The organism is Geobacillus sp. FSL W8-1251 (assembly GCF_038005945.1).
Taxonomy (GTDB): domain Bacteria; phylum Bacillota; class Bacilli; order Bacillales; family Anoxybacillaceae; genus Geobacillus; species Geobacillus stearothermophilus.
In genome coordinates, this window is sequence record NZ_JBBOUF010000001.1 from 362501 (window position 1) to 823873 (window position 461373).

Here is a 461373-nt window from a genome sequence, read left to right on the forward strand (position 1 = left end):
GCCTGTATGACAAGAAAGCGGGAAAAAGCAAGATCGACCTGGCGATCGAGATGCTTTCCTCGCTCAAGGTGAAGCGGGCTCAGCCGGTGTATGTGCTCATGGATTCGTGGTATCCGTCCAAAAAGCTCATCGAAGCCTGTCTGAAACAGGGATTCCATGTCATCGCGATGCTCAAGACGAACCGGATTCTCTACCCGAAAGGCATCGCCATCCAAGCCAAGCAGTTTGCCCGCTATATCGAGTCCAAAGACACCCGCCTCGTCACGGTGGGGCAGGAGCGTTATCGCGTGTATCGCTATGAGGGGGCCATCCATGGCCTCGATGACGCGGTGGTGCTGCTGGCTTGGAAGGCGGATCAGCCGATGGCGCCGGAACATCTTCATTGCATCTTGAGCACCGACCGGGAACTCGGGGACGAAGACATCTTGCGTTACTATGCTCAGCGTTGGACGATCGAGTGCTTTTTCCGGCAGGCGAAAGATCAACTGAAGCTGGATGGATACCGCGTTCGCCACATTCGGGCGGTGAAACGGTATTGGGCGGTGGTGCTGCTCTCCTGCGTGTACAGCATCGCCGAATCCCGCCAAAACCTCTCCACCGGGCTGGAGCTTCTTCGGTCGCGGAAAGACCACAGCGTCGTCGAGTTCATTTATGACGCTGCGAAGCAAGGAATTCCCATTGATGTGATCAAAAAACAGCTCCGTATCGCGTAAGGGAGACCCTGTTTGTCTCTTAAAGCATGGAAATTATTGTAATGAAAAATGCTCACCTGAATCCGTGATAAAGACGCGTTCAAAGCTGCCAAGAAAACTGGATCAATCAGCAAAATATTGCACTCGGGGTTCTTCACCTAATAGGTGAACATTCGAAATGGAGTCGAAGTCTCGACACGATTGGGTTTCCCAGCATTTTTGATACACTTCTGTCACGGATTCAGGTGCTCATCTACAGTAATACTACTTTCATCATCTGAAGTCAACAGTTGTTGTGCATGCAATTTCAACCAAAATCAAGCTGCATTCCTCTGTATATCACCACTGTCCCCCGGCATCTGCCCTTGAGCAAATTTTATCTTCCAACTTACCTAAACCTCACATTTCGCACCTTACGACTCACATTTCGCACCCTAACAAGGTCAAAACAAAGGATTTTTTATTTACTGTAGATGAGCAAAATCACTAACATAAATTTACATCGAAACAAAAAAGGAGACATGAACCCGATTCCTTGGTTAGAATAGATGTGCTACCAAACCATTCACAAGGAGGTTCATGTCTCATGAATAGATTAGCACATCATCAAGGAATTCACAAGTTTTTCACGATGTTGGGGTTGGCCCTTTATTTTTCAAAACCTGTTATGAAGCATCTTGTTCATATCGTGGATGCGATGATCACGAAGGGCTTTTCGGGAACATTGACCGATCTTCATCATGGGAGCTTTCATCCGAACCACCGCACGACACTCAGCCATTTTTTCACGAAAAGTCCGTGGGAGGAAGAGACACTGCTTCGCAAACTCCAGCAGTGGATCCTTCGTCGTGTCGAACGCATCACCAAACAGGAGAATCAACCCTTGTTTGTTTCGATCGATGATACGATTTGCCAAAAAACCAAGCCTTCGTCACGGGCAACACACGCGATTCAGGGATGTGATTGGCACTACTCTCACTCAGAGAAAAAATCGATTTGGGGCCATTCTCTTGTTTGGTTCATGGTTCATACTGCAACCCAGGCGTTTCCCTTTTCCTTCCGCCTCTACGACAAGACGGCGGGAAAAAGCAAAGGGGAACTCGCGATCGAGATGCTTTCTTCGTTGGATGTACGGCTTGTCTGAAAAAAGGATTCCACGTCATCGCGATGCTCAAGACGAACCGGATTCTCTATCCGAACGGCGTTGCCGTCCAAGCGAAGCAGTTGGCCCGCTCCATCGAACCGAATGACACTCACCTCGTCACGGTGGGAGAAGAGCATTATCGCGTCTATCGTTACGAAGGAGCGCTCAACGGTCTCGACCATGCGGTGGTGCTGCTCGCTTGGAAAGCCAATCAGCCGATGACATCGGAACATCTTCACTGCGTCTTGAGCACCGACCGGGAGCTAAACGATGAAGAGATCTTGCGCTACTATGCCCAGCGTTGGTCGATCGAATGCTTTTTTCGACAAGCGAAAGACCAGCTGAAGCTCGATGGGTACCGTGTTCGTCAGGTTCGGGCGGTGAAACGCTACTGGATCTTGGTGCAGCTTGCTTACGTGTACAGCCTATTCGAGTCGAACAGCGATTTTTCTGATGGGCTCGATCTCTTGCGCAAGAGAAAAGGACATAGCCTCGTGGAGTTCATTTACTGTGCAGCGAAACAAAATATTCCCATTGATACCGTAAAAAAACAGCTCCATGTGGCATAAGGGGTACCCTGTTTGTTTCTTTTTACATGGTAATTATTGTTATGAAAATTGCTCATCTACAGTCTATTTTATAAGCGGTTTGACGGGAGCTTTCCTTTGTTTTGTATTTGTTTCTATCGGATTTTACTCTTTTCCGGCTAGACTTATCCCTATGTCACCGATACCTATCATTGAAATGTTTACGGTCATTCCTTTTTATGTTCTTTTCGGAGTGAGATATAGTCCGTCTAAATGGGGATGGAAGATCCCCTTTTACTGGGGGATGGTTCATATCGCGATGCTTTTAGAAATTTTCGTGTTATTCCCCCAGTTAAGATAATGGATTACAAAGAAAACTGGGATGCTTGGGACTCTTATACATGGTGGTGGATTTATTTGCTTCTTTTTGAGTGGATTGGTGGAAAAATTGTTCCAACTCATTCAAGAAAACCGATACAATCTAAATCTTTTCGCTATGGAAGATGGGGATGGGTTGTCTTCCATTTTATTGTGATTACGACAATATTTTTAGCAGGTGTTTATACAGGATGGAATTTAAAAATGTGAACGATTTCTTACTCCCGTCGAAGAACAGAATTTTTTCTATAATCTGTGGTGCCATGACATGTTTCCGTTTCGCTGCAAATTGTTGAAGAAGCACAAATGAATACGGCATGGGTTCTGTTGGATACTGAACCCATGCCGTAATTTTTTTATGCGTGTCTGCTTGACAGGTACTCATAATGTTTAGGCTCTCTTCTTTCATTTACCGCACAAGTGCAGCCGGATGTTTTGGCGTGGGCGGGAAAGTGCAAGACATATCCAAGCCCTATGCTTCTAGTTTTTGCGTTTCTCCGTTATAGATATTTAAATCCAATTCTTTAGTGATGCGGCTGGTGACGACACCGGCGGTCATGCTTCCGCTGACATTCAAGGCAGTTCTTCCCATGTCAATCAGCGGCTCTACGGAAATGAGCAATCCTGCTAATGCTACTGGCAGATTCATGGTCGATAACACTAGAATCGCCGCAAACGTAGCACCGCCGCCAACGCCTGCAACCCCAAACGAACTGATGGTGACGACTAGAATAAGCGTCAAAATAAAGGAAAGAGAAGTTGGATCGATGTTAACGGTTGGCGCGATCATCACTGCAAGCATGGCAGGATAAATGCCGGCACAGCCATTTTGCCCAATTGACAGCCCAAATGAGCCGGCAAAGTTGGCGATGCCTTCGGGAACGCCAAGCGCGGTTGTTTGTGCTTTAACATTCAATGGAAGAGTGGCCGCGCTTGAACGAGAAGTGAATGCAAACGACAGTACCGGCAGCACTTTTTTTACGTAAGTAATAGGGTTTAGTCCGGACAACGCTAAAATTAGCAAATGAACGGCAAACATAACGAAAAGTGCAATATAGGAAGCCACGACGAATTTTCCTAGTTTTGCAATAGAGTTGATATCGCTTGTCGCAGTCACTCGGGACATAATGGCTAAAATTCCGTAAGGCGTTAGACGCAGCACTAGCGTGACGATGCGCATGACGATCGCGTACAGGGAATCTACTATTTTTTTGAACATTTCCGCCTGTTCAGGCTGTTTTTTAGCAACTCCTAAATAAGCAATGCCGACAAAGGCGGCGAAAATAACAACCGCTATGGTGGATGTGCTGCGCTGTCCCGTGAAATCTAAAAATGGATTTGCCGGAAGCAGCTCGATTATTTTTTGTGGGAAAGACAGGTTTTGAATTTGTTCATATTTTTGTTCTAACTCCTGCCCACGTATCTGTTCCGCCTCTCCCGAAGGAATGTCCACCGCCTCTAATTGAAAGCCTAATGAGGCCATGATGCCGATAGAAGCAGATATCGCCGTAGTGCCCAATAATAGCCCAATAATGAGCGTGGCGATTTTTCCTAAATTATTAGATATAGAAAGTTTGGTAAACGCCATAACGATAGAAATGAAAACTAATGGCATAACAATCATTTGCAACAGTTTTACATAGCCTGTGCCGACAATGTCAAACCATTGGGTGGACTGCTGGACGATAGCGGAACCAGCCCCATACACTGCCTGCAATGCGAACCCAAAGGCGATTCCGAGTCCAAGAGCAGTAAATACCCGTTTGGAGAAGGAAACGTGTTTCTTTTGCATATAGGCCAGAACACCAATCAATAATAGCAATATAGCAACGTTGAAAATGATTAGGTAAACATTCATCGTCAATCCCTCCTGACACGTAAAATTACTCTAATGATTAAAAACCGATATGTAAAGTGAGCTTTATTTATCGTATGAAAGAGTTTATAGGAAATTGCTAGGTACCGTCAAGAATTTTGTGTAATATAATGGGGGTAGGGTTTCTCTGAAATGGATTTGGAATGAATAGGGAACTATATAGGTGCAATTTGAATCTTTAACATTTGTAGTTTTTACAGAGCGATTGGATCGACTGTCGGGCGACCGAACAACGCCGCTTAAAGACCCATGAATGGGTCTGTGAAGCGAGTCGTTGTTCGGTCTTCCGTCACGCTTTAGCGTGACGGAGGCAAGCCACACGCTTGCCTTCGACAGTCGAAAATGGGCAAACCACTTTTCTGTCAAGGATATGTTAAACTTCTTTGTTGCATCTATCCTGAAAACACCATTTAAGACAAAAAACGGAGCCCACCTAGCCTTCGGAATTTGATTCCAAAGGAGCATTCCCGTTAGGAGCTTTTCCGGAGACTTGATCAAAAAAAGCCCTCTTGGTATGATGCAGGGGTGTCAACCACATCACTCACCATACCAAGGAGGACTTCAGATGAATTGTACACAAAACTATAAAATTGATCAAGTTACGGAACAAACGCTTGTCGTGGGCATCGATATCGCGAAACGAACCCACTACGCCTGCTTCGTGGATGACCGGGGGCGCGTGCTTCGCAAGCCGTTCCCGATCTTCCAGTCGAAAGAGGGGTTTCAGCAGCTGTATAAAGCGATTCAGGGCGATGCAAGCGTTCGGGAAGTCAGAGGTGATCGTCGCCGTGGAGCCGACCGGGCACTACTGGTTGAACCTGGCCTACTTCCTCGAGGAGCACGGGATCCCGTTGGTCATGGTCAACCCGGCGCATGTGTGCCGGTCGAAAGAACTCGATGACAACCTGCCGACGAAACACGACGCCAAAGACGCCCTGGTCATTGCCAGACTGGCAAAAGACGGACGATTCCTCGTTCCCCGGCTGCTGCACGAGATCGAAGCCGATTTGCGCGTGGAAAGCACGCTCAAAGAGAAGCTCCGCAAGGAACAGACGGCGGTGAAAAACGCGCTCGTCCGCTGGACGGATCGGTATTTTCCAGAGTTTTGGACCGTGTTTCGTGACTTGGGGAAAACGGCGCTTTCGGTGTTGGAGTGGACGCCGCTTCCGGCTGATATGGCCGGTCGGACCGCCGAGGAGCTCATCGAGGTGTACCGGCAAAGCGAAGGGCTGAAATGTCCGCAGAAGGCCAAAATTCAGGCGTTGATCAACGCCGCGAAGGACTCCATTGGGGTGACGGAAGAGACGACGATGGCCCGGTTTGAGATCGCCGCGCTCGTCCGCCGATACCGCCAATTGGAGGCGGAGATCGCTGCACTGGACGCCGAGTTGAAGGCATTGGTTCAAACGACGATGGAGTACCAATGGTTGAAAACGGTCGACGGGTTGGGAGACGCCACGATCATCGATCTGCTGGCGGAGATCGGCAGCTTCGCCCATTATCGGGACCCGCGCCAATTGGTGAAGTTGGCGGGCCTGACGCTCAAGGAGAACTCCTCCGGCCAGCGCAAAGGGCAAAAGCACATCTCCAAACGGGGACGGAAACGGCTGCGCTCGGTGCTGTTTCGGGCGATGATTCCGCTGATCCGGCACAACGAGGCGTTTCGCGAGCTGCATGAATATTACACGACCCGCCCCGTCAACCCGCTGACCGGAAAGCAATCCATCGTCGCCTTGTGCCGGAAGCTGTTGAATGTGCTGTTTGCGATTTGTACGAAGAAACAAGCGTTTGACGCGGAGCGAATGAAGCAGGACGTCTTGTCCCAAGTGCAACGGGCGGCCTAAGGCCTCCCCCTGCGAACGGAAGAATCGTTGGACAACGAGATGACACCGGAGAAGCTGGCGTGATTTTATCCATTCGACCTTGAGTCCCCAAAGGAGCTTGGCCGGCCTCCGCCTGATGACGAGACCGAACGAGGGAATGTTGGCGCCAAGACGCCCGGAGACATGGGAGGGTTCGTCCTCATCAGCGACGCGGAGATCCAAAGGGGGCATCGAATACGCTTCTCCCCACGGAAGGAAAATATCCCCAGCCGTGGCCGCGAAGCGCACCCTAGGTCTGTAAGATATCCACAAAACTGAAAAAGGATGTAAGGGATTTTGTCGAAAAATATTTTTTGGACACCCCTAAGGGGCCGAAAAGCCTTGATAAATCAACATTTCTAGAGGGAGTGAATATCAAATACGTTTCCCGGCGGCTGGGGCATAAAGATATTGTAACCACTTTACAAACGTACTCGCACATTTTAGATGAGATGGAACAAAAAGAATCCCAGCAGGTCGATCTCGCAATGGAGGAGCTGTACCATGCCAAATAGCCGTGCAAAATTCGTGCAAAATTCGTTTTTTTGGGGATTCCTAAAAAATGAAAAATGACCACAAACGCAGTCATATCAAGGGGTTCGGCAATCTCAACCCGAACGAATCGTATGTAGATGGCGGCCCCGAGAGGATTCGAACCTCCGACGCACGGTTTAGGAAACCGACGCTCTATCCACTGAGCTACGGGGCCATATGGCTCTCCTTTTTCATTCTATCCATCTGCGCCTAAAAATTCAATAGCTGATAGACAAACAAAATCGAAAACTCCACCCCCGATCTCTCCAAAGTTCGCTCTTCGCTCCCAGCAATTTGGATTCGTCGGCTTGGATCGACCCACGTTTTCCTGCGGAACGTTCAAATCGCCTGCCCAAAACGTCTTGCCCGATGCGGAAAAACAGCCACGATCATCTTACCATGACGTCCCGTATTCGTCTGGATTGAGAATCCTATGCACCCTCGCGGCATCATCCTCGACACTCACAAAGTGGTTCGTTTCCTTCGGCCCCAGTCCTCGAACCGCCCCATGAAGACGCCCGATTTTCTCCAGCGTTCCGTTTCCGATGTCCCAGCTGTACACTTCCTCCTTTGCATGATAGCTGTGGCCAAAATACGCATAGTTCCCCCTCACACATACAGCGGTCGATCCGCGCAGCTGCTCGGGTGCTTTGTATCTCCGCACCGTCTTTTTGCAAGGATCCACCTGAATAAGCGAAAAATGGCTCTTCACCACAAAGTGTACTTGACAAAGAAAGACGATTATGATAGAGAAAATCAAAACAGCATTTTTCCTTTTTATACCACACGTCTCTTTGAACAACATTGCTATCATGTTTGTCTTTAAAAGTCAAGTACATCTTTTGGTGATGAACCCGAAAAATCATCATAAGGAAAAAGCCACAAGGTCGAATACTTCCCTTTGCACATCGCATAGCAGTCAATGATCATGGGGCGGTCTGTCAAATGGGAATGATATTGGAATATCGGAGAACCGTCCAATCGAAACAAAACCAATCCTTCCGTCGAAATTCCTTTGCCGAACACGCCTTCATCAAAGTAGCCGATCCAGATCCCTTCTTTTCCAATCGCTATGTCTTCAATCCCATCGCCGCCGCAAAAGGAATGTTGTACATTTCCATGCAGATCTACCAAAAACACATTATGGCTCATTCCGTCACTTCTCGCATCCGCCAGCAAAAAGCGCTCACTGTCGACCCAGCGAATGATGGGAAAGCGAACAGAGACGTCCGGATGAAGAACAGTTCCATTCACGACGCACTCCAACCGCCGACGGCTTCTTTGCACGACGATCCATCCCCACCGATCGCTCCAATCCGCATCGATCAGCCGAATCCCGCTTCGTTCCGACACAATGGAATAGAACGTATAGGTGACGATTTGCAACATTCATCCCCTCTCAAAAACACCATCTTTACAGCCACACACCGCCATTGCCCTTGCATTTAGACGCCCCGTCTGCACGGCAACGCGAAGCGATGGGATTCGCCGCAGCCTTGAACCGCTGCTTCCCTGATCGCAGGCAAGACGACCTTCTCCGTCCACCGCCCTTGCAAACACACGCAACTGGATCAGCGTCCTCGACGAGCGCCATCCGCACGACGAACGGTTGGCCGTTTATCATCATCAACATCCTTGGCCGAATCGTCCCCCACGTGGAAAGAACGGTTCCTCACGGAGGAAACCAACAATAAGGGATATCATTCGTGAACATAAGGCCGAAATCCTGCATGTACGAAAAAATGGAGAGCTGGGGAAAGCTCTCCGTTTTTCGCTTGTGTGTTCCATCCAAGTCAATACGACGAAATCCCTGCCTTGGCATAAAGGCTCAACAAACATCAACTCGCTTAATCGGGAAAACCTCGAGCAACTAGGAAATCGGCCCCAAACGGCTTTTATTCAGGCACATACATTTTCTGTAGCGGAAGCAGCGCTCTCGCATCGCTAGGCATGTTCTCATACCAATGGACAATCAAGTTGACCAGCTCTTCCAAATCAATCAGTTTCACGGAATTATGTTTGGCGACTGCCTCTGCGTGGGACGTAAAACCGCCTGTTGAGACGAACAGGCAATTGGCATCAATCGGGTTGGCCCCGAGAAGTTGCTGGATTTCCGGAGCCGAGGCGGCGCTTTTGCGATGCTTCACTTGCACCTTGATTACAGGTTTTTCAAAGCCAAACGCGTCCTTATAGGCGAGCACATCCACACCGCCGTCAGGGCCTTTCGGGCTTACTTGCACGTTGTACCCCATCGCTTGAAGCAAGCCTGCCACTAAATCTTGCATTTGCCACGGATCAAGCTTGTCCACTTTGTCTTGGATCATCATCAACGCTTTTCCAACAAGGTCTTCGACGATTTCTTCCGTTTCCCCCTCTTCAGGTTGAGGTTTGGGAAATGGTTCACTGTGTAAACGCTGCTCGATTTCATCGCCCCATTCGTCCACTCGAAACACCGTCAGCGTCGAACCTAAACTGTTCTTCGCTCCGTCTGACAGCGAATCCCTTGGAACTGTCGCATTTTCCCATTTTACCCGGATGAGGTTCGGATAATAGGGATGCCCGATGGAGGGATCGTAACGATGCTCTTCTGTCACGGTTCCAACAATGTACTCCCTTTTCTCTTTTGAATATGTGATCACTCGATCGCCCTTTTTGATTTCATGGGCAAACCGCCATACTTGATTCACCCAACTCGTTCTCGATTTTGGTTTTGACTCGGCAAACACTTCATCCGCCTTTCGCTGCAGCTGTTCTTTCGACCGAAAGCGCTTCGGATCGCCCAATCTCGCCCAACCGATCGATGCGATGCCCTTTTCCAGCCAAAGCGGAATCAGTTCATTGCGATCGCCCGCGCGGATCATCCACCATTTTGACATCCAGGTTCCTCCAAATCCTTTTGTTCTGGAAGGCCGGTGATTTAGTGAAAAATCGCGGAAAAACGGACTTTTTTTCTCAAATAGAGAAGTCTTGCAAAATCAACGCTTCTCTTTCGACCGAAAACAATGGGTTCGGCGAAATCAGTCGTTTTTCACCAGCCTTCTAGACGGTTTTCTTCAATAAAAAATCTTTACCGTTTTTTCTTTCCCCCGTTTCTCCATTTGTCCAACTCCGCTAGACGGAATATTGCCATCCGAATAGGCATTTCTATTTTGATCCCCACGCACCGCCCCTCCTCAGTCTGTCAACTGTTTTAATTTCCCTAATTCCAGTTTATCTGTCACAAACGATGCAACTCATCAAACACCCTATCCTTAATGTTCGTTGATGTAATGGATAATAAATCAATTTTCTTTGAAATAACTTCTTGAATTTTACCATATTTTTCTGAAGTTTTTTCGTCATTTGGAACGCGTTTAAACACTCCATTTTCAGATTCATGATTAGTAAAGTTATTGCCATCATATAAAGGCCAGTAGAAAAACCAATGCTCAGAAACGCTCGGCGGTTTATCCCAATGTTCAAGTGTTGAATACACGTATTTACACAACGTCATTCGTGGTTCTTCTTTGAATGAGATTTCAACCGCATAGATTGGGTCGTTTTTCAACCCATTTCCCGATTGGCAAGGAGGCGCAGAATCTCTCTGATATAGCTTGATAAAAGATTGAATGAACCAGCCTTGATACTCGCGGTCCGATTTCTGACGTAAAAATTGCGGGATCACCGGAACAAATCCACATTCAACCGATTGACGGTCCAATTCCGCCAACAGTTTATCGACACTCTCGTACGTTTTTCGCACAACCTCAAAAGCGTTTTTTATGTTTTCTCGTATACTAACGGAATTCATAATACCACTCCTTTTCAATACGATTGGCACTTAAATGAAAAAATTGTTCATCTGTATAAAAATGAAACTGTAGATGAGCATTTTTCATTACAATAATTTCCATGGTTAGAGAGACAAACAGGGTACCCCTTACGCGATACGGAGCTGTTTTTTGATCACATCAATGGGAATATCTTGCTTTGCAGCGTCATAAATGAACTCGACGACGCTGTGGTCTTTCCGCGACCGAAGAAGCTCCAGCCCGGTGGAGAGGTTTTGGCGGGATTCGGCGATGCTGTACACGCAGGAGAGCAGCACCACCGCCCAATACCGTTTCACCGCCCGAATGTGGCGAACGCGGTATCCATCCAGCTTCAGTTGATCTTTCGCCTGCCGGAAAAAGCACTCGATCGTCCAACGCTGAGCATAGTAACGCAAGATGTCTTCGTCCCCGAGTTCCCGGTCGGTGCTCAAGATGCAATGAAGATGTTCCGGCGCCATCGGCTGATCCGCCTTCCAAGCCAGCAGCACCACCGCGTCATCGAGGCCATGGATGGCCCCCTCATAGCGATACACGCGATAACGCTCCTGCCCCACCGTGACGAGGCGGGTGTCTTTGGACTCGATATAGCGGGCAAACTGCTTGGCTTGGATGGCGATGCCTTTCGGGTAGAGAATCCGGTTCGTCTTGAGCATCGCGATGACATGGAATCCCTGTTTCAGACAGGCTTCGATGAGCTTTTTGGACGGATACCACGAATCCATGAGCACATACACCGGCTGAGCCCGCTTCACCTTGAGCGAGGAAAGCATCTCGATCGCCAGGTCGATCTTGCTTTTTCCCGCTTTCTTGTCATACAGGCGGAACGCAAATGGGAACGCCTGCGTGAAGGTGTGCACCATCAGCCAAACGAGCGAATGCCCCCAGACCGATTGATGATCTTTATGCGAGTAGTGCCAGTCGCACCCTTGAATGGCGTGCACAGCCCGTGACGAAGGCTTTGTTTTTTGGCAAATCGTATCATCAATCGAAACAAAAAGGGGTTGATTCTTCCGTTTGGCCAGTCGTTCGACCTGGGAAAGGATCCACTCTTGAAGCTTCCCAAGCAGCCTTTCCTCGTTCCAAGGGCTTTTCGTGAAAAAGTGACGGAGCGTCGTTCGATGATTCGGATGAAAGCTCCAGTAATGAATATCAGTCAATGTTCCCGAGAATCCCTTGGTGGTCAAGGCATCGACAATATGAATGAGATGCTTGATGACCGGTTTGGAAAGCTGCAGCGTCAACCCCAGCGTGAAGAAAAACTTGTGGATTCCTTGGTGATGTGCTAATCTATTCATGAGACATGAACCTCCTTGTGGATAGTTGGTGGTACATCTATTCTAACCAAGGAATCGGGTTCATGTCTCCTTTTTTGTTTAGTTGTCAATTTATGTCAGTGAATTTGCTCATCTACAGTCCCTTTAATAAAGATCGGCGCATCACGGTTTTTTTTCGTCCCTGCTGATGCACGTTCCTGCCATTTTAACTCCCCGGTGATGATCCGGTTTTCATGAATGCGAAACTCGCAGTCCACCGTATTTGGTCGCATCGGCTCGGTCCAATACAAATGGTCATTCGTTAGCAGCACAACGATCCCGTATACATTCCTTCTCCCCATTGTTATTCGTTCTAACTTTTCCACTTGCGCCAAAAAATCATAACGACCCTGATCCTGAGCACCGTGGTGCTTCAATTCAATCGTTTGCCCGTTTTGCTTTATCGTGACCCGAGCGAGCTTGTTCATTAAACAAATCGCGTATTGGCGCCCACTTTCCGGTTCTTCCACCCACAAATCGATCAGATAATCATGAAAGCGTTTGTTCTCCTCGACGCGGAATTTTTCTTGAAGCTGAAATTTTAATGACTGTTTAAACGCTTCTTTTGAAGCAAAAAATCGATACTTTTGCGATAGGCGTTCCAATTCCTCGTGAATAGAAAACATCATTTTCCTCCTTCCCTTATCTATAGTTGCTGCCCAAACGGCCGTGTTGCAAGTTCAGCCAATCGACTGCGTAAACTTGCATTTCGGATAATTATTGCAACCTTTAAATGTTCCGTATTTCCCTTTCCGAACGATTAGAACACCGCCACATTTTGGACAACGGTTTTGCTGTATATGTTGTTCCGTCTGCTTTTGCTTCGTTCGAATCGTTTGCACGTGCCGCTTTTTCATTTCTTTTTCTTGTGTCTTATCTTTGGCAAGCACTGTTTCTAATTTTTGAGCTAAACGTTCCTTTGTTTCCCTATCGATCACTTTTGTTTGATGTTGCTCGAGCACTTGTTTCAATTGTTTCGGATAAACCACATAAGCATGGGCAAAATGAGCATTTGATTTAAACTTTGCCCGCGTCAAAAACACGACAACCGAGTGAATCGGAATATGCGCAAACTCCTCCCCAAGCCAGTCTCTTAACGCCTTGATATGCCCTTTGTTCTGCAAAATAGGATTAGGAAATTTTTCTTTTCGTTTATAAATGACTTGCGTCCAATATTTTGACGTTTCATCTCCGAAAATCCAGCCGCTGTAATTTTTCGTTTCGATGACAAACAGTCCTTGATCGGAAAGGATAACATGATCAATTTGCGAAGTTGAACCGTCTTGTTTTGGAATATACAGGTTATGAAAAGCTTTGTATTTTCCGGATGATGTTGCTTCTATATTTTTAATTGCTTTACGGACTTTATATTCTCCATACGATCCAATCCATTCCGCTTCTTTTGACTTGATCCATCTTGCCAATAAGGCAAGCAAACATAAAAGAAGCAGTATATAGAAAAGATTCACGTTCATCTGCCCCCCTCCCTTTTCACATCCCCCATACCACTTTACAGATTACCTAGGCGATTTCGTTCAATTTTGATAGTGTTATCTTTCCCATCGAGCCTGTCAGCGCGCTTGCTGCCGTAAATGCGCAGCCATGGGGAGCCTTTGACTGCTTTCACGGCCAGCCGCGCCGTTCCGCGAACTTGTTCTTTTTCGATATCCACGCATTCGAGAAATTCGTCCCAGTAGACGATGGCAATGACTTGATTGTAGTCGCTTAATTGCTTCTGGCTGCAAATAAAGGCAAAGATAAATTCTTTTTCCTTGTTGTTTTCCTGATGAATCTTAGTAATTTCTTCGATCTCATTGTCGCTAAACGAAAAAGACCAAGTGAAATCCTTGGAACCTGATGGAGTGGTATTGTACTTCGTATAAATGATATAACTCGCTTTATTCGTCGTGACTTCGTATATTTGCCGGTTATCGTTTTCTTTTTCAAACAGTGCAGGCGCCAGCCCCCCATTAACCAGCGCAGAAAGCAACGCCCCGTAATAGTAATCGGCTTTGCAAATCGTTGCCATGGTGATCCCCTCCTTCGTTCCTACAACAAAAATCTCAGTCAATTCGATTGTACCAATCGCTGCAGAAAAATGCTGTCGAATATTGTCAAATTATTTACAAATTTTCCTATACGTAATCAACTAATATGCCGACTGAAAAATCGGGCGATCACAACAAAAAACTACCCCATCATCTTAGGGTAGCTTTCTCCTTTAGCGGGTAACAACAAGTACCAGGCCAATACATATTCGGGAAAAAGCGAAGAATAAAACCATTAAAAAACGCTGTGCCATCTTTTTATTTAAACAAGCGGTCGTGGTCAATCGTTATACATTTCACTCCACATGCAAAATATCGTTTGAAATCTCTTTATTTCCTCCCATAATGTATACGTTCTCGCTCCCGGTTAAATTCTTCATGCAACTTCCCTTGTTCGTATTCCATCAAATAATTTAATGTCTGCTCAATGGTTGCTATTTTCATTGTTATTAATATATCGGAAGAAGTATCCGCATCATCTATATATATGCTCATTGAAAAGTTAACCTTCGTATAAGTGGTGCCCACTCCGGTTATACTGCTCCTAAGGAAAAGCATGGAAAAGGAGCGGAATTCTGCATGAAACGTCTCAAAATCACCAACGATCACGGATGGACACCTCGGACACTTCGCAAACAGGAACGGAAAATCAAAAACACCCTTCTTCGCCAACGGGTGATGGCGGTTCGCCTGGTCATGGAAGGCTATTTGGGCAAAGAGGTGGCCTCCATGGTCAACGTGTGCCGACAAACCGTTTCCCATTATGTGTCGCTGTTCAACGAAGGCGGTCTGGAGCTCTTGCTTCATCGGGATTTCGCCCCCGGGCGGGAGCCGTTTCTCACCGAAGAACAGCAGGAAGAGATCAAACAGCTTGTGTTGACCACCACTCCCGCGGAACTGGGCTGGGACGTCGCTTCGGCGTGGAACACCAAACTCCTGCAATCCTATGTCGAAAAGCACTTCGGTGTTTCCATTTCCCGCGAAGCGTTGCGAAAACTCCTGCACCGCAAAGGGCTGTCGTGGACACGGCCGACCTACACATTGGCGAAAGGCGATCCGGATCGACAAAAGAATTTTGAGAAACAGATCGACTTCATAAAAAAAAACTTAATGGATCCTGATTCGGTCTTGTTGTACCTTGATGAAACACATATCCGCTCTTACCATGTCTTGCGGTCCACATGGTCGGAAGTCGGCCGCCAAAAACAAGTGCCGACGTTCGGCCATCATGCCCACGTATCGCTGTTTGGCGCGGTCAACATCCACGATGGCGAAACGGTGCTTCATCAAACGACCGCTGCCAATGCCGCGACGTTCTTGGATTTCTTGAGAATGCTCAAAGAGCGCTATCCGGACCGTCTCATGGTCTTGGTGTTGGATAACGCCCGCATTCACCATGCCAAAATGGTCAAGGAGTTTTTGCAGGAAGAAGGGCAGTGTTTTCACTTTATTTACCTTCCTCCCTATTCGCCACAGCTGAACCCGATCGAACGCTTATGGAAATGGCTGAAAGATACGGTGATTGCCAATGTATTTCACAAGGATCGCAACGATATCATTCAAGCCATTACTCGGTTTGTCCACTACATCCACGAACGTCCGGAGGAAGTGCTGCAGCGCTTAGGGTGTGCAGGATGACTGAGAAGTTAACTCTTCATGTTGCATGTATATAATAATGTTCTCTTGTATCTCTCCAGTTCCAAAAGGCGCTCCATTATTTCTTTAAATCCTCTAATCGTCTTTTCATCCTTATAAATAAAATCACGTTCGAAATCAATATCCTCTAATTCCTGTTTATATTTGTTAATCGTGTTATCACGCATTTGTCTTGCAAAATCAGCTCTTCTTTGAATCGGACCAAAACGAAATTTATTTCTCCATGATAAAAATGTACTTTTAGGCACGCCTAACTCGCTTGCCCCTTCCCAAGGAACAACATCTCTAATCACGCAAAGTTCATACATAATCTCTTTCAACGGCTTACCGTACTTTTTTTCTACGATTTCTTGATAATCTTTATTTGTCATCATTGGAATCACATCCTTATTGTGAGTTTATCGCTAAATGTAAAAACGCTATTTCAGGAGCTAGCAGATGCCAAGCACTGCCCCTTCCTACTCATCTTTTACCCTTTTATGAACTTCTTCTTCCGTTAGGTCAAATATATGTGCAATATCGGCAATGCTCATTCCTTTTGCAATCATTTTTCGCATCATTTCTCGCTCTTTTTGCTTAGCTCCTGTCAAGGCCGATTATTTTTTCCCCAAAATCGCCGGTTTAAAATTCCCCAGAAGGACCTTTCATTGATCCTTCTGTTTTTCTTCTTGGAGCCTCTTTTCCCGTAATCGATAGTGTAAACTAGCACATTATTTCAGAATCCCTTTTTCAAATTATTTCAGGCGGATTCGGAAATAATGTGCAAAATTTTTGCGGATTGTTCCGGATTTTGCACATTCTTTCGGAACGTTTGCACGCTCTTTCAGATGAAGATTTCCAGCGCGCCTGATGGACCTATGGAAAAGAGAAAGCACAAAAGAGGCCGATTCGGCCCCTTTCGTGCTAATACCCCATTTCCTCTGCGGCCATGCGCACCATTTCTTCGTCAATGGCGTCCTTTTTCAGCTGATACCCGTATAACAGGCACGTCGTGGCCAACGTGTTGATCACCCGAGGCCATCCCCGCGACTGCAGGGCAATCGCCTCTAACGCCGATGGGGTGAAGATCGGATGCTTCGCCCCGGCCTGTTTCATCCGATGTTCGATGTAGCCCGCCACCTCTTCCTTCTCCAGCGGCCCCATCCGGTATCGCATGATGATCCGCTGGTCGAGAGGGCGGTGCTGATTGAGCCGCAGCTTCCCCTGTAAATGGGGCAGCCCGGCCAAAATCAAGACAAATGGGTTGGTCGAATCCATCTCAAAGTTGAACAAGATCGCGATGTCCTGTAAAAATGCATCCTTCGCTAAATGCATCTCATCCAAAATGAACACCGGCGTGATCCGCCGTTCATGATACAATCGCTCGATCGCCTGCTGGATTTGGCGGAAGAGGTCTACCTTGCGGTACTTCGGTTCCTCTCCTAATCCCAAGGCCAGTCCACGGTAAAAATCCATCACGCCTCCGGTGGATAACGGAAAGTAGACGACATGATACAATGATGGATTCAATGACTCTTTCAGCGCCCGAAGGGCGAACGTCTTGCCCGCCCCCGGCTCTCCGATCAACAGCCCGATCCCCCGGGTTCGTTTCACGTACTCCAGCGCCCGCAACGCTTCCTGAAATGACGCCCCTTGATACGCCTCGGACGGGTCTGTTTCTTTCGCAAACGGCTCCCGCGAAAGGGAGTAAAACGATTTATACACCGTGTTCTCCCTCCTTCGCCGGAATCGCCGCAAACGGGGACCGATGGCGTTTTACATAGGCGTTGTCCTCCAAACGCACCCGAATGGCTTCCGCCACCCGTTTGCCCTCTTCGTACACATAGACGCCTCGTTCGTCATAGCGGAGCTCAATCGATTGCCCAATGAACCGAGGCGGCACTTCGTATAGCTGTTTATTCAGGGTGATCGTGCCATCGGCTTTGACCTTGCGGTGCTCCCGTTTCAGAAAAATCGCATCCAGCCAATCGCCATCTTCGATGAACGACACGAGATGCACTTGCGATTGAAACACCTCATGCGGCGTTTTTCCGTCCAGTGAGGCGTGCGGTTTTCGATGATACTCCTCTTCAAGCCACTTCCAAAAACGCTCGTTCAACTCGTCAAGCGATTTCGGCGGATTCAGCTCCAACAGTGGATAAAACCGTGTCTGTACGGTGCGGAAGAACCGTTCGATTTTTCCCTTGCTTTGCGGGTCATACGGCTGGGTGTGGATGAGTGTAATCCCCATCTCGGCGCACGCATACTGCAGCACCTCGGACCGATAAATTTTCCCGTTGTCCGAGTAAATGCGTTTCGGCTTCCCGCAACGAAGCACCGCTTCCTTCGTGACGATCCGCAGCCCGTCAAACTTCTCCGAAGGGAAAAATTGGGCATATGGCACTAACCGCGAGCAGTCATCGATATACGCGATCAAAAACGTTTTCTGGGCTTTCCCATGGACGCGAATCGTGGGTCCATGGGATAAGTCCCCTTGCCATAGCTCATTGATCTGGTCATACGCAAAACGCTTTCGCTCCGGCATCGGCAAGATTTCTTTTCCCACCAGGTTGTGTTTTTTCAACAATCGGTATATAGTAAAGTAAGAGGTATGATTTTCTGGGATTTCCCCCTGCTCGATCAGGTGTTCGTAGAACACCGTCACGGGCATGGTGGGATGTTCTTTTCTTAGGGCTAAAATATGATCCTCATCATCGGGCGACAGACGCCTTGAGTGGCCGCGGTCCGAACGGCGCTTCGGCTTTAAGGCGTCAAAGCCCCCTTTTTTGTATCGGGTGCACCAATCGAGGATCGTCTTGGCTGCGATTCGTTTGTCGCCCTGGTGGGGAACATGGTGCACTCGCTCGCTCACCTCTTTCAGATACGTCTTCGGTTCCACCTGCCCATTCACCAACGGAGCGATTAGCCCGTACCGAAACAGGGCAATGTCGTGTCTCATCGACTCATTCATTCAAATCTCCTCCTGGTCTCACTTGGAATCAGGACCGTTCCGGTCCGTCTGCCCTTATCGTACCGAATTGCTTTTTCTCCGTCGATAGGAAAGGTTTGTGGGAACCTCAACTATTTCCAATTTAGGATATGTATGTAAAATCAGGATCCCATTTGATTCGCAAAAGGGTGTCGGAATCCGTCCTCCCACATGTCTCTGATGACCGAATCGAGACCGTGTTTCTCCAACGTCCGGATCCACCAGGAAGCCCGTTCCTTTTCTTTTTTCACGATAGGGCCTATGATCCTCCACCGCCTCGCAAAAAAGCTATGAAGGCTTGATAGGTTTCGGTAGAACCGTCGGACATAAAAGATGATGCCGTCCTTTGTCAGGAGGAACGGAGCCCGGTTCGTCCCCTCGGTCAATCCCAACTGCTCTTTCACGACTTGCCATATGGCGGACAACGTATACTGAAAATACGGGAGGAGAAAGGAAGGCAGCACACTCACCGTCTTCAAGCATTCCCGACAGCGATACCGGACAATCCAAATGCGATAATCACCATGTGGGGTCAATGCGTTTCGCTCATAGTAACCGTGGCGGTGCAACGGGCGCTTGGCCCGGCAATGCGGACACTTTTTCAGAAGAGGGAAGTCGTTTTCTTTTCCACGCTCTGCATACGTTTGGACGTCAATGCCAAAGTCATGAAATTGAATCACGTCCTCTTCCCCCTCCTATGAACCGATGGATTTTCTCTTCCGAAATAATTCACAAAAAATTTAGCACATTCTTTCAGAAAAGGGGAGAGGGCTTTCTGAAGGAATGTGCAAAAAAATGTCTCTTTTGTTCCGAAATAAAGTGATAATTTACAGATAGCTTTCCCCCTTTAGGTTGAAAATGATGGAATGATGCAGTAATCGATCTAACATCGCTGTCGCCAAAACCGAGTCTCCCACGATTTCTCCCCATTCCCCAAAGCTTTTGTTGGAGGTGAGGATAATCGGGGCATGCTCGTACCGCCGGGCGATCACTTGAAATAAGTAATGAGCGCTGTTCGGGTCCAGTTTTAGATACCCCATTTCATCAATAATGAGAACGGTTGGCTTCACAAAGACACGAAGCTTTTTCTCCAACTTTCCTTCCTGGTCGGCTCTTCTTAACTGATTGACCAAATCGTGGGCGGTAATAAAATACGTTTTATATCCTCTTGCGATCGCCTCCATTCCAATCGAAATTGCCAGATGTGTCTTCCCAATCCCCGGTGGACCGAGAAAGAGGATATTTTCTTTCCGGTCAATAAAGGACAACGTAAGCAGTTCTCGAATCCGGCGCTCATCCACCGAAGGCTGCGCGGTAAAATCAAACGTATCGATCGTCTTGCGATACGGCAGTTTGGACAGCTTGATGAGCGTTTGGATCGATCGTGCCTGTTTTTCGACGATTTCTGCCTCTAATAAGCGGAATAAAAACTCTGAATATGATATATTATGAGTAGAGGCGTATTCTGCCATGGCGGACCATCGCTCCGCCATGACAGGCAAATGGAGTTGGTGGCAATACTCGTGTATTCGTTCTTTCATGAGCTTTCCCCTCGCAGGAATGCGTCATAAACGGACAATGGACGAGTATCCACTTCCACCGAAATAGGCGAAATGGTGGCGGCCATTTCCGTCTGTTTCTTTTTTATTTTTTCGGCGAATGAAATCACTTTTTTCTGTTGGTCCACGTGAGAAATCTCCTCCCCTCGAAAGTACAATCGAATATCTCCATTTAATCGCTCCTTCACCAGAATTTCTTTGCCCGCATACTCCGCCGATAAGAGCCATTGTTCCCCTTTGTAGGAGAAACTGCCATCCCAATGCACCTTCCGATAGGAAAGATAGCTCGTATCGTAATCTTTCAACGGGAGAGGTTTCAGCTGTTCCTCTGCCCAACGCTCTTGCGGAGGAATGCCGGTAGTGGCGTTTGGCTTCCGATTCGCCACTTGATCGAGCCAACGATGTAAAAGGAAATTTAATTCTTCGATGCTTTCAAACGATGTTCCTACATAGAAGTGATCCATAATATACTGAATGGCTCGTTCGACTTTTCCCTTTGTCTGGGCCCGGTAAGGCCGGCATACTTTTGGAATAAATCCGTAGTAACTCGCAAATTCGGAAAATCGTTGATTCCATTTCACCACTCCTTGTTCTCGCCCGTCTGTAACGGTCTTCATATTGTCAAATAACACCTTCTTCGGAACCCCGCCAAAGTACTTGAAGCTCTGAATTAGGCATTCCATTAAGTGTTCCTGATCCTGGCTGACCGTAAATACCGCGTATTTCATCCGCGAATAGCCTAACACAGCCACAAATAGCGATAACTTGACTTTTCTCCCTTCGATCACGACCTCCCCGACTTCTTTCCAATCGACTTGCATTTGTTCGCCAGGAAGCGTTTCATAACGAACGGTGTATTTCTTTTTCGCCGTCTCTCGGAAAGGTTTCATATAGTCTTTTAAAATCGTCTTTCCTCCCGTATAGCCCTGTTGTCGAATTTCAAAAAACAACTTTTCGCTATTAAACACCCCATCTTCTAACATTCGTTTTTGAAGATACGGCTTAAATGGATCTAACTTGCTTTTTCTTTGTTTTCGCTTGGATTTGGAAGGAGGATTGGGGGAGTGAATATATTTTCGGACGGTTTTCCGATCGATCCCCAATTCCCTCGCAATATCGGAAATACTCATTCCCCTTTCATACATCTCTTTGATCATAAAAAATTCCCCTCTCGTAATCATGAACCATAGCTCCTCTCATTGACACTATGGTTCTATTGTAAGTGGGGAATTTTATTCCGGCTATATTGGGGATTTTATCATCGGCTTTAACAGCTCCTTCACGTTTTCCCTTTTGTTCATACGAAATCAACAATTCCAACACTTGCTCTTTTTCTTTCGTTTCCATTTGGTTCACCTCGTTTCGCAATCGTTGTTCTTCTTCATCCGACAATTTCACATATGTTTCAAAAAAGCCGATTAACAATCGCTGCTTTGCTTCATCCAGCTCTAAACGAACTAACATGCGTAAAAACTGTTTTTTCAATTCGATTCGTTCACTTTCAGTATAACCCATTTTGCTTAACAGCGCAGCGGCGATCGGGTTGTCAATGCGAATATAGTTGCGCCAATTTTGTTTGCGCAGTTCGACGGTGAAAAAGCGGAAGTGAAGGATGTTGCCAAAAGGAAGTTGAAGCGTAAACGAAGAGGGTTCGTCGCGGATGGCATCGTAGCTGAAAACGGCAATCGGAACGATGTTCGTGCGGTATTTTTCAAACAAGCGGCTGAAGTAAATGAACATCCGTTCAGGAAACGACGGCTGCACATAGCTTTGGTTTTCGATATGGACGATGATCAGCCCGTCTTCCCCTTTTAATTTCGTTTCGACTAACAGATCGACGCGATACTTTTCCCCTGCCGTTACATCGGTAACAGTTCTTCGGATAAAAAGGACAAATGGCGAAAGTCGATATGCTCGTACATGTTGGGGAAAAAGAGAAGAATAAACTCTTCGAAAAACGTTTAGATCAACTCTTTAAACAAACGGTCGTGGTCAACAGCCATCGGATCACCTCACAAACCATGTTCATGTTCAATTCGAGATATGTCATTAGGATCGTCCTGTCGGGGGAGTTTTCAGGGGAAAAAGCGGTACGATTTTATTAAAGCGGAAAGAGAGGAGAAAAGCAAAAGCCTGAAATTGAATTTTCTAAATAATAAAACAAAGAGAGTCGGTCTATGACTCTCCTTTTCTGCAAATCAAGTGAATTTTTTGGAGTGTGAAAACAACAGAACATTTGGTTTTACTCGCCCTTCATTGTGAGACAATTTAACGGTGTAGCACCCATAATCTCTCTGACAAGTGGCGAACATTATAGGTCTTATTTTTTGATTATTTCGTTTGTAAATGGAATGTATAAAAATCCTCTAGGTTCAATATACAATGAATTTTCATTCAATTTTTCAACAAATTCAAAGCGCGGAGAAACTGCTTTCATTTTTTTATTATAGAGGTTAGTATAATAAATTTCTAAATATGCGGTCTTTCCAAATAAAATTTCATCATTTTTTATTATCACTTCGAAACATTTTCCCGTTGATACATACTGGCTATCTTTTTTGAGATACCTATAATCAAGACTAATTACTTTATTGTCCTCATTTAAAATCATATTTACCTTATCAATCTTAATTGTCGATGATGCATCGTTTAATAAAATAAGACGAAGTGATGCAGATGCCCCCATCCTTTCTATGCAAGTAACATGAAACCATGGTTGCACAGCAAACTGTTTCTCATCATTATTATCCCTGTTAGTTTTAATAGTAATAATTATAGCAACTAAAGCAGCAAAACTTGCTATTGCAGAAGCTATTGCCCCGATTGCATTCCAATTAACCCCCAAACCTATTATCCACTGCAGAAAAATTCCCTCCCTTATCTATATACATGCACATTGAAACATTAACGTCCGTATAAGTTGTTCCCCCCCAGTTATACTGCTATTAGTAAATTTATAGAAAAAGGATTAAAAGGATAGAAATTACCAAAGACCACGGATGGACATTACGCACTCTCCGAAAACAAGAGTGGAAAATCAAAAATGTTGCCCTGCGCCAACGCGTCATGGCTGTTCGCTTGGTCATGGAAGGATATCTGGGAAAAGACGTCGCTGCCATGCTCCATCTATGTCGCCAAGGTGTGTTTATTTGTAATTTGAAAAAGGATTCTAAAATAATGTGCTAATTTACATCAATCACTCATGTTTTCTTTTACCCAATTCTTCTTTCAATTCAATAGGCCGTTCACTGCAAATGTTAAAAGACTAGTACTCCAGAGAATGACAGACATAGGCTCAAAACTTTATACTTAACCGGCGCAACATGTCAAATGTATCGACATAGGGCACATTGAATGCATGGCAAACATTAGGAATAAAAATTCTGCTTTTGGAATTAGGATGAAATTGTTCATGTGTTACTACAATAAAATTGTATGTCTTTGCAAACGCTATTAACCAACTATCTGCTGCACTAGCAAACTCTCTTTTTGCCGCCTCAAAATATTGCCCCTGCTGAACAGCCCAAGTAATAATTTCCTGATATGTTCTAAGAACTTCAATCTTATCGGTTGGCTCGAACCATTGGGCAAAATAATGATTGGCCCACTCGCTTAATTCATCATTTTTATGAAAGCTATTAATTTCCTGTTTAACACGGTCAATGCTTATGATGTTGCCGTTTTCGGCATGTTGAAGCAGGGCATCCCAAAAGGAAGGAGCGATATCAAAAGAATAATACCTTTTATAGGCTTCAATAAAAATGTTCGTATCAATCACAAATTTATGGCTAGAACTCATACATATATCTCCCCGTATCGACATATTCGGCAAACTTAGCAAAAGTGTCACCAGAAAGCCCCGTCAATTGATAGGCTTCACGATAAAGGATCGTTCCTTCCTTTGCCGCGCTTATGACTGCTTCCGCAAAATGACGGCCGATACGCATCGTTTGAGTTGCGTAAAAATTGCCTCCGCTTGTTTTCATTTGTTCCGTTTGTTGTCGAAGCCGCTTCATATAATCTTCATAAAATAAAAAAAACTCCTCTTTTGTCACAAGGTTTAAGTCTAGAGCTCTACGTGCCGCCACAATTTCACTAACCTTAAAATAGCGAGCCGCCTGTTCAAAACGATCTTCCGATTGACCAACCCGTTTCCATATAATAATTAACTCATCTTCAGGAACAAGAAACTCAGCAGCTGCTTTGTTGCATGCGTTTTCAATTTCAGCATCAGCAGGCTGAAGATTTTTTAAATCGAATGCGGCACTCTCCCCGTACCAAATATGAGCAAGTTCGTGGGCCAATGTAAACATTTGCGCAGCTTTTCCGTCTCTTCCATTTATGAATATTAAAGGGACATAGTCATCAATAAGGACAAAACCACGAAATTCCGCAACATCCAGTTTTCGATGTGTATTATTGCCAACTACTCCATTAATGACGACAATAATGCCGATATCTTCAGTTTTTCTAATAAGATTGCGTAAAGCTTCCTGCCAAGTTGATTGTTTTGATGCCCATCCATCTTCCAAATTTAACGTCCTTCGCATATCTTGTGCAACGAGTTTTGGATCCATTGACAAGTTCGCACGCCCCACATAATTTAAAGGCGGATTGCCTAGCTGAATTAAATAATCGCGCATCCACTGTTGCCGTCTTTCCATCGTTTGAACCGTTTCCAAAAGATTGGGACTCGGACGGACAGCCCCTTCATCTCTCACCGTGCGATAATGAGGAATTCTCAACTTCTCCTCTGGTGGATTAGGGAGAAAAAAATAACCAAGAGGTACAGCTGTCATTTTTGCAAGCTTTTCTAACTGCTTAAGCGTCGGCTGGCTCTCTTGATTGATCCATTTATCAATATTAGGAAACTGATCCTTCAGCCGATCAAAATTATCCATGCGTTTGATCACCCATTGTAGAACATTGGGTTTAACCTCAACCTTAACCATTGTATTGCCCCTCCTCTTTGACTATAGTATGCCACAAATGCTGGAAAGAAAAAAGAGAGGAGAGAGCATTCAATAAAAAAAGCTGGCCTCAAAAGGTCATTGTACCACCTTTTGGGACAGCCTCCTGTAAATGCATCACTAACGGCTAACCACCCGCAGCATAAACGCCTCCACATCATTCTCCGGACCGACAAATTCAATATCCGTGCCAATTGCTTCAAAGTGCTTGCGGGCAAAGGCGATTTTTGCCGATTCGCCCGGGCGCAATTCTCCTTCCCATTCCTGTCCTTTCGTCTCTAAGACGAAGTATAGCTTTTCTTCCCCGTCTTTCTCAATGACAAGCGCCCAGTCAGGGTTGTAGGAGCCAATCGGCGTGTCAATTTTAAACCAGCTTGGCAGCTTCACATATACTTTTACTTTTTCGTCGTTCTCAAAGCGTTTGGCAAACCGCTCTTCCACATCTGAATCATAGACGATATGGTCAAACGGCGATTTTTCGCTCGGAATAGCGTTGTCATTCAAGTAGGCAAGCAGCTCTTCGTTTTGGAATAGCTCTACCGCATAATATGCATCGTCGCCGATTTTATAATATTTCACACCGTCTTTTAGCAGCTGTTTCATTTCACGCTGGATGATCTTTATCACTTCTTCGATAAATTTTTGCGGATTGTTTTTGAAATCATCGAGCCGCTTGCAGCCGGTTAAGATGCGGACAATCGTCTTGCGTGTTAAATTCGTGCGGTTTTGCAGCTCGGTGATGACATCCGGAAGCGTATGGTGCAAGCTCACGTAATCCTCCACTTTTTCGCTGACCACCTGAGCCTGTACGCCTGTCACATGATCAATTTCCACCCGTCCTTTCCGGCTGACAATGCGGATTTTTTCAATGGGCTTCATTTCCTGAATGGCGGCGATGCACAAGTCAATGAGCTGTTCGCTGTCAAAATCGACCGAATAGACGGTTTTGTATTTGATTTTGTCCCACAATTGCCGAAACTCTTCTTGATTGAGAACCGCCATATTGACATGGACTTTTTTCTTTTTCGTCCCATCTTTGATCGGCAATGCTTGCAAGTGGCGTTTTATTTCTTTTACGATCGCTGGAAGCCATGGCTGAAACTCCGAACTTAAGCGCAAGTCATAGTTTTCTATTGCTTTCTTTAATTCAGAGGTGACCATGCTATGCTTATCGATATAACCGTTTCGCTTTAATTCTTCATATAATTTTACCGATAAGTCATAGCCCATTTGCATCGGCTCTTCCGTCTTCTCATCGACATAGACGAGTTTAGCAAATATATGTTTTTCAATTTTGCCGAATTTGACTCCTGTTTCTTCTTCGATTTCTTTTTGCAGCGTCGCAACAAACTCTTCGTACGATTCGTTCGCCATGACCGTTAGCGTGTTGATATGATAGTCCTGCACACGCTCCCCGTTTTGGTTGACAGCCAGACGCAATCCGCGTCCGATTTCTTGGCGTCTCGATACGTACGTTCCCGCGGAGTCTTTCAACGTGCAAATTTGGAAGACGTTCGGATTATCCCATCCTTCGCGAAGCGCCGAATGGGAGAAAATGAAGCGAAGCGGCTCATTGAGGCTAAGCAGCCGTTCTTTGTCTTTCATAATAAGGTTGTACACATCAGTGTCCGCTTCTGTATTTCCTTTTGTATCTTTCAGACGCCCCTTTTTATCTTGTGCGAAATACCCGTTGTGCGCTTTTTCCACATCCTTATCAATGCCTGGGTCATCCCACAGCTGTCGGTATTTCGGTTTTTGGATCAAATCCTTATATTCTTCCTCAAACATCACCGCATATTTTCCTTTGATTGGATTGCCGTTTTGATCATAATCACGGTAATGAGCGACTTTGTCGATGAAGAACAGACTTAATACTTTAATCCCGCGCGGGCGAAGCCACAATTCTTTATTTAAATGCTCTTCAATCGTTTTGCGGATTTGATACCGCTTGATGGCATCGTCATCGACATCCCCGATTGCGTCGCCCACCCTGAGTCGATCGCCGTTGATTTCAACCGCTTCATTTCCTTCCGTCCAATCGATTTGCTCGACGATATAGCCGCGGTACAGTTCGCGCTCCCCCGAAACGTCATACAAGTCATCGCCGTATTTGACCGTTTTCGTCGTTCGCTTCACCTTTCCGCGCGATTCGACATCGAGCTCAAGTTTCGCTTTTCGCTCTTTCACCTCAACGAGCTTGATGTATGGCACATTGAACGACGGTTCGGACCGGACAGACATGACCTCAATTTTTTTCACAAGCTTTTGATTGTACGCATCGACCGCATCGAGGCGATATATCATATTGTATTTATCCACATGCGTCGCCGAGTAGCGCAGCGTACAAAGCGGGTTCAGTGACGCAATCGCTTCCCTCGACTTCGGCGTCGTATCGACGCTTTGCGGTTCGTCGATGATGACAATCGGATTCGTCTGTTGGATAAATTCAATCGGGCGGTATCCGTTTAGACGGTCGTTCGGCCGATGAATGACGTTCGCTTTATCTTCTTTTTCTGGATCTTCAAAGCTTTTGCGGAACGCATCGATATTGATGATCATGATTTGAATCGTTGTCGCCGTCGCAAAATTGCGGACTTGATCAAGCTTCTGCGAGTCGTAAATAAAGTACTCAACCGGCGTGCGGTCGTACAGTTCTTCAAAATGGTCGCGGGTGATTTGCAGTGTTTTATACACCCCTTCACGAATTGCCACTGACGGGACGACGATAACAAATTTTGTAAACCCATAATGTTTATGGAGCTCATAAATCGTCCGCAAATATACGTACGTCTTTCCTGTTCCGGTCTCCATTTCAATCGTAAAATGCATGCCATCGAGCCGTTCGCTGCGTGGCAGTCCGTTTCTCACCTGGATGTCTTGGACGTTTTTTAAAATTTCCTCAGGCGTCAGGTCAAGCCGATTCCCGACGCCTAAGTCCGTTTGAAGCATTCCCGCATCAGGGCCGTACGAAACGGTGAAGTTCGACTGACTCAGTTCCTGTCCTTTGAAAATATGCACCACCGACTCAATCGCACGCCGTTGGTAGTCCAAATCCGCGTGAAACTTCAGCTTCATCGGTTATACACTCCTCACATCCGTGATGCCGTGCTTTTTCAATGTTTGCAAGGCGTTCGTTTTCACCGCGTCGCTCATAAAGCCGGATTCTTTAAAAATGACTTTCGGCGACATATGCTCGGATTGATATTTCAACATCTCCTGAACGATATCCAAATCGATGTCATCTTCTAAACATACTAACACGGAACCATAGGCAACGTTATAAATCGTTTTGCCGTTATAATCAATTTCTTCAATCGGTGTGGTGAGCGGCAGGCCGATTTTCAGTAAAATCTCATACAACAAATCTTCTTTTGTGCGGTCTTCTTTAATGTTATCCTGCAAATCGAAAAGGGTTTGCTCCAAATTGTCGAAATCAGGATCCCATGTTTTCACGTTCGAAGAATCGAGCTTAAACACTTTAAAGCCAATATCTAAATCCGTTTTTCCTGTTTCCTGAACGATTTTCTCGCCCGCGCGGCGGATGCGTTCTTTGCCAATATCACAAATATTTTTGTAACCTGCTTTATAAGCTTCGGATTTCTCATCTATTGGTTCTGGTAACTGTACCATAATGAATTTGCGGTTTCCACCATCTTCAGCATTTAATTGCATTACTGCGTGAGCGGTGGTTGCCGAGCCGGAGAAAAAGTCTAATATTAAATCTTCATCATCCGTAACTAACTCAATTAGAAACTTTAGTAATAATACAGGTTTAGGAAAATCGAAAGGATTATCAAATTCTAACAACCTTTCAACAGTTTGAGAACCTACTTTTGTGGAACCTTTTTCTCTTAAAACCGTTGGAGGGTTAACTACAGAACGTTCTTTCAAATACCTCAGTACTCCATTACTATTAAAATAAAAACCTAAAACTTTTTGTCCTTTACTGTCATACGTTTCTTCACCTTTAAACCAAGACTCCATTTGTTTTTTCATTGCCCATCCAGCTTCAAGAGTTACTGGCTCGGCTAATTTTCCATTTTTGGCAATCATTCTACCTTTTATAAGACGAATTTTCTCTGTGCCTCCCCATTCTCCTGTAAACTCCGTCCCATCAGGTGCTTCAAACTTAACTCCAGCTGGAAAATCAAACGTACTTGCTGGATTTTTATATATATGCTCATTGAAAAGTTAACCTTCGTATAAGTGGTGCCCACTCCGGTTATACTGCTCCTAAGGAAAAGCATGGAAAAGGAGCGGAATTCTGCATGAAACGTCTCAAAATCACCAACGATCACGGATGGACACCTCGGACACTTCGCAAACAGGAACGGAAAATCAAAAACACCCTTCTTCGCCAACGGGTGATGGCGGTTCGCCTGGTCATGGAAGGCTATTTGGGCAAAGAGGTGGCCTCCATGGTCAACGTGTGCCGACAAACCGTTTCCCATTATGTGTCGCTGTTCAACGAAGGCGGTCTGGAGCTCTTGCTTCATCGGGATTTCGCCCCCGGGCGGGAGCCGTTTCTCACCGAAGAACAGCAGGAAGAGATCAAACAGCTTGTGTTGACCACCACTCCCGCGGAACTGGGCTGGGACGTCGCTTCGGCGTGGAACACCAAACTCCTGCAATCCTATGTCGAAAAGCACTTCGGTGTTTCCATTTCCCGCGAAGCGTTGCGAAAACTCCTGCACCGCAAAGGGCTGTCGTGGACACGGCCGACCTACACATTGGCGAAAGGCGATCCGGATCGACAAAAGAATTTTGAGAAACAGATCGACTTCATAAAAAAAAACTTAATGGATCCTGATTCGGTCTTGTTGTACCTTGATGAAACACATATCCGCTCTTACCATGTCTTGCGGTCCACATGGTCGGAAGTCGGCCGCCAAAAACAAGTGCCGACGTTCGGCCATCATGCCCACGTATCGCTGTTTGGCGCGGTCAACATCCACGATGGCGAAACGGTGCTTCATCAAACGACCGCTGCCAATGCCGCGACGTTCTTGGATTTCTTGAGAATGCTCAAAGAGCGCTATCCGGACCGTCTCATGGTCTTGGTGTTGGATAACGCCCGCATTCACCATGCCAAAATGGTCAAGGAGTTTTTGCAGGAAGAAGGGCAGTGTTTTCACTTTATTTACCTTCCTCCCTATTCGCCACAGCTGAACCCGATCGAACGCTTATGGAAATGGCTGAAAGATACGGTGATTGCCAATGTATTTCACAAGGATCGCAACGATATCATTCAAGCCATTACTCGGTTTGTCCACTACATCCACGAACGTCCGGAGGAAGTGCTGCAGCGCTTAGGGTGTGCAGGATGACTGAGAAGTTAACTCTTCATGTTGCATGTATATAGCTGAAATCTTTTTAGTAGCTCGATCTTCAATTACTCCATCTCCACCTGAAAAGTTGGGGAGACTATCTTTATGTTTTGCGTAAGTTAAAATGTACTCATGTGATCTAGTAAAATGTCCTGCTTGAGTCCCCGTTCCTAAATCCCATACCAATTCAGAAAGTAGATTTTCTTCTCCGAAAATCTCATCCATAATTTTTCTTAAATTAGCTTTTTCTCTATCATCTATAGAAACAAATATAATGCCATCTTCTCTCAATAAATTTCTTGCCAACTTCAACCGTGGATACATCATATTCAACCAATCGGTATGATACCGTCCATTCGTTTCCGTATTCGCTTTTGTTGTTTGCTGCGTGACTTGTTTGTAATTTTTGATATTGTCATGGAAATCATCTTTATACACAAAATCCTTCCCCGTATTATACGGCGGGTCGATATAGATCATTTTAATCTTGCCGAAATACGATTTTTGCAACAGCTTTAATACTTCGAGGTTGTCGCCTTCAATATAAAGGTTTTCGGTCGTATCCCAGTTTTTGCTGGATGCTTTGTCCGGCCGCAGCGTGCCGGTGGATGGCGTTTGCGCGAGTTTCATCGCCTGTGTTTTGCCGTGCCAGGTGAATTCATATTTTTCATTGCGTGCTTCGATCTCTTCCCCAAGAATCAGTTTTAATTTTTCAAAATCGATTTTTCCCTCGGTGACCACGTCCGGAAATAGTTGCTTTAACGCCTCGATGTTCGCTTTTACAATATCCATTGATTTTCCATCTAGTTTTTCCATCGTGCTTCCCCTCTTTCATCGCAATTGTTGTTTCCACTGCTCGATTTGCTTCGTTAATTGCTGAATTTTCATGTTGTACTCTACTTTCCGGTTAAACTGCGTTTCTTTCTTAATTTGATTTTTCCATTTCGCGATTTCCGCTTCCGCCTGTTCAATTTGCGCAATCAGTTGGCGCGATTCTTCATCGGTAGCGATGTAAAAAGCACCGACCGCTTTGGCGTGCTGGAACGCCTGTACCGCGATATGAATGTCTTGATAAAACCGGAAGAAGTGAGAAAAAGATAACGCTGTTATGTGAACCGCATCGATAAATTGCCGAACCGTTTCATCGTCACTGTCGGATGAAAACCACGGAGTATACGCAAATTCCTCCAAAACAACTTGCGTTTTATCGATTTTGTTTAATCGCTTTAAACACGTACCAACCTGAACGTTTCCTTCTTTTTCAAATACGATGACGACAGGGTTTGGCAACGATCCTTGAATAATCTCTCCAATGACAGGAAGGCAGGCGTCTTTTGTTTCGTTTCTTAATCGAATCGTGATAAACATAACGCCTTCGTAATGGTAATCCTCATTGATGAATGGCTGGATATTAATCACACTTGGAGTTAATAAATACGTTAGCTCAATCCGATCGATGTATTTCGTAATATAGTCTTTTTCCTTTTTCGTTAAATCAGCGAAATTGTAAAACATTTTTTTATCCAACTTCTTATGTAAAGGGCGGACTTTATCGTCCAGCCCTATTCTAGCATAAAATGTGAATCCAGCCACCACTCTCACCCTTTAATGATAAGATAAGAGATAATTTCAAAGTCTTGCAAACTCGCATTCGCGTTCGTCACTAAGCTGTCCAAGTTTCCGAGGCTAAATATGTTCAGCGTTAGTTGCTGATCGATTTTGCCAACGATATCTTCCACCGCTTTCTCCAGCAGCGCCTTATATTGCCCCATGTCTTTTCCGTTTTTCGTCTCTTGGTAAAACGTTTCGTATAAATCCCGCTTCACTTCTTTTTTTCCGTTGCATAGCGAACGGTATAAGTCCAAAATTTTCTTTACGTGGACATGGTTATACAACACCGTGCCGTCTTCCCGTACATACACTAAGTAATATGGATGGAGCGCGTTTTGTTCGTTCGATGATGTGACGTGATCGATTTGTTTTAGACAAAAAATAACCCCAGGCTTAATTTCGTCTTTTAGTTTTTCATTTTTGTTCACGGTAATGCTAAAAAGCCCTAGCGGCGCTTTTTCCACCGCTTCTTTATGTTCCTTCATGAAATTGAATAAATCCATGCGGAAGTCGTCTAACGTAAAATCGGTTAAAGAAATATTTCCGGAAATGTCCTCTAAATCAATGACTTCGTTTTGCAGTTTTTCGAGTTGTTTGCGGCGGTATTCCAAATCTTTCATTTCATTGCTGTTGTCGGCGATGACGTTTTCTTCTCCGGTGGAAGAAATATCGAGAATCGTCATTCGGTCTTTTACCCTGTTGACGAGATTAATATATTCATCGAGTTCCAGCGACGGCCAAAAGTTGACTAGTTGAATCCGTTCGTTTTTGCTGCCAATCCGGTCGATACGGCCAAAACGCTGAATAATGCGAACCGGATTCCAATGGATATCATAGTTGACAAGGTAGTCGCAGTCTTGCAAGTTTTGCCCTTCGGAAATACAGTCGGTAGCGATCAGTATGTCAATTTCCTCTTTCATCTCGGGCATTACTTTTGCCCGCTCTTTCGAAATAGGTGAAAAGTTCATTAAGACATTATTGAAGTCGACTTTTTTCATTTTTAATGTAGTTTTTGGATGATCCGAGCCAGTTACTACAGCAGAGTGCAAGCCAAATTGACGATAAATCCATTCATGCAAGTTTTCATACAAGTATTTCGCCGTATCCGCAAACGCAGTAAAAATGAGCAATTTCTTGTTTTGGTCGTTAATCGGATTCTCGATTTTGTTTTGAATGACTTTTTTCAATGCCAATAATTTTTTATCGCGATCTGGCGTTATCCTTCTCGCTTGCGCAAGCAACTTCGCTAAAATCTCGCGGTCATATAATAAATCTTGCTTCCATCGGATTAGATCCATATCTTTGATGAAAATTTTCACTTTCGAGCCGATTAACGCGTCTTCTAAATCAGGATCTTCCATATCTATATCATTAATATCTCCGATCGTTTCGTTTTTCGGATCATATTGATCTATTTTTTGAATGTGCGAATCGATCTGATGAATAATGTTTTCCAATGTTAAAGAAAAGGAATGAATGCTGCTTTCTAATCGTTTCAACAAGTTGGATTTCATTAAATAGACAAGGTTATTTTCCCGGTCGGTTTGTTTAAAAATTCTTCCGTTTGCCACTTTCGTATCGTACTTTTCGTTATAAATAGCCCTTTTATGAGGAAAAATATATTGCATTGGCGAATATACCGCCAACCGCAACCGCAATATTTCATTATTGATCTTCTCCAGCGGCGGAAATTCGTCTTTAGCGTCAATTGTTTCTTTAATATTGATTGGCTTCAGGCGGGTCGGAAACGAGCCGATCGCGTTCACATTGTAATATTTTTCGATATGGCGGCGCGAACGGGCGATTGTTAATGAGTCAAGCAAGGTGAAATAATCCCAGTTTAGCATATCTAACAACCGCTCAGTGGTCCGCTCTTCTTCAGGAAGATTGCTCCATTTGTTGAACTGCGACTGCGCGCGGCGGATCGTTTGGCTGATGCTCTTGATGTTCGCCGTTTCCGCTAGCGCTTTGTCATTTCCTTCCGTAATGAAAGCAATCTGGTTCTTTAAGTCATCGAGCTTGTTATTGACAGGGGTGGCAGAAAGCATTAACACTTTCGTTTTCACTCCCGCTTTAATAATGTCGTTCATCAAGCGGGAATATCTCGTCACCCGATCGTTGCGCGGATCATTATTGCGAAAGTTGTGTGATTCATCGATGACGACTAGGTCATAATTTCCCCAGTTCACATGCTCCAAATTAATATCGCCGCTATATCCGCGCTCACGCGATAAATCGGTATGGTTGAGCAAGTCATAGGAAAAGCGGTCTTCCGCCAAAATGTTGCGCTTATCGTTTAAACGGTAAATAGCCCAGTTTTCCCTCAATTTTTTTGGCGCCAGCACGAGAACGCGATGATTGCGCAGTTCGTAATATTTAATGACCGCTAACGCCTCAAACGTTTTTCCGAGCCCGACGCTGTCGGCGATAATGCATCCTCCATACGTTTCGATTTTATTGATGGCGCCAATTACCCCATCGCGCTGAAAATCGTAAAGTTTGTTCCAAATGACCGTATTTTCAAATCCCGTTCTTGTTTGTAGCGATTCGTAGTTTTTCGCATCTTGCAAGAAGCCTTTAAATAGATTGTAGAGCGTCACAAAGTAAATGAACTCTGGCGAATTTTCTTTATACATCCCTTCTAAGCGCCGCAATATTTCGTCTTTCACATCTTGCAGTGCTTGTTCATCTTGCCAAATGGCGTCAAACTGACGAAGCAGTTGGGTATTTGAATGCTCATCGTCGACAATATGGTTAATATAAATATTGGAAGAGTTGCTGTAGCCTAGACCTGGGCTGGAAAACGGCGCACCGCCGATTAAGCCGATTTGCGTTCCATCGTTGTTTTTGACATGATACAAACCGCCTTGAATGCGCTGATTGGTGACTGATTTAATTTGTGCTTTTCGTTTCAGCCATTTCGCTAATTCTTTGGCTATGTATGCTTGATTTAACTCTACTTTATATTTTCGCTCTTCTTCCACTCCATACAGTGCCGCTTCATTTTTCTCGATTAGTCCTTTTAACGCACGGTTTCCGCGCACAAAGGCAGGCTCTGTGAAAATGAAACGAAATTCATCGAGTTGTGACAGCTCTTTTTTCAGCTCCACAAACGCATATAAAGTAAAGTGCGCAGCAGCAATGGATAATTTGCTGCCTTTTGTCATATGCGCTTTTAGAACGTCGCCTACTAAACCGTTTTGTCTATTGTCAATTATTCCTTTTGCTTTCATCAAAAACCGATGCTCCCTTTTATCTCTTTCGTTAACATAATTCTATTTTACTAAAAAAAACAATCGAGCATTGTCGAAATTCGTCGAATAAATCGTCTTACAGGCAAAATTCTTGTTGGAAATAGACCTTCATTCACAAAAAACATCAGTTTTGTCTTTCCTACGTCCTTACCTTACAATAATAAGTTCTTCGTTTTCTACACCTCCCCCATCATCCCCACCACTTCGCGAAACACGGCCGACGGCTGCCTGCGGAGCAGGTCGGCGGGGATTGTTTTGTGCTTTGCGCCGTTTGTGATGATGAGACGGCCGCTTTCCAGGCGGATGGACACGTTCTTGACGCGGTACGCGGTGATTTTGGACGCCTGATCCAAGTAGCGGGCGTCCAGGTCGAAGCGGATGCGGTCGGACAGCCGCCGCAGGATGCGCCAAAGGGCGATTTCGTCGCTTGATTTCATGAACAGTTCGGGCAGTTCTTTCGCCTGTTTGAGCGTGTTGAGCGTCGTCATCGCATAAACGGCGATGCCGTAGCCGACAGGGCGAATGACGTGTTGGAGAAAGTGCCAGCTTTCGACTTCGAAGCGAACGTATTCGTCATCGCTTCGTTTCGGCAGCTCGGTGATGGCCGATCGTTTGACGATGTTCACAGCGGCGATTTTGCCAAAGCACGTGACCCCGTTTTGCGGGGCGGCTCCCCGCTTCGGGTAAAGGGCGATGTAGCGCGCGTTTTGCCAGCCTTTTTTCAGCTGCTTGACCGGGATGTGGTAGAAGCGGTGCTTCACATAGGCTTCGTAATGCCGCGCGCTTGGCACCATGCCGACAAGCACATGCTCGTCGAACGCCGACCGCCATTCTTCGATGATCCCTTGCGGCAGGATGCCTTCGTTTTGCAGTTCTTCGGGATTCTTTTCAATCAACCGCTCGATGAACTGCTCGACCAGGCGGGTGGCATTCGGCAAAAACGGCAGGCCGCCGATGTTGACGTCGTTGATGCTTTTGTACAGCGGGTGCGCTTGGTAGCTGTCTTCGTCATGCCACGGGAAGAGCACGTAGGCGCCAAAGGCGGTGCGCTCGTACGGGCCGCCGCGGCGGGCGACAAGGGAATCACGGTAGCGGTGCATCGTGTTGATGTCGTCTTCCATCGGGCCTGGCATTCCGTACCGTTTTTCATACGCGCTGCCGGAAACGGCGAAATCGAGGCGGTATTTGGCATCGAAAATGTAGTTGAACGTATAGTCTTTTCCCTTCTTTTCAATCGCCAAAACCGTGTCGGGCATTTGCGGGACGGTCGGCAGCCTCCCTTCGTACAGCTGGTACGTGAGCGTGATTCGCTCGCCCGTGTGCGGATGTTCGTACACTTGCTTGGCGGAGCGGGTTTTGTCGAGATGGACGAACAGCCCCAAGCGGTTCACTTGGATGACGTTTTGACTGATGAGTCTGTATTTTTTCCCGAGAAGCTGCCCGAGTTTTAGAAACGTCCAGTACTCGTACAGCGTCGCCACGTCTTTGACGGACATTCGGTACAGCGTTCCCTGCAAGGCGAGGCCGCGGGTGATGAGGAGAAACAGCTGATAGGCGTCGCGGTATCCAGGCGCCATTTGCAGGACGAGGCTCGCAACAGAGCGGTCAAGCCGCCCGATCGGCCGCCAAAAAGAGTGGCGGAGACGGGTTTCGAGGGCGCGGATCATCGATTGGATGCGCTCCAGCAAATCCGGATCCGGTTCTGTTTCGTACCGTCTTTGTTTCCCTTGCACGTGTTCGAACAAATCGCGCAGCTTCTCGGCAAGGCGCGTCATCATCCATTTGACGAACCGGTTTTCGAGCGTGTCGTACGTCAGTTCTTGTTTCGCTTTGAGCCCCGATTGCGGCATGACGGTTCGACTTCCAATGTCGATGCCGCGTTTGACATCGCGGAACACATGCGGCCGCTTGCGCAAATCATTCCGTCCTGCCGCATCCAAACGGCCGAGCTGGTCGCCGCGCACCCTCACATGGACGGTCGACAGTTGATGGTGCGGCTGCCGCTCGATATGGCGAATGGCCTGCAAAAAATCGCCGATATGCGCCTCCATAAGCCGGAAAAATTCACTTCGGGACGGCGCGCCGCTGCGCTTCGCCTTCGCCCGCTGGTATGTGCGCTTGATAAAGTGAAACGCCAAGTTGTAAATTTCTTCGCTCACTTCATCAAGCAGTCGCTGGTAGTCTTGTTTGTAGGTCAATTTCGTCGGGAAAATTTCGATCGTCACGTCCAAAACCGAGCGGTGGCCGTCGCGGATTTCGAATGTCGACAGCCCGACTTCATTCGGGAAATGGAGATTTCCCATCAACACCGCTTGGCCGCCGATATCAACACGGCTGATGGCGTTTCTCAGCGCTGGCGACTCATGGTAAAAGGAGAGCACCCGGTCGGTTTTCGGAACGACAAGCAGCTGATAGACGCCGTTTTCAAAGAAAATCGGGCGGTGGCCGCCCGACCAGTCGACAAGCTCGCCAGCGTCCACGTCAAACAGCTTGACGTTTCGCACCCCTTCGCCGCTTGCGAAAAACTCCATCGTCTCGTGGAAATCGAGGCGGCGGTACTGCTTGAGCCCTTCGTATTGTTCATGGTACGGCTTTCCTTTGATTACGAGCGTGAGCTGTTCCGTTTCGATATGGACGAGCTCATAGTCGTCACGCCCCGAGCCAGAACGAAGTGAAGCCATCGTCCTCCAACCTCCGCAGCATGCGCCAAATTTTCTCCGCGCTTTTTGGATAGCGGGCGTACGACACATCCAGCGCGCCGCTGTAGTCCCCGTCCGGTTCGAAGCCGGCGCACAGGACAAACAGCTGTTTGAGCGCCCGCTCGAGCCGCGCGTCGCTTCCTGAAAGGCGCGGCAACATTTTTTGCATGAGGCAATAGTCGAACGCCTTGTCAAATTCCATCAGCTTTCCTTCTTCGTTATACGCAAGGTAGAAACAAATTTCATCGCGGACGCGGTAACCGATATGCGCCCCGAGCGGCTCAAGGATGCGGTTGATGTCCACGAGCTGTTTCGTCGCGTCTTCTACCAGCTTTGGATAATCGGCATATACATCTTTCAAATGCAAATACCGCGCCGCGAACAGCTCCTGCCCGACGGGCAGGGGCGCAACGGTCGGCACATCGCGCAAAAAGTCGAGATGGTCGAGACGGACACGGTTGAACTCGATCGTGTTCGCGCGGTCGAGCACTTTTTTGCTGAAGGGGTGGGTCGTCTCGTCCATGTTGACCGTGCCGATGATGTAGACGTTCGGCGGGAGAAAAAGGTCGCGCCCCGCCGTTTCTCGCGGCAGCAGCCGCGACGATACAATGCGCCCATTTTCCCAGCGGCGGCTTTCCATCACGCTCAGCACATCGCTGAAGTAATGCTCGACGCGGGCGAGGTTCATCTCGTCCAACACGACGAAATACGGTTTGTCGGGATGGTTCTCGGCTTCGATGATGACGTTCGCAAGCGGCCCAGGCTTGAACTCGCCTTTAATGTCGACATAGCCAAGCAAATCGGAGCCGTCGTTCCAGTCCGGACGGACGGGGATCAAGGCGAAGCGGCCGTTGTCTTCCGTCGCGCCGACGCTCTCGGCGAGCCATTGAACGATTTTCGTTTTCCCCGTTCCAGAAATGCCGGATAAGATGACGAACGGTTTTGTTTTTAACGATAGAAAGAGGTTGGCCACTTCCTCTTTCGTATAGTAAAACCCTTTAGCGGATATGTATGAATGAATATGCTCAACCGCCTCCCGATAGGAAAAGACCTGCTCGGGCGGTGCCATTGGTTCTGTTCGCTCTACATACTGTCGGTAATAATCGATCATCGTTTCGAGGTCGCGCGCGAGTTGTTCATCGGATGGCAGATCGTCAAACGAATAGGCGATATACGCCGCCACCGACCGTTCGTAGTCTTTCGCCCGTTTGCTTTCGCCAAGACGAATGTCATCATCGGTCCGCACGCGCTCTCCGGCAGGAATGAGTTGGCGGATGCCGCGCTTCACCCGCTCCATTTCGTCTTTCGGCGTCTCCGTCACTCCTTGGGCAAGCGTCAAATAGAGACGGCGCCTATCTTCGCTGAACAAGTAGACGATATAATAGCCGCGCTGCGTCGAATCCGTCACTTCTTGGTCCATCACCGCCACCCACGGCACGTCGGTCCAATTCCCTTGACCGACCGACCCTTTCACCATATACCGATCAGGCGGCAGAAACGGCAGCGCTTTCAACGCCTCTGGAATCGCCCGCGTCACTAACTGAAACGTCCGCCGCTCTTTCGACAGTTTTTCCTGCTTGTCTTGCTCGTAGATGGCCATCACTTCACGGAACAGATCGTGCAATGACATAAGAATAGCTCCTTCGTGCCGAAATGTTTTCTTCGTTTCTATTTTTCTTCTATTCTACTAAAAAATTAGCTCTCTTAACTAGTAGGAGAGCCACTTTTTCGAGCATTCACGGAGGAGAAGCGCGTTGAAGGAGCACATTCGTCTTGGTGATATCTCTCTTTCATTCTCCCCAAACGCCCGATCGGGTTGGGCGGCGATGAATATGGCGGGAGACAAAGAAAAGCTCCTCATCGTAAGGGAGACAGAAACGCCTACGAGAAGATTCAAACCTCCATCGCACGGTTAAAGAAAGCGTGTGCATAGAAGAGCAAAAGATGTTTATGCTACACTAGGGATGAGAAATTCCGGCGCCGTTTTTCGGCGAATCGTTTGGAGGCGGCATTAGGCCGCAAGCAAATTTGTCAATATGGTTCAAGGGAGGAATGGAACGATGAGACCCCCCGCCCTGTTTCTCGCTCACGGTTCGCCGATGTTGGCAATCGAAGACAATGCGTACACGGCGTTTTTGGGCAAACTCGGGGAAGGAATTCGCCCGCAGGCGGTCGTCATCTTTACAGCGCATTGGATGACGCGCCAACCGACGGTTTCGGCGGTTGAGGGGACGTATGACATGATTTATGATTTTTCCGGATTTCCGCGCGAGCTGTATGAAGTGGTGTATCCGGCGCGCGGGTCGGTCGAGTGGGCGGAGCGCGTGCGCGAGCGTCTCGCTGGTGTGGCGGAAGTGGCCGTTGATCGGACCCGGGGGTTGGATCACGGTTCGTGGGTGCTGCTCTACCGCTTATTTCCGAAAGCGGATATTCCGGTTGTGCAAGCGTCGGTCGTGCCGTGGTGGACGCCGAAGCAATTGTTGCAGCTCGGGGAAGCGCTGCGCCCGCTGCGGGATGAGGGCGTGATGATCATCGGCAGCGGCGGGACGGTGCACAATTTGATGGCGCTCCGTTGGGAAGGGCATGCGGAGGCGGACGAATGGGCCGTCGCATTTGATGATTGGCTTCTCAGCCGATCCGCCGCCCATAGTGAAGAGGTGTTCGAGTATGAGAACAAGGCGCCGTACGCCAAGCAGGCCGTGCCGACGCCCGAGCATCTCGCGCCGTACTGGATCGCCTACGGGGCCGGCGATCGCGGCGGGGCGCCGCGCGTGTTGTTCCGTGAGTACCAGTATGGGAGCTTAAGCTTGATGGCGGTGGCGTTTTAAGCGGAAAGCCCGCTCCCTGCTTCAACGCATGGGGCGGGTTGTTTTTTAGGTCAAAGTACGGGAGCTTAATTTCCACAACACTTTAGACGAAATCGCGCCCGATTTGAAAACCGTTTTCCTTTCCCGTGAACTCCATCATGCCCCCGCCTTTCCATCAAGGCGGGGGCGTTCGCATCAAGAAAGCTCTCGGGCAAGGTCGGCCGCCAAGGCGGCGTTGTTTTTCACTAAGGCGATGTTTGCTTTTAAGCTTTTCCCTTCGGTTAACGTTTTCACACGGTCAAGCAAAAACGGGGTGACCGCTTTGCCGGTGATGTGCTGCTTTTCTGCTTCCTTGAGCGCTTGTTCGATGATGGCGGTGATATACGACTCCTCGAGCTCCTCTTCTTTTGGGACGGGATTGGCGATCACAACACCGCCGTTTAACCCAAGCTTCCATTTCGTTTCGATGAACTGAGCGATTTCTTCCACGCTGTCGAGGCGATAGTCGACGCGAAACGGGCTCGTCCGCGAATAGAACGCCGGCAGGACGTCCGTCTGATAGCCGATGACCGGAACGCCGTGCGTCTCGAGGTATTCAAGCGTCAACCCTAAATCCAAAATTGATTTTGCCCCGGCGCAGACGACCGCGACGTTTGTGCGCGAGAGTTCCTGCAAGTCAGCCGAGATGTCCATCGTCTGTTCGGCGCCGCGGTGCACGCCGCCGATGCCGCCGGTCGCAAATACGCGGATGCCCGCCATCTGGGCGCAAATCATCGTCCCCGCCACGGTCGTCGCCCCGTGCTTCTTCATGGCGACGACATACGGCAAGTCGCGGCGGCTCACTTTTTCTACATCGCGGCTTGTCCCGAGCTGTTCAAGTTCGTCTTCGGTCAACCCGATTTTGATGTTTCCGTTTAAAATGGCGATCGTCGCCGGCACGGCGCCGCGGTCGCGGATGATCTGTTCAACCGCTTTCGCCGTTTGCACGTTTTCCGGATACGGCATGCCATGCGAGATGATCGTTGATTCTAAGGCGACAATCGGCTTTTTTTCGGCCTTCGCTTGAGCGACTTCTTCGGAAAAGACGAGAAAATCATTCATATCACTTCGTTCCCCCTTCGCGAAAATACCGCGCATAGGCGGCTTGCAACAGGTGTTCATTCAAAGCGGGATGCACCGTTTCGGCCGTTTGCAGCGTAAGCGCCGCGCTGCTCATCCCAAAGCGGCAGGCGTCTTCCACCGTATGTCCGCCTAAGACGCCGTACAAAAATCCAGCCGCAAAGGCGTCGCCCGCTCCGGTGGCGTCGGTGACCTCAACCTTCGGCGCCGCAATCGCTTCTGTTTCCCCTTGCTTGGTGGCGTACGCGACGCCGTTTGCGCCGCGCGTGACGACAACATTCTGGGCGCCGGCTTGAAGGATCGCTTTCATGATGTCGTCCGTATGTCCGTCGCGTCCCACAAATTCCTTAGCCTCCGCTTCATTCGTGACAAACCACGTCACACCAGACAAATCGCTGGGCAATCGCTTCACTTTTGGAACCGACACCGTCACAACACAAAGCGGGATGTCCTCTTGGCGACATTGTGCAATCACCGAACGAATGACAGCCTTCGGGAAATTCGTGTCAAGCACGACCGCAGAAATCGGACCGAGCCGAGTCCATTGTTGCTTTCGCCATTCTCCCCCCACTGTATCATAAATGGCCATATCCGCCAAGGCGAGAACCATCTCGCCGCGTTCATCGAGCACCGCTGTATACGTCCCGGTGTTCGCTTTTGGCGTTCGCACGATGAAGCTCGTATTGACATATCGGCTCGTCACGTCAACGAGCCACTGTCCATCGCGATCATCGCCAACGGTGCTGACGAGCAAAACAGGTTGAGCAAGCCGTCCTAAGTTTTCGGCGATGTTTCTCGCCACCCCACCCGCGGTTTGCGTCGTGGTGACGGGATGGGACGTGCCGAGCCGAAACGGAGTGAGCAACCGCGCCTTTCGGTCGACGTTCGCCCCGCCAATGCAGACGATCGAGGCCGCTTGCCGCATGCCTTTTCCCTCCTCTCCCAATGAACACCGCTGTCCTCCTTCCGCTCTCCCAAAACAAGGAAAACGATTTCAAACAAGCAGGCAGCTGCTCTTGTCGAAGCCTCACTGCCCATTGTACCATATGCCGTCCTGCATAAAGAAAGCACCCCGCCAAAACGACGGAACGTTTAGTTTTTGTACGCGCAATACGGACGCAGTTTGACGCCGATCAGGCTGCCGAGGAAAGCAAAGACAAACCACGCCCAGCCGTGGGCGCTGAATGAAGCAATGCCGCCGAAATACGCGCCGATATTGCAGCCGAACGCCAACCGGGCTCCGTATCCCATCATCAGCCCACCGATCAGCGCACCGATCGTCATGCGCGTCGGACGCTTCCATTGCACAGGCTTCGTATAGCGGCCAGCGAGCGCTGCGGCCAATAAGGCGCCGACCATCAAGCTGATGTCCATCACGGTCGTTGTATCGTAGTAGAGTGGATTCGCGAGCGCCTGCCGTTTCGCTTCATCTTGCCAGTACGCCCAAGCAGTCGGATCGACGCCAAACAGCTGCACGAACTTCGCTCCCCAAAGGGCGAAGGCGGACGTAATGCCCCAAGGCTTGCCGCTAATCATCAGCACAAGCGCGTTCGTTACAGCCAAGAGCAACGCCCCGACCAGAAGCGGCCACGGCCCTTTGTAAATCGCTTTCCAGCCATGATGGTTCTCAAGCGATGCAGCAACGCGTTGGCCGTGGCGTCGTTTTTCCATCACCGTCACCGCATAGTAGACGACCGCAAGCAAAACCAACTGAAGCAAAAACCCTCCCAAGGGGCCGAACTCGCCAATGAACGAGAACGGCTTCCATTGCGGCATCTTCGCCCACACGTCAAAGTGGGTCGTCGCAATGACGGAGCCAGCGATGAACCCGATGAGCGTCACGATGCCGTTCGCATCGCCCCCGCCGATATGGTACAACGTCCCCGACGCGCAGCCGTCGCCAAGCTGCATGCCGATGCCAAACAGAAAAGCGCCGACGATGACCGATACTCCCACGCCAAATACATACCCTGACACCGGGTGCCCGAGCACTGAGCCTTTCACGAGCAGCGGCAAAAACAACGCGCTGGCTGCCGCCATCATGATCATCTGTGCCCGAATGCCTTCCCTTGGCGGTATAGAATAAACTTTCGCCAGGCGGATGTAAAGCCAAAATGCGCCTGGTACAATACAAATCCACCAAACGCTCCCAGCACATACAAAAGCGCCTGTTGCCAGGAAACACGGCTATATAAGAACAACGTGCCACCGATCAATATGAGGATGGAGACCGCAATAATCCACGCAGTCGGATGTTTCGGGGCGTTCGCTGCTTGTTTCGCGCGAACGTCTCGTTGTTGTGCGGTCACTTCCACGATGCGTTCCCCCTTTTGTTTTGGTTGATGAACGTATTCTATAATATATAAAAACCAATTGATTTGCTACGATTTAAGCTAAAAAGTTTCAATGTTGCGGCCGGTCGGGTATAATAGCAGACGAACATTTTCTTCGGAAGGAGATGACCATGTGGAACGAGTTTAAAAAATTCGCCGTCCGCGGCAATGTCATCGATTTAGCCGTTGGGGTGATCATCGGCGGGGCGTTTGGCAAAATCGTTTCCTCGCTCGTCAATGACATCATCATGCCGCTTGTCGGGCTGATTCTAGGCGGCATCAATTTCAGCGATTTGTCTTGGAAAGTCGGCAAAGCGGAAGTGAAATATGGGGCGTTTATCCAAACAGTCGTCGATTTTTTGATCATCGCGTTTTCGATTTTCCTGTTTGTGAAATTGATCAACACGCTGTATGAACGGGTGAAAAAGCAGGAAGAGGTGAAGGAAACCGCACCGACGCTGACGAAAGAGGAGGAGCTATTGACAGAAATTCGCGATTTGTTAAAGCAGCAGCGGGAAACGACGTGAAAGCCTGTCTGGAAGATGGACAGGCTTTCATGGCGCTGAAACTTCTCAATCGGGTTGATGGAATGGCGGCGAACCCGAAAATCGCAGCCAACAGCGGTTCAGGGATTTGCAACAGAAGGGTGAATGGGTAGAACAGGTAACCCAACCAGTCAAACACCGGCGTATATTCAGCGAGCAACAGCCCGATCAGTCCGACTGACATAATGGACGGCAAAATGCCCATCATCATGATGAAGCCATCGCGCAAGTTCTCCCATGTTATGAGTAATGTTAAAAATGGTAAAAAATATTAAAGAAATATAATAAAAAACATTACTCTTTACTAAGATACGGATATCTTAGATGGCTGTAACACCACAGCCTCTACTCCATAGCTTTTGTTAAAAGCATTTGGAGATACTTTTTTAATTATTTGATAAGCTCCATTCACGTCTGCATTTATTAAAATCCCTTTATTGGATTTAAATAAACCTCTTTTAATTCTTCTGTTTTTATTATAATTTTCTTTGGTTGGAGCTTCTCCGTCTAAAAATGATGTTCCGCTTGTATAAGACTCTTCAGTTACTATTAACTTAATCCCAACTTCTTCACATGTCACGGATACAGTGGAAAAGCCGGTAGCGATGATCGCCGCTTCTTTCACGGTATATTTGCCTTCTTTGAACACTTTATTAGTGATCAATAACCCAATGGAGTAGCTGCCGACAAAGGAAGCGACGGCGTCGATCAAACGGCGGGCATCGACGGCTTTTGTCATTAAGAAAAAGGCGGTGCCTGGCAAGTGGAACAACCGATATAAAAATAAAATCAATTCTTGAACGATGCGATACAAGACGGGATTGTACAAAATGTCTTGAAAAATGCGCATATACTCCCGCTCGGTTCCGCCGCGGTCAAGGCCGTATGTTTTCATAAACCGGCGGATTTGTGCCAAGATGCTTGTCAGCCGCCGCCTTAGAGTCAAACCGGATGAGCTCCGCCTGCACACAGCGCATGACACAAACGGAGAACGCTGCGGCAGGGAGATGAGCGGCCATGCAAGCACGGAGCGAAACCGCCTCCTCCACTGTTTCTCCTTCACCTCCCATCGACAAAAACCCCCTTCGCCTCGGAATGAGGCGAAAGGGGTCATGAGCCGTTCTTATCATCCAAAGCGAAACCGCTTTGCGGGTGTTAGCACCTTGCCTGCGGCAGGTTGCTGTGGGGTCATCAAGCCCGTTCTCTCGCCCACTCTTGATAAGACGTATGCAATTTATCTTCTATCTTATCGTACATCATCAAAGGCAACAATCGTCATTGTTCGACTTCCGGTTGCTCGGACGTGACGCCGACATCTTTCCACGTCAGTTTCGAGCTCGGGTCAACCGTAAAGTTGGCGACGCGGTTGTTGACGGCATAAATGGACAAACCATACAACGTCGGGATGACCGGAACTTCTTCGTTCATCAGCTGTTGCCATTCACTGTAAATTTTCCGGCGATACTCCTTGTCAAACGCCTGCTCGGAATGGCCTTTTTCCAGCAGCTCATCATTTTTCTCGTTCACCCAACGCGAGTAGTTGAACATGGCGTTGCGGCCGTACAATCCGTACGGGTCGACGTCCGTTCCAGTTGACCAAGCGGCGGCGTAGACATCCACTTTCGGATCGTCTTTTTCGACCATATCGTAGAAGGAGTTGAACTCCGCCAAGCGTCCGTCTACAAGCTGAACATCGAGACCCACATCTTTCCAGCATTGCATATAAAATTTGGCCAGCGGTTCAGCGATGTCCCCACCGCTCATCGCCAAGAAGTTGATCTTGAATTTTTTGCCGTTTGGATCTTCGCGGAGGCCATCGCCATCCACATCTTTATATCCCGCTTCATCCAGCAATTGTTTCGCTTTTTCCGGATTGTACGTATACCCTTTGATGGAACTGTCATGATAGCCCGGGAACGACGGCGGAATGAGCGTGTTCGCCGGGAAGCGCAAACCATGATACAGGCGGTCGGCCACCTCTTGGTTGTTGATGGCGTACGCCATGGCTTGGCGCAGTTTTTTGTTTTGGAATTTCGGATTGTCCATTACGTTTTCCTGCTTTTTCGCATCCCAATGGCCGAGTTTAAAGCCGATATAGCTGTACGACAAACCCACTCTACCGATAAACTGAATGTTTTTCGTCCCTTTCGCGTTCAAATATTGGTCAGTCGGGAACCCAGCGACGTCAATTTCGCCTTTTTTCAGCGCTTGCAGGACGACTTGCGGGCTGACGACTTTCAAAATGACGCCTTCCAAGTTCGGTTTGCCAGCCCAGTAGTCATCATTGCGAACAAACTCTACCGACTCGCCCGGAACGATTTTCTTCACTTTAAACGGACCGAACCCGATCGGTTTTTTCCGGATTTTATCCGATTTCGCCAAGTCTTTGATCGGAATGTCTTTCAAGTAATGCTTCGGCAGCGGATACGCCCAAATGCCAGTCAACACCGACGGATTGGCCTGTTTCCATGTGATCGTCAACGTCTTTTTGTCGATGACTTTAATGCCGGAAATTTTATCCGCTTTGCCGCTGTGATATTCTTCCATCCCGACGATCCCTTGGATGAGCGCATCGCCATAGCGGACGCCGGTGTAATCTTTATGGCCGATGACCAAATACGCATACTCCAAGTCTTCAGCGGTCACCGGCTGGCCGTCATGCCAATTCACATTGTCTTTAATATGGATTGTCATCGTCTTTTTATCATCCGACAACTCATACGTGGCAGCCCCATCATTTGTAATTTCATAGTCACCGTTCGTCCGGAAAAGCGACTCGTCAAAAAATTGCAAAATCTCTGCGTCGGGCGCTCCGGTGTAGAATGCAGAGCTGAGCATCCCTTCAAACGGCGTATCGGACACAAGGCCGTATTTCAACACGCCGCCATCGATGATTTTCCCGTCGTTTTTCACCGTCATCGGGAATTTGCTGATGTCTTCCTTCTGAGCCGCCGGTTTTTCGTTATTGTTGCCCTTTCCGCTCGTTGTGTCGGATTTGCCCGTGCACCCGGCGAGCACGAGCAAGAGCGCGGCGAGAGCCGCCAGCCATTTTCTCTTCACATTTTCTTCCCCCTTATCCTAGTCGTTGTCTTGCATCAGCCGCACGTTTCAGCGCTTGGCCGATGAAATTTATGCACAGCATCATCACTAAAATAAGCAATGACGCAGGCAACCAAACCCACCATTTGTTTTGCAAAACATCCGGGTTGGTCGCATAGCTGACCAACGTCCCTAAGCTCGGCGTGCTCTCCGGCAGCCCGAAGCCAAGATACGTGAGCCCGGACTCGATGCCGATGTTGCCCGCCAAATTTAACGTCAAATTGACGATAATGATCGAGCTGAGGTTGGGCAAAATTTGAAAAATAATGATTTTCCAATCTGGCGTGCCGAGCGTTTTTGACGCGCTGACATAATCCAGCTCGCGCTCGGTCAGCGTTTTGGCGCGGATCAGCCGGGCTTTGCCCGTCCACAAAAACGCGCTCATGATCAAAATGAACGTCAATACATTATATTTAGGCACAATGGCGACAAAAACAATAACGAGCATCAAAAACGGCAGAACGAGAATAAAATCGATGATGCGCATAATGACATTGTCAATCCAGCCGCCGAAATAGCCGGCCACCAATCCGACAATGAGGCCGATCGCCCCAGTGATGAGCGTAATGGCCAGCCCGATCGTAAACGAATTGCGGGCGCCGATGATGAGCTGGCCAAACACGTCGCGCCCTCCGTAGTCTGTGCCAAGCCAGTGTTCCGCTGACGGCGGAGAATAGATGGAAAGAAAATCCACTTTCACGATTTCCTCTTGATCCAAAAAGAGCGACACGCCATAGACGATCGACAAAAGGATTCCTAAAATGATGAGCGAACCAAGCGCGAGCCGATCCCGAACCACCTCCCGCCACATGATCGAAAAGGCGGAAGGGCTTTTCTCGATGTTCGCTCCGGCCGGCGTTGGGCCGCTGATTTCCGCTTTCATGTCAGCTGTCTTCCTCCTTCCCTACTCAATCTGGATGCGCGGGTCGACCGCACTCAAAATGATGTCCGACAACAGCGTGCCCACCAGCGTCGCCAGGCCGGAAATCATGACGAGCGCCGTCACGACGCTGTAATCCCGCTGCATAATCGACTGCGAAAACAGCTGGCCAAGCCCCGGATAGCTGTAGATCGACTCCAAAAACACGGAACCGCCGACAAGCCCGGTGATCTCATACCCTAAAAACGCCGCGATCGGCAAAAACGAATTGCGCAAAATATGGCGCCAATAGATGTGCCGCTCCGGCACGCCTTTCGCCCGCGCCGTTTTCACGAAATCTTTCACTTTCGTATCGACGATTTCGCTGCGCAAATATTGAAGCGTAACGACCGTGTTGATGAGCGCTCCCGACAACGCCGGAAGCATGAGATGGTTCAATTTGCTTAAATAGTAAGCGAGCGTCCCTTCCTCGACCTGAACGTCCACGCTGCCGCCGGTTGGAAACCAGCCAAGGTGAAAACCGAAAATAAACAGCATGATCAAAGCAAAAATGAACATCGGCGTGGCAAACCCGAGATAGCTGTAGCCGACGATCAGCTTATCAGCCCATGTATCTGTCCATCGCCCCGACACGATGCCAAGCGGAATGGCAATCAGGTACGTCAAAATTAAAATCGCCGCCGACAGCAACACCGTATTCCCGATCCGTCCGGCCAGCAGATCAGTGACCGGCTGCTGGTGGATATAGGAAAGGCCGAGATCCCCTTGCAGCATGTTTTTCACCCAACGGATGTATTGAATATGTACCGGATCATTCAAGCCAAGTTTTTCCCGCATTTCCTCAAGCGTCTGCGGATCCATTTTCGGGTTGGCCGCCAGCTGCCCCGTCAGCGCATCGCCCGGCATCGCCTTCGCCAGCAAGAAAATGAGGACGCTCAGCAAAAACAATTGCGGAATCATAATGAGGATTCGCCGTAAAATAAATTTCAGCATCTTCCCGTCTCCCCCTCTTTACGGAATGGCCACCGAGTGCGTCGGCGAAATCGGCTTGAGCGGGTGAGCCCGGCCGTTTTCATCAAAATAGCGGGAATACGACTGCTCATATTCTTTTTCCACTTCGCGGCGAAGCGCCTCCTGCCGGCCGCGTTCGCGCGGATCGGCGTTCGGAATGGCGGAGAGCAGACGTTTCGTATAAATATGTTGAGGATTCGTAAAAATCTCCTCGCTCGTCCCTTCCTCCACGAGCCGGCCGCGGTACATAATGCCGATGCGGTCGCACATATGCCGAATGATCCCTAAATCATGGCTGATGAACAAATACGTCAGCCCGTACTCCTGCTGGATTTCTCTCATGAAATTCAACACTTGCGCCTGCACCGACACATCAAGCGCCGACACCGGCTCATCGGCGATGATGAGCTTCGGATTGAGCGTGAGCGCCCGCGCAATGCCGATGCGTTGGCGCTGTCCGCCGGAAAATTCATGCGGATATTTGTAAATCGACTCCGCGCTCAAGCCGACCCGCTCTAAAACGTATTGCACCTTCTGCCGCTCCTCTTGCGGGGACAGGCGTTCAAAATTGCGGAGCGGCTCGGCGACAATGTCGAGCACACGTTTGCGCGGATTGAGCGAAGAATACGGATCTTGGAAAATCATCTGGATGTCTTTCCGATACGGATGAAACTCGCGGCGGCGAAGCTTTGTCAAATCCGTCCCTTCAAACAGCACTTCCCCGGCCGTGGCGCGGATCAAACCGATAATCGTGCGCCCTGTCGTCGTCTTGCCGCAGCCGGACTCGCCGACGAGCCCGTACGTTTCCCCTTTGTTCAGCGTGAAACTGACATCGTCCACCGCGCGGACATGGTCGACCACCCGGCGAAAAAAACCGCCGCGCACCGGATAGTATACTTTCAAATGGTTGACGTTAAGAAGCGCCATAGCCGATTCCACCTACCGTTTGATCATCGGGAAAATAAAAATGTTGGTAACATGTGCAACGCACCCAGTGCCCCGGCTCCACTTCCCGCAACTTCGGATCCGATTCGTGCTTATCCGCCCCAATCCAGCTGATGCGCGGCTGGAAGCGGCAGCCGCGCCGCGGCAGTTTATGCAGCGGCGGAACGATCCCTTGGATGACGTGGAGTCGTTCCTTTTTCGTCTGCGCAGACGGGATCGACTGCAACAATGAGCGAGTGTATGGATGAAGCGGACGGTGAAAAATGGTATCGACGTCCGCTAACTCAACGATTTCCCCAGCATACATGACCGCCACACGGTCCGCCATTTCCGCCACCACCCCCAAATCATGCGTGATTAAAATAATGCTCGTTTTCATTTGCTGCTGCAACTCTTTGAGCAGCCCTATGATCTGCGCCTGAATCGTCACATCAAGCGCCGTTGTCGGTTCATCGGCGATGAGCAGGGCGGGCTCGCAGGCGATGGCGATCGCGATGACGACCCGCTGCCGCATCCCCCCGGACAACTCGTGCGGATAACGGTGGTACACCTTTTCCGGCTCCGGAATGCCGACTTTGCGAAGCAAAACGATCGTTCGCTTCTTTTTTTCGGCTGCTGACAGCCGCAGATGGTAATCCATGCTTTCTTCGATCTGCCGGCCGACCGTCATGAGTGGATTGAGCGCCGTTAACGGATCCTGAAAGATCATCCCGATTTCTTTGCCGCGGATGCGATTGAGTTCGGCAACGGAGAGCGACAGCAAATTTGTCCCTTTAAAGTGCAGGCGCCCCTCAATTTTTGTCTTTTCGGGCGGGTGGAGACCCATGATCGACAAAGCGAGTGCGCTTTTGCCGCAACCCGACTCCCCGACGAGAGCGACGACTTCGTTCTCTCCGATCGCCAGCGAAACGTCGTCGACCGCCGCATAATAGTCATCACCGATGCGGAAAGAGACTCGCAGCTCCTCAATTTCCAATAACGTTTGCTTTGCCAATGTGTCCTTCTCCCTTTTGTTAGTATTACTAAATTTTAGGCTATATATAATATTTAGATAATATTCTATCATTTTTTTTTGTAAATTCAATTAGTATTCTATCATTTTTTTTCGTAAATTCAATATTTATAGAAAGGTTCATCACCAAAAGTTGTACTTGCACCTGTCATGAAAGTATGTTAGCTGTTTCTAGCCGAACCCGCCATGCAAAACGCTGGATATTTCTGTGTCCGTATCCCCGACGTTTCATCAGCTTGATCTTGTTATTTGTTCCCTCCATTTTCCCGTTTGAATAAGGGGATTAAAATGCACGATATGATTTCGTCTGTTCGTTTCAACCACTATTTTTTGGACAGTGAACTACCCCCACTTAATTTTCTAGCGAAAATTTGAAGTGGGGGCTTCCAAAGAAGTTTGACTGCTTCAAGCAATCCTTATTCTTTGAGGCGTGTCCACTTCGCCGCTAGAGCATAAGACACTCAGGTCTACAGCTTTACTTTTCTTTAAGATGTTTAATGCGCCATTGACATCAGCATTCATTAGTTTGCCAGACTTTGTTCGATACAAGCCGCGCTTAATACGTTTGCCGCTGAACTTATATTCTTTTGGATTGTCGGCATTATATTCAGGAATCTCATCGCCGTCAAAAAAGCTGGCTTGAGACGTATAGGATTCTTCCTGTTTCAAGAATTCAATGCCGTAAAATTTACAAAGATATTCTAGTTTTTCTTTTATGTTACCGAGAGGAATATTGACAAAGTTTTGATTTGTCTTTTTTCCTAGATTCATATTGCGTTGCCATGTTTCCGCATAGCCAATGACAAGTTTGCCAATTTGATTTTCAATACAGTAGTTAATGATGTAACGGCAAGTCTTGTTGATATAATCATTCACTTTATTATTGCGATTCATAGCAAGCAAAGCCTGTTTACGAGTGGTGCCTTTGATTTTTTGCTTATCTTTTATGCTTTGAAGTCTGGCATTTTCTTTGTTAAACCATTGATTGATACTTTTTAATCTCCGCCCATCAATGATGAATGATCTGCCGTCTGATGTGACACAAGTGGCAAGATTGTTTAATCCTAAATCAATGGCCAGTGCTTTTTGGTCGTTTAATTCTCTTTGATCTTCAGGCATTTCATATTTGTACTGAATCTCAAAGAACCTGGCATGATGCTTAGGAATGATTTCAATCTGCTTAATCTTTTTGTCCAGTAACACAGGCGGAATCGTTATCGTGATAGGCTTGTGAGTCTTTTTAAATAGGCGAGAATACGGTATCGTGAATTTGTTGCCGTCTATACGAATCTGGCCAATGATCAGTGAATGAAAGCCATCTTTTTTAAGATATTTTGGAATACTGATAGCCTTGTGGTCATATTTTCCTTGTTTGGCAAGACTGATCAAACCAAAGAAAGATTTAAAGGCTTCATTGACCTTTTTTAAAATTTGCTGTGCCATGTTGCTGTTTAACAGCTTATAGTTTTCGTTAGTTTTTGCAAGATGATAATTTTTCTCATAATTAAGAAATTCCTTGTGTTCAAAATAGTATTGTCTGACATTGTACAATCCGACGTTGTACATGTTCTTGGCAATATGGCACAGTTCTCGAAGAGTCAAGTATTCTTCTTTGGTCAAACCATTTAGCTGTTGTTTGATACAAAAATACATTTTTTCACCTCCCATCTAACTATATTATACTATATTTTACTGAATCTATCCTATTTTCAGCAAAATATAGTTAAGGCGATTCATCTCCCACTTACTCCGCTTCGCTTCGTTGAAGTGGGAGTCTTCTCGCCTAATTAAGATAAATAAGCAGATGCTCCACGAAAGGAACATCTGCCTAAGCAATGAACAAAAAAGTGGAAAAGGACACAGCTTGACCGCGGCCGCCCATTTACGATCGATTATTGCTTTGTTCCCTATAGTTATTTAAACGCCATCGCCGCCCGCACCGCTTTTTTCCAGCCATCGTAGAGCATCGTTCGCTTGTCGTCATCCATCTTCGGCTCAAACCGGCGCTCGAGTTGCCATTGGGCGGCGATGTCATCTCGGCTGTTCCAGTAGCCGACCGCCAGCCCGGCCAAATACGCCGCACCCAAGGCCGTCGTTTCATTCACAACCGGACGTTCGACCGGAACGGCAAGCAAATCGCTCTGGAATTGCATAAGGAAATTGTTTTTCACCGCCCCGCCGTCAACGCGCAACGTGGTCAGCGAGATGCCGGAATCGGCTTCCATGACGGCGAGCACATCTTTTGTCTGGTAAGCAAGCGATTCCAAGGTGGCCCGGATGAAATGCTCTTTCGTTGTGCCGCGCGTGAGGCCAAACACCGCCCCGCGCACCTCGCTGTCCCAATACGGCGTGCCAAGCCCGATGAACGCCGGTACGACATACACCCCGTCGGTCGACTCGACTTTTTCGGCATACGCTTCGCTGTCCGCCGCCGTTTTGATCATCCGCAAGCCGTCGCGCAGCCATTGAATGGCTGAACCGGCGACGAAGATGCTGCCTTCAAGGGCGTATTCGACCTTGCCGTCTATTCCCCAAGCGATCGTCGTGAGCAGCCCGTGTTTTGACGCGACCGCCTTTTCCCCGGTGTTCATGAGCATAAAGCAGCCGGTGCCGTACGTATTTTTCGCCATCCCTTCCGTAAAGCACGCCTGCCCGAACAAGGCCGCCTGCTGGTCGCCTGCGGCTCCCGCGATCGGCACCTCGACGCCAAAGAAGTGATAAGGGGCGGTTTTCGCGTACACTTCCGACGACGGCCGAACCTCAGGAAGCATCGCCTTCGGTACGCCTAGGATATCAAGCAGCTCGTCATCCCACTCGAGCGTATGAATGTTAAACATTAATGTGCGCGACGCGTTCGAGTAATCGGTTACATGGACGCGGCCGCCAGACAGCTTCCAAATGAGCCACGTATCGATCGTGCCGAAAAGCAATTCGCCGCGCTCCGCCCGTTCGCGCGCTCCGTCGACATGATCCAAAATCCATTTCACTTTTGTCCCGGAAAAATAGGCGTCAATAAGCAAGCCGGTTTTTTTGCGGAATAGCGGGTCATACCCTTTCGCTTTCAGTTCATCGCAAATGCCGGCCGTCTGCCGCGACTGCCAGACGATGGCGTTGTAAATCGGGTTGCCGGTGTCTTTCTCCCACACCACCGTCGTCTCCCGCTGGTTCGTAATCCCGATCCCTGCCACTTGTTCCGGCTTCACTTGCGCTTCGGACAAGACGCTGGCAATGACCGCAAGCACCGATCCCCAAATTTCATTGGCGTTGTGCTCAACCCAGCCGGGCTGCGGAAAATATTGCGTAAACTCTTTTTGCGCCATATGGACGATTTCGCCCTTTTGATTGAACAAAATCGCGCGCGAGCTCGTTGTGCCTTGGTCGATGGCTAACATGTATTGATTCATAACCTTCTTCCCCCTTCTCCTTGATGAGCTTGCAATCCCCATATGCCAGCTACAGAGAACGGCGGCTTGTGGCGCTCACTGTCTTTCCGTTTGTCATCTTCGCCGCCGCCAAAACGGCTGCCGTTGCCGCCAGCACTCCCCATAATGCGCCTGACGGTTTTCCCAAGAAAACAGCTTTATACACCAAACTGCCTAGCGCGCCGCCAAGCAGCGGTCCGACGATCGGCACCCATGCGTACGACCAGTTTGATGATCCTTTCCCTGGGATGGGCAGCAAAAAGTGGGCCAACCGAGGCCCAAAGTCGCGGGCCGGATTAATGGCGTATCCCGTAGTGCCGCCGAGCGACAGGCCGATCGCCACGATCAAAAAACCAACGACAAACGGATTAAGCCCATCGGCGAACTGGTTGGCGCCAATGGCCAAGATGGCCAACACCAACACAAACGTGCCGATGATCTCGCTAAGCAAGTTGGCAGCCGCATTCGGCACGGCCGGACCTGTCGCAAACACGCCAAGCTTGACGCCCGGGTCGTCCGTTTCTTTCCAATGCGGCCAATAGTGGAGGTAGACAATGACCGCTCCCATGACGGCTCCAAGCACTTGCGCCGTAATATAGCCCGGCACGTCTTTCCACGGAAAATCACCGGCGAGCGCCAACGCGACTGTCAGCGCTGGATTGAGATGGGCGCCGCTATACTGGCCGACAGCGTATGCGGCCACGGCCACCGCCAACCCCCACCCCATCGTAATAACAATCCAGCCGGAGTTGGCCGCGTATGATTTTTTCAAGTTGACCCCGGCGCATACACCCGCGCCGAAAATGATGAGCAGTGCCGTGCCGATGAGCTCCCCTAAAAATGGCGACATTTGTTCTCTTCCCCCTTTTCTTCATTTCGTGATTTCTTCTTCCATTTCCTGTTTGTCCAGCCCCTCCGGAGAATGAACCGTTGGGCGAAAAAGCAAAAACCCGCACACTTCCCGCCCATCAACGAGGAATATGTGTGGGTCTCCGCTTCTCCACCACAACGTATTAACTTGCTTTTAGCATATCATCTGTTGAAAACGCTGTCAAACTATTTTTTCGGCAAAATTTGCACGTAATCGAAGTCGAGCGTATCGACCGCGTCTTCGATATGAAGGCGGGTGATGAACCGGTACGACCGGCCGGGGCGCGATGGCGGAAAGGTTTCCGGAATCGTGTAGGAAAACGGGATTTCCTTTTTCTCGCTCGGCTTGATCAAAAACGCTCCGGCCGCCGGAATGACGGCGACAATGGCATCCAGTTCCTTGCTGTTTTCGATTGTTTTTTGCACGAGCTCCACATCGAGCCGCTCGATCCTTTGTTCCACCGTTCCGCCGTAAATGTGGACGATCCCTTGAATCATTTCCCCCTGGCGCCATAACGATTTATTTAAGATCAAGTCGACGTGCGCCGACCCGACTCCGACTCTTGACATCATTTTGCGCAATAACACCGTAGTCACCTCTTTGTCTCTCTTGTCATATCATCATACGAAAAAACGAAGCTGCTTGTTTCAACGCGAGCCAAAAAATAAACAGACGATGCTGGCGCGGCACGTCTGACCCTGGGAGAAACAAGGACGAATGCGGCTTGTTTTGTTACCGCTTACATTAGAGATTACCGCATTCGCCTTCCGCTGTCAATTGGTTATTCGTACACATTTTCGTTTTCGATAATGTAATCGATTCGAATGACCGGGACGTCCTGTTGCTCGACTTCCGCGACAATCAAGCCGACGCGGTCATTATAGATGCAAAACATATCCTGCCCTTTGCGAAACGCCGACTCTCCGTACGAAAGAACCATGTGGTAAATTTTATTGTCGCTGAAATAGCGGAGGCTGACCCGGTTGCCCAATCGAACGATCACTTCTTTTCCCGCGATTTTTCCGCGGTACATCCGCTTCTCCCCCTTTTCGTCGTTCCTATTCCAATGTATGGCCGTTGTTGCCCGCTCATGACTTTTTTCTCCCCAGCGGCCCGTTTTCCTTTTCAACGCATTGTTTTTCGGGCCAGCAAACAACTTTTTTCGGAAATTTCCTTTCTTTTGCTTGACGCGGCCACCCGCGGTAGTGTATAGTAAAGTCATCACATAACAGAATATATTTCAGGCATTCAACATGAAGACGCATCTTGGATGGCTGTGAAGTATATTTTGTTATTTGATAAAAATCTTGAGGTTAGCCGAACAGGCTAAAGGTATTAGGAGGAATTCAGCATTATGCAACGTGGTAAAGTAAAATGGTTTAACAACGAAAAAGGCTATGGTTTCATCGAAGTGGAAGGCGGTTCGGACGTATTCGTTCACTTCACGGCGATCCAAGGTGAAGGGTTCAAATCGTTGGAAGAAGGCCAAGAAGTTTCGTTTGAAATCGTACAAGGAAACCGCGGACCGCAAGCAGCGAACGTTGTCAAATTATAAGACTTCGTTGACATAGACGAGAGAACGGGAGCGGAAAGAAAGGCATCCTGCACCATCGCAGGATGCCTTTTTCATTTGATTGGCATAAATTTCACCAAGCGGCAAACAATAAAGAAAAGGAGGTGTTCATATGGTCAGACGCGATACCGACGTACATACGGGATACAACGATGTAAAGCAAGTGGAAATGTTCGTCGAAACGGCGGAGAAAATGGTCGGCCAGGCGACGATGCAGCTCGACCCCGAGATGCTTCGCCATGCCGAACAAGCGGTGAAAAACGCCCGCGACCAACTTGCGCGCGCCCGCCAAGAAGCAACGGGCGTCGACGGTGATTTTCTCGCCCGTTGCGAACAAACATTGGCCCGCGCCGAACACCAGCTTCGCGAGGCGCGGCAATAACAGCAAAACGATATATATAGATGCAACGAAATCGTTTAACATATCCTTGACGGAAAAGTGGCTCATCCATTTTTGACTGTCGAAGGCAAGCCTATGGCTTGCCTCCGTCACGCTTTAGCGTGACGGAAGACCGAACAACGACTCGCTTAAAGACCCATTCATGGGGCTGAAAGCGGTGTTTGTTCGGTCGTTCGACAGTCGATCCAATGCTCAGTAAAAGCTACAAATTTAAATTGCATCTATTAAGGCGGAGGACAAAAAGCGATTTCCTTTTGGAGTGAAAAGAAGAACTGCTTTTGAGGTTTCTCCATGTTAAAACGTATGTTCTGTCAATCACCGGCCTTCGCAGCGCATCCGCTTCCTCCGTTTAAACGCCAAAGCTTGCCTGGTCGCAGCCGGCGCCGCCCCAGGCCCGCGAAAGCGCAGATTGGGGCTCCTATCGCCCGCACCAACCGCCTCTTAAAAAAAATTCCTTCATTACCGACGCGAACGCGGCGGCGCTGATAGAAGCATCTCCCCGTACTGCCGCATTTGTTCCCCGACCGTGCATTGCTGGATGCAAAACGATTGGGCGTACGTTTTGCCGTACTCTTTCCGGAACGTGCTTTTTAAAAAGCAGCCATCGCAGTACGTTTCCTCCAGCCAAGCGATTTGGTCCAATATTTCTTTGCGTCGGTTCCGCTTCTTTCCCATACGACCTTACCCTTTCCCTGTCAATTCCGTTCGGCTTGTGATGATCTGCCCTTCAAGCGCCTGGCGGGCGAGCGAATCCGCCTCTTTATTTTGTTTGCGCGAAATCGGCTCGTACGCCGGTTCGATGTGAAGCTCACGCATTTTCGCTTCAATGCGGTCAAGCCAGATGTTGAAATCATCCTCAAAACACGGCCAATCGCCGGACAGTTGCTTTAACACGACGTGGGAGTCGCCGCGGAACGTCACCGGCAAATGATGGACGCCAAGTTCCTCGAGCAGCTGCATGACAAACCAAAACGCCGCATACTCTGCCTCATTATTGGATTTGATTTCGCCGATCCGGCGGTTGGCGCGCAACCGGTAGCGATGATCGTTTTGCTTATAGTATACGACCGCGCCGGCGCCGCCTTGGGACGTCTCATGGTCAAAGCCGCCGTCGAAATACACAACGATCTCATGCGGCTCGCCGGCGATCTCCTCAAGCAGCTTTTGCAGCTCTTTTTTTGACCACACCGTGCCGTTTCGATCGACGAACTCCACTGTTTTCGTTCGCCCGGTTTTTTCAAAATCATCCGCCAAAGCGAGCGCCTTTTTGGCATCGACCCAATCGGAGACAAGAAACGCCTCTTGTTTTTTCGGCGTGATATACGTCCAGTGGATTTGTACGTCCAACGCATTATCACCCTTCCGCGTGGCGATGATCGGAGCTGGTTTTTATTTTACCACACTTGCGCCCTTGTTCATTACCTAATATTATGCGCAATTTCTTCTTGTATCAACCATTTTGCCGCAGGCGCCCATCTTTTTTCCAAAATATCTATCTTTTTCGGCCTACTTGTGGTACACTAGCGGCTAGCACCCAAAATGAGATGGGGCGCAAGCATATGAAGAGGGAGGATTCGAATTGAAGCGTCAAACCATAGCCGATCTGAGTCTGCTCATGGTGACGTTCGTCTGGGGGGCGACGTTCGTCGTCGTCCAAAATGCCATTTCGTTTTTGGAGCCGTTGTCGTTTAACGCCGTTCGCTTCAGTTTGGCCGGCTTGTTGCTTCTCGCTTGGATGGCTGCCGCTTCCCGCCCACTCTTCGGCCAGTTGTCATGGCGAGTCATCGGCGCTGGAGCGTGGATGGGGCTATGGCTGTTTTGCGGCTACGCATTCCAAACGATCGGACTGTTGTATACCACTTCCTCGAAAGCTGGCTTTATTACCGGACTGAGCGTTGTGCTCGTTCCATTGTTTTCCTTTTTGATTTTAAAGCAAAAACCGTCTGTGAATGCGGTCGTTGGAGCGGCACTTGCCGCGTTCGGCCTGTATTGGCTGACAGGGGGAGCGGAGCTGTCGTTCAATCAGGGCGATTTCTTTGTCTTTCTTTGTGCTGTTTCCTTTGCCATGCACATTATCGTCACCGGCCGCTATTCCTCTCAGCATTCGACGATGCTGTTGACCATGGTGCAAATTTTTACCGTCGGCATCCTCTGTTTCTTCTTTGCCTTTTGGTTTGAAGACGCTGCGCAAATGTGGAATATGGCGGTGCTCCGCCGCCCGGAAGTATGGGGGGCGCTCGCTGTGACATCGTTGTTGGCGACGACCGCGGCGTTTCTCATCCAAACGGCGGTGCAAAAATATACGACTCCCGCCCATGTCGCGCTGATTTTCGCCATGGAGCCGGTGTTCGCCGCTTTGACCGCCTACCTTTGGGCTGGAGAGCGGCTGTCGCCATCGGCCTGGCTTGGCGGCGCTGCGATTTTGGCCGGCATGATTTTCGCCGAACTGCCAAGCATGCGCCTCTGGGGCAGACGGTGGCGGGAAAAGCGGAACATCCCATCGTAGCCGCAACGATTGCTCTTAGCGAAAAACAGTGAAGCTTTCCTCCTTTGCTTATATTTTGACCAAGGGCGGCCATACTATCCGTAAAGAGCGGAGGTGAGAGCAATGACCAAAAACGGCGGCCGAAACCGCGGGACGAAGGCGCCGGGCGTCAACCCGCAAGGCTTTGGCCAAGACGGAACGTTCACCCCGGATCCAAAAAGCAAGCTTGAGAACGCAGCGAAAAAGCTCAACACAAAATAAAAGCAGGCTTCCCGATATGGGAGCCTGCTTTTTGTCGTTATTGTTTCACTTTCGCCAATTTTTCGCGCAACACCATTTGCAAAATGCCGCTGTGGCGATAGTAGTCGATTTCGACTTCGCTGTCAAAGCGGACGATGACCTCAAATTCTTTCTTCTCACCCGTATCCGGGTTCGTTGCCGTCACTTTGACGAGATCGCGCGGTTTAACGTTTTCATCGATGTGAATGTCGAACACTTCTTTACCCGTCAAGCCGAGCGTCTCCGCATTTTCGCCTTCTTTAAATTGCAGCGGCAGGACGCCCATCAAAACGAGGTTCGAGCGGTGGATACGCTCAAAGCTTTCGGCGATGACCGTTTTAATGCCGAGCAAGAACGTCCCTTTCGCCGCCCAGTCGCGCGAGCTGCCCATGCCGTAGTCTTTGCCGGCGATGACGACAAGCCCAGTGCCGTCTTGTTTGTATCTCATGCACGCATCGTACATCGACATCACTTCGCCGGTCGGCCAGTACGTCGTATAGCCGCCTTCCGTGCCCGGCGCGATTTGGTTGCGGATGCGGATGTTCGCAAACGTGCCGCGCATCATCACTTCATGGTTGCCGCGCCGCGAACCGTACGAGTTGAAATCTTTCGGCTCGACGCCTTTTGAAATCAAATATTGACCTGCCGGCGTGTTTTTGCCGATCGACCCAGCTGGCGAGATGTGGTCGGTCGTGACCGAGTCGCCGAACTTGCCGACGACACGCAAGCCGGTGAGCGGTTCGACTTTGCGCACATCCGGCGACAAGCCTTCAAAGAACGGCGGATTTTGAATGTACGTCGAGTTTTCATCCCATTGATAGAGCGGCTCGTCCGTCGTTTCGATCGCATTCCAACGCGGGTTTCCGTCGAACACGCGCTCATATTCTTTGCGGAACAGTTCCGGATCGACCGCCTGTTTGACGACGTCTTTCACTTCTTCCATCGACGGCCAAATGTCGCGGAAATAGACGTCGTTTCCGTCTTTGTCTTTGCCAATCGGCTCGTTAAGCAAGTCAATGTCGACCGTGCCGGCGAGCGCATAGGCGACAACAAGCGGCGGCGATGCCAAATAGTTGCCTTTGACAAGCGGGTGGATGCGGCCTTCAAAGTTCCGGTTGCCGGACAAGACGCTTGTGACAAGCAAGTCGCTTTCCGCAAGCGCTTTTTCAAGCTCCGGCGCAAGCGGACCTGAGTTGCCGATGCATGTCGTGCAGCCGTAGCCGACGATGTTGAAGCCGAGCTGCTCAAGATACGGAAGCAAGCCCGAATCGCGCAAATAGCCGGTGACGACTTTCGAGCCCGGCGCAAGCGACGTTTTCACGTATTTCGGCACTTGCAAGCCTTTCTCGACCGCTTTTTTCGCCACTAAGCCGGCGGCGACGAGAACGTACGGGTTGGATGTATTGGTACAGCTCGTGATCGCCGCGATGACGACCGCACCCGTTTTCAATTTCACTTGTTCGCCGTTTAACTCGACCGTAATTTCCCGCTCCAAATCCGCTTCCGTCAAACCAAAGCCTTGGTTGCCTTGCGGCGCTTTCACCGCATCGCGGAACGACTGTTTCATTTTCGAGAGCGGAATCAAGTCTTGCGGCCGTTTCGGGCCAGACAAATTCGTTTCAATTTCCGACAAGTTGATTTCCACAACATCCGTAAACACCGGCTCCGGTGCATCCGGCGTGTAGAACAGACCGTTCGCTTTGCAATACGCTTCGACGACTTGAACGTGATGTTCGTCGCGGCCGGTCAAACGCAAGTAGTCAAGCGCTTCGGCGTCAACCGGGAAGAAGCCGCACGTCGCCCCGTATTCCGGCGCCATGTTGGCGATCGTCGCCCGGTCGGCAAGCGGCAAAGTCGCCACTCCTGGTCCGAAAAATTCAACGAATTTGCCGACGACGCCTTTTTTCCGCAGCACTTGCGTCACCTTAAGCGCCAGGTCAGTCGCCGTCGCTCCGTCCGGCAGCTTGCCTGTCAAACGGACGCCGATGACTTCCGGAACCGGGAAATACGACGGCTGGCCGAGCATGCCGGCTTCCGCTTCAATACCGCCGACTCCCCAACCGAGGACGCCGAGGCCGTTGATCATCGTCGTATGCGAGTCCGTGCCGACAAGCGTATCCGGGAACGCCTCGTATTCGCCGTTTTCTCCTTCGACCGCGTGAACGACGCTTGCCAAATATTCCAAGTTTACTTGGTGGACGATCCCCGTTGCCGGCGGAACGGCACGATAGTTGTTAAACGCTTTTTGCGCCCATTTCAAAAATTTGTACCGTTCGGCGTTCCGTTTGAATTCCAAATCCATGTTGTACTCTAGCGCATCGTCCGACCCGTAGCGGTCGACTTGCACCGAGTGGTCGATGACGAGATCGACCGGAATTTCCGGGTTGATTTCGTACGGGTCGCCGCCTAGATCCGCCATCGCTTTGCGCATCGAAGCCAAATCAACGACAGCCGGCACGCCCGTGAAGTCTTGCAAAATGACGCGCGACGGCTTAAACGGCACGTCGATGTCCTTCATCTCGGGCGTTCCCCATTTCGCCAAGTTTTCGACGTGCTCTTTCGTAATGACGCGCCCGTCGACTTGGCGGAGCACCGATTCAAGCAACACTTTGATCGAGTACGGCAGGCGGCTCACCTGGCCGATTCCCGCTTCTTCAAGCGCTTGCAAATGGTAATAATTGTATTTTTTACCGTTGACTTCGAATGAAGAACGGGCGTTGAACACATCTTGTTTCGCCATATGTATAACCCCCTTCGCTTCACAATAATACTATACTATTTTTTCGCACAAAAGTCGAAAAAATAGCATGAATTCTCCCAATCCCCATAAAGTTCGGCACGACTTTATCTTATTATAGAACAGCACAAGTTGTAAATAATGATTTCCAGTGTCTCACGGGCTGGCTTCCTTAACGGCGGCAAAAGAGGAATAAGGCGCCCGTTTCGTCGCAAACTAGAAGCGGAGGTGAAACGAATGGCAAAGCGAAAAGCAAACCACGTGATCCCTGGCATGAACGCCGCCAAAGCGCAAGGAATGGGGGCCGGCTACAACGAAGAGTTTTCCAATGAACCACTGACAGAAGCACAGCGCCAAAACAACAAAAAACGAAAAAAGAACCAATAGCGTGGCGGCCATCCCTCCATCCCGGACTGCCATAGCATGAAAAAAGGGAATGTCCGCCGCCGGCATTCCCTTACTCGTTTTCATTGACTTCGTCAACGATCGCCTGCAAATCGCTGCGGAATTTTTCGAGCTGCACGCGCTGCGTTTCCGAGGCAACTTCGAGCGCGTTTTCAATTTGGGCGAACGCCTCGTTTACTTCTTGCCGAAGATGGGCCAGCTGGTGGCCGTAGTCGGCTTGATCACGCACCAAGTGATCGTGCCATTCTTTCGCTTCCATCGTCGCCTTTTGCGCTGCTTGAAACGCCTCTTGCTTCGTTTTATGGTAAACCATGGCTCGTCCCTCCTTCGCAGTCATCGCGGTCGTTCACTACTTATCGTTTCAAACCGGGCGCAAATTATGCACCGAATAAGCGAAAGCACAACGCCGCATGCTAACGGACAAAGGAGGGACAACAAATGACGAACAAAAACGACGGCAAAGATATGCGCAAAAACGCCCCAAAAGGCGACAATCCTGGGCAGCCGGAGCCGCTTGACGGTTCGAAAAAAGTGAAGAACCGCAATCACACGCGGCAAAAACATAACACAAGCCATGATATGTAAACCGCTCGGCTGAAGGGCGGCGTGCCCCCCCGTTCCGTTTGCCAAGAAGGAGCGGGGAGCGCCGCCTCGTTCAACCGGCAGCAAACGTTGGGGCAACTGTTTTGATGCCGTTTTGTTTACATAATTAAATTATGGTTACATCATTGGTTGCCAAAACTCGTCCGAGTGAAACGGGCGTGTTGGCCTTTACGATTGAATGTGTTCATACAAATCGACGAATTCAGCCGCCAACTCTTTGACGGCAATCGCTGTCATCAAATGGTCTTGGGCGCGCACCATCAGCAGCGTCACAGCCGTAGACTGCCCTCCGGCTTCCGGCTGTCGCAACGACGTTTGCAGCTCGTGAGCGGCTTGCCGTTCTGCCCCAGCCTGCTCCAACAGCCGGCGCGCTTCGGATAGTTTCCCCTGCTTGGCGGCGGCGATTGCCTTATGGAGCCATACGGCCAAAAAGAAACAGAGCCTGTCCCGGCTCTGTTCACTTCGCAAAGACATGGTGCCCGATGCGAATCGTCACCGGACGCGATAACATCCACTTGTCTTTTGTGATTTTCGGATTGTAGAAATAAAGCGAGCCACGGCGGTCGTTTGGGAATAAGGCCAGCGCCTTGTCGACCGCCTCGTAATCTTGCTTGGTCGGCTGAATGCGGGTCAATTTCCCCGTTTTCACCGGCACAAACGCATAGCCGGATTTCGTTTTTTGATAAATGACGCCGCGCACCGTCTTTGGAAACTCTGGGTGCGTTGTACGGTTTAAAACGACAAGCGCCACTTCCACCTTGCCGGCAAACGGCTCGCTCGAGCCGGTCTCCGCCTGCACGAGCTGAGCAAGCAGCTTTCGGTCGGCGGCGGTGAGCGAAATCGCCTTTTTGCCGGCTGATGCCAAGGCGGGACGCTTCGCAGCCGCCGGGACTTTCAATTTCGCGCCAATGCGGATCGTATCCGTTTTTAAACTGTTCAGCGATTTTAGTGAAGCCACCGTTGTATGATATTGTTTGGCGATTTTCGACAGCGTATCGCCTTTTTTCACTTGGTAGTATGTATAGGAGCTCGCCGCTTCCGCCAGCACCGATTGTGAACCAAGCGCCAGACTGCAAGTTATGGCCAGCGCTGCAATTGTTTTCTTCATTTCCATCATCCACCTTGCCTCCATCGTTCTTCCTGTTTCTCTTTTCTTACTAGATTAACAGGCAAAACTAGGCGCGTCACTGTCTTTCATTTCCAGACGAGCGGGCAGCCTATTTCAAAATCATTGACGCTCTAGGACGGGGCAGGCATCTTTACAGTTGCGTTACAGTTGCGTTACGGATCGTAACAGAACGCTGGACGCGCTCTCAATGCTTGCCAAGCCTTGCGCTTTTCGACATAATAATAGACGAAACTTGTCCTCTGCCGCCCTGCTTGTTGCGGACAGCAGAAGACAAACTCTCGATCAGTAGTTGGGGTGGTCATCGTGCTGACCGGATGGTTTCTTTGGTTTATTTTGGTTTGGGTTGTCTTTTTGCTTGTCATGATGTCGATCGGCGGCTTTTTTATGTTCCGCAAATTTTTGAAACGACTGCCGAAAGAAGATGGAAAATCGGAACTCGACTGGCAGGAGTATTATATTGAGCAGACGCGCCATTTATGGAGGGATGAAGAAAAGGCGCTACTTGAGGAGCTTGTCCGCCCTGTGCCCGAACTGTTTCGCGACGTGGCCCGGCAAAAAATCGCCGGCAAAATCGGCGAGCTTGCCTTGAAGGAGCAGGCGCCGCGCATCACACGCGATTTGCTCATTCGCGGCTACATCATCGCAACCCCCAAGCGCGATCATAAATTTTTGATCCGGACGTTGCAAGCGAAAAACATCGATCTCGCCCCATATCAACATTTGTTGGAAAGCCGCTGACGCTCATCCGAACCGACAGATGAGCCGGCGGCTTTTTCACCGTTTCGCCTCGCGGCTCGCTGCGGCCGCTGCGCGGCAAACAAGAGGCAGATCTCAACGAAAACGCAACGTTTGACGCCTCGCGGCCGTTTTATGCACTTGGCGCAAGAAAAGGCGTCCACATTCTCTCGGACGCCTTTTCACGTAAGAATCGGCGATTTCAGCCGCGCCGCCAGCTTTCTATACGAAACATACATCGCAATCCGCCATGGGACGATCATTGAAAACGCGAGCAAATAAAACATGCCGCTTAACTGGTGATAGTCGATCGTTCGACCTAAATACGTTTTCAAGCCAAGACGAATGACAATCAACCCGAGCAAAATCCAAATAAAGGATTTTGAGCGTTTCAAATAAATATCGTTGCCACGGATTTCAAATTTCGACGTTTTAATGAGAAACAGCGAGAAGAACAGGCCGAGAATGACCGCCTCAATGAGCTCCCCGCGTGTGACGCGAAAGACTGGATCGATGAACATGAGCGCCCCAGTGCTCATAAACAGCGGCGGCAAAATAATTTTTTTGGCATTCGTCGGCTTTTCTGACGCCTTCATGCGCACAAAAAAGATGAAAAACGCCATTACAACGGCGATGAGCGATGTAATGAACGCCAAAGCCATCACCTTCTTCCAGCAAAATTCATGGACAACGCTATCATTATAACAAAAAACGCGGCATTTGTGGTGTACGACTGTTTCGCCTTGCGGTTTTTGAACTTGGGAAATCCAGCGCGGCCAGAAAAGATCCATGGGCAATGGTTTGCCCTCCACCCAGGGATGAAAATCCCCCTTTTCTTCCCATAATGAAGAATAGGCGCAAACAGTTCAACAGGACGTTATGCTTAATGGTGGCTTAGATCCTGTACGGAAAAGTGTTTGAATCCACTGGGTGCACCACCCATTGTCCGCCCTTTCCCGATGCGGAGGAAAGGTGACGACGAACGGAAAACTGCCGCATTTCTCCCGTGGATTCGCTGTTTGCGCACTCGATCATCGAAAAGGAGGATTTTCATCATGGATGTCATCTATCCTCGCTGCGCAGGATTGGATGTTCATGCCGAAACCATCGTCGCCTGCGCGCTATGGGAAGAAGATGGACACATTCAAAAGGACATTCAAACCTTCTCCACGTTCTCGAAAGGACTTGGCGACCTGCTTGAGTGGCTCGAAGAACATGGCGTTACCCATGTCGCCATGGAATCCACCGGCGTGTATTGGAAACCGGTCTTCGCCTTCCTCGAGGGCTATGTCGACTTGACTTTGGCCAATCCGCAGCGGATCAAAAATGTCCCGGGAAGAAAAACCGATGTCTCTGACGCCGAGTGGATCGCCAAGCTGCTCCGCCATGGACTCGTTGAAAAAAGTTTCGTCCCCCCAGCGGATATTCGCGAATTGCGGGATTTTACCCGCCTCCGCAAAAAGTGGGTCGGACAGCTGACTTCGGAGAAAAACCGGATTCAAAAAGTGCTCGAGTCTTCCAATGTCAAACTCGGCTCGGTCCTCTCCGATCTCTTCGGCGTTTCCGGAAAAGACATCCTCGCCCGGCTGCTGGAGAAGGGATACGTGGACAAGGACGAGTTGGATCAATGCCTGCGCGGAAGGCTCAAAAAGAAAAAGCAAGCGGTGTACGATTCGCTGCTCGGCACCTTGACCGAACACGAGCTCCGTCTCCTTCGCCTCTTGTGGAAACACGTGGAGGAATTGGAGCGGCTCATCGAAGAAGTCGACCAGCACATCGACCGCCTGCTCGAGCCGTATCGCGAGGAAGTGAACCTGCTGATGACCATGCCCGGAGTGAAAAAACAAACCGCCGCCGTCATCATCGCCGAGATGGGAACCGACATGAGCGTCTTTGAAACGCCGGAACGGGCGGCTTCATGGACTGGATTGTCCCCCGGCAACCATGAAAGCGCCGGAAAGCGAAAGAGCACGCGCACGACAAAAGGCAATCCCCATCTCCGATCGGCGTTATGCGAGGCGGCATGGTCAGCAGCTCGATCCAAGACGCATCCCTTGTCCCGAAAGTTTTGGTCGTTGGCGGCCCGGTGCGGGAAGAAAAAAGCCCTCATCGCCATTGCTCGGCGGATGTTGGTGATCATCTTTTGCATGATCTCCCGCAAAGAGCCGTTCCGCCAACCACAACTTATTTAGTCTAGCCAAAAGGCAGACAGGTTATACGAGATGCCTAAAATCGGGCACCTCTGCTTTCCTATTGCCTTTTTTGGCCATTTTCAGTATACCCTCACGGATCAGGAGCGTATACCGCACTCACCAAGTGGTGGGGATTTTCACGGAAAAGAGACAATTTTAGGCTATACCTAACCAAAATTCATCTCCCACTTTCACTTCGTTTAGAAGTGGGAGACTTCTTTCGGAAAGATGTTAAAATGGACGCCATTTTTTCATCATCCTCTCTTCAACGATATTCCTCGAACAACAGCCGCTAAAAACCAGTAAACCCGCCAAACAAGCTCGTCGTATAAGCGATCAGCTTCGTCATCCAGTCAAAGTACAAAACGACGCCCATCGCCACCATGACATACCCGCCCGCTTTCATGATAGGGGCGCTATGACGGCGGATCCATTGCAGTTTGCCGATAAAAAACGAGAGAATGAAAAACGGAACGGCAAAGCCGAGCGTATACGCGAGCATATACATCATCCCCGAGCCCGGGTTCGCGGCAGCCAAAGCGATGACCGCCACCAAAATCGGCCCCATGCACGGCGTCCAGCCGGCGGCGAACGCCATGCCGATCAGCGCCGAGCCGAAATAGCCGGACGGCCGCTCACGAAACGAAATGCGCCGGTCTTTCAGCAAAAACGCCGGCTTCCACAGCCCGGCGACAACAAGGCCGAGGGCGACGATCACGACCGCGCCGATTTGCCGGATCACATCTTGATAATCGGCAAACAGCCGGCCGAGAAACGATGTCCCGAAGCCGAGGGAGATAAAAATGAGCGAGAATCCTAGCAAGAAGCAAAGCGTATGCCATAAACTGCGGCGATTGAGCATGGCGTTTTCTTCTTTCAGCTCGCTGACCGACACGCCGGTAATATAAGACAAAAACGCCGGATAAAGCGGCAGGCAGCACGGGGAAATAAACGACAAAAACCCGGCGCCGAACGCTAAAAAGAGATTGAGATCATTCACTGTTGGATCAGCCCCTGCTCTGTTTTTTACTTTTATTTTAGCAAAAATCCTCCTCCCCGTAACGTTTTTCCCGCTGTTTCTTGGTCAATTTTTCTATTTTCCATTTTTGCATTCATTGGTAAAATAATATAAAATACAACCCGTGGTGCTAGTTGAGCTTTAGCGCTCAACTAGCCCAAGTGTAACCAGGGAATAAGCTAACAATATACCGTCTAGTGCCACTTCAAATCCGATAATCGAATTGGCTCGGATCCCCGTGATGCGATAGTGGTCAACCAGAACCGAGAACACCGTCTCGATCACTTTGCGTTTTTGTTGGATCCACTGCTCCCATGTCTCAGACGCACGATGTTTCTGGTTTTTTCGAGACGGAGTCCAAAGCGCCATTTGGTATTCTTCGTACAGCCTTTTTTGCAAGTCACGGCTAATGAATCCTTTGTCCCCAAAGTTATACGGGTGGGGAATTTGGGTCATCACGCTTTCGGCTGCGATTCGATCGTGGCAAGATGCTTCCGTCACCACATACCCCATTGGCAGCCCTTGATCGGTCACTTGAAGGTGCAGCTTCAACCCGTAGTACCATTGCTTTTTGGAAGCGCAATACCCGATGTCGGCGATCTCTTGAAACCGTTTGACGCGATGCATTCTTGCCGTATGGCACAACGGGAGCGGCAAGCTGTCCACGACGGCATAGGCATGATGTTGACCGCGTTTTGCCAGCTCATGACGGATCCATTTGATGGCGAAACCAAGCGCCCGGCAACGGCGGTTGTATCGGGAGCGTTCAAGAAACGAGCCGTTTGTGAACAAATTTCCCGTGACAAAACGATGCCACGCCCGTTCAGAAGTAAAACCGAGCAACTTTCCTAAAAGATGAATCGCGATGACCACGGCGTCTTCCTGTTTGACCAAATGGCGGTTGCGACGCTGTAGGTACATCTGAATCGATGACAGTTGGGCAGAGACAAAAAAGAAAATGGCGGCATATTGCTTTTGAATCTTTGCTTGATCTGTAGTAAAATGAAAGTGCTCTTGCATAGGGATTCTCCTTTCAATGTTTGGTTGCACTTTCATTTTAAGGAGATCCTCATGCAAGGGCTATTTTTATGCTTGTTTGAGTTTATCTAGCACCACGGGTAAAATACAGTACACGATACTTCATGAAAAGGACGGTTTATTCGTGCCAAAATGCAATCTGTTGACCTTAATCGAACAAAAGCGGATGGAACTTGTCGACACCGTAGCCAAAAAGGGTTTAAACTCTGAAGCCGCAATGAAAGTAAGCAAAGAACTCGACACGCTGCTCAACGCCTATCAGCGCGAACAAGTACAACAACAAAAACAAAGCGCCTCCCGCTAAACGGGAAACGGCGCTTTTTCTTTCCGGCACGCCCCCGCCGCCTGCGCAAGCGGTCATCTCATCTCATGGCGGGCGAACAGTCCGTTCTTTGGATGTTGCGCTTGGACATCGACGAGGCCGTTTTGCAGCAAGTACATTTGGTAGTAAAGCCCTTTTTGCGCCAGCAGTTGCTGATGCGTACCGCGCTCGATGATTTCGCCGCAGTGGAGGACGAAAATTTGATCAGCGTCTTGAATCGTTGATAGACGGTGGGCGATGGCAATCGTCGTCCGCCCTTTCCGCATGCGCATGAGCGCATCTTGAATCGCTTCCTCTGTTTCGGTGTCAATATGGGCGGTCGCCTCATCGAGCACCAAAATTTTCGGATCAGCAGCGATCGTGCGAGCAAAGGAAAGAAGCTGGCGCTGACCGCTTGATAACGTCGCCCCGCGCTCGGCGAGCACATGGTCGTAACGATCGGGCAATTGCTCAATAAACGCATCGGCCTGCACGAGCCGAGCGGCCTCCTGAATGGCTTCGTCGTCCAGTTCCTGATTATACATGCGAATGTTCTCTTTGACCGTCCCGTAAAACAAAAACGGATCTTGCAAGACAAGGCCGAGGCGGCGGCGCAGCTCGGCGCGCGAGTAATCGCGGATCGACCGGCCGTCAAGCAAAATATCGCCGCGGTCAAACTCATAAAAACGCATGAGCAAGTTGATGATCGAACTTTTGCCGCTGCCGGTATGGCCGACAAACGCGACCGTCTGACCTGGACGGATGACAAACGACAGCCGTTTCAGCACATCTCGTTTGCCGTCGTAGGAAAAGCTGACATCCCGAAATTCGATTTCCCCGCGCTCGATCACATGCGGCGACCGATTTGGATTGGCCGGCGCCTCTTCTTGATGATCAAGAAGGGCAAACACGCGAGAGGCGGAAACGATCGCCTGCTGGTAAAGAGACAGGCGCACCATCATTTGCGTCACCGGTTCGAAAAAGCGCTCCAAATAGTTGACAAACGCATACAGCACGCCGATCTCAACTGGGCCATCAAGCGCCGTGATGCCAAAAAAGCTGAGCACGACCATGATCGACAACATATACACCACATCGATCGCCGGTCGAAGCAGCAGTCCATCAAGGTGGATGTTTTTCATCCCCGCCTTGTAATGCGCTTCATTGACGGCGGCAAACTCTTGATATAAACGGCGCTGCTGGCGGAACGCTTGAATGACGGCCATTCCTTGCAGCGATTCGTTCAATTTGGCGTTCAGTTCGCTCAGCCGTTCGCGCATCTCTTGATAAAACACTGAGCTGTAGCGGCGGTATGTGTGCATGATGAACGCGATCGCCGGGAGGATGAACAGGCAAAACAACGCAAGCTTAGCATCAAGCGAAAACATAGCGACAAACACGCCGATGACAAACAAGCCGTTTTGCACAAAGGCCGCTAGGACGCTGATGAACATGTCCTTGATCGCTTCTGTATCGTTCGTCACCCGCGAAACAATGCTTCCGCCCGGCGTCCGGTCAAAATAGCTCATCCCGAGCCGGTGCACTTTCGCAAACACATCCATCCGCAGCGCTTGAATGACGTACAAAGCGAGCCGCTGAAACTCGACAAGCTGGAAGTAGGAAATGATCGTTTTCAAGACGAGCACGCCGAGATAGGCGGCGGCCAGCGCCGCCACCGGTCCAAAAGCGAGGCGGCCCGGCACCAAATAGTCATCAATGAACACTTTCACCAAATACGGGCCGGAAAGCTCCCCGGCCGTTGCCAACAGAAGAAGCGCAAACGCAAGCGCCGTTTCTTTTTTGTATCTTCCCATATAAGCGAGCAGCCGCCATAAGACGCGCCGCTGCTCTTTTGTTGTCAACCATCGGTCGTTCATCCACTTCCCCCTATCTTACAAACAACTTGTATTTTCAGGCTTTTCGCTCCGCTCGTTTTTGGCGAGAGCTCGAACGTTCAGACCTGTTGTTACTCCGCAAGCGCCTCAAGCTGCTGGCGTCGATGCATGTCACGATACCAGCCGTCTTCTGCCATCAGCTGCTCGTGCGTTCCGGCCTGCACAATTCGCCCCCCGTCAAAGACGAGAATCCAATCGGCATGCTCAACCGCGCTTAAACGATGAGCGGCGATGATCGTCGTTTTTCCGCGCCGCTCCTGTTTGAGCGCCGCTAAAATCCGCGCCTCGGTCTTCGCATCCACGGCCGACAACGCGTCATCAAAAATGAGCACTTCCGGGTCAATGAGAAGCGCCCGGGCGATGGACAGCCGCTGTTTTTGCCCACCGGATAGGGAAATGCCGCGCTCTCCGATGACCGTCTCATACCCGTCGGGAAACTGCAAAATGTCATCATGAATGTCGGCCAGCCGCGCCGCCCGTACGACCTCGTCCTCTCCGGCTTCCGGCTTGGCAAAGGCGATGTTGTCGCGGATGGAGGCAGAAAACAAGAAATGGTCTTGCGGCACGTAGCCGATCGCCGAACGGAGCGCGAAAAGCGTATAATCGCGGATGTCGCGGCCGCCGAAGCGAATCTCGCCGTCATAGCCGTCAAACTCGCGCAGCAGCAGGCGAAGCAACGTCGTTTTTCCCGCCCCCGTTTTGCCGACGACGCCAAGCGTCGCCCCACGCTTGAGCTGAAAACGAATGCCCCGAAGCGCCGGCTTCGCCTCCCCCGGATAGGCAAATTGACGAACATCATACTCAATGTCGCCTTGCGGAGAGATGTGAAGGGCATCCGGACGTTCGTTGATTTCATCTTGTTCAGCCAACAGCGCCCGCACCCGGTCGTACGAAGCACGCCCTCGCTCAACAATGTTAAACATCCAGCCGAACGCCAACATCGGCCAAATAAGCAGGCCAAGGTAGGTCGTAAACGACACAAGCTCGCCGATCGTCAATTCGCCCGCCAAAACCATTTGGCTGCCAAACGCCACAGCGAGAAAAAATGACAGCCCAACAAGCAGCCCGATCGTCGGATCAAACAAGGCGTCAATTTTGGCGACGGCAACGTTTTTCGCCACGACGTCTTCCGATTGACGGCGAAACGCCTCGACATCGTGTTCCTCATAGCCGAACGCCTTGATGACGCGGATGCCGTTGACGCTTTCCTGCACCTTGTCGTTCAGCGACGAAAACGCCGCTTGCGCCGTTAAAAAACGACGATGGAGCATCGTCCCATAGCGGCTCGTCGCCGCCGCCATCACGGGCATCGGCAATAGGCTGATGAGCGTCAGCTTCCAGCTGATCGAAAACGCCATCGTTGCCAACACAACCCCGCCAAGCGTCACCGAGTCAACAAGCGTCAAAATGCCGCTTCCGGCCGTCTGCTGAATCGCTTGCAAATCGTTGGTTGCATGAGCCATTAAATCGCCGATCCGCTTCCGCTGGTAAAACGACGGCGACATGTTCGTAAAATGCTGATACAGCTCGTTGCGCAGCTGGCGGGCAAGCTTGACCGCCGAACCGAAAATGAAAATGCGCCAAGCGTAGCGGAGCCCGTAAAGCGCCGCCGCAACGGCGGCGAGGACGGCGATCCAGCGGATGAGCACTTCTTTTGTCATCGTGCCGTTTTTCATATGATCGACCAACAAGCCGATCACTTTCGGCGGGACTGTCTCCAAAAACGCCACGATGACAAGCACGAAAATACCGGTGATATACGCCTTCTTTTCTTGGCGGAAAAACCAAAACAAATCGCGAAACACGCGCATAAGGCCCGCCCTCCTTTCATTTGGCTGACGAACAATCGCCATATTATTGTAACAAAACTAGAAAAATTTTGAAAGAACATTTTGGCAAAATAAAAAGACACTCTCGATCGAGTGTCCGTTTCGCTTATTTCAGTTGATTGTTCATCATTTTCATCATCTGGTTGATTTTCTTCTGCGACGGAGTCATGCCCATTTGCATCATCATCATGCGAATCATTTGTTCATTGATCGGCGGGTTTTTCTTCAAATAATTGATCATCGTTTTGCGGGCGACGAAAAATCCGATCGCCACCCCGGCGATGAGCGCCAGCACGCCAACGAGAATCGTACCCCACATAACAGCGATTTTCCTCCTTCTTGTTGTCTCCCTAACAGTGTACTAAACGATGCGTCATTAGACAATATTTCGCGACAAAAATCTTTTCATTACGCAAATTTTCTTCCTTGCCGAGGCGCAGACAGCCAGTAGTAATCGACAAAATCGGCGTCGACCGCCAAAAACGTCGGCGAAAGCCGAGCGAGCGCCCGCCCGATGTCCGCGGCAAGCGGCGCGCTGTCAGCGACAAGAAGCAAGCGGCGCTTTTGCACGACAAGCAACGCTTCCTTGCCGGCGTCGTTTTGCAAAACAAACACCTGAATCCGTGACAGCAGCTCATCAAAAGCACCGGAAAACGTAATCATATCAAGGGTTTAGCCCAGTTTCGGATGTTCACTTATTGAGTGAAAAGCAAAAAGTGTGATATTTGTTGATTTATCAAGCTTTCTCAGCAGTTTGAACGCGTTTTTATCACGGATTCAGGTAGAAAATGAGAGAGGAAAAATATGTCTATTAACGGCGAGTTTTTTCACTAACATTGTCGATTTTTGTTTGCGATGGCCATGCGGCCGCAAACACGCCAACAAACAAGCCTTTGTCCTCGATTCAACCCCGAAAATACTTGACCAAAGCGCAGCCATCTTTCACAAAAATAAGCTGCCCCTGCAACAACGCAAGGGCAGCTTTTCCGGTTACTTGCCGAGCAGCGCTTTTGTGCGGCGGACGACGTTGTCAACCGTAAAGCCATACTCGGCCATGATTTTCTCTCCTGGAGCGGAAGCACCGAATCGGTCGATGGCCAAAATGTCGCCCTCGGCGCCGACGTAGCGCTCCCAACCGAGCGACGCGCCCATTTCAATGGCGAGCCGCTTCGTCACGGCCGGCGGAAGCACTTCATCGCGGTACGATTTTGGCTGAGCTTCGAAGCGGTCCCACGATGGCATGCTGATGACGGAGACATGGATGCCCTCAGCGGCAAGCGCTTCTTGCGCTTTGACGGCCAGACCGACTTCCGAGCCAGTCGCCAACAACAGCGCCTCCGGAGCGCCGTTTTTCGCCGGTGAAACGACGTACGCACCTTTTTTCACGCCTTCATACGCCAACTCAGCTGTTGCCGCCAACGTCGGCACATCTTGACGCGTCAAGACGAGTGCAGTCGGCTTGTCCGTCGATTCGAGCGCCAGCCGCCATGCTGCCGCCGTTTCGTTTGCGTCAGCCGGACGGATGACCGACAAGTTCGGCATCGCCCGAAGCGAAGCGAGATGTTCGATCGGCTCGTGCGTCGGGCCGTCTTCGCCGACGGCGATGCTGTCGTGCGTCAAGACGTAGATGACCGGCAAGCCCATCAGCGCCGCCAAGCGGATCGCCGGGCGCAAATAGTCAGAGAACACGAAGAACGTGCCGCCGAACACTTTCAACCCGCCGTGAAGCGCCATGCCGTTCAGCGCCGCCCCCATGGCAAACTCGCGCACGCCAAACCAAATGTTGCGCCCTTCGTAGCTGTCCGGCAAGAAGTTGCCGCCGCCTTTGATGAGCGTTTTATTCGAGCTTGCCAAGTCCGCCGAACCGCCAAACAATTGCGGCACCGCTTTGGCGATGGCGTTGATCACTTCCCCGGACGATGAGCGGGTCGCCAGGCTTTTGCCCGCTTCATACACCGGCAGCGCCGCCTCCCAGCCATCCGGAAGCTTCCCTTCAATCGCCCGCTTCAGCTCGGCGGCCAGCTCCGGATGCGCCCGTTCGTACGCGGCGAACTGTTCGTTCCATTCCGCTTCTTTTTTCGCACCGGCCTCTTGCACCGTTTCTCGGAAATGGGCATATACTTCTTCCGGTACATAAAAATCTTCAGCAAACGTCCAGCGGTACGCTTCCTTCGTCAGCTTCGCCTCTTGGGCGCCGAGCGGAGCGCCGTGGACGCCGGACGTGCCCGCTTTATTTGGCGAGCCGTAGCCAATCGTCGTTTTTACTTCAATGAGCGTCGGCCGGTCAAGGTCCGCCCGCGCCTCCTCGAGCGCTTTGGAGATTTCTTCAATATTGTTGCCGTCCTCAACGCGCAAATATTGCCAGCCGTACGCTTGGAAACGTTGGGCGACGTTTTCCGAGAACGACAGGTTGAGCTCCCCGTCCAGCGAAATGTCGTTCGAGTCATACAGGACGATCAGACGGCCGAGCTTCAAGTGGCCGGCGAGTGACGCCGCTTCGCTCGCCACTCCTTCCATCAAATCGCCGTCGCCGCAAATGGCGTACGTATAATGATTGATAATCTCAAACCCGTCGCGGTTGTATGTAGCAGCCAAATGCCGTTCCGCCATGGCCATGCCGACCGCCATCGCAATCCCTTGGCCGAGTGGGCCGGTCGTCGCTTCCACGCCCGGCGTATGGCCGTATTCCGGATGGCCCGGCGTTTTGCTTCCCCATTGGCGGAACTGCTTCAAGTCATCCATCGTGACATCGTAGCCGCTTAAATGCAATAAGCTGTAAAGCAGCATCGACCCGTGCCCGGCTGACAAGACAAACCGGTCGCGGTTGAACCAGTTTGGATTCGCCGGGTTATGATTCATAAATTTTGTCCAAAGCGTGTACGCCATCGGCGCCGCGCCCATCGGCATGCCCGGGTGCCCGGATTTCGCTTTTTCGATCGCGTCAATCGACAGCGTTCGAATCGTCGTAATCGCCAACTCCTCGATTGAATGCGCCATCGTCTTCCTCCCTTTCATTAACATGGTGTCATTTACTATCATATAGAAAATCGATCGGCTTGTACAACGTTATTTTCCGGTCCACCCCTCTTTCGACCGTTTAATGGAAGCGCCGCCGCTGGCTTTCCTTTAATTTTTTCGGCGTCACGTCGTTGCCGTTCGGGTCAATGACGGTCACTGTATGGAGCATATCGGTCATCGCCTTGCGGAACGCTTGAATGTACTCACGGCGCAGCTTCGCTTGCTCGAGGGCCTCTTCGGCCGACAAGCAGGCCGTTTTCGCTTTTTTCGCCAGTTCATTGATGCGGGCTAATTTATGTTTGGCAAGCATTGATCATCTTCTCCTATCTGCCATATTCTCACTCTGTTTTATCTTATCTGATCAACCGGGAAGATGGCAAGGATGGCATCTTGGCTTCCTTTGCCCGCTCGCCGCTTTAGGGTCAGGCGCAGTACACGATCAACGCCGCCTTTGTTGCTCGTCCATATATTCCTGGTAACGCCGATGGACGGTCGCCTTGGACGCCTCGTAGCCGAAGCTTCGCATCGTCGCGGCGATATCGGCAAACGTCAGTCCACGCTCGCGCAAGCGGACGATCTCCTCAACCGGCAGATCGATTCGATCGCGCCCGGCGTTTTCGCCCCGGCGCCTTAGGTTCCGCTCCGGTCGGTATCCGCTGGCGATGGCTCGCTGCATGCCACGCTTAATTTTGGCGTTATGTATTTTTCTTTGGTACTCCTCGACAATCGCGATGATGGATAACACCATCTCATCGGCCTCCGACAGCGGCATCTCCCCGCGGTGGCTGGCGCTGTATATTTTCACCCCTTGCTTTTTCAAGCAATGCAGCACCGCCATGCGCGCATGGCCGCGCCCAAGCCGCGTTTCATCTTGAATGAGCAGCACATCGACCTCGCCTTCCTCGCAAAGCGAAAGCAGCTCCAACACGCCGTCGCGGTCGGCTTCATAACCGCTCGCCTGCTCGGCGATCACTTTCACGACTTCAAATCCACACTCGGCCGCCAGCTGCTCGAGCTCATCTCGTTGCCTCGCGAGTGACGTTTCCTGTTCCGCTTTGTCCGTGCTGACTCGGCAGTAAATGACCGCCCTCATGGCCACTCCCTTCTTTCCATCACTGATTGACGGCCACCGAGCCGCCCTGCTTTGATTTTAACACAGGAATGACAATTTGTTCACCGGTGGCAAGACGCGGGCTCGGCAAATGGTTGACATCGACGACCCAGCGGATGAACTCATCAGGCGGCATATGGTGTTCCTGTTCGTACTGTTTTGCCAGCCCCCAAAGCGTATCGCCGGGAGCGACCGTGATCGTCACGTATTCTTTTTTATCGACCGGGCTGCTGGCGTAAACGAACCCTGCCAACACGAGCGAAAACAAAAATGAAAACAAAACATAGTGCAGCAACGTTTTCTCCATTCTCCCCACCCTTTCTAGAATGTTTGTTCGCTTTCCTTCATTATAGTCAAGAACATTTGTTTGTGTCAATAAAAAACTCGAACCTATGTTTGTTTTTTCGTCTTCCGCATGGTATAATGAAGGCAAATGATGTGGCGAAAGGTGTGAAACAATGACGAAACTGTCAAAACGACAACAGCAAATTTTAGAGTTTATTAAACAGGAAGTAAAAACAAAAGGCTATCCTCCGTCGGTGCGGGAAATTGGGGAAGCGGTTGGACTGGCGTCAAGTTCGACGGTCCACGGGCATCTCGCGCGCCTAGAAAGCAAAGGGTACATCCGCCGCGACCCGACAAAGCCGCGCGCCATTGAAATTTTGGACAACGATATGGCCAAGGAGAGAGAAAAAGAGGAGATCATCTCGGTGCCGATCATCGGCAAGGTGACGGCCGGTCAACCGATTACAGCGGTGGAAAACATCGAAGGCTACTTTCCGCTGCCGAAGCGGCTCGCCGCTGGCGAGGAGCAGTTGTTTATGCTTGAAGTGATGGGCGACAGCATGATCGAAGCCGGCATTCTCGACGGCGACTACGTCATCGTCCGCCAGCAGTCATCGGCCAACAACGGCGACATCGTCGTCGCCATGACGGAAGACAACGAGGCGACGGTGAAGCGGTTTTTCAAGGAAAAAGACCACATCCGCCTGCAGCCGGAAAACGCCCATCTTGAGCCGATCATCGTCCGCGACTGCACGATTCTCGGCAAAGTGATCGGCGTCTATCGCCTGTTCGACTGACTCGTGCCGGCCTGCGCCCATAAAAAAGCTGCCCTGAAAAAAACGGGGCAGCTTTTTTATGAATCAGTAGAGTTCCATATATTGGTCCAATTCCCATTGATGAACCGTTGTCCGATACATATCCCACTCAATTTCTTTCGCTTCGACGAAATGCTCGAATAAATGTTTGCCGAGCGCGTGAATCATCACTTCATCGGACTTCAAGTTTTCCAACGCTTCATGCAGCGTGGCCGGCAAATCGACAATGCCTTCTTCAAGCCGCTCTTCTTTCGTCATGACGTAAATGTTTCGGTCAACCGGCGCCGGAGGAGTGAGCTTGTTGCGAATGCCGTCAAGCCCGGCCGCCAACAGCACGGCCATCGCCAAGTACGGGTTCGCCGCCGGATCGACGCTGCGCACTTCAATGCGCGTGCTCATGCCGCGCGAAGCCGGAATGCGGATGAGCGGGCTGCGGTTGCGCGCCGACCAGGCGACATAACATGGCGCCTCGTACCCCGGAACAAGCCGCTTGTACGAGTTGACCGTCGGGTTGGTGACAGCTGTAAAGTTCGGCGCATGCTTCAACACGCCGGCAATAAACTGCCGGGCCGTATCGCTCAACTGCAAATCGCCGTTCGGATCAAAAAAGGCGTTTTCGTTGTTGCGAAACAGCGACAAGTTGCAGTGCATTCCCGAACCGTTAATCCCAAAAATCGGCTTCGGCATAAACGTCGCATGCAGCCCATGTTTGCGGGCGATCGTTTTGACAACGAGTTTAAACGTTTGAATGTCGTCGCACGCTTTTACGGCATCAGCGTATTTGAAATCGATCTCATGCTGGCCCGGGGCAACTTCATGGTGCGACGCTTCAATTTCAAAGCCCATCTCCTCAAGCTCAAGCACGATATCGCGCCGGCAGTTTTCCCCAAGATCGGTCGGCGCCAAGTCGAAGTAGCCACCGCGGTCGTTCAGTTCCATCGTCGGACGGCCATTTTCATCGAGCTTAAAGAGGAAAAACTCCGGTTCCGCTCCCAAGTTGAACGCCGTAAAGCCGAGCGCTTCCATCTCTTTCAACACGCGCTTTAAATTGTAGCGCGGGCAGCCTTCAAACGGCGTGCCGTCCGCATTGTAAATGTCGCAAATAAAGCGGGCGACTTTTCCTTTTTCCGATGTCCACGGGAAGATGACAAACGTGTCCAAATCCGGATACAAATACATGTCCGATTCTTCGATGCGGACAAACCCCTCGATCGAAGACCCGTCAAACATCATTTTATTATTGAGCGCTTTCTCAAGTTGGCTGATCGGGATTTCGACGTTTTTGATCGTCCCCAAAATATCGGTGAATTGCAGGCGGATGTACTTGACATTTTCCTCTTTGACGATGTGTAAAATGTCGTCACGCGTATATTTTGCCATGTCCAAACTCCTCCCCGGCTCGGAAATCATGTTCCGTCATTAATGAAAGAAGCGAGCGAGATCTCCTTGGCGAAGCGACGCGCGCTGGAACCGCCCGGCCTGCAGCAATTCATTCCGCAAAATTTCGCGCAGTTCTTCGTCCGACAGCTTCGGTTTTCCTACTTTTTCGACTTTCTCCGCCTGCTGGTGGCGTCCTTCCTCCCGCGCGGCAAAAATTTGTTTAATGCCCGCCAAGTTGACGCCTTGGTCGATCAAATCTTTAATTTCCAGCAAGCGGTCAATGTCATTGAGCGAAAACAGCCTCCGGTTGCCTTCAGTGCGCGCTGGCGAAACGAGACCGTGCTCTTCATAATAGCGGATTTGCCGAGCCGACAAGTCGGTCAGCTGCATCACAATCCCAATCGGAAACAATGGCATGGAACGACGAATATGACTGCTCATGCCAATTCCTCCTCGCTTTTGATACCTTCATTTTACCATAATGTCAAGAAAACAGTCAATGATGCGTCATATTTTCTCACAAACAAATGAGCTGTTGCTCAAGCAGACGGTGGACGGCTGAACAAATGGCGATTTTGACGTGTGAATACGTCAGCCCGCCTTGCACGTAGGCGACATATGGGGGCCGCAGCGGCCCGTCTGCCGTCAGCTCGATGCTCGCGCCCTGCACGAACGTGCCGGCGGCCATGATCACTTTGTCTTCATAGCCGGGCATGTCGCTCGGATACGGAGTGAAATGAGCGTTGACCGGGGAGGAAGCCTGAATCGCTTGGCAAAACGCCACCATTTGTTCCGGATCGTCAAAACGGACGGACTGAACCAAATCCGTGCGCTTCGCCTTCCACGATGGCGAGGTTTTTAGTCCGATCCGCTCGAGCATCGCCGCCGTAAAAACCGCCCCCTTGAGCGCCTGACCCACGGTGTGCGGCGCAAGGAAAAAGCCTTGATACATATCCGGCAAGCTGTAAAGCGACGGACCGACTTCCGCTCCAATGCCCGGCGAGGTCATCCGATAGGCGCACGCCTCCACATATTCCCGCTTGCCGACAATGTAGCCGCCCGTTTTCGCCAAGCCCCCTCCCGGGTTTTTAATGAGCGAGCCGGCCATCAAATCGGCGCCGACATGGCATGGCTCTTTCTCCTCGACGAATTCTCCGTAGCAATTGTCGACAAACACGACGACATCCGGTTTGATCGACTTGACGAATGCAATCATGTCGCCGATCTCTTCGACAGTAAACGACGGCCGGTCCGCATAGCCGCGCGAACGTTGAATGCCGATCATTTTCGTCCGCTCATGGATCGCTTCGCGAACGGCCGGAAAATCGACCATCCCTTCCGCTGTGAGCGGCACACTGCGATAACGAATGCCAAACTCTTTCAGCGAGCCGACGCCGCGGCCGCGGACGCCGACGATTTCCTCAAGCGTATCGTACGGAGCGCCCGTGATGTAAAGCAATTCATCGCCCGGGCGCAACACGCCAAACAGCGCGATCGCAATCGCGTGCGTGCCGGAAATGATTTGCGGGCGCACAAGCCCCTCTTCCGCTCCAAACACATCAGCGAAAATGCGATCGAGCGTATCGCGGCCCGCATCGTCATATCCATAACCGGTTGACGGAATGAAGTGGGCGTCGCTCACTTGATGGCGACGGAAGCTCTCAAGCACGCGGTATTGGTTGACGTCGACCAGTTCATCGATGCGGCGGTGAATCGGCGCGATTTGTGCTTCGATTTCCTCGATGAGAAGAGCGATGGTTTCTCCGTGTCTCCATTGTGTCCAAAACATAGATGAACCCTTTCTACCGTTGGAATGATTGCAGCTCCCCATACAAGGGGTGCGTCGGCAGCACGTACCCTTGGCAGTCGTACGTGCCTCCCTGTTCATTATAATGCCATTCGTGCAAAATGGTGTCCGATTTTAACCGAGCGAGCAATTTTCCTTCACCGCTTGGGATCGACACGTCGTAACGGGCCATTTGCTGTTTCACCGCCTCTTCAAGAAAATAGTGGAGCCGGTCAATGTCGGCGGCGGAAAGCGCGCTGATCATGATGGAAGCAGTCGTTGTCGGAATGAATTCCGACGCTTTTTGATCGCTTTTATTGTACACCGTGACCATCGGAATGGAAGAAGCCCCTAATTCAGCGAGCAGCCGCGACACCGTTCGCTCGTGCGCAACGTAATCCGGATGAGACGAATCGACGACGTGAAGCAATAGATCGGCTTCCGTCACTTCCTCGAGCGTCGAGCGGAACGCGGCGACAAGTGTCGTCGGCAAGTCTTGAATGAACCCGACCGTATCGGTGACAAGCACCGTGTAGCCGCATGGCAAGACACATTTGCGCGTCAACGGATCGAGCGTGGCAAACAACAAGTTTTCTTCCAACGAATCGGCGGCGGTCAGCCGATTGAAAATCGTTGATTTGCCGGCGTTTGTATAGCCGACGAGCGCCACTTGAAACGCTTGGTTTTTTTGCCGGCGCTCGCGGTAGCGCCCACGGTGCTTGGCGACGCGCCGCAGTTCCGCCTTAATGTCATCAATGCGGCGGCGAATATGGCGGCGGTCGGTCTCGAGCTTCGTCTCCCCCGGGCCGCGCGTGCCAATGCCGCCGCCCAAGCGAGACAGCATCTCCCCTTGGCCGCTAAGGCGCGGCAGCATATATTCGAGCTGGGCGAGCTCGACTTGCAGCTTTCCTTCTTTTGAGCGGGCGCGCTGGGCAAAAATGTCTAAAATCAGCTGCGTCCGGTCAATCACTTTCACCTCGCCAAGCAGGTTTGTCAAATTGCGCGCCTGGCTTGGGGAAAGCTCGCTGTTGAAAACGACAAGATCCGGTTCGAGCTCCTTGACAAGGGCGGCGAGCTCTTCCGTTTTCCCTTTGCCGATATACGTCGCCGGGTGCGGCGCTTCACGTTTTTGCGTCACCTCTGCCACAACCTCGCCGTTCGCCGTCGCAACGAGCGAAGCGAGCTCCTCCATCGAATAGCGAAACCGTTCATCATCGACACCAGCGAGCTGGCAGCCGACAAGGATCGCTTGTTCACGGCTCATGGCATCCCCCTTCCTTTCCCTCGCGGCGAACATGTTCTCTACGTTCATGATACCAAATCCCACCGTCGGTCTGCTAGTTCGTTCCAAAAAAATGATTGATTTTCCGCCGCTTTTGCCCCTACAATGATACAAGAACACCGCACGGAAAGGAACAGCACGAATGACGTGGGAAGTATTGAGCATCATCGGCACGATCGCCTTTGCCATTAGCGGGGCGATCGTCGCGATGGAAGAGGAGTACGATTTGCTTGGGGTGTACATTTTAGGGATTGTCACCGCTTTTGGCGGCGGGGCGGTGCGCAATTTGCTGATCGGGGTTCCCGTGTCGGCGTTATGGGAACAAGAGCCGCTCTTTCTTGTCGCTTTGGCGGCCATGACAGTTGTGTATTTGTTCCCAAAGCAAATGCTGCCGCCGTGGAAGCGGTGGGGCAACTTTTTTGACGCCCTTGGGCTGTCCGCGTTCGCCATTCAAGGAGCGCTGTATGCCGTCAACATGGGTCATCCGTTAAGCGCGGTCATCGTCGCCGCGGTGTTGACCGGAAGCGGCGGCGGCATCATCCGCGATGTGCTCGCCGGACGGAAGCCGCTCGTGCTGCATGCGGAGATTTACGCCGCCTGGGCGATTTTGGCCGGCCTTGCCGTCGGGTTGAAATGGACGGATTCGCCCGTAGAGCTGTATATGCTGTTTATCGCCGTCGCCGCTTTGCGCATTTTGTCCTACACATACGGTTGGAAGCTGCCGCGCCGGGCGGTTGGGGAAACAGCGGGCGAGCCATGATAAAACGGCAAAATTGATTCGTACGAAAAGAGAGACGGCTCCTCGCTTTGATAATAGATGCAATTTAAAGCTTTAACATTTTTCGTCTTTGCCGGTCATTGCATCCGACTGTCGAGTGACCGAACAACGCCGCTTAAAGACCCATGAATGGGTCTGTGAAGCAAGTCGTTGTTCGGTCTTCCGTCACGCTAAGGCGTGACGGAGGCAAGCGTGTGGCTTGCCTCCGTCAGTCGAAAATGGGCAAACCACTTTTCTGTCAAGGATATGTTAAACTTCTTTGTTGCATCTATCCTGAAAATACCCGAACTCCAAAATGTGTAAAGTTGTAAAATTCAACATAGAGGTCTTTTCATCCTTCCGATGGTGACGAAATTTTTTTGTCATGGGAGTCTATATATAGTTTGCTGACGCTTTCCTTTACGCGCTTTGCTCGCTTCGCACCGCCACGGCCACGCCGGCAGCAATGAGCGCCCCGCCGAGCCAAAACGAGACATCGAGTTGCTCTTGTAAAAACAGCCGGCCAAAGAGCGAGCCGACGAGCGGCTGGAAAAAGAAAAAGAGCGAGCCGACGCCGGCGTCAATCATTTCCATCCCTTTGTTCCAAAGAAAAAATGCCCCTGCTGTCGATATAACGCCAAGATACAACACCCCAAGGGCGACGGGAACACTCCAATGGCTCGCAGCAAGCCCCGGCCCTTCGGCGAGCATCATCGGCGTCATGCCAATGAGTGCCACAAAAATGGCATACGTGGTGATCGAAAACACGGACAAGCGGGCCGAAGCGATTTTCACGAGCACCGACAACAGCGCCCAAGTGACCGCCGCGCCGACTAAGCAAATGTTGCCAAGAAACGTTGATTCTTCTCCGCCTCCTAAGCCGACGATGACGATGACACCCGCTGTCGCCAGTAGCAGCGCAGCCATTTTCCGCCATGTGAGCGTCTCGCCAAGCAGCCAGCGGGCAAACAAAACGACAAACGCCGGGGTCGAGGCGGTGATGAGGGAAGCGGTATGGGCGTTCGACCATTTTGTGCCGACAAACTGCAACGAAATGGAAACGACATAGCCGATGATTCCGATTGCGATGACCATCCCCCAGTCGCGCCCGCTCTTTGGCGGGCGCTCCCGTTTCGCCGTGGCGATGGCACCAAGCACAATCAAGGCGACGGCGTAGCGCAGCCAGACAAGCGTAAACGGCGGAATGTAGTCCAACACGTATTTGCTCACGACGTACATCCCGCCCCAAATGCTGGCAGCAAGCGATAAATACAAGGAAGCAAGAGCAGGTTGTTTCATGGCATCGATCCCCTTTGCGTTCTTCTTTCTGCTGCTGACTCCAAAAGCAAAGCCGTTATTTTCAGAACTAACAGCCAAACAAGACGGTGCTCGATCAGCTAGACGTCGCTTTCTTCCGGAGGAAACACAGGGGCGAGCGGAACCGTCAAATCCGGTTGCCAAAACGAAACCAGCTCATCGCGCGGATTTCCTGGGCGGCGAAATGAATCGCCTGCTGCCCCGAGCCGCACATCCGGTTGATTTGCACGGCCGGCACTTCGACCGGAAAGCCAGCTTCGAGCGCCGCGAGCCGGCCGATGTTGTATCCTCTTTTTTGCGGCACAAAAAAGAAAGGAAGACCTCTTTCTTTCGACAAGAAAAAGAAAGAGGAGCCTCCTTGGCTTTTTTATCATCTCGCGCCGAGAAGACCCCCACTTCCACGCGTGAGCGTAGGTGGGAGAGCGTTCAAGCATGAATCACTAAATCGCGGTCACGGATCGTCATCAGCTCTTTTTTGTCATAGCGCCCTTCGTGCAGAAGACGGACCGCCTGCTTGCGGATCGCTTTTTCGATTAAGTTGCGCACATAGCGGCCGTTGCTGAACTTGAGGCGGCCGGTCGCTTCCAGCGTCCCTTCGAGATGAATGTACAGTTTCCGCTCCGCTTCCGGCGTCATGTCGTATTCGCGCTCACGCAGCATTTGTTTGGCGATTTGCACGAGCTCTTCGACGGTATAGTCCGGAAACTCGATCGTCAGCGGAAAGCGCGACGGCAACCCTGGGTTCAACGATAAAAAATAGTCCATTTCTTTCGGATAACCGGCTAAAATGACAACCAAATCGTCGCAATAGTCTTCCATTCCTTTCACAAGCGTATCGATCGCTTCCTTGCCAAAGTCTTTTTCCCCGCCGCGGGCGAGCGAATACGCCTCATCGATAAACAAAATGCCGCCGCGCGCTTTTTTGATCAAATCGCGCGTTTTGCTCGCCGTATGCCCGATGTACTCTCCGACCAAATCGGCCCGCTCCGCCTCGATGAAATGCCCTTTGGACAGCACGTTCATCTCAAAAAACAGCTTGCCGAGCAAGCGAGCCACCGTCGTTTTGCCGGTGCCGGGATTGCCTTTGAAAATCATATGGAGCGCCTGGCGGTTGGCCTTTAAGCCGTTCTCCTTGCGCAGCCGGTTGATGTACAGCCAGGCGTAAATTTCCTTGATGATTTTTTTGACATGATCAAGGCCGATCAGCTGATCAAGCTCCTTTTGAATATTGCGGAGCGCCTGATGCTCTTCGCCATCGAGCCAGTCGTTTCTCTCTTCTTTCACTAAATGGTTTACCGTTTTGGAGTTCAACACGATGTTGATTTGCCCTTTCGCCTTGTTCATCGTCAATTCTGACAAGGGGCGTCACCTCGCTTACCATTTTCTTCCATACGCACCCGTTCCGACTTGGCTTTTGACGCCTTGCCTTTTCGTTACTAGTATACGTACGCCGCCGCCGATCCGTGACAATCGCCCAAACGAACAGCGGGTCGGCTATAGCGGAAAAAGTTTGTATATGTTTATTCACAAAAGCGGCGGTTTACGCATCTGAATTCACCTCGTCCCTCACTTCCCTTCGGGTGACGCAGGAGCTTGTCGATCAAATAGCGGGCGCGGAAGGAAAACGGGAAATGGCAAAAGGCGCCCTCCGCGAAGGAAGGCGCCTTTTTTCGGCGGCGCATGTACCGTCGGTCTTACTGTTCGGTTTCAAAATGGATGTTCCGCTCCGGCGCAAACGTCGAAATGGCGTGCTTGTAAATGAGCTGTTGTTTTCCTTGCACTTCCAAAAGTACGGTGAAGTTGTCAAACCCTTTAATGTATCCGCGCAGTTGGAAGCCGTTCAATAAGAAGACGGTCACTTGAATGCCCTCTTTGCGCAGCTGGTTTAAAAACTGGTCTTGAATATTGATCGTATTTTTCATCAAACGTCCTCCTCTTTTCTCTCTAAGGATATAATTATATATTCGCTTCAAGTTGAAGCTTTCCTGCTACATAGCGAGAAATTTCCTCCACCTTGGCGGCGAACTGCCCAGCGTCGGTCATGTCAAACCATTTCACCGGCATTTGGTTGCGAAACCAAGTGAGCTGCCGTTTCGCATAGCGGCGCGAATTTTGTTTCAGCAGCTCAATCGCTTCATCAAGGGAAACGCGGCCGTCAAAATAGTCGTACAGCTCCTTGTAGCCGATGGCTTGCACCGCCTGGCAGTCGCGCAGGCCGCGGTCATAAAGCGCCCTCGCCTCTTCGATCAACCCTGCGGCGATCATCTCATCGACCCGCTCGTTGATGCGGCGGTAAAGCGCCTCCCGCTCCGCCGTCAAGCCAACGATGGCCGCCTCATACAAAAGCCGCTTTGACTGCCCTTGCTGCCACTCGCTGAACGGCTTTCCGGTCGAGTGATACACTTCTAAGGCGCGGATGACGCGGCGGATGTTGTGCGGATGAATGCGGGCCGCACTTATTGGATCAACCGCCTCAAGCCGCCGGTGAAGCGCTTCGGCTCCTTGCTCGGCCGCCAGCTGTTTGAGCGCCCGGCGGTACGCTTCGTCGGAAGGGGCGGCGGAAAATTGGTAATCGTAAAGGGCTGCCTGAATGTACAGCCCGGTGCCGCCGACGATGATCGGCAGCCGGCCGCGCGCCGAAATCTCGGTGATGAGCGCACGGCAAAGCCGCTGAAATTCGACGACGGAAAACGGTTCGCACGGCTCTTTGATGTCCAGCAAATGATGCGGGATTCCTTCCATCTCATCGGGCTTCACTTTCGCCGTGCCAATGTCCATCCCTTTATAAATTTGCATCGAATCGCCGCTGATGACCTCTCCGCCCAGCTTTTTCGCCAACGCGATGCCGAGCTTCGTTTTGCCGACCGCCGTCGGCCCGACGATGACGGCGACTTTCTCAGCCATAGCGCGTCACTGCTTTCTGTTGTGGGACTTGTGTCAACCATCATTATACATAAAAACAGCTGTGCATGGAACCATTTCTTTCATACGTTTTCTCCATCCACAAATCGTTTTATACATGACAGCGCGAAAAATCGCCTTTCTTCCCTTTCGCCATAACCATATGGAAAAAAATGAACGCCATAAAAGGCGCTCATCATAATGAAAACTTGTTGACAATCGCCTGCAAATCGTCCGCCATTTTCGAGAGCGACGCGGCCGAAGCTGAAATTTCCTCCATCGAGGCCAGCTGTTCCTCGGTCGCCGCCGACACCTCCTGCGCACCGGCCGATGTCGACTCGGCCACGTCGGCGACAAGCCGGACGGAGCGCACCATTTGCTCCGAAGAAGAGACCATGTCGCTGACCGCGGTGGATACGTCGCGGATTTGCGCCGCAACTTCGTCCACGGCGGCGCGAATGCGGGCGAACATTTCTCCCGAGGCGCGAATGACGTTCGTTCCGGCCGTCACTTCGTTGACGACCGACTCCATCGATTGGACGGCATGGACCGTTTCTTCTTGAATGGCATCGATCAATTCCGCGATTTGCTGGGCCGATTGGGCCGATTGCTCGGCGAGCTTCCGCACTTCGTCAGCAACGACGGCAAAGCCGCGCCCGTGCTCGCCGGCGCGCGCCGCCTCAATCGCGGCATTTAACGCAAGCAAATTCGTCTGCGCCGCAATATTGCGGATTGCTTCGATGATGGAGCCGATTTGCTCGGAACGGTGGCCAAGCCCTTTAATGAGGTCAGCCAGCCGCTCGACCGTATCGTTCACTTTGTTCATTTGCGCGACGCCCGCCTCGATCGTTTGCCCGCCCTCAGCCGCTTGTCTCGACGCCTCACTAGCGATGGCGGACACGCTTTGCGCCCGTCCGGAAATTTGCTCGATTCTCTCAGACATCGAATCGACCGCGGCGGACGTTTCTTCCACGCTTTGCATTTTCTTGTCCATGCCGGAAGCAACGCCCTGAATCGTCATGGCGATTTGCTCGGTCGCCTTGCTCGTCTGTTCGGCGCTCGCTGCCAGCTCCTCCGACGAAGCGGCGACTTGCTCGGCGTTTTGCGCCACTTCCTTTAGCACTTCGCGCAAATTTTGGGCCATTTGTTCAAACGAAGCGGCCAGCTCGCCGATTTCGTCCCGGTTGCGGACGCCGGTTTTCGTCTTGGTCAAATCGCCGGCAGCGATCCGACCAGCCGCATCCGACAGCACCAATAGCGGGCGGGAAATCGAGCGGCTGATGTAATAGCTGACGGTCGCTCCAGCCGCCACCGTCAACAAGCCGACGATGATGATCAGCCGCTCGACCGCAGCCGCCGATGCGCTCGCATGATCATTAGCTTCCTTCATTTCCTGCTCCTGGAGAGCGACCAATTGATGCTCCTTTTCATCAAATTGGGTTGTTAAGTCGCGCCCTGTTGTGGTCACAAGGGCGATGTACTGCTCCGGTTTGTTTTGCGCTTTTAAGTCGAACGTTTTTTGCCCAAGTTCGTAAAACTGCTGTTCAAGCAAATCGAGCTCGGCAAGCTGCTGTTTCGTTTCTTCCCGCGTCAGCTTCGCCGCAAGCTTTTCGCTTATTTTCTTGTACTCCTCATGCGCTTTTTCAAAGTTTTTCCTTAACGTCTCATCGCCAGTCAACAAATAGCCGCGCATGCTGCCGACTTGGCGGTAGATGAGCACCTCCAGCTCCTTGACGTTGACGAGATTCGGCACCCGTTTGTCAATGACATCGGTATATGTACCGTTCAGTTTGGAAATTTCGTAATAAGAAAACCCGACTAGCAGCGCGATCAACACATAGACAAGGCCAAACCCAGCCTGCAGTTTTCTGCGCACGGTCATTTTCATGTTCATTGGCAAATCCTCCTTCTGTGAATCAGTATGTTGTTCTATCTACATTATCGGATGATCACAGACAATGTTTAGGGTTTTTTTGGCTCTTTTGCCATCTTTGATGAAAAGGCCTGCTTCATTGAGAAAATCAACTGGATTTTCTCAATGAGCCTCCTCTTTCACCGTCAACTCGCAAAGAGCAAACAGGCCGCACCCATGCCGCTTCCCCGCCTTACGCCGTTCCTTCCGGCTGCCACGTGTTTCGGCCGGCTTCGGCTTCATCATGAATGAAAAGCGAGGTGACAAGCGCGGCGATGCTGCCAATGAGGCCGAATAAAAACAAATGATGGATGCCGGTCATAAACGTCGGCGCCTTCGTCAAAAACGCTCCCATGACGGTCACGCCGATCGCCGTGCCGATATTGCGGCAAAACATAAAAAAGGACGTCGCGATTCCTTTTTCATGAGCGTCGGCAAGCTGCTGCGAGCCAATGACCCCAACGGTCGACGTCAACCCGAATGACAGCCCTTGGACAAACATGACGAAAAACACATACCAAAATCCGTGACTTTCGTTCAGCAGCGCCAGAAGCAGGCCGGACGCAACCAGCAGCACATTGCCGATGATGAGAAGCGGACGGTAGCCATAGCGCAAAATCCATTTCCCGGCCGGCACGGCGGCGATCATCCAGCCAACGGACGAGCCAAGCAAGGCAACGCCGCTGATAAATACCGATAAATGAGCAACATTTTGCAAAAAGAGCGGAATGTAGCTTGACGTGCCAAACAGCGCGACGCAGCTGACAAAGCCGTTAATGTTCATCCATTTGAGCGTGCGGTGATGAACAAGTGAAAGCGGCACGAGCGGAGACGGCTGCCGTTTTTCGAAAAAGTAAAACGCAACAAGTAAGAGCGCGCCGGCCGCCCCGTACCACCATTGCCCCCGCGCAACGACGGTGACGAGCAAAAGCAAACTGACCGCCGCCGCAAACAACGCAGCCCCCATGTAATCGACCGCCGCCCGCTTCGGTTCATATACTTCTTTATATGGAAACAACGTCACAAGCGAGAGCAAGCAGATGGGAATGTTGACATAAAAAATCCAGCGCCATGTCGCGTATTCGACAAACAGCGAGCCTAAAAGCGGCGCCAAGACGGCGGAAATGCCCCACATGGCGGTAAAAAACGCCTGGATCTTTCCGCGCTTTTCCACCGGAAACAAATCACCGGCGATAATGGCCGGAAACGGCATCATAAACCCGGCGCCGACCCCTTGTACGGCGCGGAACAGGACGAGTTGCACCATATTTTGCGACAAACCGCAAAGAAGCGAGCCAATCAAAAATAAAATGATGCCAAAGCTGAATACGTTTTTGCGGCCAAACAGGTCGGACAGACGGCCGGCAATCGGCGACAGGACGGTCGTTGTAATCATGTATGACGCAAACGCCCAGGCGTACAAAGAAAACCCTCCAAGCTCTTTGGCGATGATCGGCATTGTCGTGTTCATGATGGTCGTATCCATGGACGCGACGAGCATCGCCAGCACGATGCTGACCATGACCGACAGGCGGCTGCTCATACAAATAACCTCCCTCTAGAAATGTTGATCTATCAAGGCTTTTCGGCCTCTCAGGGGTGTCCAAAAAATATTTTTCGACAAAATCCCTTACATCCTTTTTCAGTTTTGTGGATATCTTACAGACCTAGGGTGCGCTTCGCGGCCACGGCTGGTTATATTTTCCTGCCGTGGGGGGAAGCGTATTCGATGCACCCTTTGGATCTCCGCGTCGCTGATGAGGACGAACCCTCCCATGTCTCCGGGCGTCTTCGCGCCAACATTCCCTCGTTCGGTCTCGTCATCAGGCGGAGGCCGGCCAAGCTCCTTTGGGGACTCAAGGTCGAATGGATAAAATCACGCCAGCTTCTCCGGTGTCATCCTGTTGTCCAACGATTCTTCCGTTCGCAGGGGGAGGCCTTAGGCCGCCCGTTGCACCTGGGACAAGACGTCCTGTTTCATTCGCTCCGCGTCAAAGGCTTGTTTCTTCGTACAAATCGCAAACAGCACATTCAACAGCTTCCGGCACAAGGCGACGATGGATTGCTTTCCGGTCAGCGGGTTGACGGATCGGGTCGTGTAATATTCATGCAGCTCGCGAAACGCCTCGTTGTGCCGGATCAGCGGAATCATCGCCCGAAACAGCACCGAGCGCAGCCGTTTCCGTCCCCGTTTGGAGATGTGCTTTTGCCCTTTGCGCTGGCCGGAGGAGTTCTCCTTGAGCGTCAGGCCCGCCAACTTCACCAATTGGCGCGGGTCCCGATAATGGGCGAAGCTGCCGATCTCCGCCAACAGATCGATAATCGTGGCGTCTCCCAACCCGTCGACCGTTTTCAGCCATTGATACTCCATCGTCGTTTGAACCAATGCCTTCAACTCGGCGTCCAACGCGGCGATCTCCGCCTCCAATTGGCGGTATCGGCGGACGAGCGCGGCGATCTCAAACCGGGCCATCGTCGTCCCTTCCGTCACCCCAATGGAGTCCTTCGCGGCGTTGATCAACGCCTGAATTTTGGCCTTCTGCGGGCATTTCAGCCCTTCGCTTTGCCGGTACACCTCGATGAGCTCCTCGGCGGATCGGCCGGCCATATCGGCCGGAAGCGGCGTCCACTCCAGCACCGAAAGCGCCGTTTTCCCCAGGTCGCGAAACACCGTCCAAAACTCCGGAAAATATCGGTCGGTCCAGCGGACGATCGCGTTTTTCACCGCCGTCTGTTCCTTGCGGAGCTTCTCTTTGAGCGTGCTTCCCACGCGCAAATCGGCTTCGATCTCGTGCAGCAGCCGGGGGACGAGGAATCGTCCGTCTTTTGCCAGTCTGGCAATGACCAGGGCGTCTTTGGCGTCGTGTTTCGTCGGCAGGTTGTCATCGAGTTCTTTCGACCGGCACACATGCGCCGGGTTGACCATGACCAACGGGATCCCGTGCTCCTCGAGGAAGTAGGCCAGGTTCAACCAGTAGTGCCCGGTCGGCTCCACCGCGACGATCACCTCTGACTTCCCAAACGCTTGCATCGCCTCCTGAATCGCTTTATACAGCTGCTGAAACCCCTCTTTCGACTGGAAGATCGGGAACGACTTGCGAAGCACGCGCCCCCGGTCATCCACGAAGCAGGCGTAGTGAGTTCGTTTCGCGATATCGATGCCCACGACAAGCGTTTGTTCCGTAACTTGATCAATTTTATAGTTTTGTGTACAATTCATCTGAAGTCCTCCTTGGCATGATGGTAGGTATTGTTTGACACCCCTGCATCATACCAAGAGGGCTTTTTTTGATCAAGTCCCCGGAAAAGCTCCTAACGGGAATGCTCCTTTTTTGGTAAACTACAAGTATTTTATTTTACACGATAAAAAATCATGGCACAAAATGATATGCGTCAAAAATTTGGATCGTTTGTATTCATTGTCGAATTTTGTTACCCTAAAAGTGCAAAGCCCCAAAACCGCTAACACGATCCTCATGAGATTATTGTACAAATAAGGAGGAATGAGATGAAAAAAACAACAAGCGTCTTTTCTATTTCCATTGTGATCGCCATTGTGTTTATTATTTGGGGAGTCGTTCCGGAGTCTTTGCTGCCACGCTACAATTTAAAGGCGGTCAGCAACGCGGTACACTCGTTTCTGATCGATAAATTCGGCTGGTTTTATTTGCTCAGCGCTTCGTTGTTTTTGGCGTTTTCTTTGTTTCTTATTTTTTCCCGTTACGGAAATATCCGCCTCGGCCGCGACGGGGAAGAACCGGAATACAGCTATATGACGTGGTTTGCCATGCTGTTTAGCGCCGGAATGGGAATCGGGTTAGTGTTTTGGGGAGTGGCCGAACCGGTGTCCCACTATTACACGCCGCCAACAGGAGAAGAGGCAACGGCGGAAGCGGCCCGTCTGGCCATGCGCTACTCGTTTTTCCATTGGGGGCTGCATCCATGGGCGATCTACGGCGTCCTTGCCTTGGCGCTCGCTTACTTCCAGTTTCGCAAGCGAGAAGCCGGGGTCATCAGCCGCACGCTGCGCCCGTTGCTAGGAGCGCGGACAGAAGGCGGTCTCGGTGTAGCCATTGATACGCTAGCCGTATACGCAACCATTTTTGGCGTCGCCACCTCGCTAGGGCTGGGAGCCATTCAAATCAGTGGGGGATTGCATCAGTTGTTCCCAAATATTTCAAACTCTATTTCAACACAACTGCTCATCATTGTGGTTGTCACGGCTCTGTTTATGCTCTCGGCGCAAACCGGCCTAAACAAAGGCATAAAATGGCTGAGCAACATCAATATTGCGCTCGCATTGTTGCTTATGTTGTTCATGCTGTTTGCCGGTCCAACGAATTTTATTTTGGATGTGTTCACGTCGACGATCGGGACGTACTTACAAAATCTTCCCTCGATGAGTTTCCGGCTCAACCCGTTCGAGCAAAATGATTGGCCGAAAGTGTGGACCATTTTTTATTGGGCGTGGTGGATCGCATGGGCGCCGTTTGTGGGGACGTTTATTGCTCGCATTTCCCGTGGGCGCACGATCCGTGAATTTATGATCGGTGTCTTGGCGGTTCCAACGATTTTCAGCGCCCTTTGGTTTTCCGTGTTTGGCGGCTCAGCTCTTTATTTGGAGCAGTTCCAACATGCCGGCATTGGCGAGGTAATGAATGAAAAAGGAGTAGAAATAGCTCTGTTTTTTACATTCGAACATTTCCCATTCGCTCCATTGCTCTCGGGAATTGCCATTTTGCTCATTTGCACATTTTTCGTCACATCGGCAGACTCAGCAACGTTTGTGCTCGGCATGCAAACCACTAAGGGCAGTTTAAACCCGCCAAATTCGGTCAAGTTCGTCTGGGGCATCATTCAATCGGCAGCTGCGGCGATCTTGCTGTGGACTGGCGGTCTGCAAGCGTTGCAAACCGCTTCGATCATCGCTGCATTCCCGATTGCGATCATCATGATTTTGATCGTTCTGTCCCTTATCCGTTCATTTCAGGAGGAAGTGACGCGAAAAGCGAAAAAACCCATCCAATAATGACCAAAGGTGTCCCTCAAGCAACGGGACACCTTTTCTTATTATAGGATGTACGAAATGATTGACAGGCCTTATGATTCCCTTGGTTGTGACGATCAGCAGCTGAAGCAACATCTTTGCACGGGATGCATAAAAAAAGGCTGCCCGCCAAAGCCACAAATGTGCTTTATGCGAGCAGCCTTCCGCCGCATTCGGTTATGTTTAAGCCGACGTCCATACGCATCCCGTTAGTTAAGCACCCGAACCGCTTTTACATACCGCGTTTTCCAATAGGATGACGTCAGCGACGAATACGTGACACCGAGCGAAACGGCGGCGTTGATCATTTGCCCGTTGCCAGCATAAATGCCGACGTGGTTGATTGTGCCGTTCGAATCGGTATCAAAAAAGACGAGATCGCCTTTTTGCAACTGGCCAAACGACACCGTTCTTCCCGCTTGCGCCTGAGCGATGGATGTGCGCGGCAGCGAAATGCCGACTTCGCCAAAAACGCGCATCGTAAACGATGAGCAGTCAAACACATCGGTGCGCGACGGGCTTGCTCCGTACAAATAACGCGCCCCTAAATATTTTTCCGCAATATCGATGATTCGGTCGGCAAGCGATGCGGACGACTCAGTGGCAGCCGATTCGGCGGCCGATACTTGCTGCTTGGCCTCCCGGACATCAGCCGTTCCGCCCGCCACTTTAATGGCTTGGCCAATGCGGATGGTGTTCGGGTTTGTAATTTGCGGATTCAGTGCCAATAGACGGTCGACCGTCGTTTGAAACTTGTTCGCAATCTCAAGCAGCGTATCCCCCGCCTGCACGATATACCGGCCGCTTGTCGGCACGGCTGCCGGCTGCACATTGTATGTATTGGAACGTTCCTGTTCCCCTGCTACTTGCAGCCTCTGCCCGGCGCGAATGAAGTCTGGGTTCGTAATGCTTGGATTGAGCTTGAGCAGCGCATCCACAGTCGTGCCAAACTTGCGGGCGATTCCGCTTAGCGTATCACCAGGCTCGACCGTATATGTATTCGAAGAAGATTCGTTCGATTCATTTGGCTCATTGACGCGCAATACTTGTCCGGGAAAAATCAAATCCGAAGACAAATCGTTTTCTTGCTTTAACGCTGCGACCGTCGTGCCGGATTGCCGGGCAATCTTCCAAAGCGTATCGCCTTTTTGCACCGTATAGCTCGCCGCCGATGCCGCGTGGCCGGCCAACAAGGAACCGATCAACGTGCTTGTCAATATAACCGTTTTTTTCATGCTGCATCCCCCTATGACGTCGATGTATCCATCTTTATGTATCCATGTTTATACAAAATTCGCTATCACTCTACAAAATTCACCACGTATTCCTACACATGAGCCATTATAGTAAAATCAAAGCAATCCGTCTGTAACAGAAAGAATAAAAGTAGATTACAAAACGATTACAAAAAGCGCCCCCTTTGTCGCACAAAGGGGGCGCAGGCTACATCACCCGTTTAAATAGTTTTTCAATTTCATATGTCGAAAAATGAACGATGATCGGCCGGCCGTGGGGACAAGTAAATGGGTCCGTCGTCTGCCGCAGCGCCTCAAGCAAAGCGAACAGTTCATCCTGGCGCAAATGTTGGTTTGCTTTAATGGCGCGCTTGCAGCTCATTAAGATCGCCGCTTGTTCGCGCAATTGCTTGATGTCGACCGTTTTGGCCGCCAACACTTGTTCGATCATTTCCTCGATGATTTCCCTTTCTCTCCCTTTCGGAAACCACGTCGGATGGGAGCGAACGAGAAACGCCCGCGGCCCAAACGGCTCAAGAAACACGCCGCAGCGCGCCAGCTCATTGCGGCAGGCGGCGATCCGCTCGTACTCGTCGGCTGGATATTCAAACATCAACGGAACGAGCAGCTCCTGCACTTCCTTCGTGGCTTCGCCGAGTTTTTCCCGGAAATATTCATAGTTGATCCGCTCTTGAGCCGCATGCTGATCGATCATATACAGCCCATGTTCGTTCTCCGCCAAAATGTACGTCCCATGCAATTGTCCAATCGGATAAAGCGGCGGCAGGCGATCGGCCGCCGCTTTATCTTCCGCTTGCCCATCTGTCGGCAAGCGGAGGGCACGCCGTTCTTCTCCCACCTCTTCCTCCTGCTTTCGCTCGAAAGCGGGCCCATGTTCGTCCGGTATTCCCCATTCATCCGTCCGCACAGCCGCGGATGGCCGCTCAGCCGGTGCGTCACCGGTTAGCGGCGCAAAAGGGGTGGTCGCATCTTCCCCGTCGCCGATGTCGCTCGATAAGACAGACGGCTCGCGGACGCGATGAGTGAACGTCCAAGCCGCCTGCTCCGCCTTTGGTTTTGCCAGCTTGCTGTCGGCCGATACGGACGGAATGAGCGTCCGCTCGCGAAATGCCTGGCGGATGGCGTCTGTGACGAGCTCATTCAGCTCTGCTTCCTTGCTAAAGCGGACTTCGAGCTTTGCCGGATGGACGTTGACATCGACAAGCACCGGATCCATTTCAATGGATAAAAACACAATCGGATAGCGGCCGATCGGCAAGAGCGTATGGTAGCCGGCTTCAATCGCTTTTATGAGCGGCACGCTGCGCACATAGCGGCCATTGACAACAAGCGAGATGTAGTTGCGCGAGGCGCGCGTCACGTCCGGCGGCGAAATGTAGCCGCGAACGGTAAAATCGAGCGATTCCGCTTCGATGGGGATCATTTGTCTCGCCGTCTCGGCGCCGTAAATAGCGGCGAGCACGTGCCGGACATCGCCGCTGCCATTGGTGGCAAGCAATGTTTTGCCCTGGTGGCGGAGGCGAAATGATACGTCCGGATGGGCGAGCGCCAGCCGGTTGACGACGTCGGCCGCATGGCCGAGCTCGGTGTGGATCGTTTTCATATATTTCAAGCGCGCTGGGGTGTTGAAAAACAAGTTCGATACGGTAATATCCGTCCCTTTACGCCCCGCCGCCCGCTCGCGGGAGACGAGTGCGCCGCCTTGAAGCACAAGCTTCGTTCCCGGTCCGCTGCCCGTGCCGGTCGTCAGCTCCACTTCGGATACAGAAGCGATGCTCGGCAGCGCCTCACCGCGGAACCCGAGCGTGCGGATGCGGAACAAATCGTGCTCGTTGTGAATTTTGCTTGTCGCATGACGTTCAAAAGCGAGCAAGCAGTCGTCTTCCTCCATGCCATCGCCGTTGTCGATGACGCGGATTTTCGCCATTCCCGCCTCTTCAAGCTCGATGTTGATGACCGTACTATGGGCATCAATGGCGTTTTCCACCAACTCCTTGACGACCGAAGCCGGCCGCTCGACGACCTCGCCGGCGGCGATTTTGTTTGCCAGCAGGTCATCGAGCTTGCGGATGCGTCCCATCGGGCCTCCCTCCTTTACTTGAGGAGCTTTTGCAGTTCATACAGTTTGTTGAGCGCCTCAAGCGGCGTCATCTCGAGCAAATTGATCTCTTTCAGCGCCGCGAGCGCCTTTTTCTCTTTGCTTGAAAGCGGCGGCTCCACAGGCGCCGGGGCAAGGTCAGGAAACATGCTCAGCTGCTCAAACGCCGCTTCCGCCAAAACGCCATCCCGCGCCGCGCCGGCTGACGGACGGGAGGCCTTCTCGCGCTCAACCTTGCTGCCGACGTCTAACGCTTCGTTCCCCTGAAAAGCCAAACCCGCTTCCGCCAAAGCGCCATCGTCCATCCTGCCTGCGGCGGCTTCCTGTTTTCCCGCCGCTTTCTCCAGTTCCGCTAAAATGGACCGCGCGCGTTCAATGAGCGAAGCCGGCAGCCCGGCCAGTTCGGCGACGTGAATGCCGTAGCTCTTGTCGGCCGGCCCGTCGGCGATTTGATGCAAAAAGACGACTTTGCCGTTTTCCTCGATGGCGCGGGCATGGACGTTCGAAAGCCGCGGGAGCGAACGCTCCAAGGCGGTGAGTTCATGGTAGTGGGTGCTAAATAGTGTTTTCGCGCCGATATGGTCGTGAATGTACTCAATGATCGCCTGGGCGAGCGCCATGCCGTCGTACGTCGATGTGCCGCGCCCGATTTCATCAAACAAAATGAGGCTGTTTTGCGTCGCATGAGCGATGGCGCGGCGCGCTTCGAGCATCTCGACCATAAACGTGCTTTGCCCTGCCGACAGGTCGTCAGCGGCGCCGATGCGGGTGAACACTTGGTCAAAAATGGGCAGCACCGCCCGCTCGGCGGGAACGAAACAGCCGATTTGCGCCATGACGGCGGTGAGCGCCACTTGCCGCATGTACGTGCTTTTTCCAGCCATGTTCGGTCCAGTGATGAGCAGCATTTCCCGCTCGCGGTTCATGTAGCAGTCATTCGGCACGTACATTTGCGCGCCGAGCACTTTTTCGACAACCGGGTGGCGGCCGCCTTGAATCACCAAGACGCGCTCCGTGGAAAACTGCGGACGCACGTAGCGATACTCGTCGCTGATCGTTGCGAATGATTGAAGCACATCAAGCTCGGCAATGGCTTTCGCCAACGTCTGCAGGCGCGGGATGTATTGCTTCACCTGCTCGCGAATGGCGACAAACAGTTCATATTCGAGTTCGATGCTTTTTTCTTCCGCCTCCAAAATGAGCGCCTCTTTTTCCTTCAACTCCGGGGTGATAAACCGCTCGGCGTTGGCGAGCGTCTGCTTCCGCTCGTAACGTCCTTCCGGAACAAGGGGGAGATTGGGCTTTGTCACTTCAATATAGTAGCCAAACACTCGGTTGTAGCCGACTTTGAGCGATTTGATGCCGGTCGCTTCCCGCTCTTTCGCCTCAAGTTCAGCGATCCACGCTTTGCCGTTGCGGCTCGCATCGCGGTAGCGATCGAGCTGCTTGTCATACCCGTCTTTGATGAGGTTCCCTTCTTTGACGGAAAGCGGCGGCTGTTCTTGAATCGAGCGCTCGAGCAAATCGACGAGCTCTTCGCACGGGTCAAGGCGCTCGCACAGCTTGTCCGCTTCAGCGAGCGGCAGCGCGCCGACCGTCTGACGGAGCGCCGGCACTTGAAGAAGCGACTTTTTCAGCTGCACGAGATCGCGGGCATTGGCGTTGCCGTAGGAGACACGGCCGACAAGGCGCTCAATGTCGTAAACGCCGCGCAGCCTGTCGCGCAGCTCCTGCCGTTCAAAATAGCTCGTTTTCAACGTTTCCACAAAATCGAGGCGCCGTTCGATTTCGCGCCGATCAATGAGCGGCCGGTCCAGCCATTGTTTTAAGAGCCGCCCGCCCATCGCTGTCACCGTTTCATCCAAAAGCCATAACAACGAGCCTTTCCTTCCTTTTGACCGCACCGTTTCGACCAATTCCAAATGCAGCTTGGAATGTCGGTCCATTTTCATATAGTGGTCAACTTGATACAACTCAGCCGGCTGCAAATGATCGAGCCGCCGCTTTTGCGTGCGGACGAGGTAATGAAGCAAACGGGCTGCGGCCTGCCGCAGCTTTTCTTGCACCACATGGCCGATGACGCCGTTCCATTCGTCGCATAGCGATGTGTCGTCCTCATAAGAGACCGCCGCCCCGTACCGCTCTTTCAGCTCGCGCACCCACTCTTCGCCGCTGTCTGTGGCAACGATGATCTCCCGCGCTCCAACGGCGTGCAATTCGTTTGCCGTTTCCTCCCACGAAGAAAGAAGCGTAAGCCGAATCTCGCCGGTCGACAAATCGGCGTAAGCCAATCCGTATGTACCATCAGCAAACGGCGTGAGCGCCGCCAAGTAGTGGTTTTCCTTCTCGGTGAGCCCTTTGCCTTCCATGAGCGTCCCTGGGGTGATGAGCTGCACCACTTCGCGGCGAACGACGCCTTTGGCCGTTTTCGGGTCTTCGACTTGTTCGCAAATGGCGACTTTATATCCCTTTTCGATTAACTGTTCAATATATCCTTGCGCCGAATGGTACGGCACCCCGCACATCGGCACCCGTTCATCGCCGCCGTCGCGGCTTGTTAATGTAATTTCCAGCTCTTGCGCCGCCTTGATGGCGTCGTCAAAAAACAGTTCGTAAAAATCGCCAAGCCGGAAAAATAAAAACGCGTCCGGATATTGCGCTTTAATGTGCAAATATTGCTGGATCATCGGTGTGTACGATGGCATCGCTTCTCCCCAACCTTTTCGGCCCGAAGGCTCGTTGATTGCGCTACTATTATAACAAGCGGCAAAAGAAAAAACTAGGAAAGAAATTTCCTAGTTTTATTCTTCTTCGCCAAGCAGCAAATCTGGGCTTAAATCTTCTAATTCTTCATCAAGGTCATCCTCGTCGCAAAAATCGTCGTCCTTGCCGCATCCTTCCGGATTGATGGCAACGCACACCTTCGTTTCGCCGATCACTTCGGCGACAAACTCCCGCTCAACATCGACAACGATTTTATTGCCGTTTGGCGAAATCGTGCATTCGAGGCAGTTCGGCTGCTGGATGACGCGGACGATGACATCGGTGTCATCGCTGATTAAATGATCTTTGTCGCGATATTTTAATTTGACGACGTCCGTATACGACACCGTTTCGGTGACGACTTCGGTTTTTGTATTGTGGTTGTACGAATACCAGACGTTGATGTCATAATGGCCGTGAATTTCGACCGTTTTATCGCATTTTTTCGCTTCATAACGGTGGTTGATGATCCAGCAGCCAAGAATGCTTGACGGGCGGTTCGGCGCCGTCACCGTATGGGTCGATTGTGTAAACTTGCGGCCTTTGCCAACAACGGCTTTCGTAATAATTTCTCTGTATTCAGACATCGAACGGAACCCTCCTCAAATGAATCTTCATTTCATCCTATGCGCCATCTCCGCTAATGTGCACAGCAAATGAATCATTATTCCGTATAGTTCATTGTATGCGCCTGCTCCGTTCGATGTGCCTTCTTTTTTGCCGCCAGGCAGCCGCCCGCGGTTTGGGGGAAGGGAGAGCGCGCCCATAAGAAAAAAAGCGCCCCGAAGGACGCTTTTGAGCCGCATGCCATTAATGGCAGCCGCCGTGCTTGTTGTAGCGAAGGGCAGCACCTGTTTCGCCGCGCAGCACATCGCCGCCCGTCGAAGCGAGAATTTCATCGGTCACCGTATTCGAAATCGTCGAGGCGACGAGCTGAAGCAGGTCGTTCACCTCAGCTTGCGACTGCTGGAACTCGCCCACGATCGGAATTTGTTCGAGCTGCTCGTAAATGGCGTCAATTTTGGCCTCGACCTGCTTGAGCGCCTCATGTTTGCCGTAGTGTTGCAAGTTGACGGCTTGTTTTTGCAGCGATTTTAGTTCGTTGATCAATGTGCGCACTTTTTCATTTTGGTGGATTTTTTCCTCCGCTCGTTTGAAAAAGTCGACTTCCTCGGTTTCGGCGATCATTTTCGCCAACTGCTTCGCCTGCGCCAGCACTTCATCCCGCGTATATTTCGCCATATCAGTTCACCTCGATCGCTTCATTCACGAATTCGCCCGTCAGCGTCCACGTTTTCGCTTCTGTAATGCGCACGTTGACCAATTGGCCAATGAGCGATTTGGGGCCGACGAAGTGGACGAGCTTGTTTTTGCGTGTGTAGCCGGCCAGCACGTCCGGGTTCGTTTTGCTTTCGCCTTCGACGAGCACTTCGACGACTTGGCCTTCGTATTGCTTCATTTTCTTGGCCGCGATTTCTTGAACAAGGTCGTTGAGCCGCTTGAGCCGCTCTTTTTTCACTTCCATCGGCACGTTGTCCTTCATGTTCGCCGCCGGCGTGCCTTCGCGCGGCGAGTAAATGAACGTATACGCTGAATCAAACTCCACTTCGCGGTAAAGCGACAGCGTTTCTTCAAACTGCTCGTCCGTCTCGTTCGGGAAGCCGACGATGATGTCCGTCGTCAACGCGACGTCCGGAATGGCGGCTTTAATTTTGCGGACGAGCTCCAAGTACTCCTCGCGCGTATATTTGCGGCCCATCATTTTTAAAATTTCTGTGCTGCCCGATTGCACCGGCAGATGGATATGCTCAACCAAGTTGCCGCGTTTGGCGAGCACTTCGATGAGCCGGTCGTCAAAGTCGCGCGGATGGCTCGTTGTGAAGCGGATGCGGGCAATGTCAATTTTGCGCAGCTCATCCATTAAATCGCCAAGGCCGTACTGGATGTCGGTGAAGTCTTTCCCGTAAGCGTTGACGTTTTGCCCAAGCAGCGTGATTTCTTTATAGCCTTGGGCGGCGAGCTGGCGCACTTCTTGGATGATGTCTTCCGGACGGCGGCTTCGCTCCTTGCCGCGCGTATACGGAACGATGCAATACGTGCAAAACTTGTCACAGCCGTACATAATATTGACCCATGCTTTAATGCGGCCTTTTCGCGCTTTCGGCAAGTTTTCGACAACGTCGCCTTCTTTCGACCACACCTCGACAACCATTTCTTTTGACATATATGCTTCATGCAAAATGTAAGGAAGTCGATGGATGTTGTGCGTGCCGAAAATCATATCAACATATTGGTATTGCTTTAAAATTTTATTAACGACCGCTTCTTCTTGCGACATACAGCCGCACACGCCAAGAAGCAAGTCCGGATTGGTCGTTTTGAGCGGCTTTAAGTAGCCGAGCTCGCCGAACACTTTGTTTTCCGCGTTTTCACGGATCGCGCACGTGTTGAGCAAAATGACGTTTGCCTCTTCCGGACGGTCGGTCGGCTCATAGCCGAGCGCCATGAAAATGCCGGCCATCACTTCCGTATCATGTTCGTTCATCTGGCAGCCGTATGTGCGGATGTAAAACTTCCGCCCGCGCCCCATGCCGCGGAACTCGTCCGGAATCGCAAAGTCTTTTACATATTGAATTTCCTCTTTGCCGCGCTTTTTCGCTTCTTTCAAATTCGGCGGCAAAAACACTTTCGTGAAATATTTCTCGTAGTCTTTCGTCGTTTTTTCCTTCAGCCGGTCCAAGGCGGATTTTCTGTCCGCTGGATGGCTTGCCGTCTCAATTTGCGCTGTTTGTTCCAACCGTTGTTTTTCGTTCATCGCAATCTCCTTTCCTCATTCGTAATAATGTAGATCGCAGGCGCTTTGTTGGCCGCCCGCCTTCCTCGCAAATTTCTTCCATCACACACTACCATAGTATAGCGTCAACCGTCATGAAACACAATGGGATTTATTCCGGATGTCCGGAACACGCTATGATAACAAAAAACGCCCGATGAGGCAAGCCCCCCCATCGAGTGTGAATCACTTCCAATCTTTCTATATGTTACATAAACTCTGCTACAAGCTCGGCAAACTTTTCTTTGCTCAATTTCAAATCGGCTTCAGTAAGCGGTGTATCACGGTAGCCCGGGACGAGTTCTTGGTATGATTTTTGCTCTTTATTTTGGTAAATGAGCCCGGTGACAAGCCCGTCGTATTTCATCACCGTCTGCATCGCCATCGCCCGGTCGGACGGGTCGTACCCTTCAATGTCGCTCACTTTCACCAGCCGCTCTTTAAACCATTCGTACGTGTTGACTTTATTGTACGTGACGCACGGGCTGAAGACGTTAATGAGGGAAAATCCTTTATGTTTGATGCCTTCTTCAATTAAGCTTGTCAACTCTTTTAGGTCGCTTGAAAAGCTTTGCGCCACAAACGTCGCTCCGGCGCTTAACGCGATTTCAAGCGGCGACAACGCCGGCTCGATCGACCCTTGCGGCGTACTTTTCGTTTGAAACCCGGTGGCGCTGCGAGGCGATGTTTGGCCTTTTGTCAGCCCGTAAATTTGGTTGTCCATGACGATATACGTGATGTCAATGTTGCGGCGAATGGCATGAACCGTATGCCCCATGCCGATCGCAAACCCATCACCGTCGCCGCCGGCGGCGATGACCGTCAAGTTGCGGTTCGCCATTTTCACCCCTTGGGCGAGCGGCAAGGCGCGGCCGTGCGTGCCGTGAAACCCATAGGAATGAATGTAGCCGGAAATGCGGCCGGAGCAGCCGATCCCGGAAATGACAGCGAGTTGGTGCGGCTCCAAACCGAGGTTGGCAGCGGCGCGCTGAATGGCGGCCTGAACGGAAAAGTCGCCGCAGCCCGGACACCAGTTTGGCTTCACATCATTGCGGAAATCTTTAAAGGTGGCCATTGTGCTAACAACTCCTTGCATTTAGTATAGACATCGCCCGGCAAAAACGGATTGCCGTCAAATTTCAAGACGCTGGCGATTTTGTCCGCATGCCCGACATGCATTTTCAACAAGCTTGCCAATTGCCCGGTCGCGTTTTGCTCAACGACGACGACCCGCTTCGCTTTTTCGACAAGCGGCCGCACGTCGTCAACCGGGAACGGATGAAGCAGGCGGATGTGCGCATGGTTGACTTTAACACCGTCCTGCTCGAGGCGTTCGATCGCTTCCTCAATCGCTCCGCGCGTCGATAAAAAGCCAACAAGGAGCAAATCCGGTTCTTCGTGGCGGAGTTGTTTGTGCACCGGCGTCGGGAAGTGGATGTGCTCGAGTTTGCGCAGCCGCTTTTCCATTTGCGTCCGGCGGTTCGCTGCCGTTTCCGACGGGCGGCCCGTTTCGGCATGCTCGACCCCGGTGACGTGGTGGATGCCGTGTTTCGTTCCCGGCAGCACCCGCGGCGAAATGCCGTCCGGCGTCACCTCATATCGTTTGAAGTTGTCTTTGCCCGGAAGCGGCGGCAATTCCTCGCTGACGAGTTTGCCGCGGCGAATCTCGATCCGGTCGTAATCAAGCGGCTCGACCGTTTGTTTGCCGAGCGACAGCTGCAAATCCGACAAGAAAATGACCGGACACTGATATTCTTCAGCCAAGTTGAACGCTTCTGCCATGTCATAAAACGCTTCTTCAACCGTGCTTGGCGCCATGACGATTTTCGGGATTTCCCCGTGCGTGCCGTAAATCATCGCAAGCAAGTCCGATTGTTCTTGCTTCGTCGGCAAGCCGGTGCTCGGGCCGCCGCGCTGCGTGTCAACCACAACAAGCGGCGTTTCTGTCATTCCGGCTAAGCCGATCGCTTCAGCCATGAGCGACAGACCCGGACCAGCGGAAGCGGTGAACGCCCGGGCGCCGGCGTAGTTGGCGCCGATCGCCATCGTGCAGGCGGCGATTTCGTCTTCTGTTTGGATGACCGTGCCGCCGAGATCCGGAAGCTTTTTAATTAAATACTCCATAATTTCCGAGGCGGGGGTGATCGGATACGCCGCCATAAAGCGCGCCCCGCCGGCCAAGGCGCCCAAGGCGATCGCGTCGTTGCCGATCATGAACATCCGCTGTTTGCCGTCCGCTTTTGCCAGTTTCATAGGTTCGACGCGCCCGCCCAACAGCTCTTTCATATATTCGGCTCCGGCGCGGATCGCTTCCATGTTTTTCTCGACGACTTGCGCCCCTTTGCGGCCAAACGTGTCGGCGACAACGCTTTCGAACACGGCCGGATCCAATCCGAGCACTGCACTCGTCGCGCCGATGGCAACCATGTTTTTCATGAGCGAGTTGCCAAGGCTTGTGGCGATATCAGTAAACGGAACGGCATAAAGGACGACCCCTTCCCGCTCCGGAATGACCGGATTGAACTTGGCGTCCGCCATGACGATGCCGCCGCTGTGCAGCTCGTGAAAGTTGAAGTCAATCGTCTCTTGGTCGAACGCCACCAAGATGTCCAAATCGTCTGCGACCGCCCGCACCGGCTTCGTGCTGACGCGGATTTTGTTGTTCGTATGACCCCCTTTGATGCGTGAAGAAAAATGACGGTATCCATATAAGTAATATCCGAGGCGGTTCAGCGCTGTGGAAAAAATTTCTCCTGTACTTTCAATTCCTTCCCCTTGCTGGCCGCCCACCTTCCATGACAGCTGTTCGATCATGCTTACACCCCTTCATATTCACTCCAGCCTTTCGCTACTATTGTACCACTTTTCTGACAAGGAAACTATCATTTTGAACGCCTTTTTCAGCCGGCACCGCGGATGCCCTGTCTTCTATATAGACTCCCATGACAAAAAAATTTCGTCACCATCGGAAGGATGAAAAGACCTCTATGTTGAATTTTACAACTTTACACATTTTGGAGTTCGGGTATTTTCAGGATAGATGCAACGAAGAAGTTTAACATATCCTTGACGGAAAAGCGGTTTGTCCATTTTCGACTGTCGAAGGCAAGCCTATGGCTTGCCCCGTCACGCCAAGGCGTGACGGAAGACCGAACAACCACCTGCTTCACAGACCCATATATGGGTCTGTAAAGCGGCGTTGTTCGGTCGCCTGACAGTCGATAAAAGCTGCAAATGGTAAATCTTCAAATTGCATCTATATATTTTAGGATACGCAGATCCGATACTCCGTGATATTCGTCACTCCGGTAAATGGGCGTAGAAGTTGCCGAATAAAAAGCGGGATGCTTGTTCGGCGGAGTAATGCTTGTACAACTCATTGACGAGCTGGTCGTATTGCTTCACCGTTTCAAGACCGGAAACCGTTTCCGTAATGCCGTCAAAGTCGGAGCCGAACCCGATGTTGTTTTCCCCTCCGAGCGCACATACATGGTCAAGATGGCGAAGCACATCGGCGATCGTTGCTCTCCGTTTGTCCTTCGTTAAAAAGTACGGGACAAAATTGATGCCAATCATCCCGTCTTTTTCAATCAGCGCTTTCAGCTGCTCGTCCGTCAGATTGCGCGGATGCGGGCAGAGGCGATGGGCGTTCGAATGAGAAGCGATCGGAAAACAGGCTGTTTCGATCACATCCCAAAACGCTCTTTCCGACAAATGGGACACATCGACCCACCGCTTTGTTTCATTGAGCAGCTCGACGACTTGCCGGCCAAACGCGGTCAAGCCGGCGCCGCGCTTCTCCCACGCCCCGTCGGCGACGGCGTTTGGAAAGTTCCACGTCAGGCCGACAGAAGCGACGCCGAGGCGAAGAAGCGTCTTTAACTTGACAAGGTTGGCACCGATGGCGTCGCATCCTTCGAGCGTCAACATCGCGCCAATTTCCCCTTCTTTCAGTGCGGCGATATCCTGCTTCGTCCGCACAAACTTGACGGACGGGAACGCCTCGACGATGCGGGCAAAGAAAATGTCCACCATCTCCAATGCCGCTGTGAACCGGGCTTCTTCCGGCACGGTTTCCGGCACGTAAATGGCAAAACATTGCACTTTTATTCCCGCTTCCGCCATGCCAGAAAAGGTGACATGAAGCGGCGCCCCATCGTGAAACGACAACGACCGGTCTTGCCATAGCTTCATGAGCGCATCACAGTGGACATCGAAAATCATTCGTTTTCCCCCTTAAAAAAGCAAAAATAACCTGCCTGCCTTCTACAGCGAAGGCGCCAACAGGTTATATTTTACCATTGACTCATCATCGAGTTAACGAGGTTCGACGATTAATTTAATGGCGGTCCGCTCTTCTCCGTCAATAATAATATCGGTAAACGCCGGAATGCAAATCAAGTCCATGCCGCTTGGTGCCACAAACCCTCGTGCGATCGCTACTGCCTTAACGGCTTGGTTCAATGCACCTGCACCGATCGCCTGAATTTCCGCCGCGCCGCGCTCGCGCAGCACCCCGGCAAGTGCACCGGCTACAGAGTTCGGATTCGACTTTGCTGAAACTTTTAATATTTCCATTTCTAGCTCCTCCCTCGTTCCCTTGAAAAATAGATCACGGTAAAATGTCTTCACTGTAACTATATTCACTGTTTCGACAACTATTCCTGCTGAGGAGAAGCTTGTTTTTAAAAAAAACGATTATTCAAAATATGGGTGGTCGTCATTAATGATCAACCGTTCAATGCCAAGCGCACGCCCGCTTTTTCCATCAACATCGACAAGCACCGCGTTCAGCTGGCTTCGTCCTTCCTTGACGCCGAACCGGACCGGCAGTCCGGTTAAAAATTTGCGCAGCACCGCGTCGCGGTCAACCCCTAAAATGCCGTCATACGGGCCGGTCATGCCGACATCGGTAATGTACGCCGTACCCTTCGGCAAAATGCGATTGTCCGCCGTCTGAACGTGCGTATGCGTGCCGATGACGGCCGACACGCGCCCATCCAAGTGCCAGCCCATCGCCTGTTTTTCGCTTGTCGCCTCAGCGTGAAAATCAACAATGATGACCGACGTGCGCGTCGAGGCAGCGGCAATCAATTCATCCGCTTTTTGAAACGGACAGTCAATCGCCGGCAAAAACGTCCGCCCTTGCAAGTTGATGACCGCCGCCTCCCCTTGCTCGGTCGGCACGTAGACGATGCCTTTTCCCGGTGTGCCGGGCGGATAGTTCGCCGGGCGGATGAGCGCCTTCGCCTGATCGATGAATTCAAAAATATCACGCTTGTCCCACGCATGGTTGCCTAATGTCACAACATGGGCTCCTTGGGCCAAAAACGCCCGGTAAATCGGCTCGGTGATCCCTTTCCCGCCGGCGGCGTTTTCACCGTTGATGATGACGATATCGGGACGGTGTTTTTCTTTTAATTTCGGCAAATAATGCTCGACCATTTTTTGCCCCGGCGAACCGACGACATCGCCGATAAATAAGATTCTCATGATCGATCCCTTTCTAATCAAAAAAATATGGCGCTTCGCTTCAAAGGTGGCGCGGATCCATTGTACTTTCTCATTTTACGCACAAAAAACATCCATGAGTAAGCTTTTACTCGCCACCCAAGCATGAAAATAACCGCTCATGGATTCATTATTTTCAAAGAAAAATAAAGTGGCAATAGGATGCCACTTTATTTCGCATATTCGACCGCGCGCGTTTCACGGATGACGGTCACTTTAATATGGCCCGGGTAGTCGAGCTCTTCTTCAATCCGTTTGCGGATGTCACGCGCCAACCGGTGCGCTTCCAAATCGTCGATCATATCCGGCTTGACCATGATGCGCACTTCGCGACCGGCCTGGATGGCGTACGATTTTTCCACGCCTTCGTACGATTCCGCAATTTCCTCCAGTTTCTCTAAGCGGCGAATATAGTTTTCCAGCGTCTCGCTACGCGCTCCCGGCCGCGCTGCGGAGAGCGCATCCGCCGCCGCCACAAGCACCGCGATGACCGATGTCGGCTCGGTGTCGCCATGGTGGGAGGCGATGCTGTTGATGACGACGGGATGTTCTTTGTACTTCGTCGCCAGCTCGACGCCGATCTCCACGTGGCTGCCTTCAACCTCATGGTCGATCGCCTTGCCGATATCATGAAGCAAGCCGGCCCGGCGCGCCAACATTTCGTCTTCTCCAAGTTCGGCCGCCATCAGTCCGGCTAAAAACGCGACTTCCACCGAATGTTTCAAGACGTTTTGTCCGTAGCTCGTCCGGAACTTCAGCCGCCCTAAAATTTTGATCAAATCCGGATGCAAGCCATGGACGCCGACTTCAAACGTCGTCTGCTCACCGACTTCGCGAATGTGCTCATCGACTTCGCGGCGCGCCTTTTCCACCATTTCTTCAATGCGCGCCGGGTGGATGCGTCCGTCTTGCACAAGCTTGTCTAACGCGATGCGCGCCGTTTCGCGGCGAATCGGATCAAATCCGGACAAAATCACCGCTTCCGGCGTATCATCGATAATTAAATCGATGCCAGTCAGCGTCTCAAGCGTGCGAATGTTCCGCCCTTCGCGCCCGATGATCCGCCCTTTCATTTCATCGTTTGGCAAGTTGACGACGGACACCGTCGTTTCGGCGACATGGTCGGCGGCACAGCGCTGGATGGCCAGCGACAAAATCGCTTTCGCCCGCTTGTCCGCTTCCTCTTTCGCCCGCGTTTCCGCCTCTTTGATCATCATGGCAATCTCATGGGACAGTTCTTTTTCAACGCGTTCCAAAATGAGCTGGCGCGCATCGTCGCGCGTCAGGCCGGAAATGCGTTCGAGTTCGGTTTGTTGCTGCTTCACGAGCGCTTCCACTTTGCTTTCCATTTGTTCAATATGCTGTTGTCTTTCGTTTAACGCTTCTTCCTTCGCTTCAAGCAGCGCCTCGCGTTTGTTGAGCGCTTCATCTTTGCGATCGAGGTTTTCCTCCTTTTGCATCAAGCGGTTTTCTTGTTTTTGGAGCTCGCTTCTCCGGTCGCGGATGTCGCGCTCCGCTTCCGTCCGCAATTTATGAATCTCGTCTTTCGCTTCGAGAAGCGCCTCTTTTTTCAAGGCGTCCGCCTCGCGTCTCGCCTCTTCAATCAGCTGCTCGGCAGCTGCTTTCGCGCCGCCGATTTTCGCTTCGGCAATCGATTTGCGAACAAAAAAGCCAACAACGGCACCAATGACTAAGGCAAGCAAAGCGGAGATGATGATCGAACCCATCGTTTCACCTCCTCTTGCTGTTTCGTTTTCCCTTGCGCCTTCTTCGCGCCATCGTCCGACGCAGATGGACATTCCCGTTTTCAACCCATTGGCTTGGTCGTTTGCCTGGCCATTTCCACGCGCCCCCGCATCCAAGCAGTACGCCGCTGCGGGCGGTCACGCGACCCTGCCGTGTACATGGATAAATATACATGTTCATTGTAAAGGCGGCGGTAGGAATTGTCAAGATATTACACAGGAGCCCTTCTTAAGCCGCGGCACACAGAGCGTTCTGCTCTTCCTCTTCTTTTTGGCAAAATGCGAAAAGAAACGGAACCGCCTGCAAGTTAGTCGGGCGTCCTCCGGCATATCCTGCAAAGGGACGTGAATGGCCGTTCCGTTTCGGCAGCTAGGAAAAAGGCGCCCCAGTCATGCCAGGACGCCTTCCGTCTGTTATTCCTCAAGCAGCCCAAATTCGTCTTGCATCGGTTCGCCGCCTGCTTCGCCATCATCGATGCCGTAATGTTTGCGGATGGCGCGGGCGATTTCTTCGGCGATATGCGGGTTTTCTTTCAAAAATTGTTTTGCATTCTCCCGCCCTTGGCCGAGCCGTTCGTCTTTGTACGAATACCATGAGCCGCTTTTTTGCACAATGTCAAGTTCAGACGCCATATCGATGATTTCCCCTTCGCGGGAAATGCCCTCGCCGTACATAATGTCGACGTCAGCCGTTTTAAACGGCGGCGCGACTTTGTTTTTGACGACTTTGATTTTCGTCTTGTTGCCGACCATATCATTGCCTTGCTTGATTTGCTCGGCGCGACGAACCTCTAGGCGGACGGAAGCGTAAAACTTGAGCGCCCGCCCGCCCGGCGTTGTCTCGGGATTGCCAAACATGACGCCGACTTTTTCGCGAATTTGGTTGATGAAGATGGCGATCGTTTTTGACTTGTTAATGGCGCCGGACAGCTTGCGAAGCGCCTGGGACATCAGCCGCGCTTGCAGGCCGACGTGAGCGTCCCCCATCTCCCCTTCAATTTCCGCTTTCGGCACGAGCGCCGCCACCGAGTCGATGACGATAATGTCGACCGCGCCGCTTCGCACGAGCGCTTCCGCGATTTCGAGCGCCTGCTCGCCCGTATCAGGCTGGGAAAGCAGCAATTCATCGATATTGACCCCTAATTTTTGTGCATAGATGGGGTCGAGCGATAGCGATAGGTAATAGTCACCCTCGGCATTACCCGGAGGGGCTATTTTCCCCCGCTTCACACCGTGCGTGCGAGTTTCCCCGCACACGGCGTTCCATCGAGTACCCCGGTTACTAATCCGCTCTAGACTTTACTATATAGACTCCCATGACAAAAAAATTTCGTCACCATCGGAAGGATGAAAAGACCTCTATGTTGAATTTTACAACTTTACACATTTTGGAGTTCGGGTATTTTCAGGATAGATGCAATTTGAAGATTTCCCATTTGCAGCTTTTATCGACTGTCAGGCGACCGAACAACGCCGCTTCACAGACCCATATATGGGTCTGTGAAGCAGGTGGTTGTTCGGTCTTCCGTCACGCCTTGGCGTGACGGAGAAGTCTAGGGCTTGCCTTCGACAGTCGAAAATGGACAAACCGCTTTTCCGTCAAGGATATGTTAAACTTCTTCGTTGCATCTATATAGTGTACGCACTTTCTGTATTCCTCGAGTTTACTTATTGTGTAATGGCGTACATCTTGTCTTGTAGGTCGCGGAATTCCTGCTCCGACCTAGGAATGATTAGTTCTTGAAACGTTTGGTTGATAGTATCAAATCCTTTCTAGCGGATTTGTACCATACACGTTTTTAGTCAGTTTTGCTCACCGAAACCCTTACGGATTTCCTCACGGCTTCCTAATCATTGTCTGGGTTAGTAACCTAGGGTACTCGACTATGCCCCTTCGCTCCGCAGGAGTTACCCTGCTTCATCACTACTACGGGCTGCTGCCCCACCCCTTCAGCAGTCATTTCCTCCTGCTTAGCGGCATCGGGATGCGCATCCCTTGGCATCCGCTGGGGTGGTTCACCTGTACCGCATCACCTATCCTTGCATGCTCCCTTAGGCTCCACCTCTGACCCGTCAGCCGCCTTTCTACCCATGGTTGGAGGGCTCAAGGCAAAGATCCTCTACGGGATCAATCCAGACTCGGCAAACACGAATACCTCATCCAGGGCTGAACCTCACTTAGGAGGTGAGCGCCTTCTTTTTTCGGCGCCCCACGCCTTACGAGCCGTACTTCCGGTGGTTCGTTCCAACGCTATGCGTTCTCTAGCCATAGGAGTTTTATGGACCCCCGGCTACTTCGCTAACCACTTCTCAGGTCTGCTTTTCGCCGTCCTCTCCGAGCTTCGTACAGTCATGTTGCGCACCATGACCGCACGTCGGGGTATTAGGGCGGGAATGCCAACCTTCATTCCCGTCTCGGATTTTCACCGAGCTCTCGGTGATGCAGTTAGGACCTACTCATGCTCAGTCCCGCTGACTTTTCGCACGGCGTTTCCGCCATACTTCAGTCAGCAACAGGTCGCACCGTGCTCTGCGTCGATGAAAGCTGCTTGCCCGCCCCGCTTTTGCACTTCAGCGATCGCGTGAAGGGCAACGGTCGTTTTCCCGGACGATTCCGGGCCGTAAATTTCCACAATCCGCCCGCGCGGATAGCCGCCGACGCCTAACGCGATGTCGAGCGCCAGCGAACCGCTCGGCACGACCGACACTTTGCGGTCGACTTGCTCGCCGAGCTTCATGATGGCCCCCTTGCCAAACTGTCGTTCAATTTGTTTTAATGCCTGCTCCAATGCAGCTTGACGATCTTGGTTCACTAACCTACTCCTCCTTATTCTAGGACTACTTATACTATACCGCGTTTTGCGGCCATTGCCAAGCAAAAAAACGAACGTCCATTCGTTTTTTCGGTGGAGAAACTAGCAACAATCGCCATACTCATGCGGTGGAAAAAACGATGTGCGGTGGAGAATGGAGAAGGAAGGGGGAGGCCGATCAGCAGTCGGCCGCGAGCATCTCAAGCAGAAAAAAACAGCCGTATTTGGCGGTGCGGATGCGAATGGCATCACGCGTGCCGGATAAGGTGAGGCGGTGGACGACGGTGTCGCGCCCGCGCATGGCGATGCCGACATACACGGTGCCCGGCGGATGGCCCTCAAGCGGATCGGGGCCGGCGACGCCGGTGAAGCTGATGCCGATATCCGCATCGCACATCGTGCGCACGTTCTCAGCGAGCAGGCGTGCGCACGGTTCGCTTACCGCTCCGTCCGTCTCCAGCAGCGGCCGCGGCACGCCAAGGATGTGTTCTTTTACGCCGTTTGTGTAACAGACAACGCCGCCGCGCACAGCAGCCGACGCCCCCGGCACAGCTGTCAGCTCTTCAAGGAACATGCCTCCAGTCAAGCTTTCCGCTGCAGCGATTGTCCATCCTCTTTCTTTTAACCGTGCCAATGTCTTTGTAAACAGCGTTTCATCATTATACCCGTAACAATAACGGCCGACGCGCGTCAAAATGGCGGCTTCCGCCTCGTCGAGCAGCCGCTTGGCTTTCGCCTGATCCCGATGTTTCGCCGTCAGACGGAGCGTTACCTCACCGTCGTTTGCAAGCGGGGCGATCGTCGGGTTCGACTGGGCGTCGATCAAGTCGGCGATCGCCGTCTCGAGCGCCGACTCGCCGATGCCGAAAAAGCGGAGGACGCGCGACTCGATGCGCTCGGAAAGCGAAAACGTACGGCGCAAAAAGGCGTTTCCGTATTTTTTGAACATCGGCCGCATTTCTTTCGGCGGCCCGGGCAGCAGCATGTACGTAATGCCGTCTGCCACAAGCGCCATCCCTGGCGCCATGCCGTGCTCGTTTTTCAGCACCGTCGATCCTTCCAAGACGAGCGCCTGCTTTTTATTGTTTTCTGTCATCGGCCGGTTTGTGCGGGCAAAATACACCTCAATCGCTCGGAGCGCTTCCTCGTCGATCACGAGCCGGCGGCCAAGCAAACGGGCGATCGTCTCCTTCGTCAAATCGTCTTTCGTCGGGCCGAGGCCGCCGGTGAAAATGATGAGGTTCGCTCTCGTTTGCGCCGTTTTCACCGCCTGCTCAAGGCGGTCGGCGTTGTCGCCGACGACGGTATGGAAATAGACGTTAATGCCAAACATCGCCAGCTGCTGCGACAAAAACTGGGCGTTCGTATTGGCGATTTGCCCAAGCAACAGCTCAGAGCCAACAGCAATGATCTCCGCGTTCAACAGACTTTTCTCCCCCTTTGTGGCCGGCTATTTCGAATGGGAAAACGCATGTCTGTTTTTCGCAAAATAATCCCAGCCAGACCAAATCGTAAAAATGACCGCCACCCACAGCGCCAATTCAGCGAACGGAAACGAAATGAGCGAGAATGGGAAGTTATGTAACAATAAAGCGGAAATGGCGACAATTTGCGTCCATGTCTTGATTTTGCCAAGCATGTTGGCAGCGACGACTTCCCCTTCCCCGGCGAGCACGAGCCGCAGGCCGGTAACGGCAAATTCGCGGCTGATGATGACGATCACCATCCAAGCCGGAGCGGCGCCGAGTTCAACGAGCACGATGAGCGCTGCTGACACAAGCAGTTTATCGGCAAGCGGATCTAAAAATTTTCCTAAATTCGTCACCAACCCGTATTTGCGGGCATAGTAGCCATCGATCCAGTCCGTGGCTGAGGCGATGATGAAAATGAGCGCGCCGGCAAGATGGGCAACCGGAAGCTCTGTCCCGCCGATTTGGATGCTTCCCCACCCGAACGGAACGAGCATCACGATCAAGAAAAACGGGACGAGCATAATGCGCGCTACCGTAATTTTATTCGGCAAGTTCACCACAAATACCTCCGCTCATTCAACATAGTTCAGTCCGTGCGAAAAGCAGGCGCCTTCCTGCGGAAAAGCGCCCTGTTCCATCATTTCTTCAACACGAAATGCAGCTTTTGGTATACTTCCTCTTTCGGGGCAAACGGGTAGGCAAACGGTTGGCCGTTCACCTTCATCTCAACATCGAGCGTGCGCCCGATTTTCACCCATACTTCGCTTTCAGCCGACAGATCGAACGTTTTCGTCTGCCCGCTTGTCAAGTTGCCGCGGTAAAACGTATGGCCTTTCGTATTGTATACTTCGACCCATGACGTTCCTTTGGATGAAAGCTCGATGGAAAACGCGCCAGAGCTGGCGACTTCAATCGTCGCCGTGTTGCCGCGCTTTTCCGTCACATTCATCGCCGCAGCCGGCTGTTGTTCTTCGCCAGTCGGCGCTGGCTGTTCATTTTGCTGTCTGTTTTCATTCGTTTCCTTCTCGTCCGTTTCCTTCGCCGACTGCTTTTGTTTCGCCTGTTCAAGCGGCGACTGTTTCGGCTTTTCCACTTCCGCCGTCTCCGGGCTCGTTTTCGCCGGGGGCTCGTTTGCCGTGCCGCGCTGGAGCAGCACCCAAACAAGAACGGCCGCCCCGACGACGACCGCCGCGATCAAGGCTTTCGGCAGCCAGTCGAGCCATTTCGTCCCTTCGGCGGAAAGCTGTTGGCGCGTTTTCACGCGCGACAGCGGCTGCGGAAGATCATCTTGGTACGATTGCGGAATGTCCTGCTTATATTGTTCAAACAGCTCATCCGGATCGAGGCCGACCGCCTCGGCGTATTGTCTAATGAAGGCGCGCACATAAAAATTGCCCGGCATAATGGCGTAATTCCCTTCTTCAATGCCGATCAAATACCGCTTCTGAATCTTCGTCATCTCTTGCAGCTCGTCCAAGCTGATGTTTTTTTCCTCTCGCGCTTCCCGCAAACGTTTTCCTAGTTCCGTCAACGGCCAACACCTTCCACTTGTTAAAATTAAAATCCAAATTCGGAAAATCCGTCTCCGCCCAGCAAGGACGGGCGTTCAATCGCATCGTAGGAAATGTCTTCATCCGGTTCATGGCGCAGCTCAATAATATAGTCAAAATCATCAAGCGTATATTCCGTATGGCGGACAAACATGTCCGGATGTTCCACGACCTTCGTCGCCTCGAGGCGCATCAGCTCACGGATGAGCTGCCAGTGCTGCTCATTGCCGCGGCGCGTCGAAACGATGCCGTCGACAATGAAAATGTTGTCCTCGCTATATTCGTCTTCCATCAGCTGCGTGCGGACGGTCTGCTTGATCAGCGTCGATGATACAAACAGCCACCGCTTATTGGCGCATACGCTCGCAGCAACGATCGACTCCGTCTTGCCGACGCGCGGCATCCCGCGAATGCCGATGAGCTTATGCCCTTTTTCTTTAAAAATTTCTGCCATAAAATCGACCAACAGCCCAAGCTCGTCGCGAACGAAGCGAAACGTCTTTTTGTCGTCGGCATCGCGCTGAATGTAGCGGCCATGGCGGACGGCCAAACGATCAAGCAGCTTCGGCTGGCGGAGTTTCGTCACCGTAATGTTGTCCATCGTCCGCAAAATTGTCGCCAGCCGCTCGATTTGTTCGTTGCTGTCGCAAAGAAGCAACATGCCGCGGCGCGAATCCCGGACGCCATTGATCGTCACGATGTTGATCGACAACATGCCGAGCAACGAGGCGACATCGCCGAGCAACCCTGGACGGTTGACATGAATCTCATACTCCAAATACCACTCCTGCTTGCCCATCCCGTCTCCTCCCTTGCCGCTGTCCGCACGAACGCCTTATGCTAAGTTCATACTACTATAACCGCGAACGGAAAAGCAACCGAAAAGAGGAAAGAAAAAAGAGAGGGAGCCCCTCTCTTTACCGGGTGTTATTTTGTTGGACAAGTTTCACCATCATGTTGGCAAGGGCATGCTGTTCTTTTTCATCCGCAACGCTCCAAAGGTCGGCGAGCACCCGTTCTTCTGGGTTTCTCGGGTCGACGTGTTTCGCCAAATAGTCCCCGATTTGATAGGCGACATCCGAGATCACTTGCTGGGTCAAACCTTGTTGCTGCGCTTGCTGCAGACGTTCCGATAAAAAGTCTTTCCATTGTTCAAAGTTATCCAGTACCGACATGTTCATTCCCTCCCTCCTTGATGAACGTTTCAAGGATAGTTTGCCTGCGGGCAAAAAAAATATACGCTCAACAATACCAGCCGCCGTTGACAGAGATGATTTGCCCGGTGATGTAAGAAGCGGCGTCCGACAACAAAAACGCCACTGTTTTCGCCACTTCCTCAGGGGTCCCGAGCCGGCCGGCCGGAATTTCATCGGCGAGCGCCGCCAATTCTTCTTCGCTGAACGGCCGGAGCATATCTGTGGCGATCGCTCCCGGCGCGACGGCGTTGACGCGGATGCCGCTCGGGGCGAGCTCTTTCGCCAGCGCCTTGGCGAACGCGTTTTGCCCGCCCTTGGTCATCGAATACACCGCTTCGCATGAGGCGCCGCACAACCCCCAAATCGAAGAAATGAACACAATTTGGCCGCGCTTTTTCGAAATCATCGGCGGCAGCAGTTTTTTCACAAGCTGCGCCGGGCTTGTCACATGGAGGCGCACCATCCGTTCGATCAGCTCGTCATTCATGTCGGTAAGCAACCCGTAATACGTGGCCCCGCTGTTATAAATGATGGCATCGATCGGGCGGTCGAGGCGGGAAAGCAGTTGGTCGACCCCGCCCGGCATCGACAAATCCGCTTCCACCGGCACGGTGTGCACGCCGGTTAGTTCGGCTTGCAGCGCCTCAATGGGCGCGCGGCGCCGGTAGTAATGAAGAAAAAGTCCATAGCCGCCTTGCGCGAGCTCGCGGGCGATGCTTTGCCCGATCGCGCTTGACGCTCCGGTAATTAACGCATAGCGCATCGAACGTTCTCCTCCTTCTGTTGGACGCAAAAAAGGGGCTGACGCAAAAGCCCCTTTTTGATGAAATGAAACTGAAAAACATGGGAAAGAGACCACCTCTGAAATCGTTGGTTTTACCAGGGGTTTCAGGGTGGTCTAGTTTTCCATGCTGCCCCAGATAGGGGCATTACCGCTCTTTCGGTCAGCCCCTGTCATTGCCCTTTTGGCACAACCTCGCAAACGGCGATTTGCGAATCGCGGAAACACACATCAGCAATGGCTGCAACGTCGTCAAGCGTCAACGATGACAACGCCGGCAAAATGTCAAACAAGCTCGCGCCGTAAAACGCGTAGCGCGTAAACTGGTTGGCGATATACTCCGGCGAGTTGAGCGCGCGCAAAAAAGCGCCGATTTTTTTCTTTTTCACCCGCTCAAATTCTTCCTTTTTTATAGTCTCCGCGGCAAACGACAGCAGCACCGTTTGAATTTCCGAAGCGAGCCGTTCAGCGTCCCTTGTATCGCCGCCGATCAACGCGAAGCCGAACCCGCGCTCTTCTGTATAATCGTACATAAATGTATCATCGATCAATCCTTCGCGGTACAGCCGTTCATAATGAGGCGAGCTTTTTCCAAACAAATAGTCTAATGCGACGTGGAAGGCAAGCTCATGCCGAAGTTTTTGTTCGCCGGCTTCAGGAACGGACGGCGCTTTGATGCCGACAAAGCACTTGTTCGTCTGCACATGCATCGGAATCACTTTTTTCTTTTCCGCTACTGCGCTCGGTTCTTCATACGCAAACCGCTTCACTTCCGGGGCTTGCGGGAACGACTTTTTCGCCTGGTTGTCGCGGATTTGCTGCATGATTTTTTGTTCATCGACCGGGCCGACGACAAACAAAAGCATGTTGCTCGGGTGGTAAAACGTTTCGTAGCACTCATACAGCAACTCTTTCGTAATTTGGGCGATCGATTCAACTGTGCCGGCGATGTCGATTTTGACCGGATGGTTGTGATACATGCTTTCGATGGCGCCGAAATAGACGCGCCAGTCTGGGTTGTCGTCGTACATCCGGATTTCCTGGCCGATGATCCCTTTTTCTTTTTCCACTGTCTTGTCGGAAAAGTACGGGCTTTGCACAAAATCGATCAACGTTTCCAAGTTTTTCTCGACATTGTCGGTGCTTGAGAACAAATAGGCGGTGCGGGTGAACGTCGTAAAGGCGTTCGCCGAGGCACCTTGTTTGCTGAATTGCTGAAACACGTCGCCGTCTTCTTTTTCAAACAGCTTATGCTCCAAAAAATGGGCGATGCCGTCCGGAACGCGCTTCATCTCCGTTTTACCGAGCGGGACAAACTGGTTGTCCACCGAACCGTAATTCGTCGTAAACACGGCGTACGTTTTGTTGAATCCCTTTTTCGGCAAAATGTACACGTCAAGACCGTTGTCCATTTTTTCATAAAACAGCTCTTCGCGCAGCGTCTCATACACCCGTTTTTCCATCTTCCGTCGCCTCCATTCCGGTCAAAAAGTACACCGTATCCAACTCCACCTTGTCAGCGACGCGCACCACATCCTCGCGTGTCACTTGATCGGTGCCGGCCATCCATTCATCGATCGGGCGCTTTCGCGTTGAGACGACGTTATGGTACAACACCTCGACAAGCCCGCGCGGCGTATCGAGCGTCTCAAGCAGCTGGTTGCGGATGACCGCTTTCGTCTGCGCCATTTCTTCATCTGTGAAATCGCCGTTTTTCATCGCCTGCATTTGCTCATCGATGATGCGGCGCGCCTTCTCATAGTTGGCCGGTTCAATGCCGGACATGACCATCAAAATCCCTTTATGGCTCTCAAGCCTTGAGGCGGCATAATAGGCAAGGCTTGCCTTCTCGCGGACGTTGATGAACAGCTTCGAATGGGAAAAACCGCCAAAAATGCCGTTAAACATTTGCAAGGCGTAGTAATCGTCATCTTCGTATGTGACATTCGTTCGGTAGCCAATGTTCAATTTCCCTTGCTTGACGTCTTGCCGTTCGATCACTTCCTTCACTTCCCCACGCGCTTTTGCCTGAGCTTGGGGCGTACGCGCCGGCTCTGCGCGGTCGGGCAGCAAAAAGCGCTGACGGACGGTGTTGAGCACCTCTTCTTCGTCGACATCGCCGATGACATACAAGTCAAGCTCATCTTCAGCCAACGCCCGCTCATAATAGCGGTGCAGTCTTTCCGCTGTAATGGCGTCGACATCCTCGAGCTCGCCATTAGGCGAGAGCGCGTACGGTTCGCCTTTGCACATTTCTTCTACAAGGCGCATGTTCGCATAGCGCATTTTGTCATCATACACCGCCTGAATGCGTTGACGGAGTGCCCGCTTTTCCTGCTCGACAATGTCGGTGACAAACCGCCCGCCATCAAGAGCCGGGCGGAACAGAAGATCGGCCAAGAGCTGAAGCGCTTTCGAAAGCAACGGCGTTTGCTCCGGCAAAAATCGTTCATTGGCGACATCGATGCGAATCGTCATGATATGATGTTCGCCTTTTTTCGTTAAATCGACGTTCAGCGTCGCCCCGTACAGTTCATCCAAATAGGTGCGCAGCGCCTTAACGCTCGGATAGTCGGCCGTGCCGCTTTGCAAGACGTATGGCAAAAGCGCGCGCAGCGTGACCGTTTCTTTAGCAAGAGGGGCCTTCATTTTCCAAACGATCGTGTTCGTTTTGTACTTATCGGTCGAAATCGTATGGACGCGAACCGGTCCGACCGCTGTAACTTTTTCGTCAACCAATCCAACTCCTCCTTTTCTGTCGCAAAATGGGCGGCATGCTTATTGTGAGATGTCTTATCAACAATATACCTGTTGCCAAGCGACAAATGCAAACAAATCCGCCTAGTTCGTCCGATGCGCTTGGAAACATTGCCATCATGGGAATGAAAAACAGCTGTCCGGTTGCGCCGGACAGCTGCAAGTTCTACCGTTTCCCTTTGATATATGGCGTGCCGGCCGCTTTCGGCGCCTCCGCCCGCCCGATGAAGCCGGCGAGCGCCAAAATGGTGAGCACGTACGGGGCGATGAGCAAGTAAACCGTCGGAACGTTTTTCAAAAACGGAATGGTTTGCCCGACAATGCTTAAGCTTTGCGCCAGTCCGAAAAAGAGCGCCGCTCCCATCGCGCCGATCGGATGCCATTTGCCAAAAATCATGGCGGCGAGCGCCATAAATCCGTGCCCAGAAATCGTCGCATGGCTAAAATCGCGGGAAATGATCGTCGCGTATACCGCACCGCCCAAACCGCCGAGCGCCCCGCTGATCATGACGGCGATGTAGCGCATTTTGGCGACATGAATCCCCATCGTATCCGCCGCCATCGGATGTTCGCCGACCGCACGCAACCGCAGGCCAAACGGCGTTTTATAAATCACATACCAAGAGACAAACGCCAACAAAATGGCGATGTACGACGTCACATACGCATTGGAGAACAACAGCGGGCCGATGACCGGGATGTCGCTCAACACCGGCACATCGATTTTGTCAAACCCGACTTGAATTTGGTCGGTCTGGCCTTTGCCGTACATTTTTTTGACTAAAAACAGCGACAGGCCAAGCGCCAAAAAGTTGATCGCCACCCCGCTGACGACTTGGTCGGCGCGAAAGGTAACCGACGCGACAGCGTGCAGCAGGGAAAATACAGCGCCGACCACCATGGCAGCCAATAAGGCAAGCCACGGCGTCCATTCGCCAAACCGATCGGCAAACGTCAAATTAAAGACGATGCCGACAAACGCGCCGATGGTCATCAATCCTTCAAGCCCGATGTTGACGACGCCGGACCGTTCGCTGAACACACCGCCAAGCGCCGTGAAAATGAGGGGAGCCGCAAAGAAAATCGCTGTCGGGATAATCGTCTGCAACACGTCATACACGCTCACTTACTCCGCCCCCTTTTTCCAGCGAGATAACAGCCATCGAATCATATAGCTCGATGCCACAAAGAAAATGATGAGCGCGATAATAATATCGACGAGTTCGGTCGGCACGCCGGCGCTTGACGGCATTTCCAACGCCCCGACTTTTAAGGCGCCAAACAACAAGGCGGAGAGCAAAATGCCAAACGCGTTGTTGCCGCCGATCAAGGCGACGGCGATGCCGTCAAACCCGAGGCCGGTAAAGCCGGCTTTCGTCGAGATGTTTCCAAATGTGCCAAGACCCTCCATCGCCCCGGCGACGCCGGCAAAAGCGCCGGAGATGACCATCGCTAAAATGATGTTGGCGCGCACGTTCATGCCGGCATACTGGGAGGCATGCTGGTTGAACCCGACCGCCCGCAGCTCAAACCCTTTCGTCGTCCGCTCAAGCAAAAACCACATGACAAATGCGGCGGCGACAGCGATGAAAATGCCGTAATGCATGGTGGAATGATACGTAATGGCATCAAAAAAGTCAGAGTGAAGCGATGCGCTTTCTTTCACCGGCTTTGATTTAAATCCCTCATCGGACAAAACGGAACGGATGATGGCGTTCGTTACATGCAAAGCAATATAGTTCATCATAATCGTAATAATGACTTCATGCACTTTTAAATACGCCTTTAGCACGCCCGGGATCAGCCCCCAAAGCGCTCCGGCGAGGGCGGCCGCCAAAATGGCGAGCGGCAAATGGATGATTTTCGGCAAGTCGAGCGACACGCCGACCCAGACGGCCGCCAGCCAGCCGACGATCAGCTGCCCTTCGACCCCGATGTTAAACAAGCCGGTGCGAAAAGCAAACGCCACCGCCAACCCGGTTAAAATGTACGGCGTCGTCTGGCGGATCGTTTCGCCGATATAGTACGTATCACCAAATGCCCCGTACACGAGAGCGTAAAACCCAGCGATCGGGTTGTAGCCGCTCACGAGCATGACGATGGATCCGGCAGCCATGCCGAGCAAGACAGCCAATACAGGAATCAACAATTGCTGGAGACGGTTTGACTTCATCACGACACACCTGCTTCCTTCCGTTTACTTCCGGCCATCAGCAGCCCGAGCTCTTGTTCCGTCGTCTTTTTCGGATCGACGATGGCGACAATTTTCCCCTCATAAATAACGGCGATCCGGTCGCTGACGTTCATGACTTCATCGAGCTCAAATGAGACGAGCAGCACCGCTTTGCCGCGGTCGCGCTGTTCGATGAGCCGCTTATGGATAAACTCGATCGCGCCGACGTCAAGCCCCCTTGTCGGCTGGGCGGCGATCAACAAATCCGGGTCGCGGTCAACTTCGCGGCCGATGATCGCTTTTTGCTGGTTTCCGCCCGACAGCGCCCGCGCCTTCGTATATTCATCCGGCGTGCGCACGTCAAATTCGCGGATGAGCTGGCGCGCTTTTTCGTAAATGGCTTGAAAATTCAACAGACCCCGTTTCGAGTACGGCGGCTGATAGTACGTTTGCAGCACCATGTTTTCGCCGATCGGAAAGTCAAGGACAAGCCCGTGCTTATGCCGATCTTGCGGAATATGGCCGACGCCGGCTTCGATGATTTTGCGCGGCGGCAAATTCGTAATGTCTCGGCCGTTGAGGCGGATTGTCCCTGATTCAGCTTTGATCAACCCGGTTATGGCTTCAATGAGCTCGGTCTGGCCGTTGCCGTCAACTCCAGCAATGCCGACGATCTCGCCGGCGTGCACCGTCAAGTTCAAACCGTTGACCGCTTTGATCCCGCGCGCGTCCTTGACGACTAAGTCTTTAATTTCCAACACCGGTTTTCCAGGCTCAGCCGGTTTCTTAGCGGTCGTAAACTGCACCTCGCGGCCGACCATGAGCGCCGCCAGTTCGTTCGGATTCGTCTCCGCCACATTGAGCGTCGCAATTCCTTTGCCGCGGCGGATGACGGTGACGCGGTCGCACACTTCCATAATTTCTTTAAGTTTGTGTGTAATTAAAATGATGGATTTTCCTTCGCGGACGAGCGTGCGCATAATTTGGATGAGCTCGCGGATTTCCTGCGGCGTCAACACCGCTGTCGGTTCGTCAAAAATCAAAATATCGGCGCCGCGGTAAAGCGTCTTTAAAATTTCCACGCGCTGCTGCATGCCGACGGAAATGTCGGCGATCTTCGCTGTCGGATCGACCGCGAGTCCATATCGTTCCGACAATTCGCGCACTTCCCGCTCCGCCTGCTTCATATCGATCGTTCCGACCCGCGTCGGTTCGCTGCCTAAGATGATGTTTTCCGTCACCGTGAACGTATCGACGAGCATAAAGTGCTGATGCACCATGCCGATGCCAAGATCGTTGGCGACGTTCGGGTCGGTGATGCGCACCGGCTTTCCTTTCACACGGATTTCGCCGCCGTCCGGCTGGTATAAACCGAACAGCACGTTCATGAGCGTCGATTTGCCGGCCCCGTTTTCGCCAAGCAGAGCGTGTATCTCCCCCTTTTTCACTTGCAGCGTAATGTTGTCATTGGCGACAAACGTGCCAAACACTTTGCGGATATTGAGCATTTCAATCACGTATTCCAAGCGATTCACTCCTTACTCAAGCAAGGTCAAAATCACAAAATGAAAGGCGACAGCGAAACGGCCGCCCTTCATCCTATTTCGCGCAGGAGACTCCCACTTCAACGACCAAAGGGAGTAAGTGGGAGAGGAATGCGCGTTCCCCCTTTCTTTTGTGTATGATCGAATAAAGACGTGGAGAAAACCGTTCAATAAAGGCACTCCAATCACGGCTGCTCGATGGATGGAGTTGGCTGCAGGAAACGTTGTAACCGTCAAACATCGAGCGCAGGTCCGTCTGTTGTGTGTGGAAGCCAAGTACTGCCAACAGACACACCGAGAGAATCGGCAACGATGCAGGCATGACCTGCGTCGTTGGGCAGCGGTCAACCTGCCCCCTGATGCAACCCCAAGTCAAGGAAAGGAGGACGAAGTCCGTTTGCACTTCTGGGGAGTGGCAAGCCCCCACTTCAAGCGTTCGCGAAGTGGGAGTAGTTGACGATTTTGAAGAAGGCTAGCGGCTCGCGCTAGCCTTCTTCGCCGTTGTTCGTCACTTGATCGTCGCAGCGAATTGCTCGTACTCTTTCCGGTTTGTCGGAACTTTCACTTCGCCTTTGATGATTTTTTGCTTCCATTCGTCAACGGTTTTTAACACGTTCTCCGGAATGTTGTCTTGCGTCGGGGCAATGCCAACCCCATTTTCCGGCAACCCGTACTCAATCGTTTTGCCGCCCGGGAAGTCGCCCTCTTTCGCCCGTTTCGCCGTGTCATAGACAGCGACGTCGACGCGTTTCACCATCGAAGTGAGCGTTACGTTGTACGTTTTGCCGCCGACTTTCACTTCTCCCTCCGGCGCTTGGTCTTTGTCAACACCGATGACCCAAATTTCGCGGTTCGGATCTTTCTTCTTCAAATCTTTCGCTTCCGAGAAGACGCCGTTCCCAGTCGCTCCAGCTGCATGGTAGATGATGTCGATGCCAGACGCGTACATGCTCGAGGCGATCGCTTTCCCTTTATCCGCTTGGTCGAACGCCCCGGCGTATTGCACTTCCACAGTCGCCTTCGGATTGACCGCTTTCACGCCGGCGCGGAATCCGCTTTCGAATTTTTCGATCAACGGAATCTCCATCCCACCGACAAAGCCGATTTTATTCGTTTTCGTCATCAAACCGGCAACAACGCCGACAAGGAACGAGCCTTCATGCTCCTTGAACGTGATGCTGGCGACATTGGGCTCATCAACAACCGTGTCGACGATGGCGAAATGTTTTTTCGGGTTTTGCTTCGCGACTTCTTTCACCGCGTCGCCCATCAAATACCCGATGCCGAAAATCAAGTCAAAGTCGCTGCGCACGAGCTTGTTTAAGTTCGTGGCATAGTCAGCGTCGCTCGATGACTGCAAGTAGTCGTAGCCGCCGCGGCCTTTTTCTAACCCGTTGTCTTTGCCGAACTTTTGCAGCCCTTTCCAAGCCGACTGGTTGAACGATTTGTCGTCAATGCCGCTGGCGTCGGTGACCATGGCGACACTGAACGTATCTTTCTGATTGCCGCCTCCCGCATTGTTGCCGGCTTGTCCGCAGGCGCTAAGCAGCGTGCCGGCGGCAAACAGGACGGACAACACCAATCCGATTCGCTTTTTCACATTCACTACCCCCTGGCTTGAAAATTTGTTCTTTAATTAGTATAAAGCTTCCGCTCTCTTTCTATGTACCCATTTTCACCCCCTTAAAAGCTGAACCGCTTCCGCATGACATGGAAGCTGAACTTGTCGGAGCGGAAGTAGTTGACGGAATAAAAAATCGGCTCGTCGTTTTTGTCGAAATGCATTTGCTTGAGCACAAGCAGCGCCGTTTCCGGGTCGCATTGCAAAATCGGCGACACTTTTTCATGATAGCCGAGCGGCTCGATGCGCGCGACCGCATAGGCGATGTCGCGATGCGTTTGGTTGTGCAAGTTTTCAAACAACGATTCGTGTTCGTACGAAATGCCTTTTGGCAAATACTTGCTCAAAATTTTATCGAGGCAATAGACGACCGGCTCCCCGTCGGCGGTGCGCACCCGCTCGATCAACAAAATCTCGTCGTCCGGGCGGCATTGAAAACGGCGCATATCGTCTTCTGTCGGCAGCTGGATGGAAGAAGACAAAAAAATCGTTCCCGGTTTTCGTCCGGCTTGGCGGATCATGTCCGTGATGATTGAGAGCTGCTCGATGCCGGACGTAAACAGCGGCCGGGCGTTGACAAACGTTCCGACGCCGTGGCGGCGGATGATAATGTTTTCTTCTTCCAGCACCCTGAGCGCTTCCCTCAATGTCGCCCGGCTGACGCCAAGCTGTTTGGCAAGCTCAAACTCAGACGGCAGCTTTTGCTTTTCTTTGTACACGCCAGTTTCAATATCGTGTTTCAAACGGTCGATGACTTGCAAGTACAGATGGCGGTTGTCTGATTTGATTGACATGACAACGTCCTCCACATGATCTCCTGTAAGAGTCAGACCTCTGACATTAGACATATAACCTTTCTGAGACTACTATATCATTTTTTACTGGCCAAATAAATAGGGTTATCAAATTTTGTCGAAAAAAAAGATATGTTTATGAAAGCGATTCCAATGTGGCATACGATTGGCAGGCAGGTGGCATCGACCTGCCTGCTTAGCGATCAGGGCTTGCGATGCAGCGCAAAAGACTGTTGATTTCAGCCCATGTTCAATGGAAAAAACTCGTGACGCCAGCGCTTTTCTGACAAAATGCTCTGAGGCCCATTTTCCGCCGAGTGCTACGACGTCTTTTTCAAATCTTCTTTCGACCAAAGAACCGCGCGCGGTTTGCTCCCTTCGTACGGACCGACGACGCCTCGCTCCTCCATGGCGTCGATCAGCCGGGCGGCGCGGTTGTAGCCAATGCGGAAGCGGCGCTGCAGCATCGACACAGAAGCGCTTTGCATTTCCACAACAAGGCGGACGGCCTCTTCATACAAGTCGTCTTCGAAGGCCGATGCGTTCGCCTCCTCTTCCGGTACGATCATCTCCTCGTAATATTGGGCCTGCTGCTGGCCGATGACAAATTGGACGACGTCTTCCACTTCTTGATCGGACACAAATGCGCCTTGCACGCGCACCGGTTTGGACGCGCCCATGGGCAAAAACAGCATGTCGCCGCGGCCGAGAAGTTTTTCCGCCCCGCCCACATCGAGAATGGTGCGTGAGTCAATTTGCGATGAGACGCTGAACGCGATGCGTGACGGAATGTTGGCCTTAATGACGCCCGTGATAACGTCAACCGACGGGCGTTGAGTGGCGATGATCAAGTGAATGCCGGCCGCGCGCGCCATTTGCGCCAACCGAGTGATCGCCTCTTCCACATCTGACGAAGCGACCATCATCAAGTCAGCCAGTTCGTCAATGATGACGACGATATATGGCAAAAGCGGCTGCTGCTCCAGCGCGGCTTCGTTCTGCTGACGGATATGCTCGTTATACCCTTCAATGTTGCGCGTGCCGGTATGGGAAAACAGCTCGTAGCGCCGTTCCATTTCTTGGACGACTTTTTTCAGCGCTTGAGCCGCTTTTTTCGCATCGGTAACGACCGGCGTCAACAGATGCGGAATGCCATTGTAGACGCTTAGCTCGACCATTTTCGGGTCAATCATCATCAACTTCACTTCATGGGGCTTGGTGCGCATGAGCAGGCTGACGATAATGCCGTTGATACAGACGCTTTTCCCGCTCCCGGTAGCGCCGGCGATCAACAAATGCGGCATTTTGTTCAACTCGGCGGCAACGACTTCCCCGGAAATGTCGCGCCCGAGCGGGATCAACAGCTTGGATTCGGACCTTGTGTGCTCGACCGCCTCCAGCACTTCGCGCAGCGAGACGGTGGCGATCTCCTCGTTCGGCACTTCGATGCCGATTGCGGACTTGCCGGGGATGGGCGCTTCAATGCGGATGTCTTTCGCCGCCAAGGCGAGCGCCAAGTCGTCGCTTAAGCTGACGATTTTGCTTACTTTCACCCCGACGTCCGGGTACACTTCATATTTTGTCACCGCCGGGCCAAGGTGCACCTGCGTCACTTTCGCTTTAACGCCAAAGCTTTGGAACGTTTTTTCCAGCTTGCGCGCATTGGCATAAATATTCGCATGGTCGGTCGACTGCCCAGCCGGCTTTGGCGGACGGAGAAGTTCAAGCGGCGGCAAATCGTAATTGGCATTTTCATGCTCGGAAAACGCCAACGGCGGGGATGCCCCTCCTTCGCTGTCGTCATCTTCCACAGGCAACTGTTTCTCTTCTTCCGGCTCGGCGACCGCCCGGACGGCGGCAAAATCGGATATGATCGGCGGCGGCGAGAGCAATTCGTCGTCCGCCTCAGCAGCCCCGGCTTCTGCCGATTCCTCGGCCGGATAGGCGGCCGTCCGCCGTGAACGCCGGCCTCGTTCTACACTCGCTCGCCGTCTTCGCCCCGCGAGCCATTGTTTCACATCGGCGACGAACGCCAGCCATTCCTTCCGCACAAGCGCGGCCGCCCCAACAACTATCTGTCCGATCGTTTCGCGCAGCGATTTCCCGGTCAATACGACAAAGCCGACTACAAACAGCAGAAAACAAATCCATTTTGTCCCGAGCGAATCAAACAGCTGATAGCTGGCGGCAAACAACAGAGCGCCAGCCATTCCGCCGCCTAGGTCGGCATGGGACTCCTTTCCGCCCGCCTCGTTCCAAAACAGCGCCCACGTCGTCCGGATGACGCTCGGATCAAGCTCACCGCGCCGCGACATGAGCTCAAATAACTTCTCGTGACTTAGCAGCAAAAGCGCCGCTGTGATGACTGACACGCCGACAAACGGACGGCTCGCCCATGACGGCCACGATTGTTTCCAAATGAGGATGAGCGATAAAATGAACACTCCCCCTATTAACAGCATGTACCATTCGCCGAAAAAAAAGCGGCCGACAAGCACGAATGTTTCCCCGACAAGCCCGAGGCGAGCCATCGCCACAACGGCAACAGCCAGCAGCCCGAGACCGATCAATTCAAAGCGAATTGTCTCCGTCCATGACTGTTTCTTTGGCGGTTTTCCTTTTTTTTGTCGCTTTCGTTTCGCCATGATCGCTCACTCCAACATGAATGAATTGGCAAGCCGGAAAAAAGCAGCCAACAATGGCTGCTTTTTTCCGTTTGTCTATTATTATATCATGAACAACTTGACAATTCATTACGATGTTGCGACAGAAACCGGAAACCGCACCCCTGGCGCATACTTGGCGTTTAAAAAATGATAGGGGTTGGTGCTTAAGTTTTGCACGATTTCATATTCGCCCGTATCGGTCATTTGGACGAGCAACGGGATGCCTTCGTAATGCACTAGCTTTTGCTTTTCATACGCGGCCGCATCGACCGGGAACACCAAATGTTCCGGCATGATCGTGTACAAAATCATTGGATCATCTTCCCTTCGCCGCCTTTTTTCGCTTCGATCAACTGGCGCAGCTTCGCCATGGCCTGTGAGACGCCGCCCACTTCATCGATCAAGCCGTACCGGACCGCATCGGGACCGACGACGTTCGTGCCGATGTCGCGCGTCAAATTGCCTTTGGAAAACATGAGCTCTTTAAACTTCTCCTCGCTAATGTTGGAATGCTTCGTTACGAAGCGGACGACGCGTTCCTGCATTTTATCCAAATACTCAAACGTCTGCGGAACGCCAATGACAAGCCCCGTCAAACGGATCGGATGAATCGTCATCGTCGCCGTCTCAGTGATGAACGAATAGTTGCACGAAACGGCGATCGGCACGCCGATCGAATGGCCGCCGCCAAGCACGATGGAAACGGTCGGTTTTGACAGCGAAGCGAGCATTTCCGCAATCGCAAGCCCGGCCTCCACATCACCGCCGACCGTATTTAAAATGACGAGCAGCCCTTCGATTTTCGGATTTTGCTCAATGGCGACGATTTGCGGGATCACATGTTCGTATTTTGTCGCCTTGTTTTGCGGCGGCAGCTGAATATGACCTTCAATTTGGCCGACAATCGTCAGACAATGAATGTTCGTATCCGGTTCCATTTGCGGGACGTTCGTCTGCCCAAGCTGGGTGATGGCAGCAGTGGCCTCTTCCGTTTTCGTTTCCGGTTTTTCTTCCGTCTCTTCCTGAAGGTAACGCTCCTTGTCCATCGATTCCTTCTCCTTTCTATCGGTCATACGTTTAGTATGGCCGAAAAGAAAAAGAAAAATGCCGGCAACGGTTCACCGTTTCCAGCATTTCCATTGGACTTTGAGCATGATTGCGTTATACCTCCATAATAATCGGCAAAATCATCGGCTTTCGCTTCGTTTTCTCAAACAAAAACTGGCTTAGCGCCTCGCGAATGTTCGCCTTTAACGATGACCATTCCAGCATGTATGATTCCAGACAGCGCTTAATGATCTCCGCCACCATTTGCTCAGCCTCTTCCAACAGCGTCTCCGCCTCGCGCATATAAACGAATCCGCGCGAGATGATTTCCGGTCCAGCAGCAATCGTTTTCGCTTCTTTGTTTAGTGTCACCACGGCGATCAAAATGCCGTCCTGCGACAACAAACGCCTGTCGCGCAACACAATATTGCCGACGTCACCGATGCCGAGGCCATCGATTAAAATGTTGCCGTACGGCACTTTACCGCCAGGGCGGGCGGCTCCGCCGCGAAATTCGACCACTTCACCTTTGTCAAGCAAAAACGTCCGCTCTTCCGAGATGCCGACCGCCTTCGCCAACCGGGCGTGCGCCTTTTGCATTCGGTACTCCCCATGCACCGGGATGAAATATTTCGGCTTCATCAAATTAAGCATGAGCTTAAGCTCTTCTTGGCAGCCGTGCCCGGACACGTGCACTTGCCGATTGTGGTAAATGACGTTCGCCCCAGCCCGGTATAGGGCGTCGATCGTTTTCGAAAACCCAAGCTCATACCCCGGCATGACAGAAGCAGCGACGATGACGGTGTCTCCCTCTTTAATGTTCACCTGCTTGTTCGCCTGCCGCGCCATGCGCCAAAGCGCGCTCATCGGCTCGCCATGACCCCCGGTCGTCAAAATGACGAGTTCATCATCCCCATAGCGGTCCAAGTCGTAGGCAGAAATCGTCACCTTATCCGGCAGATGCAAATAACCGAGGCGGACGGCGATGTCCATAATTTTATGCAGCGTTTTGCCGATCACCGCCACCTTGCGCCCGTACTGCTTGGCGGCGTAAAGCACTTGTTGGATGCGCGTAATGTTCGATGCATAGCAGGCGACAAACACGCGCCCTTTCGCGTGGCCGATCACATCTGCAATCTCTTGGGCGACGGCTGTATCAGAGCCGCTGTAGCCCGGACGCTCGGCATTCGTGCTGTCCGACAAAAGACAAAGCACCCCTTGTTCGCCGATTTGCGCCATTTTCCCCAAGTCGGCGCGATTATTGCCATACGGCGTCTGGTCAAATTTAAAATCGCTCGTGTACACGATCGCCCCTTGCGATGTATGCAGGCTGATGCCGATGGAATCGGGGATGCTGTGGATCGTGCGGAAAAACGTCACTTTTGCTTTGTCAAACAGCAGTTCAGCGTCAGGATGAATTTCATTCAGTTTGGCGTTTGCAATGCCTTGCTCTTTTAAAATCGCTTCCGCCAACCCGAGCGTCAGCTTCGTCCCGTAGACTGGCACAGACAGCTGCTTGAGCACGTAGGCGATCGCTCCCATATGCTCCTCATGCCCGTGAGTGAGAAAAATCGCCTGAATGCGGTGCTGCCGTTCAATTAAGTAGGCAATGTCCGGGATGACTTTGTCAATGCCAAACATCTCATCTTCCGGGAACATCACCCCGGCATCGAGGACGAAAATGTCCTCGTCCAATTCGACGACATACATGTTTTTGCCGATTTCCCCGACTCCCCCAAGGGCAAAAATGCGTATTTTCTCTACTGGCTTTATTTTGGATTTCAAGGCTGCGTCCTCCTAATTGTGATGCTAACCCGCTCAAAGTCACTTGCCTTTATTATAACGAATTGATGCCAAAAAACACAAGATGGTTCATGAACGAGCCGGCGCATTTCACCGTCTCGACAAAAAAGCCCCAACGTCCGAACCGACGCTGGGGTCATTTGCTGCACGGATATGGCCATCAAGCATCAAGCAGACGGCTGAGCTCGTTTCGCTCCTGCTCGGTGAGCGGAACGAGCGGAAGGCGCACCGAGCCGACATCCAAGCCGCGCAACTGCAGGGCGGTTTTCACCGGCACCGGGCTCGGCGCAGCGAACAGCCCTTTCATGAGCGGCAGCCATTTCCGGTGCAACGCGGCGGCGGCTTGATGGTCGCCGGCCTGGAATGCACGAATCATTTGTTGCATTTCGTTGCCGATGATGTGCGATGCAACAGAAACCACGCCGGCGCCGCCGATCGCCAACACCGGCAGCGTCAAGCTGTCATCGCCGCTATACAGTTGAAAATCGTCCGGCGTGCGTTCAATGATTTCCGCCATCGCTTCTAAATTGCCGCCGGCTTCTTTGACCGCGACAATATTCGGAATCGCTGCCAGCCGAATGACGGTCTCAGGAGCGAGGTTGACCGACGTGCGCCCCGGCACGTTGTACAACATGACCGGCAGCGGCGTGCTCTCAGCGATCGCTTTAAAATGCTGATACAGCCCTTCTTGATTCGGTTTGTTGTAATATGGCGCCACAAGCATGACGGCATCGACGCCTGCTTCTTCCGCCCGTTTCGTCAGCTCGATCGAGGCGCGCGTATTGTTCGTTCCCGTCCCAGCAATAACCGGCACGCGGCCATTGACGACGGAAACGACATGGCGGAACAGTGCGACTTTCTCTTCCGTCGTCAACGTCGGCGATTCGCCGGTCGTGCCTGCGACAACAAGCGCATCCGTGCCGTTGTCAAGCAAATAGTTGACGAGTTCTGTCGTTTTCGCTAAATCTAAGTTTCCTTTTCGGTCAAAGGGAGTGACCATCGCAGTGACGACATTCCCGAACTGAACCACGGTTTTCACTCCTCATTTTCAAATCGGTTGATCATTCGTCCTGTTTGGCCTCGGACAAGCAAAAGGCGTCGTGCAAGGCATTGACGGCCTTTTCCATATCGTCTTGTTTGACTAATACCCAAATGGTCGTATGGCTGTCTGCCGATTGCAAAATTTGGATGCCTTGCTCCGATAGAGCGGTGACGATTTTGGCCGTTACTCCCGGCACACCGGCAATGCCGGCGCCAACGACCGACACTTTGGCGCAGCGGGGCGTCACAACCGGATCATAGCCAATGCGGCGCAAAGCGGCTATCGCTTTTTCCGTCATATCTCCGCTCACCGTATAGACGACGCCGTACGGTGAAATGTTGATAAAGTCGACGCTGATTCCTTCGTGAGCCATCGCCTGAAATACATCCGACTGCAGTTCATAATGCCCTTCTTTTGCCAACACTTTCATTTGCGTCACATTGGCGACGTACGTAATGCCCGTGACGAGACGCTCTTTCACATCGCTTCCTCTTTGACCGCGCACCGATGACGTAACGAGCGTCCCTGGCCCATCGGAATACGTTGAACGGATGCGCAGCGGTACTTTCGCCTGCATGGCGATTTCCACCGCGCGCGGATGGATCACTTTCGCCCCTTGGTACGCCATATTGCAAATTTCCGTATAGGTGACAACTTCCAACGGCCGAGCATTTTCGACAATACGCGGGTCGGCCGTCATCACGCCATCGACATCGGTAAAAATGTCAACCCACTCGGCGTTTAGCGCCGCGCCGAGCGCCGCGGCCGATGTATCGCTCCCGCCGCGCCCGAGCGTTGTGATGTCTCCGTTTTCCGCCATGCCTTGAAAGCCGGCGACGACGACGACGTCGTATTCCCGAAGCGCTTCAAGCAACCGTTCGCAGCGCATTTCAACAATTTTGGCGTTCGTATGATCACTGGTCGTGCGAAATCCGGCTTGCGCGCCGGTAAACGCCGTCGCCTTGATGCCGTGTTCGTTCAGCAAGTTGCTGAACACGACGCTCGAAATGATTTCCCCGCACGCCATAAGCATATCTTGCTCGCGCTTCGTCACATGGTGACGGGCTCCGCCGATCAAGCCAAGAAGCGTGTCGGTCGCATACGGATCGCCTTGGCGGCCCATCGCTGATACAACGACGACGACTTTGTACCCATCTTCAAGCGCGTTTTCAATATGGCGGCGCGCCAAGTTTCGCCCGCGTTCGTCGCGGACGGACGTGCCGCCGAACTTTTGAACAATGATTTTCATGATAACACCCCGATACTCGTTAAATGAGCCCGAGCTTCAGCAAACTTTCGGCAATTTGCACGGAATTTGAAGCAGCCCCTTTTAGCAAGTTGTCGGCAACAATCCATAAATGAAAGGCGCGGCTGTTGTCCAAATCGCGGCGGATGCGGCCGACAAAGACGTCGTATTGGCCGACGCAGTTGGCCGGCATCGGATACAGCTGTTCGCTCGGATCGTCTTGGAGAACGACGCCCGGCGCCTCGCGCAGCACCGCTTGCAAATCGGCAGCCGTGACGCCGTCTTGCTCGATCTCGATATACACCGACTCCGAATGCCCGCTCGCCACCGGAATGCGTACGCACGTCGCCGCGACGCTCAGCTCGGGCATATGCATGATTTTTTTCGTTTCGTTGATCATTTTCATCTCTTCGAACGTAAACCCGTTATCTTGAAACTTATCGATTTGCGGAATGGCGTTAAACGCGATTGGGTAATGCTTCCGGTCCGATTTGACCGGCAAAATGGTTGCCTCGAACGGCTTATTGTCAAGCACCGCTTTCGTCTGCTCGTACAGCTCTTCAATCGCCTGCGCCCCTGCTCCCGAGACGGCCTGGTACGTGGAAACGATGACGCGGGATAAGCCGAACGCCTTCCGAATCGGCTCAAGCGCCACGACCATTTGAATCGTCGAGCAGTTCGGATTGGCGATGATGCCGTTATGCCATGTCAAATCGCTTTCGTTCACTTCCGGGACGACAAGCGGCACGTTTTCCTCCATCCGGAATGCGCTCGTGTTGTCGATGACAATCGCCCCGCGCCGAACCGCCTCCGGCGCCAATGCTTTCGACACTGCGCCGCCAGCGCTGAATAAGGCGATATCAACCCCATCAAAGCGCTCGGGCGCGGCGGCCTGCACTTCAATCTCTCTGCCGCGGAAGCGCATTTTTTTGCCAGCCGAGCGTTCTGACGATAACAACGTTAATGTTCCGACCGGGAAGTTCCGGTCTTCAAGCGTCCGCACCATTTGTTGTCCGACTGCCCCCGTGGCTCCGACGACAGCGACATGGTATTGTTTTTCAGCCATCAGCCATTCTCCTTCCACATCGTCACTCTAAAGAGATGAATTCATAGTCTTTATTTTATCACATTCCGCTGCGGACGAGAGAAAATTTTTCTGTCCGGTGTCGATTTTCCACACCCTCCGTTAGTCGTTGTAACGGAACCGTTCGATCACAACTGGCTGCAGCTGCTTTCCTTCCAAGGCGGCAAGCACAGTGTCATGCAGGAGCGTCATGCGCGCCACCATCGAGTTCGGTTTGGCGTGCGGAGCATCTTGGCCAAACGGGATGAAGTAAATGTTTTTCGCCGCCATCAGCCGCATCAAATTGACGCCGTTTAGGCCGAGGGCGTCATTCGTGGAAATGCCGAGCACGACCGGGCGGTGGTTGCGCATCGTCGCCTTGGCGGCCATCAACACCGGTGAATCGGTCATGGCGTTTGCCAGCTTGCTCATCGAGTTGCCGGTCAGCGGCGCGATGACCATGCAGTCGAGCGGGATTTTCGGCCCGAGCGGTTCAGCCTTGACGATCGTGTCAATCACCTCGTTCCCGGTCAATTGCTCGAGTTTTTTCACCCACTCTTCCCCTTCGCCAAACCGGGTGTTCGTCGTCTTCACCGTATACGTGACGATTGGCAGCACCTCCGCCCCTTCATTCACGAGTTTTTCAATTTCCGGGAACACAGCGTCATACGTGCAGTGCGATCCAGTCAGGCCGAAGCCGATCCGCTTCCCCTTCAGGCTTTTTTCGCTCATTGTTTATTCTCCTTCCGTTTCTGTAAATCTTGATACAAAAGCTGCGCCAAGACGTTGGCGATAATTTGTCCGGCCGTTTTCGGCGCGACGACCCCCGGCAGCCCAGGCGCCAAGATGGCTTTCACTCCGCGCTTTTCAGCATAGCGGAAATCGGTGCCGCCCGGCTTTGACGCCAAATCGATGATCAGCGTATGGGCCGGCATTTTCGCGATGACGCTCGCCGTTACAATCAAATGGGGGACGGTGTTAACACAAACGTCGATATCGCGCACTTCTTTTTCCAAATCATTTAAATGAAACGGTTCAAGCCCCATTTCCGTAATGCGTGCCAAATGTTCCGACCGGCGCGCCCCGACTTTCACTTTTGCCCCCAAAGCGGCAAATGTCCGGGCGACGGTCATGCCAACGCGCCCCAATCCTAAAACGGCGATGCGGGAACCGTGAATCGTAAAATCGGTGTGCTGGATCACCATCATCACCGTTCCTTCAGCGGTTGGGATCGAGTTGTAAATGGCGACATCATCGCGCTCAAACAGCTGGATGTATTTGCGCCCGGTCTTTTTCATCAGTTCGTCTAAATACGAGTTGCTGATGCCGGAATAAACGGTGCACCGCTTGGCTGTTTTTTGCACCATCTCTTCCGTGAACGGAATCGGCTCGTGGGAAAACACGCTGTTGACCTTGCCATCCAATGTCGTGCCGTGAACCGGCAAAATGATCGCATCCAGGTCGGCAAAATCGACCTCCTCGATCGACATCTTCGTCGCCCCGGTAAAATGGTGGGCGAGCTGGTCAAAGCCGACAAGCGACAATTTGGCGTCCAGTTCAACAAGCTTGCGAATCACTTCAAGTTGCCGCGCATCACCGCCGATGATGGCGACATGCATTCCTGTCAACATCATATGTCCTCGTCACCTTCTTTACTGGCAAACTGCTTCGTTTCTTTTCCCATCTTATGTTGGAAGAAAAATATAGGTGAATGCCCTTGGCGGAAAAATAGGCCATTGGCGGGCGGCATTTTTTGCCCGCCCGTTTCTTACAATAGAAGTAGGGAAGAGGGAAGGGGGAAGGGGGAATCAGCGTGAGGCTGAGTGAATTAAGCGGCAAAGAAATCGTCGATGTGCGGCGGGCGGAGCGGCTTGGGGTGCTTGGGCAAACGGATTTGGAAATCAACGAGCAAACAGGGCAAATCGAAGCGTTGCTCATCCCGACTGGAAAATGGTTCGGGTTTCGCAAAGACGGGCAGGAAATTCGCGTGCCGTGGAAGTATATTCGCAAAATCGGCGCCGATATGGTGATGATCGACGCTCCGGAACAAGAATGACGGGCGCGCCAAACGAAAAAAGCTAACAACCTCACAACGGGTCGTTAGCTTTTTTTATGCCCGACAGGCGGCTACGATCGAAGCGGGCGCGGCAGCACGCCATCCGGGCTGATTAAGGCGAGCGCGTAATCATCGGTAAAAACGGTGCGCGCCAGCTCATTCACTTTTTCCACCGTGACGCTTTCAATTTCCTCGATAATCTCGTCAAGCGACCGATGGCGGCCGAGAAGAAGTTCGTTTTTGCCGTTGCGGCTCATGCGGCTGTTCGTGCTTTCAAGCCCAAGCATCAAGCTTCCTTTCATCTGTTCTTTGCTGTTATGCAGCTCTTTTTCCGTAATACCGTCTTCTTTCAACTGGCGCAGCGTCCGTTGGATCGTTTCAAACAAAACGTCAAGCTGGCTGCTCCCCGTGCCGGCGTAAATGGCGAGCAAGCCGCTGTCTTGGTAGGCGGAATGGTACGAGAACACCGAATACGCCAATCCGCGCTGTTCGCGCACTTCTTGAAACAGCCGGCTGCTCATGCTGCCGCCTAAAATATTGTTGAGGATCAGAAGCGGATACGCATCCGGGTGGCCGACCGGCAGGCCGTTGAACCCGATGCATACGTGCGCCTGCTCCGTGTCTTTTTTGCGCGCGAGCTTTTGCGGCACAAACGTCGGCGTCCCTGACGGAGCGGGCTTGCGGGACGCAGTGAACGAGCCGAAATAACGTTCGACTTCAGTGATAAACCGCTCATCGACATTGCCGGCAACGGAAACGACAACGCGATCCGGAGTATAGTAGTCGGCCATATATTGGCGCAACGTGTCCCCCGTAAACGTGCGCAACGTCTCTTCCGTGCCTAAAATCGGGTAGCCGAGCGGATGACCCGCATAGCATGCCTTGCCGAGCAAATCGTGGACGATGTCATCCGGCGTGTCTTCGTACATTTTGATTTCCTCAAGCACCACGTTCCGCTCTTTTTGCAGCTCATCCTCAACGAACGTCGAGTGAAAAAACATATCGGCAAGCATTTCCAACGCGAGCGGTGCATGTTCGTCCAACACTTTGGCGTAATAGCACGTATACTCTTTCGACGTAAAGGCGTTCACTTGCCCGCCGATGCTGTCAAACGCTTCGGCGATATCCCGGGCCGTGCGCGTTGCCGTCCCTTTAAAAAACATGTGCTCTAAAAAGTGGGAAATGCCGTTGTTTTGTTCCGTCTCATTGCGCGAACCTGTGCCGATCCATACGCCGATGGCCACCGACCTTACAGTCGGAATTTGCTCCAGCACGATTCGCACGCCGTTTTTGCACGTGTACTTGTTAATCAACTCCATGTTCCTCCTGTTTTTTGGCCAGTCTTTTCTCGTCGAATAAGGCTGTCAGGCTGCCGATGGCATAGCCTTTCCGCTTGATCGAGGCGATCAGCTCATCGAGTGCGGCCGCCGTCGGCATCGTCGGATGCATCAAAATCATGGCGCCGGGATGGATTTTTGATGTTACCCGTTTCACTATAGCAGATGGCGACGGTTTTTGCCAATCAATTGTATCAACGCTCCACATGATCGTCTTCATGCCGAGCTCGGCGGCGATGTTGACGACGTCATCACGGTAGCTGCCGCTCGGCGGGGCAAACCATTTGCATTTGACCGACGTCGCCGCTTCAATGACTTCATTCGTCTTTTCCAGTTCGCGGCGGACCGCTTCGCTGCTGAGCGTTTTCATATCCGGATGGCTGTAGGAATGGTTGCCGATTTCATGGCCGGCATCTGCTATCATTTTTGCCATCTCCGGATGGTTTTTTACCCATCGCCCTTCCAAAAAGAACGTCGCCTTCACCCCGTGTTTTTTCAACGTCTCAAGCATATCGGGGATGTATTCTTCCCCCCAGGCCACGTTGATGAGCAGCGAGACCATCGGTTTGTCGGGGTGGCCGCGATAGATCGGCGCCGGCGGCAAGTCATCCAAATGAACGCGCGGCGGCACTTGGCGGAACACGAGTTTTCGTTCATCGAACGTTCCCGTTTTCTTCATGTTTTCATAAGAGGCGTCAATATCGACAGCGAGCCCGTTGTACCCCGGCGTCGCCTTCCACACTTTATCAATGACCGCATCCTGGGCGGGAATTTCGTATTGCTTCGCCTGCTTGACAATCGTCTCGTACAGTTTGTCGCGTTCTTTCATGGCGGTCATTTCCACCGGGCGCCAGCTCTCGATGTAGCCGCCGACCGGAGGCCACTGAACCGCCATCCAAGCGATGAGAAACATGACCGCTAGCGCCATGTATCGGGCATAGCCGTTGTTCACCCTTGTCCCCCTCCTTTTTCACTACTACAACCATATGTCTACGGGAGACAAGTTAGAACATAGCAAAAGAGCCTTAAGAAACAAATTCCTAAGGCTTCATGCGTTGGCGCTCCGGCCGTCTTCCGCGTTTTTCCCGCGTCGGCTCGGCAATGCCGCGCTGCTCGCGCAACACCGCTTTGCGCGACAAGTTGACGCGCCCTTGTTTATCGATTTCGGTCACCTTCACCAAAATTTCATCGCCGATCGACACGACGTCTTCCACTTTGCCGACCCGCTCCTCGGCCAGCTCGGAAATGTGGACGAGCCCGTCCTTGCCGTTGAACAGCTCGACGAACGCGCCGAATTTTTCGATCCGTTTCACCTTGCCCAAATACACTTCCCCCACTTCGACTTCGCGGACGATGTCTTCGATGATTTGTTTTGCTTTTTGGTTGGCCGCTTCATCGACAGAGGAGATGAAAATCGTGCCGTCTTGCTCGATATCGATTTTCACGCCGGTTTCATCGATGATTTTATTGATTTGTTTGCCGCTCGGCCCAATGACCTCGCGGATTTTATCCGGATTGATGTGCATGATCAAAATTTTCGGCGCATATTTGGACAGCTCTTTGCGCGGCTCGCTGAGCGTTTGCATCATATGGTCCAAAATTTCCAAGCGCCCTTTGCGCGCCTGCATGAGCGCCTCTTCCAAAATGTCGCGCGTCAGCCCTTTAATTTTAATGTCCATTTGCAGGGCGGTGACGCCTTTTCTCGTGCCGGCGACTTTGAAGTCCATATCGCCGAGATGGTCTTCAATGCCTTGAATGTCGGTCAAAATTGTGTAATGATCGTCTTGTTTCACCAGCCCCATGGCAATGCCGGCGACCGGCGCTTTAATCGGCACCCCGGCATCCATCATCGCCAGTGTGCTCGCGCAAATGCTCGCCTGCGATGTCGATCCGTTTGACTCGAGCACTTCCGAAACGAGGCGGATCGTGTACGGAAACTCGCGCTCCGACGGCACGACCGGCTCCAACGCCCGCTCCCCAAGCGCGCCGTGTCCGATTTCGCGCCGCCCCGGCCCGCGCATCGGCCCGGTTTCGCCGACGGAAAACGGCGGGAAGTTGTAATGATGCATGAACCGTTTCGATTCTTCCAAATCAAGCCCGTCCAAAATTTGTACATCGCCGAGCGCCCCGAGCGTACAAACGCTCAACACTTGCGTTTGGCCGCGCGTAAACAAGCCCGACCCGTGCGTGCGCGGCAAGACGCCGACCGCCGACGACAGCGGGCGGATTTCATCGACTTTGCGCCCGTCCGGACGGATTTTCTCAACTGTAATCAAACGGCGCACTTCTTCTTTCACAAGCTTGTGCAAAATTTCCTGCACTTGCTTCAGCTTCTCTTCATCCGCCTCTTCCGCTTCGTACTTGGCGATGACGCCCGCTTTTACATCCTCGATGGCAGCATCGCGCGCCAGTTTTTCCGGCACTTGCACCGCCCGCTTAATATCTGCTTCCGCAAGTTGGCGGATTTCCGCCTCCAACTCAGGATCGGGTTCATACAAGACGACTTCCATTTTTTCTTTGCCGACCTGGGCGGCAATTTCCTCTTGGAAAGCAATGAGCCGCTTGACTTCTTCGTGGCCGAACATGATCGCTTCGAGCATCACTTCTTCCGGCACTTCATCCGCGCCGGCTTCGACCATGTTGATGGCATCTTTCGTCCCAGCGACGACAAGATGCAGATCGCTTTTTTCCATCTGCTCGACCGTCGGATTGATGACAAACTGGCCATCGACGCGGCCGACGATGACACCGGCGATCGGTCCTTCAAACGGAATGTCGGAAATCGTCAACGCCGTAGACGCACCGATCAACGCCGCCACTTCCGGGGAGCAGTCTTGGTCGACGCTCATGACCATCGATACGACTTGCACTTCGTTGCGGAATCCTTCGGCAAACAACGGGCGGATCGGCCGGTCGATGAGCCGGCTCGCCAAAATCGCTTTCTCGCTTGGGCGGCCTTCCCGTTTAATAAACCCGCCCGGAATTTTCCCGACCGCGTACAGCCGCTCCTCGTAGTTGACCGTCAGCGGGAAAAAGTCCACATTTTTCGCTTCCCGCGATGCGGTGGCCGTGCTCAGCACCACCGTATCGCCGTAGCGGACGAGCGCCGCCCCGTTCGCCTGTTTTGCCAGTTCGCCGGTTTCAATGACGAGCGGGCGTCCAGCCACATCGATGGAAAACACGCGTTTCTCTTGTTCCATACAGACGAGTACTCCTCTCTATGTACAAAAATAAGGGATCTGCTGATGATTAGTATAGACGAATTGGCGCTATTGTATCATCGCCGCGCAAACGGCGCCTATAAACTAGCAAAAAAGCGGGAATGCTCCCGCTTTTTTATCGACGTAATCCAAGTTTCTCAACTATTTCACGGTAGCGCGCCACATCTTTATTGCGCAAGTAGGCCAACAGCCGGCGGCGTTTCCCGACCATTTTCAGCAGGCCGCGCCGAGAATGATGGTCTTTTTTATGGACGCGCAAATGCTCATTCAAATTGTTGATTTGCTCTGTCAAAATCGCAATTTGCACTTCCGGAGAACCGGTGTCGTTCTCATGGACTTTGAATTGTTCGATGATTTCGCGTTTGCGCTCTTGCGTCAATGCCATCATGGTTCACCTCCCTAGTCTTCGATCCCCGGTTGCCGAGCGGGCGTCGGTGAGTCGCCTGGCCAAGCAACGGTTCGCATACACTGATTAGAATACCTCTTTTTCCGGCAAAATGCAAGTCTTTTCGTCCAAACGCCGGAAATACTGTTTTGCTTCTTCCTTGTCGCGGGCAATTTGCGCCGCCAGCTCGGCGACGCCGGCAAACTTGCGCTCGCTCCGCAGGCGGCGGTGCCACTCAACCGTCACCGTTTCCCCGTAAATGTCGCGCGCGAACGCAAACAAATGCACTTCCACGCTCGGCAACCCTTCGCGCGCCGCATGGAACGTCGGTTTGTAGCCGATGTTCGCCACCCCTTCGTACGTCCGGCCGCCAACGGTCGCTTTGACGGCGTAAACGCCGACCGCCGGCAATAGGTAGTCGCCATTTAACGCAATGTTGGCCGTCGGGAACCCGATCGTCCGCCCGCGCTGCTCCCCGGCGACAACCGTCCCTTCGATGTCATAAAAACGGCCGAGGAGGCGGGGGAGCTGATCGACCGCCCCTTCTTCAATGAGCTTCCGCACCCTTGTCGAACTCACCTTTTCCCCGTCGACGGCCAGCTTTGGAACAACGGTTTGCCCAAAGCGGCCGCGCGCATGAAGCGGCATCGTCTCCATCGTCCCTTTTCCGAACCGGCCATAAGTGAAATCAAAACCGGCGACGACGTGCTTGACATGAAGCCCATCCAAATATTGATCGGCAAACTGCTCCGGCGGCAGGTTGGCGAACGCCGGTGTAAATTCGACGATATACAGTCGATTCACGCCAAGCGCCGCAACCAACTGCTCTTTTTTGTTAAGCGGGGTAATGAGACGAAGCTCAGGTTGTTTGCCAAGCACGACGGACGGATGAGGATGAAACGTCATCACCGCGCTTTCGTATCCGCGTTCATTCGCAATCTCGACCGCCGTCCGGATCACTTTTTGGTGGCCAAGGTGAATGCCGTCAAAATAGCCGAGCGCCATCACCGCCGGGGGAAGCGCCTGGCGCTCAAAGCGATGCGGATGCGAAAGAAATATCGTTTCCATGTCCATAACCCACCTTACTTTTTTTCCGCGCTTCGCCCGGCGTCAACGAAACACTTTGAGCGGTTTCATCAAGCCCGGGCGCGCCGGATGCTTTACATACAGGGCCAGCGCCTCCCGCTCGGGCGTCACGAGCACGACCGGCCCGTCAAGCGCATGCAAAAAGGCGGGAAGCCGGAGCAGCGCCCCGTTTTTTACTTTCTCTGCTACTTTATCATTGATTTCATATTTCGGCAAATGAAAAAGCGCTTGCTCGATCGGAATGAGCAAGGCGGCGGCCGTTCCGTCGGCCGCCCGGCGCTCGACTTCTTCCAGCGTCACACAATCTTCAAGCCGAAACGGGCCGGACGCTGTGCGGATGAGATCGGACATATGAGCCGGATAGCCGAGCTGCTCGCCGACCGTCACTGCGAGCGTGCGGACATACGTGCCTTTGCTGCATGTGACGCGGAAGCGAAATGACACCGTCTCCCCGGCAAACTGCTCGCGATCATCGAGCAGCTCGAGCTCGTAAATCGTCACGCGCCGCGTCGGGCGCTCCACCTCGATGCCGGCGCGCGCATATTCATACAGCTTTTTGCCGCCGACTTTCACCGCCGAATACATGGGCGGCGTTTGCTCGATTTCCCCGATAAGGCGGCGGAAAACGGCTTCGATTTCCACCCGCGCAATCGGCCGCTCGACCGGCCGGACGGCAACGACGTCACCGTCGGCGTCTTCGGTCGTCGTCGCTGCACCGAGCGTCACTTCCCCTTCGTACGTTTTCGTCGCTCCGGTAAGAAATTCCGCAATGCGCGTCGCTTTGCCAAGGCAAAGCGGCAGGACGCCGGACACGTTTGGATCGAGCGTGCCGGTATGGCCGACTTTTTTTACCCCAAGCAGGCGGCGCACCTTTGCCACACAGTCGTGCGACGTTATTCCTTTTGGTTTGTTGAGCAGCAATACCCCGTCCATCGGCGCACCCTTTCCCTGTCTATACTCGCGCAACGGAAATGGATAGACGGTTCGTCTATCCATTGTTTGGACCATCCTCCGCCTCTTCCGGCCGGCGGCGGTCGCCGTCGGAAATTTCGCGGATCAGCCGCTCAATGCGGCTGCCGTATTCCATCGTTTCATCGATCTCAAACAAAATTTCCGGCGTTTTGCGCAGGCGAATGCGCTGCCCGATTTCCGAACGGATGAATCCTTTCGCCTTTTCCAGTGCTTTCAGCGTGTTCTCCCGCTGCTCGTCATCGCCTAAGACGCTAATGTACACTTTCGCTTGCTGCAAATCGCCGGTGACGCGCACATCGGTGACGGTGACGAAACCGATGCGCGGATCTTTCAGCTTGCGGCCGATAATGTCGCTCAACTCTTTTTTCATTTGCTCGCCAACGCGAGTTGCCCGTATGTTCATCATCCATCACCTCGATTTACAACCACTCAAATGATGTGGACGCCCGCTCCAACTCGGGGAACGAATCGATCAAGGCCAAGGCCCGCTCGAGTTCCCGCTCCGCCGCCATTCGGCTCGACGCGATGGCGACAAGGCCGATTTTCGCCCGCTGCCATGCGTCTTGATAATCGAGTTCAGCCACAGAGACGTTGTACTTTTGCCGAATCCTTGTCAGCACCCGCTGCAGGACGGCCCGTTTGTCCTTCAGCGAGCGGGCGTTATAAATGAGACATTCGCATGCGGCAAAGCCGATCATGCCCGAGCCACTTCCTGCATGACGTACGCTTCAATAACGTCCCCTTCTTTAATGTCATTGAAGTTTTTGATCGTCAAGCCGCACTCATATCCTTGCGCCACTTCGCGCACATCGTCTTTATACCGTTTGAGCGAATCGATTTCGCCTTCGTACACGACGATGCCTTGGCGGATGAGGCGCACTTTGCTGTCGCGGGTGATTTTGCCGTCGGTGACATAGCAGCCGGCGATCGTGCCAACTTTGGACACTTTGAACGTTTGCCGCACTTCCGCTTGGCCGATGACTTTCTCTTCGTATTCCGGGTCGAGCATCCCTTTCATCGCCGCTTCAATTTCCTCAATGACGTTGTAAATGATGCGATGGAGGCGGATGTCGACTTTTTCCGATTCAGCGGCGCGCTTCGCATTCGCATCCGGGCGGACGTTAAAGCCAATGACGATAGCGTTCGATGCCGTCGCCAGTGAAATATCCGATTCGGTGATGGCGCCGACCGCCGCATGGATGATTTTCACCCGCACGCCTTCGACATCGATTTTTTGCAAGGCGGCAACCAGCGCCTCAACCGATCCTTGAACATCGGCTTTGACGATCAAGTTCAGCTCTTTCATTTCGCCTTGCTTGATTTGTTCGAACAAATCGTCGAGGCTGACGCGCGTTTTCACGCTCCGCTGCTCCTGCAGCTGCCGCTGCGCCCGCGCTTCCCCGATTTGCCGCGCCTTTTTCTCATCCTCAAACACCATGAAACGGTCGCCGGCTTGCGGCACGTCGTGCAGCCCGGTAATTTCCACCGGCATCGACGGCCCCGCTTCCTTGACGCGCCGCCCGCTGTCATTGACCATCGCCCGCACACGCCCGTACGTCGTGCCGACGACGATCGGATCGCCGACTTTGAGCGTGCCGGCTTGAACGAGCAGCGTCGCCACCGGGCCGCGCCCTTTGTCGAGCTTCGCTTCAATGACCGTTCCGACCGCGCGCCGGTTCGGATTGGCTTTTAATTCTTCCATCTCGCTGACAAGCAAAATCATTTCCAACAGATGATCGAGGCCCTCTTTCGTTTTCGCTGACAGCTTGCAGAAAATCGTATCGCCGCCCCATTCTTCCGGAACGAGGTTGTACTCCATCAACTCTTGCATGACGCGGTCCGGGTTCGCTTCCGGTTTATCCATTTTGTTAATGGCGACGATGATCGGCACGTTTGCCGCCTTGGCATGGTTGATCGCCTCGACCGTCTGCGGCATGACCCCGTCATCAGCCGCGACGACAAGGATGACGATATCGGTCACTTGCGCGCCGCGCGCCCGCATCGTCGTAAACGCTTCATGGCCTGGTGTATCGAGGAACGTAATTTTTTTGTCATTGACGGTGACTTGGTAAGCGCCGATGTGCTGCGTAATGCCGCCCGCTTCTTGCTCGGTCACTTTCGAATGGCGGATCGCATCAAGAAGCGTCGTTTTCCCATGGTCGACGTGCCCCATGATCGTGACAACCGGCGGCCGTTCAACCAGGTCTTCCGGAGCATCGGCAATTTCAATCGCTTCAAAGTTCGTTTCGTCAATGGTCACCTTTTCTTCCACTTCAACGCCGTAGTCGGAGCAGATGAGCTCGATCGCATCTTTGTCCAAGTCTTGGTTGATCGTCGCCATCACGCCAAGCATAAACAGCTTTTTAATAATTTCCGACGGCTCGCGGCCCAATTTTTTCGCCAGCTCGGCCACGGTGAGCGAACCCTCGAACGTAATTTTCTTCGGCAGCTCTTTTTCTTTTTTCGCCGGCTGCGGCACCTGCTTCGCGGCCGGAGCCGCTTGTTTTTTCCCTTTCGCCGGCCCTTTTCCTTTCTTCTTCGCCGCTTGGAACGCTTTCTTTTCTTGCTGCTGCGCCTCCGTTCGTTTTGTTTCTTTCCCTTTCGCCGCCCCTTTTTTCTTGGCCGGCTTGGCCGCTTCTTTTACATCGCCAAAAATTTCCTCATCCGAGAAATCGGCCGTCTTCGCCGGCATCGGCCGCTTCGGCTTGTCGGTTTTCTTTTCCGCTTTCTTTTCATTTTTGGTTTCGGTTTTCTTTTCGGCCTTTGGGCGGTATTGATGGTCAAGCTTTTCGACGACATCGGCCTCGAGCATGGCCATATGATTGTTTACTTCAATGTTCATTTCTTTCAATTTATGAATAACGTCCTTGCTTGGCACGTTCTGTTTTTTCGCATATTCGTACACACGCATTTTTGACATACAGTCACCCCCATAAAGATCGGTCGAGCATCGTTTGCAATTGGCGCGCGAACCCTTCGTCGGTGACGGCGACGACGACGCGGGCGTCTTTGCCGATCGCGCCGCCCAGCACATACCGGTCCGGCACTTTGCAAAGCGGGACGCCATAAAACGCACATTTATCCGTCACTTTTTTTTCCGTGTTGGCCGACGCATCTTCCGAAAGCAACACGAGCCGCGCCCTGCCCCGTTGCACTTCCTTGACGACAAGTCCCTCTCCGGAAACGACTTTTCCGGCCCGCTGCGCCAACCCTAACAGCGATGCCCAGCGGTTCTGTTTCATTGTCCTGCCTGTTTCTCCTTTTTCGCCAAAGCAAGCAGCTCGTCATAGAGCGAGTCGGCGATGTCGGCTTTTAAATGGCGGGCCAAAATGTTTTTCTTTTTCGCCTGTAAAATGCAATCCGGGTCAAGGGTAATATACGCGCCCCGCCCCGCTTTTTTGCCGGTCGGGTCGATCGACACCTCTCCTTCTTTGGAGCGGACGATGCGCACCATTTCCCGCTTTGGCTTCATCTCTCCAGTGACGACGCATTTGCGCAACGGAATTTTCTTTTGCGCTGCCATTTCTATTCCCCCTCACTCGATTTCCGCCGATGCATCGAATGATTGGACGTTCTCATCACTATTTCCATTATCGGCCGCCGCGCCGTTGAAATCAAGCGAAGTGGATGGCGCATACGGATCAATGCCCATGTCCCGCGCCTCGGACTCGCTTTTAATATCGATTTTCCAGCCGGTCAATTTTGCCGCCAGACGGGCATTTTGCCCGCGTTTGCCGATAGCGAGCGACAGCTGGTAGTCCGGAACGATGACGGTCGTCGCCCTTTGCTCTTCATTGACGATGACGCGCAGCACTTTCGCTGGGCTTAACGCATTGGCGACAAACTCCACCGGGTCGGCCGACCAGCGGACGATATCAATTTTTTCCCCGTTCAGCTCGTCGACGATCGCCTGGACGCGCTGCCCTTTTGGCCCGACGCAGGCGCCAACCGGATCGACTTCCGGATTGTCGGAATGGACGGAAATTTTGGAACGATCGCCGGCTTCGCGGGCGATCGACTTGATTTCAACCGTCCCGTCGTAAATTTCCGGCACCTCAAGCTCAAACAGCCGCTTCAGCAAGCCCGGATGAGTGCGGGAGACGAAAATTTGCGGCCCTTTTGTCGTCTTTTCCACTTTCGTAATGTACACTTTCAGCCGATCGTGCGGTTTGTACGTTTCATTCGGCATTTGTTCGTTCGCCGGCAAAAGCGCCTCCGCCTTGCCGAGGCTGACATAGACAAAACGCGGGTCAATGCGCTGGACGATGCCGGTCATAATGTCCTCTTCGCGGTCGACAAATTCGGCGTAGATGATGCTCCGCTCCGCTTCACGCACGCGCTGGGTCACGACTTGTTTCGCTGTTTGCGCAGCGATGCGCCCGAAATCGCGCGGCGTCACTTCCAATTCGACGACATCGCCGATTTGATAGTTCGGATTGATCCGCTGCGCCTCCTCAAGCGAAATTTCAAGACGCGGATCGGTCACCTCTTCGACGACGTCTTTGCGGGCGAGCATGCGGATCGTCCCTGTTTCCATATTTAAATCGACGCGCACGTTTTGCGCTTGGCCGAAATTGCGCTTGTACGCGGAAACGAGCGCCGCTTCAATGGCTTCCATAATCACTTCTTTGCTGATGCCTTTTTCCCGCATCAGATCGGCTAACGCCTCAAGCAACTGCGTGTTCATGAAACGAAAATCCCCCTTTTATCATTAAGAGAAAATGACGGCTAATCTAGCGCTCGCCACTTTTTCATACGGAATGGCGACCGTTTTTTGCCGCCCGCGGTCTTTGACCGACAGCGTCACGGTCGTCCCGTCAAAAGCGGTCAATTCCCCTTCAAACTGCTTTTCTCCTGCAATCGGCTCGTATGTTTTGATATATACATTTTTCCCAATTGCTCTTACAAAATCTTTTTCATTTTTTAACGGCCGCTCCGCTCCCGGCGATGACACTTCTAAAAAATAGTTGTGCGGAATCGGGTCGACCTCGTCGAGCTTTTCGCTTAGCCTTTCACTGACGACGCCGCACTGTTCAATGTCCACGCCGGTGTCTGAATCAATAAAGACGCGCAAAAACCAGTTTTTTCCTTCTTTCACATACTCGATGTCCACCAGCTCGAGCCCCATTTCGTCCAAAATCGGCGCGACAAGCTGTTCAACCGTTTCTGTCACTTTTTTGCTCATCGTGTTCCTCCTTACTGGGCAAGGCTGCATGCTGCATAATGAGAAAATCCCCTGCACAAGGCGGGAATGAACGAAAGACGGAAAGACCGATGCTCATTCAAGACGAAAGAGTGGGTTTCCCCACTCTTTGTTTGCCATTATCTTTGCCAATTCCACTAAAACTATAACACATTGGGAAATATATTGCAACGAAAAACCGTCCGTCAGAACAAGGACAGCTGGTTATGATCCGGAAGCGAGTCGAGGCAGCCGCGGCTTTCGAGATACTCAAGCAGCGTTTTCGACACTTTGCCGCGCTGCTGCAAATCTTCTTTTGACAAAAACTCCCCTTCTTCGCGGGCGCGCACAATGTTTTGCGCCACGTTCGTCCCGAGCCCCGGGATGGCGTTAAACGGCGGAATAAGCGAGTTGCCGTCAATGACAAATTCGGTCGCCTGCGAGCGGTACAAGTCGATATTTTTAAAGGAAAAGCCGCGCTCGCACATTTCCAGCGCCACTTCCAGCACCGTGAGCAAGCTTTTCTCTTTCGCCGTCGCCTGAATGCCTTTGGCGTTGATTTCCTCAATCCGCTTGCGAATGGCGGCTGATCCTTTGATCATGGCATCAAGGTCAAAGTCCTCCGCCCGCACCGTAAAGTACGACGCGTAATACAAAAGCGGATGGTGCACCTTAAAGTAGGCGATGCGCACCGCCATCAACACGTAGGCCGCCGCGTGCGCTTTCGGGAACATGTATTTGATTTTTTTGCACGAGTCGATGTACCATTCCGGCACGTTATGCTTGCGCATCTCCGCCTCAAATTCCGGCGTCAATCCTTTCCCTTTGCGCACCGATTCCATAATTTTAAACGCCAGCGACGGCTCAAGCCCGCGGTAAATGAGATAGACCATAATGTCGTCGCGGCAGCCGATCACCTCAGAAAGCGTGCACGTGCCATTTTGAATGAGTTCTTGCGCGTTGCCAAGCCATACATCGGTGCCGTGCGACAAACCGGAAATTTGCACGAGCTCGGAAAATGTTTTCGGCTTCGTTTCTTCGAGCATTTGCCGGACAAAGCGCGTGCCGAATTCCGGGATGCCGATCGTGCCGACGTTGCACATAATTTGCTCCGGCGTAACGCCAAGCGGCTCGGTGCTGCTGAAAATGCCCATCACGTCCGGGTCGTCGGTCGGGATCGTTTTCGGATCGATGCCGCTTAAATCTTGCAGCATGCGGATGACCGTCGGATCGTCGTGCCCAAGAATATCGAGCTTCAATAAATTGTCATGAATCGAGTGGAAGTCAAAATGGGTCGTCCGCCATTCCGATGACGTATCATCGGCTGGATATTGGATCGGCGTAAAGTCGTAAATTTCCATATAATCGGGAACGACGATAATGCCTCCAGGGTGCTGCCCAGTCGTCCGCTTCACTCCGGTGCAGCCGGCCGCCAGACGGTCGATTTCCGTGCTGCGCAGCTCTAAGTTATGGTCGCTCGCATAGCCTTTCACAAACCCGTACGCCGTTTTGTCGGCGACCGTGCCGATCGTTCCGGCGCGGTAGACGTTGTCTTCGCCAAACAGCACTTTCGTATAGTTGTGGGCGCGCGGCTGGTACTCGCCGGAGAAGTTCAAATCGATATCCGGCACTTTGTCGCCTTTAAAGCCAAGGAACGTCTCAAACGGGATGTCATGCCCGTCTTTTTTGTATTTCGTCCCGCATTGCGGGCAGTTTTGATCCGGCAAGTCAAAGCCCGACCCGACCGAACCGTCATTAAAAAACTCGGAATGTTTGCAGTTCGGGCAGACGTAATGCGGCGGCAGCGGGTTCACCTCGGTAATTTCCGTCATCGTCGCGACAAACGATGAGCCGACCGAGCCGCGCGACCCGACAAGGTAGCCGTCATCGAGCGACTTTTTGACGAGCTTATGCGAAATTAAGTAAATGACGGCAAATCCGTGGCCGATAATGCTCTTCAGCTCTTTTTCAAGCCGCTCCTCAACAAGTTTCGGCAGCGGGTCTCCGTAAATTTCTTTCGCCCGCCGGTAGCTCATTTCCTTGATTTCCTCGTCCGCCCCTTCGATGCGCGGCGTGTACAGCTCATCCTTGATCGGCTTCACTTCACCGATTAACGAAGCGATTTTTTGTGTGTTGTCGACGACGATTTCTTTCGCTTTTTCCGGCCCTAAAAACGAGAAGCAATCCAGCATTTCGTTCGTCGTGCGGAAATACACATCCGGCAGCTCATGCCGGTTGAGCGGGTTCGCCCCGCCTTGCGAATGGATTAAAATTTTCCGGTAAATTTTGTCCTCCGGATTTAAATAATGGACGTTGCCGGTGGCGACGACCGGAATGTTGAGCTTTTCGCCAAGGGCGACGATGCTGCGGATGATGTTTTGGATCATCTCTTCATCTTTGACGTAATCCATTTCAATGAGCGGCTTGTACACCTCGGGCGGATGCACCTCAAGAAAATCGTAAAAGCGGGCGATGTCTTCGACTTCCTCCGGCGCCTTTTGGATCAAGTTGTCAAACAGCTCGCCTTTGTCGCAGCCCGAGCCAACGAGCAGCCCTTCACGATGCTTGACCAGCACGGAGCGCGGGATGCGCGGCACGCGGTGAAAATAATCGATGTGCGACAGCGAGACGAGCTTGAACAAGTTTTTCAGCCCGATGTCGTTTTGCGCCAACAGCGTCGCATGGAACGGGCGCGCCAGGCGGTACGACGCATCGCTGTGCGTGCGGCTGTTTAATTCGTCATGAAACAGTATGCTGCGCTCTTCCGCTTCCTTCAATAGCCGCATAAGCAAATGCCCGGTTGCCTCCGCGTCGTAGATGGCGCGGTGGTGCTGGGTCAGTTCAATGTCGAACTTTTTGCAAAGCGTGTTCAGCCGGTGGTTTTTCAAATCCGGATACAAAAAGCGGGCGAGTTCAAGCGTGTCAATGACCGGATTGGTGAGCTTGCCGCGTCCCATGCGGGCGAGGCCTGCGTTTAAAAACCCGATGTCAAAGCTGGCGTTATGGGCCACAAGCGTCGCATCGCCAATCCAGTCAACAAAACGGGCCAGCACCTCATCCGGCTGCGGAGCGTCTTTCACCATTTCGTCCGTGATTCCGGTCAATTCCATCGTCGTCACGGACAGCGGATGTCCCGGATTGGCAAAGGACATAAACCGGTCGATGATCTCGCCGTCTTTGATTTTGACGGCCGCCAGCTCAATGATCGTATTGTACACAGCCGACAGCCCGGTCGTTTCAACGTCAAAGACGACGTATGTCTCCTCCGAAAGACGGCGGTGCGTTTCATTGTAGGCAATCGGCACGCCATCGTCGACGATGTACGCCTCAAGGCCGTAAATGACCTTCATGCCGTATTTTTTCGCCGCGCTGTAGGCCTCCGGAAACGACTGAACAACGGCATGGTCGGTGACGGCGATCGCCGGATGACCCCATTTTTTCGCTTGTTCGATGAGTTTTGTCACCGAGGTAACCGCGTCCATTTGGCTCATCGGGGTATGCAAATGGAGCTCGACCCTCTTTTCCCCTTCGGGCGCTGTATCTTGCCGTTCGTTTGCAGCGATTTCGTTCAAATCGTTGGCGATGATGACCAAATCGCGGACGAATGTGTCGTTTTGCACGCTGCCGCGCACTTTCACCCACATGCCTTTTTTGACGCCGCTCATGAGCTCGGCGTCCTCTTTGTCGCGCGAGAACATTTTGACTAAAATCGAGTTCGTGTAATCGGTGATTTTCATGGTCAACAGCGTGCGGCCGCTTTTGAGCTCGCTCACCTCAGCGTCAAACACATACCCTTGCACCACAACGCGCCGTTCTTCCTCAACGATCGTCTCAAGCGGACGCACTGGCTCCTCGTCGCGGATCGGGTAGCCGATGACGAGCGGGCCGGATGGAGAAGCCGCTGCTGCCTTTTCCTCTTCTTTTGCCATATCGGTCAGCACCGCCAACGCCCGCTCTTCATCTTCTTGCTGCTTTTGCGCCAAAAACTGCTCCATTTCCTGCTCAGCCGGTTGCACGTCGACTTCCAGCTGAAGCGGCGGAAAACCGAACGACGCGTAAATCGCGGCGATTTTTTGCGCAAACCGCCGTTTGACGGCCAGCGCCTCCGCCTCGTGGCGGGCGGTGACAACGAGCTTGTTCCCTTTCACCGCCGGCGTCTGCCGGCTCAGCAAATCGACAAGCGGCGAGACGCCTTCTTGTAGCTCGGCGAGGCAAAGCGGCCAGTACGCCCGCACATCGTCTTCCGTTACTCGCGGCGATTCGACATCAATCGTATACCGGATGGCAGCGATATGGCGGAAAGCAGCCGCCAAGCGGTCCGTAAACGATTTGTACACCTCGGCCGGCAGCACGTTGGCGAACTGAAAATAGAAATGCCAGCTTTTTTCTTCTTTATCAATCACGACTTTGCGAATGAACGCATCACGGAAATACGGCATCCATTCATCCGACGTCATCTTCAGTTGCTCAAGCAAAACGAAAAACCGCTCTTTTTGTTCTTTCGTGGCCATGATTTCCCCTCTCAACGAAATCGTTTCTCTTTCTAATCATACCATACAAACGCCAAAAAGCGCCGACGGAAAAGAAACTCGTTCTTTTTCGCCGGCGCCGTTCGTTCACCCTTGCAAGAGGCGGCGCACCGTATCGGTCAATTCGCCCACCGGCACGTCAAACGTCTCGCCTGTTTTTCGCACTTTCACTTCGACGATGCCTTCGCCCGCCCGCTTGCCGACGGTGACGCGAACCGGAATGCCGATCAAATCGCTGTCGGCAAACTTGACTCCGGCCCGCTCCGGGCGGTCATCATATAACACTTCAAATCCTGCCTGTCCCAATTTTTCGTACCATTCCTCCGCCAACGCTCGCTGCTCGTCGCTTTTCGCGTTCGCTGTCAGCAAATGGATATGAAACGGCGCCACCGAAGCCGGCCAGACGAGCCCGTTTTCATCGGCAAACTGCTCGGCAATCGCCGCCACCAGCCTGGAGACGCCGATGCCGTAGCAGCCCATGATCATCGTCTTCGTTTGGCCGTTTTCATCCAAGTACACGGCGTTCATTGCCTCGCTGTATTTCGTGCCAAGCTTGAACACGTGCCCGACTTCAATGCCGCGAGCGAAGCGGATCGTCCCTTTGCCGTCCGGAGACGGGTCGCCCTCTTGGACAAAGCGCAAGTCGGCGTATTGACTGACGGCAAAATCGCGGTCCGGGTTGACGCCGATGTAATGGTAGCCTTCCTCATTCGCGCCGCAAACACCGTTGACGATGGCAGCAACAGCGTGGTCCGCGATCACCATGACCGCTTCGCTGACACCGATCGGACCGAGCGAGCCGACCGGCGCCCCCATCACCCGTTCTGTTTCTTCCGGCGTCGCCAGCTCCACGACGGTGGCGTCGAGCACATTTTTCACTTTCACCTCGTTCGCCTCGTGGTCGCCGCGGACAAGAACAAGCACGTACCGGCCATCGACATTGAACAAAAGCGACTTGATGCAGCGCTCCGGCGAAACTTGTAAGTAGGAAGCGACTTCATCAATCGTTTTTTGCCCCGGTGTCGCCACTTTTTTCAATTCAGCCGGCGGCTCGCTGCTTTTCTCGTACGTGGTCACAACCGGCGCCATTTCAATGTTGGCGGCATAGTCGGACGCGTCGGAATAGGCGATCGTATCTTCGCCAATGTCCGAGAGCACCATGAACTCGTGCGTATCTTTGCCGCCGATCGCCCCCGAATCCGCGATGACGGCACGGAAGTTTAAGCCGCAGCGGCGGAAAATATTCGAATAGGCGTTATACATGTCGTTGTACGTTTCATCCAAACTTTCTTTTGACGTATGGAACGAATAGGCGTCTTTCATCATGAATTCACGGCCGCGCAGCAGTCCGAAGCGCGGGCGCTTTTCATCGCGGAATTTCGTTTGGATTTGGTACAACACAAGCGGCAGCCGCTTGTACGTTTTCACTTCATCGCGGACGATCGCCGTGATCATTTCCTCATGCGTCGGCCCAAGGGCGAAATCGCGCTCGTGCCGGTCTTTTAAGCGCATCAACTCCGGTCCGTACGAATACCAACGGCCGGACTGCTGCCAAAGCTCGGCCGGCTGCAGCGCCGGCATCAGCAGTTCCATGCCGCCGATGCGGTTCATCTCCTCACGGATGATCGCTTCAATCTTTTGCAGCACGCGTTGCCCGAGCGGCAAAAACGTGTAGACTCCGCTCGCGCTCTGGCGGATGAAGCCGGCCCGCAGCAGCAGCTGATGGCTTTTCACTTCCGCGTCCGCCGGCACTTCGCGCAATGTCGGAATAAACGCTTGACTTTGTCTCATTCACAGCCACCTCATTCTCTCTCTCTTTATAGGAAAAATTTTTGAATGTCGTTCCATGTGACGACAAGCATCAGCAACATAAGCAAGGCGAAACCGATAAAATGGACCATTCCTTCTTTTTGCCGGTCGACCGGCTTGCCGCGCACGGCTTCAATGGCGAAAAAGAGGAGCCGCCCGCCGTCTAGCGCCGGCAATGGCAACAAGTTGACAATCCCGAGGTTGATGCTTAAAATCGCTCCCCATTTCATCAAGTAGTAGATCCCGGACTCCGCCACCTTGCCAGTCGATACAGCGATGCCGACCGGGCCTGACAGCATGTCAAGCTGAAACTGGCCGGTGATCAATTGAACGAGCCCTGTTGCAATTTCCCTCGTCCAGTAATACGTCTCGACCAGCCCTTGCTTTACGGAGCCGAACACCGATTTTTCCATCGGCTGATAGACGCCGATTAAGCCGATCGTCTCCCCTTGAATCGTTTTCGCTTCCGGGGTGACGGTCACGCTCATGTCTTTCCCGTTCCGCTCAATTTGAAACTCCAGCGGCTCCTCTGGATGAGCGCGAATCGTGTTGACGATTTCCGTCCACGTTTCCATCCGTTCGCCGTTGATGGCGATGACCTCATCCCCTTGCTTCAACCCCGCCGCGCGCGCCGCTCCATCCGGCGTCAGCTCGCCGATGACCGGCTTATCGACCGGGTAGCCTTGCAAAAGGCCGATGATGATAAAGACGAGGACGGCCAATAGAAAGTTGGCGAGCGGGCCGGCCAAAATCGTCATCGTCCGCTGCCCGAGCGTTTTTGCCGCAAATTGGCGGTGGTACGGGGCGATTTGAATTTCTTGGCGGTCGACGACAAAAAACGCCGGTTCTTTCACCGCAAACCGCTCCAGCCGCTCGCCGTCGGCATAGCCGGTGACATACATGCCATGCTCCAAATCAGCGTCTTCCACCTCAACGACCCGAATGTTCGGATAATCGTCCTTATGGTTGAGGACGATTTTTTCCACCCGTCCTTCACTGTCAAGCAAAAGACCGACGACTTGCCCGCGCTTCAGCTCGATCGTTTCCGGGTCTTCGCCGGCCATGCGGACGAAACCGCCAAGCGGCAAAAGCCGGATCGTATACACCGTTTCGCTTTTCTTAAACGAAAACACTTTCGGTCCGAACCCGATGGCAAACTCGCGGCACAAAATGCCGGCCCGTTTGGCCAGCAGCAAATGCCCGAGCTCGTGAAAAAAGACGAGAGCGCCGAAGACAACAATAAACGAAATAATCGATTCCAACGTTTCAACCACCTTTATGCTAATAGTGAGCGGACATAAGCGCGCACATCCGCGTCAATTTCGCGAATCTCTTCAAGCTGCGGATCGTCCACCGGCTGATGGCGCTCAAGAGCGCGCTCGATCCACTCCTCGATGGCCAAAAACGGAATGCGTCCGGCTAAAAACGCCGCCACCGCTTCCTCATTGGCGGCATTCAACACCGTCGGCAGCGAGCCGCCGCGTTTTCCAGCTTCATAAGCAAAGCGAAGGCAGCGGTAACGGTCAAAATCGACCGGGGCGAAATGGAGCGCCCCAAGCGCAGCCAAATCGAGCGGCTTGGCTGCCGCAAGCGGCAGCCGCTCCGGATAGGCGAGCGCGTATTGAATCGGGATGCGCATATCCGGCGTGCCCAACTGGGCTAAGATGCTCGTGTCGCGAAACTCGACGAGCGAATGGATGACGCTTTCTCGGTGCAGCACGACCTCGATCCGCTTATACGGCAACCCAAACAGCCAATGCGCTTCAATGACTTCAAACCCTTTGTTCATCATTGTGGCGGAATCAATCGTAATTTTCGCCCCCATCGACCAATTCGGATGGCGAAGCGCTTCTTCGACCGTCACATGAGCGAGCTCTTCGCGCGTCCGATCGCGAAAGCTCCCGCCCGACGCGGTCAGAATCAGCTTCTCCACGTGTTCACGCTTTTCCCCTTGCAAGCATTGAAAAATGGCGGAATGCTCGCTGTCAACCGGCAACAGCGGCACACCGCGCCGCTTGGCTGCCGCCGTGACAAGATGCCCGGCAACGACAAGCGTCTCTTTATTGGCGAGAGCGATCGTCTTCCCGGCTTCAATCGCTTTTAATGTCGGCACGAGGCCGACGCTGCCGACGACGGCGGTGACAACGACGTCCGCCTGCGGGCAAATAGCCGCCTCCACCAACCCTTCCTCTCCGTACACGACTGCAGTCCGCCCGCTGTACTCGCAGCGAAGCACTTCGTAAGCGTCTCGGTCGGTGACAGCGACAAGAACAGGGGAAAACTCAGCAATCAGCTTTCTTGCCGCTTCCACATTTTTCCCAACCGATGCCGCCGCCAGACGAAACTTGTCCGGATGAGCGCGCATGACATCGAGCGTTTGCTGGCCGATCGATCCGCTCGCCCCTAATATACTAATATATTTCAACATTTTCACTCCTCATCCGCTTATCGTACTGCTTCGATGAATATGTATAAGAGCGGCAGCACAAACAGCAGACTGTCAAACCGGTCCAAAATGCCGCCATGCCCCGGCAAAATCGCCCCCGAATCCTTCACGCCGTAATGGCGTTTGAAAGCGGACTCGACCAAGTCGCCAAGCTGGCCGAACATCGAAAGCAAAAGCGCAATCCCCACAGCTGCGCCAAGGCTGCCGAACGGGCCGACTGCCCATTCGTAAACGGCCGCGATGACAACAGCGCAGACGACGCCGCCAATGGCGCCTTCGACTGTCTTATTCGGGCTGATTTCCGGCCATAGCTTGCGCCGGCCGAACGCGCGGCCGAGAAAATACGCTCCGATGTCGGTCGCCCAAATGACAAACAGCGCGTAGACGAAGTACGCCAAGCCGGCCAAGCGGATCGCGGCGAAGCAGAAAAACCCGACGCCAACATACAAAACCGCCAGCACGACAAATGCTGCCTCATCAAACGTCAGCGCATTTTTTGTCACGACGGTGCCGACAAGCAGCAAAAAAGCGAGCGCGGCCAGCACACCGAACTTTGTCGTCCCGGACGCCAGCCATTCTTGGCCGTAAAGAGCGGGAACAAGCAGGAGCCAAAGGGCGGCAAACCCGGCGGCCCCAGCGAAAGACAACGGGGACATCCCTTTCATCCGCAGCAGCTCAAACAGTCCGACCGTGGCCAATATATATGTTACTATTATAAACGGAAATCCGCCAAAAATAACAATCGGCAAAAAGAGCGCCGCCGCTATGACTCCGGTGATGATTCGCTGCTTCATCGCGCTGACACTCCTCCAAACCGGCGGTCGCGGCGCTGGTAGGCAGCGATCGCCTCTAGAAAATGTTGCTCCGTAAAATCCGGCCATAAGACATCCGTAAACCAAAGTTCCGTATACGCCAATTGCCAAAGCATGAAATTGCTCAGGCGGATCTCTCCGCTTGTGCGAATGAGCAAGTCCGGATCTTTCAGGCCGTTCGTCATCAAGTATGAGGAAATGAGCGGCTCCGTAATATCGTCCGGCGCGAGCACCCCGCGCTTGACATCCTCAGCGATCCGCTTTACAGCGGCGGCAATCTCCGCCCGGCTTCCGTAATTGAGCGCAAAGTTTAAAATTAAGCCGGTGTTGCCGCTCGTTTCGTGAATCGCTTGCTCAACCGCCCGGCGCGTATGATCGGGCAACGCCTCCGTATGACCGATCACTTGGACTTTGACATTTTCGGCGACGAGCTCGGGAAGAAACGTCGTCAAAAACTGTTCCGGCAGCTTCATTAAATAGTCGACTTCCGTTTTCGGCCGTTTCCAGTTTTCCGTCGAAAACGCGTAAAGCGATAAAATTTCGATCCCAAGCTCATTGGCAAAACGGGTGATTTTGCGCACGACTTGCATGCCTTCGTAATGGCCGGCCACCCTCGGCAGCGCCCGTTTTTTTGCCCATCTCCCGTTCCCATCCATAATGATGGCAACATGGTTCGGAATCGGATGGCCAAGCACATCCTCTTTTGTCAGCGGGGCATCTTCCCGCTTCGCTTTTCGGATTTTATTAAACATACGAGTCCTCCGGGATCGTGTTTTGCCTTTCCATTATAGCAAAAAAACCCTCCATCAACATAGAGGGTTTGCATCGTTTTGCCTATACTTCCATAACTTCTTTCTCTTTCTCTTTTGTGATGGCGTCGATTTTGGCGATATGGTCATCGGTCAGTTTTTGCACATCATCAGTGTAGCTGCGAAGTTCGTCTTCCGTAATTTCGCCGTTTTTCTCGAGCTTTTTCAGCTCGTCGTTCGCGTCGCGGCGGATGTTGCGAACCGCGACTTTCGCATCTTCCGAATATTTTTTGACAAGCTTGGCCAGCTCACGGCGCCGCTCTTCCGTCAACGGCGGAATGACAAGGCGGATGACCGATCCGTCGTTTGATGGCGTCAACCCTAAATCCGATGCTAAAATCGCTTTTTCCATCTCTTTGATGACCGATTTGTCGTACGGCTGGATGACGAGCAGGCGCGCTTCCGGCACGCTGATCGAAGCAAGCTGGTTGATCGGCGTTTGGACGCCGTAATAATCAACCGTCACTTTTTCGAGCAGCCCGGCGTTCGCCCGTCCGGCGCGAATGCTTGCCAGCTCGCGGGTGAATGCTTGCACGGCCTTATCCATTTTTTCTTTCGCCTGTTGAATCACTTGCTTTGCCATCGTTATTTCCCCCTTACGATCGTTCCGATGTTTTCGCCTAAGACAGCGCGTTTAATGTTGCCTTCTTCCATGATTGAAAAGACGATAAGCGGAATGTTGTTGTCCATGCAAAGCGATGAAGCAGTCGAATCCATGACGCCAAGCCCTTGCTTGATGACGTCCAAGTACGACAGCTCGTCGTACTTAACAGCGTTGGCGTCAACGTTCGGATCGGCGCTGTAGACGCCGTCGACGTTGTTTTTCGCCATTAAAATGACGTCCGCTTCAATTTCCGCCGCCCGCAAGGCCGCCGTCGTATCGGTCGAAAAATACGGGTTGCCCGTGCCGGCAGCAAAAATGACGACCCGCTTTTTCTCAAGATGGCGGATCGCCCGCCGGCGGATGTACGGCTCGGCGACTTGCCGCATTTCAATCGACGTCTGCACCCGCGTCTCGACGCCGAGCTGCTCGAGGCTGTCCTGCAGGGCAAGCGAGTTCATCACCGTCGCCAACATCCCCATATAATCGGCTGTCGCCCGGTCCATCCCCATTTCGCTTCCCGTTTTTCCGCGCCAAATGTTGCCGCCGCCGACCACGATGGCGATTTCCACGCCAAGCTCAGCCACTTCTTTCACTTGTCTGGCGATCGACTGGATCACCGCCGGCTGAATGCCAAACCCTTGCTTTCCGGCGAGCGCTTCCCCGCTTAATTTTAATACGACACGTCGATATTTTGGCTGTTCCATGTCCGACCTCCATGATGCAAATCGCTTTGAAAAACAGGGAACACGCGCGTGTTCCCTGTTGCGGTCCATCACTGCTTTCTGACTTGGCTCATGACTTCTTCAGCGAAATTGTCTTGGCGCTTTTCAAGCCCTTCACCGACTTCATAGCGGATGAACTGTTTAACGGTCGCCCCGTTCGATTCCACATATTGGCGCACTGTGACATCTGGATTTTTGACGAACGCTTGCTCAAGCAGGCAGATGTCTTCGTAAAACTTTTTCAAACGGCCCTCAACCATTTTCTCGACAATATTTTCCGGCTTGCCTTCGTTTAACGCCTGCTGTTTCAATACTTCGCGTTCGCGGTTAAGTTCTTCCTCCGGCACATCCTCGCGCGAAACATATTTCGGATGGAGCGCGGCGATATGCATGGCCACGTCTTTGGCGACCTCTTCGCTGGCGTTGCCGGCTAATAACGTTAATACGCTGATGCGCCCGCCCATGTGCAAGTACGCGCCAAACGTTTCACCGTCCGCTTTGTTGACGACGGCAAAGCGGCGGAGCGTAATTTTTTCGCCGATTTTGGCGATCGCTTCGTTGATGTAGTCTTGGACGGTCGCGCCGTTGTCCATCGTTTGCCCGAGCGCCTCGTCAAGCGAAGCTGGTTTTTGTTTCAGCAAGTGGGCGGCCAGCTCTTTGACGAGCGTTTGGAACGACTCGTTTTTGGCGACGAAGTCCGTTTCCGAGTTCACTTCCAAAATGACGGCTGTGTTGCCTTCAGCAGCGACGTACGTCATTCCTTCCGCCGCGATGCGGTCCGCTTTTTTCGCCGCTTTGGCGATCCCTTTTTCACGCAGCCAGTCGATCGCCTTTTCCATGTCGCCGTTTGTTTCGGTGAGCGCTTTTTTGCAGTCCATCATGCCTGCGCCCGTTTTTTCGCGCAGCTCTTTGACCATTTGTGCTGTAATTGCCATGAATAAATCCTCCTTCTTTTGATCGCATATATGTATCGATGCCGGCAACGGATGCCCATTTTGCCCTTATTCGTTAGTATAGCCAAAAGTTGCTGACTTTTGTCTAAAAAAAGGTGATAAAAGGCTTTCCCCTCTTATCACCTTTCCTCCACCTTGCCTTACTCTGCTGCCACAGCGGCTTCTTCGCCTTGTTTCGCCTCAAGCACCGCATCGGCGATTTTCGACGTCAACAGTTTGACGGCGCGGATGGCGTCGTCGTTCGCCGGAATGACGTAGTCGATCTCATCCGGATCGCAGTTCGTGTCGACAATGCCGATGATCGGGATGTTCAACTTGCGCGCTTCCGCCACTGCAATCCGTTCTTTGCGCGGGTCGATGACAAACAGCGCATCCGGCAGTTCTTTCATGTCTTTAATGCCGCCTAAAAATTTCTCAAGCCGCTCTTTTTCTTTTTTCAAACCGATGACTTCTTTTTTCGGAAGAACGTCAAATACGCCATCTTCTTCCATTTTTTCAATTTCGCGCAACCGCTTGATCCGCTTTTGGATCGTTGCAAAGTTTGTCAGCGTGCCGCCAAGCCAGCGTTGGTTGACATAAAACATGCCGCAGCGTTCGGCTTCTTCTTTCACGGATTCTTGCGCTTGTTTTTTCGTGCCGACGAACAAAATTTTGCCGCCGTTCGCCGCCAGTTCGCGGACGAAGTTGTATGCTTCCTCGACTTTTTTCACCGTTTTTTGCAAGTCGATAATATAAATGCCGTTGCGCTCCGTGAAAATGTATTTTTTCATTTTCGGGTTCCAACGGCGCGTCTGATGTCCGAAATGGACGCCAGCTTCAAGCAATTGCTTCATTGAAATGACTGACATGCATGCTCCTCCTGTTTCCTTGTGGTTTTTGTGCCTCCGCCTGCCTCATCTTTCAGCAAGACTGGCGTTGCCAGCACCGTTGCTGAAATCATCAGGCGTGTGTATTCACACCATGTAAAAATATATCATAACCGCCGGCAGGAAATCAAGCTATTGTTCGCCCATTCGGCCGTTTTTTCGGCCAAATTTGAGCAGCAGTTCGACTTCTGTTTTTCCTTTTCCGAGCTTCTTCGCGATTTCTTCGACCGTCATCCCTTCGGCTTCGAGACGGCGGGCGATGGCGGCGGCATGGGCGGATGGCGGCGAAAAGTCGACTACATCTTCGATGGCGTCAACATCGGGAAAATAGTCCGACAGCGCGTCCATGGCGTCCGTTTGTTCAACCCGGCCGCTTCGCCCCAGCTCCGGCCGCTCCGATGCAGTTTGTTTCCGACCCGGCCTGTTTTCGCTGCCCGCTCCGTTTACCAGCCTGCTCTCTTTCTCATTGCTGGGCTCTGACTGCTGAGGCAGGCGGCTCTTGACGGGAGCCGGCGTCCGCTTGTCCGCCGCGGCGGCCGGTTTCGCGCTAAGCAGCGCATCCAACTCGGCCAAAAAGCGCTCATTTTCCTCTTTCCATGCCACGAGATGGGCCGCCATCGCCTCCTCAAGCTCCTCAGCCCGCCTCTTGGCTCTTGCTTCCTCTTCGCTTAGCCGCGACAAGCGCGTGTAAAGCAGGATGATCAACCAAAACGAAAACGCGTGCAGCAACAAGCTGACAGTCAGCCAAAATGCCTCCATCGTTGTTCACTATCCTTTGATGTCGATTGTTTTTCCTTTATAAGGATGACTCCCAAAACGGAGCGCGTCTCCCGCCCGTTTTCCCGTCACTTGGCGGCGCGCCTGCTCCGCTCGTTTTTCCTCCGCGGCTGCCCGCTGCGCCTGCACAACATGAGGGTGCTGCTGCGCCAAGGCGTGCTTGGACGCGGCTTCAGGCGCCTTCGGCATGACGCTTTGCAGCATCGGCAATTGGATGTCCATCTTCCCGCTTCCTTTCGCCTCATGAATCCCCGCTTAAAAAGCGGCGCAATTTCCACAGCGCTTTGGCATGAATTTGCGAAATTCTTGATGTCGACAGCTGCAAAAGACTTCCGATTTCCGTAAACGTCAGCTCTTCTTTGTAAAACAAACTGATGACGAGCTGCTCTTTTTCATTCAACCGTCGAATGCCTTCCGCCAACTGGTCGATCATTTCCCGCTTAATGGCTTCCTCTTCCGGGAGCAGGGCGCGGTCGTCCCGAATCGCCAGCGGCTCATCTTCGTCTTCAGCCGCTCCTTGTCCAAGCGGCAACCAAAGCGACCAAAACGTGTCGCTGGCCGCCGCCTGCACTTCCGCTTCCGTCATGCCAAGTTCAGCCGCAATTTCCTTCGCTGTCACCGATCGCATATACTGCTGCTCCAGCCGTTCGGCCGCTTCCTCGATTTTTTTCGCCTTGTCGCGCACACTGCGCGGCAGCCAGTCTTCTTTGCGCAAACCGTCCAATATCGCGCCGCGGATGCGGAACGATGCATACGTATCGAATTTCAAATCGCGCGATGGGTCAAACTTTTCAATCGCATCGTACAACCCGAGGAGCCCAAGACTGATCAACTCATCATTTGGCACAGAACTCGGCAGCGTCGCCGAAAGCCGCTGCACATGGTAGGAAACAAGCGGCATATAGCGCTGCACGAGCTCTTCAGCCGCGCGGCGGTCGCGGCCGTTGACCCAGTCGTCCCAATATTTCCGTTCTTCACCTTTTAGCGCGCTCCCCATCATTCTCCCCCTCGCCTCGCGGAAACCACATATCGTTCCATCATATTTCTTTTATGTCCTGGCACGCCGTGCGGATGGCCAGCACGCCCGTCTGCGGGTTAAACTCGATTGTGCGGCCGCTATGGCCCCCGACATCTTCGGCCACAATCGGGATATGAAGCCGTTCAAGCTGCCTTTTCACTTCCTCAACGTTGCGGGCGCCGATGCGCATCATGTCCCCGCCAGCTGCGGAAAACGAGAACATTTGCGCCCCTCCGGCCAACTTCGCTTTGAGCATGCCCTTCCGTCCTCCGGCGGCCAAGACGAGCTTACAAAGCGCTTCCACCGCTGTATCAGCGTATTTGGCGGCATTGACAACTCCCCCGCGCGCCATCGATGAATGCGGCAGCATCACGTGCGCCATACCGGCAACCGCTTTTCCGCTGTCATAAATGACGACGCCCACGCACGACCCGAGCCCGCATGTGCGGATGACGTTCGGCGCCACGACAACTTCCATTTCGGCAATGCCAACCTTCACTGCTTCTGCCGTCTTCATCACCCCTCCACACCTAACGCTCGAAAAATAATGGAAAATGATTCTGGGTCAGGAAGAAGGAAGAAATGGCCGTTAATGCTCTCATTTGGCCGCCGGTCATCGTAAATAGCTGTATCGATCAAAATGGCGCAATCGCCGACGCGCGACAGCTCAAGCAAGCCAAACGACAGCACCGCTCCGATCATATCGATCGCCAGCGCCGGCACGGACGGATGCAAGTTTAACCGGGTGAAATCGGCGAGCGCCGACAAGTATGAGCCGGCCAAAATGTTGCCAAGTTCCTGCAGCGCCGACCGCCCGAGCTCATGGGCTTCGCCTTGGAACGAAAACGAGCCATCGCCCGTCATTCGGCGGACAAACTTCTCGGCCTGGTCCGGCGGCAGCACGAAAAACATGTTTCCCGGCGCTTCGCCTTCGACGCGCAAATAGACGCATGCCACCACTTGCTCCGGACCGCCGATCAGCTCCATCATCTCGGCAAATGTCGCAATTTGGACGCGCGGCACAGCCATTTCGATTTTTTTGTTGAGCAGCATGGACAAAGCGGTCGCCGCGTTGCCGGCCCCGATGTTGCCCATTTCGCGCAAAATATCAATGTGTGTCCCTGTTAAGTTGCGAATGTCGTCCAACCGCAAACGCCCCTCTCTCCGTTTTATTCACTTAAGACACTTGCCAAATCGAGCAAAATGAGGAGACGCTTCTCGACTTTCGCCACTCCGCAAATGTAAGCGGCCCCGATGGCGCCGATCGCCTCGGGCGGCTCAATGCTCGCTGCCGGAATATCGAGAACATCGTTGGCCGCATCGACGATCAACCCGACTTCGATATCCCCAAAGACGGCGATAATCATCCGCGTCTGCTCCCCGTATGGTTCGGGCGCAAACCCGAACCGCTCGCGCAAATCGATAATCGGCGTGACGACCCCGCGCAAGTTGATGACTCCTTTGACATAAGGAGCCGTTCCCGGCACGCGCGTAATCGGCTGTATTTTTTCAATGGAACGAACGTATTGCACCGGCAAGGCATATTCTTCCTCTTGCAGGCGAAATGCAATCACTTTCCAATCCGTCTGCACGCTCATGCTCATCGGTCGCTTCCCCCTTTTTCTGTTCAGCTTCCTCGCCCGGCGCCGCCAACGAAAAGGCCGCGTCCGCCCGCGGCCTTTTTCCAGCTCCGCCGGCATACAGTCGGCTTTCTATTTGACAAGCGCGTTGCAGTCAATAATGAGCGCCACCCGGCCGTCTCCCAAAATCGTCGCCCCTGAAATGGCGAAAACAGAAGATAAATAGTTGCCGAGCGACTTCAACACGACTTCTTGCTGGCCGATAAACGAGTCGACCGCCAACGCCGCCAGCTTTTCCCCTTTTCGCACGATGACAGCCGGCACCGTCTCGCTGTCATCCGACACGCCCGGCACAGCGAACACGTCCTTCAGCCGGACGAGCGGTACAACTTTGCCGCGGAAATCGATGACCGGCTGGTTATGGACATAGAACACGTCTTCTTTCCTAATGAGCGCCGTCTCCATAATCGATGACAGCGGGATGGCATACGTTTCCGCCGCAATTTGCACAAGCAGCACCGAAATGATCGACAACGTGAGCGGCAGCTGAATGGAAAACAGCGACCCTTGGCCGGGCCGGGAATCGACGGCCACCGTGCCGCCGAGCGACTCGATGGTGCTTTTGACGACATCCAAGCCGACGCCGCGCCCGGAAATGTCGGAAATATGATCGGCAGTGGAAAACCCGGGAGCAAAAATAAGCTCATACACTTGCTCATCGGTTAAATGCTCAGCCGCCTCGGGCGAAACGATGCCGCGGTTGATCGCCTTTTTCAGCACTTTTTCCCTAGAAATACCGGCGCCATCATCCTCGATTTCAATAAAGACATGGTTGCCGCTATGGTAGGCGCGCAATTGGATCGTCCCTTCCTCCGGCTTTCCGCGCGCCGCCCGGACGTCCGGCGCTTCAATGCCATGATCAAGCGCATTGCGGAGCAAATGGACAAGCGGATCGCCGATTTCATCAATGACCGTCCGGTCAAGCTCCGTTTCCGCCCCGATTACATCAAGACGCACTTTTTTGCCGAGCTCGCGGGCGAGCTGGCGCACCATGCGCGGAAAGCGGTTAAACACCGTTTCCACCGGCACCATGCGCATATTTAAAATGATCGTCTGCAAATCGCTCGAGATGCGAGACATCCGCTCGACCGTTTCCGTCAATTCGGCATGGTTCAGCTCGCGGGAAATTTGCTCAAGCCGCCCGCGGTCGACGACAAGCTCTTCAAATAAGTTCATCAGCATATCGAGCCGTTCAATATTGACGCGGATCGTTTTCGTCGCCTGTTTGGCTGTTTGTTTTTCCGGCGCCTCCGCTTCGGCCTGAACGGCCGCCGCCTGCTCCATAGCGGCCGGTTGTTGGGGCGCAGCCGCTTTCTCGCTTTCTGCCGGCGGTTCATTGCTCGATAGCATAGACACCTTGACGTCATCAATTTCCGAAATGCCCATCAGCCGCTTTTGCAACTCATCGGCTGGCGCTTTGGATACGACCGTAACGAGAAACTCCCGGTCAAACTGTTCTTCCTCCAGCATCTCGACCGGCGGCATTGCTTTCACAATTTCTCCGACTTCATTCAGCTGTTCAAACACCATATAGACGCGCGCTGCTTTCAACAAGCAATCATCGCGAAGCCGAACGCGGATTTCGTAGACGGAAAATCCCTGCTCCTTCGCCTGCTCGAGCACATGGTATTCAAATTCCCCATACGCATGTTCAAGGGGCGGTTCTTCTCTTGCTGCCTGCTTGTTCGGCATCTCCCCTTGCTCGATTCGTTTCAGCTGTTCGACTGTTCTCCTTACATCGCGCGTTCCGTCGCCGCCTGCAGCGATGGAACTGATCATCGCCTCCAAATGGTCGACGGCCTCAAAAATGACGTCAAGCAATTCCGGGGTAACGGAAAGCCGCCGATTGCGGATGCCATCGAGCACGTTTTCCATTTGGTGCGTCAAATTGGCTAAATCTTCAAACCCCATCGTGGCGGACATGCCTTTCAACGTATGGGCCGAACGGAAAATATCATTCACCACAGACATGTCCTCCGGAGTTTTTTCAAGTTCCAACAGCCGCTCGTTGATCGACTGCAAATGCTCTTTGCTTTCATCAATAAATAAATCCAAATATTGGCTCATGTCCATGCCGTTTCCCCCTCACTCCCCGATCAATTGGACGATGGCAGCGGCGATGCTGTCAAGCGGAACGATGACATCAACGACGCCAGCCTCGATCGCCGCTCTTGGCATCCCAAAGATAACGGCTGTCTCGCGCGCTTCCGCGATCGCTTTTGTGTTCCCGCTTTCCTTCAGCTTTTTCACCCCCGCTGTTCCGTCGCTTCCCATCCCGGTCATGATCACCGCGATTTTCCGACAGCGGCGAATGGCAGCGAGCGACTCGAACAACACGTCAACAGCCGGACGATGGCCGGCGCGCGGCGGCGATTCGTCGAAACGGGCTTTAAGTGCGCCGCCTTCTTCGCGAACGATGAGATGGACGCCGCCCGGGGCGATATAGGCGGTGCCATTTCGCAACAGTTCCCCGTCTTCCGCCTCTTTGATCGTGATCGCCGCCAGTGCGTTGAGCCGGTCGGCAAGCGATTTCGTAAACCCTTTCGGCATATGCTGAACGATGACGACCGGAGCGGCAAAATCAGGAGGCAGCTGCGTCAACACCGTTTCCAAGGCGCGCGGACCGCCTGTCGACGTGCCGATGGCGACGACCGTTTTTTGGCTGCGCGCCGTTTGGGCCGGCGGGCGCCGGACGGCAAGCGCCGGGCGGTGGGCGGCGAGCGCCCTTACATTCGCCTCGCTTGCGTGCAGCACTTTGCGGATCAGCTCATCTTTTACTTTGTATAAATCAAGCGAAATCGGGCCAGACGGCTTGGCGACAAAATCCACCGCCCCGTATTGCATGGCGGTGATCGTGTTTTCCGCCCCTTCCCTCGTCGTGCTCGACACCATGACGACCGGCAGCGGCTGCTTGTGCATGATGCGCCGCAGCGTTTCGAGCCCATTCATAACCGGCATTTCGACATCAAGCGTGACGACATCCGGGCGCAAGAGGGCGATTTTGTCGAGCGCCTCTTGGCCATTGCGAGCCGTCCCGACGACTTCGAGGCGTGGGTGCTCGGACAAAAAGTCGCTGATCCATTTGCGCATAAACGCCGAGTCATCGACGACAAGCACCTTGATCGTCTTCACGTTCCGTCTCTACCTTTCTAGCAAAAATTGGCGCAGCATCGCAAAAAAGCGGGGGATTTGACCCGGCGGCGCCGGCTCGCCCTCTCTGCCCATCGCATAGCGCCAAGCCATTTGGCGGACGGCCTGGCTCGCCTTCGCCTTCGGGTCAAGCAGGACAAACGGCATCTGGCTGACGACCGCGCGGGCGACAACCCGGTCTTCCGGCACAATGCCGAGCAGGGCAATCGGTTTGTTTAAAAAGCGCGCCGCCGCATCTTTCAGCCGCTGAAAGACGCCATACCCTTCTTGCCCGCAGCTCGTGCGGTTGACAATGATCGAAAACGGCGCTTCGCTGCCGGCGGCATGCATGTATTTCATCATGGCATAGGCGTCCGTCACCGCAGTCGGTTCCGGCGTCGTGACGATGAACACATCGTCGACCGACTTTAAAAAATAAAGACGCTCTTCCGATGCCCCCGCCCCCATATCAAAAATGAGATAATCATAGCGCGAGGCAATGGCCTGCAGTTCAGCCAAAAAATAGTCGATGCCCGCCATATCCAACGTCCGCCATTGCGCAACGCCCGTCCCCCCGGCGATATATGATAGTTGCCCCGGCCCGCTTTTGACGATGTCCGAAAGGGGCAGCCGAGTGGAAAACCAATCCGCCAATGTAAGCGGCGACGATTGACCGAGCAAAATGTCGATATTGCCCATGCCGACGTCCATATCGAGCAACAGGACGCGAAACCCGAGTTCAGAGAGCGATACGGAAAGATTGAGCGAAAGGTTCGATTTGCCGACTCCGCCTTTTCCGCTCGCCACCGCGATCGTCCGCGGCGAAGCCGGACGCCGTGGACGGCTTAACGCGCGGCGAAGCCGTTCCGCCTGGTCTCTCACCATCGATCCGCTCCAAACAACAGATGGACAAACCGGTCGGCTGACGCTTCCACCATATCGTCCGGCACGTTTTGCCCATTCGTTAAATAGGCAACGCCAACCCGGCTCTCGAGCAGAAAATTGACGACCGCGCCGTACGTATCGGTCTCATCAAGCTTCGTCACGATCAGCCGGTCAATCGGGAGGACGGAAAAGCGATCATAAATGGCTTTCATATCATTGTATTTTCCGGTGGCGGCGAACACGAGAAACGTTTCCGTCTCGCTGTCAAATTCGATCGTTTGCTGGAGCTCGGCAACATAGTGCGGGTTGCGGAAATTGCGGCCGGCCGTATCAATGAACACAACGTCGCAATCGGCCAGGCGCTGCTTAGCCGCCCGAAAGTCATCGGCGTTGTAGCACACCTCGAGCGGAGCCTGCAAAATGTGCGCATATGTCTTCAACTGGTCGATCGCGGCGATCCGGTACGTATCGGTCGTGATAAATCCGACTTTTTTTTCATGTTCAAGCACCGCGCGCCCCGCCATTTTGGCAAGCGTCGTCGTTTTTCCAACTCCGGTCGGGCCAAGCAGCAGGCGATATTTTTTCGTTCCTGCCGTTTCAGCGAACGGGAGCGGCGAAAGAAGATCGCGCACCGCTTCTTTCGCCCAGCCGGCAACTGCAGCAGCGGATCTCTCTTTTTTGTCCGCATACCATCGCTCAAGCAGGCGGTCCATCACTTGGCGGATGTAGCCATCGGCGAGGCCTTGCTGCAGCAGCCGCCGCTCCGCATCCATAAGCGGCGGCGGGTACAACAGCGACGACGTCCGGCCGGCCATTTGACGGACGAGCGCTTTCACTTCCCGAAGCTCGGCGGCCAACAAACCGTCCGCTTCCTCCCGCCCCGCCGGCCGTGAAGAAGCGGGGGCCTTCGCCTCTGACGCGCGGCGCGGCAATGGATCGGGATCGATGCCGGCCAGCACCTCAATCTTCTTTTTGGCAAACAAGCCGAACAGTCCGCCCGTTTGAATCTCCTTCGAGTGCAAAATGACGGCATCGCGGCCGAGCTCGGCTCGGACCATTTTCATCGCTTCGTTCATCGACGGGGCGACAAATTTTTTCACTTTCATTCGATTTCCACCATCCCCACGCTTTGAACTTCGACGTCAGCTTCGAGCTCGTTGTACGACAGCACCGGGATTGACGGAAAATGGCGCTCCGTCAGCTGCCGGACATACATGCGCACCGCCGGAGAACAGAGCAAGATCGGCGTTTGGCCGGCGAACGGGTGGCGGTCGAGCGCCGCCGCCACCGCCTCGACAAGCGCCTGCGCCCGCGCCGGATCAAGCGCCAAATAGCGTCCGTGCTCCGTTTGCTGCACCGCATCGGCAATCGTTTTTTCCGCCTTGCCCGAAAGCGTAATGACACGCAGCGGTTCGCCCGGCACGGCGTACTGCTTCGTGATTTGCCGCGCCAGCGCCTGGCGGACGTATTCCGTCAACAAGTCGGTGTCGGCGGTCAGGCGGGCAAAGTCGGCAAGCGCCTCAAAGATAAGCGGCAAATTGCGGATCGACACGTTCTCTTTCAGCAGCTTGGCAAGCACTTTTTGGACATCCCCGACCGGCAGCGGATTCGGTGTGACATCCTCAACCAGCACGGGGTGCGACTCTTTCAAATGATCGATCAACTGTTTCGTTTCTTGGCGCCCAAGCAGTTCATGGGCGTGGGCCTTGAGCACTTCCGTCAAATGCGTCGAAACGACCGACGGCGGATCGACCACCGTATAGCCGAGCATTTCCGCGCGGTCTTTGGCCGCCTCGGAGATCCACTTCGCCGGCAGGCCAAACGCCGGTTCAACCGTGTCAATCCCTTCGACCGATCCGTCATCAATCCCGGGGCTCATCGCCAAATAATGGTCAAGCAGCAGCTCGCCGCGCGCCACCTCTTCGCCTTTAATTTTCACTCGGTATTCGTTCGGCTGAAGCTGGATGTTGTCGCGGATGCGCACAACCGGAACGACGATGCCGAGCTCAAGCGCGAGCTGACGGCGGATCATAACGATCCGGTCAAGCAGGTCGCCGCCTTGGGCGGCATCCGCAAGCGGAATAAGCGCGTAACCGAACTCGAACTCGATCGGGTCGACATGCAATAGTTGAATCACGCTCTCCGGACTTTTTAATTCGTCAGCCGCCGCTATTTCTTCATCCGGCTGGACGGCAGCCGCTTCCCCCTGTTTTTGCTGCTCGACAAATCGGTAGCCGCCAAATGCCAGCAGCCCGGCGATCGACATTGTCAACGCATCGTTGATCGGGGTAAACAAGCCGAGCAGGAAAATCGTTCCCGCCGTGACGTACAACATTTTCGGAAACGCAAATAACTGACGCATAATGTCGCCGCTTAAATTGCTGTCAGACGCCGCACGCGTGACGATGATGCCGGTCGCGGTCGAAATCAACAGCGCCGGAATCTGGCTGACGATTCCGTCGCCGACCGTCAACAACGTATAGTGCTTCGCCGCCTCCGCCATGTCCATTCCTTGCTCAACAACGCCGATCACCATGCCAAACAGCATATTGATGATCACGATAATAATGCCGGCGATGGCGTCGCCTTTTACAAATTTGCTCGCTCCGTCCATCGCACCGTAAAAATCGGCCTCTTGGGCGATTTTTTCCCGCCGCTCGCGCGCTTCCTGCTCCGAGATCATGCCGGCGTTCAAATCAGCGTCAATGCTCATCTGTTTGCCCGGCATCGCATCGAGCGTAAAGCGGGCCGCCACTTCCGAGACACGCTCCGCCCCTTTTGTGATCACAATGAACTGAATAATGACCAAAATCAAAAACACGACAAACCCGACGACGACATCGCCGCCGACGACGAACGTCCCAAACGTCTCAACGACGCCGCCCGCTTCCCCCTTGCTTAAGATCGAACGGGTTGTCGAGACATTCAACCCGAGCCGGAACAACGTCAGCACTAACAGCAATGACGGAAAAACGGAAAACTGAAGCGGCTCTTTCGTGTTCATCGCCGTCAGCAAAACGAGCAAGGCGAGGGAAATGTTGATGATGATCAAAACGCTCAGCAGCCATGTCGGCAATGGAATGACGAGCATGGCGACGATGAGCACAACCATAATTAACACGGATAAATCTTTGAGCTGCGCTTGCATGGTTTTCTCCCCTTGCTGTTACCCTTTTCGTTTGAGCCGGTAGACGTACGCCAAAATTTCCGCCACTGCCTTAAAAAACGTCTCTGGAATCATGTCGCCGACGTCCGTCTGCCGGTAAAGCGCCTGCGCCAACGGACGATTTTCAACCGTCACGACGCCGTTCGCCTTGGCAATTTCCTTTATTTTCAACGCCACATAGTCAGCCCCTTTCGCCACGACAACCGGCGCCTCCATTTTTCCATCTTCATACTTCAGCGCTACCGCATAATGGGTGGGATTGGTGATGACAACATCGGCATTCGGCACCTCCTGCATCATCCGCCTCATCGCCATCTCCCGCTGTCTTTGCTTAATGCGCGATTTAATGAGCGGGTCGCCTTCCGTCTTTTTGAATTCATCTTTAATGTCTTGCTTCGACATGCGGATGTTTCGTTCAAACTCAAAGCGCTGGTACAAATAGTCAAACAACGCCAAAAACAAGAGCGCGGCCGCAGCATACAGCCCCATTTTCACCGTCAGCGCGCCGACAATGGCAAGCATGGCGGCCGGCGGCCTGGCCGCAAGCGCCGTGAGCTCATCCCATCCCCCGAGCAAGAGCATAAACACGACCGCACCGATGATTCCAGCTTTTAACACAGATTTTAACAGCTCGACAATGGCGCGCAGCGAAAAAAGCCGTTTTATTCCTTGCACCGGGTTGAGGCGGTTTCCGTCGATTTTGAGCGGCTCTACGGTAAACAAGACACCGACTTGCCAAAAGTTGGCCAGCCCAGCCGCTAATACGGCGGCAGCAAAAAATGGAGCTAACAGAAGCGCCGCATGGCGAAGCCAGTCGAGAAAGATGGCATGAAGCGAATCAATCGTCAGCGGAGCGGCGGCATAATCGGAAAGCGCACGCGCGAGCATGCGCAGCAACCCGTCCCGCTCATACGCTCCCGCCAGCGACAAAACGAGAAACAGCGCGAGCAATACGATGGCGGCCACCGCATCGCTGCTTTTGGCGACCTGGCCTTTTTCCCGCACTTCTTGCCGTTTGCGCGGCGTCGCCTTTTCCGTCTTTTCCCCGGCGAAAAACTGCAAATCAAGCCGCCGTTCGCCCACGTTACGCGCCTCCCAACAGCTGCATAAACTCGCGCAGCGACACAAACATAAGTTGAAACAGTTCGCGCGCCGAGGTCAACATTCCCCCGATCGCCGCAAACAACATGAAAAACGCAGCCGCTGTCTTGAGCGAAAACCCGACAGCAAAAATATTCATTTGCGGCACGGCGCGGGCGATGAGGCCGAGCGCCACATCGACCAAAAAGAGCGATCCGACAAGCGGGGCAGCCATTTGCACAGCGGCGGCAAACATCGCCGCGAACGTGCGCACCGCATACTCAGCCGCCCGCCCGTCGGCAATGTGCGGCCACCGGTCAAGCGGCAGCCAGTGATAGCTGTAAAACAAGCCGTCAAGCAGCAAATGATGCCCGTCAAGCATAAGCAGCAGCAAAAGCGCCAGCGAGTGAAGATACTGCCCGAGCAACGGGCTTTGCACCCCGGTTTGCGGATCGATGACGTTGGCGATGGCAAACCCGATTTGAAAATCGATCAAGCCGCCGGCGACTTGCACAGCCGCCATGACGATGGCCGCGATCAAGCCGAGCGCCAGCCCGACGAGCGCCTCTTTGACGACGAGCAATACATACACATCATCCAATGGAAGCGACGGCTTCGGCCCTGCCAAAAACATAAGCCAGCTGAAAAAAAACGCCATTCCAATCTTGTACGAAGCCGGCACCGTCCGGTACGAAAAGAGCGGCATGGCCGCAAAAAACGAAGCGGTGCGGGCGAAGATGAGCAAAAACGCGGGAAAATACGTCCATAGTTGTTCCATCATAGATCAGCCTATAAATGAAGCCAAATTGGCGAAAATGTCATGGGCGTACGACACCATTTTCGAGAGCATCCACGGCCCGAACAAGACGAGCCCGAGCAGGACAGCAACGATTTTCGGGACAAACGCGAGCGTCTGCTCTTGAATTTGGGTCGCAGCCTGAAAAATGCTGACAACGAGCCCGACAACAAGCGACAGCAGCAGCAACGGACCGCAAACGATCAACACGATGTAGACGCCTTGTTCGGCAAGGCGGATGATAAAATCGGCACTCATAAACGCCACCCATCTTTATTGAAAGCTTTGCAGCAACGATTTGACGACCAAATGCCAGCCGTCGACAAGAACAAATAGCAAAATTTTAAACGGCAGCGAAATCATCACCGGCGGCAGCATCATCATTCCCATCGACATCAAGACGCTGGCAACGATCATATCGATGACCAAAAACGGGATGAAAATCATAAAGCCCATTTGAAACGCGGTTTTCAGCTCGCTGATCGCAAACGCCGGGACGAGCGCGGTAAGCGGAATGTCGTTGACCGTTTTCGGCTGCCCGGCGCCGCTGTATGATAAAAACAAGGCCAAATCTTGCTGTCTCGTATGTTGGCTCATAAACTGCTTGAGCGGAACAGCGGCGCGTTCGTACGCCTCATCCAAATCAATTTTTTCGGCAAACAGCGGCTCAAGCGCCTGATCGTGAATCTCTTTCCATGTTGGCGCCATGATGAAAAACGTCAAAAACAGCGCCAGCCCGATCAACACTTGGTTGGGCGGCATTTGCTGCGTGCCAAGCGACGTGCGCACGAACGACAAAACGATGACGATGCGCGTAAAACACGTCATCATGATCAAAATGCCGGGAGCAACCGACAAAATGGTAAGAAGCAAAAGCAGTTTCACCGATGTCGAGACATGCTCGGGCGCCATCGAGTTAAACATATGGACAAAGTCATTCATCGCCAGCCGTTCCTTTCTCTTTCAACCGCTTCAGCCACTCATTCCGCCTGTCGGCCATTCGGCTCATTTCCTCGGCAAACAGTGAGGAAAAGGACGGAGCCGAACCGCTTCCCCGTTTCGCTTTCGCTGTCCAATATTCACGAAGGCGGGACCCAAACGGGTGGAAGCTGGCCATCCGTTCGAGCCGCTCATTATGCTGCGCCAGCAGTTCGTTTATTTCGTCTTCATTGCTGATTTCCCGCAGCAGCTGGATCGAATCGCCAACGCCGATGATGAGCAGCCGGTTGCCGACTTTGATGAGCTGAACAGAGCGGTTTGCCCCGACGCTCGTTCCACCGAGATTCTCAATGAGACCCTTTGACCCGAAAACAGGCGAATGGCGGCGGGAAAGCCATTTTAACAGAGCGTAAAGAAGAACGAGGACAAAGACGGTCGCCCCGATGAGCCGGAGCACATCGGAAGCAGACACCGCATCAGCCGATTGATTCGCTGTCGGTTTTGTCTGTTGCCCGGCCGGCGCTGACGGCCCGCACGCATCCGGATGCTGCAGGCAATCGGCGACCGTCGGGCTTTGGACAGCCGACACCGGCGGCGCCCCAAACAAGATGGCTGCCGCCAGCAATCCCGCTGCCCATCGCCGTATGGCCATCAACATCCCCTCACCTCTAATCGCCTAGCCGATCGTTTTGTTAATCGCTTCAATGACGCGGTCCGCCTGGAACGGCTTGACAACGAAATCTTTCGCCCCGGCTTGAATGGCGTCAATGACCATCGCCTGCTGCCCCATCGCCGAACACATGATCACTTTGGCGTTGCTATCGATTTTTTTTATTTCTTTAAGCGCCGTAATCCCATCCATCTCCGGCATCGTAATATCCATCGTCACAATGTCAGGGCGCGTCTCCTTGTATTTTTCGACCGCCTGTCTCCCGTCCGCCGCTTCAGCGACGACCTCATGCCCATTCTTCGTCAAAATGTCTTTAATCATCATCCGCATAAACGCAGCATCGTCGACAACAAGCACTCTTGCCATATCTCCCTACCTCCTGCCATGCACATTATTTTAGCCGTTTTAACCGATCGCTTTGGCTGACAATGTCGGTGATGCGCACGCCGAAGTTTTCATCGATCACGACCACCTCGCCTTTGGCGATCAGCTTATTGTTGACAAAGACGTCGACCGGCTCGCCGGCCAGCTTATCAAGTTCGATGATCGACCCAGTGGACAATTGCAAAATCTCTTGCACCGAGCGTTTCGTCCGTCCCAGTTCAACCGTCACTTGCAGCGGCACATCAAACAGCAGCTCCAAATTGCGCGCCTCCGCCGCGGCAAGCGGTGGGGCGTCAAACTCAGCAAAATCAGCTGCTTGAATATGCCGCCCAGCTGCGCTTTTGCCTTCATCCAGGCGCTCAGCCGGCGCCTCCGGGAAACGGTTCGCCGCCGGGGAAGAAGGGGCGCCGGCCTCCGCATAGGCGTAGGCGGGCTGCGGCTCCGGCTCCACGGACAGCGGCGCCCCGGCCGGCAGCTCAGGCCGGTTTTCCTCCCCCCCTTCCGCCGCACCAAGCAAATAGGTGACCAGTTCTTTGGCAAAATCAACGGGCAGCAGCTGCATGATGTTCGAATCAATTAACGTGCCGATTTTCAGCCGGAACGACACTTTAATCAAAAAGTCTTCATCCGGCAAATATTCCAGACCTTTTCCTTCGCTCAAATCAAGAAGATGGATCGTCGGCGGGGAAATGTCGACCCGCTTGCCAAAAACAGTCGACATCGACGTCGCCGCTGACCCCATCATTTGGTTCATGGCTTCCTGCACGGCGCTCAGCTGAATTTCCCCAAGCGCGCTGTCGGGCGCCGTTCCGTCGCCGCCAAGCATCAAATCGGCGATAATGGCGGCGTCCCGCTGCTCAATGACCAGCAAGTTGATCCCGTGAAACCCTTCCGTGTAATTGACTTGAATGGCGACATACGGCCGCGGGAACTCATCCGCGATGCGCGTCCGCTCGATCACCGAGACGTTCGGTGTCGTAATCTCGACTTTTTGGTTCAATAACATGGACAGCGCCGTCGCTGAGCTGCCAAAGGAAATATTGCCAATCTCCCCTAGAGCGTCCTGCTCGAGCGGGGTGAAAATATCGTGAAGCGCCGGTGCGCGGTCACGGCTGTCCATTCCGCGCAACAGAGCATCGATTTCATCTTGCGACAACATTCCGTCATTCATCATGTCCTGCTTCGTCCCCCTCGATCATCGCTAAAATTTGCACCGCCAGCTTTTTGTTCCGTTTCCCCGGTTGGCCGATAAATTTCGGAATATGGCCGATTTTGATGACAAGCGGATCATGGATCGACTGCCCGAGCTGGATGACATCTCCGACCTCGAGCTGCAAAAATTCGCCGACGGTAACAGCCGCTGTGCCAAGTTCGGCGACAATCGGCAGTTGAGCCGCGCGGATGCCTTGCTCAATTCGTCCCGCTTCCTCGGGGGAACGCTCTTTTTTTTGCGCCTGCATCCAGTACTGCACCGACAGCCGCGGCATAATCGGCTCCAAGACGACATGCGGAATGCACACATTCATCATGCCGCGCGCTTCGCCGATTTGCGTGTTGAGCGAAATGACGACGACGGTGTCGTTCGGCGCAATCATGCGCAAAAACTGCGGATTGACTTCAAAATCGACAAAGAGCGGGTCGACTTCCGCCACCGATTCCCAAGCGTCGCGCCAATGGACAAACGCCTTGTCAAACAAATTGGACATGATGCGTGTTTCAATCTCAGTCAAATGCTCCACTTTATCCATGCCGACGCCGCGCCCGCCCATCACCCGGTCAAGCATGGCGTAAGCGATGTTCGGGTTGACTTCCAAAAGGACATGCCCGCCAAGCGGCGGCACCTCAAAGACATTGATGATCGTCATTTTTGGGATGGAGCGGACAAATTCTTCGTATGGAATTTGGTCGGCCGATGCGACCGAAATTTGCACATATGTGCGCAACTGGGCGGAAAAAAACGTTGTCAGCAGACGGGCGAAATTCTCATGAATGCGCGTCAGGCTGCGGATTTGATCTTTGGAAAACCGGAGCGCCCGCCGGAAATCATACGTTTTGACGCGTCGGCCTTCCTCTTCTTTTTTCAGTTCTTCCGCATTCATTTCTCCGGCCGAAAGCGCGGCAAGCAGCGCATCAATTTCACTTTGCGATAGTACTTCGCCGGCTGTCATGTCACCTTCCCCCCTTCGGATGGCAGGCTACTGGAGGATAAAGGAGGTAATGTAGACGTTCTCCACTTTCCCTTCCTGCATTAACGCATTAATCTGTTGTTTCAGCTGCTCTTTCAACGCCGCCATTCCTTCTTTTCCTTTAAAGTCGGCCGCTTTCATTTCCGAGAGCTGTTCGATGATTGCATCCTTAATCTGGAAATCACGCTTCTCCGCTTCTTCTTTTCCTTTGTCGCTGTCGGTTTGAATTTTAAAGGAGATTTTAATATAACGGCCGTCCGCCAAATTCGTTGTCATTTCCGGAATGTCGATCGAACTGTCCGCCAGTTCATCGGCGCTTGGCGCCTCCTGTTTTTCTTTGCCGGTCAGGTTCATAACGGCAACAAGCGCCGCCGTGCCGGCCAAGGCAATGACCGCTAGCACGATGACCATCGTTTTGAGTACTTTATTCCCTTTCACGGTTCAATCCTCCTGCTTCCGGCAAGCGAAACGCGCCAATTTGCCGGTAAAATTCGCTCGCCAACGCCGCGACTTGTTCGACCGTCTCGCGCACGACGAATTTTTTTCCGTTCGTCAGCGTCACGGTCGTGTCGGGAAATGCCTCGATTTGTTCGATGTACAACGCATTGAGCACAAACCGTTTGCCGTTGAGCTTCGTCAGCGGAATCATCGGCAAGCGGGCATCAGCGTCCAACAACAGCTGACGCCCTACCTCCTATTCTACTTTTTCAAGTTGACAAGTTCTTGCAAAATTTCATCCGATGTCGTAATGATGCGCGTGTTTGCCTGAAAACCGCGCTGGGCGACGATCATTTCCGTAAACTCCTCAGCAAGGTCGACGTTGGACATCTCAAGCGCCCCGGAGACGATGGTTCCTGTTCCGTTCGCTCCCGGCGCCCCTGTCGTTGGCGCGCCGGAGTTGATCGTTTCACGGAACAGGTTGTTTCCGGCTTTCTCCAATCCATCGTTATTAGAGAACTTAGCCAGCTGAATCGTACCGATCGTCAGCAAGTTTCCCAAAGCGTTCACAATATTCACCTTGCCGTCAGCCCCGATGCTTAAGCTTTTCGCATCCGCCGGAACTTTCAGGCGGCTATTTCCCACACCGAGCAAATATTGGCCATCGGCATTGACAATATAGCCTTGCGAATCGAGATAAAAATTCCCGGCTCTCGTATACATGCGATTGTTGCCCTCCGCATCGCCGACAACAAAAAACCCATCCCCCGAAATCGCCAAGTCGAGCACGCGCCCGGTCGTTTGCAAGCTTCCTTGCGCATGGACGGTGTCGATGGCAGCCAACTGCGAGCCAAGCCCGACTTGCTTCGGATTCGTGCCGCCGCGGCCGGCGTTCGGCCCTCCCGCTCCGGAAATCGTTTGGCTCATTAAATCTTTAAAGATCGTTCGTCCTTTTTTAAACCCGTACGTATTGACGTTGGCGATATTGTTGCCGATAACGTCAAGTTTTGTTTGGAAATTGCGCATGGCGCCAATGCCGGAATACATCGAACGAAGCATTCGCTCCCTCTCCCCTCTTATTCGTGTTGTTCGACTGTCATCACCGCGTCAGCGGCAATCGTCGCTCCGTTATCGAGCCCGAGAACAATGTTCCCGTCTTTTTGCGTCACCGATTTGACAACCGCGCTCATCGTTGCATCGCCTTCTTGCCAGTGCACCGTTTTGCCGATCCATTCGCTGTAGCGCAAAAGCGCATCACGGCTTGACACTTGCATCCATTTCTGCATCAAATTGGCGATGTTCATCATTTGCTCAAGCGAGGAGAAGCTCGCCATTTGCGCGATAAAGTCTTTATCTTCCATCGGATTGAGCGGATCTTGGTTTTCGAGCTGGGCGAGCAAAATTTTGAGAAAGTCGTCTTTTCCTAAAATTTGATTACCCGTTTTCCGTTCCGGCTGAACCGCGTTTGCCATCCATAAGCTTCCATCAATCACATTCGTTGTCATCCTCGTTCTTTTTCCCCCTTATGCGTCAGCTTCGATCCCGTCTAGCGCTAACGGGAAGGAAGATGATGGCTCCCGCTTTTGTTTTTGCCGCGATTCGCCCTGCTGCTGCCCTCCTTGGCGATTCCCGGAATACGGCGGCATCGCGGAGCTGTCATAATCCGACCAAACGGTCCATTTTTCGACCGTGATGGAACTCGCATCAAGCTGCTGAGCAAGCTGCGGCAAGTGGTTGCGGATCAACTCTTCCGCCGCATCGGTCGCCACAAGCAGCCGGGCGGTCAATTTTCCGCCTTCTTGCGCCATTTTCACCGTCACCGTTCCAAGATGTTCCGGATGAAGGCGAATAACAAGCTGCATAACGCCGTTTGGCAGCTTCACCCATCGGCCGAATTGCCATGCACGGGCTACTTGCTCGACAAACGAACTTTCCTTCCCTGCTTCCACCGTCCCCGCCTCATGGCCGCCAGGGACGAATGGAATCAAAGAGGCAAGGTTTGTCGAAACGAGCACACTATGCAGCTGGCGAGCGTCCTCCTGCTGCCGTAAAGAGGCTGGCCCGTACATCGAAGATAAAACTCGCGGCGCCAGCCAGCTGCTTTCACCGTTGGAATGCACCGCCATTTCCTTTCTAGCTCCCTCGGTTCGCGGCAAAATTTGTGAGAAAGGCGGCTGGTGTTCGCCATCGAAACGCCCGTTCATTTCTTTGGCCTGTTGTTCCAGCCAAGCAGCTTTGTCCAACCCGCTATTTTCATCCGTCTGTAGCCAAAAAGACGGAACGGCTGCCAGCGCTTTTGCACCAGCCCCTTCTTGGTTAACTCTTCCGCTTTCCCCATCAGCCGCCAAGGCTTCACCATCATTGTATGCAGCCGCCGGAGGGGCGTTTAAAACGTTGGCAGCGCCAACGTGCATAGCTGAAGCGGCCAGCCATAACGGCTCTGTCCATTCGTCTGTTATTCGCGGCTTCTTTCCTTCCGGCTGGGATGACCGTTCAATCCCCTCCTCAACCGGCAGCTTCCCGGTTTGCTTTTGCGCCAATAATGCCGCAAATGCGCTGGAAGCCGCTGTCTCTTTTCTCGCTGTCAGCTCCACGCCCGTTGGCTGCGGTGCAACTGCTGCGATCATCACTTTCATTCAGCCCCCTCCTCTCTCCCTGCCCATTTATGCAATGACGAAAGCAAGTTCGCCGCCTGCTCGGCCGGCATTTGTTCTAAAATAGCCGCGGCTTTGTCGCTATCGAGCCGGCTCAGCACCTCAAGCGCTTCATCCTCCGGCAGCTTGGCTAAAATAGCCGCGGCCTGCTTGTCTGACATGGCGTCGTACATGCTGATGACATCCACCGCAGACGCTTGTCCGCCGCCTTTTTCCTGCTGGGTCGGCAGCTGTTGCTGCGTCGACAGCCGGGCAATTTCCTCGTCTTTTGCCGCCAATTCGCTTTTTAGCTGCTCAATTTGCTTTTTTTGCTTGGCGATCGTTTGGTTTTGCCGCTTGATCGTCTGCTGTTGCGTCTCGATCGTGTTGGCCAGCGTCTTTTCTTTCTTCTTCCAATCAAACCATTCGGCGACGAACGGCACGCTGTCCACCCATTGTTTCGCCTTCACCGCATCAATGCCGGCCGCCTTTGCAATCAGCAAGAGGAAGAAAGCCGCAAAGAGGCTCGGGACGACAACGACGAACAACATCCATTGCCACCGGCTTGCCGTTTCTTCCTGCTGAAGTTTGCTGCCCGCCATCTATAACTCTCCTTGCCGCACAAAGCGCTGAACGGCTATTTCATCGAGCAAACGGCTTTCGGCCTCTTTTTCGCGCTGCTCTGTCCACCGCCGCACGCGCTCCTGCATTTTCTCATACTTTTTCACTTCAATATTGAGCTCAATGAGGCGCTGGTGCCGGCACTGCATTTGCTCGCGCGCCCGCATGACGATGAGCTGATAGTGATCAATGGTTTGTTGCAAACTGGCGAGATACTGCAGCGTATGGCGAATGGCCCCGACAGCGAGGCCATCTTGCAGCCGCCTGTCCCTTTCCGCCTCGCATCGTTCTTTTTCCTTGAGCAACTTGTACAGCGCCTCGGCCGCCTGCTCAAACTTGTGCACCGCTTCTTCGTATTCAGCCAGCGCTGCTTGCTTTTCTTTTTCCTTCATCGTCCATAGTTTTTGCAGCCGAAATGTCGACATCATTGTGGATCACCCTTCCCCCTCTTAACGCTGTGCCCCCGTCATGGCGGCGAAATGAGACGGAAAAGGGCATCAATGCTTTCGGCGCGCGTCGCCTTTTCCTCTATTTCTTGGCGGCAAAACGCCATCATTTGCGGATAACGTTCAATCGCCTCATCAATTTCTCGCGATGCCCCCCGCTTGTACGCCCCTATTTGAATCAAATCCTCCGAATCGATATAAGTGGAAAGGAGACGGCGGAACCGGTTCGCTGCTTCGCGGTGCTCAGCGCTGATAATATGAGGCATGACGCGGCTGACGCTTTTCAGCACGTTAATGGCCGGGTACTGGCCTTTATTCGCGAGCTGGCGTTCCAACACAAAATGGCCGTCCAAAATGCCGCGCACCGCATCGGCAATCGGCTCGTTCATATCGTCGCCGTCAACGAGCACCGTATAAAACGCGGTAATGGTGCCTGAGTCGCTCGTCCCGGCCCGCTCGAGCAGCTTCGGGAGCAAGGCGAACACCGACGGGGTATAGCCCTTTGTAGTCGGCGGCTCGCCGACAGCCAACCCGATCTCCCGCTGCGCCATCGCGACGCGGGTGACCGAATCCATCATCAGCATGACATCCGCCCCTTGGTCGCGGAAATATTCGGCGATCGCTGTCGCGGTGTACGCCCCTTTGACACGCATGAGCGCCGGTTGGTCCGAGGTGGCGACAACGACGACGGAACGGGCCAACCCTTCCGGCCCAAGATCGCGCTCTAAAAATTCGCGCACTTCGCGCCCCCGCTCGCCGATTAAGGCGATAACGTTCACGTCAGCCGATGTGCGGCGGGCGATCATTCCCATGAGCGTGCTCTTGCCGACGCCGGAACCAGCAAAAATGCCGACCCGTTGCCCTTTCCCGACCGCCAGCAGACTGTCGATGACGCGCACGCCGACTTCAATCGGCTCGGCGATCGGCGGCCGGGTGAGCGGATTGGGCGGATCGCGGTCGACCGACACAGGCTTCAGCCCGGGCGGCAGTGGGGCACCGTCCAACGGTTGGCCGAGCGGATCAAGAACCATGCCGATGAGCGCATCGCCCACATACACTTCGAGCGGCTTGCCGGTCGCTTCCACCAAACAGCCGGGGGCGATATGCGTCATGGCGGAAAACGGCATGAGCAAGACGTGGTGCTCGTGAAAGCCGACGACTTCCGCCGGAATTTTCCGGCCACTCGTTTCATGAATGTAGCAAAGGTCGCCGATCGAGCTGCCCGGACCTTTCGATTCGGTCATGAGCCCAACGACGCGCGATACTTTGCCGAATCGTTTGTACAAATCGACGGTGGCGATGTCCTCAAGAAGCGCCTGCCAGTTCAGAGGACATTCCCTCCTTCAGCCGTCTGTAGAGCGCTTCGCGCAGCCGTTCAAGTTGCATGTCTACGCTGGCATCGATGCGGCCGAACGGCGTTTCCACGAGACAACCGTATTCCGGCAACGCCTCATCCGGATAGATGAACAAATCGACGCGGTGCGGAAATAGCGATTTCAACAATTCTTGCTGTTCGGCTACCGTCTCATAACAACCCGGATGCACGTAAACGGACACTTCCGTTTGCCGCCGCACTTCCTGCAGCACTTGGCGCACAAGCGGCAAAAACGCGCTCCGGTCTCGCTCGAGCGTGGCGCCGATGATGCGTTCCGCCGCTTTCAGCGCCACTTCGAGCATCATCTCATCCGCCGCCTCGACCTTCGCATAAAATTCGTGATTCATCTGCTCCGCCAAGCGGCGGGCTTGGTCGATCCATTCGCGGTGTTCGCGAAGCGCCGCCTCGCGCCCGGCGGCGTAGCCGTCTTCGTACCCTTGGGCGCGCGCTTCCTGCCTAAGCCGGTCTTTCTCGCGCTCCCATTGCTCCCGTTCACGGGCCAGCTGTTCGCGCACCGTCTCGCAATATTGCTCGGCTTGGCGGCGAAGCGCGGCCGCCTCTTCTTTGGCGGCGGAAATCGCCTCGATTTCCTTTTGCCGATCCTCGTTCGAAGGCGGAACATCGAAAATGCAGCGCTGCACGGCGATCGTCTTTTTGCCGGCGCGCCCGGCCAATGCCGGCGCTTTAATGACGCTAGACAATAATATCATCTCCTCCCCCGCGGGCGATGACGATTTCCCCGGCTTCCTCGAGACGGCGGATAATGGCGACAATGCGCGATTGCGCTTCTTCCACATCACGCAGCCGGACCGGGCCCATATATTCCATTTCTTCTTTGAACGTCTCGGCCATTCTTGTTGACATGTTGCGGAAGACAATTTCTTTCACTTCATCACTCGCCACCTTAAGCGCCAGCATAAGGTCATTGTTATCCACTTCGCGGATGACGCGTTGAATGGCGCGATTGTCGAGCGTAACGATGTCTTCAAACACAAACATCCGCTTTTTAATTTCTTCCGCAAGCTCGGGGTCTTGAATTTCCAAAACCTCTAAAATCGTCCGCTCCGTGCTTCGGTCGACTTGGTTCAGCACTTCGACGACCGCCTCAATGCCGCCGGTTTGCGTGTAATCTTGCATCACTGTCGCCGACAGCCGCCGCTCCAAAATTTGCTCGATTTCGCTAATGATCTCCGGCGACGTGCTGTCCATAAGCGCGATGCGCCTGGCCACATCGGCCTGCATCTCTTGCGGCAGCGCTGATAAAATCTGCCCCGCCTGCGCCGGGTCTAAATACGAAAGAATGAGAGCGATCGTTTGCGGATGCTCATGCTGAATAAAGTTTAACAGCTGCATCGGGTCGGCTTTGCGGGCGAAATCAAACGGCCGCACCATAAGCGCTGATGTCAGACGGTTGATAATGTTCATCGCCTTGTCCGGGCCGAGCGCTTTTTCCAACACTTCTTTCGCGTAGGCGATGCCGCCTTGGGCGATGTAATCCTGCGCCAAAGCGAGCTGCCGGAATTCCTCAAGCACTTCCTCTTTTTGCTCGGCCGCCACTTGGCGGACGTTGGAAATTTCGAGCGTCAGCTTTTCAATGTCTTCTTCGGATAAATGTTTATAGATAGAGGCCGATACGTCCGGGCCGAGGGAAATGAGCAAAATGGCTGCCTTTTGCCTGCCCGTCAGCCCGCCTTTCCGATCGCGTTTTGCCATACGCCGCTCCTCCTACTCTTCCGATAGCCATGTTTTCAATAGTTTGGCAAACTCATCCGGTTTTTCTTTCGCCAACCGCTCCAGCTGCCGACGGCGCAGCACCGCCTCCGTCTCCGGCGGCTCCGGCAAATCCGGCTCGACCGGAAGCGGCGGGGCGAATGCGAGCTCCTCCTCTTCTTCTTCTTCATCTTCACGGCGGCGGCGCAGCCAGAAGAAGAGCAGTAGGGCAATGAGCAATAGCGCGCCTCCGCCGGCCGCGTACCACCACCACGCCGGCTGAACCGGCGCCGGTTCGGTGAATGCCGGTTTGCCGTTGAACTTTTGCACCGAGACGACGACGCGGCTATTGACATCTTGGTCGGTCAGCGCCTGCGCTTCTTCTTTGTCAATCGACGTCCGGACAATCGTCCCTAATAGTTTTTGAATGTCATTGACCGTTTCCGGCGGCAATGAATTCGGATCATCCGGATTTGGCGGCTCGACCATCACTTGAATGCCTAGATCGCGAATTTTATACGGGCTTTCTACGATTTGTTTTTTAATTTTGTTGACCTCATTGTTGATCGTTTCTTCGGTCCGCTCATAGTTTCCGTTCGTTCCGCCGTTTGCTCCTTGGTAGCCCGGCACTTCATTCGTCCCCGTTCCGGCCGTGCCGCCCGGCGGCGCACCGCTTCCCGAGTACGTCTCTTTAATGCGCTGGACGCTGACGGCAATGCCTTCATTGTTCTTTTCGTCCACCGGAGCGACCAACTGCTCCTCTCGCTTTTCCTGTGTAAAGTCGATGTCGGCCGTCACCGAGACAACGACTTTGTCCTGCCCCATCATCGTGCCGAGCATTCGCTGGACTTGCCGTTGAATGTCGCGTTCGATTTGTCGTTTGATCTGTTGCTGCTCAGTGAATGCCGCCGCTGTCGAATTTTTGTTTTCATTTTTCAAATCGAAATACTCAAAAAACTGGTTCATAATGACGATATTATCTGTAGAGAGGTGGGGAACACTTTTGGCGACGAGATGATACAAAGCCCGAATTTGCTCGTCGCTGAATTCATAGCCCGGCTTCGTCTTCAGCACGATCGAAGCCGAGGCTTCCCCCTTTTCATCGGAAACGAATACGCTCGGCTGCGGAAGATTAATCATCACTTTCGCGTCCTCGACGCCGTCGATCGTTTTGATTAAGTTGGCGAGCTCCGTTTGCATCGCCTTCAGTTTCACCATATTAAACTCGTTGTCGGTCATGCCGAAGCTCGCGTTTTGGCCGAAAAACGAATAATCAATAACCCCGCTGTTCGGAATGCCCTCGGCGGCCAGCTCGACTTTCAGCGCATCCACTTGCTCTTTCGGCACTTTAATTGTCGTGCCGCCATCCGTCACTTCGGCGGGAACACCGCGCTGATCCAGCGTCGCCTTGATTTGTCCGGCTTCTTGCGGCGTCAAATCGCTGTATAGAGGCACCATTTCCGTCCTGAAGGCGAAAAAAATACCGAGGCCAAGGATCAAAAGGACCGTAGCCGCGCCTCCGGCGGCAAGCCATTTCTGTTTTTTCGTCCGCTCTTGCCAAAACAAACGGGCCCGGCCCCACCACTCTTTCCACTTGTTGCTCATACGATTCCCCCGATCATCCAGCCATACAGCCGCCGCGGCCACCGTTCGGCCATGGCGGGCTCTGTATGTATCGTCCCTTGCTGTCTACAACGGCATGCGCATCATTTCCTGGTACGCCTCAACCGCTTTGTTACGGATTTCGATCGTCAGTTGCAGCGCGATGCTTGCCTTTTGCGACGCGATCATCACATCATGCAATTGGACGTTTTCCCCACGGACAAGCTTTTCTGTCAGCGCATCTGCCTCGATTTGTGCGTTATTGACATTGTTGAGCGCTTCTTTGAAAAAGGAGGCGAACTGCTTTTGCACCGCTGCCGGCTTCACCGGGCTTGAAGCGGCGGCCGCCGGCGCCAGCCCGATGCGGCTCACTCCATCAACCATTTGTCATTCCTCCTCTTCGGCTTATTTCCCGATTTCAAGCGCCTTCATGAGCATCCCTTTTGAAGCGTTCAGCGCGGTGACATTCGCCTCATACGAGCGCGTCGCACCGATCAAATCGACCATTTCTTTGAGCGGTTCGACGTTTGGCAGGCGAACGTAGCCATCTGCGCCCGCATCCGGATGGTCCGGGTCGTAGACGAGTTTAAACGGAGCCGGATCGTCAGCAATTTCGTGCACCCGAACGCCGTTGCCGACAGCTTCAGCACGTCCGAGGGCGGCCTGCAAATAGCCCGAAAACGCCCCGCTCTGCGGTTCGATGATGACCATTTTGCGTCGGTACGGCTCCCATTCGCCATTGACGAAGCGGGCCCGCGTCGTATCAGCGTTGGCGATGTTGGAAGAAATCACGTCCATGCGCAGCCGCTGAGCGGTGAGCGCCGACGCCGAAATGTTTAAGCTTTGAAACACGGACACAGCCTATTTTCCTCCTTTGATCACCATCTTTAGCGTATTGAATTTGCCGTTTAACCGCTCAATCAGAGCGTTATAATAAATTTGGTTTCCTGCCAATTTCGACATTTCTTGGTCGATATCGACACTGTTTCCATTATGATTGTAACTGATGCTGGCATTGGTCGTCACGACAATTTTTCCATTCTGTTCGTTTCGAAACGGAAAATGGCGCGGATCCGTCCGTTTGGCCTCAAGGGCAAGCGCCCGGTCAAGCTCCGCCTGAAAGCGCACATCTTTCGCCTTATAGCCCGGCGTATCGGCGTTGGCGATATTGTCGGCGATCGCCTGTTGGCGAAGCGCAGCGTAGCGAAGCCCTTGTTCAAGCCAACCGATCGTCGCTGAAAAGAGCGCCAATGGAATCCCCTCTTTTCTCCTATTTTTCGACAGTTTCTGCTAATTTTCATTTTACGGGAAAGAAAACCTAATGTATAGACGGAACTTGGTACTATTTTTCGAAGATGCCATGACAGAAAAACGATGCCAAAGATGTTTGTCAACAACAAAAAACCCGCCGGGCCAAAATACCCAGCGGGCTTAGGCAGCTATGCCGTTCAGCTTGATTTCAATTTTTCCAGTTCGCTTAAAAACTTGTCATTCAATACTTTAATGTACGTTCCTTTCATGCCGAGCGAGCGCGATTCGATGACGCCGGCGCTTTCAAGCTTGCGCAGGGCGTTGACGATCACCGAACGGGTGATGCCGACGCGGTCGGCGATTTTGCTGGCGACAAGCAGCCCTTCCGTTCCGTCAAGCTCTTCAAAAATATGTTCAATCGCCTCAAGTTCGCTGTAAGAAAGCGAGCTGATCGCCATTTGCACGACCGCCTTGCTGCGCGCTTCCTCTTCGATTTCTTCCGCTTTTTCACGCAAAATTTCCATGCCGACGACCGTTGCGCCATACTCGGCCAAAATCAGGTCATCGTTATCAAACTCACGATCAAGGCGCGACAAAATAAGCGTGCCGAGCCGTTCGCCTCCGCCGTTGATCGGAACGATCGTCGTCAAACCGGTTTTGAACAAGTCACGATTTTCCACTGGAAACGCCGTATATTCGCTATTAATATCGATATTAGGGGACGTTTCCGTAATGTTGAACAATTTTTTCGTGTATTCTTCCGGAAACTGGCGCTCCTCAAGCATCCGTTTCATCCGTTCGTTTTCAATCGACTGTTTAATGGCGAAGCCAAGCAGTTTGCCGCGGCGGCTGACGACGAACACGTTCGCTTCAATGACATCGCAAAGCGTTTCCGCCATCTCTTTGAAATTGACCGGCCGCCCAGCTGCCTTCTGCAGCATGGCGTTGATTTTTCGTGTTTTCTCTAGCAAGTTCATCGAGTCCATCTCCTCCTCATAAAATAAATTCGCTCAAATCTTTGTTTTTGACGATGCTGCCGAGTTTTTGCTCAACGTATTGCGGCGTGATGACGACTTTGTCGAGCCCGATATCGGGCGCTTCAAACAGCAAATCCTCAAGCAGTTTTTCCAAAATCGTATGTAGCCGGCGCGCGCCGATGTTGTCAGTCGTCTGGTTGACTTCGAAGGCCACTTCGGCAATCTTACGAATAGCATCGTCAGAAAATTCAAGACTTATACCTTCTGTTGCCAAAAGTGCCTGATATTGTTTAATGAGCGCATTATTCGGCTCGACCAATATACTTACGAAATCGTCAACCGAAAGTTTCGCCAACTCGACGCGGATCGGAAACCGACCTTGCAGCTCAGGGATCAAGTCGGACGGCTTCGCCATATGAAACGCGCCGGCGGCGATGAACAAAATATGGTCCGTTTTGACCGGTCCGTATTTCGTCATGACCGTCGATCCTTCGACGATCGGCAAGATGTCGCGCTGCACCCCTTCGCGCGAGACGTCGGCCGATCCGGACACCGCCCCGCTGCGGGCAATTTTATCAATTTCATCGATAAAGATGATGCCCGACTGTTCGGCGAGGCGGACCGCCTCTTGCGTCACTTCATCCATGTCGATCAGTTTTTGCGCTTCTTCATTGATGAGCACCTTGCGCGCTTCACTCACTTTCAGGCGCCGCTTTTTGCGTCGCCGCGGCATCAGGCTGCTGAGCGCGTCTTGCATATTCACGCCCATCTGCTCAATGCCCGTCCCTTGCAAAAAGTCAAAGAGCATTGGCGTCTGCTCCTCAATTTCAATCGTGACCATCTCGTTTTCGAGCTGGCCGTTTGCCAGCTGCCAGGCCACTTGACGCCGTTTTTGCTCGATTTGTTCATCCTCATGGCCGTAGCTGTTGTCCGACGGATTCCCTTGGCCGCCAAACAACAGCTCGAGCGGATTTTTGATCGTTTGCTTTTGTTTGCCCGGAACGAGCAGTTCAACGAGCCGCTTGTTCGCCTGTTGTTCAGCTCGGTCTTTCACCTCATTCATTTTTCGTTCTTTCACGATCCGAACTGACGTTTCCACCAAATCGCGCACCATCGATTCGACGTCGCGCCCGACATAACCGACTTCCGTAAATTTCGTCGCCTCAACCTTGATAAACGGCGCGCCGACGAGCTTCGCGAGACGGCGGGCGATCTCCGTCTTCCCGACCCCGGTCGGGCCGATCATTAAAATGTTTTTCGGCATTACTTCATCGCGCAGTTTTTCATCGAGCAAACTGCGGCGGTACCGGTTGCGAAGCGCGATCGCCACCGCCTTTTTCGCCTCTTTTTGTCCGACGATAAACTGGTCGAGCTTCTCAACAATTTGCCGTGGAGTCAACGATTCCGCCATCATCGGCCTCCTCCCTCTAGAAATGTTGATTTATCAAGGCTTTTCGGCCCCTCAGGGGTGTCCAAAAAATATTTTTCGACAAAATCTCTTACATCCTTTTTCAGTTTTGTGTATATCTTACAGACCTAGGGTGCGCTTCGCGGCCACGGCTGGTTATATTTTCCTGCCGTGGGGGAAGCGTATTCGATGCACCCTTTGGATCTCCGCGTCGCTGATGAGGACGAACCCTCCCATGTCTCCGGGCGTCTTCGCGCCAACATTCCCTCGTTCGGTCTCGTCATCAGGCGGAGGCCGGCCAAGCTCCTTTGGGGACTCAAGGTCGAATGGATAAAATCACGCCAGCTTCTCCGGTGTCATCTCGTTGTCCAACGATTCTTCCGTTCGCAGGGGGAGGCCTTAGGCCGCCCGTTGCACCTGGGACAAGACGTCCTGTTTCATTCGCTCCGCGTCAAACGCTTGTTTCTTCGTACAAATCGCAAACAGCACATTCAACAGCTTCCGGCACAAGGCGACGATGGACTGCTTTCCGGTCAGCGGATTGACGGATCGGGTCGTATAATACTCATGCAGCTCGCGAAACGCCTCGTTGTGCCGAATCAGCGGAATCATCGCCCGAAACAGCACCGAGCGCAGCCGTTTCCGTCCCCGTTTGGAGATGTGCTTTTGCCCTTTGCGCTGGCCGGAGGAGTTCTCCTTGAGCGTCAGGCCCGCCAACTTCACCAATTGGCGCGGGTCCCGATAATGGGCGAAGCTGCCGATCTCCGCCAGCAGATCGATGATCGTGGCGTCTCCCAACCCGTCGACCGTTTTCAACCATTGGTACTCCATCGTCGTTTGAACCAATGCCTTCAACTCGGCGTCCAGTGCAGCGATCTCCGCCTCCAATTGGCGGTATCGGCGGACGAGCGCGGCGATCTCAAACCGGGCCATCGCTGTCCCTTCCGTCACCCCAATCGAGTCCTTCGCGGTGTTGATCAACGCCTGAATTTTGGCCTTCTGCGGGCATTTCATCCCTTCGCTTTGCCGGTACACCTCAAGAAGCTCCTCCACCGTCCGGCCGGCCATATCAGCCGGAAGCGGCGTCCACTCCAACACCGAAAGCGCCGTTTTCCCCAAGTCACGAAACACGGTCCAAAACTCTGGAAAATACCGATCCGTCCAGCGGACGATCGCGTTTTTCACCGCCGTCTGTTCCTTGCGGAGCTTCTCTTTGAGCGTGCTCCCCACGCGCAAATCGGCTTCAATCTCGTGCAGCAGCCGGGGAACGAGGAATCGTCCGTCTTTTGCCAGTCTGGCAATGACCAGGGCGTCTTTGGCGTCGTGTTTCGTCGGCAGGTTGTCATCAAGTTCTTTCGACCGGCACACATGCGCCGGGTTGACCATGACCAACGGGATCCCGTGCTCCTCGAGGAAGTAGGCCAGGTTCAACCAGTAGTGCCCGGTCGGCTCCACGGCGACGATCACCTCTGACTTCCCGAACGCTTGCATCGCCCCCTGAATCGCTTTATACAGCTGTTGAAACCCCTCTTTCGACTGGAAGATCGGGAACGATTTGCGAAGCACGCGCCCCCGGTCATCCACGAAGCAGGCGTAGTGGGTTCGTTTCGCGATATCGATGCCCACGACAAGCGTTTGTTCCGTAACTTGATCAATTTTATAGTTTTGTGTACAATTCATCTGAAGTCCTCCTTGGCATGATGGTAGGTATTGTTTGACACCCCTGCATCATACCAAGAGGGCTTTTTTTGATCAAGTCCCCGGAAAAGCTCCTAACGGGAATGCTCCTTTTTACAGCTCTTCGACAATAATATGGCTGTTCGTATAAACGCAAATGTCAGCGGCGATCTCAAGCGCCGCCTTCGCAATCTCCTTGGCGGTCATCGAGCCGCCGGCGTACTTCTTCAACGCACGCCCAGCAGCCAACGCATACTGACCGCCCGAGCCGATGGCGAGCATGCCGTCATCCGGTTCAATCACTTCCCCTGTGCCGGAAATCAGCAGCAAATGTTCCTTATCCATGACAATCAACATCGCCTCAAGGCGGCGCAACACTTTATCGCTCCGCCACTCTTTCGCCAGCTCGACGGCCGCACGCGGCAAGTTGCCGTTGACCTGTTCCAGCTTGCCTTCAAACATTTCAAACAGCGTAAACGCGTCCGCCACTGAGCCGGCAAAGCCGGCTAGCACTTTGCCTTGAAACAGGCGCCGCACTTTTTTCGCTGTATGCTTCATCACGACGGCGTTGCCGAACGTCACTTGGCCGTCGCCAGCCATCGCCGCTGCGCTGTTATGGCGGATGGCAAAAATCGTCGTTGCATGAAAGCGTTCCATCGCTTTCCCCTCCTTACATGCGGGCTATGCCCGCGGATGCGCCTGCAAATAAATATGTCGCAACCGGTCTTTCGTTACATGTGTATACACTTGCGTCGATGACAAATGCGCATGGCCGAGCAGTTCCTGCACCGAACGGAGATCGGCCCCTTCGTTGAGCAAATGAGTCGCAAACGTATGCCGAAGCACATGCGGGCTGATGTTTTGCGTCAGCGCAGCAGCTTCGACAATCCGATCCAAAATATGGCGCACTCCCCGAGGCGTGAGCGGATTGCCTCGGGCGTTGACAAATAAATAGCGGTGGTCCGCCCGCAGCTTTCTGGTCAGCTCGCGTCGGCCCCCATGAATATACCGTTCAAGCGCTTCGCGGGCCGGACGGCCAAACGGAACGTAGCGCTGCTTGTTTCCTTTGCCGTGAATGAGCACAGTTTCCGCCACAAAATCGACATCAGACAGCTGTATGTGACAACATTCACTAACCCGAGCACCAGTCGCGTACAACAACTCAAGCAGCGCCGTATTGCGCTGGCCGAGGGCCGTATTTTCATCATTGACAAGAAACAACGCTTCTAATTCTTTCGGGTATAAAAAATTAGGAATTTTTTGCTCTTTCTTCGGCAGTGTCGCAAGCGCAAACGGATTTTCGGCCGCCCGCCCTTCGCGCATCAAAAATTTGTAAAAGCTGCGCAAACTGGAAATTTTACGGGCGACCGAACGGCTGGCCAAATGCTGGCCATACAGTTTCGTCAAATATAAGCGGACGTCGCTGTAGGCGACTTGGTCAAGCTCATTGATCCCTTCTTCGTTCATGAACTGGAAAAACTGCTCAATATCGCGCCGGTAGCACGCAATAGTATATTGTGAATAATTTTTCTCGATTTGTAAATATTCCATGAACAATTGTAACGCAAATGTCGCATTTTTCATCGCCTCACCCCGCAATGCCTCTACATCGTACCATATGATTGGTTGCAGCGCAACTATTTCTTCTAAAATTCTGAATTGTGTTCAACACTCCGTTATGTTTCCGGCTGTTCTTCATAATCGCAGGCCGTGCACTGCACTTGCACGCCTTTTTTTAACTTTTTCTCGACAAGCAGGCCGCCGCATTTCGGGCATGGGCGGGCAAGCGGTTTATCCCAGGAGACAAAATCGCACTCCGGAAAGCGGCTGCAACCGTAAAAGATCCGCTTTTTCTTCGTGTTGCGCTCGACAATCTCTCCTTCATGGCACTTCGGGCATTTGACGCCGATTTGTTTGACGATCGGCTTCGTATGGCGGCATTCGGGAAAATTGGAGCAGGCGATAAACTTGCCGAAGCGGCCCATTTTGTACACCATCGGGCTGCCGCATATGTCGCAGTCGATCCCGGCCGGCTCGTCTTTAATCTCCACTTCGCGCATTTCTTTTTCCGCCACTTTCAACCTTTTCTCGAACTCGCGGTAAAACTCATCGACGACTTTGATCCATTCCACTTTTCCCTCTTCAATTCCATCCAGCTCTTTTTCCATTTTCGCCGTAAACTCGACATCGATGATTTCCGGGAAAAACTCTAGCATCAGCTCGACAACGATTTCCCCGAGCTCCGTCGGGACGAACCGTTTGTTTTCCAACACGACGTAGTTGCGTTTTTGGATCGTATCGAGCGTCGGGGCGTAGGTCGATGGGCGGCCGATGCCGAGCTCCTCCAACGTTTTGACAAGGCGCGCTTCCGTATAGCGCGGCGGCGGCTGGGTAAAGTGCTGCTTCGGGTCGACCGCCTCGCTCTTGACCGTCTCCCCTTCCGTCAAGTCCGGAAGAAGCCGGTCTTGCTCTTCCGCTTGATCGTCCGTCCCTTCAATATACACTTTCATAAACCCCGGAAACTTCACCGTCGAGCCGCTCGCGCGGAACACGACGCCGTTGTTTTCCAGCTCGACGCTCATTGTGTCGAGCACCGCCGCCGCCATCTGGCTGGCGATAAACCGTTCCCAAATGAGTTTATACAACCGAAACTGGTCGCGCGTCAAATATGGCTTCACGTTCTCCGGATCGCGAAACGCCGAGGTCGGGCGAATCGCCTCGTGGGCGTCTTGGGCGTTCGCGCTGTTCTTTTCTTTCCGCTTCTCCTGACTGACGTACGCCGCGCCGAATTTGGCCTCAATGTACGCTGCCGCCTCTTGCTGCGCCGTTTCGGCGATGCGTGTCGAATCGGTGCGCATGTACGTAATGAGCCCGACCGTTCCTTCGCTGCCGAGGTCGATCCCTTCGTACAGCTGCTGGGCGATCATCATCGTCTTTTTCGTGCGGAAATTCAGCTTACGCGCCGCCTCCTGCTGCAGTGACGATGTGGTAAATGGGGGCACCGGGCTGCGTTTTCGCTCCCGCTTTGTCACCGTTTTCACCGTAAACGCGGGCCCGCTCAAGCGGGCGAGCACCGCTTTGACGTCCGCTTCCGTTTTTAATTCCCGCTTTTCGCCGTCCATCCCGTAAAACGAAGCCGCAAACGCCTCATCCCCTTTTTGAAACGTCGCTTGAATCGTCCAATATTCTTCCGGCTGAAACTGGCGGATTTCTTTTTCCCGGTCGATGATCAGACGGAGCGCAACCGATTGGACGCGGCCGGCGCTCAACCCTTTTTTGACTTTTTTCCATAAGAGCGGGCTGATGTTGTAGCCGACGAGGCGGTCGAGCACGCGCCGCGCCTGTTGGGCGTCGACAAGATTCATGTTGATGGAGCGCGGCTGCTGGAACGACTGTTGAATGGCATCCTTTGTAATTTCATGAAAAACGACGCGGCAGTCTGAGTGAATGTCTAAATCGAGCATGTGGGCCAAATGCCAGGCGATCGCTTCCCCTTCCCGATCCGGGTCGGCGGCAAGAAACACTTTTTTCGCCTTTTTGGCCGCCATTTTCAGCTCCTTAATCACCTGGCCTTTGCCGCGAATCGTAATATATTTCAATGCGTAACCGCGGTCTATATCAACGCCCATCTGGCTTTTTGGCAAATCGCGAACGTGTCCCATCGAAGCTTTGACCGTATATTTTTTTCCTAAGTACCGCTCGATCGTCTTCGCTTTCGTTGGCGATTCGACGATAACCAAGTAGTCTGACATCCATCTTCCACCCCTAGGAAGTAAATTGAAATCTTCATTATTATTAATGATTATTGCCGCATTTGTCAAACATGATCATTATACGTACGGGAATTCGACGATGATGTCTTCCGCTTCCTGCACTAGTTTTGCCCCGTGCTGAATAAGCGTATTCGGCCCGGCTGCCTCGGCCGCCCCGATCGGACCGGGGACGGCAAACACTTCCCGCCCTTGCTCGAGCGCATACGCGGCGGTGATGAGCGAACCGCTTTTCCGTTTCGCTTGCACGACGAGCGTGCCGAGCGACAGTCCGCTGATGATGCGGTTGCGCGCCGGAAAGTGCCATGCCTGCGGCTTCGTTGCCGGCGGATGTTCGGCGATGACAAGCTGTTCATTCATCAAATAGCGGGCGAAGGGCCAGTGCGCTTTCGGGTAAACATGATCCAGCCCGCCGGCGATGACGGCGATCGTCGTTCCGCCGTACTTGACAGCAAGCCGATGGGCATGAATGTCGATGCCGGCAGCCAGCCCGCTGACGATCGTCCATCCGGCGGCCGAAAGGGGCGGAACAAGCTTGTCAAGCGCTTCGAGCCCGTATTTGGTCGGGCGCCGCGTGCCGACGATGCTGATCAACTTTGTTTGTTGAAGCAAGCCGGCGTTCCCTTTTGCATACAGCACCCATGGCGGCGCGTAAATATGCTTTAACAGCGGCGGATAGTGATCATCGAACACGGTTATGACGTGAATGCGGCGAGCTTGATACGTTTTGATGAGCCGGTGAAGATCAATGGAATGCAGGTCGCGGAAAAAAGCAGCGAATTGTTGAGAAGTAAGCGGAACGAGCGGGCGAAGGGATTGAGGGGACATGAAAAATGGAGCGGCAAGCGTCGGGTCCGCGTCAAGCAGAGAGCGGATCGTCTTCCAGCCGGCTCCGCGGCAATGGTGAAGATGAATGAGCCGGTCGCGAACTGTATCGTACATACCATTCTCCTTTCTGCGTCAATGGCAAACAGCGCCCCGCACGGCAACGTGCGGAGCCCCATGTTAATGCGTTTTGCATTTTTCGTATAAACCGCGCTCTTTCAAGACCGAAATGAGCGTTTCGCCGATGACGGCCGGCGTTTCCGCTACTTTGATGCCGCATTCGGTCATTTTCTTGATTTTTTCCGCCGCCGTGCCTTTGCCGCCGGAAATGATAGCGCCGGCATGGCCCATCCGTTTGCCCGGAGGCGCCGTTTGCCCGCCGATAAAGCCGACGACCGGCTTCGTCATGTTCGCTTTCACCCATTCGGCCGCTTCTTCTTCCGCCGTGCCGCCGATTTCGCCGATCATAATGACCGCGTACGTCTCCTCGTCTTCGTTAAACGCCTTCAGCACATCGATGAAATTCGTGCCGTTGACCGGGTCGCCGCCAATGCCGACCGCCGTCGATTGGCCGATGCCGGCTTGCGTCAATTGGTGAACCGCTTCATACGTCAGCGTGCCGGAGCGCGAGACGATGCCGACGTGCCCTTTTTTATGGATGTAGCCCGGCATAATGCCGATTTTGCACTCTTCCGGCGTAATGACGCCCGGGCAGTTCGGGCCGATGAGGCGAGTCTTTTTCCCTTCCATGTACCGCTTCACTTTCACCATATCGAGCACCGGAATGCCTTCGGTGATGCAGACGACAAGATCAAGCCCGGCGTCGACCGCTTCCATAATAGCGTCTGCAGCAAACGCCGGCGGAACGTAAATGACCGAGGCGTTCGCGCCTGTTTTTTCGACCGCTTCGGAAACGGTGTCAAACACCGGCACGCCTTCGACTTCCGTGCCGCCTTTGCCCGGCGTAACGCCACCGACAATGTTCGTGCCGTATTCAATCATCTGTTTTGTATGAAACAGCCCTTGCGAACCGGTAATCCCTTGTACGATCACTTTCGTATCTTTATTGACAAAAACACTCACGTGTCTCCCTCGCTTTCTTAACGTACTAGCTCGACGATTTTTTGCGCGCCGTCCGCCATCGATTCCGCCGCCGTAATGTTCAAGCCCGATTCTTCTAAAATCTTTTTCCCGAGCTCGACGTTCGTACCCTCAAGACGGACGACAAGCGGAAGCGTGAGGCCGACTTGCTTCGTCGCTGCGACGATGCCGCTCGCGATGACGTCGCATTTCATAATGCCGCCGAAAATGTTGACGAAAATGCCTTTCACGTTTGGGTCCGACAAAATGATTTTGAACGCTTCCGTCACTTTTTCCTCGCTGGCGCCGCCGCCGACATCGAGGAAGTTGGCCGGCTCGCCGCCGTAATATTTGATGATGTCCATCGTCGCCATCGCCAAGCCGGCGCCGTTGACCATGCAGCCGATGTTGCCGTCAAGGGCGATGTAGTTCAAGTCGTATTTCGATGCTTCAACCTCTTTCGGATCTTCTTCGTCCAAATCTCGGTATTCGAGCACGTCCGGGTGGCGGTACAACGCGTTCGAATCAAAGTTCAGCTTCGCGTCAAGCGCCATCACCTTGCCGTCGCCGGTGACGACAAGCGGGTTGATTTCGGCGATCGAGCAGTCTTTGTCGACAAACACTTGGTACAAGCCCATCATAAATTTGACCGCTTGGTTGACGAGATGCTTCGGAATGTTGATGTTGAACGCCAAGCGGCGCGCTTGGAACGCCTGCAGCCCGACGGCCGGGTCAATGTACTCTTTGAAAATTTTCTCCGGCGTTTTCGCCGCGACTTCTTCGATTTCCGTGCCGCCTTCTTCCGAGCCCATCAACACGACGCGCGAGGTGGCGCGGTCGACGACAAGGCCGATATAGTATTCTTTTTGGATGTCGCACCCTTCTTCAATCAACAGCCGTTTCACTTCTTTTCCTTCCGGGCCGGTTTGGTGGGTGACGAGCACTTTGCCGAGCAGTTCGCTGGCGTATGTACGGACTTCCTCTAAGCTTTTCGCCACTTTCACCCCGCCCGCTTTGCCGCGCCCGCCGGCATGAATTTGCGCCTTGACAACGCATACCGGCGTGCCGAGCGCTTTGGCGGCTTCCACTGCTTCATCAACCGTGAACGCGACGCGGCCGTTCGGCACGCTTACGCCATAGCTTCGCAAAATTTCTTTTGCTTGGTATTCATGAATGTTCATGCGCCAACCTCCTATGTATGAAACGGTATTGTCAAAAGTGTATCCTCCACACTCACGGTTTTCCCTTGAGTTTCAACGGTTGAACGAAAAAAAGCTTGCCACCCCCGTTGTTTTCGGGGTATTGTCAAAAGTGTATCCTCCACACTCACGGTTTTCCCTTGAGTTTCAACGGTTGAACGAAAAAAAGCTTGCCACCCCCGTTGTTTTCGGCCATCATTGAGGTAACGACACCCAACAGCCAAAACAAAGGAGTGACAAGCTTTGTTACCTCAATTATTAGCCTATTTGCTCGAAATAATCAAGACCCAATATCAAATCATTGTGTATTTGATGGGTGTGATCGTGGGAAAATCCTTGAATCTCGAGGACTTGGACGAACCCATCCAAAAGCCGTACCGGAAACTTCAGGTCGATGACCTTCCGATCATCGATGTGCCGGAAACCCTTGATTACCGGAAGCTGTTGGCAGACTATGAAGCCCAGCACGGACGTCCTTTACGGCCCATCCAGCGCCGCGCGAATGCGAAACACCGTGTTCCGGATTCGTTGACCTGCCCTCGCTGCCAGGCTCCCTCTTCTTACCTGTACGCCAATAACGGCGGAAAAGGGCAATACCAATGCAAAGTGTGCCAGTGCCGGTTCAACCACCGAAATCGGTTCACCAAGCAAGCGGTCTTTCGCTGCCCGCACTGCAAAAAGACGCTGGAAAAGATCAAGGAACGCAAAGAATACCACATCTATAAGTGCAAGAACAACGATTGCCCGTTTTACCAGGCCAACCTTCGCCGGATGACCAAGAAGGAGCGCCAACAGTTTCAACAGGATCCTCAAGCCTTCAAGGTGCGGTATTTGTTTCGAGAGTTCTTGTTTGACTTTCTCCCGTTGGCTTCCTCGTCGCCCATCCAACCGAAGGTCGATTTGTCCCGGCTGGCTGCGTCGCCGCACGTGTTGGGGCTCGTGTTGACGTACTACGTCAACTTTGGGATGTCCTCGAGGGAGACCGCCGCCGCCATGAAGGACATCCATGGCGTCTCGATCTCCCATCAGACGGTGCTCAACTACGCCAACAGCGTCGCGCTTTGGATCAAGCCCTTTGTCGACCGGTTCCCGTATGAGCTGTCCGGTTCGTTTTGCGGGGACGAGACGTATATTCGCGTCAAAGGGCGCTGGCATTACCTGTTCTTTATGTTTGATGCCGTCAAAAAGATCGTGCTGTCGTATCGCGTCTCGCCCAAGCGGGACACGCTCTCGGCCATCCAGGCCATCGATGATGTCCTGCGAAAGCTGCCGTCCCTCCCAGACGACTTGTCGTTTGTCGTGGATGGCAACCCGATTTACCGGCTGGCGCAACACTTCTTCGCCCAGCACGGGATTTCGTTTGACGTCCGCCAGGTGATCGGCCTAACCAACGAAGATCCGGTCTCGGAAGAGTTTCGCCCTCTCAAACAGATCATCGAGCGATTCAACCGGACCTTTAAAGGCAACTACCGCCCGACCCATGGGTTTGGTGCGGAAGAAGGCTCGGTGTCCTTTGTGACGCTGTTTGTGGCGTATTTCAACTTCCTGCGCCCGCATAGCGCACTCGAAGGCCGGGTCCCGGTCGTCATCCCGGAACTGGCGGATCTTCCGCATATGCCGGCCCGGTGGACGAAGCTCATCGCCATGGCACAAGCGTTTCTCCAACAAGAGACGGCCTGACTTTTTTGTCCGCCGGAGCCCGTTGAACAGAACTCCTGCCGGATTCGGCGAAGCGAACCCTTGACCAACCGAACACCGCCAAAGGTAAAATTCGGTCATGGCAAGGGCGGCTTTCCTATTGCCTTCTTTTTGTCCCCGTCGCCCTTGACGACTCTTTCCCACCTTTGGCGGGTGTTGGTCAAGGGCGAATCCGGCCCTCCGCATGCCCCACGATGCTCAATGGGATGATCTGTGTGGAGTTTTCATAGAACTTTTGACGCTACCTATGAAACTGAAAAAGTCTTAGCGCTTTCATTTTATATCTAACATTTCCCGCTTGTCCACCGTTTTGCCGCAAAATTGAGAAATTAGGAGATTGGAAAATCATCCCTTTTCCCCCTCCGTTTCCTGTTTCGCCGCCTGATCCAGCTGATAAAGGAACGCAAACAACTCCGCCACAACCGCATACAGCGCTTCCGGAATCGTGTTATCGATTTCCACTTTGCTGAGAAGTTCAACGAGCGACGGATCCTTTCGAATCGGCACGCCATGCTGTCGGGCGGCAGCGATGATCGCTTCCGCCGCCGTTCCCGCTCCCTTCGCTTTCACGACAGGCGCTTCGTGAACCGCCGCGTCATAGGACAGGGCGACCGCTTTTTTCCGCTCCTCGCTCATACGCGCCAATCCACCTCGCTGCTGCAGCCGGCAAACGGCAGCACGGAAGGGGCCGGGGGACTAGCTTCGGCCGCTTTCACATCAATGCCCGACAGCAGATAACCGTGCGCCTGAAGACGCTCTTTCACCAGCGGGGCAAAGCGATGAGCGAGCTCCGGCAGCCTCGGATCATCGTGAAAAAGGGAAATGTGGACGATCCGCCGCTGCACACGCATATCGATCAAAATCCCGCCCAGTTGTTCGAGCGTGACGCTGCAAACGATGCGGCTATAATCGGGATCAAGCGCCCCTCCATCCTTCCGCCGCCCTTGCCAATAAACCGAAAAATCGTGGTTGCGCCCGCCCAGCGGCAAAGGAAAAGAAATCCAAATGTGCCCGACAGGCCCATCGCTTCCGGCGATGACGGCCATTCCGTCAAGGCGGTCAAGAAACGCTTCCGCCGCGGCTTCTGCCTCTTTGCTTCCCGCTCCGCCGAGCAGATGAAGAAGCAGCCGTCTCAACGAAGGAGCCATCGGCGGCGCGCCTCTTGTTTTCAACGCTTCGGCGAGCATCGCCTCATCCTCAAGCCCGAGGCGGCCAGCGATCCGCCTCAACCAATGAAACAGCGACAGCGCCGGGTCGCCGGCCGTGCGGACAGACGTCCACAGCTTCGCTTCCGCCTCTGACAGCGCACCGCTTTTGCAGGCGGCATCGACAGCGGCAAAGCGCGCGAAAAACGCTTCCTCGTCCGTCAGGCCGAGCAGCTTCCCGACTTCAGCAAACTGCCGCTGCTGCATGGCGTTCTGAATGGTAGCCATCCGTCCTGCCGGTAGCGGAACAAGCCCGAGGCGGAAAAGAAGCGCATGAGCCGGCCCCTCCGCTCCTTCTTCCGCTGTCAACAACAGGCGCACCGCTGCCTCATAGGCGAACAGCGGCGGCGAAAGAAGACGGTCAGCCGCCTGCTTGAACACCGGCGCCATCGGGCCTGAAGAACGTTCAGTGAACACCGCTTTTAGCCTTTCAAGCTGCACTGCGAGCGGCTCTCCGGTCCGCGCCGCCCACAGTGCGCGAAATACGGCGGGAGACGGTGGGAGGCGGCGATGGAACAAATAAGCAAGCACCTCCTCCGCGTCGGCCGGCCGGCCGGTTTTCCGCACCGCTGCAGCCAGTTCCGCCGCTTCTTCTTTCGTTACGGCCGCGCCTGCCTTCAGCGCTTGGCGAAGCACCGGGAGCGCGGCCTCGGGCAGCTTCCACGCCTGCTGCCATCGGCGGACGACATCTTCACGGGGAACCGCCTGCTCCGGTTCGGAAAGCGCGACCGCTTTCCAGTAAACGTTGCTGCCGCTTTCCTTGATTTCAAACAAGTACGTGCGCCCGGCGGCAAGCGGCGCCTCGAGGCGGGCGCGCACGAGGCGGCCGCCGGTGCGGACAAGCGCTGTCCGCTCCCCCGTCTCCGCCTCTTCCACCCGCTCGATTCGGCCGACAACCGCCTGCCCCGGCCGAAACTGTCCGCTTGACGCCGCATCACGGACGGCGGCGACAGGAACGGTTCGTTCCATCCGCTCCACCATTTTGCTTTCCCCCTTTCGTCCCGGCCCGCATCCCAGCCGTGGGGCCGGCTAATTTTCAACGCCCGCCGCTTCCTTTACCGGCGCGAACGAGCGGCGGTGCTCCGGCGTTATGCCGTAACGGCGGATCGCCTCGAGATGCTCCGGCGTCCCGTAGCCCATATGACGGGCAAACCCGTACTGCGGATAGCGGCGGTCGAGCTCTTTCATCAGCCGGTCGCGCGTCACTTTGGCCATAATGGAAGCCGCGGCGATCGAAGCGCTGTTGGCATCGCCTTTCATCAGACGCCGCTGCGGCAGCGCGCACGGCACCGTCATCGCATCAACGAGCAAGTAGTCAGGCGGCGGCGACAGCGCGCTGACCGCCTTTGCCATCGCCTGTTTCGTCGCCTCGTAAATATTCCGCTCATCAATTTCCGCCGCACTGACAATGCCGATGCCGACCGCAACCGCACACGCCTCAATTTGCGCAAACAACGCCTCGCGCTTGGCTGCTGTCAGCCGTTTCGAATCGTCAAGCCCTGGCAAGTAGGCGTCAGGCGGCAAAATGACCGCCGCCGCGACGACCGGGCCAGCAAGCGGCCCGCGCCCGGCCTCGTCAATGCCGGCGATTCGTTCGATGCCGGCGGCGTACAGTTCACGCTCATAGCGCATCAACTCCTCCCAACGCCGCCGCATCACTTTTTCCCGCTCTTTTTGTTTCACAAAACGGGCAAGCAGCGCCTGCACGCTTTTCCGTTCATCGCGCCGCAGCATCTCCCAGCGCGGGTCATCCTCGCCGCCAAGCTCCGGAAGCAGAGCTTCGATTTCTTTTACCGTGTACTCCTTCATGTTTCTCTCCCTTTTCTACTTATGGTATTGTCAAAAGTGTATCCTCCACACTCACGGTTTTCCCTTGAGTTTCAACGGTTGAACGAAAAAAAGCTTGCCACCCCCGTTGTTTTCGGGGTATTGTCAAAAGTGTATCCTCCACACTCACGGTTTTCCCTTGAGTTTCAACGGTTGAACGAAAAAAAGCTTGCCACCCCCGTTGTTTTCGGCCATCATTGAGGTAACGACACCCAACAGCCAAAACAAAGGAGTGACAAGCTTTGTTACCTCAATTATTAGCCTATTTGCTCGAAATAATCAAGACCCAATATCAAATCATTGTGTATTTGATGGGTGTGATCGTGGGAAAATCCTTGAATCTCGAGGACTTGGACGAACCCATCCAAAAGCCGTACCGGAAACTTCAGGTCGATGACCTTCCGATCATCGATGTGCCGGAAACCCTTGATTACCGGAAGCTGTTGGCAGACTATGAAGCCCAGCACGGACGTCCTTTACGGCCCATCCAGCGCCGCGCGAATGCGAAACACCGTGTTCCGGATTCGTTGACCTGCCCTCGCTGCCAGGCTCCCTCTTCTTACCTGTACGCCAATAACGGCGGAAAAGGGCAATACCAATGCAAAGTGTGCCAGTGCCGGTTCAACCACCGAAATCGGTTCACCAAGCAAGCGGTCTTTCGCTGCCCGCACTGCAAAAAGACGCTGGAAAAGATCAAGGAACGCAAAGAATACCACATCTATAAGTGCAAGAACAACGATTGCCCGTTTTACCAGGCCAACCTTCGCCGGATGACCAAGAAGGAGCGCCAACAGTTTCAACAGGATCCTCAAGCCTTCAAGGTGCGGTATTTGTTTCGAGAGTTCTTGTTTGACTTTCTCCCGTTGGCTTCCTCGTCGCCCATCCAACCGAAGGTCGATTTGTCCCGGCTGGCTGCGTCGCCGCACGTGTTGGGGCTCGTGTTGACGTACTACGTCAACTTTGGGATGTCCTCGAGGGAGACCGCCGCCGCCATGAAGGACATCCATGGCGTCTCGATCTCCCATCAGACGGTGCTCAACTACGCCAACAGCGTCGCGCTTTGGATCAAGCCCTTTGTCGACCGGTTCCCGTATGAGCTGTCCGGTTCGTTTTGCGGGGACGAGACGTATATTCGCGTCAAAGGGCGCTGGCATTACCTGTTCTTTATGTTTGATGCCGTCAAAAAGATCGTGCTGTCGTATCGCGTCTCGCCCAAGCGGGACACGCTCTCGGCCATCCAGGCCATCGATGATGTCCTGCGAAAGCTGCCGTCCCTCCCAGACGACTTGTCGTTTGTCGTGGATGGCAACCCGATTTACCGGCTGGCGCAACACTTCTTCGCCCAGCACGGGATTTCGTTTGACGTCCGCCAGGTGATCGGCCTAACCAACGAAGATCCGGTCTCGGAAGAGTTTCGCCCTCTCAAACAGATCATCGAGCGATTCAACCGGACCTTTAAAGGCAACTACCGCCCGACCCATGGGTTTGGTGCGGAAGAAGGCTCGGTGTCCTTTGTGACGCTGTTTGTGGCGTATTTCAACTTCCTGCGCCCGCATAGCGCACTCGAAGGCCGGGTCCCGGTCGTCATCCCGGAACTGGCGGATCTTCCGCATATGCCGGCCCGGTGGACGAAGCTCATCGCCATGGCACAAGCGTTTCTCCAACAAGAGACGGCCTGACTTTTTTGTCCGCCGGAGCCCGTTGAACAGAACTCCTGCCGGATTCGGCGAAGCGAACCCTTGACCAACCGAACACCGCCAAAGGTAAAATTCGGTCATGGCAAGGGCGGCTTTCCTATTGCCTTCTTTTTGTCCCCGTCGCCCTTGACGACTCTTTCCCACCTTTGGCGGGTGTTGGTCAAGGGCGAATCCGGCCCTCCGCATGCCCCACGATGCTCAATGGGATGATCTGTGTGGAGTTTTCATAGAACTTTTGACGCTACCCTACTTATACTATCGGCCATGTTCAGCCGGCTGTGAAGCAAAAAACGCCCGCCGGACGCCATTACGTCCAGGAAGCGGGCGTTTCAAAACTCAACCGTCCTAATTTTTCGGTGCGAATGTCGTATAAGACAATGTCAGCGACCTTGTCATAGTCAATGCCGCCGCCCGCTGTCAGGCAGCCGCGCCGCCGGCCGATGGCGTCAAATAAGGCGACGATGTCATCGGGGATGCTGTCAAGGCGGTAGCGCTCCGACAGCCGTTCCGGATAATGGACTGACAAAAAGCGGAGCGCATAGGCAGCGACGTCTTGCAAGTTCAAAATTTCATCTTTGATCGCTCCGGTGACCGCGAGCTTGAAGCCGACGTCTTCATCCTCGAACTTTGGCCATAAAATCCCTGGCGTATCAAGCAGCTCCATTTCTTTGCCGACTTTGATCCATTGCTGCGCTTTCGTCACCCCCGGCTTATCGCCGGTTTTGGCGATATGGCGGCCGGCGAGCCGGTTGATGAGCGTCGATTTGCCGACATTCGGGATGCCGACAATGAGCGCCCGCACGGGGCGTGGATTTTTAATGCCCTTCGCCCGCATTTTCTCAAATTTCTCTTTTACCATTTCTTTGGCAATGAAAGCGATTTGCCTGACCCCCGTCCCGCTTTGCGCATCGATGGCGATGGCTGTTCGGCCTTGGCCGCGGAAATAGCGGATCCATTGCTCAGTCACGGCCTCATCGGCCATATCCGCCTTATTGAGCAAAATGAGGCGCGGCTTTTGTCCGAGAATGTCATCGATCATCGGGTTGCGCGATGACATCGGCAAACGGGCGTCAAGCAGCTCAAACGCTACGTCGATCAACTTTAATTTTTCTTGCACTTCCCTCTTCGCTTTTGCCATATGGCCGGGAAACCATTGAATCACTGTCATTGGCATCACCTGCCTCGTTTATTTCACAATCCGGGCGTCAGAAAGCGGCCAATACACAAGATTCGCCTTGCCAACGACTTTTGACATCGGAATGAAGCCGATATGGCGGCTGTCTTTGCTGAAGCGGCGATTGTCGCCCATGACGAACAAATGCCCTTCCGGCACCGTGCTCCGCCCGGTCAATTCCTCAAGTGTAAACGGCTCGGTCAGCGGCCCGTCGGCAACCTGCTTTTTACGTTCGTCCAAATACGGCTCTTTATACGGTTTGCCGTTTACGTACAAGGTATCATTTTTGTACTCGATCCGGTCGCCCGGCAAGCCGATCACCCGTTTAATATAGTCTCTCCCTTCCTCGGCATGAAACACAATAATATCGAAACGATGAGGCATGCCGATTTTGTAGGCCAACTTATTGACAATCATCCGCTCGTGATTATGTAACGTCGGCATCATCGAAATGCCGTCGACGATAATCGGGGCAAAAATAAAGTAGCGGATGCCCCCGGCCAACAGCACCGCAACAACAATGGCTTTCAGCCATTCGCGCCATTCGCTTTTTTTCTGTTCCATTGTCCACCCACCTAAATCAAAGTTTGCAGTCGTGGATCACTACCGTAATCATCATTGGCGGTAGTGAAAAAAGGAGCTTGAAAGCAAGCTCCTTTTCCGCTGTGATCCACCGTTGCCCGTTATTGGGCCGTTTTTTCTTTAATGCGCGCCGCTTTGCCGCGAAGTTCACGCAAGTAGTACAATTTCGCACGGCGAACTTTCCCGCGGCGGATGACTTCCAATTTTGCGATTTTCGGCGTATGCACCGGGAATGTGCGCTCAACGCCGACGCCATAGGACACTTTGCGGACGGTGAACGTTTCGCTGATGCCCGCTCCGCGCCGTTTGATGACGACACCTTCAAACACTTGGATGCGTTCGCGGTTGCCTTCCACAACTTTCACGTGGACGCGCACCGTGTCGCCCGGGCGGAAATCCGGCAAGTCGGTCCGCAATTGTTCTTTCGTGATCTCTTGGATTAAATGATGCATCATTTTCCACTCCTTCCACAGATGTTCATGCCAATGCGTTTGATCATTGCAGCGGAACATCGTTTTCCGTCCTTAAGCGGACTGCTTCAGTCACACAAAAGATATGATAGCATAAACGCCGGGCACAAGCAATAGTTATTCGCATTGAGAGCCGCTGTTTTCCGTTTCGCGTTCATGTTCCCACTCTTTCAGCCATTGCTTTTGTTTCTCGGTGAGCGGATAGCCGGCGAGCAAATCCGGGCGGCGCAAAAACGTGCGCCGGAGCGACTCCTTCTCGCGCCATTCAGCAATGAGCTGGTGGTTCCCGGAAAGCAAAATGTCCGGCACTTTCATGCCGCGAAAGTCGGCTGGCCTTGTGTATTGCGGATACTCCAGCAGGCCGGAACTGAACGAGTCGTCAACCGGCGACGCTTCGTTGCCGAGCACGCCGGGCAGCAGGCGGACGACGCTGTCGACGATGACCATGGCGCCGAGCTCCCCGCCTGTTAAAATGTAATCGCCGATCGAAATTTCATCGGTCGCCAAATATTGGCGGATGCGCTCATCATATCCTTCGTAATGGCCGCAAATAAGCACCAAATGCTCTTCTTGGGCGAGCTCTTCTGCCTTTTTTTGCGTGTAGCGCTCGCCTTGCGGGCAAAGCAAAATAATGCGCGCGCCAGGCGAGCCGGCTGTCACATGTTCCACCGCGTCGAAGATCGGCTGCGGCTTCAGCACCATGCCGGCGCCGCCACCGTACGGGTAATCATCAACCGTCTTATGCTTGTTGTCGGCAAATTCGCGGAAGTCAACAAGCCGGATGTCCACCGCCCCTTTTTCTTGCGCCTTCTTTAAAATCGACTCATTCAATACGCCGGAAAACATGTCGGGAAACAGCGTCAAAATATCGATCCGCATCATTCAAGCAGCCCTTCCATCGGTCGGATGATGATCGTTTTTTGCGCCGGATCGACGCGAAGAACGACTTCGTCGATGTACGGAATGAGCGCATCGGTGCCGTCGCCGCGCCGGACGACCCAGACGTCGTTCGCCCCCGGCGTTAAAATTTCCCTGACCGTGCCGATCGTTTCTCCTTCTTCCGTTACGACGGTACAGCCGATGATTTCATGGAAATAATACTCGCCTTCCGCGAGTTCACCGAGCTGGCTTTCCGGCACTTTCAGCATCGCTCCTTTAAACGGTTCGACATCGTTGATGCTGTCATAGCCTTCAAACGACAGCAAGTCGAACGATTTATGGACGCGATGGCTTTTCACCGTCACTTCGATCGGCTCGCTGTCGCGTTCGCGGAAAATGTACAGCTTGTTTCCTTTTTTGTATCGCTCTTCCGGAAAATCGGTGCGGGAAATGACGCGCACTTCGCCGCGAATGCCGTGCGTATTGACGATTTTGCCGACGTTAAACCATCGTTCCATTCTTTGCTCCCTCCTTAGCGAATCTCTTTCACGACGCCGTCTTCAACGATAATGGCGCGCGTTTTCGTCACCTCTTCCCAGCGGTCGCCGACGTTCACCTCAATGAGCGCCTCGACTTCCCGCTCTTTCAATTCACTTCCTAACGGTAGCATATGTAACTGTTCAAGCTGAAACTCAAGCAGCTTGATTTTCTCCATCCGGTCGTCGATTTCTTTGGCAAAATATTGCTTTACAAGACTAGCCGGGTATTTCCCGCTTTTCTCCATCCGCTTTTGCTCGAAGCGAAGCTGGCCGCACTCGCGCTCCAACTGCTGCTTGCGCGCCGCAAATGCCGCCGCAAGCTCTTGTTTGCTCCGCTCGGTGACAACTTGCCGCACTTCGACCGTTTGAATGAGCTTCATCCCCATCCCCCTTTACGGCGATATCAAAAAAGGGAGAGGAACATCCTCACCCTTTTTCTTTCACGTGCACAATCACCCGCTTGGGCGATCCAGCGGCGGCGGCATAGACGACCGTGCGGATCGCATGGATCGTCCGTCCTTGTTTGCCGATCACTTTGCCGATATCGTCATCGTGCATCGACAGTTCATAGATGACGGCCGTCTCTTCCTCACGGGTTTCGACCGCCACCGCCTCCGGATGATCGACAAGCGCCTTGACGATCGTTTCAATGAGCGGTTTCATGTGCATCCCGCTTATTTGCCGTATTTCAAGTTATGGAACTTCTCTAAAATGCCTTGTTTCGACAGCAAGCTGCGCACCGTGTCGGACGGTTTGGCACCGTTTTGCAGCCATTTGAGCGCCAGCTCTTCATCGATTTTGATTTCGGCTGGCTCCGCAACCGGATTGTATGTGCCGATCGTTTCAATGAAGCGGCCGTCGCGCGGCGAGCGGGAATCCGCCACAACAATGCGGTAAAACGGTTTTTTCTTTGCGCCCATGCGTTTTAAACGAATTTTTACTGCCATAGTTTGTACGCACCTCCGTATAGTGTTCACACAAGATAGTATATTAACAATTCTTTTTCCGTTTGTAAAGGTTTTTCGCTTAACAGAACATCATTTACATAAATGGGAAGCGAAATCCTTTTTTCTTCCCTTTGGGCATATTCGTCATCATTTTCATCATTTTTTTCATGTCATCAAATTGCTTGAGCAGCCGGTTGACGTCTTGCACGGTCGTGCCGCTCCCTTTGGCGATCCGCCTTTTGCGGCTAGCGTTGATGATTTCCGGATGCATTTTCTCCTCTTTCGTCATCGAGCGGATGATCGCTTCGACGCGGGCGATTTGCTTTTCATCGACTTGAATGTTGGAAAGCCCTTTGATTTTATTGGCTCCCGGCAGCATTTTAATCAGTTCGTCAAGCGGCCCGAGCTTGCGCACTTGGCCGAGCTGCTCCAAAAAGTCGTCAAGCGTGAAGGTGGCCGTGCGCATTTTTTGTTCGAGCTCTTTCGCCTTCTCCTCATCAACGGCGGCCTGCGCTTTTTCAATGAGCGTCAAGACATCGCCCATCCCTAAAATGCGGGACGCCATCCGCTCCGGATGAAACGGCTCGAGCGCATCCAGTTTTTCGCCCATCCCGGCGAACTTGATCGGCGCTCCCGTCACGGCGCGAATCGACAGCGCCGCCCCGCCGCGCGTGTCGCCATCGAGCTTCGTCAAAATAACGCCGGTGATGCCGAGCTGTTCATGGAAGCTTTGCGCGACATTGACGGCGTCTTGACCGGTCATGGCGTCGACAACGAGGAAAATTTCGTCCGGCTTGACCGCCTCTTTCATTTGCTTCAGTTCATCCATGAGCGCCTCATCAATGTGAAGGCGGCCGGCCGTGTCGATCAGCACATAGTCGTAATGCTCTTCTTTCGCCCGCTCGAGCGCCTGTTTCGCGATCTCGACTGGATTGGCGTCCTCGCCGAGCGAAAAGACAGGAACGTTCAGCTGTTTGCCGAGCGTCTCCAGCTGCTTGATCGCCGCCGGGCGGTAGACGTCAGCAGCGACCAGCAGCGGCTTCCGGTTATGGCGCTTGCGCAGCAAGTTGGCGAGCTTCCCAGTCGTTGTCGTCTTCCCAGCCCCTTGCAGGCCAACCATCATGACGACCGTCGGCGGCTTTTTGGCGACCGCGATTTTGCTCTGTTCGCCGCCCATTAACGCCGTCAGCTCCTCTTTGACCACTTTAATCACCTGCTGGCCCGGCGTCAAGCTTTTCATCACTTCCTGCCCGACGGCCCGTTCGCTCACCCGTTTGATGAAATCTTTGACGACTTTAAAGTTGACGTCAGCCTCGAGCAAAGCGAGACGCACTTCGCGCATCATCTCTTTGACATCCGCTTCGGTGACTTTCCCTTTGCCGCGGATGCGGTTCATCACCTGCTGCAAACGTTCGGACAATCCTTCAAACGCCATGGCGGCCACCCCCTTTTTTTAATCAAGTTCATCCAGCTCGCGGACAAGCGCCGCCAATTCGGCGTCAGCGCCGTAATGCCGGCTGATGTAGTCTTTCAGCCGCTCGATGGCCTGCCGCCGCTGTTCATATTTTTGCAGCAGCCCGAGCTTCTCTTCATACTGCTCAAGCATCGCTTCTGTGCGCCGGATGTTATCGTACACCGCCTGGCGGCTCACCTCATATTGTTCAGCAATTTCCCCGAGGGAGTAGTCGTCCAAGTAGTACAGCGCCATGTAATTGCGCTGTTTCGGCGTCAACAGCGCGTGATAAAAATCATACAAATAGTTCATGCGCATCGTTTTTTCGAGCACCGAACGCTCCCTCCCCCGTTGTTAAGTAAATTCCCTTTACAAGTGAGTGTACTTTGTTTTCCGGCTCTTGTCAAGATGAGGACGATTTTTCCCCCCATAAAAGCAAGGCTGGGGCGCGGTTGGCCGCCAGCCTGGCGGGAAAACACGGATGCAGGCCGCGCCGATGCCGTACGAGCCGCTAAACGGCATGCAACTGGCCAACTAGCCGTTATTGTTCATCGAACAAACCGGCAAACAGTCCGTATACATATTTTTCTGCATCAAACGGCTGCAAATCGTCCATCTTTTCGCCGAGGCCGACGAATTTCACCGGGATGGCCAGCTCGTTGCGAATGGCGAGCACGATGCCGCCTTTTGCCGTTCCGTCGAGCTTTGTCAACACGATGCCGGTCACATCGGTCGCTTCTTTAAACAGCTTCGCCTGACTCATCGCATTTTGCCCGGTCGTCGCATCAAGCACAAGCAGCACTTCATGCGGAGCGCCCGGGATTTCGCGGCTGATGACGCGCTTCACTTTTTCAAGCTCTTTCATTAAGTTCACTTTGTTTTGCAGCCGCCCGGCTGTGTCACACAACAACACGTCAACGCTGCGTGCTTTTGCCGCCTGAATGGCGTCGTACATAACGGCCGCCGGGTCGGAGCCGGCCGCCTGCTTAATGACATCGACCCCAACGCGTTCGCCCCATACTTCCAACTGCTCAATCGCTCCGGCGCGGAACGTGTCGCCTGCGGCCAAGAGCACCGATTTCCCTTCCGATTTCAGCTTATGCGCCAGTTTTCCGATCGTCGTCGTCTTGCCAACGCCGTTGACGCCGACGAACAATATGACCGTCAGCCCTCCTTCTTGCATATTCAAGGCGGAAAGCTCGTTGTCATCGGCGCCGGCGCGGTAAATGTCAATCAGTTTTTCCGCGATCACGTCGCGCATTTGCGCCGAATCTTGAATGTTGCGGCGCTTCACTTCCATTTTCAGCTCATCGACCAGTTCCATGACGGTCGCCACGCCGACGTCAGCGGCGATTAAAATTTCCTCCAGCTCTTCGAAAAATTCCTCATCGACTTTCCGGTAGCGGGCGATCAAGTCGTTCACTTTCCCGGCGAGTGAATCGCGCGTTTTCGACAGCCCTTCCTTAAACTTTTCCGTGACGGCATCCGCCTGTTTTGTCCACTTTTCTTTCAACTTTTGAAAAAAGCCCATCGAGGCTCCTCCTTTCTATGACGACACGAGTTGCTTGGAGTCTTCCAAACGGACGGAAACGAGCTTCGAGACGCCCGATTCTTGCATCGTGACGCCATACAGCACGTCCGCCTCTTCCATCGTCCCTTTCCGGTGGGTGATGACGATAAATTGCGTATCGCGGCTGAACCGCTTCAAATATTGGGCGTAGCGCTGCACGTTCGCTTCATCAAGCGCCGCCTCGACTTCATCGAGGACGCAAAACGGCACTGGGCGCACTTTTAAAATCGAGAACAAAAGGGCGATCGCCGTCAACGCCCGCTCACCGCCTGAAAGCAGGCTTAAGTGCTGCAGCTTTTTCCCCGGCGGCTGGGCGACGATCTCCACCCCGGTTTCAAGCAAGTCGTTCGGGTCAGTCAGGCGCAAATCGGCGCGCCCGCCGCCGAACAGCTCGCGGAACACCTCGCCGAAATGAGCGCGGATTTGTTCGAACGTTGAAAAAAACCGTTTTTTCATTTCCTCGTCCATTTCGTCGATCACTTGATGGAGCGTCGCTTTCGCCTCTTCCAAATCGGCTTTTTGCTCGCTCAAAAAACGGTGCCGTTCGGAAACGCGCTCATATTCATCGATCGCTCCTAAATTGACGGTGCCGAGCTCATCGATGGCGCGCTTGATCAGCTTCACTCGCTTGCGCGCCTCTTCGGCCCCGATTTCAAGCGGATAGGCCAAACGGGCCGCCTCAAACGACATTCCATACTCTTCGCCAAGCCGGGTGAGCAAGTTATCAAGCTCAACGTCCAGCCGGTTCAACTTCACTTCTTCGTCTTTGACCACATCGACAAGCTGTTTATGCTGGCGCTTCGCTTCTTTCCATTCCCGCTCCAAATGCTCAAGCCGCCCTTGGCAGTCAAGCCGCTGTTCGCGGCGGCTGGCGATGAGTTCAATCGTTTTTTGCTTGTCTTCTAGCTTTTGCTGCCGCTGTTGCTCCAGTTTGTCCTCGTTCCAGGACGGCGCGTTCATTTCGGCGGCAAGGGCGGCGCGCTCCCGTTCGGCTGCTTCGAGCTCGCGGGCCGTTTCAGCCAATTCCGTTTCAAGCTCCTCCACTGTCCGCCGCGCGTGTTTCACCCGTTCTTTCGTCTCGGCCAAAGCGACTTTTTGTTCTGTGATCGCGGCTTGCAGCGCTTCTTTTGTCGTTTGCTCCGTCTGTTTTTGCGCCTGCAGCCGGCTGATGTCGTCGTCAATCGCTTGCAGCTTTCCGGCAAGCTGCTCAAGCTGTCTGTCAACGGCGACGAGACGGCGGTTGAGTTCCGCCGCTTCACGCTCATCGTTCGCTTTTTCTTCATCGTACAGCGCGAGCCGCTCGTCGATCCGCTTTTTTTGCCAGTCGAGTTCACGTTGTTCGTCTTTTTGCGCCTGCAACGACTGCTGCAGCGCCGCCATCTTCTCTTGCAGCGCAGCCGCCTCCCGTTCCCGCTCCGCCCGCTCTCGCTCTTTCCCTGCGATATCGCGCTCGAGCCGGGCGATCGTTTCATCCATTTCACGCAATTTGGCAGCCATCGCCTCGAGCTCGCGGGCTCGGCCCAACAGCGAAGCCGTCTTTTTCGCCGCCCCGCCGCCGGTCATCGCGCCGCCCGGACTGACGACATCGCCGTCAAGGGTGACGAGCCGATAGCGGTACTGAAGGAGTTTGGCGAGTTCATTGGCTCCTTTTAAGTCCGCCGTGACGATGACGTGGCCAAGCAAATGGGCGATCGCCGCCTGGTGGGCGCGATCGTACTCGACCAGTTCGCTTGCGATGCCGACAAACGCCGGATGGCCGCTGATCATCGCCCGCTCCCGCTCCGACAGGGCGCGCGCTTGAATGACGTCAAGCGGCAAAAACGTCGCCCGCCCATGGCCGTTCGTTTTCAAATAGTGGATGGCTTGCCGCGCCGCCGCTTCGCTGTCGACGACGATGTGCTGCATCGCGCCGCCGAGCGCCGTTTCGAGCGCCGTTTCGTAGCGGTCCGGCACGCGGATCAGCTCAACGATTGCGCCATGAATACCGGGAAGCCGGTCGCGCGCTTTTAATACTTCCTTCACCCCTTGGAAAAATCCGGCATAATCGTGTTGCATCTCTTCCAGCCATTGCTTGCGCGCTTTTGTTTGCTGCCGGTATTGACGCGCCTGCTGCAAAAGCGACTCATTCCGTTCGAGCTCCGCCTTTTGTGCCGCAAGTGCGGCCGTCATATGAGCCAGCTTCCCGCTCGTCTCAGCGATGGCTTGTTCAAGGCGGGACTGCTCAGCACGCGAAGCCGCCAGTTTTCGTTCTATCTGCTCGCGTTCAGCAAGATGGTGGCGGTTCGCTTCGTCGAGCGCCGCCCGCTTGGCCTGCAGCTTGCCGATCGCCTGCTCCACATGCGTGCGCTCGTTTTTCAACGCCGCTTGTTCGTGGACAAGGTCGATATAATCGCCCTTTCGCCGCTCGATCTCCTCCTCAAGATCAACCTCATACTCGGAAAGCGACATTTGTTTCTCTTTCAGCTCTTTCTCCAGCGCCGCGGCAGCGCCCTCAAGCCGGGCGAGCTCAGCCCGCTCTGCACGGAGCCGTTCGGCCAGGCGGCGCTGTTTCGCCGTTAAAGCGGCGGCAGTCTCCTCAAGCTGCTCTTTCCGCTTTTCTGCATTTTTTTTCCTCTCTTTTAACACTTCCTTCCGGCCTTCGAGTTTTTCAAGCTCCTCGCTTGCCAACAGCAGCACTTGCTGCAGGCCGTCGATCGACTCGTCAATGGCCGCCATTTGGTCGCGCAGCTGTTCGATATGGGCTTCCATTTTGTGCAGCGCCGCCGCCAGCGCTCCTTCCTCTTGCTGGTGCCGATCAAGCGCTTCCTTCAGTCCGCTCCATTGCCGGTGCAGCTCCTCGATGTCGTGCACCATAAGCGCCACTTCAAACCGCTCGAGCTCCTCGCGTTTTTCCAAATACTCTTTGGCGATTGACGCCTGCATCCGAAGCGGTTCAAGCTGCTGTTCGAGCTCATGCAAAATGTCGTTGACGCGATGCAAGTTGTCTTGTGTTTCCGCAAGTTTTGTTTCCGCCTTTTTTTTGCGCAGCTTGTATTTCAAGACACCGGCCGCTTCTTCAAAAATCGTACGCCGCTCTTCCGGCTTGCTGCTTAAAATTTCTTCGACCCGGCCTTGGCCGATGATCGAAAACGCCTCCTTGCCAAGCCCGGAGTCCAGAAACAAATCGACAATATCTTTTAAGCGGCACGGCTGGCGGTTGATGAAAAACTCGCTTTCCCCGGAGCGGTAAACGCGCCGGGTGATGCTCACCTCTTGATACTCAAGCGGCAAAAAGCCATCTTCGTTGTCGAGCGTGATCGTCACTTCGGCGACATTCAGCGGCTTGCGCGAGTCGCTGCCGGCGAAAATGACGTCTTCCATTTTTGCCCCGCGCAGCGATTTCGCCGACTGCTCGCCGAGCACCCAGCGGATCGCGTCGGTAATGTTGCTTTTGCCGCTTCCGTTCGGGCCGACAACCGCCGTGACACCGGGGACAAAATCAATCGATACGCGGTCGGCGAATGATTTGAAGCCGATCACATCTAACCGTTTCAGGAACATGATACGATGCTTCACCATCTTTCCGCTTTGATCTCGGCCCGCCGGAGCGGACCGGGACAGGCTGCTGTTTTCAATATACCACCACAGTGCGTCGAGAAAAAATGTTCATACAAAAAGACTGACGTAAAAGCGCCAGCCTTCTATGGCCGCTCGGCAGCCCGCAGCGTCTCAAGCGCCATTTGTGCCGCATGCTGCTCGGCTTCCTTTTTGGAGCGGCCGACACCGATGCCGAGCTCTTGGCCGTTTAACGCCACGCGGGCGACGAACTCTTTGTTGTGGGCCGGTCCTTTTTCTTCCAAAATGGTGTATTCAAGCGTCCCGCTGCCGTCGCGCTGCACGAGTTCCTGCAGCTGGCTTTTAAAATCCATCACATGAGAAAAAGCACCTTCATCTATTTTGGGAAAGATCGTTTGCCCTAAAAAATGGAGGACCGCCTCCATTCCTTGATCCAAATAAAGGGCGCCGATAAACGCTTCAAACACGTCAGCCAAAAGCGCCGGGCGCGTCCGTCCGCCGGTCAGCTCCTCGCCTTTGCCAAGCAAAACGAGTTCGCCAAACGACAGGGAGTTGGCAAATTTCACAAGCGACGGCTCGCAGACAATGGCCGCCCGCAGCTTTGTCAACTGCCCTTCGCTCATATGTGGGAATTTTTGAAACAAATATTGGGAAACGGTCAGCTCCAGCACGGCGTCGCCCAAAAACTCGAGCCGTTCATTATCCTCGTGAAGCCGCCGCCGATGCTCATTCACATACGATGAATGGGTGAACGCTTGCATCAACAGCTTTTCATTTTGGAAGGTGATCCCGATTTTCCTTTGCAGTTCTTGAAACTTCGCCCGCCTTTTTTCGTGGATGCGTTCTTTGTCTTTTTGTTTTGACATAAAAATGCCCTCCGACTTCGTTCCAGACAAAACTGGCCGTATACTATCCTTTATTATATCCGTTCACCATCCCGCTACGCGAGTGGCAAAGGCGCCTTTTTTCCGCGGCTAGGTCCCGTGCGCCTCTTAAAAAGCAGAGAAAGCCCCGTTCGGAGCAACGGGACTTTGCAAAAAAGCGGGATTACAGATGGCTTTTTATGTAGTTCACAGCATCTCCGACTGTGACAATTTTTTCCGCTTCTTCGTCGGAAATTTCCATGTTGAATTCGTCTTCGAGCTCCATGACCAATTCGACGATGTCGAGCGAGTCAGCACCCAAATCGTCTTTGAACTTCGCCTCGAGCGTCACTTGCGATTCGTCAACCCCGAGCCGGTCGACGATGATTTTCGTGACACGTTCCAATACGTCTGCCATTCTGTTCACCTCCCTTCATGATTATAGTCGATTCTCAGGGAAAATACTAGCCGCCTTTTGTTACGGCATGACCATGCCGCCATCAACGTGAAGCGTCTGGCCGGTCATGTAGCCGGCGGCGTCGGACGCGAGAAACGCCACAACGCGGGCGACGTCATCCGGCTCGCCGAAACGGGCGAGCGGAATTTGTTTTAACATTTCCCCCTTCAATTCCTCGCTGAGTGCTTCGGTCATATCGGTTGTAATGAATCCCGGTGCGACGGCGTTGACGGTGATGTTCCGGCTGGCGAGTTCGCGCGCGGCCGTCTTCGTCAATCCGATGACGCCGGCTTTGGCCGCCACGTAGTTCGCCTGCCCAGGGTTGCCGATGACCCCGACGACGGAGGCGATGTTGATGATCCGGCCGCCGCGCTGCTTCATCATCGGCCGTGTCACAGCCTTCGTACAAAGAAATACCCCTTTTAAGTTCGTATTAATCACCGCATCCCATTCTTCTTCTTTCATCCGCATGAGCAAATTGTCGCGCGTAATGCCGGCGTTGTTCACCAAAATGTCGAGGCGGCCGAACTGGTCGAGCGCTGTTTTCACCAAGCGCTCCACCTCCTCCGCCCGGGCGACGTCCGCCTGGACGGCGATCGCTTCGCGGCCGAGCGAGCGGATCATCTCAACGACTTCATTCGCTTTTGCCTCGCTGCCGGCATAGTTGACAACGACGTTCGCCCCTTGACGGGCGAGCTCCAAGGCAACCGCCCGGCCGATGCCGCGCGACGCCCCGGTAACGAGGGCGATTTTTCCTTCAAGCATTGTTTTGTTATTCTCCTTTCAGCGCCGCAATGGTCGTTTCCAAGGAAGCGAGATCGTTTACCGCATAAACACGGGCGTTGCGGTCGATTTTTTTCACGAGACCGGACAACACTTTCCCCGGTCCGATTTCGACAAACGTGTCGACCCCAAGCGCCAACAGCGTGCGCACCGACTGTTCCCAGCGCACCGGCGAATAGAGCTGTTCAATCAGAAGCCGGGCAATGTCCTCTTTCTTCGTCACCGGCTCAGCCGTTACGTTGGCGATGACGGGAACAGAAGCATCTTCAATGGCCAGGCTGTCAAGAACAGCCTGCAGTTTTTCCGCCGCCGGCTTCATGAGCGACGAATGGAACGGTCCGCTCACTTCCAGCGGAATGACGCGTTTCGCGCCGCGCTCTTTCGCCAACTGCCCCGCCTTTTCCACTCCCGCTTTCGAACCGGAGATGACGATTTGCCCCGGGCAGTTGAAATTGGCCGGCTCAACCGGATGGCCTTGGGCGGCAATTTCGTTCGTCACCGCTTCGAGCGCCTCTGCCTCCATCCCTAATACGGCAGCCATCGTCCCTTCGCCGGCCGGCACCGCTTCATCCATCAGCTCGCCGCGGCGGCGCACCGCATAGACAGCGTCGGCAAACGACATGGCGCCGGCGGCCACGAGCGCCGTGTATTCACCCAAACTATGGCCGGCGACGTAATCGGCCTTCAAGCCTTCTCCGTCTACGAGCTGAAGCAAGGCGATGCTGGCGGTCAAAAGCGCCGGCTGGGCGTTGTACGTCAGCGTCAGCTCAGCTTGCGGCCCGTTGAACATGAGCGAAGAAAGCGGAAATCCGAGCCGCTCGTCAGCCGCCTCAATCACCGCACGGGCGCGGGCGTCGCGGTCGGCGGCGTCCTTGGCCATGCCGACCGTTTGCGACCCTTGTCCCGGAAATAAAAAGGCGATTTTACCCATTTTGCTTCCTCCTTTATCCATTATGCCCGCTCGAGCTCCGCTTTGATCGTGCCAATGACATCATGGGCCACTATCTCGCGCGCTTGGCGGACGGCATGGAAAATAGCGTTCGCATCGGATGAGCCGTGCGCTTTAATGACCGGAGCGTTCAAGCCGAACAACGCCGCCCCGCCGTATTCGGAGTAGTCCATCATCTTTTTCAGTCCGGCGAGCTTCGGCTTGAGGACAGCGGCGGCGAGTTTTGCGACCGCGCCGCTTGTCAGCGTCTGCTTGAGCAACGAAAAAAGCGCCATCGCCGTTCCCTCGATCGTTTTTAAGGCGACATTGCCGGCAAACCCATCAGCGACAACGACATCGGCCACGCCATTGAGCAAATCGCGCGCCTCCACATTGCCGATGAAATGAAGGTTCGTTTCTTTCAGCAAGGAGAACGCCCGCTTCACGGTTTCATTCCCTTTTTGATCTTCGGTGCCGACGTTGAGCAGGCCGATGCGCGGCTTGGCGATGCCCCGCACTTGTTGGGCATACACGTGCCCCATAATCGCATATTGCTGCAAATGCTCCGGGCGGGCGTCGACATTGGCGCCGACATCCAAAAAGACAAACCCCCGCCCGTCCAGCGTAGGCAATGTCGGCGCGAGCGCTGGCCGGTCGATGCCGGCAATCCGCCCAACGACAAACAGCCCAGTCGCCATCAACGCACCAGTATTGCCGGCCGATATGCACGCGTCAGCGCGCCCTTCTTTCACTTCTTCCGCCATGCGCACCAACGACGAGTTTTTTTTGCGCCGCACAGCCCGCACCGGCTCATCGGTCGCTTCAATCACCTCATCGGCATGGAGGATCGACAGGCGCCCACCGTCCGGCACATGCGGACGGATTTTCGCTTCGTCGCCGATAAGCGTAATATGAATGTCGGGAAAATGCGCGGCGGCTCGAGCCGCCCCAAGGACGATTTCGCGTGGAGCATGGTCGCCTCCCATGGCATCAATCGCGATGTTCATTGCTGTCGCCATCCTTTTTCTCTATGTTTGAACGATACATTTCGAACGTTCCGGAAAACACGAGCTCTTGGCCGACGTAGCTGTTTACGTCGACAATCGTGCGCCCGTTCGCCGTTTTGCCGGTCACCTTCGCCTTCGCCACCACCCGTTCGCCTTCCTTGACTTGACGAACAAAGCGGATCGTCGCTTTCGCCGTCAGCGCCAATTCGTCATGGATTACGGCAACGGCGAGCGAATTCGCCTGGGCGAACAAATGATGGCCGCGGGCGATGCGGGTGCGCCGGAACACATGATCTTCTTTCACATCGAAAATGGAAATGGCGCTCTCATCCGGCTCAATGTCGATAATATCGCCGATCACTTCCTCAAGCGGCAGCGCCCGCACTTTATCCGCGAACGACTGGCGGGCAACATGTTTAATGCGCTCGCGCAGCTCCGGAATCGACAGTTCAAGCCGGTCGAGGCGGATCGTCTGCACGCTGACTGAGAACTTTTCTGCCAGCTCTTCGTCGGTGATAAACGGATTTTCCCGGATCGTCTCCTGCAGCAGCCGTTGCCGTTCGCGTTTGCTTTTTCTCATCGATTCGTTACACCGTCCGGTTTTATGACTAGGTACTAAAAGTAATATATAATATCAAAAAACGGAATGCAAGCAGAAAAAGTGAAAAGCGGCCACATTTTGCCGCCTGCCTATTAATCTAGCTTTTCTCCATCGAGCACGCCGGACGCCTCAAGTTCGGCGCGCAGCCCCGCGTACGCTTCATCACGCCAAAACGCCGTCATCGACACGAGTTTGGCGGCATCGCGGCGCGCGACTTCCAAGATGCGGTAATCATGCACCGGATCGCCAAATTGAAACTCCGGAAGCCCGCTTTGTTTCGTGCCGAAAAAATCGCCTGGACCACGCAGCTCCAAATCCTTTTCCGCCAGCACAAACCCGTCCGTCGTCTCCGTCATGATGCGCATCCGTTCTTTACCGACTTCCGATTTCGGGTCGGCAATTAAAATGCAGTATGACTGGGCGTCCCCCCGCCCGACCCGGCCGCGCAGCTGATGAAGCTGGGCAAGTCCAAACCGTTCGGCGTCATAGATGACCATCACGGTGGCGTTCGGCACATTCACCCCGACTTCCACGACCGTTGTCGAAACGAGCACATGAATGCGGTTTTCACTGAACGCTCGCATCACCGCTTCTTTTTCATCGGCCGACAGCCGGCCGTGCATGAGGCCGATCTCATATTTCCCGCGGTAGTAGTGGACGAGCTGACTATGAACATCAATGGCATTTTGCACATCCAATTTTTCCGACTCTTCAATAAGCGGACAAATGACGTACGCCTGATGCCCCCGACGAAGCTCTTTTTCGATAAAATCGAGCACACGCGCGAATTGATGATGCTTGACCCAATGCGTTTCCACTTTCTTCCGCCCGGCCGGCATTTCGTCGAGCACTGATACGTCCATATCGCCGAACGCCGTGATCGCCAGCGTGCGCGGAATCGGCGTCGCCGTCATCATCAGCACGTCCGGGGCATGCCCCTTTTCGCGCAAAATGCGACGCTGCTCGACGCCAAACCGGTGCTGCTCATCAGTAATGGCGAGGCCGAGCCGGCGAAACTGTACACCTTCTTGAATCAACGCATGCGTCCCAATGACGATGTCGATCGCCCCTTCCTCCAATTCCGCAAGCAGCTCTTTGCGCCTCTTCCCTTTCACGGAGCTTGTCAACAGCGCCAGCGTGACATCTGTGCCGGCAAACAGGTCGGCGAGCGAGCGGGCATGCTGCTCAGCCAAAATTTCCGTCGGCACCATCAGCGCTCCTTGAAAGCCGGACAACACCGCCGCATACAGCGCCACGGCGGCCACGACCGTCTTGCCGGAGCCGACATCGCCTTGCAAAAGACGGTTCATTTGCCTTGGCGCCCGCATATCGGCCAAAATCTCCTTGATGACGCGCCGCTGGGCGTTCGTTAATGAAAACGGCAAAGCGGAAAGAAACGCCGCCAGCCGCTCTTCGGAAAACGAATGGGCGACGCCGTGCTGCCCGTCGCGCACAATTCGCCGAAACGCCTGCATTTTCAGCTGGTACAGCAAAAACTCTTCATAGACGAGCCGGCGTCGCGCCTGGTGCAACTCTTCACGCGAGCGCGGAAAATGAAGGGCGCGAACCGCCTCCTGCTTGTCGACAAGACGGTAGGCGCGGCGCAAAGCGGGCGGCAGCGGGTCGGGAATGTGCGCGCCAAACTGGGCGAACGCCGCCTTCATGAGCCGGCGCATCGTTTTGACCGTCAGCGGGCTGCGCACCGAATAGACCGGTTCAATGCCGGCCGTCTCCGGGGCGGCCCCGAAACGAAGCTCATAGGCGTTGATCGCCTGCCGGTGCCGGTCCCATTTGCCGATTACGGTCACCGTTTCATTGAAGGCGAGTTTTTCTTTCAAATACGGGCGGTTGAAGCAGACAACCGTGATTAAATAGCGGCCGGAAAGCAGGCGAAAGGAAAGGCGCGACTTTTTTTTTCCGTAATACGTTACAAGCGGGGCGCTGTGCACCTTCCCTTCCACTGTCACTTTTTCTTCATGGCGGGCGGCGGCTAGATCTTTTTGTTCGTAATCGTCATACCGGTACGGCGCATACATGAGCAGGTCGCCGACGGTTGTGATGCCGATGTCGGCGAGCGCCGCCGCCGTTTCTTCACCGATGCCTTTGACCGCCGTCACCGGCTGTTGCATCGTTTCGTTCACTTCGATGCCGCAGAAGCGCCGAAAATGCGGGCCGCGATGGCGCGGCCGGTCGGCGTCGCGGCCAACCCCCCTTGCGCAGTTTCTTTCAGCGCCACCGGCATGGCCGCGCCGATGCGGTACATCGCCTCGATCACTTCATCACACGGAATGCGGCTTTTTACACCGGCCAGCGCCATATCAGCAGCGATCATGGCGTTGGCCGCCCCCATCGCATTCCGTTTGACGCACGGCACTTCGACCAAGCCAGCGACAGGATCACATACTAATCCTAGCATATTTTTTAAGGCGATCGCCATCGCTTCGGCTGCTTGAGCAGGCGTTCCGCCGGCCAGCTCAACGAGCGCCGCTGCCGCCATGCCGGCTGCCGAACCGACTTCGGCTTGACAGCCGCCGGCCGCCCCTGAGATGGAAGCATTGTTGGCGACGACATAGCCGAACGCCCCAGCGGTGAACAAAAATTCGACCATTTCTTTTCTCGTCGGATTCAACCGCTCTTTCACGGCAAACAGCGTCCCGGGGACAACGCCGGCTGAGCCCGCTGTCGGCGTCGCACAAATGACGCCCATGGCCGCGTTCACTTCATTTGTCGCCATGGCTTTGCTGACGGCATCCAAAATCGTTTCCCCGGACAAAAAGCGACCCTGCTCGATATAGCGCTGCACCCGCACCGCATCGCCGCCTGTCAGCCCCGAGCGGGAAACGACTCCTTGCAGCCCTCTTTCAACAGCCCGCTCCATCACTTCGAGGTGGCGCTCCATTTGCGCCATAATCTCCTCCCGGCTGCGCCCGCTCACTTCGACTTCTTGGCGGATCATCACCTCAGCGATTTTGATTTGCTCTTTTTCCGCCAATGCAACAAGCTCGGCAACATTGCGAAACATTCTCTTTTCCCCATCCTTCCTGTCCGTCATCATGGCTGTCTTCGCAAAACATGGAACCGTTTTCGATTTAATCAACGAGTTTGGTTACTTGAATAATGTTAGGCAGCTGCTCCAACTCTTGCAAAAGCTCGTCGGTCAACGGTTGATCGACTTCGATCGTCATCAGCGCTTCCTTCCCTTTTTCCTTGCGCGATACTTCCATATGGCCGATATTAATGGCATGCTTCGCCAGCGCGCTGGCCACCGCCCCGATCGTCCCGTAACGGTCGTTATGCATGATTAATAGCGCTGGGTGATGGCCCGACAACTTTAACTCGAACCCGTTTAACTCGATGATTTCAATTTTCCCTCCGCCAATGGACACGCCGACAAGCTCAAGCTCCCCTTTTCCGTCGCCAATGCGCACACGCGCCGTGTTCGGGTGATGCGGAATCGCCTCTTCGGCGGAAAACGAGACGTCCATTCCCGCAGCCTGAGCGATCGCCAGAGCGTCCGGGATGCGCTCATCAAACGTATCAAATCCAAGCAGCCCGGCGACGATGGCCACATCGGTCCCATGCCCCCGGTACGTTTCGGCAAACGAGCCGTAAAACGAGATGCGCGCCCATTCAGGCTGTCTTCCAAACAGCTTGCGCGCGACGAGGCCGATGCGCGCCGCCCCGGCGGTATGCGAGCTTGACGGTCCGACCATCACCGGGCCGATGATGTCAAAGACGCTTTTATATTTCATCGGTGCCTTTCCTCCGTTCGCATAAAAAATAGAAGGGAATGCTCCCTTCTATTATTTTAACATATTAAACATACCCGTGGTGCTAGTTGAGCGTCAGCGCTCAACCAGCCCTAGTGTGACCAAGGAATAAGCCAACAAGATGCCATCGAGTGCCACTTCAAACCCGGCCATGGAATTCGCTCGAATGTCGGTGATCCGGTATTGGTCTACGAGAATCGAAAACACCGTCTCGATGACTTTGCGTTTTTTTTGGATCCATTCTTCCCATGCCTTGGATGGGCCGTGCTTTTGATTGTGTCGAGACGGTGTCCAGAACGCGACTTGGTGTTCTTCGTACAGCTTTTCTCGAAGAGCGTGGCTGATGTACCCTTTGTCCCCAAAGTTGTAGGGATGAGGGATTTGAGTCATCACCGTTTCAGCGGCTTTGACGTCGTGGCAGGACGCTTCCGTCACGACATAGCCCATGGCCAGCCCTTGATTGGTCACTTGAAGATGCAGCTTGAAACCGTAGTACCATTGCTTTTTGGAAGCACAATACCCCATATCCGCGATCCCTCGAAATCGCTTGACGCGCTGCATTCTTGCGGGATGGCACAACGGAAGAGGCAAGCTGTCGACGACCGCATAAGCATGGTGTTGGCCACGTTTCGCCAGCTCATGACGGATCCATTTGATGGCGAAACCAAGCGCCCGGCAGCGGCGGTTGTATCGGGAGCGTTCAAGAAACGAGCCGTTTGTGAACAAATTTCCCGTGACAAAACGATGCCAGGCTCGTTCGGAAGAAAAGCCCAGCAGCTTCCCCAAAAGGTGAACCGCCATGACCACTTCGTCTTCTTGCTTGACCAAGTGACGGTTGCGGCGATGAAGATACATTTGAATCAACGACAGTTGGGCAGAAACAAAACAGAAAATAGCGGCATATTGTTTTTGAAGTTTGGCTGGATCTGTAGTAAAATGAAAGTGCTCTTGCATGGGGGATCTCTCCTTTCGAATGTTGGGTGACACTTTCATTCTACTGGAGATCCGCCAGCAAGGGCTATTTTTATGCTTGATCAAGTTTATCTAGCACCACGGGTTAAACATATTATTCGACGGAAATGATAAACGGATAGAGCGGCTGCCGGCCGTTGTGCACTTCGACTTCCACTCCATCATATTCCGTTTCCAGATAGGCGACAACAGTTTCCACTTCCACTTCGGTCGCATCCTCACCGTACAAAATGGTGACAATTTCACTTTCCTCGTCAATGAGCGCATCAAGCAGCCGCTTCGTCACGGCCAACTTGTCCTTATCGGCGACGACGATGCGGTCATCGAATAGCCCCATGTAGTCGCCTTTTTCGATTTCGACGCCATCGATTGTTGTATCGCGCACGGAAAACGTCACTTGCCCCGTTTTTACCCGCGAAAGCGCCGCCGTCATCGCCCGCTCGTTTTGCTCGGCTGACTGCGCTGGATTGAACGCCAAGAGCGCCGCCATGCCTTGCGGAACGGTTTTCGATGGGATGACGATCACCTGCCGCTCGGAAAGCTCGGCCGCTTGTTTGGCCGCCATCACGACATTTTTATTGTTCGGCAGCACGAACACCGTCTCCGCGTTGACGCGGCGAATGGCCTCCGCGATTTCTTCGGTGCTTGGGTTCATCGTCTGTCCGCCTTCAATGACCGCGTGCGCGCCGATGCTTTGAAACAATTCGGCCACGCCGGCGCCCATCGCGACGGCAACGATGCCGTACGGCTTCGCTTCTTCCGCGCCAGCTTGCAGCGGCCGTTCCGCCTCTTTGCCGACGATGTTGGCATGCTGTTCGCGCATGTTTTCAATTTTAATGTTGATGAGACTTCCGTAGCGCTGGCCGTAGGTCAACACCTCGCCCGGCGTTTCCGAATGGATGTGCACTTTGACAAGCTCGTCGTCGGCGACGACAAGCAAAGAATCGCCAAATCGGCTCAAGTCGCGGCGAAACACTTCTTCGGAAAACGGATGCTGGGCCAGTTTGTCCTTCTCAAACCGAACCATGAATTCCGTACAGTAGCCAAACTCAATTTCGTCGGTATGAATATGGCTTTGCGCGCTTTGATGATGAGCCATCTTTACAAACTCTTCCATCGGTACTTCGGCGGGAGCGGTGCTGACAGCTTCTCCTTTCAAAGCGGCAAGGAATCCTTCGTACACGTACACAAGCCCTTGGCCGCCGCTGTCGACAACCCCGACTTCCTTTAAGACCGGCAGCAGCTCCGGCGTGCGCTTGAGCGCGGCTTTCGCCTCCGCAAGCGCCGCTTCCATCACCGCTACGACATCGCGATCTTTTTTCGCTGTTTCAATTGCCTTGCGCGCTGCCTCTCTCGCTACGGTGAGGATCGTTCCTTCGACCGGCTTCATCACCGCCTTATAGGCCGTATCGACCCCCGCTTGCAGGGCGGCGGCAAATTCGAAGCCGTCCACTTGCGGTTTTCCTTCCACCGCTTTGGCAAACCCGCGGAACAACTGCGACAAAATAACGCCGGAATTGCCGCGCGCCCCCATCAACAATCCTTTCGCCAGCGCCGCGGCGACGTTGCCGATATGGTCGGAGGCATGCGCCTTCACCTCTTTCGCTCCGGACGTCATCGACAAGTTCATGTTTGTTCCTGTATCGCCATCTGGAACCGGAAAGACGTTCAGCGCATCGACCGCCTTGGCGTTGTTCGCCAAATGCGCGGCTCCTTGCTGCACCATATCGGCAAACCGTCTTCCGTCAAGCGTCCTCATTGCCACCGGCTGATTCCCCCTTACTACGGATTCACCACCCGAACCCCTTGGACGTAAATGTTGATGGACTGAACCGCCAATCCAAGCGTCTGATCGAGTGTATATTTCACTTTCGACTGCACATTGTGGGCGACTTCGGAAATTTTCGTCCCGTAACTGACGATGATGTACATGTCGATATGTACTTCGCCGTTTTCCTCGCGGACGATAACTCCTTTGGAAAAGTTCTCACGGCGCAAAATTTCCGACAGCCCGTCGCGAATTTGATTTTTCGACGCCATTCCGACAATGCCGTAGCAATCGACGGCCGCTCCCCCGGCAATCATGGCAATGACCTCATTGGCAATTTCAATGCGCCCATATTTTGTTTGCCATTCAATTGACATGTTCGTTCCCCCTTTGCGTATCTCGCACAGCTACCCCCATTGTACTATAACGTTTTCTGTTTTCAAAGCGCTCGGCCGCCCACTAGTATTATTTAGCCGAAAACTGAAATATATGTCAAGGACATTTTCTTGAAAGAGAAAGAGCGCGTCTATTGCAATCCCTTCCGTTGTATGATAAATTATAATAGTGTTTTTAGAGGGATGTAAAAGCAAGGAGGGAAAAACGATGGCGAAATGCTTCATTACCGGCAAGAAAAAATCGTTCGGCAACACACGTTCGCACGCCATGAACGCCAGCCGCCGCACGTGGAAAGCCAACTTGCAAAAAGTGCGCATTTTAGTCGACGGCAAACCGAAACGCGTTTGGGTTTCGGCGCGCGCCCTGAAATCCGGAAAAGTAAAACGCGTCTAACCGTTCAACAAAAAAAGCACCAAAAATGGTGCTTTTTTCTTACCCTTTTTTAAACGCGTTCAACACCGCCCGCACAATTCCGCCTAAAAATTTCGGCAGCTTGATCGTATAAAACTTCATCCCGATTCCCTCCTCACACCCGTCATATCACGCGCTTCCCGCCATTTCCTTATCCAGTATATTCCGTTGCTGACCAATCGCAACTACGGGCAGCCGGCAAAATCGCTGCTCCTTATCATCATTAATATGCCTTCCGAAAACGAAAAAGTACCGGAAGATTGGATAAGTTCGTTACTAATACATAGTGTGGAACCGCGGGAAATATGACAGTCGGCCAATGGATATTTAAATCCAATAAGCGTGAGCCCCGCCACCGTTTCAGAAATCGGGATGTAAGACACATAGCGGTATCGATCGTCGCGTGTGATCGTATGCACGCCGGGCAGATGGACGGTCAACACATTTTGCCGGTCGACGATTTCAATCGGCCGGCCGGCGTATTTCAGCAACAGCTCGACATTGCCAAACAGATGGTCAAGCCGTCCGCCGGTGGCGCCAAACAGACGGATGTGGCAGGCGTCCTGTTCCACCGCCCAATCAAGGGCGATCTCCATATCTGTTTTGTCTTTTTCTGCCGGCCATATTTCCAAATCCGGAAGCATTTGCTGAAGTTTGGCCACTTCTTCAGCCGGCACGGAATCGAAATCGCCAAACGCCCGCACTGGCTGGAGGCCGGCTTCAAGCAGCGCCATTGTGCCGCGGTCGACGCCGACCCAATGCACATCCGCGCCGTCATAGCGGCGCAAGCTAGGGAGAAGCTCACGCGGGCCGCCGCCGACAATATGGATCGCCATTCCCCTTCCCCCTTTCGCCTTTTTCAATAAGAAAAAGCCTTGTTTCGCCTTGCCTGGCTTTTCCGGCGCTCACCGCCTACCGTTGCAGCGGCTGCCGGATGCAAGAGCCCATTCTCTACTTGGCGCACGCTTCTCGCAAAGCGCGAATGGCCGCCGCCCGGTCCGCCTCATTGTAAATGGCCGACCCGGCGACAAGCACATTCGCCCCGGCTTCGGCACAAAGCGGCGCTGTTTTCGCGTTGACGCCGCCGTCCACTTCGATGTCCAGCGCCTTGTTTTGTTCGCCGGCCAAACGGGCGACTTCGCGAATTTTCGGCACGACGGACGGAATGAACGCCTGCCCGCCAAACCCCGGGTTGACTGTCATCAATAGAACAAGATCGACGTCGGCGATGACATGGCGGATTGTCTCAACCGGCGTATGCGGATTCAACACGACCCCGGCCTTGACACCTTGCTCTTTAATAAAGTGAATCGTCCGGTGCAAATGCACGCACGCCTCGGCGTGGACGGAGATGATGTCCGCCCCGGCTTTGGCGAACGCCGGAATGTATCGGTCAGGGTCGGCGATCATTAAATGAACGTCAAGCGGCAGCTTCGTCACCGGGCGAATGGCGGCAACGACCGGCGGCCCAATCGTGATATTCGGCACGAACCGTCCGTCCATGACATCGACATGAAGCCAATCGGCTCCGCCTTCTTCCACCGAACGGATTTCCTCGGCCAAACGGGCAAAATCAGCTGACAAAATCGATGGCGCAATTCGAATCATCGTTCAATACCTCGGCTTTCGTTCTTTCATTTCCGCAACAAAACTTAAATAATGGTCGTAGCGGTACGGCGGAATGTCCCCGGCCTCAGCCGCCTCGCGGACCGCACATTTCGGTTCGGCCACATGAAGGCAGCCGCGGAACTTGCACCCTTCTCCGTATTCCCGGAATTCCGGAAAATAGCGCGGCAGCTCGTCAAGTTCAATATCGTCGAACTCGAGGGCGCTAAACCCCGGTGTGTCGGCGACGAGCCCGCCGGCCACCTCCAGCAGCTCGACGTGGCGGGTTGTATGTTTGCCGCGCCCTAAATGGGTGGAAATATCGCCGGTTTTCAGCCGCAAATCCGGGCGAAGCGCATTTAACAGCGATGACTTGCCGACGCCGGACTGTCCGGCAACGACCGAGACGCGGCCGCGCAGGTGCGCCGCCAGCTTATCGAGGCCGTCTTTTGTCACGGCCGACGTCTCAATCACCTCATAGCCAATACGCCGGTAATCACCTGCATAACGGGCGATCGCGTCTTTCGCCTCGCCATCGAGCAAATCCATTTTGCTAATGACGATAATCGGCGCAATTTCCTTCGATTCGATTAAGACGAGAAAGCGGTCCAACAGCTTGGCGCTAAAGTCCGGGCTTACGGCAGAAAAAACTAAAATCGCCTGTTCGACGTTGGCGATCGGCGGCCGCACCAGTTCATTTTGCCGCTCGCGAATGTCCAAAATGTAGCCTTCCGTCTCACTTGTCGCCGTAAAGACGACGCGGTCGCCGACAAGCGGCGTCACTTTTTGCTTGCGAAACACACCGCGCCCGCGGCACTGAAACACATTCCCTTCCGAGAGCACGTAATAAAATCCGCTCAACGCTTTGATGATTTGCCCTTCTGCCATAGCCTCACTCCTTTTTTCCGCCGTGTTCTGGATATGGAATCGATCCTTCGTCTTTGACAACATTGTTGACAATAACGCGATAATACGCCGTCTCCCCGTATGGAATTTCAAACTCTACGATCTCCGTGACCGGCCCTGTCAGCCGGTACGTTTTATATGGCGTTGTCATGTTATGGTTCGCATCTTGAATGTAAAGCTGGGCTTCCACCACTTGTCCGTTTTCCGCCGGCTCGTATGGGATGACGATTTCTTTGATGACCGTTTTGGATGGTTTCGGCTCCGGGCCGCGGGAAATGACGACCGTAACAGTCTCGCCTTTTTCCACCTGCTCATTGGCTGCCGGAGTTTGCGAGATGACAAGCCCTTTCGGCACTTCATCGGAATACTCGTGCTTCACTTCAATGCGTAGCCCTTGGTCTTCGCCGTAGTCGCGCACACTTTTTTCCGTATAGCCGCTCAAGTCTTTGAGCGTTACGGTTTCCGGACCGAGGCTGACCGTGAACATCACTTCCGTTTCGCTCGGCACGACTTTATCGCCGGCGTACGGATATTGATCCAAAATCGTCCCTTCCGGCTTATCGCTATGGCGGCCGTTGCGCGTAATGCGAGTGAACCCTTCCGCGCGCAGCTCCTCCTCGGCGGCCGAAATATCGTCGCCGATAAAGCTTGGAAACTCGATTTTCTTTTTGCCGGCGCTCTTATAGATGACAATGCCGGCCCCTTGCTTCACCGTCATTCCGGCTTCCGGGTCGGTGCGCACGACTTTTCCTTCTTCTATTGCATCATCTTCGACATCGATCGTGTCTTTGATTTCCAAGCCGAGCGCCGACAACTGTTCAACAGCTTCATCATAGTCTTTATTGACGACATCCGGCACCGTCACTTCCTTTGGAAAGAACACGTCCGGAATCCATGTGAGCGCGCTCACGCCGGCCGCTCCAAGCAATAGGATGACGGCGGCAAGCCAGGCGATCCAGACCCGCTTCCGTTTCGGCTTCGCCTTTGGCTCGTCATCCGCTTTGGCCGGCTCGTTCGCCTTTTCCTCATAGACAAGCGTCTCCGGCTCAAGCGCGGCGCTTTCCGGATGTTTTATGATCGGGATGGCCTTCGTCGCTTCATCGCCGTCATCCGGGATCGTGAATTTGGCCTCGTTGCGCCGCCTCGGGTCCAGCGCCGTCCGGATGTCCTCGTTCATGGCGCGCGCCGATTCATAGCGGTAAAACGGATCTTTCGCCGTCGCTTTTAAAATAATATTTTCGACGCTTTGCGGAATGTCGGGATTCCACGCCTTGGGCGACGGCGTTTCCGCCTGCAAATGCTTCAGCACGATCGAAACGGCCGATTCGCCGGAAAACGGCAGCCGGCCGGTGACAAGCTCAAACATGACGATGCCAAGCGAATAAATGTCCGACTTTTCAGTGGCAATGCCGCCGCGCGCCTGCTCCGGCGACAAATAATGAACCGAACCGAGCACCGAGTTCGTCTGTGTAATCGTCGTTCCACTCATCGCCACCGCGATGCCGAAGTCGGTCACTTTCACATTGCCGTGCTCATCAAGCAAAATGTTTTGCGGTTTAATGTCGCGGTGGATAATACCGTTCTCATGGGCATGGGCGATGGCCGACGTCAGTTGGTCCATGATGCAAAGCGCCCGCTTGACCGGAAGCGGGGCATGCTGCTGAATGTACTGTTTCAGCGTCGAACCGCGCACATACTCCATCACGATATAATAAAGGCCTTCTTCCTCGCCGACGTCGTAAATCGGCACAATATGCTCATGATTTAAGCTCGTCGCCGCCTGCGCTTCGCGGCGGAACCGTTTAATAAACCGGTCGTCGTTGGCAAAATCAAGGCGGAGCACTTTCACGGCGACATCGCGCTCCAAAATGATGTCGCGGGCCAAATAGACATTCGCCATGCCGCCGCCGCCGATCAGGCTGATGATTTTGTAGCGGTCGTTCAATCGCTTTCCGATAAGCACGCCGATCACCCACCTTCACGTTCCACTGAAAAATCAACGACTGCAAGCGAAATGTTGTCTTCTCCGCCCCGCCCGTTCGCCAATTCGATGAGCGCCTGCGCTTTTTCTTCAAGCGCGCCGGCACCGGTCAAAATTTGCACGATGTCTGCCTCGGGCACTTTGTTTGATAATCCGTCCGAGCATAGCAGGAGCATATCGCCGTCATCGATGGAAACGGTTTTGATATCGACCTTCACGGCCGGTTCGGTGCCAAGCGCCCGCAAAAGCACGTTTTTGCGTGGATGGTGTTCGGCGTCCTCTTTGGAAATTTGCCCGCTTTTGACCAGCTCATTGACAAGAGAATGGTCATCGGTCAACTGTTGAATTCCGTTTTGGTTCAATAAGTAGCAGCGGCTGTCGCCAATATGCGCGATGGTGGCAAACGGCCCAGCGCAAATGGCGCCGACGACCGTCGTTCCCATCCCTTGGCATTCCGGATGGGAGAGGGCGTAGCGAAACAGCCGCTCATTGGCGGCTGCGATCTGCACTTTCAGCCACTGCTCCGCCTCAGCCGGCGAGGAAATGCACGGCGCTTGCTCCCATTGCTCTTGCAAGTGCGCCACCGCCATCGCGCTCGCCACATCGCCGGCGCGGTGACCGCCCATTCCATCGGCGACAACCGCGAAATATTGGCCGCTTTCGTTGACAAATACACCGCCGTTGTCTTCGTTATGCTCGCGAATTTGGCCGATATCAGTTCGGAAAACGGCTCGCATCCGATTCACCTCGTCTCTTCTTTCCGCTCCTTCGCGCGAAGCTGTCCGCAGGCGGCATCGATGTCGTGTCCGTGTTCGCGGCGAATGGTGACGTTGATTCCATGTTTTTTCAGCGCCCGTTCAAAGGCAAAAATTTGGTTGCGCGGCGTGCGCACATAATTTCGCTCCGGCACATAGTTGACCGGAATCAAATTTACATGGCATTTCAGCCCTTTAAGCAGCTCGGCCAGCTGCTCGGCATGCTCAAGTTGGTCATTCACTCCGCCGAACAATCCGTACTCGAACGTCACGCGCCGTCCAGTTTTTTCAATGTAGTATCGGACCGCCTCCATGAGCTTCGGCAGCGGATACGCCTTATTAATCGGCATCAGCTTCGTCCGCAGCTCGTTCGTCGGTGCATGCAGCGAAATGGCGAAATTGATTTGCATGCCTTCGTCAGCAAATTGATAGATTTTCGGAATAATCCCGCTCGTTGACACGGTGATATGGCGGGCGCCGATGTTCAACCCTTTCGGATGGTTGACGATGCGCAAAAATTTGATGAGCGCATCGTAATTGTCAAACGGCTCGCCAATGCCCATCACGACGATGCTGCTGACGCGCTCATTGGTCTCATCGAGCGCCTTTTGCACGTGTACAACTTGAGCGACGATTTCGCCCGCTTCCAAATGACGCTTCAGCCCACCGAGCGTCGAGGCACAAAACGTGCAGCCGATGCGGCAGCCGACTTGGGTCGTCACGCACACCGAATTGCCGTAGTTATGACGCATGAGCACGGTCTCGATCGAATAGCCGTCATGGAGCTCAAACAAAAACTTGATCGTCCCATCTTTGGACGTTTGCTTGACAATCGTTTTGAGCGTCGTGATCGAAAACGACGCCGCGAGCTGTTCGCGCAGCCGTTTCGGCAAGTTCGTCATCTCGGCAAAATCGGTGACGCGCTTTTCATACAGCCATTCGTAAATTTGTGTGGCGCGAAACGGCTTTTCGCCTTGAGCAGCAAGCCATTCTTTCCACTCGTCAAGCGTGAGCGAATAAACAGACGGCAACGATGGCGGTTGCCCGCCGCTGGAGGCCCGGCGGACAGCGGTCTGGACGATTTCCACTCCATTTACACCTTCTTTCGTAGTAATGCGATAAAAAACCCGTCGGAATCAAAATAATGCGGCAACAGCTGCAGCATTCCGCTTCGCACGCGCGGCCGCACCGGCTCTGGCATCCGCTCGGCGAGACGGTCGTCAAGGGAAAAATCCGGATGGTCGGCCAAAAAACGGGCGATCGCGTCTTCATTCTCTTCGCGCTCGATGGTGCACGTGCTGTAAACAAGCACGCCCCCTTTTTTCAACAGCGGCGCGGCCGCCCGCAAAATGGCTTGCTGCACCGCAACGAGCGAGGCGACGTCGTCTTTCCCTTTCGTGTATTTGATCTCCGGCTTGCGGCGAATGACGCCGAATCCGGTGCACGGCGCATCGACCAAAATGCGGTCAAACGACTCAGGGGCAAACCGCTCGCCGAGCCGGCGGCTGTCAAGGGCGAGGGGGGTGATGCAGCGAAACCCAAGCCTTTGCGCCTGCTGCTCAATGAGCTTCACTTTATGCTCATGAACATCGACGGCGACCACTTCACCGCGACCGCCCATCCGCTCGGCGATATGGGTCGTCTTCCCCCCGGGCGCCGCGCAGCAGTCAAGCACCCGCTCGCCGGGAGCCGGATCAAGCGCCCGGGCGACAAGCATCGAGCTTTCATCTTGGATCGTCAGCAAACCGGCGCGAAACGCTTGCGTATGCGCCAAATTTCCTTTTTCCGCGCGGACAGCCTCCGGCGCGAGATGACCGGGAGCAGCTGCCATGCCTTCAGCACGCAGCCGGTCAAGCGCTTCCTCCACCGTCGCACGCAGCCGGTTGACGCGGGCTGTTGACTGCGGCGGGCGCAAATTCGTCTCGCACATGCGCGCCGTTTCCTCAAAACCGTATTGGCCGATCCAGCGCCGGACAAGCCATTCCGGATGGCTGGTGGCGACGGCGAGCCGTTTTCCGGAGTCGTGAATCGCCTCAAGCGAAGGCAGACCCTCACGGCCGATCGTGCGCAAAACGCCGTTGACAAGCGAGGCGATGCCGCGATGGCCGCGCCGCTTGGCGATCTCGACCGCTTCAAAAATGGCGGCGTGATCCGGGACGCGGTCCAAATACACCATTTGGTACAGCGTCAACCGGAGCAGCATGCGCACCCACGGCTCCAGCCGGCGCGCCTTTCGCAAAAACGGAGCTAAATAGTAGTCAAGCGTATCACGCCGCTGCACCGTGCCGTAGACGATCTCCGTCAGCAACGCCGCATCGCGCCCGTCAAGCCGGCCTTTGCGAATCGCTTCATTGAGCTCCAGATGGCTGTAGGCTCCTTGTTGTTCAATTGCCAACAATGTCTCCAACGCAAGTTCACGTACGTTCATGATCCTCTCCTAGCTTCATGCCGACCGAAAGACGGCTGCCGGCGCCGCGCAAAAACTCGCCGGCGGCCATCCGCTTTTTGCCGGCCGGCTGCAATTCGGTGATGCGAATGGCTGTCTCATTGCCGGTGGCCACGACAATGCCGTTTTCCTCGAGCGCCACAATCGTGCCCGGCGGCGCCGCTTCTGGTGTCGGCACTTTTTCTCCCCACCAAACTTTCCAAACGTTCCCGCTGTGTGTCGTATACGCAACCGGCCACGGATGGAAGGCGCGAATATGGTTGTAAATGGCTTCGCCAGGCTGCGTCCAGTCGATCCGCTCCTGCTCGCGGCGAATGTTCGGCGCATACGTCGCTTTCTCCTCATCTTGCGGAACAGGCGCAATGTTTCCTTCCAATAAAAGCGGAAGCGTTTCTGATAATAGTTTAGCCCCGGCGGCGCTCAATTTATCATGGAGCGTGCCGACCGTGTCCGTTTCAGCAATCGGCACCTCGACTTGCGCCAACATATCGCCGGCATCCAGCTTCTCGACCATATACATGATCGTGACGCCCGTTTTCGTTTTTCCTTGCCAGATGGCATAATGGATCGGCGCCCCGCCGCGCAGCTCGGGCAGAAGCGAGGCATGGACATTGATGCAGCCGTATTTCGGCGCTTCCAGCAGCGCTTTCGGCAAAATTTGCCCGAACGCCGCCGTCACAATCAAATCAGGCGCAAACGCCAACACTTGTTCGTATTGCTCCGGCTCGCGAATTTTTGTCGGCTGCAGCACCGGGATGCCGCGGCGCTCCGCTTCCACTTTCACCGGGGGTGGCACGAGCTGGCGCTTCCGCCCTTTTGGCTTATCCGGCTGGGTGACAACCGCCGAAACATGATAACCGTCGTCAAGAAGCTGCCGCAAAATCGGCACGGAAAAATCAGGAGTCCCCATAAACACAATGTTCGTCATCGGCATCTATCCTTCCAATTCCTCAAGATCACAGTAACGGATCACTTTTGATGTAAACAGCACACCGTGCAAATGGTCGATTTCATGCTGCAACGCGCGCGCCAAAAAACCGGCGGCCGAAAGCGTAAACGAACGGCCGCGCCGGTTTTGCGCCCGCACGTTCACAAATTTCGCGCGCGGCACTTCGCCAAACAGGCCGGGAAAGCTCAAACAGCCTTCCACATCGACCTCTTCGCCGCGCGCCTCGAGGATAACTGGGTTGATGAGCTCAATCCGGCCGTGTTCATCGCCGACGTCAATGACGGCGATCTGCTTGGCGATGCCGACTTGCGGGGCGGCCAAGCCGACCCCGTCAGCGGCAAGCATCGTATCGTACATGTCGTCAAGCAGCCGGGCAAGCTCGCGGTCAAACGTTGTCACCGGGGCGCACGGCTGCTCCAAAATCGGGGCGGGATATGTGACAATCGGCAATATTGGCAACGTCATTTCCTCCATTTTCACATCATCATATACGGGTTCGTATCGACGGTGATGGCCGCTCCGCCATGGGCGGCATCGGCTTGGTAGCGGTCGATGACCACTTTGAGCGCCGCCGTTACATTCGGTTCCCGTTTGTATTTTATCATGCACTGGTAACGATATCTATCGTGAAGGCGGGCGATCGGCGAGGCGACCGGACCGAGAACGACCGCCTCGTTTGACAGCTGTTTGCGCATGTAGGCGGCGATTTTTTCCGCCGTCTTGGCGGCAACCGGCGCTTCCTGGTGGGCGACCGTGATGAGCGTCAAGTAGTAGTACGGCGGATAACCGTGCGCTTTGCGCAGCATCATCTCCCGCCGATAAAAGGCGCGATAGTCATGGCGGGCGGCAAGCTCGATGCTGTAATGGTCGGGCGTGTACGTCTGAATGACGACTTCACCCGGCAGCTCATGCCGTCCGGCGCGCCCGCTCACTTGTGTCAGCAACTGAAACGTTTTTTCCGCGGCGCGGAAATCGGGCAAATGCAGCATCGTGTCAGCCGCCAGCACGCCGACGAGCGTGACGTTTGGAAAATCGAGCCCTTTGGCAATCATTTGCGTGCCGAGCAAAATATCGGCTTCCTTGGCAGCAAAACTGGAAAGCAGCTCTTCATGCGCCCCTTTGCGGCCGGTCGTGTCGACATCCATGCGGATGACGCGCGCTTTCGGCAGCAACCTCGTCAGTTCTTCTTCCACTTTTTGCGTGCCAGTGCCAAAAAAGCGGATGTGTTCGCTTCCGCACGACGGACAGCGGGGGGCAAGCGGCTCTTCATGCCCGCAATAATGGCATTTCATCCGTTCGCCGGCGCGATGGTACGTAAGCGAGATGTCGCAATGCGGACAACGGATGACGTAGCCGCAGCCGCGGCACATGACAAACGTTGAATAGCCGCGCCGGTTTAAAAACAGCACCGCCTGCTCGCCGCGTTCGAGCCGCTGTCGCAACCCGTCAAGCAGCCGGCGTGAAAACATGGAGCGGTTGCCGCTGCGCAGTTCCTCGCGCATATCGACGACATGGACCGACGGCAAACCTTGGCGGCTGACGCGCTCCGGCAGCTCAAGCAGCTCGTACACCCCTTTGGCGGCGCGGGCGAACGTCTCAAGCGAGGGGGTGGCGCTGCCAAGCACGACCGGGCAGCTGTGACGTCGGGCGCGGTAAATGGCGACATCGCGCGCGTGGTAGCGCGGCATTTCTTCTTGCTTATAGCTCGTCTCATGTTCTTCGTCGATGATGATCATCCCTAAGTTTTCAAACGGGGCAAACACGGCTGAGCGCGCACCGACGACAAGCTGCACTTCTTTCCGGTGAATTTTCCGCCATTCGTCGTATTTTTCCCCGATGGACAGCCCGCTGTGGAGCACTGCCACCTTCGGACCGAACCGCCCCTTAAACCGCTCGACCATTTGCGGCGTCAGTGAAATTTCCGGGACAAGGACGATCGCCTCTTTCCCTTGGCGCAGCACTTCGTCGATCGCCTGCATGTACACTTCCGTCTTCCCGCTCCCGGTGACGCCGTAAAGCAAAAACGTGCGGTGCTCTCCGGCGCGCACCGAAGCGGCGATTTTCGCCAACGCCGCTTCTTGTGCCGGAGTGAGCGCCGGCGGCTCACTCGGCTGAAACGTGCGATGTTCGTACGGGTCGCGGTACACCTCGACATCGTTCAGCACCACCAATCCTTTGTCGACGAGCGCTTTCAGCGGCGCTGAGGAAACGCCAAGCGCCGCTTGCAGCTCGGCAACCGGCACCGCTTCCCCTTTTTCAAGCAAAAACGAAAGCACGTCCTTTTGCCTTGAAGGCAGCGCCGCCAGCGCGTCGTTTGCCTGTTTGTCCGGAACGGCCAAACGCGCATGCTTCACCGTTTTCTTGCCTGCTTTTTCTTTCACTTCGTAAACGGCTTCAAGCACACCTTGCTGCACCGCTTTTTGCGCCGCCCGCCATAAGCTGGCGGCTTCAATGTCTTTCCAAGCCACTTCCATTTGATGGACAAACAGCGGCTTTAGGTCGTCCGGCAATGCTTCCCGATTTCGTTCATCCGTCAAGCGGAGCGTTTTTTCATATTTCGCCCGCATCGCCGCCGGCAGCATCGCCTGGTACGCCGAGATGGCGAAACAGAGCGTCGTTTCCGTTAAATAGCGGCCAAGATCCAGCAGCTCTTCGTTTAACACCGGCACGACATCAAGCACATGCTCAATCGGTTTCAGCTGCTTGATGTCGGAATGGTCTTTCACCTCGACGACAAACCCTTGCAAACGCCGCGCCCCAAACGGCACCGTCACCCGCATGCCCGGCTGGATGACGCCTTGCCAGCGCTCCGGGATCGCATAATCGAACGGGCGGTCTGTCTGCCGGGACGGAACATCGACAATCACGGAGGCGACTTTCATCGAATCCCCTCGATATAGGCGTGTATTTCTTTTAAAATTTCCTCGGCCGCCTCGCGTTTTGTCATGAGCGGCAGCGGCCGAACGACGCCGTCGCGGCGGAAGATGGTGACGATGTTCGTATCGCCGGCAAACCCTGCGCCTTCTTCGGTGACATTGTTGGCGACGACCATATCGAGCCGCTTTTCTTCCAGTTTTTTTAACGCATACTGCTCAAGGTTGTCCGTCTCAGCGGCAAATCCAACCAAAATCTGCCCCGTTTTCCGCTCGCCAAGCACCTTCAAAATATCGACCGTCCGCTCCATCTCGACGACATAACCGCCCGATTGCTTTTTAATTTTGGAAGCTGCGACATATTTCGGCCGATAATCGGCGACCGCCGCCGCTTTGATCACGATGTCCGTTTCCGCAAAGCGAGACAAAACCGCTTCATACATTTCTTCCGCCGATTCAACCGCCACCGTCTCGACGCCATCGGGCGATGGGAGCGCCGTCGGTCCGGAGACGAGCGTCACCGAAGCGCCGAAGCGGGCCGCCGCTTCGGCGATGGCGTAGCCCATTTTTCCGCTCGAATAGTTAGAGAAATAGCGGACTGGGTCGAGCTTCTCCCGCGTCGGCCCGGCGGTGACAAGAATGCGCTTCCCGCGAAACAGCGGCGGATCGCCGGCAAAAAACCGCTCGATATGGGCAATGATGTTCTCCGGTTCCTCGAGACGCCCTTTGCCGATGTAGCCGCACGCCAAGTAGCCTTCCGACGGTTCGATGAACCGGTAGCCGAACTCACAGAGCCGCTCCATGTTCGCCCGAACGGCCGGATGCTCGTACATATGAACGTTCATCGCCGGAGCGATCCAGACGGGCGCTTTCGTCGCCAAAATCGTCGTCGTCACCATATTATCGGCGATGCCGGCGGCCAGCTTCGCCATCGTATTGGCCGTCGCCGGCGCAACGAGGACGAGATCCGCCCAGTCCGCCAAATCGATATGGGCGATGACGGCCGGGTTGTTTTCGGCAAATGTATCGACATACACTTCCTGGCGCGACAATGCTTGAAACGTGAGCGGTGTAATGAACTGGCAAGCCCCTTCGGTCATAATGACCTTCACTTCTGCGCCGCGCTGGACGAGCTGGCTGGTGAGCATCGCCGCCTTGTACGCCGCCACCCCCCCGGTCACACAAAGCAAAATATGTTTTCCCTTGATCATGTTGGCCACCCCCCGACATTGAAAAAAATAACAACCTAAAGCTAGGTTGTTATTTTTCCTCTTCCACTAATTCGACCTTGTCACCGGCAATTTCCTCGAGCGCCTGGCCGACAAATTTTTTCGACACCGGCTTTTTCACCATCAGCTCCGCACCGTCCTGCAACTCGCGTGCCCGTTTGGCCACCACCGTGACAAGCTTATACTTGGAGTCCACTTTTTGCATCAGCAAATCGATGGAAGGATACAGCATCGTCATTCCACCCCCAACATCCGTTTATATCGCTCGGCGACGCGTTCGCGCCGGCAATGCTCAGCCGTGACAATCGCCTTGATCCGCTCGCAGGCGAGCTCGACTTCATCATTTTCCACGACATAGTCGTACGCATCCATCATTCCAAGCTCCTCTTTCGCCGCCCGCAGCCGATTTTCAATCAGCTCTTTCGACTCGGTGCCGCGTCCGATGATCCGCTTTTCAAGCTCCGTGAGACTTGGCGGGGCCAAGAAAATGAAGAGCGCCTCTGGAAACGCCCGCCGCACTTTCATCGCTCCTTGCACTTCGATTTCCAAAAACACGTCTTTCCCTTCGGCGAGCGTTTTTTCCACATAATCAATCGGCGTCCCATAATAGTTGCCGACATACTCGGCCCATTCGAGCAGCTTGTTTTCCCGAATCATTTGTTCAAACTGCTCGCGCGTCCGAAAGAAATAGTCGACGCCTTCCACTTCGCCTTCGCGCGGCTTGCGTGTTGTGACGGACACTGAATAATGAAGCTTGATGTCAGGACGCGAAAACAGCGCTTTGCGCACCGTCCCTTTGCCAACGCCGGACGGCCCTGACATAACGATTAACAATCCATGTTCGCTTTTCAACGCCCAAAACCCTACCCTTCCTCGGAGAAATCATCGCTTCCGTACAAGCGGTTCGCCACCGTTTCCGGCTGTACGGACGATAAAATGACGTGATCGCTGTCGGTGATGATGACCGCGCGCGTTCTTCGGCCGTGCGTCGCGTCAACGAGCTTGCCGTTTTCGCGCGCATCTTGGATGATCCGTTTAATCGGCGCCGAATCAGGGTTGACAATCGTAATGATGCGGGTGGCCGACACCATATTTCCATACCCAATGTTAATAAATCTCATCATGACGCGCCCACCTGCCATATGTCATAGTTTTGCCGCCGGCAAGCCGCCTTAAACGGTTTATTCCACGTTTTGCACCTGCTCGCGCATTTTCTCAAGCACGCTTTTCATCTCAACGACTTGCGCGGCGATCAAGCTGTCGTTCGCCTTGGCGCCGATCGTGTTCACTTCGCGGTTCAACTCTTGCACCAAAAAGTCAAGCTTCCTCCCGATCGGTTCGTCCGCCTCAAGGACGTCCGTCATTTGCGCCAAATGGCTGCGGATGCGTTTCAATTCCTCGTGAATGTCCGCCTTTTCCGCAAACACCGCCACTTCTGTGAGCAGCCGCGCTTCATCAACCGGAGAAGGCGCCCATTCGCGCAGGCGGCGCGCAAGCCGCTCGCGGTATTGCTCGACTACAAGCGGCGCCCGCTGCTCAATGACTTCCACCCCAGCTTCGACTTCATGAAGGCGGGCGCGCAAATCCGCGGCCAGCGCCTCCCCTTCGCGCCGGCGCATGGCCACAAGTTCCCTTGCCGCTTCATCGACAGCGGCCAAAAGCAGCGGCTCGACCTGCTCGTTCGCTCCTTCCTCTTCCACCACTTCGACGGCCCCATCAAGCCGAAGCAGCTCGGCCGCCGTCACGCTGCCGTCAATGGCAAATCGCTTTGCGGCTTCCTGCACTCCGGCCCAATACTGGCCAAGCAAATCCCAATCGATATGTACGCTCCGTTTCACAAGCCCTTCTCCGGCGATCGTGACGAACACTTCCACTTTTCCGCGTCGCACGTACGGTGAAATTGCTTTTTTTATTTTATCCTCAAACACGAGCCATTGTCTAGGGAGGCGAATGGAAATTTCACAAAACCGGTGGTTGACCGATTTCATTTCCACCGCCACCGTCAAGCGATCCGTTTTTTTCGTGCTCGCGCCAAAACCAGTCATGCTGTAAACCATGCCATCACATCCGTTGCGTCGTTGATGAAAAAGAAAAGGTCATAGAGCGCTCCTCTATCACCTTTTTTATTATAACATATCCATCCTTTTATTTTCTCGTAAAAAGCGAGCCGGCAAACAAAAAGGTCGGCAAGGCGGACAAACCGATGATGAGCAGCCAATCGACGGCCGCAAGCGGCTTCGTATGGAACACGGCAGCCAGCGGCGGGTAGTAGATCACGACCAGCAGCAACAGCAGCGACACGATCACCGCTGCAACGAGATACATGTTGCCGAACGGACTGCGGTCAAAAACCGAATGGTCGCAACGGCAGTCGAACACATGGATCAATTGGGCCAACACAAGCGTCGCAAACGCCGCTGTCTGGGCGTAAACGAGATCCTCGCCGCTCCGTTCATAGGCGGTCAGAAACGCAGCCAGCGTAACAACGCCGATCAAAAAGCCGCGGCTTACGATTTTCCAGCCGAGCCCGCGGGCGAACACCCCTTCATCGGGACGGCGCGGCGGCCGCTTCATCACGTTTTCTTCTGGTTGGTCGAGCCCGAGCGCCATGGCTGGCAAACCGTCGGTGACAAGATTGACCCATAAAATTTGAATCGGCACGAGCGGCAGCGGCAAGGCAAGCAGCATCGCAAACAACATGACGAGAATTTCCCCAACGTTCGAGGCGAGCAAGTAGCGGATAAACTTGCGAATGTTTTCGTAAATGTTGCGCCCCTCTTCGATCGCGGCCTCAATCGTCGCAAAGTTGTCATCCAACAAAACGAGCGACGCCGCCTCTTTCGCCACTTCCGTCCCCGACCGGCCCATCGCGACGCCAATATCCGCCGCTTTCAATGCCGGCGCGTCGTTCACCCCGTCGCCGGTCATGGCGACAATATGACCGCGGCGCTTAAAGGCGTTGACAATTTTCAGCTTATGCTCCGGGGAGACGCGGGCAAACACATAAATATTATCGACCTCGCGTTCGAGCTCATCGACCGACAGCTTCGACAACGTCGCCCCATCCATCACTTTTCCGCCAGGCGGCAGCACGCCAAGCTGTTGGGCGATGGCGGTGGCTGTCAACACATGGTCGCCGGTGATCATCACCGTTTTCATGCCTGCCTCTTTGCATCGCGCCACCGCCTGCTTCACCTCCGGCCGCGGCGGATCGATCATGCCGGCGACGCCGAGAAACCGAAGCTTCGTCTCCGCCTCCTTCTCCGACTCGATCCGTTCCGTTTCCGCAAGCGGCCGATACGCAATGGCAATCGTGCGCAAGGCGGAAGACGCCATCTGGCGAATCGCCTTCTCAATCGTCTCTTTCCACGCCGGGGTCAGCGCCTGCTCGTGCCCGTTCCATTCCAGACGGTCCGCCCGCTCAAGCAGCACATCGGGCGCCCCTTTCGTCACGACAAACCGACGGCCGTTTCGGTCGCGAATGATGACCGTCATCATTTTCCGCTCGGAATCAAACGGAAACTCCCGCTCGATCGCATACTCACCTAGCAGACTTCGTTTTGTAATCCCCGCCTTCGCTGCCGCGACCAGCAGCGCTCCTTCCGTCGGATCGCCGTCGATGTAGCGCCGGCCGTTTTCCTCTTTCAACTCCGAACTATTGCAAAGCACCCCCATTGTCAATAGGCGAGCGAGCTCGGGAACGCGGTTCGGATCAACCGTCCGGCCGCGTTCAGAAAACTCGCCATCCGTTTCAAGACCAGCGCCGCTTACCGCAAATGTCCGCCCGCCTGCCCATACTTGCGTGACGGTCATCATGTTTTCCGTCATCGTCCCCGTTTTGTCGGAACAAATGACCGAAGCACAGCCGAGCGTTTCCACCGCCGGAAGCTTGCGGACGATGGCGTTCCGTTTGATCATCCGCTGCACGCCAAGCGCCAAGACGACCGTCACAATGGCCGGCAACCCCTCCGGAATGGCGGCGACCGCGAGCGACACACCAGCCAAAAACATTTCATACAGGTCGTGCCCTTGAATGACACCTACGGCCACGACCGCTGCCGTCAGCGCCAATGCGACGAAAAGCAAAATTTTCCCAAGCTGCTCAAGCCGGCGCTGGAGCGGGGTTGCCCCCGCATCCGCCTCTTCGAGCATCGTTGCGATTTGTCCCATCGCTGTTTTCATCCCAGTGGCGATAACAATCCCGACCCCATTCCCCCTTGTCACGAGCGTCCCCATAAACGCCATATTGTGCAAATCGCCGAGCGACGCCTGTTTCGTATGAAGCGGGGCGGCGGATTTGGCCACCGGCACTGATTCGCCCGTCAGCGCCGACTCCTCGATTTCCAGGCCGGCCGCCTCAATCAAGCGGATGTCGGCCCCGACCCGGTCGCCGCTTGCAAGTCTCACCACATCGCCGACAACAAGCTCGCGCGTGGGGACTTTCACCCACTCCCCGCCGCGCAACACAACCGCTTGCGGAGCGGACAACCGTTTTAAGGCGGCAAGCGACTTTTCCGCCCGCCGCTCCTGGATAAACCCGAGAATGGCGTTCATGATCACGATGACGACAATCGCCACCGCATCCACATACTCGCCTAAAAACGCGGAAATCACCGTCGCCAAAAGCAACACAAGCACCATAAAATCTTGAAACTGGCGAAAAAAGACAACGATGGCCGACTCCTTCTTCCCTTCCGCCAGCTCGTTGTACCCGAACTGCCGCAGCCGTTTTTCCGCCTCCGCCGCCGTAAGCCCGGTTTTGATATTCGTCTTCGTCTCGTGCGCGACATCTCTTGCCGCGAGCGTATGCCATTGCATCTGTCTCCCTCCGTCCTTCCATTTTTTCGCACGCCGTTCCCGCTTCTCTATGTTTATTCATACATGTCCCAAAAAATGATAGTCCCCGCCATGATGTTTAGCGACACAAACATAAGGAGTCATGGGGCCCTTTGCCACGCCATCTCCCCCATAAGGGAAAAAATCGTGTCAAAAAAGCGAGCCTCCCCATTTTATGCAACATGTTCGTCGGGCATCTTCGTCCGTCTTCAGGTAATATTCAAAGAAATGTTCAAAACGGCGGGTCGTATGGTAAGATCGAAATAGCAAACAAACGAAATAGAAAGGTGTTTTCTATGTCCTTTGACGGAGTGTTTACGTACGCCATTGTCGGTGAACTCGAAGAGGCGCTTGCGGGCGGGCGGATCACGAAAATCCACCAGCCGTCGGCGTATGAGATCGTGCTGCTTGTGCGCGCCCGGGGCCATAACCATAAAGTGATGCTGTCGGCGCATCCGACGTACGCGCGCGTCCATTTGACAAACGAAACGTACAACAACCCATCCGAGCCGCCGATGTTTTGCATGCGGCTGCGCAAACAGTTGGAAGGAAGCATCATCGAGTCGGTCCGCCAAGCCGATTTCGACCGCATCATCATCATCGATGCAAAAGGCCGCGATGAACTCGGCGATCTGCAGACGAAGCGGCTCATCATCGAAGTGATGGGCCGCCATAGCAACATCATCCTCGTTGATGCATCGACCAACACGATCATCGACAGCTTGAAACATTTGCCGCCGTCGGTCAACCGCTACCGGACGGTGCTTCCCGGGCATCCGTACGTCGCCCCACCGACGCACGGCAAGCTGAACCCGCTTGAGGCGACGGAAGAAATGGTGCTGAAAAAAATCGACTTTCACGCCGGCAAGCTCGCCCATCAGCTTGTTTCCGCCTTCAGCGGCATTTCGCCGCTATTTGCCAATGAGGCGGTGTTCCGCGCTGGACTCGCCAACCGGACGACGCTGCCAAAAAGCTTTCTTTCGCTCATCGATGACGTGCGCGGCCGCCGCTTTGCCCCGATGATGTACACGAACGGGGAAAAAGAATGGTTTTACGTTTTGCCGCTTAAGCACTTAAAAATCGAAGGCCAACCGTTTGCGAGTGCAAGCGAGCTATTGGACCGCTTTTATTTCGGCAAGGCCGAGCGCGACCGCGTCAAGCAGCAAGCCCATGACATCGAGCGGCTCATGGCGAACGAAAAGGCGAAAAACGAGAAAAAGCTCCTAAAGCTCGAACAGACGCTCGAAGAAGCAAAGAAAGCCGACGTTTATCGACTGTACGGCGAACTGCTCACCGCCCATTTGTACGCCGCAAAGCGCGGCATGACGGAAATCGAGGTCGCAAACTACTACGACGAAAACGGAGGCACGGTCACCATTCCGCTCGACCCGCAAAAATCGCCGTCCGAGAACGCGCAACAGTACTTTCAAAAATACCAAAAAGCGAAAAACTCGCTCGCCGTCGTGCAACAACAAATCGAGCGGACGAAAGAAGACATCGCCTATTGCGACACGATTTTAAGCCAGCTCGAAACCGCCTCGCCGAAAGACATCGAGGAAATCCGCGACGAGCTCATCGAACAAGGCTACTTGCGCCCGCGCGCGGCCAAAGGAGCGAAAAAGCGGAAAACCGCCGTCCCTGAGCTCGACCGCTACGTCGCAAGCGACGGCACGGAAATACTCGTCGGCAAAAACAACAAACAAAACGATTATCTCACGACCAGACTCGCCCATAAGGACGATGTTTGGCTGCATGTGAAAAACATCCCTGGCTCGCACGTCGTCATCCGGAGCAAGCAGCCGTCTGACGAGACGCTCCTCGAGGCAGCAAACTTGGCCGCCTACTTCAGCAAAGCCCGCCACTCCGGGTCGGTGCCTGTCGACTACACGCGCATCCGCTATGTAAAAAAACCGAGCGGCGCCAAGCCGGGATTTGTCATTTACGAAAACGAGCAAACGCTCTACGTCACACCGGATGAAGAACTCGTCCGCACCATGAAACAGAGGCAAAAAGAACAAGCGGCGAAACCATCGTAAACGCGCCCCAATGGCCGCCCAACACGGCATCGGGCGATCCGCGCGAACTCCCGCAAACCGAAACGGTCTAGCGCCGCATAAAAGACAGCGGGCTGTCTGTAAGACCAGCTGCATTGGCCTTACGGACAGCCCGCTTTGCAAACTTGTCGAGTCAACCACAAGCCGCCATCGCGAATGCAATTTGTTATCTTCAATCATCGTTGCCGTTTTGGATATGGTATAATAATGAAAAAAGCGAGGGAGATCCGATGAATCCAGAACCATCCAAACTGTATACGTATGCCGATTATATTCAATGGGATGGGCGTTGGGAGCTTATTGATGGAAAAGCTTACAACATGAGCCCTTCACCAACGTGGGAGCATCAGTTTACCGTTATGGAACTATCGTTCGCATTTCGTTCGTACTTTCAAAATAAAGATTGCTACGTTGCCATTGCTCCTTTTGATGTTCGTCTCTCCGAAAACGATGACTACACATATGCAAAACATGTCGTTCAACCCGATATTTCTGTCATTTGCAATCGAAACAACTTAACACCAAACGGCTGTTTAGGCGCACCAACACTCATTGTCGAGGTTCTTTCTCCGTCTACAGCATTAAAAGATCGAAATGAAAAATTTAAACTATACGAACAATTTGGTGTAAAAGAATATTGGATTGTTGACCCTTTGTATAAAACGATTGAAGTATTTGGGTTAGAAGATGGATTTTTTAAAAAAAGAGAAGCGTTTGGGGAAAATGAAACCATCATCTCTTTTCTATTTACCGATTGTTCTCTCGAGGCGAGGCGATTATTTTTTCAATAAAAATATCCGTATTCATAGTTGACGGAAGTGCCGTTTGCTAACAACAGCTGTTTGAAGCGATCCGATAAATCATTGTTCCACTCCAATTCGCTGTGGTTCCTTCAAAGCTGCTATTTACAGCTGGGGTGTAGGTGGAAGAAACCTGTGATTGGCTGCTTCATTAAAGATACACTGAATTTTACGGCCATTCGGAACAGACAAAGTTCGACATGTTTTTCCATTTTCTTGTAGAAGCTTGCATGAGTAAAAGATTTGTCGTCAAAATGGAGAAAGAATCCTAGTACTTCGGTGAACTTTCATCAAAAAGGGGCTTTTGCGTCAGCCCCTTTTCGCTTGCGTTGATTTTATTTCCCCCACTCCTCCGGATTCTCCCGCCATTTTCGCAATGTCGCCAGATCGTGTTCGCTGACGGCGCCAAGGCGAACGGCCGTTTCGATGAGGGTGTTGTAGTCCGTAAGCGTGTAGGCAGGCAAATTCTCTTCGGCAAACGCCTGTTTCGCTTTTTCGAGCCCGTATGTGAAAATGGCGGCGACGCCCAGCACCTCGCAGCCCGCCTCTTTCAAGGCGCGGACGGCCGCAAGCGAGCTGCCGCCCGTCGAGATCAAGTCTTCGATAACGACCACGCGCTGGCCCGGTTCGGCTTGGCCTTCAATTTGTTTTCCTTTGCCGTGCGCTTTCGCCTGGCTGCGGACGTAGCACATCGGCAGCTCAAGCCGCTCGCTCACCCAGGCGGCGTGCGGGATGCCGGCGGTTGCGGTGCCGGCGATGAGGTCCGCTTTAGGGAAATGGGTGCGGATGAGTTCGGCGAGGCCGTCGGCGATCGTGCGGCGCACGTCGGGGTAAGCGAGCGTCAGGCGGTTGTCGCAATAAATCGGCGATTTCAAGCCCGAAGACCATGTAAACGGCTCGTTCGGCTGCAGGGCGACGGCCCCGATTTGAAGCAGTTTGGCGGCGATGTCGTGTTTCATTCTCTCTCTCCTCCGTTCCATTCGTGTTGCAGGCGGGCATACGCCCCGAGCGGATCGGCGGCGCGGGTGAGGCTGCGGCCGATGACGATGTAGTCAGAACCAAGCGCACGCGCTTTCCTTGGGGTGACGACGCGCACTTGGTCGTGCGCTGCCTCATCGGCAAAGCGGATGCCCGGGGTGACGGCGAGGAACGAGGCGCCGCACCGTTCTTTGATGAGCGGCGCTTCGTTCGCCGAGCAGACGACGCCGTCAAGGCCGCTTTCGTTCGCCAAGGCGGCGTAATGGGCGACTGTTTCCACAAGCGGGCGGGAAATCCACAGCTCCTCATGAAGCATTCGCTCGTCCGTGCTTGTCAGTTGGGTGACGGCGATGCAGCGCGGTCGGGCGGCGCCGCTTGGCGTGCCGGCGTCAAGCCCCTCGATCGCCGCTTCCATCATGCGCCGGCCGCCGGCGGCGTGGACGTTCACCAAATCGACGCCGACACGGGCGAGCCCTTTCATCGCCTGTTTCACCGTATTTGGGATGTCGTGCAGTTTTAAGTCTAAAAAGACGGCATGTCCTTGTTCTTTGAGAAACGCGACGATGGCTGGACCTTCCTGATAGTACAGCTCCATGCCGACTTTGACGAACAGCGGCGTTCCGGCAAACGGCCGCAAAAACCGCTCCACCTCTTGTTTTGATGGGAAATCAAGCGCGACAATGAACGGCGTGTGCACCGGTCTTCCAGCTCCTTCCTATGCATTCGGAAATGTGGCCGATCCCGAGGTCGTCCAACAGCGCCGGCAGGTCGTTGATGATCGTCGGGCAGACGAACGGATCGACGAAGTTGGCTGTGCCGACCGCAACCGCGCTCGCGCCGGCGTAGAAAAACTCGAGCACGTCTTCCGCCGTTTGCACACCGCCCATGCCGATGATCGGAATCGACACCGCTTGGCTCACTTCATAAATCATGCGAATGGCGATTGGCTTGACCGCCGGGCCAGATAAGCCGCCGGTGCCGTTGGCCAAAACGGGCCGGCCTGTTTTCACGTCGATGCGCATGCCAACGAGCGTGTTGATCATCGTCAAGCCATCGGCGCCCGCTTGTTCAATGGCTTTCGCCATCGCGACGATGTCGGTGACGTTCGGAGACAGCTTCACGTAAACCGGCACGGCGGACACTTCTTTGACAAGCCGCGTCAGTTCCGCTGCCACGTCCGGCACGGTGCCGAACGCAATCCCGCCTTTTTTCACGTTTGGGCAGGAAATGTTGAGCTCTAACGCATGGACATTGGGCGCTTTGGAAATCGCTTCGGCTACCTCGACGTACTCTTCCACCGTCGAGCCAGCGATGTTGGCGATGATCGGGACGTCAAACTGTTCAAGCCACGGCAGTTCTTCTTCGAGCACTTTGTCAAGGCCGGGGTTTTGCAGGCCGATGGCGTTTAACATCCCGCCCGGCGTTTCTGCCACCCTTGGTGTCGGGTTGCCAAAGCGCGGCTCTTTTGTCGTCGCCTTGATCATAATGGCGCCTAACACGCTTAAATCGTAAAACCGGGCGTACTCGCGGCCAAATCCAAAACAGCCGGACGCCGGCATGATCGGGTTTTTGAGCGAAAGACCCGGCAGTTCGACCGCAAGCCGGTTCATAGCACCACCTCCCCGGCCCGAAACACCGGGCCGTCGCTGCATACTTTTTTATACGCCGTCTCGCTCCCTGGCACATGGCAGACGCAGGCGAAACACGCCCCGACGCCGCAGCCCATCCGCTCCTCGAGCGACACGTACACCGGCCGGTTCGGAAACCGTTCCGCCAGCGCCCGAAGCATCGGCTTCGGACCGCAGGCGTACAAGACGTCAAACTCAAGCGAACGCGCTTCGATCACATCGGTGACGCGCCCGGCCGTTCCGTGCGAGCCGTCATCGGTCGCGACATGCGTCTCGCCGAACGCGGCAAATTCCTCTTCGTAAAAGACCGCCGCTTTCGTTTGAAACCCGAGCACGCTCACCACTTTGACGCCGCGCTTTGTGAGCTGTTTCGCCAGTTCATAGAGCGGCGGGACGCCGATGCCGCCGCCGACCAGCAGCGCGCGGCCGCCCGCCGGCGCGGCCTCGAGCGGAAAGCCGTTGCCGAGCGGGCCGAGCACATCGACCGCATCGCCCGGCTGTTTTTGCGCCAACAGCGCGGTGCCTTTTCCTTCCTGGCGGTAGATGATCGTGCACTGTCCGCGCTCCCGATCGATATGGCAAAGGCTGAGCGGGCGGCGCAAAAGCGGATCGGCCGTTGCCGCTACCTTCACATGGACGAACTGGCCCGGCTGTTTCATCTGTTGCACGAGGCGACCAGCAAGCGTCAATTCATACGTCCGCTCGGCGATCCGCCGCTGGCTTGCGACCGTCATTCGTTCGCGGCCGATCATGAGCGCACCAGCCCTTCCGTCATCGCTGTCGTTGAAAACGTCATCGATTCGAGCACTTGCAGCATCGCCCGGGCCGTATCGAGCGACGTCAAGCACGGGATGCCGTTTTCGACCGCTTCGCGGCGGATGCGGAAGCCGTCGCTTTCCGGCTGCTTCCCTTTCGTCAGCGTGTTGATGACGACTTGCGCCTTCCCTTGGCGGATGACATCCAAAATGTTCGGTGACGCCGAGTGGATTTTATTGACGACCGTCACCGGAATGCCGGCCGCTTTCAACGTTTCCGCCGTGCCGTTCGTCGCCAACAGCTGGTAGCCGATGTCGGCAAAGCGGCGCGCCAGCTCGACGGCTTCTTCTTTGTCTTTGTCGGCCACCGTCAACAACACCGCCCCATGCGGCTGGATCTGGATGCCGGAGGCGACGAGCCCCTTATAGAGCGCTTTTTCAAACGTCACGTCTTTGCCGATCACTTCGCCGGTCGATTTCATTTCCGGGCCGAGCGAAATGTCGACGTTGCGCAATTTCGCAAACGAGAACACCGGCACTTTCACGTACACGCCGGGGCGCACCGGGCAGACGCCCGTCTCATAACCCATGTCGGCGAGCTTCGCCCCTAAAATGGCTTTCGTGGCGAGATTCGCCATCGGCACGCCGGTGATTTTGCTTAAAAACGGCACCGTGCGGCTTGAGCGCGGGTTCACTTCCAAGACGTAGACGTCGCTGCCTGCGACGACGAACTGGATGTTCAACAGCCCGACAATATGCAGCCCGCGCGCCAGTTTCACCGTATAGTCGGTAATTTTTGCGATGACGTCATCGCTTAACGTTTGCGGCGGATAGACGGCGATCGAGTCGCCGGAATGGACGCCGGCCCGTTCGATATGTTCCATGATCCCCGGAATGACGACCGTCTCGCCGTCGGCGATGGCGTCGACTTCGACTTCCTTGCCAGTGATGTAGCGGTCGACAAGCACTGGGTGCTGCGGATTGACGCGCACGGCATGTTCCATGTAATGAAGCAGCTCTTCGCGGTTGTAGACAATTTCCATCGCCCGGCCGCCGAGCACGTACGATGGGCGGACGAGCACCGGATAGCCGATTTCTTCGGCGATGGCAACCGCTTCTTCGACCGAAACAGCCGTTTTGCCGGCCGGTTTCGGAATGCCAAGCTCTGAGAGCGCCTGTTCAAATTTGTCGCGGTCTTCGGCACGGTCCAAATCTTCAAGCGTCGTCCCAAGCAAGCGGACGCCGCGCGCTTCGAGTTCCGCCGCCAAGTTGATGGCCGTCTGACCGCCGAATTGGACGATGACGCCGACCGGCTGTTCGAGGTCGATGACATGCATCACATCTTCAGCCGTCAACGGTTCGAAATACAGTTTGTCCGATGTGCTGAAATCGGTCGAGACCGTTTCCGGGTTGTTGTTGATGATGATCGCCTCGTAGCCGGCTTGTTTGATCGCAAAGACGCAATGGACGGTCGCGTAGTCAAACTCAATCCCTTGGCCGATGCGGATCGGGCCGGAACCAAGCACGATGACACTCGGTTTTTCCGTCACGATCGATTCATTTTCTTCCTCGTACGTGCTGTAGTAGTACGGCGTTTCCGACGTGAACTCGGCCGCGCACGTATCGACCATTTTGTACACCGGCACGATGCCTTCCTGGCGGCGCAGCGCGTAAACGTCGCGCTCCGTTTTGTTCCATAATGCCGCTATCGCCGCATCGGAGAAGCCGAGCCCCTTCGCTTTTTTTAACACGTCAAGGTCGTCCGGGTGGTTTTTCAAGACCGTTTCCATCTCAATAATGTTTTGAATCTTATGCAGGAAAAAGCGGTCAATTTGGCTCCATTCATGCAGCGTCTCCACTGTCACCCCGCGGCGGAGCGCCTCGGCGATGTAAAAGAGCCGCTCATCGCCCGCCTTGCGGATCCGTTTTTCCATCACGTCGTCGGCGGCCGTTTTCGCCTCGTTCAATTCCAGATGATGCACCCCGATCTCGAGCGAACGAACGGCTTTTAACAGTGATTCTTCGAACGTCCGGCCGATCGCCATCACTTCGCCGGTCGCTTTCATTTGCGTGCCAAGGCGGCGGTTCGCCGATTCAAATTTGTCAAACGGAAAGCGCGGAATTTTCGTCACCACATAGTCGAGCGCCGGCTCGAAGCAGGCGTACGTTTTCCCGGTGACCGGGTTGATCATTTCATCAAGCGTCAACCCGACGGCGATTTTCGCCGCCAGTTTCGCGATCGGATATCCCGTTGCTTTGGACGCCAGCGCCGACGAGCGGCTGACGCGCGGGTTCACTTCAATGACGTAATAGCGGAAGCTGTCCGGGTCAAGCGCCAGCTGGACGTTGCAGCCGCCTTCGATGCCAAGCGCGCGGATGATCTTAAGCGACGCGTTGCGGAGCAGCTGATACTCGCGGTCGCTTAACGTCTGGCTCGGGGCGACGACGATCGAATCACCCGTATGAATGCCGACCGGATCGATGTTTTCCATGTTGCAGACGACGATCGCGTTGTCGTTGGCGTCGCGCATCACTTCGTATTCAATCTCCTTGTAGCCGGCGATGCTCCGCTCGAGCAAGCATTGGTGCACCGGACTCAGCTTCAGGCCGGTTGACACAATCTCGACAAGCTCTTCTTCGTTCGTGCAAATGCCGCCGCCCGTGCCGCCGAGCGTGAACGCGGGGCGGACGATGACCGGATAGCCGATTTGTTCGACAAAGGCGTACGCTTCCTCCAAGCTGTGAATAATCGCGCTTTCCGGCACCGGCTCGCCAAGCTCGTTCATGAGGGCGCGGAACTGTTCGCGGTCTTCCGCTTTTTCGATTGCTTCAAGCTTCGTGCCGAGAATTTCGACGCCGCACTCCTCGAGCACCCCGGCTTTGGCCAGTTCCACCGCCAAGTTAAGGCCCGTTTGGCCGCCAAGCGTCGGCAAAATCGCGTCCGGCCGCTCTTTGCGGATGATGCGGGCGACAAAATCGAGCGTCAGCGGCTCCATATAGACTTTATCGGCGATTTCCGTATCGGTCATGATCGTCGCCGGGTTTGAGTTCACCAAAATGACTTTGTATCCTTCTTCTTTTAGGGCTAAGCACGCTTGCGTCCCTGCGTAGTCGAACTCGGCCGCCTGGCCGATGACGATCGGCCCCGAGCCGATGACTAAAATCGTTTCAATGTCGCGGCGTTTAGGCATGGATGACTTCTCCTTTCTTGTTGAACTGGCGGATGAGCGCCAAAAACTCGTCAAACAGCGGATTGGCATCTTCTGGCCCCGGCGACGCTTCCGGATGATACTGCACCGTAAACGCCGGGAAATCGAGATGGCGCAGCCCTTCGACTGTGCCGTCATTTAAGGCGACGTGCGTCACTTCAAGACGCGTGCCGGCAAGCGATTCATGCGTGACCGTATAACCATGGTTTTGCGACGTGATGGCGACTTTGCCGGTGCGCAAGTCTTTGACCGGATGGTTCGAGCCGCGATGGCCGAATTTCATCTTCTCCGTATTCGCCCCGCATGCCAAGGCGAACAGCTGATGGCCGAGGCAGATGCCAAAGAGCGGCGCTTTGCCCAAGATCCCGCGGATCATCTCGATCGCTTCCGGCACGTCTTTCGGGTCGCCCGGTCCATTGGAAAGCATGACCCCATCCGGATGCCAGCTCAATACGTCTTCCGCCGTCGCATTGTACGGCAACACGATGACATCGCAGTTTCGCTTGTTCAGTTCGCGCAAAATGCCGTGCTTCATCCCAAAGTCGATCAAGACGACACGCTCGCCGCGCCCCGGGCTTGGGTAGGCGCTTTTTGTTGAGACGCGCCGCACTTGGTCGCGCGGCCACTCCATCGCCCGCAGCTTGGCCGCCGCTTCCGCCGGATGGACATCCAGCCCGCAAATCATTCCTTTCAGCGTTCCGTGCTGGCGGATGACCCGTGTCAGTTTGCGCGTGTCAATGCCCGCGAGTCCCGGAATGTCTTTTTCTTTTAAATACTCATCCAGCGTCAGTTCGCCGCGCCAGTTGGACGGCATGAGGCACGCTTCTTTGACGATGAATCCGTGCACGTACGGGCGGATCGCTTCAAAGTCGTCGCGGTTAATACCGTAGTTGCCGATCAATGGATACGTCATCGTCACAATTTGCCCGCAATACGACGGGTCGGTCAAAATTTCTTGATACCCGGTCATGCCGGTGTTAAAGACGACTTCGCCGGTCGTCTCTTTCGTGCTGCCAAACGCTTCGCCGACAAAAAACGAACCGTCTTCCAAAATGAGCTGCCGTTTCATGTCATTCTCTTCCTTTCTTCCATACGAGTGTTCCGCCGACAAACGTCATCACCGGCCAGCCTTGGCATTTCCAGCCGGCAAACGGCGTATTTTTCCCTTTTGAGGCAAACGTCTCGGGATCAATCGCTTCTTCCGTTTCCAAATCGATGACCGCAATGTCCGCCGGCGCCCCGACGGCAAGCCGTCCGGCCTTAAGGCCAAAACATTGCGCCGGCTTGATCGTCAGCCAGTCGACAAGCTGCTTTAATGTAAACACGCCTGTTTTGACGAAATGGGTATATAAGAGCGGAAACGCCGTCTCGAGCCCGACGATGCCAAACGGCGCCGCCTCGATGCCTTTCGCTTTTTCCGCTGCTGTATGCGGCGCATGATCCGTAGCGATAAAATCGATCGTGCCATCGAGCAGGCCCTCAATGAGCGCCTCGCGGTCCGCGCGGCTGCGCAGCGGCGGGTTCATTTTGTAGTTTGCATCCAACCCTGGAATGTCTTCGTCGCACAAGAGCAAATGGTGCGGCGTCACTTCGGCCGTGACGCGGATGCCCGCCCGCTTCGCGTCGCGGACGGCGCGCACCGACTCTTTCGTACTGATATGGCAGACGTGATAATGGCATCCGGCTGCTTCCGCGAGCAGGACGTCGCGGGCGATGTGCACCGCTTCGCAGACGGATGGAATGCCGGCGAGCCCATGCCGGCGGGCGAACTCGCCGTCATGCACCGCTCCGCCGTTTGTCAGCGTGTCGTCCTCGCAATGGGCAACGATCGCCATATCGAGCGCCGCCGCCTGTTTCATCGCTTCAAACATCATCCCGGCCGACTGGACGCCGACGCCGTCATCGGTAAAGGCGAACGCCCCTGCTTCTTTTAGCGCCGCAAAATCGGTCATCTCCTCCCCTTTTTGCCCAATCGTGATCGCCGCGTACGGAAGCACGTTGACGCGCGCCGTTTCGCGGATGCGGGCTTGCAGCCATTCCATCTGTTCTTTCCGGTCCGGCACCGGATTTGTGTTCGGCATGGCGGCAACCGTCGTAAAACCGCCTTTCGCCGCGGCGAGCGTGCCCGTTTCAATCGTTTCTTTCGCCTCGCCGCCTGGTTCGCGCAAATGAACGTGCAAGTCGATCAAGCCGGGAGCGATGAGACGGCCGCCGACGTCGATCACGTCCTCCCCATCCGCTTCGAGCGGCTGTTCATACAGGATCGCCGCAATGGTTCCGTGTTCCATTTTGAGATGTGTCCGCACCAATTTCCCATCTTCATTGAACGACATGCCATTTTTCAGCCATACGTCCATGCTCCATTCTCCCTTCCATTGCCCGTTTTAAGACAGCCATCCGGACGTAGACGCCGTTTTCCATTTGTTTAAAAATGCGCGATGCCTTCGCTTCGACAAGTTCGCTGGCGATTTCGACCCCGCGGTTGACCGGCGCCGGGTGCAAGATGATGGCGCCCGATTTCATCCGCCGCGCCCGCTCAAGCGTCAGCCCGTACCGCGCATGGTACTCTTCTTTTGTCAGCCCCATCGTTTCCGCATGGCGTTCATGTTGGATGCGTAACAGCATCACGACATCGGCGCGGGCGATGGCCTCGTCGACTTCGACATACGTCCCGTACGGATTCGTTTCATCTTTCCACTCCGCTGGTCCGGAAAACAGGACGTTCGCGCCCAATCGTGTCAACACTTCCGCATTGGAGCGGGCGACGCGGCTATGACGGATGTCGCCGATGATCGCCACCGTCAAGCCAGTGAAGGCGCCAAACTCTTGGCGGATCGTCAATAAATCCAAGAGCGACTGGGTCGGATGGTGCCCGCAGCCGTCACCGGCGTTGATGATCGGAATGCCGACCGTATGGCGGAGCGCTTCGAAATACGCATCTTCGTGATGGCGGATGACAACCGCATCGACGCCGATCGCCTCAAGCGTCCGTACGGTATCGTACAGTGTCTCCCCTTTTTGCACGCTCGAGCGTTCCGGGTCAAATGGAATGACATGAAGCCCAAGCTTCCGTTCCGCCATCTCGAAGCTGCATTTCGTGCGCGTGCTCGGTTCGAAAAACAAGTTGGCGACGTACATCGGCGCCGCCGGGCGCCAAGCGCGGCCGCGGCGGAACGCTTCCGCTTCATCAAGCAGCCGGGTGATGTCGGAAAGCGGCAGTTCGCTCAATGTAAAAAGATGGGTCATTGGCCTCTCTCCCTTTCTTTTTTTTGCAAAAAAACACCTTGCCGGCTGGGCAAGGTGTGACGATCGGCGCATGGCAGAACCGGAGAAGGTGCACTCCGGCCCTGGATGCGCCTGTTTTCACACCTTTTTAAGCCTCACGGGACTTAATTAAAAGGTGTTTTGTATTCGATTTAGGCAACATCGCCGCTGTCGTTTTCAGCTTCAAATAAGTTTTCCGCTTCTTGCGGACGCCCCGGCAGCACTAAGTTGAGCAGGACGCCGACAATGGCCGAGAGCGCCATCCCGGTGATTTGGAAGCTGTCGCTGATTTTCAGCACCGCTCCGCCGATGCCGATGACCAAGATGACCGAGGCGATGACTAAATTGCGCGTCTGACCGAAATCGACGCGGCTGTCGATCAACATGCGCAGTCCGGACGAGGCGATGATGCCAAACAGCAAGATCGACACACCGCCCATGACCGGCGTCGGAATCGAGCTGATCAGCGCCGTGATTTTGCCGACGAAGCCGAAAGCGATCGCGATGACCGCCGCGCCGGCCAGCACGTAGACACTGTAGACGCGGGTGATCGCCAGTACACCGATGTTTTCCCCGTACGTCGTTTTCGGCGGACCGCCAAGCAAGGCGGAGATCATCGTCGCCGTTCCGTCCCCTAAAATCGAGCGGTGCAGCCCCGGTTTTTGAATGAGGTCGCGGCCGACGACTTTGCTTAACACAAGCTGGTGGCCGATATGCTCGGACAAGGTGACGATCGCCACCGGCACCATGAGCATGACGATCTCGGCAGTGATGCGCACCGGATAATCGGCAAACGGAATCAAGAAATCCGGCCATTCGAACCATTTCGCCGCCGCCACTTTCGACAAGTCAACCAGTCCGACAGCGAGGGCGTAAACGTAGCCGACAACGATGCCGACAAGCACTGGAATCAAGCTCAACATGCCGCGCGCAAGCACCGAGCAGACGATCGTGGCCGCAAGCGTCACAAGCGCCACCGAGAAATGAAGCAGGCTGTATTTGCCGTCCGGGCCGTTCATCGCCATCCCGACCGCCGTGCCGGCTAAGCCGAGACCGATGACGATGATGACCGGACCGACGACAACCGGCGGCAGCAGCTTCATCACCCATCGGTAGCCGGCTTTTTTAATGATGAGGGCGACAACCCCGTACACCAATCCGGCGAGGAAGCTGCCAATCATCGCCGCTCCCGGGCCGCCAGCCGTTTTCGCCGCGATGATCGGCGCAATGTAGGCGAACGACGAGCCAAGATACGCCGGCACTTGCCATTTCGTAATGAGCAAAAACGCCAATGTTCCAAGCCCGCTTGTCAGCAAGGCGATCGACGGATCTAAGCCGACTAAGTACGGCACTAAAATCGTCGCCCCGAACATGGCGAATAAATGCTGAAGGCTTAAGGTGATCCATTGCCCAACAGTCGGGCGGTCTTGAATGTCCAACACCGGTTTGTTCATCTTTCGTCACTCCTTTGATCAAATGAGCGAGGCTTGCTTTTTAGTGTGCACAAAAAATCCCTCTTTGCCCGCGAAGACGCAAAGAGGGTGCAGAAACAGCCGAAACGATCCCGCCCCTTTTGCAGCCTCACGGGACTGCGCTTAAAAGGGTGCTTCGCTATTTTTCATGAATGGAGACTTGATCGATGCCGTCCACTTCCGAAAGCTCCACGACGATCAGTTCCGAACGAGAGGTCGGCACGTTTTTGCCGACGAAATCAGCGCGGATCGGCAGTTCCCTGTGGCCGCGGTCGACAAGCACGGCGAGCTGGATGCGCGACGGGCGGCCCAAATCCATGACCGCATCCATCGCCGCCCGCACCGTCCGGCCGGTAAACAGCACATCATCGACTAAAATGACATTCCGCTCGCTCACCGGAAACGGCACATTCGTTCCTTTCACAAGCGGTTCATGGTCGTCCGTCTTCACGGTCAAATCGTCGCGGTACAAGGTGATGTCAAGCTCACCGACGGGAACGGACGCCCCTTCAATTTGCTCGATCCGCTCCGCCAAGCGGCGCGCCAAGTAAATGCCGCGCGTTTTAATTCCGACAAGCACGCAGCCGTCAATGCCTTTGTTTCGTTCGATGATTTCGTGGGCGATGCGCGTCAAAGCGCGGCGAATCGCCTGTTCGTCCATCACGACCGCCTTTTGCATTCCGTCCACCTCCTAACAGCGCATACACGCCGCGGCCAGCGTGTTTCCGCAGGCGGCGCGCCAACCAGGCCGTTCCCGCCTGTTTTCATAAAAAACCCCCCGCCTGTGAAGCGGGGGATGGCGCGCTTATCGCCAAACAAGATGGGCATACATCGCCCTTCTTTGTCATTCCGACCCCTTTTCAGCCTCACAGGACTGAACTTAAAGGTTCCTGTTCACCTGTTTTCATTGTAAAGGGGGCGTGTTCGTTTGTCAATCGTTTTTTCGCAGCCAGTCAAGCAGCTCGGCAAACTCCGGCGGCAACGGCGCTTCGAATTCCAAATACTCGCCGCTTCTCGGATGACGGAAGCCGAGCACCCCGGCGTGCAGCGCCTGGCCGTCGATGGCGAGCGTTTTTTTCGGCCCGTATTGCGGGTCGCCAGCGAGCGGGTAGCCGATGTATTTCATATGGACGCGAATTTGGTGCGTCCGCCCCGTTTCCAGCTGGCACTCCACATACGTATAATGGCGAAACCGCTCGAGCACGCGGAAATGGGTGACCGCTTCCTTCCCGTTTTCTTCGGTGACGGCCATTTTCTTTCGATCGCGCTTGTCGCGGCCGATCGGGGCATCGATCGTGCCATAATCGTGCGGAATGACGCCGTGGACGATCGCCTTGTAGCGGCGCGTCACCGTTTTGTTCACCAGCTGCTCGACGAGCGAGCGGTGGGCGGCGTCGTTTTTCGCCACCATCAATAGTCCTGATGTGTCTTTGTCAATGCGATGGACGATGCCGGGGCGAAGCACGCCGTTGATCCCGGACAAGTCGCGGCAATGGGCGAGAAGCGCATTCACAAGCGTGCCGCGCATATGCCCGGGCGCCGGATGGACGACCATGCCACGCGGCTTGTTGACGACAAGGACATCCTCATCCTCATAATAAATGTCAAGCGGAATCGGCTCCGGCTCGACATGAAGCGGCTCCGGCTCAGGAGGCGAAACGGCGACCGAGTCGCCCGCCTCGCATTTGTAGTTCGCTTTCACCGTCTGGCCGTTCACGGTCACAAGCCCGTTTTTGATCCATTGCTGCACTTGCGAACGCGACCATTCGTCATTTAGCGCCGCGATCACTTTATCGATCCGCTCGCCGTCATATTCGTCTTCGATGTGAAACGTGATCGTGTCCATCTACTCATTCCCTTTCTCTGGTGTCGCGAAAAAAAACATATGGACAAACAGCAAGATGACGCCGACGGTCAGCGCCGAGTCGGCGATATTGAACACCGGAAAACTGTACGTGCCGATGTACGCGTGGATGAAATCGACCACTTCCTTGCGAAAGACGCGGTCGAGAAAATTGCCAATCGCCCCGCCGAGCATCAGCCCAAGCCCTACGCCCGCCAGGCGTTCAGAAGGCTTCAGGCGGCGGATGTAGACCACGATCGCCGCCACGACAATCACCGTAATCAAATAAAAGAGCCAAAACTGCCCTTCTAGCATGCCCCATGCCGCGCCGCGGTTGCGGTGCGACGTAATATAGAGCACATTGTCAATGATCGGGATGCTTTCCCCAAGCCGCATATAGCGGACGACAAGCCATTTCGTCCATTGATCGAGGATGACGACCGCCGCCGCAATCCAATAGTATGCCACCGTGCCAAGTCCCCCTGTCCTTCTCATTCATCCTTTTTGCATTGTAGCATAATTCGCCATGGCAAACAAATGAAGCGGCAAGGCCGCCCCAAGGCAGCCTTGCCGCTTTTTGTTACGCGTAATAATGTTCGTTCACAATGTGCGCGCAGCGCGGACAAAGCGTTGGATGCGACGGATCGGCGCCGACTTCTTTCGTCACCGTCCAGCACCGCTCGCACGTCTCGCCTTCCGCCGGGCGGACGATCACCGCTACATGGTTAAGCCGTTCGGCTTCGGCCGGCGCGGCGTCATACGGCTCATCGGCGATCGAAAAGGCGGAAACGATGAGAAGCTGGCGCAAGTCGGCATCAAGCGACGCCAATAGCTTCCGCGCCTCGTCTTTCGGGTAGACGATGACGCTCGCGGTCAGCGATTTGCCGATCACTTTTTCATTGCGGGCGTTCTCGAGCGCTTTGAAAATATCATCGCGCACGTCCATAAACGCATCCCATTTCGCCAGCAGCGCTTCTTCGCTGTCGATCGCGATCGGCTCCGGCATATCGGTGAGCTGGACGCTTTCGACGTTTTCTCTTCGATTCGGGATATGCTCCCACACTTCATCGGCGGTATGCGGCAAAATCGGCGCGATGAGCTTCGCCAACGCGACGACCGTCTCATAGAGCACCGTCTGCACGGCGCGGCGGGCGCGCGAGTCGGCCGCTTCGATGTACAAAATGTCTTTCGCCATATCCAAGTAAAACGCGCTCAGCTCGACGGTGCAGAAATGGTTCATCTCATGGTACACGGCGGCGAAATCGTAGCGGTCATAGGCCTTTTTCACTTTGGCGATCAGCTTGTTCAACTTCGCCAGCATATAGCGGTCGACTTCGCCAAGCTCCCCAATCGGCACGGCGTTTTCGTTCGGGTCAAAATCGAACAAGTTGCCGAGCATAAACCGGAATGTGTTGCGGATTTTCCGGTACACTTCGGACACTTGTTTTAAAATATGATCGGAGATGCGCACGTCCGCTTGGTAGTCAACCGAAGCGACCCAAAGGCGCAAAATGTCGGCGCCAAACTGTTCCATCACTTTCGTCGGCACGACGACGTTGCCGAGCGACTTGCTCATTTTCCGCCCTTCGCCGTCCAAGACAAAGCCGTGGCTCAACACGCCTTTATACGGCGCTTTGCCGGTGACGGCAACGGCGGTGGACAGCGATGAGTTGAACCAGCCGCGGTATTGGTCGGAGCCTTCCAAGTACAAATCAGCCGGACGCACGAGATCGTCGCGTTCGACCAACACGGCTTGGTGCGACGAACCGGAGTCAAACCAGACATCCATAATGTCCGTTTCTTTCGTAAAGATGCCGTTCGGGCTCGACGGATGGGTGAATCCTTCCGGCAGCAAGTCTTTCGCCTCGCGTTCAAACCAGACGTTCGACCCGTATTGGCGGAACAAGTTCGACACATGCTCAATCGTCTCATCGGTGATGATCGGTTCACCGTTTTCGCCGTAAAAGACCGGAATCGGCACCCCCCAGGCGCGTTGGCGGGAAATGCACCAGTCGCCGCGGTCGCGCACCATGTTGTGGATGCGGATTTCCCCCCACTCCGGAATCCATTTCGTTTCCTTAATCGCTTGAAGCAGCTCGTTGCGGATTTTATCGATCGATGCAAACCATTGCGTTGTCGCCCGGAAAATCGTCGGCTGCTTTGTCCGCCAGTCGTGCGGATACGAGTGGGTGATAAACCCAAGCTTCAACAAAGCGCCGACTTCCTCAAGCTTCTGTGTAATCGCCTTGTTGGCGTCTTCGTAAAACATCCCGGCAAATCCCGGCGCTTCCTCGGTCATGTAGCCGCGCTCATCAACCGGGCAAAGGACCGGAAGCCCATATTTTTGCCCAACGAGAAAGTCGTCTTCCCCGTGGCCCGGCGCCGTATGGACGCAGCCGGTGCCGGCGTCGGTCGTGACGTGTTCGCCGCAGACGACAAGCGAGTCGCGCTCATAAAACGGATGTCTCGCCACGACGTATTCAAGCTCGTTTCCTTTGACCGTTTTGACGACCGACCATGCGTCCCAACCGATTTCTTTCGCCACCGATTCCGCCAAGGCGGCAGCGACGACATACCGTTTTCCGCCGACATCGACAACATGGTAATCCAAATCCGGATGAACCGCGATCGCTAAGTTCGCCGGAATCGTCCACGGCGTCGTCGTCCAAATGACGATTCGCTCATCGCCCTCAAGCACGCCTTTGCCGTCTTTCACCGGGAAGGCGACATAAATCGACGGCGAACGCTTGTCTTTATATTCGATTTCCGCTTCGGCGAGCGCCGATTCGCTTGACGGGGACCAATAGACCGGCTTCAACCCTTTGTAGATGAGCCCTTTTTTCGCCATTTCGCCGAACACTTTAATTTGCTGGGCTTCGTACTCCGGTTTGAGCGTAATGTACGGGTTGTCCCAGTCGCCGCGCACACCGAGCCGCTTGAACTGCCGGCGCTGGTTGTCGATTTGTTCATACGCGTATTGCTCGCACAACTTGCGAAACTCGGCGACGCTCATCGATTTGCGGTCGACGCCTTGCTTCGCGAGCGCCGTTTCGATCGGCAGTCCGTGCGTATCCCAGCCCGGCACGTACGGCGCGCAATAGCCGCTCATCGATTTGTAGCGGACGATGATATCTTTTAAAATTTTATTCAGCGCATGGCCCATATGAATGTCGCCGTTGGCATACGGCGGGCCGTCATGCAGGACAAACAGCGGCCGTCCTTTCGTCCGCTCCTGCACTTTCCGGTAAATGTCCATCTCTTCCCATTTTTTTTGCATTTCCGGCTCCCGCTTCGGCAAGTTGCCGCGCATCGGGAACTCGGTTTGCGGCATAAGCAGCGTCTCTTTGTAATCCATCCTTGCTCCTCCTTCGAACGATAGATTCCAAATAAAAAACCGTTCTCCCCCGGCAAGGGACGAGAACGGTCTCGCGGTACCACCCTTCTTGGCCATGCAAACGACGCACAGCCCACTTTTCATTCGTAACGGGAATGACGCGCCATGGCCTACTGGATGTTCGGCATGGAACTCCAGGGTGATGTTCACTCTTGCGCCGATGCCAGGCTTCCACCATCCCCGGCTCGCTGCGACCGGTCGTTCAAGAGCTACTATCCCTTTCATCGTCGATGACTATTTCACTATTCATCCTGAAAAAAGCCAACCGCCTCCCACGGCGGCTGGTGCAGTGATTTTTGCCAATGATTATACCCGACATGGCCTCGGTTCGTCAAGGCTGAGACAACGGCTCTTTCGCCTCTTCTTCGAGATCAGGCATCTCGTATTCCATCAACTCGTCCCAGTCACGGCTGTTGATCATATCGAGCTGCGCCTCAACGAGCATGCGGAAGCGAGCGCGGAACACTTTCGACTGCCGCTTGAGTTCTTCGATTTCCAGCGCGATTTTCCGCGATTTGGCCAGCGCGTCGCCGATGATGCGCTCCGCGTTTTTCTCCGCTTCTTTAATGATCAGCTTCGCCTCTTTTTGTGCGTTGCGCTTCACTTCTTCCGCTGCTTCCTGAGCCACAAGAATCGACTTATTTAACGTTTCTTCAATGTTGGAAAAGTAATTCAATTTTTCCGTCAGTTCGGCCACTTTTTCTTCCAGCTGCTTTTTTTCACGGATGAGCATTTCGTAATCTTTAATAATTTGATCCAAAAACTCATTCACTTCATCTTCGTCATACCCGCGAAATCCGCGGCTGAATTCCTTATTGTGAATATCCAATGGCGTCAACGGCACAATGGCCACCTCCGTCTCCATCATTCCTTTTCTTCCTTCATTCGACACGATCAGCCCATTTCCTGCTGCGATTCGATTATTTTTGACGGCCCAGCCGGATGCGCCAGCGTTCTTTTTTCGTCATCCCCTCGACGGAAAACAGCTTGCAGCGACCAAACCCGCGCGCCGACAGGACATCGCCCGGCCCGCATACAAAATCGGGCTTGTCCACCACCTTCCAGTTCACTTTGACGAGCCCGCTTTCAATGAGCGTCTTCGCTTTCTCGCGCGCGAGGCGGAACGCCTGGGCAAGCACCGCATCGAGCCTTAGAGAAGACACCGTGACCGTTCCTTCCTCCCACGTTTCGGCAAGCGGCATGGCAGCTGACAGCGGCAACAGCTCAAGCGAAACCGGCGCTTTGCCGATCGTCCCGACATGGAGGCGAATGTAATCGGCCACCTCGGCGGCGGCAAAAAATTGGATCTCTCCTCCTTGGACGAGAATGTCGCCGAACTTGCCCCGCCGCAAGCCGAGCGACATGAGCGCTCCTAAGACGTCGCGGTGTTCAAGGGAAACGAATTTGCCTGGATAGCGGACAGCGAACAAGGCGATGTCATAATCCTCCTCATTCGGTTCGAAATACGGCGGATACAAAAGCGCCCGCTTCCGCTCGACAAACAAAGCGCCGCCGAAAAAGGACACGCGCACGTCTCCGTCGCTGCCGACGATGCTTTGCACGATTTGCTGCTCACGCGGATCAAGAAAATCGGTCAGCTTCGGAGCGTACTGACGTTCTACCATTTCCTTCCATTCTATTACATGATCGATGAATTGATGTTCCTCTTTGCGGAAGTGCTGATACAGCTCCATTCCCATTCACCTTGCCTCATAAAGAAAGGAACCCGGAACGGATTCCTCCCGCTATTCCGCCCGCCTGCGCCTGGGCCAAACGACGCGCGTTCCGTCCGGCTGCTAAAACTGCGCTTCGAGGATGTCAAACAACGCATACAGCCCTCTTGTCGCAAATTCAAGGACAATAAAGGCGATGATCGGAGAGATGTCAATGATGCCAAGCGGCGGAATGACGCGCCGAAACGGTTCCAAATACGGCTCGCAAATGGCGGCAAGCATTTGTCCGAACCGCGTTTCGCGCGCATTCGGAAACCAAGACATCAAAATGTAAATGATCAAAGCGTACGAATATACTTGAATCAAGGTCGTTAAAAACGTAAGCACATAATCCAACGACTACCACCTCTTTATCGGTCTGTCATCCTCGCCGTCAAGCGAAATCGCGCCGCTGACGTCGACGTTGTCCGGGGTGCACAAAAAGATTTTCGTGCCAACTTGCTGAATGTCGCCGCCAATGGCGTACACCGTGCCGCTTAAAAAGTCGACGATCCGCTTCGCCTGCTCATGCTGGATGCGCTGCAAATTGACGATGACCGCCCGCCGGCTTTTTAAATGATCGGCGATTTCCTGCGCCTCCGCATACACCCGCGGCTCAGCGAGCACGACTTTCGCCGATTTTTGCACGCTTTGCAAGCTGACGACGTTCGCCTTGTTTGCCGCCTTCAGCAGCGGCGCCTCCTCTTCCGGCTGCGGCGCTTCGTATTCTTCTTCATAGTCTTCGTAATCTTCTTCTAAAAAATAATCGCGAAATTTTTTCATCAACCCCATCAAGTTCACCTCCTACAATGATCCGACAAGCGCGCTGCCGATGCGCACAAACGTCGCCCCTTCCTCAATGGCGATCTCGTAATCGTTCGACATGCCCATCGACAGCTCCGTGCACGGCGCATGCGGCCAGCGGAGCGCCTGAACGCGCTCTTTCAAGACCCGCAATTGCCGGAAGCAGGCGCGCAATACCGCCTCGTCATCCGTATGCGGGGCCATCGTCATCAATCCGACGACCTCAAGGTGCGAAAACGAACGGAGCTGATCGATGAACGGGACGGTCTCGTCAGGAGAGAGGCCGTGCTTCGTCGCTTCTCCCGATACATTCACTTGCACAAAACATTTCACCGGCCGCACCGCCCGCTTTTCAATTTCTTTCGCCAGCGACAGGCGATCAAGCGAATGGATGTAATCGACTTTATCGATAATGTCCTTCACCTTGCGCGACTGAAGCGTCCCGATAAAATGCCACACCGCCCGGTCCCCGATCCGTTCATACTTTTCAAGCAGCTGGCCGGCGCGGTTTTCGCCGAGGTCGGCAATGCCGGCGTCAAGCACATGAAGCGCCCTTTCGGCATCAATATATTTCGTGACAGCAACGATGCGTACGTCGGCCGGATTGCGGCCGACGCGGGCGCAAGCCGCCTCGATGCGCTGGCGAACGGCTGCCAAGTTGTCGCGTACGGTCATGCTGTTTCCTCCCTTCGGCCGATAAACGCCAACATCCGCCCTGTCGTCCCACGGTCGCGGCGGTGGGAAAAAAACAACGTCTCCTCACAGCTTGTACAGCGTTCCGACACATAAATATGGCAGTCTGGAATCCCGGCGGCCGCAAGCTGCAGCCGGTTGGCCTCTTTTAAATCAAGCGCATACTGCCCTTGGCTTGTTTCGCGCCACGGCAACGGGCCGCCCGCAGGAAGAGTCGGACGCAGGCCATCGATCACCCGGTCATCAACCGTGTAACAGCATGGGCCAATGGCCGGTCCAATCGCGGCATAGATGTCGGACGGGGCAATGTGTTCACGCTCCTGCCAAAGCCGCACCATGTTTTGGACAATGCCGCCCGCCGTCCCCCGCCAGCCGGCGTGGGCAAGGCCGACTAGGCCCGCCGATGGCGCGATAAAATAGACAGGCACACAATCGGCAAAACAAAGTGCGAGCAATACCCCCGCCTTATCCGTATACAGCCCGTCAGCCCCCCGGACCGCTGCAGCGAAGTCGTGCGCCCCGCTCCCCCGATCGCCTTTCGTCACTTTCCGAATCACGGCGCCGTGCACTTGCTCACAACACACCCAATGATCGAGCGGAACAGAAAGCCATTCAGCCAGACGGCGGCGGTTGTTGACGACATGCATGCGATCGTCGCCGACATGCAGCCCCATATTCAGCGAGGCGAACGGCCCTTCGCTTTCTCCGCCTTGTTTCGTTGTCAACCCGGCGACTGCTCCGGCAAACGGGGGCGCCCCGCAGCGGAGCCATCCTTGAGCTTCTTGTTGAAAAATGTCCGGCATTCGCGTCAACCTCACGCTGTTTTTGTAGGTTTTTATCACTTTTTTTCCTATTTTATCATAGTTTGTTTGTTTGTGATAACCTTTATTTGCGATTTTGTCGAAACATTGGTGCAATCCCGCCACTCAATATGCCGCTCATTGCGCGGGCCGCTCAGTCGGCATCATGCAGGCGGACTAAAATGACATCCGCTCCGATTTTGACGATGTTTTGCCACGGAATGACGACCGCTTCTTCACGCCCGAACAACCCGAGCATCTTTCCGGAGCCTAAAATAATGAGCGAACGGATTTTGCCTGTATCTAAATCGATGTCAATATCCCCGATGTTGCCAAGCTTCTTCCCGTTGGCCACATTGACGACATCTTTCGTTTGAAACTCAGAAATTCTCATCACGGTTCAGTCCCCCGCCTTTCCTCTCCTCTTTTTCATCTATATGCACCGCCCAACCGGTTATGTGCCAAAGAAAAAAGGCTGCCCGAGCAGCCGTTCACACTTGGATGTTTTTATTCATTTGCCGGATCGCTGCCTTTTCAAGCCTGGACACTTGCGCCTGGGAAATGCCGATTTCCTCGGCGACTTCCATTTGCGTCTTTCCTTGGAAAAACCGTTTGCGGATAATCATTTTCTCTCGCTCATTCAACCGCCGCAGCCCTTCTTTTAAAGCGATTTCTTCGATCCATTGGATGTCGCGGTTGCGCTCGTCGCTAAGCTGGTCCATCACATAAATCGGATCGCCGCCGTCGTTGTATATCGGTTCAAATAAGGAAACAGGGTCTTGAATGGCATCAAGGGCAAACACCACTTCCTCGTGGGCGACGCCGAGTTCCCGCGCAATATCTTTCGTCGACGGCTCTTTCGCCGTCTCGCTCATGAGCCGTTCCCGCACTTGCAGCGCTTTGTAAGCGATGTCGCGCAGCGAGCGCGAGACGCGAATTGGATTGTTATCGCGCAAGTAACGGCGGATTTCGCCAATGATCATCGGCACCGCATAAGTGGAAAATTTCACATTTTGGTTAAGGTCAAAATTATCAATCGATTTCATGAGTCCGATGCAGCCAACTTGAAATAAATCATCAACAAACTCGCCGCGGTTGTTAAAGCGTTGAATGACGCTTAACACGAGGCGTAAGTTTCCGTTTACCAATTTTTCCCTTGCTTCCAAATCCCCTTCATGCATCCGGCGAAACAGCTCCCGCATTTCCTCGTTGTTGAGGACGGGAAGCTTTGAAGTGTCTACACCGCAAATTTCGACTTTGTTCCTCGTCAAGTTGTTCCCTCCCATCAGGAGATGCTAAGTCGTCAGTTTTCAGTATCTCCCTGGGAGGGAAAAATATGCACAGCCTGTCCGAGCGAAAAAAAAGCGGCGGAGCGTCCACTCCCGCCGCTTGCTACATCATTTTGTTGAACTCTTTGCGCAACCGTTTAATGATCCGCTTCTCGAGCCGCGATATGTACGATTGCGAAATGCCGAGCAAGTCAGCGACATCTTTTTGCGTTTTTTCCTCCCCTCCTGACAAACCAAAGCGCAATTCCATAATCTGCTTTTCACGGTCGCTCAGCTGGTGCAAGGCGTTTAACAGCAGCCGCCGGTCGACGTCCGCCTCCAAATCCTTTGTAATGACGTCGTCTTCCGTTCCCAGCACATCGGACAGCAGCAGCTCATTGCCGTCCCAATCGATATTGAGCGGTTCGTCAAACGACACTTCCGCCCGCACTTTATTGTTGCGGCGCAAATACATTAAAATTTCGTTTTCAATGCAGCGTGATGCATAAGTCGCCAGCTTGATTTTTTTCTCCGGGTTAAACGTATTGACCGCTTTGATTAAGCCGATCGTTCCAATGCTGATCAAATCTTCGATGTGAATGCCGGTGTTTTCAAACTTGCGCGCAATGTAGACGACAAGCCGCAAATTGCGTTCAATGAGCAGCGACCGCGCCGTCTCATCACCGGTGGCCAGCCGTTCGATCAACTGCTCTTCCTCTTCTTTCGTCAACGGCGGCGGAAGCGCCTCGCTGCCGCCGATATAGTAAATTTCGTCGGCCTTCAACCCAAGTTTGGCCAGCAGCTTATACAGCCAATACATGAACCGAAGTTTCCATCTTTTCATCAAAATCCCCCTTCTAAACGGATAAAACGCGAGTATGATATAGTAACGACCTATGAAGCGGTCAGCTTTCTTCCCGCCTGCACCATTTTCGGGTGGATGATGCAATCGTATTCTCCGTCGGCTGAAAGCGGGTCTGCACTTAAGGCCATAAGCCCATGTTTCACCTCAAGCCACTCGTTTTCGTATGACAGCGCGATGCGGTCTAGTTTTACCGCCATCATCATTTGCGGGCCGCTGCCCACTGCGCGGTATGGAATGAGACGAAGACGATGGGCCCACTGTTCGGGCGGGTCGTCAACCGTCATGGCTGCCATATAGGCCATCAGCTCTTCGGGCAGCACGTCCTTCGCTTTTTCCCGGTCCACGATCATCACCGGCGTTTTGGACACTGGGTCAAACAGCTGGTTGCCGCTGTCGATGAGCCCTCTTAGGGCAAGGGGCCGGCCTTCCCAAACAGCAATGACATCTACAATATGTTCGAAGCGCAATTTTTTCTCGCGAATCTGTTCCACACGGCGGCGGGAAAAAAGCCACAACACCGGAAACCCGACGAGGACAAACAGCCAGCTTACCGGGTCGCCCGCCCCGGGGGGATGCATCATCAATAATCCGTTCTGCACGGACAGTTGCTCGGCGAAAAAATAATGAACCGCCAGCATGCCGCCCCCGACAGCGAACGTGGTAAAGTAAAACGCCAGCATGTTCTCGATCATATAGCGCGGCCGCTTAAAGCCAAAAGCGGAGAGCACAATCAAGATCGAGGCGGCCATTTTGGCAAGCGGGTGCTGGGCGATGGCGGACAACGGGGTGAACAGCAGCACCACAAGCAGCGACCCGATCAACGCTCCGGCCAACAGCCGCCACCAGACGATCGGGCGCTTAAGCATGAGCGCTGTCAGCCAAAGAAGCATTGCATCAAAACAGACGTTCAAAAGCCAAATGACATCAAGATACACAACCAACCGGCAAGCCCCTCCCCCGCCCCATCGGCTTTTGTCTGAAACAAGTATATAGCATATCCCGTTGGAAAGTCTGTCAATTGGTGGTGGTGAAAAACAGAATGTTTTGTCAAAGCGAGGGGAAACGTGCGAACGAGGAAAACCGCCCTTTGAAGCGCGGGGCGAGGGCAAAAAAAGAAGGGGCTGACCCAAAACGCGAATGCGTTTTGGGATCAGCCCCCACTTTTTTGCCTCAAATATAGAAGAATCGCCCTTTTTTCTGGTAGAATAGAGTCACCAAAACCACTACCACCGAAAGAAGGGCGATTCTTTTATGAAACATGATCATATTTCCTTTAAAGAGTATACCATGGACAACCTCTCTTTGCCAAGCAACATCGCCGATCTCATTCCACGGGATAACATGGCCCACGTGGTTCATGAGATGGTTGAACGCATCCCGATGGAGACGTTTCTTGCTTACTACAAAGGAGGGGGCGCCTCCGCCTATCATCCGAAAATGATGACCAAAATTCTCCTTTACGCTTACACCCAAAAAATGTATCATGGCCGTGAGATTGCACGGCAGCTCGAAGTCCACCTTCCCCTCATGTGGCTAAGTGGATTTCAAAAGCCGGACTTCCGCTCCATCAATCGGTTTCGTTCGGAGCGGATGAAAGACCTGATTGACGACCTGTTCCGGGAAATGATCACGCTGCTCGTGGCCGACGGCTATGTCAAGATGGAAGATTATTTTGTGGATGGAACGAAAATTGAAGCGAATGCCAACCGGTACACCTTCGTTTGGCGCAAATCGGCTGAGAAGTACCAGGAGAAACTCCAAGCCAATGTCGATCGGCTGATTGCCCAGATCGAGGCGATCGTGGAAGAAGAAAAGGCGGAAGACATCGACCCTTCGCCGGCCTTTACGTCAGAAGAAATCCGAAAGAAAACCGAGGAGTGGGAAAAACGGTTGGAGGCCGAGCCGGACAACCAACCGTTGAAGAAGGCCATCAAGAAGATGAAGGAGGACTACTTGCCCCGCAGTGAAAAGTATGAACACCAACTCCATGTATGCGGGGATCGCAACAGCTATTCCAAGACCGATGTGGATGCCACCTTCATGCGGTTGAAGGAGGATCACATGCGAAACGGCCAGCTCAAGCCGGCCTATAACGTACAGGTGGGTTCTTCCGGCCAATTTATTTTGGGGTATTCCCTTCATCAGAGGCCGGGCGACACTCGTTGTCTTCTCCCGCATTTGGAGACCGTTCGAGAGAAGTACGGCGTGGAACCCGAACGTTTGATCGCTGACGCGGCTTATGGCTCGGAAGAGAACTACGTGAAGCTGGAAGAGAAGCACATATCGGCCTTGATCAAGTACCATACGTATGAGAAGGAGAACACGCGCAAGGTCAAGAAAAATCCGCATCATCAGCAGAATTGGACCTATGTGGAAGAAGAAGACGTTTGGATTTGCGCCAATGGGAAAAAGCTGGTTCGCACCGGAACTTCGAAACAGACCACGGAATCAGGATACACCTCGGTCACCCGACACTACCAATGCCATGAATGCGAAGGATGTCCGTTCCGTTCGGCCTGCACGACTTCCAAGTATGGACGAACCACGCAATGGAACCCCATCTATCATGAACAAAAACAGAAAGCCCGCGAACGGTTGGAGAGTGAAGAAGGGCAAGCCCGATACCGCCAACGCCAAACCGACATTGAGAGTGTATTTGGGCAAATCAAACAAAATCGCGGGTTTCGTCGCTTTGTCCTGCGAGGCCTCCAAAAAGTTTCCATCGAATGGGGGCTGGTTTGTGCTGCCCACAATCTTCTCAAAAAAGCCGCTAGGGACAAGCAATTGTCCTTGGTGGCGTAAATGAGGGGGAGAACAGAGTCGGAATTTTGTTCCGTTTGGTAAAATATACAAAAACCAGAGAGGGCTGACTCCAAAAGTCCGCTTTTTGGCGGACTTTTGGGTCAGCCCCCGATAGCTCCTCAACGGCGACGGTTGCGGTTACGCAAGAACGCCGGAATATCGAGCGGGTCTTCCGCCTGCCCGGACCGGAGCGCCACATAATCTTGCGCCGGTTCTTCGCGCTTTTCCCGCTTCGGCGCCGGCGTCACTTTCGGCGCCGTCCCGATGCCGGCGCGCGGCGGCCGCGGCTGCGAAGCAACGTTTTCGTTAAACCCGGTCGCGATGACAGTGACGACAATTTCGTCTTTTAAGTCTTCGTTGATGACCGAGCCGAAAATCATATTCACTTCTTGATCGGCCGCCGAAGCGACGATGTCGGCGGCCTCCTGCACTTCGTACAAACTTAAGTTCATGCCGCCGGTGATGTTCATGAGCACGCCTTGCGCCCCGTCGATCGACGTCTCCAACAGCGGGCTGGAAATGGCTTTTTTGGCTGCCTCCGCCGCTCGGTTTTCGCCGCTGGCAATCCCGATGCCCATCAGCGCCGAGCCTTTGTTGGACATGATCGTTTTCACATCGGCGAAGTCAAGGTTGATCAACCCCGGCACAGCGATCAAATCGGAAATGCCTTGCACCCCTTGGCGCAGCACATTGTCCGCTTCGCGGAACGCCTCAAGCATCGGCGTATTTTTGTCAACAATCTCAAGCAACCGGTCGTTCGGAATGACGATGAGCGTATCGACCGCCTCTTTCATGGCGGCGATGCCGCTTGCGGCCTGCGTCGCCCGCTTCCGCCCTTCAAACGTAAACGGGCGCGTGACGACACCGACCGTGAGCGCTCCTAATTCGCGGGCGATTTGGGCGATGACGGGCGCCGCCCCAGTTCCCGTGCCGCCGCCCATGCCAGCGGTGACAAACACCATATCGGCGCCGCGAAGCGCTTCTTCAATTTGCTCTTTGCTCTCCTCAGCTGCTTTTTTTCCAACTTCTGGGTTCGCTCCCGCACCCAAGCCGCGTGTCAGCTTCGCCCCGATTTGCAGTTTCGTCGGCGCCTTCGACAAATTGAGCGCCTGTGCATCGGTATTGACGGCAATAAATTCAACGCCTTGCACTCCGTGTTCAATCATCCGATTGACGGCGTTGTTGCCGCCGCCCCCGACCCCAATCACCTTGATCGTTGCCAACTGATCGACTGTTGTCTCAAACTCCAACATGGCCAAATCCTCCTAAATTTCAATCTCTATTCAAAGAAAGAACCGAAAAATTTCTTGACCTTCTTCCCGAAATGGTCTTCTTTCTTTTTCGGTTTCGATGGTTGTTTTGGCGCCGGGCGCTCGGCCGGCTCCGCCGCGGCCGCCGCCGGGACGGTTTTCCCTTGCAGCTGCGCCTGCCGGTAGGCGAACTTGAGCAGGCCGACGCCGATCGTGTATTGCGGGTCGCGCACGCCGATGTAATCCGGCATGGCAACACGGACGCTCGTCCCTAGGACGACGTGAGCCAACTCCAACACTCCCGGCATATTCGCCACGCCGCCGGTCAGCACATAGCCGCCCGGAAGGTCGCGAAAGCCAAGCCGACGCACTTCATGTTGAACCATTTGCAAAATTTCCTCCATCCTCGCCTCAATAATATCGGCGATCTCAAGCTGGCTGAACTGCTGGTGTTGATCGCTGCCTATGACCGGCACGCTGAACACTTCTTCGTCCGAAGCGTGGTCGTAAAACGCATACCCGTGCTTCAATTTGATTTTTTCCGCATCCTCCGTTGTTGTCCGCAGCCCGATGGCCAAGTCTTTTGTAATATGCTCCCCGCCGACCGGCAGTGAAGAGACAGCTTGCAACGCCCCTTGCTCAAAGACAGCGACCGTTGTCGAACCGCCGCCCAGATCGACGAGCGCGGCGCCCAAGTGCCGCTCATCGTCGGATAATGCCAGCAAACCGGCCGCTAACGGCTGGAGGCAAATGTCGCTGATTTCCAAACCGGCGCGTTCCACACAGCGAAGGAGATTATGTAAAATCGTCTTCGCTCCGGTCACCATCGTCCCTTCCATCTCCAAGCGGACGCCGATCATGCCGCGTGGGTCGTGGATGCCGTCTAAGCCGTCGACGATAAACTGGCGCGGAACGACGCTGATAATTTCCCGGTCCGGCGGGATGGAAACGACTTGCGCCGCATCGATGACGCGGGCAACGTCTTCATCGCTGATTTCGCGGTTTTCGCTGGCAACCGCAACGATGCCATGGCAGTCATGCAGCTGAATATGGCTTCCCGCCACCCCGACAATCACGCGGCGGATCGAAAGGCCGACCATCCGTTCCGCTTGTTCGACCGCGCGCTTGATCGATTGCACCGTTTTATCTATATCAACAATCGCGCCTTTTTTGAGCCCTTCTGATTTCACATTGCCGATTCCGATAATGTTAATCGAGCTGCCCAACATTTCCCCGATGATGACTTTGACGCTCGATGTTCCGACATCCAGGCTAACGACGATCTCATTGCTGCTCATCTTTTGGCATCTGCCTACTAAAAACGCGCCGCTGTCAGCCGACGTTTCAGTAAGCAGCGACACCTCCTTTTTCGGCTGAAATTTCCCTGTCCATCTCTTCGTCTATATCCAGCTCGCGATTTTCGCAAGAACATCGCATTTTGTTTTACTCCATATAATTCAACACAGGAAGACACTTTCCTGTCTTCCGCTTAACTTTTTTCGCGATTTTCCCGCCGCTCCACCCATTCGGCAAGCCAAAGGCGACGGATGATGGCAATGTTTTGAAACAGGCGGACGCCAAACGCGAAGACGGCCGCCAAATACAAGTCTACACCAAGATACACCCCAAGAAAAGTCAAAGTTGTGGCAAGGATGATATTGAAAAAAAACCCGGTTATAAATACTGTTTCGTCGTACGTTCCTTGTAAATGGGCGCGCCATCCCCCTATTAATGTATCAAAGGCGGCCAAAATGGCAATCGACAAATAACTGGAATACTGATCGGGAACTTCCCAGCCGGCCAAGACGCCGACGGCAAACCCGAGCAACAATCCGAGAAGCGGAAGCCACATGCTATTTCTCCTCCTTGCCGGCGCTCGCCGTCTCCATGTATTTTACCTCCAGCCGCTCGGTTGACGGCGGAATGGCGATCATCGGTTTCGGCTTGGAAATCGAAAGCTCCAAGTTTTCGACGATGAAATCATCCCGAATCGGCGAAACCGTCAACCCGCTATACAGCTTGTCCGCATCGTCCGCGACCGCCTTCACCTCAACCGGCAGCTGAAGCGGCCGGCGACCGACTTTCGTCACCCCGTTGACATCGCGAATCGCCGTCTGGTTCGTCAGCCGCTCGCCGCTAATGGCGATTTCCTTTGCTCCATATTTGTTCAATTCATTTACCAACCGCTGCAGCAGCTCCGGCGACACCGTTTGGGCGACCGGACCGACGTAGCCGCCCGCCGCAAACGGCGCGATCGTCAGCACCACGCCGCGCCCTTTCACCTCGGTCAGTCCGGCTTCTTCCCTAAGCTCGGCGACCGTCTCCTCGAGCGCCGCCTCACCGTCTTCCTGCTCCTCGCGCCGGTAATGGCGCAATTTCGCCTCGTAGCGTTCCAGCTCCTCAAGCAGCTGCTGTTCAAGCTTCTGCTCCTTTGTCAAATCGGCGCGCAGCTCCCAAATGTCGCGCGTATCGCGCTCTTCCGAAGGCAGCGTCGTCCGCATCCCGACGGCCAGCATCAATCCGAACACGCCGGCAATCCCGGCAAAATACAGCTGTCTTTTTCGCTCCAATGCGCTTCACCGCTCCTTCCTGCCCGTTTTACGGTCTGGGCGCGAATACCGGATCGAGCGTAATCGCCTCTTGCTTTTCCACTTTTACATCGATATGGTCTTGAACAAGCTCGTCGACGACGCCGCCTGGCAGGACGAGCGCAGACGACAGCACATCTGGGTCGCCGATCGCCGAAATGACAAACGGAGCGGCATGTTGCGTCCCGTCAACCTCAATGACCGGACCGTTGCACACAATGTAGGAGCGATGGGAAATGCGCTGCCCGTTAATGGCGACCGCTTCGGCGCCGGAAATAAGCAGCTCGTGAACGACTTTCCATACGTGCTGTTCGTGAACGATATAATCAGTAGCACTCGCTTCAGAGGGGATGTAAGAGGAGTCGGAAAGCGTGACTGCTACACCCTTTCCTTTCACCCTCGCCTTTCCAACATACATGCGCAGCTGTTCTGCTTCTTTCGCCAGCCCGGCTTCGTTCGTCTGCCGGTCGGCCAGTTTTTTTTCCCAAGCGGCCAGTTCGTCTTGCTTTTCGACAAGCTGTTGCTTTAACGACCGGTTTTCCTTTTGCAAAGCGATCAGCGCCGAGCGAAACTCGTATTCCCTTTTCCACTCGCTGTCGCTCCATTCGCGGCGGGATGGATCGTTTTTGGCATGTTGGTAGGAAAACCCGAGCATGGCGCCGAATAAAAAGCAAATAAAAGTAAGGAGGATGCGGCTATGGGCTTGTTGTCTCATCGTCGTCCTCCTTTTTCGGCGGCTCGTACGGGACAAAGTAGCTGCCGACTTCGAGGTGAATGACCCCTTTGACATTTCGGTCAAGCTCGGCGACAATCGCCGGATAATGCGACAGCTTGTCCGCAAAACGATGAATCGTCGCACTTACCTCATACCCGTCGTTCATGTAGACGATGACGCGGTCTTCATACTCACTGTTCGGCTTGTAGTGAATTTCCGACATGGCGCCAAGCACCGGCGCCGGCAGTTCCGCCAGCTGTCCAGTCATCTCGGCGATGGCGTCGCCGTTTTTCCAACCGACGAGCACAGGCGCATCGCTCGGGGCTGTTTTCACCGCTTCCTGTTTTAACAGCCGTCCGTTCTCAAGCAGCGGGAAAAATGTTTGCCGGTCGTAGACATAAGCGACCCGCCGCCATTCGTGGACGCGGATGACAATCGTGTTCGGCAGCCTCTTTTCCACGGTTGCCTCTTTAATTTCCGGATGGCGGGCGATCCTCGTTGCCACACTTTGTTCGTTCACTTTCCAAAAGCTTGTCCGCTTCGTAATGCCGCTCAAGCTGATGATGCGCTCCGCCGGCAAATGGCGGTTTCCGCTCACCTCCACATGCCTGACGGCGCTTAACGGCGATTGGAAGTAAAGAACGCACAAAATAAACAGAAAAAAGAAGGACAAATACAAAATCAGCCGACGGTTCGCTTTTTGGCGGCGACGCTCTTTCAGTTTTGGGACGCGGTCTTCAAGAACAACAACCTTTCCCTTTTCCATTGTCTCCCCCGCTTTCCTGCCCGCGGGCAGCTCCATGGCTGCGCTCGAATAAAAACAAACGGCATCCGCTGCCGTTTTCTTGTTCTTTGCACTTGTTTTCATTATATCACAAATAGATCGCGAGAGAGACCGTTTTTTATAACATTTGCCGGCACTGTTTGACGGCAAGCCGCCCGAACAAACAAAAACAGCGGACGCCGCCGCCTGCCTAATAGCGGGCGTGTCTGCTAATATTGAGCAGCACACCGATCGCCATCAGCATCAATGTCAACGACGATCCGCCGTAGCTCAAAAACGGGAGAGTAATGCCGGTGACGGGCATCAGCCCGGTGACAACGCCGATGTTGATCATCACTTGGATGGCAATCATCGAAATGATGCCAAGCGCCAAAAAGCTGCCGTACAAATCGGGGGCGCCAAGGGCGATGCGCACGCCGCGCCAAAGAAGAAGGCTGAATAAAAGAAGGACAAGCGATCCGCCAATAAAACCGAGCTCCTCGGCCAAAATGGCGAAAATAAAATCAGTTTGCGGCTCCGGCAAATAAAAAAACTTTTGCCGGCTTTGCCCGAGCCCCAGGCCAAACAGCCCGCCCGGACCGATGGCGTACAGCGACTGGATGATTTGAAATCCGCTCCCCAACGGGTCTTCCCACGGATTCAAAAACGATGTAATCCGCTTGATTCGATACGGCGCCGATAAAACGAGGGCGGCAAACCCGGCAAGCCCCAACACCCCAAGGCCCACAAAATGGCTGAGGCGGGCGCCGGCGACAAAAATCATCGCCACACATGTGCCGACCATCACGGTGCCCGTCCCTAAGTCCGGCTGCAGCATAATCATGCCGAACGCCGCAAACACGAGCGCCAGCGCCGGCAGCAATCCTTGTTTAAACGATGTAATCTTCTTTTGGTTTTCGGATAAATATTTGGCCAAAAACGCGATCATCGCCAGCTTCATAAATTCGGACGGCTGGATGGAAAACGCCCCGACGCCGATCCAGCTGCGCGACCCATTGCGCACCATGCCGACGCCCGGGATCAACACGAGTACAAGCAGCCCGAAACAAACGATGAGCAACACTTTCGACCAGTCGCGCCACGTCCAATAATCGATGTTCATCACAAAAAACATGGCGATAATGCCGACGATGGCAAAGAACAGCTGGCGCTTGACAAAGAAAAACGAATCGTGAAACTTGTATTCCGCCCAAATGGCGCTCGCGCTGTACACCATAATAAGCCCGATGGCCAAGAGCGAAAACGTTAAAAGAATCAACAAAAAATCCGGCGCAGACCTTTTCCGCGGCAATGCCCAACACCTCTATTTTGTAAACTAGAAGGAAAGGGCTGTCCCTTTCCCTCTATTTCAACTTATGCACGGCGTCGATAAAAATGTCCCCTCTCTCCTCGAAAGTTTTGTATTGATCCCAGCTGGCGCAGGCCGGAGAGAGCAAAATAACATCGCCCGGCTCGGAAAGCCGGAAGGCAACCGGGACAGCTTTTTCCACATTATCGACATATTCGATCGTTTCTATTCCCGCCTCCCGGGCGATGCGCCCGATTTTCTCCGCCGTTTGCCCGAACAATACCGCCGCTTTCACCTGCCGCAAGTACGGAAGAAGCTTGTCAAACTCATTGCCGCGGTCAAGCCCGCCGGCCAGCAAAATCACCGGTTCACCGGCAAACGCCGAAAGCGCCTTTTGCGTTGCCAAAATATTCGTCGCCTTCGAGTCGTTGTAAAACCGCCGGCCGTCGACTTCGGCTACATATTGAAGCCGATGTTTTACGCCGGCAAACGTCGTCAACACTTGAACGATCGCCTCGTTGCTGGCGCCGGCCAGCTTGGCAGCCGCCACCGCGGCCAAAATGTTTTCCACGTTGTGCTGGCCGGGGAGGACAATGTCTGCTGTCTTGATGATCGGCTCTCCGTTCCAGCAAACGGCGCCATTGTCGACGTACGCCCCTTCACCGAGCGGCTTCGTCGCCGAAAACAGCACCTTTTGCGATCGAATCGAGGCGGCGATGTCCATCACGGTCTGGTCATCCGCGTTGACGACCGCATAATCTTGTTCTGTTTGGTTGCGGAAAATATTCGCCTTCGCCGCCGCGTATGCTTCTCTTGTGCCATGGTAGTCCAAATGGGCATCAAAAATGTTAAGCAAGACGGCGATCGTAGGACGGAATTGATCAATGCCGGCAAGCTGGAACGAAGACAGTTCGGTGACGAGCCATTGGCCCGGCTTCGCTTCCTTGGCCACCTCGCAGGCGACTAAGCCGATATTGCCGGCAAGCAACGGGTCTTGGCCATCCGCCTTTAACATTTCATAAATCAATGTCGTTGTCGTCGTTTTCCCGTTCGATCCGGTAATGCCGATAAACGACGCTTCGGAAATGTGATAAGCCAGCTCCACCTCGGTCACGACCGGAAGCCCTTTTTCAAGTGCTTTTTTCACTAACGGATTCGTATACGGGATGCCCGGATTTTTCACGACGAGGTCAAACGGCTCATCGAGCAGTTCGAGCGGATGGCCGCCGCAAACAACGCGGACGCCGAGCTCTTCAAGCTGCTTCGCCTCCGCGTTTTCCGCCAACGGTTTTTGATCGTTGGCGACGACTTCCGCCCCTAATTCAACGAGCAGGCGGGCCGCTGCCGCCCCGCTTTTCGCCAATCCAATCACAAGCACACGACGATGTTGATAGAAAAGAGTCGGTTTCAATTACATCCACACCTCGATATAAATTCCTAGCATGGCAAACAACAGGCCGACGGCCCAAAACGTCACGACAACGCGCCATTCCGACCAACCGACGAGCTCATAATGATGATGGAGCGGGCTCATGCGGAAAACGCGCCTGCCGGTCGTTTTGAACGAGGCGACTTGAATGATGACAGACAGCGTTTCAATGACAAAGACGCCGCCAATAATGATCAGCAGCAGCTCGAGTTTCGTTAAGACAGCGACCGCAGCGATCGCCCCGCCAAGCGCGAGCGATCCGGTATCCCCCATAAATACTTTTGCCGGATGGGCATTAAACACTAAAAAGCCGAGCACAGCGCCGACAACGGCGACGCAAAACACCGCCACATCGTACTGACCTTGATTCCAAGCCAACACGGCATACGCGCCAAAGGCGATCGCCGCCGTGCCGGCCAAAAGCCCATCGAGCCCGTCGGTCAAGTTGACAGCGTTGGAGCCGCCGACAAGCATGAGCAAAAGCAGCACCCCATAAGCCCAGCCAAGGTCAAACGACCAGCCGGTCCCGGGGATATGTACTTCCGTCGAAAAGCCGCTTTGCCGGTAGACAAAAAAGAAAACAACGGCAATGATGAGCTGGCCGATAAATTTTTGCCGGCTCGTCAACCCCAGGTTCCGCTTCATCACCACTTTGATCATATCGTCCAAAAAGCCGAGCACCCCGTAGCCAACCGTAACAAGCAGCAATAAATATGTTTCCACCGACAGGACGGACAATCTCGATGTCATCCATAACGTTGTCGCCACGATCGAAAGCAAAATCATAATGCCGCCCATTGTCGGGGTGCCCGATTTTTTTTGATGCGACTTCGGCCCTTCCTCGCGAATGCTTTGCCCAAATTTTAACCGCCGCAAAAACGGGATGAACAGCGGCGACAAAATGACGGTGACCAAAAAGGAAACAGCCATCGCAATGACAATTATTTGTTCTGGCATGAATCGTCACATCCTTTTGCCTGCCGCGCGTCCAGCCACCATTTCTGCAACTCGGCGAGCCGGAGGGGGATTGCTTCATCAGCAGGGACATACTCCCCGCCTTCTTCCGGGAACGAAAACGAAAATTCCGTTCCCCGGCCGCCTTCCCGCAAATACCGCTCAAGCAGCGCGGCGGCCGCCGCAAGCGGCGACGGGACGAAAAAGAGCGGAAACTGATTAGGAATGTAGCGCGGCAATGGCTCTCCGATCGGCCAAAACGAAGCGATCGCCCCGTGCTCGATGGCCGTTTTCAGCGTTTCCGCCGCATCTTCAAGCGGCACGAACAGCCCTTTTTTTACCTGTTCGGCCGGATTGACAAACACCGCGTGAAAACGAATCGTTTCGTCCACAATGCCGCTCGCTTCGTTCGCAATTTTCTGCACCATTCCGTACGTAACCATCGTCATGTTCTCTCCCTCACCGCCGCTCGGGCGACAGCGCGATCGTCAAACTCAATCACATTGCCGCCGATGATTTGGTACGTTTCATGCCCCTTACCGGCAATCAACACAACATCTCCTTCTTGCGCCTGCCGGATGGCGTAGCGGATCGCCTCTTCCCGGTCAGGAATCGTCACGTACCTTCCATCTTGATCACTTACCCCCGCTTCCATATCCCGCAAAATTTGCTGCGGGTCTTCCGAGCGCGGATTGTCGGAGGTGAACACGGCGACATCCGCGTGGCGCACCGCCACCTGCGCCATAAGCGGCCGCTTCGTCCGGTCGCGGTCGCCGCCGCAGCCAATGACGACATAGACGTTCCGCTTCGCAAATTGGCGCACCGTTTTTAGCGCGTTTTCCAAACTGTCCGGCGTATGGGCATAATCTACAATGATAGTAAAATTTTGCCCTTCATCGACCGTTTCAAACCGCCCGGACACCGGCTCGACATCCCTTAAAGCCGTCGCAATCGTTTCAAGCGAAAACCCGGAGGCAAGGCAGGCAGCGGCCGCCGCAAGCATGTTATAGACGTTGAACAAGCCGACGAGCTTCGTTTCCACCACTGCCGATCCGTGCGGCGTGCACAGCCGAAAGGCCATGCCGGACGGGGTCATGGCAATCTCTTCCGCCATCACATCGCTCTTCGTGCGAATACCGTAAGTGATGATTGGTGCTGCTGTCATATGTTTATAATATTGCGAAACAGGATCATCATGATTCAAAACGGCAAATTTCGGCCGCCGCTCGTCGTAGCGGTTGCCGAGCTGGGCAAACAACAGCCCTTTGGCGTTCCGATACTCGTCCATCGTTCCGTGATAGTCAAGATGATCTTGCGTCAAGTTCGTAAACACGGCCACATCGTAATCGCAGCCATGCACCCGTCCTTGGTGAAGGGCATGCGACGACACTTCCATGGCCGCAAACTCCACGCCCTCGTCGATCATCTGTTTAAACGTGCGTTGCAAGACGAGCGACTCCGGCGTCGTATTCGCCGCCGGGTAAGAACGGGCGCCGATTTTGATCCCGACCGTGCCAATCAGCCCCGTTTTTTTGCCGGCCTTTCTCGCGATCTGGTCAATGATATGAGTCGTCGTCGTTTTTCCGTTTGTGCCCGTCACGCCAATTAAATGAAGTCGATGGGTCGGGTGCCCGTAAAACGCATCAGCCAAAATCGCCATCGCCCGCCGGCTGTCCGGCACAAGGACAAGCGGCGCGTCCACCGCGAGCGGACGCTCAGCCACGACCGCCGCTGCTCCGCGCGCCACCGCTTGTTCCGCAAAGTCATGCCCGTCCACCGTAAATCCTTTAAGGCAAAAAAACAGCGAACCGGGCGTGACATGGCGCGAATCCATTTCGAGCGCGACAATATCCGGATTGCCCCCGCGATGCACCCAAAAACCGGGCAAGCGCGACAGCAACGTTTGCAATTTCATCCTTAGTCATCCCTTTCGCTTATAAATAGCTCGCCCTATGAGCGGACAGCGGAAAAAGGGGCGCAACCAACCCGATGAGTCATCGCATCGGCCGCCCCTTGCAAGATCGTTTACCGCTCCTCTGCCGCTTCGCGTTTCGCCAAATAAATGCGAATCGTCGAGCCTTCTTTTACTTTCACCCCGGGCTCCGGCGATTGTTCGACAATGACATCGCCCTCGCCACTAACATCTAATTTTAAGTCAAAAAACTGTTCTTGCAAATCTTTTTTTGTCATTCCGATCAAATTCGGCACCTCAATGACTCTCGGCTCATCCCATCCCCGTTCCTTCTCAAGTTGGTCTTTGCGCGGCTTCACACCCATCACCCGCAGGCTGTCTTCTATGACCTTGCCAACGATCGGCGCCGCAACCGTGCCGCCGAATTGGACCGTGCCTTTCGGATTGTCAACAGCGACGTACACGACGAGCTGCGGGTCGTCCGCCGGCGCAAAACCGATGAACGACACGATATGGTTGTTTTGCAAATAGCGGCCGCCTTGCGCTTTTTGCGCCGTTCCGGTTTTCCCGCCGACGCGGTAGCCTTCGACATACGCCTTTTTCCCTGTGCCTTGGGCGACAACGCTCTCAAGCGCATAGCGGACTTGTTTCGACGTTTCCTCGGAAATGACGCGCCGTTTCGCCTTTGGTGTATTGCGGCGTACGACTTCCCCTGTTTCCGGGTCGATCCATTCTTTGGCGATGTACGGGGTGTATAGAGTGCCGCCGTTGATCGCGGCCGATACGGCGGCGACTTGCTGGATCGGCGTCACCGACACCCCTTGGCCGAACGCAGTCGTCGCCAATTCGACCGGCCCGACCCGCTTTAAGTCAAACAAAATGCCAGTCCCTTCCCCTTGCAGGTCAATGCCGGTTTTCTCACCGAAGCCAAACTTCTTAATATAACGAAACAGCGTTTCCTTTCCGAGCCGCTCCCCCAAAGCGACAAATCCCGGGTTGCACGAGTTTTGTACAACTTCCAAAAACGTTTGCTCCCCATGGCCGCCCTTTTTCCAGCAGCGGAGCGTAGCGCCGGCCACTTTAGCGTAGCCCGGATCAGAGAAGTGGTCTTTAAGGAGGTTGACTTTATGCTCCTCAAGCGCTGCAGCCAACGTAATGATTTTAAACGTCGACCCCGGTTCATACGTGCTCCAAATCGGCAAATTGCGGTTGTAAATTTCCGGAGGGACGTTGCGGTAATCGGCCGGGTCAAACGTCGGCCGGCTCGCCATCGCCAAAATTTCCCCCGTATTCGGGTTCATGGCAATGGCGATGATGCCGTCTGGATTGTATTTCGCCTCAGCAATATCGAGCTCCCGCTCTATGATCGTCTGAATGCGTGAGTCAATCGTGAGCACCAAGTTCAAGCCGTCGGTCGGCGGCGTATAGTCATCCGCCATATCGGGCATGCGCCGCCCTTTTGCATCGGAGTAAAACTGCACCGAACCGCGTTCTCCGCTCAGTTCTTTGTCATAATACAGTTCAAGCCCTGTGAGCCCTTGGTTGTCAATGCCAGTAAAGCCAAGCACATGCGATAAGTAGCTGCCAAACGGATAGTAGCGCTTCGTGTCTTCAGCAATGTACACCCCGTCCAAATCGAGCGCGCGCACGTCCGCCGCTTTCTCGTCGGAAATTTTCCGCCCTTCTTTCAAGCGGACGATCGAGGTGTTTTTTGTCATTTGTTTATAAACGGATTCGACCGAAGCGCCCAAAACTGCCGCCAGCTTTTCTGCCGCTTCCGCCGGATTTTTCACTTGCCGCGGGATGACATACACCGTCGGCGCGCTCATATTCGTCGCCAGCGGGACGCCGTTGCGGTCCAAAATTTCGCCGCGCTTCGGCTCAAATGGGATGTTCCGCCCCCACAGCCCTTTCGCCCGTTCCGCTAATAGATCGCCGAGCCAAAATTGGACATAGCCGAGACGGAGATCGATAATGGCAAAAACCAAAACGCCGATCAAAAAGACGATCGTCAACCGTTTGCGCACGGTCACGTACGATACGCGCATATGGCGGAACCTCCTTCATGATGGGCTCGTTCCACTATATGCTTGTACGCTCCGTTATAGAACGGCAAAAAATCACTCGTGAGGCCCGGCCTCTTTCCGTTCAGCCGCCTCTTGTTCTTTCTTTGCCGCCATTTCTTCCCACTGGCGCGGCGGAGCCAGTTCGACGATCAAATAATCCCCTTGCCGCACTCGCGCTCCCGGGCGGATGTTTTGGCTGACGACATAGCCGGTTCCTTTCGTGCTTGGCCGCAGGCCGAGTATATGAGCCACTTTCATGGCGTCCCGCAGCGAAAACCCGCGCAAGTTCGGCATCGTCGCCGCTCCATCCGTTTTCAACACGACCCGCTCGCCGGGAAGAAGACGATCTCCGCCGCGCGGAAGCTGCCGCTCAACGTACCGGCCGGTGCCGATGACGACCGGCACATAGCCGTTTTTCTTCAACTGCTCCGCCGCCGTTACGGCTGCCTCGCCGACCAGCGAATCGAGCGCGCGTTGCGCCGCTAGTTTCGTTTCCACCGATTTTTCTTTGCTCGGTTCAATATGCAAATATTGCAGGCTGCTTTTCATCACCGTTGTAAAAATTTGCGAAACAGGCGCCGCTCCGGTTTCCGTCACATCCAACCGCGGCTGCTGAACAGCTACATACATGAGAAGGCGCGGATCATCCGCCGGCGCCATGCCTAAAAACGAGAAAATATAATTTTCCCGTCCGGTCAAATAGCCGCCGGAAGCGGATGGAATTTGCGCCGTCCCCGTTTTGCCGGCGACGCGGTAGCCGTCAATTTGGTACGGGCGGCCGGTGCCGTGCTCTGAGGTGACAACCGTTTCCAAAATTTCCCTCACCTTCCGCGCCGTTTCAGCCGTAATCGGTTCACCGACGACAGTCGGCTCGTGGTCGAGAACGACTTTGCCGCTGTCTGGATCGACCACCTTTTCAATGACGTACGGCTTCATCATTTTTCCGTCGTTGGCGATCGCTGTCGCCGCCTGGATTTGCTGAATCGGGGTCACTGACGTCCCTTGCCCGAACCCGGTCGTAATCCGTTCGATCGGATAACGGTAACGAATTTGCCCTGTCGCCTCACTCGGCAAATCAATGCCCGTTTTCTGATCGAAATGGAAACGATGCAAATACTGCAAAAACCGGTCTTCCCCGAGCTTTTCTTTCACCAAAATGGAAAAAGCGACGTTCGAAGAGCGCTGCACCCCTTCATTGAACGTAATCGTCCCCCAACCGACATCGTTATGGTCGCGGATGGTGTTCGGCCCGACTTTGTATGAGCCGGAACGGTACGTTTCATTGCCGTTGTACACTCCTTCATTAATGGCGGCAGCAAGCGTAAACACCTTCATCGTCGACCCCGGCTCATACGGGTAGGAAATAGCGTCATTTAAAAAGTTCGCAATATCGCGTTTGTTCGGGTCAAAACTCGGGCGAGTCGCCATCGCTAAAATTTTTCCTGTTTTCGGATCAGCCACGATGGCGATGATCTTTTTCGGCTTGTACTGCTTTTCTACGCCGTTCATGGCGTCTTCCAAAAACGTCTGGATTTTCGCGTCAATCGTTAAATACACGTTCGCGCCGTTGTCCGGCTTTGCAATCGTGCGCTCTCTCGCCTCCGGCAGACGGAACCCCTTCGCATCGCTGGCAAACGACACATAGCCGTCTTTGTCGCGCAAATAACGGTCAAGCGATTTTTCTACTCCCATTTTGCCGACCGTTTCGTTTTTCGCATTTTTTTGCGCGTAGCCGATGACGTGCGAGGCGAACATGCCATTCGGGTAAAACCGGGCAGTGTCGCGGGTAAAGATGATGCCCGGCAAATGGAGCGCTTCAATTTTCCGCTTCAGCTCGAAGCTGATATTGCGGCCATAGGAGCCGAACTCGACTTGTTTCGCCTTTTTGGTCAAAATGCGCTCCATTTGCTCGACGTCCATGCCAAGCAGCGGAGCGAGCTTTTCCGCTGTTTCCTCTGGATCGGCGACACGGCGCGGATCATCCGGGTCCACAATGGCGGCGACTGTATACGACGGCACGTCTTGGGCTAAAATGACGCCGTTGCGGTCAAAAATCGTCCCGCGTTTCGCTTCAATCGTGCGCGTCTGCTTATGCTGCTGCTGCGCGATCTCCGCCAGCGCTTCGCCTTCCGCTTTTCCCGTCCACTGCACTTGCACAAAGCGGGCAAACAAAAGAAAAAAGGCAAAGCTGAACACGCAAAACAAAATAAACGCCCCGCGATGGGTGTTGCGATGCTTTTTTGCCTCCATCACCCATCAGTCCTGTACGACTTTGACATGGTTTTCGTTGAGCGACAAACCGAGCTCTTTCGCCTTTTGCAAAATGCGCTCGTACGCGCTCAGCCGCTGCACTTCGACGTACAAGTCATTATTTTCTTTCTTTTGTTCATCAATGGCCGATTCCAACTTTTGGACATCTTTATTAAGCTCATAAATTTGCACTTGGGTTGAGACGGTATGGACCGCCGCGTAAAAGACAAACAGCAAAAACGAAACGATCAACAGCTTCTCAGCCAGCGTCAGCCGAAGGCGCCGTTTTCGCTGCGGCTTCTGGCTCGGCGGCGCGGCCGGATGCTTTTGTTCGCGTGCTACTTTGACTGCCAAATGGTTCACAGCGTTTCCCTCCTGTTTCTCCTCACCTATTTTCTCAGCCGCGCGGCAGTTTTTCAGCAATGCGGAGTTTGGCTGAACGGGCGCGGCGGTTCCGTTCCACCTCTTCAGCAGAAGGAACGACCGGTTTTTTTGTAATAATTTTCAACACAGGACGGTAGTCATTAGGGAGAACTGGAAGCCCTGGAGGCAATGGCGGGTTCTCGCTTGCTTTTTTAAACGTCTCTTTGCAAATGCGGTCTTCGAGCGAATGAAACGTAATGACGCTCACCCGTCCTCCCGGCGCCAACAAGTCAATCGCCTGCTCAAGCGCTTCGCGAAACGCCTCGAGCTCATCGTTGACTGCGATGCGGAGCGCCTGGAAAATGCGTTTGGCCGGATGTCCGCCGCTGCGGCGCGCCGGCGCTGGAATCGCCTCCTTAATGACCTCAACGAGCTCCCCGGTCGTTTCAATCGGCTTCTCGCGCCGCACCTCCTCGATTTTGCGCGCTACTTGCTTTGAAAATTTTTCTTCGCCGTACCGAAAAAAAATGCGCACAAGCTCCTCATATGGCCAACGGTTGACGATCTCCGCCGCCGTCAGCTGTTGCTTGCGGTCCATCCTCATGTCAAGCGGCGCGTCGTGCTGGTAGCTGAAGCCGCGCTCCGGCTCATCGAGCTGCGGCGATGAAACGCCCAAATCAAACAGCACGCCGTCGACGGCAGCGACGCCGCGGGCGGAAAGCTCCTCTTGCAAAAACCGGAAGTTGCGGTGCACAAACTGCACTTGCTGGCCATAACGGGCGAGCCGTTCACGCGCATACGAAATGGCGGTTTCGTCTTGATCAAAGGCAAACAGCTTTCCGCGCTTTGAGAGGCGGGAAAGCAAATAGTCGCTATGGCCGCCGCCGCCCAACGTACAATCGACATAGACGCCGTCCGGGCGGATGTTCAGTCCGTCAACCGCTTCTTTTAACAGCACCGTTGTATGTTCAAACACATGTCCACCACCTTTGCTGCTTCCAAACGCTGCTTCCTTAATTATATCGCAAAGACGGACAAAATTTTAGCTTTTTTTGTAAAAAAAACGTCCCTTTTTGTTTATTTTTGTCGGACATCCCCAGATGGAGCCATTAGTTCCAACCTCCTTTTACTTTTATTTCCAAACCCATGGCGATTGTTTTGTTACTATTTCATTCCACAAAAAAAAAATCCTGCTCGAAACAGGATTTTTCTTTTCGACTTTTTCTTTGAAAAAGCTTTATATATATACAATTTTATGCATTCCGTTTCCAGGGGCGTCGATCAGCGAAAGTTTTTTTACAAAATCAAATCCGTAACGATTCACGTAGTAAAACACGTTCCAAACCCGTTCCTGAGGCGCTCCGTTCGGCCGCAGCGCCGTTTCGACGCGCCAAAACTTGCGCCATGTCGTCTCATGTTTGCGCAAAAGCGCCCGCTCCAACGTTTGCTGAAGAAACTCGATTTGTGACTCAATGATGGCGGCATTTTTCGCCACCAATCCTTCCAATCCGCGGTCAATCTCCATGCCAAGCGCGCGCAGCGGCTGATGCGCCGCCTCGATGTCGGCTTTCGCTTTCGCAAACGCCTTGGCAAGCGGAACTTCAGCCGTCTCCTTCCGCCATCGCTCCTTGGCCGCTTCGAGCCGCCCGGCCAATACGTCGGCGGCTTCGAGACCGAGATCAGCGAGATCGGTTTGCAGCGAACGGCCGACGATCGTCGCCAGCAGGCGCGGCGCCACCGGCGGCATTTCGAATCCGAACAGCGAAAACGCCTCCTTCAACTCCGCCCAATAGGCGATTTCTCCCGGGCCGGCGACAAAAGCGAGCGTCGGCAGCAAATACTCTTGCATAAGCGGACGAGTGACAACATTGTTGCTTAAACAGTGCGGCTTCGTCTCGGCAAGCTCAAGCAGCTGCTGTTTCGCAAAGACGATATGCCCGGCCTTGTCGCGGAACGCGCCGCGCTCTTCGTCATAGTGCAAAAGCAGGCGCTCATGGCCGTTGTAATAAAACAAGTTGGCCGCGTTGGGCGCTATCTCAATGAGCGGCGCATACCCGAGCGCGCGCAGCGCCTCTTGCTGCGCCAACACGGCCGATGTCACGCTGCGATGGCGGTCAATGAGCGCGGCGAAAAAACGGCGCTCAAGAAGGCGCACCGCCGCATCGCCGGCATTCAAGACAACCAATCCGTCAGCAGCAAACAGGCGCAAGACAATCGCCGCAAAAAAGTCGACAAACGTGCTCGCCTCATCCAAACATGTCTTGAGAAAGGAAAGCAGTTCGTTCGTCGCGTCCGTCTCCCCGTACGTTTTCACGACACGTTCGATCCACGCGCCGGCAAGCTCATGATCAAGCGGGACGTCGGCTGCCATCCGCCTTTCCTTCCGCTTGTGCGGATATAGCGCTTTCCTCACTTCGCCGCCCTCTACCACATACACATGGTCGATTTCCGCGATGTCATGATCCTCGCCGGCGATCCAAAACAGCGGCACGACCGGCACGCCAAGCTTCCGTTCCTGTTCTTTGGCGAGCTGGATGATGGTGATGATTTTATAGATCGTATAAAGCGGACCGGTCAACAGCCCGGCTTGCTGTCCGCCGACAACAACGACGCTGTTCTCCTGCCGCAGCTTGTCGATATTGTGCATCGTCGCCCTGCTTGCCGAGAACCGACGGTGATAGGAGTCTAAATAATCGGCAAGCCCGCTCCGGTCGTATGTCCGTTTTTGCAAATGAGACAACCGGCGGCGAAACGCCTGATCATCAGCCCAAACGTAGTCAAACCCTTTCTCAGCCGGAAACGCGCCGGTTATGTAATCGGCCGCCAGCTTTGTCGCCGCCGGCAGCGGAATTTCGTGAACCTCCATGGCGAAAACTCCCTTTCTTATGTATTCTTTCATGAGTATAGCACGTTCGGCGCCAAGAGGAAAAAATGATTGCTCAAAGGACGGCAGCGATGCGCGCCATCATGCCATAGACGAGCAGGCCGGCGTAAAGGGACGCAAAAATGAGAAAACTGGCCCGCCAAAATAGACGAAACACCGCCGCCAGGTGAAAATCCGCCTTTTTCCGCCAGTAGCCGAGTGCGATGGCGGCGTGCAATCCGAGCAAAAAGAGAAGAAGATGGACAAAATATGACTTTCCGAACAGCACGGCAAGCAAAAAATAGACGGCGGCGATGAAAAATGCGGTCGCCGCGTTGACCGCCGCGTAAAACGCCGCCCGTTTCCGCCCGCCAAACAGGCGCATGGCCGCATAGACGAGCCAAAACAGCAGCAGCGGCAGTGTGACGAATGTCGCCAACACCGGCGCGAGCCAGTCACCCATCGCGGCTCCCCCCTTCCTTCCCTTTCAGCGCGCAATACACAAAGCGGACGAGCGGCAACGCAACGCCGCGCGCTTCCCCTTGCTTCAGCACATAGCCTAAAATGGCGTCAATTTCCGTCCGACGCCCGTTTGCCACATCCATATACATCGACGAATAGTTGTCCGCCGTGTTCCGGCATATATGAACGATCCGCTCCCACGCCCGTCCGGCGTCACGAAGCGGCAACACCCGCCGCACTTCATCAAACAGCTGCGCCATCATGTCCCGATACGGCGCCACCTCAAGAAGCTCGCCGTTTTTCACTTGCAACAGCGCCGTCAACGGGTTGATGACCGCATTGACGACAAGTTTGTCGACAAGAATGCGCTCCCAATCGTCCGCCCATTCAATGGGAAACTCTCGATCTCCAGCCAGCCCGGCGGCCGCAGCAGGCGACCCATAGAAGGGGGCAAGCGTCAGTTTGCCGGCGCCTGTGTGCGCAACCGTCCGATCGTCAAGCTTGAACGCGCCGTGCTCCACAACGCCGACGACGATGTTTTTGTCAGCAAAAACAGACAGCTGTTCGAGATGGCTCATCCCGTTTTGCAAAAAAACAATCGTGCCGACGCGGCGGAACGAATCACGCTGGGAGCAGACATCCGCCACATCATATTGTTTAACCGTCACAAACACAAGCGGCTCAACGAGTTCCGTCCCGGCAAACGGCCTTGCTTGAACGGCAGTCTCCGTTGTTTTTCCTTCTTTTTTCAGGGCGACGCCGCATTCAGCAAGCTGCCTCGCCTGAGACAAGCGCCTTGTATACACCGTGACCTTATGGCGCCGCCCGAGATAAGCGGCAAGAAGCAGGCCGACCGCCCCGCCGCCGACAATGCCAATGTTCATATGTCTCCCCCGCCTTCCCGCCAAATTGCGTTAGCCTTATTTTAGCAAATGTCCCCGTCATCCGTTAAGAAAAAAAAGCCGGCCCAAAGGCCAGCTTTTATCCTTCCCCGACGCGCTCAGCCGCCGGCTCCGTTTGTTTTTCGGCGCCCGCCACTATTTTCCGCGCCCGCTCCATAATGGCGAGCAACGTTTTATACTCCTCTTGGACGGCCGCCAGCTGCTTTTGCAACGCTTCCTTTTCCATTTGCAACTTTGTCACCATTTGTTGCAGCTGCTCCATATCGTTTTTTAACGCCCGATTTTCATCCGCTGTCCGCCGGGCGTCGCGCGCTTTTTGCCCTTCCGCTTGCAAAAAAGCGAGCACTTCCGTCCATGACAGTTTGCTCTCTGCTGCCGCTTCCATCTCCGTTTGTCCCCCTCCTTCTTTTACCGATGCCGCCTCTTTTTTTCGCGTTTTCCGTTCTTGCTTTGCCTGTTCAATTTCCTCTTTATACTGCTTGCGAACGTACGAATTCCAGCGGAACCCGCACGCTGCCGCTGTCCGCGACAAACGCCGCCCCACCTCAGCAAACGCTTCTAGCTGGGTGCCGCCCTCGCGAATATATTGAAGCACAACGTTGGCCAACAGTTCATCTTCCTCTTTCGTCCAAGCGTCCTGGCGTACTCCGGTCATCTCCCTTCCCTCCTCATCGCCGCTTTGTCATTATATGTATGCGGCTAATAGAAACAGTAGAAGGAAAAAATTACTGCTTGCGAAAAAAAGGATGCAACGCCTGTTCATGTTCAACCGACCCCCATAGTGCGGCGCAACGGTCGATTTCAGCGAAAAATTGCTCACGAAACCAAGCTGTTCGCCATTTTTCGCCCGCTGCCGCCTTATAGGCTTCTAAAACAGCGAGCGACCGCGCGGCATAAAGGGCGAGCCGCGCCTGCCATTGCTCGCGCCAGTGGTCAGCCGCCAAGACCGCATCAGCCCACCCGCACGCTTCCATATCTTCCGCTGTCATCGGTTCAGCGCGCAGCAATAGATCGAGGGCACGCGCGTACGGCAGTTTGCCGAACAGCATCGAGGCGCCGCCCCAGCCGGTTGTGATGCCGAGCCGCCCTTGAATGAACCCGATTCGGCTTCCTTCTTTGACAAAACGGAAATCGCAGGCCGTCGCCAGCTCGCAGCCCCCTCCCATCACGGCGCCATTGACGAGCGCGGCCGTCGGTTTCGGAAACGTCAGCAGCCGGTAGAGCACCTCCCCCATGCGCGTCAGCATCTGTTTCGCCTCAGCGCCGCGCAAAGGCCCGAACTCGTGTAAATCGCCGCCCGAGCAAAAAGCCTCATCGCCAGCGCCCGTGATGGCAAATATTTTGACCCGCTCATCCGCTTCCGCCTCGCTCAGCGCTCCCTCAAGCGCCTCCATCACTGCAAAATTGACTGCATTCCGTTTTTCGGGACGGCAAATCGTAAACAAGGCGACGCCGTCACGCTGCTCCATCATCGCTTCCATCAGCACTCCTCGACAATTGGTCATCGTCCCCCCCTTTTTCCTGCCAGCAGCGAAAAAAACAAACGCGTGGACGTACGTTGTCGATTGTTCACTGCCAATAAAAAAGGCTGCCCGCTTTTCGGACAGCCTGTCGCTTGATGTCGGCCATTATTTGTTGACGACATCTCTTCCTTTGTACGTACCGCATGCTTTGCAGACGCGGTGCGCCAATTTCCATTCGCCGCAGTTCGGGCATTGCACCATGCCCGGCACTTGCAGTTTAAAGTGTGTACGGCGCAGTCGTTTTCTCGTTTTCGATGTTCTTCTAAAAGGTACTGCCATCGTTTTCCACCTCCTTGTCCGGCACATTCAGCGTATCGCTGCCGACGGGCAGCCGCTTGTTCAAGGCAGTCCGCCGGCAGGCAAGGCAGCTGCCGGACGGTGCGCGTTCTGGTCGGCGCCATCGGCCGGCAACGCCGGTCAGCCATCAGTTTCTTTCGTTCCATCAAAAAACTTAGCCAATCCTGCCAGACGAGGGTCGACCTTGTTCGCCGCCCGCTCTTCCAGCGTTTTTTCCCATTGTTCTTCCGTGAGAACGTCCCATCCTTCCCCGTGTTGCGGCGCCCCGTCAGCCCCCGGGTTGTCGGCGATGAGCTGCAACGGGATTTCAAGCAGGATGAGCTCGCGAATAATTGGGTTTAAATCAACCGTGTTTCCAGTTACGATATGGGTGTCTTCATCCGTTTCAGCGACGTCGCCGCCATCAACAAAAAACGTTTCCGTCGTCTTGATGGAAAACGGGTGTGTCACGTCGACGAGCGTCCGCGAACACGGCAATACCATCGTTCCTGACAGCGTCAAATGAAATGTAAACTTTGTCGAACCGACGTCCGCTTTCCCTTGAACGCGGACAAGCGAAATATCACGGATCAACGTGTCGATTTGTTTCAAATCAGACACGTCAACCGTCTCGTCAATCGCCATTTCCTTGTGCTGAAAACGGCGAAGCTGTTGAACCGTCCATTTCATACAATCACCTCAAGGCAACGAATAAAATTATACGTTCCGTTTCTATTTTTGTCAATGTTTTTTCTTTACAACCATTCGGACGCCTGAAAAAAGAAGAGGCAACAGGAAAGGTATACTTCCATTATTTCTAAATTCTGTTACTTGCATGCACATATGCCTCCGGCGGCTCGACGCGTTCCGCCAAAACCGGACGACAACATCACGACGCCCTTCCTAGGTTGATCTTTACCGCCGCATGTTCCATACTAGATGAGAGACAGGAGGTGCGCTTATGACGAGCCATCGTTTCAGCGCCGAGCGACGTCCGTTCCATGGGGGGAAGCGGCCATGAAAGCTGTTGGCGTGATCGTCGAGTACAATCCATTTCATAACGGCCATCGATATCACTTGCAAGAGACGCGTGAAAAGACAGGAGCGGACTGCCTCGTCGCCGTCATGAGCGGAAATTTTCTGCAACGCGGCGAGCCGGCCATTGTTTCAAAATGGGCGCGGGCCAAAATGGCGCTGGCAGCCGGCGTCGATCTCGTCATTGAACTGCCATATGCCTTCGCCGTTCAGGCGGCGGAGCGATTTGCCGATGGAGCGGTGCGGCTGCTCGATGCCCTCGGCTGCGAAGAGCTTTGCTTTGGGAGCGAATCCGGCGACATTGCTGCTTTTTTAGCCGCCGCGAAGACGTTGTTTGCGCAAAAAGAGGAGTTTGACGCCCTCGTCCGCGCCGAACTTCAGCGTGGGCAAAGCTTTCCGAAAGCGAATGCCAAGGCGTGGGATCAGCTCCGCTCCGTCCCACTTGATTTGGCGCAGCCAAACAACGTGCTCGGATTAGCCTACGTGAAAGCCATTTGGCGGCACAAGCTCTCCATCATGCCGCGCACGATTCCCCGCCTCGCCGCTGGCTATCATGACGAGTCGTTTTCCCATCCATCGATCGCCAGCGCCACAAGCGTGCGAAAGACGCTGCGACAAACTGGGCAGCTTGCGTCGATTGCGCCATACGTCCCTCCAACGACGCTCGAGCAGCTGCGCCAATACCGGCAAACGTATGGGCGCTGGCATGATTGGGAAGCGTATTTTCCGCTCTTGAAGTATCGGCTGCTGACGGCAACCAAGGAGGAACTGCGCCGCACGGCCGGAATCGAGGAAGGCGTGGAGCACCGGTTGAAGGAAAAAATTACCGTTGCCGAAACGTTCGCTTCTTTCATCGCCGCCGTCAAAACGAAACGGTACACGTGGACAAGGCTGCAGCGAATGTGCGCGCACGTGCTGACCAACTTCACAAAGGAAGAACAAACGAAGACATCCGATCCTACGTACATCAGGCTGCTCGGCATGAGCGAAACCGGCCGCCGCTACTTGCAGCGGGTGAAAAAAGAGCTGGCGCTGCCGCTGATTACGAAAGCGGCTAAATTGAACGGCGATCCGCTTTACGAGCAAGAAAAAAGGGCGGCCGCCGTCTATGCAGCCGCCCTTCCTGAGCCGCTGTACAGCGCCGCGCTCAAAGAAGAATACGCAACGACCCCCATTTACGCTTCCGGCATGGAGCGCAAATAACGGATCGCATCTTCAAACGTATCGACCGGGACGATTTTCATGTTCGTCCCGATTTTTTTCGCGGTCTGCACCGCCTCCCGGTAGTTCGATGACGGGGAGCCATGTTCATTCGGAGCGAAAAACACTTCCGCCCCCGCGCGGTCAGCGGCCACGACTTTTTGTGAAACACCGCCGATCGGGCCGACTTGCCCATGAATGTCGATCGTTCCGGTGCCGGCAATGTTATGGCCTTTCGTCATATCTTCTTCAACGAGCTGATTGTAAATTTCAAGCGAAAACATCAGCCCCGCCGACGGACCGCCGATCTGTTCCGAGTCAACGTCAACCGGCGGGTCGGTGCGGACGTCATAATCGGTCATGAGCGTCACCCCAAGGCCGATTTGGTTTGGATGGTGCGGGAACGGCTTCAGCCGGAGCTCGACCTCCCGCCGCTCCCCCTCGCGGACAAACGCGATGCGGACGCGGTCTCCCTCTTTTTTCTTCCGAATGTAGTCGATGATTTGCTCCGACGTTGTCAACGGCCGGCCGTCGAGCGCGGCGAGGCGGTCGCCGGCCTGCAAGCGTCCCTCCGCCGGCATGTCAGGGAGAACGTTCATCACATACACACCTTTCGGCTCATATGAAACCGGCTTTCCAGCGTGCCGGTAAGCGACGACAATCGCCGCTTCCTTTGACTGTTCCATCAGTTCTAGCTGACGCATCGTATATTCTTTGTCGCTTTCCCCTTCCTGTTTAATCTCTTCAACCGGATGCAGCTCATAAAACGGGCGGATATGGGCGAGCAAGTACGCGATGACGTTCGCCCGCCCCATGCGGACCGTCGTCAACATGAACGCCCCCGCATCGCGGTCGCCGTGCTCGACATGAACAAGCGGCGTTAACTTTTGCGCGCTTCCCGGCATCGTCACGTAATACGGCAATTTCATAAAAATAAGCAAAACGGCAAGGACGGCGCTAAAGAAAAACGCCGCTATATACGTTCGTTTCTTCATTGGTGCTTTGGCTCCTTCCACTGTTCAATCGCTTGGCGGATCGCCCCGGCTTGTTTCCGCGCTTCCTCTTCGCCGCGGGCAATAATGTCTTCGATATGGGTGAACGCCCGCGAGCTGTATTGCTCTACGCGCGGCCGGATCATCACGTCCGAGGCGAGTTCCCGATGGGCGACGAGCTCGGCTTGCAAAATATCAAGGCTCTGCCAAATGACATCCACAATCGAGGCAATTTCCGCCTCTTTGTTCAACGGGGCGACATCGACCGCGATGACAAGATCAGCCCCCATCGCCCGAACGACCGATACCGGCACGCGGTCCACGACACCGCCATCAACAAGCAGCCGCCCGTCCACCGCCGCGGGCACAAAAATGCCGGGGATCGAGATGCTCGCCCGCACAGCCTGGGCCGCATCCCCTTGCCGAAACACGACTTTTTCCCCCGTCTGCAAATCAGCGGTGATGACCGCCACCGGCGGAGAAAGCTCTTCAATCCGCCTCCCTTTCGTCAACAAACGAATGAATTCGGTGATGCGCTCACCGGCGATCAGCCCCATTTTCGGCACCGTCCAATCGAGAAAATCGTTGCGCCGGAACGACTTGGCGAGCCGATAAAGGCGGCTGAGGCCGTGGCCGCTCGCATAAAGGACAGCCACAAGCGCGCCGATGCTGCTGCCCGCCAAATAAGAAATAGGGATTCCTTCCTCCTGTAGCACTTTCAATACGCCGAGGTGAGCAAATCCGCGCGCGCCCCCTGACCCGAGCGCCAATCCGATCTTCGGCGGCACGATTCTCCCCCCCCTTTGCTGCGGCTCTCCCTCGCTTTCATCTTATGGTCTAAACCGCCCCCCTATGCTCGTATATTAGGTTATATGAGGTTGTACCGCGCAAGGCCGCACGGCAAAAAAAGGGGGGAGAACATTGAAGCGAAACTGGGGAGCGAAACTAAAAACGGCGCTGCTCGCTTCCGCTGTGACGTTATTCGCCTTTTCGCTCATTTGTTATCCAAAACAGTCGCTCCAAGCATCCATTCGCGGGTTAAATATGTGGTGGGAAGTCGTGTTCCCGTCGCTCCTGCCGTTTTTCATTGTCTCGGAGCTGCTCATCAGCTTTGGCGTCGTTAGCTTTCTCGGCGTCTTGCTGGAGCCGCTGATGCGCCCGCTTTTTCGCGTCCCAGGCGTCGGCGGGTTTGCCTGGGCGATGGGGATGGCATCCGGCTACCCGTCGGGGGCGAAGCTGACCGCCCGCCTGTATCAAGAAAAACAACTGTCGACCATCGAGGCCGAGCGGCTCTCTTCGTTCACCAATTCTTCCAACCCGCTATTTATATTTGGGGCTGTTTCAGCTGGGTTTTTTAACAATCCGCAGCTTGGTTTGTTGCTGGCCGTCTCCCATTATTTAGGGAACATTGCCGTCGGACTAGTGATGCGCTTTCACGGCATCCGGAAAGAACGGGGGCAGCCGAAGCGGCGGCCGCGCTCGTTTTCGTTCCCGTATGCGCTGCGCACACTCCACAAAACGCGGCTGAAGAATGAACAGCCGCTTGGCAAGTTGCTCGGCGATGCCGTCCACTCTTCCGTTCAAACGTTGTTGATGATCGGCGGCTTTATTATTCTCTTTTCCGTCGTCAACCAATTGTTGTATATGATACACTTGACCGAGCAGCTCGCCCCCTTGCTGCGCCAGCTGCTCCGGCTCGTCCAGCTTCCGGAGCAGCTTGATATTCCGATTTTTTCCGGGTTGTTTGAAATTACGCTCGGCAGCCAAATGATCAGCCAGACAGATGAAGCCGAGCTGCTGGAAAAGGCGGTGGCCGTCAGCTTCGTCTTGGCTTTCGGTGGCTTTTCCGTTCAAGCGCAAGTGGCCAGCATTCTCGCTGAGGCCAACATCCGCTTTCAACCGTTTTTCATCGCCCGTTTTCTGCATGGAGTTTTTGCGGCTTCATTTACATATTTGCTTTGGGAGCCGTTGTACCTTCGGGCGGCAGGCAACGAAACCGGCAATATTCCGGTGTTTTGGCACGCCGCCGCAGAGAGCGTCTGGCACGAAAGATGGCAATGGCTGCAGCACTATGGGCCACTGGCCACGATGCTGTTTCTGTGCCTTTATATATGGCTCGCCGCCAACGCAAGCAACAAAACGCGCGGACGCTTGTGACTGCCCGCGCTGCCGGCCCCGCGGCGCCATCCGGCCGCCGGGGCGGCTCTCGATGCTTTTGCATCCCGCTTCTCCGCCGGCAAAATAAGGGATCGGCGGATCGGTTCCGCCCTTGGACAGAACAACCTTTTCCTAGCCGTCAATCGGCGGCCATCGAGGCGAATTTCCGCTTTAGGGCCGCCTCGACAACCGGCGGCACAAGTTCGGAGATGTCGCCGTTATATTTAGCGACCTCCTTGACAATGCTTGAACTCAAAAACGCATACTGGCTGTTCGTCATCATAAAAAACGTTTCAATGTTCTCGTCCAAGACGCGGTTCATCGATGTAATTTGCATTTCATACTCGAAGTCAGACACTGCGCGCAAACCGCGCAAAATGGCGTTGGCGTTTTTGCTGCGGGCATAGTCAACAAGCAGGCCGTGAAACGATTCGACATGCACGTTTTCTAGCGTCCGCGTCACCTCGCGCAGCAGCTCCATCCGCTCCTCAACCGTAAACAGCGGCTTTTTCAAGGAATTGTTTAACACCGCCACATAAACTTTGTCAAATACTTTTGCCCCCCGTTTGATAATATCCAAATGCCCGTATGTCACCGGATCAAAGCTCCCCGGGCAAACGGCAATGCTCGCCATCGCGTTCGTCCCCTTTCTGTTCGTCAGTCCGGCGGTAAATAGTGACGCCGGTGATGCCGTATGTTTCCCGCTTCCACTGCTTCAAGCGGCCGACTTCTTCCGGCAGCTCGGCCTCAGCCAAATGTTCGGCAACGACAACGCCATCGTCCTCCAACAAATCGTGGTTGGCGATAAACGATAACAGCGCCGGCCACTTTTTCTCCTTGTACGGAGGATCGAGAAAGATGACGGAAAAACGCAGGCCTCGCTTCGCCACCGCCCTCAACGCCCGCTCGGCGTCGTTGCGGTAAATTTCCGCCCGGCGCTCAAGTCCACAGGCGGCAACGTTTTTTCGGACCGTCTGCACGGCCTTTCCGTCATGATCGACGAAAATGACGCGCTCAAGCCCGCGGCTAAGCGCTTCGATGCCCAAGCCGCCGCTGCCGGCGAACAAATCGAGGCCGATGCCGCCGGCGAAATACGGGCCGATCATATTAAAAACCGCTTCTTTCACCTTGTCGGTCGTCGGCCGCGTCGACAATCCTGGAACCGCTTGCAGATGCCGACCTTTGCATGTTCCGGAAATGACTCTCATTGCGTTCACCTAATTCGTTGTTTTCATGGTCGTCTTATCATGTTTATTATAGTCAAACTTGAGAATTTTTCATAGCCGCGTGTATAGAAATCAGAAAACCGTCCATAATGAGTAATGGCAACACCGTAGATGGCGTTGTTGCCAATGACGGAGAAGACTTACGTTTCCCCATAAGTTCTTCCTCCGGTTTCTCCTCTCCCTTTTCTTTTTCTTTCCGTTCCCTGTTCCGACCCGCGCGGAGGCAAGGAATTGGAAAGGGCCTTGCGGATCGTTTGTCCGCAAGGTTTTTTTTTGATTGCAATTTCTGCAATGGACCGGTAAAGTTATGAATGGACGATGATCGCAAGGAGGACCGTACATGATCCAGCGTTTTATCGAACTTGGCGAAGGCTATTCCGATATATATGAGCTGATGGAGCTGGCGCGCGCCAACCGCCACCGTTTATCCGGCTTTTTTGCTTTCCATACGGTGAAAAAAGGCCAGGCGGTCGTCTCCTTGGTTGTTGTGCTCCACCCAACCGACCCGGGCGACTTTCAACCGCTTTACATTTGCCGTGAAGGTGTTCCCGATCCCTCCGTCAAACCGAACAAACGGTACGATTTGTTTGCGGAAACCGCGAAGGAGCTTGGCTTTGGCGTCATCCATCTCGACGTCAAGCCGTCAACGATGTTCTCGGAACTCGACTTATATTATCAGCACTTAATCGGCATTATGCGAATGAACCGCTTCATCCCGCCGCTCCAATAGCCAAAAAAAGAGCAGGGCTAAGGCCCGCTCTTTTCTTTCATCCAAGCGGATACGGGGAGTCTTTCTCTTTTTCCCCTTTCGATTCAAACTCCAGCTTTAAAAACGGACGATACGACGGCTCAACGCGTTTGACGAACGGGAGCGCCGCCAGTTTTTTCATCACATGGTCGACTTGCTCCATGTCGCAGTACAGAACGGCATATTTCAGCCGCTTTGAAATATAGTGAATGTTGCCGAATTTGCGCAGTTGCTTCCCGTATTTCAATGAATGAAGCCAAACGATAATCCCTTGCCGTTTTGGAAACATAGTCCTTTCCCCTTTTTCTATGCTCGGCAGCCGCAGCCTCCGCCGGATCTGCAGCCGCCGGAACAGCCGGCTGACAGGAAGTACGGGTTTCCGGTCGGCACTTTGACATGTTCCGAGACAGCCTTGCCGATCAACACGCTAATGTCATCAAGCAGCTGTTGCAGCGCTTTTTCCGACTCTTTAAAGGCGGCCACCGTCTCATGCAAATCAAGCTCCCGTTTCGCCTCACGCACTTCTTTCATCACGTTGCGGTAATCGGGATGGTATTTGCCGAAGCGCTGCACCTCCTCATACCGCTCTTTCAGCTTGACGAAACGGGCGATCAGCTGCTGAGCGCGGCGGTCTTGTTTGAGCCGCCGAAACGCGCGGCGGTATTCATCCGCCACCTCCGACTCGACAACCATTTTCGCCAACGATTCTGCTTTATCCAAAATCTCGATGCGCTCGAGAGTAGCGATCCTCACAAATATAGCACCTCCATCTTTCATCATACCATGAATAAAAGGAAAATGGAAAGGGAGGAGATCATGAAGGAAAAGAAGAGCGCAAAAAAAGACTATCCGAAGTCAGAAAGAGACTCTGCCGGATAGCCTTGTCTCCTGTCGAGCTTTACGGGATCGTCACTTCAAATTCATGCATCATGCCGGTCATCTTTCCATCGTTATAGACGAGCTCAAGGCGGATCATATGCTTTCCGCTTGGCAGGCCGCGCACGATAAAGGCGGCCGTATACACTTCCGTCATTTTCTGTCCATTGAGATACACGTTGATATGGCCGCCCCCCTCTCCTTTGCGAAACGGAAATTGCGCGGCCAAACATTCCACGAGCACGTCATGCCCTTTCACTTCATATTTGACATGCCATGGGTGATTCGCTGTCGGCGCATGAACAGCGGCCGCTGCCGTCTCCGGCCGTCCGCCGGCATACGCCCATAACAGCACCACACACCCGAACCATACAAGCCATTTCGGCAAAGGCATCACTCCCTTTCAGAGCTAGTCTTTGCCGTTTGCCGCCAAATTAGTCGCGCAGCGCTTTAAACATTTGCCACATGAGAGAGGCCATCTGCAACGATTGGGAAATTTTTTCTACTTTATCGGGGATCGTCTGCCCGTAATGGCGCAAGGCGGCCAACTGGAGCGCCGACAGCTCGTGCGGACGGCGAGCGAGCAGCCGGTACCAGCGCGGCTGTTCACGCACAAACGCGCGCAACATCGGGTTTGCCTGCACATATTGCCATACATCTCTTCTCATTGCTACCACCCTTTAGTCTTGGCGAAACGAAAACGGATGCTCCTCTTTGTTGGGCCGTTGCGAACTGGCTCCTTGAAATTCAGACAGAATGCCCTGGATCGCAGCGAGGGCCTGTTGGACGCTTGCCAAGTGTTTTTGCACTTCTGCCGCGTCAAGCTGTCCAAGCATCGCCGCGAGCTTATCAAGCCATTTGCTTGCTCCCTTTTCCTCTCTTTTCTCCTTGCCGCCTGCGTCTCGGTACGGTTCCCATATGTCGTCATCCTCTCCGAACAAGTACCAGTCCTCATACACTTGCTTCCACGTCTTTTTGCCGCTGCGCACCTCTTGAATGAGTTTCGGGTGTTTTTTGACAAACTGTTTGAACTGTTCAACGGAAGGATGCAGAGGCTTGGCCATAACCGTTTTCATCCCTTTCATCCACTCATGCCTATCTGCCATATCATATCGCTCCCAGCAGGCAAAGGTGCGCCCAAATTTTCATAGCGGCGTCAGGAAATTTTGCGTATAATAATCGGCATAAACGCCGACGCCAAGGTGGGTAAATTCCGCATTCAGCATAATTTCCCGGTGCTTTTGACTGTTCAGCCACCCAACCGTCGCCTCGACGCCATCTACTTGATGAGCGGCAATATTTTCCCCAGCGAGCTGAAATGAAACGCCCAAGGCGCCAAGCCGTTTGGATAAATCGCCGTATTGCGGCGATTCATGAGAGAAGAACTGGTGGTCATGCATATCCTGGCTATGCTTGGCGGCAGCCATGGCGGCTTTGCTGTCCCAGACAAGGGGGGGAAGCTCATGACGGCGTCGGATCAAGTTCGTCCAGTCAAAAATTTGCTTCGCATTGGCCGCATCGACCTGCCGCTGTTCTTTCTCTGACAACGGAGTAACCGCGGGCAGGCGGCCGCGGTACACAAGCTCATACGGCCGCAGTTTCACAAACGTTTCTGCGTCCATGAGGCGAACAGCGGCCACACGGCCGGTAAACCGGTCGATGTACAGCTGGGCATACGCCTCTCCCACTTTAACGACCGGTCTTGAGGAATAATCTTGTTCCGACAGCTCAAACCGGTACGTCCCGCTGCTTAGTGTAATCTTAATGTTGGACAGGACGGGCATCGTTTGGAAAATCGTCTGCAGACGCTGGCCAATCGCAAACGGCTCGACGTTCACCTTTTCCCCGCCGACTAAAGCCGTGACGATTTTGCCGCCAAGCACCCCGATTTGGAAATACGATTCAGGGCGGCGGCTGTACACCCACCAATCGTAGCCATAAGCTGACGGATCAATTCGATCCGGCGCGCCGAACTGCTTTTCCGCCTCTTGCGCCGGCCGGCCAATCAACGCAGCGACGCCGGCGGTTGCTTTCGGTTCTTTCAGCGTGTATCCATTTGTTTTGGGCTGCTCCGGAGGGCTTTGCGGCGGCGGACTCGGCACAAAATAGTAAAACCCGATCAATAAGAACAAAAAAAGAAAAAACCATTTCACACAGCAACTCCCGCTTTCTGCAACAATCTCCTTATTGCCATTATAGCCGTTTTTCACAGGCAAAAAAAAGGGGCGCCCAAAAAGACCGCCCTTCCCTTCAAGAAACAATGTCTGTCCGTATTCAGTCAATGGACGCGATGTTGTTCAGAAATCTCGCTCAGCGCACGGCCGGCGCTCTCATCCGAATAACTTGAAATGCAAACCGTTTTCGTACTATTATAAATGAAGGGACGATTTCCTTTTTGGCGCTTTACATACCTGCGTTGTTAGGAGGAAGAAACATGAAATTTGACAATAGCGGTCTTGAAAATCAAACGGTTGAACTGTCCCGCCTTGATGACATCATGGCGCGCCACGGTTTTGTACGCGCGGCGCAGTGGGATTACGAACGGGTCACATACGACCGGAAATACGTGATTAAAGAGGGAACATACTATTTGCGTGTTCAAGGGTACGCGATCGAAGGGGATGTCGACTCGCGCTATGCACTCATTAAACTGCTCACACCGATTTTAGGGAAACATTACTATCCGCATGGCGTTGAATATGGCGAAGATGAGCATTTTCCATCTTCCCTTGTCGGCCAATGCCAAAAAGTATTGGAGCAAGTCAAACACGAAATTGAAAAGACGAAAGAGTAAAGAAAAAACGCATGAGAGCTCTTTTCTCATGCGTTTTTACGTCGCGACAAGCCGTTTGACCGTCACATCGACCGACTCGGCGCTGTATGGCGTCATCGCGGCGATCTCCTCGGCAATTTGCTGCTGCAGCCGCCGGCAAACCGCGAGCACCGACGCCCCATACCGGACGGATAGCTTCACGCTGATGCGGCAGCGGTCCTCTTGTGAAACAGCTACAAATATTTCGCAATCGTCCATTACAACGTCTTCCCATTCCCGCACACACATCATGACAATCGTCAACAGCGTCGCTTCTACGGCGCTCCGCTTCCGATGCCGGAACGTCTTCACCGCACTCCCCCTTCGCAGCGTATGAGCTATTTTTGTTATGTTATGCGATCCGGCCGGCCGATGCCACTTGCCTCTAAAATCCGAGCACTGCTTTAATCAGCGAGGTCGTCTGCCCACCCGGGTACAGGACGTAAAGAAGCAAATACACGATGACCCCCGTCGAAGCGCTGCCGAACCAAATAATGCTCGTCACCGGCCCAAGCCGGCGATGGCGGGAGCGGCTGTCTTTCAGCCCCGTCCAGATCGTCACAAGGCCAAATACGGCTCCCACTGTCGCCAACATGATATGGAAAATAAGAAACACCGTATAATAGACTTTGACATTCTCCGGTCCGCCGAAGCTCGTATTGCCAATAAACAACGTCCGCGACATGTAAATGGTGAAAAACAGCAAAGCAAACACCGCTGCCGTCAGCATCACCTTTTTATGCGCTTCGATCCGCCTGCGGCTGATCAAATACCACCCATAAGCAACAAGCAAAGCGCTGATCACGATGCAGCTCGTGCTGATTGTCGGTAAAACGGCCATCGCTTCTCTCCCTTTCTTCTTTGTTCATCGTTGGCGGCCAACCGCGCTTTACAGTTTGGTCGGCCGCGGCTCCATATCCATGCTTGGCTCTTTCTCCCGCTCCTTCCGATACCATTCGGTGAAGATGAAGAACAGCATCGTCCCGTACACGATTTCCTGGATGATTTTCATCAACACTCCGCCGAGCTGCTGATCATGGAGCGGCGACATCGATAAAAACATTTGCGGCCCGGTCAAATCAAGCGAAGCCAGCGTCCCTTGAGGAACGCATAGAGCCAGCGCGGCCATCCATGCTTTCGGGTCAGTATACGTCGCATAAAGCGGCGTATCGGTAAAAATGATGAGCGCGCAAGCCGGGGTCAACAGCATGCCGTCAGCGAAAATGTAACCCATTTTTTTTAGGCCGGACAACGTTTGCCAATCGGGCAGCTTGTTGACAAGCGGCCACCACATGCAAAACGCGGCAACGAAAATGACCGAGGTAACAAACGCATGCAGCCACATATTCATTTTCACAGCGTCAAAAATGAATGGAACGTGATAAAGCGAAAACAAGCCGTTAAACAGCAGCAACGCCACAATTGGCTTTGTCAACAGCCGAAACACGCGGCGCACTGCTGTGATGCGGAATGCGCGCTCATAAAGCGGCGCCGGAATGCCTAAAATGAAACATTGCGGCACGATCAAATACAGCACTGCCATTTGCACCATATGGGCGGTGAACGTCAAATGGCCCATCAAATCCAACGGAGACCCTTTGCATATATAAAGAAGCGCAATCCCGGTCAAAAAATACGCTTTCTGCTTCTCCGAAACGGCATCACCGAGGCCGAAACGCTGCCGCCATGGCCCGGTGATCCCAATGTACAGCAACGCAACCGCCGCTAACATAAGCAAAAAAAACGGACTCCAAAGGGCAACGGGGCCAAACATTTGCAGCGATTGAAACATACGAATCCCCTCCTGATTTGTCCTTTCCCATTATACTACACGACGCCGCGCCAAGGCTATTGAAAAAGGGGAAACCGGCGCAAAACCGATTCCCCCTTTTCTTACCACCAAATGACTGTTGTAAACGCCCAAACAAGTAGGAGCATAACCCCCACACCGCCGTAAATAAACATCGCCGGGAATTCGTGGCCTTTATGGCTCATATGCATGAAATAATAAAGCTGGAACGCCACTTGCACAGCGGCAAGCAACAAAATAAACGGAACGACAAACCAATGGGAAAACTCTTCGTAGCCGACCGCGGCGAAAGCGATGAGCGTTAACAAAATCATCAGCACGAAGGCGATGAGTTGATGGCGCATCTCTTCCGCATTTTTGCGGCGGCGGTATGCCAAATCGACGCGTTCATTTCCGGAGTTCGTTTGGTTCGCCATACGTTCACCCCACCATTCCCATCAAGTATACAACCGTAAAAATGAACACCCAGACGACGTCGATGAAGTGCCAGTAAAGGCTCGCGACGTAAAATTTCGGGGCGTTGTATAAATTCAACCCACGCTTAGCGTTGCGGATCATGAGCGTCAGAATCCAAAGCAATCCGAACGCGACGTGGCTCCCGTGCGTGCCAACGAGCGTGTAGAACGCTGAAGCGAAAGCGCTGGTCGTAAACTTATGGCCTTCATGCACATATTCATTGAACTCGTAAATTTCCAAGCCCAAAAAGCCGGCGCCAAGCAAAACGGTAATGCCAAACCAGAGCTGCATCTTTTTAAAATCAAAGTTTTTCATATGATAAATGGCATACACGCTCGTTAAGCTGCTGGTTAGCAGCAGCATCGTCGCCATGAACACGACCGGCATTTGGAACAGTTCTTCCGCCGAAGGGCCGCCGTTCGTTTTATCTTTGAGCGCCAAATAGGTGGCGAAGAGAGAGGCGAACAGCACCGTCTCTCCGCCTAAAAAGAGCCAGAAGCCAAGAAACTTATTTTTCCCCTCAAGGGTGGCGCGTTCCGGCGCGGCCGGAAACGTCTCGGCCGTCAATTTTTCCTCTGCATGCATCAGGCGTTCGCCCCCTTCTTCTCAAGTTCAAGCACTTCTTCTTTATGGATGTGGAAGCCGTGATCATCAATCACCGAACGCAAGAACATCGAACCGAGCGTAATGAGCAGGCCGAGAATGCCGACCGGCAAGCCCCATCCGGCGTCATTATGATACGTAAAGCCGAAGGCGGCGACAAACAGACCAAACGCAATGACAAACGGCAGGAACGACGAATTCGGCATATGAATGTCACCAAGCGGTTCGGCTGGCGTCAATTCTTTTTTGCCTTCCATTTTTTCGAGCCAGAAAGCATCAAGCCCGCGGACGAGCGGCGTTTGAGCGAAGTTGTACACCGGCGGCGGCGAAGCGATCGCCCATTCGAGCGTGCGGCCGTCGCCCCATGCATCCCCCGCCGCTTTTTCGCCTTTTACCGTCGTAATCACAATGTTAATAAGTAAAATAACCGTCGCGGCCGCCATAAAGAACGCGCCGATCGTACTGATCAAGTTGCCAGTCTCCCATCCTTGATGCGGCAAATACGTAAACACGCGCCGCGGCATCCCTGTCAAACCAAGGAAGTGCTGAATAAAGAACGTTAAATGGAACCCGATAAAGAACAGCCAGAACGTAATTTTGCCGAGCGTTTCATTCAGCATGCGGCCAAACATTTTCGGCCACCAATAATGCGTGCCGGCAAGCAAAGCGAACACAACCCCGCCGACGATGACGTAATGGAAGTGCGCAACGACGAAATAGCTGTCATGGTATTGATAGTCCGCCGCCGCCGACGCCAACATGACCCCGGTCACCCCGCCCATGACGAACGACGGAATAAACGCCACCGCATAATGCATTGGCGTTGTGAATTTGATGCTTCCGCCCCACATCGTAAACAGCCAGTTGAAAATTTTGACTCCTGTCGGAACGGCGATCGTCATCGTCGCGACGGCAAAGATGGCGTTCGCAATCGGCCCCATCCCGACCGTGAACATATGGTGCGCCCATACCATGAACCCTAAGAAAGCAATAAGCACCGTCGCAAACACCATTGACGAATAACCGAATAGGCGTTTGCGCGAGAACGTCGCGAAAATTTCCGAGAAAATGCCGAACGCCGGCAAGACAAGGATGTATACTTCCGGATGGCCGAACACCCAGAACAAGTGCTCCCAGATAATTGTATTACCACCGGCAGCGGGGTTAAAGAAGTTGCCGCCAAACAATCGATCCATCATCATGAAAATCAAGCCGACCGTAAGCGGCGGAAACGCAAACAAGATGAGCGCCGACGTCACAAACGTCGCCCATGTGAACATCGGCATGCGCATAAACGTCATGCCCGGAGCGCGCATGTTGATGATCGTCACAAGAAAGTTAATGGCACCCATGATCGTTCCGAAGCCGGAAATTTGCAGCCCGAGCGTATAAAAGTCGATGCCATGATGCGCTTTTGAGTCAAGCGACAGCGACGCATACGACGTCCAACCAGCGTCCGGTGCGCCGCCTAAAAACCATGAACAGTTCAAAAACAAACCACCGAAGAAAAACATCCAGAATCCAAGAGCGTTCAAAAACGGGAACGCGACGTCGCGCGCGCCGATCTGCAGCGGCACGACTGCGTTCATAAAGGCGAAAACAAGCGGCATCGCAGCCAAGAAAATCATCGTCGTTCCATGCATCGTCAGCACTTCGTTATACAAGCCGCCGACAAGGAAATCGTTGTTCGGCTTGGCGAGCTGAATGCGGATGAACAACGCCTCGAGACCACCGAGCAGGAAGAAAAACCCGCCGGAAATCAAGTACAGATGGGCGATTTTTTTATGGTCGACCGTTGTCAAATAATCCCACAAAACGGCGCCAACACCCTTTTTGCGCGCGATTGTACTCACGGTGAAACCTCCTTCTCATGCTTTATTCCACTTTTAAGCTCATCAAATATTTCGCCAATGCGTCAATTTGCTCTTCCGTCAAGTGGCCATATGTACCCGCCATTTTATTTCCAGGCTTCACGCTGTTCGGGTCTCTCAGCCATTTTTTCAGATTTTCTTCGTTATGCTCCAAAATACCGGCGATTCGTTCGCGATCGCCAAAGTTCGCCAAGTTCGGCGCTGTGCGTGCCTGTTCCGGACGCTTGTCTACCGGCGACACGGCATGGCAGCCGATACAGCTTTTGTTGAAAATCGCCTCGCCTTGTTTGGCAACCGGATCCGTCACAACCGGTTTTTTTGCATTTTGCATCTTTTTCACCCAGGCGTCAAATTGGTCGCGCGGCAACGGCCGAACTTTAAAGTCCATCAGCGCATGGGACGGACCGCAAAGCTCCGCACATTTGCCGTAAAAGACGCCGCCGGCCTTATCGGTCGCTTTTTGATCAAAAACAAGCCAAAATTGGTTTTTGTTGTCAGTGTTCGTATCCATTTTGCCGCCGACCGCCGGAATCCAGAACGAATGTTTGACATCCGACGCAATCAAGTTGAAATACACTTTTTCATTCGTCGGCACGACCAAATCTTGGCTCGTGATAATGCCGTAATCCGGATATTCAAATTCCCACCAGTATTGGTTGGCGCGAACATTGACGACAACTGTATCCTTATCTCGTTTTTTGTCGTTCATCGCCTTGACATCCGCCAGCTTAAACGTCGCCGATACCGTCGGCACCGCCAAAATCAGCAAGAGGATGATTGGAATGACAGTCCAAATAATTTCTAGTTTATGGCTTCCTTCCACTTGCTTCGGAATTTTGTTTTCTTCCCCCTTGCGCCGCCGGAAGCGGATGACAACATAGACGAAAATGATCGCTACAACGACAATGACGAGCACCATGATCGACGTGCTCAGCAACATGAGCGAATACTGTATGTCCGCTACTTCACCGGCGGGCTGGAGCGTCGATAAAAACGGCTTGCCGCAGCCGGCGAGCAACAGCGCCATCATTCCAAACAAGGAAAGTAAGCGCCAGCGCAGCCCTTTGTTCATAGCCTAATCAAACCCCTCTTTCTTTGATGTAGAAATATATACAAATTCTTTCATGATGAAAGAATTTCAAACGTTTACCATAAGGTGGCGATCACCATCGCCACGAATAGAATTGTCAAATAGTTGAGCGAATAGACGAACATCCATTTCGCCCACTTTAAGTCATCTTTCATTTTCAAGCCCCACAGCCCCAAAAACAGCCAGCCGATGTTCAGCAGCGTCGCGACCGTTAAAAACGGCGCGCCGAGCGAGAACAAATAAAACGGCAGCGGCAGCAAACAGGCCACCCAGACGATGATTTGCCGCTTCGTCATGGCGAAGCCGTGAACGACCGGCAGCATCGGAATGCCGGCAGCCCGGTACTCCTCGCACCGCTTCATTGCCAACGCCAAAAAATGCGGCGGCTGCCATAAAAACATGATCAAAAAGAGAACAAGCGGGACGACATGGAAACTTGGGTCAACCGCGGTCCAGCCGATCACCGGCGGCACGGCGCCGGAAATGCTGCCGACGACAGTGTTGAGCGTATAATGGCGCTTCGTCCAAAGGGTGTATAAAAAGACGTACGTCGCCATACCGATCAATCCAACGACGGCAGCCGTAACCGTTGTCATAAGCAGGCCCATCTCGCCGATTGCGACAAGACCAATCCCAAGCCAAAGCACCCGCCGCGGATCCATCGTCCCGGTGACGGTCGGGCGTGCTTTCGTCCGCTCCATATATTGATCAATGTCGCGGTCAATGTAGTTATTAATGGCGCATGAACCTGCGATGACAAGCGCTGCCCCAAACAGCGTGAAAAAAACAAGATGCAGGTTCTCCAAAAAGTGTTCCCCAGTAAAATAAAACGCCAGCCACATCCCGGCGAACGTCGTAATCAAATTCGAATTGACGATTCCGATTTTCACAACAGACGATAACTCTCTCCAAACTGTCTTGACGCTCACATGCGAGCGATGACCGGCATCGGCCGCATCCTGGTGCACCGCTTTCAATTCGGCCATGTCTCCTGTTCCTCCTCATTGCGCCGCCCGGCGGGCAGACGCCGTGATCTTGGCTCCAATGCCCGAAATACGAAAACAAAAAAAACAAAAGAACTAGGTAGGTTTATTTCTCTTTATATTAAATCACATTTTTTCTCATCATGTGAACTTTTTTTAAATAATTTGTGTCAAATTTTTGAATCCGTTAGGCGAAACCGGCCCGTTTGCCTATCCCATTAATATTTCTAGCAAACTTAATCGACTTATTCAATATGCAAACGTCATTTTGTGTTTCCGGTGGTCATCGTGTAAAATAGATTTGGTTTGGAACATCGTTGGCCGTTATCAACTGCACCACTTTTTACTAAATATGGTCAAAATCATAATTCCTCAATACAAGAAGGTGAAGATTTTGCAACGTTCATTAAAATGGTTTGCGGCCGCGACAACCGTGGTCATGCTGTTTGTGCTGATCGGCGGAGCGCTCGTGACGAAAACCGGCTCCGGCATGGGGTGCGGCCGATCATGGCCGCTGTGCAACGGCCAGTGGGTGCCGGATGACATTACGCCTGAACTGGTCATTGAGCTGAGCCATCGCCTTGTCTCCGGGCTTGCCGGCATCATGGTGCTCATTCTTTCCGTTTGGGCATGGCGGGTCATCGGCCATATGCGGGAGACAAAGTTTTTGGCAGTCGTCTCATTCGTTTTTCTCGTCCTGCAAGGATTAATCGGCGCCGCCGCGGTCGTCTGGGGGCAGTCCGATTTTGTGTTGGCCCTGCATTTCGGCATTTCGCTCATCTCATTTGCCGCTGTGCTGCTGTTGACGCTGCTCATTTTTGAAGCGGACAAAACGTTTTCCGCCGTCTCGCTTACGCTTGACAGGCCGATGCGCGTTCATATTTACGGGATCATTATTTACTCGTACATTGTCGTCTATACCGGGGCGCTCGTCCGCCATACGAACGCCAGCCTCGCCTGTCCAAGCTGGCCGCTGTGCGCGAAAACGCGTCCTTTCCCGGTGCAGTTTCACGAATGGGTGCAAATGGGCCATCGGCTGGCGGCGGGGCTGATCGTCATCTGGATCGCCATCGCGGCGCTGCACGCCATCCGTCATTACCGAAGCCAACCGGTTATCTACTATGGATGGATCATTGCTCTTTTTCTCGTCCTCGCCCAGATGACAACTGGGGCGCTCGTTGTGTTCACTCAGTTGAACTTATACGTGGCTCTGGCGCACGCGTTTTTTATCTCCTGCCTGTTCGGCGTGCTCAGCTACTTGCTGCTCTTGGCGCTGCGCACCCGCCGTGCGCCGGGAAAAACGATGGCTCACCCGCCCGAGGAAACAGCGCCAACCGTGCTGAAATGGCGGTAATCCGCTGCAGAGAAAAAGGGATGCCCACAAAAACGCGGACATCCCTTTTTCATTATTTGGATAGCTCAATCAGCAAGTCGCCCGCCTGAATGGCATCGCCGCTTTTGACGTAAATGTCTTTGACAATGCCAGCAAACGGCGCCTGCACCGTCGTTTCCATTTTCATCGCTTCCGTGACCATCAAATGGTCGCCTTTATCCACTTTCTCCCCTTTTTCGACAAGCACTTTCACAACCGTACCCGGCATCGTCGCCGCAATATGGTTCGGATTCGTCCGGTCGGCCTTGATGCGCTCAGCAACGGCCGCTTTGATGCTCTCATCGCGGATGATGACTTCGCGCGGCTGGCCGTTCAGCTCGAAGTAGACGACGCGCGTGCCATCGGCCTGCGGTTGGCCGATCGACACGAGCTTGACGATGAGCGTTTTGCCGCGTTCAATCTCCACTTCAATTTCCTCGCCGAGACGCATGCCGTACAGGAACGTCGGTGTATCGAGCACGGAAATATCGCCGTATTTTTCGACCGTGTCGGCATATTCTAAAAACACTTTCGGATAAAGCGCATAGGCAATGGCGTCAAAGTCGGTCACTTCGCGGCCGAGCTTGTCATGCAGCTCCCGCTTGATTTGCTCGAAGTCAACCGGCTCAAGCAGCTCACCCGGGCGGACGGTGATCGGTTCGCGCCCTTTCAAAATGATGCGCTGCAGCTCTTTCGGAAATCCGCCGTGCGGCTGGCCTAAATAGCCTTCGAAAAACTCGACGACCGAATCCGGGAAGTTGAGCGTTTCGCCGCGCTCAAAAATGTCTTGTTCGGTCAAGTTGTTTTGCACCATATACAGCGCCATGTCGCCGACGACTTTCGATGATGGCGTCACTTTGACGATATCGCCGAACAAGTCGTTCACACGGCGGTACATTTCTTTCACTTCATCCCAGCGGTCGCCGAGGCCGACCGCTTTCGCTTGCTGCTGCAAATTGCTGTATTGGCCGCCCGGCATCTCGTGCATGTATACTTCCGTATGCGGGGCGTTCATGCCGCTTTCAAACTCCTGATAAAACTTGCGCACATCTTCCCAATAGCGGGCCAACTGCTCCAAGCCATAAATGTCAACTTCCGGCGCCCGCTCTGTTCCTTCCAACGCATAGTAGAGCGTATTAGCGCTCGGCTGCGACGTCAAGCCGGCCATCGAGCTGACGGCGACATCAACAATGTCCACACCCGCTTCAATCGCTTTGGCGTACGTGTAAATGCCGTTGCCGCTCGTATCGTGCGTATGCAAATGGATCGGAATATCGACCGTTTCCTTAAGCGCGGAAATGAGCACGTACGCCGCCTGCGGCTTCAAAAGCCCTGCCATATCTTTAATGCCCAAAATGTGCGCTCCGGCTTGCTCGAGCTCTTTGGCGAGCGACTTGTAATAGTCCAAGTTGTACTTCGGCCGGCTCGGGTCCAAAATGTCGCCGGTGTAGCAAATGGCGGCCTCGGCGATTTTACCACTTTGCCGGACGGCATCGATCGCCACCGTCATTCCTTTCACCCAGTTTAAGCTGTCAAAAATGCGGAAGACATCGATGCCGGCTTGCGCTGATTTGTCGACGAACTCGCGGATGACGTTGTCGGGATAGTTTTTATACCCCACGGCGTTGGCCGAACGAAGCAGCATTTGGAACAGCACGTTCGGGATGCGCTCGCGCAGCTTGAGCAGCCGATCCCACGGATCTTCTTTCAAAAAGCGGTACGCCACATCAAACGTCGCTCCGCCCCACATCTCAAGCGAGAACAAATTCGGCAGCAAGCGCGCCGTCGGTTCGGCGATGCGCAGCATGTCGATCGTGCGCACGCGCGTCGCCAACAGCGACTGATGGGCGTCGCGGAACGTCGTATCAGTGAGCAGGACGCGCGGCTGTTCTTGAATCCAGCGAATGAGCCCCTCGACGCCGCGTTCGTCCAACATTTGCTTCGTTCCGGCCGGGATCGGTTCGGTTTCGCTCAATTTCGGCACGCGCGGCTTGTCAAACACCGGCTTTTTCTTTTTGCCGATTCCAGGGAAGCCGTTGACCGTCACCGTGCCGATGTAGGTGAGCATTTTCGTCCCGCGGTCTTTCCGGCGCGGAAACACAAACAATTCCGGCGTTGTGTCAATGAACGATGTATCATATTCCCCTGACAAAAACTTCGGATGCTGCACGACATTTTCCAAAAACGGGATGTTCGTTTTAATGCCGCGAATGCGGAATTCGCGCAAGTTGCGCAGCATTTTTCTGGCCGCCTGCTCAAACGTCAACGCCCATGTCGACACTTTCACGAGCAGCGAATCGTAATACGGCGTAATAACCGCTCCTTGGAAGGCATTGCCGGCGTCCAAGCGCACGCCAAAACCGCCGCCTGAGCGGTACGCCATAATTTTTCCCGTATCCGGCATAAAGTTGTTGAGCGGGTCCTCAGTCGTCACCCGCGACTGAATCGCATAGCCGTTAATGCGGATGTCTTCCTGCTTTGGAATGCCGACTTCCGGGCTGTGGAGTGAAAAGCCGTCGGCGATTAAAATTTGCGACTGGACGATGTCAATCCCCGTGATCATTTCGGTGATCGTATGCTCGACTTGGATGCGCGGATTGACCTCAATGAAATAAAATTCATCGCCTGAGACAAGGAACTCAACCGTACCGGCGTTGACGTAGCCGACGCTTTTCATCAGTTTGACCGCCGCTTCACAAATGCGCTGGCGCAGCTCGTCCGACAGCGAGACGCTCGGCGCAACCTCAACGACTTTTTGGTGGCGGCGCTGCACCGAGCAGTCACGTTCGTAAAGATGGACAATGTTTCCTTCATGGTCGCCCAAAATTTGCACTTCAATGTGCTTTGGCTTTTCGATTAGCTTTTCGACATAGACGTCATCGCTGCCAAATGCCGCCTTCGCCTCTGATTTGGCGCGTTCAAACGCTTCTTTCACTTCAGACTTGGAACGGACGATGCGCATGCCGCGTCCGCCGCCGCCCAGCGCCGCCTTGATGATGATCGGATATCCGTGCGTTTCGGCAAAGCGGACGACATCCTCAAGGCCGCCGACCGGTCCGTCGCTGCCCGGGATGACCGGAATGCCCGCTTTCATGGCCGCATGGCGCGCTTTTACTTTGTCGCCAAACATGTCGAGGTGATCCTCGTTTGGGCCGATGAAAATAATCCCTTCCTCGCGGCACCGTTTCGCAAATTGGATATTTTCCGACAAAAACCCGTACCCCGGATGGATGGCATCAACGTCGTGAACTTTGGCGATTTCGATGATGCCCTCGATGTCCAAATACGCTTCAATCGGCTTTTTCCCTTCGCCGACCAAATACGCTTCATCCGCCTTATAGCGGTGGTACGAACCGGCATCTTCCTTCGAGTAAATGGCTACAGTGCGGATGCCGAGCTCCGTGCAGGCGCGGAAGACGCGAATGGCGACCTCCCCGCGGTTGGCTACAAGTACTTTGTGAATTCGTCTTGTCCTCATCGTCTCTCCTCCTTTCTAATTAAGCTATAAAAGTTTTGCCGTTTTGTAAATACACTTTCTAGAAACCTGAATCCGTGACAGCAGCTCATCAAAAGCACCGGAAAACGTAATCATATCAAGGGTTTAGCCCAGTTTCGGATGTTCACTTATTGAGTGAAAAGCAAAAAGTGTGATATTTGTTGATTTATCAAGCTTTCTCAGCAGTTTGAACGCGTTTTTATCACGGATTCAGGTAGAAAGTCAGACCTTTTTTTGACGCGTTCACGGCTTGTTTTTCGCTTTTTTTGTATCGCTGTTCATACTTCGTAAACATCGAAATGTTCACCAGTAAGCCGAGCGAGGCCATTATCAGGACGAGCGATGTCCCCCCGTAGCTGACGAGCGGCAGCGGCACCCCGGTGATGGGAATGAGCCCGACGACTCCGCCGACGTTAATAAACGTCTGGAAGCCGATCATGACAGAAATGCCGATGGCGAGCAAGCTGCCGAACGCATCAGTCGAGCGGCGGGCGATCCACAATCCGCGCAGCACGATAAACGCCAATAGCCCAAGCGTGAACATGACGCCGAACAAACCGAGCTCTTCGGCAATGACGGCCATAATAAAGTCGGTGTGCGACTCCGGCAAATAGCCGTACTTTTGGATGCCTTTTCCGAGCCCAAGCCCTTTCAGCCCGCCGATCCCGATCGCCAAATACGAATTGACGAGCTGATAGCCGTCCGTATCCGCATATTGAAACGGATCCAAAAAACTGTAAAGGCGCGACAACCGTTCTCTCGAAAAAATCTTTTTGCCCATGAACGGAAGCCAAAGCGGCGACAGCATCACGGCGATCAAAGCGAAAAAGAGCAGCTGCTTGAAAAGCAACGTGAGGCGCAGTCCAGACGAAAGAATGATGCACACCGCGATGACAAAAACGATAAACGCCGTGCCGAAGTCCGGCTGAATGGCGATCAACGCACAAATAAACAGCGTATAGTAAATGGGGAATAAATTGCTTTTCACCGGCTCAGCCAGCCGTTTCCGCTTGTTGGCAAACGCCGCCGACAAGTACAAAATCAGGCCGAGCTTGGCCAGCTCCGCCGGCTGGATGGAAAGCGCCCCAACGCGAAACCAGCTTGTCGCATTGTTGGCCGTATGGCCAAGGAACGCAACCGCGATCAGCATCAGCGGGGAAGCGAAAAAAACGAATTTCACGAATCGTTCTTTTCGCCACACTTTATACGGAATAATAGCCATCATGGCAAAGGCAGCGAGCGCGGCGATGAGCCAATGCTTTTGCCGCTCATAAAAATAGTCGCTCGGCACCTCAAAACGGATGACGGCCGTCACCATGCTCGCGCTGTACACCATAATCAGGCCGAACAACGACAGCATAATGACCGCGGCCATGAGCGGATAATCGTAACATTTCAACACTTTCTTCCATAATTGTCGATCCATCGTCCCTCTTCCCTGTTTGCACGTATGTACATAAATCATTCGCAGCAGCGCGCCGATTTCCTGCCCAAAAACAGAAAAACTCAAACGACGGCAGGCCAATCGTTTGAGTTGCCATGTATCGTTATCGTACGCGCTTTTTTGTCACTGCTTCATGCAACGCGGAAAGCTCGCGCTCAAGCCGGTCAAGGAGCGCCTTTCCGTCTTTGGCCTCCACAAGCCCGAGGCGCACCGCAAAGTCGATTTCCCGCGACAAGCCGAACATTTGCGTGTCCAACACTTCCTCATAGAGCGGACATTGCGGCATCGTCAAATGATCCATTTGCACGCGGATGAGCTGAATAATTTTTTCCGCATCGGCTTGCAGCAGCGCGTACGCCTTTTCGCGATAGCCCATCGATTCGTCCGTCACATCGATCCCTCCGTTCTCTCCCCTATCCTTCTTTAAATCTTAACGTGAAACAAGCCATTTTGCAAGTTGAAACCATTGATAGCAATCCGGCTTGGAACATGACAAACGCTTTATTTATTATTATACTAAACTAAAAACAGCGGCAACATGCAGAGGAGAGGGTGTCTTGATGAGCGATATTATCATGCTGACGGGAAAGGTCAACTTTACGATTACGCTCGACCCTGGCGTCTGGATTTTCGATGACCGAAAAGTCGATTTGGACACGTATTTTTCGCATCCGAAACCAGATCAAGCCGAGGCAGGGCAAGAGGAAGAAGAAATCAAAAAGTGGTCGGCGTTTTGGGACCGGGAAATTCAGGAGGGGGCCGTCTTTCCGCCCACATTGAAAACCGAGCGGCGTTTTTTGAAGGAGAAAATCATCACCGGTTCGTTCGGCATGCCGTTTGCTCCGTTTTTGCAAAACGCTGAACCGCACGAAGACGCTTCCGAACTTGTCGTCGTGACGGAAAGCGGGGAAACGGTGATCCCGCTCGACAAAGCACACGATTTGATTTTTGCTTTTTCTAAAAACGGAAAGCCGCTGCGCGATGACGGTCCGGTGCACATTTATTTCGGCGACGGCTCGAACCGCGAAGCGCCGATTACCCATGTGCGCCAGCTCATCGTCCGCTGACCAGACGCTCCGTCAAGAGGACGTCCGGTTTTCGGTCGGCCGTGAGGGGCCGCCATTTCTGTTCGTTCGCGTGACGCAGGATTGGCAGCCTCCCAAGCGGCCGGTTGGAAGACGAGGGCTAAAGCAAGTCGGCAGCGAGCTGGGCGAGCGCGGAACGCTCTCCTTTGACAAGGCGGATATGACCGGCGATTTTTTGGTCTTTGAATTTCTCGACCACATACGTCAAGCCGTTGTTGTATTCATCCAAATATGGATGGTCGATCTGTTCCGGATCGCCCATTAAAATGATTTTGCTTTTTTCGCCGACGCGCGTCAAAATCGTCTTCACTTCATGCTTTGTTAAGTTTTGCGCCTCATCAATAATGATGAACTGCTCCGGCAGGCTGCGGCCGCGAATGTAGGTGAGCGCCTCGACTTCAATCGAGCTCATGCCCGCTAAAATGGCGTCCAATTCCCCCGGCTTTTTCGTGTTGAACAAATACTCAAGGTTGTCAAAAATCGGCTGCATCCACGGGCGCAGCTTTTCTTCCTTTTCCCCGGGCAAAAAGCCGAGGTCTTTCCCCATCGGCACGATCGGGCGCGCAACAAGCAGCTTTTTGTACGTGCGCAAGTCTTCAGTCTGCATGAGCCCGGCAGCAAGCGCGAGCAGCGTTTTCCCGGTTCCAGCCTTGCCGATTAACGTCACGAGCGGAATATCGTCGCGCATAAGCAGCTCAAACGCCATCGTTTGCTGCACGTTGCGCGGGCGAATGCCCCATATATGCTCATGATGAAAAATCAGCTTCTTCACCTTTTTGCCGTTTTGGTCGACGATGCCAATCGCCGAAGCGGAACTGCCGAATGCGTCTTTCATAATAATAAACTGATTCGGGTAAAACGGGTGATCAGCGATATCGGCCAACACGAGCTCCCCTTTATCATAAAACCGTTGCAGGTGATCTCTCCCTATGTACAGTTCCAAAAACCCGGTGTAAATATGGTCGATGTCAACGACGCGGTCGCTTAAGAAGTCTTCGGCCTGCAGCCCGATGGCATCCGCTTTCACGCGCACGAGCGCATCTTTGCTCACCAAAATGACCGAACGTCCGTCCTCTTTCGCTTGTTCCTCAAGCGATAAGTTTTTCGCCACCGCCAAAATGCGGTTGTCGTTCGTTTTTTCGACAAAAATTTCCTGAAGCTGATGGAATGAACGGTGGTTCAGTTCAATGCGCAGCACCCCTCCGTTTTCAAGCGGAATTTTCTCGTGCAGCTTGCCGTTCTCGCGCAGGCGGTCGATCAGCTTCGACACCTGGCGGGCGTTTCTCCCGACCTCATCCATATACCGCTTTTTCGAATCCACTTCCTCCAGGACGACAGCCGGAATGACGACCTCGTTGTCCTCGAACGAAAAAATTGAATACGGGTCTTGCAAGAGGACGTTTGTATCAAGCACATAGATTTTCTTTCCCAAATTCCGCTTCCCCCTAGCGTCCGTTTTCCGCCTTGTATACCGGATGGGAATGGCTGTGGTATAGCATATGAAAAAATGTATAAAGATAGAAGGATTTTTGCAAAATAAAGTCAAAAAAGCAGAGGTGGACAAAGATGAAGAAAACACTCGGATGGCTGGCCGCCTTCTCCCTTCTTCTTTTAGGCGGATGCAATGTTGGAAACAGCAATGAAGCAAACGATGGGGACCGTTCGCTTGTGCGCGTCAGAAATACGGTTGATGAGCAGGTAGAAAATAAATCGGGCCAGGAGATCGCCCGCCGGATTGCGGAGATCGCGAACCGTGTGCCGAACGTTCACGATGCTACCGCGATCGTTGTGGGCAAGTACGCCATCGTCGGCATTGACGTCGGCGCCAATGTCGACGCCTCACGCGTCGGCACGATCAAATATTCCGTTGCAGAAGCGCTACAAAAAGACCCGTACGGCGCCAACGCAATTATTATCGCCGATCCGGACCTTTACACGCGCGTGCGCAACATCGGCCGGCAAATTGATGAGGGGCGGCCTGTGCAGGCATTCATGAACGAAATCGCCGACATCGTTGGACGGGTGATGCCGGAAGTGCCAAGCGACCTGTTTGAAACGACGCCAAATCCGACCGAAGAAAACGACGGGCAGTTGAACAACCAAGAGGAACGGCAGTTGAACGAACATCAAGAAAAGCAGTCCAACCACCACTTAAACCGCTAAACGATTCTGCTGCGCTGTGGTATAATGGATCGGGAGGGGCATTTTCGATCTTAATGACAGCCGGAGAAGCTTTAGCGTGACAGAGAACCGAACAACGAGCCGCCTTCCGGACAAACCAATTTGTCTAGAAGGCGGTGTTGTTCGGCCGCCCGCCAGTCGAAAAATAAAAAACGTTAAAGCTTCAACGTGCATTGATATAGTTGTTGAGGTGAACCATGAGAATCAAATGCGTGCTTTGCGAACAAATTGACACGATCGACGATGAATCGCCGCTCGCCAAACGGCTTCGCAACCGTCCGATCCATACGTACATGTGCCGTCAATGTCATGACCGCATTGCGGAAAAAACACGGATGCGGCTGGCGACAGGAAAATTCCGCTTCTATCGCGGCAACCGCACCGATGAGGATTGGTAACCAAAAACCGGCACTGAGAAGCGGCCGCTTTCCAGTGCCGGTTTTGCTTCTTTTTCTTTATGATCCGTACTTCTCAGGCTCGGCTTCGATCTGCCGCCATATCGCTTCCGCCAGCTCCACAGGGAAATGAGCCGTCTTTGTTTCCCCGCCGCACCTATATTCAACAACGTACCGCCCGCTCGCTTCGTCTTTGGCGGCCTTCACCGCCGTCACGCCGAAGTTGTTTTCCAAGATAGCCAGAAAAAACGACGCCGTGTCGCGCGCCGCCTCATCGTGCGGGCGGGCGGCGGCGACAATTTCGATTGTCAGCCAGTTGTAAAGAGCGTCTTGCACCGATTTCATGGCTTTTCTCCCTCTTTCGCCTGCCTGAGGCGGATTTTATAAATGAGCAATACGAGCGCGGCGACCGCCAATCCTTCCGCCACAGGCAAAAAAACAGCGAAAAACGTTAACACTGTGCAGCCGAGCGCCAGCAAGACGTAAATGACGGCGCTTTTCAACAGCGGCAGCCGGCGGGCAAAACCGAGACGGTAAACAAGCGCCGCCAGCAGCAAAACCGTGGCGTACAGCAGCCACATGCCGCGCTCGGGATTGCCGTCAACGTCATAAAGAGAGGCGAAAAACGTCAGCCGTTCCAGCACGTTCATATTGTTCCCTCCCGTCCACCCGAATGCCCGCCAAAACGCAGCCTTGTTTTGTTTCCTCTCAAGCGCCGCGCGGCAGAAGCATGCACACGCCGGCGCATCCAGGGCTTTCCCGGTTAGCCAAAGGCATGCCGCTTCTATTTTGCCTGTTGCGCCGCTTTCTTTCTCTTCTCCGCTTTTTCGCGCTCGCTTTTGCTTAAGATTTTTTTGCGCAAACGAATGGAAACCGGCGTCACTTCGCAATATTCATCGTCGTTCAAATACTCAAGCGCCTCTTCCAACGTCAGCAGGCGCGGCTTTTTCATCGTCACCGTCTGCTCTTTCGTCGATGAGCGCACATTCGTAACATGCTTCTCGCGGCAAATGTTGACGACAAGGTCGTTTTCCCGGTTGTGCTCGCCGACGATCATTCCTTCGTACACTTCTGTGCCCGGCTCGACAAAAATCGTGCCGCGGTCCTCAAGCTGCATAATGCTGTACGCTGTCGCCTTGCCGGTTTCCATCGAGACGAGCACCCCTTGGCGGCGGCCTCCGATCGCGCCAGGCTGCATGGGAGCGTAATGGTCAAATGAATGGTTTAAAATGCCATACCCACGCGTCAGCGACATAAATTCGCTTCGATAGCCGATCAACCCGCGCGACGGCACAAGAAAGACGAGACGCACTTGTCCGTTGTCTCCATGCACCATATCGGCGAGTTCGCCTTTGCGGCTGCCAAGCGATTCCATAACGGCGCCGGTATACTCTTCCGGAACGTCGATCACGACTCGTTCAATCGGTTCGCACAAAACGCCATCGATCTCTTTGACAATGACTTCCGGCTTCGATACTTGCAGTTCATACCCTTCTCGGCGCATGCTTTCAATTAGAATGGCTAAATGAAGCTCGCCGCGTCCGGAAACGATCCATGCATCCGGCGAATCGGTCGGCTCGACGCGCAGGCTGACATCGGTCTCAAGCTGGGTGAGCAGCCGCTCTTCCAACTTCCGTGCCGTCACATATTTGCCTTCGCGCCCGGCAAACGGGCTGTTGTTGACAAGAAAGGTCATTTTCAGCGTCGGCTCATCAATATGAAGCGGCGGCAACGGTTCCTGGCGGTCCGGCGGACAAACGGTCTCGCCGACGTTAATGTCTTCCATTCCCGCAACAGCCACGATGTCGCCGGCGTGGGCTTCTTCAATCTCGATCCGCTTTAAGCCAATAAAGCCGAACAACTTTGTGACGCGGAACTGTCTCACGGTGCCGTCGCGCTTCAATAAGGCGACTTGCTGGCCGGTTTTCATCGTGCCGCGGAAAATGCGCCCGATGCCGATGCGGCCCACGTATTCGTTATAATCGAGCAGGGCCACCTGGAATTGCAACGGTTCATCGCGATTGTCCGCCGGCGCCGGAATATGCTCGATGATCGTCTCAAACAAGGCGGTCATGTCCCCGCCTTGCCGGTCCGGGTCAAGGCTTGATGTTCCGCGCAGCGCCGATGTGTACACGACCGGAAACTCAAGCTGCTCCTCCGAAGCGCCGAGTTCAATAAACAAGTCGATCACTTCATCGACGACTTCCGCCGGACGGGCAAACTCGCGGTCGATTTTGTTGACGACGACAATCGGCACAAGCTGCTGCTCAAGCGCTTTTTTGAGCACAAACCGCGTTTGCGGCATACAGCCTTCGTACGCATCGACGACAAGCAAGACGCCGTCAACAAGGCGCATGATCCGCTCCACTTCCCCGCCGAAATCGGCGTGCCCCGGTGTATCCAAAATGTTGATGCGCGTCCCTTTATACAACACAGCAGTATTTTTGGCTAAAATCGTAATGCCGCGCTCACGCTCCAAATCGTTGCGATCAAGCGCCCGCTCCTCGACTTGTTCGTTTTCGCGGAATGTTCCCGACTGCCGGAGCAGTTGGTCGACGAGCGTCGTTTTTCCATGGTCGACGTGGGCGATAATCGCAATATTGCGAAGATCCATTCGTTTCTTGGTCAATGTTGGTCACTCCTGTTAGACAAGCTGCTCGTCTATTATATCACAAAACATAGAAAATCAAGCATATATAGATGCAACATAACGTTTGGTGAAGAGCCGTATTTTCCGGTACACTAGAAAAAGACGCCTCATTTTCCGAGAAAGGAGTCAAGCGGATGAAACGCATCGAACCTGTGCCGCTGCTACTCGCCATCCTCGCTGTCGCCGCCGTCATGGCGATCGGCGTTTTCATCGCTAGGCAAAGCGCAACCGGCATCGCCGTCTCGACGCTCACGTTTATCACCATTATGGGCGCCGGGTTCGTTCGCAAAAAGCGGATGCGCGAATAAAAAAACGGGACTGATCCGAAAACGCACTCGCATTTTGGATCAGCCCCTTTTCTTGCCGCAGCCTCCTTCTCGTCAGCCCCGAAGGTAGCGATACAAAATTTCCTCATGCACGCCCGGCTTGGCGGCAAGCACAGAGCTGCGGTTGAGCAGATCGATCGGCTTTCCGTCGAGGTTCGTCATGATTCCACCCGCCTCTTCAATTAAAATCATCCCGCCGGCAAAATCCCACGGCGACAGGCGCGGCGAAATGTAGGCGTCCAAGCGGCCGGCTGCGACATAGGCGAGCTCGAGCGCCGCCGACCCGTACGAACGCGTGCCGCGCGCATCTTTGGCCAGCCTCACGAGTGGACGATGGTCGAGACGTTTATTTTCCATGAGCCATGTGCCATTAATGGCGATGATCGATTCCGCCACCGGTGCCGGCTGCAAGCGGCCGAGCGGCTCGCCGTTCAAAAACAGCCCCTTCCCTTTTTGCGCGGTATACAGCTCGTCAAAGACAACGTCATACACATAGCCAAGCTGGCCGACGCCATCTTCGAAAATGCCGACCGACACGGCAAAGTGGCGCCGCTGATGGACAAAGTTCATCGTTCCGTCAATCGGGTCAATGACCCATACAACGCCGTCCAATGCGGCCAGCTCATCGCCGAACCCTTCTTCGCCCAACAGGCGATGGCCGGGAAATTGGCGGCGGATGTGCTCGGCGAAAAACTGCTCAATGCCGCGGTCGACGTTCGTCACCAAGTCGTTGCGGTTTTCCTTCGTTTCCACAGTCAGCGGCTCCGCAAACGAGGCGCGGATGCGCTGTCCCGCTTCTGCAATCCATTGCCGGGCATACTGGTCGATCTCTTCCCATTTTCCTTCCATGTCTATTCCTCCCGCTTTTATTATGTACGCAGCAGCCGGAAAGGGGTGGGCACCGCTCAAGAAAAAAACGAACCGCAAAGATGGTTCGCCTTAAAAATGGTCATACTTGAAGGCGCATCAGTTCTTGGCGCAGCTTTTCAAGCCGCCGTTTGCATTCTCTTTTCTTTTCTTCATCGTTTTCCATCATGGCTTCATACAGCGTCGCCAATTCATAATCAAGTTCGAGCCGCAACACCGCCATGCGTTTGTCTCCGTCTGGCCGTTTCAGCGAATTGGCGGTTTTTTTCATCTTCGTCCGCACCCCTTTCTCGATCATCAGCTAAACTTCCGGCGCCCCTCACGGAATGTACTGCTTCGTTTTGTTTTATATTTTAATATTATGTGGAAAAAGGGGTGTATGCAACTAATTTGTGCGTTTACCTACCGCGTTTCGCCCGCTTGGCCCGATGTGAATCCAGTCGCCGTTTTTTGCCTCTTTCACCTGCTTGATGACCGCGTACGATGAATAGCCGCTTTCCTTTTCAAACTCGGCGTACAACCGGTTTTCCTCGCTTTTGGACGGGACGATCTCTTTGAAACGGCGGTATATCTCCATTAATTCTTCGCGTTTCATCCCCCGCTCATACGCCGTTTCGACCGCCGTAAAAAATTTAATGACATCGATGATTTCTTGCGTCGACCAATCATACGAAAACGGGTACGAATAGCCCATTGTTTCACCTCCGCTGTTAGTTTGCCCAACGGCGCCGAATTTGTTCCGCCTCGCCGATCATGCGGGCAAACAGTTCAGCGACCTACGGAATGTCGTGAATGAGCCCAATCGCCTGTCCGGCCCAAGCGAGCCTCAAGCATATGAGCGAACGGGCGGCCGTGCTGGCCGATGGCAAAATTAACTCCAAACGGCCAGTCCGTCTTTTCTTTCACTTTGCGGATTTCCTCGCGCAAGCGCTCCGGGCTTTCAAGCGACATCGCCGTAATTTGGCCGAGCCCGCCGGCGTTGGAGACGGCGGCGTCCAAGTCGGCGTACGTCAGATAGGCTCATCCCCCTTGAATGATTGGATATGTAATGCCGAGCAACTCGGTCACTCTCGTGTTCCATTCCATCGATTCATTCCCCTTTTTGATGTTATCCTTCTTTTACTTCTTGTTTTGATCGCCATTCTCCTTTTTTGGTGCAACATTCTTTTCTTCTTTGCAAACGAACAAATAAATGCTATAATGCATTTGTTTTATTTTTAAGGTAAAGAGGTGTGGGGAACCATTGTCACAACTCGAAACACCATTGTTTACCGGACTGTTGGAGCATATGAAAAAAAATCCGGTTCAATTTCACATCCCCGGCCATAAAAAAGGGGCCGGCATGGATCCGGAGTTTCGCTCCTTCATCGGAGAAAACGCCTTGGCGATCGATTTAATCAACATCAGTCCGCTCGACGATTTGCATCATCCGAAAGGGATGATCAAACGTGCACAGGAGCTCGCCGCCGAAGCGTTCGGCGCCGATTACACGTTTTTCTCAGTGCAAGGGACGAGCGGGGCGATCATGACGATGGTCATGTCGGTCGCCGGACCGGGCGATAAAATTATTGTGCCGCGCAACGTCCATAAATCGGTCATGTCTGCAATCGTCTTTTCTGGGGCGACGCCGATTTTCATCCATCCGGAAATTGACAAGGAGCTCGGTATTTCCCACGGCATTACGCCACAGGCAGTGGAAAAAGCGCTCCACCAACACCCGGATGCCAAAGGGGTGCTCGTCATCAACCCGACGTATTTTGGCATTGCCGGCGATTTGAAAAAAATCGTCGAGATCGCCCACTCGTACAACGTTCCGGTGCTTGTCGACGAAGCGCACGGCGTTCACATTCATTTTCATGAGGACTTGCCGCTCTCCGCGATGCAAGCCGGGGCCGATATGGCGGCGACAAGCGTCCATAAGCTCGGCGGATCGCTGACGCAAAGCTCGATTTTAAATGTGCGCGAAGGGCTCGTCTCCGCGAAGCACGTGCAAGCGATCTTAAGCATGTTGACGACGACGTCGACGTCGTATTTGTTGCTCGCTTCGCTCGATGTCGCCCGCAAACAGCTGGCGACGAAAGGGCGGGAGCTCATTGACAAGGCGATCCGCCTCGCGGAATGGACACGGCGGCAAATCAACGAAATTCCATATTTGTACTGCGTCGGTGAAGAAATTTTAGGCACGGAAGCGACGTACGACTACGATCCAACGAAGCTGATCATCTCCGTCAAGGAGCTCGGCTTGACCGGCCATGATGTCGAACAATGGCTCCGCGAAACGTATAACATCGAAGTGGAGCTTTCGGATTTGTATAACATTTTGTGCCTCATCACTCCAGGCGACAGCGAGCGGGAAGCCGGGCTGCTCGTTTCGGCCCTCCGCCGCCTGTCGGACGAGTTCAGCCATCAGGCGGAAAAAGGAGTCAAACCGAAAGTGCTGCTTCCGGATATCCCGGCCTTAGCCTTGACGCCGCGCGACGCCTTTTATGCAGAAACAGAAGTCGTGCCGTTTCACGAGTCAGCCGGACGGATCATCGCGGAATTTGTGATGGTGTATCCGCCGGGCATCCCGATTTTTATTCCCGGTGAAATCATTACGGAGGAAAATTTGAAGTATATCGAGACAAACTTGGCCGCCGGCCTGCCGGTGCAAGGCCCTGAGGACGATACGCTGCAGACGTTGCGCGTCATCAAAGAATATAAGCCGATTCGTTGAATGCACAAGCCGGTTTTCCCGGCTTGTTTTTTTGGGCCAAAATCAACGGCGCGCATGTGCTTTGCCCCACATGCGCGCCTATCCGTTCCTTCCCCCGTTTGTTTGCCCGCCTTATTCTTTTTCTCCGTCCTCGCGGTCATGACCGCAGCAATCGCATTTCCCGTAAAGCGTTGTCACTTTTTCATCTTCAAAATACGCAATTGTCGCTTCACACGTTTGGCATACGATCGTGCCCATCCCCAAACCCCCTTTATGATGATAAATGTTGTTGTTGGTTTTATAATAATATATCATATTTAGATTGTAAATCTAAATTTGTATGTCACATTTCGGATTATGACGGCTCTTTTATGACACCAAACTTTTTCACCGCAGTCCGGAAAAACATGGTACAATGAAGACGACCTGAATCCGTGACAGCAGCTCATCAAAAGCACCGGAAAACGTAATCATATCAAGGGTTTAGCCCAGTTTCGGATGTTCACTTATTGAGTGAAAAGCAAAAAGTGTGATATTTGTTGATTTATCAAGCTTTCTCAGCAGTTTGAACGCGTTTTTATCACGGATTCAGGGACGAGAGAGACAAAAAGATGGCGAAAGGAGAGAAGGGCGTTGAATGCAAGCCTAAAGCTGCCGGGGAGGGGAAAATCGATCAGCATCGAGGAAATCAAACAGTTGCTCGAACGTTACCGAGCCGCGCTGCGCAAAACGGGGGAGTAGCTTGGATGGGCGTACGAGCAGGCAGCCTTTCCATACACGGTGCATGAACGCGACCACGTTCTTTATTTGCAAGGCGACGGCCGCTTATACAAAGGGATGGCCATTGCCGTGCGGACAACCGGAGAAGAAACAAGGATTGAGCTGGCATTGGCGCCGGGAGCAACGCACGGGGACAAAGGAAAAGCAAACGAATTCAGCAAATGGATGGCCAAAACGCTTGGCGGCGAACTGCGTTTATTCAGCGGCCGGACGATGTCGTTCGGCCGCGCGTAAACAGCGGCATGGGACCGCTGTTTTTTGTTCGCCGAACTGCGCCGCTTCCGCACCCAAGGGGCAGATCATGGAATATATTGCCATATGAAATGCTGGCCGGTAAAATACACCGCCGCCGTGGCAGCTGTTGTAAGGAGCGCTTTGCGCGTCGCCAAGCCGAGCTGGCGCGCCAGTAAAAACGCTATGTACATGAAGACGCACAACATCAAGCCGCGGAAAAACGGCCGGTCCCGCCCCGACAGCCACTCGATCAAGGAAAAACTGCTCCAAATCATCATTTGCAGCAAAAAGGCGACATACGCTTTCATCATTTCCATCTCCCGCTTTTCTTTACCATAACGATATGAAACGAAAGCGGAAAATAGTATGAAAAACAGGACAAGAAATGCGTCATTCCCGCATGATAAGAAAAACGACCGGGCCAAGCCCGGTCGTTTCACAGTTACTTCGTAATGATATGAATCGGTGTGCCAAGCGCCACTTCCGCCGCTTCCATGGCGATTTCGCCAAGCGTCGGATGGGCATGGATCGTCAAAGCGATGTCTTCCGCCGTCATGCCGGCTTCAATGGCGAGCCCAAGCTCGGCGATCATGTCAGAAGCATTTGGACCGATGATTTGCGCACCAATGACGACGCCGTCTTCTTTGCGGACGACAAGCTTCAGGAAACCGTCCGTATCGTTGAGTGACAGAGCGCGGCCGTTGGCGGCAAACGGGAATTTCGCCGTAATGACGTCGATGCCTTCCTCTTTCGCCTGTTGTTCAAAGTAGCCGACCGAGGCGCATTCCGGATCGGAGAAGACCACAGCCGGAAGGGCGATGTAATCCACTACCGACGGATGGCCGGCGATGGCTTCCGCCGCCACTTTCCCTTCATACGACGCTTTATGAGCAAGCGCCGGGCCTGGAACGATGTCGCCGATCGCAAAAATGTTCGGCACGCTTGTCCGGCATTGTTGGTCCACTTCAATCAAGCCGCGGTTCGTCATTTTGATGCCGATTTGTTCAAGACCAAGTTCATCTGTATTCGGTCGGCGGCCGACCGTCACCAACACATAGTCGGCGTCAATCGTTTTCGTTTCACCATTCGCCTCATACGTGACCGTGACGCCGTCTTCGCGTTCTTCGGCCCCTTTCGCCAATGCGTTCGTCACGACTTCAACGCCTTTTTTCTTCAGGCGCTTCTTGATGATGGCAGCCATTTGCTTCTCAAAACCGGACAAAATTTCGCCGGCTCCTTCTAAAATGGTCACTTTCGTCCCAAAGTTGGCGTAAGCCGTACCGAGTTCGATGCCAATATAGCCGCCGCCGATGACCACGAGCGATTTCGGCACTTCCCCAAGGTTGAGAGCTCCCGTCGAGTCAAGAATGCGGTTGGAAAACTTGAAGTTCGGCAGCTCAATCGGGCGCGAGCCGGTGGCGATAATCGCGTTTTTGAACGTATACGTCTGCGCGCTGTCGCCGTTGACGACACGCACCGTATTGGCGTCGACAAAATACGCTTCCCCTTTGACGATCTCTACTTTGTTTCCTTTTAACAGCCCTTCGACGCCGCCCGTTAATTTTTTCACGACGCTTGCTTTCCATTCTTGCACTTTGGCAAAATCGATGGTGACGTTCTCCGCCTTAATGCCCATTTCTTCGGAATGCTTCGCCTGCTCATAGCGATGGCTTGCGGAGATCAGCGCCTTTGACGGGATGCAGCCAACATTTAAGCAGACGCCGCCTAAATTGCCCTTTTCCACAATCGTCACTTTTTGTCCGAGCTGCGCGGCGCGGATGGCGGCGACATACCCGCCAGGACCGGCGCCGACGACAAGCGTTTCCGTTTCAATTGCAAAATCGCCAACTACCATCGTTTTACGCCTCCATTAGTAATAATTCCGGGTCACTCAACAGCCGTTTGATATGGTTGAGCGCTTTTTGCGCTGTCGCCCCGTCGATCATCCGGTGGTCAAAGCTAAGCGAGAGCGCCAGCATCGGGGCAGCGACAATTTCACCGTCACGGACGATCGGCTTTTCCGCAATGCGGCCGATGCCAAGAATCGCCACTTCCGGATGGTTGATGACCGGGGTAAACCATTGCCCGCCGGCTGAGCCGATGTTCGTGATCGTGCACGATGCGCCTTTCATTTCTCCCGGCGTCAGTTTGCCGTCGCGCGCTTTCTCGGCGAGCTCATTGATTTCTTGCGCCAAGGCGAAAATCGGCTTGCGATCGGCATGTTTAATGACCGGCACAAGCAAGCCGCGGTCCGTATCAGCGGCGATGCCGATATTGTAATAATGCTTCTGGATGATTTCTTCCGTCTCATCATCAATGGACGTATTCAACACTGGGTATTCACGCAGCGCGGAAACGAGCGCTTTGACGACGTACGGCAAAAACGTCAGCTTGATGCCTTTTTCCGCGGCAATAGCCTTGAATTTTTTTCGGTGAGCAACAAGCTTCGTCACATCGGCTTCGTCCATCAGCGTCACGTGCGGAGCGGTATGTTTGGAATGCACCATCGCTTTGGCAATCGCCCGACGGATGCCGCTCATTTTCTCGCGCGTTTCCGGGAATTCGCCTTCTGTCGTCGCCGGTTTCGCTGCGGCCGGCGCCGCTTTTTCCTCCGCTGCGGCCGGTGCCGGTTTTGCGCCGCCGGCAAGGAAAGCGTCAATATCTTCTTTCAGGACGCGGCCGTTTTTGCCCGTTCCTTGGACAAGCCGAATATCGACGCCTTTTTCGCGCGCATACTTGCGCACGGACGGCATGGCGATGACGCGGCGGTTCGGGCCAGCCTCCGCTTCAGCTGCCGGTGCATTGGGAGCGACAGCGTCAACCTTTTCCTCTTTCGACACCGTTTCCGTTTTTTCCTCTTTTTTCGCTTCTTCTTGCTCTTGTCCTTTAAACGTCATGTTTTCATAACCCGGCGCATCGAGCGTGATGAGCGTTTGCCCGACCGTTGCCACTGTTCCCTCCGGGACGAGGATTTCAAGCACTTTCCCTTTGACCGGGGAGGGAATTTCGACAACCGCCTTGTCATTTTGCACTTCGCACAATACATCGTCTTCGTTCACTTCATCGCCCGGTTTCACAAACCATTTGACAATTTCACCTTCGTGGATGCCTTCGCCAATGTCCGGCAGCTTAAATTCAAAAGCCACTGTCTGTCTACCTCCTATCGTTTGCCGAAAATGGGCGGGGGAAGGCGTTCCGCTCCCCCGAGTTTGTCCGCTGTTAGAAGTTCATCACTTTTTTCGCCGTTTCGATTACATCTTTAAAGTTTGGCAGCCATACCGATTCCGCCTGAGCAAACGGATAGACCGTGTCCGGAGCGGCCACGCGCAACACCGGCGCCTCAAGGCTTAAGATGGCGCGTTCGTTAATCTCCGCCACGACGTTGGCGGCGATGCCAGCCTGCCGTTGCGCTTCTTGAACGACAATGGCGCGGCCCGTTTTTTCGACCGAACCGATGATCGTTTCAATATCGAGCGGCTGCACGGTGCGCAAGTCGACGACTTCGGCAGAAATGCCTTCCTTCTCTAATTCTGCCGCCGCTTTTAACGATTCATGCACCATGGCGCCGTACGCGATGATCGTGATGTCTTTTCCTTCCCGCTTAATGTCCGCCTTGCCGATCGGAATCGTGTATTCCCCTTCCGGCACTTCCTGACGGAACGAACGGTACAGCTTCAAATGTTCAAGGAAAATGACCGGGTCGTTGTCGCGAATCGCCGAGATGAGCAGCCCTTTCGCATCATACGGCGTCGACGGAATGACAACCTTCAAGCCTGGCTGTTGGGCGACAAGCCCTTCCAAGCTGTCTGAGTGCAACTCCGGCGTATGGACGCCGCCGCCAAACGGAGAACGGATCGTAATCGGCATATGGTAGCGTCCGCCCGTACGATAGCGGATGCGCGCCATTTGCCCGCAAATCGAATCCATCACTTCATACACGAAGCCAAAAAACTGGATTTCCGGCACCGGGCGAAACCCTTGCAGCGCCAAACCGATCGCCAAGCCGCCGATTCCTGATTCGGCGAGCGGCGTGTCAAAAACGCGATCTTCGCCAAATTCGGCCTGCAGCCCTTCCGTCGCCCGGAATACGCCGCCGTTGACCCCAACGTCTTCCCCGAAAATGAGCACGTTCGGATCATTTTTCAACTCGATACGCAGCGCATCGGTGATCGCCTGAACCATTGTCATTTGCGCCATGGCTTACTTCGACTCCTTCTCTTTGTAAATTTCATACTGCTCCTTCAAATTGAACGGCAGCTCTTCAAACATGATGCTGATCAAGTCGGTTACTTTTTGCTTCGGCGTTTCGTCCGCTTTCTTGATCGCTTCTTTAATCTCTTCTTTTGCCTGTTCAATAACGTTGTTTTCTTCTTCTTCGCTCCACAAGCCTTTCGCCTCTAAAAACTTGCGGAAACGCACGAGTGGGTCTTTCTTCGCCCATTCGTTTTCCAACTCTTTCGAACGATAGCGCGTTGGATCGTCACCGGACATCGTATGCGGGCCATAGCGGAAGCAGAGCGTTTCAATGAGCGTCGGCCCTTCGCCGTTAATGGCGCGCTCGCGAGCAGCTTTGACCGCTGCGTAGACCGCAAGCGGGTCCATGCCGTCAACTTGAATGCCCGGAATGCCGGCGGCGACTGCTTTTTGCGCCAATGTTTTGGCAACGGTTTGCTTTTCGACCGGCGTCGAGATGGCAAAGCGGTTGTTTTGCACGACAAAGATGGCCGGCGCCTTAAACGCCCCCGCAAAGTTGATCCCTTCGTAGAAATCGCCTTGCGACGTGCCGCCGTCGCCCGTATATGTAATCGCCACTGCTTTTTTGCCCCGCATTTTCAAGCCGAGCGCCACACCAGCTGCTTGGATGTATTGGGCGCCGATAATGATTTGCGGCGGCAGGACGTTTACGCCTTCTGGAATTTGGTTACCATGGAAATGGCCGCGCGAGAACAAAAACGCCTGATACAGCGGAAGCCCATGCCAAATGATTTGCGGAACGTCGCGGTATCCCGGCAAAATAAAATCTTCTTTTTCCAATGCAAAATGGCTGGCAATTTGGCTCGCTTCCTGCCCGGCGGTCGGCGCATAAAACCCGAGTCTCCCTTGGCGGTTCAACGAAATGGAGCGCTGGTCAAGAATGCGCGTATACACCATGCGACGCATCAGCTCTTTCAGCTGCTCATCGCTCAGCTCCGGCATCGCCTCTTCATTGACGACTTCTCCTTCCTCATTCAAAATTTGAAATGTCGGGAACTGCTCGGCCACTTTCTCGAGCTGCTCCGCAAATGGGAATTGGAAGGTCTTTACACCCATCTTGTTCACCTCTGCCTTTCATCAAGAAATTTGGAAATCAGGCTGTCTTCATCCATATACTATTAATGTACCCAAAAGTAAAGAAGAAATAAAAAGCAGCCGCCGCTTGGCGCAACGGAAACCGAAAACGGCGCCGACATCTGTATTACTATTTTTTATATCCTCATTAACACAGCGTCTGTTCTCAAGTTTTAGTTTACACTTTATTTTTCACGCCGTCAACGACTTTGATTTTCCGTTGCTTTCCCTTTTGTCTCCTGGTTGTATTTGGAATCAGGGACATTCCTGAAACCATCTGTTATACCACATCGAAACAACACTGTATTAATTCTGTATTATATTTTTCGGGAAATGCAAAACGCAATGTCCGTTCATGTTATTGACAGCGCTTTCTTAAGTTTATTTTCCAATTTATTCCTTATACGCCGATAATATCTCCAGACGGCCGCATTTTCATTTACGGCGCACAGGCATTTTTGTTAGACTAACACTGTAGACCGCGATGCGAGAGACAGGAGTGAAAAGGCGAATGATCACCATGAAAGATATCATTAAAGAAGGGCATCCGACGCTGCGGAAAGTGGCTGAGCCCGTTCCGCTGCCGCCTTCAGAGGAAGACAAACGCATTTTGCAAAGCTTGCTTGACTATGTGAAAATGAGCCAAGATCCGGAACTGGCGGCCAAATACGGCCTGCGGCCCGGCATCGGCCTCGCCGCTCCGCAAATCAACGTCTCCAAACGGATGATTGCCGTTCATGTCACTGATGAAAACGGAACGCTGTACAGCTATGCCTTGTTCAATCCGAAAATCGTCAGCCACTCTGTGCAGCAATGTTATTTGACGACGGGGGAAGGCTGCCTGTCGGTCGACCGTGATGTGCCCGGATACGTACTGCGCTATGCCCGCATCACGGTCACCGGCACGACGCTCGACGGCGAGGAAGTCACCTTGCGCCTCAAAGGATTGCCGGCCATCGTCTTCCAGCATGAAATCGACCATTTAAACGGCATTATGTTTTATGACCGCATCAATCCGGCCGACCCGTTCCAAGTGCCAGACGGAGCGATCCCGATCGGGCGCTGAACCGTGGCCGGCCATGCCAAACAGCTGCCCCGCCGAATGAGCGGCGGGGCAGCTGTTTATGGAATCAATTGCAATTGTTTCAATCCGTGCCATATGCCTTCTTCACTGACCGGTTTCGTTACAAAATCGGCGACTCGTTTCACTTCCTCATGGGCATTTCCCATCGCCACTCCTGTTCCGACGAACGACAACATTTCAATGTCGTTCAGCCCATCGCCGAACGCATACACATCGCCTTTGTCAATCCCGAGCTTCTCAATCATCAGGCGGATCCCCTCCGCTTTCGATCCCCCTGCCGGCAGCACATCGGTCGACACATCGTGCCAACGGACAAAACGGAATTCTGGATAATTGCGCACGTACGGTTCTTCTTCTGCGGCGCGGCAAAACAGCAGCGCTTGGTAAATGTCATTGTTTTCGTAATAAAGGGGATCGACAGGCGGGTGGGAAAACTTCAAGCTTCCCATGCTGACATGAATGTGCGGATGGTCGCCGACGCTCGCCCTCATTTCCTCCGCGTCCATAAAGACGAGCGGATGACCGTTGCGGTGGGCGTCCTCAGCCAACGTCCGCACTTTCTCGCGGCGGAGCGGACGCTTATGCAGGACAGTTCCTTCAAAAACGACGTATTGCCCGTTGAAGCTGACGAACGAGTCGATCCCAAGCTGGCGGCGTACATCCGCAAACATAAACGGCGCCCGGCCGGTGGCGATGGCGACATAGACGCCGGCCTGTTTTAGCTGGCGGACTGCCTCAACGGTTGATGGCGGCAGCTGTTTTTGTTCATCAAGCAACGTGCCGTCAATGTCGAAAAACACGATTTTTCTGCCCACGTTCTCTTCTCCTTGCCGAAAATGTATTCACTGTTTACCGTACTGAAAAACAATTGGAATGTCAACCGAAAGGCACGGTTCGTTCCATTTTTCCCCATGAAAAACAAGCCTCTACCTACATAACATATATAATAGAAACATTTACTTTCGTCGCAAATTGAGTACAATAAAAAGTAAGGAGTGATGAAAAATGTTGAAAAAGCTGAAAAAAAAGCTGCTTCAACAGTGGAAAGATTTGCTCCGGAAAAAATTGATCGCCTAACTGTTCCAACAACAGCCCTTCGGACGGAAGGGCTTCTTTCCCACTTTGGCGAATGAAACGGCCAAAATCCGTCAAAGATGATACGTACCGTCGGCAAACCTCCCGCCTGTTTTTTTGCTTTTGAACGACAAAAAACATGAAAACGGGGTTGCATTTTTATATAATGGAAAAGCAATCATTGTACGATAAGGAGAGATTCGGTCATGATTTTCAAAGTGTTTTACCAAGACAACGCGGAAGAGGTGCCCGTGAGAGAAAAAACGAAAACGCTCTACATTGAAGCAGAATCAGAGCGGGAAGTACGCCAAAAGCTGCAAAACCGTCCGATCAATATCGAGTATATTCAGCCGTTAGAGGGGGCGCATTTGGAGTACGAAAAGAAAAGCGCTAATTTTCAAGTATTGGAGATCTCATCATGAAACTATTAACGGATCAGCAAGTCGGTGTGTTTGCCCTCGGCGGACTGGGTGAAATCGGGAAAAATACATATGGCGTACAATTTCAAGACGAAATTATTGTGATTGACGCGGGCATCAAGTTTCCAGAAGACGAATTGCTCGGCATCGACTACGTCATCCCGGACTATTCGTATTTAGTCAAGCACGCGGAAAAAGTGAAAGGGCTGTTCATTACCCATGGACATGAAGACCATATCGGCGGCATTCCGTATTTGCTCCGGCAGGTGAACATCCCGATTTACGGCGGCAAGCTGGCGCTCGGGCTCATCCGCAATAAACTCGAAGAGCACGGGTTGCTGCGTCAGGCAAAACTCATTGAAATTCGCGAAGAGGATGTCATTCGCTTCCAAAAAACAGCGGTCACTTTTTTCCGGACGACGCACAGCATTCCGGACAGCTACGGCATCGTCGTTAAAACGCCGGTTGGCCAAATCGTCCACACAGGAGACTTTAAATTCGACTTTACACCGGTCGGCGAACCGGCAAATTTGACAAAAATGGCAGAAATAGGGAAGGAAGGCGTGCTTTGCTTGCTCTCGGACAGCACGAACAGTGAAATTCCGCATTTCACGATGTCCGAGCGGCGCGTCGGCGAGAGCATCCACGACATTTTCCGCAAAGTGAACGGCCGGATTATTTTTGCAACGTTTGCGTCCAACATCCATCGGCTTCAACAAGTGACCGAAGCGGCGGTCGCCAACAACCGGAAAATCGCTGTCTTCGGCCGCAGCATGGAAGCGGCGATTGAAATCGGCCAAGAACTCGGTTACATCAAATGCCCAAAAGGCACGTTTGTTGACGCTAACGAAATCAACCGCCTGCCGGCCAATCGGGTGACGATTTTGTGCACCGGCAGCCAAGGCGAGCCGATGGCGGCGTTGTCGCGCATCGCCAACGGCACGCACCGGCAAATTCAAATCATCCCAGGCGACACGGTTGTTTTCTCCTCATCGCCAATTCCGGGCAACACCGTGAGCGTCAACCGGACGATCAACATGCTGTGCAGAGCCGGTGCGGAAGTGATCCACGGCCCGCTTAACGACATCCATACGTCCGGCCACGGCGGGCAAGAAGAGCAAAAACTGATGATCCGGCTCATGAAGCCAAAATATTTCATGCCGATCCACGGCGAATACCGGATGCAAAAAATGCACGCCAAGCTCGCCATTGACTGCGGCGTGCCGGAGGAAAACTGCTTTATTATGGACAATGGCGAGGTGCTCGGCATCAGTGAACACGAGGCGCGCATCGTCGGCAAAATTCCGTCCGGCTCCGTTTATATTGACGGCAGCGGCGTCGGCGACATCGGCAACATCGTCTTGCGCGACCGCCGCATTTTGTCAGAGGAAGGACTCGTCATCGTTGTCGTCAGCATCAACATGAAAGAATTCAAAATCGCCGCCGGCCCGGACATTATTTCTCGCGGCTTCGTCTATATGCGTGAGTCAGGTGACTTAATCAGCGAAGCGCAAGTGTTGATCTCCAAGCATCTCGAAAAAGTGCTGGAACGGAAAACGAACCAATGGTCGGAGATCAAAAACGAAATTACGGAAACGCTCGCTCCGTTCTTGTACGAGCGGACGAAACGGCGGCCAATGATTTTGCCGATCATCATGGAAATCTAAAGAAAAAAAGGGCGTCCTTGCAAAAGGATGCCCTTTTTCCGTCATCATCATGCACAGGCCGCCTGCCAGCCGTCAACCGACCACTTTTTCCTCAAACCGGTCAATGTCGCTGTCAGCGCCGATGACGACCAACACGTCGCCTTTGCGGATGATTTCCGAGGCGAGCGGGGAGACGATGACGCTTGTTCCACGCTTGATGGCGACGATGTTGATGCCATAGCGGGCGCGGATGTCAAGCTCCAAAAGCGAATGGCCGTCAAGCCGCTCGCTTGCCACGATTTCGACAATGCTGTATTTGTCCGACAGCTCCAGATAATCTAGGACGTTGTTGGAAATCAAGTTGTGGGCGATCCGCTCGCCCATGTCCCGTTCTGGATGCACGATTTGGTCAGCGCCGATTTTTTTCAGCACTTTCTCATGGTAATCGTTCGTTGCCTTGACCGTAATATGGTTGACGCCGAGCTCTTTTAAAATCAGGGTCGTCAAAATGCTCGCCTGGATGTTGTCGCCGATCGCGACAATGACATGGTCGAAGTTGCGGATGCCTAAACTTTTCAGCACGCTTTCATCGGTCGTGTCGCCGACGACGGCGTGTGAAGCGATCGACGCAAATTCGTTTACCCGGTCTTCATCAATATCGATGGCCAATACTTCCATCCCTTGTTCGCTCAGCGTCCGGCAGATGCTGCCGCCAAAGCGCCCGAGGCCGATGACGGCAAACTGTTTCTTTTTCATTGACACTCCTCCATCGTTGATCAAGCATTGTTTCTCCCCTTATTTTAGCAAAAAAAGAAAAAGAAACGAAAACGTTCTTCGTTCCTTTTCCACCATTCCTTTACGCTATGCGATTTTGCCATTTCGCCCAAAAGCGGGCTGCCAGCGCACACAGCCCGAACGTTCGTCATCAGCGAAGTTTTTCTTCGACTTTTTGGCAAATCTCTTCTGCGGTAAGCCCGCTCGCTTCAATGACCGGACCGGACGTGACGATGTTGTGAATGCCGGCGATATTGGCGTCCAGGCCGGTAATGACGCAGCAGTCGCAGCCCCGGGCATCTTGTTCCCCGCCAAGCGGAACAACCTCATACCCTCTTTCTCTCAATGCCTCCTGCACGTCGGTCAGCGATTGCTCAACACCGATTTTCGCCATCACACTCCACCCCCTCATATACATAATGTGTCTTGATGGAGGTGGAACTATACTTCATTCGGCGTTCCCTTTCCATGAAAAATAATCAATTAAAAAGGCGATCGCCCGGTCAATGGCCTCTTCATTTGGGGTGAGCTTTGCATGATGCAACCCATGGGGCGAATCCACGCCGAGCCAAAACATCAATCCCGGGATTTCCGCCAGCATATAGCCAAAATCTTCACCAGTCATCGCCTCTTTGCAGCGAATGACGTTCATACCGGGATGCGCTTCGGCAAACCGCATAAATTCCGCTGTCAGCGCCGGATCGTTGTACACTTGGTAGTACATGGCGCCGTAATCGATCGCCGCCTCGCATTCGTAGGCCACTTCGATTCCGCGCACGATCGCCTCAATCCGCCGCTTGACCGCCTCCATAGCCGCAGGCGACAGCGTCCGGATCGTTCCCTCGAGCCGGGCATGTTCGGCGATGACGTTTTGCACTGTCCCCCCGGCAATTTTCCCGATCGTAATGACGGCGCTGTCGAGCGGATCAACGTTGCGGGCGACGATCGACTGCAGCTGAACGACGAGCGTGCAGGCAGCGACGACCATATCGTTCGCCAAATGGGGAAAGGCTGCATGTCCGCCTTTTCCTTTTAAATCGATAAACAGCTCCGATGTATTGGCAAACAACAGTCCTTCTTTCGTCGCGATAGTGCCGACCGGATATTCCGGGGCGATATGCAAGGCGACGATCATATCCGGCCTCCATTCCTGCATGATGTCGCTTTCCATCATCGGCTTCGCCCCGCCCGGCCCTTCCTCGGCCGGCTGGAAAATAAACAGCAAGTCATCTTGAATCGGATGATGTGCGAAATGGGTGAGCACGCCAAGAGCGATGCTCATATGCACATCGTGGCCGCACGCATGCATGCACCCTTCATGTTCAGAGCGGTACGGCAAACCGGTCTCCTCGCGGATCGGCAGCCCGTCTATATCGGCGCGGTAGCCAATCGTTTTTTGCGGCGATGTTCCGTTGACTTTGACAAAAATCCCGGTTTTCCATGTCCGGACTTGAAGCCGCTCTTGCGGCAGCGACCGAATATAGTGAAGCAAATATTGCTGTGTTTTAAACTCTTGAAACCCGAGCTCGGGAATTTTATGCAAGTCGCGGCGAATGGCGACAAATGGGCTGATCGCTTCCATCCTCTCTCCTCCATTGGAAAAAAGCTGCCCCGTGAGCGGACAGCTTTTTTCCCGTCATTATAACTGGCGAAGCTCTTGTTTAATTTCCGTTTTCGCTCTCGTTTGTTCGTCGATTTGCTTAATGACGCGCGCCGGCACGCCGGCGACAACGGTATACGGCGGCACATCCTCGACGACGACCGCCCCGGCGGCGACGACCGCCCCTTTGCCGACGGTGACGCCTTCCAAAATGACAGCATTCGCGCCGACAAGGACATCGTCTTCAACGATCACCGGCTTCGCCGATGGCGGCTCAATGACTCCGGCCAACACCGCTCCGGCGCCAATATGGCAGTTTTTTCCGACCGTCGCCCGGCCGCCGAGCACCGCATTCATGTCGATCATCGTTCCTTCACCGACAACCGCACCGATGTTGATGACCGCTCCCATCATGATCACGGCGTTGTCGCCGATTTCCACATGGTCGCGGATAATGGCGCCCGGCTCGATGCGCGCCTTGATTCCTTTTAAGTCCAACAGCGGAATGGCCGAGTTGCGACGGTCGTTCTCGACGACGTAGTCCTCGATTTTGTCTTGATTCGCCGCGATTGTGGCTTGAATGTCTTGCCATTCGCCAAACACGACCCCGGTGTTGCCGGTGATGAACGGTTTCGCGCTCGGGCCGAAATCGATGCCTTCGAGTTCCCCTTTTATGTATACTTTAACCGGTGTCGATTTTTTGCTGTTTTGAATAAACGAAATGATCTCATTGGCGTCCATCATCTTCATCGGCGATTTCCTCCTTCATGCTGTATTCTTTTTTACTTTAGCAAAACAAAGATGTTGGTGACAAGCATCAATTCATTAAAAGTTTTCGGCCCTGATTCGACCGCCGCAGCTGTTTATTCAATTGCTTCAATATTTCGCGGCGGGTAAAAATCCCTTCAAAATAGCCATCCTCGTTCTCAACGCACACAAACGGATGGTTAACGATGAGCCCTACCGCTTTCCAAAGCCGGTCGTCAAGCCGCAGGCGCGGGATGTTTCGGTTCATCACTTCTTCGACCTTCATCGTCTCGATCCGTTCAAATTCGATGCGCTCCACCCCTAAAATCGCATCCATAATCATCGTCATGCCAATCAGCCCATGCAGCTTGTACGACGTATCAAGCACCGGAATCGCCGAGTAGCCGGTTTTCGTCAGGACGAGCAACGCATGATCCAAATAATTGTCCACTTGAACGTGCGCTACTTTGTCAGCTGGAATCAAAAATGACTTGACCGTCATGTTCGCCCATTCCTCATTTGCAAATAAGCTCATACATCCGTTCCGCCTTTCTCTGTATGCATCTTCTCCTCTCCACCTGTATGATACCATAAAAAAGACTATCGCTTCCTTACAAGCGATAGCATCAGCTTTGTTTTTATCCTTCCTCGGTCAGCAGCCGGTCATACAAACGCAGCAGCTGCCGGTATCTCTGTTCATCGGCCTCTTTATTTCCGTTTTCAATATCCTCCAGCTCAGAACGGACGAGTTCCAGCGCGTACTGCTGGCTGAACATCACCTCGAGCAACAGTGTCGCTTCCTCGCCCGACAGCTGAAGCGGCAGCCGCTTCCCCATCTTCATTCCCCCTTTGCCCTTTCCGCTTCATATATATTCATCGGCGGCGGGAAAAAGTCGCGAAAAAAAGCGCCATTTCCGGACAATCAAAAAGGCCGTCCAGACGGATGGCCTTTTCAATAATAGCGCAGCGCCAAATAACCGATCGCAAAAATAGCGAGCAAAGTAGCCAATACGTAAGCGAGCAGCATCGGGTTGCGCATATACGCATGCTCTTGCACCGTTTTCGGAACTGGTCCGTCAAGCTCTCCTTGCCAGCGCTGCTGGCGGCCGAGGCGGACTGTATAGACGAAGCCGATGACTGCGATCAGTACAGAGAGGGCAGATAACACAAAAGTGAGCTGTGCCATAAGTTTCACCTCATGCTTACTTTGCCGCAACGCGGCGATTTTATACGGTCAATAATGGGCGTCATGTTCAAACAAATAGCTGTAGGACAAGTCGATAAACAAATAGTGGCGCTCATCGATCGGATACGAATACGTCCGGATCGTCTCCCCGGTTTCAATGTCTGTGTACAAATCCGATAAAATCCCCCGCCGACGCGAGCGCATGCGAATGATGTTTTCCAAAAAATATGGCCGCCAGCTCCAGTTTTTCATGTAATATTCGTGTTCGAGCTCCCAGCGGCCGCCGCGCTTGAACATGTTGCCCGACTGCTGGAAGCCGTCCTCATCGCAAACGTAAATGCGGAAACAAACGTCATCGAGCTCGGCCGCCAGCGATGAAATGAGTTCGTTGAAATTGCCTGCTTTTTTGTATTTGCCAAGCAACGCCGTGATTCGCTGCTGAAACTGTTCAGAAATATGGTACAGCGTTTCAAGTTTTTTCTTTTCTTGCTGGATGAAGCGATGGCATTCCTGGCGCAGCAAGTCTTTCAACAAATCGCGCGGCACGGCTTCCGGTCCGGGCTTCGCCAAATAATACCCTTGGTAGTAGCGGCCGCCATGCCGCCAAGCGTACTGAAGTTGAAAGGATGTTTCAATATCTTCGTACAAAAGCGTCGCCCCGATTTTGCGGGCCAACAGCGAGATGGAATGGACGATTCCTTGGTATGCCTGATGAACGGACGCTTTTCGCAATTCATGCAAATCGATTTTTAAAATGTCAGGCGACAACACCCCGATCCGCTCCAAGTTGATGCTATGTTCAGCGATGTTGTCGACCGCCACTTTCACACCGTACGTACGGATGTATGTCAATAAATGGTTGAGCTGATCAACATCCCCTTTAAAATGTTGCTCGTTAATTTCTAATACGATGCGGCCAAGCGCCAGTCCTTTCGCCTCATAGGCAAGAAGCAGCTGCAAAAACGACTCGCCGCGATCGAGCATCAACAAATTGGCGTCGCGGTTAAAAAAAATGAGCGGCGTCTGATCCGCAAGCGCCAAAAAATAATCGAGCGCTTTTTTCGTGATCACATCATCCACTTCGATGCGAAATTCTTCTGGAATGGTTTCATCGTGAAAAAACGGCCCAAGGCTGACCGGCCCTGTTTCCGTTTGAAAGCGCCCGAGCACTTCGTATCCGACGACCCCATGCTCATCGGCGCTGAAAATCGGTTGATAGTGCGGAATCACTTGCGGCAAGTTGGCCATCACGTCTAATGCATCCATCGTGTTCACCTCATCCCCATCGACCATCTTTGCCTTTATTATAGCATAATTGCCCAATCGTTCCTGACTCGTAAAAAAGCGGCTCCCCTAACAGCAGGGAATCCACTTGTGACAAAGGCCGTTGCGTGCAATGAGCCGGTTGCCTGCGATAAATGAAGAAATACAGCCTGCAATCCCTTTTGGGTGAGGACCATCTTGCTTTATGGCAAATTTGATTAAAACGGCCGCCGGTTCAGCCATTGGCCGCCGTCAACTGTGATGCAAGCGCCGTTAATGTAAGCGGCTTCATCTGAAAGCAAAAACGAAGCGACCGCCACGATTTCTTCCGGCGTCCCGAGCCGCCCGAGCGGCACGCTTTCCAACGTCATCCGCTCTGCTTCCTCTGATTCCCAAAGCCGCTCCGCCCCGCCGGTCCGCTCAATCGGCCCGGGAGCGATCGCATTGACGCGGAAGCCGTACTTTTTCCCCATTCCACAGCAAGCGTGCGCGTCATTGCCAGCACTCCAGCCTTGGCGCTCGCTGAATGAATGACCCCGGCGCCAGCGTGCCAGGCGTACGTCGCAATAATGTTGAGGATATTTCCTTTCAGGCCACGCTGAACCCAATAGTTGCCGACTTCCCGGCTGCAGTAGAACGTGCCGTTTAACACAATGTTGATGACGCTGTTCCAGCCGTTGATCGACAACTTTTCCGCCGGGAAAATAAAGTTGCCGGCCGCATTGTTCACCAAAGCATCGATGCGGCCAAACTCCGCATCGGCCCGTCCCACCATCTCGGCGACTTGCTCCGGATTGCGCACATCCATCGGCACGGTGAGCACGCGCCCCCCATCAGGCGCAGCAATTTCTCGCTTTGCCTCTTCCAGCGCATCGGCTCTCCTTCCGGTAATGACAACGTTCGCCCCTTCGGAAACAAAACGCTTGGCCATATATTTGCCCATGCCGCTTGATCCGCCTGTCACGATCACAACTTTTCCATTCATTTTCTCTCCCCCTAACATGACTGATGATTCATTCATTTTTCATCATATCATAAAAAGGTTGAATATTCGAACATTATTTTTTCTCTACTTGCCCTTATCTTCCGTTTTTCGTTATAATAATTCTGCTTATGAAAGGACGGACAGAACGATGCACCATATTGAGACAGCAAAAATGAGCCGACGCACGTTTTTAAAAAAGCTGGCGCGCACCGGCCTAGCCGCCGCATTGGCCACAACGGCCGCGTACAGCTATGCCCGCTGGATCGAGCCGGCCTGCGTGTCTGTAACGCGCCATACATTGTCGCACCCGCTCATCCCGAAGTCGTTTGCCGGCGCAACGATGTTGCAATTCAGCGACCTTCATCTCGGTCATTACTATGGATTAAAGCGCTTTGACCAGGTGATCGATCAAATTAACAAGCTAGAGCCGGATTTGATCGTCTTCACCGGCGATCTGCTCCATGAGGCGAACCGATACCCGCACACAGAAGCGGTCGCCGAAGCGCTCGCCCGCCTTCGGGCCCCGCTTGGAAAATTCAGCGTCTACGGCAACCATGATCATGGCGGTTACGGAACAGACATTTACCGCCGGTTGATGGAGCGGGCTGGGTTTCGCGTCCTCGTCAACGAGCATGCGCTTATCCGCCGCGGCCAACACGCGATCGCCATCGCTGGCAGCGACGATATGATGCTCGGCCGTCCGGATTGGTCGAAAATGACAAATGGCATTCCGCCGGCAACGTACACGATCGCCCTCGTCCATGAACCGGACGGCGCCTTGGAAACATCCCGCCTCCCGATTCACGTGCAGCTGTCCGGCCATAGCCATGGTGGGCAAATTCAGTTGCCGTTTATCGGACCGCTCATCACGCCGCCGTTGTCTGAGCGGTATTATGAAGGGTTTTACCACGTCGGCGGACTCTTGTTGTACGTCAACCGCGGCCTTGGCACAACAAGGGTGCCGCTTCGCTTCTTCGCTCCGCCGGAGTTGACCGTTTTTTCGCTTACCCCCGGATAGAAGTAGGACAAACCGGGCAACAACACCGCTTCCTATGTTATAATAGAAAGAAAAAAGGAGACATGCCGATGAAACCGGTGCAATTGACGGTCGACAATATTGCCAAAGCGATTTTTACCGTCAACCGCCATGCCAAAACAGCATTGAACCCTTCGTTTCTTTATCTTCTGAAGAAAAAAGCGATCGAGAAGCTGCTTGAGGAGGGCAAGGCGAAAAAAGTGGGCCTCCATTTTTCCCGCAATCCGAGATACAGCCAACAGCAATCCGACGTGCTTGTCGCCGTCGGCGACTACTACTTCCACATCCCACCGACAAAACAAGATTTCGCCGCCCTTCCACACCTTGGCTCTCTCAACGATTCATACCGCAACCCTCCAGCTCGGATGCGGTATTGTCAAAAGTTTATCCTCCACACTCACGGTTTTCCCTTGAGTTTCAACGGTTGGAAGAAAAAAAGCTTGCCACCCCCGTTGTTTTCGGCCATCATTGAGGTAACGACACCCAACAGCCAAAACAAAGGAGTGACAAGCTTTGTTACCTCAATTATTAGCCTATTTGCTCGAAATAATCAAGACCCAATATCAAATCATTGTGTATTTGATGGGTGTGATCGTGGGAAAATCCTTGAATCTCGAGGACTTGGACGAACCCATCCAAAAGCCGTACCGGAAACTTCAGGTCGATGACCTTCCGATCATCGATGTGCCGGAAACCCTTGATTACCGGAAGCTGTTGGCAGACTATGAAGCCCAGCACGGACGTCCTTTACGGCCCATCCAGCGCCGCGCGAATGCGAAACACCGTGTTCCGGATTCGTTGACCTGCCCTCGCTGCCAGGCTCCCTCTTCTTACCTGTACGCCAATAACGGCGGAAACGGGCAATACCAATGCAAAGTGTGCCAGTGCCGGTTCAACCACCGAAATCGGTTCACCAAGCAAGCGGTCTTTCGCTGCCCGCACTGCAAAAAGACGCTGGAAAAAATCAAGGAACGCAAAGAATACAACATCTATAAGTGCAAGAACAACGCTTGCCCGTTTTACCAGGCCAACCTTCGCCGGATGACGAAGAAGGAGCGCCAACAGTTTCAACAGGATCCTCAAGCCTTCAAGGTGCGGTATTTGTTTCGAGAGTTCTTGTTTGACTTTCTCCCGTTGGCTTCCTCGTCGCTCATCAAGCCGAAGGTCGATTTGTCCCGGCTGGCTGCGTCGCCGCACGTGTTGGGGCTCGTGTTGACGTACTACGTCAACTTTGGGATGTCCTCGAGGGAGACCGCCGCCGCCATGAAGGACATCCATGGCGTCTCGATCTCCCATCAGACGGTGCTCAACTACGCCAACAGCGTCGCGCTTTGGATCAAGCCCTTTGTCGACCGGTTCCCGTATGAGCTGTCCGGTTCGTTTTGCGGGGACGAGACGTATATTCGCGTCAAAGGGCGCTGGCATTACCTGTTCTTTATGTTTGACGCCGTCAAAAAGATCGTGCTGTCGTATCGCGTCTCGCCCAACCGGGACACGCTCTCGGCCATCAAGGCCATCGATGATGTCCTCAGGAAGCTAGCGTCCCTCCCAGACGACTTGTCGTTCGTCGTGGATGGCAACCCGATTTACCTGCTGGCGCAACACTTCTTCGCCCAACACGGGATTTCATTTGACGTCCGCCAAGTGATCGGGCTGACCAATGAGGATCCGGTCTCGGAAGAGTTTCGCCCTCTCAAGCAGATCATCGAGCGATTCAACCGGACCTTTAAAGGCAACTACCGCCCGACCCATGGGTTTGGTGCGGAAGAAGGCTCGGTGTCCTTTGTGACGCTGTTTGTGGCGTATTTCAACTTTCTGCGCCCACACAGCGCGCTCGAAGGCCGGGTGCCGGTCGTCATCCCGGAACTGGCGGATCTTCCGCATATGCCGGCCCGGTGGACGAAGCTGATCGCCATGGCACAAGCGTTTCTCCAACAAGAGGCGGCCTGACTTTTTTGTCCTCCGGAGCCCGTTGAACAGAACTCCTGCCGGATTCGGCGAAGCGAACCCTTGACCAACCGAACACCGCCAAAGGTAAAATTCGGTCATGGCAAGGGCGGCTTTCTTATTGCCTTCTTTTTTGTCCCCGTCGCCCTTGACGACTCTTCCGCACCTTTGGCGGGTGTTGGTCAAGGGCGAATCCGGCCCTCCGCATGCCCCACGATGCTCAATGGGATGATCTGTGTGGAGTTTTCATAGAACTTTTGACGCTACCTCGGATGCCGCTGTCAGAGGCAAAAGCCATTCTCATCGCCTACACCGGACTGAAGGAAAAGCCGGAACAAAAGCCGAAACGGCTGACAAGACCCGTATTTAAACGGCTCGGCGACCGCTATTAAGCGGACGCCGGTTTTTTTCAACAGTGGGCACATCTTAGCGCCGGGTCGGCAACAGGGGCATCGATGTCTCTTTTGCTTCAACCTGCTTTTTCGCCCACCCTGTCTTGCAATGAAAGTCCCCTCTCGTTTTCGCTGCACTAAGAGGCGGTGAAAAGCAACCATTTTCCCTAAATTGATGATTCTCGAATGAAGAGGAGAACAATATCCGTAAGGCTTCTCCATTTGAGGAGAAACATGATTGGGCCGCCTTTCCTGTTCAATCACCGGCCTTCTAAAACAAATAAGCCAGCCGCTGTTCTGTCGGCTACGCTGAGACCCCTTTCCTCTTTATGCTTCCCCATTGTTTTTTTCGACGAATGGCATCGATCACCCCTTCGCACCGCCACCAAGCGGTAAGCGGACGGTACCAAAACGTCTCGGTCAACGCGAAGAAAAACAGCTTCACCAAATCAGAGATGCTCGGGAACTTCCGCTCAGTCCACTCTTCAAGCAAGACGGCTACTGCTGATAACAGCGAACCGTACAAAACCGAAACCGTCAGCAACAAAAGAGCGAATTCGACGTACAAGTTTCCGAGAAATAAGGAGAAAACAACGACAATATAGCCCATCAATTCAACGATCGGACCAAGAAGCTCAATGAACCAAAAATACGGCAGCGAAAGAAGGCCGATTGAGCCATATTTTGGATTGAACAGCATCGATCGATGCATCCATAAGCTTTCCAAAAGCCCGCGATGCCAGCGCCGCCGCTGCCTCCGCAAATCGCCATACGTTTCCGGTGCTTCCGTCCAGCAAACCGGGTCGGGGATGTAGATGATTTTTTTCGCCTCGTTTTTTTCCCGCGCCAGTCGATGCAGACGCACGACGAGCTCCATATCTTCGCCAACTGTATCAGCATATCCCCCTGCTTCAATCACCCAAGGCTTGGAAAAGACGCCGAACGCCCCAGACACAATCAGCAGCAAGTTGTGGCGGCTTAAGCCGAGACGGCCGAGCAAAAACGCACGCAAATATTCAATCGTTTGCATAATGACGAGCGGCCGCCGCGACAACCCAACCTGGACGATCTCACCGCGTTCAATCCGGCAGCCATTGGCGATGTGGACGCTTCCTCCAGAAGCGATGATCTCCCCGTCGGACTCAAGCATTGGTTTCATCACTTTCAAAAACGCGCGCCGCTCCAAAACCGAATCGCCGTCAATCGTGCAAATGTATGGATAGCGAGAAGCGTTGATTCCCGCGTTCAACGCATCCGCTTTCCCACCGTTTTCTTTATCCAGCACAAACAAATGGGGATAATTAAGCGACTGATAAACCGCCTTAATTTCCTTTGCGTCCAGCTGGCGGCGAATGACGCGATAGACCAGCTGCAAATGAAAATGCTCAATCAGCCGTTCAAGCGTTTTGTCAGTCGATCCATCGTTAATGACAATGACCTCGTACTCAGGATATTCAATAGCCAGCAGCGACCGCACCGAGCCGACGATGCCCGCTTCCTCATTATAAGCGGGAACAAGAATGGACACCGGTTTGGCATAGCTCGCATCGAGCAGCTCTTCATACGGCTCCCAGTCATCAAGACGATGAATGCGGCGCAAATGGATGAACGAGACAACAAGCAAAAAGGCATAAAAAAGCAGAACGATGACCATGTAAATCAGTACAATATGTCCTGCGACCCAAAGAAACGAACGCCACGCTTCCACTATCATTCTCCTCCTCCAAGCCACTGCCTCGCCATATCACGAGCATAACGATCCGATGCTGTGCGCGCCGCGGCGCGCAACGCCGTTCGGCCTCCCGGCAGACGCGCGATGGCCGCGGCGGCTTCGGAACGAACAACAAATGAACGGTCGCTAAGCCGCTCATACAGCAACGGAAGAAGCCGCTCTTCGCGGCATTTTCCCGCCAGGCGGGCAGCCATCAGCCGCTCTTGCCAATGGGAGGAGCACAAATGCTGCTTGAGCCTCTCCGCTTCAAGCGGCATGCCGATTTCCGCCATCGCCTTGAGCGCGCGAACGCGAAGTTCCGACTCATCGGATGCCAACAGCTCCAGCAAAAACGACCGCTCCTCGCGCCGGCGGATGCCGATCATATCCACGAACGCGCACTTCCCCGCCCGCGTCAGTTCATCAAATCGCTGTTCCACCTGTCGAAGCAGCCGCTCGCTCATATGGCCAAAAATAACTCGGTACGCAAACTCGGTCAATTCGTATTTCGGCTCAAGCACGTAGGTCACCACTGGGCTATAGTCAAATCGGGCAAAAATTGTCAACAGTTTTTCTTCTTCTCCTCTCGTCACCCGGTCGGAGCGGTACAATCGCTCCATCTCCAGCAACATCGCCTTCATCTGCAAATCCTCTATCAAAAACAGTGCGTTCATCCGCTCGCTCCAATCCCGACTTGACAACCAGCGGCGCAGCCATCCTTGAAAATGCTTTTCCGCCAATGTTCGGATTCTCTCCTGCACCTGTTCGCCTTTCAAGAGCGAAGCGAAATGGTCAAGGAGCTCCATCATCGCCTCACGCTCAAGCGGCGAAGACGGCAACGGCAGCTCTTCCTCTTCGCCGAGCACATGACGAAACAGCGGAAGATGGAGCCGCTTTTTCAAAGCCCTGATCTCTGCCTGGCGTCTATTTTCCCTCCCTTTTCGCACCACCAAATAGAGAAATAGGTTTACTAACAGTGCAAGGAAAACAATCGTTGCGGCTAAGGCAGAAAAAAGCGCCATCACTCCTCCAACTCCTTCAACAACCGGCGCAGCCGCGCCTCAAGCTCAAGCCATTTAAACGGCTTTGTCACATATTCGTCCGCTCCTCGGTTCAGCGCATGGGCAATATCCCGCTCATCTTGGCGCGACGTCAGCATCATCACCTTGTATGGCTTTCGCTCTTGACGGAGGCGGTTCAACACCTCAAGGCCGCCCATTTTTGGCATCACCCGATCCAAAATGACGACAGATTGCCGCCCGCTTTGATAAAACGGAGATTCGAGAAACGAAAGGCCGTCGCCAAACTCGTAAATGTCCGCTTTCCTCCCCTGCTCATTGACGAGCTTGCGGACAAGATCAGCAATCATCATCCGCACGAGTTCATCGTCGTCTACGATGGCAATCGCCCATCGCCGCCGATCCGTTGATGCTTGGCTTGGGGCCTCATCCGAAGAACCGCTTTTCTCACGCGCCGCCTCTTCGATCCGATTGCCACCGCCTCGTTTCGCCGCATACAGCGCCTTGTCGGCCAGACGCAGCCAATAGTCAAGCGGCCGATCCGGTTCATCACACTCAACCAGGCCGGCGGAAAACGTACATGATAGAAGTGCGCCATCCGCCGCGATTTTTTCGGCGGCGAACTGGCGTTGCAGCCGCTCAAGCACTGCACGAGCCTCGCTTTTGGACGTTTTGGCCAGCCAAACGACAAACTCTTCGCCCCCAAAGCGAACGACGGTATCCACTCCACGTGTATGTTGGCGCAAAAAGGCAGCCAGCTTTTGCAATACCGCATCGCCTGCAAGGTGGCCGAAACGGTCATTGACTTGTTTGAAATGGTCCAAATCAAGCAACGCCAAACAGCTTGGCGCTCCGTAACGCTCGAGGTCGCTCCGAAGGCGGGCGTATACCCGCGGCAAATACTTCCGGTTATACACACCTGTCAATTCGTCAATGAGCACAAGGTCATCGATTTTTCGTTTTTTTTCAATGAGCCGGCGAACGCGAACGAACAGCTCATCTGCCGCTGGGGTGGTGATGACATCATCCGCGCCAAGCTCATAACCTTTCAACCGCCCCTCTTTGCCCTCGTCTCTCCTCACAATGACAACAGGAAGATAGGGGCGCTGTCCGGCGCGCTCAAGCAAAACCGTCAAGTCCGGATTCTCCCACTCTCCCTCCTTCACGCTGACGATGATGCAATCCGGGCTGAGACGAAACATCGACGCGGCCGCCTGCTCAAGGGAGGGAATCGTCGTGAAACGCCATGGCACGGTTTGCAGGGCGCCGCGGACGTAAGCAAAAAACAGGGGATCATTTCCACAGAGGAGAATAGCTGCTTCCGGCCCTTGGCGGTGCGAAGAGGGAATGGTGGCAGAAGCCGCTTCCCCGGCTTCATAGAAGCAGCGAAGGAGAGGAACCATCTCCATCAGCGCCTCCTCCGCTGTCCATTGCCGTTCCGTTTGGCCGTTCAACCGGTGAATGAGCCGCTCTGCTTCAGCAGCGATGTCGCTAAGGCCAATCACCGCCGCCGTCCGGCCGACAGCATTGAAAAATCGGGCCAATTCCACACCGTCAAGCGGCGATCCCGTCCTCCATCGTTCGTATTGTTCATGGATGCGGTCCAACAGTGAGGCGACAGATCGATCCATATTCCCTCTCCTTTCGATCATCGTTCCGTTTTCCCCAACCGACTGACATCCTCCCTCTAGAAATGTTGATCTATCAAGGCTTTTCGGCCTCTCAGGGGTGTCCAAAAAATATTTTTCGACAAAATCCCTTACATCCTCCCTCTAGAAATGTTGATCTATCAAGGCTTTTCGGCCTCTCAGGGGTGTCCAAAAAATATTTTTCGACAAAATCCCTTACATCCTTTTTCAGTTTTGTGGATATCTTACAGACCTAGGGTGCGCTTCGCGGCCACGGCTGGTTATATTTTCCTGCCGTGGGGGAAGCGTATTCGATGCACCCTTTGGATCTCCGCGTCGCTGATGAGGACGAACCCTCCCATGTCTCCGGGCGTCTTCGCGCCAACATTCCCTCGTTCGGTCTCGTCATCAGGCGGAGGCCGGCCAAGCTCCTTTGGGGACTCAAGGTCGAATGGATAAAATCACGCCAGCTTCTCCGGTGTCATCCTGTTGTCCAACGATTCTTCCGTTCGCAGGGGGAGGCCTTAGGCCGCCCGTTGCACCTGGGACAAGACGTCCTGTTTCATTCGCTCCGCGTCAAAGGCTTGTTTCTTCGTACAAATCGCAAACAGCACATTCAACAGCTTCCGGCACAAGGCGACGATGGATTGCTTTCCGGTCAGCGGGTTGACGGATCGGGTCGTGTAATATTCATGCAGCTCGCGAAACGCCTCGTTGTGCCGGATCAGCGGAATCATCGCCCGAAACAGCACCGAGCGCAGCCGTTTCCGTCCCCGTTTGGAGATGTGCTTTTGCCCTTTGCGCTGGCCGGAGGAGTTCTCCTTGAGCGTCAGGCCCGCCAACTTCACCAATTGGCGCGGGTCCCGATAATGGGCGAAGCTGCCGATCTCCGCCAACAGATCGATAATCGTGGCGTCTCCCAACCCGTCGACCGTTTTCAGCCATTGATACTCCATCGTCGTTTGAACCAATGCCTTCAACTCGGCGTCCAACGCGGCGATCTCCGCCTCCAATTGGCGGTATCGGCGGACGAGCGCGGCGATCTCAAACCGGGCCATCGTCGTCCCTTCCGTCACCCCAATGGAGTCCTTCGCGGCGTTGATCAACGCCTGAATTTTGGCCTTCTGCGGGCATTTCAGCCCTTCGCTTTGCCGGTACACCTCGATGAGCTCCTCGGCGGATCGGCCGGCCATATCGGCCGGAAGCGGCGTCCACTCCAGCACCGAAAGCGCCGTTTTCCCCAGGTCGCGAAACACCGTCCAAAACTCCGGAAAATATCGGTCGGTCCAGCGGACGATCGCGTTTTTCACCGCCGTCTGTTCCTTGCGGAGCTTCTCTTTGAGCGTGCTTCCCACGCGCAAATCGGCTTCGATCTCGTGCAGCAGCCGGGGGACGAGGAATCGTCCGTCTTTTGCCAGTCTGGCAATGACCAGGGCGTCTTTGGCGTCGTGTTTCGTCGGCAGGTTGTCATCGAGTTCTTTCGACCGGCACACATGCGCCGGGTTGACCATGACCAACGGGATCCCGTGCTCCTCGAGGAAGTAGGCCAGGTTCAACCAGTAGTGCCCGGTCGGCTCCACCGCGACGATCACCTCTGACTTCCCAAACGCTTGCATCGCCTCCTGAATCGCTTTATACAGCTGCTGAAACCCCTCTTTCGACTGGAAGATCGGGAACGACTTGCGAAGCACGCGCCCCCGGTCATCCACGAAGCAGGCGTAGTGAGTTCGTTTCGCGATATCGATGCCCACGACAAGCGTTTGTTCCGTAACTTGATCAATTTTATAGTTTTGTGTACAATTCATCTGAAGTCCTCCTTGGCATGATGGTAGGTATTGTTTGACACCCCTGCATCATACCAAGAGGGCTTTTTTTGATCAAGTCCCCGGAAAAGCTCCTAACGGGAATGCTCCTTTTTTCTATTACTACCCGTGGTGCTAGATAAACTCAAACAAGCATAAAAATAGCCCTTGCATGAGGATCTCCTTAAAATGAAAGTGCAACCAAACATTGAAAGGAGAATCCCTATGCAAGAGCACTTTCATTTTACTACAGATCAAGCAAAGATTCAAAAGCAATATGCCGCCATTTTCTTTTTTGTCTCTGCCCAACTGTCATCGATTCAGATGTACCTACAGCGTCGCAACCGCCATTTGGTCAAACAGGAAGACGCCGTGGTCATCGCGATTCATCTTTTAGGAAAGTTGCTCGGTTTTACTTCTGAACGGGCGTGGCATCGTTTTGTCACGGGAAATTTGTTCACAAACGGCTCGTTTCTTGAACGCTCCCGATACAACCGCCGTTGCCGGGCGCTTGGTTTCGCCATCAAATGGATCCGTCATGAGCTGGCAAAACGCGGTCAACATCATGCCTATGCCGTCGTGGACAGCTTGCCGCTCCCGTTGTGCCATACGGCAAGAATGCATCGCGTCAAACGGTTTCAAGAGATCGCCGACATCGGGTATTGCGCTTCCAAAAAGCAATGGTACTACGGGTTGAAGCTGCACCTTCAAGTGACCGATCAAGGGCTGCCAATGGGGTATGTGGTGACGGAAGCATCTTGCCACGATCGAATCGCAGCCGAAAGCGTGATGACCCAAATTCCCCACCCGTATAACTTTGGGGACAAAGGATTCATTAGCCGTGACTTGCAAAAAAGGCTGTACGAAGAATACCAAATGGCGCTTTGGACTCCGTCTCGAAAAAACCAGAAACATCGTGCGTCTGAGACATGGGAGCAGTGGATCCAACAAAAACGCAAAGTGATCGAGACGGTGTTCTCGGTTCTGGTTGACCACTATCGCATCACGGGGATCCGAGCCAATTCGATTATCGGATTTGAAGTGGCACTAGACGGTATATTGTTAGCTTATTCCCTGGTTACACTTGGGCTAGTTGAGCGCTAAAGCTCAACTAGCACCACGGGTTATTACTAATATAATCGATCCAAGCAAAAAAGGTTCATCACCAAAAGTTGTACTTGTACCTGTCATGAAAGTATGTTAGCTGTTTCTAGCCGGACCCGCCATGCAAAACGCTGGATATTTCTGTATCCGTATCCCCCACGTTTCATCAGCTTGATCTTGTTATTTGTTCCCTCCATTTTCCCATTTGAATAAGGGGATAAAATGCACGATATGATTTCGTCTGTTCGTTTGACGAGTGATTTTGCGATGGCGCGAACAGCAGAACAAGGACAAAACAAATACCGATGAACCCAGGCGTTCAAACGACGTTTCGCTTGTCGCTCGCTTTGGCTTTTGGATACATAACGAAAATGTTGAAGGGATTGATAGACAGCCTGCAAAGAATCGCTCTCTTTCTGCCACTTTCGCACCGTTTGGCGCTCCTCCTCGGTGAGTTTCTCGGGACACTGGGTCAATCAGCGGCAAACATACCGAACATGCCCGTGTTTCTTGTTCCCTTTTCCGAAGGATTGGCGGCATCGATCCAACGCTTCCGTAAACAATTGAATCACATGAAAATAATCGACCACATGCTTCGCTTCCAGACACCCCCCTTGAATGGCTTTTTTCATCGCTGGAGCCAAATCACTCACGACATACTGAACAGAACCAGACACAGGAGCCAACACACGTCCAATGGCTTCCTCGTTCTTTCCTGCTTCAACGGCATACACTTCTCCCGTTTCGGCATCCATGACTTCCACTCCGTAATCCTGTCCTTTTCGAAACGCAAACTCATCGACACAAACTGCCTTTGGTTGGATGTCATTCGATAGGAAGGGGCATGGGTATAAAACCAGCGTTCAACGGTCGTGTACGGAAGCTTGAGCATACGAGCCACCGCCTGAATGGATGTTCCGATGCAAGATTGCGCCACCCATTGCTGAAACGCATCCGTCGCTGCACTTCGAGGGGAAATTCCGGGATAAGACGTGCTGAATGTCATGCCACATGTACAACAACGTCTACGCTCCACAGGGAGTTCCACCCAAAAGATGCCGATCCGTTGAGCATACCCATGCATCCATTGCTTCTTTTTTCCTGTCATTTTGATCGTGCGTTTCAAGCAAACAGGACATAACGGGCATTGTTCAGGAAGAGAAAGTTCGAAAATCCAACGTTCTTCTTCTTTTCGCACCTTTTGAATCAAAACATCTGGTAAATCGATGAGTTCTTTGATAAACTGAGCGTACATGCGAATTTTCCTCCAATGGTTTGGACACCCCCATACAGGAAAATTCGCATTTTTTGTATCCTCTATTTTCCCTATGCATACCTATCTTAAAATCTCAAGTACAACTTGTGGTGAAGAGCCGCAAAAAAATTAAAAGAAAAGACGCGCAACAGCCAACAATTTCCCAGCCGCATAAAAAAGCCGCTGCCTTTTTGCAACGGCTTTGTTCAATACAAAAAGTCCAATAGGCGTCGGTCAGCTAAATTCGTGTCAACCGGACAGACTTCTGCATCACGCCCGTACTGCCACACCCAGACATTCGCGCTGCAAGGCGGGGCAGCCGGCTGATAGCGCGGCGCTTTCTGCTCTTTCGTCGTTCCCGGCCTTGGTGCGGCGCTCCAAATGACCGCCTGCACCGCCACTTGGTTGTTCCGGCTGACCGCCTCGCAATAGGCAACGGCGAAATCCCCTTTCGTCGGGTCCGCGTACAGCCCCGGCCGGTATCCGGTCGGATAGAGCGTTTCCACCCAAGCAGCGATCCAAGCGGCATCCACAGCGAAAAAGTCTTCGATGTTGGCAAACAGCAGTTTATTTTTCGGAATGCCGAGCCGCCGCGCATGGAACACCGCGTTGCGCGCCGCCACCTGACCGTTCGCATAGCCGACCGCTTCGCGGAAGGCGTTATAAATCGGCAGCACCTTCACGCCATAGCTGCGGATGCGGGCGATCTCGTCGCGTGTCAACCCTTCGGACACGTTCGGCACTTCCGACAAATAACGGCCCCAAAATTTCGGATAGCCAAGCTCCGTCCGCACGCATTGAAACAGCTGATCCGTTACGGCTTGCGCCGAGTCGACGCCCCACACTCCTCTTGCCATCGGTTCCCCTCCTTCGCGCTTACACTGCCGTCATTATGTATTATATATATGAGGGGAACAGCCCGTTTTATACGGCTACTGGCGGCGCTCCCGCTCCTCCTTCGCCCAGTCGCCTTTCAACAACTGAAACCAGCCGTTGCGCTTAAACCAGACGAACATCGTCATGCCGATCACCGCCATGGCAGCCAATACAACAAAGTATCCGTACTTCCAGTGCAATTCAGGCATATAATCAAAGTTCATCCCATAAATGCCGGCAATAAAGGAGAGCGGCATGAAAATGGTCGTAATGGCTGTAAATGTCATCATAATATTGTTCATTCGATTCGAGTTGAGCGATAAATAGCTGTCGCGGATATCCGCGGTAATTTCTCGGTTTGTCTCAATCATTTCCGACAGCTTCAGCAAATGATCATAAATGTCATGAAAGTACAGCTGCCGTTCTTTCATGCGCTGCAGCCGGTCGGAATGGATGATGCGGTACAACAAGTCGCGCATCGGCACGATCGTTCGGCGCAGCTTCGATAAATCGCCACGGATGTCAAACACTTTTTCAATAATGTCGTGAATCGGTTCATTGTTCGTATTCTCCTCTAAATCGTTCAGCACGTCTTCAATATGGTAAAGCGGTGGAAAATAATCATCCACAAGCTTGTCGATCAGCCGGTACATGACGTGAAACGGCCCCTGCTGAACATCTTCTTCATGCTTCAATCGCTCCCACACCTCATCGACCGCGTGAATGGCCGACTTATGAAACGAAACGATGAAATTTTGCCCGACAAACAAATCGACTTCCTCAGCCTCCAGCGTCATCCCGGCAATGGCATGAAGCACAACAAACAAGTAGCGGTCATAAAAATCGAGCTTCGGCCGCTGCACATATTCAAGACAGTCTTCAATCGCCAGTGGGTGAAAACGGAAAAAGGAGGCGAGCAGCGCCGATTCCTCATCCGTCGGCTCATGAAAGTCAACCCAATACCATGAGACGTCCGGGCTGTTGACAAGCGTTACGTCAACATCATACAAAATCTCAAATTCTTTTGTCACGACACACGTGCGAATCATCGCCATCACCTTTGCCTTGTTCTCCTCTTATCATAACCGAAAAACTGTTAAGTCCCAACAAAAAACGGGTATAAAAATCATATAGAGAAAAAATTGACAAAAAATATTTATCTAAATTTTCTTTACATTAGCATCAAAAACGACGATAATATTAAGAAAGGGAACTGTTTCGTTCCCATATGGGAGGGACTGAATCATGTACGAAAAACAATACCCGAATGAAGGCGCCGTTTTGTTCAACCAGCCGGAAGAAAAAAGCAGCTACGGGCCGATGGCCGAACAAGTGCTGAAAGAAGCGATCTTCCAGTTTCAAAGAAAAAAACTGATGGAACAAATTGATGAAGCGCTCGCGGCCGGCAACAAGCCGTTGTTTTTCAAGCTTTCCACCCAATATAACGACCTGTTGAAAAAATACGGCGCGTAAAAGGAGCGAACGAAGTTGGAAAGTGAATCGTCGATGACCAAGTGAGCCCCATTTCCGTTTGTGGGAACAATCCGGACGGAAAGGGGCTCGTTTTTGTTTTTTCGTTTTCCTCGCCAATGGTACAATAGAAACAAAAAAGAAAGGTGGACAACCGTGAAACACCTCATTCAACCACGTGTTCAAGCCATTCAGTTATCAGGCATCCGCCAATTTTTCAACCTTGTCGCTGACCGGCCGGGACTTGTTTCCTTGACGATCGGCCAGCCTGATTTCCCAACACCCGATCATGTCAAAGCAGCCGCTCAGGAGGCGATCGCCGCCGATTTCACGACGTATACAGTGAACGCCGGCCTGCTGGAACTGCGCCAGGCGGCTTGCCAATTCGTCGCTGACAAGTACGGCCTTCGCTACACGCCGGATGAAGTCATCGCCACCGTCGGCGCCAGCCAGGCGCTTGATATTACGTTTCGCACCATTTTAGAAGAAGGGACAGAAGTGCTTCTTCCCGCACCAGTCTATCCCGGCTATGAACCACTCATTCGCCTGTGCGGGGCGAAACCGGTATACATCGACACAAGGCCAAACGGTTTCCGTCTGTCGGCTGAGCTCATTGCGCCTTATTTGACGGAAAAGACGCGCTGCCTCGTTCTTCCATACCCATCCAATCCAACCGGGACGGCGCTGTCAGCCGAAGAGCTTGAGAACATCGCTTCCCTTTTGAAAGGACGGCCGATTTGGATCGTTTCCGATGAAATTTACAGCGAGCTCGTCTATCGCGGCCGCCATCACTCGATCGCCGAGTGGCTGCCGGAGCAGACGATCGTCATCAACGGTTTAAGCAAATCGCACTCCATGACCGGTTGGCGCATCGGGTTTGTCTTCGCTCCAGCGTTCGCCGTTGAACAAATGGTGAAAGTGCACCAATACAGCGTCTCATGCACGTCATCGATCAGCCAAAAAGCGGCGGTGGAGGCGCTGACCGCCGGCAAACACGACGCCGAGGCGATGCGCGCCGCTTACGCCGAACGGCTTGAGTATGCCTATCATCGTCTCACCGCCATGGGGTTGCCGGTTGAGAAGCCGGATGGAGCCTTTTACTTGTTTCCGTCAATCGCCGCCTTTGGCATGTCTTCGTTTGATTTTGCCCTCGATGTCGTCGAAAACGCCGGCGTCGCCCTCGTTCCCGGCAGCGCCTTTTCCGAATACGGTGAAGGCCATGTCCGCCTGTCGTACGCTTATTCGCTCGATGTGCTCAAAGAAGGGCTCGACCGGCTCGAGCGGTATATCCAAACGAAGCGCCGCAGACCGTAATGGTTTTCAAAAATCATATTGGCTTAGACCGCCATGCCCCCATAAGAAAAAGGCTGCTTTTCTTTCGACTTTTGTTCACCATTGGCTTTAGGGGAATATACAAGAAAAGGGGGTCCCAAAAGGATCGGGACACCCTCTTTCGTCTCTATATATACGCACTGACCGATTCTTCCGCACTATATTTTGTGTCTACCCTGAAGGCAGACAGCCTTTTGGGTCAGCACCCTCTTCTTTACTTATGGCACAAGCAATAGCTTGCCATGCGTTTTCCGCCCCTGCAACAGCCGATGCACTTCAGAAGCCTGCTCAAGCGGGTAGACGCCGCCGATCATCAGCTTCAGGCTTCCTTCCTGCACCCACGCGAGCAATTCCCGCAAACTTTGTTCGTACAACGCCCGCTTTTTCATGATTTGCGGCAAGAAAAAGCCGATCACTGACCAGTTTTTCGCCATCAGCCGGACTGGATTGAGACGCGTCATTCCCCCGCTCGCCGCCCCATATACGACCAGGCGGCCGAACGGAGCAAGGCAATCGAGCGTCTGATGAAAGACATCGCCGCCCGCCATTTCCAAAGCGACATCGACGCCGCGTCCACCGGTCGCCTCCATCACGTCCGCAGCCCAGCTGTCTTTTGTATAATCAATGGTGACATCAGCGCCAAGCTGTTTGGCGAGCGCTCGTTTTTCCTCCGTGCTTGCCGTGGCGATGACCATTTTGGCGCCGAACCGTTTCGCCAATTGGACGGCAATCGTCCCAACGCCGCCGGCTGCGGCATGAACGAGCACCGTCTCCCCTTCTTCCAAGCGGCCCATCGTTTTGAGAATATGGTAGGCGCTTAGCCCTTGCACCGGCAAGGCCGCCGCCTGGCGGGCATCCATTCCATCCGGAAGCGGCACGACCGCCCGTTCATCGACAGCGACAAACTCAGCGTAGCCGCCGGATTCGATCAACGCGACAACCCGCTGGCCCGGGCGGATGGATTCCACATCCGGACCGACTTCGCGGACGATGCCGGCCACCTCGGTGCCGGGCACGAACGGAAGCGGCGTCGGCACAACGTAGCGCCCTTCCCGCCTCGCTGTATCGGCGTAGTTCACACCGATCGCCTCAGCTTCAATCACCACTTGCCGTCCCGATGGCAACGGGCGCTCAGCCTCTTTTACTTGCAGCACTTCCGGACCGCCGTACTCAGCAAATTGCACGATTTTCACCGCTCATTCCCCTCTTTCGTCATCTTCATTTGCACGATATCGCGCACTTCCGCCGCCAACGGCCCGGGCTCGAGTTTCGGAATGACGGAAAGCGCTCCGTGCCAGTTGATGTAGTCGATCTCCTTTTCGAGGCCATAAGCCACCATCCAACGTCCGACCCGCGAGGCGGACAACACTTCTTTTGCCTTCTCCTCGCTTGCGTATTGCCGTTAAAACAGCCAAGCAGCCATCGCGCTGTCGGACAGCTCCGCCGCGGCGATCCCCTGCTCGACTAGACAATGGACAAAATATCCGGCGCCATAAAAGTCCTCCAGGCAAAAACGCCCGGATGAACCGGCGCAAATGGCGATAACGGTCTCTTCTTTGTGCGAACGGCCAATATGTTCGCTGACCGCCGGGCTGTTCAGCAAGCTCGCCGCATAGACCGCGCGGGCCGGCATTGCCTTGCGGAGCGCCACGGTGCCGTTTGTCGTCGACAAAACGACCGTTTTCTCCGGGCATACCGTCTGCAAAAACAGCGGCGCGGGCGGATGAAAGCCGACGATCGTCCGCCCTTCGTATTCGCCGACGAGCTCATAGCTGCCCTCTGGCAAGCGAAGCGCGATCTCCTTGGCCTCCTCGGCATCGCGCACCGGGATCACCGAACGAGCGCCGGCAGCGAGAACTGCTGTAATCGACGAGGTGGCAAGCAAAACATCGAACACGACAGCCACCTTTCGATCAGCAAGCGCCATCTCATCAATGTCTTCTTTGCGCAGCACGACATGCACTTTTGTCATCACGCCGCCTCACCGTCCTGTCGCCAGCTGCCATGCATGCTCAATGAGCGCTTCGACAAACTGGCCAAAATGGCGAAACCGCTCATCGTTCGTCTGGCCGCGGCGGTAGCGGTAATAAATTTGCTGGCAAATGACCGCTAATGTGAACTACCCACCACCTACGCTTCGCTTAGAGGTGGGGGCTTCAAGCGACTTGTGTGTGTTCGCTGAACGGTAAGCCACACACAAGAACCCTTTACGCTTCCCTTCGTTCCGAAGGTGTCCGTTCTAGCCATATTCTATCCTATTCGTTGGCTAACGCCAACCGAAATTCATCTCCCACTTTCACTGGTGCTGGCGCACCTTCACGTTTAGAAGTAGGAGACTTCTTTCGGAGGGAAGTTAAATAAACGTGTATATTGGACACATCACGTCCACTTTTTTTGGCATATGCCTCAATAAACTGTTCGCGCGTATAAAAACCGGGCCAAACAGCGGCCGGCGCAGCACCGCCTCCCACTCCCCACAGCGGGGCAAATACGTCAAATTCGACCGGCCGGCGGAAAATTGCTGGATCTCGAGCTCCCCATCCGGCATGTCCGGCAGCACCGTGCGCAAAAACTTGGCCAGCTTCCCTGCCGGCAGTTCTTCCCCCTTGCGCACTGGAATAATCGCTGTCATCTCCCTCTCCCCCTTGGTCAACAATTCAAGCGCGCCATTGCCGCCGCACGAACAGCATCCATCGACACACCTCGGATCAAACTTGTTTGTCTCTCTTTTCACTCGGCTTTCGAGACAGACGGCGCGCTCATGCCATCAAGCAGGATCTCCACCATCTGCTTCGCCACCTCGGCATCGGTCAGCTCTCCGTCCGGACGAAACCATTGGTAGCTCCAATTGGCCGCCCCAAGAACGGTAAGCGTGGCGATCGATGGCGACAAATCGCAGCGCAGTTCACCGCTTTTCATTCCTTCCTCAATCAACGACTGCAGCCGATAGCGGAACAAATCGCGCTTTTCTTTTACTTTCTGTAAATGCTCCTCATTCAAATGCTTCATTTCACGAAAAAAAATGCGAGCTTCCCCTCCTTGCCGTTCGACATTATGAATGAGCATGAAGATAATATCATACAGCTTTTCCCGCACCGAGCGCCGTTTATCGCTTATAATGCGCTCCTCTTCGTCAAGCAGCCTTTCAATGTAGCGAAGGTGAATATCCATCAACAGTTCTTCTTTGCTTGTAAAATAGTAATAAAACGTCCCTTTTGTCACCCCGAGGGCGTCAACGATGTCTTGGATCGATGTTTCGCTGAACCCATTTTGTTCAAACAGCTCAATGCTGGCAGCCATAATTTTCTCCTTCATGTTTTTACACCTCTTGCCTAAAATGTAGTCGCTGCCAGCTATTGTACCATAAAACGGCCAAGCCTGTTTCGGACTTGGCCGAAAGCCCTCTGTTATTGCGGGCGGGACGCCTCTTCACGCAAGGCGCGGCGCAAAATTTTCCCGACGTTCGTCTTCGGCAGTTCGGCACGGAACTCGACAATGCGCGGCACTTTGTACGCCGCTAAGTTTTTTCGGCAATGGGCGATGATCTCTTCCTCACTTGCTTGCATCCCCTCTTTCAGGACGATGATCGCCTTCACCGTTTCGCCGCGGTACGGATCAGGCACACCAACTGCCGCCGCCTCTTTCATCGCTGGATGTTCGTACAGCACTTCTTCGATTTCACGCGGATAAATGTTATAGCCGCCGGCGATGATCAGATCTTTGGCAACTAGCTCTTTATGCACCTCATCCGGCCCATCGGCCAGACGGAGCGTGCGCGAGTTCGCCCACATGGCAGCAAGCGGAAAATCGTTGCTCACCCCAGCGGCGCCAAACGCCTGAATGGCACGGTCGATCACTTTTAAGGCGACATTCGGAGCGACAACTTTAATCATGGCAATTTCTTTGCGCGCCGCTTTGTTGCCGACCGTATCCATCATGTACGCCGCCTTCATTGTCAACAGGCGCGCCTGCTCGATCTCAATGCGCGACTGAGCGATCCAATCGCGAATGACGCCATGGTCCGCAAGCCGCTTGCCGAACGCCACCCGCGACTGCACGCGCCGGCACATAAACTCAAGCGCCCGCTCCGCCGCTCCAATCAAGCGCATGCAATGGTGGATCTGTCCCGGTCCAAGCCGCCCTTGGGCGATGGCAAACCCTTTCCCTTCGCCCCAAATGATGTTCTCTTTCGGCACGCGCACATGGTCATACGTAATTTCGGCATGCCCGTGCGGCGCATGGTCAAAGCCGAACACCGGCAGCATCCGTTCGATTTTCACGCCCGGCGTATCAAGCGGAACGATGATCATCGACTGCTGCTCATGTTTTGGCGCATCGGGGTTCGTTTTTCCCATCACGATGGCGACTTTGCAGCGCGGGTCGCCGGCGCCGGACGACCACCATTTCCGTCCGGTGATGACATACTCATCGCCGTCGCGAACGATCGAAGCGCGAATGTTCGTCGCATCGCTCGACGCGACATCCGGCTCCGTCATCGAAAAGCACGAGCGGATTTCTCCGTTCAAGAGCGGGATGAACCATTTCCGCTTTTGTTCTTCTGTTCCATAGCGGACGAGTACTTCCATGTTGCCGGTATCCGGCGCATTGCAGTTGAACACTTCCGGAGCAATGAGCGAACGGCCCATAATTTCGCAAAGCGGCGCGTATTCGACGTTCGTTAAGCCGGCTCCGTATTCGCTGTCCGGCAAAAACAAGTTCCATAGCCCTTCTTTTTTCGCTTTTTCCTTCAGCTCTTCGATGATGGGCGGCACCCCTGACCATCTTGACTCTTGGGCGTTCAGCTGCTCCTCATACACCCTTTCGTTCGGATAAATGTACTCTTCAATGAAAGCGCTTAATTTTTTGATCAACTCTTGGACTTTCGGCGAATAGGAAAAGTCCATGTCATCCCCTCCCTGTATACTAACCGGTTAGTATGTGCCCTTTATTTCTACTATACCTCGACCAAAAGAAATATTCAATATTTTTTGATAAATATATCTCACATTCAAAAAAAGAGAGGACGAATCCGCCCCCCCATGTCACTGTCTGATATAGCGTTTGTACAATGCTTGCGTGCCGCTGTTTTCCTCACCGGCTTGCGCCAGCTCCTCATACATTTGTTTGGCGAGCGCCAGGCCTGGCAGCGGCAAGTTCATCCGCTCGGCTTCCTCAAGCGCAATTTTCATATCTTTAATGAAATGCTTGACGTAAAACCCCGGAGCAAAATCTCCTGACAACATGCGCGGCGCCAAGTTGCTCAGCGACCAGCTGCCGGCTGCCCCTTTGGCGATGCTTTCCAACACTTTGAATGGATCAAGACCAGCCCGCTTCGCATACGCCATGGCCTCGCAAACGCCGATCATATTGGTGGCGATGGCAATTTGGTTGCACATTTTCGTATGCTGGCCGGCTCCAGCTCCTCCTTGCCGCACGATGTTCGTGCCAAGCCGCTCGAGAATCGGCTTGCACGCCAAAAAGACGTCCTCATCACCGCCGACCATAATCGTCAACGTTCCTTCGCGCGCGCCGATGTCGCCGCCGGACACCGGGGCGTCCAAAGCATGGATGCCCTTTTGCTTGGCCGCCTCGTAAATCGATTGCGCGAGCGTCGGCGTTGACGTCGTCATATCGATGACATATGTTCCCGGCCGCGCATTCTCCAAAATGCCGCCCTCGCCGAAATACACTTGCTCGACATCGTGAGGATCGCCAACCATCGTCATGACGACATCCGCCTCCCGCGCCAAATCAGCAACCGTTTCCTTCCAAACCGCTCCTTCCTGAAGCAAGTCTTCCGCCTTTTCTTTTGTGCGTGTATAAGCTAGAAGTGGATAGCCCGCCTTCAGCAAGTGGCGCGCCATGCTTTTCCCCATGACGCCAAGGCCGATAAACCCGATCGTTTTCAACGCTGTCCTCTCCCTTCTTGTCCGTTTGGCCGCAAGTGCCCAGCGATCTGGCCACCACCTGCGCTTCGCTTAGCAGCGGAGGCTTCTTTCGAAAATCGTTAAATCGCTTTGACCATGCCGCCGTCGACGATCAACGCTTGTCCGGTGACGTACGAGTTCGCTTCAGACAATAGAAAGACGACGACGTTCGCAAATTCTTCCGGCGTCCCGTAGCGGCCGAGTGGAATGGCGCTTTTCATGCGCGCTTCCATTTCCTCTTTTGTAATGCCAAGCTTTTCGGCGTTCACCTTATCTAAAAAGGCGACGCGTTCTGTCGCAATCCGCCCGGGAGCGACGGTGTTGATCAAAATGTTGTCCCGCGCGAATTCCGTCGCCAACGTTTTCGTCAGCCCGACAATCCCGGTGCGAAACGTGTTCGACAAAATCAAGCCCGGAATCGGTTCTTTGATCGATGACGAAGCGATGTTGACAATTTTGCCGCCGTTTTTCTTTAAATATGGCAGCGCTTCACGAATCAGCCGAATGTAGCTCAATAAATTGAGCTCAAACGCATATTGCCAGTCTTCGTCGCTCACCGTTTCAAACGTTCCCGCCGGAGGGCCGCCGGCGTTGTTGACGAGCAAATCGATCGTCCCAAACGTTTCGACCGTTTTGGCGACCAGCTGGCGGATGTCTTCCGCCTTCGTCACATCTGCACGCGTGTAGGCGACGCGTCCCTTATGCAGCCCATTCAACTCCTCGGCTGCTTCCTGCAGCTTTTCTTCGTTCCAGCTCGTGATCATCACGTTCGCTCCTTCGAGCACAAGCGCCCGGGCGACCGCTTTGCCGAGCCCTTGGCTTGAGGCGGCGACCAATGCCGTTTTTCCGGCTAATCCGTACTCCATTGCCATCCCCCCCGAAAAATAGTCATATTAAGTAAATAATATTCGCGTTTGTTCGCCGTTTTCCTTCTTTTTTCGTTCACGAAAAAAGCGATCCGCTGGGCGAATCACTTTTTTCCTTCCATGAGAGAGCGAAATCGCTTCATTCCTTCCTCGACAGCAAGGGAGTCGACGTGAAACGGGTCAGGGTTGGCCGCCCGCATCGGATCGGCGTCAATCCGTACACCGATTGCCTTGGCGCCGTCGGCAGTTGCATCGTTGATGATGCTTTCGTGGGCGCCGTCACGGTGAAAGGAATGTGGATGGTCGTTTCGTCCGCGTTCCGGCATCAATGGTTCCCTCCTTTTTGCTTGTAGTGTACCACCGCATCGCGCAATCATGCCTTTTCGGTTCCGAATCGCGCTTTCCTTCAAAAACAGGTGACTGCACTTTTCTTTTTGTTCTTTTCCAAAAAAGGGGCTAACCCAAAAGGCTGTCTGTCTTCAGTATAGACACAAAATATAGTGCGGAAGAAGCGGTCGGTGTATATATAGAAACGAAAGAGGGTGTCCCGATCCTTTTGGGACATCCCCCGTTCCTGCCTTGGTTAGCTTTCCAACAATAAGTCTTCCGGATTTTCGATCAAGTCTTTCACCGTTTTCAAGAACCCGACGGCCTCTTTGCCATCGATAATGCGATGGTCGTACGACAAAGCAACATACATCATCGGCCGGTTTTCGATCCGCTCTTCGTCGATGGCGACCGGGCGCAGTTTGATCGAATGCATCCCTAAAATGCCGACTTGCGGGCCGTTGAGAAGCGGAGTCGACAGAAGCGAGCCGAAGACGCCGCCGTTTGTGATCGTAAACGTGCCGCCTTGCAAATCGGCAAGCGACAACTTATTGCTACGTGCTTTCGCCACCAATTCGGCAATGTCGCGCTCAATTTCGGCGAAGTTTTTCCGGTCGCAGTCGCGCACAACCGGAACGACAAGCCCTTCATCTGTCGATACGGCAACGCCGATATCGTAATATTTTTTCAGCAAAATCTCATCGCCTTGGATCTCCGCGTTGACGTACGGATATTTTTTCAGCGCCGCGACAGCCGCTTTGACGAAAAACGACATAAAGCCAAGGCGGACGTCATGCTCTTCGAAAAATTTATCTTTTTTCCGCTTGCGCAAATCGATGACCGCCGACATGTCAATTTCGTTAAATGTCGTCAACATCGCGGTCGTTTGCGTCACTTCCAGCAGCCGTTTGGCGATCGTTTGCCGACGGCGCGACATTTTTTCGCGGATGACCGGCTTGCCGGCCTCAGCGGTTGGAACGGCGGCCGGCGTCGACGTCGGCGCGGCTTGCGGCGCCGGCTGCGGAGCGGCGGCCGGCTGAGCGGCAAACGAGGCGACGTCTTGTTTGCGCACGCGTCCAAGCGGATCAACGGTCGGCACTTGCGTCAAGTCGATCCCTTTTTCACGCGCCATTTTCCGAGCAGCCGGCGAAGCAATCGGTCGTTGGCCTGGCGCTTGGGCAACCGCAACCGGCTGCGGCGCTGGCTGCTCAGCACGGTCGACCGGCACAGCCGGTTTTGGTTCCTCGGCCAGCTGCGGCGCCTTCTCTGGTGCAGGCGGTGCCGACGCCGCTCCTTCTCCGATAATGGCGATCGCTTGACCGACCGCAACCGTATCGCCTTCATTGGCAAGCAGCTGTTGCAAAACACCTGACTCTTCCGCCATAATTTCCACGTTCACTTTATCCGTTTCAAGCTCGCAAATTGATTCTCCTTTTTCCACGTAGTCGCCCGGTTTTTTCAGCCATTGGGCGATCGTTCCCTCCGTGATGGATTCTGCTAACTCTGGGACTTTGATCTCAGCCACGTTGATGCCCTCCTCAAATGTTCCGTAGTCATCATTCATGCTTCGTCAATGCACAGCGGATGATGCGCTCTTGCTCTTTTCGGTGGACGACCGGATCGCCTTCCGCCGGGCTGGCCCGCCGGCGCCGCCCAATGTAGCTGACATCGACACCCTCTGGAGCCAACGCCCGCAGACGCGGTTCCATATACAGCCATGCCCCCATGTTTTTCGGTTCTTCTTGCACCCAGACGAGCTCTTTGACGTTCGGATAGCGGGCGATGATGTCTTTCACCGCTTCTTCCGGGAACGGATACAGCTCTTCAATGCGCACGATATGCAGCCAGTCAAGACCTTCCATTTTGCCGATTTGTTCCGCCAAATCGATCATCAATTTTCCGGTGCCAAACACGATGCGTTCCACTTTGCCAGCGTCAGCGCCCAATCCCGGCTGTTCGAGCACCGGCGAGAACGCGCCGTCAACGAACGCTTCCGCATCCGACGCCGCCAGCGGATGGCGGAGCAAGCTTTTTGGCGTCATAATGATGAGCGGACGCACTTCTTCTCTTGTCAACAGCGCCGCCTGCCGCCGCAAAATATGGAAATATTGCGCGGCCGTCGATAAGTTGGCAACCGTCCAGTTGTTTTCCGCCGCCAGCTGCAAAAAGCGCTCGACGCGGCCGCTTGAATGTTCAGGGCCTTGCCCTTCGTAGCCGTGCGGCAAGAGCATGACAAGCCCGGATTTTTGCCCCCATTTCGCCCGGCCGGATGAAATGAATTGATCAAACATCACTTGCGCCATGTTGGCGAAGTCGCCAAATTGCGCTTCCCAAAGCACGAGCGTCTCCGGCGCGTAAACGTTGTATCCGTATTCATAGCCGAGCACGGCGGCTTCCGTCAGCGGGCTGTTGTACACGACAAACGACGCTTTGGCGCCGCTGATGTGGTGAAGCGGCACATACTCTTTACCGGTTTTCACGTCATGGAGCACCAAATGGCGCTGCGCAAACGTGCCGCGCTGCGAATCTTGCCCGGTCAAGCGGATCGGCACGCCGTCTTGCAAAATCGTGGCGAACGCCAAAATTTCCGCGTGCGCCCAATCGACTTTGCCGTTTTGCGCAAACACGCCGCTTCGCCGTTTTAAAATGCGCTCAAGCTTGTTAAAGACGTTGAATCCGTCCGGAAACTGCAACAATTCTTCGTTCACCCGATGGAGCACGTCTTTCGCCACGCTTGTTTTCACTTCCGGCAGCCGATCGACGACCGGTTTGGGCGGATCCATGATGAAATCAAGCTCGTCTTCGTTTTTCGGCACCCGCTCGTAGGCGATTTTCAGCCGTTCCGCCACCTCTTGCTCCATTTCGTCGACTTCCCGCTCGGTGATGATCCCTTTTTCCATCAATTTTTGCGCATACAGCCGGCGTACGGTCGGATGTTGGTTGATGATCGCGTACATCGTCGGGTTCGTCGCCATCGGCTCATCCATTTCATTATGACCGAAACGGCGGTAACCGATTAGGTCAATGACAAAGTCTTTTTTAAACCGCTGGCGGTAGGCAAACGCCAAGCATGCGGCCGCCAAACAAGCCTCCGGGTCGTCGGCATTGACGTGCACAATCGGCACCTCAAACCCTTTCGCCATATCGGAAGCATACGTCGTCGAGCGTGAATCGTAACTCTCCGTCGTAAAGCCAATCATGTTGTTGGCGATGATATGGATCGTCCCGCCGGTCGTATAGCCGCGCAGCTGGCTTAAGTTGAGCGTTTCCGCGACGATCCCTTGTCCCGGGAACGCGGCATCGCCGTGAATCAAGATGGCAAACGACGCATCAGTATTTTGCACCGGCACGCCTGGTTTTGTCCGATCTTCTTGCGCGGCGCGCGTGTAGCCAAGCACAACCGGATTGACCACTTCGAGATGGCTTGGGTTGTTAGCGAGCGTAATCCGCATCGTATGCACGCTTTTATTGCGAAGGCGGCGCGCCGCCCCCAAATGGTATTTCACGTCGCCCGTCCAGCCGTAGGTGATGGCCACCGCTCCTTCAGATGGAATAAAGTTTTTGCTCTCTGCATGCTGAAACTCGGCGAAAATCATTTCGTACGGCTTGCCGAGCACATGGGCAAGCACATTCAGCCGGCCGCGGTGCGCCATGCCGATGTTGACGGCGTCGATTTCATGTTCGATCGCTTGGCGGACGAGCTCATCCAAAAGCGGCACCATGGAATCAAGCCCTTCGATCGAAAACCGTTTTTGCCCGACATACGTCCGGTGGATGAACTTTTCAAACCCTTCCACTTCCGTCAGGCGGCGCAACAAAGCAACCCGCTCTTTGTTCGCCAGGCTCGGATAGTACGCTCCGGACTCAATTTGCTGGATGAGCCAGTTCCTTTCTTCTAGATTATGTACTTGCGAGAATTCAAACGCGATTTTGTCCGTGTAAATTTTGCGCAAATGCAAGATGGCGTCCCAGCCGTTTTTGACATGCGCCGGAGCGTGGGGACAAAGAAACGCGACCGGAATGCGCTTTAAATCCTCTTCCGTTAAATCGTATTCGTCAAGCTCCAAGCGGCACAGCTTTTTCTCCTTTTTGACAAGTGGATTCGTATCAGCAGCCAGATGGCCGTAATGGCGAATGCTGTCCGCCAGCTTGACGGCAGCGACAAGCTTGCTGAAAATCGTCGGCGTCTCCGGCAGCCGGAACGTTTGATGCGTTTTGGCCGCCTCGTCATCCGCAGAAGAAACCGGTTCTTCCAAAACCGGCGCCCCCCACTGTTCGAACAATTGTTTCAGTTCCGGGTCGATGCTGTTAGGGTCATCGAGGTACTGTTCATACATGTCGATGACATAACCGAGGTTCGGCCCGTAAAACTGGCTCCACGGTTGAGCGTAGTTCGTCTGTTTTGCCATCTTGAAAAAACCTCCACCTTGTTTTCGCATCGTTCGGGCTGGAAACAGCTATGCATGAAAGTCCTCATTTCGCTGCCAGCATCCCCAAACGTACAGCAAAATAAAAGTATAAACGTTTTCAATGTTTATTTTAGCACTATCGCCCACTAAAATCGACGAAGAAGCTGAAAAAATTTCACTATTGTATGAATACAAAAAAAGATCGTGACTGCACGACGGCGGGACATTCATGATTTTAAGTAAACGCCGACCGACATTCATCTCCCGCTTATTTTGGACTGCACCCTGTACAAAGCGAAAGTGAAAGTCTCCTATTCGAAAATGATTGAACGCCTCTTGCCTGCGCAAACGTTTAGCGGTGGGAGATTCTTTGGAACAACCGCTCCACGACAGGCTTGCCAGCCAAGCCATCCTCGTGTGTCCCACGGTTCCGTTGTCTTACGAAGACAGCAAGCGAAATCCTTCTTTTTTTGGGCGGCGTTAGGGAACATCCTGATGCTTCATCCCCCACTTACGCACGCGGAAATGGGAGCCTTCTCGGCTAGAGATGATAAAAAAGGCGCCCCGTTGCCGCTAGGACGCCTTCTATTTTTTATGAAATCTTAAACTTCTCAACCAGTTGTTTCAACTGCCGGCTCATTTCGCTTAACGCCTCCGCCGATTCGGTCACCGTCGAAAGCGCCTGCAACTGATCATCAGCCGAAGCAGCCACTTCTTCCGCCGCTGCCGCTGCTTGTTGGGCGATGGCGGCGATGTTTTGCATCGCCCCGACGACATCGTCTTTGCTCGCGTTCATCCGCTTTGCTTCCTCCATAATCCCAGCAAGCGCATCAGCCACTTGCTCCATCATGCCAGTGATTTTGACAAATGAATCGCCGGTCGTGTGCACCGCTTCCCGCTGTTCGTCGTACGCCTGCTTGGAGCGGCGGACCGCCTCCATCACCAGCCCGGCTTGCTGCTGGATGGCGGCGATCGTCGCGCGGATCATCTCCGTCGCTTTCGCGGATTGTTCGGCCAGCTTGCGCACTTCATCAGCGACAACGGCAAACCCTTTCCCATGCTCGCCAGCCCGCGCCGCCTCGATGCTGGCGTTTAACGCCAGCAAATTCGTCTGTCCGGAAATAGCCGTGATCGTTTGAATGACACCGTCAATTTCATCCATCTTTTTCACAAGGTCGCTAATGACATTTTCTACAGACTCGAGTTCATTTTTCGCTTCCTCCGATTTTTTCTGCAAAATGTTTAAATGCTCCAAGCCGTCGTAGCTCGCGGTTTTCGTTTCATCGGACAGCGACTCCATGCCAGCCGTCGCATTCGCAACCGCTTCGATTTGCTGCGACAGCGCTGTTGTCCGCTCATTGATCGTATCAAGGCTTCCTGCTTGATCGGTCGTTCCTTTGGCGATTTCGCTGATCGCTTTGGCCACTTGTTCGCTTGTCGCCATCGTTTCCTCTGAGACGGCGCTTAAATGATCAGCCGAGGCGGCCAGCTCGTTGACCGATCGGTTCACTTCGCCGATCAGCGCGCGCATATGATCGATCATCTCGTTAAAATGGCGGGCGAGGCGGCCAATCTCATCTTTGGCAGTGATGCGCGCGTGCACCGTCAAGTCGCCGCCCGCCGCCTTTTCGACTTGCTCTTGCAGCGCCACAATCGGCTTGGTGATTGAGCGCGCTAAGAAATAAACGACGACCAAAGCGATGATAAACGCAATCACCGTAATGACAAGCATGGTTGCTCCGAGCGAGCGGCTCATCGCGGATAAATCGCTTTCTCTATAGACAGCGCCGACTTTCCAGCCAAGCTTTGGAATCGTAGTGAAGTAAATCACCCGCCGTTCGCCGTCTTGCTCATATTCGTGCATTCCTTTTTCATGCTCGAGCATGTAGCGGACCGTCGCGTTTTTCGCCATGTTTTTCCCCTTGTATTGTGGGTGGACAACCGCCGTCCCCTTCGCGTCAAACAGCACCGGATAGCCGTTATAGCCGACGTCGCTCGCATTGACGATTCTTGTCACCGCATCGAGCGTCATATCGATGCCGATGACCGCAGCAATGCGGCCGTTTTCGCTCACCGCTTTGGCCAACGTCACAACGTGCTTGCCGGTAATCGCATCGACGTACGGTTCGGTCCACACCACTTCATCCGGCCGCTTCATCGCCGCTTTATACCACGGGCGGCTCGTCGGATCGTATCCGTCCGGGAGCTCTGTCATCGGCGATATATACATTTTCTTCTGCTCGGTGCCAATATAGATGAATTGCACATTCTCATGCAGGCGCAAAAACGTGCGGAACTGTTTCTCAAGCTGCAGCCACATTTTTTCATCTTGAATCATTTGCAAAGCCAACGGCGATTCACTGAATTGCACTAAGCTATTCTCCTCACTTTGAAAACTGTCGCGAATATCGCCGAGCAGTCCGTCAAGCGCCGTCTGCGCCCGCTGTTTCACGTCAGCATCCACCATCTTCCGCATTTGCACAACCCCAACGAGTTGTGTTGCTGCCAATGAAATCACTAACAATAAAGCCATCAAGACGATCAATTTGCTGCGCAATGTCCGGAACACTCTCTATTTCTCCCCTCTGTTTCCTCTTTTTGTCGAACCACGTCCATTATAATTATAAAAGGACAATCTTTGTCGAACCACGTCCATTATAATTATAAAAGGACAATCGTCCTGCGTCTATAGGATGAGCTTCTTATTCATACATAGAGAGCCGCGCCTGTGGGACATTAAACGTAGGCAGGTGAACCACAATGGGCGCGATTGAACATGAGGGCTATATATTTGAGATCGAATACAGCGTCTTGCTGCAAAAAGGGGCGCTGCACGTTTATCGCGACGGTGAATTGATTGAGGAAATTGAGTTTGCATTTTGCGGCGAAAAGCCCGATGAACAGCAAATCGATGCGCTTGTGAGCGAGTATGTCGAGCAAAAAACCTCCGGCCGCTGTTAGTTGTCGGAGGCTTTTCTTGCCATTTTTTCACGTTTTCCGTTATGATGAGGGTAAAAAAGCAAGGGGGATCAGCATGTACGATAAACATTTATACGTCTTTGACGGCAACACCCCGCGCGAAGCGGTCATCCGCAACTATACGACAGACGACTTTGCTGATCTCATCCGCGTGCAGCAAGAAAGTTTAGAAGACGAAGAATCGCTCAACCATGCCGTGTTAATGGAATGGCGCAATCCGTTCAAGCAAAAACAAGGACACAATTGACAGAAACGAAAAAAAGGAATCACCCGCATCGGCCGCGAACTAAGAAAAGGAGAACGACCGACGGAAAAGAATCGCGGCCGATGAAATCGATTTTGTATAGTGATCCGCTTGCTCCTTTGCTTATTCGCAATGAATTGTTTTCCCTGCTGCCAGCGCACATTTCCCGTTTGACCGTCGTTTGCATCGGCAGCAGCCGCATCAACGGCGACAGCTTAGGGCCGTTCGTCGGCACGCTGCTGGAAAACGCTTATCCGGATCATTTGACCGTCATCGGTAACTTAGGAAGCCTGTCGATGCAACGAACATTCATCGTGTTTCCGAGCGGCTGCAACACGAGCGCGGAGCGTATGTGGTGGCAATCGACAGCATTGTCGGGCCGCAGCCGTTTGTCCATACGATCGCCATCCGCCCTGGCGCCCTTTCCCCTGGCACGGCGCTCGGCAAATCGCTGCCACCGGTCGGAGACATCAGCGTCATGGGAGTCATGATGGAGGACACGGCCGATGTAAGCGCGCTTCCGTATACGAATTTGCACATAGTTTACCAAATGGCGAAAGTTATCGCTATCGGCCTTTCGCTTACGGTCCGGCAGCGGTATGGCTATGAATCGTCGACGCCGCTGTTGGCATAACGCAAAACGAAAAAAGCGCGGCGAACGTAAACGTCGCCACGCTTTCATTCAGGCAAGTGAAAATGTTCGTTTGACAAACGACACGACTTCCTCAGCCGTGCCGAGCGACAACACCGTCTCTTTGATGCGAGCCGCCTCTTCTTTCGCCAATTGTTTCAACTGAGCACGCGCCGGCAAAATCGAGGTGGCGCTCATGCTGAACTCATCAAGGCCAAGAGCAAGCAAAATCGGAATCGCGATCGGGTCGCCGGCCATTTCCCCGCACATCCCGACCCATTTTCCTTCGCGATGGGCGGCATCGATCACGTGGCTGATGAGCCGCAAAATCGCCGGGTTGTACGGCTGGTACAAATACGCAACCCGCTCATTCATCCGATCGGCCGCCATCGTATATTGGATCAGGTCGTTCGTTCCAATGCTGAAGAAATCGACTTCTTTCGCAAACTGGTCCGCCATGACGGCAGCTGCCGGGATTTCCACCATCATGCCGACTTCAATTCCATCCGCAACGGCAACCCCTTGGCGGAGGAGCGCCTCTTTTTCTTCAAGCAAAATGGCTTTCGCTTGGCGGAATTCATCGAGCGTCGCAATCATCGGGAACATGATTTTCAAATTGCCGTGCACGCTCGCCCGCAGCAAGGCGCGCAGCTGCGTGCGGAACATGTCTTGCATCTCAAGGCAAAGGCGGATCGCCCGGAACCCTAAGAACGGATTCATTTCTTTCGGCAGCTGCAAATACGGCAGCTCTTTGTCGCCGCCAATGTCAAGCGTCCGGACGACGACCGGCTTGCCATTCATTTGTTCCAGCACCGTTTTGTAAGCCACAAACTGTTCGTCTTCCGTCGGCAGTTCCGAGCGTCCCATGTATAGAAATTCTGTGCGATACAATCCGATGCCTTCCGCTCCGTTCGCCAACGCTCCTTTCACATCGTCTGGCGTGCCGATGTTGGCAGCCAGCTCGACATGAATGCCGTCAGCCGTCACGGTCGCCTCGTGAACGAGTTTCGCCCATTCTGCCTTTTGCGCCTCGTAGCGGGCCCGTTTTTGTTCATATTGGGCGAGCAACTCCGGCGATGGATTGATGATTACTTGGCCGTCGAGCCCATCGACAATGACGATGTCGCCGTTTTTTACTTCCGCCGTCACCGTCTTCGTGCCGACGACGGCAGGGATTTCGAGCGAACGGGCCATAATTGCTGAATGCGACGTCCGCCCGCCGATGTCGGTGGCAAATCCTTTCACATATTGGCGGTTCAGCTGCGCCGTATCGGATGGCGTCAAGTCTTCCGCGATAATAACGACTTCCTCAGAAATGAGGCTCGGGTTCGAGATTGTGACGCCAAGCAGATGGGCGAGGACGCGCTTTGTCACATCGCGGATGTCGGCGGCCCGTTCTTTCATATATTCATTGTCCATCGCCTCGAACATCGAGATGAAAAACGAGGCGGTTTCATCGAGAGCGTACTCGGCATTGACGCGCTCCGTTTGGATTTTTTCTTTAATCGGGTTCAACAATTCTGGGTCGTCAAGCACAAGCAAGTGGGCGGCAAAAATGGCCGCTTTGTCTTCGCCAAGCTTTTCCAAGGCATGCTTCTTGATGGCTTCCAGCTCTTCTTTCGCTTTCGCCACCGCCGTCTCAAACCGCGCTACTTCCGCTTCAACATCGGCAACAGCCCGTTTTTCGGCTGCCAAATCAGGGGTTTCTAAGCGGTATGCCTTCGCGATGGCAATACCGCTCGATGCAGCAATCCCATGGATCGTTTTTTCGCGGATTGCGTTTCCCATTATTCTGCAAGGCCTTCTTTCGCCAACGTATCCGTTAACGCCGCCATTGCTTCCGCCGCATCGTCCCCTTCTGCCGTGATTTTGATCGTTGCCCCTTTCGGAATGCCTAACGACATGACGCCCATGATCGATTTTAAGTTCACTGTTTTGCCGTTGTACTCAAGATGGATTTCGCTGTTGAATTTGCTCGCCGTTTGCACCAAAATCGTCGCCGGACGAGCGTGGATGCCGGAATCCGAAACGACTTTAAACGTTTTTTCTGCCATGTTCATCATTCCCCTTTTTTTCAATTTTTAATTTTTCCTTTGCCATCATATCAAATGCAGGGGCGGGATGGCAACGGAAAATGCTTGTCCCCGCCCCGCGGCGAATAAGCAGCTTAGCGGATCGTCACAACAGCGTCTTCTCCTCGAGCAACTGAGCCTTGCTTGTTGACGTGAACCGTTTCGCCGGCTTGGAGATTCGTGAAAATCACCGGTGTGACGATCGATGGGGCGTTCTGTTTGACATAATCAAGGTCGACGCGCAAAATCGGCTGTCCTTTTTTCACTTCGTCGCCTTCCTTCACAAGCGCTTCAAACCCTTGGCCGTTCAGCTTCACCGTATCGATGCCGACGTGGATCAACATTTCATGCCCGCCGGCCGACTGAATGCCAATGGCGTGCTTCGTCGGAAAGACGTTGATGATCTTCCCATCAACCGGAGAGACGACCGTGCCGTCCGTCGGCATGACTGCGAACCCATCGCCCATCATTTTTTGCGAAAACACTTGGTCCGGCACTTCAGCGAGCGGAACGATTTCTCCGGACATCGGCGAAGCGATCGTTTCAGACTCCGCGGCTTCCGAAGCCGCTGTTTTCGGCTTTTCTTCTTCCGCCGCACGGGCCGGCGCTTTTCCTTGCATGATGTCTTGAATTTGCCCTTTTAACATATCCGATTTCGGACCGAAAATCGCTTGCACGTTGTTGCCGACTTCCAGCACCCCGGCAGCGCCAAGCGCCTTCAGGCGGTCTTTATCGACTTGGCTAATGTCATGGACCGACACGCGCAAACGTGTAATGCAGGCGTCCAAATGTTCGATGTTTTCCTTTCCGCCAAGAGCAGCGAGCACTTTATACGGTAGGTCGCCATCAGCGGCCGCCTCGGCTTTCGGTGCTTCCTCGACCGTTTTTTCCCGGCCTGGCGTCGCCAAATCCCATTTGCGGATCGCAAAACGGAATCCGAAATAATAAATCACGGCAAACACCAAGCCGACCGGAATGACAAGCCACCATGCCGTCCGGTTTGGCAGAACGCCAAACAGCAAGAAGTCAATGACCCCGCCGGAGAACGTCATCCCGATCTTGACGTTCAACAAGTGCATGATCATAAACGACAAGCCGGCAAAAACGCAGTGAATGGCAAACAGCGCCGGGGCGACAAACAAGAACGAAAATTCGATCGGTTCGGTAATCCCGGTCAAAAACGATGTCAACGCAGCCGATCCCATAATGCCGGCCACAACTTTTTTGTTTTCCGGCCGCGCTTCATGGTAAATCGCAAGCGCCGCTGCTGGAAGGCCGAACATCATAAACGGAAACTTCCCGGTCATGAACGTGCCGGCCGTCAGTTCCACGCCGTCTTTCAGCTGCTCGAAAAAGATTTTTTGGTCGCCACGGACCACTTGCCCGGCTTTATTGACGTATTCGCCAAATTCAAACCAAAACGGTGCATAGAAAATATGATGCAAGCCAAACGGAATCAACGCCCGTTCGATGACGCCGAAAATAAAGGCGGCCAACGTTTTGTTCGCCTCGATCATATTGTGCGAAAACGCATTGAGCCCGTGCTGAATCGGCGGCCAGATGAATGTCATGATAATGCCGAGCACGACCGCAGACGCCGCCGTCACGATCGGCACGAACCGCTTGCCGGCAAAAAAGCCGAGATATTGAGGCAGTTCGATATTGAAGTATTTGTTGTACATGTACGCGGCCAAAATCCCGACGATAATCCCGCCAAAGACGCCGGTTTGCAGCGTCGGGATGCCGAGAATGTTGGCATACGACGGGTCAGCGCCGACCATATCGGCCGTTACACCTAAGATGACGCTCATCGTCACGTTCATAATCAAGTAGCCGATGATCGCCGCCAAGCCTGCGACTCCGTCCCCGCCGGCAAGGCCGATCGCTACGCCGACCGCAAACAAGAGCGACAAGTTGGAGAAGACGATGCCGCCCGCTTGCTCCATCACGTTGGAGATGAGCACGACCCAATCGGCTTTTAATGCGGGAATTTTATCCGTGAGCGCCGGGTTTTTCAACGCATTGCCAAACGCCAGCAAAATCCCGGCCGCCGGCAAAATCGCCACCGGCAACATGAGCGCTTTCCCGACTTTTTGCAGCGTGCCAAACGCTCGCTTCATCTTCATAACCTCCTTTAGGTTTCTTTTCTTAAGTTTTGCAGCAAACAGCCGATTCATGTATCGAAAATGGAGCGGACGCTTCCGAGGGCATCGGCGCAATAAAAAAGGCATGACTAAAGAGAGGCAAAAAGAACGCTTACAACAGCGCGCATACATTTGCAGCTGTTGCCGCCTTATTTGCCCTCTTTACTCATGCCTGATCGAGTCAGTAACACGTAAAGCGAGACAACCTATGCAGTTGTATTGTTCTTTTTCTCCGCCAGCCGTTGCAAATGCAACGTCAAATAGACCGCCTCGGCATCGTCCGCCGGCAGATGAAGCGTTTGCTGCATGACCTTAACCAACTTCCATGCTAGATTATAGCACAATGGATACGCTTCCTTCAAGATTTTCGACAAATTTTTTGGTTCTTCGACTTTTTCGCCTTTTTTCATCCGCTCAATCGCATAGCGCAAATGGCGGACGAAACGCAAATAATGAACGCTCTCGCGGTCGATGTCAACGCCAAGCTGTTGCTCGACGATCTTGACAAGGTCAGCAATGAGCTGGGAATATCGATTCGCTTCCGACACGCTTTGTTTCGAAATCGCGCTATGAATATGAAGAGCAATAAAGCCTGTCTCCCCTTCAGGCAGAGAGACTCCGAGCTTTTGTTCAATCGTGCGGGCCACTTCATGGGCAATTTCATATTCCAACGGATACAAGCTTTTCGTCTCAGCCAAAAACGGGTTTTTGACGTCCAATCCTTGCTCAAGCCGCTTTAATGTAAAGGCGATATGGTCCGTCAGCGCCACATGGATGTGCTCATCGAGCGGTGCGCCCACGCGTTGCTGAATATGTTGAACCACCTCGCTCATGAGGGCGATGAATTCTTCGCTCAATTCCGGAAGCAGCTTTTTGTATTGCTCTTGTTCGCGTTCGTTTTTGAGGACGAAACATTTTTCCACGGCACTTTCCGCAATTTCATCCCCCTTTTTTTTGCCGAAGCCGATCCCCTTGCCGAGCAGGACGACTTCGCCATACTGGGAGTGGAAAGCGATTAAAACGTTGTTATTGAGCGCCTTTTCCACACGGAACGACTGCTCCATCGGGCCCCCTCCTTTCCGTGCCGCCTGTCCGCCGTTCATCCACGTGACTAATTATAAATCGGAAAGCCGTCCTTCTCAATGAAAAAAAGATGGAGGTTTTTTGGATGGGAGGCTGTTCTTCTTTCCATACTATAGGGGGCGATGCCATGAAGGGGGAATTCGCATGCCATACATTTCCATCAACAGCCGCGTCCGTCTCTATTATGAAGAAAAAGGGAACGGAACACCGCTATTGTTCATCCATCCCCCTGGGATGGGGCATGTCGTTTTTTGCCGCCAAAAGCCGCTTGCCCGCGATTTTCGCCTCATTTTATACGACATGCGCGGCAACGGGCGAAGCAGTCCGTCGGATGGACCGATTACGGTGCCGCTGCTCGCCGATGACGTCTCGGTGTTGCTTCGCTCCCTCGGCATCGGGCGCGCGATCATTTGCGGCTACTCCAGCGGCGGGTCGGTCGCACTTGATTTCGCCCTTCGCTATCCACAGCATGTAAAGCAACTTATTTTGATTAGCGGATTTCCTGAAGTGTGTACCCCGCTGCTGTGGGGTGAGTTTTGGCTTGGCATTTCCGCCGCCAAACTCAGAGCCATCCCACTGCTCTCCTTGGCGCTCGCCCTCGGGCACGGAACAAACCAGCGCGAGCGGCGGCTGTTGAGGCGGTACGCCCAGATGGCCAACAAGCGGGATTTAGAGGCCGCGTATCGGGCTGGGCTCGTCTACCGCTGCACGGAGCAGCTCTCCTCCCTGCGCCTGCCGGTGTCGCTCATTTACGGAGCGCGCGACCGTTACATTCATTTCTATATCACCATATTTCGCCGCTATGTGCCGCATGCTGGTGTTGTGTTGATCGACCAGGCCTGCCATCAAATTCCGACCAAACATAGCGAGGAGTTAAATGGCATTTTGCGCATGTACGGCCGGCGGTGACCGATGGGAAGAAAGGAGGGGGAAGCATGTCGAAAAAAGGGAGACAAAACAAAGTAAGCCAAGAAGTGGCCAACCCGACCGTCTCGAAAACAGAGGCGGAAATGGCCAAAGACAGCGTTGACACCGCCAAGCAAGCGAAAAAAAACCGCTCATAGCGACAGCGAGGCTGCCCTTTTTTGGGGACAGCCCCGCTGTTTTGCCGCTATAGCGCCGGCCATCGGCCCGGCTGCCCACTTCGACGGCGACTAGGCCGTCCGGCGCACCGGATGAAGACGGCTGAAAATCATCTTCAATAACGGCGGCGTCACAACAGTCGTTACCAATACGACGATGATCATGACCGCAAACATGTTCCCATCAAGCAGGCCGGCTTCCAAGCCGATGCCGGCGATGATGAGCGCCACCTCACCGCGCGACACCATGCCAGCGCCGACCGCCAGCGAGCTTCCCCACGAAAATCCGGCCCATTTTGCCCCCAGCGCGGCGCCGACAAGCTTTGTCAAAATCGCGAGCGCACTCCAACCGACAATCAGCGGCCAATGCTCGACGATGCCGGAAAAGTCGGCCGCAACCCCGATGGAGGTAAAAAAGACAGGGACAAACAAAGAATAGGCGATCGTTTCCACTTTCTCAAATACTTCTTCCCGATAGTCCGTAAAACTCGCGCCAAGCCCGGCCATATAGGCGCCGATGATCGCCGCCACCCCCATCGCCTCAGCAAAATAGGCAAAGGCAAAACAGATGACCAGCCCGGCCGAGACAACCGCCTCTGTCACACGCAACGGGGCAAACCACTTTAATACGAGCGGGATGGCTTTCCAAGCGAGCAAAATGGCGACGGCAAAAAAAACAGCTTTTTTCAGCACGACCGCACCAAGCTCGACATCGCCGCCAGTTAGGCTTAATAAAAACGCCAAGGCAATGACGACCAGCACGTCGTCGATGACTGCCGCGCCAAGAATCGCTGATCCTTCCTTCGATTGCAGCTGTCCCATCTCTTTGAGCGCCTGCACGGAAATGCTGACGCTCGTTGCGGACAGCAAAAGTCCGAGGAAAAGAGCCGTGCCGGTTTCCATGCCGAACGCTGCGCCGGCCGCATACCCGGCGAGCAGCGGAACGAGAATGCCAAGCACTCCGACCGCCACAGCAGCTTTTCCAGTGCGCCGAAACTGGTCCATATCCGTCTCAAGGCCGGCGATAAACATAAGCAAAATGACGCCGATTTGACTTAACTCCTGCAAAAGATCCGTATCCTCGATCACACCGAACACGCTCGGGCCAAGCACAATGCCGATGAGCAGCTTGCCGAGCACGGCGGGCTGGCCAAGGCGCACGGCCGCATCACCGGCAAGTTTGGCGGCGAACAAAATGACCGCCAGTTGGGCAATCAACATCCCTTCACACTCCTTCGCTTTAAGTCTCTTTTTCGAATTACGTTTATCATGCGTGGAAGGTTTCACTTTTATCATTTCCCGAATTCAGGCCAAAACGAAACATCTCCCTTAGTTGTCTTACCGCTATCGACGCCGCGCCGGGCCAAGCCGGCAAACAAAGAAGCGTTTCATGTTCCAAACCGCTATGTGCCGACATTGCCTATGGTGATCGGCAAAGCATCGGCCTCTGCCCGCCGTGCAACTCGACTGTCTATCAGCCATCGATTGAGACGTTAGCCAAAAAAAAACAGACATCCTCGCTCTGCGTGGACGCCTGTTGTTATGACAGCGCATTTTGCCGGCCGTTTGCGGCTTTGACGCCGCCGGACGGAAACGTCAAATGAACAGTCGTTCCCTTCCCAACCTCGCTTTCGATCCGCATCGTTCCTTTATGTTCTTGAACGATTTTCATGCTTGTCGTCAGCCCGAGCCCCATTCCTTTTTCTTTCAAAGTGAAAAACGGTTCACCGATTTTCTGCAGCCGCTCTTTCGAAATGCCGACGCCGGTGTCGGCAACATCGACATAGATCTTCCCGTCCCCTTCCGCAACGTGGACGTATAAAATTCCTCCATCAGGCATCGCTTCGACGGCATTTTTCATAACGTTCAACAACACTTGAACAATTTGGTTTTGATCGCCGTACACACAAGCTTTCGGAGCGGTGTTATGGACGGAAATGGAAACGTTGTTCAACGTCGCCTCATGGCCAATCAAGCTGATGACATACGAAATGGCCTCGTCTAGCAAAAACGGCCGATAATCGTGGCTTTGCGGCTTGGCGAGCACCAGCAGCTCGCTGACAATTTGGTTGATGCGGCCGAGTTCACTTAACATAATGCGCATATAATGATCATTCACTTCGCGCGTTTCTTGCATCATCTGAATAAATCCTTTCATGGAGGTGAGCGGATTGCGGATTTCATGGGCAATGCCGGCGGCCAGCTCGCCAAGGACGGACAGCTTTTCTTTTTTCAAGAGCAGCTCCTCGGCAAGCTTTTGCTGGGTAATGTCGCGGCCGATCGTCAACAACCCTTTGCGCGCTCCGTTTTCGTCAAAGAGCGGCACTTTAATGACGTCAAACGTCTTCACTTCCCCATCCGGCGTCGCAAACGACTCCTCGCGGCGCGTCACCTTTCCGCTCTCCCACGCCTCGCGGTCTGATGCAATGCACTGCGCAAACGCTTCTTTAAAAAACGGCACAAGCTCGCCAAGCTCGCGGTCCGTCTTCCCGATATAATCGATCTGTTCGAGGCGGTACAGCCGCCGGCCAAAATCGTTGACGCGCAGCCATCGCCCCTCGCTGTCTTTAAAGCAAACGAAATCTGGCATCGAATTGATGAGCGTAAGCAGCTGCTGTTCATTTTCCTCGGTCTTTTCCAGCTGCTCGCGCTTTTTTAACAGCTGGTACAAAAAAATGGCCGAGAGCAAAATAAACACGGCCCCTTTGGCGGCGCCAAGCGCCATATATACATCGCGGCTGATCGACAGCATATTGAGCAGGGTGTCGGTGGCGGCAATCCATAAAATGCTGCCTATGATATATACTGCGATTACTTTTGTTTTGTTGACCACGTTGTCATCGAACCCCTAACACGCAAAGTCGCGGCAGCCACGGTCGCCCTCTAGGCTACATTTCCCGCGCCCAGCCGAGCAACCGCACGGCCAAGAGGGCGGCGCGCTCATGGTCAAGCCGCTTTTTTAGCGATGCCTCAAGCCGCTCGGCCACCGCCTCCGCCTCTTCCTCATAGGCGAACGAAAATGACCACTCAAGCGCCGGAATGGCAATCACGATATATTCTTCTTTTCGATTTTCGTAAATGTAGACATTAGCCGGAGCTTGTCCGTCCATCACCGGCGTTTTGCGGATTTTCATTTTTCCGTCCCACCTTTTCCTTTGAAACCGTCTCCATTTTGTTTATTTTAACAAACGCCCGCTCCCTACTCAATATAAATCATTTTCCTGGTCATTCCCCCGTCGATGACCAAATTTACCCCGGTGATAAAATCGTTTTTCTCATCGCATAAATACAGACAAGTTTGATCAGTCTTGCCAAACAAGGAAAATATGACCACAAGGCTATCAGTATTCCAAAATATCTTAAAAAAGATGGCTTTCATTCACTGATCATTGGCCAGATTCGTATAGACGGCAACAAATTCACGATACCGTATTCTCGCCTATTTAAAAAGACTCACAAGCCTATCACGATAACGATTCCGCCTGTGTTACTGGACAAAAAGATTAAGCAGATTGAAATCATTCCTAAGCATCATGCCAGGTTCTTTGAGATTCAGTACAAATATGAAATGCCTGAAGATCAAAGAGAATTAAATGACCAAAAAGCACTGGCAATTGATTTAGGATTAAACAATGTTGCCACTTGTGTCACATCAGACGGCAGATCATTCATCATTGATGGGCGGAGATTAAAAAGTATAAATCAATGGTTTAACAAAGAAAATGCCAGACTTCAAAGCATAAAAGATAAGCAAAAAATCAAAGGCACCACTCGTAAACAGGATGTCAATGGCGCATTAAACATCTTAAAGAAAAGTAAAGCTGTAGACCTGAGTGTCTTATGCTCTAGCGGCGAAGTGGACACGCCTCAAAGAATAAGGATTGCTTGAAGCAGTCAAACTTCTTTGGAAGCCCCCACTTCAAATTTTCGCTAGAAAATTAAGTGGGGGTAGTTCACACCTTTCGTTCTCTTGATGCAAGAGAAAGGTGGATGAGGAAAGATACCGATTCATCCCCCACTTGCGCTCACGCATGGAAGTGAGGATTTTCTCGGCTCCAGATGTAAAAAAGACCGCCATTCGGCGGTCTTTTTTGGCATCTTACCGATAGGGGCCATACGAGATTGGAAAGCCAGGCGCATACGGGGTTCCTCCGCCATAATATGGAGGCAGCGGCGCAGCGGGATAGCCATAGCCATACGGCATCACCGGGGCATACAGCTGCGGCGCCATCGGTGGATAGTACAGCGGCGCATACGGATGTGCGCCAGGAACGAAACCTGGTGTCGCACCAGCAGCCATTCCAGACAGCGTGCCAGGAACGGCCACGGGAGCCGTGCTGCCAGCCGGGGGAACGTTTTCTGCATACGGGGCCGTCATGCCATACGGAATAGCGGCGTCATCAGGCGTCATCGGCGGCGTGTTTTCTTTCCCACCCATCGGCCAAACGGAAGCATGGGCCATATTCGGCCCGGCTCCTAAACCGAGCGGCGGCGCCGGCAGCATCATATCGGAGCTGTCCGGACTGTCAAATTCGTCCGGACTGTCAAGGTGGGCCGGACTGACCAAAGGAGCCATCGGCACAGCCGGCGGACACCAGTAGCCATAAGGAGTCACCGGCGAATAATACGCTGTCGGCATTGCCGCTGGTGCGGTCGGCAGCGGCGCCACGGGCGGTGCATTATTGTCCATTCGCTCGGCCTTATCGCCTTGGTTTGAGGCGTTCAGAAACGGATCATTCATATGAGGGTCCCAATGATTCATTGTCCTCTCCCTTTCTCGCTCATAGTTGTCGGGGCGCGTACCCATCCATATTGTATGTCGGCACAAGCAAAGGGTGTTTGCCCGGCCAAAATATAGGTATTTATCCTAAACGCCGGTTGCGCTATGATAAATAACAGCAGCAACCTCACATGGACGTTGGGAGGGAATCAGATGGATGAAACGTTGGCGGCCAAACAAATCCATGATTTGCGCAACGGAATCATCTCCGAACTGCTGGTGAAAAAAGAGGACTTCCCTGTTTTTCGCGCCGTGCTCGTCAAACAGCCCGATTTTAAACGATTTCGCGGCATCGCCCAGCGCGGCGGCCACATTATTTATCACTATACAGATGTTCCGCGCAGCTGAACGTTCCCGTCTTTGCGGCTTCACATCCGGCTTTCCGCCCCGAAAGCCGGATGTTTTGGCTTGCGGAGAAATTTCCATTCCTCCTATGAAACTAGTCATTTCAATGCTTCGCGCACTTTTTCCATTATTTCGATAATGAATCATCTTCCCATCCTTGTTACTCTAGTAGCGAGTTTACGAGAGGAGGGATCAGGATGAAAAAAGGAAAAGCATGGGTGATGGCGGTGTTGTGCGGAATATTTTTCTTTGCCGGCCATGCCGATGCGGCAACCATCCACACTGTCAAGCGCGGCGACACGCTTTGGAAAATCGCGAAGCAATACGGCGTGCCGCTCAAACAGCTGATGCAAAAAAATAGAAAAGACGATCGGCTGTATCCTGGCGAAAAACTGATCATCCCGAACGCAGGCATTACAGCGGCGGGAAAAGACTTGCTCGCTCGCCTCGTCCATGCTGAGGCGAAAGGGGAGCCGTACGCCGGGAAAGTAGCCGTGGCAACGGTCGTGCTCAACCGCGTCGACCATCCGGATTTTCCGGATACGATCCGCGCTGTTATTTATGAGCGCTCTGGCGGCCATTATGCATTCACGCCGGTCGCAAACGGAACGATCAATGAACCCGCTGACCGTGAATCATATCGCGCCGTTGAAGAAGCACTTGCTTTTCGCGGTTTAGGAAACGGCTCGCTCTATTTCTACAATCCGAAAACGGCGAAAAGCAAATGGCTGCGCTCCCGTCCGGTGACGGTCGTCATCGGCAACCATGTGTTTGCCAAGTAGACGAAAACAAGGGGACGGCTTCGCCCCTTGTTTTTTTTAAATATCAGATTTTAGGAAAGAAACCTCTTTACTTGTGCATAAAAATAAGGCAAACTAGTAAAAAAGCGCCTGCTCCTTTTTATAAAGAGCGGGCACAACGGCCAGGGCGCACCAGCCGGCCGCCTTTTCGGCCGATCACGCCCGTTTTAGCCGCCGACGACTATATTCGGTTTAAAAAGGGGAATGATAGAATGGTGAAAAAAGCAAAAGTCGGGGACATTATTGAATTTAAAAATGGATTGCGCGGCATCGTGGAAAAAGTGAACGAAAACTCGGTCATCGTCGATTTGACATATATGAAAAACTACCGCGAGCTTGATTTGCAAGAGCGGACGGTGGTCAACCATAAAAATTATAAGATTATTGAATAGAAAAAAGAGGCCGTCAAGAGCCTCTTTTTTGTTTACGAAATGCGGGCGAGTTCATCACATTCATAGATGTGGACGCCGTTCGCTGCGGACGCCGCCCGGTAAAACATCGCCAAAGCAAGCTGATGGGCGTCAACCGGCTTATATTTTTTCCATTTGCCGACGAACAAAAACGGCAGCCGGCATAACAGCCACCCGGCGAGCATCTCGCCAAGGCGGAACTCCCGACGCTTGCCGACGAGCAACGATGGACGGAAAATATGAAGCGATGGGATGGAAAGCCGCTGCAACGCCTCTTCCACCTCTCCTTTGACGCGCTGGTAAAAAAACGGCGAACACGGGTTGGCGCCAACCGAAGAGACGGTCAAAAAGCTTTTCACGCGGCACTTTTCCGCCAACGCCGCCGCGCGCAGCGTATATTCATAGTCAACTTGAATGAACTGCTGCTTCGTTTTCGCCTTTTTCCGCGTCGTTCCGAGGCAGCAAAACACATCATCGACATAAAAATGCCGCTCATACGATTCAAGCCGCGCAAAATCGACGACGACTTGCTGCAGTTTTTCATGTTTAATCGGCAGCGGGGTGCGGACAAAAATGGTCACTTGCCGGTACAAATCCGACTCAAGCAGCAACTTGAGCAGTTCCCCGCCGACCAAGCCGCTCGCCCCAAGCAAAAGAGCTGTTCTTCGCTCCAACGCCAAAACCTCCAAGGCAAACATTCATTGTCCATTATATAGGAGTTGGAGCGAAAAAACTACCTCTTTTTTCATCTCTAGCGGTTGTCGACTTTTTCTGGATACAAGTCGTGGTTGAGCAGCCGATATTCCGCCATTTTTTCGTATTTCGTCCCCGGGCGCCCCCAGTTGCAGTACGGATCGATGGAAATGCCGCCGCGCGGGGTGAATTTGCCCCACACTTCGATATAGCGCGGTTCCATGACTTTAATCAAATCGTTCATAATGATGTTGACGCAGTCTTCGTGAAAGTCGCCATGATTGCGGAAGCTGAACAAATACAGCTTCAACGATTTGCTTTCGACGCATTTTTTGTCCGGGATGTAGCTGATGTAAATCGTCGCGAAGTCCGGCTGGCCGGTTTTGGGACATAGCGAGGTGAACTCCGGACAATTGAACTTCACGAAATAATCCCGGTCAGGATGTTTGTTGTCAAACACTTCAAGCAGATTGGGGTTGTACGTAAACGAATACGTTGTCCCTTGATGGCCAAGCAGCGTCAAGTCTTTCAATTCTTCCTCTTTTCTTCCTGCCATTCCTTCATTCCTCCCTCATTATTCATTGCCGGGCGAATCGCCGCACCCCGCTTTACACGCCGCGCTTGTTTCCCCAAAGAAGCGTGTGCAGCTGCGGCAGGATGTGGACGTCGGCCAGCTCCTCCGAATCGGCGGCTCGTTCCACCAGCCATTCCAACCGATGGAGAAGCTTCGCGCGGAGTGCATCCACATCTGAATCGGCCACATCGGCGTTTCCTGTCTGCAAATAAAACGGAACACCTGGGTAGCGGCAGTGCACCTCTTTCGCATACGCCAAATCGGTGTCATCAAAGACGACGACTTTCAAGCTGATGCGCCGCACCCGGCTTTGGTCAGCCTGCAGCCGTTCCATGATTTGATCGAGCGCCGACCAGTCGGTGTCCATCCCCGAACTTGGCGGTTTTGGGGAAATGGTGACATCGTCTACATCGAGCAGCCAGTCTTGCCAGCGGCTCCCTTGCGTTTCAACCGCAACGCGCACCCCTTTTTCGTGAAGAAGGGCGACAAGCTCTCCAAGAGCGGCAATGAGAAGCGGGTTGCCGCCTGAAATCGTCACGTGGCGGAAGCGGCGGCCGCCCATGGCTTCAAGCCGCCGCCAAATGTCGTCTGCCGTCAACTGCTCGATCTCGTCTTTCGCTGATCCGTCCCACGTAAACGCCGAATCGCACCAGCGGCAGCGATAATCACAGCCGGCTGTGCGGACGAACATCGTCTTTTGGCCGATCACCATTCCCTCTCCTTGGATGGTCGGACCAAAAATCTCCAACACCGGAATCGTGCGCGTCATTACCGGTCCCCCGCTTTCGGCCGGTAGACGACATAACTTGTCGACGTTTCGCGGACAAACACTTGCAAACATTTCGGCTTGTGCGGCAGCGTATCCAAATAGCGCTGAATCGTTTCATAAATCGTGCGCGCCACCACTTCCGACGTCGGAAACCGATTCGGGTCATGACCGTCAAACCAATCGCTATGGTCGTTGAGCAGCGTATGGTCCAGCTTGCGATGAACGAGCTGTTTTAACGTTTGAAAGTTGACTAAAAAACCGCTCTCATCAAGCTCATCGCCGGCGACCGTCACATTGACGATGTACGTGTGGCCGTGCACGTTTGCGCAGCTTCCGGCCGCTTCGTGCGGGATGAAATGGGCGGCGGCGATGTGCATATCTTTGTTCAACTCATAACGGTAATCGTGCCAAACTTGAGGATAGAGCTGATGCATCATTGTGCTTCCACCCCCGCTTTTTCCCGCAAATAGTCATCCAATCCGCGCTTGCGCAGCACGCATGCTGGACATTCGCCGCAGCCGTCGGCGATGATGCCGTTATAGCACGTCAGCGTCTTCGTGCGAATGAACTCGAGCGCCCCGAGCTCATCCGCGAGCTTCCACGTCTCCGCTTTCGTCAGCCACATGAGCGGCGTATGAATGACAAATTCGTAATCCATCGCTAAATTCAGCGTGACGTTCAATGATTTGATAAACACATCGCGGCAGTCCGGATAGCCGCTGAAATCTGTTTCGCACACTCCGGTGACGAGATGGCGCGCGCCCCGTTGTTTGGCAAACACCGCGGCGAATGATAAAAACAACAAATTGCGCCCGTCCACAAACGTCGTCGGCAGCTCGCCTTCCTTTTGTTCGATGGCGATATCATCACGCGTCAAGGCGTTCGGCGCCAATTGCCCAAGCAGCGACATATCGAGCACCGTATGGCGAACGCCAAGCTCAGCGGCAATTGCCTGAGCGACTTCAATTTCGCGGCGATGACGCTGCCCATAGTCAAACGTCACCGCTTCCACTTCCCCAAACTGCTCTTTCGCCCAAACCAAACACGTCGTGCTGTCTTGGCCGCCGCTGAAGACGACAACCGCCTTTTCTTCCTTCATCTTCATCACAATCAACCTCCTTCTGAATCAGCAGAAGAAGAGGTTTCCAAAACAAAAAGGCCATACCCCTAGGATACAGCCGTCCCTAGTTTTTTATAGAGGGTTTTGCTAGAAACCTCTCCCGTACAAGCGTACGGAATTGCGATTCTTCTGTTTTTCTTCTTTACTATACCATACTTATGGCTTTTGTTGTAGCGCCTTTTTCACTTTTTCCGCCACCCATACGTACACATACAGGAGCGGAACATACACCACGACAAGATAAAATCCCGCCTTCGCTGTCCATTCCGTCAACTGCTCAATATGTGTCTTCTCCTGAAAAAACATTCCCCCGACAAACAAGCAAGCGAGCAGCACCGGAAGCGAACGGCGCTGCTGAACAGCAAACAGCTGTTTGATCACGCGCGTCACCGCCCAAATAGAGACCGCGATGATCGGGAACACAACAAGCACATAAATCGAGATGACAATATACTCCATCCGCTCGATAAACGGCACTTCCGGAATTTTGGCCATCGTCAGCGTCGGCCATGTAATATGCTGAATTTCACGAGTGTTGATTATCCAAAATTAGACATACGCCTTCCATAAATTTGGGCATACTCAAACAAAGCAGCGGCCATCCCGGATTTCCAATCGAGAGGAAGCTGCCCAGAGAAAAAACGGCGAACAAACGAAATGAAGGAAAGAGAGACGTTCGTCCGTTTTTTGGTTTGATCATACAGCCATCGCAGCAACACATACGCGATGAACGCCGCAAACAGTTGGTTGTATACCGCATTTTCCGTCGTGCCAAACAAGGTCGGGACATTCAGATATTGCTTCACCCAACGGAAAAAGATCTCAACAGTCCAACGTTGTTGGTACATGTCGGCAATGGTTTCCGCAGACGCATGGAAGAGGTTCGTCACGACCCGAATGTCGCGGCCATTCGCATCTCGAAAGATCACTACCCGGTGACGCTTGGTGGAGCGGTATTGTTTCGTTCCCAACTGGCACGTGAAGTCGGCTTGAACCGATGAAGATGCGCTCGGAAGGCGGTTCAAGCTTTTTTTCTGATGAAGTTCGATGTTGTCCTTCATCCGAATGACAAAGAGCTGATGCTGCTCCACAAATCGATCGAGGCGTTCGATTTTGAAATACGCCCGGTCTTCCACGAGCACTTGTTGAGCGTTCGTCAACTGTTCTCCCACCGGGCCATCATGACGCAGTCCGATGGTTTCCACCACGTCTGCCGGCAACGAGGATTCCGGCGAATACGCGACGTGCAGCTTCACTCCGGCGCGTTCGCCGTGATACGGAGCCCATGGGAGGCGGTTTTTCCCGACCGTGACGGTCGTCGAATCCACCACCCGAAGCGGTTTGGGAAACCGAAGCGAACGGCGGGTTTGGCGGTTGCACTTGGAAATGATCAACGCCAACAAGCGTTTCATGATGTCATAGGGAACTTCTTTCGCTTTCTTGGATACTGTGGAATAATGGAATCGCGGCAATCCATACAGAGGCCCCACATCGGCTCCGTGGCGAAAGCTTTTCCATTGATGCATGGCGGCCAGCAGGAAGAAGTGAATCAACTCGCGCAACGTAAAGGTTCGAGACGAATCACGATACCCAACCGCTTCGGCAATCAGTTGAATCTCTTCATCCGAAACAAGTTTTTGCATCAAATTCGGGAGTGTGGTATGCTTGTTCATAGAGAGCACCTCCTGGGTTTGTTTGTGTTGCTACTCACATTCTACAGGAAAGGTGCTCTTTTTTCTATACCCTTTGGATTTTATTGGATAATCAACACGCCTGGCTGAATTTGCTCTTTGTTATAAAACACGATGGAGATAAGGATCAAAACAAAATAAATGAACATCGTAAATGCGTTGGCCGCATGCGCCCACTTTTGCGAGGACGGAGCCTGTTTTAAAAACGGGTAATACATCAGCAGCATTTCAAACCCTAAATATTGCAGCACCATCTCTTTCGATGCTTTTGCCAATTGCCCAAACGAATGGTCGAACACCGGCAATAAATTCCGGTATTGAGCATACTCAAGCGGAAAGAAAACCATCGGAAAAATCGTCAACAGCGGAATCACCACCCCCCAAACGCATAAGCCGACAACGACGCGAAACCCGCCGGAGACGACATAATACGTCATCAGCAAAAACATAAGGCTGAACTGCCACGCCCCCATCAACGGGAACACCCATACTTTAATGACTTCAATGTATGATTGAAGCACCATAAACGCCGCCAACGCGTAGTAAAAAAGAAGTCCAAGGCTCAGCACCCCGCCGATCCACCGCCCGAAGTACTGTTCATGAAGCGACACGAGGTCTCCGCCTGATGGCAAATGCGACAGCAGCCGATACATGAGCCAAATCAACACGTGCGCCGACAGCCCGGCCATTAAGACTGCCATCCAGGCATCCTGCCCCGCCTCTTTCATCAGTGGACGCTGAAAATTGAGTGCCCCGACCCCAACTTGCGTAGCATGAATGACAAAAAACACAAGAAACGGGGAGATGAGAAACCGTTCCTGAATGGCCTGCTTCATCCTAATCCCTCCTCATGTTCCCCGTCTTATTCGCCAATGCCGGTATGGACGATATCCACCGTGACGTGCGGGCGGATGTCTAGTTCCGGGTATTCACGGTAAAACGCGTCGGAATCCCAATGTCTTGTCACACTGCGAACAAAATCGCCGATGCCGAGCGGGTCAATCCGTTTTTTCTGAAAATAACGGAATAACCGACGCATATTATGCTCCAATTCGTTTTGCATTTTTTTCTTCACATCAGCAAACAAATCTTGACCCGGCTGATCGAGCCATGACGGGTAATCCCTCACCGACGCATGGATATGGACGAACACATCAAGCACATGGCGGCCTCCATCACGCTTCCATTCATATTTCGGCTTCGCCCATAAGTTTTGCAGCATCACCCGATCCTCGCCCTGTTTCCCGCGATTCCCAACCTTCAGCTGGTAGACGCCGTTTTTCGTTTCTCCAAGCAAAATTTTCATTAAAAACGAATCACGCAAACTCACATGCCCCACGTATCGGTCGTCGCGAAACAACGCGACCCCTTCAAGCTTGGCGAAATCTCCTTTTTTCTCAAAATACGGCAAAAACGGATCGCTTCCTGGGGAAAAATAGCGATACAAAAACAAGTGCAAATTCGTTTTCGGCAAGTTCATCGACTGCTCATTCTGCTCCACCAGATTCGGCAAATACAACGTATCGCTAAGCGTCTTGTTCACCTCGATTTTCAGCAGCTCCTTCGCGCTTTCTTCCGCCACGCCAAGCAGCAAATGACTGCCAACTTTGTTGTTGCGCGCGAGGCTGTGCGTAAATTGCGTCACCCCCCGCCTGGCAAACTCCTTGCCGAACAAAATCAAGCGCAGCTGCCCTTCCTCAACCGACAGCGCGGATTTCGATGACAGGCGCGGAATCAAGTCGTAGACCGTCGGCGACGTCGTCGTCAGCATATTCGGCTTTGTCATCGGCCCTTGCTTGAACGTCGGGTACACCGCGGTGCCCGTGTAGCGGCCGTTCTCGAAATCATACCCCATCTGTTGGATAATTTGAATTTCATCAATCGGCCGCAAACTGGCGCAGCCGCCAAGCAACAGCAGCGCACCGAGCCATAGAAGCCCACGCCTCATCACGATCCCCCTTACTCATCAATATCGCGTTTTTGCTTCGCCGCATTCGGATCGTAACGAAACCGCGACCGCGGACGAAGAAACATCGGCCGCTCCGCCGTTTCACTGTATGGCGAACAAACGAATGTATCGCGGAAGCTGCGCACACGAAATGGATAAAACGGCAGCAAATACGGATAGCCAAACGACTGCAGCCGCCCTAAATGAATGAGCAGCCCGCAGACGGCAAAGATAATGCCGATCCCGCCCCAACATGCAGCAAACAAAATAAACGGAAACCGAATGAACCGGATCGTGTTGGACATTTTGAAAATCGGCGTTGTAAACGTAGCGAGCGCCGCCAACGCGACGACAATCAACAAAAACGTACTCGTCAGCCCGGCATCAACGGTTGCTTGCCCGATGACAATCCCGCCGACAATCCCGAGCGTTTGTGCGACTTTCGTCGGCAGCCGCGCCCCGGCCTCGCGCAACAGCTCGATCGTAATTTCCAAAAACAGCACCTCGAGCATCGGCGGAAACGGCACGTTCGAGCGGGAATAAATGATCGGACCGAGCAAGTCTTCGGGAATCATTTCATAATGATACGTCAGCACCGCCACATAAATCGGCGACGCTAACACCGAGAACGCAACGCCGAAAAACCGAATGAGCCGCAAAAACGTGCCGAGCACCCATGGCAAATAATAGTCTTCCGGCGACGTAAAAAAATCGAAAAGAGCGGCGGGGCCAATCACGGCATACGGGGAGCCGTCGCAAAAAATGGCCACCTGACCCGACACAAGCGCATAGATGGTCCGGTCGATCCGCTCGGTCGAGATAAAAAGAGGAAACGGCGTCCGTGAATTGTCCGCGAGCAGCTGATCCAAAATGGCGTTGTCAAACACGACGTCAAAATGAATGGACTCAAGCCGCTGCGTCACCGTTTGAACGACTTCCGGATTGGCGACGCCATCGATGTAGGCGATGACCACTTTCGTTTTCGACACCGAACCAATCGACATTTCCCGAAAGACAAGATTCGGCGTCACCACTTGCCGGCGGATGAGATGCAAGTTGACGCCGACATTTTCCACAAATCCGACTTTGGGCCCAACGACGCTGAATTCGTTTTCCGAATCATTGTTTTCCCGAAGCCCTAAATTTTCGGCGGCGGCGCCCATGAGCGCCGCTTTGTTCGGTTGCTCGCGGAAGGTGACCGCGACAAACCCTTTCAGCACCTTCTCTTCAATCAGCGCCGTGTCTTCGCTCACTTCAATGCGCAGAATCGGCACGATTTGCTGCAAGTCTTCCAAGCGGACCGTCGGATGGTTTGGAATGTCGTTTTGCAAATGGCAAAGAATCCGCTCTTGCAGCACTTGCGGATCGACGAGTGAATCAAAATAATAAATCGACAGCTCCTTGCCTCCCACAACAAACGACACTTCGACAAAATCGCTCGATTGCCGCAGCGTTTCCCAAAGCTGCGAAATGGGCCGCTGAGGGGGGCGTTTTTTCTTTTTTTCCAAAATGAGAATAAACCCACGAACATCCCCTCGCCTTTCCGTTTACGGCATAGTCTTCCAATCGATCGATATTTTTATGCATCCCCCTTTCATCTTATTGATTAGACAAAATATTCTATATATTATTGAAAATAGATAAATAAAAAAAGAGAATCGTCTATGAGCGAACTGACGAAACAGCGTCGGTCGAAACGAGCGTTGAAAAAAATGACAGAAACGGCCGACTTTTCCGATATGGTGCAAGAGACGGAGGCGGGGCTCGAGCGGCAAACACTCGCTCTTCATGAACTGGCGGGAGAAGCTGACGCCCTGGCCGACGCAGCCCGCAATTTGGAAGCGATGATCGCCCGTTTTCGCTCGTAATCATGCTTTCAACATCCGCATGCGGGAGGACCATCTCGAAAAAAGCCCCCGTTTTGCGAAATGCAATGAAAGCGAGGGAATGCCTATTGGGTGGGCGGTGTACGGAAAAACAATAAGCCCTTTCACCCCCGCACCAGAACAGAAGAGGCAGGGAAAGCGAAAGGGCCTGTTTGCTAACGCGGCAGCTTGCGGCGCCAAAGGAGCCACAATAACATCAGGCTCATGTAGCCAAACAGCGGATAAAGAAACGACAACAACTCCCCATAGCGAAACGGGCTGACCGCGACAAACACCAACACGAGCAGCACGCCGATCCCTTTTCCACTGATCGGCACCCAAATGCGCGCTTGACGGGCAAGCCCAAACAAGCCGCCGATGACCGAGGTAAAAATTTCTCCGTAAATGACGACGACATACAACCAATATAGCATGGCAAAAAACGCACGAACTACTTCGGCCATCGGAATATCGTAACCATCCTTTTGCGGAAACGACAGCAACACAATATGGTTGAGAAGCAACAACCCTGTTAGGATCCCCCCACCCAACATCGCTCCGCGCCTCACCGCCCGCTCACTGGCCGCTTCGCGGGCAACGGGCACCAACACCGCTTGCGCCATCGCCAAGTTAAACGCCGCATACGAAAACGGGGACAACATTGCCTTCAGTGAATAATCCGATGCCGCTATATCCGGCCGGCATAAGTCTCCAGCCATCATCATTTTGATCCATACGGCAACGCTCAAGATCATCATCATCGGCACGACGAACACGTTGACGCCAAACAGCCCTTTGCGGTCAAACAACATGACAAGAAGCGCCAAACCGAGCGTCAGTGTGACGCCCGCCTGTCTCGGCCAGCCGATCTGCTCTTCAAACACGGCACCCGCCCCGGCGATCATCACCGCCGTCACCCCCGCGATCATCGCCGTCATCACAAGCGTCACAAACGGACTCAACATTCTTCCGAACAAATAGCGATTCAATTCATCATAGGACGCGGCTCCAATGCGGCGCGCCATCACCATGAGCCGCGCGCCCCCCCATATAAACAAACAACCGCTGATGATGATGCCAACCGTTCCAGCCGTCCCATAACGAGTGAAAAATTCCATAATCTCTCTTCCGGTCGCAAATCCTGCCCCAATCACCGTTCCAACGTAAACAGCAGCGATTTGCCACGCCTCCGACCAATCGTGTCTCTTGCCCAAATCCTCCATCTCCCTCCTTGTCCGTTGCTTTTCCATATATATGTATATGTCCGGCATGGACAAGAAAGACGACAGAACGAAAAAAGAAGGCATCCGAGACAAGATGCCTTCTCACACACCGCAAACTCTCTTCATTAATATGGCATGCGATGTGAAATCGCGTTTCCATCAATGAACTGTCACGTGTTCGACTTGATGTTCGTGCAGCCCGCCGCTTCCTTCGACGTGCACTTTCACCGAATACGTTCCTTTGTTGGCAAACATGGCCATGGCTTCGTACTCGCCGTTTCCTTTTTCCTTTGCATCGACAAATTCATGCTTATTGTCCGCCTGCCAAATCTCAAAACGAACGGTCGCACCTGTCAACGGCCTCCCATCTTTGGAGAGGCGGACGGTCAACGCCGCCGGTTTTCCGGCTTCGAACGAACGGGACGACAGCGAAATGGCGACGGTGCCATGATGGTGTTCTTCAGCACTGCCTTGGGAATTTTCGCTCGCACCGTCGGCCGTCGCCGCCTGTTCCGGGTTGCCGGCGACAATATCTTTTTTCGGCATGTTATGCATATCGCGCGCCGTCACATGGGCGACGACCGAATATGTTCCCGCTTGGGTAAACGTTTTTTCCACCGAGTAGCGGCCATCGCCGTCATGCTTCGCTTCAAGCATTTCCCGCTCGCTGCTTCCGTGTTTCCATACTTCAAACTTGACTTCGCTCGCATCGTCCACTTTTTCACCGCCGTACGTCACGACGCAGGCGAGCTTGGTCGGCTTGTTCAAATCGATATGATCCGGCGCATCGATTTTCACGTCAAGCACGGCCGGCGTCTCGACTTTCTTGTTGTGATTTGTACAAGCAACCATGATCATCATCCCCAAAAGTACAACAGCAAACGCGAAACCAACCTGTCTTCTCATCTTCACCTTTCTCCTTTTTCCTTCAAATTCATGATCATCATGAGCACCAAAGACGGAGTCTTTTCCGCCTCTTTTTCTGTTTTTCACTCTATCATAGTTTTGCCGCAACTACATTAGTATTCACCATTTTTTCAAAAACATTTCATCGTTATCACAATTTTTTTGTACAAAACACTTGAAAGTCAAAAAAGGTCAAAGTATAATAAAGTCGGAAGGTCAAAGAAAGTCAAAGTCAAATCCCGAATAAGAGAAAAGGGGGTATGCCTCATGCGCTGCCAAGCATGCCAACAACGTGAAGCAACAGTGTTTGTCAACTTGCAATGGAACGGGGAAAAACAACAACTTCACCTGTGCCATGAATGCTATGAAAAGCAAAAACAACAACTGTCCATTCCAATGAACTTCGGCTTTTCGCCGTTTTCCTTTGATGACTTCTTTACTAGCCCGTTCACAGCCGCCAACGCCGGAATGAGCGCGCCGAAAACGATGGCGAAACGCCCGCAAAGCCATGGCGGTGGATTTTTGGATCAATTCGGCCGCAACTTGACGCAAATGGCCAAAGCGGGCTTGATCGATCCGGTCATCGGCCGCGACAAAGAAATCGCCCGCGTGATCGAAATTTTAAACCGCCGCAACAAAAACAACCCGGTGTTGATCGGGGAGCCGGGTGTCGGGAAAACAGCCATCGTTGAAGGGCTCGCGCTGAAAATCGCCGAAGGGCAAGTGCCGGAAAAACTATTGAACAAAGACGTGTACTTGCTTGATGTGGCGTCGCTTGTCGCCAACACCGGCATCCGCGGTCAATTTGAAGAGCGGATGAAACGGCTCATCGCCGAATTGCAAGAGCGGAAAAACATCATCTTGTTCATTGACGAAATCCACCTGCTCGTCGGCGCTGGCGCCGCTGAAGGCTCGATGGACGCCGGCAATATTTTAAAACCGGCGCTCGCCCGCGGGGAACTGCAAGTCGTTGGGGCGACGACGCTCAAAGAATACCGGCAAATTGAAAAAGACGCGGCTCTTGAGCGCCGCTTCCAACCGGTCATCGTCCACGAGCCGACCGTTGAGGAAGCGATCGTCATCTTAAAAGGCATCCAGCCGAAATACGAACAATTCCACCATGTCCGCTATACGGATGAAGCGATCGAAGCGTGCGTGAAACTGTCGCACCGCTACATTCAAGACCGCTTCCTCCCGGACAAGGCGATCGACTTGCTTGACGAGGCCGGCTCGAAAGCGAACTTGCGCCTCGGTCCGACCGATGAAAAACAACTGCAAGAGCGGTTGATGCAAATCGCGAAAGAAAAAGAACAAGCGGCGAAAGAAGAAAACTACGAATTGGCGGCGAAACTGCGCGATGAAGAGCTGAAGCTCGAAAAACAACTCGAGCAAGGCGTCAACCAAGAACGCCCTGTCGTCGATGCCGCCGACATCGAACAAATCATCGCCGAGAAAACCGGCATCCCGGTCGGCAAGCTGCAAGCCGATGAAAAAGAAAAAATGAAACATCTTGAAGAACACTTGGCGAAAAAAGTGATCGGCCAAGCGGAAGCGGTGAAAAAAGTCGCCAAAGCCATTCGCCGCAGCCGCGCCGGCTTGAAAGCGAAACACCGCCCGATCGGTTCGTTCTTGTTCGTCGGCCCGACCGGCGTCGGGAAAACGGAGCTCGCCAAAACGCTCGCTGAAGAGCTGTTTGGCACAAAAGACGCCATGATTCGCCTCGATATGAGCGAATACATGGAGAAACATTCCGTCTCGAAGCTGATCGGTTCGCCGCCGGGCTATGTCGGCTTTGAAGAAGCCGGCCAGCTGACGGAAAAAGTGCGCCGCAACCCGTACAGCATCATCTTGCTTGACGAGATTGAAAAGGCGCACCCGGATGTACAGCACATCTTCTTGCAAATTTTGGAAGACGGCCGCTTAACCGACAGCCAAGGCCGCACCGTCAGCTTCAAAGACACGGTCATCATCGCGACAAGCAACGCTGGGGTGACCGACAAAAAAATCACCGTCGGCTTTGAAAAAGAGGGCAACGGGCAAACAAGCGTCCTTGACTCTTTGAGCGCCTACTTCAAGCCGGAATTTTTGAACCGCTTCGACGCCATCATCGAGTTCAAGCCGCTCGAAAAAGCACACTTGCTTGAGATCGTCGACTTAATGCTCGCTGACGTCAAAGCAGCGATGCGCGAACAAGGCATCGAACTCGAAGTGACCGAAGCGGCGAAAGAAAAACTGGCCGAACTTGGCTACCATCCGGCCTTCGGCGCCCGCCCGCTCCGCCGCGTCATCCAAGAGCATGTCGAAGACAACATCGCCGACTGCCTGCTTGACGCGGATCAATCGGTGCGTGCGATCCGTATCGATGTCAAGGACAATGCCATTGTGGCGGAAATCGCCTAATTGTAGCTTAACGCCCAACGCGCACACCTATATCATCCATCACCCGAATGACTCGAACATCGCCCCATCCCGTTTTCGGGGTGAGGAAGTGTTTTAGGGAAGAGCAGCAAAAAGAGCCGCCCCGAAGTTTGTATGTAAGGAGGAAATGAATCAATCATCCCCTGCTTCTTTCGCTCAGAGGGATTGGCGCATCATCGCCATCCCTTTTTCTTTTTCCATCTTTTCGCCAAGAACAATAAGATTTTGCTATTAAGATTTTGCTATAATGAAGAAAAACGCAAGGGGGCATCGCGATTGCCAAACGAAATGGAGACGATCATCATTCAGACGCTCCGCCCGGCTCTTCACCCGTTCGTCATCTACCTGTTCGGTTCAGCCGCCCGTGGGGCGATGCGCCCGGACAGTGATGTCGATATCGCCTTTGTCAGCGACGGCGAACCGCATGATCCGTATGAGCTGTTTCGGCTCGCGGGGCATTTGGCTGACAAGTTAGGGCGAGATGTCGATCTTGTCGATTTGCGCCAAGCCAGCACGGTGTTTCAAGCGCAAGTCGTCTCGACGGGAAAAGCCATTGATTGCCGCGACGAGCGGAAACGGGCTGAGTTCGAAATGAAAACATTGAAAATGTATGTGAAACTAAACGAAGAGAGAGCACCGGTGTTAAAACAAATTACGGAAAGCGGGAGCATATATGAAAAGTGATGTCATTTTAAACAAGATCAGCGTGATCGAACGCTGCCTGAAACGAATTCGTGAAGAATATAACGGCGATCCAAAAAATTTACAAAATTACACAAAACAAGATTCGATCGTTCTGAATTTACAGCGGGCGTGCGAGGCATGCATCGATTTGGCCATGCATATTGTGGCCGAGCAGAAATTCGGATTGCCGCAGCATAGCCGCGATGCATTCGCTCTCCTCGAAGAACATGGGGTCATCTCCCCTTCCATAAGCAAAAAGATGAAGGCGATGGTCGGATTCCGCAACATCGCCGTTCACGACTATCAACAACTGAACCTTGGCATCTTGCAAGCCATCGTCGAACACCATCTTGATGATTTCAAACAATTTACGAAAGCCATCCTCGATTATGCTAAGAAAAACAGCTAGGCCGGCTCCCACGCGGAAGCCGGCCGGTTAGCGCCGCAGACCGTTCATCAACACGTGAATCGTCCGTTCCATTTCCGCCTCATCGTCCCAGTTGTGGTCAGGCAAAAGGAGAAAGCGGGCGGCCAAAAAGCCGGCGAGCGATGTGATCGTCAAGCGGATGACCGAATCGACCGGCAGCTCGGCCAACTCACCTTTTTCTTGAAAATGGCGGACAATGCGGGCGAATTTTGGATACACGTGCTCGGTAAACACGCGTTGAAAGCACTGTTTAATCTCGGAATGAAAGGCAACCTCCTGCCAAAGCACGCGAATCGCCGGCAAATACGTTTTCACAAAGGTGTAGCGGTTGGCGAGCACCGCGCGCAAAAACTGTTCGTACGTCTCATATTCGTTGTCAAACACTTCGCGGACGAATTCTTTCGCCAAAAACGGGGCGACGGAATGAAACAACGTCGGCGTGACGATGGCCAGCAATAAATCTTTTTTCGTCTTATAATGGCGGAAGATCGTCCCTTCCGCCACCCCGGCCTTTTTGGCGATTTCACTCGTGGAAGTCGCCGCATAGCCTTTTTCGGCAAACATTTCCACTGCGGCTTCCAAAATTTTCAGCTGCTTTTCACTGAACTGCCCTTCCTTGCCGCCGATTTGCAGCAATTCCTGAATCCATGAATGCTCGCTCATGACTCTACTCCTTACAGCTTGCGGTATTTTTTCAATGCTACTACATTTAATAGCATAAACAGCATCGTAAAGCCAAGCAGCACGTACACATCCACGGCGATGGCGCTAAAACCTTCTCCGCGCACCATAATATCGCGCAGCGCATCCGCCCCGTAGGTGAGCGGCATGATGACGCTTAAGGAACGAAGCCATTGTTCCATCGTGTCGAGATTGAACAAACCCGAGAAAAACACTTGCGGCACGACGACAAGCGGGATAAACTGCACCATTTGCAGCTCGTTGTTGGCGAACGCCGACAGCAGCATCCCAAGCGCAAGCGCCGTCATCGCCAACAAAAACGTAATGAGCAGCACATACCCGAACGAACCTTCCATCATCATGTCGAGCACATCAATGGCAAACCATGAAATTAAGCTTGCCTGAATCGTCGTAAACAATCCGAACCCGATCATGTAGCCGGCGACCATTTCCCAGCGCCTGAGCGGCGTCGCCATCAGCCGCTCGAGCGTCCCGTTCGTCCGCTCGCGCAAAAATGACACTCCAGCAATCAAAAAGACAAAAAAGAAGACGAAAAAGCCGATCAGCACGGGGCCGAAATAATCAAATGACGCCATGTCGCTTGATCCGTGCCAATACGTTGTTTTCAGCTGAAACGGGGGCTTGGGCGCCATGGACTGAAACGCCTTTTGCACCGCGACCATCACCGCCTGATTGGCCGTCGGGTCGCTTCCTTCCAGCGTAAGGTGCGGAGCGCTTCCGCTCATGTCAAGCCACGCGTCAATGTCTTGATCGTCCAGCTGCTTTCGCGCTTGTTTTGCTGACAGCTCTTTCACGTTCGCTCCTGCTTCTTTCAACTTGTCAACAACCACCTCAGGCACGTGTTCGCTGACGGCAATGGCTGGTTTGTATTCTTCGCCATTAAACACCAAATCCATTAACAACAAGACGAACATCGGCGCGACAATCATGAGCGCCAGCGTGCGCTTGTCGCGGAAAAACTGGCGGATGATGCGGACGACAATGGCCAACACTCTCATCGACGGACACCTCCAAACGTCAAAAACGCTTGCTCAATCGTTTCCGCGCCTGCTTCCTGTTTCAATTCATCCGGGCGGCCGACGGCGATCAGACGGCCTTCGCGAATCATGCCAAGCCGCCCGCACTTTTCCGCTTCATCCATCACATGGGTCGTGACGACAATGGTTGTGCCGCGCTGGCGAATCCGCTCAAGCTCCGCCCAAATCGATTGGCGCAGCAACGGATCGATGCCGACCGTCGGCTCATCCAAAATAAGCACGTCCGGTTCATGAAGCAAGGCGATCGCCAGCGACAACCGACGTTTCATCCCTCCTGAATATTGGTGCACCAGCTTTTTTCGATCATTCGTTAAGTTGACAAGCGCCAACATGTCATCGATCCGCTCCTTTTGTTTTTTCCCTCGCAACCCGTAGATGGAAGCAAAAAATTGCATGTTCTCCAGCGCAGTCAATTCTCCGTACAGGGCATCCGACTGGGCCATAAAGCCGATCCGCTTCATGGCGCCAAGATTGGGCATATTCACGCCGAGCACGCGAATCGTCCCTTCGCTCGCCGCATCAATGCCGGCGATCATGCGCACCAACGTCGTCTTGCCCGCCCCCGACGGGCCGAGCAGGCCGAATATTTCCCCCGTCTGGACTTCCAACGACACATCGTCGATGACTACTTTTTTTCCAAACCGCTTGGAGACACGCTCGACTTGAATACATGGATTGGCGGTCATTGCTTTTCTCCCTTTTGCATAGTAGTGAGTAATCACTCATATATAGTATAAAAAAGATAAACCTTTTTGTAAAGTGAGTAATCACTCACAAAACAAATTTTTTGAGCTGCCGAACTGTCGGCAGCCCCTCTACTCGTTCATCGTTTGCATGTCTTGCCAGCCGTAGCACCACTCCCATAATGCTTTTCCACCGATTTCCACCCTTTCCTCGGCCAGTTTTTCACCGCCAAGCCGTTCGTAAAAACCGCGTGACGGATTGTCGGCAAGCACCCAGACGACCAGCGAATGAATGCCTTTTTGCGTCAAATCGCCGACGAGCGCTTGCACGAGCTGCCGGCCGAGCCCTTTTCCTTGCACCTCTTTAAGCAAATAAATCGCATACAGCTCCCCGTCATACTTCGCTATCAGACCGTCGGCTGCCCGATTTGGTCCGCCGGAGACGAATCCAACGACGCGTCCGTTTTCCTCGGCGACAAACACGGAATGGTCCGATTGGCGGAGCACCTTCTCCCATAACGTTTGTTTTTCTCCCACTGCCAACGTCTCCAAGTACGCGTCCGGCACGATGCCGCTGTACGTCGTCTTCCAACTTTCGACGTGGACCGAAGCGATGGCCAGTGCGTCGACCCATGTGGCTTTACGGATCATCGTTTTCCCCCTTTTCCCCAGTTTGATAGAAGTTTTCAAATTGAACGCTCTCCCACCTACGCTTGAGCTTTGAGGTGAGAGATTGTTGGAAACACCCGCCCCACAGCAGGCTGTCAACCAAGCCATCCCCGCCCAACACGTGGAAGTGGGGGTCTTCTCGGCGCGAGATGATAAAGAAAAGCAGGGCGGTGCTGTTCCCGCCCGCCTTCTTTGCTTCTTTTTACAAGGCTTTGTCATCGACGCTGTCCAACCACCGCTCGATATGGCCGACGACCGAAGCGACCGCCCCGTCAGCAAACGGCGACTTTAGGTTGGCGCTTTTGACGAGCTCAGTAAACGGCCGGCTGCCGCCCAATCGGCAAAGCGCCACATAGTCGCGCCAGGCTGATTCCCGGTCTTCCTGCGCCCGCTTCCAAAACTGGAACGCGCACACTTGCGCAAGGGTGTAATCGATGTAATAAAACGGATCGGTGTAAATATGCCCTTGCCGCTGCCAAAACCCGCCGCGCTCAAGGTAGTCATGGCCGGCGTAGTCTCTTGTCGGCAAATACGCTTTTTCGATGTTGCGCCAGACACTCTTCCGCTCAGCCGGCGTCATATCCGGGTTCTCGTAGACAGCGTGCTGAAATTCATCGACCGCAACGCCGTACGGCAAAAACAAGAGCGCGTCGCTCAAATGGGCGAACCGGTATTTGTCGGCGTCTTCGCCGAAAAAGAGCTCCATCCACGGCCATGTGAAAAATTCCATGCTCATCGAATGGATTTCACACGCCTCAAGCGTCGGCCAGTTGTATTCCGGAATGTCGTAATGACGGCTTTCATACACTTGGAACGCATGTCCGGCTTCATGGGTCAATACGTCAATGTCGCCGGATGTGCCGGTAAAGTTCGAGAAAATAAACGGCGCCTTGTAATCATCGATATACGTGCAATAGCCGCCGCCCGCCTTCCCTTTTTTGGCGACGAGGTCCATCAATTCGTGTTCGACCATATAGCGGAAAAACTCGCCGGTTTCCGGCGACAGCTCTTCATACATGCGCCGGCCGTTGTCAACAATCCAAGCGGCGTCCCCTTTTGGCGCCGGGTTGCCGCTCGGAAACATGAACGGCTCATCATAATATGTAAGCCGGTCGACCTGAATCCGCTGCCGCTGGCGCTCGCGCAGCTTTGCTGCGAGTGGGACGATGTGCGTTTTCACTTGCCGGCGGTAGCCTGCGACCATATCGGCATTGTAATCGGTCCGGCCTAAACGGGCATAGCCGAGCTCAACAAAGTTTTTGAACCCAAGCTTCCGGGCGATCGCTGTGCGGACGTGGACGAGCTCATCATACAGCTCATCGAGCTCTTTTTCGTGGTCCGTGAAAAACGAAAACCGCGCTTCGCTCGCCCGTTGGCGCATCGTGCGGTCCGGCGACTCGACAAACGGCTGCAGCTGGGCGAGCGTCCGCTCCTCTCCTTCAAACATGATTTTCGCCGATGCGATGAGCTTCGTATATTCGCTGGCCAGCTTGTTTTCTTTTTGCAAGTCCTCTACAATCGCCGGCGCGTATGTTTTCAGTTGCGTTTCCGCCAACGCAAACAGCTGTTTCCCCCATACTTGTTCCAATTCAGCGCGGAACGGCGAGGAAACAAGCGCGCGGTAATAATCGTTGACAAGCCCCTTGACGATCGGCTCCGTTTCATCGAAAAAGTCTTGTTCTTTCTTATAGAACTCATCGTTTGTATCGATCGTATGGCGAATATGGCAAAGGTTCGCCATCGTGCTGTAGCGGCGGCGCAGCTCATTGATCCGCTTCATCGCCTCGTGTTGCAAGGCGGCGCTCCCGGCGCGGCGGAACGAATCAAGCGCTTCTTGAAACGATGCTTGCAATTGAGCGATGTCCGGCCGCTCGTAACGAAATTCGGAAAACTTCATGCTCTGTCCCTTCTTTCCTTTCATTTTTATATTTTTTCATCACTCAGCCGATCTACTGTTTATTCGCCATGAATCCTCAAAATCCTTCTCGATTTCCCATTCTCTGGGTTCATCACCACAAATTATACTAATCATTTCACTCATATTTCGCAACCTTTGCATCATATACATTTTCCAAAAACATATTGACGTTTTTTGTTGAATTGAATTGACGTTTTTTGTTGAATTGAGTAATATAATGTCGACAACGATATACCCCCTCTCCACTTCAATGGGATAGAGGTTGCGGTGAACAAAAGTAGCGCTGTCGAGGCTCGGAGCGGTCGATGATGCAGCGGGAAAGGGTTCACCGCCGAAGTTTGCGGCGCGCTCCGGCGGCGCAAGCTGGGCCTGCGTCCGAACAGGCGCAGGACTGCCATCGCCCTTGGGCGATGGAGCGCTATCGCCATTCAGTTGGATGCGAATCATGCACCCGCTGAAGAGGCGCGGGTGCTTTCTTTTTTTTTGAAAGGAGCGTTTTGACCTTGGATCAGCAACGAAAACTTGGCATTTGGGTGTTAACCGCGCTTGTCGTGGGCAATATGGTTGGTTCCGGCATTTTCATGCTGCCGCGCTCGTTGGCGGAGGCTTCGAGCCCCATCGGCGTGGTAACTATTCAGCCACATCATAAAGTGAGCTGAATATTTTTTGCTTTTCCTGTCTATGATGTGAATATTGATAGACAAGGAGGTGAATCACATGTTGACGGTACAACAAGCTGTATTTACAGTTGAGGGCTTAATCGGCAAAGTCCAACAACAAAAACAGCTCATTCATCAACTCGTTCAAGAAAATGAACATTTGCGTCACGAAAACAAACAACTACGCAAAGAAAATGAACAACTGAAGTACCGTGTTCAAGAGCTGGAAGCACGCACGAAAAAAAACAGCTCCAATAGCCATTTGCCCCCATCTTCTGACCGTTTTGCCAACACACGTTCTTCTCGTCAACCATCTGGCAACAAGCCAGGCGGACAAGAAGGACATCAAGGAACGACGCTCCGTCAAGTGGAACATCCACATCATCGTGTCGTCCACCGTGTGCATACGTGTCAAGGATGTGGGGCTTCTTTGCGTGACGTCAAACCGTTCAAAGTCGATATCCGTCAAGTGTTTGATGTCCCTCCTGTGGCGATCGAGGTGACACAACATGAACGTGAAGTGAAATCGTGTCCACATTGTCGATGCGTGCAACAAGCCGAATTCCCATCCCATGTCACGAATCATGTGCAATACGGTCCACGGCTCACGGCGCTCGTTGTTTATTTACATCATATCCAATTGATCCCGTACAAGCGTTTAAGTGATACAATCGAAGCGTTATATCAACACTCGATTAGTACAGGAACTCTTGCCAATATGGTGAAACGAGGACGCGAAGCGCTGGAATCAAATATGGACATCATCGAAGACGCCTTACTTGAATCCAACATCCTGCATGTCGATGAAACGAGTTTGCGCATCAATGGGAAACTCGCATGGGTGCATGTCGCGTGTACATCGAGATATACATACTTGGCTCCTCACGCTTCTCGTGGAAAAAAAGCGACCGATGAGATCGGGATTCTTCCCCGATATGAAGGGACGATGATGCACGATGCGTTCGGTACGTATCCGAAATACACACATGCCACCCATGCCCTTTGTCATGCCCACCATTTGCGTGAGTTAAAAGGATTCATCGAACAGGGGCATACGTGGGCGATGCGCATGACCACGTTTCTGTTAGCCGCCAAGCAAGCCGTCGAAGCCCATCACGGTGCACTTTCCGAAGAAGAAGCGAGACGGTGGGAACGAGTGTATGATCGCATCCTAGAAAGAGCACAACACCGATTAGAAACGATGACGCCTCTTCCGAAAAAAGCACTCGCTTTTGTTCGACGCCTTCAAAAACGAAAGGAAGAAGCGCTGCGTTTCTTACGTGAAGTACATGTTCCCTTTGACAACAACCAAGCCGAACGCGATCTTCGCATGGTCAAAGTCAAAGAGAACATTTCGGGTACGTTTCGCGAAGAAACATTCGCGCAGTCGTTTTGCATCGCAAGAAGCATCGTTTCCACACTGACGAAACACGAAAAAAACGTGTGGGATTCGTTATGTCTTCTGTTGGCAGGCGAAACGATCGATCGAGTTCTTTCCGCTACCTAGGGCATTTTCTATGACCGAAATGCCCTATTTGTGCTGGGCTTTTTTATACACTAGCACTGGGGTGAATAGTTACTCGGCGTGATGCTCGCCTGGCTGCTGACCGGAGCCGGCGTTCTCATGACGGCGCTTGTTTTCGGCAACTTGGCAATCCGCAAGCCCGACTTAGGCGGCGGACCGCAAATTTACGCGAAGGAGCTGTTTCCGAAAGGCTCCAATCTCTCGATTTTATCGGGATTTATGTCATCGTGGGGCTACTGGGTCGGCAACTTTGCCGGCAATGTCGCCATCATCACGACGTTTGCGAGCTACTTGTCGACATTTTTCCCTGTATTAACGAGCGACAAAACCGTTCTCACGATGGGCTCGTTTACGCTAAAGCTTGGGAATTTGCTTACCTTTCTCGTCTGCACGGCGCTTCTTTTGGGGATGCATATCATCATTTTGCGCGGTGTAGAAGGCGCTGGCAAGCTGAATTTTGTCGCCACCGCGGCCAAAGTGCTTGGCTTTTTCCTATTTATCGTCATCGCCTTGTTTGCCTTTGACAAAGCGGTCATCGGCCCGCTTGATGCCCCGCGTTATGACGGAGACGGACAGCCGATCGGTTTGCTTGGACAAATCAACAACGCCGCGTTATCGACACTCTGGGCGTTTGTCGGCGTTGAATCGGCGATGGTGTTCGCTTCCCGCGCGCGCAAACAAGCGGACGTAAAACGGGCGACGATCGCCGGCCTGCTCATCGCCTTAGCCATTTACATCGGCATCAGCTTTTTGGTGATGGGCGTCTTGCCGCAACGCGAACTGATTCAATCGGAAAAACCGCTCGTTGATGCCATCATTGCCATCGTCGGACCGGCGGGCGGCTACGTGTTGGCTGGTCTTGGGCTCATTAGTCTGCTCGGCTCGACGCTCGGCTGGATCTTGCTGAGCGCTGAGGTGCCGTACCAGGCGGCGAAACAAGGGCTGTTTTTGACGGCCTTTTTGAGAGAAAACAAGAAAAACGTGCCAAGCTTCTCGTTGACGCTATCGAATGCATTAGCCCAGCTGTTCATTTTCTCGACCATTTCCCATTCGATGGCGGCAGCGTTCGATTTTGTCATTTACATCGCTACGCTCGCTTATCTCGTTCCATATTTGATTGCTTCCGTCTTCCAGCTGAAGCTCACGCTCACGGGGGAAACGTATGCGGCAGGACGGGAGCGGCTCGCTGACGGCATCGTTGCGGCGCTGGCAACATTGTATTCCGTCTGGGTCGTCATCGCCGGGACGGCGGATATGAAAACGTTCCTGCTGGGCGTTGCCTTGCTGGCAAGCGGCGTGATCTTCTACCCGCAGGTGAAAAAGGCAGCGCAGCAGGCAAATGAAAAACAAAAACTGTCGGCATAGCTAAAAAACGGACGCCTATCGTTTGGGCGTTCGTTTTTTCTGTTTTAGGCAGGATCTTGTCTTTCGGAAGACGAAATATACAATGTAGTTCCATTTTACTTAAAAGAAAGAGGGGGCCAACTGATGAACAACAACGAACAACCGACAAAACGCCGCGGCATAACGGCGGAAGATTTGCTTCGCCTCCGCTCGGTGCGCGACCCGCACTACGCGCCGGACGGGACGCGCGCCGTGTTTGTGGAAAAATCGATTGATGAGGAAAAACAATACCGCTCCCATTTATGGATATGGGCGGCAGACGGCTCCGTCCGTCAATGGACGTTCGGCCGCTGGCGCGACATGAAGCCGCGTTTTTCCCCAAGAGGTGAAATAATCGCCTTTTTATCTGACCGCTCCGGACGCACACAGCTTTGGCTTTTGCCCGCCAATGGCGGTGAGGCGCGCCAACTGACGTTTTTCAAAAACGGTGTGCGCGATTACGTTTGGTCGCCGGACGGAACGTTTCTCATCGCCCTAACGACGCTTGGCGATGATGAAACGATTGAAGACCGCGAAGAACCGGAAAAGGCAGAAGTGAAGCGAGCCGACCTGAAACCGCGCGTGGTCGAGCGGCTGTATTACAAATCGGACGCGTCGGGTTTTCTTGACGGCAAGCAGGACGTGCTGGTGCGCATCGATGCGGCGTCAGGAAAAACCGAAGCGTTGACGGGCCGCGAGGAAGAAATCGGTTCGTTTGCCGTTTCCCCAACCGGACGGACGCTCGCCTTTGTCGCCAACCGAAACGATGATCCAGACACAACCTTTACGCGCGACATTGTTTTGCTTGATCTCGAATCGAAAGCGGAAACGAACTTGACGAACGGATGCGGCACATTCGCTTCGCTCGCCTGGTCGCCGGACGGAACGAAGCTCGCCGCCATCGGCCATGATCTTGCTTATCTCGGGGCAACGCTTCACCGGCTTTACGTCTTTGAGCCGGAGCGTGGAACGAAGCGGGTGTTGACCACCGATTGGGACGTCCATCTCAGTGACGCCATGGTCGGCGACACACACGCTGATGCGAAAGGGCCGGGACCGATTTGGGCGAGCGACGGAAGCGGCCTGTATGTCACCGCCTCGGAGCGCGGACGCGTCAACTTGTATTTCGTCCCGCTCGACGGCCCGATCGTTCCGGTGATCGAAGGCAACTTCCATTTATACGGTTTAGCCATCCACCCAAGCGAACAGCAAGCCATCGCCGCCATGAGCGAGCCGACGGTCATTGGCGATTTGTATATAATCTCGCTTGAAGACGGAACGAAAACACGGCTTACGCGTGCCAATGAAGCGCTCGAAAACGAAGTGGTGTTCGCCGATGCCGAACCGTTTACGTATCGATCGGCGGACGGTTTGGAGATTCAAGGCTGGATCGTCAACTACCCCCACTTAGCTAACGCTTGAAGTGGGGGCTTGCAACTCCCCAGAAGTACAAGCGGACTTCGTCCTCCTTCCTTGACTTGGGGTTGCATCAGGGCAGGTTGACAACTACCCAACGACGCAGGTCATGCCTGCATCGTTACCGATTCTCTCGGTGTGTCTGTTGGCAGTACTTGGCTTCCACACACAACAGACGGATCTACGCTCGATGTTTTACGGTTACAACGTTTCCTGTAACCAACTCCATACATCGAGTAGCAGTTATTGGAGTGCCTTTATTAAACGGTTTTCTCCACGCCTTTATTATATCATACACAAAAGAAAAGGGGAACGCGCATTCCTCTCCCACTTACTCCCTTTGGTCGTTGAAGTGGGAGTCTCCTGCGCGAAATAGGATGAAACCGCCTGAGCTTGACGAAGGGGAAAAGGCGCCGCTTGTCGTCGAAATTCACGGCGGGCCGCATGCGATGTATGGATTTACGTTTTTCCATGAATTGCAGCTGCTCGCTTCATCCGGTTATGCCGTGCTGTTTACGAACCCGCGCGGCAGCCACGGATACGGCCAGTCGTTTGTCAATGTGGTGCGCGGCGACTATGGCGGCATGGATTATGAAGACATTATGGCTGGCGTCGACGCCGCCATCAGCAAGTTCGACTTTATTGACAAAGAACGGCTTGGCGTCACCGGCGGCAGCTACGGCGGATTTATGACGAACTGGATCGTTGGGCATACCGACCGATTCAAAGCGGCTGTCACTCAACGTTCGATTTCCAACTGGCTCAGCTTCTCTGGCGTGAGCGACATCGGCTACTTTTTCACGAAATGGGAAGTCGGCTACGACGTTTTGGAAAACGCTGAGCGGCTTTGGCATCATTCGCCGCTCAAATACGTCAAACACATGCGCACACCGCTTTTGATTTTGCACAGCGAACGCGATTACCGCTGCCCGATTGAGCAGGCCGAACAGCTGTTTGTCGCCTTAAAGCAGCTCGGGCGGGAAACAAAGCTCGTCCGCTTTCCGGACGCCAACCACGATTTGTCGCGCACCGGCAACCCTGCTCTTCGGCTTGAGCGTCTTCGCCATATCGTCGACTGGTTTGACCGCTATTTGAAAGGAGCATCGCATTAATCCGAAAGGAGAACCACCATGTACGCACTCGTCATCGGTGGGACAGGCATGTTAACCGACGTGTCGCTTTGGCTCGTGCGAGAAGGGTACCATATATCCATCGTCGCCCGGAACAGGGAACGGATGGAACGGCTCATCGCCCGCGCCGCACATCTGGAGGCCATTACCCCGCTTTTGGTCGATTATCGCGATCATGATGTACTATGTTCCTTGATTCACCAAACAATCAATGAAAACAGAGCCTTCGACCTTGTTGTCGCATGGGTGCACAGCGACGGGAAACAGGCGTTTCCGGCCATCATCCGGGAAAATAGCAGACATCCCGGTCCTTGGCGTCTGTTCCACGTGCCCGGCAGCCGGGCCCATCCGGCCGAGGCAAAGCGGGAACTCCGTTTGTCTTCCGCTTGCCTGTACCGGCAAATTCAGCTTGGCTTCGTGATCGAAGAGCACAGCACGCGTTGGCTCACCCATCAAGAAATCAGCAGCGGCGTCATTGACGCCATTCGGCGTGATGCGCCGTTTCATCTTGTCGGCACACTAGCATCAGAGAAGAAGCGGCCGCATTAATGGGAAGCGCCCTCTCGTTTGTACCGAGAGGGTGCTTTGTCCGCCTTTGGCGCGGATGGTTTCACGATGGAAGCAGTTCGACATAATCGCCCGTTTTCAAGCCGGCCGCGTTCGCTTCATCGGTGTCAATGTGCATATCTAACGCAAAATCTTCGCTGACGCGGACGATCACTTCGTCAAAAATGAGCGCCCGCTCCCCTTGCGTTTTCACTTTCACAACTTGTTTATCGCGGACGCCAAACGTCTCGGCATCTTTCGGCGTCATATGAATGTGGCGCTTGGCAATGATCACCCCTTTGTCGACGGTCACCGTCCCCTTCGGCCCGTGAATCGTAATGCCCGGCGTTCCGTCAATATCGCCGGATAAGCGGACCGGGGGCGCGACGCCGAGCTTGAAGCTGTCGGTTTTCGAAATTTCAAGCTGGGTGAGCGAACGGACCGGTCCGAGGACGCGGACGTTTTCAATTTTCCCTTTCGGCCCTTCGACCGTCACCGTTTCCTTGGCGGCGAACTGGCCAGGCTGCGACAACGGCTTGAGCACCGTCAGCTCGGCGCCTTCGCCAAACAGCGCCGCCATGTGTTCTTTTGATAAATGAATGTGGCGATTCGATACCCCTACTGGAACCATCAATGGTGATCTCTCCTTTTTTGCTGGCTATGGTATGTTCTTTATATAACGTATCCATTTCCGGCAAAATTAAAGAGGCCGACCTCGCGTCAGCCCCTTGTTTTTGCCCCATATCCTAATTTTTTCAGCAGCGCAATCGCCTGCTCTTTTTCTGCCGCCGTCAGCGCCGAAACCGTTTCGTGAATTTTTTCCGCATGCTCGGGAAATACGCGCTCAATAAACCGCCGCCCCTCTTCTGTAATGGACGCGTACGTGACGCGCCGGTCCTTTTCGCAGGCGCGGCGGACGATCAATCCTTTGTTTTCCAGTTTGTCAATGACGTAGGTGATGCTCCCGCTCGCCAGCAAAATTTTTTCGCCAATTTGCTGGAGCGGCTGATCCCCTTTATGGTATAACAATTCTAACACGGCAAATTCGGTCGGATTGACCCCGAATGAGTGGATTGATTTGTTCACTTGGTCGCTTACGGCGCGGTAAGCCCGCGACAATACGATAAACAACTTTAGCGATTGCTCGAGTTCTTGCTCTTTTTGTTCCATGCCATCCAACCCTTTGCATTTAACCATTTCTTACTTGCATTATACTTGAACAGCAAACAGGCAGGCAACCGTTTTTGCCAGGCGCTGGTCCATTTTTCTCACCAGCGGCCGTTCCTTTCGCTATGATAATTTTGTTATAGGGCAGCGCTTGGGCGATTGTCACATTTGTGGAAACAGCGCATACGAAAAAATAAAGGCTGATGAAGGGGGAATTGGATGAACGGGGTATTGACCGGCAGTGTGCTGTCCGCCTTATCGACCGGACTTGGCGCTGTGCCGATTTTGTTTATGGCCAAATCGCTCACCCACCGCTGGCGCGATGTACTCCTCGCGTTTTCAGCCGGCATTATGATGGCGGCCTCGATGACAAGTCTTATTCCCGAGACCCTGCGGTCCGGCGGTTTTGAGGCGCTCGCCATCGGATTGGCGGCGGGGGTGCTCGTGTTAACGTTGCTTGAGATGACCGTCCCCCATATCGACTTGGAGCATACGAAAAGCGGCTTGCAATTCGACGAAAAGGCGATGCTCATCATCGCCGCCATTGCGATGCACAATCTCCCCGAAGGGCTGTCAGTCGGGGTGAGCTACGCCTCAGACGGCGCTTCGCAAATCGGCAATTTGATCGCATTGGCCATCGGCTTGCAAAACGCGCCGGAAGGATTTTTGGTCGCCTTGTTTTTAGTCAATCAGCAGATTGGCCGCTTTAAAGCGTTTGTCATTGCCACGTTAACCGGCGCGGTCGAAATTGTGACGTCTTTGCTCGGCTTTTATTTAACCTCTCTCTTCCGCGGCCTCGTTCCATACGGGTTAGCGTTTGCCACCGGGGCGATGCTGTTCATCATTTACAAAGAGCTCATTCCCGAAAGCCATGGCGACGGCAACGAACGGATCTCGACGTACGCCTTTATTATCGGCATTTTGTTTATGATTTTGTTAACCGAATCGTTTTAGCGGTCTCTCCTTCCGTCATCGAGGCAAGCGCTCCTCTCCATACAGAACGAAACACCCCGCTGCCTTGCCTGGCAACGGGGTTTTCTCATTATTGGACAGCCTCTTCTTTCTCTTCATACGGATGGGCGACCCAACCGGACGGGTTGATGAACAGGCGGACGGCTACGACTTGGCGGTCGTCCATGAGCGTAAAGTAGTGCGGATTCCCTTCCGGCACGGAAATGACATCGCCGGCTTCCAGCTCGACGTCAAAATAGCCGGTCTCTTTGTCGCCTTTGATAATGAAAATGCCATGGCCGGCCGTAATGGCGCGCACTTCGTCTTCCGTATGGATGTGCACTTGTTCAAATTTTTTCAGCAGTTCATCCAAGTTCGGCGTCGCATCGGACAGAGCGACGATATCCCATGTTTTGTAGCCGCGGCGCGCCGCCAAGTCTTCAATTTCATCTTTGAACGCCGCCAAAATTTCATTTTTCTCTTCATCGGTGAGCACGTATTTGTCGCGCAAATGCTCCGGCAGTTTGGCAATGTCCCAATGCTCGTACAGGACGCCTTGGCTGTTTAAAAAGGCGCGCACATTCTCCTCTCCTGTAATCACTTCACCTGTTTTTCTCACTTTGATGACGGCCATGTCAAAATCCCCCTTCTAAAAGATGTATCCTGAATCCGTGATGGTTGGAAATCAACTTTGATTTTGGTGTTAGTTCTATGGATATATGATCCATACATCCCTTTTTTTGATGATTCCCTGCACCACTTTCATGTTTGAAAACGAGATAAATCCTCTTTTATGGAGATACAAACCAAAAAAGAGACAAAAAAAGTACAGGGGGGAGTGATGGATATGAGTACCCGAACATCTGTTTGTTATCTCACATTTCGCACCCTCTCAACGAAAATCGGGAGGATTTTTTCGTTCCGATGTCGAATGAATCCTTGACACACAAGGAACGTAAAGGAGTTTTTCTCTTATGAACGTTCAAGTCAAAAAGGTCTATCGCAATTATTATTTGAATATAATAAGTGCCCTATTCAAGAAACTGGGCCTGCCCCAATTGATTGACCATCTCGTTCCCGTTGATCCACAGTGCCAGACTCGAGTCAGCGATGCCGTTCAGGCCATCATCTACAATATGTTTGACGGCCGGCAAGCCCTCGTTCACGTGGAACGATGGGCTCAGGAGATCGATCTAGAGAAACTCATCCGTCCCGGTCTCCATCCTTCCTGGTTGAACGACGATGCCTTGGCTCGTCATCTCGACCGCTTGTATGAGGCCGATATTCACAAGGTGATCAGCACTTGCTTGATTCACATTTATCGCAAAGAAGGCCTTTCCCTCCGAGCCTTTCACGCCGATACGACGGACAAGACGGTTTACGGCGCGTATGAATCGGCCTCATTAGAGGCTTTGCAGATCACACATGGCTATAACCGCCATCATCGTTGGCAAAAACAGATCGGTTTCGGACTGGTCGGCAACGAGGACGGCATCCCGTTTTACGGCGATGTGCACGACGGCAACCTGCCTGACAAAACGTGGAATCCGGAGGTGCTGTCCCGTGTCCACGAACAGCTGAAGCAGGCCAAAATCGAAGACGAATGGATTTACGTGGCCGATTCTGCCGCGATGACGAAAGAGACCCTGGCGCAAACCAAAGCGGCCAACGCCTTTTTGATCACCAGAGGCCCTTCGTCGCTCCGGATCGTGAAAACCGCGCTGGCCGAAGCGGATGCTGAGGACACGACGTGGAGCGATCCCTTTACGTTGGCGGAGAGAAACGGCGCCACGTACCGGGTATGGGAAACGGCCTCGACGTATGAAGGCCACCCCGTTCGGCTGATCGTTGTTGAATCGAGCGCGCTCGACCAGCGCAAAGGAAAGACGCTTGAAAAAGAACGAACCAAAGAAGCGGAGCTTCTTCGCGAGGAACAAGCCCGTTGGGAGCGTCACCCCTTCTCCTGCCGGGAAGATGCCGAACAAGCCTTGGCGTCCCTCAAGGCGTCCCTTCGCCCCCGGTTTCATCGGGTTGAGGCCGCGGTCGAAGAGATCGTACGCCCGAAAAAACGGCGCGGACGGCCGAAAAAAGGGGCGGAACCCGAGGTGGAGACGCTGTATTTCTTGCACCTTGACGTCGAATTCGACCAAGACGCGTGGGAACAGGCGAGACGGAAAGCGTCCCGGTTTGTCCTCGTCACGACCGTTCCGAAGGAATGGAAGGGCCAACCCATGGATGCCCAAGAGATCTTGAAGCTGTATAAAGGGCAGATCTCGGTGGAAATGAACTTCGCTTTTTTGAAAGACCCTTTTTTCACGGATGAGATCTATGTCAAAAAGCCAGAACGAGTTGCGGTATTGGGCTATTTGTTTCTCTTGGCCTTGGCCATTTACCGCGTCTTTCAGCGCCGAGTGCGCCAGTTCATCACACCCGAACACCCATTAAAGGGCGCCGGAGGCCGCAAGCTGACCCGACCGACGGGACGGGCGATTTTTCAGCTGTTTCAATATGTGAACGTCATCCTGCTGGAGCTGCCGGATGGGCGCATCCAACGCTCACTGGATCGCTCCCTCACCCCTGAACAATGAAGGATTCTGCAGGGGTTGGGGCTGGATGAGAGCATTTACGTGTAACGTCATACGGAACGACCATCGATGGTAAAAAAAGGATTGCCATCGCTCGTCGTGTTGGTCAAAAAGTTATTCTGAAAAACTAAATAAAAAATCCTTTGTTTTGACCTTGTTAGGGTGCGAAATGTGAGTTGTTATCTTGCCTCTTTCCATTTTTGATACACATTCAGTAGGAGTATACTGTACCCACTCCTTCGCGTCAGTTTCATCCAGATCTGTCGTGATCGGCGGACGAGTCGACCTGCCATCGTGATCACCGTCTGAATAATCGTCTTGATGCGACGGCGTTTCACTTTGTGGTGCAACGGATGTCTCGGATCGCTTAATAGATCTTGTCCAATCAGACGAAGAAGATTGTAAACGAAGGCTCCCATGACCAACACGAGCGCATTCGTTTTCATCTTCCCAGATGGAAGCCGCTCTAAATCTAAGTCGCTCTTCAGTTCGCTATGAAACTGTTCGCATGTCGCATGGTCATGATACAACGCGAGCACATCGCTCATTCGAACATGCTCGTATCCTTTGAGCCGCACCCAATAGCTTTCCACTTCATAATCAGGAACGAGCATCAGCTGTCCATTTCGTTCCATCGTCCGTTCCGTCACTTGGGTGACTTGAACGTACGTATACGTGTTTCCATCGATCGCTGCGGTCTGTGGAAGGCATAACTCATACGTTTGTACTCCTTCGCTTTGTCCATCATCGACGCGTCTGCCCTTTTGCGAAGCGATCTGGAACCAAAGCGCTTTCGATTCTCGGCGTAAGTTTCGCTTGATGACAAAGTCCACGTCTTCCTTTAGGCATACGTGCACATTCGCTTCTGCATCGTTTCCTGCATCCATGCGAACAAGCAGACGAGATGAAGTCAGTTGACGAGCTCGACGGATAGCGGTGACTAAAAACGAGGGCATGTTGTCTTGCACATGTTGTTTCCCTGGACGCAACTCGGCATGAACGAGATACCCTTCCTTCCCTGCATACGCAAACAACGGTGTAAAACCGTCAAATCCTTTATACGTTCGACTGACTCCTTCTTTTTTCGTATCGGAGTTGTCAAATGGGGAACCATCTATATCAAGGGGAAGCCATGTCGTCTTTCCTTTGGTCCAACAAGGGGACAAAGTGGCATGTCGTTGAATCAACAGACGTATGGACTCCTCCCAAAGAATCGTTTCGGTCATCGGAAGACAAGCGAGCTGATCGAGTCGTTGTCGCAAGGTTGGAGAGGAAGGCACGTGCTGAATCCCCATCGATGCCGAAAAGATATCGTCCTGACGATACGCTTCGATATGATCGAAATCCGTTTTTCCTGTGGCAAGCAAGCCAATCATCGAGCGAATGACATCGCTATGGGAAATGTGCACTTCTCGACGAACCGTTGGAAGCCGAAGTGCGTTTACCCGTTTATCCAGTTTCGTTTGGTGCAGTAAGTAGCCAACGAGAGCAAGCCCAGCACTTGGGGTAATCGCTTCATCTGTCAATACAAACCGAATCGGGAAATCTTTCATCATATCACCTACTTGATGAAGAATCGTCAACGTCGTTTTCCCTTATCGTATCAACGGTTTGCGACCATTGTAAAGATGTTTTGTCACGGATTCAGGATGTATATTAACCAACCGGCAGGCCGGCCCGTTGCAAAAGCAGCCGCTTCACCTGCCAGCTGAACAAAAACTCCCACGCTTCCAAATGTTTTTTCGCTTCAAACGCCGTTCGTCCCCAGACGGTAATGCCGTGGTTGTGGATCAACACAGCGCCGGCGTCGCCATGAACATGGTTCGCAAACTCCCGAGCCAGCGTCGGGATGTCGGCGTCATTGTTAATGATCGGGATGCGCACTGCGGCGTTTTCTTCCCAAATGCCAAACGCCTTGATGATTTCTTGGCCGGAAAAGACTGCTTCCCCGTTTGACGCATACAGTTCAGAAATCAAATTGTTGTCCACGGTATGAACGTGCAAGACGCAACCGGCGTTTGTGCGGTTGTAAATTTCCACATGCAGCAGCGTCTCCGCTGATGGCTTTAAATGTGTTTTCTCCGCTGGTCGGCCAGCAGCGTCAACGAGCAAGAAGTCCTCATCCGTTTGCTTCCGCTTATCCTTGCCGCTCACTGTCACCAAAAACGTCAACGGGTCGTCCGTCACTTTGATCGACAAATTGCCGCTTGTTGCGAAAAACCAATCGCAGGCGGCGAGCTCGGCTTTCACTTCCGCAAGCTCGTTCCACTTTTTCACGACGATGCTCATACGATCACCTCCATTCGCTGCAACGCATCCATCACGTCAAAAAACGTCGCAAATGGCGCGTGCGGCAGGTCAAGCTCTTGACATTTTTAAAGCAGAAAATCGCGCGCCAGCACATAGTCGGCTTGCCTGGCCACCGCCAAGTCGGTGATCGAATCGCCGATGACGACGTGATACCCGTCCGGGCGGGCAAGCCTGCGCAATAGCGACGGCTTGCAGCAGCCGCAGCCGTTTTGGCACCGGCTGTCACATGCATGCGGCCATGTGATGCGGATCGTCTCACCGCTGAAATCGGAACCGTTGCAAAAAATCCGCTCCGGTTCAATGAGCCCTTCAAGCAGCGGATAGACGAAAAAGTCGATGCCGCCGCTCACGATATAGAGCGGGATGCTTTGCTCTTTTGTCCATGCGACAAACTCGCGGAACCCTTCGCGCAAGCGGGCGGTGCTAAGCAAAAAGTCAACAATCTCCCCTTTCAGCGCTGACGGAAGAAGCGAAAACATTTTTCCGACGCCTTCCTGAACGGAGATGCGCTGGGCGAGAATGTCGTCCTTTAGTGCCTCCCACTCCGGCGGGGCGAACTGTTTCATAATCGCGATGATGTTGTCGTTTTCCGTGATCGTGCCGTCAAAATCGCAAAAAAGAACGAGTTGTTTCGTCATGCTTCCACCTCAATAGCGCCCCAGCGGTCGATCGCCTTTTGCAGCGCCTCGTTGTCTTTCGCCGCTTCACGAAGCGGACGGCCGACCAGCGCTGCGTCGATGGCGGCGCGAAACGCCTTTCCGCCGCCGATCGCCCCGTCCGGGTGGCCGTGGATGCCGCCGCCGGCGTTGACGACGCTGTCAAGGCCAAAATCGCGGACAAGGAGCGGCACCAAGCCCGGATGGATGCCGGCCGATGGCACTGGAAACGCCCGGGCAAACGGCTCTTGTTCATCGGTCAGCGCCCGGGCGATGCCAAGCGCCTGCTCGCGCTCCAAGGCGACGCTGCCGTACGGCGATGGGAACAGAACAAAGTCGGCGCCGGCAAGCCGCAAAAGCTTTCCAAGCAAGAGCGACGGGGCGACGCCGTAAAACTCCGACGGCGTGATCGCGCCGCTGAACGCCGGGTGGGCCATGATCGGAACGGAAATCTCTTCATCTTCCCGCAACCCTTGTAGGACGTCCAATCCATAGGCGAACACGTTGAACAACAGCACATCGGCGCCAAGCACAGCCGCCCGTTTCGCTTTTTCTTTCAGTTCAAACGTTTTGCCGGTCAAGTTGACGGCATACAGCGTCCGCTTGCCTGTTTGTTCGTACACCTCTTCGAGCGCCGCTTTGCCTTCTGTAATGCGCTTCGCAAATGGCAGACGATCGCTGTCAAACAAAATTTCGTCATCTTTGACCAAGTCAACGCCGCCAAGCGCTTGCTTTTTCAACTCTGATGTCAAATACGCCAAATCGCGGCCAACGATGCCTTTGAAAATGCTCATCAACAGCGGGCGGTCGTACACTCCGACCTTTTCGCGAATGCCGGCGATGCCAAAGCGCGGCCCCGGAAACTGCCGCTTCCATTCTTCCGGAAATTCCAAATCAAGCAACCGCACTTCCCCGTCAAGCGACAGCTTGCCGAACGTCGTCACCAACAATGCTGGCAAATCGGCGCTGAAGTTGACGGTCGGGTAAGCGATTTTGACGATTGCCCGCTTCAACCGCTTGCCGAAATAGGCGTTTACCCGCTCGCTCTCGCCAAGCTCTTCGATCGCAACGACTTCCCCTTTATGCTTGCGAAGCTGGTCTTGCTCTAGCTGCGGCAAGTCGGTCCATGTGCCGACTGTCAAGCCGAGCGCGATTCCTTCCGCTTTTTGGCGAATATCGTGTTCATCATGAAGAAAATACGTCGCAATGACTGCACTCATCGTCCATCCCTCTTTCAATATATGGCGAAATAAAAAAGCCCCTTCCTAAGAAGAGGCGTCATTCATTCATGGCGCTCTTCTTATCTCCCAGCGTTTCCGCTGCAAGAATTAGCACCGTGCTTAGCGTGCGCCAAGCCGGTTGCCGGGCTTCATTGGGCTCGTCCCTCCGCCTGCTCTTGATAAGAAAGCCTGCTCGTTTATGCACTTGTCAAACGATTGGCAAATTTACTTTGAATTATGACAGCCTTTGCCGCCGTTGTCAATCATTTTTTTAAAACAGCCTGGTCAACGTTGTCCCGTCAACGGTTCATTGCCGCTCTTTTTTTCAAAACAATCCGAGCCGGCCGATCCGCTCCGCCGCTTCGCGAAGCCGCGCTTCATCGGTCAACAATCCAACGCGCACATACCCTTCGCCGTGTTTTCCAAAACCGATGCCTGGGGCAACGGCGACATGCGCCCGCTCAAGCAACAGATCGGCAAATTCGGCGGATGATGCGCCTTTTGGCAACGGAAGCCAGGCGAAAAATGATCCAGACGGCGCCGGCGCTTCCCAGCCGATCGCGCGCAAAGCATGAATAAACGTATTGCGGCGCGCCTCGTACAAGGCAACGAGCTCCGCGACGCAGTCTTGCGGGCCGAGGAGCGCAGCTGCCGCCGCTTCTTGGACGGCGCCGAACAAGCTGACGTACAAATGATCTTGCAACAACTCAATGGCACGGATGATCCGCTCATTGCCGACAGCGAACGCCACGCGCCAGCCGGCCATATTGTACGTTTTCGAGAACGTGTAGATTTCAACGCCAATGTCTTTCGCCCCGTCCACTTCTAGAAAGCTGACCGGCTTTTGGCCGTCAAAGCCGATCGCGCCATAGGCAAAATCATGCACAACGGCTATGCCGTACTTTTCCGCAAATGCCACCGTTTCAGCAAAAAACTCCTTCGTCGCCGTCGCGCCGGTCGGGTTGTTCGGATAGTTTAAAAACATCAGTTTCGCCCGGTCGGCCGCCGCCCTGGGAATGGCCGAATAATCCGGCAGAAACTCATTCTCCGCGACAAGCGGCATCATTTCCATCCGCGCGCGGGCGAGCGCGATTCCCGACCAATAGTCCGGATAACCCGGGTCCGGGACGAGCACGACATCGCCCGGGTTGACGAGGCAAAGCGGCAGCTCGACAAGCCCGGCTTTGCCGCCGAACAAGATGGCGACCTCGCGGGCCGGGTCGATCGTCACCCCGTACTCGCGCGCGTAAAACGCCGCTACGGCTTTTTTCAAAAACGAGTAGCCTTGAAACGGCGAATATTTATGGTATTTCGGATTGGCCGCCGCCCGCTGCATCGCCTCGACGATATGCTTTGGCGTCGGCTGATCCGGATTGCCCTGCCCTAAGTTGATCACATCATAACCCGCCTTGATCTTCGCACCGACTTTCGCCACGAGCGAGGCGAAAAACTGCTTCGGCAGCTGTTCAAGCAGTTCGGAAAAGGGAAATTCGATCGTCATCGTCCACACCTTCTCAAACATTCTTGAAATTCTAGTGCAACATCATATATCGTTAAAAGCAAAATGTAAAGAAAATTTTTTCCGAGGTGAACGCTCATGACGATCCGCATCGCCTGCCTGCAGCTTGACATTGCATTTGGCGATCCAGCAAAAAACGAACAGCAAGCCGAACAGGCCGTGGAATCCGCTGCCAAAGACGGCGCTGACATCATCGTGCTGCCAGAGTTATGGACGACCGGCTACGATTTGACGCGCCTGGATGAAATTGCCGACGAAGGCGCCGAACGGGCGAAGGCGCTCGCTTCCCGATTGGCGCAAACGTACGGCGTCCATTTCGTCGCCGGTTCGGTCGCCAAAAAAACAGCCGCCGGCGTGACAAACACGATGATCGTGGCCAACCGCCATGGCCAAATCGTCGGCGAATACAGCAAGCTTCACCTGTTCCAATTGATGGATGAACATTTGTATTTGCAGCCGGGAAACGAGCCAGGCTTGTTCTCGCTTGACGGGCTGCCGTGCGCTGGGGTCATTTGCTATGACATCCGATTTCCGGAGTGGATTCGCGCCCATGCGTTGGCCGGAGCGGAAGTGCTGTTTGTCGTCGCCGAATGGCCGCTTCCCCGCCTTCACCATTGGCGGACGCTCTTGATGGCGCGGGCGATTGAAAACCAATGCTATGTCGTCGCTTGCAACCGGGCCGGACGCGACCCGAACAACGTCTTCGCCGGCCATTCGCTCATCATCGACCCATGGGGCGAAATTATCGCCGAGGCGGACGAGAAGCCGGGCATTCTCTCGGCCGACATCAATCCCTCGCTCGTTGCGGACGTCCGCGCACGCATCCCGGTGTTTGCCGACCGCCGGCCGCACGATTATGAAGAGGCGGCAAAAAAATTTTTCAAAACGTATTGACAATCCGCCAGCCCAACCTGTATCATTCGAATCAAGCAACCAAACGATTGTTAACATCGTGAAAATTGCAAAAACTTAATAGCTAGATCGGTACTCTTATCAAGAGTTGGCTGAGGGAATTGGCCCAATGAAGCCCAGCAACCGACCGTAATGCTATCGTGAGATAGGGCGCACGCCAAAGGCGGCGCCGGAAGCGAACCGCTTCCGCAGGGCACGGTGCTAAGTCCAACAGAAAGACCGATGTCTTTCTGAAAGATAAGAGGCGCGAAGACGATGCATCTTCAAGCCTCTTTCCGTATGCGAAAGAGGCTTTTTCATTTGCCAAAACCTAAAGGGGGAACGTGAAAATGACGATTGTCCAATCCACTGTTTACGAACCGCTCACCGAACAAAAAGCGACCGCCCTCGCCGTCCGCCTCGGCCTATTCCGAGACGGGGCGCCGCTTGTGTGCCGCGAAATCGGCGACGGAAACTTAAACTTAGTCTTTCATATCGTCGATCAGGAAACGAAGCAAGGCGTCATCATCAAACAGGCGCTCCCGTACGCGAAAGTCGTCGGCGAAAGCTGGCCGCTCACGTTAAAGCGCGCGGTTATTGAAAGCAACGCGTTGCGCACGTTTGCCAGCTATGTACCGCAATACGTGCCGAACGTCTACTATTCTGACGAATCGCTTGCCATTACCGTGATGGAAGACTTGTCCCGTCTGCAAATCGCCCGCAAAGGGTTGATCGAAGGGAAAACATTTCCGCTTTTGTCCCGGCATATCGGCGAATTTATCGCCAAAACAGCGTTTTACACATCCGATTTCGGCATGAACCAGCAAGAGAAAAAGAAATTGGCGCAAAGCTTCGTCAATCCGGAGCTGTGCAAAATCACCGAAGATCTCGTCTTCACCGATCCATTTTTCGACCATGACACGAACAACTTCGAAGACGAGCTGCGGCCGGACGTCGAAACGCTTTGGAATGACGACCGCCTCCGTTTGGAAGCGGCGAAGTTGAAGCGCAAGTTTTTAACCGAAGCCGATGTGCTTCTGCATGGCGATTTGCATACCGGCAGCATTTTCGCAAGCACCGACGAAACGAAAGTAATCGACCCGGAATTCGCTTTTTACGGCCCGATCGGCTTTGACCTTGGACAGTTTTTCGCCAACTTGCTGTTAAATGCGTTGTCCCGCCCTGACGTTGAGCGCCAACCGCTCTTTGATCACATCGACCGGACCTGGGACGTCTTTGCGTCCATATTCTCGGAGCTTTGGCGCACCAAAAGCATCGAGACGTACGCCGCAACACCGGGCTTGCTTGACGAAGTGCTCCGGCATGCGTTCATCGATGCTGTCGGCTTTGCCGGCTGCGAAGTCATCCGCCGGACGATCGGCCTCGCCCATGTGGCCGACCTTGACGGCATCGAGCAGAAAGAAGCCCGCCTTGCCGCCAAACGACACGCGCTCCGCCTCGGCCGCCGCCTAATTGTCGAGCGCAACGAGCTGACCGGAACGGACGGCTTCCGCCGAGTGTTTGCAGAAACCGAATAGTAACACGGCGACGACCGGCCCAGTGCCGGCCCGGATCAACGGAAAATGTGAAAAGAAAGGAAGACGACGATGGACACCTTTGCCATCCCGCGCTCTGTCGAGTGGCGCGAGACGCATATCACGATTTTAAACCAACAAAAATTGCCATTGGCAACAGAATATATCGACCTGCATACGCTTGAAGACGTGTACGATGCGATCGCCTCGCTGAAAGTGCGCGGAGCGCCGGCGATCGGCATCACCGCCGCTTATGGTCTGGCGCTCGCCGCCTCGCATTATAAAGCGGAAACGGTCCACGAGTTCCATAGCCGCCTAAAGCAAGACCGCGATTATTTGGCAAGCGCCCGCCCGACGGCCGTCAATTTGGTTTGGGCGCTTGACCGGCTCACTGCCGCCGCCAAAGACGCCGCCTCAGTCAACGAAGCGAAAACGGTGCTTATTCACGAGGCAATACGCATCCAAATCGAGGACGAAGATGTCTGCCGCCGCATCGGCGAACATGCGTTATCGCTTTTTCGCCCAGGCGAGCGGGTGATGACGATTTGCAACGCCGGCTCGATCGCCACCGCCCGCTACGGCACGGCGCTCGCCCCGTTTTATTTGGCGAAAGAGAAAGGGATCGAGTTATCCGTGTACGCCCTTGAGACGCGCCCCGTTTTGCAAGGAGCGCGTCTGACCGCCTGGGAGCTGATGCAAGCAGGCGTCGACGTCACGCTTATTACGGACAACATGGCGGCGCAAACGATCAAAGCGAAAGGGATTCGCGCCATTATCGTCGGAGCCGACCGGATCGCACAAAACGGCGATACGGCGAACAAAATCGGCACGTTCGGCCTCGCCTTGCTCGCCAAATCGTTTGGCATTCCGTTTTACGTCGCCGCACCGTTGTCCACCATCGATTTGGCGACAAAGACAGGGGCAGACATCCCGATTGAAGAGCGCCATCCGGATGAAGTGACCCATCTGGCCGGCGTGCGCGTCGCCCCGGAAGGCGTCAACGTGTATAACCCGGCGTTTGACGTGACGCCAAACGAACTGATTACCGCGATCATTACCGAAAAAGGCATCGTCCGCGGCAGCTACAGCGCGGCACTGCCAGCGTTATTTGCAAAGGAGGAGCAGCATGAAACGATTTAAGGCCTTATCGTTCCTTTCTCTTCTTTTCTTTGCCGTGTTCTCCGTCTTGGCCGGCTGCACGAACGAGCAAGACGCCGTGAGCTCTAAGCCGGCCAACGAAACGAAGCAAACGGCCATCCAAGGCGACACCGTCTCATCCAACAGCCAAACCGCATCGAGCAGCGAACAGGCGGCCATCCCGGAGAAGCTGAAAAAACCGGTGAAGATCGCCGCCATTATGCAAATGTCCATCGGCACGTTCTCGTCGCAATACATCGCCGGCGTCAAAGAACAAGTGCAAAAGTTCGGCGGCGAAGTGCAAATTTACAACGCCGACAACGACTTGACGAAAATGGCCTCATACGTAGAAACGGCCATCACGCAAAACGTTGATGCCATTCTGCTTGATCACGGCCGCGCTGATGCACTCGAAGGCCCGGTGAAAAAAGCGGTTGAAAAAGGCATCCCGGTCGTCGCCTTTGACAACGATTTGAACATTCCCGGCGTCACCGTCATCGACCAAGACGACTACAGCCTCGCCTGGAAAACGTTAAAAACACTCGCCGAAGATTTAAATGGAGAGGGCAACATCGTCACGATTTGGGTCGGCGGTTTTACTCCAATGGAGCGGCGCCACGTCATTTATGAGGCGTTCAAAAAACGCTATCCGAACATAAAAGAAGTCGCCAAGTTCGGTACGGCGAGCGCCAACACGGCTTTGGACACGCAAACGCAAATGGAGGCCATTTTGAAAAAATATCCGAACAAAGGCGACATTGACGCCGTCTTCGCAACTTGGGACGAGTTCGCCAAAGGAGCGACGCGCGCCATCGAGCAAGCCGGGCGTACGGAAATCAAAGTATACAGCATCGATTTGAGTGACGAAGACTTGCAAATGATCCAAAAACCGAACAGTCCGTGGGTGGCGACAACAGCGACGGATCCGGCGGAAGTCGGCCGCGTTCAGGTGCGGTTCGCCTATCAAAAAATCGCTGGCGAGAAAACGCCGAACATTTACTCGCTCGAGCCGCATTTAGTAAAACGGACCGACTTGCCCGATAAGCAAGTATCGATGAACGAGCTTTCGCAATACATCCCGGGCTGGGGGCAATCGAACGTCGCCATCTCGCCATGGATGAAAACGTTGGAAGCTCAGGTGAACAAAAAATGAACAGGCTGTCAATGCGAGGCATTGAAAAATCGTTTGGCGCGGTGCGCGTGCTTGACGGCGTGGACTTTTCCGTCCGTCCAGGCGAAGTCCACGCCCTTTTGGGCATGAACGGCGCCGGCAAAAGCACGCTCATGAACATTTTGGCCGGCGCCATTCCTCCCGACGCCGGCACGATCACGATCGATGGCGTCAACTGCACCTTTTCGTCGCCGCTTGACGCGAAACGAGCCGGCATCGGCTTCGTCGTCCAAGAGGTCGACACGGCGCTTTTCCCAGGATTGCCCGTTTACGAAAACTTGGCGGCTGATGAGCTCGCTGATGTGAAGAAACAGCCGATCCGCTCGCTGCGCCGGGAAAAAGAACGGGCCGCTGCTCTGCTTCGCCGCGTCGGCCTTGCCATTTCGCCGGCAAAGCTCGTGCGCGACTGCTCGCTCCATGAAAAACAGCTGATCGTGCTCGCCAAAGTGTTGTCATCGAATGCGCGCTACATCATTTTGGACGAACCGACCGCCGCCTTGAGCGAAGCCGAAACGAAGCGGCTGTTTGCCATCATCACGGAACTGAAACAGCAAGGCGTCGGCTTTATTTACATCTCTCATAAACTGAAAGAAGTGCAGGAAATCGCCGACCGGTTGACGATTTTGCGCGACGGCCGCGTCGTCTACCATGGTTCCGCCCGCGGTTTGCCGCTTGAAGACATCGTCCTTCATATGACCGGAACAAGGCGAGCCGCCGCCATGAAACAAACGCGCGCGCATGGAAGCGACATCGCGTTTGCCGCCCTCGGAATTTTGATCGACAAAACCGGGACAACAGTCGACCTATACGCCCACCGCGGCGAAATCGTCGGCATCGCCGGCTTGGTCGGCGCCGGCAAGACGGAGCTTGCCGAAAGCCTCATCGCCCACCGGAACACATCCGGCGAGTGGGAAATTGATGGCAGACGCTATGTGTTCTCATCGCCTTATGAAGCCATCGACGCCGGCCTTTGCCTCATCCCGGAAGAACGGCGCAAACAAGGGCTGTTCTTGCCCGAGTCAGTGAAAACCAACATCACCGTCCGCCTCCTTTCCCGGCTGTCGCGCTGGCAATGGATCAGCCGAAGGAAGGAAACGGACGCCGCCGACGAACTTGTCCGCTCGCTCGGCATCCATCCGCCGTTGCCTTCGACCGCTGTCCGCCACTTAAGCGGCGGCAACCAGCAGAAAGTCGTCATCGGCAAATGGCTGAACACAAACGCGCGTGTTTTTCTATTCGACGAGCCTACGAAAGGAATCGATGTCCACGCCAAACAAGAGGTGTTTTCCATCATCCGTGCTCTCGCCGATGAAGGAAAAACAGTACTATATTTTTCGAGTGAATTTCACGAGCTTCTTGAGGTGTGCGACACCATCTACATCATGGCTGACGGCCGGCTGCTCACCCGCCTGCCGGCCGCAGAACTAACCTATGAACAGCTTGTGTACTATTGCAGCGGAGGTGAGATCGATGAGCCAGCCAGCCGTTTCCACAGCGCCGTCGAAAAAAGCGGCGCCGTTCATTCTTGAATTTTTGTATAAACATGGCACACTGCTTGCCATTTTGGCTGTAATCGCCTATTTTGGCCTGACACAAGACCGGTTTTTTACCTATGAAAACTTCAGCGACATTTTGCGTTCCATTTCCATCGTCACCTTGGTGGCCATTGGCATTACATTTTCGCTCATCGTCGACGGCCTCGATTTGTCGGTCGGTTCGACAGTGAGCTTGGCGACGATTGCCAGTGCGGCGGCGCTTGTCTTGCATCGCCAAGAAATTTTCGTCACCTTGCTCGTGCCGCTGTTGCTCGGCGTCGCCGTCGGGTTGCTTAATTCGTTGTTGATCGTCAAATTCAAACTGCCCGATTTGCTCGCCACGTTGGCGACGATGTACGCGATCAACGGCGTGCAGCTTACGTATACAAAAGGATTTTCGATTTATAACGACATGCCGCTGCCTGATGGCGGCACGGCGCCGGGCAAATTTATTCCTTCCTTTTTATTTATCGGCCAAGGGGAGCTGTTTGGCGTGCCGTTTTCGGTCTTGCTCATGCTCGTTGTCGTCATGGCCGCCCACTTGTTTTTAACATACACCAAACCTGGCCGTCTCTTTTATTTAACGGGTGAAAACCGGGAAGCAGCACGGCTCTCTGGCATCCCAGTCAACCGTTACCGGACGTATGCGTACGTCATCAGCGGCTTTTTCGCCGCCTTGGGGGGCATCGTGCTCGCCTCGCGCATCGGCACCGGGCAAGTGTCGGCCGGCGCTTCGTTTTTGATGGACGGCGTCGCCGCCGCCTACATCGGCTTTTCTGTCTTCGGCGCCGGCAAGCCGAACGTCATCGGCACCCTGTTCGGTTCGATTTTGATGGGCGTGTTGTTGAACGGCTTGACGATGGCAAACGTCCCGTATTACGCTCAAGACATTATAAAAGGCGCCATTTTAGTCGGCGCCCTCGCCTTGTCGCATTGGCAAAAAAAATAATGTCCCGTTCCCTGCCCCCATGGATTCGCGTCATGGGGGCGGGCGTCATTTTGGGAGGCATACACACCCGCCGATCAGCTGAAGCGCGATTGATAGCGCCGCTCCAGCTCCAGCAGCTTTGCTTTTACATCGGTCCGGCTTCCGGCGTAGCCGACGAGGGCGCCGTTTTTGCCGACAATGCGATGGCACGGGACGATGATGGCGAGCTCATTCGCCCGGTTCGCCTGGCCGACGGCGCGAACCGCCTTCGGGCGGCCGATTTGCGCAGCGATGTCAGCGTATGTCGCCGTCTCGCCGTATGGGATGCGGCAAAGCGCCGCCCACACTTCTTCTTGGAAGGGCGTCCCTTTCCATTTCAGCGGCAAATCAAACGTCCGGCGGCGGCCGTGAAAGTACTCATCCAACTGTCGAAGCGCGCGTTCAAGCAACGGCGACCGGCTTTGGACAACCGGATGCCCGCCCGCAAACGCGCGCCATTCTTCCGGAAACAGTTCAACTTTCATGATCGCTTCGCCGTCGGAAGCGATGTATAGATCGCCAAGCAGCTCCGACCGGTATACGGCATATTCAATCGCCATCGTCGTCTTCCCTCTCTGTCCGCTCAATCGGCAACGTAATATGGAACGTCGTGCCGACCCCGACTTCGCTTTCCACGTCAATTTTCCCTTGATGTTCTTCAATGATCTTATAGCTGACCATCAAGCCGAGTCCGGTGCCGCGCTCTTTCGTCGTATAAAACGGCTCGCCGAGTTTTTTGATTTTATCTTTCGGAATGCCGACGCCTTGGTCAGTGATGGAAATGCGAACATTTTTGCCCATGCGGGCGATCCGCACCGTGATGTCCCCGCCTTTGGGCATCACTTCAATGGCGTTTTTCAAAATGTTGATAAACACCTGCTTCAGCTGATTCAGCTCGCAATACACCGGCGGCAGCCCGCGGTCGAAATCGGCAATGATTTGCACGTTATTCATTATCGCCTGGGCGCTGATCAAATCGATCGTATCCTGCATGATTTTGCAAATGTCGTTTTGCTTGTATTGCACCGCCTGCGGTTTGGCCAAAACGAGAAACTCGGTGATGATCGATTCGATCCGCTCCAATTCCGACATAATGACATTAAAATACATCGAATAATCGCCGTCAATGCTTCCTTGCAGCAACTGGATGAACCCTTTTAACGCCGTCATCGGGTTGCGGATTTCGTGGGCGATGCCGGCAGCGAGCTCGCCGACGACATTGAGCGTATCCGATTTGCGCAGCTGCAGCTCCATCTCCTTCCGCTCGGTCATATCGCGAAACGTCATCATTCCAACGCCGGAAATGACTTCTTTTTTCAACGAAAACTCGATGATTCGCTCCTTTGTCTCATCGGAAAACTCGACTTCGCCGCTCGCCTCGCCAGCGCGCTGACACTCAGCCATCAGCTTGTTCAACTGGCGGCGCGCCCGGTCCGGAAGAAGTTCGCCGACTTTCCGGCCAAGAAGCGCCTCCTTTTCAGCAGAAAAAATGCCACAGGCGATTGGATTGGCGTCAATGATGCGATGCTGCTCATCCCAAAGCAAAATGCCGTCCATCGAGTGATCGAAAATACTGCGGAATTTTTGTTCGCTTTCCCGCAGTTCGCGCTCGATTTTCCGCCGCTCGCTCACGTTGCGGAAAATTGTCAAATGGTAGCCGTTAATCGCCCCTTTTTTCATCGTAAACTCAAGCTGTTTCTGTTCGCCGTTTGGCATATGGAACGTCAGCTCATCGCGAATTTCCCCTTTTTGGCGGAACTCGCTGAAAATCCGCTTCACCTTTTCATCCCCATATTCCACAAAATCGAGCAAATTGCGGCGCACAAGCAAATTCAAAGGCAGCTCAAACGTTCGGCTCGCGGCCGGATTGGCGTTCAATATGTAGCCAAAATCATCCCAAATGAGAATCGCCTCATGCGCCTGCTCGAAAATGGCCCGAAACCGCTCTTCGCTTTTTTGTAGTTTGATTTCCATATTTTTCCGATCGGTCACGTCGCGCATAATGGCCATGTAAAAGCCGCTGTAGACGTTCGACGTCACCGTCAGTTCAAACATTTTCACCGTTCCGTCCGGGCGGACAAGCGACAACTCGCCTTTGGCCGTTCCCTTTTCTTTCACTTCCGCGAGCAGCTGTGCGAACTCATTGACGCATTCGCAGGCGACGAACTGCTGAAACGACAAATTGAGCAGTTTTCCTTTTTCCAAGTTCAAGCTCATCGAAAACGCCGGATTGACATCGATAAAACGCCCAAATTCATCGAAAATGACGATGCCGTCGACGGCGCGGTTGAATACGTCGCGAAACAAAAACTCATGAATGATTCGTTCGCGCTCAAGCGCCTTATGAGCCGAAACGTCGCGCATCATCACGAGGTCAAATTCATGAAACACGTCTTTTTTTATCGAAAATTCGATATGCTTCACCTTGCCGTCCGGCAGCTTAATGAGCAGCTCGTCGCTGAACGAGCCGAACTTTTGCAGCATCGACTGCTGAAACAGCAAAATATCCAGCGGCACGAGCTCCAAAAACGAGAAAAGTGAACGGCCGATCAAGTCAAACTTATCCATCTCAAACAGCTTGCACGCCGCTTCGTTCACATCGACAAACTCGCCGTTTTTATTTAAAATGACAATGGCGTCGAGCGATCGCTCGAAAATGACGGAATAACTGTTGAGCCGCTCCTTTAGGCGACGATTTTCCTCTTCAAGCAGCCGCACATCCGGCGTCGCATTTTGTTCTTCCCGAGGAGAAAGGCTTTGGGCCATATCCATCTCTCCCTCTAGAAATGTTGATGTATCAAGGCTCCTTGTCTATTCAAACCGTTCAACGAAATATATATTCGATGTAGAAAAATTTACTCCTCCCTTCGCTCATGAAGATTTTGCGAATTCTTTTTTCACCGTTCGACAAGTTTCTCTTCTTTTTCGTTTGGTTAAACTGCGTTATAATGAGAGGTTAGTACGCTAATCAAAGGGGTTTTGCTTCTATGAATATTGTCTGCACGACATTGAACGCCAAATACATTCATATGAACCTCGCCATCCGCTATTTAAAAGCGTACGCTCAGCCCGAATTTGACGTCAAGCTTGTTGAGTATACGATCAAAGACCCGGTGCTGAACATTGTGACTGATTTGTACCAACGCCGTCCGGATGTCATCGGCTTCAGCTGCTACATTTGGAACATTGAAGAAACGATCAAAGTCGTCAAGCTGTTGAAAAAAGCAGCGCCGAATATGGTCATCGTCGCCGGTGGACCGGAAGTGTCGTACGATGTGCGTGAATGGATGGAGCGGGTGCCGGAGTTTGACTTTATCGTCGTCGGCGAAGGAGAGGAAACGTTTAAACAGCTGCTTTTCGCTTTAGACGGCCATGGAGACGTCCGTGATGTCGCCGGGCTCGCGTTTCGCGACGGGGGCCGCATTGTCGTCAACCCACAGCGAAACAAAATTCGCCTTGCCGACATGCCGTCGCCGTTTCGCTTTCTGGAAGACATTCCCCATCTTCCGAACCGGGTCGTGTATGTTGAAACGAGCCGCGGCTGCCCGTTCAGCTGCCAATTTTGCCTGTCCTCGATCGAAGTCGGCGTCCGCTACTTTGACCGCGAAAAAATCAAAGACGACTTGCGCTACTTAATGCGGCACGGGGCGCGGACGATCAAGTTCGTCGACCGAACGTTCAACATCAGCCGCAGCTATGCGATGGACATGTTTCGCTTTTTAATTGATGAACATGTGCCCGGAACAGTATTTCAATTTGAAATTACCGCCGACATCATGCGTCCCGAGGTGATCGAGTTTTTAAACCGCGAAGCGCCGCCCGGCCTGTTCCGCTTTGAAATCGGCGTCCAGTCGACGAACGACGAAGTGAATCGGCTCATTATGCGCAAACAAAACTTCGCCAAACTTTCGCGAACGGTAACGATGATTAAAGAGGGAGGGAAAATCGCCCAACATTTGGATTTGATCGCCGGTCTTCCCGAAGAAGACTACAACTCGTTCCGAAAGACGTTTAACGACGTATTCGCCCTCCGCCCGGAAGAATTGCAGCTTGGGTTTTTGAAGCTGCTGCGCGGCACTGGGTTGCGCCTGCGCGCCGAGGAGTACGGCTATGTGTATATGGACCATGCGCCATACGAAGTGCTCGCCAACAACGTCTTGTCGTTTGATGACGTCATCCGCATCAAGCAAGTGGAAGACGTGCTTGAAAAATATTGGAACGCCCATCGAATGGACGAAACGATCGAGTACTTGGTGACCGATGTGTTCCCGTCGCCGTTTGACTTTTTCCAGCAGTTTGGCGCGTATTGGGATGAGCGCGGCTGGGCGCGCATCGGCCACCAACTGGAAGACTTGTTCCGCCGCCTGCATGAGTTTTTGCGTACGTGTATGCCAGATGCCCTGCCTGTCGCCGAGTCGCTTATGAAATACGACTATTTGCGCAACCAAAAATACAAACCACGCAAGCCGTGGTGGAATGAAAAAACGGAGAAAACGACGCGCACGACCGTTTACCGCGCGCTGCTTGAGCGCCCCGAGGTGCTTGGGGAGGACTTTGCCGCCCTCGGGCTCGGGGAAAAGGAATTGTTTAAACATACGGTCGTGGAAATCGTGCCGGTTGATGTCGGCCGCTATATCGCCGCGAAGCAGCTCTCGTTTGCGCCAACCGTCATCGTCGCCTATTTTGATCCGTCCGGCACCGGCGCAACGCTGTTTTCCGCGCCGCTGTCCGCCTTGTCCGCTTCGGCATCCGCCTAACGGCCAAACGCCGGAGGCACGGCTTTTTTGTGCACCACGCGAAAAAGCAGGGAGCGTTATCCCTGCTTTTTTCGTTTCTTTTCATTTTCTTTCGCCCGTTTTTGTTCCTCCATGATCCAAAGCGGCTCGTGGGCAGCGAAATCGCCCCATTCAAACGCCGTTTCTTCATTCGTTCGAGCGGGCCGCTTCTTATGCTCTTTACCCATCGCCGCCTCCTTGCCGCCCTTTTTTCGAATTGCGGTTCGCGCCGCGGATCATGTCCTCCTCGCCGGCGTATTGCGCCGCAAATTCGGTATCCGGCAAGCTTTCCGTTGGCGTTTTATTGTTGTTTTTCGCTGCGTCAAATTTCACTTTTCGCTTCATCATCGTTTCGTCTCCTCCTCATCAGCCGTTTTCCGCTCATAAGCGACAAGCACAATTTCTTCCCCCGTCTCTTCGCGCAGCCGCTGTTCGAGTTGCTGGAGCTGGCGAAGCGTCCCGTCTTGCAGGCGGGCAACCGGGAATGCAATGTCAGTCACATCGATCCTCCTTCCCGCATTTTTTCTTATCGTGTCTCCGCTGCGCCAACTTTATGCGCCGCTATGGTTTGAGTACCACTTTAACTTCCCTCCGAAAGAAGTCTCCTACTTCTAAACGTGAAGGTGCGCCAGCATCAGTGAAAGTGGGAGATGAATTTCGGTTGGCGTTAGCCAACGAATAGGATAGAATATGGCTAGAACGGACACCTTCGGAACGAAGGGAAGCGTAAAGGGTTCTTGTGTGTGGCTTACCGTTCAGCGAACACACACAAGTCGCTTGAAGCCCCCACCTCTAAGCGAAGCGTAGGTGGTGGGTAGTTCACTGAACCGTCTTTTTTTCATCGAAAATCTCGTATGCATATTGCGCCTCGTCAAGAGGAAGACGGTTCGTGATGATATCAGTCGGGTCGAATTTTCCTTCGACGATCCATTCGTACAGCGTCGGAATGTAATGAATGACCGGCGCCTGCCCCATTTTCAGCGTAATGTTGCGCGAAAGCACGCGCAAATATTCAGCTTGCCCGCCCGGGTAGCCGCCAAACGTTTCAGAATAGCCAAAGTTATGCCTTGGTATGTGACGGCTCTCATCCTCTTCCTCCTTTCTCTCCTTCCGGACGGATCAGCCAAACGACAAGAGCTCCGCCAAGCAACGCCAGCCCGCTGAGCAAGAACAAAAGCGGACCGGCGCCGCCTTTCATCAGCCAGGCTGCCAACGGCGGTCCGGCAGCCACGCCGATAAAACGAAGCGAACTGTAAAACGATGTCACCGTCCCGCGCTCGCTTTTCTCAATTCCTTCCGTGATAAGCGCATCTAAACACGGCAGCGCAGCGCCGATGCCGATGCCGGCTACCGAGAACAACACCAGCCAAACGGAAAGGGATGAATGAAGGGGAACGAGGGCCAACGCAGCCGCCAATAGAACGGAGCCGGCTGCAGCGCCCCATTTCATCCGCTGTTTCCGGTCGCCAATCGCTTTCCCGGCCGCAAATGAAGCGAGGCAGAGCGCCCCGAGCGGGATGGCGAGCACCCATCCTTTCCTCATTCCATCAATGCCATACACATCTTCAAGACGGCTTGAAAGGAAAAATAAAAACGCAAACAACACAAGCATCAACAAACCGCCGATGACAAACACCCCGATCAGCCAACGCCCTTCGCGGCGGAAAATCGCCGCCACCACCGCAATAAAATCCCGAAACGGCAACGGCCGCTCCCGACGCGCCGGCACCTGGATGAACCAAACCATCATTGCTGCCGATAGCAGGCAAAAGACAGGGAACGAAAAAAACGGAAAAAACCAAATGATGCCAGCCAGCATCGCCCCGAGAATCGGGCTTAGCACTTTGCCGAACGTGTTCGCCGTTTCAACCGTCCCTAAACAGCGGCTTGCCTCCTCCTCATCCGGAAACAAATCCCCGACAAGCGGCAAAACGATCGGAAACGCCCCGGCCGCCCCCAGCCCTTGCAACATGCGCCCGGCGATCATCCAGCCGTACGGGTCGCTCACCCGCCAAGCAGCCCATCCCGCCAGCCCCCTCCCACCGCCGCCAGCAACAGGCTTGGAACGATGACCATTTTTCTCCCGATGCGGTCGCTTATATATCCGGCCAGCGGAATGAACAAAATCGCCACAACGGAATACATCGTGATCAGCAGGCTCGACTGCAGCGGCGTGATGTCGAGATGCCGTTCCATCGCCGGCAGCACCGGGATGAGCATCGAATTGCCCAGCGTCATGACAAGCGGAATCGAGGCAAGCGCAGCGACCGCCCACCCCCGACCAGCCTGCCTCCCTGCCGCTTTTGACAGCTGCACCGTCCATTTCATCGCTTCGGTCCCTTTCTTATGAAGTCGATATTTCCACTTATATGATGTGCGTTTTTCTGTGAAAATAATGAATCCATGAGCGGTTATTTTCATGCTTGGGTGGCGAGTAAAAGCTTACTCATGGATGTTTTTAATAGAAAATTCATCCTGTAATTCCCAACCATATCTCTTTGTTCGATCGTCCATACTAATCATACCTCATCAAAAAACCATCAAGGAGGAATTTCATATGGCTCGTTCAAGCAACAAACTGCTTGTTCCAGGCATCGAACAAGCGTTGGAACAAATTAAGTACGAAATCGCCCAAGAGTTTGGCGTACAGCTCGGGGCTGGCACGGTTTCGCGCGCCAACGGCTCCGTCGGCGGAGAAATGACGAAACGGCTCATTGCTCAAGCACAAAGCGAATTGGCAGGCCGAAAAACGGAATAAAGCCGAGCGGAATCACTCGGCTTTTTTCATTTTGGCATCCATCGCTTTCAAATGGCGGTGGACGTCGGCTTGGCGGCGATCTTTCTTGTTGTTGCGGTCGTCATCTGCTGTCTTTTTGGTTGCATAATGCCCCCCAACCGCGATGGACGGGCGCTTCCATGACTCCCTTTTTTAGGGGGAATTTCCCTGCCTGAAGGGGAACTTTCTTTATTTGAATCGGGGTTTTTCCGCATGAAAAAAGAGTGAAACGCGGTGTTGCCGAAAAATTTGACATAATGGAAAAAGGGGCTGTTTCCCCATTTGGGTCAGCCCCTTTTTCATTGTTTGGCCGTTCATCCGGCATTTTCTTCCGTCCGTGCCATTTTATTCAGCTCACTATGCTTGCGGCCGTAGATAAAGTAAATCACTAAACCGATCAGCAGCCACGAGACAAAACCGATCCATGTCATCGCCGGAAGCTGAAGAGCGAGGTAGCCGCAGAACAACACGGCCAAAATCGGGATGACTGGGACAAACGGAACGCGGAATGCCCGCTTTAAGTCCGGCTGTGTTTTACGCAGCACCAACACGCCGATCGAGACGGTGATAAAGGCAAAGAGCGTGCCGATGTTCGTCAGTTCCGCCAATTTGTTGAGCGGAATGATGCCGGCAAATACCGCTACAGCCGCTCCCGTCAGCCACGTATTGACATACGGCACTTGGCGCGTCGGGCTGATGCGGGCAAACACTTTCGGCAACAAACCGTCGCGGCTGATGGCGTAGAAGAGACGCGTCTGCCCATACATCATCACAAGGAGCACGGTCGTAATGCCGGCGATCGCCCCGAGCGAAATAAAGCCTGCCACCCAGTCTTGGTGGATATAGTTTAATGCAAACGCCACTGGGTTTTTCACGTTGAGCTGCTCGTACGGAACGATGCCTGTCAATACGAGCGAAACCACAATATACAACAATGTGCACACAAGCAACGAGACGATGATGCCAATCGGCATATCGCGCTGCGGATTGCGCACTTCTTCTGCCGCCGTCGACACCGCATCAAAGCCGATGTAAGCGAAAAACACCGTCGCCGCGCCGGCTGCCACCCCAGAGAAGCCATACGGCATAAACGGCGTCCAGTTTTCCGGTTTGACATACCAAACACCGACCGCCAAAAAAAGCAAGATGACAGCCACTTTAATAAAAACGACAATCGTATTGAAACGGGCCGATTTTTTCGCCCCTAAATTCAATAAAAACGTAATGAACAGAATAATTAAAATCGCTGGCAAATCGATGAACGTCCCTTTCTCCGGATCATATGCGCTCGTCAATGCTTTCGGGAGTTCGATGCCAAAACCGGCAAGCAACCCTTGGAAATAACCGGACCAACCGACGGCAACCGCCGACGAAGCAACCCCATATTCCAAAATCAAATCCCAGCCTAAAATCCAAGCGATGAGCTCACCAAACGTGGCATAGCTGTAAGTGTAAGCACTCCCCGCCACTGGCACCGTCGAGGCGAACTCGGCGTAGCAAAGCGCCGCAAACACACACGCCAATCCTGATAAGATGAACGAAAGAACAAGTGCTGGGCCGGCATGTTCCGCCGCCGCCACCCCGGTCAGGACGAAAATGCCTGTCCCGATGATGGCGCCGATGCCGAGCATCGTCAAGTCGAATGCACCTAACTCTTTTCGCAGCGAAGCTCCTTTTGCCCCCGATTCTTTCATAAGCAACTGAATCGGTTTTTTACGAAACAAATTCATAGATGTCTCCCCTTGTCGTTTTTTGTAGAAAATTGTTGAATTTTATTGTCGAATACAGTTGTCATTCTACATGATCCTTGTTTTTTTGTAAAGTGCGAAAATAAGAAAAACAACAAAAAACTTTTTCCGTTTTGTGCGGCAAAGCAAAAAAATAGTTTTCAAAAATAACAAAAGAATCAATTTACAAATTTTTCAGATAAATGTATAATGAATGTGTGACAAATTTGTGTCAAGAAAGGGGGATTCACATCCGCCGCTTGCGGAAGAACATTCCATTACTCATTTTGAAAACGCTTTAATACAAATAAGGAGGGATCACGATGGCAGTGAAAAAGGAATCATGGGTCAATCAAGGGAGCGAACTATGAAACCATTGCCCAATCCGCTTCATTCCGCGGGCTCATTCAGGCGAAGAAGCGCTTCATCATCCCAGCCACCGTCTTTTTCTTCGTCTTTTACTTCGCCCTTCCGGTGTTGACGTCGTATTCGAAAGCGCTCAACGCACTAGCAATCGGACCGGTCAGCTGGGCGTGGCTGTTTGCCTTTGCGCAATTTATCATGACATGGGCCTTATGCATCCTTTATTCGAAACGCGCAGCACAATTTGATGCCATCGTCGAGCCATTTATTCCGTCTTGATCGTCGGCGTTTTGATGACGGTGTACGTCGTCTTCGGCGGCATGACGGCAACGAGCTGGGTGCAAATCGTCAAAGCCGTCTTGCTGATGGTCGGTACGTTTATCATTTCCATCATCGTCTTTGCTAAATTCGATTTCAGCATCGCCAAAATGTTCCATGAAGTCAAAACCGCGACACCGCTTGGCGAAGCGTTTTTAAACCCGGGCAACAAGTTTAAAGACCCGCTCGATACGATTTCACTCAACTTGGCGCTCGCGTTGGGGACGGCCGGGCTGCCGCACATTTTAATCCGCTTCTTTACGGTCAAAGACGCCCCGACTGCGCGCAAATCGGTCGTTTATGCAACATGGATCATTGGGCTTTTCTACGTCATGACGATCTTTTTAGGCTTTGGCGCCGCCGCGTTTGTCGGCTATGACAAAATCGTCGCCGCCAACCCGGGCATCATCTCGATTCCGCTCGGCTTTATCGGTGCGATCGTTGGCACGCTCGTCTCGTCGAAAAAATCGGATGAAAAGAAATATACGGAAATTGTCGTCAAAGCAAATACTGGGATAGGACGCGTGTAACACAGCAAAGAAGGGGCTGGCCCAAAACGTGCTTGCGTTTGGGCCAGCCCCAATTAGCATCTGTAGATGAGCAAATTCACTGACATAAATTGACAACTAAACAAAAAAGGAGACATGAACCCGATTCCTTGGTTAGAATAGATGTACCACCAACTATCCACAAGGAGGTTCATGTCTCATGAATAGATTAGCACATCACCAAGGAATCCACAAGTTTTTCTTCACGCTGGGGTTGACGCTGCAGCTTTCCAAACCGGTCATCAAGCATCTCATTCATATTGTCGATGCCTTGACCACCAAGGGATTCTCGGGAACATTGACTGATATTCATTACTGGAGCTTTCATCCGAATCATCGAACGACGCTCCGTCACTTTTTCACGAAAAGCCCTTGGAACGAGGAAAGGCTGCTTGGGAAGCTTCAAGAGTGGATCCTTTCCCAGGTCGAACGACTGGCCAAACGGAAGAATCAACCCCTTTTTGTTTCGATTGATGATACGATTTGCCAAAAAACAAAGCCTTCGTCACGGGCTGTGCACGCCATTCAAGGGTGCGACTGGCACTACTCGCATAAAGATCATCAATCGGTCTGGGGGCATTCGCTCGTTTGGCTGATGGTGCACACCTTCACGCAGGCGTTCCCATTTGCGTTCCGCCTGTATGACAAGAAAGCGGGAAAAAGCAAGATCGACCTGGCGATCGAGATGCTTTCCTCGCTCAAGGTGAAGCGGGCTCAGCCGGTGTATGTGCTCATGGATTCGTGGTATCCGTCCAAAAAGCTCATCGAAGCCTGTCTGAAACAGGGATTCCATGTCATCGCGATGCTCAAGACGAACCGGATTCTCTACCCGAAAGGCATCGCCATCCAAGCCAAGCAGTTTGCCCGCTATATCGAGTCCAAAGACACCCGCCTCGTCACGGTGGGGCAGGAGCGTTATCGCGTGTATCGCTATGAGGGGGCCATCCATGGCCTCGATGACGCGGTGGTGCTGCTGGCTTGGAAGGCGGATCAGCCGATGGCGCCGGAACATCTTCATTGCATCTTGAGCACCGACCGGGAACTCGGGGACGAAGACATCTTGCGTTACTACGCCCAGCGCTGGACGATCGAGTGCTTTTTCCGGCAGGCGAAAGATCAACTGAAGCTGGATGGATACCGCGTTCGCCACATTCGGGCGGTGAAACGGTATTGGGCGGTGGTGCTGCTCTCCTGCGTGTACAGCATCGCCGAATCCCGCCAAAACCTCTCCACCGGGCTGGAGCTTCTTCGGTCGCGGAAAGACCACAGCGTCGTCGAGTTCATTTATGACGCTGCAAAGCAAGATATTCCCATTGATGTGATCAAAAAACCGCTCCGTATCGCGTAAGGGGTACACTGTTTGTCTCTCTAACCATGGAAATTATTGTAATGAAAAATGCTCATCTACAGTTATTTATTTAAAAGTTAGTGATTTTTATGTAGCTATTGGAACTTAGCTATATCATTCAACTAACGTGTTTCGATAAAAAAGACCGGTTTATACCGGTCTTTTTTGTATGTCTTGTTCGACTATATCGGAACAAGATCATAGATTTGTTAAACAGAGAGTTCGTTCAATGAAATCCTTTTGCGCAGTTAAATTCGTTACTCCTAGAATAGAAGCTATGCATGCAGTTAGGGATAGTGCAAAGAAAAAAATATTAGATTCTATTGAGTTTATCGCAGAAAAACTTTCGGATTTATCAGAATGCTTTAGAAATATTAAGTAATTATTGATATTTATCCCATACTTTTATTGTACCTTCACTCGAGTTGCTTCTACGTTTTATCTGGAGAAAATAATATTCAATCTTACCCGTGGTGCTAGTTGAACTTTAACGCTCAACTAGCCCAAGAATTACGAGTGAATAAGCTAGTAAAATGCTATCCAAAGCTGATTCAAATCCAGAAACAGAGTTGGCTCGAATCTCTGTGATCCGGTACTGATCAATGAGAACTGAAAACACGGTTTCAATGACTTTGCGCTTTCGTTTCATCCATCGTTTCCATGCTTTCGATTGATGGATTTTCTGGTTTTTCCGAACGGGCGTCCAAAAAGTGATCATGTATTCATCATACAGCTTCTTTTGCAAGTCTTGGCTCACATATCCTTTGTCACCAAGTGTATACGGATGAGGAAGTTGGGCCATCACGGTTTCCGCAGCTGTCCGGTCGTGACAGGATGCTTCGGTGACGACATATCCCATCGGAAGCGCTTGGTCAGTGATCTGGAGATGAAGCTTAAACCCATAGTAAGCCATCTTTTTGGATGCACAATACCCGATATCTGCGATTCCTTGAAACCGTTTGGCGCGATACATTCGTGCGTGGTGGCAGAGTTCAATAGGTAAGCTATCCACTACCGCATAAGCGTGATGTTGCCCGCGTTTGGCTAGTTGATATCGTATCCATTTGACGGCAAAGCCAAGATTTCGACAACGGCGGTTATATCGAGAGCGTTCAGGAAATAAATCTTTCGAAAATAAGTTTCCGATCACAAATCGGTGCCAAGCTCGTTCGGATGTAAAACCTAACAACTTTCCAAGAACATGGACGACGATGATGACTTCATCTTCTTGCTTCAACAAATGGTGATTTCGGCGTTGTAAATACATCTGAATCAAAGACAATTGTCCAGATACAAAGAACAAAATCGCTGCATATTGTTTTTGAATTTTCGCTTCGTCTGTTGTAAAATGAAAGTGCTCTTGCATGGGACTTCTCCTTTTAAATGTTTGGTAGCACTTTCATTTTAAAGGAGATCCTTCATGCAAGGGCTATTTTTATGCTTGTTTGATTTTATCTAGCACCACGGGTACTTAACATCTTTTCTTTTTCCAATCCGTTTATATCCAAATATAGAAGAAGGAAATTGTTTCATAGTATCCTTTCTTCTACCGGAAATATTCTGGCCCTCGACTTGTGCGAAAATCCCATATAGTGCTTCGATCGACAGTTTAGGAGAGAACGGTGGTTGTTTTGTTGATGAACGTGTTGCAAAACGCATAACGAATGCATAAATGCACATAAAAAATCCACCACCTTGGAAATCATATACAGTGACCAAAAAAACAACTCTCCAAGGGGTGGACACTATTATGATTTCCAATTGGAACAGCGAACATGCATGGACTTATGAAATTGACCCAATTTTAGAAGCATTATTTCGGTATATCGACTCGCTATCATTGCCGGAAACACCGTATGTGACAGGAAGACCGCCGGTGTCGAAAAAATCGTTGTTGAAATGTTTCTTTTTGAAAACCTATTTTTCCATTGATTCCTTGCGAAAATTAGTGCGCATCCTGCAGCGTTTTCGCTGTTTTCAACGGGCCTGTGGGCTTGGTGAAGTCCCTCACCTTTCTACGTTTTCCCGTGCGGCGAAGTGGTTCCGGGAACAAGGATTTCCTGTTTTTCATGCACAGCTACTCAAAGATCTAGAAGTACGTTATCCCCAAATCGTGCTGATCGACAGCACGGCCCTTCGAAGCAGTCTTTACGATTCACAGGCGAAGTGGGGAGTGTCCACCCGATATCACTGGTTTAAAGGATATAAACTCCATCTCTGCACCACCGCCGAGGGAATCATTTTATCTCATGTGTTGACCACAGCGAATCGAAATGATGCGGCAGTAGCACCAGAATTGCTTGTTTCTTTAAAGCAGTGGGATATCGAATTTGTATTGGGCGATGCCGCGTATGACAGTGAAAAGGTTCGTCAAACAGCAGAGCAGTCAGGAATCCTATTCATTTCCCCTATCAACCGCCGCAATAGCGAGGAACGAAAAGATGTCTATGGCCGGGTTCTTCCTGTCTTTTTGAAAACGAGATTTGGCCAATGGCTGTTTGGACTTCGTCGTGAGATTGAACGAGTATTTAATGAGTTAAAGAGTGACGGGTTGGAACAGCCAAGATGGTATGGATTTCATCGATATGTACTGCATGTGTTATGTTGCATCCTTATGCATAACTTCGAGTTTTTACTCTAGTTTTGCAACACCATCTTGATGTAAAAATCACCTTGATTCCGTATTTATAAAACTCACTTGCAAAATACAAGAAAAGACTCGATTGGGGATTGAAAAAGCAATTGAAACTTTTGGTGCTGTACATATTTTAGTAAATTGTGCGGGCATGGCGCTTGCGAAAAAAACATTAGGGAAAAAAGGCGTGCATGATCTCGCTTTTTTCGAGAAAGTTTTGCAAGTTAATGTTGTCGGGACGTTTAACATGATTCGTCTGGTAGCAGAAAAGATGGCTGAAAACGAGCCGAATGAACACGGGGAGCGGGGCGTGATTATCAATACTGCTTCCGTTGCTGCTTTTGACGGACAGATTGGACAGGCTGCCTACAGCGCCTCTAAAGGGGCCATTGTCGGAATGACATTACCGCTAGCAAGAGAATTCGCATCTTTAGGAATCCGGGTGATGAGTATTGCTTCCGGGTGTTTTTGGCAAGTAAAAAATGCATGAAATGGCAATTAAAAATGCCACTTGCCAAATTCCGTTATTGGTTGAGTGAGATTGAATCTTTATAGCGATGACTATCGCCTTTAAAAATGATTAAATGGGAGTGATGTATCAATCGATCAATCACTGCTTCTGTTAATATTGGATCACCAAATACATTGTTCCATTGTCCAAATTGTAAATTTGTCGTTACGATGATACTTTTAGCTTCATAACACATGGAAATAATTTGAAATAACAATTCTGCTCCTTGTTTATGCAATGGGATGTAGCCCAATTCGTCTATGACCAAGAGGTCTAATTTCTCGATTTGTTTGAGAAATTTGCCTAGTGATCCCTTGTCATTTGCTTCTAATAACGCATTCACTAGCGCAGCTGCAGTATAAAACTTCACCTTCTTTCCCTTTTTCTTAATGGTATTTATGGAAATGAGAGTGGAAAGGAACGTTTTTCCCGTTCCGACTCCACCATAAAAAATAACTTTAATTTGCATTTCCACTTATCTTTCACCTCCGGTGGACTCGAAAAATCGATCATAATGACTAAGTCCTCTAGAGGCTTCAGGCATAGTGGGAACGCTTATTTTTGGCTGGATGGGTTCCCTTATCCCTCTTCCATTGATTAACTGATAGAATACTTGCTTAATGGAATCTACACTCGGATGCCCATATTGCGAAGCGAGCCGTAAAGCTTGCGTTGAAATTTCAAAATCGTGCTCTTTTAGTAAAACGGCCAGTAATTGTAACGTTTTTTGTTTTTCCTGAATGGTACAATGTGAAAAATAATCTTGCCATTCTGAAGGCATTTTCTCGTAAAAATCCGTATACTTTAATGCATTTGGCCTTTTAGCCATCAGGATAAGGTAAGGTTGCCATTTCATCGATTTTTGTTGCGTTCCATACAAACGCTCATGTTTCACTATGAGTTCATAGTCCTCTGTCAAAATCTCAATCTCTTGATATGAGATTTTTGCCAAAACCATTTGTTTGGCAAAACGGGGAGAAGTGGAATAAAGTTTATTCTCTACCCGGATGTAGCCATATTTATCCGCCCTAACTTGTTCATACCGAACACATTCGTATTCTTTTGCCGGCAACTGTAGAAAGCATTCCTTCTCTTCCTCAAACAATTCGGCAATCGTTTTTCCTTTTTGATAATGGGGCCTCTGCCAGTCTCTTTCACACTTTTCCCATAAGGAGTCATTAAAGGACTCCAAATCATATATCGTTAATTCTGGAAGAAGAAAGTTATTCCGAATGTACTTCACTTTTGCTTCCACGTGCCCTTTTTCATTTCCACTTGCTGGATTACAAAATTCACATTCAAACCCGTAATGTAAAACAAACCGTTGAAATTCCTCTGTCAGTTCTCTTTCTCCATTAGGCAGGATCTTTTTCACCGCAGGTGATAAATTGTCGAAACGGATCACCTTCGGTACTCTGCCCATGTAATGAAACATTCGTTTTAATCCTTCCAAAAAGCATTCTCTGTTTTGAGAAGGCATGACTTGAAAATAAAAGCCATTGCTGTACGGAAACGAAAGAGCTAAAAAAGGAAGAATGACACGTTCCCCTTTGTAGACGAAAGGGGCTTCTCCAAAATCTACTTGTGCTGTCGCCGGCTTGGCTTCTAAAGGAAGAGCCGCTGATTCACTCTGTTCTTGTAACTCTTTTTTCCGTTTAGCTACATAAAGTCGAACGGAACGATCTGACCCTTTGAAATCAAATTGTTCTTTTAACATTTCATACATTCTTTTTGCAGTTCTTCTAAACTTTTTCTTTTTCGTTAAGTCCTCTTGAATCCACTTATCTAAGATAGGTTTCACTGGATCCATTACTCTAGCTTTCCGGATTTGTTTTCTTTTCGTTGGGCTAAAGTCCTCCATCTCTGCATACTTCTTAATCGTTCTAGGATCATGATTCGTTCTTTTGGTAATATCTGAGTATGAACGCCCTTTTTGATTCGCCTCATATCTGATATAATCTATTTCAGCCACTGCTAACATCTCCTTCATTACCTCCCGTTGAACAAGTTGCCCAACTAGGAGGGTATGGTATTTAGGGAATGTTGGCAAGTGGTTTTTTTATTTATGTATGGCCGCTGGGGCCTACATAAATTAATTGCCATACACTACATTAATAGATTGCCACAAACAGCTCCGGGGGTATTTAAAACACCGCTTTTTGCCGGTTTACCGGAAAAGGCGCAGGAAGCACTGGCAAAGATGACGCCCTTTTCCCCTAGACTGGGACATCCAGAAGAATTTGCCAGGCTGGTTTGTGCGATCGTGGAAAATCCAATGTTAAATGGGGAAACGATTCGTCTTGACGGGGCAATTCGCATGCCGCCGAAATAGACAGAGGGGTGATGGAATGGGAGAGCTTGTATTCGTACGCAAGGACAAGCACATCGCATATTTGACGATGAACCAACCGGAAAAATTAAATGCTTTATCCGCAGATCTGGTCCAGGCATTAATTCGCGAATTGAAGAAGGCGGAAGCCGATGATGAAGTGAAAGTTATTATCCTCTCCGGAGCGGGGAAATCGTTCTGTTCCGGCGGAGATCTTTCGGCTTTTCAGAAAATGTCCGATATTGGATCAATCATCAACTGGATGAAAGAGGCAACAAGACTTGAGCAGACGATTGTTGAGTTAGATAAGTTGGTGATTAGTGCAGTTCACGGGTATGCTGCTGGCGCTGGTTTCAGTTTGGCATTAGCGAGCGATTTTATCGTTTGCGATAAGGATGCGATTTTTACCGCGAGTTTCGCGAAGGTGGGACTGATTCCCGATTTAGGGTTGATGAAAAATTTAGCGAAAAACGTACCGCTACCGCTGGCAAAGGAGTGGCTTCTATCTGGAAGTCGTATTACAGCTGAAGAAGCCTATCGAAAAGGACTCGTCAATCGAATTGCTGAAGGAGATGTAAACTAGCACATTATTTCAGAATCCCTTTTTCAAATTATTTCAGGCGGATTCGGAAATAATGTGCAAAATTTTTGCGGATTGTTCCGGATTTTGCACATTCTTTCGGAACGTTTGCACGCTCTTTCAGATGAAGATTTCCAGCGCGCCTGATGGACCTATGGAAAAGAGAAAGCACAAAAGAGGCCGATTCGGCCCCTTTCGTGCTAATACCCCATTTCCTCTGCGGCCATGCGCACCACTTCTTCGTCAATGGCGTCCTTTTTCAGCTGATACCCGTATAACAGGCACGTCGTGGCCAACGTGTTGATCACCCGAGGCCATCCCCGCGACTGCAGGGCAATCGCCTCTAACGCCGATGGGGTGAAGATCGGATGCTTCGCCCCGGCCTGTTTCATCCGATGTTCGATGTAGCCCGCCACCTCTTCCTTCTCCAGCGGCCCCATCCGGTATCGCATGATGATCCGCTGGTCGAGAGGGCGGTGCTGATTGAGCCGCAGCTTCCCCTGTAAATGGGGCAGCCCGGCCAAAATCAAGACAAATGGGTTGGTCGAATCCATCTCAAAGTTGAACAAGATCGCGATGTCCTGTAAAAATGCATCCTTCGCTAAATGCATCTCATCCAAAATGAACACCGGCGTGATCCGCCGTTCATGATACAATCGCTCGATCGCCTGCTGGATTTGGCGGAAGAGGTCTACCTTGCGGTACTTCGGTTCCTCTCCTAATCCCAAGGCCAGTCCACGGTAAAAATCCATCACGCCTCCGGTGGATAACGGAAAGTAGACGACATGATACAATGATGGATTCAATGACTCTTTCAGCGCCCGAAGGGCGAACGTCTTGCCCGCCCCCGGCTCTCCGATCAACAGCCCGATCCCCCGGGTTCGTTTCACGTACTCCAGCGCCCGCAACGCTTCCTGAAATGACGCCCCTTGATACGCCTCGGACGGGTCTGTTTCTTTCGCAAACGGCTCCCGCGAAAGGGAGTAAAACGATTTATACACCGTGTTCTCCCTCCTTCGCCGGAATCGCCGCAAACGGGGACCGATGGCGTTTTACATAGGCGTTGTCCTCCAAACGCACCCGAATGGCTTCCGCCACCCGTTTGCCCTCTTCGTACACATAGACGCCTCGTTCGTCATAGCGGAGCTCAATCGATTGCCCAATGAACCGAGGCGGCACTTCGTATAGCTGTTTATTCAGGGTGATCGTGCCATCGGCTTTCACCTTGCGGTGCTCCCGTTTCAGAAAAATCGCATCCAGCCAATCGCCATCTTCGATGAACGACACGAGATGCACTTGCGATTGAAACACCTCATGCGGCGTTTTTCCGTCCAGTGAGGCGTGCGGTTTTCGATGATACTCCTCTTCAAGCCACTTCCAAAAACGCTCGTTCAACTCGTCAAGCGATTTCGGCGGATTCAGCTCCAACAGTGGATAAAACCGTGTCTGTACGGTGCGGAAGAACCGTTCGATTTTTCCCTTGCTTTGCGGGTCATACGGCTGGGTGTGGATGAGTGTAATCCCCATCTCGGCGCACGCATACTGCAGCACCTCGGACCGATAAATTTTCCCGTTGTCCGAGTAAATGCGTTTCGGCTTCCCGCAACGAAGCACCGCTTCCTTCGTGACGATCCGCAGCCCGTCAAACTTCTCCGAAGGGAAAAATTGGGCATATGGCACTAACCGCGAGCAGTCATCGATATACGCGATCAAAAACGTTTTCTGGGCTTTCCCATGGACGCGAATCGTGGGTCCATGGGATAAGTCCCCTTGCCATAGCTCATTGATCTGGTCATACGCAAAACGCTTTCGCTCCGGCATCGGCAAGATTTCTTTTCCCACCAGGTTGTGTTTTTTCAACAATCGGTATATAGTAAAGTAAGAGGTATGATTTTCTGGGATTTCCCCCTGCTCGATCAGGTGTTCGTAGAACACCGTCACGGGCATGGTGGGATGTTCTTTTCTTAGGGCTAAAATATGATCCTCATCATCGGGCGACAGACGCCTTGAGTGGCCGCGGTCCGAACGGCGCTTCGGCTTTAAGGCGTCAAAGCCCCCTTTTTTGTATCGGGTGCACCAATCGAGGATCGTCTTGGCTGCGATTCGTTTGTCTCCCTGGTGGGGAACATGGTGCACTCGCTCGCTCACCTCTTTCAGATACGTCTTCGGTTCCACCTGCCCATTCACCAACGGAGCGATTAGCCCGTACCGAAACAGGGCAATGTCGTGTCTCATCGACTCATTCATTCAAATCTCCTCCTGGTCTCACTTGGAATCAGGACCGTTCCGGTCCTCCTGCCCTTATCGTACCGAATTGCTTTTTCTCCGTCGATAGGAAAGGTTTGTGGGAACCGAAACTATTTCCAATTTAGGGTATGTATGTAAAATCAGGATCCCATTTAATTCGCAAAAGGGTGTCGGAATCCGCCCTCCCACATCTCTCTGATGGCCGAATCAAGACCGTGTTCCTCTAACGTCTGGATCCACCAAGAAGCCCGTTCCTTTTCTTTTTTCACGATAGGGCCTATGATCCTCCACCGCCTCGCAAAAAAGCTGTGAAGGCTTGATAGGTTTCGGTAGAACCGTCGGACATAAAAGATGATGCCGTCCTTTGTCGGGAGAAACGGAGCCTGGTTCGTCCTTTCGGTCAATCCCAACTGCTCTTTCACGACTTGCCATATGGCGGACAACGTATACTGAAAATACGGGAGGAGAAAGGAAGGCAGCACACTCACCGTCTTCAAGCATTCCCGACAGCGATACCGGACAATCCAAATGCGATAATCACCATGTGGGGTCAATGCGTTTCGCTCATAGTAACCGTGGCGGTGCAACGGGCGCTTGGCCCGGCAATGCGGACACTTTTTCAGAAGAGGGAAGTCGTTTTCTTTTCCACGCTCTGCATACGTTTGGACGTCAATGCCAAAGTCATGAAATTGAATCACGTCCTCCTCCCCCTCCTATGAACCGATGGATTTTCTCTTCCGAAATAATTCACAAAAAATTTAGCACATCCTTTCAGAAAAGGGGAGAGGGCTTTCTGAAGGAATGTGCAAAAAAATGTCTCTTTTGTTCCGAAATAAAGTGATAATTTACAGGAGATTTACTGGAGGAGGCGAGTCGTTTTGCCAAGTTTATTGTGGAGGGACCGCCACTTGTTCAGCGTTTTGTTAAATATATGTTGAATCATGCCCATGAGTTCACCCACGATACGAATTTCATGCAAGAAGTAACGATGCAAGCCTTGCTTTTACAGACAGAAGATAATAAGGAAGGCGTGCGGGCATTTTTCGAAAAAAGAAAGCCAGATTTTAAGGGGAAATAAGTGAAAAGATGAAAAAAAGGCGGAGAAACATAAGGTTTTTCCGCCTTAAGTCATTTAGTGAGGAAACTATTCATGTGTCTTTAATACGTGTTTCCTTAGAGCATTTGCCACTCCATGTTGATCATGGTGATCGGTTGTAAACATTGCATGACTTTTTACGACATCATCGGCATTCTCCATTGCAATGCTAATACCTGCTGCTTTTAACATCGGAATATCATTGATTTGGTCTCCAATCGCGACCGTATTTTCCATAGGGATTTGTAAGTGACTGGCCAAGTAACGTAGGCCGAACCCTTTATTCGCATCTTTATGGGTAAATTCAATGGAAGGTGGTCCACCAGAACTAATGGATACATCGTTCCGTGCCATCGTTTGTTTTTCCAAGAGCGATAGTTTTTCCTGATTAAATGTATTTCCGCTAATTTTTGTAACGTTTAAGTTTAATAGATCAAGTTCTTCGACATCACGTACAAATATCATATTGTTTTGGCTGAATA

Annotated in this window: 425 protein-coding genes, 1 tRNA gene, 36 pseudogenes, 4 riboswitches and 1 other annotated feature (2 of these 467 only partly in view); of the genes and pseudogenes, 88 read left to right on the forward strand and 374 right to left on the reverse strand. The window is 53.2% G+C overall.

The window, feature by feature from the left end; genetic code table 11:
* The 4 genes and pseudogenes from NSS88_RS01875 to NSS88_RS01885 form a co-directional block, all read left to right on the forward strand.
* Nucleotides 1-713, forward strand: the 3' portion of a protein-coding gene (locus NSS88_RS01875; protein WP_341082453.1) for an IS701 family transposase. Its footprint begins 475 nt before the window's first position; 713 of the gene's 1188 nt are visible here — the last part of the coding sequence; the start codon falls outside the window, past its left edge; it ends in the stop codon at nucleotides 711-713.
* Nucleotides 714-1278: 565 nt separating this feature from the next.
* Nucleotides 1279-2405, forward strand: a pseudogene (locus NSS88_RS01880) (transposase).
* Nucleotides 2395-2724, forward strand: a complete 330-nt coding sequence (locus NSS88_RS16705; RefSeq protein ID WP_350330897.1) for a CBO0543 family protein — start codon at nucleotides 2395-2397, stop codon at nucleotides 2722-2724. Before NSS88_RS01880 ends, NSS88_RS16705 begins: the two are co-directional and overlap by 11 nt.
* Complete coding sequence (locus NSS88_RS01885; protein ID WP_147432157.1) at nucleotides 2637-2951, forward strand: hypothetical protein; 315 nt, start codon at nucleotides 2637-2639, stop codon at nucleotides 2949-2951. The genes NSS88_RS16705 and NSS88_RS01885 overlap by 88 nt, the downstream gene beginning before the upstream one ends.
* A gap of 262 nt (nucleotides 2952-3213) precedes the next feature.
* Here the strand turns inward: NSS88_RS01885 and NSS88_RS01890 are convergent, their stop codons facing one another.
* Nucleotides 3214-4599 (reverse strand): L-cystine transporter, encoded by a 1386-nt coding sequence (locus NSS88_RS01890; protein ID WP_049625340.1) that lies wholly within the window; start codon nucleotides 4597-4599, stop codon nucleotides 3214-3216.
* Between the two features lie 583 nt (nucleotides 4600-5182).
* Here NSS88_RS01890 and NSS88_RS01895 point away from each other — a divergent pair.
* Together NSS88_RS01895 and NSS88_RS01900 are read left to right on the forward strand one after the other, a co-directional pair.
* Nucleotides 5183-6461 (forward strand): annotated as a pseudogene (locus NSS88_RS01895) (IS110 family transposase).
* Between the two features lie 383 nt (nucleotides 6462-6844).
* Nucleotides 6845-6994 (forward strand): annotated as a pseudogene (locus NSS88_RS01900) (site-specific integrase); the annotation flags it as partial.
* Between the two features lie 118 nt (nucleotides 6995-7112).
* On the opposite strand, the gene NSS88_RS01905 reads toward NSS88_RS01900, so the two are convergent.
* The 9 genes from NSS88_RS01905 to NSS88_RS01945 all read right to left on the reverse strand — a co-directional run bounded on the left by NSS88_RS01905 (nucleotide 7113) and on the right by NSS88_RS01945 (nucleotide 14167).
* Nucleotides 7113-7188, reverse strand: a tRNA-Arg gene (locus NSS88_RS01905).
* A gap of 219 nt (nucleotides 7189-7407) precedes the next feature.
* Nucleotides 7408-7725, reverse strand: a complete 318-nt coding sequence (locus NSS88_RS01910; protein WP_341082772.1) for a hypothetical protein — start codon at nucleotides 7723-7725, stop codon at nucleotides 7408-7410.
* A gap of 110 nt (nucleotides 7726-7835) precedes the next feature.
* A complete protein-coding gene (locus NSS88_RS01915) occupies nucleotides 7836-8267 on the reverse strand; it encodes a hypothetical protein (protein ID WP_341082773.1) in 432 nt (143 codons plus the stop codon).
* Nucleotides 8268-8908: 641 nt separating this feature from the next.
* The gene (locus NSS88_RS01920; protein ID WP_055358868.1) at nucleotides 8909-9889 is read right to left on the reverse strand and encodes a restriction endonuclease; all 981 of its coding nucleotides are present in this window, start codon (nucleotides 9887-9889) and stop codon (nucleotides 8909-8911) included.
* A 341-nt stretch (nucleotides 9890-10230) separates the two neighbouring features.
* A complete protein-coding gene (locus tag NSS88_RS01925) occupies nucleotides 10231-10803 on the reverse strand; it encodes a hypothetical protein (RefSeq protein WP_063210738.1) in 573 nt (190 codons plus the stop codon).
* Between the two features lie 129 nt (nucleotides 10804-10932).
* Nucleotides 10933-12120, reverse strand: coding sequence for an IS701 family transposase (locus NSS88_RS01930; protein ID WP_033015014.1), 1188 nt, complete (start codon nucleotides 12118-12120; stop codon nucleotides 10933-10935).
* Nucleotides 12121-12215: 95 nt separating this feature from the next.
* Entirely contained in the window at nucleotides 12216-12764 is a 549-nt protein-coding gene (locus NSS88_RS01935) for a hypothetical protein (RefSeq protein ID WP_341082786.1), read from the reverse strand.
* Between the two features lie 54 nt (nucleotides 12765-12818).
* Nucleotides 12819-13613, reverse strand: coding sequence for an NERD domain-containing protein (locus tag NSS88_RS01940; protein WP_341082787.1), 795 nt, complete (start codon nucleotides 13611-13613; stop codon nucleotides 12819-12821).
* Between the two features lie 35 nt (nucleotides 13614-13648).
* Nucleotides 13649-14167, reverse strand: a complete 519-nt coding sequence (locus NSS88_RS01945; protein WP_055357784.1) for a hypothetical protein — start codon at nucleotides 14165-14167, stop codon at nucleotides 13649-13651.
* A gap of 598 nt (nucleotides 14168-14765) precedes the next feature.
* On the opposite strand from NSS88_RS01945, the gene NSS88_RS01950 reads away from it, so the two are divergent.
* Nucleotides 14766-15824, forward strand: coding sequence for an IS630 family transposase (locus tag NSS88_RS01950; protein WP_339239467.1), 1059 nt, complete (start codon nucleotides 14766-14768; stop codon nucleotides 15822-15824).
* An 8-nt stretch (nucleotides 15825-15832) separates the two neighbouring features.
* Here NSS88_RS01950 and NSS88_RS01955 read toward each other — a convergent pair whose 3' ends face one another.
* From NSS88_RS01955 to NSS88_RS02015, 12 genes and pseudogenes are all read right to left on the reverse strand, one after another.
* Nucleotides 15833-16216: a hypothetical protein gene (locus NSS88_RS01955; RefSeq protein ID WP_341082792.1), complete on the reverse strand. Its 384-nt coding sequence runs from the start codon at nucleotides 16214-16216 to the stop codon at nucleotides 15833-15835.
* 529 nt (nucleotides 16217-16745) lie between these two features.
* A complete protein-coding gene (locus NSS88_RS01960; RefSeq protein ID WP_069303982.1) occupies nucleotides 16746-17546 on the reverse strand; it encodes an ExeA family protein in 801 nt (266 codons plus the stop codon).
* Nucleotides 17539-18792: an IS481 family transposase gene (locus NSS88_RS01965; RefSeq protein WP_094239815.1), complete on the reverse strand. Its 1254-nt coding sequence runs from the start codon at nucleotides 18790-18792 to the stop codon at nucleotides 17539-17541. The genes NSS88_RS01960 and NSS88_RS01965 overlap by 8 nt, the downstream gene beginning before the upstream one ends.
* Before the next feature lie 140 nt (nucleotides 18793-18932).
* Nucleotides 18933-19490 (reverse strand): DUF6431 domain-containing protein, encoded by a 558-nt coding sequence (locus tag NSS88_RS01970; RefSeq protein WP_341082796.1) that lies wholly within the window; start codon nucleotides 19488-19490, stop codon nucleotides 18933-18935.
* 147 nt (nucleotides 19491-19637) lie between these two features.
* Complete coding sequence (istB, locus tag NSS88_RS01975; protein WP_341082798.1) at nucleotides 19638-20351, reverse strand: IS21-like element IS5376 family helper ATPase IstB; 714 nt, start codon at nucleotides 20349-20351, stop codon at nucleotides 19638-19640.
* Nucleotides 20348-21550, reverse strand: a complete 1203-nt coding sequence (gene istA, locus NSS88_RS01980) for an IS21-like element IS5376 family transposase (RefSeq protein WP_061580737.1) — start codon at nucleotides 21548-21550, stop codon at nucleotides 20348-20350. Before istA (NSS88_RS01980) ends, istB begins: the two co-directional genes overlap by 4 nt.
* A 94-nt stretch (nucleotides 21551-21644) precedes the next feature.
* A pseudogene (locus tag NSS88_RS01985) lies at nucleotides 21645-22312 on the reverse strand (DUF4351 domain-containing protein); the annotation flags it as partial.
* Between the two features lie 377 nt (nucleotides 22313-22689).
* Nucleotides 22690-23214 (reverse strand): hypothetical protein, encoded by a 525-nt coding sequence (locus NSS88_RS01990; RefSeq protein WP_015863624.1) that lies wholly within the window; start codon nucleotides 23212-23214, stop codon nucleotides 22690-22692.
* A gap of 450 nt (nucleotides 23215-23664) precedes the next feature.
* Nucleotides 23665-24168 (reverse strand): DUF4411 family protein, encoded by a 504-nt coding sequence (locus tag NSS88_RS02000; RefSeq protein WP_033025174.1) that lies wholly within the window; start codon nucleotides 24166-24168, stop codon nucleotides 23665-23667.
* Nucleotides 24158-25321: an ImmA/IrrE family metallo-endopeptidase gene (locus NSS88_RS02005; RefSeq protein ID WP_049626059.1), complete on the reverse strand. Its 1164-nt coding sequence runs from the start codon at nucleotides 25319-25321 to the stop codon at nucleotides 24158-24160. Before NSS88_RS02005 ends, NSS88_RS02000 begins: the two co-directional genes overlap by 11 nt.
* Nucleotides 25322-25459: 138 nt before the next feature.
* Nucleotides 25460-28414 carry a type III restriction-modification system endonuclease gene (locus NSS88_RS02010; RefSeq protein WP_341082803.1) on the reverse strand — a complete coding sequence of 985 codons (2955 nt, stop codon included), beginning with the start codon at nucleotides 28412-28414 and terminating at the stop codon, nucleotides 25460-25462.
* A 3-nt stretch (nucleotides 28415-28417) separates the two neighbouring features.
* A complete protein-coding gene (locus NSS88_RS02015) occupies nucleotides 28418-29392 on the reverse strand; it encodes a DNA methyltransferase (RefSeq protein ID WP_341082806.1) in 975 nt (324 codons plus the stop codon).
* Between the two features lie 215 nt (nucleotides 29393-29607).
* Between NSS88_RS02015 and NSS88_RS02020 the strand changes: the two genes are divergently transcribed.
* Nucleotides 29608-30666, forward strand: coding sequence for an IS630 family transposase (locus NSS88_RS02020; RefSeq protein WP_339239467.1), 1059 nt, complete (start codon nucleotides 29608-29610; stop codon nucleotides 30664-30666).
* Nucleotides 30667-30678: 12 nt separating this feature from the next.
* On the opposite strand, the pseudogene NSS88_RS02025 reads toward NSS88_RS02020, so the two are convergent.
* The 5 genes and pseudogenes from NSS88_RS02025 to NSS88_RS02045 all read right to left on the reverse strand — a co-directional run.
* Nucleotides 30679-31482 (reverse strand): annotated as a pseudogene (locus NSS88_RS02025) (site-specific DNA-methyltransferase); the annotation flags it as partial.
* 15 nt (nucleotides 31483-31497) lie between these two features.
* A complete protein-coding gene (locus tag NSS88_RS02030) occupies nucleotides 31498-32259 on the reverse strand; it encodes a DUF4391 domain-containing protein (RefSeq protein WP_341082809.1) in 762 nt (253 codons plus the stop codon).
* A 5-nt stretch (nucleotides 32260-32264) separates the two neighbouring features.
* Entirely contained in the window at nucleotides 32265-35510 is a 3246-nt protein-coding gene (locus tag NSS88_RS02035) for a helicase-related protein (RefSeq protein ID WP_341085329.1), read from the reverse strand.
* 197 nt (nucleotides 35511-35707) lie between these two features.
* Nucleotides 35708-38212: a restriction endonuclease-like protein gene (locus NSS88_RS02040; protein WP_061580477.1), complete on the reverse strand. Its 2505-nt coding sequence runs from the start codon at nucleotides 38210-38212 to the stop codon at nucleotides 35708-35710.
* Nucleotides 38181-39860, reverse strand: coding sequence for an MrcB family domain-containing protein (locus NSS88_RS02045; RefSeq protein WP_341082813.1), 1680 nt, complete (start codon nucleotides 39858-39860; stop codon nucleotides 38181-38183). The genes NSS88_RS02040 and NSS88_RS02045 overlap by 32 nt, the downstream gene beginning before the upstream one ends.
* Nucleotides 39861-40290: 430 nt before the next feature.
* Here NSS88_RS02045 and NSS88_RS02050 point away from each other — a divergent pair, with 430 nt between their 5' ends.
* Nucleotides 40291-41058, forward strand: coding sequence for a DODA-type extradiol aromatic ring-opening family dioxygenase (locus NSS88_RS02050; RefSeq protein WP_055359084.1), 768 nt, complete (start codon nucleotides 40291-40293; stop codon nucleotides 41056-41058).
* A 174-nt stretch (nucleotides 41059-41232) separates the two neighbouring features.
* On the opposite strand, the gene NSS88_RS02055 is transcribed toward NSS88_RS02050, so the two are convergent.
* From NSS88_RS02055 to NSS88_RS02065, 3 genes and pseudogenes are all read right to left on the reverse strand, one after another.
* Nucleotides 41233-42138, reverse strand: a complete 906-nt coding sequence (locus NSS88_RS02055) for a pseudouridine-5'-phosphate glycosidase (RefSeq protein WP_055359085.1) — start codon at nucleotides 42136-42138, stop codon at nucleotides 41233-41235.
* 1 nt (nucleotide 42139) lies between these two features.
* Nucleotides 42140-43081 carry a carbohydrate kinase family protein gene (locus NSS88_RS02060; protein ID WP_055359086.1) on the reverse strand — a complete coding sequence of 314 codons (942 nt, stop codon included), beginning with the start codon at nucleotides 43079-43081 and terminating at the stop codon, nucleotides 42140-42142.
* A gap of 167 nt (nucleotides 43082-43248) precedes the next feature.
* A pseudogene (locus NSS88_RS02065) lies at nucleotides 43249-44471 on the reverse strand (YeeE/YedE family protein).
* A 149-nt stretch (nucleotides 44472-44620) separates the two neighbouring features.
* On the opposite strand from NSS88_RS02065, the gene mscL reads away from it, so the two are divergent.
* Nucleotides 44621-45016 (forward strand): large conductance mechanosensitive channel protein MscL, encoded by a 396-nt coding sequence (mscL, locus tag NSS88_RS02070; protein WP_063166175.1) that lies wholly within the window; start codon nucleotides 44621-44623, stop codon nucleotides 45014-45016.
* An 82-nt stretch (nucleotides 45017-45098) separates the two neighbouring features.
* Here the strand turns inward: mscL and NSS88_RS02075 are convergent.
* From NSS88_RS02075 to NSS88_RS02140, 13 genes and pseudogenes are all read right to left on the reverse strand, one after another.
* A pseudogene (locus NSS88_RS02075) lies at nucleotides 45099-45272 on the reverse strand (YjiH family protein); the annotation flags it as partial.
* Nucleotides 45273-45797: 525 nt separating this feature from the next.
* Nucleotides 45798-45974, reverse strand: a pseudogene (locus tag NSS88_RS02085) (AraC family transcriptional regulator); the annotation flags it as partial.
* A gap of 180 nt (nucleotides 45975-46154) precedes the next feature.
* Nucleotides 46155-46259, reverse strand: a riboswitch (SAM riboswitch).
* A 50-nt stretch (nucleotides 46260-46309) separates the two neighbouring features.
* Complete coding sequence (opp4A, locus tag NSS88_RS02090; protein WP_121649977.1) at nucleotides 46310-48094, reverse strand: oligopeptide ABC transporter substrate-binding protein; 1785 nt, start codon at nucleotides 48092-48094, stop codon at nucleotides 46310-46312.
* 13 nt (nucleotides 48095-48107) lie between these two features.
* A complete protein-coding gene (locus NSS88_RS02095; protein WP_049625311.1) occupies nucleotides 48108-49016 on the reverse strand; it encodes an ABC transporter permease in 909 nt (302 codons plus the stop codon).
* A gap of 21 nt (nucleotides 49017-49037) precedes the next feature.
* Nucleotides 49038-50006, reverse strand: a complete 969-nt coding sequence (opp4B, locus tag NSS88_RS02100; protein ID WP_121649976.1) for an oligopeptide ABC transporter permease — start codon at nucleotides 50004-50006, stop codon at nucleotides 49038-49040.
* An 18-nt stretch (nucleotides 50007-50024) separates the two neighbouring features.
* Entirely contained in the window at nucleotides 50025-50951 is a 927-nt protein-coding gene (locus tag NSS88_RS02105; protein WP_061580709.1) for an ABC transporter ATP-binding protein, read from the reverse strand.
* On the reverse strand, nucleotides 50938-51963 hold the full coding sequence (locus NSS88_RS02110; protein WP_033015554.1) for an ABC transporter ATP-binding protein: 1026 nt from the start codon (nucleotides 51961-51963) through the stop codon (nucleotides 50938-50940). The genes NSS88_RS02105 and NSS88_RS02110 overlap by 14 nt, the downstream gene beginning before the upstream one ends.
* A 166-nt stretch (nucleotides 51964-52129) precedes the next feature.
* Nucleotides 52130-52301: pseudogene (locus NSS88_RS02115) on the reverse strand (transposase); the annotation flags it as partial.
* Between the two features lie 85 nt (nucleotides 52302-52386).
* A complete protein-coding gene (locus tag NSS88_RS02120; RefSeq protein WP_341082832.1) occupies nucleotides 52387-53634 on the reverse strand; it encodes an RNA-guided endonuclease InsQ/TnpB family protein in 1248 nt (415 codons plus the stop codon).
* A gap of 260 nt (nucleotides 53635-53894) precedes the next feature.
* On the reverse strand, nucleotides 53895-55385 hold the full coding sequence (glpK, locus tag NSS88_RS02125; RefSeq protein WP_033015553.1) for a glycerol kinase GlpK: 1491 nt from the start codon (nucleotides 55383-55385) through the stop codon (nucleotides 53895-53897).
* Between the two features lie 49 nt (nucleotides 55386-55434).
* On the reverse strand, nucleotides 55435-56253 hold the full coding sequence (locus NSS88_RS02130) for an MIP/aquaporin family protein (protein WP_033015552.1): 819 nt from the start codon (nucleotides 56251-56253) through the stop codon (nucleotides 55435-55437).
* Between the two features lie 206 nt (nucleotides 56254-56459).
* A complete protein-coding gene (locus NSS88_RS02135) occupies nucleotides 56460-56861 on the reverse strand; it encodes a sporulation protein (protein WP_055358700.1) in 402 nt (133 codons plus the stop codon).
* A 194-nt stretch (nucleotides 56862-57055) separates the two neighbouring features.
* Nucleotides 57056-57307, reverse strand: coding sequence for a hypothetical protein (locus NSS88_RS02140; protein WP_033015581.1), 252 nt, complete (start codon nucleotides 57305-57307; stop codon nucleotides 57056-57058).
* Nucleotides 57308-57628: 321 nt separating this feature from the next.
* Between NSS88_RS02140 and cspD the strand changes: the two genes are divergently transcribed.
* Complete coding sequence (cspD, locus tag NSS88_RS02145; protein WP_033015550.1) at nucleotides 57629-57829, forward strand: cold-shock protein CspD; 201 nt, start codon at nucleotides 57629-57631, stop codon at nucleotides 57827-57829.
* Nucleotides 57830-57959: 130 nt separating this feature from the next.
* Nucleotides 57960-58229: a DUF2564 family protein gene (locus NSS88_RS02150; protein ID WP_055358701.1), complete on the forward strand. Its 270-nt coding sequence runs from the start codon at nucleotides 57960-57962 to the stop codon at nucleotides 58227-58229.
* Between the two features lie 477 nt (nucleotides 58230-58706).
* Here NSS88_RS02150 and NSS88_RS02155 read toward each other — a convergent pair whose 3' ends face one another.
* On the reverse strand, nucleotides 58707-58922 hold the full coding sequence (locus NSS88_RS02155; protein WP_011230850.1) for a zinc-finger domain-containing protein: 216 nt from the start codon (nucleotides 58920-58922) through the stop codon (nucleotides 58707-58709).
* A gap of 6 nt (nucleotides 58923-58928) precedes the next feature.
* Nucleotides 58929-59594 carry a ribonuclease H family protein gene (locus NSS88_RS02160; RefSeq protein WP_055358702.1) on the reverse strand — a complete coding sequence of 222 codons (666 nt, stop codon included), beginning with the start codon at nucleotides 59592-59594 and terminating at the stop codon, nucleotides 58929-58931.
* Between the two features lie 232 nt (nucleotides 59595-59826).
* Here NSS88_RS02160 and NSS88_RS02165 point away from each other — a divergent pair, with 232 nt between their 5' ends.
* The gene (locus tag NSS88_RS02165) at nucleotides 59827-60753 is read left to right on the forward strand and encodes a DMT family transporter (RefSeq protein WP_055358703.1); all 927 of its coding nucleotides are present in this window, start codon (nucleotides 59827-59829) and stop codon (nucleotides 60751-60753) included.
* Between the two features lie 102 nt (nucleotides 60754-60855).
* Nucleotides 60856-60993 (forward strand): small, acid-soluble spore protein L, encoded by a 138-nt coding sequence (gene sspL / locus NSS88_RS02170; RefSeq protein ID WP_011230846.1) that lies wholly within the window; start codon nucleotides 60856-60858, stop codon nucleotides 60991-60993.
* Between the two features lie 37 nt (nucleotides 60994-61030).
* On the opposite strand, the gene acnA is transcribed toward sspL, so the two are convergent.
* Nucleotides 61031-63751, reverse strand: coding sequence for an aconitate hydratase AcnA (acnA, locus tag NSS88_RS02175; RefSeq protein ID WP_061580668.1), 2721 nt, complete (start codon nucleotides 63749-63751; stop codon nucleotides 61031-61033).
* Nucleotides 63752-63985: 234 nt separating this feature from the next.
* Here acnA and sspO point away from each other — a divergent pair, with 234 nt between their 5' ends.
* A complete protein-coding gene (gene sspO, locus NSS88_RS02180; RefSeq protein WP_008879509.1) occupies nucleotides 63986-64135 on the forward strand; it encodes a small acid-soluble spore protein O in 150 nt (49 codons plus the stop codon).
* A 70-nt stretch (nucleotides 64136-64205) separates the two neighbouring features.
* Here the strand turns inward: sspO and NSS88_RS02185 are convergent, their stop codons facing one another.
* The gene (locus NSS88_RS02185; RefSeq protein ID WP_011230844.1) at nucleotides 64206-64466 is read right to left on the reverse strand and encodes a hypothetical protein; all 261 of its coding nucleotides are present in this window, start codon (nucleotides 64464-64466) and stop codon (nucleotides 64206-64208) included.
* Nucleotides 64467-64591: 125 nt separating this feature from the next.
* On the opposite strand from NSS88_RS02185, the gene NSS88_RS02190 reads away from it, so the two are divergent.
* A complete protein-coding gene (locus NSS88_RS02190) occupies nucleotides 64592-64738 on the forward strand; it encodes a small acid-soluble spore protein P (protein ID WP_011230843.1) in 147 nt (48 codons plus the stop codon).
* A 186-nt stretch (nucleotides 64739-64924) separates the two neighbouring features.
* Here NSS88_RS02190 and NSS88_RS02195 read toward each other — a convergent pair whose 3' ends face one another.
* Nucleotides 64925-65185, reverse strand: coding sequence for a PTS lactose/cellobiose transporter subunit IIA (locus tag NSS88_RS02195; protein WP_055358760.1), 261 nt, complete (start codon nucleotides 65183-65185; stop codon nucleotides 64925-64927).
* A 28-nt stretch (nucleotides 65186-65213) separates the two neighbouring features.
* Nucleotides 65214-65864 (reverse strand): cell wall hydrolase, encoded by a 651-nt coding sequence (locus NSS88_RS02200; RefSeq protein ID WP_055358762.1) that lies wholly within the window; start codon nucleotides 65862-65864, stop codon nucleotides 65214-65216.
* Between the two features lie 324 nt (nucleotides 65865-66188).
* Here NSS88_RS02200 and NSS88_RS02205 point away from each other — a divergent pair, with 324 nt between their 5' ends.
* Nucleotides 66189-66623, forward strand: a complete 435-nt coding sequence (locus NSS88_RS02205) for a DUF2621 domain-containing protein (RefSeq protein ID WP_055358764.1) — start codon at nucleotides 66189-66191, stop codon at nucleotides 66621-66623.
* A gap of 179 nt (nucleotides 66624-66802) precedes the next feature.
* Here the strand turns inward: NSS88_RS02205 and NSS88_RS02210 are convergent, their stop codons facing one another.
* On the reverse strand, nucleotides 66803-67282 hold the full coding sequence (locus NSS88_RS02210) for a CcdC family protein (RefSeq protein WP_369813961.1): 480 nt from the start codon (nucleotides 67280-67282) through the stop codon (nucleotides 66803-66805).
* A gap of 393 nt (nucleotides 67283-67675) precedes the next feature.
* Here NSS88_RS02210 and NSS88_RS02215 point away from each other — a divergent pair, with 393 nt between their 5' ends.
* Entirely contained in the window at nucleotides 67676-68812 is a 1137-nt protein-coding gene (locus NSS88_RS02215; RefSeq protein WP_011229840.1) for an IS110-like element ISGka2 family transposase, read from the forward strand.
* 292 nt (nucleotides 68813-69104) lie between these two features.
* Here the strand turns inward: NSS88_RS02215 and NSS88_RS02220 are convergent, their stop codons facing one another.
* Both NSS88_RS02220 and NSS88_RS02225 read right to left on the reverse strand, forming a co-directional pair.
* Nucleotides 69105-69812 (reverse strand): cytochrome c biogenesis protein CcdA, encoded by a 708-nt coding sequence (locus NSS88_RS02220; RefSeq protein WP_055357904.1) that lies wholly within the window; start codon nucleotides 69810-69812, stop codon nucleotides 69105-69107.
* A gap of 159 nt (nucleotides 69813-69971) precedes the next feature.
* Entirely contained in the window at nucleotides 69972-70850 is an 879-nt protein-coding gene (locus tag NSS88_RS02225) for an IS982 family transposase (protein WP_055357903.1), read from the reverse strand.
* A gap of 142 nt (nucleotides 70851-70992) precedes the next feature.
* On the opposite strand from NSS88_RS02225, the gene NSS88_RS02230 reads away from it, so the two are divergent.
* Nucleotides 70993-71172: an aspartyl-phosphate phosphatase Spo0E family protein gene (locus NSS88_RS02230; protein WP_055358869.1), complete on the forward strand. Its 180-nt coding sequence runs from the start codon at nucleotides 70993-70995 to the stop codon at nucleotides 71170-71172.
* A gap of 53 nt (nucleotides 71173-71225) precedes the next feature.
* Here the strand turns inward: NSS88_RS02230 and NSS88_RS02235 are convergent, their stop codons facing one another.
* The 8 genes from NSS88_RS02235 to yneA all read right to left on the reverse strand — a co-directional run bounded on the left by NSS88_RS02235 (nucleotide 71226) and on the right by yneA (nucleotide 79329).
* Nucleotides 71226-73046, reverse strand: a complete 1821-nt coding sequence (locus NSS88_RS02235) for an ABC transporter ATP-binding protein (RefSeq protein ID WP_061580813.1) — start codon at nucleotides 73044-73046, stop codon at nucleotides 71226-71228.
* An 89-nt stretch (nucleotides 73047-73135) separates the two neighbouring features.
* Nucleotides 73136-74875 (reverse strand): ABC transporter transmembrane domain-containing protein, encoded by a 1740-nt coding sequence (locus NSS88_RS02240; RefSeq protein ID WP_339240454.1) that lies wholly within the window; start codon nucleotides 74873-74875, stop codon nucleotides 73136-73138.
* 124 nt (nucleotides 74876-74999) lie between these two features.
* The gene (locus NSS88_RS02245) at nucleotides 75000-75212 is read right to left on the reverse strand and encodes a YneF family protein (protein WP_011230833.1); all 213 of its coding nucleotides are present in this window, start codon (nucleotides 75210-75212) and stop codon (nucleotides 75000-75002) included.
* A gap of 89 nt (nucleotides 75213-75301) precedes the next feature.
* Nucleotides 75302-75556, reverse strand: a complete 255-nt coding sequence (sirA, locus tag NSS88_RS02250) for a sporulation inhibitor of replication protein SirA (protein ID WP_341082854.1) — start codon at nucleotides 75554-75556, stop codon at nucleotides 75302-75304.
* A 327-nt stretch (nucleotides 75557-75883) separates the two neighbouring features.
* Entirely contained in the window at nucleotides 75884-77890 is a 2007-nt protein-coding gene (gene tkt / locus NSS88_RS02255) for a transketolase (protein WP_033017301.1), read from the reverse strand.
* A 100-nt stretch (nucleotides 77891-77990) separates the two neighbouring features.
* Nucleotides 77991-78221: a DUF896 domain-containing protein gene (locus NSS88_RS02260; RefSeq protein WP_033017300.1), complete on the reverse strand. Its 231-nt coding sequence runs from the start codon at nucleotides 78219-78221 to the stop codon at nucleotides 77991-77993.
* Nucleotides 78222-78350: 129 nt separating this feature from the next.
* Nucleotides 78351-79004 (reverse strand): YneB family resolvase-like protein, encoded by a 654-nt coding sequence (locus NSS88_RS02265; RefSeq protein ID WP_013145683.1) that lies wholly within the window; start codon nucleotides 79002-79004, stop codon nucleotides 78351-78353.
* Nucleotides 79005-79023: 19 nt separating this feature from the next.
* The gene (gene yneA, locus NSS88_RS02270; RefSeq protein WP_033017298.1) at nucleotides 79024-79329 is read right to left on the reverse strand and encodes a cell division suppressor protein YneA; all 306 of its coding nucleotides are present in this window, start codon (nucleotides 79327-79329) and stop codon (nucleotides 79024-79026) included.
* Between the two features lie 151 nt (nucleotides 79330-79480).
* Between yneA and lexA the strand changes: the two genes are divergently transcribed.
* Nucleotides 79481-80104 (forward strand): transcriptional repressor LexA, encoded by a 624-nt coding sequence (gene lexA, locus NSS88_RS02275; protein ID WP_011230827.1) that lies wholly within the window; start codon nucleotides 79481-79483, stop codon nucleotides 80102-80104.
* Between the two features lie 63 nt (nucleotides 80105-80167).
* Here the strand turns inward: lexA and glnA are convergent, their stop codons facing one another.
* From glnA to hflX, 4 genes are all read right to left on the reverse strand, one after another.
* On the reverse strand, nucleotides 80168-81502 hold the full coding sequence (glnA, locus tag NSS88_RS02280; protein ID WP_033017297.1) for a type I glutamate--ammonia ligase: 1335 nt from the start codon (nucleotides 81500-81502) through the stop codon (nucleotides 80168-80170).
* 39 nt (nucleotides 81503-81541) lie between these two features.
* A complete protein-coding gene (locus tag NSS88_RS02285) occupies nucleotides 81542-81943 on the reverse strand; it encodes a MerR family transcriptional regulator (RefSeq protein WP_033017296.1) in 402 nt (133 codons plus the stop codon).
* 76 nt (nucleotides 81944-82019) lie between these two features.
* On the reverse strand, nucleotides 82020-83291 hold the full coding sequence (locus tag NSS88_RS02290) for a methionine gamma-lyase family protein (protein WP_033017295.1): 1272 nt from the start codon (nucleotides 83289-83291) through the stop codon (nucleotides 82020-82022).
* Between the two features lie 13 nt (nucleotides 83292-83304).
* Nucleotides 83305-84552 (reverse strand): GTPase HflX, encoded by a 1248-nt coding sequence (gene hflX / locus NSS88_RS02295; protein ID WP_033017294.1) that lies wholly within the window; start codon nucleotides 84550-84552, stop codon nucleotides 83305-83307.
* A 160-nt stretch (nucleotides 84553-84712) separates the two neighbouring features.
* Here hflX and NSS88_RS02300 point away from each other — a divergent pair, with 160 nt between their 5' ends.
* A complete protein-coding gene (locus tag NSS88_RS02300; protein WP_033017292.1) occupies nucleotides 84713-85330 on the forward strand; it encodes a trimeric intracellular cation channel family protein in 618 nt (205 codons plus the stop codon).
* A gap of 417 nt (nucleotides 85331-85747) precedes the next feature.
* Here NSS88_RS02300 and NSS88_RS02305 read toward each other — a convergent pair whose 3' ends face one another.
* The 8 genes and pseudogenes from NSS88_RS02305 to NSS88_RS02340 all read right to left on the reverse strand — a co-directional run bounded on the left by NSS88_RS02305 (nucleotide 85748) and on the right by NSS88_RS02340 (nucleotide 94677).
* Complete coding sequence (locus tag NSS88_RS02305) at nucleotides 85748-86626, reverse strand: DMT family transporter (RefSeq protein ID WP_055358870.1); 879 nt, start codon at nucleotides 86624-86626, stop codon at nucleotides 85748-85750.
* Between the two features lie 178 nt (nucleotides 86627-86804).
* Nucleotides 86805-86981 (reverse strand): annotated as a pseudogene (locus tag NSS88_RS02310) (hypothetical protein); the annotation flags it as partial.
* Nucleotides 86982-87070: 89 nt separating this feature from the next.
* On the reverse strand, nucleotides 87071-88003 hold the full coding sequence (gene spoVK / locus NSS88_RS02315) for a stage V sporulation protein K (RefSeq protein WP_049624714.1): 933 nt from the start codon (nucleotides 88001-88003) through the stop codon (nucleotides 87071-87073).
* Between the two features lie 335 nt (nucleotides 88004-88338).
* Nucleotides 88339-88566 carry an RNA chaperone Hfq gene (gene hfq, locus NSS88_RS02320; protein ID WP_011230812.1) on the reverse strand — a complete coding sequence of 76 codons (228 nt, stop codon included), beginning with the start codon at nucleotides 88564-88566 and terminating at the stop codon, nucleotides 88339-88341.
* A 34-nt stretch (nucleotides 88567-88600) separates the two neighbouring features.
* Nucleotides 88601-89548 (reverse strand): tRNA (adenosine(37)-N6)-dimethylallyltransferase MiaA, encoded by a 948-nt coding sequence (gene miaA, locus NSS88_RS02325; RefSeq protein ID WP_033017285.1) that lies wholly within the window; start codon nucleotides 89546-89548, stop codon nucleotides 88601-88603.
* A 193-nt stretch (nucleotides 89549-89741) separates the two neighbouring features.
* Nucleotides 89742-91439: a methyl-accepting chemotaxis protein gene (locus tag NSS88_RS02330; RefSeq protein ID WP_341082863.1), complete on the reverse strand. Its 1698-nt coding sequence runs from the start codon at nucleotides 91437-91439 to the stop codon at nucleotides 89742-89744.
* Between the two features lie 211 nt (nucleotides 91440-91650).
* Nucleotides 91651-93000 (reverse strand): MDR family MFS transporter, encoded by a 1350-nt coding sequence (locus NSS88_RS02335; RefSeq protein WP_341082865.1) that lies wholly within the window; start codon nucleotides 92998-93000, stop codon nucleotides 91651-91653.
* A gap of 396 nt (nucleotides 93001-93396) precedes the next feature.
* Nucleotides 93397-94677, reverse strand: a complete 1281-nt coding sequence (locus tag NSS88_RS02340; RefSeq protein WP_014195603.1) for an IS110 family transposase — start codon at nucleotides 94675-94677, stop codon at nucleotides 93397-93399.
* Between the two features lie 288 nt (nucleotides 94678-94965).
* Between NSS88_RS02340 and NSS88_RS02345 the strand changes: the two genes are divergently transcribed.
* Nucleotides 94966-96486 carry a glycine betaine uptake BCCT transporter gene (locus NSS88_RS02345; protein WP_055358872.1) on the forward strand — a complete coding sequence of 507 codons (1521 nt, stop codon included), beginning with the start codon at nucleotides 94966-94968 and terminating at the stop codon, nucleotides 96484-96486.
* 227 nt (nucleotides 96487-96713) lie between these two features.
* Here NSS88_RS02345 and NSS88_RS02350 read toward each other — a convergent pair whose 3' ends face one another.
* The 36 genes and pseudogenes from NSS88_RS02350 to dpaA all read right to left on the reverse strand — a co-directional run bounded on the left by NSS88_RS02350 (nucleotide 96714) and on the right by dpaA (nucleotide 139912).
* Nucleotides 96714-97739 (reverse strand): C40 family peptidase, encoded by a 1026-nt coding sequence (locus NSS88_RS02350; protein WP_341082867.1) that lies wholly within the window; start codon nucleotides 97737-97739, stop codon nucleotides 96714-96716.
* 208 nt (nucleotides 97740-97947) lie between these two features.
* Nucleotides 97948-99840 (reverse strand): DNA mismatch repair endonuclease MutL, encoded by a 1893-nt coding sequence (mutL, locus tag NSS88_RS02355; RefSeq protein ID WP_055358874.1) that lies wholly within the window; start codon nucleotides 99838-99840, stop codon nucleotides 97948-97950.
* A gap of 14 nt (nucleotides 99841-99854) precedes the next feature.
* Nucleotides 99855-102563 (reverse strand): DNA mismatch repair protein MutS, encoded by a 2709-nt coding sequence (mutS, locus tag NSS88_RS02360; protein WP_055358438.1) that lies wholly within the window; start codon nucleotides 102561-102563, stop codon nucleotides 99855-99857.
* A gap of 96 nt (nucleotides 102564-102659) precedes the next feature.
* Nucleotides 102660-103208 carry an outer spore coat protein CotE gene (locus NSS88_RS02365; protein WP_015374452.1) on the reverse strand — a complete coding sequence of 183 codons (549 nt, stop codon included), beginning with the start codon at nucleotides 103206-103208 and terminating at the stop codon, nucleotides 102660-102662.
* Between the two features lie 223 nt (nucleotides 103209-103431).
* Nucleotides 103432-103863 carry a RicAFT regulatory complex protein RicA family protein gene (locus tag NSS88_RS02370; RefSeq protein ID WP_033012165.1) on the reverse strand — a complete coding sequence of 144 codons (432 nt, stop codon included), beginning with the start codon at nucleotides 103861-103863 and terminating at the stop codon, nucleotides 103432-103434.
* A 1-nt stretch (nucleotide 103864) separates the two neighbouring features.
* Nucleotides 103865-105436 carry a tRNA (N6-isopentenyl adenosine(37)-C2)-methylthiotransferase MiaB gene (gene miaB / locus NSS88_RS02375; RefSeq protein ID WP_033017278.1) on the reverse strand — a complete coding sequence of 524 codons (1572 nt, stop codon included), beginning with the start codon at nucleotides 105434-105436 and terminating at the stop codon, nucleotides 103865-103867.
* Nucleotides 105437-105662: 226 nt separating this feature from the next.
* The gene (locus NSS88_RS02380) at nucleotides 105663-106529 is read right to left on the reverse strand and encodes a 2-oxoacid:ferredoxin oxidoreductase subunit beta (protein WP_055358437.1); all 867 of its coding nucleotides are present in this window, start codon (nucleotides 106527-106529) and stop codon (nucleotides 105663-105665) included.
* Nucleotides 106496-108268 (reverse strand): 2-oxoacid:acceptor oxidoreductase subunit alpha, encoded by a 1773-nt coding sequence (locus NSS88_RS02385; RefSeq protein WP_232854303.1) that lies wholly within the window; start codon nucleotides 108266-108268, stop codon nucleotides 106496-106498. Before NSS88_RS02385 ends, NSS88_RS02380 begins: the two co-directional genes overlap by 34 nt.
* A gap of 486 nt (nucleotides 108269-108754) precedes the next feature.
* The gene (locus NSS88_RS02390) at nucleotides 108755-109678 is read right to left on the reverse strand and encodes a dipeptidase (RefSeq protein ID WP_341082874.1); all 924 of its coding nucleotides are present in this window, start codon (nucleotides 109676-109678) and stop codon (nucleotides 108755-108757) included.
* 93 nt (nucleotides 109679-109771) lie between these two features.
* The gene (gene spoVS / locus NSS88_RS02395; protein ID WP_003251598.1) at nucleotides 109772-110032 is read right to left on the reverse strand and encodes a stage V sporulation protein SpoVS; all 261 of its coding nucleotides are present in this window, start codon (nucleotides 110030-110032) and stop codon (nucleotides 109772-109774) included.
* 120 nt (nucleotides 110033-110152) lie between these two features.
* A complete protein-coding gene (locus NSS88_RS02400) occupies nucleotides 110153-110947 on the reverse strand; it encodes a TIGR00282 family metallophosphoesterase (protein ID WP_033017459.1) in 795 nt (264 codons plus the stop codon).
* Between the two features lie 188 nt (nucleotides 110948-111135).
* Nucleotides 111136-112692 carry a ribonuclease Y gene (gene rny, locus NSS88_RS02405; protein ID WP_033012175.1) on the reverse strand — a complete coding sequence of 519 codons (1557 nt, stop codon included), beginning with the start codon at nucleotides 112690-112692 and terminating at the stop codon, nucleotides 111136-111138.
* Between the two features lie 432 nt (nucleotides 112693-113124).
* Nucleotides 113125-113880 (reverse strand): annotated as a pseudogene (gene recA / locus NSS88_RS02410) (recombinase RecA); the annotation flags it as partial.
* A gap of 1355 nt (nucleotides 113881-115235) precedes the next feature.
* Nucleotides 115236-115523, reverse strand: a pseudogene (locus NSS88_RS02415) (recombinase RecA); the annotation flags it as partial.
* Between the two features lie 178 nt (nucleotides 115524-115701).
* Entirely contained in the window at nucleotides 115702-116946 is a 1245-nt protein-coding gene (locus NSS88_RS02420) for a competence/damage-inducible protein A (RefSeq protein ID WP_055358434.1), read from the reverse strand.
* Between the two features lie 27 nt (nucleotides 116947-116973).
* Entirely contained in the window at nucleotides 116974-117552 is a 579-nt protein-coding gene (gene pgsA, locus NSS88_RS02425) for a CDP-diacylglycerol--glycerol-3-phosphate 3-phosphatidyltransferase (RefSeq protein WP_328075269.1), read from the reverse strand.
* A gap of 80 nt (nucleotides 117553-117632) precedes the next feature.
* On the reverse strand, nucleotides 117633-118526 hold the full coding sequence (locus NSS88_RS02430; RefSeq protein ID WP_341082892.1) for a helix-turn-helix domain-containing protein: 894 nt from the start codon (nucleotides 118524-118526) through the stop codon (nucleotides 117633-117635).
* A gap of 26 nt (nucleotides 118527-118552) precedes the next feature.
* Nucleotides 118553-119344: a DUF3388 domain-containing protein gene (locus NSS88_RS02435; protein ID WP_055358433.1), complete on the reverse strand. Its 792-nt coding sequence runs from the start codon at nucleotides 119342-119344 to the stop codon at nucleotides 118553-118555.
* Nucleotides 119345-119462: 118 nt separating this feature from the next.
* Nucleotides 119463-119720: a DUF3243 domain-containing protein gene (locus NSS88_RS02440; protein WP_055358544.1), complete on the reverse strand. Its 258-nt coding sequence runs from the start codon at nucleotides 119718-119720 to the stop codon at nucleotides 119463-119465.
* 67 nt (nucleotides 119721-119787) lie between these two features.
* Nucleotides 119788-120504, reverse strand: coding sequence for an elongation factor P 5-aminopentanone reductase (gene ymfI / locus NSS88_RS02445; RefSeq protein ID WP_033012192.1), 717 nt, complete (start codon nucleotides 120502-120504; stop codon nucleotides 119788-119790).
* Nucleotides 120505-120695: 191 nt separating this feature from the next.
* Nucleotides 120696-121985, reverse strand: coding sequence for an EF-P 5-aminopentanol modification-associated protein YfmH (gene yfmH / locus NSS88_RS02450; RefSeq protein WP_049624705.1), 1290 nt, complete (start codon nucleotides 121983-121985; stop codon nucleotides 120696-120698).
* On the reverse strand, nucleotides 121966-123261 hold the full coding sequence (gene yfmF, locus NSS88_RS02455; RefSeq protein WP_033016823.1) for an EF-P 5-aminopentanol modification-associated protein YfmF: 1296 nt from the start codon (nucleotides 123259-123261) through the stop codon (nucleotides 121966-121968). The genes yfmH and yfmF overlap by 20 nt, the downstream gene beginning before the upstream one ends.
* 184 nt (nucleotides 123262-123445) lie before the next feature.
* Nucleotides 123446-124405 carry an ABC transporter permease gene (locus NSS88_RS02460; protein ID WP_033012197.1) on the reverse strand — a complete coding sequence of 320 codons (960 nt, stop codon included), beginning with the start codon at nucleotides 124403-124405 and terminating at the stop codon, nucleotides 123446-123448.
* Nucleotides 124406-125452 carry an ABC transporter permease gene (locus tag NSS88_RS02465; RefSeq protein WP_061580819.1) on the reverse strand — a complete coding sequence of 349 codons (1047 nt, stop codon included), beginning with the start codon at nucleotides 125450-125452 and terminating at the stop codon, nucleotides 124406-124408. It lies immediately after the preceding gene.
* Nucleotides 125452-126978 (reverse strand): ABC transporter ATP-binding protein, encoded by a 1527-nt coding sequence (locus NSS88_RS02470; RefSeq protein ID WP_061580820.1) that lies wholly within the window; start codon nucleotides 126976-126978, stop codon nucleotides 125452-125454. Before NSS88_RS02470 ends, NSS88_RS02465 begins: the two co-directional genes overlap by 1 nt.
* Before the next feature lie 526 nt (nucleotides 126979-127504).
* Nucleotides 127505-128596, reverse strand: coding sequence for a BMP family lipoprotein (locus NSS88_RS02475; protein WP_061580821.1), 1092 nt, complete (start codon nucleotides 128594-128596; stop codon nucleotides 127505-127507).
* Nucleotides 128597-128679: 83 nt separating this feature from the next.
* Entirely contained in the window at nucleotides 128680-129411 is a 732-nt protein-coding gene (locus NSS88_RS02480; RefSeq protein ID WP_055358430.1) for a GntR family transcriptional regulator, read from the reverse strand.
* Between the two features lie 320 nt (nucleotides 129412-129731).
* A complete protein-coding gene (locus NSS88_RS02485) occupies nucleotides 129732-132056 on the reverse strand; it encodes a DNA translocase FtsK (protein WP_061580822.1) in 2325 nt (774 codons plus the stop codon).
* A 108-nt stretch (nucleotides 132057-132164) separates the two neighbouring features.
* Nucleotides 132165-132389, reverse strand: a complete 225-nt coding sequence (locus NSS88_RS02490) for a YlzJ-like family protein (protein ID WP_033008053.1) — start codon at nucleotides 132387-132389, stop codon at nucleotides 132165-132167.
* Nucleotides 132386-133123, reverse strand: a complete 738-nt coding sequence (locus NSS88_RS02495) for a ClpP family protease (RefSeq protein WP_033008054.1) — start codon at nucleotides 133121-133123, stop codon at nucleotides 132386-132388. Before NSS88_RS02495 ends, NSS88_RS02490 begins: the two co-directional genes overlap by 4 nt.
* A 115-nt stretch (nucleotides 133124-133238) precedes the next feature.
* Nucleotides 133239-134909 (reverse strand): ribonuclease J, encoded by a 1671-nt coding sequence (locus NSS88_RS02500; protein ID WP_341082900.1) that lies wholly within the window; start codon nucleotides 134907-134909, stop codon nucleotides 133239-133241.
* A 178-nt stretch (nucleotides 134910-135087) separates the two neighbouring features.
* A complete protein-coding gene (gene dapA, locus NSS88_RS02505; protein WP_033008058.1) occupies nucleotides 135088-135957 on the reverse strand; it encodes a 4-hydroxy-tetrahydrodipicolinate synthase in 870 nt (289 codons plus the stop codon).
* A gap of 31 nt (nucleotides 135958-135988) precedes the next feature.
* Nucleotides 135989-137218: an aspartate kinase gene (dapG, locus tag NSS88_RS02510; protein ID WP_053532331.1), complete on the reverse strand. Its 1230-nt coding sequence runs from the start codon at nucleotides 137216-137218 to the stop codon at nucleotides 135989-135991.
* A gap of 19 nt (nucleotides 137219-137237) precedes the next feature.
* Nucleotides 137238-138281 carry an aspartate-semialdehyde dehydrogenase gene (gene asd, locus NSS88_RS02515; RefSeq protein ID WP_033008061.1) on the reverse strand — a complete coding sequence of 348 codons (1044 nt, stop codon included), beginning with the start codon at nucleotides 138279-138281 and terminating at the stop codon, nucleotides 137238-137240.
* Between the two features lie 120 nt (nucleotides 138282-138401).
* Nucleotides 138402-139010, reverse strand: a complete 609-nt coding sequence (locus NSS88_RS02520) for a dipicolinate synthase subunit B (RefSeq protein WP_033016831.1) — start codon at nucleotides 139008-139010, stop codon at nucleotides 138402-138404.
* On the reverse strand, nucleotides 139007-139912 hold the full coding sequence (gene dpaA, locus NSS88_RS02525) for a dipicolinic acid synthetase subunit A (RefSeq protein ID WP_049624699.1): 906 nt from the start codon (nucleotides 139910-139912) through the stop codon (nucleotides 139007-139009). The genes NSS88_RS02520 and dpaA overlap by 4 nt, the downstream gene beginning before the upstream one ends.
* Nucleotides 139913-140091: 179 nt before the next feature.
* Here dpaA and NSS88_RS02530 point away from each other — a divergent pair, with 179 nt between their 5' ends.
* Nucleotides 140092-140334, forward strand: coding sequence for a YlmC/YmxH family sporulation protein (locus NSS88_RS02530; RefSeq protein ID WP_033008066.1), 243 nt, complete (start codon nucleotides 140092-140094; stop codon nucleotides 140332-140334).
* A gap of 71 nt (nucleotides 140335-140405) precedes the next feature.
* Here the strand turns inward: NSS88_RS02530 and NSS88_RS02535 are convergent, their stop codons facing one another.
* From NSS88_RS02535 to sucC, 65 genes are all read right to left on the reverse strand, one after another.
* The gene (locus tag NSS88_RS02535; protein ID WP_033016833.1) at nucleotides 140406-141653 is read right to left on the reverse strand and encodes a M16 family metallopeptidase; all 1248 of its coding nucleotides are present in this window, start codon (nucleotides 141651-141653) and stop codon (nucleotides 140406-140408) included.
* On the reverse strand, nucleotides 141640-142623 hold the full coding sequence (locus NSS88_RS02540) for a polysaccharide deacetylase family protein (protein ID WP_049624698.1): 984 nt from the start codon (nucleotides 142621-142623) through the stop codon (nucleotides 141640-141642). Before NSS88_RS02540 ends, NSS88_RS02535 begins: the two co-directional genes overlap by 14 nt.
* 88 nt (nucleotides 142624-142711) lie before the next feature.
* Nucleotides 142712-144871, reverse strand: coding sequence for a polyribonucleotide nucleotidyltransferase (gene pnp / locus NSS88_RS02545; protein ID WP_121678080.1), 2160 nt, complete (start codon nucleotides 144869-144871; stop codon nucleotides 142712-142714).
* A 136-nt stretch (nucleotides 144872-145007) separates the two neighbouring features.
* Nucleotides 145008-145277: a 30S ribosomal protein S15 gene (gene rpsO, locus NSS88_RS02550; protein ID WP_033016867.1), complete on the reverse strand. Its 270-nt coding sequence runs from the start codon at nucleotides 145275-145277 to the stop codon at nucleotides 145008-145010.
* 87 nt (nucleotides 145278-145364) lie between these two features.
* Nucleotides 145365-146351 (reverse strand): bifunctional riboflavin kinase/FAD synthetase, encoded by a 987-nt coding sequence (ribF, locus tag NSS88_RS02555; protein WP_049624696.1) that lies wholly within the window; start codon nucleotides 146349-146351, stop codon nucleotides 145365-145367.
* 36 nt (nucleotides 146352-146387) lie between these two features.
* Nucleotides 146388-147296: a tRNA pseudouridine(55) synthase TruB gene (truB, locus tag NSS88_RS02560; RefSeq protein WP_033008077.1), complete on the reverse strand. Its 909-nt coding sequence runs from the start codon at nucleotides 147294-147296 to the stop codon at nucleotides 146388-146390.
* 55 nt (nucleotides 147297-147351) lie between these two features.
* Nucleotides 147352-147738 carry a 30S ribosome-binding factor RbfA gene (gene rbfA, locus NSS88_RS02565; RefSeq protein WP_033008079.1) on the reverse strand — a complete coding sequence of 129 codons (387 nt, stop codon included), beginning with the start codon at nucleotides 147736-147738 and terminating at the stop codon, nucleotides 147352-147354.
* A 16-nt stretch (nucleotides 147739-147754) separates the two neighbouring features.
* Nucleotides 147755-148033: a DUF503 domain-containing protein gene (locus NSS88_RS02570; protein WP_033008081.1), complete on the reverse strand. Its 279-nt coding sequence runs from the start codon at nucleotides 148031-148033 to the stop codon at nucleotides 147755-147757.
* Entirely contained in the window at nucleotides 148030-150255 is a 2226-nt protein-coding gene (infB, locus tag NSS88_RS02575) for a translation initiation factor IF-2 (RefSeq protein WP_339240422.1), read from the reverse strand. The genes NSS88_RS02570 and infB overlap by 4 nt, the downstream gene beginning before the upstream one ends.
* Before the next feature lie 4 nt (nucleotides 150256-150259).
* Nucleotides 150260-150577, reverse strand: a complete 318-nt coding sequence (locus tag NSS88_RS02580; RefSeq protein WP_033008083.1) for a YlxQ family RNA-binding protein — start codon at nucleotides 150575-150577, stop codon at nucleotides 150260-150262.
* Nucleotides 150574-150858: an RNase P modulator RnpM gene (gene rnpM / locus NSS88_RS02585; RefSeq protein ID WP_033016843.1), complete on the reverse strand. Its 285-nt coding sequence runs from the start codon at nucleotides 150856-150858 to the stop codon at nucleotides 150574-150576. The genes NSS88_RS02580 and rnpM overlap by 4 nt, the downstream gene beginning before the upstream one ends.
* Before the next feature lie 12 nt (nucleotides 150859-150870).
* The gene (gene nusA / locus NSS88_RS02590; RefSeq protein ID WP_341082907.1) at nucleotides 150871-152022 is read right to left on the reverse strand and encodes a transcription termination factor NusA; all 1152 of its coding nucleotides are present in this window, start codon (nucleotides 152020-152022) and stop codon (nucleotides 150871-150873) included.
* A gap of 24 nt (nucleotides 152023-152046) precedes the next feature.
* Nucleotides 152047-152520 (reverse strand): ribosome maturation factor RimP, encoded by a 474-nt coding sequence (gene rimP, locus NSS88_RS02595; RefSeq protein WP_033008087.1) that lies wholly within the window; start codon nucleotides 152518-152520, stop codon nucleotides 152047-152049.
* A 203-nt stretch (nucleotides 152521-152723) separates the two neighbouring features.
* Nucleotides 152724-157028 (reverse strand): PolC-type DNA polymerase III, encoded by a 4305-nt coding sequence (locus NSS88_RS02600; protein ID WP_341082908.1) that lies wholly within the window; start codon nucleotides 157026-157028, stop codon nucleotides 152724-152726.
* A 105-nt stretch (nucleotides 157029-157133) separates the two neighbouring features.
* The gene (locus NSS88_RS02605) at nucleotides 157134-158837 is read right to left on the reverse strand and encodes a proline--tRNA ligase (protein ID WP_047818151.1); all 1704 of its coding nucleotides are present in this window, start codon (nucleotides 158835-158837) and stop codon (nucleotides 157134-157136) included.
* A gap of 26 nt (nucleotides 158838-158863) precedes the next feature.
* Nucleotides 158864-160129, reverse strand: coding sequence for an RIP metalloprotease RseP (gene rseP / locus NSS88_RS02610; protein ID WP_171697966.1), 1266 nt, complete (start codon nucleotides 160127-160129; stop codon nucleotides 158864-158866).
* A 2-nt stretch (nucleotides 160130-160131) separates the two neighbouring features.
* Complete coding sequence (gene dxr, locus NSS88_RS02615) at nucleotides 160132-161280, reverse strand: 1-deoxy-D-xylulose-5-phosphate reductoisomerase (protein WP_055358543.1); 1149 nt, start codon at nucleotides 161278-161280, stop codon at nucleotides 160132-160134.
* A gap of 20 nt (nucleotides 161281-161300) precedes the next feature.
* The gene (locus NSS88_RS02620; protein ID WP_049624612.1) at nucleotides 161301-162095 is read right to left on the reverse strand and encodes a phosphatidate cytidylyltransferase; all 795 of its coding nucleotides are present in this window, start codon (nucleotides 162093-162095) and stop codon (nucleotides 161301-161303) included.
* Nucleotides 162092-162865 carry an isoprenyl transferase gene (locus NSS88_RS02625; protein ID WP_055358420.1) on the reverse strand — a complete coding sequence of 258 codons (774 nt, stop codon included), beginning with the start codon at nucleotides 162863-162865 and terminating at the stop codon, nucleotides 162092-162094. The genes NSS88_RS02620 and NSS88_RS02625 overlap by 4 nt, the downstream gene beginning before the upstream one ends.
* A gap of 82 nt (nucleotides 162866-162947) precedes the next feature.
* Nucleotides 162948-163505 carry a ribosome recycling factor gene (gene frr / locus NSS88_RS02630; RefSeq protein WP_033008096.1) on the reverse strand — a complete coding sequence of 186 codons (558 nt, stop codon included), beginning with the start codon at nucleotides 163503-163505 and terminating at the stop codon, nucleotides 162948-162950.
* A gap of 2 nt (nucleotides 163506-163507) precedes the next feature.
* Nucleotides 163508-164230 (reverse strand): UMP kinase, encoded by a 723-nt coding sequence (pyrH, locus tag NSS88_RS02635; protein ID WP_033008098.1) that lies wholly within the window; start codon nucleotides 164228-164230, stop codon nucleotides 163508-163510.
* Nucleotides 164231-164298: 68 nt separating this feature from the next.
* A complete protein-coding gene (gene tsf, locus NSS88_RS02640) occupies nucleotides 164299-165183 on the reverse strand; it encodes a translation elongation factor Ts (RefSeq protein WP_033016875.1) in 885 nt (294 codons plus the stop codon).
* Between the two features lie 158 nt (nucleotides 165184-165341).
* Complete coding sequence (gene rpsB / locus NSS88_RS02645; protein ID WP_021322279.1) at nucleotides 165342-166049, reverse strand: 30S ribosomal protein S2; 708 nt, start codon at nucleotides 166047-166049, stop codon at nucleotides 165342-165344.
* A 150-nt stretch (nucleotides 166050-166199) separates the two neighbouring features.
* Nucleotides 166200-166826 carry a hypothetical protein gene (locus NSS88_RS02650; protein ID WP_033016877.1) on the reverse strand — a complete coding sequence of 209 codons (627 nt, stop codon included), beginning with the start codon at nucleotides 166824-166826 and terminating at the stop codon, nucleotides 166200-166202.
* Nucleotides 166827-166835: 9 nt separating this feature from the next.
* A complete protein-coding gene (locus NSS88_RS02655; protein WP_033016878.1) occupies nucleotides 166836-167066 on the reverse strand; it encodes a hypothetical protein in 231 nt (76 codons plus the stop codon).
* 19 nt (nucleotides 167067-167085) lie between these two features.
* On the reverse strand, nucleotides 167086-167841 hold the full coding sequence (locus tag NSS88_RS02660) for a FliA/WhiG family RNA polymerase sigma factor (protein WP_055358419.1): 756 nt from the start codon (nucleotides 167839-167841) through the stop codon (nucleotides 167086-167088).
* A 40-nt stretch (nucleotides 167842-167881) separates the two neighbouring features.
* Complete coding sequence (locus NSS88_RS02665) at nucleotides 167882-168379, reverse strand: chemotaxis protein CheD (RefSeq protein ID WP_033016882.1); 498 nt, start codon at nucleotides 168377-168379, stop codon at nucleotides 167882-167884.
* A complete protein-coding gene (locus tag NSS88_RS02670; protein WP_033016884.1) occupies nucleotides 168379-169008 on the reverse strand; it encodes a chemotaxis protein CheC in 630 nt (209 codons plus the stop codon). Before NSS88_RS02670 ends, NSS88_RS02665 begins: the two co-directional genes overlap by 1 nt.
* A gap of 23 nt (nucleotides 169009-169031) precedes the next feature.
* Nucleotides 169032-169466, reverse strand: a complete 435-nt coding sequence (locus tag NSS88_RS02675; RefSeq protein WP_055358417.1) for a chemotaxis protein CheW — start codon at nucleotides 169464-169466, stop codon at nucleotides 169032-169034.
* Nucleotides 169467-169574: 108 nt separating this feature from the next.
* Nucleotides 169575-171575 (reverse strand): chemotaxis protein CheA, encoded by a 2001-nt coding sequence (locus NSS88_RS02680; RefSeq protein WP_055358416.1) that lies wholly within the window; start codon nucleotides 171573-171575, stop codon nucleotides 169575-169577.
* Nucleotides 171576-171587: 12 nt separating this feature from the next.
* Nucleotides 171588-172634, reverse strand: a complete 1047-nt coding sequence (locus NSS88_RS02685) for a protein-glutamate methylesterase/protein-glutamine glutaminase (protein WP_055358415.1) — start codon at nucleotides 172632-172634, stop codon at nucleotides 171588-171590.
* Nucleotides 172635-172643: 9 nt separating this feature from the next.
* Nucleotides 172644-173516 (reverse strand): MinD/ParA family protein, encoded by an 873-nt coding sequence (locus tag NSS88_RS02690; protein WP_049624605.1) that lies wholly within the window; start codon nucleotides 173514-173516, stop codon nucleotides 172644-172646.
* Nucleotides 173510-174622 carry a flagellar biosynthesis protein FlhF gene (gene flhF / locus NSS88_RS02695; RefSeq protein WP_033015974.1) on the reverse strand — a complete coding sequence of 371 codons (1113 nt, stop codon included), beginning with the start codon at nucleotides 174620-174622 and terminating at the stop codon, nucleotides 173510-173512. The genes NSS88_RS02690 and flhF overlap by 7 nt, the downstream gene beginning before the upstream one ends.
* Nucleotides 174619-176664, reverse strand: a complete 2046-nt coding sequence (gene flhA, locus NSS88_RS02700; RefSeq protein ID WP_049624604.1) for a flagellar biosynthesis protein FlhA — start codon at nucleotides 176662-176664, stop codon at nucleotides 174619-174621. Before flhA ends, flhF begins: the two co-directional genes overlap by 4 nt.
* Before the next feature lie 18 nt (nucleotides 176665-176682).
* Nucleotides 176683-177765, reverse strand: coding sequence for a flagellar biosynthesis protein FlhB (gene flhB / locus NSS88_RS02705; protein ID WP_055358414.1), 1083 nt, complete (start codon nucleotides 177763-177765; stop codon nucleotides 176683-176685).
* 1 nt (nucleotide 177766) lies between these two features.
* Complete coding sequence (gene fliR / locus NSS88_RS02710) at nucleotides 177767-178540, reverse strand: flagellar biosynthetic protein FliR (RefSeq protein WP_055358413.1); 774 nt, start codon at nucleotides 178538-178540, stop codon at nucleotides 177767-177769.
* 6 nt (nucleotides 178541-178546) lie between these two features.
* Complete coding sequence (fliQ, locus tag NSS88_RS02715; RefSeq protein ID WP_033008116.1) at nucleotides 178547-178816, reverse strand: flagellar biosynthesis protein FliQ; 270 nt, start codon at nucleotides 178814-178816, stop codon at nucleotides 178547-178549.
* A gap of 15 nt (nucleotides 178817-178831) precedes the next feature.
* Nucleotides 178832-179500: a flagellar type III secretion system pore protein FliP gene (fliP, locus tag NSS88_RS02720; RefSeq protein WP_033008117.1), complete on the reverse strand. Its 669-nt coding sequence runs from the start codon at nucleotides 179498-179500 to the stop codon at nucleotides 178832-178834.
* Nucleotides 179493-180149 (reverse strand): flagella biosynthesis regulatory protein FliZ, encoded by a 657-nt coding sequence (fliZ, locus tag NSS88_RS02725; protein WP_061580826.1) that lies wholly within the window; start codon nucleotides 180147-180149, stop codon nucleotides 179493-179495. Before fliZ ends, fliP begins: the two co-directional genes overlap by 8 nt.
* A gap of 24 nt (nucleotides 180150-180173) precedes the next feature.
* The gene (locus tag NSS88_RS02730) at nucleotides 180174-180533 is read right to left on the reverse strand and encodes a response regulator (RefSeq protein WP_033008120.1); all 360 of its coding nucleotides are present in this window, start codon (nucleotides 180531-180533) and stop codon (nucleotides 180174-180176) included.
* A 25-nt stretch (nucleotides 180534-180558) separates the two neighbouring features.
* Entirely contained in the window at nucleotides 180559-181725 is a 1167-nt protein-coding gene (gene fliY, locus NSS88_RS02735) for a flagellar motor switch phosphatase FliY (RefSeq protein ID WP_061580827.1), read from the reverse strand.
* Nucleotides 181715-182719, reverse strand: a complete 1005-nt coding sequence (gene fliM, locus NSS88_RS02740) for a flagellar motor switch protein FliM (protein ID WP_341082925.1) — start codon at nucleotides 182717-182719, stop codon at nucleotides 181715-181717. Before fliM ends, fliY begins: the two co-directional genes overlap by 11 nt.
* Before the next feature lie 27 nt (nucleotides 182720-182746).
* Entirely contained in the window at nucleotides 182747-183175 is a 429-nt protein-coding gene (fliL, locus tag NSS88_RS02745) for a flagellar basal body-associated protein FliL (RefSeq protein WP_033015988.1), read from the reverse strand.
* Nucleotides 183162-183386, reverse strand: coding sequence for a flagellar FlbD family protein (locus NSS88_RS02750; protein WP_033016021.1), 225 nt, complete (start codon nucleotides 183384-183386; stop codon nucleotides 183162-183164). Before NSS88_RS02750 ends, fliL begins: the two co-directional genes overlap by 14 nt.
* 50 nt (nucleotides 183387-183436) lie before the next feature.
* Nucleotides 183437-184234: a flagellar basal body rod protein FlgG gene (flgG, locus tag NSS88_RS02755; protein WP_049624597.1), complete on the reverse strand. Its 798-nt coding sequence runs from the start codon at nucleotides 184232-184234 to the stop codon at nucleotides 183437-183439.
* A 17-nt stretch (nucleotides 184235-184251) separates the two neighbouring features.
* The gene (gene flgD / locus NSS88_RS02760) at nucleotides 184252-184680 is read right to left on the reverse strand and encodes a flagellar hook assembly protein FlgD (protein ID WP_049624596.1); all 429 of its coding nucleotides are present in this window, start codon (nucleotides 184678-184680) and stop codon (nucleotides 184252-184254) included.
* 18 nt (nucleotides 184681-184698) lie between these two features.
* Nucleotides 184699-185811: a flagellar hook-length control protein FliK gene (locus tag NSS88_RS02765; RefSeq protein ID WP_033015991.1), complete on the reverse strand. Its 1113-nt coding sequence runs from the start codon at nucleotides 185809-185811 to the stop codon at nucleotides 184699-184701.
* On the reverse strand, nucleotides 185808-186410 hold the full coding sequence (locus tag NSS88_RS02770; RefSeq protein WP_049624595.1) for a MotE family protein: 603 nt from the start codon (nucleotides 186408-186410) through the stop codon (nucleotides 185808-185810). The genes NSS88_RS02765 and NSS88_RS02770 overlap by 4 nt, the downstream gene beginning before the upstream one ends.
* Complete coding sequence (fliJ, locus tag NSS88_RS02775; RefSeq protein ID WP_033015998.1) at nucleotides 186411-186857, reverse strand: flagellar export protein FliJ; 447 nt, start codon at nucleotides 186855-186857, stop codon at nucleotides 186411-186413.
* Between the two features lie 38 nt (nucleotides 186858-186895).
* On the reverse strand, nucleotides 186896-188203 hold the full coding sequence (fliI, locus tag NSS88_RS02780; RefSeq protein WP_080706533.1) for a flagellar protein export ATPase FliI: 1308 nt from the start codon (nucleotides 188201-188203) through the stop codon (nucleotides 186896-186898).
* Nucleotides 188181-188960, reverse strand: coding sequence for a flagellar assembly protein FliH (gene fliH / locus NSS88_RS02785; RefSeq protein WP_061580834.1), 780 nt, complete (start codon nucleotides 188958-188960; stop codon nucleotides 188181-188183). The genes fliI and fliH overlap by 23 nt, the downstream gene beginning before the upstream one ends.
* Nucleotides 188944-189963, reverse strand: a complete 1020-nt coding sequence (gene fliG, locus NSS88_RS02790; protein ID WP_341082928.1) for a flagellar motor switch protein FliG — start codon at nucleotides 189961-189963, stop codon at nucleotides 188944-188946. Before fliG ends, fliH begins: the two co-directional genes overlap by 17 nt.
* 12 nt (nucleotides 189964-189975) lie before the next feature.
* Nucleotides 189976-191565, reverse strand: a complete 1590-nt coding sequence (gene fliF, locus NSS88_RS02795; protein WP_341082929.1) for a flagellar basal-body MS-ring/collar protein FliF — start codon at nucleotides 191563-191565, stop codon at nucleotides 189976-189978.
* Nucleotides 191566-191649: 84 nt separating this feature from the next.
* Nucleotides 191650-191946 carry a flagellar hook-basal body complex protein FliE gene (gene fliE, locus NSS88_RS02800; protein ID WP_033016005.1) on the reverse strand — a complete coding sequence of 99 codons (297 nt, stop codon included), beginning with the start codon at nucleotides 191944-191946 and terminating at the stop codon, nucleotides 191650-191652.
* A gap of 21 nt (nucleotides 191947-191967) precedes the next feature.
* A complete protein-coding gene (gene flgC, locus NSS88_RS02805; RefSeq protein ID WP_049624594.1) occupies nucleotides 191968-192420 on the reverse strand; it encodes a flagellar basal body rod protein FlgC in 453 nt (150 codons plus the stop codon).
* Nucleotides 192421-192423: 3 nt separating this feature from the next.
* Nucleotides 192424-192813 (reverse strand): flagellar basal body rod protein FlgB, encoded by a 390-nt coding sequence (gene flgB / locus NSS88_RS02810; protein ID WP_049626444.1) that lies wholly within the window; start codon nucleotides 192811-192813, stop codon nucleotides 192424-192426.
* Nucleotides 192814-193010: 197 nt separating this feature from the next.
* Nucleotides 193011-193790: a GTP-sensing pleiotropic transcriptional regulator CodY gene (codY, locus tag NSS88_RS02815; protein ID WP_033016011.1), complete on the reverse strand. Its 780-nt coding sequence runs from the start codon at nucleotides 193788-193790 to the stop codon at nucleotides 193011-193013.
* A 16-nt stretch (nucleotides 193791-193806) separates the two neighbouring features.
* Entirely contained in the window at nucleotides 193807-195201 is a 1395-nt protein-coding gene (gene hslU / locus NSS88_RS02820) for an HslU--HslV peptidase ATPase subunit (RefSeq protein ID WP_033008184.1), read from the reverse strand.
* A 396-nt stretch (nucleotides 195202-195597) separates the two neighbouring features.
* A complete protein-coding gene (locus NSS88_RS02825; RefSeq protein ID WP_012749092.1) occupies nucleotides 195598-196878 on the reverse strand; it encodes an IS110 family transposase in 1281 nt (426 codons plus the stop codon).
* A 111-nt stretch (nucleotides 196879-196989) separates the two neighbouring features.
* The gene (gene hslV / locus NSS88_RS02830) at nucleotides 196990-197532 is read right to left on the reverse strand and encodes an ATP-dependent protease subunit HslV (RefSeq protein WP_033016012.1); all 543 of its coding nucleotides are present in this window, start codon (nucleotides 197530-197532) and stop codon (nucleotides 196990-196992) included.
* Between the two features lie 24 nt (nucleotides 197533-197556).
* Entirely contained in the window at nucleotides 197557-198459 is a 903-nt protein-coding gene (xerC, locus tag NSS88_RS02835) for a tyrosine recombinase XerC (RefSeq protein WP_033016013.1), read from the reverse strand.
* A gap of 92 nt (nucleotides 198460-198551) precedes the next feature.
* Nucleotides 198552-200627, reverse strand: coding sequence for a type I DNA topoisomerase (gene topA, locus NSS88_RS02840; RefSeq protein ID WP_033016014.1), 2076 nt, complete (start codon nucleotides 200625-200627; stop codon nucleotides 198552-198554).
* Nucleotides 200628-200705: 78 nt separating this feature from the next.
* Nucleotides 200706-201587: a DNA-processing protein DprA gene (gene dprA / locus NSS88_RS02845; protein ID WP_049624365.1), complete on the reverse strand. Its 882-nt coding sequence runs from the start codon at nucleotides 201585-201587 to the stop codon at nucleotides 200706-200708.
* Nucleotides 201588-201650: 63 nt separating this feature from the next.
* Nucleotides 201651-202553: a succinate--CoA ligase subunit alpha gene (gene sucD / locus NSS88_RS02850; RefSeq protein WP_015374401.1), complete on the reverse strand. Its 903-nt coding sequence runs from the start codon at nucleotides 202551-202553 to the stop codon at nucleotides 201651-201653.
* Between the two features lie 17 nt (nucleotides 202554-202570).
* Entirely contained in the window at nucleotides 202571-203731 is a 1161-nt protein-coding gene (sucC, locus tag NSS88_RS02855; protein ID WP_020278184.1) for an ADP-forming succinate--CoA ligase subunit beta, read from the reverse strand.
* Nucleotides 203732-203992: 261 nt separating this feature from the next.
* Between sucC and NSS88_RS02860 the strand changes: the two genes are divergently transcribed.
* A complete protein-coding gene (locus NSS88_RS02860; protein ID WP_341082940.1) occupies nucleotides 203993-205429 on the forward strand; it encodes a DDE-type integrase/transposase/recombinase in 1437 nt (478 codons plus the stop codon).
* 363 nt (nucleotides 205430-205792) lie between these two features.
* Here the strand turns inward: NSS88_RS02860 and NSS88_RS02865 are convergent, their stop codons facing one another.
* The 3 genes from NSS88_RS02865 to NSS88_RS02875 are packed head-to-tail and all read right to left on the reverse strand — an operon-like array spanning nucleotide 205793 to nucleotide 208461.
* Nucleotides 205793-206083, reverse strand: a complete 291-nt coding sequence (locus tag NSS88_RS02865; protein WP_061580839.1) for an EscU/YscU/HrcU family type III secretion system export apparatus switch protein — start codon at nucleotides 206081-206083, stop codon at nucleotides 205793-205795.
* Nucleotides 206080-207633, reverse strand: a complete 1554-nt coding sequence (locus NSS88_RS02870; protein WP_061580840.1) for a hypothetical protein — start codon at nucleotides 207631-207633, stop codon at nucleotides 206080-206082. The genes NSS88_RS02865 and NSS88_RS02870 overlap by 4 nt, the downstream gene beginning before the upstream one ends.
* A gap of 48 nt (nucleotides 207634-207681) precedes the next feature.
* Entirely contained in the window at nucleotides 207682-208461 is a 780-nt protein-coding gene (locus NSS88_RS02875; protein WP_341082944.1) for a ribonuclease HII, read from the reverse strand.
* 260 nt (nucleotides 208462-208721) lie between these two features.
* On the opposite strand from NSS88_RS02875, the gene NSS88_RS02880 reads away from it, so the two are divergent.
* The gene (locus NSS88_RS02880; protein WP_341082940.1) at nucleotides 208722-210158 is read left to right on the forward strand and encodes a DDE-type integrase/transposase/recombinase; all 1437 of its coding nucleotides are present in this window, start codon (nucleotides 208722-208724) and stop codon (nucleotides 210156-210158) included.
* A gap of 325 nt (nucleotides 210159-210483) precedes the next feature.
* On the opposite strand, the gene ylqF is transcribed toward NSS88_RS02880, so the two are convergent.
* The 24 genes from ylqF to NSS88_RS03000 all read right to left on the reverse strand — a co-directional run bounded on the left by ylqF (nucleotide 210484) and on the right by NSS88_RS03000 (nucleotide 232871).
* Nucleotides 210484-211350, reverse strand: a complete 867-nt coding sequence (gene ylqF / locus NSS88_RS02885; RefSeq protein ID WP_033011146.1) for a ribosome biogenesis GTPase YlqF — start codon at nucleotides 211348-211350, stop codon at nucleotides 210484-210486.
* A 12-nt stretch (nucleotides 211351-211362) separates the two neighbouring features.
* Nucleotides 211363-211914 carry a signal peptidase I gene (gene lepB, locus NSS88_RS02890; RefSeq protein WP_033016029.1) on the reverse strand — a complete coding sequence of 184 codons (552 nt, stop codon included), beginning with the start codon at nucleotides 211912-211914 and terminating at the stop codon, nucleotides 211363-211365.
* A gap of 119 nt (nucleotides 211915-212033) precedes the next feature.
* Entirely contained in the window at nucleotides 212034-212384 is a 351-nt protein-coding gene (gene rplS / locus NSS88_RS02895) for a 50S ribosomal protein L19 (protein WP_014195437.1), read from the reverse strand.
* Between the two features lie 135 nt (nucleotides 212385-212519).
* The gene (gene trmD, locus NSS88_RS02900; protein ID WP_162839645.1) at nucleotides 212520-213281 is read right to left on the reverse strand and encodes a tRNA (guanosine(37)-N1)-methyltransferase TrmD; all 762 of its coding nucleotides are present in this window, start codon (nucleotides 213279-213281) and stop codon (nucleotides 212520-212522) included.
* The gene (gene rimM, locus NSS88_RS02905) at nucleotides 213281-213799 is read right to left on the reverse strand and encodes a ribosome maturation factor RimM (protein WP_033011151.1); all 519 of its coding nucleotides are present in this window, start codon (nucleotides 213797-213799) and stop codon (nucleotides 213281-213283) included. The genes trmD and rimM overlap by 1 nt, the downstream gene beginning before the upstream one ends.
* A 14-nt stretch (nucleotides 213800-213813) precedes the next feature.
* Nucleotides 213814-214200 carry a YlqD family protein gene (locus NSS88_RS02910; protein WP_033011152.1) on the reverse strand — a complete coding sequence of 129 codons (387 nt, stop codon included), beginning with the start codon at nucleotides 214198-214200 and terminating at the stop codon, nucleotides 213814-213816.
* 46 nt (nucleotides 214201-214246) lie between these two features.
* Nucleotides 214247-214483, reverse strand: coding sequence for a KH domain-containing protein (locus NSS88_RS02915; RefSeq protein WP_033016030.1), 237 nt, complete (start codon nucleotides 214481-214483; stop codon nucleotides 214247-214249).
* Between the two features lie 11 nt (nucleotides 214484-214494).
* A complete protein-coding gene (gene rpsP / locus NSS88_RS02920; protein WP_033011154.1) occupies nucleotides 214495-214767 on the reverse strand; it encodes a 30S ribosomal protein S16 in 273 nt (90 codons plus the stop codon).
* Nucleotides 214768-214861: 94 nt separating this feature from the next.
* The gene (ffh, locus tag NSS88_RS02925; protein WP_033011155.1) at nucleotides 214862-216202 is read right to left on the reverse strand and encodes a signal recognition particle protein; all 1341 of its coding nucleotides are present in this window, start codon (nucleotides 216200-216202) and stop codon (nucleotides 214862-214864) included.
* An 18-nt stretch (nucleotides 216203-216220) separates the two neighbouring features.
* On the reverse strand, nucleotides 216221-216553 hold the full coding sequence (locus NSS88_RS02930) for a putative DNA-binding protein (RefSeq protein ID WP_033011156.1): 333 nt from the start codon (nucleotides 216551-216553) through the stop codon (nucleotides 216221-216223).
* Between the two features lie 208 nt (nucleotides 216554-216761).
* Complete coding sequence (gene ftsY / locus NSS88_RS02935) at nucleotides 216762-217751, reverse strand: signal recognition particle-docking protein FtsY (RefSeq protein ID WP_033011157.1); 990 nt, start codon at nucleotides 217749-217751, stop codon at nucleotides 216762-216764.
* 15 nt (nucleotides 217752-217766) lie between these two features.
* The gene (gene smc, locus NSS88_RS02940; RefSeq protein WP_049624362.1) at nucleotides 217767-221330 is read right to left on the reverse strand and encodes a chromosome segregation protein SMC; all 3564 of its coding nucleotides are present in this window, start codon (nucleotides 221328-221330) and stop codon (nucleotides 217767-217769) included.
* 140 nt (nucleotides 221331-221470) lie between these two features.
* Entirely contained in the window at nucleotides 221471-222211 is a 741-nt protein-coding gene (rnc, locus tag NSS88_RS02945) for a ribonuclease III (RefSeq protein ID WP_033016039.1), read from the reverse strand.
* A 181-nt stretch (nucleotides 222212-222392) separates the two neighbouring features.
* On the reverse strand, nucleotides 222393-222626 hold the full coding sequence (gene acpP / locus NSS88_RS02950) for an acyl carrier protein (protein WP_033016040.1): 234 nt from the start codon (nucleotides 222624-222626) through the stop codon (nucleotides 222393-222395).
* Nucleotides 222627-222686: 60 nt separating this feature from the next.
* Nucleotides 222687-223430, reverse strand: coding sequence for a 3-oxoacyl-[acyl-carrier-protein] reductase (gene fabG / locus NSS88_RS02955; protein WP_033011164.1), 744 nt, complete (start codon nucleotides 223428-223430; stop codon nucleotides 222687-222689).
* Between the two features lie 7 nt (nucleotides 223431-223437).
* Complete coding sequence (fabD, locus tag NSS88_RS02960) at nucleotides 223438-224379, reverse strand: ACP S-malonyltransferase (protein WP_061580846.1); 942 nt, start codon at nucleotides 224377-224379, stop codon at nucleotides 223438-223440.
* A 20-nt stretch (nucleotides 224380-224399) separates the two neighbouring features.
* Nucleotides 224400-225383 carry a phosphate acyltransferase PlsX gene (gene plsX / locus NSS88_RS02965; protein WP_061580847.1) on the reverse strand — a complete coding sequence of 328 codons (984 nt, stop codon included), beginning with the start codon at nucleotides 225381-225383 and terminating at the stop codon, nucleotides 224400-224402.
* Entirely contained in the window at nucleotides 225367-225963 is a 597-nt protein-coding gene (gene fapR, locus NSS88_RS02970; RefSeq protein WP_033011168.1) for a transcription factor FapR, read from the reverse strand. Before fapR ends, plsX begins: the two co-directional genes overlap by 17 nt.
* A 113-nt stretch (nucleotides 225964-226076) precedes the next feature.
* A complete protein-coding gene (recG, locus tag NSS88_RS02975) occupies nucleotides 226077-228125 on the reverse strand; it encodes an ATP-dependent DNA helicase RecG (protein WP_341082953.1) in 2049 nt (682 codons plus the stop codon).
* Nucleotides 228122-229006 (reverse strand): L-serine ammonia-lyase, iron-sulfur-dependent, subunit alpha, encoded by an 885-nt coding sequence (gene sdaAA, locus NSS88_RS02980; RefSeq protein ID WP_055358402.1) that lies wholly within the window; start codon nucleotides 229004-229006, stop codon nucleotides 228122-228124. Before sdaAA ends, recG begins: the two co-directional genes overlap by 4 nt.
* A gap of 67 nt (nucleotides 229007-229073) precedes the next feature.
* The gene (gene sdaAB / locus NSS88_RS02985) at nucleotides 229074-229736 is read right to left on the reverse strand and encodes an L-serine ammonia-lyase, iron-sulfur-dependent subunit beta (protein ID WP_047818118.1); all 663 of its coding nucleotides are present in this window, start codon (nucleotides 229734-229736) and stop codon (nucleotides 229074-229076) included.
* A gap of 93 nt (nucleotides 229737-229829) precedes the next feature.
* Complete coding sequence (locus tag NSS88_RS02990; protein WP_095858768.1) at nucleotides 229830-230708, reverse strand: IS982-like element ISGsp1 family transposase; 879 nt, start codon at nucleotides 230706-230708, stop codon at nucleotides 229830-229832.
* 112 nt (nucleotides 230709-230820) lie between these two features.
* The gene (locus NSS88_RS02995) at nucleotides 230821-232491 is read right to left on the reverse strand and encodes a DAK2 domain-containing protein (protein ID WP_061580849.1); all 1671 of its coding nucleotides are present in this window, start codon (nucleotides 232489-232491) and stop codon (nucleotides 230821-230823) included.
* Between the two features lie 17 nt (nucleotides 232492-232508).
* Nucleotides 232509-232871 carry an Asp23/Gls24 family envelope stress response protein gene (locus tag NSS88_RS03000; protein WP_033011178.1) on the reverse strand — a complete coding sequence of 121 codons (363 nt, stop codon included), beginning with the start codon at nucleotides 232869-232871 and terminating at the stop codon, nucleotides 232509-232511.
* 226 nt (nucleotides 232872-233097) lie between these two features.
* Here NSS88_RS03000 and rpmB point away from each other — a divergent pair, with 226 nt between their 5' ends.
* Complete coding sequence (gene rpmB / locus NSS88_RS03005) at nucleotides 233098-233283, forward strand: 50S ribosomal protein L28 (protein ID WP_033011180.1); 186 nt, start codon at nucleotides 233098-233100, stop codon at nucleotides 233281-233283.
* A gap of 39 nt (nucleotides 233284-233322) precedes the next feature.
* On the opposite strand, the gene spoVM is transcribed toward rpmB, so the two are convergent.
* The 17 genes from spoVM to NSS88_RS03090 form a co-directional block, all read right to left on the reverse strand.
* The gene (gene spoVM, locus NSS88_RS03010; RefSeq protein WP_033011182.1) at nucleotides 233323-233403 is read right to left on the reverse strand and encodes a stage V sporulation protein SpoVM; all 81 of its coding nucleotides are present in this window, start codon (nucleotides 233401-233403) and stop codon (nucleotides 233323-233325) included.
* Between the two features lie 83 nt (nucleotides 233404-233486).
* The gene (locus NSS88_RS03015) at nucleotides 233487-234137 is read right to left on the reverse strand and encodes a thiamine diphosphokinase (RefSeq protein WP_061580850.1); all 651 of its coding nucleotides are present in this window, start codon (nucleotides 234135-234137) and stop codon (nucleotides 233487-233489) included.
* A gap of 115 nt (nucleotides 234138-234252) precedes the next feature.
* The gene (gene rpe / locus NSS88_RS03020) at nucleotides 234253-234909 is read right to left on the reverse strand and encodes a ribulose-phosphate 3-epimerase (RefSeq protein ID WP_033011186.1); all 657 of its coding nucleotides are present in this window, start codon (nucleotides 234907-234909) and stop codon (nucleotides 234253-234255) included.
* A 3-nt stretch (nucleotides 234910-234912) separates the two neighbouring features.
* Complete coding sequence (gene rsgA, locus NSS88_RS03025; protein WP_033011188.1) at nucleotides 234913-235794, reverse strand: ribosome small subunit-dependent GTPase A; 882 nt, start codon at nucleotides 235792-235794, stop codon at nucleotides 234913-234915.
* A gap of 4 nt (nucleotides 235795-235798) precedes the next feature.
* On the reverse strand, nucleotides 235799-237775 hold the full coding sequence (pknB, locus tag NSS88_RS03030) for a Stk1 family PASTA domain-containing Ser/Thr kinase (protein ID WP_328212744.1): 1977 nt from the start codon (nucleotides 237773-237775) through the stop codon (nucleotides 235799-235801).
* A gap of 5 nt (nucleotides 237776-237780) precedes the next feature.
* Nucleotides 237781-238530 (reverse strand): Stp1/IreP family PP2C-type Ser/Thr phosphatase, encoded by a 750-nt coding sequence (locus NSS88_RS03035; RefSeq protein ID WP_094239876.1) that lies wholly within the window; start codon nucleotides 238528-238530, stop codon nucleotides 237781-237783.
* A 5-nt stretch (nucleotides 238531-238535) separates the two neighbouring features.
* A complete protein-coding gene (rlmN, locus tag NSS88_RS03040) occupies nucleotides 238536-239636 on the reverse strand; it encodes a 23S rRNA (adenine(2503)-C(2))-methyltransferase RlmN (protein WP_033011194.1) in 1101 nt (366 codons plus the stop codon).
* Nucleotides 239637-239641: 5 nt separating this feature from the next.
* Nucleotides 239642-240976, reverse strand: coding sequence for a 16S rRNA (cytosine(967)-C(5))-methyltransferase RsmB (rsmB, locus tag NSS88_RS03045; protein ID WP_328062570.1), 1335 nt, complete (start codon nucleotides 240974-240976; stop codon nucleotides 239642-239644).
* Complete coding sequence (gene fmt / locus NSS88_RS03050) at nucleotides 240963-241922, reverse strand: methionyl-tRNA formyltransferase (RefSeq protein ID WP_328062571.1); 960 nt, start codon at nucleotides 241920-241922, stop codon at nucleotides 240963-240965. The genes rsmB and fmt overlap by 14 nt, the downstream gene beginning before the upstream one ends.
* 6 nt (nucleotides 241923-241928) lie before the next feature.
* A complete protein-coding gene (gene def, locus NSS88_RS03055) occupies nucleotides 241929-242402 on the reverse strand; it encodes a peptide deformylase (RefSeq protein WP_033016092.1) in 474 nt (157 codons plus the stop codon).
* 17 nt (nucleotides 242403-242419) lie between these two features.
* Entirely contained in the window at nucleotides 242420-244825 is a 2406-nt protein-coding gene (gene priA, locus NSS88_RS03060; RefSeq protein ID WP_328062572.1) for a primosomal protein N', read from the reverse strand.
* The gene (gene coaBC, locus NSS88_RS03065) at nucleotides 244822-246027 is read right to left on the reverse strand and encodes a bifunctional phosphopantothenoylcysteine decarboxylase/phosphopantothenate--cysteine ligase CoaBC (RefSeq protein WP_341082966.1); all 1206 of its coding nucleotides are present in this window, start codon (nucleotides 246025-246027) and stop codon (nucleotides 244822-244824) included. Before coaBC ends, priA begins: the two co-directional genes overlap by 4 nt.
* 49 nt (nucleotides 246028-246076) lie before the next feature.
* A complete protein-coding gene (gene rpoZ, locus NSS88_RS03070) occupies nucleotides 246077-246277 on the reverse strand; it encodes a DNA-directed RNA polymerase subunit omega (protein WP_011230668.1) in 201 nt (66 codons plus the stop codon).
* Nucleotides 246278-246279: 2 nt separating this feature from the next.
* Nucleotides 246280-246897, reverse strand: coding sequence for a guanylate kinase (gmk, locus tag NSS88_RS03075; RefSeq protein ID WP_328062573.1), 618 nt, complete (start codon nucleotides 246895-246897; stop codon nucleotides 246280-246282).
* 11 nt (nucleotides 246898-246908) lie between these two features.
* On the reverse strand, nucleotides 246909-247187 hold the full coding sequence (gene remA, locus NSS88_RS03080; RefSeq protein ID WP_328062574.1) for an extracellular matrix/biofilm regulator RemA: 279 nt from the start codon (nucleotides 247185-247187) through the stop codon (nucleotides 246909-246911).
* Nucleotides 247188-247226: 39 nt separating this feature from the next.
* Nucleotides 247227-248102 (reverse strand): YicC/YloC family endoribonuclease, encoded by an 876-nt coding sequence (locus NSS88_RS03085; protein WP_055358400.1) that lies wholly within the window; start codon nucleotides 248100-248102, stop codon nucleotides 247227-247229.
* A gap of 88 nt (nucleotides 248103-248190) precedes the next feature.
* Nucleotides 248191-250863: a calcium-translocating P-type ATPase, SERCA-type gene (locus NSS88_RS03090; RefSeq protein WP_055358399.1), complete on the reverse strand. Its 2673-nt coding sequence runs from the start codon at nucleotides 250861-250863 to the stop codon at nucleotides 248191-248193.
* Nucleotides 250864-251177: 314 nt separating this feature from the next.
* On the opposite strand from NSS88_RS03090, the gene NSS88_RS03095 reads away from it, so the two are divergent.
* Together NSS88_RS03095 and NSS88_RS03100 are read left to right on the forward strand one after the other, a co-directional pair.
* Nucleotides 251178-252917 carry an Rqc2 family fibronectin-binding protein gene (locus NSS88_RS03095; protein WP_055358398.1) on the forward strand — a complete coding sequence of 580 codons (1740 nt, stop codon included), beginning with the start codon at nucleotides 251178-251180 and terminating at the stop codon, nucleotides 252915-252917.
* 248 nt (nucleotides 252918-253165) lie between these two features.
* Complete coding sequence (locus NSS88_RS03100; RefSeq protein ID WP_033016078.1) at nucleotides 253166-253726, forward strand: Uma2 family endonuclease; 561 nt, start codon at nucleotides 253166-253168, stop codon at nucleotides 253724-253726.
* A gap of 344 nt (nucleotides 253727-254070) precedes the next feature.
* Here NSS88_RS03100 and pyrE read toward each other — a convergent pair whose 3' ends face one another.
* The 23 genes from pyrE to spoIIGA form a co-directional block, all read right to left on the reverse strand.
* The gene (gene pyrE / locus NSS88_RS03105; protein ID WP_033016098.1) at nucleotides 254071-254694 is read right to left on the reverse strand and encodes an orotate phosphoribosyltransferase; all 624 of its coding nucleotides are present in this window, start codon (nucleotides 254692-254694) and stop codon (nucleotides 254071-254073) included.
* Nucleotides 254691-255410, reverse strand: coding sequence for an orotidine-5'-phosphate decarboxylase (gene pyrF, locus NSS88_RS03110; protein ID WP_055358165.1), 720 nt, complete (start codon nucleotides 255408-255410; stop codon nucleotides 254691-254693). The genes pyrE and pyrF overlap by 4 nt, the downstream gene beginning before the upstream one ends.
* Nucleotides 255382-256323 (reverse strand): dihydroorotate dehydrogenase, encoded by a 942-nt coding sequence (locus NSS88_RS03115; RefSeq protein ID WP_033016100.1) that lies wholly within the window; start codon nucleotides 256321-256323, stop codon nucleotides 255382-255384. The genes pyrF and NSS88_RS03115 overlap by 29 nt, the downstream gene beginning before the upstream one ends.
* Entirely contained in the window at nucleotides 256320-257093 is a 774-nt protein-coding gene (locus NSS88_RS03120; protein WP_049624358.1) for a dihydroorotate dehydrogenase electron transfer subunit, read from the reverse strand. The genes NSS88_RS03115 and NSS88_RS03120 overlap by 4 nt, the downstream gene beginning before the upstream one ends.
* Nucleotides 257090-260287 carry a carbamoyl-phosphate synthase large subunit gene (carB, locus tag NSS88_RS03125; RefSeq protein WP_055358166.1) on the reverse strand — a complete coding sequence of 1066 codons (3198 nt, stop codon included), beginning with the start codon at nucleotides 260285-260287 and terminating at the stop codon, nucleotides 257090-257092. The genes NSS88_RS03120 and carB overlap by 4 nt, the downstream gene beginning before the upstream one ends.
* Nucleotides 260280-261374 carry a carbamoyl phosphate synthase small subunit gene (locus NSS88_RS03130; protein ID WP_055358167.1) on the reverse strand — a complete coding sequence of 365 codons (1095 nt, stop codon included), beginning with the start codon at nucleotides 261372-261374 and terminating at the stop codon, nucleotides 260280-260282. The genes carB and NSS88_RS03130 overlap by 8 nt, the downstream gene beginning before the upstream one ends.
* 1 nt (nucleotide 261375) lies before the next feature.
* Nucleotides 261376-262662 carry a dihydroorotase gene (locus NSS88_RS03135; RefSeq protein WP_055358168.1) on the reverse strand — a complete coding sequence of 429 codons (1287 nt, stop codon included), beginning with the start codon at nucleotides 262660-262662 and terminating at the stop codon, nucleotides 261376-261378.
* Nucleotides 262625-263551, reverse strand: a complete 927-nt coding sequence (locus NSS88_RS03140) for an aspartate carbamoyltransferase catalytic subunit (RefSeq protein WP_055358169.1) — start codon at nucleotides 263549-263551, stop codon at nucleotides 262625-262627. The genes NSS88_RS03135 and NSS88_RS03140 overlap by 38 nt, the downstream gene beginning before the upstream one ends.
* Nucleotides 263552-263721: 170 nt before the next feature.
* Entirely contained in the window at nucleotides 263722-265023 is a 1302-nt protein-coding gene (locus NSS88_RS03145) for a solute carrier family 23 protein (RefSeq protein ID WP_055358170.1), read from the reverse strand.
* A gap of 157 nt (nucleotides 265024-265180) precedes the next feature.
* Nucleotides 265181-265720, reverse strand: coding sequence for a bifunctional pyr operon transcriptional regulator/uracil phosphoribosyltransferase PyrR (gene pyrR / locus NSS88_RS03150; RefSeq protein ID WP_055358171.1), 540 nt, complete (start codon nucleotides 265718-265720; stop codon nucleotides 265181-265183).
* A 252-nt stretch (nucleotides 265721-265972) separates the two neighbouring features.
* The gene (locus NSS88_RS03155; protein WP_055358172.1) at nucleotides 265973-266887 is read right to left on the reverse strand and encodes an RluA family pseudouridine synthase; all 915 of its coding nucleotides are present in this window, start codon (nucleotides 266885-266887) and stop codon (nucleotides 265973-265975) included.
* The gene (lspA, locus tag NSS88_RS03160) at nucleotides 266888-267379 is read right to left on the reverse strand and encodes a signal peptidase II (protein ID WP_081106623.1); all 492 of its coding nucleotides are present in this window, start codon (nucleotides 267377-267379) and stop codon (nucleotides 266888-266890) included.
* A gap of 85 nt (nucleotides 267380-267464) precedes the next feature.
* The gene (gene ileS, locus NSS88_RS03165; protein WP_055358174.1) at nucleotides 267465-270239 is read right to left on the reverse strand and encodes an isoleucine--tRNA ligase; all 2775 of its coding nucleotides are present in this window, start codon (nucleotides 270237-270239) and stop codon (nucleotides 267465-267467) included.
* Between the two features lie 52 nt (nucleotides 270240-270291).
* Nucleotides 270292-270512: a binding site (T-box leader), on the reverse strand.
* Between the two features lie 97 nt (nucleotides 270513-270609).
* A complete protein-coding gene (locus NSS88_RS03170; RefSeq protein WP_145956599.1) occupies nucleotides 270610-271122 on the reverse strand; it encodes a DivIVA domain-containing protein in 513 nt (170 codons plus the stop codon).
* A 76-nt stretch (nucleotides 271123-271198) separates the two neighbouring features.
* A complete protein-coding gene (locus NSS88_RS03175) occupies nucleotides 271199-271972 on the reverse strand; it encodes a YlmH family RNA-binding protein (protein WP_044742646.1) in 774 nt (257 codons plus the stop codon).
* Nucleotides 271973-272074: 102 nt separating this feature from the next.
* Entirely contained in the window at nucleotides 272075-272347 is a 273-nt protein-coding gene (locus tag NSS88_RS03180; RefSeq protein ID WP_033011295.1) for a YggT family protein, read from the reverse strand.
* A gap of 3 nt (nucleotides 272348-272350) precedes the next feature.
* Entirely contained in the window at nucleotides 272351-272782 is a 432-nt protein-coding gene (locus NSS88_RS03185) for a cell division protein SepF (RefSeq protein ID WP_033011296.1), read from the reverse strand.
* 12 nt (nucleotides 272783-272794) lie between these two features.
* The gene (locus NSS88_RS03190) at nucleotides 272795-273469 is read right to left on the reverse strand and encodes a YggS family pyridoxal phosphate-dependent enzyme (RefSeq protein ID WP_033011299.1); all 675 of its coding nucleotides are present in this window, start codon (nucleotides 273467-273469) and stop codon (nucleotides 272795-272797) included.
* Nucleotides 273466-274290: a peptidoglycan editing factor PgeF gene (gene pgeF / locus NSS88_RS03195; protein WP_033016140.1), complete on the reverse strand. Its 825-nt coding sequence runs from the start codon at nucleotides 274288-274290 to the stop codon at nucleotides 273466-273468. Before pgeF ends, NSS88_RS03190 begins: the two co-directional genes overlap by 4 nt.
* Before the next feature lie 151 nt (nucleotides 274291-274441).
* The gene (locus NSS88_RS03200) at nucleotides 274442-274684 is read right to left on the reverse strand and encodes a YlmC/YmxH family sporulation protein (protein ID WP_033011301.1); all 243 of its coding nucleotides are present in this window, start codon (nucleotides 274682-274684) and stop codon (nucleotides 274442-274444) included.
* 94 nt (nucleotides 274685-274778) lie between these two features.
* The gene (gene sigG, locus NSS88_RS03205; protein ID WP_033016141.1) at nucleotides 274779-275558 is read right to left on the reverse strand and encodes an RNA polymerase sporulation sigma factor SigG; all 780 of its coding nucleotides are present in this window, start codon (nucleotides 275556-275558) and stop codon (nucleotides 274779-274781) included.
* 121 nt (nucleotides 275559-275679) lie between these two features.
* Nucleotides 275680-276399, reverse strand: coding sequence for an RNA polymerase sporulation sigma factor SigE (gene sigE, locus NSS88_RS03210; RefSeq protein ID WP_033011303.1), 720 nt, complete (start codon nucleotides 276397-276399; stop codon nucleotides 275680-275682).
* A 50-nt stretch (nucleotides 276400-276449) separates the two neighbouring features.
* The gene (gene spoIIGA / locus NSS88_RS03215) at nucleotides 276450-277361 is read right to left on the reverse strand and encodes a sigma-E processing peptidase SpoIIGA (RefSeq protein WP_061580853.1); all 912 of its coding nucleotides are present in this window, start codon (nucleotides 277359-277361) and stop codon (nucleotides 276450-276452) included.
* Between the two features lie 310 nt (nucleotides 277362-277671).
* Between spoIIGA and NSS88_RS03220 the strand changes: the two genes are divergently transcribed.
* On the forward strand, nucleotides 277672-279222 hold the full coding sequence (locus NSS88_RS03220) for an IS1182 family transposase (protein ID WP_183084396.1): 1551 nt from the start codon (nucleotides 277672-277674) through the stop codon (nucleotides 279220-279222).
* Between the two features lie 119 nt (nucleotides 279223-279341).
* Here NSS88_RS03220 and ftsZ read toward each other — a convergent pair whose 3' ends face one another.
* The 22 genes from ftsZ to NSS88_RS03330 all read right to left on the reverse strand — a co-directional run bounded on the left by ftsZ (nucleotide 279342) and on the right by NSS88_RS03330 (nucleotide 301537).
* A complete protein-coding gene (gene ftsZ, locus NSS88_RS03225) occupies nucleotides 279342-280475 on the reverse strand; it encodes a cell division protein FtsZ (RefSeq protein ID WP_061580854.1) in 1134 nt (377 codons plus the stop codon).
* 26 nt (nucleotides 280476-280501) lie between these two features.
* Nucleotides 280502-281770, reverse strand: coding sequence for a cell division protein FtsA (gene ftsA / locus NSS88_RS03230; RefSeq protein WP_055358231.1), 1269 nt, complete (start codon nucleotides 281768-281770; stop codon nucleotides 280502-280504).
* 191 nt (nucleotides 281771-281961) lie between these two features.
* Nucleotides 281962-282324, reverse strand: a complete 363-nt coding sequence (locus NSS88_RS03235) for a small basic family protein (protein WP_341082993.1) — start codon at nucleotides 282322-282324, stop codon at nucleotides 281962-281964.
* 1 nt (nucleotide 282325) lies between these two features.
* Nucleotides 282326-283042 carry a DUF881 domain-containing protein gene (locus NSS88_RS03240; RefSeq protein WP_055358178.1) on the reverse strand — a complete coding sequence of 239 codons (717 nt, stop codon included), beginning with the start codon at nucleotides 283040-283042 and terminating at the stop codon, nucleotides 282326-282328.
* A gap of 28 nt (nucleotides 283043-283070) precedes the next feature.
* The gene (locus NSS88_RS03245; RefSeq protein WP_033011314.1) at nucleotides 283071-283775 is read right to left on the reverse strand and encodes a DUF881 domain-containing protein; all 705 of its coding nucleotides are present in this window, start codon (nucleotides 283773-283775) and stop codon (nucleotides 283071-283073) included.
* Nucleotides 283756-284541 carry a cell division protein DivIB gene (gene divIB / locus NSS88_RS03250; protein ID WP_033011316.1) on the reverse strand — a complete coding sequence of 262 codons (786 nt, stop codon included), beginning with the start codon at nucleotides 284539-284541 and terminating at the stop codon, nucleotides 283756-283758. Before divIB ends, NSS88_RS03245 begins: the two co-directional genes overlap by 20 nt.
* Nucleotides 284542-284749: 208 nt before the next feature.
* The gene (spoVE, locus tag NSS88_RS03255; RefSeq protein ID WP_033016150.1) at nucleotides 284750-285850 is read right to left on the reverse strand and encodes a stage V sporulation protein E; all 1101 of its coding nucleotides are present in this window, start codon (nucleotides 285848-285850) and stop codon (nucleotides 284750-284752) included.
* 52 nt (nucleotides 285851-285902) lie between these two features.
* On the reverse strand, nucleotides 285903-287258 hold the full coding sequence (murD, locus tag NSS88_RS03260) for a UDP-N-acetylmuramoyl-L-alanine--D-glutamate ligase (protein ID WP_033016151.1): 1356 nt from the start codon (nucleotides 287256-287258) through the stop codon (nucleotides 285903-285905).
* Nucleotides 287259-288233, reverse strand: a complete 975-nt coding sequence (mraY, locus tag NSS88_RS03265) for a phospho-N-acetylmuramoyl-pentapeptide-transferase (RefSeq protein ID WP_033016152.1) — start codon at nucleotides 288231-288233, stop codon at nucleotides 287259-287261. It abuts the gene before it with no gap.
* Complete coding sequence (locus NSS88_RS03270) at nucleotides 288218-288679, reverse strand: hypothetical protein (RefSeq protein WP_055358179.1); 462 nt, start codon at nucleotides 288677-288679, stop codon at nucleotides 288218-288220. Before NSS88_RS03270 ends, mraY begins: the two co-directional genes overlap by 16 nt.
* Complete coding sequence (locus NSS88_RS03275) at nucleotides 288676-290145, reverse strand: UDP-N-acetylmuramoyl-L-alanyl-D-glutamate--2,6-diaminopimelate ligase (protein ID WP_341083000.1); 1470 nt, start codon at nucleotides 290143-290145, stop codon at nucleotides 288676-288678. The genes NSS88_RS03270 and NSS88_RS03275 overlap by 4 nt, the downstream gene beginning before the upstream one ends.
* Before the next feature lie 110 nt (nucleotides 290146-290255).
* The gene (locus NSS88_RS03280; RefSeq protein WP_064213511.1) at nucleotides 290256-292190 is read right to left on the reverse strand and encodes a stage V sporulation protein D; all 1935 of its coding nucleotides are present in this window, start codon (nucleotides 292188-292190) and stop codon (nucleotides 290256-290258) included.
* A gap of 72 nt (nucleotides 292191-292262) precedes the next feature.
* The gene (locus NSS88_RS03285; protein WP_055358181.1) at nucleotides 292263-294458 is read right to left on the reverse strand and encodes a penicillin-binding protein; all 2196 of its coding nucleotides are present in this window, start codon (nucleotides 294456-294458) and stop codon (nucleotides 292263-292265) included.
* Between the two features lie 6 nt (nucleotides 294459-294464).
* Nucleotides 294465-294821 (reverse strand): cell division protein FtsL, encoded by a 357-nt coding sequence (gene ftsL / locus NSS88_RS03290; RefSeq protein ID WP_033011332.1) that lies wholly within the window; start codon nucleotides 294819-294821, stop codon nucleotides 294465-294467.
* A 34-nt stretch (nucleotides 294822-294855) separates the two neighbouring features.
* Entirely contained in the window at nucleotides 294856-295797 is a 942-nt protein-coding gene (gene rsmH, locus NSS88_RS03295; RefSeq protein ID WP_033016164.1) for a 16S rRNA (cytosine(1402)-N(4))-methyltransferase RsmH, read from the reverse strand.
* 261 nt (nucleotides 295798-296058) lie between these two features.
* A complete protein-coding gene (gene bshC, locus NSS88_RS03300; RefSeq protein ID WP_064213510.1) occupies nucleotides 296059-297687 on the reverse strand; it encodes a bacillithiol biosynthesis cysteine-adding enzyme BshC in 1629 nt (542 codons plus the stop codon).
* 73 nt (nucleotides 297688-297760) lie between these two features.
* Nucleotides 297761-298147 (reverse strand): DUF3397 domain-containing protein, encoded by a 387-nt coding sequence (locus tag NSS88_RS03305; protein WP_033010250.1) that lies wholly within the window; start codon nucleotides 298145-298147, stop codon nucleotides 297761-297763.
* Entirely contained in the window at nucleotides 298140-299030 is an 891-nt protein-coding gene (locus tag NSS88_RS03310; protein WP_064213509.1) for a 2-dehydropantoate 2-reductase, read from the reverse strand. The genes NSS88_RS03305 and NSS88_RS03310 overlap by 8 nt, the downstream gene beginning before the upstream one ends.
* Nucleotides 299031-299127: 97 nt before the next feature.
* Nucleotides 299128-299703, reverse strand: a complete 576-nt coding sequence (locus NSS88_RS03315; RefSeq protein WP_055358184.1) for an RsfA family transcriptional regulator — start codon at nucleotides 299701-299703, stop codon at nucleotides 299128-299130.
* Between the two features lie 70 nt (nucleotides 299704-299773).
* Entirely contained in the window at nucleotides 299774-300529 is a 756-nt protein-coding gene (locus NSS88_RS03320; protein WP_121678117.1) for an enoyl-CoA hydratase/isomerase family protein, read from the reverse strand.
* Between the two features lie 147 nt (nucleotides 300530-300676).
* On the reverse strand, nucleotides 300677-300850 hold the full coding sequence (gene rpmF / locus NSS88_RS03325) for a 50S ribosomal protein L32 (protein ID WP_011230605.1): 174 nt from the start codon (nucleotides 300848-300850) through the stop codon (nucleotides 300677-300679).
* A 138-nt stretch (nucleotides 300851-300988) separates the two neighbouring features.
* Nucleotides 300989-301537 carry a YceD family protein gene (locus NSS88_RS03330; RefSeq protein WP_033010255.1) on the reverse strand — a complete coding sequence of 183 codons (549 nt, stop codon included), beginning with the start codon at nucleotides 301535-301537 and terminating at the stop codon, nucleotides 300989-300991.
* Nucleotides 301538-301864: 327 nt separating this feature from the next.
* Between NSS88_RS03330 and NSS88_RS03335 the strand changes: the two genes are divergently transcribed.
* Nucleotides 301865-303085, forward strand: coding sequence for a nucleotidyltransferase (locus NSS88_RS03335; RefSeq protein WP_047818092.1), 1221 nt, complete (start codon nucleotides 301865-301867; stop codon nucleotides 303083-303085).
* Here NSS88_RS03335 and NSS88_RS03340 read toward each other — a convergent pair.
* Together NSS88_RS03340 and NSS88_RS03345 are read right to left on the reverse strand one after the other, a co-directional pair.
* Complete coding sequence (locus NSS88_RS03340) at nucleotides 303058-304077, reverse strand: SepM family pheromone-processing serine protease (RefSeq protein WP_055358186.1); 1020 nt, start codon at nucleotides 304075-304077, stop codon at nucleotides 303058-303060. The genes NSS88_RS03335 and NSS88_RS03340 overlap by 28 nt on opposite strands.
* A complete protein-coding gene (locus tag NSS88_RS03345; protein WP_121678116.1) occupies nucleotides 304074-304862 on the reverse strand; it encodes a patatin-like phospholipase family protein in 789 nt (262 codons plus the stop codon). The genes NSS88_RS03340 and NSS88_RS03345 overlap by 4 nt, the downstream gene beginning before the upstream one ends.
* A 133-nt stretch (nucleotides 304863-304995) precedes the next feature.
* Between NSS88_RS03345 and ylbJ the strand changes: the two genes are divergently transcribed.
* The gene (gene ylbJ, locus NSS88_RS03350) at nucleotides 304996-306231 is read left to right on the forward strand and encodes a sporulation integral membrane protein YlbJ (RefSeq protein ID WP_061580858.1); all 1236 of its coding nucleotides are present in this window, start codon (nucleotides 304996-304998) and stop codon (nucleotides 306229-306231) included.
* A 139-nt stretch (nucleotides 306232-306370) separates the two neighbouring features.
* Here the strand turns inward: ylbJ and coaD are convergent, their stop codons facing one another.
* Complete coding sequence (gene coaD, locus NSS88_RS03355; protein WP_055358189.1) at nucleotides 306371-306865, reverse strand: pantetheine-phosphate adenylyltransferase; 495 nt, start codon at nucleotides 306863-306865, stop codon at nucleotides 306371-306373.
* Nucleotides 306831-307439, reverse strand: a complete 609-nt coding sequence (rsmD, locus tag NSS88_RS03360) for a 16S rRNA (guanine(966)-N(2))-methyltransferase RsmD (protein ID WP_055358190.1) — start codon at nucleotides 307437-307439, stop codon at nucleotides 306831-306833. The genes coaD and rsmD overlap by 35 nt, the downstream gene beginning before the upstream one ends.
* A 358-nt stretch (nucleotides 307440-307797) precedes the next feature.
* Here rsmD and NSS88_RS03365 point away from each other — a divergent pair, with 358 nt between their 5' ends.
* The gene (locus tag NSS88_RS03365; RefSeq protein ID WP_055358191.1) at nucleotides 307798-308187 is read left to right on the forward strand and encodes a DUF7147 family protein; all 390 of its coding nucleotides are present in this window, start codon (nucleotides 307798-307800) and stop codon (nucleotides 308185-308187) included.
* 37 nt (nucleotides 308188-308224) lie between these two features.
* Here NSS88_RS03365 and NSS88_RS03370 read toward each other — a convergent pair whose 3' ends face one another.
* The 6 genes from NSS88_RS03370 to NSS88_RS03395 all read right to left on the reverse strand — a co-directional run bounded on the left by NSS88_RS03370 (nucleotide 308225) and on the right by NSS88_RS03395 (nucleotide 311234).
* Complete coding sequence (locus tag NSS88_RS03370) at nucleotides 308225-308494, reverse strand: YlbG family protein (protein ID WP_050368475.1); 270 nt, start codon at nucleotides 308492-308494, stop codon at nucleotides 308225-308227.
* A 17-nt stretch (nucleotides 308495-308511) separates the two neighbouring features.
* Nucleotides 308512-308958 (reverse strand): YlbF family regulator, encoded by a 447-nt coding sequence (locus NSS88_RS03375; RefSeq protein ID WP_033010267.1) that lies wholly within the window; start codon nucleotides 308956-308958, stop codon nucleotides 308512-308514.
* A 145-nt stretch (nucleotides 308959-309103) separates the two neighbouring features.
* Complete coding sequence (locus NSS88_RS03380) at nucleotides 309104-309475, reverse strand: hypothetical protein (RefSeq protein ID WP_033010268.1); 372 nt, start codon at nucleotides 309473-309475, stop codon at nucleotides 309104-309106.
* 40 nt (nucleotides 309476-309515) lie between these two features.
* Nucleotides 309516-309749: a YlbE-like family protein gene (locus NSS88_RS03385; protein WP_033010269.1), complete on the reverse strand. Its 234-nt coding sequence runs from the start codon at nucleotides 309747-309749 to the stop codon at nucleotides 309516-309518.
* Nucleotides 309750-309761: 12 nt separating this feature from the next.
* The gene (locus NSS88_RS03390) at nucleotides 309762-310145 is read right to left on the reverse strand and encodes a YlbD family protein (protein ID WP_055358193.1); all 384 of its coding nucleotides are present in this window, start codon (nucleotides 310143-310145) and stop codon (nucleotides 309762-309764) included.
* An 81-nt stretch (nucleotides 310146-310226) separates the two neighbouring features.
* Entirely contained in the window at nucleotides 310227-311234 is a 1008-nt protein-coding gene (locus NSS88_RS03395; RefSeq protein WP_341083051.1) for a CAP domain-containing protein, read from the reverse strand.
* A 281-nt stretch (nucleotides 311235-311515) separates the two neighbouring features.
* Here NSS88_RS03395 and NSS88_RS03400 point away from each other — a divergent pair, with 281 nt between their 5' ends.
* Entirely contained in the window at nucleotides 311516-311875 is a 360-nt protein-coding gene (locus NSS88_RS03400; RefSeq protein ID WP_055358195.1) for a YugN family protein, read from the forward strand.
* A 36-nt stretch (nucleotides 311876-311911) separates the two neighbouring features.
* Here NSS88_RS03400 and NSS88_RS03405 read toward each other — a convergent pair whose 3' ends face one another.
* The 8 genes from NSS88_RS03405 to cyoE all read right to left on the reverse strand — a co-directional run bounded on the left by NSS88_RS03405 (nucleotide 311912) and on the right by cyoE (nucleotide 318709).
* Nucleotides 311912-312205, reverse strand: a complete 294-nt coding sequence (locus NSS88_RS03405; RefSeq protein WP_055358196.1) for an Asp23/Gls24 family envelope stress response protein — start codon at nucleotides 312203-312205, stop codon at nucleotides 311912-311914.
* 73 nt (nucleotides 312206-312278) lie between these two features.
* A complete protein-coding gene (locus NSS88_RS03410; protein ID WP_055358197.1) occupies nucleotides 312279-312734 on the reverse strand; it encodes a DUF420 domain-containing protein in 456 nt (151 codons plus the stop codon).
* Between the two features lie 48 nt (nucleotides 312735-312782).
* Nucleotides 312783-313685 (reverse strand): cytochrome c oxidase assembly factor CtaG, encoded by a 903-nt coding sequence (gene ctaG / locus NSS88_RS03415; RefSeq protein ID WP_011230586.1) that lies wholly within the window; start codon nucleotides 313683-313685, stop codon nucleotides 312783-312785.
* A 101-nt stretch (nucleotides 313686-313786) separates the two neighbouring features.
* Nucleotides 313787-314119 carry a cytochrome c oxidase subunit IVB gene (gene ctaF, locus NSS88_RS03420; RefSeq protein ID WP_061580860.1) on the reverse strand — a complete coding sequence of 111 codons (333 nt, stop codon included), beginning with the start codon at nucleotides 314117-314119 and terminating at the stop codon, nucleotides 313787-313789.
* 4 nt (nucleotides 314120-314123) lie between these two features.
* The gene (gene ctaE, locus NSS88_RS03425; protein ID WP_011230584.1) at nucleotides 314124-314744 is read right to left on the reverse strand and encodes a cytochrome c oxidase subunit III; all 621 of its coding nucleotides are present in this window, start codon (nucleotides 314742-314744) and stop codon (nucleotides 314124-314126) included.
* Complete coding sequence (gene ctaD / locus NSS88_RS03430; protein ID WP_061580861.1) at nucleotides 314744-316615, reverse strand: cytochrome c oxidase subunit I; 1872 nt, start codon at nucleotides 316613-316615, stop codon at nucleotides 314744-314746. Before ctaD ends, ctaE begins: the two co-directional genes overlap by 1 nt.
* Before the next feature lie 22 nt (nucleotides 316616-316637).
* Complete coding sequence (gene coxB / locus NSS88_RS03435) at nucleotides 316638-317705, reverse strand: cytochrome c oxidase subunit II (RefSeq protein ID WP_061580862.1); 1068 nt, start codon at nucleotides 317703-317705, stop codon at nucleotides 316638-316640.
* 74 nt (nucleotides 317706-317779) lie between these two features.
* The gene (gene cyoE, locus NSS88_RS03440; protein WP_061580863.1) at nucleotides 317780-318709 is read right to left on the reverse strand and encodes a heme o synthase; all 930 of its coding nucleotides are present in this window, start codon (nucleotides 318707-318709) and stop codon (nucleotides 317780-317782) included.
* Between the two features lie 391 nt (nucleotides 318710-319100).
* Here cyoE and NSS88_RS03445 point away from each other — a divergent pair, with 391 nt between their 5' ends.
* Entirely contained in the window at nucleotides 319101-320060 is a 960-nt protein-coding gene (locus NSS88_RS03445) for a COX15/CtaA family protein (RefSeq protein WP_033016254.1), read from the forward strand.
* A gap of 52 nt (nucleotides 320061-320112) precedes the next feature.
* Here the strand turns inward: NSS88_RS03445 and pyc are convergent, their stop codons facing one another.
* From pyc to NSS88_RS03460, 3 genes are all read right to left on the reverse strand, one after another.
* Complete coding sequence (pyc, locus tag NSS88_RS03450; RefSeq protein ID WP_061580864.1) at nucleotides 320113-323556, reverse strand: pyruvate carboxylase; 3444 nt, start codon at nucleotides 323554-323556, stop codon at nucleotides 320113-320115.
* A 220-nt stretch (nucleotides 323557-323776) separates the two neighbouring features.
* Nucleotides 323777-325000 carry an FtsW/RodA/SpoVE family cell cycle protein gene (locus NSS88_RS03455; protein ID WP_341083075.1) on the reverse strand — a complete coding sequence of 408 codons (1224 nt, stop codon included), beginning with the start codon at nucleotides 324998-325000 and terminating at the stop codon, nucleotides 323777-323779.
* Between the two features lie 121 nt (nucleotides 325001-325121).
* The gene (locus NSS88_RS03460) at nucleotides 325122-325409 is read right to left on the reverse strand and encodes a YlaN family protein (RefSeq protein ID WP_033008511.1); all 288 of its coding nucleotides are present in this window, start codon (nucleotides 325407-325409) and stop codon (nucleotides 325122-325124) included.
* 169 nt (nucleotides 325410-325578) lie between these two features.
* Here NSS88_RS03460 and NSS88_RS03465 point away from each other — a divergent pair, with 169 nt between their 5' ends.
* On the forward strand, nucleotides 325579-326085 hold the full coding sequence (locus tag NSS88_RS03465; RefSeq protein WP_050368468.1) for a hypothetical protein: 507 nt from the start codon (nucleotides 325579-325581) through the stop codon (nucleotides 326083-326085).
* Between the two features lie 118 nt (nucleotides 326086-326203).
* On the opposite strand, the gene NSS88_RS03470 is transcribed toward NSS88_RS03465, so the two are convergent.
* Nucleotides 326204-327535, reverse strand: coding sequence for a PhoH family protein (locus NSS88_RS03470; protein WP_061580865.1), 1332 nt, complete (start codon nucleotides 327533-327535; stop codon nucleotides 326204-326206).
* Nucleotides 327536-327669: 134 nt separating this feature from the next.
* Between NSS88_RS03470 and NSS88_RS03475 the strand changes: the two genes are divergently transcribed.
* Nucleotides 327670-328266: a YhcN/YlaJ family sporulation lipoprotein gene (locus NSS88_RS03475; RefSeq protein WP_033016198.1), complete on the forward strand. Its 597-nt coding sequence runs from the start codon at nucleotides 327670-327672 to the stop codon at nucleotides 328264-328266.
* A 215-nt stretch (nucleotides 328267-328481) separates the two neighbouring features.
* Nucleotides 328482-328682 (forward strand): YlaI family protein, encoded by a 201-nt coding sequence (locus tag NSS88_RS03480; protein WP_033016199.1) that lies wholly within the window; start codon nucleotides 328482-328484, stop codon nucleotides 328680-328682.
* 57 nt (nucleotides 328683-328739) lie between these two features.
* Here the strand turns inward: NSS88_RS03480 and NSS88_RS03485 are convergent, their stop codons facing one another.
* The 3 genes from NSS88_RS03485 to typA all read right to left on the reverse strand — a co-directional run bounded on the left by NSS88_RS03485 (nucleotide 328740) and on the right by typA (nucleotide 331308).
* Nucleotides 328740-329024: a hypothetical protein gene (locus NSS88_RS03485; protein WP_033008503.1), complete on the reverse strand. Its 285-nt coding sequence runs from the start codon at nucleotides 329022-329024 to the stop codon at nucleotides 328740-328742.
* Nucleotides 329021-329329, reverse strand: coding sequence for a YlaH-like family protein (locus NSS88_RS03490; protein ID WP_033008502.1), 309 nt, complete (start codon nucleotides 329327-329329; stop codon nucleotides 329021-329023). The genes NSS88_RS03485 and NSS88_RS03490 overlap by 4 nt, the downstream gene beginning before the upstream one ends.
* 134 nt (nucleotides 329330-329463) lie before the next feature.
* The gene (typA, locus tag NSS88_RS03495) at nucleotides 329464-331308 is read right to left on the reverse strand and encodes a translational GTPase TypA (protein ID WP_033016200.1); all 1845 of its coding nucleotides are present in this window, start codon (nucleotides 331306-331308) and stop codon (nucleotides 329464-329466) included.
* Between the two features lie 155 nt (nucleotides 331309-331463).
* On the opposite strand from typA, the gene NSS88_RS03500 reads away from it, so the two are divergent.
* Nucleotides 331464-331637 carry a DUF5325 family protein gene (locus tag NSS88_RS03500; protein WP_160315647.1) on the forward strand — a complete coding sequence of 58 codons (174 nt, stop codon included), beginning with the start codon at nucleotides 331464-331466 and terminating at the stop codon, nucleotides 331635-331637.
* A gap of 72 nt (nucleotides 331638-331709) precedes the next feature.
* On the opposite strand, the gene NSS88_RS03505 is transcribed toward NSS88_RS03500, so the two are convergent.
* The 4 genes and pseudogenes from NSS88_RS03505 to NSS88_RS03520 form a co-directional block, all read right to left on the reverse strand.
* Nucleotides 331710-332504: an inositol monophosphatase family protein gene (locus NSS88_RS03505; protein ID WP_033016203.1), complete on the reverse strand. Its 795-nt coding sequence runs from the start codon at nucleotides 332502-332504 to the stop codon at nucleotides 331710-331712.
* Between the two features lie 100 nt (nucleotides 332505-332604).
* Nucleotides 332605-332820 (reverse strand): hypothetical protein, encoded by a 216-nt coding sequence (locus NSS88_RS03510; RefSeq protein WP_171697956.1) that lies wholly within the window; start codon nucleotides 332818-332820, stop codon nucleotides 332605-332607.
* 87 nt (nucleotides 332821-332907) lie between these two features.
* Entirely contained in the window at nucleotides 332908-333216 is a 309-nt protein-coding gene (locus tag NSS88_RS03515) for a UPF0223 family protein (RefSeq protein ID WP_033008499.1), read from the reverse strand.
* A 122-nt stretch (nucleotides 333217-333338) separates the two neighbouring features.
* A pseudogene (locus tag NSS88_RS03520) lies at nucleotides 333339-333536 on the reverse strand (nitronate monooxygenase); the annotation flags it as partial.
* Between the two features lie 229 nt (nucleotides 333537-333765).
* Between NSS88_RS03520 and NSS88_RS03525 the strand changes: the two are divergent.
* On the forward strand, nucleotides 333766-335238 hold the full coding sequence (locus tag NSS88_RS03525) for an aminotransferase class I/II-fold pyridoxal phosphate-dependent enzyme (protein ID WP_055358205.1): 1473 nt from the start codon (nucleotides 333766-333768) through the stop codon (nucleotides 335236-335238).
* 111 nt (nucleotides 335239-335349) lie between these two features.
* Here NSS88_RS03525 and NSS88_RS03530 read toward each other — a convergent pair whose 3' ends face one another.
* Nucleotides 335350-335475 carry a GapA-binding peptide SR1P gene (locus NSS88_RS03530; RefSeq protein WP_033008492.1) on the reverse strand — a complete coding sequence of 42 codons (126 nt, stop codon included), beginning with the start codon at nucleotides 335473-335475 and terminating at the stop codon, nucleotides 335350-335352.
* A gap of 375 nt (nucleotides 335476-335850) precedes the next feature.
* Between NSS88_RS03530 and NSS88_RS03535 the strand changes: the two are divergent.
* A pseudogene (locus tag NSS88_RS03535) lies at nucleotides 335851-336231 on the forward strand (DUF1885 family protein).
* Between the two features lie 65 nt (nucleotides 336232-336296).
* Here the strand turns inward: NSS88_RS03535 and NSS88_RS03540 are convergent.
* The 5 genes from NSS88_RS03540 to pdhA all read right to left on the reverse strand — a co-directional run bounded on the left by NSS88_RS03540 (nucleotide 336297) and on the right by pdhA (nucleotide 341541).
* Nucleotides 336297-336539, reverse strand: coding sequence for a hypothetical protein (locus tag NSS88_RS03540; RefSeq protein WP_049624556.1), 243 nt, complete (start codon nucleotides 336537-336539; stop codon nucleotides 336297-336299).
* Nucleotides 336540-336673: 134 nt separating this feature from the next.
* Complete coding sequence (lpdA, locus tag NSS88_RS03545; protein WP_061580866.1) at nucleotides 336674-338086, reverse strand: dihydrolipoyl dehydrogenase; 1413 nt, start codon at nucleotides 338084-338086, stop codon at nucleotides 336674-336676.
* 4 nt (nucleotides 338087-338090) lie between these two features.
* Nucleotides 338091-339377, reverse strand: a complete 1287-nt coding sequence (locus NSS88_RS03550; RefSeq protein WP_033016211.1) for a dihydrolipoamide acetyltransferase family protein — start codon at nucleotides 339375-339377, stop codon at nucleotides 338091-338093.
* A gap of 73 nt (nucleotides 339378-339450) precedes the next feature.
* A complete protein-coding gene (gene pdhB, locus NSS88_RS03555; protein ID WP_033016213.1) occupies nucleotides 339451-340428 on the reverse strand; it encodes a pyruvate dehydrogenase complex E1 component subunit beta in 978 nt (325 codons plus the stop codon).
* 3 nt (nucleotides 340429-340431) lie between these two features.
* The gene (pdhA, locus tag NSS88_RS03560; protein ID WP_033016215.1) at nucleotides 340432-341541 is read right to left on the reverse strand and encodes a pyruvate dehydrogenase (acetyl-transferring) E1 component subunit alpha; all 1110 of its coding nucleotides are present in this window, start codon (nucleotides 341539-341541) and stop codon (nucleotides 340432-340434) included.
* 529 nt (nucleotides 341542-342070) lie between these two features.
* Between pdhA and def (NSS88_RS03565) the strand changes: the two genes are divergently transcribed.
* Nucleotides 342071-342625 (forward strand): peptide deformylase, encoded by a 555-nt coding sequence (gene def / locus NSS88_RS03565; protein ID WP_033016217.1) that lies wholly within the window; start codon nucleotides 342071-342073, stop codon nucleotides 342623-342625.
* Nucleotides 342626-342681: 56 nt separating this feature from the next.
* On the opposite strand, the gene NSS88_RS03570 is transcribed toward def (NSS88_RS03565), so the two are convergent.
* On the reverse strand, nucleotides 342682-343458 hold the full coding sequence (locus NSS88_RS03570) for a Cof-type HAD-IIB family hydrolase (protein ID WP_033016218.1): 777 nt from the start codon (nucleotides 343456-343458) through the stop codon (nucleotides 342682-342684).
* A 183-nt stretch (nucleotides 343459-343641) separates the two neighbouring features.
* On the opposite strand from NSS88_RS03570, the gene NSS88_RS03575 reads away from it, so the two are divergent.
* The 3 genes from NSS88_RS03575 (at nucleotide 343642) to rnjA (ending at nucleotide 345803) form a co-directional block, all read left to right on the forward strand.
* Nucleotides 343642-343776 carry a hypothetical protein gene (locus tag NSS88_RS03575; protein WP_255350129.1) on the forward strand — a complete coding sequence of 45 codons (135 nt, stop codon included), beginning with the start codon at nucleotides 343642-343644 and terminating at the stop codon, nucleotides 343774-343776.
* Between the two features lie 147 nt (nucleotides 343777-343923).
* Entirely contained in the window at nucleotides 343924-344139 is a 216-nt protein-coding gene (locus NSS88_RS03580) for a DNA-dependent RNA polymerase subunit epsilon (RefSeq protein ID WP_033008480.1), read from the forward strand.
* Nucleotides 344136-345803, forward strand: coding sequence for a ribonuclease J1 (gene rnjA / locus NSS88_RS03585; protein WP_033016220.1), 1668 nt, complete (start codon nucleotides 344136-344138; stop codon nucleotides 345801-345803). The genes NSS88_RS03580 and rnjA overlap by 4 nt, the downstream gene beginning before the upstream one ends.
* A 72-nt stretch (nucleotides 345804-345875) precedes the next feature.
* Here rnjA and NSS88_RS03590 read toward each other — a convergent pair whose 3' ends face one another.
* From NSS88_RS03590 to fadH, 9 genes and pseudogenes are all read right to left on the reverse strand, one after another.
* Complete coding sequence (locus NSS88_RS03590) at nucleotides 345876-346538, reverse strand: potassium channel family protein (protein ID WP_055358207.1); 663 nt, start codon at nucleotides 346536-346538, stop codon at nucleotides 345876-345878.
* Between the two features lie 169 nt (nucleotides 346539-346707).
* Nucleotides 346708-346950 carry a YkuS family protein gene (locus NSS88_RS03595; RefSeq protein ID WP_055358208.1) on the reverse strand — a complete coding sequence of 81 codons (243 nt, stop codon included), beginning with the start codon at nucleotides 346948-346950 and terminating at the stop codon, nucleotides 346708-346710.
* A 54-nt stretch (nucleotides 346951-347004) separates the two neighbouring features.
* Nucleotides 347005-348138 carry an N-acetyldiaminopimelate deacetylase gene (locus tag NSS88_RS03600; RefSeq protein ID WP_033008475.1) on the reverse strand — a complete coding sequence of 378 codons (1134 nt, stop codon included), beginning with the start codon at nucleotides 348136-348138 and terminating at the stop codon, nucleotides 347005-347007.
* 57 nt (nucleotides 348139-348195) lie between these two features.
* On the reverse strand, nucleotides 348196-348906 hold the full coding sequence (gene dapD / locus NSS88_RS03605) for a 2,3,4,5-tetrahydropyridine-2,6-dicarboxylate N-acetyltransferase (RefSeq protein WP_033016226.1): 711 nt from the start codon (nucleotides 348904-348906) through the stop codon (nucleotides 348196-348198).
* Between the two features lie 67 nt (nucleotides 348907-348973).
* Nucleotides 348974-349438, reverse strand: a complete 465-nt coding sequence (cbpB, locus tag NSS88_RS03610) for a cyclic-di-AMP-binding protein CbpB (RefSeq protein WP_341083103.1) — start codon at nucleotides 349436-349438, stop codon at nucleotides 348974-348976.
* A 103-nt stretch (nucleotides 349439-349541) separates the two neighbouring features.
* Nucleotides 349542-349739, reverse strand: a complete 198-nt coding sequence (gene abbA, locus NSS88_RS03615) for an antirepressor AbbA (protein WP_055358210.1) — start codon at nucleotides 349737-349739, stop codon at nucleotides 349542-349544.
* A 116-nt stretch (nucleotides 349740-349855) separates the two neighbouring features.
* Nucleotides 349856-350089 carry a hypothetical protein gene (locus NSS88_RS03620; protein WP_033016232.1) on the reverse strand — a complete coding sequence of 78 codons (234 nt, stop codon included), beginning with the start codon at nucleotides 350087-350089 and terminating at the stop codon, nucleotides 349856-349858.
* Nucleotides 350090-350137: 48 nt separating this feature from the next.
* On the reverse strand, nucleotides 350138-351355 hold the full coding sequence (locus tag NSS88_RS03625) for an EAL domain-containing protein (protein WP_050368776.1): 1218 nt from the start codon (nucleotides 351353-351355) through the stop codon (nucleotides 350138-350140).
* 215 nt (nucleotides 351356-351570) lie between these two features.
* Nucleotides 351571-352337, reverse strand: a pseudogene (gene fadH / locus NSS88_RS03630) (2,4-dienoyl-CoA reductase).
* Between the two features lie 148 nt (nucleotides 352338-352485).
* Here fadH and NSS88_RS03635 point away from each other — a divergent pair.
* The 4 genes and pseudogenes from NSS88_RS03635 to NSS88_RS03650 all read left to right on the forward strand — a co-directional run.
* Entirely contained in the window at nucleotides 352486-353355 is an 870-nt protein-coding gene (locus tag NSS88_RS03635; protein ID WP_049624542.1) for a metallophosphoesterase, read from the forward strand.
* A 68-nt stretch (nucleotides 353356-353423) separates the two neighbouring features.
* Nucleotides 353424-353822 (forward strand): annotated as a pseudogene (locus tag NSS88_RS03640) (YkyB family protein); the annotation flags it as partial.
* 64 nt (nucleotides 353823-353886) lie between these two features.
* Nucleotides 353887-355323, forward strand: a complete 1437-nt coding sequence (locus NSS88_RS03645; protein ID WP_095859072.1) for a DDE-type integrase/transposase/recombinase — start codon at nucleotides 353887-353889, stop codon at nucleotides 355321-355323.
* 266 nt (nucleotides 355324-355589) lie between these two features.
* Nucleotides 355590-355712, forward strand: a pseudogene (locus NSS88_RS03650) (YkyB family protein); the annotation flags it as partial.
* A gap of 304 nt (nucleotides 355713-356016) precedes the next feature.
* Here the strand turns inward: NSS88_RS03650 and NSS88_RS03655 are convergent.
* The 4 genes from NSS88_RS03655 to NSS88_RS03670 form a co-directional block, all read right to left on the reverse strand.
* A complete protein-coding gene (locus NSS88_RS03655; RefSeq protein WP_049624541.1) occupies nucleotides 356017-357426 on the reverse strand; it encodes a glycosyltransferase family 2 protein in 1410 nt (469 codons plus the stop codon).
* On the reverse strand, nucleotides 357423-358325 hold the full coding sequence (locus NSS88_RS03660) for a HEAT repeat domain-containing protein (RefSeq protein ID WP_231107621.1): 903 nt from the start codon (nucleotides 358323-358325) through the stop codon (nucleotides 357423-357425). The genes NSS88_RS03655 and NSS88_RS03660 overlap by 4 nt, the downstream gene beginning before the upstream one ends.
* 119 nt (nucleotides 358326-358444) lie before the next feature.
* Complete coding sequence (locus NSS88_RS03665; protein WP_061580870.1) at nucleotides 358445-360073, reverse strand: diguanylate cyclase; 1629 nt, start codon at nucleotides 360071-360073, stop codon at nucleotides 358445-358447.
* 521 nt (nucleotides 360074-360594) lie between these two features.
* Nucleotides 360595-361875 (reverse strand): IS110 family transposase, encoded by a 1281-nt coding sequence (locus tag NSS88_RS03670; protein ID WP_014195603.1) that lies wholly within the window; start codon nucleotides 361873-361875, stop codon nucleotides 360595-360597.
* A gap of 222 nt (nucleotides 361876-362097) precedes the next feature.
* On the opposite strand from NSS88_RS03670, the gene NSS88_RS03675 reads away from it, so the two are divergent.
* On the forward strand, nucleotides 362098-362976 hold the full coding sequence (locus tag NSS88_RS03675) for an IS982 family transposase (RefSeq protein WP_055357903.1): 879 nt from the start codon (nucleotides 362098-362100) through the stop codon (nucleotides 362974-362976).
* 83 nt (nucleotides 362977-363059) lie between these two features.
* Here NSS88_RS03675 and NSS88_RS03680 read toward each other — a convergent pair.
* The 3 genes and pseudogenes from NSS88_RS03680 to corA form a co-directional block, all read right to left on the reverse strand.
* Nucleotides 363060-364231, reverse strand: a pseudogene (locus NSS88_RS03680) (ISL3 family transposase).
* Nucleotides 364232-364437: 206 nt separating this feature from the next.
* Nucleotides 364438-365088: a glycoside hydrolase domain-containing protein gene (locus tag NSS88_RS03685; RefSeq protein WP_055358212.1), complete on the reverse strand. Its 651-nt coding sequence runs from the start codon at nucleotides 365086-365088 to the stop codon at nucleotides 364438-364440.
* Between the two features lie 75 nt (nucleotides 365089-365163).
* Nucleotides 365164-366162, reverse strand: a complete 999-nt coding sequence (corA, locus tag NSS88_RS03690) for a magnesium/cobalt transporter CorA (RefSeq protein ID WP_033016246.1) — start codon at nucleotides 366160-366162, stop codon at nucleotides 365164-365166.
* Between the two features lie 190 nt (nucleotides 366163-366352).
* On the opposite strand from corA, the gene NSS88_RS03695 reads away from it, so the two are divergent.
* Together NSS88_RS03695 and NSS88_RS03700 are read left to right on the forward strand one after the other, a co-directional pair.
* Entirely contained in the window at nucleotides 366353-366580 is a 228-nt protein-coding gene (locus NSS88_RS03695; RefSeq protein WP_033016247.1) for an IDEAL domain-containing protein, read from the forward strand.
* Between the two features lie 153 nt (nucleotides 366581-366733).
* Nucleotides 366734-367891, forward strand: coding sequence for an aminotransferase A (locus NSS88_RS03700; RefSeq protein WP_049624554.1), 1158 nt, complete (start codon nucleotides 366734-366736; stop codon nucleotides 367889-367891).
* 236 nt (nucleotides 367892-368127) lie between these two features.
* Here NSS88_RS03700 and NSS88_RS03705 read toward each other — a convergent pair whose 3' ends face one another.
* From NSS88_RS03705 to NSS88_RS03760, 11 genes and pseudogenes are all read right to left on the reverse strand, one after another.
* The gene (locus NSS88_RS03705) at nucleotides 368128-369102 is read right to left on the reverse strand and encodes a quinone oxidoreductase family protein (protein WP_341083120.1); all 975 of its coding nucleotides are present in this window, start codon (nucleotides 369100-369102) and stop codon (nucleotides 368128-368130) included.
* A pseudogene (locus NSS88_RS03710) lies at nucleotides 369099-369881 on the reverse strand (2-phosphosulfolactate phosphatase). Before NSS88_RS03710 ends, NSS88_RS03705 begins: the two are co-directional and overlap by 4 nt.
* A gap of 432 nt (nucleotides 369882-370313) precedes the next feature.
* A pseudogene (locus NSS88_RS03720) lies at nucleotides 370314-370541 on the reverse strand (phosphotransferase family protein); the annotation flags it as partial.
* 98 nt (nucleotides 370542-370639) lie between these two features.
* Nucleotides 370640-371224 (reverse strand): TetR/AcrR family transcriptional regulator, encoded by a 585-nt coding sequence (locus NSS88_RS03725; RefSeq protein WP_055358216.1) that lies wholly within the window; start codon nucleotides 371222-371224, stop codon nucleotides 370640-370642.
* Nucleotides 371225-371316: 92 nt separating this feature from the next.
* A complete protein-coding gene (locus NSS88_RS03730) occupies nucleotides 371317-372813 on the reverse strand; it encodes an acyl-CoA dehydrogenase family protein (RefSeq protein ID WP_082432193.1) in 1497 nt (498 codons plus the stop codon).
* A gap of 138 nt (nucleotides 372814-372951) precedes the next feature.
* Nucleotides 372952-373848: pseudogene (locus tag NSS88_RS03735) on the reverse strand (NAD(P)-dependent oxidoreductase); the annotation flags it as partial.
* 68 nt (nucleotides 373849-373916) lie between these two features.
* Nucleotides 373917-374702 carry an SDR family oxidoreductase gene (locus NSS88_RS03740; RefSeq protein ID WP_341083125.1) on the reverse strand — a complete coding sequence of 262 codons (786 nt, stop codon included), beginning with the start codon at nucleotides 374700-374702 and terminating at the stop codon, nucleotides 373917-373919.
* A 104-nt stretch (nucleotides 374703-374806) separates the two neighbouring features.
* Nucleotides 374807-375028, reverse strand: a complete 222-nt coding sequence (locus NSS88_RS03745) for a hypothetical protein (protein WP_152968861.1) — start codon at nucleotides 375026-375028, stop codon at nucleotides 374807-374809.
* Nucleotides 375029-375285: 257 nt separating this feature from the next.
* Nucleotides 375286-376554, reverse strand: a complete 1269-nt coding sequence (gene odhB, locus NSS88_RS03750; RefSeq protein WP_055358232.1) for a 2-oxoglutarate dehydrogenase complex dihydrolipoyllysine-residue succinyltransferase — start codon at nucleotides 376552-376554, stop codon at nucleotides 375286-375288.
* Nucleotides 376555-376585: 31 nt separating this feature from the next.
* Nucleotides 376586-379438, reverse strand: a complete 2853-nt coding sequence (locus tag NSS88_RS03755; protein WP_055358219.1) for a 2-oxoglutarate dehydrogenase E1 component — start codon at nucleotides 379436-379438, stop codon at nucleotides 376586-376588.
* A gap of 592 nt (nucleotides 379439-380030) precedes the next feature.
* The gene (locus NSS88_RS03760; protein WP_055358220.1) at nucleotides 380031-382007 is read right to left on the reverse strand and encodes a methyl-accepting chemotaxis protein; all 1977 of its coding nucleotides are present in this window, start codon (nucleotides 382005-382007) and stop codon (nucleotides 380031-380033) included.
* 191 nt (nucleotides 382008-382198) lie between these two features.
* Here NSS88_RS03760 and NSS88_RS03765 point away from each other — a divergent pair, with 191 nt between their 5' ends.
* The 3 genes and pseudogenes from NSS88_RS03765 to yyaC all read left to right on the forward strand — a co-directional run bounded on the left by NSS88_RS03765 (nucleotide 382199) and on the right by yyaC (nucleotide 383295).
* On the forward strand, nucleotides 382199-382399 hold the full coding sequence (locus NSS88_RS03765) for a YbxH family protein (RefSeq protein ID WP_055358221.1): 201 nt from the start codon (nucleotides 382199-382201) through the stop codon (nucleotides 382397-382399).
* Nucleotides 382368-382583, forward strand: a pseudogene (locus NSS88_RS03770) (GNAT family N-acetyltransferase); the annotation flags it as partial. The gene NSS88_RS03765 and the pseudogene NSS88_RS03770, both read left to right, overlap by 32 nt.
* 161 nt (nucleotides 382584-382744) lie before the next feature.
* A pseudogene (gene yyaC, locus NSS88_RS03775) lies at nucleotides 382745-383295 on the forward strand (spore protease YyaC).
* A 48-nt stretch (nucleotides 383296-383343) separates the two neighbouring features.
* On the opposite strand, the gene ptsP reads toward yyaC, so the two are convergent.
* The 4 genes from ptsP to glcT form a co-directional block, all read right to left on the reverse strand.
* Nucleotides 383344-385080: a phosphoenolpyruvate--protein phosphotransferase gene (ptsP, locus tag NSS88_RS03780; protein ID WP_341083132.1), complete on the reverse strand. Its 1737-nt coding sequence runs from the start codon at nucleotides 385078-385080 to the stop codon at nucleotides 383344-383346.
* Nucleotides 385080-385346, reverse strand: a complete 267-nt coding sequence (locus NSS88_RS03785) for a phosphocarrier protein HPr (RefSeq protein ID WP_328075017.1) — start codon at nucleotides 385344-385346, stop codon at nucleotides 385080-385082. The genes ptsP and NSS88_RS03785 overlap by 1 nt, the downstream gene beginning before the upstream one ends.
* Nucleotides 385347-385459: 113 nt before the next feature.
* A complete protein-coding gene (ptsG, locus tag NSS88_RS03790; RefSeq protein WP_061580875.1) occupies nucleotides 385460-387484 on the reverse strand; it encodes a glucose-specific PTS transporter subunit IIBC in 2025 nt (674 codons plus the stop codon).
* Nucleotides 387485-387714: 230 nt separating this feature from the next.
* Nucleotides 387715-388572: a glucose PTS transporter transcription antiterminator GlcT gene (gene glcT / locus NSS88_RS03795; RefSeq protein WP_033010766.1), complete on the reverse strand. Its 858-nt coding sequence runs from the start codon at nucleotides 388570-388572 to the stop codon at nucleotides 387715-387717.
* Nucleotides 388573-388735: 163 nt separating this feature from the next.
* Here glcT and NSS88_RS03800 point away from each other — a divergent pair, with 163 nt between their 5' ends.
* Nucleotides 388736-389500, forward strand: coding sequence for an alpha/beta fold hydrolase (locus tag NSS88_RS03800; protein WP_055358225.1), 765 nt, complete (start codon nucleotides 388736-388738; stop codon nucleotides 389498-389500).
* Nucleotides 389501-389526: 26 nt separating this feature from the next.
* Entirely contained in the window at nucleotides 389527-389655 is a 129-nt protein-coding gene (locus NSS88_RS03805; RefSeq protein WP_255350130.1) for a hypothetical protein, read from the forward strand.
* 90 nt (nucleotides 389656-389745) lie between these two features.
* On the opposite strand, the gene NSS88_RS03810 is transcribed toward NSS88_RS03805, so the two are convergent.
* The 4 genes and pseudogenes from NSS88_RS03810 to NSS88_RS03825 all read right to left on the reverse strand — a co-directional run.
* The gene (locus NSS88_RS03810; protein ID WP_014195304.1) at nucleotides 389746-390894 is read right to left on the reverse strand and encodes a cation:proton antiporter; all 1149 of its coding nucleotides are present in this window, start codon (nucleotides 390892-390894) and stop codon (nucleotides 389746-389748) included.
* Nucleotides 390895-391213: 319 nt separating this feature from the next.
* Complete coding sequence (locus NSS88_RS03815) at nucleotides 391214-392506, reverse strand: ATP-binding protein (protein WP_055358226.1); 1293 nt, start codon at nucleotides 392504-392506, stop codon at nucleotides 391214-391216.
* Nucleotides 392507-392561: 55 nt separating this feature from the next.
* Nucleotides 392562-392807 carry a YueH family protein gene (locus NSS88_RS03820; protein WP_011230486.1) on the reverse strand — a complete coding sequence of 82 codons (246 nt, stop codon included), beginning with the start codon at nucleotides 392805-392807 and terminating at the stop codon, nucleotides 392562-392564.
* 65 nt (nucleotides 392808-392872) lie between these two features.
* A pseudogene (locus NSS88_RS03825) lies at nucleotides 392873-392974 on the reverse strand (3-ketoacyl-ACP reductase); the annotation flags it as partial.
* On the opposite strand from NSS88_RS03825, the pseudogene NSS88_RS03830 reads away from it, so the two are divergent.
* A pseudogene (locus NSS88_RS03830) lies at nucleotides 392972-393562 on the forward strand (transposase); the annotation flags it as partial. The pseudogenes NSS88_RS03825 and NSS88_RS03830 overlap by 3 nt on opposite strands.
* 210 nt (nucleotides 393563-393772) lie before the next feature.
* On the opposite strand, the gene NSS88_RS03835 reads toward NSS88_RS03830, so the two are convergent.
* Nucleotides 393773-394435, reverse strand: coding sequence for a hypothetical protein (locus NSS88_RS03835; protein WP_055358084.1), 663 nt, complete (start codon nucleotides 394433-394435; stop codon nucleotides 393773-393775).
* A 171-nt stretch (nucleotides 394436-394606) separates the two neighbouring features.
* Here NSS88_RS03835 and NSS88_RS03840 point away from each other — a divergent pair, with 171 nt between their 5' ends.
* The 3 genes from NSS88_RS03840 to NSS88_RS03850 all read left to right on the forward strand — a co-directional run bounded on the left by NSS88_RS03840 (nucleotide 394607) and on the right by NSS88_RS03850 (nucleotide 395990).
* Nucleotides 394607-394801 (forward strand): hypothetical protein, encoded by a 195-nt coding sequence (locus NSS88_RS03840; protein ID WP_033015881.1) that lies wholly within the window; start codon nucleotides 394607-394609, stop codon nucleotides 394799-394801.
* Between the two features lie 194 nt (nucleotides 394802-394995).
* Nucleotides 394996-395580, forward strand: a complete 585-nt coding sequence (locus NSS88_RS03845) for a cell wall hydrolase (RefSeq protein WP_341083159.1) — start codon at nucleotides 394996-394998, stop codon at nucleotides 395578-395580.
* Nucleotides 395581-395810: 230 nt separating this feature from the next.
* Nucleotides 395811-395990 (forward strand): YkvS family protein, encoded by a 180-nt coding sequence (locus tag NSS88_RS03850; protein ID WP_033005507.1) that lies wholly within the window; start codon nucleotides 395811-395813, stop codon nucleotides 395988-395990.
* 32 nt (nucleotides 395991-396022) lie between these two features.
* On the opposite strand, the gene NSS88_RS03855 is transcribed toward NSS88_RS03850, so the two are convergent.
* From NSS88_RS03855 to NSS88_RS03900, 10 genes are all read right to left on the reverse strand, one after another.
* A complete protein-coding gene (locus NSS88_RS03855) occupies nucleotides 396023-396706 on the reverse strand; it encodes an NAD(P)H-binding protein (protein ID WP_055358082.1) in 684 nt (227 codons plus the stop codon).
* 53 nt (nucleotides 396707-396759) lie between these two features.
* Complete coding sequence (queF, locus tag NSS88_RS03860) at nucleotides 396760-397257, reverse strand: preQ(1) synthase (RefSeq protein ID WP_025948364.1); 498 nt, start codon at nucleotides 397255-397257, stop codon at nucleotides 396760-396762.
* Between the two features lie 52 nt (nucleotides 397258-397309).
* Entirely contained in the window at nucleotides 397310-398044 is a 735-nt protein-coding gene (gene queE / locus NSS88_RS03865; RefSeq protein ID WP_055358081.1) for a 7-carboxy-7-deazaguanine synthase QueE, read from the reverse strand.
* Nucleotides 398044-398481 carry a 6-carboxytetrahydropterin synthase QueD gene (gene queD, locus NSS88_RS03870; RefSeq protein WP_033015875.1) on the reverse strand — a complete coding sequence of 146 codons (438 nt, stop codon included), beginning with the start codon at nucleotides 398479-398481 and terminating at the stop codon, nucleotides 398044-398046. Before queD ends, queE begins: the two co-directional genes overlap by 1 nt.
* Nucleotides 398478-399149: a 7-cyano-7-deazaguanine synthase QueC gene (gene queC, locus NSS88_RS03875; protein ID WP_033015873.1), complete on the reverse strand. Its 672-nt coding sequence runs from the start codon at nucleotides 399147-399149 to the stop codon at nucleotides 398478-398480. Before queC ends, queD begins: the two co-directional genes overlap by 4 nt.
* 171 nt (nucleotides 399150-399320) lie before the next feature.
* On the reverse strand, nucleotides 399321-399659 hold the full coding sequence (locus NSS88_RS03880; RefSeq protein WP_341083171.1) for a GerAB/ArcD/ProY family transporter: 339 nt from the start codon (nucleotides 399657-399659) through the stop codon (nucleotides 399321-399323).
* A 44-nt stretch (nucleotides 399660-399703) separates the two neighbouring features.
* Nucleotides 399704-400837: an IS4 family transposase gene (locus tag NSS88_RS03885; RefSeq protein WP_121678437.1), complete on the reverse strand. Its 1134-nt coding sequence runs from the start codon at nucleotides 400835-400837 to the stop codon at nucleotides 399704-399706.
* 80 nt (nucleotides 400838-400917) lie between these two features.
* A complete protein-coding gene (locus NSS88_RS03890; RefSeq protein WP_341083172.1) occupies nucleotides 400918-401691 on the reverse strand; it encodes a GerAB/ArcD/ProY family transporter in 774 nt (257 codons plus the stop codon).
* A gap of 26 nt (nucleotides 401692-401717) precedes the next feature.
* Entirely contained in the window at nucleotides 401718-402803 is a 1086-nt protein-coding gene (locus NSS88_RS03895; RefSeq protein WP_049625070.1) for a Ger(x)C family spore germination protein, read from the reverse strand.
* 11 nt (nucleotides 402804-402814) lie between these two features.
* Entirely contained in the window at nucleotides 402815-404320 is a 1506-nt protein-coding gene (locus NSS88_RS03900) for a spore germination protein (protein WP_445297974.1), read from the reverse strand.
* 147 nt (nucleotides 404321-404467) lie between these two features.
* Here NSS88_RS03900 and NSS88_RS03905 point away from each other — a divergent pair, with 147 nt between their 5' ends.
* Entirely contained in the window at nucleotides 404468-404671 is a 204-nt protein-coding gene (locus NSS88_RS03905; protein ID WP_033015868.1) for a hypothetical protein, read from the forward strand.
* Between the two features lie 173 nt (nucleotides 404672-404844).
* Here the strand turns inward: NSS88_RS03905 and NSS88_RS03910 are convergent, their stop codons facing one another.
* The gene (locus NSS88_RS03910) at nucleotides 404845-405891 is read right to left on the reverse strand and encodes a YkvI family membrane protein (protein ID WP_049625071.1); all 1047 of its coding nucleotides are present in this window, start codon (nucleotides 405889-405891) and stop codon (nucleotides 404845-404847) included.
* 159 nt (nucleotides 405892-406050) lie between these two features.
* On the reverse strand, nucleotides 406051-406797 hold the full coding sequence (locus NSS88_RS03915) for a FixH family protein (protein WP_341083179.1): 747 nt from the start codon (nucleotides 406795-406797) through the stop codon (nucleotides 406051-406053).
* 267 nt (nucleotides 406798-407064) lie between these two features.
* On the opposite strand from NSS88_RS03915, the gene NSS88_RS03920 reads away from it, so the two are divergent.
* The 3 genes from NSS88_RS03920 (at nucleotide 407065) to hepT (ending at nucleotide 410308) form a co-directional block, all read left to right on the forward strand.
* A complete protein-coding gene (locus NSS88_RS03920; RefSeq protein ID WP_033015862.1) occupies nucleotides 407065-409197 on the forward strand; it encodes an ATP-dependent Clp protease ATP-binding subunit in 2133 nt (710 codons plus the stop codon).
* 306 nt (nucleotides 409198-409503) lie between these two features.
* The gene (gene mntA, locus NSS88_RS03925; RefSeq protein WP_031212949.1) at nucleotides 409504-409899 is read left to right on the forward strand and encodes a type VII toxin-antitoxin system MntA family adenylyltransferase antitoxin; all 396 of its coding nucleotides are present in this window, start codon (nucleotides 409504-409506) and stop codon (nucleotides 409897-409899) included.
* Nucleotides 409889-410308, forward strand: coding sequence for a type VII toxin-antitoxin system HepT family RNase toxin (hepT, locus tag NSS88_RS03930; RefSeq protein WP_014195290.1), 420 nt, complete (start codon nucleotides 409889-409891; stop codon nucleotides 410306-410308). The genes mntA and hepT overlap by 11 nt, the downstream gene beginning before the upstream one ends.
* Before the next feature lie 27 nt (nucleotides 410309-410335).
* Here hepT and NSS88_RS03935 read toward each other — a convergent pair whose 3' ends face one another.
* The 5 genes from NSS88_RS03935 to NSS88_RS03955 all read right to left on the reverse strand — a co-directional run bounded on the left by NSS88_RS03935 (nucleotide 410336) and on the right by NSS88_RS03955 (nucleotide 415314).
* Entirely contained in the window at nucleotides 410336-410989 is a 654-nt protein-coding gene (locus NSS88_RS03935; RefSeq protein ID WP_033015860.1) for a TetR/AcrR family transcriptional regulator, read from the reverse strand.
* A gap of 11 nt (nucleotides 410990-411000) precedes the next feature.
* Entirely contained in the window at nucleotides 411001-412026 is a 1026-nt protein-coding gene (locus NSS88_RS03940; protein WP_033015858.1) for an ABC transporter permease, read from the reverse strand.
* Nucleotides 412023-412751: an ABC transporter ATP-binding protein gene (locus tag NSS88_RS03945; RefSeq protein ID WP_049625072.1), complete on the reverse strand. Its 729-nt coding sequence runs from the start codon at nucleotides 412749-412751 to the stop codon at nucleotides 412023-412025. Before NSS88_RS03945 ends, NSS88_RS03940 begins: the two co-directional genes overlap by 4 nt.
* Before the next feature lie 129 nt (nucleotides 412752-412880).
* Nucleotides 412881-413399, reverse strand: a complete 519-nt coding sequence (locus tag NSS88_RS03950) for a GNAT family N-acetyltransferase (protein WP_033015854.1) — start codon at nucleotides 413397-413399, stop codon at nucleotides 412881-412883.
* Between the two features lie 220 nt (nucleotides 413400-413619).
* Nucleotides 413620-415314, reverse strand: coding sequence for a M3 family oligoendopeptidase (locus NSS88_RS03955; RefSeq protein WP_033015851.1), 1695 nt, complete (start codon nucleotides 415312-415314; stop codon nucleotides 413620-413622).
* A gap of 269 nt (nucleotides 415315-415583) precedes the next feature.
* A riboswitch (Lysine riboswitch) is annotated at nucleotides 415584-415764 on the forward strand.
* A 74-nt stretch (nucleotides 415765-415838) separates the two neighbouring features.
* On the opposite strand from NSS88_RS03955, the gene NSS88_RS03960 reads away from it, so the two are divergent.
* The 6 genes and pseudogenes from NSS88_RS03960 (at nucleotide 415839) to NSS88_RS03985 (ending at nucleotide 421997) form a co-directional block, all read left to right on the forward strand.
* Complete coding sequence (locus NSS88_RS03960) at nucleotides 415839-415994, forward strand: hypothetical protein (RefSeq protein WP_341083184.1); 156 nt, start codon at nucleotides 415839-415841, stop codon at nucleotides 415992-415994.
* Between the two features lie 58 nt (nucleotides 415995-416052).
* Nucleotides 416053-417501 carry an IS66 family transposase gene (gene tnpC / locus NSS88_RS03965; protein WP_341083186.1) on the forward strand — a complete coding sequence of 483 codons (1449 nt, stop codon included), beginning with the start codon at nucleotides 416053-416055 and terminating at the stop codon, nucleotides 417499-417501.
* Nucleotides 417502-417573: 72 nt separating this feature from the next.
* Nucleotides 417574-418884: pseudogene (locus tag NSS88_RS03970) on the forward strand (amino acid permease); the annotation flags it as partial.
* A gap of 123 nt (nucleotides 418885-419007) precedes the next feature.
* A pseudogene (locus tag NSS88_RS03975) lies at nucleotides 419008-420312 on the forward strand (TolB family protein); the annotation flags it as partial.
* Nucleotides 420313-420695: 383 nt separating this feature from the next.
* Nucleotides 420696-421430, forward strand: a pseudogene (locus NSS88_RS03980) (alpha/beta hydrolase family protein); the annotation flags it as partial.
* 18 nt (nucleotides 421431-421448) lie between these two features.
* Nucleotides 421449-421997 (forward strand): short-chain dehydrogenase, encoded by a 549-nt coding sequence (locus NSS88_RS03985; RefSeq protein ID WP_055358067.1) that lies wholly within the window; start codon nucleotides 421449-421451, stop codon nucleotides 421995-421997.
* Between the two features lie 61 nt (nucleotides 421998-422058).
* Here NSS88_RS03985 and NSS88_RS03990 read toward each other — a convergent pair whose 3' ends face one another.
* Nucleotides 422059-422625, reverse strand: coding sequence for a phosphate propanoyltransferase (locus tag NSS88_RS03990; RefSeq protein ID WP_033006192.1), 567 nt, complete (start codon nucleotides 422623-422625; stop codon nucleotides 422059-422061).
* Nucleotides 422626-422714: 89 nt separating this feature from the next.
* Nucleotides 422715-423164, reverse strand: coding sequence for a MarR family winged helix-turn-helix transcriptional regulator (locus NSS88_RS03995; RefSeq protein ID WP_014195273.1), 450 nt, complete (start codon nucleotides 423162-423164; stop codon nucleotides 422715-422717).
* Between the two features lie 216 nt (nucleotides 423165-423380).
* Between NSS88_RS03995 and NSS88_RS04000 the strand changes: the two genes are divergently transcribed.
* Nucleotides 423381-424115 carry a ZIP family metal transporter gene (locus tag NSS88_RS04000; protein ID WP_055358065.1) on the forward strand — a complete coding sequence of 245 codons (735 nt, stop codon included), beginning with the start codon at nucleotides 423381-423383 and terminating at the stop codon, nucleotides 424113-424115.
* An 88-nt stretch (nucleotides 424116-424203) separates the two neighbouring features.
* Here the strand turns inward: NSS88_RS04000 and NSS88_RS04005 are convergent, their stop codons facing one another.
* Nucleotides 424204-424746, reverse strand: coding sequence for a 1,2-dihydroxy-3-keto-5-methylthiopentene dioxygenase (locus NSS88_RS04005; RefSeq protein WP_033015827.1), 543 nt, complete (start codon nucleotides 424744-424746; stop codon nucleotides 424204-424206).
* A gap of 340 nt (nucleotides 424747-425086) precedes the next feature.
* On the opposite strand from NSS88_RS04005, the gene NSS88_RS04010 reads away from it, so the two are divergent.
* Nucleotides 425087-426700, forward strand: coding sequence for an IS1634 family transposase (locus NSS88_RS04010; protein WP_340994618.1), 1614 nt, complete (start codon nucleotides 425087-425089; stop codon nucleotides 426698-426700).
* A gap of 176 nt (nucleotides 426701-426876) precedes the next feature.
* Here the strand turns inward: NSS88_RS04010 and NSS88_RS04015 are convergent, their stop codons facing one another.
* The 5 genes and pseudogenes from NSS88_RS04015 to NSS88_RS04035 all read right to left on the reverse strand — a co-directional run bounded on the left by NSS88_RS04015 (nucleotide 426877) and on the right by NSS88_RS04035 (nucleotide 432384).
* Nucleotides 426877-428250 (reverse strand): IS1380-like element ISGsp2 family transposase, encoded by a 1374-nt coding sequence (locus NSS88_RS04015; RefSeq protein WP_047752210.1) that lies wholly within the window; start codon nucleotides 428248-428250, stop codon nucleotides 426877-426879.
* A 103-nt stretch (nucleotides 428251-428353) separates the two neighbouring features.
* The gene (locus tag NSS88_RS04020; protein ID WP_055358063.1) at nucleotides 428354-428986 is read right to left on the reverse strand and encodes a methylthioribulose 1-phosphate dehydratase; all 633 of its coding nucleotides are present in this window, start codon (nucleotides 428984-428986) and stop codon (nucleotides 428354-428356) included.
* Nucleotides 428983-429645: pseudogene (mtnX, locus tag NSS88_RS04025) on the reverse strand (2-hydroxy-3-keto-5-methylthiopentenyl-1-phosphate phosphatase). The gene NSS88_RS04020 and the pseudogene mtnX overlap by 4 nt, the downstream one beginning before the upstream one ends.
* On the reverse strand, nucleotides 429642-430883 hold the full coding sequence (gene mtnW, locus NSS88_RS04030) for a 2,3-diketo-5-methylthiopentyl-1-phosphate enolase (RefSeq protein WP_055358062.1): 1242 nt from the start codon (nucleotides 430881-430883) through the stop codon (nucleotides 429642-429644). Before mtnW ends, mtnX begins: the two are co-directional and overlap by 4 nt.
* A gap of 77 nt (nucleotides 430884-430960) precedes the next feature.
* Nucleotides 430961-431069: riboswitch (SAM riboswitch) on the reverse strand.
* A 139-nt stretch (nucleotides 431070-431208) separates the two neighbouring features.
* The gene (locus tag NSS88_RS04035; protein WP_033015817.1) at nucleotides 431209-432384 is read right to left on the reverse strand and encodes a pyridoxal phosphate-dependent aminotransferase; all 1176 of its coding nucleotides are present in this window, start codon (nucleotides 432382-432384) and stop codon (nucleotides 431209-431211) included.
* Nucleotides 432385-432480: 96 nt separating this feature from the next.
* Here NSS88_RS04035 and NSS88_RS04040 point away from each other — a divergent pair, with 96 nt between their 5' ends.
* The 6 genes from NSS88_RS04040 to NSS88_RS04065 all read left to right on the forward strand — a co-directional run bounded on the left by NSS88_RS04040 (nucleotide 432481) and on the right by NSS88_RS04065 (nucleotide 439620).
* Nucleotides 432481-433296, forward strand: coding sequence for a carbon-nitrogen family hydrolase (locus NSS88_RS04040; RefSeq protein ID WP_055358060.1), 816 nt, complete (start codon nucleotides 432481-432483; stop codon nucleotides 433294-433296).
* 93 nt (nucleotides 433297-433389) lie between these two features.
* Nucleotides 433390-433558, forward strand: a riboswitch (SAM riboswitch).
* 85 nt (nucleotides 433559-433643) lie between these two features.
* Nucleotides 433644-434831 carry an S-methyl-5-thioribose kinase gene (mtnK, locus tag NSS88_RS04045; protein WP_033015813.1) on the forward strand — a complete coding sequence of 396 codons (1188 nt, stop codon included), beginning with the start codon at nucleotides 433644-433646 and terminating at the stop codon, nucleotides 434829-434831.
* Between the two features lie 69 nt (nucleotides 434832-434900).
* Nucleotides 434901-435968, forward strand: a complete 1068-nt coding sequence (gene mtnA, locus NSS88_RS04050; protein WP_033015812.1) for an S-methyl-5-thioribose-1-phosphate isomerase — start codon at nucleotides 434901-434903, stop codon at nucleotides 435966-435968.
* Entirely contained in the window at nucleotides 435955-437118 is a 1164-nt protein-coding gene (locus tag NSS88_RS04055; RefSeq protein ID WP_033015810.1) for a sugar ABC transporter substrate-binding protein, read from the forward strand. The genes mtnA and NSS88_RS04055 overlap by 14 nt, the downstream gene beginning before the upstream one ends.
* Nucleotides 437115-438665: a sugar ABC transporter ATP-binding protein gene (locus NSS88_RS04060; RefSeq protein WP_055358058.1), complete on the forward strand. Its 1551-nt coding sequence runs from the start codon at nucleotides 437115-437117 to the stop codon at nucleotides 438663-438665. The genes NSS88_RS04055 and NSS88_RS04060 overlap by 4 nt, the downstream gene beginning before the upstream one ends.
* Nucleotides 438607-439620: an ABC transporter permease gene (locus tag NSS88_RS04065; RefSeq protein WP_033015807.1), complete on the forward strand. Its 1014-nt coding sequence runs from the start codon at nucleotides 438607-438609 to the stop codon at nucleotides 439618-439620. Before NSS88_RS04060 ends, NSS88_RS04065 begins: the two co-directional genes overlap by 59 nt.
* Before the next feature lie 74 nt (nucleotides 439621-439694).
* Here NSS88_RS04065 and NSS88_RS04070 read toward each other — a convergent pair whose 3' ends face one another.
* The gene (locus NSS88_RS04070) at nucleotides 439695-440198 is read right to left on the reverse strand and encodes a methylated-DNA--[protein]-cysteine S-methyltransferase (protein ID WP_033015805.1); all 504 of its coding nucleotides are present in this window, start codon (nucleotides 440196-440198) and stop codon (nucleotides 439695-439697) included.
* A complete protein-coding gene (locus NSS88_RS04075; protein WP_121625775.1) occupies nucleotides 440188-442404 on the reverse strand; it encodes a PAS domain-containing sensor histidine kinase in 2217 nt (738 codons plus the stop codon). Before NSS88_RS04075 ends, NSS88_RS04070 begins: the two co-directional genes overlap by 11 nt.
* A gap of 221 nt (nucleotides 442405-442625) precedes the next feature.
* Between NSS88_RS04075 and NSS88_RS04080 the strand changes: the two genes are divergently transcribed.
* A complete protein-coding gene (locus NSS88_RS04080) occupies nucleotides 442626-444395 on the forward strand; it encodes a B12-binding domain-containing radical SAM protein (RefSeq protein WP_341083195.1) in 1770 nt (589 codons plus the stop codon).
* 56 nt (nucleotides 444396-444451) lie between these two features.
* On the opposite strand, the gene NSS88_RS04085 is transcribed toward NSS88_RS04080, so the two are convergent.
* The 5 genes and pseudogenes from NSS88_RS04085 to NSS88_RS04105 form a co-directional block, all read right to left on the reverse strand.
* Complete coding sequence (locus NSS88_RS04085) at nucleotides 444452-444601, reverse strand: hypothetical protein (protein ID WP_014195260.1); 150 nt, start codon at nucleotides 444599-444601, stop codon at nucleotides 444452-444454.
* Nucleotides 444594-444761, reverse strand: coding sequence for a hypothetical protein (locus NSS88_RS04090; protein WP_011230441.1), 168 nt, complete (start codon nucleotides 444759-444761; stop codon nucleotides 444594-444596). Before NSS88_RS04090 ends, NSS88_RS04085 begins: the two co-directional genes overlap by 8 nt.
* Nucleotides 444758-444913, reverse strand: coding sequence for a hypothetical protein (locus NSS88_RS04095; protein WP_341083196.1), 156 nt, complete (start codon nucleotides 444911-444913; stop codon nucleotides 444758-444760). The genes NSS88_RS04090 and NSS88_RS04095 overlap by 4 nt, the downstream gene beginning before the upstream one ends.
* A gap of 319 nt (nucleotides 444914-445232) precedes the next feature.
* Nucleotides 445233-445412 (reverse strand): annotated as a pseudogene (locus NSS88_RS04100) (glutathione-dependent formaldehyde dehydrogenase); the annotation flags it as partial.
* Between the two features lie 85 nt (nucleotides 445413-445497).
* Nucleotides 445498-446741: pseudogene (locus NSS88_RS04105) on the reverse strand (MFS transporter).
* A gap of 229 nt (nucleotides 446742-446970) precedes the next feature.
* Between NSS88_RS04105 and NSS88_RS04110 the strand changes: the two are divergent.
* Nucleotides 446971-447171 (forward strand): alpha/beta-type small acid-soluble spore protein, encoded by a 201-nt coding sequence (locus NSS88_RS04110; protein WP_025948410.1) that lies wholly within the window; start codon nucleotides 446971-446973, stop codon nucleotides 447169-447171.
* 332 nt (nucleotides 447172-447503) lie between these two features.
* On the opposite strand, the gene NSS88_RS04115 is transcribed toward NSS88_RS04110, so the two are convergent.
* Nucleotides 447504-448919 (reverse strand): amino acid permease, encoded by a 1416-nt coding sequence (locus tag NSS88_RS04115; RefSeq protein ID WP_061580711.1) that lies wholly within the window; start codon nucleotides 448917-448919, stop codon nucleotides 447504-447506.
* Nucleotides 448920-449239: 320 nt separating this feature from the next.
* On the opposite strand from NSS88_RS04115, the pseudogene NSS88_RS04120 reads away from it, so the two are divergent.
* The 3 genes and pseudogenes from NSS88_RS04120 (at nucleotide 449240) to NSS88_RS04130 (ending at nucleotide 451493) form a co-directional block, all read left to right on the forward strand.
* Nucleotides 449240-449558: pseudogene (locus NSS88_RS04120) on the forward strand (DUF485 domain-containing protein).
* Nucleotides 449543-450019, forward strand: a pseudogene (locus NSS88_RS04125) (solute symporter family protein); the annotation flags it as partial. The pseudogenes NSS88_RS04120 and NSS88_RS04125, both read left to right, overlap by 16 nt.
* Before the next feature lie 286 nt (nucleotides 450020-450305).
* Nucleotides 450306-451493 carry an IS701 family transposase gene (locus NSS88_RS04130; protein WP_289492951.1) on the forward strand — a complete coding sequence of 396 codons (1188 nt, stop codon included), beginning with the start codon at nucleotides 450306-450308 and terminating at the stop codon, nucleotides 451491-451493.
* Between the two features lie 487 nt (nucleotides 451494-451980).
* On the opposite strand, the gene NSS88_RS04135 is transcribed toward NSS88_RS04130, so the two are convergent.
* Nucleotides 451981-452859, reverse strand: a complete 879-nt coding sequence (locus NSS88_RS04135) for an IS982 family transposase (protein ID WP_341083201.1) — start codon at nucleotides 452857-452859, stop codon at nucleotides 451981-451983.
* 384 nt (nucleotides 452860-453243) lie between these two features.
* On the opposite strand from NSS88_RS04135, the gene NSS88_RS04140 reads away from it, so the two are divergent.
* Nucleotides 453244-454134 (forward strand): ISNCY family transposase, encoded by an 891-nt coding sequence (locus NSS88_RS04140; protein ID WP_055358293.1) that lies wholly within the window; start codon nucleotides 453244-453246, stop codon nucleotides 454132-454134.
* A 40-nt stretch (nucleotides 454135-454174) separates the two neighbouring features.
* A pseudogene (locus NSS88_RS04145) lies at nucleotides 454175-454597 on the forward strand (SDR family NAD(P)-dependent oxidoreductase); the annotation flags it as partial.
* A 55-nt stretch (nucleotides 454598-454652) separates the two neighbouring features.
* On the opposite strand, the pseudogene NSS88_RS04150 reads toward NSS88_RS04145, so the two are convergent.
* Nucleotides 454653-455105 (reverse strand): annotated as a pseudogene (locus NSS88_RS04150) (ATP-binding protein); the annotation flags it as partial.
* Nucleotides 455106-455114: 9 nt separating this feature from the next.
* On the reverse strand, nucleotides 455115-456620 hold the full coding sequence (istA, locus tag NSS88_RS04155) for an IS21 family transposase (RefSeq protein ID WP_055358124.1): 1506 nt from the start codon (nucleotides 456618-456620) through the stop codon (nucleotides 455115-455117).
* A gap of 135 nt (nucleotides 456621-456755) precedes the next feature.
* Here istA (NSS88_RS04155) and NSS88_RS04160 point away from each other — a divergent pair.
* Both NSS88_RS04160 and NSS88_RS04165 read left to right on the forward strand, forming a co-directional pair.
* Nucleotides 456756-456971 (forward strand): annotated as a pseudogene (locus NSS88_RS04160) (3-hydroxyacyl-CoA dehydrogenase); the annotation flags it as partial.
* 16 nt (nucleotides 456972-456987) lie between these two features.
* Nucleotides 456988-457551 carry an enoyl-CoA hydratase/isomerase family protein gene (locus NSS88_RS04165; RefSeq protein ID WP_341083202.1) on the forward strand — a complete coding sequence of 188 codons (564 nt, stop codon included), beginning with the start codon at nucleotides 456988-456990 and terminating at the stop codon, nucleotides 457549-457551.
* Nucleotides 457552-457748: 197 nt separating this feature from the next.
* On the opposite strand, the gene NSS88_RS04170 is transcribed toward NSS88_RS04165, so the two are convergent.
* The 3 genes from NSS88_RS04170 to NSS88_RS04180 all read right to left on the reverse strand — a co-directional run bounded on the left by NSS88_RS04170 (nucleotide 457749) and on the right by NSS88_RS04180 (nucleotide 460493).
* A complete protein-coding gene (locus NSS88_RS04170) occupies nucleotides 457749-458549 on the reverse strand; it encodes an ExeA family protein (protein ID WP_064213564.1) in 801 nt (266 codons plus the stop codon).
* On the reverse strand, nucleotides 458542-459795 hold the full coding sequence (locus NSS88_RS04175) for an IS481 family transposase (RefSeq protein ID WP_094239815.1): 1254 nt from the start codon (nucleotides 459793-459795) through the stop codon (nucleotides 458542-458544). Before NSS88_RS04175 ends, NSS88_RS04170 begins: the two co-directional genes overlap by 8 nt.
* Before the next feature lie 152 nt (nucleotides 459796-459947).
* Nucleotides 459948-460493 (reverse strand): DUF6431 domain-containing protein, encoded by a 546-nt coding sequence (locus NSS88_RS04180; protein WP_033011705.1) that lies wholly within the window; start codon nucleotides 460491-460493, stop codon nucleotides 459948-459950.
* A 161-nt stretch (nucleotides 460494-460654) separates the two neighbouring features.
* On the opposite strand from NSS88_RS04180, the gene NSS88_RS04185 reads away from it, so the two are divergent.
* The gene (locus NSS88_RS04185) at nucleotides 460655-460873 is read left to right on the forward strand and encodes an enoyl-CoA hydratase/isomerase family protein (RefSeq protein WP_341085347.1); all 219 of its coding nucleotides are present in this window, start codon (nucleotides 460655-460657) and stop codon (nucleotides 460871-460873) included.
* 66 nt (nucleotides 460874-460939) lie between these two features.
* Here NSS88_RS04185 and NSS88_RS04190 read toward each other — a convergent pair whose 3' ends face one another.
* Nucleotides 460940-461373, reverse strand: partial view of a Cof-type HAD-IIB family hydrolase gene (locus tag NSS88_RS04190; RefSeq protein WP_049624222.1) — the 3' portion only. 427 nt of this gene lie beyond the right edge of the window; only the last 434 of its 861 coding nucleotides appear in the window; the start codon falls outside the window, past its right edge — the gene reads right to left on this strand; its stop codon occupies nucleotides 460940-460942.

Excerpts from the sequence above, each read along its gene's own strand:
- NSS88_RS03305 (WP_033010250.1), bottom strand. The coding sequence starts at position 298,147 with ATGGGTGACTGGCTCGCGCCGGTGTTGGCGACATTCGTCACACTGCCG.
- NSS88_RS03530 (WP_033008492.1), bottom strand. The coding sequence starts at position 335,475 with ATGGGCACGATCGTATGCCAAACGTGTGAAGCGACAATTGCGTATTTT.
- NSS88_RS03485 (WP_033008503.1), bottom strand. The coding sequence starts at position 329,024 with ATGAAATCGGTGCAAGACGCTCTTTACAACTGGCTGACAATCGAAATT.
- NSS88_RS03800 (WP_055358225.1), top strand. The coding sequence starts at position 388,736 with ATGCCATACATTTCCATCAACAGCCGCGTCCGTCTCTATTATGAAGAA.
- NSS88_RS03340 (WP_055358186.1), bottom strand. The coding sequence starts at position 304,077 with ATGAAGAAACGAACGTATATAGCGGCGTTTTTCTTTAGCGCCGTCCTT.
- flgD (WP_049624596.1), bottom strand. The coding sequence starts at position 184,680 with ATGACAACGAATGTGATTGATGGAAGCTTATGGATGGCAAACGCGGTT.
- NSS88_RS02285 (WP_033017296.1), bottom strand. The coding sequence starts at position 81,943 with ATGAGCAGTCATATTCGTCGTTCCATGCCATTGTTTCCGATTGGGATT.
- NSS88_RS03670 (WP_014195603.1), bottom strand. The coding sequence starts at position 361,875 with ATGAATTGTACACAAAACTATAAAATTGATCAAGTTACGGAACAAACG.
- NSS88_RS03600 (WP_033008475.1), bottom strand. The coding sequence starts at position 348,138 with ATGGAAGCGATCAGCCCATTTGTCGCCATTCGCCGCGACTTGCATAAA.
- NSS88_RS04055 (WP_033015810.1), top strand. The coding sequence starts at position 435,955 with ATGAAACGATTTAAGGCCTTATCGTTCCTTTCTCTTCTTTTCTTTGCC.
- rimP (WP_033008087.1), bottom strand. The coding sequence starts at position 152,520 with ATGAGCAAAAAAGTGACAGAAACGGTTGAACAGCTTGTCGCGCCGATT.
- NSS88_RS04000 (WP_055358065.1), top strand. The coding sequence starts at position 423,381 with ATGAACGGGGTATTGACCGGCAGTGTGCTGTCCGCCTTATCGACCGGA.
- rimM (WP_033011151.1), bottom strand. The coding sequence starts at position 213,799 with ATGGAACGATGGTTTAACGTCGGCAAAATCGTCAATACGCACGGCATT.
- ymfI (WP_033012192.1), bottom strand. The coding sequence starts at position 120,504 with ATGCGCTATGCGTTAATTACCGGAGCGTCAAGCGCGATCGGGCAAAGC.
- NSS88_RS02020 (WP_339239467.1), top strand. The coding sequence starts at position 29,608 with ATGAAACGTCTCAAAATCACCAACGATCACGGATGGACACCTCGGACA.
- NSS88_RS03490 (WP_033008502.1), bottom strand. The coding sequence starts at position 329,329 with ATGAACGTGCTGGAACGGCTGACGTTTTTCGCCTCTCTTTATGACGTT.
- mutL (WP_055358874.1), bottom strand. The coding sequence starts at position 99,840 with ATGGGACGCATCCGCAAGCTCGATGACCTGCTGGCAAACAAAATCGCC.
- NSS88_RS03765 (WP_055358221.1), top strand. The coding sequence starts at position 382,199 with ATGGGCGCGATTGAACATGAGGGCTATATATTTGAGATCGAATACAGC.
- lexA (WP_011230827.1), top strand. The coding sequence starts at position 79,481 with ATGACGAAACTGTCAAAACGACAACAGCAAATTTTAGAGTTTATTAAA.
- dapG (WP_053532331.1), bottom strand. The coding sequence starts at position 137,218 with ATGAAAATCATTGTTCAAAAGTTCGGCGGCACGTCCGTCCGCGACGAA.
- flhA (WP_049624604.1), bottom strand. The coding sequence starts at position 176,664 with ATGCAAGCGCAGCTCAAAGATTTATCCGTGTTAATTATGGTTGTGCTC.
- fabD (WP_061580846.1), bottom strand. The coding sequence starts at position 224,379 with ATGGGTAAAATCGCCTTTTTATTTCCGGGACAAGGGTCGCAAACGGTC.
- NSS88_RS02765 (WP_033015991.1), bottom strand. The coding sequence starts at position 185,811 with ATGAAAGTGATGATCGCAGCAGTTGCACCGCAGCCAACGGGCGTGGAG.
- NSS88_RS02520 (WP_033016831.1), bottom strand. The coding sequence starts at position 139,010 with ATGAGCGAAAAAAGCCTGAAGGGGAAGCGGATCGGCTTCGGCCTGACT.
- rsmD (WP_055358190.1), bottom strand. The coding sequence starts at position 307,439 with ATGAGAGTCATTTCCGGAACATGCAAAGGTCGGCATCTGCAAGCGGTT.
- istA (WP_061580737.1), bottom strand. The coding sequence starts at position 21,550 with ATGATTACGAGAGGGGAATTTTTTATGATCAAAGAGATGTATGAAAGG.
- tkt (WP_033017301.1), bottom strand. The coding sequence starts at position 77,890 with ATGGCGCATTCAATCGAGGAGTTGGCGATTACGACGATTCGAACGCTG.
- fliJ (WP_033015998.1), bottom strand. The coding sequence starts at position 186,857 with ATGATGTCGACATTTCGGCTGCAAAAACTATGGACGATGAAGGAAAAA.
- NSS88_RS01940 (WP_341082787.1), bottom strand. The coding sequence starts at position 13,613 with ATGAACGTGAATCTTTTCTATATACTGCTTCTTTTATGTTTGCTTGCC.
- NSS88_RS02015 (WP_341082806.1), bottom strand. The coding sequence starts at position 29,392 with ATGATTGCCAAAAATGGAAAATTAGCCGAGCCAGTAACTCTTGAAGCT.
- NSS88_RS02130 (WP_033015552.1), bottom strand. The coding sequence starts at position 56,253 with ATGTCGCCATTTTTAGGGGAGCTCATCGGCACGGCACTGCTCATCATT.
- NSS88_RS04065 (WP_033015807.1), top strand. The coding sequence starts at position 438,607 with ATGAGCCAGCCAGCCGTTTCCACAGCGCCGTCGAAAAAAGCGGCGCCG.
- fliF (WP_341082929.1), bottom strand. The coding sequence starts at position 191,565 with ATGAGCAACAAGTGGAAAGAGTGGTGGGGCCGGGCCCGTTTGTTTTGG.
- rpoZ (WP_011230668.1), bottom strand. The coding sequence starts at position 246,277 with ATGCTGTATCCTTCCATCGATTTGCTGATGCAAAAAGTGGACTCCAAG.
- NSS88_RS02435 (WP_055358433.1), bottom strand. The coding sequence starts at position 119,344 with ATGGGCAAGCAGGAGTGGTATTTGGAGTATGAGATTCATGTCAACCGT.
- flhF (WP_033015974.1), bottom strand. The coding sequence starts at position 174,622 with ATGAAAGTGAAAAAATTTGTCGCCCCGTCGATGAACGAAGCGATGAAA.
- queF (WP_025948364.1), bottom strand. The coding sequence starts at position 397,257 with ATGGCAGGAAGAAAAGAGGAAGAATTGAAAGACTTGACGCTGCTTGGC.
- mutS (WP_055358438.1), bottom strand. The coding sequence starts at position 102,563 with ATGCCATCGTACACACCGATGATCCAGCAATATTTGCACATTAAAGCG.
- spoVS (WP_003251598.1), bottom strand. The coding sequence starts at position 110,032 with ATGGAAATATTAAAAGTTTCAGCAAAGTCGAATCCGAACTCTGTAGCC.
- NSS88_RS03740 (WP_341083125.1), bottom strand. The coding sequence starts at position 374,702 with ATGGAGTACGGATTAGCCGGAAAAACGGCATTGGTCGCCGCCTCAAGC.
- NSS88_RS03840 (WP_033015881.1), top strand. The coding sequence starts at position 394,607 with ATGGATGAAACGTTGGCGGCCAAACAAATCCATGATTTGCGCAACGGA.
- NSS88_RS03145 (WP_055358170.1), bottom strand. The coding sequence starts at position 265,023 with ATGAACAAACCGGTGTTGGACATTCAAGACCGCCCGACTGTTGGGCAA.
- NSS88_RS02875 (WP_341082944.1), bottom strand. The coding sequence starts at position 208,461 with ATGAAGGAGTACACGGTAAAAGAAATCGAAGCTCTGCTTCCGGAGCTT.
- NSS88_RS02330 (WP_341082863.1), bottom strand. The coding sequence starts at position 91,439 with ATGAACATGAAAATGACCGTGCGCAGAAAACTGCAGGCTGGGTTTGGC.
- NSS88_RS02000 (WP_033025174.1), bottom strand. The coding sequence starts at position 24,168 with ATGAGTTCTAGCCATAAATTTGTGATTGATACGAACATTTTTATTGAA.
- NSS88_RS04010 (WP_340994618.1), top strand. The coding sequence starts at position 425,087 with ATGAACGTTCAAGTCAAAAAGGTCTATCGCAATTATTATTTGAATATA.
- NSS88_RS03805 (WP_255350130.1), top strand. The coding sequence starts at position 389,527 with ATGTCGAAAAAAGGGAGACAAAACAAAGTAAGCCAAGAAGTGGCCAAC.
- NSS88_RS03465 (WP_050368468.1), top strand. The coding sequence starts at position 325,579 with ATGAGCGATATTATCATGCTGACGGGAAAGGTCAACTTTACGATTACG.
- NSS88_RS04085 (WP_014195260.1), bottom strand. The coding sequence starts at position 444,601 with ATGGGTAAAGAGCATAAGAAGCGGCCCGCTCGAACGAATGAAGAAACG.
- mtnA (WP_033015812.1), top strand. The coding sequence starts at position 434,901 with ATGGACACCTTTGCCATCCCGCGCTCTGTCGAGTGGCGCGAGACGCAT.
- sucC (WP_020278184.1), bottom strand. The coding sequence starts at position 203,731 with ATGAACATTCATGAATACCAAGCAAAAGAAATTTTGCGAAGCTATGGC.
- lpdA (WP_061580866.1), bottom strand. The coding sequence starts at position 338,086 with ATGGTAGTTGGCGATTTTGCAATTGAAACGGAAACGCTTGTCGTCGGC.
- NSS88_RS03985 (WP_055358067.1), top strand. The coding sequence starts at position 421,449 with ATGTACGCACTCGTCATCGGTGGGACAGGCATGTTAACCGACGTGTCG.
- ctaE (WP_011230584.1), bottom strand. The coding sequence starts at position 314,744 with ATGCATGCAGAGGAAAAATTGACGGCCGAGACGTTTCCGGCCGCGCCG.
- NSS88_RS04075 (WP_121625775.1), bottom strand. The coding sequence starts at position 442,404 with ATGGCCCAAAGCCTTTCTCCTCGGGAAGAACAAAATGCGACGCCGGAT.
- NSS88_RS03500 (WP_160315647.1), top strand. The coding sequence starts at position 331,464 with ATGAAACGCATCGAACCTGTGCCGCTGCTACTCGCCATCCTCGCTGTC.
- ylqF (WP_033011146.1), bottom strand. The coding sequence starts at position 211,350 with ATGCCAATGACAGTGATTCAATGGTTTCCCGGCCATATGGCAAAAGCG.
- NSS88_RS03725 (WP_055358216.1), bottom strand. The coding sequence starts at position 371,224 with ATGAAGGAGAAAATTATGGCTGCCAGCATTGAGCTGTTTGAACAAAAT.
- NSS88_RS03455 (WP_341083075.1), bottom strand. The coding sequence starts at position 325,000 with ATGGATCGACAATTATGGAAGAAAGTGTTGAAATGTTACGATTATCCG.
- fliE (WP_033016005.1), bottom strand. The coding sequence starts at position 191,946 with ATGGTTGATGGAGTGAGCCGCATCGGGCTGGCGCCGGCGGCCGCCGCT.
- NSS88_RS02625 (WP_055358420.1), bottom strand. The coding sequence starts at position 162,865 with ATGTTTAATAAAATCCGAAAAGCGAAGCGGGAAGATGCCCCGCTGACA.
- NSS88_RS02305 (WP_055358870.1), bottom strand. The coding sequence starts at position 86,626 with ATGAAACAACCTGCTCTTGCTTCCTTGTATTTATCGCTTGCTGCCAGC.
- NSS88_RS03845 (WP_341083159.1), top strand. The coding sequence starts at position 394,996 with ATGAAAAAAGGAAAAGCATGGGTGATGGCGGTGTTGTGCGGAATATTT.
- truB (WP_033008077.1), bottom strand. The coding sequence starts at position 147,296 with ATGGACGGGGTATTGCTGCTCAACAAACCAAAAGGAATAACGTCGCAC.
- NSS88_RS03315 (WP_055358184.1), bottom strand. The coding sequence starts at position 299,703 with ATGACCGGAGTACGCCAGGACGCTTGGACGAAAGAGGAAGATGAACTG.
- NSS88_RS02990 (WP_095858768.1), bottom strand. The coding sequence starts at position 230,708 with ATGCAAGAGCACTTTCATTTTACTACAGATCCAGCCAAACTTCAAAAA.
- ptsG (WP_061580875.1), bottom strand. The coding sequence starts at position 387,484 with ATGAAGCGAGCGTTTGGCACGCTGCAAAAAGTCGGGAAAGCGCTCATG.
- NSS88_RS01955 (WP_341082792.1), bottom strand. The coding sequence starts at position 16,216 with ATGATGACAAATAAAGATTATCAAGAAATCGTAGAAAAAAAGTACGGT.
- NSS88_RS03320 (WP_121678117.1), bottom strand. The coding sequence starts at position 300,529 with ATGGAAGCGATGATGGAGCAGCGTGACGGCGTCGCCTTGTTTACGATT.
- NSS88_RS03155 (WP_055358172.1), bottom strand. The coding sequence starts at position 266,887 with ATGGACACGATCACGTTTCACATCGAAGACGAATATGACGGCGAGCGG.
- NSS88_RS01930 (WP_033015014.1), bottom strand. The coding sequence starts at position 12,120 with ATGAATAGATTAGCACATCACCAAGGAATCCACAAGTTTTTCTTCACG.
- NSS88_RS02495 (WP_033008054.1), bottom strand. The coding sequence starts at position 133,123 with ATGGACAAGGAGCGTTACCTTCAGGAAGAGACGGAAGAAAAACCGGAA.
- queE (WP_055358081.1), bottom strand. The coding sequence starts at position 398,044 with ATGACGCGCACGATTCCGGTGTTGGAGATTTTTGGTCCGACCATCCAA.
- NSS88_RS03095 (WP_055358398.1), top strand. The coding sequence starts at position 251,178 with ATGTCCTTTGACGGAGTGTTTACGTACGCCATTGTCGGTGAACTCGAA.
- glnA (WP_033017297.1), bottom strand. The coding sequence starts at position 81,502 with ATGGCAAAATATACGCGTGACGACATTTTACACATCGTCAAAGAGGAA.
- fliM (WP_341082925.1), bottom strand. The coding sequence starts at position 182,719 with ATGACAGCCGGCGAAGTACTATCGCAAAGTGAAATTGATGCGCTGCTT.
- NSS88_RS02245 (WP_011230833.1), bottom strand. The coding sequence starts at position 75,212 with ATGTGGGGTACGATTCTCGTTGGCGTGCTGGCGCTCATCGCCGGGGTG.
- ffh (WP_033011155.1), bottom strand. The coding sequence starts at position 216,202 with ATGGCGTTTGAAGGATTGTCCGAACGTTTGCAGCAGGTGATGAACCGC.
- NSS88_RS03755 (WP_055358219.1), bottom strand. The coding sequence starts at position 379,438 with ATGGCAAAACAGACGAACTACGCTCAACCGTGGAGCCAGTTTTACGGG.
- NSS88_RS02265 (WP_013145683.1), bottom strand. The coding sequence starts at position 79,004 with ATGAGGGCGGTCATTTACTGCCGAGTCAGCACGGACAAAGCGGAACAG.
- NSS88_RS03850 (WP_033005507.1), top strand. The coding sequence starts at position 395,811 with ATGGTGAAAAAAGCAAAAGTCGGGGACATTATTGAATTTAAAAATGGA.
- dapD (WP_033016226.1), bottom strand. The coding sequence starts at position 348,906 with ATGAAGATGATGGACGCCAATGAGATCATTTCGTTTATTCAAAACAGC.
- NSS88_RS03275 (WP_341083000.1), bottom strand. The coding sequence starts at position 290,145 with ATGAAATTGCAAACGTTGCTGTCGCGCTTGCCCGGTTTTTGGGTGCAT.
- NSS88_RS03655 (WP_049624541.1), bottom strand. The coding sequence starts at position 357,426 with ATGATAGTGGAAGCGTGGCGTTCGTTTCTTTGGGTCGCAGGACATATT.
- fliQ (WP_033008116.1), bottom strand. The coding sequence starts at position 178,816 with ATGAGTGCCGATTTTATCATCCGCCTTGCCGAACAAGGCGTCTACATC.
- NSS88_RS03955 (WP_033015851.1), bottom strand. The coding sequence starts at position 415,314 with ATGAAGTTTTCCGAATTTCGTTACGAGCGGCCGGACATCGCTCAATTG.
- NSS88_RS02370 (WP_033012165.1), bottom strand. The coding sequence starts at position 103,863 with ATGGCGAAATATACGCGGGATGAAGTGCTGGCGCAGGCGAAGCAGTTG.
- NSS88_RS02200 (WP_055358762.1), bottom strand. The coding sequence starts at position 65,864 with ATGAAGAAAACAATTGCAGCGCTGGCCATAACTTGCAGTCTGGCGCTT.
- NSS88_RS04060 (WP_055358058.1), top strand. The coding sequence starts at position 437,115 with ATGAACAGGCTGTCAATGCGAGGCATTGAAAAATCGTTTGGCGCGGTG.
- NSS88_RS03540 (WP_049624556.1), bottom strand. The coding sequence starts at position 336,539 with ATGAAAGCGTATGTCGCCTTTTTGCTGCAAATGATGATTTGGAGCAGT.
- dprA (WP_049624365.1), bottom strand. The coding sequence starts at position 201,587 with ATGTACGATACAGTTCGCGACCGGCTCATTCATCTTCACCATTGCCGC.
- rpe (WP_033011186.1), bottom strand. The coding sequence starts at position 234,909 with ATGATTCGAATTGCGCCATCGATTTTGTCAGCTGATTTTGCCCGTTTG.
- NSS88_RS04015 (WP_047752210.1), bottom strand. The coding sequence starts at position 428,250 with ATGAAAGATTTCCCGATTCGGTTTGTATTGACAGATGAAGCGATTACC.
- corA (WP_033016246.1), bottom strand. The coding sequence starts at position 366,162 with ATGGCGATGATTCGCACGTGTGTCGTGACAAAAGAATTTGAGATTTTG.
- ftsZ (WP_061580854.1), bottom strand. The coding sequence starts at position 280,475 with ATGTTGGAGTTTGAGACAACAGTCGATCAGTTGGCAACGATCAAGGTG.
- NSS88_RS02600 (WP_341082908.1), bottom strand. The coding sequence starts at position 157,028 with ATGGCCACGAAAGAACAAAAAGAGCGGTTTTTCGTTTTGCTTGAGCAA.
- opp4B (WP_121649976.1), bottom strand. The coding sequence starts at position 50,006 with ATGCTGAAATTTATTTTACGGCGAATCCTCATTATGATTCCGCAATTG.
- NSS88_RS02260 (WP_033017300.1), bottom strand. The coding sequence starts at position 78,221 with ATGCTTGCCAAACATAAATTAGCCCGCATCAATGAACTGGCGAAAAAA.
- NSS88_RS03090 (WP_055358399.1), bottom strand. The coding sequence starts at position 250,863 with ATGCAATGGCATACGCTCGCGGCAAGAGATGTCGCGCACGAGACGAAG.
- NSS88_RS02120 (WP_341082832.1), bottom strand. The coding sequence starts at position 53,634 with ATGTATTTTTGTATCAAACAACAGCTAAATGGTTTGACCAAAGAAGAA.
- NSS88_RS02010 (WP_341082803.1), bottom strand. The coding sequence starts at position 28,414 with ATGAAGCTGAAGTTTCACGCGGATTTGGACTACCAACGGCGTGCGATT.
- NSS88_RS04110 (WP_025948410.1), top strand. The coding sequence starts at position 446,971 with ATGGCTCGTTCAAGCAACAAACTGCTTGTTCCAGGCATCGAACAAGCG.
- dpaA (WP_049624699.1), bottom strand. The coding sequence starts at position 139,912 with ATGATGTTGACAGGAATGCATGTCGCCATCATCGGCGGTGATGCGCGG.
- NSS88_RS03885 (WP_121678437.1), bottom strand. The coding sequence starts at position 400,837 with ATGAACAAGCATACCACACTCCCGAATTTGATGCAAAAACTTGTTTCG.
- pyrE (WP_033016098.1), bottom strand. The coding sequence starts at position 254,694 with ATGAAACACGACATCGCCGCCAAACTGCTTCAAATCGGGGCCGTCGCC.
- NSS88_RS02690 (WP_049624605.1), bottom strand. The coding sequence starts at position 173,516 with ATGGTGAGAGACCAGGCGGAACGGCTTCGCCGCGCGTTAAGCCGTCCA.
- NSS88_RS02035 (WP_341085329.1), bottom strand. The coding sequence starts at position 35,510 with ATGAAAGCAAAAGGAATAATTGACAATAGACAAAACGGTTTAGTAGGC.
- fabG (WP_033011164.1), bottom strand. The coding sequence starts at position 223,430 with ATGCTTGAAGGAAAAATCGCCCTCGTTACCGGGGCGTCGCGCGGCATC.
- NSS88_RS02040 (WP_061580477.1), bottom strand. The coding sequence starts at position 38,212 with ATGGCTTCACTTCGTTCTGGCTCGGGGCGTGACGACTATGAGCTCGTC.
- nusA (WP_341082907.1), bottom strand. The coding sequence starts at position 152,022 with ATGAACACGCAGTTGCTTGAGGCGTTAGCCGATCTGATGCGGGAAAAA.
- NSS88_RS02490 (WP_033008053.1), bottom strand. The coding sequence starts at position 132,389 with ATGATTTTGTACACGATCATGCCGGAACATTTGGTGTTCCCGGTCGAT.
- ptsP (WP_341083132.1), bottom strand. The coding sequence starts at position 385,080 with ATGGGAAACGCAATCCGCGAAAAAACGATCCATGGGATTGCTGCATCG.
- NSS88_RS03310 (WP_064213509.1), bottom strand. The coding sequence starts at position 299,030 with ATGAACATTGGCATTGTCGGCGGCGGGGCGGTCGGCCTGCTTCTTGCC.
- NSS88_RS02485 (WP_061580822.1), bottom strand. The coding sequence starts at position 132,056 with ATGGCGAAACGAAAGCGACAAAAAAAAGGAAAACCGCCAAAGAAACAG.
- NSS88_RS02150 (WP_055358701.1), top strand. The coding sequence starts at position 57,960 with ATGGTCAGACGCGATACCGACGTACATACGGGATACAACGATGTAAAG.
- NSS88_RS03590 (WP_055358207.1), bottom strand. The coding sequence starts at position 346,538 with ATGAAAAAGAAACAGTTTGCCGTCATCGGCCTCGGGCGCTTTGGCGGC.
- NSS88_RS03880 (WP_341083171.1), bottom strand. The coding sequence starts at position 399,659 with ATGGCCAAAATTCCGGAAGTGCCGTTTATCGAGCGGATGGAGTATATT.
- NSS88_RS02345 (WP_055358872.1), top strand. The coding sequence starts at position 94,966 with ATGAAAAAAACAACAAGCGTCTTTTCTATTTCCATTGTGATCGCCATT.
- fapR (WP_033011168.1), bottom strand. The coding sequence starts at position 225,963 with ATGAGAAAAAGCAAACGCGAACGGCAACGGCTGCTGCAGGAGACGATC.
- NSS88_RS02390 (WP_341082874.1), bottom strand. The coding sequence starts at position 109,678 with ATGATTTTCGATGTCCACTGTGATGCGCTCATGAAGCTATGGCAAGAC.
- NSS88_RS03935 (WP_033015860.1), bottom strand. The coding sequence starts at position 410,989 with ATGAGCGAGCATTCATGGATTCAGGAATTGCTGCAAATCGGCGGCAAG.
- NSS88_RS02060 (WP_055359086.1), bottom strand. The coding sequence starts at position 43,081 with ATGCGGCAAGCGGCCTCGATCGTCTGCATTGGCGGGGCGAACGTCGAC.
- NSS88_RS03510 (WP_171697956.1), bottom strand. The coding sequence starts at position 332,820 with ATGATCGAGAAAGGGGTGCGGACGAAGATGAAAAAAACCGCCAATTCG.
- NSS88_RS04115 (WP_061580711.1), bottom strand. The coding sequence starts at position 448,919 with ATGAATTTGTTTCGTAAAAAACCGATTCAGTTGCTTATGAAAGAATCG.
- NSS88_RS03890 (WP_341083172.1), bottom strand. The coding sequence starts at position 401,691 with ATGAAGCAGGCCATTCAGGAACGGTTTCTCATCTCCCCGTTTCTTGTG.
- NSS88_RS02870 (WP_061580840.1), bottom strand. The coding sequence starts at position 207,633 with ATGGTGGAGCGGATGGAACGAACCGTTCCTGTCGCCGCCGTCCGTGAT.
- NSS88_RS03895 (WP_049625070.1), bottom strand. The coding sequence starts at position 402,803 with ATGAGGCGTGGGCTTCTATGGCTCGGTGCGCTGCTGTTGCTTGGCGGC.
- NSS88_RS02440 (WP_055358544.1), bottom strand. The coding sequence starts at position 119,720 with ATGTCGGTACTGGATAACTTTGAACAATGGAAAGACTTTTTATCGGAA.
- tsf (WP_033016875.1), bottom strand. The coding sequence starts at position 165,183 with ATGGCAATTACAGCACAAATGGTCAAAGAGCTGCGCGAAAAAACGGGC.
- NSS88_RS02605 (WP_047818151.1), bottom strand. The coding sequence starts at position 158,837 with ATGAGACAAAGTCAAGCGTTTATTCCGACATTGCGCGAAGTGCCGGCG.
- sirA (WP_341082854.1), bottom strand. The coding sequence starts at position 75,556 with ATGATTACGTTTTCCGGTGCTTTTGATGAGCTGCTGTCACGGATTCAG.
- NSS88_RS03410 (WP_055358197.1), bottom strand. The coding sequence starts at position 312,734 with ATGGCCGTTTTACCGACAATCAGCACGAGCTGCATCGTGATCAGCGCT.
- fliY (WP_061580827.1), bottom strand. The coding sequence starts at position 181,725 with ATGATGAATGACGGAATGTTGTCGCAAGATGAAATCGATGCTCTGTTG.
- NSS88_RS02235 (WP_061580813.1), bottom strand. The coding sequence starts at position 73,046 with ATGAACGACCGATGGTTGACAACAAAAGAGCAGCGGCGCGTCTTATGG.
- NSS88_RS04005 (WP_033015827.1), bottom strand. The coding sequence starts at position 424,746 with ATGGCCGTCATCAAAGTGAGAAAAACAGGTGAAGTGATTACAGGAGAG.
- NSS88_RS02055 (WP_055359085.1), bottom strand. The coding sequence starts at position 42,138 with ATGAATGATTTTCTCGTCTTTTCCGAAGAAGTCGCTCAAGCGAAGGCC.
- NSS88_RS03330 (WP_033010255.1), bottom strand. The coding sequence starts at position 301,537 with ATGAAATGGACGGTTCAACAGCTTCGCCGTTTTCAGCACAAGGAAATG.
- ftsA (WP_055358231.1), bottom strand. The coding sequence starts at position 281,770 with ATGAGCAGCAATGAGATCGTCGTTAGCCTGGATGTCGGAACATCGAGC.
- hslV (WP_033016012.1), bottom strand. The coding sequence starts at position 197,532 with ATGGAACGCTTTCATGCAACGACGATTTTTGCCATCCGCCATAACAGC.
- hflX (WP_033017294.1), bottom strand. The coding sequence starts at position 84,552 with ATGAGCCGTGAACAAGCGATCCTTGTCGGCTGCCAGCTCGCTGGTGTC.
- rbfA (WP_033008079.1), bottom strand. The coding sequence starts at position 147,738 with ATGAACATACGGGCAACTCGCGTTGGCGAGCAAATGAAAAAAGAGTTG.
- NSS88_RS02825 (WP_012749092.1), bottom strand. The coding sequence starts at position 196,878 with ATGAATTGTACACAAAACTATAAAATTGATCAAGTTACGGAACAAACG.
- NSS88_RS03475 (WP_033016198.1), top strand. The coding sequence starts at position 327,670 with ATGAAGAAAACACTCGGATGGCTGGCCGCCTTCTCCCTTCTTCTTTTA.
- NSS88_RS02185 (WP_011230844.1), bottom strand. The coding sequence starts at position 64,466 with ATGGTTTACCATAAAACGAAGCAAGAGGCGTTTCAAGCAGCGCAAAAG.
- NSS88_RS03085 (WP_055358400.1), bottom strand. The coding sequence starts at position 248,102 with ATGGTTTACAGCATGACTGGTTTTGGCGCGAGCACGAAAAAAACGGAT.
- NSS88_RS03280 (WP_064213511.1), bottom strand. The coding sequence starts at position 292,190 with ATGCGCGTATCGTACGTGACCGTGCGCAAACGGTTGACGATCGTCTTT.
- rny (WP_033012175.1), bottom strand. The coding sequence starts at position 112,692 with ATGGGTTCGATCATCATCTCCGCTTTGCTTGCCTTAGTCATTGGTGCC.
- NSS88_RS02580 (WP_033008083.1), bottom strand. The coding sequence starts at position 150,577 with ATGAAACAGAACCGCTGGGCATCGCTGTTAGGGTTGGCGCAGCGGGCC.
- NSS88_RS03220 (WP_183084396.1), top strand. The coding sequence starts at position 277,672 with ATGAAACATGATCATATTTCCTTTAAAGAGTATACCATGGACAACCTC.
- flgG (WP_049624597.1), bottom strand. The coding sequence starts at position 184,234 with ATGCTTCGTTCGATGTATTCCGGCATTGGCGCCATGCGCAATTTCCAA.
- NSS88_RS03665 (WP_061580870.1), bottom strand. The coding sequence starts at position 360,073 with ATGGATCGATCTGTCGCCTCACTGTTGGACCGCATCCATGAACAATAC.
- ctaF (WP_061580860.1), bottom strand. The coding sequence starts at position 314,119 with ATGGCGAACCAAACGAACTCCGGAAATGAACGCGTCGATTTGGCATAC.
- pyrH (WP_033008098.1), bottom strand. The coding sequence starts at position 164,230 with ATGGAACAGCCAAAATATCGACGTGTCGTATTAAAATTAAGCGGGGAA.
- NSS88_RS03370 (WP_050368475.1), bottom strand. The coding sequence starts at position 308,494 with ATGTTTCCAAAACGGCAAGGGATTATCGTTTGGCTTCATTCATTGAAA.
- NSS88_RS03920 (WP_033015862.1), top strand. The coding sequence starts at position 407,065 with ATGCGCTGCCAAGCATGCCAACAACGTGAAGCAACAGTGTTTGTCAAC.
- lspA (WP_081106623.1), bottom strand. The coding sequence starts at position 267,379 with ATGAGAAGGACAGGGGGACTTGGCACGGTGGCATACTATTGGATTGCG.
- mtnK (WP_033015813.1), top strand. The coding sequence starts at position 433,644 with ATGACGATTGTCCAATCCACTGTTTACGAACCGCTCACCGAACAAAAA.
- pdhB (WP_033016213.1), bottom strand. The coding sequence starts at position 340,428 with ATGGCGCAAATGACAATGGTTCAGGCGATCACCGATGCGCTGCGTATC.
- trmD (WP_162839645.1), bottom strand. The coding sequence starts at position 213,281 with ATGCGGATCGATATTTTGACGCTGTTTCCCGACATGTTTTCCGGCGTA.
- NSS88_RS02290 (WP_033017295.1), bottom strand. The coding sequence starts at position 83,291 with ATGTTTTGGACACAATGGAGACACGGAGAAACCATCGCTCTTCTCATC.
- NSS88_RS04175 (WP_094239815.1), bottom strand. The coding sequence starts at position 459,795 with ATGAATGAGTCGATGAGACACGACATTGCCCTGTTTCGGTACGGGCTA.
- yfmH (WP_049624705.1), bottom strand. The coding sequence starts at position 121,985 with ATGGAAAAACGGGTGTATGAGACGCTGCGCGAAGAGCTGTTTTATGAA.
- NSS88_RS01885 (WP_147432157.1), top strand. The coding sequence starts at position 2,637 with ATGGGGATGGAAGATCCCCTTTTACTGGGGGATGGTTCATATCGCGAT.
- NSS88_RS02045 (WP_341082813.1), bottom strand. The coding sequence starts at position 39,860 with ATGTCATTGCACGATCTGTTCCGTGAAGTGATGGCCATCTACGAGCAA.
- sdaAB (WP_047818118.1), bottom strand. The coding sequence starts at position 229,736 with ATGAAATATAAAAGCGTCTTTGACATCATCGGCCCGGTGATGGTCGGA.
- fliH (WP_061580834.1), bottom strand. The coding sequence starts at position 188,960 with ATGATATTATTGTCTAGCGTCATTAAAGCGCCGGCATTGGCCGGGCGC.
- asd (WP_033008061.1), bottom strand. The coding sequence starts at position 138,281 with ATGGCTGAAAAACAATACCATGTCGCTGTCGTCGGAGCCACGGGGGCA.
- smc (WP_049624362.1), bottom strand. The coding sequence starts at position 221,330 with ATGTTCCTGAAACGGTTAGATGTGATCGGCTTCAAATCATTCGCCGAC.
- NSS88_RS03995 (WP_014195273.1), bottom strand. The coding sequence starts at position 423,164 with ATGGAACAAAAAGAGCAAGAACTCGAGCAATCGCTAAAGTTGTTTATC.
- NSS88_RS02385 (WP_232854303.1), bottom strand. The coding sequence starts at position 108,268 with ATGATCGAACAGCTGTCATGGAAGGTGGGCGGCCAGCAAGGGGAAGGA.
- NSS88_RS03015 (WP_061580850.1), bottom strand. The coding sequence starts at position 234,137 with ATGGCGATCCATATTGTCGGCGGCGGCCCGCGTGAGCTTCTCCCTAGC.
- coaD (WP_055358189.1), bottom strand. The coding sequence starts at position 306,865 with ATGGCGAGCATTGCCGTTTGCCCGGGGAGCTTTGATCCGGTGACATAC.
- NSS88_RS03365 (WP_055358191.1), top strand. The coding sequence starts at position 307,798 with ATGATCCAGCGTTTTATCGAACTTGGCGAAGGCTATTCCGATATATAT.
- NSS88_RS04040 (WP_055358060.1), top strand. The coding sequence starts at position 432,481 with ATGACGATCCGCATCGCCTGCCTGCAGCTTGACATTGCATTTGGCGAT.
- rplS (WP_014195437.1), bottom strand. The coding sequence starts at position 212,384 with ATGCATCATTTAATCCAAGAGATCACGAAAGAACAATTGCGGACCGAC.
- cbpB (WP_341083103.1), bottom strand. The coding sequence starts at position 349,438 with ATGAGCTTATTTGCAAATGAGGAATGGGCGAACATGACGGTCAAGTCA.
- NSS88_RS03945 (WP_049625072.1), bottom strand. The coding sequence starts at position 412,751 with ATGACCGCCAATCCATGTATTCAAGTCGAGCGTGTCTCCAAGCGGTTT.
- NSS88_RS03140 (WP_055358169.1), bottom strand. The coding sequence starts at position 263,551 with ATGACCCATCTTTTTACATTGAGCGAACTGCCGCTTTCCGACATCACC.
- NSS88_RS03635 (WP_049624542.1), top strand. The coding sequence starts at position 352,486 with ATGCACCATATTGAGACAGCAAAAATGAGCCGACGCACGTTTTTAAAA.
- NSS88_RS03335 (WP_047818092.1), top strand. The coding sequence starts at position 301,865 with ATGAAAGCTGTTGGCGTGATCGTCGAGTACAATCCATTTCATAACGGC.
- acpP (WP_033016040.1), bottom strand. The coding sequence starts at position 222,626 with ATGGCAGACGTATTGGAACGTGTCACGAAAATCATCGTCGACCGGCTC.
- NSS88_RS02340 (WP_014195603.1), bottom strand. The coding sequence starts at position 94,677 with ATGAATTGTACACAAAACTATAAAATTGATCAAGTTACGGAACAAACG.
- hslU (WP_033008184.1), bottom strand. The coding sequence starts at position 195,201 with ATGGCGGAATCGTTGACTCCACGGCAAATTGTTGAGAAGCTCGACCAG.
- topA (WP_033016014.1), bottom strand. The coding sequence starts at position 200,627 with ATGTCAGACTACTTGGTTATCGTCGAATCGCCAACGAAAGCGAAGACG.
- NSS88_RS02380 (WP_055358437.1), bottom strand. The coding sequence starts at position 106,529 with ATGGCCACCTTTAAAGATTTCCGCAATGATGTGAAGCCAAACTGGTGT.
- NSS88_RS01945 (WP_055357784.1), bottom strand. The coding sequence starts at position 14,167 with ATGGCAACGATTTGCAAAGCCGATTACTATTACGGGGCGTTGCTTTCT.
- NSS88_RS02400 (WP_033017459.1), bottom strand. The coding sequence starts at position 110,947 with ATGAGAATCTTATTTATCGGCGATGTCGTCGGTTCGCCGGGGCAAAAA.
- pgeF (WP_033016140.1), bottom strand. The coding sequence starts at position 274,290 with ATGCCGGACATTTTTCAACAAGAAGCTCAAGGATGGCTCCGCTGCGGG.
- sspL (WP_011230846.1), top strand. The coding sequence starts at position 60,856 with ATGACCAAAAACGGCGGCCGAAACCGCGGGACGAAGGCGCCGGGCGTC.
- NSS88_RS04020 (WP_055358063.1), bottom strand. The coding sequence starts at position 428,986 with ATGAGCATCGTCGTGAAAAAGTGGAACGAGCTTGCGGAAGTGAAAGCC.
- lepB (WP_033016029.1), bottom strand. The coding sequence starts at position 211,914 with ATGGAACAGAAAAAAAGCGAATGGCGCGAATGGCTGAAAGCCATTGTT.
- NSS88_RS03835 (WP_055358084.1), bottom strand. The coding sequence starts at position 394,435 with ATGAATCATTGGGACCCTCATATGAATGATCCGTTTCTGAACGCCTCA.
- NSS88_RS02240 (WP_339240454.1), bottom strand. The coding sequence starts at position 74,875 with ATGCGCGTGTTTCGCGATTTGTTTTGGTTTTTCCGCCAAGAAAAGAAG.
- NSS88_RS03505 (WP_033016203.1), bottom strand. The coding sequence starts at position 332,504 with ATGGAAGGAAAATGGGAAGAGATCGACCAGTATGCCCGGCAATGGATT.
- NSS88_RS02680 (WP_055358416.1), bottom strand. The coding sequence starts at position 171,575 with ATGGACATGAGCCAATATTTGGATTTATTTATTGATGAAAGCAAAGAG.
- sspO (WP_008879509.1), top strand. The coding sequence starts at position 63,986 with ATGGCAAAGCGAAAAGCAAACCACGTGATCCCTGGCATGAACGCCGCC.
- NSS88_RS01890 (WP_049625340.1), bottom strand. The coding sequence starts at position 4,599 with ATGAATGTTTACCTAATCATTTTCAACGTTGCTATATTGCTATTATTG.
- NSS88_RS01920 (WP_055358868.1), bottom strand. The coding sequence starts at position 9,889 with ATGTCAAAATGGTGGATGATCCGCGCGGGCGATCGCAATGAACTGATT.
- rpsP (WP_033011154.1), bottom strand. The coding sequence starts at position 214,767 with ATGGCAGTAAAAATTCGTTTAAAACGCATGGGCGCAAAGAAAAAACCG.
- rpmB (WP_033011180.1), top strand. The coding sequence starts at position 233,098 with ATGGCGAAATGCTTCATTACCGGCAAGAAAAAATCGTTCGGCAACACA.
- xerC (WP_033016013.1), bottom strand. The coding sequence starts at position 198,459 with ATGAAAAATGCGACATTTGCGTTACAATTGTTCATGGAATATTTACAA.
- NSS88_RS03385 (WP_033010269.1), bottom strand. The coding sequence starts at position 309,749 with ATGAGAAGAGATGTATGGCAATATGTGCAGGCAAACCCGATGTTGCGC.
- NSS88_RS03595 (WP_055358208.1), bottom strand. The coding sequence starts at position 346,950 with ATGGCGAAAATCGGTGTTGAGCAATCGCTGACCGACGTGCAGGAGGCA.
- NSS88_RS04130 (WP_289492951.1), top strand. The coding sequence starts at position 450,306 with ATGAATAGATTAGCACATCACCAAGGAATCCACAAGTTTTTCTTCACG.
- cspD (WP_033015550.1), top strand. The coding sequence starts at position 57,629 with ATGCAACGTGGTAAAGTAAAATGGTTTAACAACGAAAAAGGCTATGGT.
- cyoE (WP_061580863.1), bottom strand. The coding sequence starts at position 318,709 with ATGGCCGAATTGAAAGCGGTGCACCAGGATGCGGCCGATGCCGGTCAT.
- mntA (WP_031212949.1), top strand. The coding sequence starts at position 409,504 with ATGGAGACGATCATCATTCAGACGCTCCGCCCGGCTCTTCACCCGTTC.
- glcT (WP_033010766.1), bottom strand. The coding sequence starts at position 388,572 with ATGGAGCAGTCGTTCCGTGTGGAAAAGGCGCTCAATAACAACGTTTTA.
- coaBC (WP_341082966.1), bottom strand. The coding sequence starts at position 246,027 with ATGATCAAGGGAAAACATATTTTGCTTTGTGTGACCGGGGGGGTGGCG.
- NSS88_RS02730 (WP_033008120.1), bottom strand. The coding sequence starts at position 180,533 with ATGGCAAGAGTGCTTGTTGTCGACGATGCTGCGTTTATGCGGATGATG.
- rnjA (WP_033016220.1), top strand. The coding sequence starts at position 344,136 with ATGAAACTATTAACGGATCAGCAAGTCGGTGTGTTTGCCCTCGGCGGA.
- fmt (WP_328062571.1), bottom strand. The coding sequence starts at position 241,922 with ATGACGAACATTGTGTTTATGGGGACTCCTGATTTTTCCGTGCCGATT.
- NSS88_RS03285 (WP_055358181.1), bottom strand. The coding sequence starts at position 294,458 with ATGGAGGCAAAAAAGCATCGCAACACCCATCGCGGGGCGTTTATTTTG.
- NSS88_RS03380 (WP_033010268.1), bottom strand. The coding sequence starts at position 309,475 with ATGCCTTTGCCGAAATGGCTTGTATGGTTCGGGTGTGTGGTGCTGTTA.
- NSS88_RS02675 (WP_055358417.1), bottom strand. The coding sequence starts at position 169,466 with ATGAGCATGAGCGTGCAGACGGATTGGAAAGTGATTGCATTTCGCCTG.
- NSS88_RS02350 (WP_341082867.1), bottom strand. The coding sequence starts at position 97,739 with ATGAAAAAAACGGTTATATTGACAAGCACGTTGATCGGTTCCTTGTTG.
- NSS88_RS03620 (WP_033016232.1), bottom strand. The coding sequence starts at position 350,089 with ATGGCACAGCTCACTTTTGTGTTATCTGCCCTCTCTGTACTGATCGCA.
- divIB (WP_033011316.1), bottom strand. The coding sequence starts at position 284,541 with ATGGAAAAGGGAAAGGTTGTTGTTCTTGAAGACCGCGTCCCAAAACTG.
- NSS88_RS02210 (WP_369813961.1), bottom strand. The coding sequence starts at position 67,282 with ATGGCTTTGGCGTTCATTACATCGCTCATCGCCGTTGTAATGGCGTTT.
- rpsB (WP_021322279.1), bottom strand. The coding sequence starts at position 166,049 with ATGTCAGTCATTTCAATGAAGCAATTGCTTGAAGCTGGCGTCCATTTC.
- NSS88_RS01950 (WP_339239467.1), top strand. The coding sequence starts at position 14,766 with ATGAAACGTCTCAAAATCACCAACGATCACGGATGGACACCTCGGACA.
- rsmB (WP_328062570.1), bottom strand. The coding sequence starts at position 240,976 with ATGAACGTACGTGAACTTGCGTTGGAGACATTGTTGGCAATTGAACAA.
- miaB (WP_033017278.1), bottom strand. The coding sequence starts at position 105,436 with ATGAACGAAAAACAACGGTTGGAACAAACAGCGCAAATTGAGACGGCA.
- NSS88_RS04165 (WP_341083202.1), top strand. The coding sequence starts at position 456,988 with ATGGGAGAGCTTGTATTCGTACGCAAGGACAAGCACATCGCATATTTG.
- NSS88_RS03100 (WP_033016078.1), top strand. The coding sequence starts at position 253,166 with ATGAATCCAGAACCATCCAAACTGTATACGTATGCCGATTATATTCAA.
- NSS88_RS03915 (WP_341083179.1), bottom strand. The coding sequence starts at position 406,797 with ATGAGAAGACAGGTTGGTTTCGCGTTTGCTGTTGTACTTTTGGGGATG.
- NSS88_RS02155 (WP_011230850.1), bottom strand. The coding sequence starts at position 58,922 with ATGGGAAAGAAGCGGAACCGACGCAAAGAAATATTGGACCAAATCGCT.
- rsgA (WP_033011188.1), bottom strand. The coding sequence starts at position 235,794 with ATGGCAGAAGGGCAAATCATCAAAGCGTTGAGCGGATTTTATTACGTG.
- mscL (WP_063166175.1), top strand. The coding sequence starts at position 44,621 with ATGTGGAACGAGTTTAAAAAATTCGCCGTCCGCGGCAATGTCATCGAT.
- rpmF (WP_011230605.1), bottom strand. The coding sequence starts at position 300,850 with ATGGCAGTACCTTTTAGAAGAACATCGAAAACGAGAAAACGACTGCGC.
- NSS88_RS03785 (WP_328075017.1), bottom strand. The coding sequence starts at position 385,346 with ATGGCAGAAAAAACGTTTAAAGTCGTTTCGGATTCCGGCATCCACGCT.
- NSS88_RS04035 (WP_033015817.1), bottom strand. The coding sequence starts at position 432,384 with ATGACGATCGAATTTCCCTTTTCCGAACTGCTTGAACAGCTGCCGAAG.
- NSS88_RS03575 (WP_255350129.1), top strand. The coding sequence starts at position 343,642 with ATGAAAAATGTTGAAAAAGCTGAAAAAAAAGCTGCTTCAACAGTGGAA.
- NSS88_RS02910 (WP_033011152.1), bottom strand. The coding sequence starts at position 214,200 with ATGAAGCTCATTCAAACGGTCGAAGTGCGGCAAGTTGTCACCGAGCGG.
- NSS88_RS02655 (WP_033016878.1), bottom strand. The coding sequence starts at position 167,066 with ATGGACATCCAATTGCCGATGCTGCAAAGCGTCATGCCGAAGGCGCCT.
- rnc (WP_033016039.1), bottom strand. The coding sequence starts at position 222,211 with ATGTCAAAACAAAAAGACAAAGAACGCATCCACGAAAAAAGGCGGGCG.
- priA (WP_328062572.1), bottom strand. The coding sequence starts at position 244,825 with ATGAAAGTCGCCTCCGTGATTGTCGATGTTCCGTCCCGGCAGACAGAC.
- NSS88_RS16705 (WP_350330897.1), top strand. The coding sequence starts at position 2,395 with ATGTGGCATAAGGGGTACCCTGTTTGTTTCTTTTTACATGGTAATTAT.
- mtnW (WP_055358062.1), bottom strand. The coding sequence starts at position 430,883 with ATGAGTGCAGTCATTGCGACGTATTTTCTTCATGATGAACACGATATT.
- NSS88_RS04070 (WP_033015805.1), bottom strand. The coding sequence starts at position 440,198 with ATGGCGATTGAATATGCCGTATACCGGTCGGAGCTGCTTGGCGATCTA.
- NSS88_RS03820 (WP_011230486.1), bottom strand. The coding sequence starts at position 392,807 with ATGAAAATCCGCAAAACGCCGGTGATGGACGGACAAGCTCCGGCTAAT.
- NSS88_RS02215 (WP_011229840.1), top strand. The coding sequence starts at position 67,676 with ATGGATGTCATCTATCCTCGCTGCGCAGGATTGGATGTTCATGCCGAA.
- mraY (WP_033016152.1), bottom strand. The coding sequence starts at position 288,233 with ATGCCAGAACAAATAATTGTCATTGCGATGGCTGTTTCCTTTTTGGTC.
- NSS88_RS03745 (WP_152968861.1), bottom strand. The coding sequence starts at position 375,028 with ATGCCGGAACGCGGACGAAACGACCATCCACATTCCTTTCACCGTGAC.
- NSS88_RS03235 (WP_341082993.1), bottom strand. The coding sequence starts at position 282,324 with ATGTGGCTTCCGCTTCTCGGATTGTTGCTCGGGTTTGCCGTCGGCGTC.
- NSS88_RS03730 (WP_082432193.1), bottom strand. The coding sequence starts at position 372,813 with ATGGACTTTTCCTATTCGCCGAAAGTCCAAGAGTTGATCAAAAAATTA.
- ribF (WP_049624696.1), bottom strand. The coding sequence starts at position 146,351 with ATGGACATGGAAACGATATTTCTTTCGCATCCGCATCGCTTTGAGCGC.
- NSS88_RS03990 (WP_033006192.1), bottom strand. The coding sequence starts at position 422,625 with ATGGTTCCAGTAGGGGTATCGAATCGCCACATTCATTTATCAAAAGAA.
- coxB (WP_061580862.1), bottom strand. The coding sequence starts at position 317,705 with ATGAACAAAGGGCTGCGCTGGCGCTTACTTTCCTTGTTTGGAATGATG.
- NSS88_RS03940 (WP_033015858.1), bottom strand. The coding sequence starts at position 412,026 with ATGAGAGTGTTGGCCATTGTCGTCCGCATCATCCGCCAGTTTTTCCGC.
- NSS88_RS01935 (WP_341082786.1), bottom strand. The coding sequence starts at position 12,764 with ATGTTTTCTATTCACGAGGAATTGGAACGCCTATCGCAAAAGTATCGA.
- NSS88_RS04090 (WP_011230441.1), bottom strand. The coding sequence starts at position 444,761 with ATGATGAAGCGAAAAGTGAAATTTGACGCAGCGAAAAACAACAATAAA.
- NSS88_RS02650 (WP_033016877.1), bottom strand. The coding sequence starts at position 166,826 with ATGGAGGCATTTTGGCTGACTGTCAGCTTGTTGCTGCACGCGTTTTCG.
- NSS88_RS02105 (WP_061580709.1), bottom strand. The coding sequence starts at position 50,951 with ATGGCGCTTCTTAACGTCAACCATTTGAAAGTATACTATCCGGTGCGC.
- NSS88_RS03400 (WP_055358195.1), top strand. The coding sequence starts at position 311,516 with ATGAAATTTGACAATAGCGGTCTTGAAAATCAAACGGTTGAACTGTCC.
- NSS88_RS02570 (WP_033008081.1), bottom strand. The coding sequence starts at position 148,033 with ATGATCGGCTTTGCCGCATGCGAATGTCTCATTTATAACGCCCGCTCG.
- fliR (WP_055358413.1), bottom strand. The coding sequence starts at position 178,540 with ATGGAACAACTATGGACGTATTTTCCCGCGTTTTTGCTCATCTTCGCC.
- ileS (WP_055358174.1), bottom strand. The coding sequence starts at position 270,239 with ATGGATTACAAAGAGACGCTGCTTATGCCGCAAACCGAGTTCCCGATG.
- NSS88_RS02620 (WP_049624612.1), bottom strand. The coding sequence starts at position 162,095 with ATGAAGCAGCGAATCATCACCGGAGTCATAGCGGCGGCGCTCTTTTTG.
- NSS88_RS03685 (WP_055358212.1), bottom strand. The coding sequence starts at position 365,088 with ATGGCAAGAGGAGTGTGGGGCGTCGACTCGGCGCAAGCCGTAACGGAT.
- NSS88_RS03625 (WP_050368776.1), bottom strand. The coding sequence starts at position 351,355 with ATGGATGCATTAGACGTGATGGCCAACTTGCCGCAAGTGATTCCGCAC.
- hepT (WP_014195290.1), top strand. The coding sequence starts at position 409,889 with ATGAAAAGTGATGTCATTTTAAACAAGATCAGCGTGATCGAACGCTGC.
- NSS88_RS02865 (WP_061580839.1), bottom strand. The coding sequence starts at position 206,083 with ATGAGCGAGGAGCGGAAAAAAGCGGTCGCCCTGTCCTATGACGCGGCG.
- sdaAA (WP_055358402.1), bottom strand. The coding sequence starts at position 229,006 with ATGTTTCGCAATGTTGCCGAGCTTGTTGCATTGGCGGAAAAAGAGCAA.
- NSS88_RS02365 (WP_015374452.1), bottom strand. The coding sequence starts at position 103,208 with ATGTCTGAATACAGAGAAATTATTACGAAAGCCGTTGTTGGCAAAGGC.
- NSS88_RS02535 (WP_033016833.1), bottom strand. The coding sequence starts at position 141,653 with ATGGAGTTGATTAACAAGTACACGTGCAAAAACGGCGTGCGAATCGTG.
- remA (WP_328062574.1), bottom strand. The coding sequence starts at position 247,187 with ATGGCAGGTGGGCGCGTCATGATGAGATTTATTAACATTGGGTATGGA.
- rpsO (WP_033016867.1), bottom strand. The coding sequence starts at position 145,277 with ATGGCATTGACGCAAGAGCGCAAACGCGAAATCATCGAACAATTCAAA.
- NSS88_RS02225 (WP_055357903.1), bottom strand. The coding sequence starts at position 70,850 with ATGCAAGAGCACTTTCATTTTACTACAGATCAAGCAAAGATTCAAAAG.
- NSS88_RS03000 (WP_033011178.1), bottom strand. The coding sequence starts at position 232,871 with ATGTCAATTGAATGGCAAACAAAATATGGGCGCATTGAAATTGCCAAT.
- fliP (WP_033008117.1), bottom strand. The coding sequence starts at position 179,500 with ATGAATGACTTTGTCCATATGTTTAACTCGATGGCGCCCGAGCATGTC.
- NSS88_RS02915 (WP_033016030.1), bottom strand. The coding sequence starts at position 214,483 with ATGAAACCGCTCATTGAAACGATCGTCAAGGCGCTTGTCGATCATCCG.
- codY (WP_033016011.1), bottom strand. The coding sequence starts at position 193,790 with ATGAACTTGCTAGAGAAAACACGAAAAATCAACGCCATGCTGCAGAAG.
- NSS88_RS03115 (WP_033016100.1), bottom strand. The coding sequence starts at position 256,323 with ATGAACCGGCTTGCGGTCGAACTGCCGGGTCTTTCGCTCAAAAACCCG.
- NSS88_RS03580 (WP_033008480.1), top strand. The coding sequence starts at position 343,924 with ATGATTTTCAAAGTGTTTTACCAAGACAACGCGGAAGAGGTGCCCGTG.
- queD (WP_033015875.1), bottom strand. The coding sequence starts at position 398,481 with ATGATGCATCAGCTCTATCCTCAAGTTTGGCACGATTACCGTTATGAG.
- fliG (WP_341082928.1), bottom strand. The coding sequence starts at position 189,963 with ATGGCAAAACGCGATCGGAAAGGCGGGCTGACGGGCAGGCAAAAGGCA.
- NSS88_RS03905 (WP_033015868.1), top strand. The coding sequence starts at position 404,468 with ATGAGCGAACTGACGAAACAGCGTCGGTCGAAACGAGCGTTGAAAAAA.
- NSS88_RS03120 (WP_049624358.1), bottom strand. The coding sequence starts at position 257,093 with ATGATCGGCCGCGAACGAATGACGGTCGCAAGCCAGCGGCGGATCGCC.
- NSS88_RS02480 (WP_055358430.1), bottom strand. The coding sequence starts at position 129,411 with ATGTCAATCAAATCAGACAACCGCCATCTGTACTTGCAAGTCATCGAC.
- NSS88_RS04140 (WP_055358293.1), top strand. The coding sequence starts at position 453,244 with ATGATTTCCAATTGGAACAGCGAACATGCATGGACTTATGAAATTGAC.
- ctaG (WP_011230586.1), bottom strand. The coding sequence starts at position 313,685 with ATGTTTCAATCGCTGCAAATGTTTGGCCCCGTTGCCCTTTGGAGTCCG.
- NSS88_RS03245 (WP_033011314.1), bottom strand. The coding sequence starts at position 283,775 with ATGAGACAACAAGCCCATAGCCGCATCCTCCTTACTTTTATTTGCTTT.
- NSS88_RS02335 (WP_341082865.1), bottom strand. The coding sequence starts at position 93,000 with ATGAGCAGCCGCCTGTCGGTCATGGTCAGCATCGTGCTGGCGATGCTC.
- hfq (WP_011230812.1), bottom strand. The coding sequence starts at position 88,566 with ATGAAAAATACGATCAATATTCAAGACCAGTTTTTAAACCAGCTGCGC.
- NSS88_RS02095 (WP_049625311.1), bottom strand. The coding sequence starts at position 49,016 with ATGAAAGCGGAAATCAGCGGCCCAACGCCGGCCGGAGCGAACATCGAG.
- sigE (WP_033011303.1), bottom strand. The coding sequence starts at position 276,399 with ATGAAAAGATGGAAACTTCGGTTCATGTATTGGCTGTATAAGCTGCTG.
- miaA (WP_033017285.1), bottom strand. The coding sequence starts at position 89,548 with ATGGCTGAGAAAGTCGCCGTCATCGTCGGGCCGACGGCGGTCGGCAAA.
- NSS88_RS03035 (WP_094239876.1), bottom strand. The coding sequence starts at position 238,530 with ATGCGAGCCGTTTTCCGAACTGATATCGGCCAAATTCGCGAGCATAAC.
- NSS88_RS03695 (WP_033016247.1), top strand. The coding sequence starts at position 366,353 with ATGTACGAAAAACAATACCCGAATGAAGGCGCCGTTTTGTTCAACCAG.
- glpK (WP_033015553.1), bottom strand. The coding sequence starts at position 55,385 with ATGAATCAATACATGTTAGCCATCGACCAAGGCACAACGAGCTCGCGC.
- pnp (WP_121678080.1), bottom strand. The coding sequence starts at position 144,871 with ATGGAACAAGAGAAACGCGTGTTTTCCATCGATGTGGCTGGACGCCCG.
- NSS88_RS02300 (WP_033017292.1), top strand. The coding sequence starts at position 84,713 with ATGACGTGGGAAGTATTGAGCATCATCGGCACGATCGCCTTTGCCATT.
- yneA (WP_033017298.1), bottom strand. The coding sequence starts at position 79,329 with ATGGAGAAAACGTTGCTGCACTATGTTTTGTTTTCATTTTTGTTTTCG.
- frr (WP_033008096.1), bottom strand. The coding sequence starts at position 163,505 with ATGGCAAAGCAAGTGATTCAACAGGCGAAAGAAAAAATGGATAAGGCC.
- NSS88_RS02050 (WP_055359084.1), top strand. The coding sequence starts at position 40,291 with ATGAGACCCCCCGCCCTGTTTCTCGCTCACGGTTCGCCGATGTTGGCA.
- istB (WP_341082798.1), bottom strand. The coding sequence starts at position 20,351 with ATGAAAGAACGAATACACGAGTATTGCCACCAACTCCATTTGCCTGTC.
- carB (WP_055358166.1), bottom strand. The coding sequence starts at position 260,287 with ATGCCTAAACGCCGCGACATTGAAACGATTTTAGTCATCGGCTCGGGG.
- NSS88_RS03910 (WP_049625071.1), bottom strand. The coding sequence starts at position 405,891 with ATGGAGGATTTGGGCAAGAGACACGATTGGTCGGAGGCGTGGCAAATC.
- rnpM (WP_033016843.1), bottom strand. The coding sequence starts at position 150,858 with ATGGCAGCGCAAAAGAAAATTCCGTTGCGCAAATGCGTCGTCACTGGA.
- NSS88_RS03675 (WP_055357903.1), top strand. The coding sequence starts at position 362,098 with ATGCAAGAGCACTTTCATTTTACTACAGATCAAGCAAAGATTCAAAAG.
- NSS88_RS02660 (WP_055358419.1), bottom strand. The coding sequence starts at position 167,841 with ATGGGGAGCGCGCTAAAAGGTGAAGAACGGAAATATTGGGACGACTGG.
- abbA (WP_055358210.1), bottom strand. The coding sequence starts at position 349,739 with ATGGGGAAGCGGCTGCCGCTTCAGCTGTCGGGCGAGGAAGCGACACTG.
- NSS88_RS03950 (WP_033015854.1), bottom strand. The coding sequence starts at position 413,399 with ATGATCCGTAAAGCCACATGGGTCGACGCACTGGCCATCGCTTCGGTC.
- pyrR (WP_055358171.1), bottom strand. The coding sequence starts at position 265,720 with ATGCAAAAGGCGGTCGTGATGGACGAACAGGCGATTCGCCGCGCTTTG.
- NSS88_RS02005 (WP_049626059.1), bottom strand. The coding sequence starts at position 25,321 with ATGGTTAAGGTTGAGGTTAAACCCAATGTTCTACAATGGGTGATCAAA.
- bshC (WP_064213510.1), bottom strand. The coding sequence starts at position 297,687 with ATGGAGGTTCACGAAATTCCGCTGCCGGCGGCGACAAAGCTGGCGGCC.
- NSS88_RS02140 (WP_033015581.1), bottom strand. The coding sequence starts at position 57,307 with ATGTACCGCGGAAAAATCGCGGGAAAAGAAGTGATCGTTCGATTGGGC.
- pyc (WP_061580864.1), bottom strand. The coding sequence starts at position 323,556 with ATGAGGACAAGACGAATTCACAAAGTACTTGTAGCCAACCGCGGGGAG.
- NSS88_RS02770 (WP_049624595.1), bottom strand. The coding sequence starts at position 186,410 with ATGGCGGGCAGCAAACTTCAGCAGGAAGAAACGGCAAGCCGGTGGCAA.
- NSS88_RS04135 (WP_341083201.1), bottom strand. The coding sequence starts at position 452,859 with ATGCAAGAGCACTTTCATTTTACAACAGACGAAGCGAAAATTCAAAAA.
- NSS88_RS03855 (WP_055358082.1), bottom strand. The coding sequence starts at position 396,706 with ATGTTTGCCTTGGAGGTTTTGGCGTTGGAGCGAAGAACAGCTCTTTTG.
- NSS88_RS03515 (WP_033008499.1), bottom strand. The coding sequence starts at position 333,216 with ATGGGCTATTCGTACCCGTTTTCGTATGATTGGTCGACGCAAGAAATC.
- pdhA (WP_033016215.1), bottom strand. The coding sequence starts at position 341,541 with ATGGGTGTAAAGACCTTCCAATTCCCATTTGCGGAGCAGCTCGAGAAA.
- NSS88_RS03190 (WP_033011299.1), bottom strand. The coding sequence starts at position 273,469 with ATGACCGTACGCGACAACTTGGCAGCCGTTCGCCAGCGCATCGAGGCG.
- NSS88_RS01925 (WP_063210738.1), bottom strand. The coding sequence starts at position 10,803 with ATGAATTCCGTTAGTATACGAGAAAACATAAAAAACGCTTTTGAGGTT.
- NSS88_RS02190 (WP_011230843.1), top strand. The coding sequence starts at position 64,592 with ATGACGAACAAAAACGACGGCAAAGATATGCGCAAAAACGCCCCAAAA.
- NSS88_RS03810 (WP_014195304.1), bottom strand. The coding sequence starts at position 390,894 with ATGTTGATTGCCCAACTGGCGGTCATTTTGTTCGCCGCCAAACTTGCC.
- NSS88_RS04080 (WP_341083195.1), top strand. The coding sequence starts at position 442,626 with ATGAATATTGTCTGCACGACATTGAACGCCAAATACATTCATATGAAC.
- plsX (WP_061580847.1), bottom strand. The coding sequence starts at position 225,383 with ATGAACATCGCGATTGATGCCATGGGAGGCGACCATGCTCCACGCGAA.
- acnA (WP_061580668.1), bottom strand. The coding sequence starts at position 63,751 with ATGGCGAAACAAGATGTGTTCAACGCCCGTTCTTCATTCGAAGTCAAC.
- queC (WP_033015873.1), bottom strand. The coding sequence starts at position 399,149 with ATGAAGATGAAGGAAGAAAAGGCGGTTGTCGTCTTCAGCGGCGGCCAA.
- ftsY (WP_033011157.1), bottom strand. The coding sequence starts at position 217,751 with ATGGGCTTTTTTCAAAAGTTGAAAGAAAAGTGGACAAAACAGGCGGAT.
- def (WP_033016217.1), top strand. The coding sequence starts at position 342,071 with ATGATCACCATGAAAGATATCATTAAAGAAGGGCATCCGACGCTGCGG.
- NSS88_RS01965 (WP_094239815.1), bottom strand. The coding sequence starts at position 18,792 with ATGAATGAGTCGATGAGACACGACATTGCCCTGTTTCGGTACGGGCTA.
- NSS88_RS03135 (WP_055358168.1), bottom strand. The coding sequence starts at position 262,662 with ATGGACGTATGGCTGAAAAATGGCATGTCGTTCAATGAAGATGGGAAA.
- infB (WP_339240422.1), bottom strand. The coding sequence starts at position 150,255 with ATGTCAAAAATGCGTGTGTACGAATATGCGAAAAAACAGAACGTGCCA.
- tnpC (WP_341083186.1), top strand. The coding sequence starts at position 416,053 with ATGTTGACGGTACAACAAGCTGTATTTACAGTTGAGGGCTTAATCGGC.
- spoVM (WP_033011182.1), bottom strand. The coding sequence starts at position 233,403 with ATGAAGTTTTATACGATCAAGCTGCCGAAATTTTTAGGCGGAATTGTG.
- NSS88_RS03480 (WP_033016199.1), top strand. The coding sequence starts at position 328,482 with ATGAGAATCAAATGCGTGCTTTGCGAACAAATTGACACGATCGACGAT.
- NSS88_RS02665 (WP_033016882.1), bottom strand. The coding sequence starts at position 168,379 with ATGAAGACGGCAGAAGCAGTGAAGGTTGGCATTGCCGAAATGGAAGTT.
- fliZ (WP_061580826.1), bottom strand. The coding sequence starts at position 180,149 with ATGGCCATACGGCGATGGGCAGCGGGATTGCTGGCGGCAGCCATCTTG.
- NSS88_RS02465 (WP_061580819.1), bottom strand. The coding sequence starts at position 125,452 with ATGAAGTCAAACCGTCTCCAGCAATTGTTGATTCCTGTATTGGCTGTC.
- NSS88_RS03185 (WP_033011296.1), bottom strand. The coding sequence starts at position 272,782 with ATGGGGTTGATGAAAAAATTTCGCGATTATTTTTTAGAAGAAGATTAC.
- NSS88_RS03390 (WP_055358193.1), bottom strand. The coding sequence starts at position 310,145 with ATGGCCAAGCCTCTGCATCCTTCCGTTGAACAGTTCAAACAGTTTGTC.
- NSS88_RS03175 (WP_044742646.1), bottom strand. The coding sequence starts at position 271,972 with ATGGAGCTGTATCAGCACTTCCGCAAAGAGGAACATCAATTCATCGAT.
- NSS88_RS03130 (WP_055358167.1), bottom strand. The coding sequence starts at position 261,374 with ATGAAACGGCAGCTCATTTTGGAAGACGGTTCGTTTTTTGTCGGCGAA.
- istA (WP_055358124.1), bottom strand. The coding sequence starts at position 456,620 with ATGTTAGCAGTGGCTGAAATAGATTATATCAGATATGAGGCGAATCAA.
- NSS88_RS03270 (WP_055358179.1), bottom strand. The coding sequence starts at position 288,679 with ATGACGATGGTTACGTACGGAATGGTGCAGAAAATTGCGAACGAAGCG.
- NSS88_RS02750 (WP_033016021.1), bottom strand. The coding sequence starts at position 183,386 with ATGATTCCGCTGACGAAGCTCAACGGCAAACGGTTTGTGCTCAATGCG.